The 461,373-nt window shown below is 38.1% G+C and carries 430 protein-coding genes, 3 tRNA genes and 1 pseudogene (2 of these 434 running past the window's edge); 255 read left to right on the forward strand and 179 right to left on the reverse strand.

The genetic code is table 11. The annotated features are described in order from the left end of the window. A protein-coding gene (locus WC623_RS06260) for an FAD-dependent oxidoreductase (protein WP_372849079.1) crosses the window boundary here: on the forward strand, positions 1–802 show its final stretch. It extends 1,475 nt beyond the left edge of the window; only the last 802 of its 2,277 coding nucleotides appear in the window; the start codon falls outside the window, past its left edge; it ends in the stop codon at positions 800–802. Here the strand turns inward: WC623_RS06260 and WC623_RS06265 are convergent. Further along, complete coding sequence (locus WC623_RS06265; protein WP_372850556.1) at positions 799–1,398, reverse strand: helix-turn-helix transcriptional regulator; 600 nt, start codon at positions 1,396–1,398, stop codon at positions 799–801. The two genes, WC623_RS06260 and WC623_RS06265, sit on opposite strands and share 4 nt — an antisense overlap. A 282-nt stretch (positions 1,399–1,680) precedes the next feature. Here WC623_RS06265 and WC623_RS06270 point away from each other — a divergent pair, with 282 nt between their 5' ends. From WC623_RS06270 to WC623_RS06280, 3 genes are read left to right on the forward strand one after another with little or no spacing between them, the layout of a single operon-like run. Further along, positions 1,681–2,805 (forward strand): efflux RND transporter periplasmic adaptor subunit, encoded by a 1,125-nt coding sequence (locus tag WC623_RS06270; RefSeq protein ID WP_372849081.1) that lies wholly within the window; start codon positions 1,681–1,683, stop codon positions 2,803–2,805. A gap of 30 nt (positions 2,806–2,835) precedes the next feature. Then, a complete protein-coding gene (locus WC623_RS06275) occupies positions 2,836–5,970 on the forward strand; it encodes an efflux RND transporter permease subunit (protein ID WP_372849083.1) in 3,135 nt (1,044 codons plus the stop codon). A gap of 28 nt (positions 5,971–5,998) precedes the next feature. Next, positions 5,999–7,375, forward strand: a complete 1,377-nt coding sequence (locus WC623_RS06280) for an efflux transporter outer membrane subunit (protein ID WP_372849085.1) — start codon at positions 5,999–6,001, stop codon at positions 7,373–7,375. A 356-nt stretch (positions 7,376–7,731) separates the two neighbouring features. On the opposite strand, the gene WC623_RS06285 is transcribed toward WC623_RS06280, so the two are convergent. From WC623_RS06285 to WC623_RS06300, 4 genes are all read right to left on the reverse strand, one after another. Next, entirely contained in the window at positions 7,732–8,175 is a 444-nt protein-coding gene (locus WC623_RS06285) for a hypothetical protein (RefSeq protein WP_372849087.1), read from the reverse strand. Between the two features lie 163 nt (positions 8,176–8,338). After that, positions 8,339–8,800, reverse strand: a complete 462-nt coding sequence (locus WC623_RS06290; protein WP_372850558.1) for a type I restriction enzyme HsdR N-terminal domain-containing protein — start codon at positions 8,798–8,800, stop codon at positions 8,339–8,341. 30 nt (positions 8,801–8,830) lie between these two features. Continuing rightward, positions 8,831–9,232 carry a hypothetical protein gene (locus WC623_RS06295; RefSeq protein WP_372849089.1) on the reverse strand — a complete coding sequence of 134 codons (402 nt, stop codon included), beginning with the start codon at positions 9,230–9,232 and terminating at the stop codon, positions 8,831–8,833. A 10-nt stretch (positions 9,233–9,242) separates the two neighbouring features. Next, complete coding sequence (locus tag WC623_RS06300) at positions 9,243–9,854, reverse strand: RDD family protein (RefSeq protein WP_372849091.1); 612 nt, start codon at positions 9,852–9,854, stop codon at positions 9,243–9,245. A gap of 65 nt (positions 9,855–9,919) precedes the next feature. Between WC623_RS06300 and holA the strand changes: the two genes are divergently transcribed. Beyond that, the gene (gene holA / locus WC623_RS06305; protein ID WP_372849093.1) at positions 9,920–10,945 is read left to right on the forward strand and encodes a DNA polymerase III subunit delta; all 1,026 of its coding nucleotides are present in this window, start codon (positions 9,920–9,922) and stop codon (positions 10,943–10,945) included. Here the strand turns inward: holA and WC623_RS06310 are convergent. Further along, entirely contained in the window at positions 10,942–11,709 is a 768-nt protein-coding gene (locus WC623_RS06310) for a LytR/AlgR family response regulator transcription factor (RefSeq protein WP_372849095.1), read from the reverse strand. The two genes, holA and WC623_RS06310, sit on opposite strands and share 4 nt — an antisense overlap. Before the next feature lie 10 nt (positions 11,710–11,719). Then, the gene (locus WC623_RS06315) at positions 11,720–12,811 is read right to left on the reverse strand and encodes a sensor histidine kinase (RefSeq protein ID WP_372849097.1); all 1,092 of its coding nucleotides are present in this window, start codon (positions 12,809–12,811) and stop codon (positions 11,720–11,722) included. 274 nt (positions 12,812–13,085) lie between these two features. Here WC623_RS06315 and WC623_RS06320 point away from each other — a divergent pair, with 274 nt between their 5' ends. From WC623_RS06320 to WC623_RS06335, 4 genes are all read left to right on the forward strand, one after another. Then, positions 13,086–14,435 carry a TolC family protein gene (locus WC623_RS06320; protein ID WP_372849099.1) on the forward strand — a complete coding sequence of 450 codons (1,350 nt, stop codon included), beginning with the start codon at positions 13,086–13,088 and terminating at the stop codon, positions 14,433–14,435. A gap of 8 nt (positions 14,436–14,443) precedes the next feature. Then, positions 14,444–15,592 (forward strand): efflux RND transporter periplasmic adaptor subunit, encoded by a 1,149-nt coding sequence (locus WC623_RS06325; protein ID WP_372849101.1) that lies wholly within the window; start codon positions 14,444–14,446, stop codon positions 15,590–15,592. A 24-nt stretch (positions 15,593–15,616) separates the two neighbouring features. Further along, the gene (locus WC623_RS06330) at positions 15,617–18,805 is read left to right on the forward strand and encodes an efflux RND transporter permease subunit (protein ID WP_372849103.1); all 3,189 of its coding nucleotides are present in this window, start codon (positions 15,617–15,619) and stop codon (positions 18,803–18,805) included. A 180-nt stretch (positions 18,806–18,985) separates the two neighbouring features. Beyond that, a complete protein-coding gene (locus WC623_RS06335; RefSeq protein WP_372849105.1) occupies positions 18,986–21,706 on the forward strand; it encodes a family 78 glycoside hydrolase catalytic domain in 2,721 nt (906 codons plus the stop codon). Here the strand turns inward: WC623_RS06335 and WC623_RS06340 are convergent. The 6 genes from WC623_RS06340 to WC623_RS06365 form a co-directional block, all read right to left on the reverse strand. Further along, positions 21,679–22,761 carry an acyltransferase family protein gene (locus tag WC623_RS06340; protein WP_372849107.1) on the reverse strand — a complete coding sequence of 361 codons (1,083 nt, stop codon included), beginning with the start codon at positions 22,759–22,761 and terminating at the stop codon, positions 21,679–21,681. The genes WC623_RS06335 and WC623_RS06340 overlap by 28 nt on opposite strands. Positions 22,762–22,821: 60 nt before the next feature. Further along, entirely contained in the window at positions 22,822–24,591 is a 1,770-nt protein-coding gene (locus tag WC623_RS06345) for a hypothetical protein (RefSeq protein ID WP_372849109.1), read from the reverse strand. A gap of 5 nt (positions 24,592–24,596) precedes the next feature. Next, positions 24,597–29,546, reverse strand: a complete 4,950-nt coding sequence (locus tag WC623_RS06350; RefSeq protein WP_372849111.1) for a hypothetical protein — start codon at positions 29,544–29,546, stop codon at positions 24,597–24,599. A gap of 36 nt (positions 29,547–29,582) precedes the next feature. Beyond that, on the reverse strand, positions 29,583–32,819 hold the full coding sequence (locus WC623_RS06355) for a hypothetical protein (protein ID WP_372849113.1): 3,237 nt from the start codon (positions 32,817–32,819) through the stop codon (positions 29,583–29,585). Position 32,820: 1 nt separating this feature from the next. Beyond that, positions 32,821–36,219, reverse strand: coding sequence for a DUF6603 domain-containing protein (locus WC623_RS06360; protein WP_372849115.1), 3,399 nt, complete (start codon positions 36,217–36,219; stop codon positions 32,821–32,823). 242 nt (positions 36,220–36,461) lie between these two features. Continuing rightward, positions 36,462–37,289 carry a helix-turn-helix domain-containing protein gene (locus WC623_RS06365; protein WP_372849117.1) on the reverse strand — a complete coding sequence of 276 codons (828 nt, stop codon included), beginning with the start codon at positions 37,287–37,289 and terminating at the stop codon, positions 36,462–36,464. 103 nt (positions 37,290–37,392) lie between these two features. Between WC623_RS06365 and WC623_RS06370 the strand changes: the two genes are divergently transcribed. The 7 genes from WC623_RS06370 to WC623_RS06400 all read left to right on the forward strand — a co-directional run bounded on the left by WC623_RS06370 (position 37,393) and on the right by WC623_RS06400 (position 44,304). Next, a complete protein-coding gene (locus tag WC623_RS06370; RefSeq protein ID WP_372849119.1) occupies positions 37,393–37,959 on the forward strand; it encodes a hypothetical protein in 567 nt (188 codons plus the stop codon). Between the two features lie 16 nt (positions 37,960–37,975). Continuing rightward, entirely contained in the window at positions 37,976–40,135 is a 2,160-nt protein-coding gene (locus tag WC623_RS06375) for a cation:proton antiporter (protein WP_372849121.1), read from the forward strand. 160 nt (positions 40,136–40,295) lie between these two features. Then, positions 40,296–41,336, forward strand: a complete 1,041-nt coding sequence (locus WC623_RS06380) for a c-type cytochrome (protein WP_372849123.1) — start codon at positions 40,296–40,298, stop codon at positions 41,334–41,336. Positions 41,337–41,352: 16 nt separating this feature from the next. Continuing rightward, positions 41,353–41,841, forward strand: coding sequence for a DsrE family protein (locus WC623_RS06385; protein ID WP_372849125.1), 489 nt, complete (start codon positions 41,353–41,355; stop codon positions 41,839–41,841). Between the two features lie 12 nt (positions 41,842–41,853). Beyond that, the gene (locus tag WC623_RS06390) at positions 41,854–42,777 is read left to right on the forward strand and encodes a molybdate ABC transporter substrate-binding protein (protein ID WP_372849127.1); all 924 of its coding nucleotides are present in this window, start codon (positions 41,854–41,856) and stop codon (positions 42,775–42,777) included. A 150-nt stretch (positions 42,778–42,927) separates the two neighbouring features. After that, positions 42,928–43,821 carry a LysR substrate-binding domain-containing protein gene (locus WC623_RS06395; RefSeq protein WP_372849129.1) on the forward strand — a complete coding sequence of 298 codons (894 nt, stop codon included), beginning with the start codon at positions 42,928–42,930 and terminating at the stop codon, positions 43,819–43,821. A 66-nt stretch (positions 43,822–43,887) separates the two neighbouring features. Further along, positions 43,888–44,304, forward strand: a complete 417-nt coding sequence (locus WC623_RS06400) for an EVE domain-containing protein (protein ID WP_372849131.1) — start codon at positions 43,888–43,890, stop codon at positions 44,302–44,304. A 211-nt stretch (positions 44,305–44,515) separates the two neighbouring features. Here WC623_RS06400 and WC623_RS06405 read toward each other — a convergent pair whose 3' ends face one another. Together WC623_RS06405 and WC623_RS06410 are read right to left on the reverse strand one after the other, a co-directional pair. Beyond that, positions 44,516–45,037 carry an acyl-CoA thioesterase gene (locus tag WC623_RS06405; RefSeq protein ID WP_372849133.1) on the reverse strand — a complete coding sequence of 174 codons (522 nt, stop codon included), beginning with the start codon at positions 45,035–45,037 and terminating at the stop codon, positions 44,516–44,518. Positions 45,038–45,267: 230 nt separating this feature from the next. After that, positions 45,268–46,716: a phosphatase PAP2 family protein gene (locus WC623_RS06410; RefSeq protein ID WP_372849135.1), complete on the reverse strand. Its 1,449-nt coding sequence runs from the start codon at positions 46,714–46,716 to the stop codon at positions 45,268–45,270. Between WC623_RS06410 and WC623_RS06415 the strand changes: the two genes are divergently transcribed. After that, positions 46,715–48,199 carry an alpha-amylase gene (locus WC623_RS06415; protein WP_372849137.1) on the forward strand — a complete coding sequence of 495 codons (1,485 nt, stop codon included), beginning with the start codon at positions 46,715–46,717 and terminating at the stop codon, positions 48,197–48,199. The two genes, WC623_RS06410 and WC623_RS06415, sit on opposite strands and share 2 nt — an antisense overlap. 2 nt (positions 48,200–48,201) lie before the next feature. On the opposite strand, the gene WC623_RS06420 is transcribed toward WC623_RS06415, so the two are convergent. Continuing rightward, positions 48,202–49,470, reverse strand: coding sequence for a DUF5103 domain-containing protein (locus WC623_RS06420; RefSeq protein ID WP_372849139.1), 1,269 nt, complete (start codon positions 49,468–49,470; stop codon positions 48,202–48,204). Beyond that, positions 49,467–51,383 carry an ATP-binding cassette domain-containing protein gene (locus tag WC623_RS06425; protein ID WP_372849141.1) on the reverse strand — a complete coding sequence of 639 codons (1,917 nt, stop codon included), beginning with the start codon at positions 51,381–51,383 and terminating at the stop codon, positions 49,467–49,469. The genes WC623_RS06420 and WC623_RS06425 overlap by 4 nt, the downstream gene beginning before the upstream one ends. Positions 51,384–51,451: 68 nt before the next feature. Between WC623_RS06425 and WC623_RS06430 the strand changes: the two genes are divergently transcribed. Then, on the forward strand, positions 51,452–52,486 hold the full coding sequence (locus WC623_RS06430; protein WP_372849143.1) for a quinone-dependent dihydroorotate dehydrogenase: 1,035 nt from the start codon (positions 51,452–51,454) through the stop codon (positions 52,484–52,486). A gap of 1 nt (position 52,487) precedes the next feature. Here the strand turns inward: WC623_RS06430 and WC623_RS06435 are convergent, their stop codons facing one another. From WC623_RS06435 to WC623_RS06450, 4 genes are all read right to left on the reverse strand, one after another. After that, positions 52,488–53,123 carry a M949_RS01915 family surface polysaccharide biosynthesis protein gene (locus WC623_RS06435; RefSeq protein WP_372849145.1) on the reverse strand — a complete coding sequence of 212 codons (636 nt, stop codon included), beginning with the start codon at positions 53,121–53,123 and terminating at the stop codon, positions 52,488–52,490. Between the two features lie 81 nt (positions 53,124–53,204). Beyond that, positions 53,205–53,381: a spore protein gene (locus WC623_RS06440; RefSeq protein ID WP_349786063.1), complete on the reverse strand. Its 177-nt coding sequence runs from the start codon at positions 53,379–53,381 to the stop codon at positions 53,205–53,207. Positions 53,382–53,412: 31 nt separating this feature from the next. After that, a tRNA-Cys gene (locus tag WC623_RS06445) sits at positions 53,413–53,483 on the reverse strand. Positions 53,484–53,531: 48 nt separating this feature from the next. Continuing rightward, entirely contained in the window at positions 53,532–54,281 is a 750-nt protein-coding gene (locus WC623_RS06450) for a TrmH family RNA methyltransferase (protein WP_372849147.1), read from the reverse strand. Here WC623_RS06450 and WC623_RS06455 point away from each other — a divergent pair. Then, a complete protein-coding gene (locus tag WC623_RS06455) occupies positions 54,266–56,662 on the forward strand; it encodes a BamA/TamA family outer membrane protein (protein WP_372849149.1) in 2,397 nt (798 codons plus the stop codon). The two genes, WC623_RS06450 and WC623_RS06455, sit on opposite strands and share 16 nt — an antisense overlap. A gap of 9 nt (positions 56,663–56,671) precedes the next feature. On the opposite strand, the gene WC623_RS06460 is transcribed toward WC623_RS06455, so the two are convergent. From WC623_RS06460 to WC623_RS06480, 5 genes are read right to left on the reverse strand one after another with little or no spacing between them, the layout of a single operon-like run. Beyond that, a complete protein-coding gene (locus tag WC623_RS06460) occupies positions 56,672–57,202 on the reverse strand; it encodes a hypothetical protein (RefSeq protein WP_372849151.1) in 531 nt (176 codons plus the stop codon). Continuing rightward, the gene (locus WC623_RS06465) at positions 57,199–59,481 is read right to left on the reverse strand and encodes a patatin-like phospholipase family protein (protein ID WP_372849153.1); all 2,283 of its coding nucleotides are present in this window, start codon (positions 59,479–59,481) and stop codon (positions 57,199–57,201) included. The genes WC623_RS06460 and WC623_RS06465 overlap by 4 nt, the downstream gene beginning before the upstream one ends. A 59-nt stretch (positions 59,482–59,540) precedes the next feature. Continuing rightward, positions 59,541–60,014 (reverse strand): TspO/MBR family protein, encoded by a 474-nt coding sequence (locus WC623_RS06470; RefSeq protein WP_372849155.1) that lies wholly within the window; start codon positions 60,012–60,014, stop codon positions 59,541–59,543. Between the two features lie 10 nt (positions 60,015–60,024). Further along, positions 60,025–60,777 (reverse strand): glycoside hydrolase domain-containing protein, encoded by a 753-nt coding sequence (locus WC623_RS06475; RefSeq protein ID WP_372849157.1) that lies wholly within the window; start codon positions 60,775–60,777, stop codon positions 60,025–60,027. Between the two features lie 57 nt (positions 60,778–60,834). Further along, positions 60,835–62,139, reverse strand: a complete 1,305-nt coding sequence (locus WC623_RS06480; protein ID WP_372849159.1) for a PAS domain-containing protein — start codon at positions 62,137–62,139, stop codon at positions 60,835–60,837. 167 nt (positions 62,140–62,306) lie between these two features. Between WC623_RS06480 and WC623_RS06485 the strand changes: the two genes are divergently transcribed. Together WC623_RS06485 and WC623_RS06490 are read left to right on the forward strand one after the other, a co-directional pair. Then, on the forward strand, positions 62,307–62,822 hold the full coding sequence (locus WC623_RS06485) for a DUF2911 domain-containing protein (RefSeq protein WP_372849161.1): 516 nt from the start codon (positions 62,307–62,309) through the stop codon (positions 62,820–62,822). 45 nt (positions 62,823–62,867) lie between these two features. Then, positions 62,868–62,939: transfer RNA gene (locus tag WC623_RS06490), tRNA-Arg, on the forward strand. A gap of 595 nt (positions 62,940–63,534) precedes the next feature. Here WC623_RS06490 and WC623_RS06495 read toward each other — a convergent pair. Further along, positions 63,535–64,479: pseudogene (locus WC623_RS06495) on the reverse strand (recombinase family protein); the annotation flags it as partial. A 461-nt stretch (positions 64,480–64,940) separates the two neighbouring features. On the opposite strand from WC623_RS06495, the gene WC623_RS06500 reads away from it, so the two are divergent. The 4 genes from WC623_RS06500 (at position 64,941) to mobC (WC623_RS06515) (ending at position 70,204) form a co-directional block, all read left to right on the forward strand. Then, on the forward strand, positions 64,941–65,942 hold the full coding sequence (locus WC623_RS06500) for a hypothetical protein (protein WP_372849163.1): 1,002 nt from the start codon (positions 64,941–64,943) through the stop codon (positions 65,940–65,942). Between the two features lie 531 nt (positions 65,943–66,473). After that, positions 66,474–66,881, forward strand: coding sequence for a plasmid mobilization relaxosome protein MobC (mobC, locus tag WC623_RS06505; RefSeq protein ID WP_372849165.1), 408 nt, complete (start codon positions 66,474–66,476; stop codon positions 66,879–66,881). Then, positions 66,866–68,143, forward strand: a complete 1,278-nt coding sequence (locus tag WC623_RS06510; protein WP_372849167.1) for a relaxase/mobilization nuclease domain-containing protein — start codon at positions 66,866–66,868, stop codon at positions 68,141–68,143. The genes mobC (WC623_RS06505) and WC623_RS06510 overlap by 16 nt, the downstream gene beginning before the upstream one ends. 9 nt (positions 68,144–68,152) lie before the next feature. Next, positions 68,153–70,204: a conjugal transfer protein MobC gene (mobC, locus tag WC623_RS06515; protein ID WP_372849169.1), complete on the forward strand. Its 2,052-nt coding sequence runs from the start codon at positions 68,153–68,155 to the stop codon at positions 70,202–70,204. 359 nt (positions 70,205–70,563) lie between these two features. Here the strand turns inward: mobC (WC623_RS06515) and WC623_RS06520 are convergent, their stop codons facing one another. Then, positions 70,564–70,713, reverse strand: coding sequence for a hypothetical protein (locus tag WC623_RS06520; protein WP_372849171.1), 150 nt, complete (start codon positions 70,711–70,713; stop codon positions 70,564–70,566). Positions 70,714–70,731: 18 nt separating this feature from the next. Here WC623_RS06520 and WC623_RS06525 point away from each other — a divergent pair, with 18 nt between their 5' ends. Both WC623_RS06525 and WC623_RS06530 read left to right on the forward strand, forming a co-directional pair. Then, positions 70,732–71,856, forward strand: a complete 1,125-nt coding sequence (locus tag WC623_RS06525) for a histidine kinase (protein ID WP_372849173.1) — start codon at positions 70,732–70,734, stop codon at positions 71,854–71,856. After that, entirely contained in the window at positions 71,850–72,566 is a 717-nt protein-coding gene (locus WC623_RS06530) for a LytR/AlgR family response regulator transcription factor (protein WP_372849175.1), read from the forward strand. Before WC623_RS06525 ends, WC623_RS06530 begins: the two co-directional genes overlap by 7 nt. On the opposite strand, the gene WC623_RS06535 is transcribed toward WC623_RS06530, so the two are convergent. After that, on the reverse strand, positions 72,547–75,309 hold the full coding sequence (locus tag WC623_RS06535) for a thiopeptide-type bacteriocin biosynthesis protein (RefSeq protein ID WP_372849177.1): 2,763 nt from the start codon (positions 75,307–75,309) through the stop codon (positions 72,547–72,549). The two genes, WC623_RS06530 and WC623_RS06535, sit on opposite strands and share 20 nt — an antisense overlap. A 318-nt stretch (positions 75,310–75,627) precedes the next feature. Here WC623_RS06535 and WC623_RS06540 point away from each other — a divergent pair, with 318 nt between their 5' ends. The 9 genes from WC623_RS06540 to WC623_RS06580 all read left to right on the forward strand — a co-directional run bounded on the left by WC623_RS06540 (position 75,628) and on the right by WC623_RS06580 (position 87,388). Next, entirely contained in the window at positions 75,628–76,224 is a 597-nt protein-coding gene (locus tag WC623_RS06540; RefSeq protein WP_372849179.1) for an RNA polymerase sigma-70 factor, read from the forward strand. A 94-nt stretch (positions 76,225–76,318) separates the two neighbouring features. Continuing rightward, positions 76,319–77,503 (forward strand): FecR family protein, encoded by a 1,185-nt coding sequence (locus WC623_RS06545; RefSeq protein ID WP_372849181.1) that lies wholly within the window; start codon positions 76,319–76,321, stop codon positions 77,501–77,503. Between the two features lie 134 nt (positions 77,504–77,637). After that, the gene (locus WC623_RS06550) at positions 77,638–81,270 is read left to right on the forward strand and encodes a SusC/RagA family TonB-linked outer membrane protein (RefSeq protein ID WP_372849183.1); all 3,633 of its coding nucleotides are present in this window, start codon (positions 77,638–77,640) and stop codon (positions 81,268–81,270) included. 10 nt (positions 81,271–81,280) lie between these two features. Continuing rightward, positions 81,281–82,639, forward strand: coding sequence for a RagB/SusD family nutrient uptake outer membrane protein (locus WC623_RS06555; RefSeq protein WP_372849185.1), 1,359 nt, complete (start codon positions 81,281–81,283; stop codon positions 82,637–82,639). A 164-nt stretch (positions 82,640–82,803) separates the two neighbouring features. After that, the gene (locus WC623_RS06560; protein WP_372849187.1) at positions 82,804–84,132 is read left to right on the forward strand and encodes a TlpA family protein disulfide reductase; all 1,329 of its coding nucleotides are present in this window, start codon (positions 82,804–82,806) and stop codon (positions 84,130–84,132) included. A gap of 247 nt (positions 84,133–84,379) precedes the next feature. Continuing rightward, a complete protein-coding gene (locus WC623_RS06565; RefSeq protein ID WP_372849189.1) occupies positions 84,380–85,018 on the forward strand; it encodes a hypothetical protein in 639 nt (212 codons plus the stop codon). Between the two features lie 169 nt (positions 85,019–85,187). Further along, positions 85,188–85,583: a hypothetical protein gene (locus tag WC623_RS06570; protein WP_372849191.1), complete on the forward strand. Its 396-nt coding sequence runs from the start codon at positions 85,188–85,190 to the stop codon at positions 85,581–85,583. Between the two features lie 241 nt (positions 85,584–85,824). Then, a complete protein-coding gene (locus WC623_RS06575; RefSeq protein WP_372849193.1) occupies positions 85,825–86,760 on the forward strand; it encodes a LuxR C-terminal-related transcriptional regulator in 936 nt (311 codons plus the stop codon). A 10-nt stretch (positions 86,761–86,770) separates the two neighbouring features. Next, positions 86,771–87,388, forward strand: a complete 618-nt coding sequence (locus tag WC623_RS06580; RefSeq protein ID WP_372849195.1) for a Crp/Fnr family transcriptional regulator — start codon at positions 86,771–86,773, stop codon at positions 87,386–87,388. A gap of 24 nt (positions 87,389–87,412) precedes the next feature. Here WC623_RS06580 and WC623_RS06585 read toward each other — a convergent pair whose 3' ends face one another. Continuing rightward, complete coding sequence (locus WC623_RS06585; protein WP_372849197.1) at positions 87,413–87,667, reverse strand: hypothetical protein; 255 nt, start codon at positions 87,665–87,667, stop codon at positions 87,413–87,415. Between the two features lie 184 nt (positions 87,668–87,851). Here WC623_RS06585 and WC623_RS06590 point away from each other — a divergent pair, with 184 nt between their 5' ends. The 3 genes from WC623_RS06590 to WC623_RS06600 all read left to right on the forward strand — a co-directional run bounded on the left by WC623_RS06590 (position 87,852) and on the right by WC623_RS06600 (position 90,616). Then, positions 87,852–89,324 (forward strand): hypothetical protein, encoded by a 1,473-nt coding sequence (locus tag WC623_RS06590; RefSeq protein ID WP_372849199.1) that lies wholly within the window; start codon positions 87,852–87,854, stop codon positions 89,322–89,324. Between the two features lie 510 nt (positions 89,325–89,834). Continuing rightward, positions 89,835–90,296, forward strand: coding sequence for a MauE/DoxX family redox-associated membrane protein (locus WC623_RS06595; RefSeq protein WP_372849201.1), 462 nt, complete (start codon positions 89,835–89,837; stop codon positions 90,294–90,296). An 8-nt stretch (positions 90,297–90,304) separates the two neighbouring features. Beyond that, positions 90,305–90,616 carry a hypothetical protein gene (locus WC623_RS06600; protein ID WP_372849203.1) on the forward strand — a complete coding sequence of 104 codons (312 nt, stop codon included), beginning with the start codon at positions 90,305–90,307 and terminating at the stop codon, positions 90,614–90,616. Between the two features lie 42 nt (positions 90,617–90,658). On the opposite strand, the gene WC623_RS06605 is transcribed toward WC623_RS06600, so the two are convergent. From WC623_RS06605 to WC623_RS06615, 3 genes are read right to left on the reverse strand one after another with little or no spacing between them, the layout of a single operon-like run. After that, positions 90,659–91,255 carry a TlpA family protein disulfide reductase gene (locus tag WC623_RS06605; RefSeq protein ID WP_372849205.1) on the reverse strand — a complete coding sequence of 199 codons (597 nt, stop codon included), beginning with the start codon at positions 91,253–91,255 and terminating at the stop codon, positions 90,659–90,661. A 2-nt stretch (positions 91,256–91,257) separates the two neighbouring features. Then, positions 91,258–92,637, reverse strand: coding sequence for a RagB/SusD family nutrient uptake outer membrane protein (locus WC623_RS06610; protein WP_372849207.1), 1,380 nt, complete (start codon positions 92,635–92,637; stop codon positions 91,258–91,260). Positions 92,638–92,649: 12 nt separating this feature from the next. Continuing rightward, on the reverse strand, positions 92,650–95,853 hold the full coding sequence (locus WC623_RS06615) for a SusC/RagA family TonB-linked outer membrane protein (protein ID WP_372849210.1): 3,204 nt from the start codon (positions 95,851–95,853) through the stop codon (positions 92,650–92,652). Between the two features lie 534 nt (positions 95,854–96,387). Here WC623_RS06615 and WC623_RS06620 point away from each other — a divergent pair. The 20 genes from WC623_RS06620 (at position 96,388) to WC623_RS06715 (ending at position 112,480) form a co-directional block, all read left to right on the forward strand. Next, complete coding sequence (locus WC623_RS06620) at positions 96,388–96,762, forward strand: helix-turn-helix domain-containing protein (protein WP_372849212.1); 375 nt, start codon at positions 96,388–96,390, stop codon at positions 96,760–96,762. Between the two features lie 127 nt (positions 96,763–96,889). Next, positions 96,890–97,333 (forward strand): hypothetical protein, encoded by a 444-nt coding sequence (locus WC623_RS06625; protein WP_372849214.1) that lies wholly within the window; start codon positions 96,890–96,892, stop codon positions 97,331–97,333. A gap of 29 nt (positions 97,334–97,362) precedes the next feature. After that, on the forward strand, positions 97,363–97,806 hold the full coding sequence (locus WC623_RS06630) for a hypothetical protein (protein WP_372849216.1): 444 nt from the start codon (positions 97,363–97,365) through the stop codon (positions 97,804–97,806). 307 nt (positions 97,807–98,113) lie between these two features. Next, positions 98,114–98,971 carry an RteC domain-containing protein gene (locus WC623_RS06635; protein WP_372849218.1) on the forward strand — a complete coding sequence of 286 codons (858 nt, stop codon included), beginning with the start codon at positions 98,114–98,116 and terminating at the stop codon, positions 98,969–98,971. Between the two features lie 174 nt (positions 98,972–99,145). Further along, positions 99,146–99,655, forward strand: a complete 510-nt coding sequence (locus tag WC623_RS06640) for a hypothetical protein (RefSeq protein WP_372849220.1) — start codon at positions 99,146–99,148, stop codon at positions 99,653–99,655. Between the two features lie 201 nt (positions 99,656–99,856). Further along, positions 99,857–100,141 carry a DUF4134 domain-containing protein gene (locus WC623_RS06645; protein ID WP_372850560.1) on the forward strand — a complete coding sequence of 95 codons (285 nt, stop codon included), beginning with the start codon at positions 99,857–99,859 and terminating at the stop codon, positions 100,139–100,141. An 82-nt stretch (positions 100,142–100,223) separates the two neighbouring features. Continuing rightward, complete coding sequence (locus tag WC623_RS06650) at positions 100,224–100,574, forward strand: DUF4133 domain-containing protein (RefSeq protein WP_372849222.1); 351 nt, start codon at positions 100,224–100,226, stop codon at positions 100,572–100,574. Next, entirely contained in the window at positions 100,571–103,030 is a 2,460-nt protein-coding gene (locus tag WC623_RS06655; protein WP_372849224.1) for a TraG family conjugative transposon ATPase, read from the forward strand. The genes WC623_RS06650 and WC623_RS06655 overlap by 4 nt, the downstream gene beginning before the upstream one ends. Before the next feature lie 18 nt (positions 103,031–103,048). Then, on the forward strand, positions 103,049–103,426 hold the full coding sequence (locus WC623_RS06660) for a hypothetical protein (protein ID WP_372849226.1): 378 nt from the start codon (positions 103,049–103,051) through the stop codon (positions 103,424–103,426). Positions 103,427–103,434: 8 nt separating this feature from the next. Further along, positions 103,435–104,136: a conjugal transfer protein TraI gene (locus WC623_RS06665; RefSeq protein ID WP_372849228.1), complete on the forward strand. Its 702-nt coding sequence runs from the start codon at positions 103,435–103,437 to the stop codon at positions 104,134–104,136. Next, entirely contained in the window at positions 104,123–104,770 is a 648-nt protein-coding gene (locus WC623_RS06670) for a hypothetical protein (protein ID WP_372849230.1), read from the forward strand. The genes WC623_RS06665 and WC623_RS06670 overlap by 14 nt, the downstream gene beginning before the upstream one ends. A gap of 2 nt (positions 104,771–104,772) precedes the next feature. Beyond that, positions 104,773–105,399, forward strand: coding sequence for a TerB family tellurite resistance protein (locus WC623_RS06675; protein ID WP_372849232.1), 627 nt, complete (start codon positions 104,773–104,775; stop codon positions 105,397–105,399). Positions 105,400–105,435: 36 nt separating this feature from the next. Next, positions 105,436–106,620, forward strand: coding sequence for a conjugative transposon protein TraJ (traJ, locus tag WC623_RS06680; protein WP_372849234.1), 1,185 nt, complete (start codon positions 105,436–105,438; stop codon positions 106,618–106,620). Between the two features lie 11 nt (positions 106,621–106,631). Beyond that, the gene (gene traK / locus WC623_RS06685; RefSeq protein ID WP_372849236.1) at positions 106,632–107,267 is read left to right on the forward strand and encodes a conjugative transposon protein TraK; all 636 of its coding nucleotides are present in this window, start codon (positions 106,632–106,634) and stop codon (positions 107,265–107,267) included. Next, positions 107,254–107,475: a hypothetical protein gene (locus WC623_RS06690; RefSeq protein WP_372849238.1), complete on the forward strand. Its 222-nt coding sequence runs from the start codon at positions 107,254–107,256 to the stop codon at positions 107,473–107,475. Before traK ends, WC623_RS06690 begins: the two co-directional genes overlap by 14 nt. A gap of 25 nt (positions 107,476–107,500) precedes the next feature. Further along, positions 107,501–108,553, forward strand: a complete 1,053-nt coding sequence (traM, locus tag WC623_RS06695; RefSeq protein WP_372849240.1) for a conjugative transposon protein TraM — start codon at positions 107,501–107,503, stop codon at positions 108,551–108,553. 1 nt (position 108,554) lies between these two features. Further along, on the forward strand, positions 108,555–109,616 hold the full coding sequence (locus WC623_RS06700; RefSeq protein WP_372849242.1) for a hypothetical protein: 1,062 nt from the start codon (positions 108,555–108,557) through the stop codon (positions 109,614–109,616). Positions 109,617–109,635: 19 nt separating this feature from the next. Continuing rightward, positions 109,636–110,643 carry a hypothetical protein gene (locus WC623_RS06705; RefSeq protein WP_372849244.1) on the forward strand — a complete coding sequence of 336 codons (1,008 nt, stop codon included), beginning with the start codon at positions 109,636–109,638 and terminating at the stop codon, positions 110,641–110,643. Positions 110,644–110,699: 56 nt separating this feature from the next. Further along, positions 110,700–110,882: a histone H1 gene (locus WC623_RS06710; RefSeq protein WP_131607471.1), complete on the forward strand. Its 183-nt coding sequence runs from the start codon at positions 110,700–110,702 to the stop codon at positions 110,880–110,882. Positions 110,883–111,283: 401 nt separating this feature from the next. Next, positions 111,284–112,480, forward strand: coding sequence for a toll/interleukin-1 receptor domain-containing protein (locus WC623_RS06715; RefSeq protein ID WP_372849246.1), 1,197 nt, complete (start codon positions 111,284–111,286; stop codon positions 112,478–112,480). A 196-nt stretch (positions 112,481–112,676) separates the two neighbouring features. Here WC623_RS06715 and WC623_RS06720 read toward each other — a convergent pair whose 3' ends face one another. Together WC623_RS06720 and WC623_RS06725 are read right to left on the reverse strand one after the other, a co-directional pair. Further along, the gene (locus WC623_RS06720; RefSeq protein ID WP_372849248.1) at positions 112,677–114,398 is read right to left on the reverse strand and encodes a UvrD-helicase domain-containing protein; all 1,722 of its coding nucleotides are present in this window, start codon (positions 114,396–114,398) and stop codon (positions 112,677–112,679) included. Continuing rightward, positions 114,398–116,305, reverse strand: a complete 1,908-nt coding sequence (locus WC623_RS06725; protein ID WP_372849250.1) for an ATP-dependent endonuclease — start codon at positions 116,303–116,305, stop codon at positions 114,398–114,400. The genes WC623_RS06720 and WC623_RS06725 overlap by 1 nt, the downstream gene beginning before the upstream one ends. Positions 116,306–116,664: 359 nt before the next feature. Between WC623_RS06725 and WC623_RS06730 the strand changes: the two genes are divergently transcribed. Next, the gene (locus WC623_RS06730) at positions 116,665–118,104 is read left to right on the forward strand and encodes a hypothetical protein (protein ID WP_372849252.1); all 1,440 of its coding nucleotides are present in this window, start codon (positions 116,665–116,667) and stop codon (positions 118,102–118,104) included. Positions 118,105–118,293: 189 nt separating this feature from the next. Here WC623_RS06730 and WC623_RS06735 read toward each other — a convergent pair whose 3' ends face one another. The 3 genes from WC623_RS06735 to WC623_RS06745 all read right to left on the reverse strand — a co-directional run bounded on the left by WC623_RS06735 (position 118,294) and on the right by WC623_RS06745 (position 120,057). Further along, the gene (locus WC623_RS06735) at positions 118,294–118,746 is read right to left on the reverse strand and encodes a helix-turn-helix domain-containing protein (RefSeq protein WP_372849254.1); all 453 of its coding nucleotides are present in this window, start codon (positions 118,744–118,746) and stop codon (positions 118,294–118,296) included. A gap of 75 nt (positions 118,747–118,821) precedes the next feature. Then, positions 118,822–119,268 (reverse strand): DUF1810 domain-containing protein, encoded by a 447-nt coding sequence (locus tag WC623_RS06740; protein ID WP_372849256.1) that lies wholly within the window; start codon positions 119,266–119,268, stop codon positions 118,822–118,824. Between the two features lie 426 nt (positions 119,269–119,694). Then, positions 119,695–120,057, reverse strand: a complete 363-nt coding sequence (locus WC623_RS06745; RefSeq protein WP_372849258.1) for a YtxH domain-containing protein — start codon at positions 120,055–120,057, stop codon at positions 119,695–119,697. Between the two features lie 281 nt (positions 120,058–120,338). Here WC623_RS06745 and WC623_RS06750 point away from each other — a divergent pair, with 281 nt between their 5' ends. The 4 genes from WC623_RS06750 to ligD all read left to right on the forward strand — a co-directional run bounded on the left by WC623_RS06750 (position 120,339) and on the right by ligD (position 125,151). Further along, positions 120,339–120,734 (forward strand): TraR/DksA family transcriptional regulator, encoded by a 396-nt coding sequence (locus WC623_RS06750; protein WP_372849260.1) that lies wholly within the window; start codon positions 120,339–120,341, stop codon positions 120,732–120,734. 247 nt (positions 120,735–120,981) lie between these two features. Further along, positions 120,982–121,413 (forward strand): hypothetical protein, encoded by a 432-nt coding sequence (locus WC623_RS06755; RefSeq protein WP_372849262.1) that lies wholly within the window; start codon positions 120,982–120,984, stop codon positions 121,411–121,413. A 282-nt stretch (positions 121,414–121,695) separates the two neighbouring features. Then, positions 121,696–122,352: a DUF4142 domain-containing protein gene (locus WC623_RS06760; RefSeq protein ID WP_372849264.1), complete on the forward strand. Its 657-nt coding sequence runs from the start codon at positions 121,696–121,698 to the stop codon at positions 122,350–122,352. Positions 122,353–122,376: 24 nt separating this feature from the next. Next, a complete protein-coding gene (ligD, locus tag WC623_RS06765; protein ID WP_372849266.1) occupies positions 122,377–125,151 on the forward strand; it encodes a DNA ligase D in 2,775 nt (924 codons plus the stop codon). A 35-nt stretch (positions 125,152–125,186) separates the two neighbouring features. Here the strand turns inward: ligD and WC623_RS06770 are convergent, their stop codons facing one another. Next, complete coding sequence (locus WC623_RS06770) at positions 125,187–126,272, reverse strand: AI-2E family transporter (protein WP_349788036.1); 1,086 nt, start codon at positions 126,270–126,272, stop codon at positions 125,187–125,189. A gap of 162 nt (positions 126,273–126,434) precedes the next feature. On the opposite strand from WC623_RS06770, the gene WC623_RS06775 reads away from it, so the two are divergent. The 7 genes from WC623_RS06775 (at position 126,435) to WC623_RS06805 (ending at position 129,363) form a co-directional block, all read left to right on the forward strand. Further along, complete coding sequence (locus tag WC623_RS06775) at positions 126,435–126,572, forward strand: DUF3175 domain-containing protein (protein WP_372850562.1); 138 nt, start codon at positions 126,435–126,437, stop codon at positions 126,570–126,572. A 189-nt stretch (positions 126,573–126,761) separates the two neighbouring features. Beyond that, positions 126,762–126,989, forward strand: a complete 228-nt coding sequence (locus WC623_RS06780; RefSeq protein WP_372849269.1) for a hypothetical protein — start codon at positions 126,762–126,764, stop codon at positions 126,987–126,989. Between the two features lie 42 nt (positions 126,990–127,031). Beyond that, on the forward strand, positions 127,032–127,211 hold the full coding sequence (locus tag WC623_RS06785) for a DUF6496 domain-containing protein (protein WP_372849271.1): 180 nt from the start codon (positions 127,032–127,034) through the stop codon (positions 127,209–127,211). A 70-nt stretch (positions 127,212–127,281) separates the two neighbouring features. Continuing rightward, positions 127,282–127,449 carry a hypothetical protein gene (locus WC623_RS06790; RefSeq protein ID WP_372849273.1) on the forward strand — a complete coding sequence of 56 codons (168 nt, stop codon included), beginning with the start codon at positions 127,282–127,284 and terminating at the stop codon, positions 127,447–127,449. A 510-nt stretch (positions 127,450–127,959) separates the two neighbouring features. Next, a complete protein-coding gene (locus WC623_RS06795; protein WP_372849275.1) occupies positions 127,960–128,484 on the forward strand; it encodes a sigma-70 family RNA polymerase sigma factor in 525 nt (174 codons plus the stop codon). A gap of 234 nt (positions 128,485–128,718) precedes the next feature. After that, complete coding sequence (locus WC623_RS06800) at positions 128,719–128,973, forward strand: hypothetical protein (RefSeq protein ID WP_372849277.1); 255 nt, start codon at positions 128,719–128,721, stop codon at positions 128,971–128,973. 213 nt (positions 128,974–129,186) lie between these two features. Next, entirely contained in the window at positions 129,187–129,363 is a 177-nt protein-coding gene (locus tag WC623_RS06805; protein WP_372849279.1) for a hypothetical protein, read from the forward strand. 54 nt (positions 129,364–129,417) lie between these two features. On the opposite strand, the gene WC623_RS06810 is transcribed toward WC623_RS06805, so the two are convergent. The 4 genes from WC623_RS06810 to WC623_RS06825 all read right to left on the reverse strand — a co-directional run bounded on the left by WC623_RS06810 (position 129,418) and on the right by WC623_RS06825 (position 132,270). Further along, positions 129,418–129,981 carry a GNAT family N-acetyltransferase gene (locus tag WC623_RS06810; protein WP_372849281.1) on the reverse strand — a complete coding sequence of 188 codons (564 nt, stop codon included), beginning with the start codon at positions 129,979–129,981 and terminating at the stop codon, positions 129,418–129,420. Beyond that, a complete protein-coding gene (locus tag WC623_RS06815; RefSeq protein WP_372849283.1) occupies positions 129,981–130,325 on the reverse strand; it encodes a hypothetical protein in 345 nt (114 codons plus the stop codon). The genes WC623_RS06810 and WC623_RS06815 overlap by 1 nt, the downstream gene beginning before the upstream one ends. Positions 130,326–130,498: 173 nt before the next feature. Beyond that, positions 130,499–131,392 carry a cation diffusion facilitator family transporter gene (locus WC623_RS06820; protein ID WP_372849285.1) on the reverse strand — a complete coding sequence of 298 codons (894 nt, stop codon included), beginning with the start codon at positions 131,390–131,392 and terminating at the stop codon, positions 130,499–130,501. A 119-nt stretch (positions 131,393–131,511) separates the two neighbouring features. Next, positions 131,512–132,270 carry a DNA-formamidopyrimidine glycosylase family protein gene (locus WC623_RS06825; RefSeq protein ID WP_372849287.1) on the reverse strand — a complete coding sequence of 253 codons (759 nt, stop codon included), beginning with the start codon at positions 132,268–132,270 and terminating at the stop codon, positions 131,512–131,514. Positions 132,271–132,386: 116 nt separating this feature from the next. On the opposite strand from WC623_RS06825, the gene WC623_RS06830 reads away from it, so the two are divergent. Together WC623_RS06830 and WC623_RS06835 are read left to right on the forward strand one after the other, a co-directional pair. Continuing rightward, the gene (locus WC623_RS06830) at positions 132,387–132,842 is read left to right on the forward strand and encodes a PA2169 family four-helix-bundle protein (RefSeq protein ID WP_349788025.1); all 456 of its coding nucleotides are present in this window, start codon (positions 132,387–132,389) and stop codon (positions 132,840–132,842) included. An 80-nt stretch (positions 132,843–132,922) separates the two neighbouring features. Then, positions 132,923–133,207, forward strand: coding sequence for a hypothetical protein (locus WC623_RS06835; RefSeq protein ID WP_372849289.1), 285 nt, complete (start codon positions 132,923–132,925; stop codon positions 133,205–133,207). Between the two features lie 17 nt (positions 133,208–133,224). On the opposite strand, the gene WC623_RS06840 is transcribed toward WC623_RS06835, so the two are convergent. Then, complete coding sequence (locus tag WC623_RS06840) at positions 133,225–133,731, reverse strand: hypothetical protein (protein ID WP_372849291.1); 507 nt, start codon at positions 133,729–133,731, stop codon at positions 133,225–133,227. A gap of 17 nt (positions 133,732–133,748) precedes the next feature. Next, entirely contained in the window at positions 133,749–134,462 is a 714-nt protein-coding gene (locus WC623_RS06845) for a hypothetical protein (protein ID WP_372849293.1), read from the reverse strand. A gap of 375 nt (positions 134,463–134,837) precedes the next feature. Between WC623_RS06845 and WC623_RS06850 the strand changes: the two genes are divergently transcribed. The 5 genes from WC623_RS06850 (at position 134,838) to WC623_RS06870 (ending at position 138,621) form a co-directional block, all read left to right on the forward strand. After that, the gene (locus WC623_RS06850; protein WP_372849295.1) at positions 134,838–135,122 is read left to right on the forward strand and encodes a hypothetical protein; all 285 of its coding nucleotides are present in this window, start codon (positions 134,838–134,840) and stop codon (positions 135,120–135,122) included. A gap of 43 nt (positions 135,123–135,165) precedes the next feature. After that, positions 135,166–135,594: a hypothetical protein gene (locus WC623_RS06855; RefSeq protein ID WP_372849297.1), complete on the forward strand. Its 429-nt coding sequence runs from the start codon at positions 135,166–135,168 to the stop codon at positions 135,592–135,594. A gap of 75 nt (positions 135,595–135,669) precedes the next feature. Continuing rightward, positions 135,670–136,479 (forward strand): mechanosensitive ion channel family protein, encoded by an 810-nt coding sequence (locus WC623_RS06860; protein ID WP_372849299.1) that lies wholly within the window; start codon positions 135,670–135,672, stop codon positions 136,477–136,479. Between the two features lie 4 nt (positions 136,480–136,483). After that, complete coding sequence (locus WC623_RS06865) at positions 136,484–137,428, forward strand: YihY/virulence factor BrkB family protein (RefSeq protein ID WP_372849301.1); 945 nt, start codon at positions 136,484–136,486, stop codon at positions 137,426–137,428. Positions 137,429–137,454: 26 nt separating this feature from the next. Further along, a complete protein-coding gene (locus WC623_RS06870; RefSeq protein WP_372849303.1) occupies positions 137,455–138,621 on the forward strand; it encodes an AI-2E family transporter in 1,167 nt (388 codons plus the stop codon). Between the two features lie 185 nt (positions 138,622–138,806). On the opposite strand, the gene WC623_RS06875 is transcribed toward WC623_RS06870, so the two are convergent. The 4 genes from WC623_RS06875 to WC623_RS06890 form a co-directional block, all read right to left on the reverse strand. Beyond that, positions 138,807–139,025: a hypothetical protein gene (locus WC623_RS06875; protein WP_372849305.1), complete on the reverse strand. Its 219-nt coding sequence runs from the start codon at positions 139,023–139,025 to the stop codon at positions 138,807–138,809. 139 nt (positions 139,026–139,164) lie between these two features. Further along, positions 139,165–139,317, reverse strand: coding sequence for a lmo0937 family membrane protein (locus WC623_RS06880; protein WP_152541993.1), 153 nt, complete (start codon positions 139,315–139,317; stop codon positions 139,165–139,167). 41 nt (positions 139,318–139,358) lie between these two features. Next, a complete protein-coding gene (locus WC623_RS06885; RefSeq protein WP_372849307.1) occupies positions 139,359–139,769 on the reverse strand; it encodes a DUF892 family protein in 411 nt (136 codons plus the stop codon). Positions 139,770–139,772: 3 nt separating this feature from the next. Next, entirely contained in the window at positions 139,773–140,456 is a 684-nt protein-coding gene (locus tag WC623_RS06890; RefSeq protein ID WP_372849309.1) for an SRPBCC family protein, read from the reverse strand. Positions 140,457–140,761: 305 nt separating this feature from the next. On the opposite strand from WC623_RS06890, the gene WC623_RS06895 reads away from it, so the two are divergent. After that, the gene (locus tag WC623_RS06895) at positions 140,762–141,685 is read left to right on the forward strand and encodes an SDR family oxidoreductase (protein WP_372849311.1); all 924 of its coding nucleotides are present in this window, start codon (positions 140,762–140,764) and stop codon (positions 141,683–141,685) included. A 40-nt stretch (positions 141,686–141,725) separates the two neighbouring features. On the opposite strand, the gene WC623_RS06900 is transcribed toward WC623_RS06895, so the two are convergent. The 7 genes from WC623_RS06900 to WC623_RS06930 form a co-directional block, all read right to left on the reverse strand. Beyond that, positions 141,726–141,932, reverse strand: a complete 207-nt coding sequence (locus tag WC623_RS06900; protein ID WP_349788013.1) for a KTSC domain-containing protein — start codon at positions 141,930–141,932, stop codon at positions 141,726–141,728. Between the two features lie 127 nt (positions 141,933–142,059). Continuing rightward, a complete protein-coding gene (locus WC623_RS06905) occupies positions 142,060–142,518 on the reverse strand; it encodes a PA2169 family four-helix-bundle protein (protein ID WP_372849313.1) in 459 nt (152 codons plus the stop codon). Between the two features lie 233 nt (positions 142,519–142,751). Continuing rightward, positions 142,752–143,162 carry a VOC family protein gene (locus WC623_RS06910; RefSeq protein ID WP_372849315.1) on the reverse strand — a complete coding sequence of 137 codons (411 nt, stop codon included), beginning with the start codon at positions 143,160–143,162 and terminating at the stop codon, positions 142,752–142,754. Positions 143,163–143,237: 75 nt separating this feature from the next. Then, a complete protein-coding gene (locus WC623_RS06915; RefSeq protein ID WP_372850564.1) occupies positions 143,238–143,822 on the reverse strand; it encodes a Crp/Fnr family transcriptional regulator in 585 nt (194 codons plus the stop codon). A 55-nt stretch (positions 143,823–143,877) separates the two neighbouring features. Beyond that, positions 143,878–144,201, reverse strand: coding sequence for a hypothetical protein (locus WC623_RS06920; protein ID WP_372849317.1), 324 nt, complete (start codon positions 144,199–144,201; stop codon positions 143,878–143,880). Between the two features lie 63 nt (positions 144,202–144,264). After that, the gene (locus WC623_RS06925) at positions 144,265–144,609 is read right to left on the reverse strand and encodes a YtxH domain-containing protein (RefSeq protein ID WP_372849319.1); all 345 of its coding nucleotides are present in this window, start codon (positions 144,607–144,609) and stop codon (positions 144,265–144,267) included. 50 nt (positions 144,610–144,659) lie between these two features. Then, positions 144,660–144,911, reverse strand: a complete 252-nt coding sequence (locus WC623_RS06930) for a hypothetical protein (RefSeq protein WP_372849321.1) — start codon at positions 144,909–144,911, stop codon at positions 144,660–144,662. A gap of 181 nt (positions 144,912–145,092) precedes the next feature. Here WC623_RS06930 and WC623_RS06935 point away from each other — a divergent pair, with 181 nt between their 5' ends. From WC623_RS06935 to WC623_RS06955, 5 genes are read left to right on the forward strand one after another with little or no spacing between them, the layout of a single operon-like run. Then, positions 145,093–145,794 (forward strand): type 1 glutamine amidotransferase domain-containing protein, encoded by a 702-nt coding sequence (locus WC623_RS06935; RefSeq protein WP_372849323.1) that lies wholly within the window; start codon positions 145,093–145,095, stop codon positions 145,792–145,794. A gap of 12 nt (positions 145,795–145,806) precedes the next feature. Further along, on the forward strand, positions 145,807–145,977 hold the full coding sequence (locus WC623_RS06940; protein ID WP_372849325.1) for a DUF3606 domain-containing protein: 171 nt from the start codon (positions 145,807–145,809) through the stop codon (positions 145,975–145,977). A gap of 28 nt (positions 145,978–146,005) precedes the next feature. After that, entirely contained in the window at positions 146,006–146,305 is a 300-nt protein-coding gene (locus WC623_RS06945) for a nuclear transport factor 2 family protein (RefSeq protein WP_372849327.1), read from the forward strand. 55 nt (positions 146,306–146,360) lie between these two features. Continuing rightward, positions 146,361–146,582, forward strand: coding sequence for a hypothetical protein (locus WC623_RS06950; RefSeq protein ID WP_372849329.1), 222 nt, complete (start codon positions 146,361–146,363; stop codon positions 146,580–146,582). Continuing rightward, entirely contained in the window at positions 146,579–146,809 is a 231-nt protein-coding gene (locus WC623_RS06955) for a hypothetical protein (RefSeq protein WP_349788002.1), read from the forward strand. The genes WC623_RS06950 and WC623_RS06955 overlap by 4 nt, the downstream gene beginning before the upstream one ends. A 31-nt stretch (positions 146,810–146,840) precedes the next feature. Here WC623_RS06955 and WC623_RS06960 read toward each other — a convergent pair whose 3' ends face one another. After that, positions 146,841–147,491 (reverse strand): alpha-ketoglutarate-dependent dioxygenase AlkB, encoded by a 651-nt coding sequence (locus tag WC623_RS06960; protein WP_372849331.1) that lies wholly within the window; start codon positions 147,489–147,491, stop codon positions 146,841–146,843. Positions 147,492–147,692: 201 nt separating this feature from the next. Here WC623_RS06960 and WC623_RS06965 point away from each other — a divergent pair, with 201 nt between their 5' ends. The 5 genes from WC623_RS06965 to WC623_RS06985 all read left to right on the forward strand — a co-directional run bounded on the left by WC623_RS06965 (position 147,693) and on the right by WC623_RS06985 (position 154,472). Further along, complete coding sequence (locus WC623_RS06965) at positions 147,693–148,430, forward strand: ImuA family protein (RefSeq protein ID WP_372849333.1); 738 nt, start codon at positions 147,693–147,695, stop codon at positions 148,428–148,430. After that, the gene (locus tag WC623_RS06970; RefSeq protein ID WP_372849335.1) at positions 148,397–149,944 is read left to right on the forward strand and encodes a DNA polymerase Y family protein; all 1,548 of its coding nucleotides are present in this window, start codon (positions 148,397–148,399) and stop codon (positions 149,942–149,944) included. Before WC623_RS06965 ends, WC623_RS06970 begins: the two co-directional genes overlap by 34 nt. Before the next feature lie 11 nt (positions 149,945–149,955). Then, positions 149,956–153,186 (forward strand): error-prone DNA polymerase, encoded by a 3,231-nt coding sequence (locus tag WC623_RS06975; protein WP_372849337.1) that lies wholly within the window; start codon positions 149,956–149,958, stop codon positions 153,184–153,186. 230 nt (positions 153,187–153,416) lie between these two features. Next, complete coding sequence (locus tag WC623_RS06980; protein WP_372849339.1) at positions 153,417–154,196, forward strand: Fpg/Nei family DNA glycosylase; 780 nt, start codon at positions 153,417–153,419, stop codon at positions 154,194–154,196. An 18-nt stretch (positions 154,197–154,214) separates the two neighbouring features. Next, entirely contained in the window at positions 154,215–154,472 is a 258-nt protein-coding gene (locus WC623_RS06985) for a hypothetical protein (RefSeq protein ID WP_372849341.1), read from the forward strand. Between the two features lie 9 nt (positions 154,473–154,481). Here WC623_RS06985 and WC623_RS06990 read toward each other — a convergent pair whose 3' ends face one another. Continuing rightward, complete coding sequence (locus tag WC623_RS06990) at positions 154,482–154,655, reverse strand: hypothetical protein (protein ID WP_372849343.1); 174 nt, start codon at positions 154,653–154,655, stop codon at positions 154,482–154,484. Between the two features lie 498 nt (positions 154,656–155,153). Here WC623_RS06990 and WC623_RS06995 point away from each other — a divergent pair, with 498 nt between their 5' ends. Together WC623_RS06995 and WC623_RS07000 are read left to right on the forward strand one after the other, a co-directional pair. Then, positions 155,154–155,633, forward strand: a complete 480-nt coding sequence (locus WC623_RS06995; protein ID WP_372849345.1) for a cupin domain-containing protein — start codon at positions 155,154–155,156, stop codon at positions 155,631–155,633. Continuing rightward, positions 155,630–156,367: an MBL fold metallo-hydrolase gene (locus WC623_RS07000; protein ID WP_372849347.1), complete on the forward strand. Its 738-nt coding sequence runs from the start codon at positions 155,630–155,632 to the stop codon at positions 156,365–156,367. Before WC623_RS06995 ends, WC623_RS07000 begins: the two co-directional genes overlap by 4 nt. A gap of 457 nt (positions 156,368–156,824) precedes the next feature. Here the strand turns inward: WC623_RS07000 and WC623_RS07005 are convergent, their stop codons facing one another. The 9 genes from WC623_RS07005 to WC623_RS07045 form a co-directional block, all read right to left on the reverse strand. Continuing rightward, entirely contained in the window at positions 156,825–157,187 is a 363-nt protein-coding gene (locus WC623_RS07005) for a PleD family two-component system response regulator (protein ID WP_372849349.1), read from the reverse strand. Beyond that, complete coding sequence (locus tag WC623_RS07010; protein ID WP_372849351.1) at positions 157,184–159,808, reverse strand: PAS domain-containing protein; 2,625 nt, start codon at positions 159,806–159,808, stop codon at positions 157,184–157,186. Before WC623_RS07010 ends, WC623_RS07005 begins: the two co-directional genes overlap by 4 nt. Positions 159,809–160,203: 395 nt before the next feature. After that, positions 160,204–161,316: a sensor histidine kinase gene (locus tag WC623_RS07015; RefSeq protein WP_372849353.1), complete on the reverse strand. Its 1,113-nt coding sequence runs from the start codon at positions 161,314–161,316 to the stop codon at positions 160,204–160,206. A 306-nt stretch (positions 161,317–161,622) separates the two neighbouring features. Further along, complete coding sequence (locus WC623_RS07020) at positions 161,623–161,715, reverse strand: DinB family protein (protein ID WP_372850566.1); 93 nt, start codon at positions 161,713–161,715, stop codon at positions 161,623–161,625. After that, the gene (locus tag WC623_RS07025; protein WP_372849355.1) at positions 161,679–162,101 is read right to left on the reverse strand and encodes a hypothetical protein; all 423 of its coding nucleotides are present in this window, start codon (positions 162,099–162,101) and stop codon (positions 161,679–161,681) included. Before WC623_RS07025 ends, WC623_RS07020 begins: the two co-directional genes overlap by 37 nt. 93 nt (positions 162,102–162,194) lie before the next feature. After that, complete coding sequence (locus tag WC623_RS07030) at positions 162,195–162,554, reverse strand: nuclear transport factor 2 family protein (protein ID WP_372849357.1); 360 nt, start codon at positions 162,552–162,554, stop codon at positions 162,195–162,197. A 47-nt stretch (positions 162,555–162,601) separates the two neighbouring features. After that, positions 162,602–162,781, reverse strand: a complete 180-nt coding sequence (locus tag WC623_RS07035) for a hypothetical protein (protein WP_349787989.1) — start codon at positions 162,779–162,781, stop codon at positions 162,602–162,604. Positions 162,782–162,797: 16 nt separating this feature from the next. Then, positions 162,798–163,028: a hypothetical protein gene (locus WC623_RS07040; RefSeq protein ID WP_349787846.1), complete on the reverse strand. Its 231-nt coding sequence runs from the start codon at positions 163,026–163,028 to the stop codon at positions 162,798–162,800. Between the two features lie 38 nt (positions 163,029–163,066). Next, positions 163,067–163,354 carry a lipocalin family protein gene (locus tag WC623_RS07045; protein WP_372849360.1) on the reverse strand — a complete coding sequence of 96 codons (288 nt, stop codon included), beginning with the start codon at positions 163,352–163,354 and terminating at the stop codon, positions 163,067–163,069. A gap of 280 nt (positions 163,355–163,634) precedes the next feature. On the opposite strand from WC623_RS07045, the gene WC623_RS07050 reads away from it, so the two are divergent. The 5 genes from WC623_RS07050 to WC623_RS07070 all read left to right on the forward strand — a co-directional run bounded on the left by WC623_RS07050 (position 163,635) and on the right by WC623_RS07070 (position 167,099). After that, entirely contained in the window at positions 163,635–164,072 is a 438-nt protein-coding gene (locus tag WC623_RS07050; RefSeq protein WP_372849362.1) for an Hsp20/alpha crystallin family protein, read from the forward strand. A gap of 63 nt (positions 164,073–164,135) precedes the next feature. After that, positions 164,136–164,438, forward strand: a complete 303-nt coding sequence (locus tag WC623_RS07055) for a hypothetical protein (protein ID WP_372849364.1) — start codon at positions 164,136–164,138, stop codon at positions 164,436–164,438. A gap of 192 nt (positions 164,439–164,630) precedes the next feature. Then, positions 164,631–164,846, forward strand: a complete 216-nt coding sequence (locus WC623_RS07060) for a hypothetical protein (protein WP_372849366.1) — start codon at positions 164,631–164,633, stop codon at positions 164,844–164,846. Positions 164,847–164,850: 4 nt separating this feature from the next. Continuing rightward, positions 164,851–165,498 carry a hypothetical protein gene (locus WC623_RS07065; RefSeq protein WP_372849368.1) on the forward strand — a complete coding sequence of 216 codons (648 nt, stop codon included), beginning with the start codon at positions 164,851–164,853 and terminating at the stop codon, positions 165,496–165,498. A 35-nt stretch (positions 165,499–165,533) separates the two neighbouring features. Continuing rightward, positions 165,534–167,099 carry an FAD-dependent oxidoreductase gene (locus WC623_RS07070; RefSeq protein ID WP_372849370.1) on the forward strand — a complete coding sequence of 522 codons (1,566 nt, stop codon included), beginning with the start codon at positions 165,534–165,536 and terminating at the stop codon, positions 167,097–167,099. A gap of 36 nt (positions 167,100–167,135) precedes the next feature. Here the strand turns inward: WC623_RS07070 and WC623_RS07075 are convergent, their stop codons facing one another. The 7 genes from WC623_RS07075 to WC623_RS07105 all read right to left on the reverse strand — a co-directional run bounded on the left by WC623_RS07075 (position 167,136) and on the right by WC623_RS07105 (position 172,654). Further along, positions 167,136–167,636: a CinA family protein gene (locus WC623_RS07075; protein WP_372849372.1), complete on the reverse strand. Its 501-nt coding sequence runs from the start codon at positions 167,634–167,636 to the stop codon at positions 167,136–167,138. A gap of 30 nt (positions 167,637–167,666) precedes the next feature. Then, positions 167,667–168,338 carry a DUF6766 family protein gene (locus WC623_RS07080; protein WP_372849374.1) on the reverse strand — a complete coding sequence of 224 codons (672 nt, stop codon included), beginning with the start codon at positions 168,336–168,338 and terminating at the stop codon, positions 167,667–167,669. 2 nt (positions 168,339–168,340) lie between these two features. Continuing rightward, positions 168,341–169,099, reverse strand: coding sequence for an SDR family oxidoreductase (locus tag WC623_RS07085; RefSeq protein ID WP_372849376.1), 759 nt, complete (start codon positions 169,097–169,099; stop codon positions 168,341–168,343). Further along, positions 169,096–171,327 carry a hypothetical protein gene (locus WC623_RS07090; protein ID WP_372849378.1) on the reverse strand — a complete coding sequence of 744 codons (2,232 nt, stop codon included), beginning with the start codon at positions 171,325–171,327 and terminating at the stop codon, positions 169,096–169,098. Before WC623_RS07090 ends, WC623_RS07085 begins: the two co-directional genes overlap by 4 nt. Positions 171,328–171,409: 82 nt before the next feature. Continuing rightward, on the reverse strand, positions 171,410–171,691 hold the full coding sequence (locus WC623_RS07095; protein ID WP_372849380.1) for a hypothetical protein: 282 nt from the start codon (positions 171,689–171,691) through the stop codon (positions 171,410–171,412). Between the two features lie 45 nt (positions 171,692–171,736). Then, complete coding sequence (locus WC623_RS07100; RefSeq protein ID WP_372849382.1) at positions 171,737–172,003, reverse strand: SemiSWEET family sugar transporter; 267 nt, start codon at positions 172,001–172,003, stop codon at positions 171,737–171,739. An 84-nt stretch (positions 172,004–172,087) separates the two neighbouring features. Next, the gene (locus tag WC623_RS07105; protein ID WP_349787683.1) at positions 172,088–172,654 is read right to left on the reverse strand and encodes a ferritin-like domain-containing protein; all 567 of its coding nucleotides are present in this window, start codon (positions 172,652–172,654) and stop codon (positions 172,088–172,090) included. 280 nt (positions 172,655–172,934) lie between these two features. Here WC623_RS07105 and WC623_RS07110 point away from each other — a divergent pair, with 280 nt between their 5' ends. Next, positions 172,935–173,543, forward strand: a complete 609-nt coding sequence (locus WC623_RS07110) for a DUF4142 domain-containing protein (protein ID WP_372849384.1) — start codon at positions 172,935–172,937, stop codon at positions 173,541–173,543. Position 173,544: 1 nt separating this feature from the next. Continuing rightward, on the forward strand, positions 173,545–174,393 hold the full coding sequence (locus WC623_RS07115) for an inorganic diphosphatase (protein WP_372849386.1): 849 nt from the start codon (positions 173,545–173,547) through the stop codon (positions 174,391–174,393). On the opposite strand, the gene WC623_RS07120 is transcribed toward WC623_RS07115, so the two are convergent. Genes WC623_RS07120 through WC623_RS07130 form a run of 3 tightly spaced genes read right to left on the reverse strand, consistent with a single transcriptional unit; the run spans position 174,364 to position 175,372 of the window. Next, complete coding sequence (locus WC623_RS07120) at positions 174,364–174,804, reverse strand: hypothetical protein (protein WP_372849388.1); 441 nt, start codon at positions 174,802–174,804, stop codon at positions 174,364–174,366. The two genes, WC623_RS07115 and WC623_RS07120, sit on opposite strands and share 30 nt — an antisense overlap. Before the next feature lie 5 nt (positions 174,805–174,809). Then, entirely contained in the window at positions 174,810–175,178 is a 369-nt protein-coding gene (locus tag WC623_RS07125; protein ID WP_372849390.1) for an STAS/SEC14 domain-containing protein, read from the reverse strand. Between the two features lie 2 nt (positions 175,179–175,180). Next, positions 175,181–175,372, reverse strand: coding sequence for a cold-shock protein (locus tag WC623_RS07130; RefSeq protein ID WP_349788065.1), 192 nt, complete (start codon positions 175,370–175,372; stop codon positions 175,181–175,183). 251 nt (positions 175,373–175,623) lie between these two features. Here WC623_RS07130 and WC623_RS07135 point away from each other — a divergent pair, with 251 nt between their 5' ends. From WC623_RS07135 to WC623_RS07165, 7 genes are all read left to right on the forward strand, one after another. After that, complete coding sequence (locus WC623_RS07135) at positions 175,624–175,890, forward strand: hypothetical protein (protein ID WP_372849392.1); 267 nt, start codon at positions 175,624–175,626, stop codon at positions 175,888–175,890. A 17-nt stretch (positions 175,891–175,907) separates the two neighbouring features. Further along, positions 175,908–176,102: a hypothetical protein gene (locus WC623_RS07140; protein WP_372849394.1), complete on the forward strand. Its 195-nt coding sequence runs from the start codon at positions 175,908–175,910 to the stop codon at positions 176,100–176,102. 2 nt (positions 176,103–176,104) lie between these two features. Further along, positions 176,105–176,362 carry a hypothetical protein gene (locus WC623_RS07145; protein WP_372849396.1) on the forward strand — a complete coding sequence of 86 codons (258 nt, stop codon included), beginning with the start codon at positions 176,105–176,107 and terminating at the stop codon, positions 176,360–176,362. A gap of 10 nt (positions 176,363–176,372) precedes the next feature. Continuing rightward, positions 176,373–176,648 (forward strand): hypothetical protein, encoded by a 276-nt coding sequence (locus WC623_RS07150; RefSeq protein ID WP_372849398.1) that lies wholly within the window; start codon positions 176,373–176,375, stop codon positions 176,646–176,648. A gap of 246 nt (positions 176,649–176,894) precedes the next feature. Further along, positions 176,895–177,428, forward strand: coding sequence for a GNAT family N-acetyltransferase (locus WC623_RS07155; RefSeq protein ID WP_372849400.1), 534 nt, complete (start codon positions 176,895–176,897; stop codon positions 177,426–177,428). Next, entirely contained in the window at positions 177,425–177,952 is a 528-nt protein-coding gene (locus WC623_RS07160; protein ID WP_372849402.1) for an NADPH-dependent FMN reductase, read from the forward strand. Before WC623_RS07155 ends, WC623_RS07160 begins: the two co-directional genes overlap by 4 nt. A gap of 1,070 nt (positions 177,953–179,022) precedes the next feature. Then, entirely contained in the window at positions 179,023–179,628 is a 606-nt protein-coding gene (locus tag WC623_RS07165) for a DNA alkylation repair protein (RefSeq protein WP_372849404.1), read from the forward strand. Positions 179,629–179,743: 115 nt separating this feature from the next. On the opposite strand, the gene WC623_RS07170 is transcribed toward WC623_RS07165, so the two are convergent. Next, positions 179,744–179,872: a hypothetical protein gene (locus WC623_RS07170; RefSeq protein WP_372849406.1), complete on the reverse strand. Its 129-nt coding sequence runs from the start codon at positions 179,870–179,872 to the stop codon at positions 179,744–179,746. Positions 179,873–179,881: 9 nt separating this feature from the next. Further along, positions 179,882–180,292 (reverse strand): hypothetical protein, encoded by a 411-nt coding sequence (locus WC623_RS07175; protein WP_372849408.1) that lies wholly within the window; start codon positions 180,290–180,292, stop codon positions 179,882–179,884. Positions 180,293–180,487: 195 nt separating this feature from the next. Here WC623_RS07175 and WC623_RS07180 point away from each other — a divergent pair, with 195 nt between their 5' ends. The 8 genes from WC623_RS07180 to WC623_RS07215 all read left to right on the forward strand — a co-directional run bounded on the left by WC623_RS07180 (position 180,488) and on the right by WC623_RS07215 (position 185,139). Next, positions 180,488–181,123 carry a UPF0758 domain-containing protein gene (locus WC623_RS07180; RefSeq protein WP_372849410.1) on the forward strand — a complete coding sequence of 212 codons (636 nt, stop codon included), beginning with the start codon at positions 180,488–180,490 and terminating at the stop codon, positions 181,121–181,123. Between the two features lie 345 nt (positions 181,124–181,468). After that, positions 181,469–182,023, forward strand: a complete 555-nt coding sequence (locus WC623_RS07185) for a hypothetical protein (protein ID WP_372849412.1) — start codon at positions 181,469–181,471, stop codon at positions 182,021–182,023. A gap of 188 nt (positions 182,024–182,211) precedes the next feature. Continuing rightward, on the forward strand, positions 182,212–182,385 hold the full coding sequence (locus tag WC623_RS07190) for a hypothetical protein (RefSeq protein ID WP_372849414.1): 174 nt from the start codon (positions 182,212–182,214) through the stop codon (positions 182,383–182,385). Positions 182,386–182,396: 11 nt separating this feature from the next. Continuing rightward, entirely contained in the window at positions 182,397–183,476 is a 1,080-nt protein-coding gene (locus tag WC623_RS07195) for a DUF932 domain-containing protein (protein ID WP_372849416.1), read from the forward strand. 43 nt (positions 183,477–183,519) lie between these two features. Then, positions 183,520–183,738, forward strand: a complete 219-nt coding sequence (locus WC623_RS07200; protein WP_372849418.1) for a hypothetical protein — start codon at positions 183,520–183,522, stop codon at positions 183,736–183,738. A gap of 44 nt (positions 183,739–183,782) precedes the next feature. Then, positions 183,783–184,154 (forward strand): hypothetical protein, encoded by a 372-nt coding sequence (locus WC623_RS07205; RefSeq protein ID WP_372849420.1) that lies wholly within the window; start codon positions 183,783–183,785, stop codon positions 184,152–184,154. A gap of 18 nt (positions 184,155–184,172) precedes the next feature. After that, entirely contained in the window at positions 184,173–184,547 is a 375-nt protein-coding gene (locus tag WC623_RS07210; protein WP_372849422.1) for a hypothetical protein, read from the forward strand. A gap of 10 nt (positions 184,548–184,557) precedes the next feature. Continuing rightward, positions 184,558–185,139 carry a hypothetical protein gene (locus WC623_RS07215; protein ID WP_372849424.1) on the forward strand — a complete coding sequence of 194 codons (582 nt, stop codon included), beginning with the start codon at positions 184,558–184,560 and terminating at the stop codon, positions 185,137–185,139. A 100-nt stretch (positions 185,140–185,239) separates the two neighbouring features. On the opposite strand, the gene WC623_RS07220 is transcribed toward WC623_RS07215, so the two are convergent. Beyond that, positions 185,240–185,503, reverse strand: a complete 264-nt coding sequence (locus WC623_RS07220; RefSeq protein WP_372849426.1) for a hypothetical protein — start codon at positions 185,501–185,503, stop codon at positions 185,240–185,242. 140 nt (positions 185,504–185,643) lie between these two features. Then, the gene (locus WC623_RS07225; RefSeq protein WP_372849428.1) at positions 185,644–186,009 is read right to left on the reverse strand and encodes a hypothetical protein; all 366 of its coding nucleotides are present in this window, start codon (positions 186,007–186,009) and stop codon (positions 185,644–185,646) included. A gap of 131 nt (positions 186,010–186,140) precedes the next feature. On the opposite strand from WC623_RS07225, the gene WC623_RS07230 reads away from it, so the two are divergent. Then, entirely contained in the window at positions 186,141–190,073 is a 3,933-nt protein-coding gene (locus WC623_RS07230) for an NACHT domain-containing NTPase (RefSeq protein ID WP_372849430.1), read from the forward strand. Between the two features lie 21 nt (positions 190,074–190,094). Here the strand turns inward: WC623_RS07230 and WC623_RS07235 are convergent, their stop codons facing one another. After that, positions 190,095–191,162, reverse strand: a complete 1,068-nt coding sequence (locus tag WC623_RS07235; RefSeq protein ID WP_372849432.1) for a putative phage abortive infection protein — start codon at positions 191,160–191,162, stop codon at positions 190,095–190,097. 298 nt (positions 191,163–191,460) lie between these two features. On the opposite strand from WC623_RS07235, the gene WC623_RS07240 reads away from it, so the two are divergent. Next, positions 191,461–192,288 carry a hypothetical protein gene (locus WC623_RS07240; protein WP_372849434.1) on the forward strand — a complete coding sequence of 276 codons (828 nt, stop codon included), beginning with the start codon at positions 191,461–191,463 and terminating at the stop codon, positions 192,286–192,288. Between the two features lie 143 nt (positions 192,289–192,431). Here the strand turns inward: WC623_RS07240 and WC623_RS07245 are convergent, their stop codons facing one another. Continuing rightward, complete coding sequence (locus WC623_RS07245) at positions 192,432–192,791, reverse strand: hypothetical protein (RefSeq protein ID WP_372849436.1); 360 nt, start codon at positions 192,789–192,791, stop codon at positions 192,432–192,434. A gap of 639 nt (positions 192,792–193,430) precedes the next feature. Between WC623_RS07245 and WC623_RS07250 the strand changes: the two genes are divergently transcribed. The 10 genes from WC623_RS07250 (at position 193,431) to WC623_RS07295 (ending at position 206,187) form a co-directional block, all read left to right on the forward strand. Continuing rightward, complete coding sequence (locus WC623_RS07250) at positions 193,431–194,030, forward strand: RNA polymerase sigma factor (protein WP_372849438.1); 600 nt, start codon at positions 193,431–193,433, stop codon at positions 194,028–194,030. A 95-nt stretch (positions 194,031–194,125) separates the two neighbouring features. Beyond that, the gene (locus WC623_RS07255) at positions 194,126–195,319 is read left to right on the forward strand and encodes a FecR family protein (RefSeq protein ID WP_372849440.1); all 1,194 of its coding nucleotides are present in this window, start codon (positions 194,126–194,128) and stop codon (positions 195,317–195,319) included. An 83-nt stretch (positions 195,320–195,402) separates the two neighbouring features. Next, positions 195,403–195,534, forward strand: a complete 132-nt coding sequence (locus WC623_RS07260; RefSeq protein WP_372849442.1) for a hypothetical protein — start codon at positions 195,403–195,405, stop codon at positions 195,532–195,534. Between the two features lie 62 nt (positions 195,535–195,596). After that, the gene (locus WC623_RS07265) at positions 195,597–198,854 is read left to right on the forward strand and encodes a SusC/RagA family TonB-linked outer membrane protein (protein WP_372849444.1); all 3,258 of its coding nucleotides are present in this window, start codon (positions 195,597–195,599) and stop codon (positions 198,852–198,854) included. Positions 198,855–198,862: 8 nt separating this feature from the next. After that, positions 198,863–200,281: a RagB/SusD family nutrient uptake outer membrane protein gene (locus tag WC623_RS07270; protein WP_372849446.1), complete on the forward strand. Its 1,419-nt coding sequence runs from the start codon at positions 198,863–198,865 to the stop codon at positions 200,279–200,281. A 19-nt stretch (positions 200,282–200,300) separates the two neighbouring features. Beyond that, positions 200,301–201,023 (forward strand): DUF4843 domain-containing protein, encoded by a 723-nt coding sequence (locus WC623_RS07275; RefSeq protein WP_372849448.1) that lies wholly within the window; start codon positions 200,301–200,303, stop codon positions 201,021–201,023. A gap of 10 nt (positions 201,024–201,033) precedes the next feature. Then, positions 201,034–202,458, forward strand: coding sequence for a PKD-like family lipoprotein (locus WC623_RS07280; protein WP_372849450.1), 1,425 nt, complete (start codon positions 201,034–201,036; stop codon positions 202,456–202,458). A gap of 19 nt (positions 202,459–202,477) precedes the next feature. After that, positions 202,478–203,668, forward strand: coding sequence for a TlpA family protein disulfide reductase (locus tag WC623_RS07285; RefSeq protein WP_372849452.1), 1,191 nt, complete (start codon positions 202,478–202,480; stop codon positions 203,666–203,668). Positions 203,669–203,693: 25 nt separating this feature from the next. Continuing rightward, positions 203,694–204,938: a redoxin domain-containing protein gene (locus WC623_RS07290; RefSeq protein ID WP_372849454.1), complete on the forward strand. Its 1,245-nt coding sequence runs from the start codon at positions 203,694–203,696 to the stop codon at positions 204,936–204,938. A gap of 70 nt (positions 204,939–205,008) precedes the next feature. Beyond that, positions 205,009–206,187 (forward strand): sialidase family protein, encoded by a 1,179-nt coding sequence (locus WC623_RS07295; protein ID WP_372849456.1) that lies wholly within the window; start codon positions 205,009–205,011, stop codon positions 206,185–206,187. 85 nt (positions 206,188–206,272) lie between these two features. Here WC623_RS07295 and WC623_RS07300 read toward each other — a convergent pair whose 3' ends face one another. Both WC623_RS07300 and WC623_RS07305 read right to left on the reverse strand, forming a co-directional pair. Then, positions 206,273–206,791: a GNAT family N-acetyltransferase gene (locus WC623_RS07300; RefSeq protein WP_372849458.1), complete on the reverse strand. Its 519-nt coding sequence runs from the start codon at positions 206,789–206,791 to the stop codon at positions 206,273–206,275. Between the two features lie 17 nt (positions 206,792–206,808). Then, positions 206,809–207,414: an FMN-binding negative transcriptional regulator gene (locus tag WC623_RS07305; RefSeq protein ID WP_372849460.1), complete on the reverse strand. Its 606-nt coding sequence runs from the start codon at positions 207,412–207,414 to the stop codon at positions 206,809–206,811. Positions 207,415–207,498: 84 nt separating this feature from the next. On the opposite strand from WC623_RS07305, the gene WC623_RS07310 reads away from it, so the two are divergent. The 10 genes from WC623_RS07310 to WC623_RS07355 all read left to right on the forward strand — a co-directional run bounded on the left by WC623_RS07310 (position 207,499) and on the right by WC623_RS07355 (position 220,071). Further along, positions 207,499–208,965: a PLP-dependent aminotransferase family protein gene (locus tag WC623_RS07310; protein WP_372849462.1), complete on the forward strand. Its 1,467-nt coding sequence runs from the start codon at positions 207,499–207,501 to the stop codon at positions 208,963–208,965. 180 nt (positions 208,966–209,145) lie between these two features. Further along, on the forward strand, positions 209,146–209,724 hold the full coding sequence (locus WC623_RS07315) for an RNA polymerase sigma factor (protein ID WP_372849464.1): 579 nt from the start codon (positions 209,146–209,148) through the stop codon (positions 209,722–209,724). Positions 209,725–209,859: 135 nt separating this feature from the next. After that, positions 209,860–210,975 (forward strand): FecR family protein, encoded by a 1,116-nt coding sequence (locus tag WC623_RS07320; protein ID WP_372849466.1) that lies wholly within the window; start codon positions 209,860–209,862, stop codon positions 210,973–210,975. Between the two features lie 279 nt (positions 210,976–211,254). After that, positions 211,255–214,863, forward strand: a complete 3,609-nt coding sequence (locus WC623_RS07325) for a SusC/RagA family TonB-linked outer membrane protein (protein ID WP_372849468.1) — start codon at positions 211,255–211,257, stop codon at positions 214,861–214,863. 12 nt (positions 214,864–214,875) lie between these two features. Beyond that, positions 214,876–216,282, forward strand: coding sequence for a RagB/SusD family nutrient uptake outer membrane protein (locus WC623_RS07330; RefSeq protein WP_372849470.1), 1,407 nt, complete (start codon positions 214,876–214,878; stop codon positions 216,280–216,282). Between the two features lie 13 nt (positions 216,283–216,295). Beyond that, on the forward strand, positions 216,296–217,414 hold the full coding sequence (locus WC623_RS07335; RefSeq protein WP_372849472.1) for a TlpA family protein disulfide reductase: 1,119 nt from the start codon (positions 216,296–216,298) through the stop codon (positions 217,412–217,414). 372 nt (positions 217,415–217,786) lie between these two features. Then, entirely contained in the window at positions 217,787–217,915 is a 129-nt protein-coding gene (locus WC623_RS07340; RefSeq protein ID WP_372849474.1) for a DUF86 domain-containing protein, read from the forward strand. A gap of 813 nt (positions 217,916–218,728) precedes the next feature. Then, a complete protein-coding gene (locus tag WC623_RS07345) occupies positions 218,729–218,965 on the forward strand; it encodes a hypothetical protein (protein WP_372849476.1) in 237 nt (78 codons plus the stop codon). A gap of 90 nt (positions 218,966–219,055) precedes the next feature. Beyond that, entirely contained in the window at positions 219,056–219,508 is a 453-nt protein-coding gene (locus WC623_RS07350; protein ID WP_372849478.1) for a gamma-glutamylcyclotransferase family protein, read from the forward strand. A gap of 71 nt (positions 219,509–219,579) precedes the next feature. Further along, positions 219,580–220,071, forward strand: coding sequence for a hypothetical protein (locus WC623_RS07355; protein WP_372849480.1), 492 nt, complete (start codon positions 219,580–219,582; stop codon positions 220,069–220,071). Between the two features lie 756 nt (positions 220,072–220,827). On the opposite strand, the gene WC623_RS07360 is transcribed toward WC623_RS07355, so the two are convergent. The 5 genes from WC623_RS07360 to WC623_RS07380 all read right to left on the reverse strand — a co-directional run bounded on the left by WC623_RS07360 (position 220,828) and on the right by WC623_RS07380 (position 225,193). Continuing rightward, the gene (locus WC623_RS07360; protein WP_372849482.1) at positions 220,828–221,421 is read right to left on the reverse strand and encodes a DUF4468 domain-containing protein; all 594 of its coding nucleotides are present in this window, start codon (positions 221,419–221,421) and stop codon (positions 220,828–220,830) included. A gap of 175 nt (positions 221,422–221,596) precedes the next feature. Further along, positions 221,597–222,541, reverse strand: coding sequence for a homoserine O-succinyltransferase (gene metA / locus WC623_RS07365; RefSeq protein ID WP_372849485.1), 945 nt, complete (start codon positions 222,539–222,541; stop codon positions 221,597–221,599). 185 nt (positions 222,542–222,726) lie between these two features. Further along, on the reverse strand, positions 222,727–223,557 hold the full coding sequence (locus WC623_RS07370; protein WP_372849488.1) for a hypothetical protein: 831 nt from the start codon (positions 223,555–223,557) through the stop codon (positions 222,727–222,729). Between the two features lie 162 nt (positions 223,558–223,719). Beyond that, the gene (locus WC623_RS07375; protein WP_372849490.1) at positions 223,720–224,382 is read right to left on the reverse strand and encodes a toxin-antitoxin system YwqK family antitoxin; all 663 of its coding nucleotides are present in this window, start codon (positions 224,380–224,382) and stop codon (positions 223,720–223,722) included. A gap of 196 nt (positions 224,383–224,578) precedes the next feature. Continuing rightward, positions 224,579–225,193: a hypothetical protein gene (locus tag WC623_RS07380; protein WP_372849492.1), complete on the reverse strand. Its 615-nt coding sequence runs from the start codon at positions 225,191–225,193 to the stop codon at positions 224,579–224,581. 556 nt (positions 225,194–225,749) lie between these two features. Between WC623_RS07380 and WC623_RS07385 the strand changes: the two genes are divergently transcribed. The 3 genes from WC623_RS07385 to WC623_RS07395 all read left to right on the forward strand — a co-directional run bounded on the left by WC623_RS07385 (position 225,750) and on the right by WC623_RS07395 (position 229,092). After that, complete coding sequence (locus tag WC623_RS07385; RefSeq protein ID WP_372849494.1) at positions 225,750–226,358, forward strand: hypothetical protein; 609 nt, start codon at positions 225,750–225,752, stop codon at positions 226,356–226,358. Between the two features lie 9 nt (positions 226,359–226,367). Continuing rightward, positions 226,368–227,252 carry a hypothetical protein gene (locus WC623_RS07390; protein ID WP_372849496.1) on the forward strand — a complete coding sequence of 295 codons (885 nt, stop codon included), beginning with the start codon at positions 226,368–226,370 and terminating at the stop codon, positions 227,250–227,252. A 184-nt stretch (positions 227,253–227,436) separates the two neighbouring features. Next, positions 227,437–229,092 carry a tetratricopeptide repeat protein gene (locus tag WC623_RS07395; RefSeq protein ID WP_372849498.1) on the forward strand — a complete coding sequence of 552 codons (1,656 nt, stop codon included), beginning with the start codon at positions 227,437–227,439 and terminating at the stop codon, positions 229,090–229,092. Between the two features lie 178 nt (positions 229,093–229,270). Here the strand turns inward: WC623_RS07395 and WC623_RS07400 are convergent, their stop codons facing one another. The 4 genes from WC623_RS07400 to WC623_RS07415 form a co-directional block, all read right to left on the reverse strand. Beyond that, positions 229,271–230,116, reverse strand: coding sequence for a hypothetical protein (locus WC623_RS07400; RefSeq protein ID WP_372849500.1), 846 nt, complete (start codon positions 230,114–230,116; stop codon positions 229,271–229,273). 36 nt (positions 230,117–230,152) lie between these two features. Then, a complete protein-coding gene (locus WC623_RS07405) occupies positions 230,153–233,488 on the reverse strand; it encodes a TonB-dependent receptor domain-containing protein (RefSeq protein ID WP_372849502.1) in 3,336 nt (1,111 codons plus the stop codon). Between the two features lie 208 nt (positions 233,489–233,696). Continuing rightward, entirely contained in the window at positions 233,697–234,608 is a 912-nt protein-coding gene (locus WC623_RS07410; RefSeq protein WP_372849504.1) for a FecR family protein, read from the reverse strand. 81 nt (positions 234,609–234,689) lie between these two features. Continuing rightward, complete coding sequence (locus WC623_RS07415; RefSeq protein ID WP_372849506.1) at positions 234,690–235,304, reverse strand: RNA polymerase sigma factor; 615 nt, start codon at positions 235,302–235,304, stop codon at positions 234,690–234,692. 203 nt (positions 235,305–235,507) lie between these two features. Here WC623_RS07415 and WC623_RS07420 point away from each other — a divergent pair, with 203 nt between their 5' ends. Genes WC623_RS07420 through WC623_RS07445 form a run of 6 tightly spaced genes read left to right on the forward strand, consistent with a single transcriptional unit; the run spans position 235,508 to position 241,529 of the window. Next, entirely contained in the window at positions 235,508–235,906 is a 399-nt protein-coding gene (locus WC623_RS07420; protein WP_372849508.1) for a RidA family protein, read from the forward strand. Then, positions 235,906–236,901, forward strand: a complete 996-nt coding sequence (locus WC623_RS07425) for a 3-hydroxyacyl-CoA dehydrogenase family protein (RefSeq protein ID WP_372849510.1) — start codon at positions 235,906–235,908, stop codon at positions 236,899–236,901. Before WC623_RS07420 ends, WC623_RS07425 begins: the two co-directional genes overlap by 1 nt. Continuing rightward, entirely contained in the window at positions 236,898–238,205 is a 1,308-nt protein-coding gene (locus WC623_RS07430) for an aspartate aminotransferase family protein (RefSeq protein ID WP_372849512.1), read from the forward strand. Before WC623_RS07425 ends, WC623_RS07430 begins: the two co-directional genes overlap by 4 nt. 10 nt (positions 238,206–238,215) lie before the next feature. After that, entirely contained in the window at positions 238,216–239,076 is an 861-nt protein-coding gene (locus WC623_RS07435) for a 3-hydroxyacyl-CoA dehydrogenase family protein (protein ID WP_372849514.1), read from the forward strand. Next, positions 239,073–240,158 carry a dipeptidase gene (locus WC623_RS07440; RefSeq protein ID WP_372849516.1) on the forward strand — a complete coding sequence of 362 codons (1,086 nt, stop codon included), beginning with the start codon at positions 239,073–239,075 and terminating at the stop codon, positions 240,156–240,158. The genes WC623_RS07435 and WC623_RS07440 overlap by 4 nt, the downstream gene beginning before the upstream one ends. A gap of 9 nt (positions 240,159–240,167) precedes the next feature. Beyond that, on the forward strand, positions 240,168–241,529 hold the full coding sequence (locus tag WC623_RS07445; RefSeq protein WP_372849518.1) for a hypothetical protein: 1,362 nt from the start codon (positions 240,168–240,170) through the stop codon (positions 241,527–241,529). A 355-nt stretch (positions 241,530–241,884) separates the two neighbouring features. Here the strand turns inward: WC623_RS07445 and WC623_RS07450 are convergent, their stop codons facing one another. The 3 genes from WC623_RS07450 to WC623_RS07460 form a co-directional block, all read right to left on the reverse strand. Then, on the reverse strand, positions 241,885–243,138 hold the full coding sequence (locus WC623_RS07450; protein WP_372849520.1) for an MFS transporter: 1,254 nt from the start codon (positions 243,136–243,138) through the stop codon (positions 241,885–241,887). Between the two features lie 96 nt (positions 243,139–243,234). After that, the gene (locus WC623_RS07455; protein WP_372849522.1) at positions 243,235–244,101 is read right to left on the reverse strand and encodes an AraC family transcriptional regulator; all 867 of its coding nucleotides are present in this window, start codon (positions 244,099–244,101) and stop codon (positions 243,235–243,237) included. A gap of 115 nt (positions 244,102–244,216) precedes the next feature. Next, on the reverse strand, positions 244,217–244,678 hold the full coding sequence (locus WC623_RS07460) for a YciI family protein (protein ID WP_372849524.1): 462 nt from the start codon (positions 244,676–244,678) through the stop codon (positions 244,217–244,219). A gap of 79 nt (positions 244,679–244,757) precedes the next feature. Between WC623_RS07460 and WC623_RS07465 the strand changes: the two genes are divergently transcribed. After that, a complete protein-coding gene (locus WC623_RS07465; RefSeq protein WP_372849526.1) occupies positions 244,758–245,384 on the forward strand; it encodes a hypothetical protein in 627 nt (208 codons plus the stop codon). Positions 245,385–245,430: 46 nt separating this feature from the next. Continuing rightward, positions 245,431–245,658 carry a hypothetical protein gene (locus tag WC623_RS07470; RefSeq protein WP_372849528.1) on the forward strand — a complete coding sequence of 76 codons (228 nt, stop codon included), beginning with the start codon at positions 245,431–245,433 and terminating at the stop codon, positions 245,656–245,658. Positions 245,659–245,674: 16 nt separating this feature from the next. On the opposite strand, the gene WC623_RS07475 is transcribed toward WC623_RS07470, so the two are convergent. Both WC623_RS07475 and WC623_RS07480 read right to left on the reverse strand, forming a co-directional pair. Next, positions 245,675–246,010: an SMR family transporter gene (locus WC623_RS07475; protein WP_372849530.1), complete on the reverse strand. Its 336-nt coding sequence runs from the start codon at positions 246,008–246,010 to the stop codon at positions 245,675–245,677. A gap of 97 nt (positions 246,011–246,107) precedes the next feature. Further along, positions 246,108–246,242: a hypothetical protein gene (locus WC623_RS07480; protein WP_372849532.1), complete on the reverse strand. Its 135-nt coding sequence runs from the start codon at positions 246,240–246,242 to the stop codon at positions 246,108–246,110. 145 nt (positions 246,243–246,387) lie between these two features. Here WC623_RS07480 and WC623_RS07485 point away from each other — a divergent pair, with 145 nt between their 5' ends. From WC623_RS07485 to WC623_RS07530, 10 genes are all read left to right on the forward strand, one after another. Next, entirely contained in the window at positions 246,388–246,951 is a 564-nt protein-coding gene (locus WC623_RS07485; protein ID WP_372849534.1) for an RNA polymerase sigma factor, read from the forward strand. Positions 246,952–247,013: 62 nt separating this feature from the next. Continuing rightward, a complete protein-coding gene (locus WC623_RS07490; RefSeq protein ID WP_372849536.1) occupies positions 247,014–248,147 on the forward strand; it encodes a FecR family protein in 1,134 nt (377 codons plus the stop codon). A gap of 198 nt (positions 248,148–248,345) precedes the next feature. After that, complete coding sequence (locus WC623_RS07495; RefSeq protein WP_372849538.1) at positions 248,346–251,678, forward strand: TonB-dependent receptor; 3,333 nt, start codon at positions 248,346–248,348, stop codon at positions 251,676–251,678. 34 nt (positions 251,679–251,712) lie between these two features. Beyond that, on the forward strand, positions 251,713–253,572 hold the full coding sequence (locus WC623_RS07500; RefSeq protein WP_372849540.1) for a RagB/SusD family nutrient uptake outer membrane protein: 1,860 nt from the start codon (positions 251,713–251,715) through the stop codon (positions 253,570–253,572). A gap of 21 nt (positions 253,573–253,593) precedes the next feature. After that, positions 253,594–254,508 (forward strand): DUF5017 domain-containing protein, encoded by a 915-nt coding sequence (locus tag WC623_RS07505; protein WP_372849542.1) that lies wholly within the window; start codon positions 253,594–253,596, stop codon positions 254,506–254,508. Positions 254,509–254,524: 16 nt separating this feature from the next. Beyond that, entirely contained in the window at positions 254,525–255,592 is a 1,068-nt protein-coding gene (locus WC623_RS07510; protein ID WP_372849544.1) for a hypothetical protein, read from the forward strand. Between the two features lie 32 nt (positions 255,593–255,624). Then, positions 255,625–257,523: an FAD-dependent oxidoreductase gene (locus WC623_RS07515; RefSeq protein ID WP_372849546.1), complete on the forward strand. Its 1,899-nt coding sequence runs from the start codon at positions 255,625–255,627 to the stop codon at positions 257,521–257,523. Between the two features lie 10 nt (positions 257,524–257,533). Then, positions 257,534–259,927 (forward strand): LamG-like jellyroll fold domain-containing protein, encoded by a 2,394-nt coding sequence (locus tag WC623_RS07520; protein ID WP_372849548.1) that lies wholly within the window; start codon positions 257,534–257,536, stop codon positions 259,925–259,927. A gap of 7 nt (positions 259,928–259,934) precedes the next feature. Further along, positions 259,935–261,134: a sialidase family protein gene (locus WC623_RS07525; protein ID WP_372849550.1), complete on the forward strand. Its 1,200-nt coding sequence runs from the start codon at positions 259,935–259,937 to the stop codon at positions 261,132–261,134. Next, positions 261,131–262,993: a beta-N-acetylhexosaminidase gene (locus tag WC623_RS07530; RefSeq protein WP_372849552.1), complete on the forward strand. Its 1,863-nt coding sequence runs from the start codon at positions 261,131–261,133 to the stop codon at positions 262,991–262,993. The genes WC623_RS07525 and WC623_RS07530 overlap by 4 nt, the downstream gene beginning before the upstream one ends. Before the next feature lie 43 nt (positions 262,994–263,036). Here WC623_RS07530 and WC623_RS07535 read toward each other — a convergent pair whose 3' ends face one another. From WC623_RS07535 to WC623_RS07550, 4 genes are read right to left on the reverse strand one after another with little or no spacing between them, the layout of a single operon-like run. Then, positions 263,037–264,344, reverse strand: a complete 1,308-nt coding sequence (locus WC623_RS07535) for a sensor histidine kinase (RefSeq protein ID WP_372849554.1) — start codon at positions 264,342–264,344, stop codon at positions 263,037–263,039. Between the two features lies 1 nt (position 264,345). Continuing rightward, positions 264,346–265,020 (reverse strand): response regulator transcription factor, encoded by a 675-nt coding sequence (locus tag WC623_RS07540; protein WP_372849557.1) that lies wholly within the window; start codon positions 265,018–265,020, stop codon positions 264,346–264,348. A gap of 11 nt (positions 265,021–265,031) precedes the next feature. Next, positions 265,032–265,874 (reverse strand): hypothetical protein, encoded by an 843-nt coding sequence (locus WC623_RS07545; protein WP_372849559.1) that lies wholly within the window; start codon positions 265,872–265,874, stop codon positions 265,032–265,034. Positions 265,875–265,884: 10 nt separating this feature from the next. Next, on the reverse strand, positions 265,885–266,148 hold the full coding sequence (locus WC623_RS07550; protein ID WP_372849561.1) for a hypothetical protein: 264 nt from the start codon (positions 266,146–266,148) through the stop codon (positions 265,885–265,887). 189 nt (positions 266,149–266,337) lie between these two features. On the opposite strand from WC623_RS07550, the gene WC623_RS07555 reads away from it, so the two are divergent. Next, a complete protein-coding gene (locus tag WC623_RS07555) occupies positions 266,338–267,138 on the forward strand; it encodes a DUF4382 domain-containing protein (RefSeq protein ID WP_372849563.1) in 801 nt (266 codons plus the stop codon). A gap of 93 nt (positions 267,139–267,231) precedes the next feature. On the opposite strand, the gene WC623_RS07560 is transcribed toward WC623_RS07555, so the two are convergent. Continuing rightward, positions 267,232–267,402, reverse strand: a complete 171-nt coding sequence (locus WC623_RS07560; RefSeq protein ID WP_372849565.1) for a quinol oxidase subunit 4 — start codon at positions 267,400–267,402, stop codon at positions 267,232–267,234. A gap of 178 nt (positions 267,403–267,580) precedes the next feature. Here WC623_RS07560 and WC623_RS07565 point away from each other — a divergent pair, with 178 nt between their 5' ends. Further along, positions 267,581–268,498, forward strand: a complete 918-nt coding sequence (locus tag WC623_RS07565) for a glycerophosphodiester phosphodiesterase family protein (protein ID WP_372849567.1) — start codon at positions 267,581–267,583, stop codon at positions 268,496–268,498. A 50-nt stretch (positions 268,499–268,548) separates the two neighbouring features. On the opposite strand, the gene WC623_RS07570 is transcribed toward WC623_RS07565, so the two are convergent. Next, the gene (locus tag WC623_RS07570; protein ID WP_372849569.1) at positions 268,549–269,769 is read right to left on the reverse strand and encodes a TCR/Tet family MFS transporter; all 1,221 of its coding nucleotides are present in this window, start codon (positions 269,767–269,769) and stop codon (positions 268,549–268,551) included. Positions 269,770–270,101: 332 nt separating this feature from the next. Between WC623_RS07570 and mgtE the strand changes: the two genes are divergently transcribed. Continuing rightward, positions 270,102–271,472, forward strand: a complete 1,371-nt coding sequence (mgtE, locus tag WC623_RS07575) for a magnesium transporter (protein ID WP_372849571.1) — start codon at positions 270,102–270,104, stop codon at positions 271,470–271,472. 97 nt (positions 271,473–271,569) lie between these two features. Here the strand turns inward: mgtE and WC623_RS07580 are convergent, their stop codons facing one another. Continuing rightward, on the reverse strand, positions 271,570–272,040 hold the full coding sequence (locus WC623_RS07580) for an FKBP-type peptidyl-prolyl cis-trans isomerase (RefSeq protein WP_372849573.1): 471 nt from the start codon (positions 272,038–272,040) through the stop codon (positions 271,570–271,572). Between the two features lie 144 nt (positions 272,041–272,184). Further along, a complete protein-coding gene (gene ychF, locus WC623_RS07585; protein WP_372849577.1) occupies positions 272,185–273,279 on the reverse strand; it encodes a redox-regulated ATPase YchF in 1,095 nt (364 codons plus the stop codon). Between the two features lie 99 nt (positions 273,280–273,378). Here ychF and WC623_RS07590 point away from each other — a divergent pair, with 99 nt between their 5' ends. Continuing rightward, the gene (locus WC623_RS07590) at positions 273,379–273,861 is read left to right on the forward strand and encodes a hypothetical protein (RefSeq protein ID WP_372849581.1); all 483 of its coding nucleotides are present in this window, start codon (positions 273,379–273,381) and stop codon (positions 273,859–273,861) included. On the opposite strand, the gene WC623_RS07595 is transcribed toward WC623_RS07590, so the two are convergent. Further along, on the reverse strand, positions 273,839–274,540 hold the full coding sequence (locus WC623_RS07595; protein WP_372849583.1) for a YgaP-like transmembrane domain: 702 nt from the start codon (positions 274,538–274,540) through the stop codon (positions 273,839–273,841). The two genes, WC623_RS07590 and WC623_RS07595, sit on opposite strands and share 23 nt — an antisense overlap. A 28-nt stretch (positions 274,541–274,568) precedes the next feature. Beyond that, positions 274,569–274,817: a hypothetical protein gene (locus tag WC623_RS07600; RefSeq protein ID WP_372849585.1), complete on the reverse strand. Its 249-nt coding sequence runs from the start codon at positions 274,815–274,817 to the stop codon at positions 274,569–274,571. A gap of 111 nt (positions 274,818–274,928) precedes the next feature. On the opposite strand from WC623_RS07600, the gene WC623_RS07605 reads away from it, so the two are divergent. Then, positions 274,929–275,384: a hypothetical protein gene (locus tag WC623_RS07605; RefSeq protein WP_372849587.1), complete on the forward strand. Its 456-nt coding sequence runs from the start codon at positions 274,929–274,931 to the stop codon at positions 275,382–275,384. Between the two features lie 3 nt (positions 275,385–275,387). Here WC623_RS07605 and WC623_RS07610 read toward each other — a convergent pair whose 3' ends face one another. The 4 genes from WC623_RS07610 to WC623_RS07625 form a co-directional block, all read right to left on the reverse strand. Continuing rightward, complete coding sequence (locus WC623_RS07610) at positions 275,388–276,743, reverse strand: MFS transporter (protein ID WP_372849589.1); 1,356 nt, start codon at positions 276,741–276,743, stop codon at positions 275,388–275,390. 62 nt (positions 276,744–276,805) lie between these two features. Continuing rightward, positions 276,806–277,615, reverse strand: a complete 810-nt coding sequence (locus WC623_RS07615; RefSeq protein WP_372849591.1) for an alpha/beta hydrolase — start codon at positions 277,613–277,615, stop codon at positions 276,806–276,808. Positions 277,616–277,627: 12 nt separating this feature from the next. After that, positions 277,628–278,746 (reverse strand): zinc-binding dehydrogenase, encoded by a 1,119-nt coding sequence (locus WC623_RS07620; protein ID WP_372849593.1) that lies wholly within the window; start codon positions 278,744–278,746, stop codon positions 277,628–277,630. A gap of 12 nt (positions 278,747–278,758) precedes the next feature. Further along, a complete protein-coding gene (locus WC623_RS07625) occupies positions 278,759–279,886 on the reverse strand; it encodes an alpha/beta hydrolase-fold protein (protein WP_372849595.1) in 1,128 nt (375 codons plus the stop codon). 158 nt (positions 279,887–280,044) lie between these two features. On the opposite strand from WC623_RS07625, the gene WC623_RS07630 reads away from it, so the two are divergent. From WC623_RS07630 to WC623_RS07665, 8 genes are all read left to right on the forward strand, one after another. Continuing rightward, positions 280,045–280,917 carry an AraC family transcriptional regulator gene (locus tag WC623_RS07630; protein WP_372849597.1) on the forward strand — a complete coding sequence of 291 codons (873 nt, stop codon included), beginning with the start codon at positions 280,045–280,047 and terminating at the stop codon, positions 280,915–280,917. A 139-nt stretch (positions 280,918–281,056) separates the two neighbouring features. Next, entirely contained in the window at positions 281,057–281,881 is an 825-nt protein-coding gene (locus WC623_RS07635) for a phytanoyl-CoA dioxygenase family protein (RefSeq protein WP_372849599.1), read from the forward strand. 65 nt (positions 281,882–281,946) lie between these two features. Next, positions 281,947–283,530 carry an alpha-amylase family glycosyl hydrolase gene (locus WC623_RS07640; protein WP_372849601.1) on the forward strand — a complete coding sequence of 528 codons (1,584 nt, stop codon included), beginning with the start codon at positions 281,947–281,949 and terminating at the stop codon, positions 283,528–283,530. A gap of 50 nt (positions 283,531–283,580) precedes the next feature. After that, positions 283,581–286,544 carry a SusC/RagA family TonB-linked outer membrane protein gene (locus tag WC623_RS07645; protein WP_372849603.1) on the forward strand — a complete coding sequence of 988 codons (2,964 nt, stop codon included), beginning with the start codon at positions 283,581–283,583 and terminating at the stop codon, positions 286,542–286,544. Positions 286,545–286,559: 15 nt separating this feature from the next. Further along, entirely contained in the window at positions 286,560–288,158 is a 1,599-nt protein-coding gene (locus tag WC623_RS07650; protein WP_372849605.1) for a RagB/SusD family nutrient uptake outer membrane protein, read from the forward strand. A 12-nt stretch (positions 288,159–288,170) separates the two neighbouring features. Continuing rightward, positions 288,171–289,187: a SusE domain-containing protein gene (locus WC623_RS07655; protein WP_372849607.1), complete on the forward strand. Its 1,017-nt coding sequence runs from the start codon at positions 288,171–288,173 to the stop codon at positions 289,185–289,187. 10 nt (positions 289,188–289,197) lie between these two features. Beyond that, complete coding sequence (locus WC623_RS07660; RefSeq protein WP_372849609.1) at positions 289,198–291,522, forward strand: glycoside hydrolase family 65 protein; 2,325 nt, start codon at positions 289,198–289,200, stop codon at positions 291,520–291,522. A gap of 163 nt (positions 291,523–291,685) precedes the next feature. Continuing rightward, a complete protein-coding gene (locus WC623_RS07665; RefSeq protein WP_372849611.1) occupies positions 291,686–294,550 on the forward strand; it encodes a PAS domain S-box protein in 2,865 nt (954 codons plus the stop codon). On the opposite strand, the gene WC623_RS07670 is transcribed toward WC623_RS07665, so the two are convergent. Continuing rightward, entirely contained in the window at positions 294,547–295,452 is a 906-nt protein-coding gene (locus tag WC623_RS07670; protein WP_372849613.1) for a LysR substrate-binding domain-containing protein, read from the reverse strand. The genes WC623_RS07665 and WC623_RS07670 overlap by 4 nt on opposite strands. Before the next feature lie 76 nt (positions 295,453–295,528). On the opposite strand from WC623_RS07670, the gene hutH reads away from it, so the two are divergent. Together hutH and WC623_RS07680 are read left to right on the forward strand one after the other, a co-directional pair. Then, the gene (hutH, locus tag WC623_RS07675) at positions 295,529–297,106 is read left to right on the forward strand and encodes a histidine ammonia-lyase (protein WP_372849615.1); all 1,578 of its coding nucleotides are present in this window, start codon (positions 295,529–295,531) and stop codon (positions 297,104–297,106) included. An 11-nt stretch (positions 297,107–297,117) separates the two neighbouring features. Next, positions 297,118–299,118 carry a urocanate hydratase gene (locus WC623_RS07680; protein ID WP_372849617.1) on the forward strand — a complete coding sequence of 667 codons (2,001 nt, stop codon included), beginning with the start codon at positions 297,118–297,120 and terminating at the stop codon, positions 299,116–299,118. A 4-nt stretch (positions 299,119–299,122) separates the two neighbouring features. On the opposite strand, the gene WC623_RS07685 is transcribed toward WC623_RS07680, so the two are convergent. The 3 genes from WC623_RS07685 to WC623_RS07695 all read right to left on the reverse strand — a co-directional run bounded on the left by WC623_RS07685 (position 299,123) and on the right by WC623_RS07695 (position 300,697). Next, positions 299,123–299,821 (reverse strand): zinc metallopeptidase, encoded by a 699-nt coding sequence (locus WC623_RS07685; protein WP_372849619.1) that lies wholly within the window; start codon positions 299,819–299,821, stop codon positions 299,123–299,125. A gap of 62 nt (positions 299,822–299,883) precedes the next feature. Then, a complete protein-coding gene (locus tag WC623_RS07690; protein WP_372849621.1) occupies positions 299,884–300,369 on the reverse strand; it encodes an SRPBCC domain-containing protein in 486 nt (161 codons plus the stop codon). Further along, entirely contained in the window at positions 300,356–300,697 is a 342-nt protein-coding gene (locus WC623_RS07695; protein ID WP_372849623.1) for an ArsR/SmtB family transcription factor, read from the reverse strand. Before WC623_RS07695 ends, WC623_RS07690 begins: the two co-directional genes overlap by 14 nt. 337 nt (positions 300,698–301,034) lie before the next feature. Here WC623_RS07695 and WC623_RS07700 point away from each other — a divergent pair, with 337 nt between their 5' ends. Next, positions 301,035–301,556: a hypothetical protein gene (locus WC623_RS07700; protein ID WP_372849625.1), complete on the forward strand. Its 522-nt coding sequence runs from the start codon at positions 301,035–301,037 to the stop codon at positions 301,554–301,556. Between the two features lie 35 nt (positions 301,557–301,591). On the opposite strand, the gene WC623_RS07705 is transcribed toward WC623_RS07700, so the two are convergent. The 5 genes from WC623_RS07705 to WC623_RS07725 all read right to left on the reverse strand — a co-directional run bounded on the left by WC623_RS07705 (position 301,592) and on the right by WC623_RS07725 (position 309,239). Next, entirely contained in the window at positions 301,592–304,702 is a 3,111-nt protein-coding gene (locus tag WC623_RS07705) for an efflux RND transporter permease subunit (protein WP_372849627.1), read from the reverse strand. A gap of 29 nt (positions 304,703–304,731) precedes the next feature. Continuing rightward, positions 304,732–305,829, reverse strand: coding sequence for an efflux RND transporter periplasmic adaptor subunit (locus tag WC623_RS07710; RefSeq protein ID WP_372849629.1), 1,098 nt, complete (start codon positions 305,827–305,829; stop codon positions 304,732–304,734). An 8-nt stretch (positions 305,830–305,837) separates the two neighbouring features. After that, on the reverse strand, positions 305,838–307,127 hold the full coding sequence (locus tag WC623_RS07715; RefSeq protein ID WP_372849630.1) for a TolC family protein: 1,290 nt from the start codon (positions 307,125–307,127) through the stop codon (positions 305,838–305,840). A gap of 68 nt (positions 307,128–307,195) precedes the next feature. Continuing rightward, positions 307,196–308,554 (reverse strand): sensor histidine kinase, encoded by a 1,359-nt coding sequence (locus WC623_RS07720; protein ID WP_372849632.1) that lies wholly within the window; start codon positions 308,552–308,554, stop codon positions 307,196–307,198. A 4-nt stretch (positions 308,555–308,558) separates the two neighbouring features. Continuing rightward, positions 308,559–309,239 carry a response regulator transcription factor gene (locus tag WC623_RS07725; protein ID WP_372849634.1) on the reverse strand — a complete coding sequence of 227 codons (681 nt, stop codon included), beginning with the start codon at positions 309,237–309,239 and terminating at the stop codon, positions 308,559–308,561. A 114-nt stretch (positions 309,240–309,353) separates the two neighbouring features. Between WC623_RS07725 and WC623_RS07730 the strand changes: the two genes are divergently transcribed. The 3 genes from WC623_RS07730 (at position 309,354) to WC623_RS07740 (ending at position 311,841) form a co-directional block, all read left to right on the forward strand. Then, positions 309,354–309,638, forward strand: coding sequence for a hypothetical protein (locus WC623_RS07730; RefSeq protein WP_372849636.1), 285 nt, complete (start codon positions 309,354–309,356; stop codon positions 309,636–309,638). A gap of 101 nt (positions 309,639–309,739) precedes the next feature. Next, complete coding sequence (locus tag WC623_RS07735) at positions 309,740–310,186, forward strand: KTSC domain-containing protein (protein WP_372849638.1); 447 nt, start codon at positions 309,740–309,742, stop codon at positions 310,184–310,186. A 104-nt stretch (positions 310,187–310,290) separates the two neighbouring features. Beyond that, positions 310,291–311,841 (forward strand): glycoside hydrolase family 10 protein, encoded by a 1,551-nt coding sequence (locus WC623_RS07740; RefSeq protein ID WP_372849640.1) that lies wholly within the window; start codon positions 310,291–310,293, stop codon positions 311,839–311,841. A gap of 162 nt (positions 311,842–312,003) precedes the next feature. On the opposite strand, the gene WC623_RS07745 is transcribed toward WC623_RS07740, so the two are convergent. Beyond that, positions 312,004–313,569, reverse strand: a complete 1,566-nt coding sequence (locus tag WC623_RS07745; RefSeq protein WP_372849642.1) for a flotillin family protein — start codon at positions 313,567–313,569, stop codon at positions 312,004–312,006. Next, on the reverse strand, positions 313,569–314,135 hold the full coding sequence (locus tag WC623_RS07750) for an NfeD family protein (RefSeq protein WP_372849644.1): 567 nt from the start codon (positions 314,133–314,135) through the stop codon (positions 313,569–313,571). Before WC623_RS07750 ends, WC623_RS07745 begins: the two co-directional genes overlap by 1 nt. Positions 314,136–314,258: 123 nt before the next feature. Between WC623_RS07750 and WC623_RS07755 the strand changes: the two genes are divergently transcribed. Then, entirely contained in the window at positions 314,259–314,498 is a 240-nt protein-coding gene (locus tag WC623_RS07755) for a hypothetical protein (RefSeq protein ID WP_372849646.1), read from the forward strand. Between the two features lie 20 nt (positions 314,499–314,518). Here WC623_RS07755 and WC623_RS07760 read toward each other — a convergent pair whose 3' ends face one another. Beyond that, a complete protein-coding gene (locus WC623_RS07760; protein ID WP_372849648.1) occupies positions 314,519–314,986 on the reverse strand; it encodes an Lrp/AsnC family transcriptional regulator in 468 nt (155 codons plus the stop codon). Positions 314,987–315,165: 179 nt separating this feature from the next. Between WC623_RS07760 and WC623_RS07765 the strand changes: the two genes are divergently transcribed. Together WC623_RS07765 and WC623_RS07770 are read left to right on the forward strand one after the other, a co-directional pair. Then, entirely contained in the window at positions 315,166–316,026 is an 861-nt protein-coding gene (locus WC623_RS07765) for an RNA polymerase sigma factor RpoD/SigA (protein ID WP_372849650.1), read from the forward strand. A gap of 83 nt (positions 316,027–316,109) precedes the next feature. Further along, positions 316,110–317,444 carry a tyrosine-type recombinase/integrase gene (locus tag WC623_RS07770; protein ID WP_372849652.1) on the forward strand — a complete coding sequence of 445 codons (1,335 nt, stop codon included), beginning with the start codon at positions 316,110–316,112 and terminating at the stop codon, positions 317,442–317,444. A gap of 12 nt (positions 317,445–317,456) precedes the next feature. Here WC623_RS07770 and WC623_RS07775 read toward each other — a convergent pair whose 3' ends face one another. Then, positions 317,457–317,930, reverse strand: coding sequence for a hypothetical protein (locus WC623_RS07775; RefSeq protein WP_372849654.1), 474 nt, complete (start codon positions 317,928–317,930; stop codon positions 317,457–317,459). 125 nt (positions 317,931–318,055) lie between these two features. Further along, a complete protein-coding gene (locus tag WC623_RS07780) occupies positions 318,056–318,292 on the reverse strand; it encodes a hypothetical protein (protein ID WP_372849656.1) in 237 nt (78 codons plus the stop codon). A 63-nt stretch (positions 318,293–318,355) separates the two neighbouring features. Between WC623_RS07780 and WC623_RS07785 the strand changes: the two genes are divergently transcribed. The 3 genes from WC623_RS07785 to WC623_RS07795 all read left to right on the forward strand — a co-directional run bounded on the left by WC623_RS07785 (position 318,356) and on the right by WC623_RS07795 (position 321,353). Next, a complete protein-coding gene (locus WC623_RS07785; RefSeq protein ID WP_372849658.1) occupies positions 318,356–318,910 on the forward strand; it encodes a hypothetical protein in 555 nt (184 codons plus the stop codon). A gap of 680 nt (positions 318,911–319,590) precedes the next feature. Next, complete coding sequence (locus WC623_RS07790; RefSeq protein ID WP_372849660.1) at positions 319,591–320,463, forward strand: hypothetical protein; 873 nt, start codon at positions 319,591–319,593, stop codon at positions 320,461–320,463. A 131-nt stretch (positions 320,464–320,594) separates the two neighbouring features. Further along, positions 320,595–321,353, forward strand: a complete 759-nt coding sequence (locus tag WC623_RS07795) for a hypothetical protein (protein ID WP_372849662.1) — start codon at positions 320,595–320,597, stop codon at positions 321,351–321,353. Between the two features lie 11 nt (positions 321,354–321,364). Here WC623_RS07795 and WC623_RS07800 read toward each other — a convergent pair whose 3' ends face one another. Further along, positions 321,365–321,592 (reverse strand): helix-turn-helix domain-containing protein, encoded by a 228-nt coding sequence (locus WC623_RS07800; RefSeq protein ID WP_372849664.1) that lies wholly within the window; start codon positions 321,590–321,592, stop codon positions 321,365–321,367. 90 nt (positions 321,593–321,682) lie between these two features. On the opposite strand from WC623_RS07800, the gene WC623_RS07805 reads away from it, so the two are divergent. Next, positions 321,683–322,195 carry a hypothetical protein gene (locus WC623_RS07805; RefSeq protein ID WP_372849666.1) on the forward strand — a complete coding sequence of 171 codons (513 nt, stop codon included), beginning with the start codon at positions 321,683–321,685 and terminating at the stop codon, positions 322,193–322,195. A gap of 3 nt (positions 322,196–322,198) precedes the next feature. Continuing rightward, positions 322,199–322,447 (forward strand): hypothetical protein, encoded by a 249-nt coding sequence (locus WC623_RS07810; RefSeq protein ID WP_372849668.1) that lies wholly within the window; start codon positions 322,199–322,201, stop codon positions 322,445–322,447. Positions 322,448–322,625: 178 nt separating this feature from the next. Here the strand turns inward: WC623_RS07810 and WC623_RS07815 are convergent, their stop codons facing one another. Further along, a complete protein-coding gene (locus WC623_RS07815) occupies positions 322,626–322,856 on the reverse strand; it encodes a helix-turn-helix domain-containing protein (RefSeq protein ID WP_372849670.1) in 231 nt (76 codons plus the stop codon). A gap of 94 nt (positions 322,857–322,950) precedes the next feature. Between WC623_RS07815 and WC623_RS07820 the strand changes: the two genes are divergently transcribed. The 5 genes from WC623_RS07820 (at position 322,951) to WC623_RS07840 (ending at position 325,609) form a co-directional block, all read left to right on the forward strand. Continuing rightward, a complete protein-coding gene (locus WC623_RS07820; RefSeq protein ID WP_372849672.1) occupies positions 322,951–323,244 on the forward strand; it encodes a hypothetical protein in 294 nt (97 codons plus the stop codon). After that, positions 323,225–323,734, forward strand: a complete 510-nt coding sequence (locus WC623_RS07825; protein ID WP_372849674.1) for a hypothetical protein — start codon at positions 323,225–323,227, stop codon at positions 323,732–323,734. Before WC623_RS07820 ends, WC623_RS07825 begins: the two co-directional genes overlap by 20 nt. Positions 323,735–323,979: 245 nt before the next feature. After that, positions 323,980–324,342: a hypothetical protein gene (locus tag WC623_RS07830; protein WP_372849676.1), complete on the forward strand. Its 363-nt coding sequence runs from the start codon at positions 323,980–323,982 to the stop codon at positions 324,340–324,342. Continuing rightward, positions 324,336–324,545 carry a hypothetical protein gene (locus WC623_RS07835; RefSeq protein WP_372849678.1) on the forward strand — a complete coding sequence of 70 codons (210 nt, stop codon included), beginning with the start codon at positions 324,336–324,338 and terminating at the stop codon, positions 324,543–324,545. The genes WC623_RS07830 and WC623_RS07835 overlap by 7 nt, the downstream gene beginning before the upstream one ends. 329 nt (positions 324,546–324,874) lie before the next feature. Continuing rightward, the gene (locus WC623_RS07840) at positions 324,875–325,609 is read left to right on the forward strand and encodes an Abi-alpha family protein (protein ID WP_372849680.1); all 735 of its coding nucleotides are present in this window, start codon (positions 324,875–324,877) and stop codon (positions 325,607–325,609) included. Between the two features lie 217 nt (positions 325,610–325,826). Here the strand turns inward: WC623_RS07840 and WC623_RS07845 are convergent, their stop codons facing one another. The 3 genes from WC623_RS07845 to WC623_RS07855 form a co-directional block, all read right to left on the reverse strand. Then, positions 325,827–326,450: a recombinase family protein gene (locus tag WC623_RS07845; RefSeq protein ID WP_372849682.1), complete on the reverse strand. Its 624-nt coding sequence runs from the start codon at positions 326,448–326,450 to the stop codon at positions 325,827–325,829. Between the two features lie 203 nt (positions 326,451–326,653). Next, positions 326,654–327,247 (reverse strand): hypothetical protein, encoded by a 594-nt coding sequence (locus tag WC623_RS07850; protein ID WP_372849684.1) that lies wholly within the window; start codon positions 327,245–327,247, stop codon positions 326,654–326,656. A 680-nt stretch (positions 327,248–327,927) separates the two neighbouring features. Continuing rightward, positions 327,928–328,884, reverse strand: a complete 957-nt coding sequence (locus WC623_RS07855) for a hypothetical protein (RefSeq protein ID WP_372849686.1) — start codon at positions 328,882–328,884, stop codon at positions 327,928–327,930. A gap of 243 nt (positions 328,885–329,127) precedes the next feature. Between WC623_RS07855 and WC623_RS07860 the strand changes: the two genes are divergently transcribed. After that, complete coding sequence (locus tag WC623_RS07860) at positions 329,128–329,265, forward strand: helix-turn-helix transcriptional regulator (RefSeq protein WP_372849688.1); 138 nt, start codon at positions 329,128–329,130, stop codon at positions 329,263–329,265. A gap of 357 nt (positions 329,266–329,622) precedes the next feature. Further along, positions 329,623–330,537 carry a hypothetical protein gene (locus WC623_RS07865; RefSeq protein WP_372849690.1) on the forward strand — a complete coding sequence of 305 codons (915 nt, stop codon included), beginning with the start codon at positions 329,623–329,625 and terminating at the stop codon, positions 330,535–330,537. Positions 330,538–330,581: 44 nt separating this feature from the next. Here WC623_RS07865 and WC623_RS07870 read toward each other — a convergent pair whose 3' ends face one another. From WC623_RS07870 to WC623_RS07885, 4 genes are all read right to left on the reverse strand, one after another. Further along, positions 330,582–331,241, reverse strand: coding sequence for a hypothetical protein (locus WC623_RS07870; RefSeq protein WP_372849692.1), 660 nt, complete (start codon positions 331,239–331,241; stop codon positions 330,582–330,584). Between the two features lie 32 nt (positions 331,242–331,273). Next, a complete protein-coding gene (locus WC623_RS07875; protein WP_372849694.1) occupies positions 331,274–331,879 on the reverse strand; it encodes a hypothetical protein in 606 nt (201 codons plus the stop codon). 331 nt (positions 331,880–332,210) lie between these two features. Further along, positions 332,211–332,957, reverse strand: a complete 747-nt coding sequence (locus WC623_RS07880; protein ID WP_372849696.1) for a hypothetical protein — start codon at positions 332,955–332,957, stop codon at positions 332,211–332,213. A 71-nt stretch (positions 332,958–333,028) separates the two neighbouring features. Next, positions 333,029–333,577, reverse strand: coding sequence for a hypothetical protein (locus tag WC623_RS07885; RefSeq protein WP_372849698.1), 549 nt, complete (start codon positions 333,575–333,577; stop codon positions 333,029–333,031). 191 nt (positions 333,578–333,768) lie between these two features. Between WC623_RS07885 and WC623_RS07890 the strand changes: the two genes are divergently transcribed. The 11 genes from WC623_RS07890 to WC623_RS07940 all read left to right on the forward strand — a co-directional run bounded on the left by WC623_RS07890 (position 333,769) and on the right by WC623_RS07940 (position 344,560). After that, on the forward strand, positions 333,769–334,947 hold the full coding sequence (locus WC623_RS07890) for a hypothetical protein (protein WP_372849700.1): 1,179 nt from the start codon (positions 333,769–333,771) through the stop codon (positions 334,945–334,947). A 7-nt stretch (positions 334,948–334,954) separates the two neighbouring features. Continuing rightward, positions 334,955–336,235 (forward strand): DNA-processing protein DprA, encoded by a 1,281-nt coding sequence (locus WC623_RS07895; protein WP_372849702.1) that lies wholly within the window; start codon positions 334,955–334,957, stop codon positions 336,233–336,235. Next, the gene (locus tag WC623_RS07900; protein ID WP_372849704.1) at positions 336,232–336,762 is read left to right on the forward strand and encodes an HAD family hydrolase; all 531 of its coding nucleotides are present in this window, start codon (positions 336,232–336,234) and stop codon (positions 336,760–336,762) included. Before WC623_RS07895 ends, WC623_RS07900 begins: the two co-directional genes overlap by 4 nt. A 381-nt stretch (positions 336,763–337,143) precedes the next feature. Further along, positions 337,144–337,494, forward strand: coding sequence for a hypothetical protein (locus WC623_RS07905; RefSeq protein WP_372849706.1), 351 nt, complete (start codon positions 337,144–337,146; stop codon positions 337,492–337,494). A 157-nt stretch (positions 337,495–337,651) separates the two neighbouring features. Next, positions 337,652–338,257 carry an alpha-ketoglutarate-dependent dioxygenase AlkB gene (locus WC623_RS07910; RefSeq protein WP_372849708.1) on the forward strand — a complete coding sequence of 202 codons (606 nt, stop codon included), beginning with the start codon at positions 337,652–337,654 and terminating at the stop codon, positions 338,255–338,257. 125 nt (positions 338,258–338,382) lie between these two features. Continuing rightward, complete coding sequence (locus WC623_RS07915) at positions 338,383–338,985, forward strand: TetR/AcrR family transcriptional regulator (protein ID WP_372849710.1); 603 nt, start codon at positions 338,383–338,385, stop codon at positions 338,983–338,985. A 72-nt stretch (positions 338,986–339,057) separates the two neighbouring features. Then, positions 339,058–339,489, forward strand: a complete 432-nt coding sequence (locus WC623_RS07920) for a DoxX family protein (RefSeq protein ID WP_372849712.1) — start codon at positions 339,058–339,060, stop codon at positions 339,487–339,489. A 38-nt stretch (positions 339,490–339,527) separates the two neighbouring features. Next, positions 339,528–340,130 (forward strand): hypothetical protein, encoded by a 603-nt coding sequence (locus tag WC623_RS07925; protein WP_372849714.1) that lies wholly within the window; start codon positions 339,528–339,530, stop codon positions 340,128–340,130. Positions 340,131–340,265: 135 nt separating this feature from the next. Next, a complete protein-coding gene (locus WC623_RS07930) occupies positions 340,266–342,704 on the forward strand; it encodes a PIG-L family deacetylase (RefSeq protein WP_372849716.1) in 2,439 nt (812 codons plus the stop codon). A 24-nt stretch (positions 342,705–342,728) separates the two neighbouring features. Continuing rightward, positions 342,729–342,872 carry a hypothetical protein gene (locus WC623_RS07935; RefSeq protein WP_372849718.1) on the forward strand — a complete coding sequence of 48 codons (144 nt, stop codon included), beginning with the start codon at positions 342,729–342,731 and terminating at the stop codon, positions 342,870–342,872. Next, positions 342,869–344,560, forward strand: a complete 1,692-nt coding sequence (locus WC623_RS07940; RefSeq protein WP_372849720.1) for a sodium:solute symporter — start codon at positions 342,869–342,871, stop codon at positions 344,558–344,560. The genes WC623_RS07935 and WC623_RS07940 overlap by 4 nt, the downstream gene beginning before the upstream one ends. Before the next feature lie 10 nt (positions 344,561–344,570). Here the strand turns inward: WC623_RS07940 and WC623_RS07945 are convergent, their stop codons facing one another. Continuing rightward, positions 344,571–345,362, reverse strand: a complete 792-nt coding sequence (locus WC623_RS07945) for a hypothetical protein (protein WP_372849722.1) — start codon at positions 345,360–345,362, stop codon at positions 344,571–344,573. Between the two features lie 326 nt (positions 345,363–345,688). After that, positions 345,689–346,537 (reverse strand): DUF2911 domain-containing protein, encoded by an 849-nt coding sequence (locus tag WC623_RS07950; RefSeq protein WP_372849724.1) that lies wholly within the window; start codon positions 346,535–346,537, stop codon positions 345,689–345,691. 144 nt (positions 346,538–346,681) lie between these two features. Here WC623_RS07950 and WC623_RS07955 point away from each other — a divergent pair, with 144 nt between their 5' ends. Continuing rightward, complete coding sequence (locus WC623_RS07955) at positions 346,682–349,261, forward strand: M1 family aminopeptidase (protein WP_372849726.1); 2,580 nt, start codon at positions 346,682–346,684, stop codon at positions 349,259–349,261. Here WC623_RS07955 and WC623_RS07960 read toward each other — a convergent pair whose 3' ends face one another. After that, positions 349,262–350,077: a hypothetical protein gene (locus WC623_RS07960; protein ID WP_372849728.1), complete on the reverse strand. Its 816-nt coding sequence runs from the start codon at positions 350,075–350,077 to the stop codon at positions 349,262–349,264. It lies immediately after the preceding gene. 310 nt (positions 350,078–350,387) lie between these two features. Here WC623_RS07960 and WC623_RS07965 point away from each other — a divergent pair, with 310 nt between their 5' ends. The 4 genes from WC623_RS07965 (at position 350,388) to WC623_RS07980 (ending at position 356,788) form a co-directional block, all read left to right on the forward strand. After that, positions 350,388–351,722, forward strand: coding sequence for a cytochrome ubiquinol oxidase subunit I (locus WC623_RS07965; protein ID WP_372849730.1), 1,335 nt, complete (start codon positions 350,388–350,390; stop codon positions 351,720–351,722). Next, positions 351,719–352,738 (forward strand): cytochrome d ubiquinol oxidase subunit II, encoded by a 1,020-nt coding sequence (locus WC623_RS07970; RefSeq protein WP_372849732.1) that lies wholly within the window; start codon positions 351,719–351,721, stop codon positions 352,736–352,738. The genes WC623_RS07965 and WC623_RS07970 overlap by 4 nt, the downstream gene beginning before the upstream one ends. 205 nt (positions 352,739–352,943) lie before the next feature. Further along, the gene (locus WC623_RS07975) at positions 352,944–353,789 is read left to right on the forward strand and encodes a hypothetical protein (RefSeq protein ID WP_372849734.1); all 846 of its coding nucleotides are present in this window, start codon (positions 352,944–352,946) and stop codon (positions 353,787–353,789) included. A 107-nt stretch (positions 353,790–353,896) separates the two neighbouring features. Then, positions 353,897–356,788: an outer membrane beta-barrel protein gene (locus WC623_RS07980; RefSeq protein WP_372849736.1), complete on the forward strand. Its 2,892-nt coding sequence runs from the start codon at positions 353,897–353,899 to the stop codon at positions 356,786–356,788. Positions 356,789–356,857: 69 nt separating this feature from the next. Here WC623_RS07980 and WC623_RS07985 read toward each other — a convergent pair whose 3' ends face one another. The 3 genes from WC623_RS07985 to WC623_RS07995 form a co-directional block, all read right to left on the reverse strand. Then, positions 356,858–358,063 carry a right-handed parallel beta-helix repeat-containing protein gene (locus WC623_RS07985; RefSeq protein WP_372849738.1) on the reverse strand — a complete coding sequence of 402 codons (1,206 nt, stop codon included), beginning with the start codon at positions 358,061–358,063 and terminating at the stop codon, positions 356,858–356,860. Between the two features lie 248 nt (positions 358,064–358,311). Beyond that, positions 358,312–358,641, reverse strand: a complete 330-nt coding sequence (locus tag WC623_RS07990; protein WP_349786144.1) for a DUF3276 family protein — start codon at positions 358,639–358,641, stop codon at positions 358,312–358,314. 69 nt (positions 358,642–358,710) lie between these two features. After that, positions 358,711–360,501: an ABC transporter ATP-binding protein gene (locus WC623_RS07995; protein WP_372849740.1), complete on the reverse strand. Its 1,791-nt coding sequence runs from the start codon at positions 360,499–360,501 to the stop codon at positions 358,711–358,713. Between the two features lie 112 nt (positions 360,502–360,613). Between WC623_RS07995 and WC623_RS08000 the strand changes: the two genes are divergently transcribed. From WC623_RS08000 to WC623_RS08040, 9 genes are all read left to right on the forward strand, one after another. After that, positions 360,614–361,702: a Glu/Leu/Phe/Val dehydrogenase gene (locus tag WC623_RS08000; RefSeq protein ID WP_372849742.1), complete on the forward strand. Its 1,089-nt coding sequence runs from the start codon at positions 360,614–360,616 to the stop codon at positions 361,700–361,702. Positions 361,703–361,792: 90 nt separating this feature from the next. Then, positions 361,793–362,686, forward strand: coding sequence for a transcription antitermination factor NusB (gene nusB / locus WC623_RS08005; RefSeq protein ID WP_372849744.1), 894 nt, complete (start codon positions 361,793–361,795; stop codon positions 362,684–362,686). Positions 362,687–362,690: 4 nt separating this feature from the next. Then, on the forward strand, positions 362,691–363,137 hold the full coding sequence (locus WC623_RS08010; RefSeq protein WP_372849746.1) for a DUF1573 domain-containing protein: 447 nt from the start codon (positions 362,691–362,693) through the stop codon (positions 363,135–363,137). Between the two features lie 34 nt (positions 363,138–363,171). After that, the gene (gene yajC, locus WC623_RS08015; RefSeq protein ID WP_372849748.1) at positions 363,172–363,501 is read left to right on the forward strand and encodes a preprotein translocase subunit YajC; all 330 of its coding nucleotides are present in this window, start codon (positions 363,172–363,174) and stop codon (positions 363,499–363,501) included. A gap of 190 nt (positions 363,502–363,691) precedes the next feature. Then, positions 363,692–364,579 carry a CdaR family protein gene (locus WC623_RS08020; protein WP_372849750.1) on the forward strand — a complete coding sequence of 296 codons (888 nt, stop codon included), beginning with the start codon at positions 363,692–363,694 and terminating at the stop codon, positions 364,577–364,579. Beyond that, positions 364,579–365,175: a dephospho-CoA kinase gene (gene coaE, locus WC623_RS08025; protein WP_372849752.1), complete on the forward strand. Its 597-nt coding sequence runs from the start codon at positions 364,579–364,581 to the stop codon at positions 365,173–365,175. The genes WC623_RS08020 and coaE overlap by 1 nt, the downstream gene beginning before the upstream one ends. Further along, complete coding sequence (locus WC623_RS08030) at positions 365,172–366,113, forward strand: exonuclease (RefSeq protein ID WP_372849754.1); 942 nt, start codon at positions 365,172–365,174, stop codon at positions 366,111–366,113. Before coaE ends, WC623_RS08030 begins: the two co-directional genes overlap by 4 nt. Beyond that, a complete protein-coding gene (locus WC623_RS08035) occupies positions 366,113–366,280 on the forward strand; it encodes a DUF5522 domain-containing protein (RefSeq protein WP_372849756.1) in 168 nt (55 codons plus the stop codon). The genes WC623_RS08030 and WC623_RS08035 overlap by 1 nt, the downstream gene beginning before the upstream one ends. Next, complete coding sequence (locus tag WC623_RS08040) at positions 366,280–366,729, forward strand: MarR family winged helix-turn-helix transcriptional regulator (RefSeq protein WP_372849758.1); 450 nt, start codon at positions 366,280–366,282, stop codon at positions 366,727–366,729. The genes WC623_RS08035 and WC623_RS08040 overlap by 1 nt, the downstream gene beginning before the upstream one ends. Here WC623_RS08040 and WC623_RS08045 read toward each other — a convergent pair. From WC623_RS08045 to WC623_RS08055, 3 genes are read right to left on the reverse strand one after another with little or no spacing between them, the layout of a single operon-like run. After that, complete coding sequence (locus WC623_RS08045; protein WP_372849760.1) at positions 366,726–367,460, reverse strand: ZIP family metal transporter; 735 nt, start codon at positions 367,458–367,460, stop codon at positions 366,726–366,728. The genes WC623_RS08040 and WC623_RS08045 overlap by 4 nt on opposite strands. Next, positions 367,442–368,023, reverse strand: a complete 582-nt coding sequence (locus WC623_RS08050) for a phosphatase PAP2 family protein (protein ID WP_372849762.1) — start codon at positions 368,021–368,023, stop codon at positions 367,442–367,444. The genes WC623_RS08045 and WC623_RS08050 overlap by 19 nt, the downstream gene beginning before the upstream one ends. Then, entirely contained in the window at positions 368,020–368,751 is a 732-nt protein-coding gene (locus WC623_RS08055; protein ID WP_372849764.1) for a class I SAM-dependent methyltransferase, read from the reverse strand. Before WC623_RS08055 ends, WC623_RS08050 begins: the two co-directional genes overlap by 4 nt. Positions 368,752–368,928: 177 nt before the next feature. On the opposite strand from WC623_RS08055, the gene glmM reads away from it, so the two are divergent. From glmM to WC623_RS08125, 14 genes are all read left to right on the forward strand, one after another. After that, complete coding sequence (gene glmM, locus WC623_RS08060; RefSeq protein WP_372849766.1) at positions 368,929–370,317, forward strand: phosphoglucosamine mutase; 1,389 nt, start codon at positions 368,929–368,931, stop codon at positions 370,315–370,317. Positions 370,318–370,338: 21 nt separating this feature from the next. Next, positions 370,339–371,487, forward strand: a complete 1,149-nt coding sequence (locus WC623_RS08065) for a cysteine desulfurase family protein (RefSeq protein ID WP_372849768.1) — start codon at positions 370,339–370,341, stop codon at positions 371,485–371,487. 71 nt (positions 371,488–371,558) lie between these two features. Beyond that, on the forward strand, positions 371,559–371,810 hold the full coding sequence (locus tag WC623_RS08070) for a hypothetical protein (RefSeq protein ID WP_372849770.1): 252 nt from the start codon (positions 371,559–371,561) through the stop codon (positions 371,808–371,810). Between the two features lie 96 nt (positions 371,811–371,906). After that, entirely contained in the window at positions 371,907–372,494 is a 588-nt protein-coding gene (locus WC623_RS08075; RefSeq protein WP_372849772.1) for an RNA polymerase sigma factor, read from the forward strand. Positions 372,495–372,568: 74 nt separating this feature from the next. Continuing rightward, positions 372,569–373,699 (forward strand): FecR family protein, encoded by a 1,131-nt coding sequence (locus WC623_RS08080; RefSeq protein WP_372849774.1) that lies wholly within the window; start codon positions 372,569–372,571, stop codon positions 373,697–373,699. A gap of 246 nt (positions 373,700–373,945) precedes the next feature. After that, on the forward strand, positions 373,946–377,326 hold the full coding sequence (locus WC623_RS08085) for a SusC/RagA family TonB-linked outer membrane protein (protein ID WP_372849776.1): 3,381 nt from the start codon (positions 373,946–373,948) through the stop codon (positions 377,324–377,326). Positions 377,327–377,337: 11 nt separating this feature from the next. Continuing rightward, positions 377,338–378,783 (forward strand): RagB/SusD family nutrient uptake outer membrane protein, encoded by a 1,446-nt coding sequence (locus WC623_RS08090; protein WP_372849778.1) that lies wholly within the window; start codon positions 377,338–377,340, stop codon positions 378,781–378,783. A 29-nt stretch (positions 378,784–378,812) separates the two neighbouring features. Next, complete coding sequence (locus WC623_RS08095; RefSeq protein ID WP_372849780.1) at positions 378,813–379,580, forward strand: hypothetical protein; 768 nt, start codon at positions 378,813–378,815, stop codon at positions 379,578–379,580. A gap of 139 nt (positions 379,581–379,719) precedes the next feature. Then, entirely contained in the window at positions 379,720–380,643 is a 924-nt protein-coding gene (locus WC623_RS08100; RefSeq protein WP_372849782.1) for an ABC transporter ATP-binding protein, read from the forward strand. A gap of 15 nt (positions 380,644–380,658) precedes the next feature. Continuing rightward, positions 380,659–382,962, forward strand: a complete 2,304-nt coding sequence (locus tag WC623_RS08105; RefSeq protein ID WP_372849784.1) for a Gldg family protein — start codon at positions 380,659–380,661, stop codon at positions 382,960–382,962. Positions 382,963–382,964: 2 nt separating this feature from the next. Beyond that, positions 382,965–385,616, forward strand: a complete 2,652-nt coding sequence (locus WC623_RS08110) for a hypothetical protein (protein ID WP_372849786.1) — start codon at positions 382,965–382,967, stop codon at positions 385,614–385,616. Then, positions 385,606–388,389 (forward strand): M16 family metallopeptidase, encoded by a 2,784-nt coding sequence (locus WC623_RS08115; RefSeq protein WP_372849788.1) that lies wholly within the window; start codon positions 385,606–385,608, stop codon positions 388,387–388,389. The genes WC623_RS08110 and WC623_RS08115 overlap by 11 nt, the downstream gene beginning before the upstream one ends. Positions 388,390–388,399: 10 nt before the next feature. After that, positions 388,400–390,691, forward strand: coding sequence for a Gldg family protein (locus WC623_RS08120; protein WP_372849790.1), 2,292 nt, complete (start codon positions 388,400–388,402; stop codon positions 390,689–390,691). A gap of 2 nt (positions 390,692–390,693) precedes the next feature. Next, positions 390,694–391,467, forward strand: a complete 774-nt coding sequence (locus tag WC623_RS08125; RefSeq protein WP_372849792.1) for a sterol desaturase family protein — start codon at positions 390,694–390,696, stop codon at positions 391,465–391,467. 55 nt (positions 391,468–391,522) lie between these two features. Here the strand turns inward: WC623_RS08125 and accD are convergent, their stop codons facing one another. After that, positions 391,523–392,368 carry an acetyl-CoA carboxylase, carboxyltransferase subunit beta gene (accD, locus tag WC623_RS08130; RefSeq protein ID WP_372849794.1) on the reverse strand — a complete coding sequence of 282 codons (846 nt, stop codon included), beginning with the start codon at positions 392,366–392,368 and terminating at the stop codon, positions 391,523–391,525. 127 nt (positions 392,369–392,495) lie between these two features. Here accD and fbaA point away from each other — a divergent pair, with 127 nt between their 5' ends. The 3 genes from fbaA to WC623_RS08145 all read left to right on the forward strand — a co-directional run bounded on the left by fbaA (position 392,496) and on the right by WC623_RS08145 (position 394,553). Next, positions 392,496–393,575 carry a class II fructose-bisphosphate aldolase gene (fbaA, locus tag WC623_RS08135; RefSeq protein ID WP_372849796.1) on the forward strand — a complete coding sequence of 360 codons (1,080 nt, stop codon included), beginning with the start codon at positions 392,496–392,498 and terminating at the stop codon, positions 393,573–393,575. A gap of 101 nt (positions 393,576–393,676) precedes the next feature. Further along, positions 393,677–394,156 carry a low affinity iron permease family protein gene (locus WC623_RS08140; RefSeq protein ID WP_372849798.1) on the forward strand — a complete coding sequence of 160 codons (480 nt, stop codon included), beginning with the start codon at positions 393,677–393,679 and terminating at the stop codon, positions 394,154–394,156. After that, positions 394,128–394,553 carry a GNAT family N-acetyltransferase gene (locus WC623_RS08145; RefSeq protein WP_372849800.1) on the forward strand — a complete coding sequence of 142 codons (426 nt, stop codon included), beginning with the start codon at positions 394,128–394,130 and terminating at the stop codon, positions 394,551–394,553. Before WC623_RS08140 ends, WC623_RS08145 begins: the two co-directional genes overlap by 29 nt. Here the strand turns inward: WC623_RS08145 and WC623_RS08150 are convergent. The 5 genes from WC623_RS08150 to WC623_RS08170 all read right to left on the reverse strand — a co-directional run bounded on the left by WC623_RS08150 (position 394,550) and on the right by WC623_RS08170 (position 401,326). Then, the gene (locus tag WC623_RS08150; protein WP_372849802.1) at positions 394,550–395,449 is read right to left on the reverse strand and encodes a hydroxymethylglutaryl-CoA lyase; all 900 of its coding nucleotides are present in this window, start codon (positions 395,447–395,449) and stop codon (positions 394,550–394,552) included. The two genes, WC623_RS08145 and WC623_RS08150, sit on opposite strands and share 4 nt — an antisense overlap. After that, the gene (locus WC623_RS08155) at positions 395,424–396,746 is read right to left on the reverse strand and encodes an NAD(P)/FAD-dependent oxidoreductase (RefSeq protein ID WP_372850568.1); all 1,323 of its coding nucleotides are present in this window, start codon (positions 396,744–396,746) and stop codon (positions 395,424–395,426) included. The genes WC623_RS08150 and WC623_RS08155 overlap by 26 nt, the downstream gene beginning before the upstream one ends. A gap of 220 nt (positions 396,747–396,966) precedes the next feature. Next, positions 396,967–399,933, reverse strand: a complete 2,967-nt coding sequence (gene secDF / locus WC623_RS08160) for a protein translocase subunit SecDF (protein WP_372849804.1) — start codon at positions 399,931–399,933, stop codon at positions 396,967–396,969. Between the two features lie 113 nt (positions 399,934–400,046). Next, the gene (locus tag WC623_RS08165) at positions 400,047–400,535 is read right to left on the reverse strand and encodes a dihydrofolate reductase (protein WP_372849806.1); all 489 of its coding nucleotides are present in this window, start codon (positions 400,533–400,535) and stop codon (positions 400,047–400,049) included. Then, positions 400,532–401,326 carry a thymidylate synthase gene (locus WC623_RS08170; protein WP_372849808.1) on the reverse strand — a complete coding sequence of 265 codons (795 nt, stop codon included), beginning with the start codon at positions 401,324–401,326 and terminating at the stop codon, positions 400,532–400,534. Before WC623_RS08170 ends, WC623_RS08165 begins: the two co-directional genes overlap by 4 nt. Positions 401,327–401,516: 190 nt before the next feature. On the opposite strand from WC623_RS08170, the gene WC623_RS08175 reads away from it, so the two are divergent. The 4 genes from WC623_RS08175 (at position 401,517) to WC623_RS08190 (ending at position 404,743) form a co-directional block, all read left to right on the forward strand. Continuing rightward, positions 401,517–402,179: a Uma2 family endonuclease gene (locus tag WC623_RS08175; RefSeq protein ID WP_372849810.1), complete on the forward strand. Its 663-nt coding sequence runs from the start codon at positions 401,517–401,519 to the stop codon at positions 402,177–402,179. 113 nt (positions 402,180–402,292) lie between these two features. Continuing rightward, complete coding sequence (gene ispE / locus WC623_RS08180; RefSeq protein ID WP_372849812.1) at positions 402,293–403,096, forward strand: 4-(cytidine 5'-diphospho)-2-C-methyl-D-erythritol kinase; 804 nt, start codon at positions 402,293–402,295, stop codon at positions 403,094–403,096. 58 nt (positions 403,097–403,154) lie between these two features. Next, a complete protein-coding gene (locus WC623_RS08185; protein WP_372849814.1) occupies positions 403,155–403,571 on the forward strand; it encodes an OsmC family protein in 417 nt (138 codons plus the stop codon). Positions 403,572–403,576: 5 nt separating this feature from the next. Beyond that, positions 403,577–404,743 (forward strand): O-succinylhomoserine sulfhydrylase, encoded by a 1,167-nt coding sequence (locus WC623_RS08190; protein WP_372849816.1) that lies wholly within the window; start codon positions 403,577–403,579, stop codon positions 404,741–404,743. Between the two features lie 101 nt (positions 404,744–404,844). Here WC623_RS08190 and WC623_RS08195 read toward each other — a convergent pair whose 3' ends face one another. The 5 genes from WC623_RS08195 to tgt all read right to left on the reverse strand — a co-directional run bounded on the left by WC623_RS08195 (position 404,845) and on the right by tgt (position 411,526). Next, positions 404,845–405,120: a hypothetical protein gene (locus WC623_RS08195; protein ID WP_372849818.1), complete on the reverse strand. Its 276-nt coding sequence runs from the start codon at positions 405,118–405,120 to the stop codon at positions 404,845–404,847. Positions 405,121–405,123: 3 nt separating this feature from the next. After that, the gene (locus WC623_RS08200) at positions 405,124–407,934 is read right to left on the reverse strand and encodes a TolB family protein (RefSeq protein ID WP_372849820.1); all 2,811 of its coding nucleotides are present in this window, start codon (positions 407,932–407,934) and stop codon (positions 405,124–405,126) included. A gap of 470 nt (positions 407,935–408,404) precedes the next feature. After that, a complete protein-coding gene (locus WC623_RS08205) occupies positions 408,405–409,292 on the reverse strand; it encodes a DMT family transporter (RefSeq protein ID WP_372849822.1) in 888 nt (295 codons plus the stop codon). Continuing rightward, on the reverse strand, positions 409,292–410,395 hold the full coding sequence (locus tag WC623_RS08210; RefSeq protein WP_372849824.1) for an LptF/LptG family permease: 1,104 nt from the start codon (positions 410,393–410,395) through the stop codon (positions 409,292–409,294). The genes WC623_RS08205 and WC623_RS08210 overlap by 1 nt, the downstream gene beginning before the upstream one ends. Continuing rightward, positions 410,396–411,526, reverse strand: coding sequence for a tRNA guanosine(34) transglycosylase Tgt (gene tgt / locus WC623_RS08215; RefSeq protein WP_372849826.1), 1,131 nt, complete (start codon positions 411,524–411,526; stop codon positions 410,396–410,398). 160 nt (positions 411,527–411,686) lie between these two features. Between tgt and WC623_RS08220 the strand changes: the two genes are divergently transcribed. The 4 genes from WC623_RS08220 to WC623_RS08235 all read left to right on the forward strand — a co-directional run bounded on the left by WC623_RS08220 (position 411,687) and on the right by WC623_RS08235 (position 416,125). After that, the gene (locus WC623_RS08220) at positions 411,687–412,832 is read left to right on the forward strand and encodes a glycosyltransferase (protein ID WP_372849828.1); all 1,146 of its coding nucleotides are present in this window, start codon (positions 411,687–411,689) and stop codon (positions 412,830–412,832) included. Beyond that, positions 412,829–413,455: a 16S rRNA (guanine(527)-N(7))-methyltransferase RsmG gene (gene rsmG / locus WC623_RS08225; RefSeq protein ID WP_372849830.1), complete on the forward strand. Its 627-nt coding sequence runs from the start codon at positions 412,829–412,831 to the stop codon at positions 413,453–413,455. Before WC623_RS08220 ends, rsmG begins: the two co-directional genes overlap by 4 nt. Positions 413,456–413,519: 64 nt before the next feature. Beyond that, the gene (dprA, locus tag WC623_RS08230; RefSeq protein WP_372849832.1) at positions 413,520–414,611 is read left to right on the forward strand and encodes a DNA-processing protein DprA; all 1,092 of its coding nucleotides are present in this window, start codon (positions 413,520–413,522) and stop codon (positions 414,609–414,611) included. Between the two features lie 152 nt (positions 414,612–414,763). Continuing rightward, positions 414,764–416,125 (forward strand): pyridoxal-phosphate dependent enzyme, encoded by a 1,362-nt coding sequence (locus WC623_RS08235; protein ID WP_372849834.1) that lies wholly within the window; start codon positions 414,764–414,766, stop codon positions 416,123–416,125. Between the two features lie 76 nt (positions 416,126–416,201). Here WC623_RS08235 and murA read toward each other — a convergent pair whose 3' ends face one another. The 5 genes from murA to WC623_RS08260 all read right to left on the reverse strand — a co-directional run bounded on the left by murA (position 416,202) and on the right by WC623_RS08260 (position 422,970). Further along, positions 416,202–417,527: a UDP-N-acetylglucosamine 1-carboxyvinyltransferase gene (gene murA, locus WC623_RS08240; RefSeq protein WP_372849836.1), complete on the reverse strand. Its 1,326-nt coding sequence runs from the start codon at positions 417,525–417,527 to the stop codon at positions 416,202–416,204. A 41-nt stretch (positions 417,528–417,568) separates the two neighbouring features. After that, positions 417,569–418,240, reverse strand: a complete 672-nt coding sequence (locus WC623_RS08245) for a DUF4290 domain-containing protein (RefSeq protein WP_372849838.1) — start codon at positions 418,238–418,240, stop codon at positions 417,569–417,571. A gap of 253 nt (positions 418,241–418,493) precedes the next feature. Beyond that, entirely contained in the window at positions 418,494–420,800 is a 2,307-nt protein-coding gene (locus WC623_RS08250; RefSeq protein ID WP_372849840.1) for an ATP-dependent helicase, read from the reverse strand. Between the two features lie 119 nt (positions 420,801–420,919). Continuing rightward, positions 420,920–422,455, reverse strand: a complete 1,536-nt coding sequence (locus WC623_RS08255; RefSeq protein ID WP_372849842.1) for a PH domain-containing protein — start codon at positions 422,453–422,455, stop codon at positions 420,920–420,922. Further along, positions 422,455–422,970: a PH domain-containing protein gene (locus tag WC623_RS08260; RefSeq protein WP_372849844.1), complete on the reverse strand. Its 516-nt coding sequence runs from the start codon at positions 422,968–422,970 to the stop codon at positions 422,455–422,457. Before WC623_RS08260 ends, WC623_RS08255 begins: the two co-directional genes overlap by 1 nt. Before the next feature lie 106 nt (positions 422,971–423,076). Here WC623_RS08260 and WC623_RS08265 point away from each other — a divergent pair, with 106 nt between their 5' ends. After that, positions 423,077–424,447, forward strand: coding sequence for a dipeptidase (locus tag WC623_RS08265; protein WP_372849846.1), 1,371 nt, complete (start codon positions 423,077–423,079; stop codon positions 424,445–424,447). Positions 424,448–424,608: 161 nt separating this feature from the next. Next, positions 424,609–425,526, forward strand: a complete 918-nt coding sequence (locus WC623_RS08270) for a glycoside hydrolase family 25 protein (RefSeq protein ID WP_372849848.1) — start codon at positions 424,609–424,611, stop codon at positions 425,524–425,526. A gap of 31 nt (positions 425,527–425,557) precedes the next feature. Here the strand turns inward: WC623_RS08270 and cls are convergent, their stop codons facing one another. Continuing rightward, the gene (gene cls / locus WC623_RS08275; protein ID WP_372849850.1) at positions 425,558–427,009 is read right to left on the reverse strand and encodes a cardiolipin synthase; all 1,452 of its coding nucleotides are present in this window, start codon (positions 427,007–427,009) and stop codon (positions 425,558–425,560) included. A gap of 220 nt (positions 427,010–427,229) precedes the next feature. Between cls and WC623_RS08280 the strand changes: the two genes are divergently transcribed. Beyond that, a tRNA-Leu gene (locus WC623_RS08280) sits at positions 427,230–427,313 on the forward strand. A 71-nt stretch (positions 427,314–427,384) separates the two neighbouring features. After that, positions 427,385–428,470 carry a DNA alkylation repair protein gene (locus WC623_RS08285; protein ID WP_372849852.1) on the forward strand — a complete coding sequence of 362 codons (1,086 nt, stop codon included), beginning with the start codon at positions 427,385–427,387 and terminating at the stop codon, positions 428,468–428,470. An 89-nt stretch (positions 428,471–428,559) separates the two neighbouring features. On the opposite strand, the gene WC623_RS08290 is transcribed toward WC623_RS08285, so the two are convergent. The 6 genes from WC623_RS08290 to WC623_RS08315 all read right to left on the reverse strand — a co-directional run bounded on the left by WC623_RS08290 (position 428,560) and on the right by WC623_RS08315 (position 438,325). Next, complete coding sequence (locus WC623_RS08290) at positions 428,560–429,879, reverse strand: DUF4302 domain-containing protein (RefSeq protein WP_372849854.1); 1,320 nt, start codon at positions 429,877–429,879, stop codon at positions 428,560–428,562. Positions 429,880–429,883: 4 nt separating this feature from the next. Continuing rightward, positions 429,884–431,212 carry a putative zinc-binding metallopeptidase gene (locus tag WC623_RS08295; protein ID WP_372849856.1) on the reverse strand — a complete coding sequence of 443 codons (1,329 nt, stop codon included), beginning with the start codon at positions 431,210–431,212 and terminating at the stop codon, positions 429,884–429,886. Between the two features lie 44 nt (positions 431,213–431,256). Continuing rightward, on the reverse strand, positions 431,257–432,732 hold the full coding sequence (locus WC623_RS08300; RefSeq protein WP_372849858.1) for a RagB/SusD family nutrient uptake outer membrane protein: 1,476 nt from the start codon (positions 432,730–432,732) through the stop codon (positions 431,257–431,259). Between the two features lie 12 nt (positions 432,733–432,744). Further along, positions 432,745–436,347, reverse strand: a complete 3,603-nt coding sequence (locus WC623_RS08305) for a SusC/RagA family TonB-linked outer membrane protein (protein ID WP_372849860.1) — start codon at positions 436,345–436,347, stop codon at positions 432,745–432,747. Positions 436,348–436,485: 138 nt separating this feature from the next. Next, on the reverse strand, positions 436,486–437,634 hold the full coding sequence (locus WC623_RS08310; protein WP_372849862.1) for a FecR family protein: 1,149 nt from the start codon (positions 437,632–437,634) through the stop codon (positions 436,486–436,488). Between the two features lie 103 nt (positions 437,635–437,737). Continuing rightward, entirely contained in the window at positions 437,738–438,325 is a 588-nt protein-coding gene (locus WC623_RS08315; protein WP_372849864.1) for an RNA polymerase sigma-70 factor, read from the reverse strand. 167 nt (positions 438,326–438,492) lie between these two features. Here WC623_RS08315 and WC623_RS08320 point away from each other — a divergent pair, with 167 nt between their 5' ends. Together WC623_RS08320 and WC623_RS08325 are read left to right on the forward strand one after the other, a co-directional pair. Continuing rightward, the gene (locus WC623_RS08320; RefSeq protein WP_372849866.1) at positions 438,493–439,554 is read left to right on the forward strand and encodes a glycoside hydrolase family 130 protein; all 1,062 of its coding nucleotides are present in this window, start codon (positions 438,493–438,495) and stop codon (positions 439,552–439,554) included. Positions 439,555–439,590: 36 nt separating this feature from the next. Beyond that, on the forward strand, positions 439,591–439,773 hold the full coding sequence (locus WC623_RS08325) for a hypothetical protein (protein ID WP_372849868.1): 183 nt from the start codon (positions 439,591–439,593) through the stop codon (positions 439,771–439,773). A gap of 16 nt (positions 439,774–439,789) precedes the next feature. On the opposite strand, the gene WC623_RS08330 is transcribed toward WC623_RS08325, so the two are convergent. Next, positions 439,790–440,887, reverse strand: a complete 1,098-nt coding sequence (locus tag WC623_RS08330; RefSeq protein ID WP_372849870.1) for a mandelate racemase/muconate lactonizing enzyme family protein — start codon at positions 440,885–440,887, stop codon at positions 439,790–439,792. Positions 440,888–440,938: 51 nt separating this feature from the next. Between WC623_RS08330 and WC623_RS08335 the strand changes: the two genes are divergently transcribed. Both WC623_RS08335 and WC623_RS08340 read left to right on the forward strand, forming a co-directional pair. Beyond that, complete coding sequence (locus tag WC623_RS08335) at positions 440,939–442,954, forward strand: thioredoxin domain-containing protein (RefSeq protein WP_372849872.1); 2,016 nt, start codon at positions 440,939–440,941, stop codon at positions 442,952–442,954. Positions 442,955–442,961: 7 nt separating this feature from the next. Then, a complete protein-coding gene (locus tag WC623_RS08340) occupies positions 442,962–443,462 on the forward strand; it encodes a peptidylprolyl isomerase (RefSeq protein WP_349786203.1) in 501 nt (166 codons plus the stop codon). Here WC623_RS08340 and WC623_RS08345 read toward each other — a convergent pair. The 5 genes from WC623_RS08345 to WC623_RS08365 form a co-directional block, all read right to left on the reverse strand. Further along, on the reverse strand, positions 443,459–443,878 hold the full coding sequence (locus WC623_RS08345) for a Fur family transcriptional regulator (RefSeq protein ID WP_372849874.1): 420 nt from the start codon (positions 443,876–443,878) through the stop codon (positions 443,459–443,461). The two genes, WC623_RS08340 and WC623_RS08345, sit on opposite strands and share 4 nt — an antisense overlap. Positions 443,879–443,880: 2 nt before the next feature. Next, positions 443,881–444,324: a hypothetical protein gene (locus WC623_RS08350; RefSeq protein ID WP_372849876.1), complete on the reverse strand. Its 444-nt coding sequence runs from the start codon at positions 444,322–444,324 to the stop codon at positions 443,881–443,883. Positions 444,325–444,345: 21 nt separating this feature from the next. Beyond that, complete coding sequence (locus tag WC623_RS08355) at positions 444,346–445,614, reverse strand: ABC transporter permease (protein ID WP_372849878.1); 1,269 nt, start codon at positions 445,612–445,614, stop codon at positions 444,346–444,348. After that, complete coding sequence (locus WC623_RS08360; protein ID WP_372849880.1) at positions 445,611–446,240, reverse strand: ABC transporter ATP-binding protein; 630 nt, start codon at positions 446,238–446,240, stop codon at positions 445,611–445,613. The genes WC623_RS08355 and WC623_RS08360 overlap by 4 nt, the downstream gene beginning before the upstream one ends. Before the next feature lie 218 nt (positions 446,241–446,458). Continuing rightward, a complete protein-coding gene (locus tag WC623_RS08365; protein WP_372849882.1) occupies positions 446,459–446,848 on the reverse strand; it encodes a MerC domain-containing protein in 390 nt (129 codons plus the stop codon). Between the two features lie 99 nt (positions 446,849–446,947). Here WC623_RS08365 and WC623_RS08370 point away from each other — a divergent pair, with 99 nt between their 5' ends. Both WC623_RS08370 and WC623_RS08375 read left to right on the forward strand, forming a co-directional pair. Further along, positions 446,948–449,059: a TonB-dependent receptor gene (locus WC623_RS08370; RefSeq protein ID WP_372849884.1), complete on the forward strand. Its 2,112-nt coding sequence runs from the start codon at positions 446,948–446,950 to the stop codon at positions 449,057–449,059. A gap of 33 nt (positions 449,060–449,092) precedes the next feature. Beyond that, entirely contained in the window at positions 449,093–449,731 is a 639-nt protein-coding gene (locus WC623_RS08375; RefSeq protein WP_372849886.1) for a hypothetical protein, read from the forward strand. 383 nt (positions 449,732–450,114) lie between these two features. On the opposite strand, the gene WC623_RS08380 is transcribed toward WC623_RS08375, so the two are convergent. Beyond that, positions 450,115–451,743, reverse strand: a complete 1,629-nt coding sequence (locus tag WC623_RS08380; RefSeq protein ID WP_349786211.1) for an ATP-binding cassette domain-containing protein — start codon at positions 451,741–451,743, stop codon at positions 450,115–450,117. A gap of 126 nt (positions 451,744–451,869) precedes the next feature. Between WC623_RS08380 and WC623_RS08385 the strand changes: the two genes are divergently transcribed. The 3 genes from WC623_RS08385 (at position 451,870) to WC623_RS08395 (ending at position 453,569) form a co-directional block, all read left to right on the forward strand. Beyond that, positions 451,870–452,430, forward strand: coding sequence for a hypothetical protein (locus WC623_RS08385; RefSeq protein WP_372849889.1), 561 nt, complete (start codon positions 451,870–451,872; stop codon positions 452,428–452,430). A 110-nt stretch (positions 452,431–452,540) separates the two neighbouring features. Then, on the forward strand, positions 452,541–453,119 hold the full coding sequence (locus WC623_RS08390) for a nitroreductase (protein WP_372849891.1): 579 nt from the start codon (positions 452,541–452,543) through the stop codon (positions 453,117–453,119). 3 nt (positions 453,120–453,122) lie between these two features. Further along, positions 453,123–453,569, forward strand: coding sequence for a 3-oxoacyl-ACP synthase (locus WC623_RS08395; RefSeq protein WP_372849893.1), 447 nt, complete (start codon positions 453,123–453,125; stop codon positions 453,567–453,569). Here WC623_RS08395 and WC623_RS08400 read toward each other — a convergent pair. Together WC623_RS08400 and WC623_RS08405 are read right to left on the reverse strand one after the other, a co-directional pair. Then, on the reverse strand, positions 453,566–454,432 hold the full coding sequence (locus WC623_RS08400; protein WP_372849895.1) for a polysaccharide deacetylase family protein: 867 nt from the start codon (positions 454,430–454,432) through the stop codon (positions 453,566–453,568). The genes WC623_RS08395 and WC623_RS08400 overlap by 4 nt on opposite strands. Positions 454,433–454,458: 26 nt before the next feature. Beyond that, entirely contained in the window at positions 454,459–455,352 is an 894-nt protein-coding gene (locus WC623_RS08405; protein ID WP_372849897.1) for a polysaccharide deacetylase family protein, read from the reverse strand. A 124-nt stretch (positions 455,353–455,476) separates the two neighbouring features. Between WC623_RS08405 and WC623_RS08410 the strand changes: the two genes are divergently transcribed. Further along, the gene (locus WC623_RS08410) at positions 455,477–457,990 is read left to right on the forward strand and encodes a DPP IV N-terminal domain-containing protein (RefSeq protein ID WP_372849899.1); all 2,514 of its coding nucleotides are present in this window, start codon (positions 455,477–455,479) and stop codon (positions 457,988–457,990) included. A 125-nt stretch (positions 457,991–458,115) separates the two neighbouring features. Here WC623_RS08410 and WC623_RS08415 read toward each other — a convergent pair whose 3' ends face one another. Continuing rightward, a complete protein-coding gene (locus WC623_RS08415) occupies positions 458,116–458,721 on the reverse strand; it encodes an outer membrane beta-barrel protein (protein ID WP_372849901.1) in 606 nt (201 codons plus the stop codon). 378 nt (positions 458,722–459,099) lie between these two features. Here WC623_RS08415 and WC623_RS08420 point away from each other — a divergent pair, with 378 nt between their 5' ends. Beyond that, the gene (locus WC623_RS08420) at positions 459,100–460,563 is read left to right on the forward strand and encodes a glycoside hydrolase family 130 protein (protein ID WP_372849903.1); all 1,464 of its coding nucleotides are present in this window, start codon (positions 459,100–459,102) and stop codon (positions 460,561–460,563) included. A gap of 1 nt (position 460,564) precedes the next feature. Here the strand turns inward: WC623_RS08420 and WC623_RS08425 are convergent, their stop codons facing one another. Continuing rightward, positions 460,565–461,373 carry the final stretch of a glycosyltransferase gene (locus tag WC623_RS08425; RefSeq protein WP_372849905.1) on the reverse strand. Its footprint extends 1,471 nt past the window's final position, so the window shows 809 of its 2,280 coding nt (coding positions 1,472–2,280); its start codon lies off the right edge, out of view; the stop codon is at positions 460,565–460,567.

Genomic DNA, 461,373 nt, shown 5'->3' on the forward strand with positions numbered 1-461,373 from the left:
GCCGCAGATTGCTTTCTATACAGACTCTGATGTTGATACAAGGCTTGAAATTGAACTCCGCATAAGTGGTATATCAGGAAATTACACGCCAGATGTCATACTGGAAAGTAAAGTATTGGAGATTAAAAAAGGTAAGAACGAATTAAAGGTTGAATTTAGTAGTACACTGGAAGAAGATGCGTATGTATTCATGGTACTGCACAAGAATCCATCTGTTAAGGTTCATTGCTCTGAACATCGTGTTACCGGAGTACTATCAGTATTTAATCTGGTAAATAAGGCGGTGTCCAATTACGGAAAGCAGACTCCGACTGAAGATATAGGTGTTGATGAATTTGAATTCTGGTGTCCACAGCGTAGACCTGAAGGACATAACCTTGCCCTACAAATTGAGCCTGGACTTTCTAAGTTTGTTCCCGCCAATATAAAGACTGGTGTATTCAGACCTACAACAGCACCAAATGCATGGGTTGCTTCATTATCTGATACAAAGCCAACAATTAACTTAAAATGGGAAAAGGAGCAAAAGGTATCTAGTATAGAGTTGTTTTTTGATACGGATTACGACCATCCGATGGAAACGGTTTTGATGGGCCACCCGGAAAACACAATGCCTTTTTGCGTGAGAAATTACCAGGTGAAAGATGATAAAGGAAATGTACTATATGCTGTTGAAAATAACTATCAAACCAAAAATACGATTGTGTTTGAACAAGCTATTTTTACAAGTACCATTACCATAGAATTAACACATCCTTCTGAAAATACACCTGCAGCTTTATTTTCTGTAAGATGTTATTAATGTTCTGATGGAACAATTTGGTAAGCACATCTTCTGTCACCTGCAATGATGTGATTGACCCTCGAGATATTCACATCTTCGCCGAGTACAAACTTAAAAGTGTTGAGCTCGGCGGTGCAAAAGCCCTGGCAGATTTGTGCAGCAGCACAAATGGGACAATGGTTTTCTACAAAAAGATAACCATTGTCCTCTTTAGTGTATTCTGCCATGTATCCTTCCCGGCTACGTATTTCAGTTAATAGTCGAATTTTATCTTCCAGGGTACTGACCTGGTTTAATTGTTGATGGTATCGGCGTTTCGCTTTTTGTTCACCAGCAAACACGACCATTTCCAGTGCTTCTTCTCCCAGCGTTTCTTTAACCTGCTGAATGAGTTTAACTGTGAGCTCTGCATGCGTATCTGGAAAGCCTTTATTGCCCAGCTCACTTAAGCTAAAATATTGTGTGGGCCTGCCGACACCTTTTGATTCGTGTACGGATTGAATTAACCCCTCCTCTGTTAGCTTTAGTAATTGTAGTCTCGCCCCTTCTGTTGTGATTTTCAATTCCTTAGCAATCTCTCCCGCCGTTAAAGCACCCCGTGTCTTCAACAACATTAAAAAACGATTTGTCTTCATAATCTAATAAAACAAGTGTTTAGTTGTTTTATTGACAAAAATACTAACTTTGCCGTACAATTAAGAATATAAGGACTTATAGTTTCACCATGCAAGTTAATATACTCCTTTATCATACCGGAGCACCGCTAATTTAATCCTGGCCGTAGCGGGTATCCAGTAACAATTTTAATGACTGCCGACTGTCCGGAAACCTTGGTTTTTGGGAGTGCTGGAGCTTTGTCGGCTAATTTTTTAAACAAAAACAAATACTTATTTATTATGAAATCAGTACAATTACCACTATTTATAATCCTGCTTTTTTTATTGCAGGCCTGTGGGCCGGAACAACAGGTGGCCCAGGAGCAAACCATCCAGGAATACCCTGTGGTTACAATACAAAGCAGCGAAGCTGTGATTAATACAGAATATCCAGCCACTATACAAGGGCAACAGAATATAGAGATTCGTCCGAAAGTGGATGGTTTCGTAGCACAAATTTTTGTGGATGAGGGAGCCTCTGTAAAAAAGGGCCAACCTTTGTTTCGCATCAATGCACCTCAATACGAACAGGAAGTGAAAACGGCCTTTGCTGCTATTAAAAATGCAGAAGCAGAAGTAAATACAGCAAAAATGCAGGTAGAAAAAGCAATGCCTCTTGTTAAAGAAGGTATTGTGAGTGACTATGAATTGAAAGCCGCTAATTTTAATTTGCAAGCTAAAGAAGCAGCTCTGGCACAAGCTCGTGCTGGCCTTGCAAATGCTCGTACCAATCTTGGGTACACACAAATCAATAGTCCGGCAGATGGCGTTGTAGGTAGTATTCCTTATAAGACTGGTAGCCTGGTGAGTAGTTCATCTCCTCAACCTTTAACTACAGTATCAAACATTTCCAGGATTTTTGCCTATTTCTCCTTCAATGAAAAGCAGTTTTTAGATTTCACGGAACACTTTGCAGGTACAAAGATGGACGATAAGTTGAAGCAATTTCCTGCTGTTACACTTTTACTAGCCAATGGAACTACTTATAAGGAAAAAGGAAAGATGGAAAGTATCGGAGGATTGATCAACACAGAAACTGGTGCGGTAAATCTAAGAGCAGCTTTTCCAAACGCTGAAGGAATCATCAGAAGTGGAGCTAGCGCAACCATCAGTATTCCTGTGATTGTAAAAGATGCGGTACTGATTCCATCAAAAGCGACCTATGAAATGCAGGAGAAAATGATGGCGGTTGTCGTAGCTAAAAACGGGAGTGTGAAGCCTGTCGAAATAGAGATTATGGATGCGCCTTCTGGAGAATTCTATGTGGTAAAAAAGGGTTTGAATGCAGGAGATCAGGTAGTAACTGAAGGCATGGGGACATTGCAGGAAGGCACCAAAATAAAGCCTGTTGCCGAAAAGAAATAAAAGAATAATTGATTCAAATATTAAACAATTATGTTAAAAAAGTTTATAGACAATCCCGTATTATCGACTGTAATATCGATAATCATTGTCATACTGGGCTTATTGGGTTTGTTTTCGCTACCCATATCTCAGTACCCGGATATTGCGCCGCCCGCAGTTGAGGTGAGTACGGCTTACCAGGGTGCAAGTGCCGACGTAGTGATGAAAAGTGTAATCACACCATTGGAAGAACAGATCAACGGTGTCGAGAATATGACTTACATGACTTCCAAAGCAAGTAATGATGGAAGTGCCAGCATTACGATTAATTTCAAGCAAGGAACAGATCCTGATATGGCTGCAATTAACGTGCAGAACAGGATTACTAAAGCAACCAGCTTATTGCCTGCAGAGGTGATAAAAATGGGGATTACGACCAGTAAAAGGTTGAATAGTGAGGTTTTTAGTTTTCTGCTGTATAGTGAAGATGGGAAATATGATCAGAAATTTCTTGATAATTATCTGAAAATCAATATTATTCCTCAGATTAAAAGAATCCAGGGAATTGGAGATGCTCAGGTATACGGTGGTAAGGATTACAGCATGCGGATTTGGTTAAAGCCAGATGCGATGGCTGCTTATGGTCTTATTCCGAGTGATATTGTGAATGCATTGGCTGAGCAGAATATTGAAGCTGCACCAGGTAAGGTTGGTGAGAACAGTAATCAGAACTTCCAGTATACATTAAAATATACGGGTAGGTTTGAAAAGGCTGTGGAATTTGAGAACATTATCCTTAAATCTGTTGGTAGTGGGCAAGTGCTGAAATTAAAGGATGTAGCCGACATTAACCTTGGCTCATTTACTTATTCAAGTACCTTGACAGCACAAGGACAGGAGTCGCCGTATGTAGCGGTAAGTCAGACTTCAGGATCCAATGCACACGAAATCATTAAACAGTGTGAAAAGATCCTGAAGGATGCTGAAAAAACCTTCCCGAAAGGAATTAAGATCGGTGTATTTGCCAATGCAAATGAGTTCCTGGATGCTTCCATCTCTAAGCTGATCTTTACCATTATCGAAGCTTTTATCCTGGTATTTATTGTGGTTTTCATTTTCCTACAGGATTTCCGCTCTACATTGATTCCTGCTATTGCAGTGCCTGTAGCGATTATTGGAACTTTCTTCTTCCTGAAGTTATTTGGTTTTACCATTAACCTGCTGACCTTATTTGCCCTCGTGTTGGCCATTGGTATTGTGGTGGATGATGCGATTGTAGTAGTAGAGGCGGTACATGCGAAATTAGATCAGGGGGCTAAATCAGCTAAGAAAGCAACGATGCACGCCATGAGCGAGATCAGTAGCGCCATTATTTCTATTACATTGATCATGGCTGCGGTATTTGTTCCGGTAACATTTGTGACCGGATCGGTAGGGGTATTTTACAAACAGTTCGGTTTAACCCTGGCAGTGGCAATTATCATATCGGCTGTTAATGCCTTGACTTTGAGTCCGGCTTTATGTGCTTTATTATTAAAACCTCATCAGCCACATGATCAACCTAAAAAGGGTTTCATGCAAAGGTTCTACGCTAGTTTTAATGCTTCGTTTACGGCCATGACTGCCCGTTATAAAAAGTCTGTAGTTTTTCTGATCAATAAAAAATGGGTAGCATTTGCAGGTATTGCATTGTTCTCGGTATTGTTTTGGTTCCTGGTAAAAACGACTCCAACAGGATTTGTACCGAATGAAGATAGTGGTTCTATTTATGGAAACGTGATTCTTCCGCCAGCTACTTCGCTGGAACGGACGGAGGAGATTGCGGATCAGATTGACAGTATTGCACGTTCCATTCCTGAAGTAGAACTATCATCGAGACTTGCAGGTATGGATCTGATGAGTGGAACGGGAAGTTCATATGCTGCTATTTTTATACGATTGAAGCCATGGGCAGAACGTACAAAAAAAGGACAGAATATTAAATCCGTTGTGGGTCAATTATTTGCTAAAACAGCAAATATTAAAGGCGCTAATATTATCTTTTTTGCCGCACCTACATTACAAGGTTTTGGTAATAATGATGGTTTTGAATTCCAGTTGCAGGATAAAACAGGTGGAAGTTATAAAGCTTTTGATGGGGTAATCGGCAAGTTTATGGGAACCTTGAATCAGCGTCCTGAGATTATGTACGCGGCTACATCTTATAATACAAGTTTCCCTCAGTATGAAGTGAGTGTAAATGTAGCGAAGTGTAAAGAAGCTGGTGTGGCGGTAAATACCGTATTGGAAACATTGCAAGGTTATCTGGGTGGTATTTATGCATCGGATTTTAACCGCTTTGGTAAGCAATACAAAGTGATGATTCAGGCTGAGGCTTCACAAAGGACGAATAAGGAATCATTAAGCAAAATATTTGTAAGGAATGAGAAAGGTGTAATGGCTCCAATTTCAGGATTTGTAACGCTTAAAAAGACTTATGGACCTGAGTTTATTAATCGTTTTAATCTATTTACCGCAGGTGCTGTTAATGGTGCGCCAAAACCTGGATACAGTTCAGGAGATGCGATTAAAGCGATACAGGAAGTTGCTGCACAAACTTTACCGCAGGGTTATACCTTTGAGTTTTCTGGCTTAACGTTGGAAGAGCTTTCCAGTGGAAACCAAACGCTACTGATTTTTATCCTGAGTTTACTGTTCATTTACTTCCTGCTTAGTGCGCAATATAAGAGTTATATATTACCGTTTTCAGTCTTGCTTTCTTTGCCAATTGGTTTGGCCGGTGCATTCTTGTTTGCCCGTTTATTCGGCCTGGATAACAATATATTCCTGCAAATCAGTTTGATTATGCTCATTGGTTTATTGGCTAAAAATGCAATTCTGATTGTTGAGTTTGCGCTGATGCACAGGTTGAGCGGAAGGAATTTAATCCAGTCGGCCATTGCAGGTGCAACGGCCAGATTACGACCTATCCTGATGACTTCTTTTGCCTTCATTTTCGGTTTGTTGCCATTGATGTTGGCTACCGGTGCTGGTGCCATCAGTAATCGTTCCATAGGGACTGCAGCTGTAGGCGGGATGTTGATTGGAACTGTCTTCGGCGTGTTTGTAATTCCAGTGCTGTTTGTGGTTTTCCAATCGCTACAGGAAAAGGTTAGCGGTGGTCCGAAAGTTAAGGAGGTGGAATAACAAAACGAATAATTTAAAATATACATTAATGAAATCATACATAGGAATTTTATTGTTGCTCATCCTTGCTTCTTGTAAGGTATCGCAACCATACCAAAGGCCAGACTTAAATACGGCCGATCTGTACCGGGATTATACTGGTACAGATACCAGTAATGTAGCTTCATTGTCTTTTAAGAGGTTATTTTCTGATAACGTATTATCTGGATTAATTGAAGAAGGCCTGGCGCAAAATATTGATCTTAAGATTGCATATCAACGCATTATCGCAGCTGAATCTAATTTTAGACAAAGTCGTGCAGCTTTTTTGCCTGACTTGAATGGCAGTGCCAGTGTTAAGCAGTCTAAACTTGCCTTTCCGCAGGGATTTGGTATCATCAACTCTTCTACTCAGTACGATTTAGGTCTGACTGCAAGCTGGGAGGCAGATATATGGGGTAAACTGAAAAGTGCCAAAAGAGGCGCCCTGGCAAGTATGCTACAAACTGAACAAGCACGTAAAGCGATTCAAACTCAATTGATAGCAGATATTGCTAATCGTTATTTTACATTGTTGGCCATGGATCAGCAGTTAAGTATCCTCGAACAAACGGTAAGCAATAGGAAAACTGATGTACATACTATGAAATCATTGAAAGCTGCGAACATTGTGACCGGTGCTGCGGAAGTGCAGAGTGAAGCGAGTATGTATGCTGCAGAAGTGGCTATCCCTAAGTTGAAGAAACAGATCAGGGAAGTTGAAAACAATTTGAATGGCTTGCTGGCAAAACCATCTGGCCCGGTGAACAGGACTTCTTTAAAGGATCAACGGCTGGTTGTTGATCTAAACACAGGTGTTCCAATCCAATTGCTGGAAAACAGACCTGATATAAAACAAGCAGAATATGCTTTTATGGCTGCTTCTGAAAATACGAACGTAGCAAGAAAACTATTTTATCCTTCTATCAGCTTAACCGCTGCTGGTGGTTTTACCAGCTTTAGTTTAAAAGATTGGTTAACCCCAGATGGCTTGTTCGGTAATATTGCCGCAGGAATTGCACAGCCTATATTTAGTAAAGGTGTAAATAAAGCTAGATTAACAACAGCTAAAGCTGCACAGCAGGAAGCTGCATTGAATTTCCAGAAAGCATTGTTAGGAGCAGGTGAGGAGGTTTCTAATGCACTTTTTGCTTACGAAACGGCTATCAAGCAACAAAGTATTCGTGTGAAACAATTGACGGCACTTCAAAAGTCTGTTGATTTTACAAAGAAACTCTTACGCTATAGCTCTGCAACTAATTATACGGATGTATTGACATCGGAGCAGAATTTGCTGGCTGCACAATTGGAAGATGTAGATGATAAATTGCAACAATGGCAGGCGGTGATAGCGCTTTATCGCTCCCTTGGAGGGGGAGGAAATTAGGCATCTCCTCTAAGGCTGGAATCTTTGCCTGAAGAAGGCAAAGTTCCTATGCCTTTTCGGAGAAACCAAATTTCCTTTTCAAGCATTTGGCCAGAGCTGTAGGTTTACGAACGGCTTGTTGTACAACACGACGAACTAAAATACCACCATGAATGACACTATTGGTATGCAGCTTTGCTAATAAACAGGATTCGCCAGCTTGCTTAAACATTATGCTTATAACACAAAGTTTTACCAATAAACAAGGCTAGTCAACTTTGCTTATGCATTATGCTGACACAAAATATACCTTCTACGAAAAGGCTTGAGGCGCTTTTTCCCTTCAGAAAAAGATGCCAGCCTTAGAGTAGAAGGGTTTATTTTGCCTTTTTGTTTATGCTTTTTACCACATCTTTTACTTGACTTTTGGTGAGCTTTATTTTTATTGGAACGTTCTTTTTTTCTGATTCCTGAATGTTGTCCAGATCCGAAATGTTTACGCAATTCCCCAATTGAAGGCTTCCATCATGCAGATCAAATTGAATCTGGCTATGGTCTTTTATCTTTCCATTAGCTGGATTAATTTTAGTATTTAGCATAACAGTACAGTCGCTTTCAATATATTCTGTTAATGCAGTGAGCGTATATTTTGAGAGTTTATATTTTATAGAGGCAAATCCGAAGAAGCGTTTAAGCGTGGTTACGCTAATTTTCTTATGGGTATTTTCAAAAATATCATCAACGATTTTTTTACAGTCGGCCGGAGAGGTATTATAGATTCCTGCTCTTGATTTTACTTTATTTTTGAGTTCTTCAAGCATGATGGCGTTTTATAAGCAAACATAGGTCAACAAGAAAATGTTTGCTTATGCATCATGCTGACACAAAAATTACTTTCTCTGATGCTGCCTCAGGCGCTTTTTCCCTTCAGCAAAAGATGCCAGACGCAGAAGCGAACGGTTATTTTGATGTTATTTTTGATGATTAGAGCGCCTGATATTCTGGCAACTCTTCAATAAATGCAAACTGTTCAGCCTGGTGGTCAATAACGGCGTAACAATGTCTTAAGCCATTTGTTACCACGAGCCATTTGGTTTTATGCACAGAATTGTACCTTGCTGCCTGATCGAATACCGACTGTGTGATTTTTACTGAAGGAGCCTTACATTCAATCACCATAATTCTTTTTCCCTGGGTATTGAAAATTACAATGTCCGTTCTTTTCTGAAGTTTGTTCAGACTTAGCCCGCCTTCAATCTGTATTAAAGATTTGGGAAACTTCTTTACAACAACCAGGTATTGTATAAAATGTTGTCTCACCCATTCCTCAGGTGTTAATACCAGGTGTTTCTTTCTTACCTCATCAAATATGAAATGCTGGGCATCCTTTAATGTAATTCTAAAAGGATATTCCGGTAAGTTGAGTGGGGTTGGTGTAAAAGACATGCTTTTTTGTTCAGGCATCAGCTGGTAAAATTATAAAAGATTGAAGAAAGGAGCCGCCCTATAGCCAATCATAAATGTAAGTCTTAAGATGAAAAATATAACCAAGGCTGTTTTAACCTTGTTGTTCGTGAGGGTTACCATGAAATAGAATATTGCCGCTAATGTTACAATATCTGAGGTCCATCCATAGATGTTATAGATCAAATTAATGTTTTCACCGTTACCATTGCTCATTACAGACGAAAACATAAACCGTTGAAGGAGGAACATGATTGTAGAGAAAAAATACTCTATTCCAAGAATGATCAATAGGGCTTTTATACTTTGCTCATTGTTTTTTTCGCCCGACTGAGATGGGGCAATATTTGCTCCGCAATTTTTACAGAATTTTGCTTCTTCAGCATTGGGAGTATTACATTTTATACAGTTCATAAGAGTTCTTTTAATTGAAATATTGACTTTTATCTATTACCATAGTGTTGGCGGTACGGTCGCCCAGCCTTCTGCCATCAATAGTTGCGAATACCATAACTGGTTCTATAAAACTACCCACAAATGGAATAAATCCTAGTAATAGGACGATCACGTTTCTTAAGCACGATTTTTTTCTTGTACAAGGCATATTCGTGTCCAGATCAATTACCATCAGCTTCATGGTTCTTTTGCCTGGGCTTTGTCCATTTTTGAAACCGTCTTTTAAAAGTTGAAAAGCAATAGGAATTAAGGTTAGTAATCCGCCAATAATACAAAGTGTTATGGCAATTTCCTCTTTATTTCCATAAGCGTAAATAAAAGCGAAAAACAGAATTGCCGCGGCAGGAATCATCAATCCAATAAAAATTAAGCCATCTATAAGTATTGCTGCAAACCTGTTTCCAATAGAGGCTTTGTTGTAAGGCAAACCATTTTGTGGCTGACGTTCAAAAGGATTGTGGATTTCAGGGTTATTATAATCAGCAGTAGCGTTTTCTGCAATAAGCCTGGCACCATCTTTCACACAAAAATTTATGTCAGATGGGTAGCTTGTTTTACATAGAGGGCATAAATGATTCATAGGTTAGATATAAATGATAATTGTGCAAAAGTAGACAAAAAAATTATCTAAGTTTGGCTCATCATATGAGTGCTGCCGACATAATAAAAGACATTAAAGCAAGAAAGTTTAAACCTGTTTACCTGTTACATGGGGAAGAACCTTATTATATAGATCAGATCATCCATTATATGGAAGAGCATATTCTGAATGATATGGAAAAAGGTTTTAATCAAACTGTTTTATATGGTAAGGATACCGATATGGCAACCGTTATGAATGCCGCCAAGCGTTATCCAATGATGTCTGATTATCAACTTGTAGTTGTAAAAGAGGCGCAGGATTTGAAATGGGCAAAAGAAACTGAGGGGAGTAGTAAAACTGCTGAATTTGTACTGAGTTATTTCGAAAAACCATTGCCGAGTACTATTTTGGTTTTAGGTTATAAATACGGCAACTTCGATAAACGTAAAAAGATCTATAAAGCAATAGATAAGAACGGTGTTGTTTTCCAGTCGGATTTAGTACGCGATTATAAATTGGCCCAATGGATAGATGGATTGGTAGCTGAAAAAGGCTATAAAATTGCTCCTCAGGCATCGGCTTTAATGGCGGAATACCTGGGTACTGATCTTTCTAAAATTGCGAATGAGGTAGAAAAACTGATTTTAAACATTAGCAAGGAGACTACTATCGATACCGATATTGTTCAGAAAAATATAGGAATAAGTAAAGAGTACAATGTATTTGAATTGCAAAAAGCATTAGCAGTTAAAAATGTGCTAAAGTGCAACCAGATCATTAATTATTTTGCTGATAATCCTAAGGCAAATCCTATGGTAATGGTGATGGCCAATCTGAATGCCTATTTTGCGAAAATTCTTAAATATCACTATTTGCCTAATAAAGGAGATGCTGCAAAAGAGCTTGGGGTAAATCCTTACTTTGTCAAAGATTATGAAACTGCTGCGCGTAATTATAGTTTGCCTAAAACTTTCGACATCATTAGTCTGATGAGAGAATATGATTTGAAAAGCAAAGGAGTGGATAGTACTGGTAATACGACCGACGGCGAGTTACTAAAAGAGCTATTGTTTAAAATGTTGCATTAATGGTCTAACCATTGTTTAAAAGCCGTTGCTTTTTCCCGGCTGATAAAGACTTCTGCATCAGGGTATTTGTGTAGAATAACTTTCAATTTTCCATTAAAGAAGTTATGAATATCTTTTATGCTATTGATGCTGATAATATGTTGTCTGTTCGCTCTAAAAAAAATTGCAGGGTCTAACTGCTCTTCCATTTCATCCATGGTATAAGGGACCGCATGTTCCTGTCCGTTTTCAAGAACAAGATTTGTGATTTTGAATTCAGAATAGATGTAATCAATGTCATTAACTACGACTGTTTTATAGCCATCATTTATTTGAATTAAGAAGCGTGACCGATAAACCGGATCTTGCTTTTTAATGATATCAATCAGATTAGAAATCATAGGATCAGGCTGCTGTTTGCCTATAAGTTTCGTAAGTTGATCATATTTAGCCAATGCAGCACCCAGTTCTTCTTTATGAATTGGTTTTAACAGATAATCAATGCTATTCACCTTAAATGCTCGTATTGCATATTCATCGTATGCAGTAGTAAAAATAACGGGTGTTGTGATGTTACAAGCTGAGAAAATTTCAAAGCAGAGACCATCTGCCAAACGTACATCCATCAAAATAAGATCAGCTTGATGATTTGATGAAAACCATTCAATGCTATCTGCCACACTTTCCAATATGCCTACAATAGAAATGTCAGGATTAAGCTCCTTAATCATTGCCTGCAATCTGTTAGCATTGTGTTTCTCGTCTTCAATAATCAGTAATTTCATTGCATTTTTGTTAAATGTTCATTAAAGGTAATTTCACAATAAACAGATCCTCAGTTTCTGTAACTTCAGGAAGTTTGTCGGACAGCAAATGATAACGGCTTTCTATGTTTTTTAGGCCTGTACCAGTAGAGGGAATATTATAGTTCAGTCGTTGCAGTGAATTGGTAATGACCAGATTTTGTTGATCGTCCTCTTCAATATTTATCGTTAGTGGCTTTGAGCGTGATGCTGTATTATGTTTAATTGCATTTTCAATTAATAACTGTAATGTAATTGGCGGGATTCCCTTTTTAAGAACCTCATCACTTAAGGTGATCTGCATTTTTATGTTTTCGCCGAGTCGTATTTTGATCAGATAAAAATAAGCTTCAGCAAAACGCATTTCCTCTTCTACAGAGATGATATTTTTATGAACATTAATAATCATGTATCTATATACACGTGACAGTTTTTCTAAAAAGTGCTGTGCCGCATTAGTATCATCTTCAATCAGCGCAGAAAGAGTACTGAAATTGTTGAACATAAAATGTGGGTCAAGCTGCATTTTGAGTGATTGTAACTCCGATTCAAGTGCAATTTGCTTTAGCTCAGCAGCCTTTAAATTCAAATTTGAGGTTTCTAGCATAGCGGCTTTCCATTGTTGTAAAAAGAAATTGCCCGTAAAAATTAAACTGATCAGTACAGATAGTAATGTGCTGACTACAAATGACTGTCGCAATGCAAGAGAATTCAGGTCACTGAACTTCATCTGGCCTCCAAAAACAGTAAGCGAAGCATTCATGTAAAAATAAAGAAACAGGATAGAAACAATAATCTGTATGCTAAATTGAAGTACAAACCTTGATAAAGGATGTGATACCCAAGGAATTTTTCTATCTAATATCCGTGCTATAGTCAGACAGATCTCTGTTATTAAAAAACAGAATAACAAAACAAATCCCCATTCGCTAAGAATTGCGCTGGTCTCTCTTTGGAAGAATGAAGACCATGGCCTATATGGATTAATCATATAAGACAGCAAATAGAAGCCGATAAACACCACAGGAATAGTAATAAACCTGAGATATCTATAAAAGTCTTGTGATTCTTTCTTTAACGTCATTTAATTTCTATTGGCTTTTTGTACAATGTTACTATAAAAAAGACAATCTGATGATAAAAGTTAACTGAATAGCTCAATCTTAAAACTAAAGCGGATAATCCTCCTACTCAACCGATCTGTTTCATGACTTATAAATTTACATAAATCAAATTCATTTGAGTTTGCTTATGAGTCGGTTCAGTCTCAAAATTGAAGAGTTCGGTCAACTTTTACCAGCATGGCTTCAATAGAAAATTACTTTTGCAGCTTCAAAATTCTCAATTCGAAAGATAATATGAATGTAAATAAAATATCATTTGTGTTTTTTGTGATGGCAGCGGTCTTCTTTCCTACGCATATTTTTGCACAGACCGACAGCACAAAGACAGTATTGCAACAAGCATCGTTGCAGGATGTGATTAACTATGCGCTTAAGAATAAGCCCGGCGTAAAACAGACATTGGTAGATGAAGAAATTGGTGAGCGCGATATTAAATCGGCACTTTCTGGTTGGCTACCTCAGATCAATGCAGACGCGAATTTTAACCACAATATGAAACAGCAAGTTAATGCTTTAACAGTTGATGGACAAACTTCGTACATGACCTTTGGTACTAAAAATACTTCAGGGATTACTTTGCAAGCTGATCAACAACTTTTAAATGCTGGATTAATTCAGGCTTCTAAATCAGCTAAGTATTACAGACAACAGTATAAACAAGGTACCGAAAACACTAAGATTACTACTGTAGTTGAAGTGAGCAAGGCTTTTTATGACATTTTGACCAGTCAGGAGCAGTTTAAAATCATAGACGAGAATATATCCCGTTTAGAAAAACAATTTAAAGATGCTAAAGCGCAATATGATGCTGGTTTAGTTGATAAAACAGACTTTCAAAGAGCTCAGATTAGTTTAAGTAATGCTAAAGCAGATAGAAAAAGAACACAGGAACTGTTGAAGTTCAAATACGCTTATTTAAAATCTATTATTGGCTACGATGCAAGTAAAGATTTAAGTCTGGTGTTTAATGAAAAGGGTATGGAGCAAGAAGTGCTGTTAGATACAGCTCAAGTGCTTAATTATCAGAATAGGATTGAATACAAGCAGTTAGAAACACAGCGTCAGCTTCAACAAATCAATACTTCTTATAATAAACTGGCATACATGCCTAAGCTTTCTGCTTTTGCAAATTACAGCTGGAATTATCTTAATAACGATTTTAAAAACTTGTATAAGGAGTCGTACCCTGGTTCAATGGCAGGATTGAAATTGAGTATCCCTATTTTCCAGGGAACAAAGCGTACCCAGGAAATTCGTAAATCTCAATTATTGGAGAAAAGAATTGATTTAGATCTGGAGAATACCAGAAATCAAATCAATAGTCAATACGAGCAGGCTATGGCAACTTACAAAGCAGGCTTAAATGATTGGAAAACTGCAAATGAAAATCAGGAAATTTCTAAACAAGTTTATGGAACGATAAAGCTTCAGTATGATGAAGGTATTAAGACATACCTGGATCTGATGACGGCCGAAACCGATCTAAGAACTTCACAACTCAATTATCTAAATGCACTTTATAGTTTGCTTTCCGCAAAATTAGATGTGCAGCAAGCATTAGGAACAATAACCATTACTCAATAAAATTAGCGATGAACTTTAATTCGATAAAACCAGGCATTTTAATATTAGGTACTGTTTTCTTAGCATCATGCGGAAGTTCAGACAAACCTGCTCAGATGGCACCACCAGCGGCTACGCCGGTAAGCGTTTATACGGTAGCAGAAGAGGAAGTTACAACAGTTGATACCTACCCAGGTGTAGTTGTGGCTTTAAATGAAGTTGAACTTAGAGCAGAGGTTGGTGGTTATGTTACTGGTATCTTTGTACAAGATGGTCAGAAAGTGACCAAAGGACAAAAGCTATATGAAATAGACCGCACCAATTATCTTGCTGCATACAATTCTGCAAATGCTAATTTGCAAGTGGCTAAGGCCAATCACCTTAAAGCAAAAAAAGATGCAGAGCGTTACACTAATTTAGCACAGCAGGAAGCTGTAGCTAAACAAAGAGTAGATTATGCAATTACTGATATGGTAAACGCAGCATCGCAAGTTGCAGTAGCAGAAGCGGCTTTAGCTACTGCAAAAGCAAACCTTAACCGTTCTGTAATCGTTTCTCCACTAACAGGTACCATTGGTATTTCTCAGGTAAAAGCAGGAGCACTGGTTAGTCCAGGTTCTACATTGTTAAATACGGTGTCGACAAATGATCCGATTGCAGTCGATATTGCGGTAAATCAAAAGGATATTCCACGCTTTTTAAAACTACAGAAAAACGCTTCAACAGTTAAAGATTCAGTTTTCAGTATTGAACTTCAGGATAAGAGTGTATTACAGATGGCAGGTAAAATTGTTGCTGTAGATCGTTCAGTAGATCCGGGAACAGGTACCATCAAAGTAAGAATCAGTTACCCTAATGCATCTGGAATGTTGTTAAGTGGTATGACTTGTAACGTTAAGGTTTTAAACAAAGCTGAAACTAGGCAATTGACTATTCCTTATAAATCTGTATCTGAGCAATTGGGTGAATATATGGTTTACGTAGTAGGAGATAGCAGTAAAGCACAACAACGTATGATTAAACTTGGTGCTGAAGCTGGACAAAAGGTTGTTGTAACCCAGGGCTTAAGTGCAGGAGAAGTAATTGTCTCTGAAGGTGCACAGAATGTAAGACCAGGTGCTGTAGTACAGCCAACACCTTCCACTCAAGAAAATGCTGTTGCAAAATCAGCACAATAAAAGTTCAAAAATATTTAAGACATTATGATCTCAGATGTATTTATAAAACGGCCGGTAACAGCGATTGTTATCTCCATACTGATTGTCCTGGTGGGTACGATTGTACTAACTGGATTACCAGTGAGCCAGTACCCAAATATTGCACCACCAACAGTAACGGTGAGTGCTACTTATACCGGCGCGGATGCGCAAACCGTTGAACAAACGGTAACCACACCAATAGAAAGTCAGATTAATGGAACCCCAGGTATGAAATACCTGACTTCTTCAAGTACCGCGGATGGTCGTTCAACTATTACTGTAACTTTTGAAGTAGGAACGGATATTGACATTGCAGCCCTGGACGTGCAAAACAGAGTGGGCATTGCAGAACCTTCATTACCGGAAGCAGTAAGAAGGTTAGGGGTAACCACCAAAAAGGCTAATACAGATATGTTGATGGTGCTTGGTCTGCACTCTCCAAAGGGTACGTACGACCAAAAGTTCCTGTCCAACTATGTCAACTTATACATTAAAGATGCCATTTTAAGGGTTAAAGGTGTAGGAGATGCGATGGCCTTTGGTCAACCCTTTAGTATGCGTGTATGGCTTAATGCCGATAAAATGGCTGCTTTGGGTATTACTCCAACAGAGGTTTCTGCAGCTATTCAGGAGCAGAACACACGTATTCCCGGAGGTAGTGTAGGTGGACCGCCACAAAAGGAAAATCAGACTTTTGAGTTTTCCGTAATCATGGATGGCGACTTAAGTACGGAAGAAGAATTCAGAAATATCATCGTTAAAACAGCAGCAGATGGTTCTGCGGTATATCTAAAGGATGTTGCGAGAATTGAATTGGGAGAGTTTACTTATAGCATTAATTCTCAGATAAATGGTAAATCGGCATCTATGATGGGTATTTATCAAACGCCTGGTGGTAACGCGGTTCAAACTTACGAGGGAATTATCAAAACGCTTGATCAGTTAAAAAAATCTTTCCCTGAGGATTTGGATTATACTATTGGATATGAAACGGTATCTATCGTAAACGTATCTATCGATGGTGTTGTTAAAACATTAATCGAAGCACTGATTTTGGTAACTGTAGTAGTATTCTTATTCCTTCAAAGCTGGAGAGCAACGTTAATTCCCGTATTGGCAATTCCGGTTTCCATTATTGGTACCTTCATATTCTTTAACCTGTTGGGCTTTTCGGTAAACGTATTAACCTTGTTCGGTTTTGTGCTTGCCATCGGTATTGTGGTGGATGATGCGATTGTTGTGGTTGAAGCGGTGCAGCATTATATAGATAATGAAGGCTTATCTGCTAAAGAAGCAACTCGGAAGGCGATGAAAGATATTACAGCGCCGGTTATTGCAATTGCATTAATCTTGGCTGCAGTATTTGTTCCAGTAGGATTTATTCCGGGAATGGTAGGTCAGCTGTATCAACAGTTTGCTATTACTATTGCGATTTCGGTACTGATTTCAGCATTTATAGCCTTAACATTAACACCTGCATTGTGTTCAATCATGTTGAAGCCAATGAATATCGATAAGGATTCAAAAGGCATGAACAAGTTTTTCTACAAGTTTAACGCCTGGTTTGCAAGGGTAACCAGTAAATACTCCAGAGGTGTACAATGGTGTCTGAAAAAAGCACCTTTGGTAATGGTATTGCTGGTATGTATTTATGTAGGTACGGTTGGTCTGTTCAGTGCTAAACCATCAGGTTTTATTCCAAATGAGGATGCTGGTGTGTTTATTATGGGAGCAACCTTGCCTGAAGGTTCATCTGCAGTAAGAACTGATGCTTTTGTAAATAGAATTGTTGAAAAGATCAGTAAAGATAATCCTGAAATCAAAAACGTAACTTCTATTTCAGGAATTAACATCTTAAACGGTTCATTTAAATCAAACGCGGCAACTTTCTTTGTACAGTTGCACCATTGGGACGACCGTAAAACAAATGTAGCAGATGTTGTGGCTAAGGTACAAGGAACTTTTGCTGGTGATAAAGAGGGCAGTGTAATCGCAGTACAGCCACCTCCAATTCCAGGTTTAGGTTTTAGTGGCGGTTTTACTTTGCAGATTCAGGAACAGCAAACTGGAGACATTAAAAAGTTCCAGGAAGTAATTGGTAAATTCTTAATGGCTGCCAATCAAGATCCGGCGATAGGAATGGCTTATACTTTGTTTAGCTCGAATACGCCGAATTATAAACTTCATGTTGATCGTGATCAGGTGAAGAAAATGGGTGTTTCTATCGGGGCTGTTTACAGTACCATTTCATCTTACTTTGGTAGTGCTTATATCAACGACTTTACCAAATATGGTAGAAGTTTTAGGGTTGTTGCACAAGCAGATACCAATTACAGAAGCAAGATTGAAGATTTAAATCAGCTTTATGTGAAAAACATGAAAGGTGTTCCTGTTCCATTGGGAACTATGGTTTCTTATAAGAAAGTAGAGAACCCATCTGTACTTAATCACTATAACTTGTTCAGATCTATTGAAATTAGTGGTGCTGCAAAACCTGGAAGAAGTAGTGGTGAGGCATTGGCAGCTTTAGAGAAAATTGCAGCTGAGACATTACCTCCGGGTTATAATTACAACTTCTCAGGAATGAGTCAGCAGGAGCAGGAAGCTGGGGATAGTACTACAGTGATCTTTGCCTTAATTATTGTATTTGTGTTCTTGTTATTAGCCTCATTATATGAGAGCTGGTCTGTTCCATTCTCAATTTTATTAAGTGTCCCATTAGGATTATTCGGTGCTATCGTAGCACTAATGTTCTTACCGCATCTGGATAACAACATTTATGCTCAGGTAGGTTTGATTACCTTGATTGGACTTTCGGCAAAGAATGCGATTTTGATTGTTGAGTTTGCGAAAGAAAGGGTAGACTGGGGAATGGGTGTAATCCCGTCGACGATAGAAGCAGTGAAGCTAAGGTTACGTCCAATCGTGATGACCTCTTTAGCTTTTATTTTAGGAGTTGTTCCTTTGGCACTATCGGTAGGTGCAGGTGCTGTTTCCAGACAGACAATTGGTTGGACAGTGATCGGGGGTATGTTGTCGGCAACTATCTTAGCCTTATTTATTGTTCCGGTATTGTTTGTGTTAATTACTAAGCTGGCTTATGGAAAGAAAAAGTTAGCGGAGCTGGAAGCGAATTATGATGCGAATGCACATAAGGATGTTTTACATGCAGAACCAGATATTGAAGCGTAAGATTTAAAAATAACGCTTTTTTAGCGGATATAACACGAGAGACCGGTCATTTATGATCGGTCTTTTTTATATCCTCCCAAATATCTTTATACAGATCCATTTAATAAGGGAGCATGACAGTACATGATAGTTAGTGTTTGCTTATATGTATATTTAGTTCTCTAAACTAAATATTGAAACATGCTTGTTAAGAAAATCATTGCTTTATTTTTAATTCAGTTTGTTGCTGTAGTTGCATTTGCACAAAAGCTTGGCGTTTCTGATCTGACTGTAAATTATAAAACCAACCCGATAGGGATAGATGCCCAGGACTTACATTTCAGTTGGAAGCTAAATAGTCAGGAGAAACAAACTATGCAAAATAGCTATGAGTTGAGGTTGGCTACACAGAAAGAATCATTGTCTAAAAATCAAAATCTGACTTGGGAAAGTGGGAAAGTAGATAATAAACAATCTTTGCATATAGCCTATGCGGGTTCTCCTCTAAAATCAAAGCAACGCTATTACTGGCAGGTAAGAATAACAGATAATCATAAAAACTCATCAGCCTGGAGTGAGGTTCAGTATTTTGAGACAGGGGTAGGGAGAAGTTCAGAATGGACAGCGAAATGGATAGAAGCCGAAGAAATAACTGATGGAGCATCAGGACCAGTACCTACATTCTTTAAATCATTTAATATCAGTGCTCCAATAAAAGATGCCCGATTGTATATTACTGCTCATGGCATTTATGAAGCAAAGTTAAACGGTAAAAATATTAGTGAAAGCTTGCTTACACCAGGTTGGACCAGTTATAAAAAGAGATTGCAATATCAAACTTATGATGTAACCAGTATGTTGACTACTGGTGAAAATGCTGCGGTAGTGTCTATTGGAGATGGCTGGTATAGAGGGTTCTTACAATGGAACAAAAAACGCAACTGGTATGGTAAGGAAGTGGGACTCCTGTACCAATTGGAGATCACCACTGCAGATGGTAAAAAACAAGTGATAAATTCTGATGGTAATTGGAAATCCTCGTTCGAAGGACCAATCAAAGCTGCTGACATATATAATGGAGAAACATTTGACTCAAGACTTGATTTGCCTATTAATGCTAAGACAACAGCGAAGTGGAAAGGTGTAAGAGTAGTGGAGACATCATTGGATAACCTCGTTCCTCAGGAATCCCCTGCTGTAATCAGAAAGGAACAATTTAAACCATTAAAATTTATCAAGACGCCTAAAGGAGAAACTGTCGTTGATTTTGGGCAAAACCTGGTGGGTTGGGTTCAAATCAAAGTGAAAGGGAAAAGTGGTGAGATTTTGAAAATTAACCATGCTGAAGTATTGGATAAAGAAGGTAATTTTTATACAAGTAATTTGAGATCAGCGCTTCAGGAGAATACATTTATCCTGAATGGAAAAGAACAGTTTCTGGAGCCACGTTTTACTTTTCAGGGGTTCAGGTATATCAAGATAACATATCCTGGTAAATTAGATGAAAGTAATTTAACTGCAGTGGCAATTTATTCTGATATGGCCCCAACCGGATTTTTCACCTCATCTGATAAGCAGATTAATCAATTGCAGCACAACATACAATGGGGACAGAAAGGTAATTTTGTTGATGTACCAACTGATTGCCCTCAGCGAGACGAAAGGTTGGGCTGGACTGGTGATGCACAAGTATTTTTTAATACCGCAGCATATAATATGAATGTAAGTACTTTCTTCAAAAAGTGGCTGGGCGATTTGAAGGCAGATCAGTATGAAAATGGTAGGGTTCCCGCAGTAATACCTATTACCCATATGCGCGGTACTGATGGATCTGCAGGATGGGCGGATGCTGCGACGATCATCCCATGGGATTTTTACTGGGTTTATGGAGATAAAGGCATACTGTCTGCTCAATACGCAAGTATGAAAAAATGGGTAGATTACATGAGTAGTGTGGCTAACAATAATTTGTGGAATAATGGCACACATTATGGAGACTGGCTTTTTTATACAATGGCTGACGATCGTGATGGAAAGGCTGCTATTACTGATAAGCACTTGATTGCGCAAACTTTTTATGCGGCTTCTACACAAAATATGATCAATGCTGCAGAAGTACTCGGTAATAAGGATGATGTAGCAAAATATACTGATCTGCTTGAAAAAGTAAAAACAGCATTTTTAAAAGAGTATGTAACCCCTTCAGGCCGCCTGGTATCTAATTCTCAAACAGCTTATGTACTGGCTTTGAATTTTGATATGCTGCCTGAAAGCCTTCGTGCCCAGGCTGCGGCAAGATTGGTAGAAAATATAAAATCGTATAAAAATCATATCACTACAGGATTTCTTGGTACTCCTTACATTTGCCATGTGTTGAGTCGTTTTGGATATGATGACGTAGCTTACGCATTGTTATTTCAGGAAACCTATCCTTCCTGGTTGTATCCGGTAAAAATGGGAGCAACTACAATCTGGGAAAGGTGGGATGGAATTAAGACTGATGGCAGTTTCCAGAACACTTCCATGAATTCCTTTAACCACTATGCTTATGGTGCGATAGGCGATTGGATGTATAAGCGGGTTGCGGGACTTAGGGCCGCTGATGCAGGGTATAAAAAGATATGGATAGAGCCAAGCCCTGGTGGTAAATTCAGCAATGCTACAGCTAAACTGGAAACCCCTTATGGTACGGCACAATCAAGCTGGAAAATAGAGAATGGCAAATTCATACTTGATGTGATTATACCTGTAAATACGCAGGCTACTATAGTATTTCCACACTCTTCAGGAGCTAAAATCACAGAGAATAATAATGCAATAGAAGGACTCAAGTATTTAAAGAAGCGTAAAGGCGACTCTAAAAACGAGAGTGTGGAATTGGGTTCCGGAACATATCATTTTGAATATTTGATGAGCAAATAGGCTCTTAAGGGAGTGTCATAAAATTTCATAATTAAATAAGCAAAGCCAATTAGTAAGGCTGTACCACCAATGATGATGCTGACCAATAATGGTAGGCCTGGTTGATATTTGGTATAATAACTTGCAAAAATCCACATAGCGGCATAATGTGTCATATATAGTGGATAAGATAGCTTACCTAAAAATACACAAATGGCTTTTAAGCTCTGAGAAAGGTTTGCTCCAGCACCGATCGCCATAATTAAGGGGAAATAAACCAGAACTACCAATAGTTGAGTTAGCCAGTTCAATTCGCTATGTGGAAGAAGGAAAGCCAGTAACAATAAGGCCGATAACCCTAAAAAGCCCAACTTGTTTTTTATGATCCAGTTGAAACGGAAGATGAGCATTCCTGCCAAAAATGAATAAGCTATTCTGGCACCGCCATCCCAAAAGTTTTCACCAGCCCATCCACCTAGTAAACTACCATTAGCACGATGACTCACATAGCAGAGTGTAATTGCTGCAATTGCTGCTAAAAATAATAAAACGCTACGTTTTAGTCGGTAAAGTACCAAAGCGTAGATAATGTTGGCGACATATTCCCAAAACAGTGACCAGGCTGGTGCATTTAATCCAAAAATGTTAAAATATCGATCAGCCATTACAGGATTGGGGATCATCAGGAGTGTAGCAAAAAAGATCATTGCTATTTTTCCTGCGGTATATCCTTCCGGTATGCCAGTAAATGGATTAAAAAGAAAGGCGATCAATCCTAAAACCGTTCCTGCGATGACCATAGGATGTAAACGGATCAACCTGGATTTAAAAAATGCTGAAAGCCCCATTTTCCCAATCCTGTCATCATAAGCATAAGCAATTACAAATCCTGATAAACAGAAAAAGAAATCTACCGCTAAGAATCCATGTGCAATGAAGTTCTTTTCTGGTAAATAGACTATTTCCATAAAATGAAACACGACAATTGCTATCGCAGCTACTCCTCTTAATCCATCAAGTATTTCAAAATGCTGTTTGGTTTTTAAAATTTCAGGGTTCAGTTCAGTCGTGTTCATTTACAATAATAGCCATTCTATCGAATTCGCATCAACTTTTCATTAAAAAACAATTGTAAGCTATTTATTTGCTTCTAATATCTGATCGAAGGACAACTTGCTGCTTCCTTCTCCACGACCTGTTTCCCTGTATCTGCCAATCCAGTTATATGTTTTTCCGTTATACCAGCGTGTTCTTTGCCATGAACGACTAACTAGTGTTCCTGAATAAGGTACCTCTTCTTCATTGATGAAATATGGTGCAGGTTGTTCATTCAATATTACCCCTTTAGGTTTAACGGTTTCAGTTGGTGGCATACTTATTTTAGGCATAGCTGCTCGTTGAAAATGAATATCCTGATGACTGCCCGGTATTTGCATTGGGAGGAAAGGAATCCAATTTTCAGGAACTGTTGTCCCTAGTACATACCTGATCAAAGCGTTCGATTGCGAAATGGGGGGTGGTAGTATGTCATTTTTGTTTGCTGCATCATGCCCATTAATGCCGATTCCTGTAGCACCGGGAATGATATCTTCAATAGCCCATACCATATTGGCCATTTCATCTCGCATAAAGTTTACTTTTTCTAACGGTTCACTTTGTAAAGAACTAGCCAGTGTAGAGGGTAAAAAGAACTGTTTATTATAACTGCCTATATGGTCTTTATTGCTCAGATTATACATGCTCCAGCGTTGCCATTCATTATCCAGACCTGCATCAGCAGCTTGTATCAACGTACGGTCGCCAAATACATCCTTAACCACAAAACCACTAATTTCACATAATGTATTAACATGAACTCTATAAGGAATAACAAACCAATCGTTTCCATATACTAAGCCAAATTCTGCAAATAGCAACAACAAATGATCTGTGGTTTTAGCATTTAACTTTCCAAAATTGATTTGTCGTTCTTCCATTTCCCAGAATCGCTGGTTAGGCATCCCTTTAAATGAGGTGGCAGTAGGGATAAATGATATTGGAATTTCAGGACTAAGTTCTGGAATATAATCAGATTCTTCTAACTCTAGTAGTCTGCGTTCGGTATCCACATCAAAACTATACCAATCCAGTTGGCCCTGATAGTAATCCGGACTGTTTAATATGAGCTGACTACCATCTTTTTTGGGCGCTGCAGTGCTGAAACCATAGCTTAAGTTCTGTCCATCCCAGGCATTTTCTGCTGAGTCCTGTGGTTGAGTATATATACGTTGGTACCATGCTATAAAATTATTTAATATAGTGTCCATAACTGTTTCATCTGCAGCTGTTATGGCATTTTTGATTTTAAAACTGCCATCTATGACATCGGAAAGGATTTTTTCACCATCAAGTGCCCTCTTTATGGTACTGTACAGTAATTGCTGACTAGAGTCCTGATTATGGAAATCTGCTGTGTTTTCGGTAATTGGATAATTGTTTTTGTAGGCCGAAAGATAGGCCAACTTTAATACTGGGGAATGTAGTTGTATGAAATATTGTGCTATCTGGATTTTTAATGCAAGTGTAAATGGTACTTTTTCACGCTCTATCTGTGCTTCCATTGGTATATCATCACTGTATAATTTTGCTGTATGCTGTTGTAGTGCGATCCTGTCAATATGTATCTGTTTGGTGATTATCCTTGCATCTATAGCCGAACCTGCATCTTCACTTTCCAATTCGCCCATTTGCCATTGCCGCGTAAGGAACCACAATCCGTCGTGTACCTCTGCTCTTAGACTTTGTTCAAAATTTTGGGTACGGGGGCGTGGCTCCAATCTGTTGTATGCAGTAATGGAAGGGATCCTATATAGTTTGCTTAAAGCATTGGGCAGTGTTTGCTTTATTTGGTCGCTGAGTTGAATCATGGCTTTTATTGTTTTGTTTCTAAAGTTTGTACCTCCAGGAATTTAAACAGAATATTCATGGAGTAATCCAGTGATACATTCGTATATCTGTTTGCACTGAATTCGGCCATTGTAGCGGGTAACAGGGTTGTAAGGCTTGTCATTTTATCTATGTCATCTGGTTCAACAGCACGTTGTTTCGCTCTTTCAAAGGTGTTTAATATTGTATTTGTCAAATCCTCCCAGTTCCAGTTACCGGTTTCATTGGGGGTAACAGCTAAGAGTATAGCTTGTGGCGGTGTACTATTAGGTTGGTTGTAATTAAATGTAATACCAGTTACTTCTTCTGGATTTGGAATAGTCTCTGTCCATTCATCCAATAATATTCCACATTGTACAGCATTGGGGTCAAATCCTTGTGGAGTGTATTGTACAAAAGCAATGGTGTCGTGTAAAATCTCAGTTTTCTTAGGAAATTCAACCGCAAGCCAACTATCATTTACTTTAAAAGGTATTTGCATTGGCTGTGCTTCCAACTCAAGGTCATTAAAGTTTTGATGGAGTAACCTGACCATCTCTAATGTGTGCATTTTAGGTCTTACCAGTGATGCACTATGTAAAAATTCAGCAACAGGAAATGTCATACTCAGTCCGGGATCTTCTCCTATGCCAGGGTCGGAAGGTTTTTTAGCATAGGCCAAAAGCTGATCGGCAGAAGAGACAGAGGCTTGAATCTCCAGGGGATTATTGAAGCTATATTTAGGAAGAACTATAAAATCTTCTCCAAGCAGTGCTTTAATCAATTCGGTTAACAGACTCACTTTATGATCGACCGATGTGTCTACTGCATCTATTTTTAGCAGTTTTGCTGTGTATATTTTCTCTGTATCTGAAAAGCGTAAGAGTACAGCCTTTCCTTGTTCTATTAAGAGGTTCGCAGAATCAATGCTTGTATCAGTTACAGATTTAGGGAAGGCAAATACAAAACCTGCATCAGCAAGTTCTTTTAACGCTGTTCTTAAGGCATTTATGTTGAGATTATTTGGGTTGATTTCAATAGCAGTAATGGCATCCTTTAGATGGTTAACCAGATCTTTAGTTTGATTGTAAACTTCTGCAGTACGGCTTTTGAGTTCTAGCCAATCTATATTACCTGGATTGAGGTCAGGAATGGTTTCTATCTCTGAAGTAGATACAAAATCACGAGCCTGAAGAGGTTTCCCATTGCTGATCAGTTGACGGATGTAATTGGCAAAAGGAAGTATTTCTGCAAAGGATTTTTTAGACAAATCTGTAGTTAATGTGTCTGTAAAGGCTATTTTAATGAGTACATCGTCATTTAATGACTGTTGCAGCAAGAAAAATTGACGGATTCTACTTTCTAGTTCAGATGCTCCTGTTGTTTCCAGTTGATTGCGTATCAGTAATATAAAGTCCAGAGGCTGTAGTTTTAAGTCGCCCAGACTTACTTTGTCTTTGATCTCCGTGAGATCTGGTTTTTTTAAACTATTTCCATCAGCATCTATTGCTGTGACAGAACATATAATATCTTCAGGAGGGCCAAGTATTTTGCCTATCCAGTTGTTAAGCGCCGGCTCGGTATTCGATTTTAAGCTTAAGAGGTTGGCTAATGGCCATGGACTACTGGTCTCTGTAGCATCAAAATGTATTACAATACGGTTGGTAAAAGTCATTTGGGTACTTCTGGCAGTGTTGATTACCTCAATTTCCGGTGGTATGTTGCCATTTGATATTGCCTGCATTACAGCTGCTGCTCGTTCAAAATTACCTGATGCCATTTGATAAGCACTTTCGGCTGTCAATAGGTCTTTAACCGCATCTAATGTATTATTTAATTGGTTTTTTTCCTGGTTTAATGCCTTGATCTGAAACTCATCTAAAAGAGGTAGATTGGGAATTCCAAAAGGAAAATTAGTTATGACATTAGCAAGTGCCAGTCCATTTACAACCGTAAATTCTTCAGTAATTTCTTCCGGACCAGTCGTCTTTCCTTCTTGAGGGACTTTCGTTTTTCTGATGGGGAAAGCTTTTCTAAATTCAGGTTTCAGTTGATTCAATATCACAGGGTTTACCTTTCTGGTACTCCATTCGTGTAATCCACGTTCAAACTGATAACCTAACAAGGCTTCTAGCGTTTGTCCATTTCTGATGCCATCTAATATTAGCTTTGCTCTGCGTACTCTTTCTGACGACAAATTGACTGATAAAGCCTCAGCATCATCTTTGCTGGCATGGGTTAAGTAACCATTACGCAATATTGCTGCGGCTGTGGCATGATTTAAACTTGGAGCATGTACGAAACCGCCATTTTCATTTTCTATAAATAAATTATCCTCCTGTTCTTTTAAACTTTCGGGTAATACCGACTCATCTATTTTTTTTCTGGTATTGCGCATTTTAACATTTTCCAGATAGCCATAACTACCTAAGTAAATTCCTGTTTTACGACCCTCAATACCTGCATATAGATTACGTTGAGTATTTATTCTTTGGTCAAATAAAGAAGATTGCCATGCATCTAATCGATAGCTAAGAATATCCAGGTGTTCGGTAAAGGCGCGTTGTAAATGTGCAGTTGGTAAGTCTTTAAGTTTGCCTAGTGCTTGTTTGTTTTCTTCTAAATTGATGGTAACATGAGTATCTACAACAGATGTATGCACATGGTTGAATAGTGTTTTGTTTGAAATTTCTGAGGTTATGAGTTGGTTTATTGGTGCTTTATAGATCTCCCAGGGACTAACAGATGGGGAAGTGCTCATGTTCATGAATTTTCTGGATCTGATCAGTTCTGAAGCATGGATGTTTTTGGTAGCCAGATATTTAAAAATGCTATGGTTAGTCTCCAGCAATAGCCCATTTTTAAGCATCATAAACAGTAACGATTTTGGCATTTTTCCATCGCCAAAATCCTGACTTTCGAGGGAGGTTTCATTTTCTGCATTAGCAATCAACCAATCTATGTAATTATGATCACTGTCTGTTGCATACTGTTTTATTTTGTTTTCCTCAGAAAGTGGTTCTGTATCTATGATATTTTTTTTATCGAGAGTGGTATGGTAATGCTGAAATATAATTTCTAGCAGCATAGGTGGAGTTTTTAGACTGCCATCATCATTTTTAGTACTATAACCCAATGAGGTCAACAGCTGTGTAACCTGGTATGATTCCATCAATCTCAGCATGTTGTCCATGAAATATTTACCACCCCAACCGAAGCCCTCCATATCGCTCAGGTAGTCGTAAGTGTAACCAGTACGCTGGAAAAATTCAACAGAACCTGGATTAAGTCCCAGGATTTTTAACAAGGATTCACCCGCATTTCCATTTTTAGTAATCTGGGCTAATCCTGCAGTTTTTTCTTTCCATTTCCCAGTCATATAATGAAGTACCTGATACATTTTTTCATAAAAAGTACTGTGACCTGATATGTTATTTAAGTATTCATACCGTTTTCTTGGATATTGCCAGTTATAAAAATCGCTGGTTACTATAATTCCGTAAGGTTGATTGCCTACCCTTATTGCGGGAAGCGGACCCCGGCCACTTACATAATTTATAAAATGGTTCCGAAGTAACTCTCTGTCTGTATCTGTGAAAACACCATTTAGCATGGTAGAGGTAAAGTAGCCTAAGGTTCCAGGATGTAGGGCGGTATTCATAGCTATGGCCTCTGCGTGATCGGAAATCTGACTATTTTGTACCGTCTGAAAAATACTATAATCAAGACCAAGATACTCGGCAAGTCGTTGTCCGTCACTAGCTTCTTTTGGGTTGTTCGTTGGGCTGAACAATTGTTGGTCGGTCTCAACCTGAAGCATTAGATCATCTATAGATTGCTGGCTTTGGTAACCAGCGTCTTCACTCTCTGTATTATTGGTAGGAGTGCCTTGTTTAAGGAAGCTCATTCCCTCCATACTGTACTTATGGTTGTCAATCAAGTCTTCCAGCAATTGCTTACTATCGTTCTCATCTGCAGATAACTTTAGGCCCAATACCAATAATTGATCATAGCCCTGCGCTGCATCTTCCTTTGATTGTGGAATAACAAAGCCCATACCTTCCTGTACTGCGAGGTTAAAATCGGCTATCCAGGCATAGTCTTCACCATATTGTATCCGATTGTCTACTTCATTTCTTGTAAAAGAAGGATCATTTTCATCAACTATTGGCGTAGGTCCAGCAATCACTACATCTTTAACCTGCAAGCCAACATGAGTAAAAACTTCTTTACCATTTCGATAGCCAGTTAATACAAACCGATCTGGTAAAACTCTGGTGTGAGCAGCTTCGGTCCAACTATCAGGTTTAGTATTATTTATTTCATCAAAGATTAATTCATCGGCTGTGGCTAATGTTTCGTTTACATCCCAATTGGTGGGCATAGTTGCTTTAGCAACCCAGACGGCTCTATTGATACCAAACTTATCTGTTAGTAATTTCCAGGCATCTCGTTTTGTTTGCGCATTTCCCTCTTTGTTAAATAGTAATTTCCAGTGCTTACGACCAAACTCATGCTCTGTTTCTGTTAAGGTTTTTTCATGTGTTACAATTGCAATATCATCGGGATATACTCTCACCATCAGTTCTATACCGTTCGGAGTCTGACGGTATTTTGTCTCCATTCGTACCGGCAATAGTGTTATAGGAATGTCGTCCTTCCATTCTTCAATCAGCTGCTGGGGTTTAATTTGGTCATATAAATGGCTTGTCAGCCCATTCACAGATCGTATACTTTCTTTACTTAAAGCCTTCCCTTTTTCAATACTGCGTTTTAATCCTTCAATAATTGACAATGGGTCATTTCCGGTACTTTTGATCACACCAGTATCTGATGCGGCTTTATACTCCCGTTCTAAAGCAATATATTTCATTTGCAATTTATACAGGTCCTCCGCAGATTGGTCTCTCTGTTGCCTGGCCTTTTTTATTTCATTTAATGATTCAAGATAACCCATACTAAAAATTATAAAACGTGTTCTAAACCGTCTGTGTCAATTCATTTTTTCCAGCATTTCTTTAGCGTGTATCGCAATCATTACTGGTTTTTGATATAGTATATAGCCCATGCGCGCCGCATTTTCTCCCCATTGTTCTATTTTATCGGCTGGACCATTAAGTGTAATATTATGTGGTTTTATGTTGGTGTTGATAAAACCATTAGTGGGCGAATAATTTGCCCAGCTTAAATCATCCCAGGTGATTGGCGTATTTTTGTCATCATCGGGGTCGTAGGCAATATCCATCCCAAATTTAGGCTCTCCAGGTATTTGCTGAATTACAAAATACCATCCCCAGTCATCAGTTTCCAGTTTAGGCTCCTGATCACCTTTAGATTGGCTAACAGTAAGATCGAATCCAAAGAATTTTATATCTGGATTAATCTCTGCTTTAAACATCGGGAACTTCATTTCAGCATCCATTTCTGCAGCTGTACCTACAGGTCGAATGATCGGTTCTTTCTTAGGATCTGGAATACCTTGATCATTTTTATAGATATGTGCTTTTTGTGCATAAATGATGGTATTTGGATATTTTTTTAACAATTCTCCACGGATTACCAGAACAACCTGATCATCGTTAGGTAGTTTTCTATTGGGGTGATCACCAAGAGCTGAAAATCCCGACCATTTGTCGATAGGCTTGATATCTTTATATTTTTCTTTTAACTCGTCCTCATTCAATCCGGTTTCGTTCGTAATGATACCTTTTACATCCCAAAATTGTCTGAAGTAACTACCTCTTTTATCTGTTGGGTATTCACGCCATAATAGTTCTTTTCCGAATTCGTGATTTAAACCAACCATATAAGATTCTATAAATTCAGGATTGGTAACCAATAAAGAAATGGTATTAGGAGGGATTAGGTTCAGATTTGGTATGAGCAGTTCTGATGATATATCACGTAATTTCTCGTACATGGGGTCAGGGAAATCCGGATAAGCCATTGCTGGTACGAGATTTTCAAAGTGAAGTAACCAATCTTTGTTAAAAGAATAATAGACCAGTGAGGCCAGCATTTTAGGAAATACATTTCTAGGATCTGTGGCAGTCTGCAGTTTTTGATATGCATTACCCATATCAAAACGTGTATATTTTTTTTCTGGAACAACAACTGCCTGCCTATAATTCAGGTCGAGTGCTGCTGCTCTGAAATTCGCGGCTTCTACACTGTCTTTACCACTGCCGCCAGGTGTAAATGTCCCTACGGATTGGTAAGACAGAGGGTTATCTGCCGAGTTGCTTACTTTTGTTTCACTGTTTACAGTCGTGCTTCCGCTGCTGGTTTCGTTAACTACAGGGTTGGTTTCTGTAAAGATAAAGCCCGGTTTAGGAGGGGTGTTTTGTAACAGTTCTATAAGTGATTCAGGGTTATTAAAAGCTTCTGCTTCAGTAGGTGTATTCTTTAGTTTTTTACCATAAAAGTAAGCACCAACTGCTAGTATAGCAGCAATCAAGCAAAATCCCCATTGTCCGCTGAATAAACCAAATAGAAAAAGTATAATCAAGATCAGGATTAACAGTAATAATAAATTGTTTAATGCCAGGGTCAGTAGCGGACTTTGTTCTATTTTAGGTAGGTTTTTGGTAGTATTCTCTACAGTGGGCAGTCCATCTGGTACTAGTTTTGGTGGTGCTGCAGATATTTTACCCTCATTTATATCATTTAGCATACCCGTATGCGAAAAGGAGGGGTCTGTTGCTGTAATCTTTTTAAAAAATGGTCCTCTTGGTCTAAGAATACGCCTTAATGAAGCACTTAGTGCCGCTGGAGGTAGTAAGCTGTCTTCCAGTTGGTATTGTAAAGTTGTAGGTGAGCCCTTTACTTTTTTGAATAAGGGTGAGAAGAATAAAAGTGTTTTCTCCGTGTTCAGTTTACCTGTAAACTTCTCTTTAATACCTTGCACAACGTTCATGGAGAAAGAAATGAATAGGATTTTGCGATTGGCCTCCAGAATTTTTTCTACCTGGCTCCAGGCTTGTGCAACATAACTTTCCTGATTTTTCTGGACTACACTTGTGCCAAAGCCAGCTGGAACTCTATTTCTGGGGTCTTTATTGAGTTGATGTAACCAACCAGAATTAGCAATGTTGATTTCATTTGTCAGGGCATGGTTCTGACCATAAATTGGCGGACTAACCACTGGATCAATAGCTGTATTCGCAGCTTTTTGCAGCTCAGCAGGGAAGTTTAAAATGTCTTTTAACTGGGTGAAAAATGGTTTACTGGTATCCAGGGTTTCAGGATTTGATTTGGTGCTTGGTGATTTTAAGGCACCTTCCAGGCCAATAATTTCCGGGGTTTCTGGAGGAAAAGTGATACCAATATCGGTACCTGTGGTCATACCAAATCCGGGGACTGAACCATTCATATCCCGGATGCCCAGCCGTTTGTCCATGATTCTGGGCTCCAGTATTTTAACGAGTGATTCAAAGTCTTGATTATCGCCTGTACGGAAATACCAATGGTAATAAACCGGTAGTTCTATGTTTTTTGCCCCAACACTCCATGAAGATTGCTGTGCATCAACAGCTGCTGTCTCCATTCCTAATCCTGCCAATCTTCCAGTTTCAAAAGAGGGAATTACAAAAGCCCGATATGCAGTATTGGTTTCTAACTTGCGCGGACACATCAGTCTGCTAATAATTTTGTCACTATTGGGGTTGTCCAGATTATTTAACGTTTTTAAAAAGGCTTCAAACTCAGTCGTTGATGCATGTCCTTCGTTAACATGAACATGGCTCCATGCCCAGATCTGATTAGGAGGAGGCAAATGATCTGCAGATCCTACTGTAACTGATGGCAAAGGTAACCGCTGTTCATTAAAAGTGAATTCAGAATTAGCAGATGTATCTCCTTCTTTTAAAACAATGAGTGATAGCCAGGGTCTCAGGTTACCACCATTAGCTTTTGCAGGAGTATATCTCCATAAAAAGTCTTCATCATAAAACTCTATAAAAGGAAGGTAGTTGGGCTCAAAATTGGTAATCCAGTTTAAGGGTTCTGTGCGTACCACCATAGCTGGGTTTATTCCGATGATATCTCCGGGACCTAGTAATTCAAAATTTTTGGTAACACCCAACTCATTTATTTTAAGCTGCACATTGACAGTGGCACGTTCAGCGTTTGTAGCCGAGCCATCACCAAGGTTATCAGGTTGATTTATCCGACCGCCAATCCCTTTACGTAACCAGGAACCGAAAGTGTATTTTGCAACTGTTATACTCATATCAATTTAATTCAAATTGTGAAACCACTTGTAACTGATCTTTTAAACCAGGATTTTTTCTCAGTAACTCATCATGTAGTGCATAAGCTTCTGCCTCTGAATTTAAGATCATCGTTGTGGCATAAGGCTCCAGATTTTTGATGTTTACTATATTGTAATTTCCTGTACTTACGACGACTTTAGCTGGAGCATTAACGGCTTGTTTATGACTAATGGAATAAGCATTTTTGCTAATGGCATTACCCTTCGAAAAGATGTTAAATACCTTGTCCCAGAGTTTGTAACGACGGATTCGAATGCCTGTTTTCTTTCTATGTACATAGCTCATCTCATAATCCACTTCTTTTTGCAGCTCGGCTCCATGCATCATTTCATCTGTAGTCTGGAATTTTAAACCACTCTTCATTTTTTCAAATGATTTACGGGATAGTTTTTCGTTATCTTTTAGTTTGATAAAGTTACCGATAGCAAATTCTTCGTTGACATATTCGGGTGATGAAGCCTCTTCATTTTTTAGGGTAAACCGGGTATCTGGGGAAGGCTTTTTATTGCCAAACTTATTTATGTCCATTTCTAGTGGAACCACTTTCTGACTTACAGATAAAATGGTAAAGGGATGAATAATGATTTTACCATCCTGTAGTTCCAGTTTTCGTAAGGAAACATTGGTATTGGTATTTGGAGGAACAGTAGCCATCCAATTGCGATCATCGTTTATTGCTTTGTCAATCAGTAGCAATACATTTTCCAGTTCTTCAGGTTGTGCCGGTGCGTTATCTCCCCAGGTTACATCGAATTTTACACTTACTTTTATAAAAAGTACTTTTAAGCTAGCCTTGCCTAGTGCATGCCATGGTGTTGGCCCACTTAGCTGACCCGCAAGGTGGATGCCTGCAATTTCGCTATTACCTCTTCGTAAGGCCAGGCCAGCTTCAATCTGAGCAATAAAATAGAAGGGATTAAACTGTACCAGCAGGTCGTAGCCTAGATATCCGAAAACATTAAAACCACAAGCAGCGGCATAGAGCTCTACCCTTGCACCAGATTGTACTGTATTTGATGTTACTGCAAAATAGGTCGCTACACTAATCCTTGGATTTTTACCGGAAATAAGAGAGATTGTTATTCTCTTCATCCCCTTTAAATCACCAGGTACCTCGCTAAACGCAGGGTGAAATCCTCCGACAGACAATACAAACATCGGGTTGTCTCCCCATCCGATTCGTAAGGCCATATCCCCCGTTAATGTATAAATCAATAAGCGAGAGTCGAAAAGACTGGCATTAAACCATAATCCTTTACTGAAATTTATTCCCCCGGCAAAGTTTACCTGCAGTTTTAAAATGGCTGCATCTTCAGTCGGTAATACGCAACGTAATACCCCAATAATGACGATCTCAGTAGTAGGGATATCGATTATGATTCCCATTTCAAGAGAAATAAGAGTAGGTGTACCCCAGCCTATTTTTGCCATCGGGGCAATAACAAAAACACCTTTTGAAATAGGGAATATCTGTTGAAGATCACTGATGATCCGGGAAATATTGTTCACAATGTCCTGAGGAAATAGGATGCTATTTAATGCTCCGGTTTTTACCCCTTCTTGTATTGCTGTTACATTTGTTTTTCTATTTACCCCAAGTAGTCCACCGACACCTACTAAAGTAAATCCGAATCCAAGTTGTATTGGGACAAATTCAGCAGTAATTAAAATGAGTAAGGCGAAACCTTCACTACCATCAGGCATTTTTGTTGAAATGATTCCAATTGCCTTTAAGTCAATAAAACCCTGGAACGAAAGTTCTAATCCTCCAATGTATTCACCTTTATCAACATTAAAACCCAGAAAACCACCTCCTTTAATTACACCGGTATCTATGGAAAGTCCAATGCGGGTTGGGGGTGAGAACTTAAAATCAAGATTGGCCAGTCCAAGATTTCCGTCGGCATTTTTTGGAAAAGTAATGGGTAAGTCTGTACCAATCCCATCTATCACGGCTACCAGTGGTCCTAAATTTGTTTTAATAATGGTACTTAATCCAATGGTCGGTTCAGCAGAGCTAGATAGGCCGATTTTAAAATAAACTCCTTCTATTGTAACCGCAAACAGGTCTATATGAAGGGGTATCATAACTTCTAGACCACCACTTCCTTGCAATCGTAAACCTTTAATTGGATCCCAGTTGGCTGTTAAGCCAAATTTAGCTTCTGTATTGATATTTGAAAGTAAGGATTTGATAAAACCATCACCCTGATTGAAATCAATGATCAATTTACCATCCTCAATGTCTAATTGAATGGAAGGAACCATATCGATTCCACTTGTGTCTGAAACTGAATTGATGACTAAACTAGCACTGATACTTTTGGCTTGTAGCTTTGTGCCATCAGTTATACCTAATAACAAAATGGGGTCATTATTACTTTTACTGGCTTTAAGCGTGAGTAAAGTTTGCATCGTTGCAGAGCCATTTGCTGGTTGTAATGTAAGTTGCAACGGGTATTGTAGTTTACCTTTTAAACCAGCATTGAAAGAACGATAGTTATGGATGTTTCCTTTCCATATATCTGAAATATCATAATTCTTATCAAAAGTTTTATCGCCATTTACATGTGCCTCAAATTTAAGTCCGCGGGGATTAGTGGTAGTATCCAACTCTGCTTTAAAAAAATCAGAGTCCAGTACAAAAGGGTTGGTTCCAACCTGGGTAAGTTCTGCCGGATGTCCCAGTTCTATGAGTAAGCCTTGAATTTTCTCTAAAAGTTCCTTCCCGCTAAAAAGTGACGAACCCAAATTGAAAGTTTGTTGAAGGTATCCGGGCGGATCGGACAGCATCTTGGGGATACGGTCTATATAAAAGCGTCTGGGGACAATTGTTGGTATAGGATTGGTTAGCAGCATACCCGCGGGCAATGTGATTTCTTTATCTATAGCCCCAATCAGATTCATTGCCCTTGTAAGCAATGGCAATTTTTCACCTAAATAGCCAACCAGGCAATATTCTAATATCCTTATCGGCAATTTATCTGCCAAGGCTTTTAAATCACTTTGTACATCAGCTGGTAACGAAACAGCGGCTGTATTTACAGCTGAACCTAGTTCTTTTAATTTAGGGATCAGATTTTTAATGATGGCGATTAATTCCGTGCCTTTTGAGAGGATTTCCCCAGTATTAGAGCCAGCTATGGCAGCTTCCAGTGCTGTTACTTTGCCGGGTAAATCGGTAATGATCGTTTTAGCATCATTTAACTTACTGATAATGCCTGCATTATTAGCTATGCTTGTGGGTAAAGGAACACCCAGCTTCTCAAAAATATCTGGTGTAAGTAAAGTTGAGAGTGGCTTAAGCGCCTTTCCAAGTTCTAATGCAATTGTTTCAATAGTGCCAGCTCCTGCCATAGATTTGAATTTATAGGTACGAAAATCTACAGCGAAGTATTCTATAGAATGAATATTTCGTTACAGATCTATGAAAGGCAGAGATCAGTCTGTAATTACAGGAATTTTGAAATAGTTTCTGTTTTAAGGGATTGATTTAGCTTTTCATAATATTTTTTTAGAATTTGATAAATGCATTACTAAAATACACAGATGAGTATTAAGGATATAGTAAAAATGCGACAATATTACCAGGTTAAACTTTATGATCTGGATTCTTTTATTGCTTCAAAAGCATTGGAATTTGATGGATGGATAACCAGCTCAAAAGGAGTTAATCCTGTGATAGATTTAAAATCATGAATCAGGTGCATCTGGTCAAAATAACCACAACGTAAAGAGATTTCTCCCCATGTTAAATGGGGGAATAAAGTTTTCATTTGGCGGGCATTGCTATACCTGATAAATTTAGAATACTGTTTTGGGGATAGGCCGAACTGCTCCATGAACTTACGTTGCATTTGTCTTACACTCATACAGGCATTAGAGGCTAAATCCAATATAGGAGTATTCCCTTGACTTAATAATATTTTTCCAGCTGCCACATCTAAAGGAGTGAAAGGCTTACATTTAATTACTTTTTTTAGTAAAAAATCTTCTACGACTTTAATTTTCTTCTCAAGATCTGGTTGCTCCATGATCTGATCGTAAACTTTAGAAAATTCGCAATCGAAAGCATCTCTGGCATTGCAGCATTTATTTTGAAAATGGGGGATTGGAATTTTAAATAATCTGTAGAAACCACCATCTTTAAACTTTACAATGATGGCCTTGATGTTTTTACCTTTGATTTCAGTTTTTACAAATTGAGGAGGGATTATGGTAGCGGAATAAAGTGGCGAAAAATCCAGATCCCCACCTTTTCTAACCACAAAATCTGTATCGCATTCAAAGCTCAAAAAGCATTCGTAATTGGGTAGAGCTACCTGAAAGAAAAAACCATCTTCATTAGCATCACGGTTCATGTAAAATATGGACTCAACAAACTCCTTCAGAGCAGGGTGTAGTCCTTTATATTTTACTATTTCCATTACCTGTAATTTCTCGCGTAACAATATATTAAAATTTGTTGAAATTTTACCATAAAGTTTTTTCGTATTTTGCGGACAGACTGAATTATGTAATTGTATACCTATGAAACGATTTCCGATCCTGTTATTTATTACGATTGTTTTTTTGCAAAGCTGTGGACCTAATGAACGGGAAAAGCTGAAGCAACAACAAGAGGCTGCTATTTTGAAGGAACAAGAGTTGGCAGCCTGGGAGCAACGATTGAAAGCGAAGGAACTGGAGTTGGATATGGAGCAAAATTCTCTTGATAGTGCTAAAAAACAAATAGATTCTGTTCCTGTTTATAATGCAGCAATTATTGGCAAGTGGAATGTAAAGATGAGCTGTACTGAAACCAATTGTGATGGATCAGCTATTGGCGATACTAAAAATGAGCAATGGTATATCAGTTATGACGAGAATGATAATAAGATATTGGTTAAGGCTTATTCAGGACCAGTACTCATTAGGACGTATGTGGGTACTTATCAAAACAATGCCCTGAAAATAGTAGACGAAAAACCAAATCCAGATGCTTTAATTGGTGCTACACTAAATTTTATTAATGATACTAGAATGGATGGGGTAAGAGAAATTAAGCAGACTGCCTGTAAAATAGTTTATGAGTTAAATGCCAGGAAGGTAAAATAACATTCAGAATCAGCTTATGATATTATTATCTTCTTTAGATTATACATTGCCCTTACAGAACCCGGTGATTATCTTTTCATTGGTTTTGTTCATCATATTATTTGCCCCAATACTTTTTAATAAAATAAAGGTCCCTCATATTATTGGGCTAATTATAGCAGGACTGATCGTGGGCCCGTATGGTTTAAATCTGCTTAAACGAGATAGTAGTATAGTATTATTTGGTACTGTTGGCCTATTGTATATCATGTTTCTTGCTGGTCTTGAGATTGATCTGGCCGAGTTTAAAAAGAATAAAAAACGGATTCTGGTATTTGGCTTACTCACCTTTATATTTCCATTGGTGGTTGGTACCCTAACTAGTTATTATATATTGGGATATGGCTTTTTGTCATCCTTGTTACTGGCTAGTATGTTCTCAACACATACACTGGTATCTTATCCCATTGCGAGTAAATATGGTGTGATCAGAAACCAGGCAGTGAGCATGACGGTAGGGGGGACTATGATTACCGATATCCTGGCCTTACTTATTCTGGCCGGAATCGCAGGTATGACAAAACAGGATGTTTCATCAGCTTTCTGGATCCAATTAGGTATGTCTACGCTGGTATTTGTCGGTGTTGTTTTTGCAATCTTCCCGATTGTAATCAGATGGTTTTTTAAGCATTTTGACGACAGTATCTCTCAATACATTTTTGTGCTGGCAATGGTTTTTTTAGCCTCTTTTATGGCAGAAGCAGCCGGAGTAGAGGCCATTATTGGTGCATTCTTTTCTGGTCTCGTTCTCAATAAGTTTGTGCCGCACAGTTCGCCCTTAATGAACCGGATCGACTTTGTAGGTAACGCCTTATTTATTCCCTTTTTTCTGATCAGTGTGGGGATGCTGGTAGATGTTACAGTTCTTGTAAAGGGCTGGGGAGCATTGAAAGTGGCGGGTATTATTCTTATAGTTGCCCTGTCTACCAAGTACCTGGCGGCCTGGTTAACGCAGAAAATCTTTAAATTAACTAAAGCAGAAGGAACGATGATCTTTGGTTTAAGCGCATCTCATGCTGCTGCTACCTTAGCAATTATATTGGTAGGATATAACATCATCATCGGAGAAACAGCCTCTGGGGAGCCAATAAGGTTATTAAATGAGGATGTACTTAATGGTACAATCTTACTGATATTGGTAAGCTGCGGAGTGAGTTCTTTTGTTGTAGAAGGAGCATCTAAGAAATTAGCCCTTGATGAGGAAGACAGCAATCCCGTGGATGATCAGGTGAATGAAAAGATATTAGTGTCTTTAGCTTATCCTAACATGGTTACGCATTTGGTAGATTTTGGAATCATGCTGAAATCTAAAAAAAGCCATACTTCTATTTATGGTCTGAATGTTATAGACGACGAAAAAGATGTTAGTCAGCAAACCAGTAATTCAAAAAAGGTTATAGAGAAAGCAATTTCTCATGCCGTATCTTCAGAAAACAGCATCATCCCCATAACAAGATATGATTCGAGTATTAGCAATGGAATTGTATACACCATTAAAGAACATGGCATTGGTGATATCGTGATCGGTATGCACAAACAAGCGGATCAGGATACTTTTCTAGGTGCAAAAGCTGGAAACATCATCAGACGGGTTCATGAGACGATCTATATTTATAAGCCAACCCAACCTCTGAATACATTTAAACGGGTTGTCATAGCAATGCCTCCTAAAGCAGAAACAGAACCCGGCTTTCTACACTGGTTGAAAAAGCTAATGATGATTGCTAAGGAAGCTGGAATACCTGTGAAATTTTATGGGACAACATCAACCAATGATGCTGTTGTAAAAGTGATTGAACGAAACCCTGATGCAATTAAGGTTAGTTTTAATGAGTTTGGGAATTGGGACGACTTCTTAATCTTTAGCAGGGAGTTAAAACCTGACGATCTGTTTGTTATTGTCTCTTCCCGTAAAGGCCACGATTCGTATGTACCCCAAATGAGTCGACTTCCATATTACTTATCTAATTATTTTGTTGAGCAAAGTTTGTTGATTTTGTATCCAAAACAATTGGAGTCAGGTATCAATATGGGAAATATTGAACAGACAGATAGCTATTTAATCGAAACTATTTCTGAGCAGATTGGTGCATTGGGTAAGGCAGGGAAATATGTGAAAGGCTTGTTCAAGAAATAGACACTTTGCAATTGCGAGTATAACTAGTTCAGCCAAAGTTTTATATGGTTTTTTGTTATAAAATCCATATAATACATAGGAATTGCATTGATAACCAGTGGTGATTGGGCATAAAATATATTCAATTAAATGCTTAGATCAACAAGGTTATGTTTGCTTTATGAACCAAATAGAAACAAATAGCATATTAAGACGACTTTCCAGGTATGCCCGATTGTTGGCGATGACTGGGGTCTTGTTGATTGTGGGATTACTGGTATTGATTCAGCAAGGTGGAGCGCAGCATCACGAGAAAAATACAGAAGAGAGACAAGAAGCTAAGTCTGAAGTAAAAGTAAAATCTGAAGTACCGGGTATTGCCGATAATTTTGAGATTCCAGCATTTGCAGATACGGATGAAGGGAGGTTGGCAGAATATGGACATCGTTTGATCACTGAAACTTATGCGCTGATCGGGCCAGATACCAAGAAAGGAATTTCAGGAAACCGACTAGCTTGTAGCAGTTGCCACCTTAATGCAGGGACGAAAGCCTATGCAGCACCTTATGTTGGACTCAGTGCAGTATTTCCGATTTATATAGGAAGAGAAAATAAAGTAGAATCTTTAGAAGAACGTATAAATGGCTGTCTTGAACGCAGTATGAATGGTCGCACGATAGATGTAAATAGTGAGGAAATGCGTGGAATGATTACTTACATTAAGCATCTTAGCAAGAATGTAGCTGTCGGCACAAGGTTAAAAGGGCAGGGCTTTGTAGCTTTCAAAGCCCCAGATCGAGCTGCTAATCCTAAGAAGGGTGCATTGGTATATCAAAAACATTGTGTTTCCTGTCATGCTGTCGACGGACAAGGTGTAAGGGGGGCAGCAGGAAATCGTGAAGGAGGATTTGTTTTTCCTCCTTTATGGGGCAATGACTCCTATAATGACGGTGCTGGAATGGCTCGCGTACTCACAGCAGCTAAATTTATAAAGGGGAATATGCCTCTGGGGGTTACGCACGATAATCCTACACTTTCTGACGAAGAAGCATATGATGTTGCAGCATATATAAATAGTCAGTCGCGCCCGGTAAAAGATGGGAAAGAAAATGATTACCCCAATTTGGCTAAAAAACCTAAAGATTGTGCTTATCCGCCATATGTAGATAATATCTCACAACAACAACATAAGTACGGTCCTTTTAATTTCGCAAAGAAATAGATTAAAATCATTAAAAATGAACCACATAAAAATGAAATATATGAAAATGAAACAAATCCTATTCGCAGTAATGATCATCTTCGGATGTACTGCCAGTGTCCAGGCACAAAGCCGTTTGGAAGCTAACAAAAATTACGTTGGAGCACCGGCTAAAAAATCCATGTACCGGGCAATATACCAGATGGATCAGGGAGCTCCGGATATCATTAAGAAGGCCATTAGAAACATCAATAATTTATTGGAAGATCCTCGCTTAAAGGGCAAAATACAAATTGAGCTTGTTGCTTTTTCAGGAGGTACAGAAGCCTACAAAAAAGGCAGTGAATATGAGGCTGCACTGAAGGCACTTGTTGATAAAGGTGTATTGGTAGTTCAATGTTTAAATACCCTAAAGGAGCGAAAAATAGAAAAGACTGAGCTTTTTGATTTTATTGGCTATGTGCCTACCGGAAACGGAGAACTAGTAATCAGGGCCGCTGATGGATGGATTATTGTTAAACCTTAAATAGTTTAAAGAATGAATATTACACGTAGGACCATAGTCATGGCTAATATGTTTTTAGCATCAATCTTTCAGCTTAATGCTCAGGATAAGCATCGGTTTGATCCGCCATGGAACAATCCTCCTAAATCGGCGGTAGAATTCACAGTACCAGGCATTAATAATGTCCCTGATTTATATGGAGATATTGAGAATCCACAATTGGTAGTTTTCTTTGCAGGAAATCAGTTCATGTGTGTGGACGATCTTTTAGCAGGCTTTCGCCGTAAACATCCTGAAATTCAAAGAATCTTTGTGGAAACCCTTCCTCCGGGGATTTTGGCCAAACAGATTGAAGGCGGTTCATTAACTTTAGGGAACCTTCGTATTACCACCAAGCCTGATGTATATACAGCTGGAAAAGACCGTATCCAATCTATGTCACATCATTTCAGTAGCACACATGTTTATGCGTACAACAAGCTGACCTTGATGGTGCAGAAGGGGAATCCAAAGAAGATGACTGGCTTAAAAGATCTTAATAATGCATCACTTAAGATATCAATGCCTAATCCGGCATGGGAGGGGATAGGAAGGCAAATTGAAAAAGCTTATCGAAGTGTTGGTGGTGAGGCTTTGTACAATGCAGTAATGAAAGATAAGGTTAAAGATGGTAGTACCTATCTTACCCGAATCCATCATCGTGAAAGCCCTATGCGCATTCTTTATGGCGAAAGTGATGTAGCTCCGGTTTGGACTTCAGAAGTGGTATATCAGAAAATGATTGGTCATCCTGTAGATGAAGTGGTGATTCCTAAAGAAGATAATATCCGTGCAACTTATATGGCAGGTCAACTTAAAAATGCGCCTCATCCAAAAGAAGCGAAGCTTTTTGTAGATTTTTTAACCTCTGAGGAAGCTAAAAGTATTTATGGGAAGTATGGTTTTGAAACAGACTAAGATTTTAAACCCTGTTTATGTGGTAGATGAGATTTTTTCTATCACATAAGCAGCGTTGTTTTTAACATATTTGGTATATTGATCTAAGGCTCATTTTTATTTTTTAGTTTTGAATGAGTAATAAGGTTTATGATAAATATCGATTTCAAAATGGCAGTTTTTTTTGCTGCTGTAAAACATTTAAGCTTCACTAAGTCTGCGCAAGAACTGAATATCTCACAACCCGCGGTAAGCAAAAGTATACATGAATTTGAAATCCAGGCAGGTAAAAGTCTTTTTGAAAGAAATGGGAATCGTTTAATGGTGACCGAAGCTGGTCAGTTAATTTATAAATATGCCCAGGAGCTAAATGTGGTATATGAACAGATCAATGAAGGTCTTGACATGCTTGACGGAAAGATTTCGGGCGACTTGCGTTTGGGGGCGAGTACAACATTATCCAATTATATTGTCCCAAATATACTTGCAGATTTCCATGCTGCCTATCCTGCTACTCAGATTAAAGTTTTACATGGAAACTCTCAACAGGTAGAACAATGGCTTTCTGAGAAAACCATAGATCTGGGAATTTTGGAAGGGCTTTCCAATAATTCATGTTTGAAATACGAAGCCTTCCTAAAAGATGAACTAGTGCTTGTAGCACGTCAATCTAATTCGAAAATTAGAGGGAGAGACTCTATAAAACCTAAAGAACTTCTTGCCCTGGAGTTTGTTATCCGAGAGCAAGGCTCAGGAACCAATGATGTTTTACGAAAGGCATTATTGCAGATCGGGGTAAATTGGCATGACCTCGATATCAAAGTAATTCTGGCCAGTACGGAAAGTATTAAAAATTTTCTGTTGCATAGTGATTGTGTGGCGTACTTATCCGTTTATTCTATTATGAAGGAGCTTAAGAGTGGGGAGTTAAAAGTTGTGGATATTGAGGGATTTGAAGTGAAACGTGACTTTTTCTTTGTTCATCCACAAGGCGTAATCAACCGCTTGCCAGAAGTTTTCTATAAATTTGCTAAAAAGAAATTCTCTGATCCTTCTTTTTCGTAAGCTGATAGTTGACTGATATAGAATTAAGGATAAAATTATACTTTTGCCATTGATAGCGTTATAAATATGAAAAAAACTCAATATTGGTTAGTAAAAAGTGAACCTTTTAAATACAGCTGGGATAAATTTAATGAAGACAAGCGTACCTTTTGGGACGGAGTGCGGAATTATCAGGCACGTAATAACCTGAAAGAGATGAAAGACGGCGATCTGGTATTGTTTTACCATAGCAATGAGGGTAAGAACGTGGTTGGTATTGCTAAGGTGGTAAAGGAATTTTATCAGGACCCTACTACTGATAATGCTAACTGGGTTGTTGTAGATCTTGTACCTGTTGAGGCATTGAAAAATCCAGTAAGTCTGGAACAAATTAAAGCAGAGGAAAGCCTTAAAGATATCTCTTTAGTTCGTCAGGGACGCCTTTCTGTAATGCCTTTAAAAGCTGTAGAGTTTGATAAAATCCTCGAAATGGGGTCAAAATAAACCATTCTTTTTCAAGTCTGCATCTTCCTGATGAAAAATCAGGAAGCGCTAAGGCCTTTCAAAAGAAGGTATATTTTGTTTTATAGAGTTTGTGCACTTTAGCAAGTTTACCTGCTTTGACCAGAAAAATTACCTTCTCAGAGGCGGCCTCAGGCGCTTTTTCCCTTCAGAAAAAGAGGCCAGTCGCAGAAGAGAATGGTTGTTTTTCCCCTTACTCCGGAAAAAATAAAGCTTTTAATTCAATCGCATCATCAGGTTTCATTTTGCCTCCTAATATCAGGCGAAGCTGTCTTCTTCTCAATGCTCCCGCAAATAATTCTTCTTCATCTGCGGTTTCAGGAACTAACTCAGGAACCGGAATAGTTCTCCCACTTTGATCTACTGCTACAAAAGTGTAATAGGCCTCATTTGATTTTACTCTAGCGCCAGATGGAATATTTTCAGCCCATACATCCAGACGTACTTCAACTGAAGTATTAAAGGCTCTGGTAACTTTAGCCTCAATAGTAATTACATCTCCCAATTTAATTGGTTGCTTAAAAGAAACATTATCTACTGAAGCAGTAACTACAATACGGTTGCAATGCTTCTGCGCAGAAATAGCAGCAGCGATGTCCATCCAATGTAATAACCTTCCGCCCATTAAATTGTTAAGGGTATTGGTATCATTAGGCAATACCAACTCATTCATAATGGTGAAAGAATCTTTCGGGCTTTTAATTTTTGTACTCATAGCAACTGCAAAAGTAATCAAAATTGAGCAACCTGACACAGGCTGAATTAAACAGCTTTTCTTTATGTTTTTTTTATCGTAACTTGTTGGTTTTTAGTGTTTCACTGTGGTGTGCTCTATGGGTTCTATGAGTCTTGTATGAGTCTCCTATGAGTCTTATATGACTTTGTATGACTCCAGGTCATATAAAAGCCCTTAGAAAGGCGTTTTTTGGTCATTTTAGTGGTTATCTACCAAATAAATGCTGTAAGGCCTGTTCCAAATGTAAAATGGTTGAATTTAAGTTTGGAAAGGCTTTCTGGAAGTTTTTCATATATCAATTTACCGTCATCATCTATATCCTGCAGTCCGTTCAATTCGAAGTTATGTTTAGAATTGAAATAAGTACCGTAAAATTTGATGGCCATATTACGTCCTATTCTTTTTTGTAATCCAATACCAGCTGTCCAACTTGGAGCAGGTTTCGGTTTGTATTTTAAAAGAGGGATTTCAGTTTTACCTGTCTCATTCTCAGTTTGATCATTAAGATTCAAAATAATATTCCCGGTACTACCAAGGGACATACCTGTATTTAGTTTTGCGGTAACGAACCAGTTGTATGGTAGCGGTAAACTAAAATATGGTCCTATGTTGAAGTATCTGATGCCTACAGGTTGAGTATATATGCCATCGCTGATATCCTGATAATCTGGGTCTGGAGCAATACGATCTGAGCCAACAGGGAAACTACTGAAAGCAAATTCGCCTCCTAATCCAAAGTTTTTACAAGGGAACCAGGCCCCTTCAATACCAAAGTTAAAGCCTGATTTTACATAAAGTTCGTCTGAAGTGGCCAAAGCAAGATGATCACTGGTCGCTACAGTATATCCAAGATGTAATTCTAAAAAGCTGGGTTTATTATTAATGGGGACAGGGTTGTTTCTTAAAGGCTCGTTCATTCCTTTATTTTTAAAAATCTGATCTGCCAAAAAGTAACCGAGTTCAGTAGAGGCAATCCCTATACCCGCACCTGCTAATACATCTGTTACCCAATGACGGTTATTCAGGCCTCTACCTAAAGCGGTTACTGTTGCAGCTGTATATCCGCCAACACTATATAAGGGGTGCCGATAGGTTCCATATTCTTTGTGTAACACTGTAGCATTGGTAAAAGCCATTGCAGTATGGCCTGAGGGAAATGAATTTTTGGAACTTGCATCAGGACGTTGAACACCAGCAGTGCGCTTTATGCTATTTACCAGTATACCCATGATGGCCATTGAAAAACCATAGGAGGCAATCATTCGTTTGGGTGAATTTTTCCCCTTAACACCCATAGCATTCAGGCCTAGAACTGCAACTCCCGGAGCATATTGAAGGTAATCGTCGAAATGATATCGAAATGTTGGAATATAGCGATTGCGTACTTCCCGGATTTCTTCTCTCTGCGACCATGTAAGCGATGTTGCACCAAACAAGATAACAGGTACTACAGCCTTTTCTGTAAATTTACTTTTCCAGAAAGAATTGTTGTGTATCGGAGGATTTGTAGAAACACTATCAATATATTGTGCCTTAACAGTTGTTGCATTAATAAAGAATACGATGAAGAGCGCGCACGAGTAGCTGTTTTTCAAGGGCATAAATAGATGTGTATAACTGGCAAACAAAATACGGTTTTTTGTATTATTGTTATACATGGATAATCAAACATTACTACAATATTTTCATTGGTATTATAATGAGGAAGATAAGTTATGGATTAAGGCTAAAAAAGATGCCCAATCTCTAGCTGAAAAAGGAATTACAGGTGTTTGGTTGCCACCGGCTTATAAAGCTGAGTCTGGTGCAACATCCATTGGTTATGATCCGTATGATCTTTTCGATCTTGGCGAATTTGATCAGAAAAACACCGTTGAAACCAGGTTTGGAAATAAAGCAGATTACCAGGAAGCAATAAAAGCATTTCAAGACAATGGTATAGTTGCCATCGCTGATGTGGTGTTAAACCACAAGGCAGGAGGTGATGAGTTGGAAAAGATACCTGTGAGAACTGTTGATCCTGAAAATAGATTGACATTTACTTCTGGAGTATTTAATATAGAGGCCTGGACAAAGTTTACTTTTCCAGGGAGAAACACAGTATATTCTGATTTCGTATGGGATAAGAATTGTTTTAGTGGAGTAGATTGGGCTGAAGACTTAAAGGAAACGGGTATCTATAGTATTCAGAATGAGTACGGTGAAGGTTGGGAGGAAGTTCCATCTGTTGAACTGGGGAATTATGATTATCTGATGTTTAATGATATTGAATATAGAAATCCTGCAGTTAGAGACGAGGTAAAACGCTGGGGAGAATGGTATTATCATACCTGTGGAATGAAAGGATTTCGTTTAGATGCAGTGAAACATATCTCTGCCGACTTTCTGATAGACTGGATTGATCATATGAAGACTGCTTGTGGATTAGACTTTTTCTTCGTAGCTGAAAACTGGAACATTGAATCCGTAGGATCTTTACAAAGCTATATTGAGGTTACCGGAGGAAGAATGCAGTTGTTTGATTCCTTGTTACATCACAATCTATTCGTGGCTTCTACAACAAAGATGTACGACCTGACAAAGATTTTTGATGATACGCTGGTTCAATCTCATCCATTATTAGCTGTAACTTTTGTAGATAATCATGATTCACAGCCCTTACAGGCATTAGAATCTTATGTCGATTTCTGGTTCAGACCTCTGGCTTATGCCTTAATTCTATTAAGAGAAGGAGGGATGCCTTGTGTGTTTTATCCCGACCTGTTTGGTGCAAAATATATAGACAAGACGGATGAAGGATATGAAACAGGTGTAGAGCTGGTGGCATTAGCTGTTTTGCCTGAAATGATGAGGATCCGTAGAGATCTGGCTTTTGGTGAACAGCATGATTACCTTGATTTCCCAACTTGTATCGGTTGGACAAGAGCAGGAACTCAAGAAAAAAGGCAGTCTGGCATTGCTGTACTAATGAGTAATGGTGAAACAGGAATGAAGTTGATGGAGATTGGTACTACGCACACAGGAAAGGTAATGATTGATGCGCTTGGTATCAGAAAGGAAGAAGTTTTAATCGATGAAAATGGATACGGGGAGTTTTATTGTAACGCCGGTAGCGTTTCTGTGTGGGTTTTCAGCTCTTAAAATTACCTTTTTAAAGTGTTTACATTTCCATATCCGATCAGTTCTTCCCATCTTGATCCTGGCTTTCTGTAATAAGCAAATACCTGATAAGTGTTTGCAGTTTCGAAGTAAGAACCTTCAAAAATAGCTTGATCTGTTTTGTTTGTCTCTGTATTTAGCCAAACATATTTATAGTCGTATAATCCCTGCTTAAGCGAAATATTACCATAAAACCTTTTTTTAGAAGGCTCAAAAGTCATTTTACTACTTTCATTCATGATATAATTGTTGAATCGTCCTATCACGTAAGCATCGCCTTTGGCAGTTGGTGGAACAGCGTTTAAGGTGAAATATACTTTGGCATAATCGGCATCTGTGCTGTTATCCCGACCATCAGTATTGCGGATGAAAAAGCTGCCGTTCTCATCAACCAGATTTGTGTATTTCGGTTTATTGCCATTCACATCCTGAAAAAGGATTACTTCTATACTAGCCCCTCTGACGATGTCTTGTACATTCTCTGCTTTGAAACGCAAACTACGAATATCAAACTTTCTAAATTCATGGCCTGCTGCAAAATCATTCGCGGTAAGTTCATTGTATACCAATGAGCCTGGTCTGATAAAAGTTGGTTTAGTGTTTAGAATAGCAGTTTGTGGAATTCCATTTTGCATGACAATTGCTTTCAGATCGGTATAAGGGTTCTGAATGGGCATTTTATGGAAAATGGTAAAGTTGATTTTCTGGTTGCTGAAACGTAAAGGGACTTGTGTACTTGGCATCACTTCTATGCCTACATCAACAAGATTCTCTACTACATAAAACCGCTGCGAAACAACTGCTTTCTGCTGATTTCCATCCTCATAAACCTTTAACAGGTAATTACCTGAAATTTTAGGTTTAATCTGATAGTTAGGTAAGCTTAGTTCGTAATGCGTGTATTTTTGCAGCGTATTGAATGAGTATTTAAAATCATTGATCCGGTCTTCGGAAATTCCCTCAAGGTAGTCAATGGGAGAGAGGCGTGAAGACTTCCAGTCAGACGTACAGTGTTCTATTGTATACCAATAGATTTTACTCCCGGCGTCTAGATCATCAAATGAGAAGTGCAATTGTTCAGTGGATTTTAAAGTGATTACAGGAATGGATTGTTCTTTGTTCTTGTTGAAACATTGCACCGTTTTTATCTGGGGCAGATATATTTCATTGTCATATACAAATTGTCGGGTTTGAGCCCCGGCCAACTGAATGCTCATTACAAGCAAAAAGAACAATCCTATCTGTTTTATCATTTTGTTTCTAGCTCCATAATTTGTGATGCCAGATCCTCCCAGTTTTTCTGGGCCGTGTCTAGCAGGAATTTGGCCGAAGTATATTCTTGATTTGCTTCCGCTAGCTTGCTTGAGTTAGAATAAACATCCTCATCAGCCAACTTTGTTTCTATTGTTTTTACACTTTGTTCAAAAGCAGCAATTTCCTGTTCTGTTTTTTGTAACTGATCGTTTAGCTTTTTAAGTTGTTGCTGTGTATTTGGAGTTGCTTTTTTTTCTTCCACTTTCGGTTTCACTTCTTTCTCCTGTTTTAACGGGATACTAGTGGCAACTGGTTGTGGTCTTTTTGCATTCCATTCTTCGTACTCAGCATAGGTGCCAGGATATTCTTTAATGTCCTTATCTTCAATAAACCAGATTTTGTTGGCTACATTATCCAGGAAATATCTGTCGTGAGATACGGCAATGAACGTGCCTTCATACTGCTGTAATGCCTGAATCAGGATGTTTACAGATTGTATGTCCAAGTGGTTGGTCGGCTCATCCAGGATCAGGAAGTTCGAATCCGTAGTTAATGATTTTGCAAGGGCTACTCTTGATTTTTCTCCTCCTGACAGGACTTTGATCTTTTTGAAAACATCATCACCGGTAAAAAGGAAACATCCCAGGATACCACGAAGTTCTGTATCAGTATGTTTAGGCGCAAACGCTTGTAGTTCCTCTAAAATGGTGTTGTCCAGGTGTAAAGATTCCAGCTGGTGTTGTGCAAAGAAAGTGGTAGTTACATTATGACCTGTTTCACATTTTCCTTTAAAGCCTTCAGCTCCGGCAATGATTCTCAATAAGGTAGATTTACCCTTACCGTTGGCACCAATCAGTGCAATTTTATCTCCTTTTTCAATCAGTCCATCTGCGTTTTCCAGAATTTCTACATTGGGATAGCTTTTATAGGCTTCTTCAACACGTATTACATGACGTCCGGAAGGTTTAGAGAATTTAAACTGAAAATTAACCGTTGGGTTATCATCGTCTACATCTTCTACACGTTCCAGTTTATCCAATGCTTTTATCCTTGATTGTGCCATTTTAGCTTTAGACGCTTTGGCTCTGAATCGCTCAATTAACTTCTCTTCCTGCTTAATTTTAGCCTGTTGGTTTTTAAATTCACCTTTTTGAATTTCACCTCTTAAAGCTTTTTCCTCTAAATAGAAAGTATAATTACCAGCATATGGTGTTAGCTTGCCTTTACGGGATTCTACAATCTTGTTTACAACTTTATCTAAGAAGTACCTATCATGAGAAACGATTACAATAGCTCCTTCAAATCCAAGTAAATAAGTTTCTAACCATTTAATGGAAGGTAAATCCATGTGGTTGGTAGGCTCATCCAGTAATAGGATATCGGGAGTTTGCAAAAGAATTTTGGCAAGCATTACACGCATACGCCAACCTCCAGAAAAGGTATTTAAGGGGCGGTGTTGATCCTGGGTGCTAAAACCCAGACCTGCAAGAATTTCGTTTGCTCTGTATTCGATACTGTAACCATCCAAAGCTTCAAACTCTTGTTGTTTGTCGCTCAGTTTATTTAAAACTTCTTCAGAATAATCTGTTTCAATCTTTTTTAAGAGTTCTTCAATTTCATCATGTAGCTGGTTTTGGCGTTCAAAAGCCTCCATTGCTACGTGTAAAATACTATGATGTGAATCGTAAGAAAGTAAATCCTGGTTCAGGTAACCGATTTTCAGATCTTTCGACATAGAAATCGATCCTGAAGAAGGTGCATATTCTCCAACAATTATTTTTAGTAAAGTCGATTTTCCCGTTCCATTGGCACCAATCAGTCCAATTCTCTCTCCCGGTTTTATGTGCCAGTCTGCTTCGTCATATAAGGCTCTAGAGCCCAGCAGGAATGTTAAGTCGTTTATAGAAATCATTTGGCTGCAAAAATACAACTTTACAGCTGAAATTCTTTAACAATAAAAACGTTCCTTATCTTCGCAGCATGTATCAGCTTATTAAACCTATATTCTTTCAGTTTGATCCTGAAAAGGTACACTATTTTGTCGTTAAAAGACTAAAATGGTTTCATGATAACTTCCCATTGGGTAAAACAATTCTGCGTAGCAGCTTTGATGTAAATATTAAAGGGCTTGAACGTGAGGTTTTTGGGATTAAGTTTAAAAATCCGGTAGGATTAGCTGCTGGTTTTGATAAGAATGGTGAATACATAGAAGCGCTGAGTAATCTAGGCTTTGGCTTTATAGAAGTAGGAACGGTAACTCCTTTACCGCAACCTGGAAATGATAAGCCGAGGATGTTCCGTTTAGAAGAAGATTCTGCACTGATCAATCGGATGGGTTTTAATAATAAGGGAGTTGATACACTTGCAGAAAGATTAAGGCTTTTAAGAAATAAGCATACTGACATTGTAATAGGTGGTAATATTGGTAAAAATAAAAATACACCAAATGAAGATGCGGTAAGTGATTACATTAAATGTTTTGACAGGCTGTTTGATGTGGTAGATTATTTTGTTGTAAATGTAAGTTCTCCGAATACACCAGGTTTAAGGGAGTTGCAGGAAAAAGAGCCCTTAATGAATCTTTTAAACACTTTACAGCAGCGTAATAAGAAGAATGATATATCTAGGCCGATTTTATTAAAGATCGCTCCTGATTTGACTAACGAGCAATTGGATGATATTGTTGAGATTGTATTGCAAACCGGGATAGCTGGAGTAATTGCTACAAATACAACAATAGATAGGAATGGTTTATATACACCTGAGAAGTTGGCTAATGAAGCAGGAGGTTTAAGTGGTAAACCATTAACTGTACGTTCGACCGAAGTGATCCGGTATTTATCTACGAAATCAAATAAAGCATTTCCGATTATAGGAGTTGGGGGAATTCATTCTCCGCAGGATGCCAAAGATAAGCTGGAAGCAGGGGCATCATTGGTGCAATTGTATACCGGTTTTATTTATGAGGGGCCTGCAATTGTAAGGAGGATTTGTAAGGAGTTGGTTAAAGAATAATCTATTTTCCAGTTATATTTTTATTCCAAAGGCTTTTGGCAAATTGTCTGAATTTTTCAGGTGCTGCTGTAAAGGCCTTGTCGAATTTGTATTCTCCACCTTCATAACTGTTGACTGCGATTTGCACCTTAGTTGTTCCACGCATGGCATATTTTTTCTTGCCCTGATACATGATAATTTTCATGTCGGAAGGGCTGATGTCGCCATGACAAACAGTTTTGTACATTACCCATATTTCGGGGATACCATCAGCATTTAAATCGGTAGTTTGTAGTGTGTTTTTAATAAAGCTAACTTCAATATCTACAGGACAGTCCTGGATAAAGTCTTGTATTTTCCAGGCCAATAGTGGCTGTCTGTTGTTTAAAATATAATGGTAGACATATAAGGCCGCATCAGTACCATCACTTTCATGCTCAACATTTTTATCGATATATATACCTGTTTCGGTAGCCAAAACGATATGTATGCCTTCTGTATCTGTCCACTTGATTGCCTCTTTAGCCTTTCCATCATATTTAATAGATTCAGGAATATCTTTAATAGCCAATTTAACTGGTTTGCCATTGTTTTGTGCAGAGCCAGATAAGTAAAATGATGTGCTGAAGATAATAGCTAAAAGGATTTTAAGTTTCATATTTTGACTAATGTAAATCTAAGGGCATAAAAAAACTCCTCTGTATAAACAAAGGAGTTTTTTATGCTTTAAACTTGAAGTTTATGCGCTTGCAGTAAGTTTAGCTAAAACAGCGTTGTTTTTAGCTAACTGATCTTTGCTAGATTGTTTAGATCTTGTACCTAATTCAATGTTGGTAGCTAATTTTAAGAATTTAACATCTAGTTTTGCAAATGTTTTATTTCTTCTGTCTTTTCTTTTTAATCTTGTAACTGCCATGTTAATCTTTTTTATTTATTAATAAATCTTGAGGTCGAGAGCGGATTCGAACCGCTGTACAAGGTTTTGCAGACCTCTGCCTAGCCACTCGGCCACTCGACCTATTGAATTTCAGGTTGCAAAAATAGTAATTAAATATTAGGAACCAATTTATTTTTGAAAGTTTCTGCTAATATCTGCACATAAAATTGCAGCAGATATCGCAACGTTCAATGATTCAGCACTTCCCGTACGTGGAATGGTTACCGGATTATTTATCAATTTGATTACTTCGGGAGTAATTCCTTGTCCTTCGTTACCCAAAATGACCAATCCTTCTTTACCCCAATCTGTTTTATACATGCTTTTTCCATCCAAAACAGCACCAAAAATAGGAATTTCTATTGCTTTTAGTACTGAGGGGAGATCTTCATAAAAAATATTTACCCTACATAAAGAGCCCATCGTTGCCTGGACAGTTTTAGGATTATAAACTTCAACGCAGTTATTGGAGCAAATAATTTGTTTAAAACCAAACCAATCTGCTGTTCTGATAATTGTTCCCATATTCCCTGGATCCTGAACACCATCGAGGACTAAAGTGAAAGCATTTTTTAATGATTTAGCATTCAGCGTCTCTGGTTTTGGAATATGTACAAGAGCCAGAATTCCCTGTGGGGTTTGTAATGTACTAATCTTATCCAGTTCAGCATTGTTTACTTCAAATAACTTTATATTTGCTGGCAATGCTGTTAGTGAAGACTGATATTGAGCCAGATAATAAATACTGTGGACCTGGTAATTGGACAGGATAAATTCTTCGATAGATTTTATTCCTTCAATAATGAATATCCCGTTTTCTTTACGGTACTTTTTTTGATGTAACGATTTTATAAAACTTATCTGTGATTTTGAAAGCATACCACGATTATAAAAAAAATGTCCTGTTTCGTGCAATATTACTGTTTTTTATTGTTTTTGTCACAGGATGTTCATCAACAAAATATATAGCGGATTATCAATCTATCGTTAAAAAGGTAGAAATAGACAGTATCCCAAAAGATTTTCATGAAGAAGCCCTGAATTATATACAGAAAGATATTCGTCCCTCTTCTAAGATTGGAATAAATGTTTTGATCTATAATATGTTTAATACCAAAGACGGGAAGTATAAAACCGCTAATGTTAAACCTCTGGGAACTCCTCCTCCAATTTTAGACAGTACGCTGGTCGAAATTTCTCGCAATCAGATAGAAAAATACCTGATCAGTAAGGGGTATTTTAATGCTAAGGTAGAATCTGAAATTAAAGTTGAAAACAAAAGAGCTGAAGTTTTTTTTAAAGCAGATACTGGAAAAGTCTTCACTATAAACAAGGTGAAGTACGAAATTCCTGATGATAAAATTAAGGAATTGTATTTGTCAGATCGTGCTGCTTTTACCCATTTGAAAGAAGGTAAACGCTATGACGACGACTCACTAGGTTATGAGCGTGACCAGATTTACCAGATAATGAAACAACGGGGATATTTCGATTTTTCCCGCCCTTATATTAAGTTCTTGGTTGACTCAAACTTAAATGCAAATAAAGCGAATGTTACATTAATTATTGATAATCCTGTAGATAGACCAAGGCATTTGCAATACGTATTGGGAGAAACAAATATTATCATTGCACCAAATTCAGATGGCTTTCCTGATTCAATAAAAATGAATAGCCGTGCATTCAGGAATGTAAGATATACTGACCTTTCTGGTAAATTCAGGAGAAATCCTATTGTTAGATATAATTTTCTGCGTCCGGGCGATCGGTACGATATCAGGAATGAAAATGTGACATACGATCGTATGTATGAACTTAATGTTTTTAAAAATGTTAAAATCGAATACAATAAATCGAAAGATAGTTCAACGGTAAACCCTGTCCTTTTGCTGATCCCTCAGAAGATCATGAGCAACAGAATCGAGGGGGAAGTGCCGTTTAATAATGGTACTGTAGGTTTTACCCTTAGTAATACCTACACTAACAATAACTTATTCAGAGGAGCAGAAAAGTTTGAATTTCAGATTAAAGGAGGGCTGCAGGCCAGACTTGGGCAAGGAAGGTCTTTTATCAATGAAATATACCAACGTGATTTTTCTGTGGGAGCAACATTAACAGTACCAAGACTAATGATCCCTTTTTCGAGGTCAAGACCCGGAAAAGGAGGTATGCCACATACTATATTCTCAACCAGCTATGTTTATGCCCTGCAGAAGGATTTTTTTCAACGTAAGGTTATCCTGGCTTCGGTAGCTTATGAATTCAGAGAAACCAGTTCTAAATTTCATACGGTAACACCTTTGAACTTTGAGTATCGTTTTGGCGGGTTGCTTTTTGATAAAACTGATGTTACTAATATCAATTATCCATTGATTGTTAATAACCTGGTAAATCTATTACTGCTGGAGAGAAAGAATGTGACATTTGGAATTAAATATGCTTATACTTTGAATAGCGAAAAATTGGCTACCAATAAAAGCTTTGTCTATTTTAAAGGAGATATTGATTTAGCAGGTAATATGTTGCAGGGGGTCTCAAAATTATTGAACAGTCCACTAGATACGACCGGTGCTGCAAAGATTTTTGGTGTGCCCTTTAATCAGTATGTACGCCCGGAGATTGATATTCGCTGGTATAAGAGTTTAGGAGGAGATAAGCAGTTTGTTGCTCGTTTTAATGCTGGGATAGGTTATGCTTATGGTAATTCAATTGAAACAGGTATTCCTTTTGAAAAACTGTTTTATGCTGGTGGTTCCAGTGGTGTAAGGGCATGGCAGGCCAGAACACTTGGACCTGGGAATTACAACAGGGGAGAAACACTTTCAACTGAACAGGAACGGAGATTACTTTATGGTTTTGATCAGACTGGTGAGCTACATATTGAATCAAACTTTGAGTACAGGTATAAATTATTGAATAAGTTTTTTGGTGCCAAGCTTAAGGGGGCTATATTTTTAGATGCAGGTAACGTATGGAATGTATCTAGTGGTGAATCTAAAACAAGATTTGATTTCAAATCCTTAGGGAGCCAGATTGCATTGGGAGCAGGAACAGGATTCAGGTACGATGTTCAATATTTCGTATTCCGTTTTGATATAGGTTTAAAGCTCAAGGATCCACAGTTTACTGGTTCTGACCAATGGGTGATCAATAAGTTTTTAAGCGGCGGTAAGGCTTTCAAAAGAGCATACGACGCGGCTAATTCTCCTGATAGGTATCGCTTTGTGCAATACAACTTTGGTATTGGAATGCCTTTCTAATATTTATTGTTAAAACATAGCTTTTAAACCATCAAATATCGTTTCGAAAAATGTAGATAGGTTTAATCCATTACTGTGATTGAAATAAATGTAAATGACTAAAATAATTACCGCTGCAATGATGAATTTTCTGAAGGCAAAAGCTAAAAATACAATGATAGCAGGGAAGAGGATCAACCACATACTATTAATTGTATAAGGGTTTAGTGATCCCTCTTTTTTATAAACATATAGCAATTTACTGTGTGTGCCAGTTTCGTTTTGATGTTTGATGTAGACAAATGTAGAGCGTTCGAGTTGTAAAGGGAGAATAGCGACACCATCATTAAAACGTAGGGGTTGGGAAAAGCCGCTGACTGTAAAAGTATAATTGCCATTGATTTTTTCCAGAGGATTGTCTAAAGAGTCTGCAGCAATAATAGCTAACTTGCTGTTTTTAAGTAAACTTTCCTTTACTATAAAATTATTGATGTCTGCTTTTTGTGCAAATGCCGGACTACAGAAAACTGAAAGCAGGAGCAATAAATATATTTGTCTCATTCTAAAGATCGTTTGTTGTAAATAAGATATCCCAAATGTAGTAAAACGCCATTTCTTTTTATCGGGTTATCGTATATATTATAACTGAAACTTATTGGCCCAAGTGGAGTATGGTAAACCAGACCTGCGGTTCCTGCATAGTGCCATTTAGTAAAAGGGGACCTATGTTTGACATCCTGGAAACCTATTTTTTCAAATTCACGATGAGGTATAAATACATAACCTTCAACCCGTAAGTCTAAATTTCTTTTTAAAGAATAAACATTTTTTAACCCCCCGGCCAGGTAAGTTGTTGCTCTGAAGTTTTCAAGAAATATTGATTTGCTATCTTGAAGTGGATAAAATGCAGGAGCGGCCAACAATGTTGAATAGTAATTAGAAAACAATGGTTGATTGGAGAACACAGCCTCGGCTTGATAACCGAGTGTATATTTGTTGATTCTTAAGAAGTAATTTTCATCACTCAATTTTATATTTACCCATTGTCTGAATTTTTTTGTAACCGGAACTTTAGCAGCGATGGTTGAACCACTGATTCCTACAATATTGCCAGGAGTATAACTTTCACGGCCAGTAAAGTAGTTGGCGCTAAAAAGGAAATGGCGACCTCTGTTTGCATATTGTTTACGGTTGAAGGTATATTGCTCAAAAGAAACTGTAGATCTTGAACCATTAAGTATCGTTTTCTCCAGTTCATCACCAACAGCAAATGTATTGTTGGGACTATATCTATCATTATTATTGACAAAAGCTGTACCCACTATTATCCTTGTGTTTCTGTTTAAAGGCATTCCGATATTCAGGTTTATTTTTCGATCAGATTGCTCAATATAGGTTGGATGAGGATTTTCAATAAATATAGAACTGGTTTTATAATAGTTAAAGTGATTATAAGTTACATCAGCAGCAAGAAATAAGGGTAGGCGTGAGGGGAAATCAATACGGCCAGTCATCTGTACAGACTCATAAAAGCGGCCAGAATAAAGGTTTAAACCAAAGGTATATGATCTCCTGTTTAGATAATTATATTGGGTGCCTAAAAATACATTGCTGATGGGGCGCGTGGATATATTGCCTCCAAAGTCAATTTTTAAACTCTTTGTCGGTTGTGCCAGTATTTCGAAGTTATAACTGTCTGAAATTGCATTGTATGATATTTTCGGGTATATAGTTTCGAACGTTTCATCGGCTACCAGTTTATAATAGCCTCTTTTAATATCCGTAAGATCAAATGTCTTCTGATCACGTTTAAATAATCGTTCAATGTATTTTTTCTGCTCCGTATTTACACCGATTACAGTTACATTACTAAATATCAGATCTGGTTTTTTCTGGTTAAAAGCATCTCTTCTTTTGGCTAACTCATTTGTGCTGACCCTTCTGTTGGTCTTCTTTTTTATTTCATCCATATTAGCCATTGTAGCATCATAACCTTGTTTAATCAGTGCTTCTACTGGATTGAAATTCGTTGAATTGTACTCTTTAAGGTTTGGTTGGATGTAAATTCCATTGTCTCCAATGAGTGTTGAATCCGATTTTGACAGAAACATAAATAGCATTAAGCGATTCATGAGTCGTTCATCACGGTTTTTGGGATATTCATTGTAAGTTTTAGAGGATACATTGGCCCCAATTATCATATCAGGATTAAACTCTTTCTTCATTACATCAGCAGGGAAGTTGTTATATAGTCCCCCGTCAAAAACATATTTTCCATCAAGTTTTATAGGTCTGTATATCAATGGGACAGTCATTGTTGCCCTAACAGCTTCAGCTAAACTTCCTTTTTTGACGGTGATGCTGGTTTGTGAAAGAACGTCTGAAACCATACAACGGTATGGTACGAAAAGATTATCAAAATTATCTTTTGAGATGGCTGATGCTTGAGAGAACAATTCCAGTAATGCGAAGTTTAATGGAATATCATTTACCAAATGTGGTCTGAGGCTAATGCGCAGGCTCGTATCCAGGGATAATTTTGCGGTAATAATTGATGGATTTATTGGTTGTTTCTGAAAGAAGTAACTAAAATCACTTTTAAACCTACCACTAACCCAATCTTGAAACTCAGGACTAAGCGCAACTTTTTCTATTTGAAGAGGAGAATAACCTGCCGCATACATAGCACCTACTATTCCTCCCATTGATGTTCCGGTGATGTAATCAATTGGGATATTGTTTTCTTCAAGTGCTTTTAATGTGCCGATATGAGCCAGGCCTTTCGCGCCACCACCACTCAATACCAAGCCTACTTTTTGAGCATAAAGTGGGAATGTCAAAAAGGTCAGGATGATTAACAATATTTTTTTAAAAAATACCACATCCTAAAATAGGGAAATTAGTTCAGAATGAAGATATTATATGTCAGCAGAGTGGCAAAGCTTACCCACAAAATATATGGTACAAATAACAGCCCGGCTGTTTTATCGATTTTATAAAACATAATGGCGTTGATTATGATTGCAATAAGCAGAAAAATGATTTCGAATAATGCTACATTTATTTGACGCGTGTAAAAGAAAATAAAGGACCACATGAGGTTCAATATAAGCTGTACGAAATAGATAGATATAGTTCGTGGAAGCTGTTTAATAGTGTGTCTTTTTTGCCATACCAGGTAAGCTGCAGTTCCAATTAGAATATATAGGCAAGTCCATACAGGTGCGAAAATTGCATCTGGTGGATTAAATGATGGTTTTGCTAAAGTTACATACCAGGTTTTTACCGAACTAGACGTAAAATAAGCACCTAATGCTCCAATAGCAAGGGGAATAAAAATATTGAGAACGAAAGCAATAGGATTAAATCTCATAAACAGTTTCTTAATATGGAATTGCGTCAGAAGTAATTAGCATGCTAAAATTATAATACAAAATATCACCTTTTTTCATATGTTGTTCATCGCTGTAGTTATCGGCCAGGATTGCTTTTCCTTTTTGTTCGATATGGATGCCGCCATTTCCGTTGTTAGCCCAGGATTTTGGGAGTGTTTTGTGCTTGTTATCTGTTAGCAGGTATTGCAGACCTCCATTCCTATTGCCAATCCAAAGTTTTTCCATTGCTTTACTCCATTTCCAATCTATAACCTCAGGTCTGCTTTCTTCTTTTTTTCCTAAACCTTTAATAAGTTTTGCAGTTTCAGCGGTGAAAGGGAGATGCAAACGGATATTTTCCAGGTCTATATCGTTCAGAGCGGTTATTTTAACGGTATAGTTCAATTCTCCGTCTGGGTTAACAGCTCCTTCCACTTTCATGTTTAAAGCATCAGATGTATTTTTAACTACCCAGCTAACTTTTCCAGGACTTTGTTTTTTGATATGCAGTGCACCATTATTCCATTTGATGTCTTTATGATCGGATGCATTAATCACATGAAAATGTATCGGTTCAGTAATCAGGTTAAAAGAAGTACTGATCATTGCAGGAAGACCATCTGAATTTAAATCGATTTGTTTTCCCGGCATTGAAATATTCTTTTCCTTAATGACCAAAACTATAGCTTGGTCTACGTTTTTCTGTGCTTTAATATTCGTGGCCAGCAGTAAAATACAGCATAAGGCAATGAATTGTTTCATGTAGAAGATATGGAATGATTTTTTTTAAAAGTAAGGTTTTTTAGGATAGTTTTCCGTTTAGGATTCAAGCTTTTGAGTTAAGTAAACAATTTCCTTAATAGATTCGTCCATCTGTATAGCTGTATGTTTAATTCTTGCAAGTAGTTCCAGGTTTTCAGGATCGTTATGCTGTTCAATATTAAAGAGATCTACCAGTCCCATTAAATTGGATACCGGACCTCGAATCTGATGTGCCTGTACCCATGCAATTTCTTTAAACTGTCTGTTTTGCTTTTCAATTTTTTGCTGGTAATTCTTTTGATCTGTAATATCCATAAGGTATACCGCCAGGCCAGTATGAGTAGGATATGCATTTACACTTAACCAAAGAGGAGGGAAAGGATAAAATTCTTCAAAATGTACTGAAACCTTTTCATTTACTGCTTTATGATATTGAGAATAATAATCAAGACCTGCAGCCTCTGGAAATGCTTCCCACAGAACTTTTCCCAGTAATTCTTCCCTGGTACGTTTTAAAATTCTTTCAAACGATTTATTAATATAGGTAAATTCCCAGTTTTCATTTACTGTATAAAATGCATCAGTAATGCTTTCCAGTATACTTTCTACTTCAGCAGCTTTTTGTTTTACAGCAAGGTCTGTTTTAACGTTTTCATCTATGTCTAATGCTGTTACTAATTTACATGATTTACCTTCAAACGTAACTTGGTGCGTAAAGATATTAACATAAAATACCTCACCATTTTTTCTCGTGTGTATCCAGATTCCTGCATTTAAATAATCCGGAGGTAGATCGTTATTGACCTTGTAAAATGCTTCCAGCTCAGATTTAGGCCTAATATCTTTCGCTGTAAGTTGGAGAAATTCTGATTTGGTATAGCCATACTGTTTTAATGCTGTTGTATTTACGTCAAGAAAACGATAAGACTCCTCTTCATAAATATACATTGGACTGGGGTTTTCTTTAAAAATATTCATATAGCAATTCATATTTTCTCTTCTGTGACTTGCCAACTGTATAGTTTTCTTTAATAAAAATGGTTCTAACCATGATTTAAGTAACCAATCATCTGCTCCATCAGGGATTATCTGTGCTGATGGAATTGTATTGGTTATGATAATTATTGGGATCTGTGGAAAATCATTATGAAGTTGCAACACTAGCATGGAGCTATGGTCCATATTCTCTGTCAGGAAGAGCATAACTTTATATGCTTCTGTACGATCAATATGATAGGGTAGTCCTGTGTAAGCAAGTATTTTAGTTTTCGGACATCCAATATCTACAAGTTGATTACGTAGAAGTTCTTCCCCTTCAATCTGTTCATTTTCTTTTACGATTAATACATTTTGATTGAACATGATAGTTACATTAACACCAGTGGAAGCGTTACTACTGAATTTATTTTTTTTTTCGCTAAAATCCAAATTTATTTGAACGTTATTTTACCATTGATAACATTTTTAAGCTGAACAATGATTTGGCGAAAGAGAATGCTTTCCATATATTAGAAGTAAAAAAATAGATTATGAAAAAAATAATTGTACTAGCAATGGTTGCAGGAATGTTTAGCTCTTTAACACTTTCTGCACAACAGGATAAAAGCAAAAGGCCAAGTCCACCTGCTGTTGTAAAAGAGACACTGAATTCGGGTGCTACAGTAACTATAGATTACAGTCAGCCATCTGTAAAAGGTAGAACAATAGGTAAGGAAATTGCACCATTGGGTAAAATATGGCGTACAGGAGCAAACGAACCAACTACATTTGAAGTTAGTAAGGCCGTTAAAGTTGATGGAAAAGCATTACCCGCTGGTAAATACGGCATGTATTCCATTCCAGGTGAAAAAGAATGGGTAATTATTTTTGGTAAAAAATCAAATGTATCTGCTGATAAGCATGCTGAAGCCGATGATGCTTTACGTATTAAGGTTAAGCCTGTTAAATCTGCAGCTTTTACTGAAAAAATGACCTTTACAATTGATAAAAGTGGTAAAGTTGCATTGGTTTGGGGTGATATTCAGGTTCCTTTTACAGTAAAGTAATTTGATGTAGATTTTAATTAAATGAATCCATATATTTGCGATCCTGTCTCCGTAGTTCAATGGATAGAATTTTGGTTTCCGGTACCAACGATATGAGTTCGAATCTCGTCGGGGACACCTCACCGGAGTGAAAATCTGATAAAGATTTCACTCCGGTTTTTTTATACCTTAAATTTCTGTTAATGTGGTAGATAAGTTTAGCGGTTTCATTGATCTCAGGGGTTCGATGAGTTTCGCCATCAAAAACCCATTTTTCATTATAAATCGAACCCACGATTGCCCTTTTTATGTCAGAATCTGCTGCTATGTAGAATTCTGGCAGCTTTTTAAGGTTATTGACCGCTAAATCAGCCAAACCTTCAATGTCAAGTTCCTCATCAACTGTTTGACTTAATTCTTTAATCTCTGCTTCACATCTTACAATGGCATTTTCGCATTCTTTTTTGATTTGCTGATATTCATCGGCTGAGATGGATTTATTTATCAATAGCTCCAATGCTCTTGCTTTCCTGCTATTCTGATCTGCTATTTGATCTAGTTTTCGATTTTGGTCTGTTAAGGATATTCCGCCATTTTCTATGTAGGAGTCGCAAATTATGGCCTTGAAGAGTTCAGCCATGCCAGGTTTCGGAACAAATTGCTTTAGATTACGTTCAAAAAGTGTATTCACCATGTCTGCCTGAAATCTCACTCCACAACTGGATTTACAGTGATAATAATGATAATAAACCCTTTGTTTCCCCCTCGAAGCGCTACCGGTCATAATGTGACCACACTTAGGGCAAATCAGAAATCCTCGTAATGCCAATGAACGCGGTGAGACTGCTTTAGTTCCCTTCTTTTCAAACTTTCGCTTTCTGATCTCTAGTACGTCCTGTACCTTATAAAAGAGAACTTCGGATATTAATGGGGTATGTTGCCCGTCAGCAAGATAGGCCTCTTCTTCTTTAAATGCTGGAATAGGAACTTTACCGATGTAAACCGGGTTGGTAATGAGGGCCCAGAAATTAGCACGACTGCATTTTAATCCCCTTTCCCTAGCTTTCATCCATACATGCTCTGTGGCCAAAGACCCTTCTGCGATTTGCTCAAATGCCCATCTCATATGACTGGCCTGAGGTTCCTCAATAGCAATATACTTTCTGCCATTTTCTGTGGATTTATTTTTATAGCCAACGGGCGCCATTGCCATCCAGCGACCTTCTTTTTTGGCTCGTCGCATACCGTATATCACGTTTAATGCCCTTCTGTCATTCTCTACTTCAGGCATAGATAAATATACAGCCAAAATGGTCTTGCTTTCTGGTATCGTTAGGTCTAAGGGCTGTTCTATTGCAATGGGTTCAATCTGGTAGTCTACAGTAAGGATACGAATCATCTGATAAGCATCAGCGGTATTCCGGCTAAACCTGTCCCATTTGGTAAACATGATATAGTCAAAGTCCTTACCTTTTGATTTTCTCATTTCAGCCAGTAATTTTGACCATTCCGGACGGTTGAAGGTCTTGGCAGAATAGTCTTCAAAAATGATTCTGGTGGCTAGAATGTTGTTCCTTAAACAATGTGATTGTAGACGTTCGGCCTGATCCCTTTGGGAAAAGCCTTTATCGGCCTGTTCATCAGTGCTTACCCTGATGTATAAACATGCTTTTTTCATTTAATTTCTCCTCTCATTTTTTAATTTGTTGTGAATTGAAAAGTTTACGAGGTGTCATTCTATCCGGTGTTTTTTTACAGGATTTCCTGTTAATGACCTCTACAGCAGATAATTTAGCGAATTTGTAAAGGAATTCCAAAATAAGATTTGCACGTTCAAGACTGACCTCCGTACCATGTTCTTTCAATAATCTGGCAGCGTTTATAGCCGTTATACTTCGCCTGCCGGTGGGAATAAATATTTTCATAAAACCGAAACTCCGGCATTCAAAAATTAAAACTTCACTAGTATGGATAAATAAATGTTCCTCTGGACTGTTCTAAAAATAATTTGTCCTTACTAGAGATGAATAGACTTTTTTAAAATCCTATTGTATTTTGAAAGTGCTAACTGTCGCCAGATGGGTTGGGTTTTCTATTTTAAGTATATTTGAACAAAAAAACGCTTATCAATTACCAAATATGAACGAATCTAAAAAATGGAAGAGTAGGCTTTTATCATCCAGCTTACCATTAGAATATGAGGTTGCAAAAATTCTTACTGACAGGGATTTCAGTGTCTCGTTCGATTATAGTTATTACCGAAAAGATGCTAATCAGAAAAAGGAGTTTTCTACCGACTTAAAAGGTCTCCATTTCTTTCCTTTAGATACGGAAGATCGGATTGATGCAAGCCTAACACTTTTAGCTGAATGTAAATACAGAGAAGAGGGGAAAAAATGGATATTCCTTCCAGATATAAACAAGCCAGAATTTTCCGACTTTACGCTTGGATACACCATCAAATCTTTGGCTGAATTTTCAAAAGCTAAGACAAAGCGGGACCTCATCACCTCCTTTGAAGATGAATTTGAATTTGCATTGAAAGGTGTGGAAATTAATCTGACTTCCGGTGAGGTTTTTGACAAGGATATACGTCATGGGATAGCTCAATTGAAATTCGCCCTTCCATATTTAATAAAGAGTACAATTGAGGGAAATACCTATTGTCATTTAGCAGATGCTAAACCAGCATACATAATATCAGTCTTAGTAACCAATGCAGACCTCTATATCCTTGATGACGCATTTTCAATAGAACGGGTAAAAGAATGTGAAGATTTGAATGAACTAACCCAGCATGTGCCATTTTTAGTTTGTCATAGTGAAATAGGCCCAGATTTCACCGACCATCACAAAGAAATATTTCAAGGCTTTTCTATGGATTGTGAAGATATCGAAAACCTTAAGATATTTGAGGCTTTTCAGAAAACTCAAAAGGATAAAAAGCACCAAATTTACTATTCACCTTTAGGATGCTGTCATGACTTAGAACAATCTTATCTTTTTACGATGAAGAAGTATTACTCTCAACACTTCATTTGCAATTTTAAGCATTTTCCGGAATTCATTGATAAAATTCTTAACACGTTGGCTGAGGTCACAAAGCCCGATCAGAAAAAAACAAGGAGTAAGAAAAAGTAATCATTTTACTTTGATGCTTTTTGATGTGTTATAGTCTTAATAGTTGCTAAAAATCGTATCGCCGGTTTAATTATTTATCACCACTAGAGACCAACACATTTTCTCCCTTTCCACCTTTGGCTATCAAATTTTATAGCCATGAACAAAACAGTCATACTGAAAACTCAACTAGAGGAAACAAGATTGTCCTCAAGGAAAACCAAAGACCCGAATCTGAAGGGCAGAAAATATAAAGGCAGTCCATACCTGAAACTAAAGAAAGTCAAAGCCGATCCACGTGTCAAAATCCGGCAACTCTTAAGGAGCTTCGTCCCCCTGGAACAGTTCAAGTCGCCTCGAAAATCTGAACAGTCCATACAGTAATTATTCCCCAATCCATTCATCCTAGTTCTATCACTAACCAGCGTTTAAAGATACTGCTGTAAGGAGCTTATTGTAGCCCGCGTGGTCTAAGCAAAGATATATTTTCGTCCACGAAAACCTTTTTACAGGCTGCGGAACTTGCCTCTTTTATCTCATTAAAAACCGATTATGCCCAGAAAGAAATCAACCAACCCTGAAGCCATTTTGACCCACTTTGTCAGAACAAGGGTAACTGAAAAAGTCTATGTAAGACTGGAAAAGATCAGCCGGAATAGCGATTGTCATTCTGTTGGCGGAGTGGCCAGAAAGATCCTGAGCCAGGAGAAGATTACGCTCTTTTATAAGGACATGAGCTTGAATGCAGCAATGGAAGAGTTGGCATTGATCCGCAAAGAATTAAGGGCAATTGGAGTTAACATTAACCAGATCACGCGCAGTTTCAACCAGGATAAATCTAATACCAAGCGGGCATTTTATGTTTTAAAGGTAGCTGACCAATATCAAAAGATTGATGCAAAAGTAGACGAATTGTTAATCATCATTTCCAAACTCGCTGGAAAATGGTTGCAAGAATAATACCGGGCAAGACCATCAGGGGTGCATTGCACTACAATGAGAATAAGATGGAACAAGGAGAGGCCAGTTTAATTTTAGCCAGTGGTTTTGCAGGGGATATTGAGCAGATGACTTTTAACCAGAAGCTGAACCGTTTTAAACACCTGTTGGAACTAAGGCCGGAGGTGGGGACCAATACGCTGCACATTTCCCTGAACTTCCATTCCAGTGAGCAGCTGGATAATTTCACTTTACAGCAGATTGCAAACCGTTATATGGAAAAGATCGGTTATGGGGATCAGCCTTTTCTGGTGTATCGCCACGATGATGCTGCACACCTGCATGTACATATTGTGACGACCAATATCACTGCCCAGGGGAAACGGATAGAGCTGCACAACAATGCCTTTAAATCAGAGGGGGCCAGAAAAGAAATTGAATTGGAATTTAACCTGGTGAAGGCAGAAGCTAAAAACCTCCAAAAGGAAGCGGAACTAAAAGGAGTGGAACCACAAAAGGTAAACTATGGCAAACTGCCCACCAAAAGAGCGATCAGCAATATCCTGACGGCAGTAACCCGGGATTATAAGTTTACTTCTCTGGCTGAATTTAACGCGATTCTGAAGTGTTTCAATGTAGTGGCTTTACGTGGTGGGGAAGATACGCCGATGTATAAGAATAAGGGGCTGATGTTTTCTATGCTGGATGAAAAAGGAATCCCTGTCGGGGTGCCGGTTAAAGCCAGTTCTTTTTATGCCAGACCTACCTTGAAAAACCTGGAGAAAAAGTTTGCCAGAAATCTGGATAAACGGAAAGCTTATAAGGCGGATTTAAAACAAAGGATTGACCTGGTGTTGAATGCGAAGGCTAAAATCTCAAGGGAGGAATTTGCACTGCAACTGAAAAAGCAGGGGATTGAGGTCGCTTTTCGTCAGAATGATCAGGGCCTTGTTTTCGGGATCACTTTTGTGGATCACTGCAGTAAGGTGGTGTTTAAAGGGAGTGACCTGGGTAAGGGTTATGGTGCAAAGGCCATTACCGATCGGTTCAGGACAATGAGTAAAGCAAACATTCAGGAGAACAAACCACTCTTAAAATCGCAGGTAAGACCCGAGTCTCAGACCATTTCACAACCGGAAATCTATTTAAGCGCTGGGGGAAAGACCAATTTCTTAGAACTGTTATTGGCTAAATCCCAGCCTGAATATGGTACAGGTATGCCGCGCAGAAGGAAGAAACGCAAAAAGCGTCGCCCACAAATGAATCAGGAATTGACTTTATAACTTTTTTATATGAATACAGGAGAAGATGTGCAGGGCTTGCGTAAGATCATTGACCTGACCAGGTTAATCAGCATCGCCATATTGATCATTCATTTTTATATCATTTGTTACCAGGCTTTCTGGTATTGGGGCTTTACAGCAGAAATTACAGACCGTATGACCAGCAATATTGCAAACACAGGTCTGTTTACTGGGCTACTCAAGCCCAAGCTGGCTGCTTTATTGTTTTTGTGCATATCCTTATTGGGGGTAAAAGGAAAAAAGGAGGAGAAGATCCGGAAAAATAGCATAACCTGTTACCTGGTTGGTGGCCTGTTGGTTTATTCCCTTAGCCAGCTGATGTTTTACCTGCCCGGTAGCATTCCCCTCATTGCTGGCCTGTATATGGGATTAACTGGTATTGGGTATTTGCTGATACTAACTGGAGGTGCCTGGTTGTCCAGGTTGATCAAGCTCAATCTGAGTAAGGATGTGTTTAACTCGGAAAATGAAACTTTTCCGCAGGAGGAAAGGCTTTTGGAGAATGAGTATTCGGTGAACCTGCCGACCAGGTACCGGTTAAAGGGGGTAGTTCGAGATGGCTGGATCAATGTGGTGAATCCCTTTAGAAGTATTTTAGTATCGGGATCTGCGGGTGCCGGGAAGACTTATTTTGTCATTAGACACATCATTGACCAGCATTTGAAAAAGGGATTCTCGATGTTTTTGTACGATTTCAAGTTTGATGACCTGAGTAAGATGGCTTATAATAAACTGCTGAGGTATGCGAAGAATTATAAGGTTAAACCCAGTTTTTTTGTGATTGACCTGGAGCATCCCAAGCATAGGTGTAATCCGCTTGATCCTCAGAGTATGGAGGACATCACGGATGCTACGGAATCGAGCCGGACGATTATGCTGGGACTAAATAAGGAGTGGCTGAAAAAGACGGGGGATTTCTTCGTGGAAAGCCCGATTAACTTTTTAACGGCGATCATCTGGTATTTGCGTAAATACCAGGATGGGAAGTATTGCACTTTGCCGCATGTGATTGAGCTGATGATGATTGATTATGATCCTTTGTTTGCTTTACTGCAGCAGCAGGAGGAAATTAAGGCGTTGATCAATCCATTTATTTCGGCTTACAGGAACAATGCGATGGCGCAATTGGAGGGGCAGATTGCTTCTGCAAAGATTGGACTGGCGAGGTTGTCTTCTCCGCAGCTATATTATGTGCTGTCGGGTAATGATTTTACGCTGGACATCAATAATCCTGATGCTCCGAAGGTGGTTTGTATGGGGAATAACCCGCAGAAGATTGAAACTTATGGGGCGGTATTGTCTTTGTATGTGAGCCGGTTATTGAAGCTGGTGAATAAAAAAGGGAAGTTAAAGTCGAGCCTGATCTTTGATGAATTTCCGACTTTAGTTGCCACAGGTATTGTGAGTACAATCAGTACGGGCAGATCGAACCTGATCAGTTGTACGCTTGGGATTCAGTCCATTGAGCAGATGAAGAAGGAATATGGCGCTGAATTTGCGGAGATTATTGCTGGAATTTCGGGTAATATCATCAGTGGCCAGGTGACAGGTGATAGTGCGAAGAAGCTTTCAGAAACTTTTGGGAAGATCATGCAGGACAGGGAAAGCGTGAGTATCAACAGCTCGGAAACTTCTGTTTCTAAATCTACGCAGCTGGATTATGCGATACCGGCTTCTAAAATTGCGACTTTGTCTTCTGGTGAATTTGTGGGGATTGTGGCGGATAGTCCTGGTGTGAAGATCGATCTGAAAATGTTTCATGCGGGTTTGCAGAATGATCATGAGGGGATTGCCAGGGAAGAGGCGGCTTATGTGCCTATTCCTTTGATCAGGAAGGTGAGTTATGATGATTTGCAGGAGAATTACATTAGGATCAAGAATGATATTCAGGAGATTGTCAGGGCTGAGTTGAAGGTGGAAGAGAAGGAGCAGCCGGTTGAGCAAAAGAAACCAAGGGCGAGGAAGCGGCCGATCAGGAAGTCTGTTCCTGGTGTTAAGGGGAGAACGAGTAAAGGGCAACAGCAGAGTTTGTCTTTGTGATTTTTATTCGGAATGGTTTGGTTATTGGTTTGTTTTTTTTACCTTAGATACTGAGAGCGTTAATTTAAAAAGCGGAGCTGGTCACCTGACTGGTTCCGTTTTTTTTTGATCGCTCATCTTTCTAAATAGGTACCTGCCAATTTATTTCGGTATTAAATTTCTAATTCGATTGCCCCTGTTTTTATCCTCAGCAGTCTATAGAGAAAAAGGAGAATGTTGATGTAAGTGGTCATTCACGTAAGTGAAAAGGTTACTTAGAAATACTAAAGCTGATGTAGGGTGGATGTGGTCTGTTTAAATGAATTAAAGTTTTTGAAAAGGAAGCAGCGAACCTTTCTGCTTCCTTTCTTCAATTCGGTTTACTTTAAACAGGTAAAAATGTATGTACTATTTGTAGTTCCGGATGTCGTTGGATGCGTTGTACTTGGAGCCCCATCGTTTGCTTTCACGCCATCAAATGTAAATACTGTCTTTGCTGTTAAAACAACCTCTTCTGTTAAATTTTTCATAGCTACTTAATTTTAATTATGATTAAAAATACCACAAGTTTCAACTCTTCTTTTCTTAACAGGACGAATAACCGATTTAAACCCGTAAACCACCAATTTAGCGTCTTAAATAGATTATCAAGTACTTTTAAAAAAGTTGTACTGGGGAATGTTAGTGTATTTACGAGCCTTATCTTGCTATTGTTTCTTATCGAAATTTCTACGGGAACGCGGAGTCTCAATTACGATGATGTCAAATGGTACTTAATATATGGTTTGTTTGATCTAACTTATTTCTATTGGATAGCGTTCAGATGCTTGCCATTACTGATCAATGGTGGGAAAATTAAGACGTTTAAACTACAATTTGTAGCAATCGGGATATTAATTCTCTATGTCATTCTATCCGGGGTCTTTTCCGAAGTCCTCTATAGTTGCCTGGGAGACCTGAAAAGCCCACAGTCAGATTTTATAAGCCAGAGCAATATTATTAAGGGAATCTTGCTTTGTACGTTGGCATTTGCCCTGGCTTATGCTGGTTACGCAAGGAGTCTGGAAAGCATCTGTAAGGAACAAACAGAACATTTACGCCGGCTTGAAAATAACATGCTTCGCTCTCAAAATGATTCCCATTTAATGAGTAATGTGTTCACCTGTCTCTATGAACGCAGTTTGCATGCTTCAAAGGAACTGGCTCAATCAATAGCATTGTTAGCTGAGATATCTTCCAATGCACTAATGGGAGCAGATCAAATGGGACAAATTACTATTGAAGAGGAAGTGGATTATATAAAGAAATATATACAACTGGACTCTTTGTATAAAGAAACAGAAGCTTTTAATAACTTCTATATTGATATTTCCGGTTACGAAAATCTCAAGATCCCACCAAAAATTCTTCTGGAACCAGTCGTCAATGTATTGAAATACGGAGATTTTGACTGCCTGGAAAACATTCCAATGGTTAACCTTAAAATCGTAGACGGGGTGCTTCTATTACGGACATTTAATGCTAAAAGACCAGCGCATAAAACTTGCAGTCATAAGATAGGGCTTCAAAACCTAATACAAAGATTGGAATTGAATTATCCCGGCCAATATGTATTGGAAGTAGGAGATCGAAAAGATTTTTTTGAATTATCATTAACCATTAAATTATGTTAAAGTGTTTTATTGTCGATGACAATCCTTCATCTATCCGGCTTTTGACCCAGTATATAGATCAGAGTGATGGATTGGAGAATGCTGGTTCCTCTCAAAGCGGACAGCAGGCATTGCAGATACTCCAGAATCCGGCTTCAAATATCGATCTGGTATTTCTGGATATTGACATAGCTGATCTCTCCGGGCTTGATATTCTGGAAAGGATAGGAAGTTCACATGTGGTGATACTGGTCAGCGGACATTATTTGTATGCCCAGGAAGCATTTTCTAAAGGTGCCTCTGGATATTTGTATAAGCCTGTTCAATATGACCGGTTTTTAGCTGCGATTGAAAAGGGGAAGGAAATTGCAAAATCAAGGCGACATACGATGACCAATCCAGTTCATATTTATGTACCAGGGAATGGAAGAGAGGTGAGAGTCAGAATTACTACAAGTGATATCTGCTATATCCAGTCTTCCACTAATTTTTGTACCATTTTTCTGGACGATTCAAATGTTTTCTGCTCTTTGAGTTTAAAACAAATGTGTACAGTTCTTCAACCTCCATATTTTGTAAGAATAAACAGGTCAATTCTGGTAAACTCGAACAAAATTATCAAGTATGATGCATATGATGTGTATCTCGAAGGCAATAAGGTCATTCCATTTGGAGAAAAATATAAAAGTGACTTTATCAGCTCCATACGCACTACTGGTCTTGGGTTTTAACTTTATACTTCATCATTTTTTGAACGTCTGTTAAAATACTGTAGATGATAAGTTCATGTGTCCGTTGAAAATCACTAAATAGTCTATTGATGTGCATATGCATCAGATCGGTAAACATAGGTGCTTTTCTTCTCTCCGGGCAAGCGTTAATGATGCTGCAGATGGATTTTGAAAGTTGAATTTCACTTGCTGAAAAATTATCTATAGATAAGAGGATTTCATTTCTATGTTTTTGAAAGTACTTTTTTACTTCTTTGAATTGGGTAATACCCAGGTGATGTTCTGATTCAAACATTTCTTTGATGTTTAATATCCATTTTTCATACCGGGGTTCTCCGATAATATCATAGGATTTAATAAGGTTAAATAACCTGATACAATGATTGTATTTGTCCAGGTCAGTTAACCCTTCTTTTATTTGCTGTACCACAAATTCACTATCCAGATGGAAATGGCTTTCTACTTTTTCTATATCTGCTACACCATATCTCTCCATTTCTCTCTGGTAGCTTCGAATGGCAATATCGGATATGGTTCCTGATAAAACCATGGGTTTTAAATTGTACTGCAATTGCTCGATAAACTGGGTATGAACATTGTCTTTCAGTAATACCCTCAAGCGTATATGAGCCCCATTCTCATTATAACGGATGAAAAACCATTTTGTAATATGATCAGCAAATTGTGCAGTTTGCTGATGGAGTTGAATTAATATGTCGTCAGCACGTGTTGAAAAGCTGAATACCTCAAAATAAAGCCACTGGTCCAAAGGTAAGAAGAAACGTTGTTGATGATATTCTTGGTCAACTGGACTGCTTTCCTGATAAACTTCATTCTGGTGAATTAATGGAATGACCAGCTGATTATTGTAGGGCTGCCCTTGATGGTTCACAACAAGTGGAGTCTGAGGTGATAAAAACTCCTCCAGAAAAACCTCGCCTGTTTTGAAGATCTCTTCTACGAGCAGCGTAAGCTGTTGTTTAGAATTTAAATCATAGACAGCATTTTCTTCACCTTTTGATAAACGTACAACTGAGCCAATCTGGAACTCACTCAGGTATTGCAGCAATCTCAATTCAGGTGATAATCCTGCTTGCGGCTTCAAATCTGATTTTAAAACCCTTAGTTTGGGAAGACTGAGTACAATGTTTCTGAACTGAACTTTTGGATAATATTTTTTTCCTTTGATAATTTCTGAGATATCAAATGTAAGGTCTGGAATGAGTCCGTAAAATGAGATATCGAATAGAAAACGAAAAATGGGTAATTTTGACCGCCGGTAATTATAGGCGGAGGCCATGCGCGGGATCAGCCTTTTTCCCAGTTTTTTGGATCTAAGTATAATTCTGTTCCCCGAAACAGAGATAACGATGTCTTGCAAGGATAATGGTTCCTGGCTGCCTGGATAGTTTAGCAGGTTCAATTCGTATGGATATATCGCCCTTCTTCGGTTAACATTGTCTATCGCTCGTTCAGCATTGTAGCTGATGTCAAAAAACAATACACCCGGATTTGAGTTCTCTTCAATGCTGGCAATTTCCTTACACAAGGAATAAATTTCATTGGAAGCTAATGTAAATCTTCCCGATAATTGGGTAAATGAGTTCCCTGCAATGCGCTCTACATAAATATTTCCATCATTAACCCTACAGATCATGGATATGCTATTGGACAATTGCAGCTCATTGCTTGTTTGAGGAAGCTCGTTTATAATTTCATCTAATCTGATGGTCGTGTTTAATACAGGTTTGTCAAAAATATGTTTTAGAAATGTTGCTAACTTGTTCTCTTCCTCTGGTTTATCGATAAGCATGGTGCTTACAATAGAGCTGATGTGGTGGTTGTGAAAATCTCCGTACCTAACACCTATTTCGGGGTCCAGTGCTGTCATTAATGGTACGTCTTGCCGGTCGAATCGTTTGATGAAATTGCTGATGAAGTCGGTAATATTTGAATTTACAGAATTGGTTTGAAAGCCTGATTTTAGCAATTTTATGAGTGAAGGGATGTGTCTTAGGGTATGCTCTGATAAATAAGGTTGTTCCATAGAAACTTCACTGATCAGGTATTTTTTAGATTCTGGTTCTCCTTTAATACCTGTTCGTTTAAAATAGTCTGTCCCGATTAAGTTGGGTTCTTTTTCTGTGAGAATCAACTCGCTTTGAATCATTGGAATAACATATCTGGCGTAGTCTTCGTTTCTAGAGATAAGTGATTCATAAGTAATTGGCGCTTGCAGCAGTTCCAGGATTTCTATTACAGTTGGCAGGTAAGCAATTTCCGACAATTCAAATTTTTCACCGGCTCGTTTAACATACCTTATGCTATCTTCAACTCGATAATAGGTGCTATTGGCAAACAGTTTCAGGTTTGGCTCAATCTCGCCGGTTACTGCTCTGTTTATATTGGTGGTTAGTGACCAGTCTTCAAAGGCATATAGTTTTCTTTCTTCATGGATCACTAATGCTGAAGTTTCAAGTGGTCTTGTTTCAATCACACCGATTGATGAATAAGTTCCTAACGGCGGACAGCGGTATTTTGCACGGTTAAAAAACTTGTAAATTGTTTTTTGAAGCTGTAAAGTTTGATTGCCCAAATCTTCAAATTTTAGGTCTTTAACTTGTTCGTAAAAAGCCGGTGAGGAGTATTTTATGGATTCCAGTAGTGGGCTCCAGGCCTCGCTTAAAGTGGTCGTTAATGAAAATTGGGGAATGCGGATGATAATTTTATGGTATGGCTTCATTTCTTTTTATTCCAAACTATCTTTTTGGAAATAAAAAATCATTCAATCGATGTGAATGTGAGTTTTAGAGATGTAAATAACCTTTTTACAGATTTATATGCCCTGGACTTTGTTAAACTTATAGGATTGAAGTAGCAGGGCAATCGCTGATTGACGTGTTTGTATTTTTAATTCATAGCCATTTCCGGTGGTGGTTTGTGGAACAGCAATTTCTGGCTGTTTTACAAGGTTTTAAAAATAAATCTTTACTATTGCTTTGGAATTTGATTATTTTAAGGGATAAATTCCATTCAAAAACTAACAACCAAATCAACCCTGATGGCAAATTTAGCCGAGATACTGCCTGATGAACCGCGCCTGTTAAAGCAGATTGCTGGAGGGGACGAGTATGCTTTTCGCTCGGTGTATGACCATTACCACAGGAGGGTGTATACCTTTTCAATGAAGTATGTGAAATCAGAGGCCCAGGCAGAGGAGATTGTGCAGGAGGTTTTTATGCGTTTCTGGCTGATGGGTACTAGGGTTACTGAGATTAATCATCTGGGGAATTATTTGTTGACGATTGCCCGTAACCGTGCGATGGATGCGATGTACCGCAGGCAGCTGGAGATCAGGGCGGATTTACAGATGGGCGATTCCTGGGAAGAGGTTCACAATGATACCGAAGAGCTGATTCTGTTGAATGATACGCGGAAGGTTTTACTGGATGCGGTGGAGTTGTTGCCTCCTCAGCAGAAAAGGGTTTACCAGTTGTGTCACCAGCAGGGATTAAAGTATGAGCAGGTGGCAAATGAACTGGGTCTTTCCCCTCAGACGGTTCAGCGTCACATGAAGCTGGCGCTTCGTTTTTTGCGTAATTATCTGCGCGAGCATACGGATGTGGCGGCATTGATTGTCATCTTTAAATTGCTGTAAAAAAAATATTTTATTTCTGATTGCCCCTGTTTTGATTTTCGTCAGTCTATAGAGAAACGGGCGTGTTTGCGCTTTGGATAACGGACTCAAAAAAATGAATAAAGACAGGATCATATACTTACACGGACGCTATATTGAAAATGCGTTTACTCAATCGGAGCAGCTGGAATGGACGGCCGTCCTGGAGGATGAGCAGCAAAGGGATTTTGTGAAGGAGCTGATGGAAGGTTACTGGCTTAGGATGAAGGCGGAGGATGATCTGGAGCTCAGGGGGAACCGTTCTGAGGAAATTTATGCGGAGGTGCTGGCTACCCCTCGTGAGGTGCTTAGGGTGCGCAGGCTTTGGCCTAAGATTGCTGCGGCTGCTGCGGTTTTGTTGGTGCTGGGTGCTGGTTTGTTTTATTATAACAAGAAGGATGGAATGAAGCCCGGTTCGGAGATGGCTGTGGTGCAGGATGTTGCTCCGGGTGGTAACCGGGCTTTTTTGACTTTGGCTGATGGAAGGAAGATTGCTTTGACGGATGCGGCTAGTGGTGAGCTGGCGATGCAGGGGGGGATTAGAGTGAGCAAGAATGCGGATGGTGAGCTGGTGTATGAGGTGAAGGGGAATGATAATGCTTTGGTGGAGGATGTGATGTTAACCAATACGGTGGAGACGCCTCGTGGTGGTCAGTATCAGGTGAAGTTGCCGGATGGAACCAGGGTTTGGCTGAATGCGGCTTCTAAACTGGTTTATCCGGTGAATTTTAAAAATATAAAGAAAAGGGAGGTGGTTTTATCGGGTGAGGGATATTTCGAGGTGGCTAGGGATAAATCACGTCCTTTTGTGGTGCGTTCGGGGGATCAAAGTGTGCAGGTTTTGGGTACGCATTTTAACATCAGTGCTTATGGGGATGAGGATGCGGTGAAGACGACTTTACTGGAGGGTAGTGTGCGGGTGAGTGCTTTGGTGGGTGTTAAAGGAGAGAAGGTGTTGTCGCCTGGTGAGCAGTCTGTTTTAAGGGCTGGTAAGCTGCTGGTGGACGAGGTGGATGTGCAGGAGGCTGCGGCCTGGAAGAACGGGATATTTATTTTTGAGGGGGAGACCGTGGGTAGTATCATGCGTAAGCTTTCGCGCTGGTATGATGTGGAGGTGGTATATGAGGATAATTTGGCGGATAAGACTTTTAGTGGTTCTATGGGGCGCTATGAGACGATTTCGCAGGTGTTGCACGTGATTGAGATGACGGATCTGGTGCATTTCAAAATTGAGGGAAGGAGGGTGATCGTGAGGAAATAGGTTACTATTGCGATCAGGCGGATCACTAAAAAAAAAGGAGCCGGGAGTACTTGCGATACGCCCGGCGAGGTTTGGATCTGTCCTGAATAATTTTTGAGAATCAACTGAACAAGAACTAAACTAAAACAAATGTAATGAATTTTAATGACCTGAAGTGGTCGGTGTCTTTGCTGTTTGGCAGGGGCTGGCCTGTGGCTGGAGAGGGTTTTCCGGGTTTGTCTGGAAGGGGATCTGGCAGGATAAGGGGGGTAATTATGAGATTGAACCTGATCATATTTTTTTTAACTGCGATGTTGATGCAGGTGAGTGCGATTAGTACGGCGCAGATTACGCTTACTGAGCATAAGGCGCCTTTACTGGCGGTGATTAAGAGCTTAAAGAAGCAGAGTGGTTATCACTTTTTTTACAATGACCAGAATTTGAAGGAGGCTAAACCGGTGACGGTGAGTCTGAAGAATGTTTCTTTGGAGGAGGCTTTGAAGGCTTGTATGGAGGGGCAGGAGCTGACCTATAAGATTGAACAGAAGATGGTGGTGATTAAGCAGAAACCTAAGAGTTTGCTGGATAAGGTGATGGGGAGGTTTTTGCTGATGGATGTCAAAGGTGTGGTGAGGGATGAGAAGGGGGAGGCTTTGGCTGGTGCGACGGTGAGGGTGAAGGGGACCGAGAAGGTGGTGATGACGGGGAGTAAGGGGGAGTTTGTATTGGTGGGTGTGGAGGAGAATGCGGTATTGGTGATTTCTTATCTGGGTTTTGAGAGCCGGGAGCTGAAGGCGCAGAAGGATATGGGGGATATTGGGATGGTGCTGGTTTCGGGGAAATTGGATGAGGTGAGTGTGATGGCGAGTACTGGTTATCAGTCTTTGCCGAAGGAGAGGGCAACGGGATCGTTTTCACAGGTAGACAATAACTTGCTAAACCGTACAGTGAGTACTAACGTAATGGATAGACTTGCTGATGTAGTACCGGGGCTGATTTTCAACAAAGGAGTTGGAGGAGCACAGGGGTTAGTAATCCGTGGGCAGACTTCCATTAATCCAGAAACTAGCAGGCCATTGATAATTGTTGACAATTTTCCATATGAAAATGATATCAATAACATCAATCCAAATGATGTGGAGAACATCACCATATTGAAGGATGCGGCAGCGGCAAGCATTTGGGGGGCAAGGGCAGGTAATGGGGTAATTGTAATCACAACAAAGCAAGGAAAGTATAACCAAAAACCACAATTGACTTTTAATACAACCTTTACAACGGGTGAACGTCCGGATCTGTTTTATCAACCCAAAGTAAGTACATCAGACTTTATCGACAACGAGATTCGCTTATTTGATCTGAATGTGTATAAACCTGCGGAACTAAATCAATCGCTTCTTCAGTATCCATTAACTCCAGTGGTGGAACTGCTGATTAAAAAGCGAGATAACCCGGCACTTGCTTCGGGGATCGATGCAACAATTGACTCTTGGCGTAACTATGATGTGCGCAACGATATAGAAAAATACTTTTATAGGCCTTTAAGCCGGCAGCAATACAATTTGCAGTTGCAAGGGGGCAACGACCAAAACCGATATTTGATTTCTATTGGGTATGACAAAAATAAGAATAGTGAAGTCGGAAATGGCCTGGATAGGTTAACTGTAAATGCGAATAATACTTACGCATTTATTAAAGAAAAACTGGAACTACAGACCAATCTATATTATACCAATACTAAAAATGAAAACAATTTTGAGTTTCCCTACTACACGATTCATCAAGGATATCGAGGTAACTTTCTCTACCCTTATGCCAGGTTTGCTGATGATGAGGGTAATGCCTCAGCAACTGTTGGAACATATAGGCAGGGGTTTATTGATGATATGGAAAGCAAAGGTTTTCTTGACTGGCAATACAGGCCGCTGGACGAGATAAAGAATGCGGACAAATCTATCCTGACAAAAGAATACCGATTCAATACGGCATTAAGATATAAGATCATTCCTGGGTTAAACGCGGAGATTCGGTATCAATATGGAAATTCTAACGGTTTAAATAGAAGTCACTACTCCGAAGAAACGTTTTTTACTAGGAATCTGATCAACTATTATTCAACCATTAATACAACCAACAACAGCGTTAATAGGACAATTCCTATTGGTGGGATATTGAATACAGATCGAGGCACGATCAATTCACATAATTTCAGGACGCAAGTCAATTATGATAAGGTCTTTGGAAAACTGCATGAGGTTAACGCACTGGCAGGTTATGAGATCAGCAGTCAAAAGACAAATACACAACTTACCCGGCTGTATGGTTTCGATGACCAATACGCGACCAGCGTACCTGTAAACTACAATACACTTTACTCTATATCCATTTATCCGAGCGCTAGTTATCAATTCCGCGTACCGAATGTGGACAGGATACAGGAACTAACGAGTCGGTTTGTATCATGGTATGGCAACGTAGGCTATTGGTATGACAAACGATACTTATTGAATGCCTCATTGCGCTTTGACCAAAGTAATATATTCGGTGTAAGAACCAATCAACGTGGTGTTCCCTTATATTCCATAGGAGCGGGATGGCAGATAAACGAGGAAGATTTTTATCGGGTTGATTGGTTAGAGCAGTTAAAGTTACGGGCTACATGGGGCCGCTCAGGCAACGTTAACAGGTCTTTAACTTCGCTAACCACTATAAATTATAGCAGTGCTGTTGATCCATTGACAGGTTTACAGTATGCATCTGTCGGACAGGCTCCAAACCCGAACCTTCGTTGGGAAAAGATAAATAATCTCAACTTTGGATTGGATTTCAGCATGCTGAATAACCGTATCAATGGTTCATTGGATTGGTATAAAAAATGGGGCTATGATATTTTTTCCACGATACCTTATGCGGAGCAGGCTGGTATTAATCAGTTTACAGGAAATTATTCAGATACGGAAGCAAAAGGTATAGATTTAAACTTACAATCGCATAATTTAACAGGTGCCGTAAAATGGACTACAGATTTTCAATTGAGCTTTGTTACTGATAAAGTCACAAAAGCAAAATTTTTGTCCACTACAAATGGCTTCACCATATTGACAGATGGGATTGGAACAGGAACATACCCATATGAAGGAAAACCACTGTATTCTGTTTACGGGTATAAGTGGGGTGGACTTGATCCAACTAATGGTGATCCCATGGGCTATCTAAATGGAGAAGTCTCTAAAGACTGGGCGGGTATTGCCAATGACATTCGCCGAAATCCTGAAAATCTTATTTATTTTGGAACCGCACGGCCTAAGTACTATGGTGCAATTCGAAATACCATCAGTACTAAGAATATTTCAATTTCAGCAAATATCTCCTATAGGCTTGGTTACTTTATTAGAAGAAATGCTATTGATTATTCTAATGTAAATTTGGGTGGATGGGAACATGCTGATCTTTCTTTGGCGTGGAATAAGCCGGGAGACGAATTGGTAACCGATATTCCATCTATTGATCAATTGCCCACAAATACTTCCAGAAGTGGATTTTATCAGTTATCTGAAAATCAAATAAAAAAGGGAGATCATATTCGTTTAAATGACGTTTCCTTATCATATACATTTTCTAAAACCAAAATAAAGAGCTTGCCATTTCAGCAAATTCGATTTTTCGGAATCGCAAGCAATCTTGGTATCCTTTGGAAAGCAAGTAATTCTTTTGAAGATCCAGATTATTATCAATCCATATTTATTCCGGTTCGAATCTATTCTATAGGTGTTTCTGCAAACCTTTAATTTTTATATCATGAAAAGAGTTTTTAAACTATATCTCATCGTATTAGGTTTTTTATTTAGTGCCTGCCATAAGGATTTCTTGGATGAACGATCCTCAAAATCATTAGTTGTACCGGAGACCTTACAGGATTATCAGGCATTGTTGGACAATACTGGAGTGATGAATGTGCAGGGACATTCTTCGGTCGTTATGGACGGGGATTTCGAATTTTTAGAATCTGCGATAGTCGGGCAATCCGCGACAACAAGAAATAGTTATTTGTGGAAAGTAGATATTTATGAAACTTTGCTTTCTACTCCATCCTGGACATATCCATATAAACAAATTCTTCCATCCAATATTGTTATCGAAGGATTAAAGAAAATTTCGCCAGGCGGCACTAGTCAGATGGAATATAATGCCTTATTAGGTTCCGCCTATTTTTTTAGAGCTTTTGCTTTCCACGAGTTAGCGGTATTATTTAGCGCTCCCTATCAGGAAAATATTGCAGAGCTCACGCCCGGTTTACCACTTAAACTAAGCGCAGATGTTACACAAATTGTTCAACGGTCTACGCTAAAAGCAACATATGACCAGATAATTGCTGATCTTAATATCGCTATTGATCTCTTACCCAATGAGCAGCCCGTTATCTCTAGACCAATAAAAGCCGCGGCATATGCGCAATTATCACGTGTAAATCTCAATATGGGAAGATTTGAGGATGCTTTATCCAATGCAAAAGAAGCCCTTAAACTAAGAAATGAACTGTTGGATTACAATAAAATAGTTATATCGACAAGTCGAACATTTGCTCATCCCTTTACTACACCTAACCCAGAGATTCTTTTTTGGGCACGTGATAACTTTGGAGTGAACAATAGTTCAACATTCCTGGTTAAACAAAGCTTGTATGATAGTTATGCATCAAATGATTTACGAAAATCTAGATTTTTTACTGCTGCCCGTAGATTTATCGGAACATATACTGGATTAAGCCAATCGCTCTGCGGATTAACTACACGCGAGGTTTATTTAATTGCGGCTGAATGCGAGGCCAGAAGCAATAAAACTAACGAAGCATTAGATTATTTGAATACACTCTGTCAGAAGCGATATGATGGTACTTTTGTTGGCTACCAATCCAGTGATGCAGAACAGGTCTTGCATTGGGTTCTGGAGGAACGAAGAAAAGAATTGGTTACAGTAAGACGGTGGGAGGATCTGCGACGTCTTAATCTTGATAGCCGATTTGCACAAACATTAACTCGTACTTATCTGGGAGAGCTCTATAACTTACCCCCCAAAAGCAGTCGTTATGTCTTGGCTATTCCACAAGGAGAAATAAGTGAATCAGGCATTACACAAAACGAAAGAAAACTAGACTGAGCTGCGAGATATATGTGAAGCAATTTGGCTATACAAAAGTATTTAAACTGCATAATAATTTTCTGTTTGCGGAGGAGTGTCTTACTGCACACTATAAATGCCGGAAGTATTTCTTTTATAGCTAATTAACTTATTAATTATTAACCCTTAAAAAAAACACAAAAATGAAACTGATATATCTAGTATTAATTGCTATTATAATTCAAAATGTGACAACAAAAGCACAAGAAGTAAAAATTTACTCAAACGTAAAAGTTGGAGAGACTATTCCTGATTTAAAACTGGAAGGTGTTGACAATTTCCCTCGTCCTACTGTAAAACTATCGGAGTTAAACCAAAAACTTCTCATTCTCGATTTTTGGGCAACCTGGTGTGGACCCTGTGTTGCCATGATTCCTAAAATGGATGATTTAATGAAGAGCTTACCAAAGGATTTGTTGTTTCTTTCAATTACGGACGAACCGAAATCGAAGGTACATCCTTTTTTAGTAAAAAAGGAGCAGGAGTTAGGAAGGAAATTAGCTTTGCCTAATCTTTATTCCAATTCTGCTTTAGCGAAGTTATTTCCTCATTATTTTATTCCCCATTATGTCTGGATCAAACTTCCTGAACGTAAAGTAATTGCTATTACTGGATTTCGTGAGGTTAACCTTGACAAGATAAAGGCTGTGTTAAACGATGGAAGTACCGCTAATAGTTTAAGAAGTAAAGTTGACACAGTAGCAGACTATGAGATCTCCCAACCACTTTTTCCATACTTGGCTCAAAACGATAGTATTCGTACGCATAGTTTTAAACAGTATTCAATCTTTACGAACTATATTCCTAATCTCCCTGGAGGAATGTATACCACCGATATCAACGGTGATACAACTGAGACTGTAAGGTTTGTTATGAAAAACGTATCTATACAACAAATGGCAGCACGGGCGTTTGGTGAAGGGTATGACTTTTTCCAAGATAATTCAATCCATAATGAAGTCAAAGAGCCTTTGAAAGTACATTCAGACACAACGGGAGCACCCTTAAAAGAATGGAGAAAAATGAATGCTTACTGTTATGAAATTAAGACTGACAAAAGAAATAAAGATCGACTCGACAACCTTATGCAGATTGATTTAGCAAATTATTTTCCTCAATATAAATTTAAGATTGAAAGACGGCCAAAAGATAGCTGGGTGTTAATTTCAACGGGTAACAATGACGTTTTAAGAAGTAAGGGTGGGAAACCCTGGACAACTAGTACAGGAAATGCAAGAAAATATACCAACGTTAATATGAGAGGAGTAATGGTCTCTTTTCGGCATCCATACTTTGTGAATTCTCCTATATTACTTGCAGATCGAAGCAATATTGATTTCAATATTGATATGGAAATAAATCCAAAAAGCTATACCAATATGGAAGAAGTAAATAAAGAATTAGAAAAGTATAATCTCAAATTTGAACGACGAATTGAACCTGTTGATGTCTTAGTTATAAAAGACAAATAAATAGTGTATGGTATGCTCAAAATTATTTTGGGCATACTTTTTTAATTTAAGTGATTACATATTCTCTATTCATTATATTATAGTGATCATTCTAAAAATCGAATATATATAAAAGGATTTGGTTGGGACACGATATACATTTTTTTCTCAACAAATATCAGTGGATGACGTGCTATTTAATATTTTGACAATTTAAATTATCCGGTGTATTAGTTCCTCTTTTTTAATTTTTCTCTAAGGTTTGATTATGGCTTGGTTTGAAGGAATACCTACGTCCCGGGAGGATTTTGAGGCTTTGATGGGCTGTTTGTTTGCGGATCGGAGGTTGCCGGAAATGGGTTTTGAGGGGCGGTTTTTTGGGATGCTAAAGACTTTGGTTTATCATAAGCCGATGATTTTGCAATATGAACGTAGGGCGGCTGACCGGGCTTTTTTTGTGGCCAGGGGTTTTGTGTTTGCTTTTTTTTATAACGGGGATCAGGAGGTTGTACCTTTTCGGATTTTTAGGGAGGGGGAGCTGGCTTTGATTCCGGAGGGGATTAAGGAGAATGTGGCTTCGGGTTATGGGTTGATGGTTTGTGCGGATACGCGTTTGCTGGAGGTTGGTTTTGAGCAGATCCGGGAGCTTTATCTGGCTTTTCCCTGGTTTTTGAATGCGGTGCTTCGGGTGGTTGCTGGTTCTTTTGGGGCTGATCTGGATAAGTCCTGGATGATGGCTTTGGGAAACAGGGAGTCGATTCGCAGGTTTTATGAGTTGTATGGGGAGCTTTATGGGAACACTGTTTTCCAGTTCAGGGATATGTATATTGCTCGTTTTCTGAATATGAATCCTGTCACTTTTAGTAAGTTGCGCAGGGAGATTTTTCCTGCTTATCCTTTGAGGTAGTGTGGTTTACTTTTGTTTTTTGCGATTTCAGTTTTTTGATTTCTGCTTTATTTTTTTTGCTTTTTCTCTATTTTTTTGATGAATCGCTTTGTTCTGGTGGTTTCACTTAATTTTTACTAAGACGGGTTATTTCTGACTGGTTTATTTTTGTATAAACTAACCTCTTATCATGAATAACTTAAACTCTCAGCTAAGACGATGTTTAATCCGGGTATTAAGGCTCGTCTTTGGAAACAATGGTATTTTCGGTGTTGCTGCTGGTCGTCGTGCTTTGGCTATGCGGTTTTGGATTTTGTTAAAGTCTAATGCGTTTAGGTTTTACGGGCATTTTGGTGCGGTCAGGATTTTTATGTGGCAAAGTGCTTTTGTTTTGGTATTGTTTCCTGATCGGGTTTGTTTTTCTTTTTCTCCTTTATTTCGGATGCTTCAGTTACTTATTGGGGTGATTGGGGTCTTTAAGCTGTTTAAGGTTTTGCATAAGGAGAATCTTTTGGAGTGTTTGCGCCCTGCTGGGAAGTTGTATCATTTATGGTTTGCTGGCGTATCTCCGCCAGCTTTGGCTTAGGGTAATGATTTGCGCTATTATTGCTGTGCGGATGTTGATTTTTTAATCAGTTGTCTGGATAGCTTTTGTCTGAGGACTGTTCTGGTGTCTGGGACATTGTTTTGATCATTTTCGTTATTGTACTCTTTTTATGTTCTTATGGGAGCTGTTCCCTTTGTGACTGCGCTGGTTTTATGCTGGCTTTGGGGTTCTGTTTTTTTGATTTTTTGATTTTTTGATTTTCTGATTTGACGTTTTGCCTATGTTGCTTTTTAATTCTGAAATGCATCTGGTCACTTTTGTTTTTGTGATTTTGGAGCTGATGATGCTCAGTGTGCAATTGTATTTTTATTTGATCTGGCCGGCGGATAAGCGGCGTTTGATGTATTTGATTTTATTGGTGCTGTTGATTGTGTATAATGTGGTTGGGGGGATTTTTCCTGATCCGGATTTGGGTTGGCCTTCTGTGGTGGTTCAGAATATAATGGCTTATGGGGTGGGGTTTTTGATGGGGGCTTATTTTCCCTTGTATTTTTATGTGTCTTTTGAGTTGCGTTCGCTTCGCTTTCATGCTTTGTATGGGACTGTGATTTTTTTGCTGTTGCCGTATGTGGTGTTTTTTGTGGTATTGTATCCGGTATTGGGTGATTTGGAATTTGCGATTCGTTATGGGTTGGTTGTTCCGGGTTTGTATGGGCTGGTATTGTTGTATGAGATGTTTGCTGCGATTCGTTTGCGTTTTGCTGGAGAGGGTGAGGCTGATGCTTATACGCGGGTGGAGATGCTGGCGGTTTATTGGGCGGTTTTTCCCTGGGGGTTTATGCCCTTTTTGGTTTTGCTGGGGGTGGAGCAGTGCGTGGAGGCTTTGTTTGCGAATACGGGGTTTTCGGTGATTGCGGTATTGTTTTTATGTCAGTCTGCGAGGTTCGAACGTAAGCAGCGCAGGTATAGGGAGGAGCGTGAGGCGATGGAGGAGAAGCAGCGTGCGGATTTTAATCAGACTTGTCTGGAGATGGGTTTGAGTGCGAGGGAGGCGGAAGTGGCTTTGATGCTTTGTCAGGGTTTGGAGTATAAGGTGATTGGGGATTTGCTGCACATTTCTGCTAGGACGGTGGATACTCATGCGCATCGGATTTATTATAAGTTGGAGGTAAGAAATAAAATTGAGCTGCAGCAGGTGCTGGGCTTTTCAAATTAATGCTTTTGTTATGGGTGATTTAATAAAACCTGTTTCTGATATTGCTTTTGAGCGGCTGTTGAAAGTGCTGGAAACGGTGATGGTATTGAGTGTGCAGTTTAAGCTGGAACTAAAAAAGGTGCTGTATGAGACCAGCTATGAGAAGGATGCTCGGATTTTGAATTTTGGGGGTACTCAGCGCATGGTTTGGTTTATGCTGTCGGGTTTGCTGCGGGAGATCAGGATCAACAAGGTGACGCTGAAGGAGAAAACGAGCTGGTACTGGTTGCCGGATAGTTTTGTGTATACTGATCCGGGTTTTTTTGGTCAGCAGCCTTCGCTTAGGGCGATCCAGGCGGAGGCTGATTGTGAGTTGATTTTGATGAGCTATGAAGATTGGCTGGTTTTGAAAGCTGCTTTTGTGGAAGTCGAGCTGATTACTGAGCGGGTCAGGGGGGATTACAATCAGTTGCGTTTTGAGCATATGGAGGACATGAAGCTGCTGAGTGTGGATGAGCGTTATCTGGATTTGGAGGCTACGCTGGATTATTTGTTTTTAAGAACGCAGCTGAATTATATTGCGGATTTTATGGGGATGGCGCCTGCTACCCTTGGTCGTTTGCGGGCGAAGTATGGTGTGCGAAAGTGATATTATAGTGTTTTTTCATTCTTTTTAACCGATGGATGTATGGATCAACGTCTCAATCGTTATCAATTCATCTTTATCTATCCCGTCAACTGCTTTTATTTCGGGTCCGTAAGCCAGATCAAAATAGACATTAAATCTTTTGTCATGATACCTGCAAAGAAAAACATTGGCCTCTGGTATGATTACCTCTTCCAGAATTTCAATTTTATATGCTGAAGAAGCTTTCTTCAAGGCATTCTTTAATGCATGATAGCTCAATCTCTGAAATTCGCTTTTCATTAAATCTGATTTCTTAAATATACGATAAAATAGCATGGATTGGTAGCTTGTGTAGTTTTCTGCCTAAGGTTCGGAAAATTATCGCTTGCATGCTGTAAAAAGGTTGGTATCGGTAGAATGATAAAATTAGGGGTAACATTTTTATGCTGGGCTTGATATACCATTAAACTAAACAACTTTTAACATGAAAACGTTATTCACACTCCTTTTTTCCACTATCTGTGTTTGCGCTACCGCACAAATACCTGGTTCTCCGATTGGTGGTATTGTTGTAAAAGGCGGTAAAAATCCAGGCGGGAATACACAATTGTCTGTAAGTGGAGGAATAAATAACCCGGGCAGTTCAATCAAAACTAAAACAAACCTGGTTAATGGCTATGCTTTAGGTGCAAATGCATATGTGCCCTTGTTTGCCAAAGAAGGAAATGGAAATTTGGCTGGCCATACCGGACACTTCTTTACGATTGGTTTGAATGCCGGGGGCGAGTATTTTGCCGGCAGGGGAGATTATAACCTGGCTGAGCTTCCCGCTTACAATATTTCGGGACAGTCTGCAGAACCTATGATTTGGGTAAATAATGATGGGAATAAGCACAATGGCTTTAAAGCTGAGGCTGGTGTACAGGCTAATTTTTCGTTTGGGAAGGTTACTTTGTCGCCTGTTTTAAACGCGGCTTATATGAGTTTAAAGCAAAATGCGATTAGTGTGGTCCAAGAGGGTACGGTGAACGTTGTTGGTTATAGTAAAGAGATCTATGCGCAGCAGGCGGCTAGAACTACAGGGATTGCCTTTGTTCCTAAACTGCGTTTGGCTTTCTTCCCTGGAAAGCTGGGCTTTTACCTGGAAGGAAGTTATACTAGTGGTCTGGATGTTAAAACTCAGGCTGAGTTATTTAAACCCCAGGGTAAAGTTAACGATGCTGGGTTCTATAGCCAGGATCAGATGAGCATGGGGAGCAGCAAGCCAAAAGATCAGAATGGGAGATACAATAGTTTTGGGATAAATTTTGGGCTCAGTATCCCGCTGGGTAATGCGATCAGCCGCAGACGTTTAAAAGGGAAAGTAACAAAGCCAGGCGATAATGGTGTCAATCTGGTGAATCCTTTGTTCCAGCAGGATGGTAGTGCTTCAGAAAATCCGATGCAAAATACATCCGCTTTTGCAAAACCGGGTAATCCTATTGGTGGTATCATCGTAAAGGGTGGTAAAAATCCTGGCCCGAGGGAAATGCTTGCAATTACAAATGAGAATGGTGAAGTCGTATTTTCGGTTACCGAAACCGGTGAATATACATTGCAGTTAACCGTACCTGGGGCTTCTGGAAAAAGTATCAGTGAGAAGGGCTTAAGCAGTACGCCTTCTGAGAACCATAAAAGAGTGGTAAGAACATATTCTGGAGGACGTAAAAATGAAGTTTCAGCCGAAAATAGGATGGCCCTTCCTGGTCAGCCGATTAAAGGTGTAATCGTAAAGGGCGGAAAAAATCCTGGGGGAAATCAGGTAAATCTGATCACAAATGAAAATGGTGAATTTACCTTTACTGTGCAGGAAGTGGGTGAATATAAATTACAGATCACTACTCCCCAGGCCCCCGGAAAAAGCATCAATGAGAAAGGTGTAGCGGCCCCATCTAAAGAAAAAGGTAAAAAGAACTAAGATTGGTGCTTGGCTTCGGTAATAAGATTGATGAAATCTAATATAAAAACAGATATCATCTGAATCTTGATTCTTTTTACAAGTACCTGTAAATTTCGGTGCTGGTCCAACTGACTGGTTCCGCTTTTTTTGGAGTTATATGAACTATTCCATCATTTTTTATCCAGTCAGTAATATCATCATAGTCTTTCAGATCCAGTAGACAAGGCAGGTGCTGTTTCTGATATTTTTTGGCAGCTGCGGATTGAGACACGATCTGGATCGTATTTTTTTGCGATCTGGATCGTGGCTTTACGGTTTTTCATTTCAGAATTTAGGGGTAACCAAATATTACTGATATGAATGGAAACCGAACTACTGTCTATTTGCAGGCAGTACATGACCGTAAAGATGCATTATTCCCGGGACGCGATCTGACGAATCTGACCTGAAGCAGGTTGAATGATGTCGGGGTGCGCACCTAATAGGCAAAATAAGGAATGATTACAATGGACAATCAGTTAAATCAGAATGGAAAGTACAACTGTTAAAGGTAAACTACTTCAGTTAACAAGTAAAGCCGCAGAGTTGACGGTATATGGCATTTGTTTGCTTTGTCTCGCTTTATTTGCTTCTGCTGCTTATGGTAAAATTGCAGATCATGAAACCTTTGTAAAAGGGTTGTCTAAAGTCTCTGTGATCGGAGGGGCTGCGGTATACCTTGCCTGGTTTGTTCCGATAGCAGAAATTATAGTTTGTTTTTTATTGCTGATACCAGCATTAAGTAAATGGGGACTCTATGGGTTTTTAGGATTAATGACGGTCTTTACAGGATACATTTTAAGTATGCTGTTCTGGGCCGAGAAGCTGCCTTGTCATTGTAATCTGATCATCGAGAAGTTGAGCTGGGGACAGCATTTATGGTTCAATGTTGGTTTTATGGCATTGGCTGTATTTGCATTTTGGCTTGGAAAAGCAAAACGAACATTTTAAAAAAGAACATGAAAAAGTTAAGTTTAAATATTAAAAAAATCGCTTTGAGCCTTCTGGTAGTTGGCTTGGCGGTAGGATTCAGTGCATTTACAAATTCAGATAAAGCATCAGCTTTAGCGGCCAATTATTATTACAACGGATCGCCTGAAGCCTGGACTTCCCCTGGTGCGATTGCAGCAGATCAAACTGCCACAAACTATACACAGATTTTGCCTAGCACTGTTTACGATTGTGCTGAAGAAATTAGTGTAGTTTGCACTTATGATTTTGTCGGAGGAAAATTTGTCTTAAATTCAAGAGGAGAAAATTCACTTCAATAAAAAGGGTTAAGTATGGCCTGCTATGGCCATACTTACTTTCTTTTACAGATATCTTTTAATGAACTCAATTAAATGATTTGGTTCATAATCGGGTCTGGGGGGCTTTGCTGAAATTAATTCTCCCTCAGGATCGACCAAAAATAATTTGGGATAAGTTCCTCTTGGGTTATGAGTTTTAACGAGTTCATGATTCCTTCCTACTTCTCCGGTATATAGCGTAACAGTCCCTTTAGCAGGTGCATACTTACCAGCCCAATAATTCAGTGCTGTTTTTTGCTGGTTTTCTCGGATGCTTTCCAACCAGAACGTTTTATCCTGATCAATTGAAATACTAAGGAAGACAATGTTTTCATTTTTTAGGGAATCATGGACTATTTTTAAGCCATTATTTGCGTAGATGCAAGCTCCGCATCCGGTGTACCATAAATCTATCATTAAGAATTTACCCTTGAATTCAGAAAGCTGGACGGTATGATCTAAGGAGTCTTTAAATACAAATTGTCCAAAATCAGTGGGTATGGAATCTGTCATAATGGTTGATTTTTCTGTTTTTATACGGTTAAGTTCTTGACTATAGGTAATACTTGTCCCAACAATAAGCATAACAAGTGTTGCATAATATTTTATAAGTACTTTCATTTCTAGCGATTATTTTGAGGCATAAGTGTATAGGAAATTACATCTGGAGGAATCGGGAGCGCATATTTTTGGTCATTTGGAGCCAGCTTAAAAATTTGCCCGTTCAGGTTTCTGATCAGTTCTAAATTGGCTCCCTCTTTGTTTAATCTTCTGATGTCATTCCATCGCGTTCCTCTGTTGACCAGTTCTTTTCTGCGCTCCAGTAAAATTGTATCAAGAAGTGAGTTTCCGCTGAGGTTAGTTTTGTCTTTGTAGGTGCCGGTAATAAAACGTTTTGATAACAGCTTGTTTAGATCATTTAGCGCCTGTTGAGCGTTGCCTGCCCTTGCAAAACATTCTGCTCTTGTGAGAAACAATTCATCTGTGGCTATAGAATTTTCATTTAAACGCGCTCCACCATAACCTCCTTTTCTATTAATTGATTTGCCATTTATCGAAAAAAAGATCTGCTTCCTTAGATCATTTGGATGATATGAATTGTACAATAAGGTGTCAATTGAATAACCCTGCGATTTAAAAAGACTGGAAATCGGATAGTTGGTAACCAAAAAGCAGGGGTATAACATTTCATCATTCACAAGGTTAAACGGTAGCTTAGACACTTTACTCAGGGAATTATAATCAATCAACTTATCATGATAATAAAGGGCACTATCGGCATATAATCCTGCTTTATCATACTTTCTCATGGTTAAGAAAATACGAGATAGAAAACCATATACTGATGCTTTAGAAGGCCGGTTTAAAAAGTTTAGATCGTAACCGGTCTGTACCAGGTCTCTTGCTAAAAATACATCGGTTAAGATTTGCTCATAGGTATCCTTGATGGTCATTCTGGTCGTTGTTTTATTGATGTCAGGCTCAAGTCTTAATGGAATTCCCCAATCTACACTCGCAGTATGCTCGTCGTATGGTAATGCAAACACCTGTGCTAAGTCAAAAAACATATAAGATCTGATAAAGAGTGCCATTGCTTTCAATTCATCATATTTCCTGTTATTAGCGTCAGTTCTTTGAATTTTTCTAAGTTGTTCCAGCGCAACATTTGCTGTTAATATGGTTTTATAGGGGCGATTCCAATCTGGGATATTACCCTGTCCGGCAAATAAATCCTTTGCCCATATATAGCTATTTGAGCTATAGGGTGAAGGTTGATTTTTCCATGTGTTAAATTCCAGGTATAAATTGTCTGAAGACAAATCACCCAGGCCGACACTAAAGTTTAACTCTTGAACATTATCCAAAAGCATTTGAATGTCCGCTAAAGTGGTTGGAACATTTAGCGTTGTGGATGGCTTTTTATCTAAAAACTCTTTTTTACATCCTAAAAGGGAAAGTAAAAAGCAGCATGTCGTTAGTGCCAAAATTTTTCTATTTTTCATTTTCACAAGATTTTAAAGGTTGATTTTCAGACTAAATGAATAAGTAACAGGGCTAGGGAAGATGGGGGAACCAAAAGGCACGTAGTCGGGATCTATTCCATATTTGTTTGCCCTCCATAGGATGCCTATGTTATTGAGGTAACTATAAAGCTTTATACTTTTAAATGGTAAAAAATTAAGCTGTTGTTTATTCAGTTCATACCCAATACCAATATCTTTAATACGGATATGATCTCCCTTTTGAACTAAGATGTCTGAATTTTGAAAGGCAAGATCTCTTAAATTGTTCGCGGGGTATTTTAACGATGGAATATTAGTATGGTTTTCGTCATCTGGCTTTTGCCAGCGGGCTTCGAAATCATCATTTGGCATGCTTAATACGCCACCAAATAGATTAAAATAGCTAATGGAAGGTCTCCTAAATGAATAGCCTAATTTATAGGTGATATTGACTGACAAGGATAACTTGTTCCAGGAAAATTCATTTCTTATACTTCCAAACATCGTTGGATTTAAAGTGCCGTTGTATTTGAGATTTGATAAATCAGAAGAATTACTGATCAGGGCATAATCTTTACTGGGAGTACCATTGAAATAAACCTGAGGATCTCCTTCATGATCTAAACCCGCCCATTGATAACTGTATAAAGAATACAGAGGATTTCCAACGATGGGATTGATCCCATAAAAAGTATTACCTATAGTAGGCGGTGTAAGTTGATATTTTTTAACAATATCTTTTGTGAAACTGAATAAGGCAATGGTATTCCATTTGAACTTCCCTTTGAAGTTGTTCGCGTTTAATGTGACATCTATGCCACTCCCTTTCATGGATGCTGTATTGCCTTTGAATTCTGAAACTCCGGTTGTTGGATCAATTGGACTACTCCCTATTAAATCTGTGCTTTTCTTTATATAGTAATCTAAGCTGCCACTTAACCAGGATTTAAGCGAAAAATCAACTCCTATATTAAGGGTATTAACTTTTTCCCATCGCAATTCCGGGTTCGGTGGGTTTGATAAGATAGATACAGGTTGTAAAAATGGATTCGCTGCGCCTGGGTTTACAATTGCCGTAACCAGTGATGAAAGTGAATTATCGACATTTCCCTGATAGCCATCAGTGAGCCTTAGTTTAAGGTAAGGAAGCCAATTCAGTGAATAAAATGGCTCTTTATGGATGTCCCAGCTTATTCCTAAAGACCATAAGGGCACACCCTTTTGATTTGTCTTAACACCGAAAATATTTGACTCGTCTTTTCTGGCGCTGGCAGAAAATGTATAGCGGTCTTTAAAATTATAGGCAAGGTTTGAAAAGTAGGAGAGAAAACGGTTGGCAGTTCCTAAGTGAGAGATGTTGGAGTTAATCATACTGGTATTGAAGCTCGGCGTGAGCATGTATACATTTGAATAGTCAATCGTATTTATTGACCCTGTTTCATTGTATCCATAAACTCTGTGCGAATTGAAGTCTGTGGTAATCTCTCTGATCTCAGCACCCGCTAAAACTGTAATATTATGATTAGGATTTAAATTCTTATTATAGTTCATTTGGAACCTTGCATTTTGTGAGATAGAATTTAAATAACCTAAATCTAAAATACCTCCCAATGGTACTGGACGAGTGTAAGTGTTTTTCAACGGATCAAATTGGGTAAACTGGTTGATGTAGTTTCTGGTATAAAAGCTATCTGAACTATTTAGATTAAACTGTTTTTGGTTTCCTTGATGGTATTGATGCTGAAGGGAGACTTGGAAATCATTTGTCACTTTGTATTTGAACATCGTGTTAATCCTAAATTCAGTTAGGCTATTGGTTTTATTGTTTAGTGCCAGTTCCTCAAGTGGACGATAGCTCCAATCTAAATAGTTACCGGTATGATACAGCTCATCAATGTAAGATTGACGATAAAGATTAGGTAAGGCTGCAAACGTGCCATCAGCTTCTTTTAGTTTTAAATAGGGATAGTTAGAAACAGTGGAACTGTTGCCATTTAACTCATTTTCATTTTTTGTATAATAAATGATGTTTGTTAATTCCAGATTGTTATGCTTGCCGAATTTAAATGTGTTTGAGCCGCTGATTGTAATTCTGTCAAACTCATTCCGTTTTACATTTTCTAAATTATGATCATACCCTGCACTGAAATAGTAATTATTATTGTTTCCCCCTCCGGAGATATTAAAATTATATTGCTGAATTAAAGGCTTTTGATAGAGGTATTTTGCAACATCTGATCTTAAATCCTGGGATTTATATTTTTCCAAAAGTGAAGCCAATTCTGCTGATGAGATTTTGTCTTTCTCGCGTCTATCTAATAGATCTATAACGGGTGAAACAACTGGAAATGTAGCGCTTGTTAAAATGTCATTGTAATGCCCCTGATGAAATAAAAATTCTTCGGTATCAATATAGTTTGCTGAACTAAGTTGTGGTGAGTAATACAAATTTGGCTTAGCGCCTAAAGTTATATTTCCAGCGATTTCAATTTTAGGAGTGCTGTTAAATTTCCCGCTTTTTGAGGTGATAACGATGACTCCATTTGCTGAAAAAGCACCCCAGATTGAAGATGCAGCTGCATCTTTTAAGATAGTAATGGATTCTACATCGTTTGGGTTAATTGAAGATAAATCTCCCTCAAATGGGAAATTATCTATAATTATTAATGGCTGACGTGTAGCATAGATCGTGCTTATACCGCGAATTGTTATTGGGGATGCATTGATGTTTCTGTCATTTTTATTAAAAATTAAACTACTGGAAACGCCATCCAAGCGATCCAATAGATTAGTTGAAACGGATCTGTTTAAGAGTTTATTATCAATCTGAACAAAGCTACCTGTTGCCCTTTCTTTTGGAATTGATTGGTAACCTGTACTGACGATTTCTACTTCTTTCAGTTCGCTTTGATCTTCTGTTAGGATGATGTTAAACGGGCCTGTTTTTCCCTGGTAAAATGGGATTTCTGTGGATTGATAGCCCATGTAGCTGACTTGTAATAAGCCTGTTTGTTTTTTGGTGAAGATGTTGAATTCACCTTTGGTATTCGTTTGGGCAGTAACCTTTTCGTCTTTGATCTTGATGGTACTGCCCGGAATGGGTATGCCTTTTTGGTCGGTTATTTTTCCGGTTATAGTTGTGTTTTGTTGCTGCGCATTGACCTTTAAAAAAAGGCAAAGCGTGGCCATTGCGATGATGAGTATCGATTTTTTCATACAGTTTTTATGAATGGTTATTGGTTAGTATTTGCGAGAAGAATGGGGGTAAAGCGAGGCAGAACGGTCTGCTCCCTAATGCTGATGGACTGCCTGCTTTGTGATTGTCAGTCAGGTGGACAGATGATAAGCTTGTTTGAGTGATGTAAGTGGTGGAAAGTTTTCATATTAATAAAAAGTAGTTTTATAATATGAAGAGGAGGCAAAATATAAAAGTGGGTTCTGCCAACCGCAATCTCCATTCAGTTCTCACGCCTTATGTTGACACGGATTTACAGCAGAACCCACTCTTATTTTAGAATATGCGAATATAGCATATCCATAACAAGAAATGGGCATGATCTGCTGTCTTGCGTCAACGGCGTGAGATTTGGAGATTGCAAGACTCTTCAATAATGCCTATATAAAAGGCTTGATTAGTTCTCTAATTCGTTTTACTTCATAATACTAATATAATAATAATATATTACACTTCCATATATCGAGGTGTTAAAAATTGCTTTTTTTATTCACTTGCCTCCTTAGAATGCACCTATGGAGGAAATCAAAACTATTGAAATGTCTGAGTTAGATTATCGATTAATCTTGCATATAAAAGGGTTGAGGGAAAGTCGAGGTCTTAGTCAAATTGAGCTTAGCCATAGAATGGGATTGTCTTCTGGATTTATTGGGAAAGTTGAGTTGTTAACAGTGCCAGATAAGTACAGCATCCGTCATTTAAAATTACTTGCTGATATTTTCAAAGTGAAAAGTTTTACTGATTTGCTGCCTTCAAAAATTCCTGCTCATGATATGATCAGATTAACACTAAAAATAAGTAATGATCTTAAAAAGGACGGTACTCCGTCTAAGAAAAAGATTACTGAGGTAATCAAAATCGAACCGATTGCCAAAAATGCAGTTAAGTAAGTTGATTTTTCGAATTGATTTCTCTTGTAACTGATTTGCTTTCAGATGGTAAGTAGACTAAGGTTTGTAATTCACTGATTCGATTTAAAATGGAGTACAAAAAGAGGAATCAATTCTATATTTTAAAATGAATAAAATAGTAAGAAGGATCATAAGTCAATTAGCAGATAAGCCAAGAGTGCTTTTCTTAATTGATGGGTTGGGCGCTTTTTTGACTGCTTTTTTCTTATTTGTGATATTAGGGAATTTCAATAAGTACGTTGGGATGCCAATATGGATATTGAATGCGCTTTCCTTAATAGCGGTTTGCTTTTGTATTTATTCAATAGCGTGCTATTTATTTTTGAAGCAACTTTGGACACCTTTTATAATTGGCATTGGTATAGCTAATTTGCTTTATGCTATTTTGACGCTGGCTCTTTTGATGATATACTTTCCTATACTTGGCATTTTTGGAATAGCTTATTTCTTGGTAGAAATTGTATTAATTTGCGGACTTGTTTACATTGAATTGAATGTTGCGAAGGCCTTCCGGAAAATAAATGGAAATTTGCAGAAAGTCTTTTTTTAAGTGTTGTATTCAGTGTATTAGGTTAAGATATGAGGAAAATTGTATTTAGGTTTTGGCTGGTTAATGTGGTGCTAAGTCTGGTGTTGTTTATGCTGTACAGGGTTGTTATTGACGGGTTAGTGCCTGCTGGTACTAGTTTTTTAGAAAGGTTTTTTAATTTTATGGATGTATTGATAAACCTGGGTTATTCATTGATCTATCTTGCTGTGATGATTGCGGGTTCTTTATTTGTTTTTCTAAATCAAATTGACAAGGTTAAGCGGAGTTATTTTTTGTCTTTTCTGACGTTTTCAGCAGTCCCTTTGGTTTGGGTTGGTTCTTTGGGTGTTAATGTTTTGATGGGTTTTTACGAGTATAGACTTGCGCCTGCTGGTCCGCTAATAATACCGTTTTGCTTCTCGATAATTTATTTGGTTTGTACTGTTCTGGAGTTTCTAATTTTCAGAAAAGTAGTAAAAAACACTGATAAATAAGTCTTTGCCATTTTTTCTGGTTTGGCGCTGTCAGTGAATGCGTCATTTTTATATTGATACACCTGAAATTATAGCGCTTTTCAGGGAATCGATCAGGAGTTTCTTTCTTTTTTTTGGGTGTTTGTACGGGTAATCCCGTATTATTTATTTTACGTTTTTTCCCTTACATTTTCTTTTTTCTGTGTGGCTAGATTGTGGGCTTAAAGCTTTTTTAGGCTGATGAGGTTTGTTTAATTTTTTCTTGCCGGGGTGATGAATTAATGCCAGTTAACGGGTGCCGGTGGGGTTTATCTAAATTTATAATGCTATGCGTAAAAACAATAATGCTAAGCAGGAGTTCCGGGATCTCCGGTTGAGGTTGAAGGGGATTGCGGCTCGTGGGGATTATTCTTTGCTGTCTCGTTTTAATGAGTCGATTTCGTTGATTAATGCTTTTCTGGCTGTGGTCAGGGAGCGGGTGACGACGGTGGCTTTTCGGGACCAGCTGGAGGAAATCTATTTTTTTAAGTTTGAAAAGCCGGAGTATTATGCGCTGAAGATTTACCAGGTTTCTTTGTTTGGGATTTTGAATCAGCGTCCTGTGGGTACCGATGAGATGCTTAGGTCTTATTACGTGGAGGAACTGGCTTTTATTTCCAGGTTTTTTAAGCAGTATGCTTTTTTGTATGAGTATTACCGCTCTGGTTTTACGCAGATGGATGAGTTGTTGTTTTTGCGTGATGGGATGGTGCCTGATGTGCTGTTGCCTGAGTTTTGGGAGCTGGATGGGGAGTTTTCTACGCCGGGGGATTATTTGTTTTCTAAGTTTATTGCTTATGAGAGTTTGCGGGAGTTTATCCTGGGGGAGCTTCGGGTGTTGGAGGTGAGGGCTGCTGCGGTGGTTGCGCCTGTGGGCGTGGATAAGAAGTGGTTTGACTGGACGGGGGAGGTGGTGAATTTGGTGGAGCTGGGTTATGCGCTGTATGTGTCCCGGCAGATTGGGGATGGTAAGGTGTCGCTGGCGGAGATTTTCCGCTGGATGGAAGAGAGTTTTGGGCTGGAGGTGGGGATTCCTGCGAATCGGTTTAGGGAGATTAAGCGAAGAAAGCGGATCAGCCGGACGCATTTTTTGGATTTGTTGCAGCAGGCTTTGCTGAAATATATGGACAATGACCTGGAGGGTTAGGTTTGTTTTTTTTGCCTTTTGGTGGGTTTGGTGGTGGTTTTGGATGGGTTTTGCTTGGATTTTGGTTGTTTTTTTTAATTTATTGATCTCTACTAGTGACCAAGTGATTTTGGGCTTTTGAAATTTTGTGGTGTGAATCCGCTGCAATGTCGTGGCGGATAAAAAATAAAAGATATGATGTTACAAGTATTTACCTGGCAGGAGTTTTTGATTGCTGCGCTGGTGTTGAGTGTGCTCTGGTATGCGGGGGTTGGGCTGCTGTTTTACCGGGGGGAGATTGCGGGGTTTTTATCGGGTAGGGGAAAGAGTTCTGAGCCGCTGGCGCATAGCTGGCAGGATCAGGTGGATGAGCTGGAGCTGGATCTGATGGGTGGTGTTGCCGGGGAGTCTGGGGTGAGTGTGCTGGAAGCGGATGAGTTCAGTTTTGTGCCCAGGGAGTCTGTGGATAGGGATTTAGATCCTTTGGGTGATCTGGCGGATGTGCAGGATGAAATTAAGGGCATTTGCTCGGTGTTGGAGATGGAGAATGGAACCAGGGCGGATTTCTTTGCGCTGTTTGGGATGATCCGTGAAAAGTATCCAAAGGTGTTTGCTGGTGGAGTAAGGGTTGAACTGGCGGAATTTATTGTGGAGCATTTGCCTTTTGATATTTCAGAGGACGAGCTTGCTGGTCTTTTGGATTAGGAGTTTTGTTGGTTCTTTTCGTAGGTTCTTGTTGAGTTTTCTTTTTGAATCTTCTTTTTTGAATTCCCTGCCAAATAGGTAATGGCGGTGATTGGACTGCTGATCAGGGAATTTTAAATAAGAGATATGAAGAAAAAAAACAGTGATGCTTTGGCTTTTGGCAAGCGAAGAAAATTATCTGGCCGGTTTGTTTTACTGGCGATGTGTCTGTCGGTTTACGGGGTGTTGAGTAGTGTCGTTGCCCGGGCGCAGGATGGAGAGGCCGGGATCAGGGCTGCGGCGGATCAGGTATCGGGTTATTTTGATACGGGATGTGATCTGGTGTATGCGATCGGTGCGGTAGTGGGCTTGATCGGGGCGGTGAAAGTTTTCAATAAGTGGAATGCGGGTGAGCCGGATACCAATAAGGTGGCTGCTGCGTGGTTTGGCAGCTGCATTTTCCTGGTGATTGTGGCGACGGTACTGAAGTCTTTCTTCGGGGTTTAGGGTTAACGGGTTCTCAGCGGGCGGGGTTAGCCTAGTCTAAGATGGCGCATGGCCTTGCCCGCTGTAGAATTAAATTTTTAAGATGATGAGTTCAATTTATCAAATCAATAAGGGCATTAATAAGCCGATTGAGTTTCGGGGTTTGTATGGGCAGTACATTGCTTATCTGGCGGCCGGTCTGGTGTTGCTTTTGCTCAGTTTTACGCTGATGTATATTCTGGGTGTTCCGCTGGTCGTGGTGGTGCCTGTGATTGTGTTTTTGGGCACTGCTTTGTTTTTAGTGGTGACCAGGTTATCTAAGCGCTTTGGAGTACATGGATTGAGTAAATATTTTGCTAAACGTGGATTGCCTCTTTACCTGAAGTTTTCTTCCAGGCGGGTGTTTACGGGTTTGCGCATGGCGCAAAGTAATGCGGAAAGGCAAAGGGTATGATCGGGATTGAAAAAATAATGCCGGTATGGAAGGTGGAATCCGGGGCGATGATTTCGATGTTCGGGGATGTGACGATTGCTTATGAGCTGACTTTGCCGGTGATCGGTACCCAGTCGGTAGCGGATTTTGAGGCATTGCACCAGGCTTTTGTCAAGGCGATCCGGGTATTGAACCCGGGGACGGTACTGCATAAGGCGGATTGGTTTCAGCGTGCCAAAGTCGGGGTATCAGGAAGTTCGGATAATGTTTTGTCTGGTGCTGCTGTGGAGTTTTTTAAGGATAGGACTTTCCTGGATCACCAGTGTTTTGTGTTTTTAACGCATAAGCCTGCGGGTCGTAAGTTGTCTTCTTCCAGTTACTCCAATATCCTTCGGAAATCTATTGCTCCGGTGCGGATGCAGGATGAGAAAATGTTTGCTGGCTTTTTATCTGCCTGCGGGCAGTTTGAGCGGATTCTGCTGGATACTGGGGTGCTGGGTTTGCGCAGGCTTGTGGATGCGGAGCTGTCCGGGACAGCGAGTCAGCCGGGAGTTATTGAAAAGTATTGTTTTCTGTTGAGGCGTGGTCAGCAGCCGGTGATCAGGGACATTCATATCCGGGATGAAATCCGGATTGGGGATCAGCATTGTCAATTGTATACGCTTTCAGATGCGGTGGATTTGCCTGCGATTTGTGGTTCCAGGATCAATTATGATAAGTATTCTACGGATAAGACGCGCTTTAGTATTGGTTTTGCGACGCCTTTGGGTCAGCTGCTGGATTGTAACCATGTGTACAACCAGTTTATATTTATCGGGGATGCGCAGAAAACGATTAAAGCGCTGGAGGCGAAAAAACTGCGCTTGCAGTCTTTGTCTGCTTATTCCCGTGAGAATGCCGTGGGCAGGGATGCCTGTAACGATTTTTTAAATGAGGCAGTAGTGACCCAGAAGCTGCCGGTAAAGGCGCATTTTAATGTGCTGTGCTGGTCAGATCAGGTTTCGGAACTTCCGGAGTTGAGAAATAAGGTGGGGTCTGCGATGGCGGTAATGGATGCAGTGGTGAAAGAGGAAAGTGATGGTGCCGCGCAGATCTGGTTTGCAGGGATGCCGGGCAATGAAGCGGATTTTCCGATGAACGATACTTTTGACACCTTTGCCGAGCAGGCGGCCTGTTTTTTGAACCTGGAATCGGCTTGCAGGTCTGATGCTTCTGGAGTTCGTTTAGGGGACCGTTTGTACGGCCGTCCGGTGTACCTGGATTTGTTCAATGCGCCGATGAAATCGGGATTGATCACCAATAGAAATCTTTTTTGTTGTGGTTCTTCAGGTGCGGGGAAGTCACTAGCGATGTGTCATTTGCTGCGCTCGCTGTATGATGAAGGAGCGCATTGTGTAACGATTGACATTGGGGGCAGTTATAAGGGTTTGTGTGATGCGGTAAAAGGGTACTACTTTACTTATACCGAGGAAAATCCAATCCGCTTTAATCCTTTTTACATTGGCAAAGACGATGTGCTGGATGTAGAAAAAAAGGAAAGTCTGAAAACGCTGCTGATTGCGCTCTGGAAGAAAGACAGTGAGGATTATAACCGCTCGGAATATGTGGCGATTTCCGGGGCGATTACTTTGTATTATGCGCATCTGGCAGCTCATCCGGAGGTTTTCCCGTGTTTTAATTCCTTTTATGAGTTCCTGCTCCAGGAGTATATGGTGGTGCTGAAAAACGGGGATGTGAAGGAGAAGGATTTTGATTTGTCGAATTTTGTATATGTCTTAAATCCTTATTACAAGGGCGGTGAGTTTGATTATTTGCTGAACGCAACCGAGAACCTGGACCTGCTGAATGAACGCTTCATTGTTTTCGAGCTGGACAAAATCAAGTCGCATGAAATTTTGTTTCCCGTGGTGACGATCATTATTATGGAAATGTTCATTTCTAAAATGAGAAAGCTGAAGGGTAAAAGGAAGATCCTGGCGATTGATGAAGCCTGGATCGCCATTGCAAAGACCGGTATGGCGGGATTTATCAAATATTTATATAAAACCGTACGGAAGTTTAATGGGATTGCAGCTTTGATTACCCAGGAAGTGGATGATTTGATTTCGTCTCCAATCATTAAAGAAACGGTGATCAACCTTTCTGATACCAAGCTTTTCCTGGATATGCGCAAGTTCATGAACAAGTTTGACAAGTTGCAAGAGGTGCTGGGTTTATCAGATAAAGCGAAAACCATGCTGCTTTCGTTGAACAAGGCAAATGAGCAGGGTAAACAGTACCGGGAGATCTTTGTAGATCAGGGGGGACAGCAGATGAATGTTTACCGGAACGAGCTTTGTCTGGAGGAATACCTTATATATACTACAGAAGAAACCGAGAAAATGAAAGTGGAGGAATATGCCGCGCGCTATGGTGACATCCACAAGGGAGTGATTGCTCTGGCAGCGGATATCCGCAGTGGTAAAATCAGTTTATAACCTTTAAAATTTTTAATTATGAAAAGTTTCAAGTATGCATTTCTGGGCTTTGTGGTTTCGTATTTATTCATTGTTGGTTGTAGTACTGGTATTGAAGGGCAGATCCCTGGAACCTATGTGAATCAGGGGTCCTCTGAATTCAGTATTGCTTATGATACCCTGGTAGTGGAACACGACAAAGACCTGAATTACCTGATCCACCGCAAAACGGGTTTTCAGCTGATCGATGAAAAGGGCAGGGTTGGAGATTTGCAGTTAGAGCGGGAAGAATGGAAGGCGGTGTACGACCCGGGCTCACAAAGCATGACCGAGAACCGTAAAGGGAGGGTCATTTCATTTGACATTAAACAAGGGTTGCTGATGCTGGAAAACAGCAGGTATCAGCGCGTTAATTAACAAAATTTATGAAGACATTAAAACAGTATATGAGAACCTATATGGTTGTCCTGCCCCTTAGTGCCATGACTTTGCTGGTTGCTTTGCCCACAGGGGCAAATGCGCAGCTGGCGATTGTGGAGGTGATTAAGGCGGGGGTAAAAAAAGTCATTAAGGCGGTTGACCTGAAGGTGCAGCGGCTGCAGAATGAAACGATCTGGCTGCAAAATGCGCAGAAGGTGATTGAAAATCAGTTGTCTAAGTTGAAACTGACGGAGATTTCAGACTGGACGGAAAGGCAGCGCGCGTTGTATGCGGATTATTACCAGAAGCTCTGGGAAGTGAAGGCTTTGATTGCCACTTATAAACGGATTAAAGATCTGGCGGAAGTGCAGGCAGCTATTGTCCGGGAATACAAATGGGCAATCGGTCTGTTCAATAAGGATAAACATTTCAGCGCGGATGAATTGCTGCATATGGAAGAAGTCTACCGGGGTATTCTGGATGCGAGTATCAAGAACCTGGACCAGGTATTTGTGCTGGTGAATTCTTTTAAAACGCAGATGTCTGATGCGAAAAGGCTGGAACTGATTGGTGCTGCCGCTGAGCAGATGGAACAGAATTATGCCGATTTGAAGCAGTTCAATAACCAGAACATCACTTTGTCAATCCAGCGGGCGAAATCAGATTTTGAAGTCAAAACCTTAAAGCGTATGTATGAACTGGAGTAGGAAGATAGCTTGCCTGATGCTGGTATTTTGCATCGGTTTTGCTCAGCTGAGCCAGGCACAGACCTGGGGGGAGTGGTTTAAGCAAAAGAAAACGCAGAAAAAATACCTCCTGCAGCAGATTGCTGCACTGGAAGTCTATGCGGGGTATCTGAAAAAGGGCTACAAGATTGTTGATGGTGGGCTATCGGCGATCAGGGACATTACCCATGGGGAGTTTAACCTGCACAATGCCTTTATCAGTTCATTGAAGCAGGTCAGTCCGGCCATTCGTAAGGATGCGCGGATTGCGGAGATCATTGCTTTACAGGTTTCGATTATGAAGGCCTTCGGCAGTATCAAAGGGAATGCCTTTTTATCTGCGGAAAACCTGGACTATATCGCGCTGGTTGCCGATCAGCTGATTGCGGCCTGTTATAATGACCTGGAGGAACTGCTGCTGGTGATTACTGCGGGCAGACTCGAAATGAAGGACGATGAGCGTTTGTCCAGGCTGAATAAAGTATATGAAAGTATGCTGGGGAAATTTGCTTTTACCCAGGATTTTATTGGCAATGCCAGGCAGCTGATCCGGCATAGGCAGTCTGAAGTATTGGAACTGGAGGATATGAACAGGATGTTTCACTTTAAAGAGTAGCGATGAAGAATTTGTTTTTAATGTTATTGCTGTTGTGCTGTTGTTCTTTTGGGACTTTAGCGCAGTCGCAGGAAGCGCAGCAATTGCTGCTGAATGTGGAAAAACTCAGCCAGCTGAAGGGTATTCTTACCTCGATGAAAAAAGGTTACGATGTGTTGTCTACGGGATATAAATCGGTGAAGAACATTGCAGAGGGTAATTTCTCTTTGCACGAGGTTTTCCTGGATGGGATGATGCTGGTGAGTCCTGAAGTGAGGAAATACAGAAGAATTGCAGACATCATTTCCGATCAGTCGGATATTGTTTCAGAATACAAATCTGCGTTTAAACGGTTTAGCGCTGGTGGTAATTTTACCGTTTCAGAGCTGGAATACCTGGGGAAAGTGTACGGGGAATTGTTCAGTCAGAGTCTGGATAACCTGGATCAGCTGGCGATGGTGATTACTGCGGGGAAATTGCGGATGACTGACGATGAACGCTTGCAGGCTATTGATAGGATTTTTGCTGATACCCAGGATAAGCTGATGTTTCTGCGGAGTTTTAACCGGCAGACCAGTTCGCTGAACATGCAGCGGCAACGGGAGAAGGCAGATGTTGAGGGATTGAGGAAGTATTATAATGATTTGTAACGTGCTCAACGCGCGCTAAATTTAATTCTATAATTTATGATCAAGACATTTTTAATCACCGCATTTTTTGCGGTACTGGCCACGCTTTTGCCCATACTGTCCTTTGGGCAGAGTGGTGCGGACTGGGCGGGTTATATCGGTGGTATGCAGCCGGTATTGGACAATGTGTACCGGGATATGCTGCCACTTTGCAGTAAACTGACCGGGGTGGCACGAGGTGTGGCGGGTTTTGGCGCCTTATGGTATATCGCTTCCCGGGTATGGCGGCAGATTGCAGCTGCTGAGGCAGTGGATTTTTATCCTTTACTGCGACCTTTTGCCCTGGGGATGGCGATTATTCTTTTTCCCTTGGTGATTTCGCTGCTGAACGGGGTGTTGCAGCCTGTGGTTTCTGCTACCGGGGGGATGGTCAAGGAATCTGATAAGGCGATTGCTACTTTGCTCAAACAAAAGGAAGCCGCGGTTAAGAAGAGCAGGCAGTGGCAGATGTATGTGGGGGAATCCGGGCAGGGCGATAGTGAAAAGTGGTATCGGTTTACCCATCCTAAAGATCCGGACAGAGAAAAAGAGGGGATTTTTGAAGGGGTAGGCAATGACATTAAGTTCTGGATGGACAAGAGTTATTACAATTTCCGCAACAGCATCAAGCAATGGATGAGTGAGGTGTTACAGGTCTTGTTTGCAGCTGCTGCGCTTTGTATCAATACCGTCCGGACTTTTCATTTGATTGTGCTGGCGATTCTGGGACCGCTGGTCTTTGGCTTTGCGGTCTTTGATGGATTCCAGCATACGCTCACGATCTGGCTGGCGCGGTACATTAACATTTTTATGTGGCTCCCGGTAGCGAACATCTTTGGGACAATCCTTGGACAGATCCAGCAGAACATGTTAAAAATCGACATTTCGCAGATTGGTTTGGAGGGAGATACCTTTTTCAGCCCGGCCGATACCGCATATCTAGTGTTCCTCATCATTGGCATATTCGGGTATTTCACTGTTCCTGGTGTAGCAAATTACATTGTCAATGCCGGTGGGGGCAATGCCATGCTATCCAAAATCAATAGCCTGGTAGTCAGCGGTGGACAAATCCTGGGTGATCAGGTGCACAAGGGGAACAACATGCAACAGGATGCCTTCGGCGATATGGCGAGAAAAATGTCCGGCGGTATTTCTTCTTCTGAAGGCAGTGACTATTTCAAAGACAAAGTATCTGGCAAGTAAGCTTTTCAATTATGTTTAAACAACTTAAAAATATAGACAGTGCTTTTCAGCACATTAAAAAGTTCAGCTTGTTTTTCCTGCTGGCAAATGTAGTGACCCTTTGTTTCGGGATTTATAAATTCTGCGAGGTGATCCGCGCGGAGAGGCAAACGGTTCATGTATTGTACAACGGGAAGCTGTTGCAGGCTTTTGCTTCAGAACGCAAAAGTAACCTGGAAGTAGAACTGCGGGATCACATCAAGACTTTTCACCAGTACTTTTTTAACCTGAGTCCTGATGACAAAGCCATTCAGGGAAGTATGGTTAAAGCGCTGTACCTGGCGGATCAAAGCGCTAAGAAAGCTTATGATAACCTGCGCGAGCAGGGCTATTACAATAACCTGATCTCAGCCAATATTTCCCAGGAGATTACTGTGGACAGCACCAGGCTGGATATCAATGTCTATCCCTATGCTTTTACCTGTTATGCGACTCAGAAGTTATCACGCTCCAGTAGTACGGTATTTCGTAAGCTGGTTACCCAGGGTACGGTAAGGGACTTGAAAATCCAGACGGACAACAACCCGCATGGCTTTCTGATACAAGGCTGGGAAACTTTATTCAATGCAGATGTAGCAGCTAAACGTTCCGGTCATGAGGCTATTTAGTAAAAGAAAAAATCGGGGTTTAAGCAGCGGGCAGGAGCAGACTGCCGGAAGAATTGCTTTGGCCATACTGAGCTACCAGCAACGTGTAGCGGATTACCTCAACGGGAAAACCGCTGGTATTTCCAGTAAAACCTGGTTGATGCTGCTGGTGGTATTCTGCACTGGCTTTGGTCTTTACTGCCTGAGCTTACTGCTGCAAATCCTTTAATCATTCACCATTAAAATTATTTGATATGAACAAACAAAGAGTAGACAAGCGCAGGATTTTGTTGATCCTGCCGGTGCTGGTGCTGCTGTTTTCAGCACTGGCCTTTTATGCCATGGGATGGGGGAATCCTGAAAAGTCTGAAGCTGAGGCACAGCCTAAGGGGATTAATGCCAATCTGCCGGATGCGCAGTTTAAAACCCAGGAGCCTAAAGATAAAATGGGCATTTATAAACTCACTGAAAGTGGTGCTGATACCAGTAATGGTATTGAAGCTGTTGCCGGGCGGTTTGGATTTGTACCTGTGGAAGACCCGCAGACCAGGCAGATCAATGAGAAACTGGCTGCCATCAATAGGGAAATTAATAGCCCGGTGAAGCCAGTTAAAAGTTATGATGAACTGAGCAGAAGAACGGCTTTTTCAGTTGATGCGCCAATGGGCAAAGATGTAGCCAGGCTGGAAAGCCTGATGAAAAGCATGCAGTCACCTGCTGAGGAAGATCCGGAAATGTTGCAGTTGCATTCGCTGATGGATAAGATCATGGCGGTGCAGAATCCTGAACTGGCCAGGAAAAATGTTAAACCTGTTGCCGGGGAGGTTGACAGCCTGTTTAAAGCTATTCCTGCGGTCATAGCGGGTAACCAAAAGGCCGTACAGGGTTCGGTAGTAGAACTTCGCCTGCTGGATAGTGTCCGGCTAAACGGGCAGCTCATCCCCAAGGGACACCTGGTATTTGGCCTTGCGGAGTTCAGTAACCAGCGTCTGAATTTGCAGATCCGCAACATCCGGCTGGGTACTTCTGTTATCCCGGTCAATCTTACGGTTTTTGACAAGCGAGATGCTATGCCCGGGATTAATGCGCCGGAAGCCTTGTTAACAGATGCGGTAAACAGGGGTAGTGTAGATGCGGTGAGCAGTATTGGACTGATGGGTTTTGACCAGAGTTTAAGTACGCAGCTAGCCGGAGCGGGACTGGATGCCGCGAAATCTTTGTTTAATAAAAAAGTTAAAAGGGTTAAACAGAAATTGAAAGCGGGATATCCTTTATTGCTTCGGGACAATACCAAAAAGCTGAAATGACATGAGCAGGCAAGTGAACCGGGCTATTGTGCTTTGCGAAAACTGGCAAGATAAAATGATCATGTTAGAGGAAGTGTTTGGAAGGGACATTGATAAGGACATTGCCAGGCAGAAGTATGATTTTTTGAGGTCAGGGGTAGATCGGATTACTAAAGGTGCAAGCCCGGATGAAAAGATGGTGCTGGATATGGTTAAAAAAACGGTGAATAAACTGGAAAAACAACTGTATCCAAACCCGGTGCTGCGCGCGTTACGCAGGCTTAAAGCGATGTTATATGACCGGCCTATCCAGGCGGCTAAGTTTAAGCAGTTGAAAAATGAGAACCTTGCAAGCCTTAACGATGCACTCGGAGGTATGGGCTTAAATCCTGATCTGCTTCAATTAGATAGGAAGCTTGATTTTGAGCGGGCAAAGACCTCGATCGAAATGATTTCTCCATGGGGGACCAGTAATTACCTGGTGAAGCTGAATTTTGAAAAAGACCTTTCTGGTAAGTACGAGATGTCCAGTTATACTGGGATGCTGAAAGATCCGATGAATCCTGGGCAGAGCAGGTCTTATACTTTTGATGTGGCTTTGGGTATCAATGCCAGGGAGGCGGCTAACCTTTTACAGGGAAGAGCGGTGCTGCAATATTATTCAATTGGTGGAGACCGCATGGCTTCCAAATGGATGCAGCTGGATTTTAAGAACCTCACTGCTGATGGGAGTCCGCTTTTAAGAGAGACACCTGCGGATCATGATTTTAACCTGAGGCAGGAAGTGAGCCGGATTGCTGAGGTGCTGAACAAACCGGAACTGGCGAGTGTGAAAGCCTTGAATGGAATGGAACAAGGTAACCAGGTTGCTTTAAAGCAGGAAAATGGTAAGACGACTTTTTTGCAGGCCAATCCTTTGAATAAACAGGTTTTGATGCTGAATGAGAAGCAACAGCCGATTACGCTGGAACAGTTGAAAAAGCAAAAGGAAGCTGCGTTAAAACCAAAGCCTCAGGTAAAAACCCGCGCAAAGAAAATACAGCGCAATAAGAAACAACAGCAGGATCAATCCCTGCACATTTAGTTATTTAAAAATATTTAAGATGAACAGAAATTCATCGGAAGATTTCAGGGAGCAGGCGGCTGCCCTGAAAATGCCTGCTGCGATGCAGGAAGAGATTGAAAAACAAATGGAGAAAAACCTGGAGAATATTGCAGTTACGGCTCAGTTGCCTTCCCATAAGGGGCATTTGGAGGTTACTGCCCATCTGAAAAGAGGTGCCGGAGATTCGGAGTATTATTTTTTCAATAAGTATGATCTGGCTTATAACAATAAGGTAAAGCCATTAGGGAATGACTATCAGTATGCGGTGAGAACGGATGTCAAGGATGGCGTGGTATTGGAAAAACCATTGCTGCGCAGGTTTGACAGCCCGATCGCTGCTATAGATTTTTTTAACAAGCAGAAGGGCAATAGTGAGTTGTTTACTGGTAAAGTATCTGCAAATGGAAAACTGACTGAAGGTCAGTCGCTCGTGACCATGAACGATGGTAAGGTGGATTATGTAACCCGCGATTTTCAGGGGGCTTATCGCAATACTGTGGTGAAGAATACGGTGTATGTGAATAAAGGTGTGGGATTTAATATGACTCAGAGCAGTAATATGCTGCAGGGTGGTGCCGCACATCGGGATGATCTGGTCAGCCGTGCAGGGGAGCAGTACCAGGCCTGGAATGTCTATAAGTTTAATGAACCTCGTGATAAGTATGGGAATCTTATCATCAAACAGTATGGGGAGGGGTATCCTTTTAACCTGGAGAAGGAATTATCGAATTACAGGATTAAGGAACTGGACAGCCCGGAAAAATTTAATGCTATTGTGGCAGCGATGAAAGATGGGGAACGCCCGGTTGTTACTGCATTAACTGAGGCGGGGGAACTAAAGAAGTTACAGATGGAGGCCGTACCACGGTTTGGTAACCTGAACTTTTTTAGCCTGGACAACAGGCCTGTTAATAGGGAGCAGTTTCAGAAAGTGGTGAAACAAGGAAAGGATATTTCCGCTGGAAAGGAGAAGGGTGCCTCCCAAAGCCAGGAAATGTCGATGTAGCGCATTTGGCGTTTTCATCAATTAATTTATAAATTCACCCCCTTAAACTATTTATTATGTCAGCATTTGAAAAATTGAAAGAATTGGTAGCTGCTACTGAAGCAGATGCAACAGCTTTTTACACTAAAGGAAATAAAGCAGCGGGAACTCGTTTGCGTAAGGCTTTCCAGGATATTAAAGTTTTGGCACAGGAAGGACGTAACGAAGTTACTGAACTGAAAAACAAAGAAAGTAAATAACAGTATAACTGTTTTGGGGAAAAGGCTGCCAGGATTTGATTCCCGGTGGCCTTTTTAGTTAATACTATTAAGCGTATAGTGTTTCCGATAAGCCCACGTATCTTTCTCATGAGCTTACTTTCTTCCATTATATTAAATACACTGTCGCTTGCAATCGAATCCATTAAGATGTCGAAATATCCGAGTTCATCTTGAAACATCATGTTTTAAGGTAAATAAGTCGGTTTGAGCAAAGTTAACCATCAACGATAAGCGCTATAAAATTTTATGGTGCCGGGTGCTGAACTAGTTTCGTAGTAAGCAAATTGAATTACTGCAGGGCTGGTGAGACAATTATAAAATCATTTCGTAGATTTGATTTGCACCTTCTGCTATTTAATCTAGAATTTACTGCTACTCACATGCCAAATAATAAGATTTTCATTAGCCATTCTTCTAAGGATATTGATTTTGTAAAGCCTTTCGTTGAGAAGGTGCTGATTTTAGGTTTGGATATCCCAGCAGACAGGATTTTTTGTTCCAGTATGGAGGGTCAGGGCGTTAAAAGCGGACAATATATTCCTGAACGATTGAGAGATGAAATTAATTTTTCTTGTTTGGCGCTGCTTTTTATCTCTAAAAACTATAAATCCAGTGAAGTCTGCCTCAATGAAGTTGGTGCTGCATGGGCTAAATTGACAAACGAAACGGTCATCCCCTTAATCATGCCTGATGCAGATTTTAGCGAGGTTGGTTTTTTAGATTTGGGACGTCTCGGACTTAAGCTCAATGACCGCAAGGGTATATTAAAGCTTGTTCAGGATTGCAAGCCTCTTCTGAATCCAGATTTTAAACTGGAAAAACTGTCTGATAAAATAGAGGAGTATCTGCATGAAATTGAAAAACTTAATCCTGTGGAACAGGCAGAAGCAGCGTCCGAAGAAGTTAGCGAATGGGCTGATTGTTTTACCAACAATCTTTATGCGCTAAACGAAATCATTCGAAAAGCGATTCCGACGCAGTCCGATGGGATTCACAAAATAACTGACATTAGAGTTCAAACTCAGATCATGACCGATTTGAGCAAAGCCCAGTTTTTAAAAGACTTTTGGTATAGGTACGCTAGGGGCGATTATTATGTGGAAAGACTCAGACGTTTGGCCTCGGGAAACTGGTTGGTTTCGGGATTCAACTGGGAGGTGAAAATCTCAGAGATGTGGGTTTGCCTGGATTCAGAACTGCAATATGAATTTGTTCTGATCCATTCCGAAAAACAGGAACCATATCAAATAGGCTCAGATATCGGTGGGGAAAGCTATCATGTCGGCGTGCTTAATGATGGAACCATTATCAGCGACAATGAGCGGTTGAATGGATATTCGATCATCGGCGGCGAAACGCTAAACGCTCATGAACACGGTGTTGAACCGAGGACACGAGACGATAAATCACATTGGGTTTTTCTAGCCTCAGGATATCACAAGGCTGGGTTTAATGCTGATGAAACCATTAAATTTTGTAAGGACCTTGATTCTGGCAAGATTGCTGTATCTGAAGAAAATATTTATAATTTTTTTAGAGGTCTGCGAAATCATCCGACAGTTATTATGTTCAGGTAGGTTATTTTTGGTGACCTAATCCATGTTAAAGGAAACGTCTACAAATTAACCAGTCTCCATTAGATACAGGGGTTTGAACAATTCAGAAATACGGAATGAAAGATTAATCCTAGGGGCAAATTTTCGGGCCATTTTTGGAACTTGGTGTTCATAATGCTTTCGAATGATTTCGCCCATCAAAAGCAAACTTTCATGTTTATCTAACAAAGTCTATTTCTATTCTTAATTGTGCAGTTATTTCTAATTCGGTAAATGTATTTGGAATAGCCAGGCAACAAATGCTCTCTGGCCTGGAAAGTGCTACATATAACATTCTTTGTTTTTCCGTTGGAAGACCTTTAGGTTGCACGAAATCTCTTACTGACAACTGTTCTCCAGAACTGCTTTCACTTAGTACTAACAAAACCGATTTGAAGGTCATGCCTTTTACTTTGTGTATGGTTGATACTGGAAATGGAGTGACAACTTCTGGAAACAGAATTTCTTTTATATTTTGAGCATAGAAAGCTGCGCCTTTCTTTTTGAGCTCCAGGTCGATATCTATACCTAACTTAGACTTAACAAGGGCAACCATTTTTTGTGTCCAATTATCTAAAGTATCATCGATTGATGGCATATCGTTAAGAAAATGGAATAATTTTATATTCAGATCAATATCCTCTTTTAGCCGTTGTTCTTCATTTTTCCTCTCTTTATAATCACCTTTGGGAATTGTTATTTCAGCAATGAACATTCTTAACGCATCTATACAGAGTTTGCTGTTGCCTAGTTCGAATTGCCGTTGTGCATTAATTAAGGTTTTAGCTAATCCAGACTTCCAAGGATCTTCAGCTGATGGCTTTACGCCAAATTTTTCGAGATGTGTCCCACCCCGAACCAAAATATAGTTGTCAGAATCCTTTCCGACTATTGATTTATATTTTTCAATTAGAGCATCAAGGTTGCCCGGATCATAACGTATTATCTTTAATTTATGGTCTGTGGTATGCAAACATGCCGACACAATTGCTTCTTCGGTTGCATTTCGAAAGATACTATACACATCAATGATTCCCTGAGATGATCTTCTGCAGTTGGTTAATCTAACTTGTTGCCAAGTTGCTACATCATTAAATCTTTGTATAAATAAATCTGGACGTGCTTCTCGAAACTCATAAAGGCTTTGATAAGGATCACCTACAAACTCTATATTGGAGAGCCCTGCTGCTATCAGAAGATCGAAGATTTTATATTGAATTTCTGATGTGTCTTGTGCCTCGTCAATTATGATATATGGGAAACGTTGTACAAGGCTTTTACCAATCTCAGGAAAATTTTCCAAAAGAAAACATGCTATGTATGTTGAGTCATCATTATTTAGATAGCCATTATCTATTTGCCAATTTTTGTATTTAGATGCAAATTTTTCAAACTCTTGATTGTTAACAATTTTTGGATTCGGCTTATGACCGTCCCAGCTATATGTACCATCTATTTCAATTTTGAGCTTCGAAGGTTTATATGAAAATTTTAGAGGTTTGTTACTGACGGTTTTAAAATAGCCTAGATTAATATCGTCCATAAATGAAACGGTATTCAATATTGAGGGGCGTTTTGATTTAACTCCTAACATATAATAGAATGGCAGGGTTACATAGTGATTGACAAAGCTGTCAATTGTAGACACGATATGGGGAAAACCCAATGTTGAACCTTTAATAAGTGCATATTTATTAATAATTTCCTCCTTTGCTACATTGGTAAATGATAGGCAAGCTATACCTGCAAAGGTGCCATAGTTTTGTTCGCACTCTTCTGTCAGTTTCGTTAATTTAAAAGACACGGCCGTCGTTTTGCCACTTCCAGGACACGCATTTAGTACAATTTTACCTCTAGCCTCAAGATATGCTTTGTTATCCGATGTTACTTCAAATTTCATTAGTTAGACACAATATGGGCTATTGCCTTTGATAAATATTTCGGAACCTGGAAGTTAATTTTCTCACCAGCACTAATTGCTGTTTGCAAAGCAAGGGAAAAATCTTGGGCAAAAGCTGCTTTAGATGGAAGTGCCTTCCATATCAGAATTGCCAGTTTCTTTCGTTCATCATCAGTTATCTTTTCATTTGGAAGACTGTTCAAATACGTGTCAATCAATTTATACTTTTTAGGCTCACTTTTAGCTAAATATTCAACAAGGAAATTTTTTGGAAAATCAGACTTAGTAGAAGACATATTGCTGTATGCTATTTCGTACTCCAAGGTTTTGAATGCCGTGAACAATTTTATGTTGCTTTTACGAGAGCGAATTGTCGATGCAAGATTTCCTACTCTATTGTCAATAATAGCACTGTAAAGACCAGTGTGAAAGCTGTCCAAAGCTTTGTAATTTTTTATAGTTAGGCTTTTGAAGGACTTTTTTTCTTTTGCATAGCGGTCATCATCTGTTATGATAGCGGCCTTATGACCAAGCCTCTTGTTGACATCTGTTGAGTTGAATAGATGGATGAAAGAGTAAAATGAAACACCATCAATACTGACTAGTTCACAGCGATTGTCTTCCAGATTTAGCTTTATAAATTCTGCAAAAGATTTAACTAAAAGCTTTTCCGACATACCTTCGACAAATAGAATTCCTTTCGCGAAAAAAAGTTGGCTTTTGGTGACATCCAGGTATCTTTCAAGCTGATTTTTTCTAACTGCAAAGTCATTATTTGTTAACACTTTTTTATTGACAACCTGCTCAATGATCATTTCTGACTCCCTGTCAATGAAACAATTACCAATATTTACCGCATTTTGTCTCAGTAAAATAATATTGTCAAGGTCTGCTTGTGAAGTTAACGTTGGAGAATGTGATGTAATAAAAAGTTGGCAATTGTTTGGGGCGCTCGCTGACCTAAGAAAATTATATAGGTTTAGTTGTAGTTGGGGGTGTAGATGAGCCTCTGGTTCTTCAATCAGCAAACTAAAATGTTGGTTGGGATTATCTGTGATTCTTTCCTTTATGTCACCTAAAATGATTGCAATATAAATTAGATTATTGAAGCCAAGGCTGTTTTGCCATAAATTAAAACCTTCATTAGCTAATAGTTTTTTATCATGTGGAAGATATGGTCTAATAACATTTACAATACTTTCAATTTTTGAAGACTCTTCTATCCTTAATCCAATTTGATTATCCTTTGATATTTTAAAAATATCATCTAAGTGAGAATTTACACTCGTTCTGGTGTCAAGAACCTCTGTTCGTTTTAATAACTCGTCATTTGCTGTTTTTATTATTTTTCTAAAATCGTCTTCAGATTTTGAACGCTCTACAAGACGCTTTATAACTGACCCTAGCATATTTGATTTAATATTCAAAAGATCATTGGTACTATCTCTTAATGCACCTAAGTAGTAATGCTGAAAAATATCAAACGTTCCCACATCAGCTCTCTGTTCAGCTGTTGCTCCTGTAAAGTAAGAAAATCTAGGATACGTTTTTTCTCTATGTTCGTAAATCAAGGTGATTTGGGCATAGTCTTCAATGAGATTCATAGGATCTAGTACTAGATACTCGTAGAGTGCTCCCTTTTCGGAAGTTGATAGATCCTTGAAAATATATTGCAATTCAATTCGGGTACTTTGAGTATTTGTCCCTGTGTTGTAAAAAAAATCTTCACTTCCAATGTAAATATCTTTCTTAGGATTACCGAGGTTATACATCAAACGTATAGCGTCTATTACTGCGGTTTTTCCACAGCCATTTTCACCAATAATTATATTCAATTTTGAATCGAAGTTAACAGTTAAAGACTCGACACCTTTAAAGTTTCTAATGTTAATTGTTGAGAGATACATTTAGTTTTTTCTTAAATATAGGTAGAACATCATCTGTTCCCAAATCGAATTTGGAAAAGAGGTTAATAAACAACAAAATTGTTTGATTCTTGGTATTGTAAAGTCTGCCTAAAAATAACATGATCAAAAAAAGTATGTTTTTGTCTTCTAAAATATATCATTCAATAATAATAACGGAGATGTTCTTATGGTAAGAGTTGATGTCTAAATCAACGGAACTTGTAATGGAAATATTTAATATTTTTATTGCTATGACATTGGCTTAATAACTCTCGTTGTATTAATATTTAGGTTTTCTATTTTTAATTTTTTAGTTTTGTTTAAAATTTATAAAAAAAGTATTTTATATATAGCGTCATATGACAACGATCCAGAACATTGTTTTTAACAACGGCCCGATGATTTCTAGTGATTTGGTCAAATTACTTGCAGCACAGGAAAATATTTCCGAAAATACCGCCAGTAAAAGGATTGAAAGAGAAACAGAACTTCAAAAAATTTCTGGCTTTTTTCAGAGCAATCAGTCATTAGTGTATCTTTCAGAGCAACAAGAGGAAGGAGAAATACTAGATCTGCTAACTTTGCAGATGGAAAAACATGGCCGTAAATATTGGTATATCATAAATGCTCTAAAGTATCATATGGGAACAATGAGCCGTGATTTTCTAGAAACTTACTCAAATTACCCTATTGAGCCATTGGTTTCACATATCCCATTCAACGAAGTAATGCAGAAATTTGTTAAAGAAAATATTTTGGTGTTCAACAATGACGGATATTCATTTTCTCCAAAATTCAGGTTCAAGGGATCAAATCCATTCTTAAGCCAAACTTTGGAAGTAATAAAACGAAACGTATTGGAAAATTATTCTTCCCAAATGAAGAATATTGGGATGGTTTCTTATGGTTCAGCTGAACTGTTTGCTGAATATGGCAAATTCCGATGGGCGTTTAAGGGCGTTTCACCTATTAAAGGCTTAATGAATGGTGGGGATTTTGGCTTTGTACTGGGGGATATTATTTTGGGTAGACCAACTTATACTCGGGATATTGAGTTTTTTATAAAGAAAATTGATACAATTCAGCGCTTTAAGAATGCATCGCGCATAATCCCTGTATTGCTGGTAGACAGCATTGATAAAGTGGCCTTCAACTTGCTAAAAGAGAAAGGTATTGTGATTGGCGTTATCAAGGAAATTTTTGGAGAGAAGTATGCTGCAACGTTAAATGATCTAATAACCATATTAACCAATGCTGCTGCTAGTCTGGCTAATAACCCCAATCATTATTTAGAACTGATTGCAGAGCTCAGAAAATACAATAATGGACTGCTTAACAATATTAAAGGGGCATTATTTGAATATGTTGCTGGTCAATATTTCATTCATTACCACGCAGCCTTGCAGATGGGTTGGGATATTTATGATGAATCAGGTAAACACGAGATGGATATTCTGGCAACATTTGGTGGTAAGGTAGTGGTGGCTGAATGCAAAGGAAGAATTGCACCAACGTCTATAGATGCAATAAACTTGTTCCTTTCGAAGAAGGTCCCAGCATTTAAAAAATGGGTCGGAAAACAAGAATTGCTAAAAAATAAGGAAATTGAATTTGAATTTTGGTCATCTTCGGGTTTTACTCCTGACGCGATTACTAAGATTGAAGACATCAAGGTGAATTATACTAAATACAAAGTTATTTTTCTTGGCCAAAAAGAGATAATGTCCAGAGCAAAAGAGATGAAGAACAAAAAATTACAGGATACTCTTAATAGTTTCTTTTTCAAAACCCATGTTTGATAATACGGCATGATTTTGCGCACAATATGAACGTAACTGATCATTTGCATGGACAGGTGGTTGAGAAAGTGCTTGCCTTTGCTGTTATTGAAAATGATGTTAATTATTAAGGCTTTAAGTACGCCAAAGAGGATGATTTTTGGCGGAATAGCTTTTAGGTAATCAGTTTATATTCCTGTATACTTGATGTCATTTCGAAAGATAGAAGTAAAACATGGCTTTTACAATCTGGCTCATGGAACGTTTGCCTGTGACCCAGTCTGATACACTTTCCCTGTCAATGCCAGTTTCAAAGGCGATTTGCTTGATGCGTACTCCTTTTTCCAGCATCTTTCTTTCCAGCCATGCGGTGTTGACTACGCTGGTTGGTGAGGGTAGGTAAGTGAGTGGATGAACTTTGATTTGAAACTCAGTAATTTTACTGAATACCTCTTGTGTTCTTTTGATCAGGGTGGCTTCAGTGGCGTATTTGCCGGATTTGTTTTCGCCCTGGGCAGTTTCTATTTCGATCAGATTGTCCTCAATGGCCAGTAGGGTGAAACTGATGTTGGATTGTGTAGTATGTCTGTCCGCTGCTTTATTGAGCTGGTCGATTTGTTCGCTTGAAAGTACTGTGTTTAATTTTTCTATTCCTGTGATCATCTGCGTATTTGGTGTTTTATTGTAGCAGTAGCTGCCTTTTATCAAGTGGCTTTTTGTATTTAGACTGTTGGATGGTTACTGTCCATATGCTTGCAGGCCGAGTATCCGCTGGGTTTTTTGATCATGCTCGCCATTGAAAAACTGATCAATAGCTTGTTGAAATACCGGATCTGCGTGTGGTACTGCAGCAAACAAGGTCATACTTGAACGCAACTTCAGCTCATCTGGAGAACCAAATATTTCATAGGCGGTTTTATCGGTGTGATTGAGTAATTCTTTGGTGACTTTTATCAGTCTTGGTCCGAGCAGGGGATGAAGGTAATACTGGGTTGCTTCTTTCAGGTCCTTTATGTCGTAGTATTTGGCCGTGTCTGAAAAACCCAGTCCCTGGATTTGGGGGAATATGTACCACATCCAGTGTGTTTGTTTTTTGCCATAGCTGATTTCAGTTAAGGCAATTTCGTAATCTCTTTCCTGGGCTAAAACAAATCTGTCCAGGCCGGGTGTATTTATTGTGATCATAGGTGGGTTTTATACTAATTTTAAATCCATAACCATTTTAGATGAATTTGGTTTTTAAAGACCGGAGAAATAATTAAAAATTCGGTTGCAGTATGGCTGCCAGCATCGTGTGCTGGGTATTATCAAACTTATTTGATCTGGGGATTGTAATTGTTGCATCATTGAAAATTACCCGGTCAGCAACAGTTTAGACAATCAGGCTAATCATCCCATAATTGGGGTGAACCTGCATCAGGGTGGTCAAAGTTTTAAAATGAGGGTGCATCAGCAAGGGATGCTTGATGCACCGTTTTCTTCCGGGTAACTATAGTTAGTTACCCACACAACTGCAATATACAGAACTGCCGGAAGAATAACTTCTGATTTGTGAATCGATATGTGTTGGTAAAGCTATCTTTTTGCTGATAAGGACATAGCTGACTATTTTTAGCTTTGAGATTCATTAGCGTTTTGATGTGCTTGCTGTATAAATTCCCCAATGTCGGATTTTGGCTTTTTAGCGGGAGTATTTTCATCATTGATGTTATCCTCATCTGCACTGGATTGATGCAAGGGACTTTTTTCATTGCTGAATTTGCTTTTTAACTCCTCTGCTAATTCCATGACTGTGCCACATAGGCGGCGTCCTCCCTGGGTGATTCCTTCCCGAAGTTCGGTTCCTTTTTTGGGTGCGAAAAGTACGGAAAGTGCGGCGCCGATTGCAATTCCACCAATTAAAGCAAAGCCAACCATGACTGAATTGTCGTTTCTACCGGACATAATCTTATTAAATTGTTTTCTGTAATTCATAAGCTTGTGTTTTTCAGTTTAACATCCTTGTTTTTAAATTGTTTTCAAGGCAGGAATTTTTGGTTAGCCGGAAAAGGAGGCTGAATGATTTTTGTTGAGAATTAAAATCATCCTCAGCACTGGTGTGGGAGTGGTTTTCCTTGACTTGTGCTTGAGAAATGTTTTTAAAAATGAAACCCTGCGATATGATTTCAAACAAAATGTATTTAAACTTGGTTTAGGGAATATAAAAGTGGGGGGATGTCTGATCCCTTGATGACGACAACTTATTATTTTTAATCATGGAAGCTGGCTCAAATGCATTGTTTACCCGATATTCAGATAAGGATTTGGAAGAATTCAAATCTTTGATCCTTTCGAAAATTGAAATTGCCAGAGGTGAACTGGAAACTCTTTCCAGCTCTTTGGGGACTACCAACCCTAATGGGACGGATGATACAGGAAGTGCTTACAGGCAATTAGAAGATGGATCGGCTACGTTAGAAAAAGAGTCTGTTCATCAATTAGCAGCACGTCAGAGAAAATTTATTGAGCAGTTAGAAGCGGCTCTGATCCGAATCGCCAATAAAACTTATGGGATTTGCCGGGAGACTGGTCAGTTGATTGCTAAAGAACGTTTAATGGCTGTACCGCACACAACCTTAAGCATTCAGGCTAAGTTGAGACAATCCCAATAACAGCTGGCTTGCTTCTTCACCCTACGGAGTATAAATTCGATTACAGTTTGTTTTTATGTGCCAAATGGGGCTGGTGGCCTGTTTTTGTACTTTTTATCAGCGGATTCTTTCAGGTGAAATTAAAGATGTATAAAGATTCCTTGAAAGCATTTTAGTGATTTTATGGTGTTCTTTTACTGGGGATAGCCACTGAAAAGAAAAAAACAATTCAGCTGTGCAGGGCGTTATATGGATAAAATCTGTGTGTATGGAAACTAGTGGAAAAAATAAATCAGCAGGCGAGTCCGCAAAAGATAGGCTGCACGATGCTGAGTTAGGGGAAACTAAAGATTTTGATGATCTTTCCTTTAATGAAGAGCGGAATACTTTTGAAGTAGATGTTAAAGCTGAAGATACGGTGTATGACCATCCGCTTCCTTATGAGACTGCTTCTGATAATGGCTCGGATGCTGATTCAGATTATGACGAGGCAAATCCTTTTGTGGGCGATGAGTATTCCGGTAAGACTGAGCCCCTGGAGGAAAGACTGAACGAATTCGGGATGCCCATTGACCAGGGGGAGCGTGTTGAGCTTAGCCCTGAGGATGAATTATTGGCCCGAACTCCTGAAGATGAGCGGGCTGACCTTGATGAAGAGGGCTATCCTGTAAATGATACTCCTGATGACCCTGAACGTTGAGGTTTTAATTAAAGTTTAGGTGTTGCAGCCAGGGTTTCATTGAACCGTACTTACTTCATAGATTATCAATTATTGATCATTACGCTCAGTTAGCCTTCTGGTAGTATGTTTATCGCTGGTTCTTGGTGTCATTTGGACGATCTCATCAATTGCAGGCGAGCCTCTGGCTGACTTCATTTTTCGGCTGATAGGTTTTGTGATCCTGGGTTTAAGACCTAATCATCCCGCCTGATGGCATGGAATTGAAACAGTTAAATATTAATCATTTAAAAACATCGAATTATGAAAAATCATTGGAAATGTGTATTGATTATTTGTCTGATTGCCGGGCTGCAGGCTTGCAATAATGCCGAGCGGAGTGGCCGGGATGAGACTGCAAAGGAGATGGTTGATTCTTTGAGTGATACTTCGCGCAGGGCGCAGGCTTTGACTGCTGATGTGGATTTGAATGGTGATGGTAAGGTTTTTATCTTAAGTGCAGCAAACGGTGGTATGATGGAGGTTGAGGCTGCAGGTATAGCCATTAAACGAACTAAGAATAAATTGGTGAAGGATTTTGCGGAGCAAATGTTGAAAGATCACAGTGCCGCTAATGCGGAACTGAAAGCGATTGCGGATGCTAAAGGACTTGGCCTGGGCACTTCCTTACCTGATGAACTGGCTGCTCATCTGGCTAAACTCAATGGCCTGGATGAGCGGGCTTTTGATTTGCAGTATATGCGCATGATGATTAATGATCATCAAAAGACGGTTGAATTATTTACATCTGGCAGCCGTCTTGAGGATGCTGGATTGAGGGCTTTTGCTGTCAAAACGCTTCCGGTTATCCGGGGGCATTACCAAAGTGCTATGGCTATTGGAAAAAAACTCAACATTACCAATGCTAATAATGGTGATGATGTTTTGGGAATTAGTCCTGCCAAAGTGGAAGATAAATAAGGTTAACATTCTATCTGTTTGCTCATGAGTCTTAAGGAATACAATAAAAAGCGTGATTTTAGCAAAACAGCTGAACCAAAGGCTGGGAAACCGAAGGCAGAAGGTAAATTGCAGTTCGTGATTCAAAAACATGATGCTTCGCGGTTACATTATGATTTTCGGCTGGAAATGGAGGGGGTGTTGAAGAGCTGGGCAGTACCTAAAGGTCCTTCGACCGATCCTAAAACTAAACGTCTGGCGATGATGGTCGAGGATCATCCATTTGATTATAAGAGTTTTGAAGGGATCATTCCTAAAGGTGAGTATGGTGGGGGGACGGTAATTGTCTGGGATGAAGGTACCTATGAGCCCATTGAGAAAGTCAGGGGAAAAAAGGCTCAGGAAAAGCATTTGCTGGCGCAGCTGAAGGCGGGTTCATTAAAAATAGTGTTACATGGCCGCAAGCTCAAAGGTGAGTATGCATTGGTCAAAACCCACGGTATGGGAGAGAATGGCTGGCTGCTGATTAAGCATAAGGATGATTATGCTGATGCAGATGATATTACAAAAAAAGATAAATCTGTACTTTCCCGGAAGACCATTGAACAGATGGAAAAAAGCAGTGACAAAGTCTGGCAGAATGGCCATGAGCAAAAACTGGAAAAGACCGGAAAAGGCAAAAAAAAGACTGCAGAAAAAGTGGTGGCAGCTAATTTTCAGGATAATAGTGATGAGCCTGATGATGAGGCTAAACCTCATGCTCGGGTGGAGCTGAGTCCAGAGCTGAAAAAAATACTTAAAAAAGGAACAAAATCAAAGATTCCAATTGGAATGAAGCCCATGTTGGCTACTTTGGTTGATGAACCCTTTGACGACCCGGAGTGGATTTACGAGGTGAAATGGGATGGTTACCGTGCATTGGGTTTCAGTCTTAAAAACGGTGATGTGCAGTTGTTATCCAGGAATAATAAACAGTTTAATGAGAAATTCTATCCCATATTTGAGCTGATGCAAAGCTGGAAGATGGATATGGTGGTAGATGGGGAAATCCTGGTGATCAATGATAAAGGAATTTCTGATTTTGGTGATTTGCAGAACTGGAGAAGTGAAGCGGACGGGGAGCTGGTTTATTATGTATTTGATTTAATCTGGTACCAGGGTAAGGATCTGACAGGACTCCCGCTTTCTGAGCGTCAGGCGATTTTGGCTGAGGTTTTACCTCAGGATGATGACAGGATAAGGTTAAGTAAAGTCTTTAAAGCTAAAGGGACCGAGTTTTTCCAGGCGGCAACTAAAATGGGGCTGGAAGGCATTATTGCGAAAAAGGCAGATAGTTTATATTCAAAAAATAATCGCTCTTCAGACTGGCTGAAGATAAAGGTACATATGCGTCAGGAAGTGGTCATTGCTGGTTTTACCAAAAATGAAGGTACTTCTAAGCAGTTTAGTTCCTTGCTTCTGGGCGTTTATGAACAGGGACGTTTGCAGTATGTAGGTAAGGTGGGAACAGGTTTTAATGATCAGGATCAGAAAGAAATGATGGCGCAATTTCAACCGCTGATCGTGGGCAAAAGTCCTTTTTCAGCGGTTCCGGATGTGAACAAGCCTTCGCGCTTTCGTCCCAATCCTCCAAAAGCGAAAGCGACCTGGCTGAAACCTGAATTGGTTTGTGAAGTGGAGTTTACTGAGGTAACTTCTGATGGTGTGTTCCGTCATCCTTCTTTTCAGGGCATGCGGGTAGATAAAAAAGCGAAAGAGGTGATCAGGGAAGCGGCGGTAGAAACTAAAGCGATTGTTGAGGCTGAGCTTCCCGATCAGCAGAAAACTGAGCCGGTAAATAAGGATCAGCATGCTTCAGCAATCCGGCCGCCGAAGTCTACCTCGCGTAAGACTTTACTTAATCCTAAAGATGAAACCCAGGTACGTAAAGTAAACGGACATGAGTTGAAGTTTACTCATCTGAGTAAACTGTACTGGCCGGAGGATAAGGTAAGCAAACGTGATATGTTTAATTATTATTACCAGGTGGCAGATTATATTTTGCCTTACCTGAAAGACCGGCCGATGTCGCTGAACCGGTTCCCTGGGGGAATACATGCTAAGAGTTTTTATCAGAAGGATGTCAAGGGAAAGGCTCCGGACTGGGCCGATACTTTTCCTTATACTACTAGTGAAGGTGAACATAAAGAATACCTTTTGGGTAATGATGAAGCGGCTTTGTTATGGATGGCCTCATTGGGCTGCATTGAGATGAACCCCTGGTTTTCCAGGAGCCAGTCACCGGATAACCCGGATTATTGTGTGATTGACCTTGATCCAGATAAGAACACCTTTGACCAGGTGATTCAGGTGGCTCAGAAGGTGAAGGAGGTATTGGATCAGATGGAGGTGCCTTGTTTTGTGAAGACTTCGGGCTCAACCGGGATGCATATATATGTTCCCATGGGAGCTAAGTATAGTTATGATCAGTCGCAGATGTTTGCCAGGATCATTGTAAATCTGGTTCATCAGCAGGTGCCGGAGTTTACCAGCCTGGAGAGAATGATTGATAACCGTAATGGGAAGATGTACCTGGATTTTTTGCAGAACAGGCCGGGGGCAACCATTGCGGGGCCATATTCCTTAAGACCTAAGCCTGGTGCTACTGTATCTATGCCACTGGACTGGGATGAAGTGAAGCCGGGAATGACTATGAAGGATTTTACGATATTTAATGCCTTGGACCGCCTGAAAGAAACAGGTGATCTTTTTAAAGGTGTGCTTGGTAAGGGCATTGATCTTAGCCGGGCGATCCAGAAAGCCAAGGATGTTTTTGGATAAGCAGAAGGTAACTGTTGTGATGAAAATATAGGGTGTTAAGCGTCTAGAATCCGTTCAATGCGCTCATCCATCTGGGGATCGTGGTCAAACTTTTTGAGATAAAATTCTTCATAGTAAGCCTTTATAATTGCTGCCATTGGAGTGGCAAGCAGCGCACCCATTAACCCGAAAGCCGCTGCCATGGCTAACAATAGGAATAATAAGGATACTGGATGAATATTCATTGTTGCAGATCTGAGTTTTGGCATGAGCAGATCAGCTACCAGCTCGTTCATCGCCAGGAAGAAAATAAGGCACCAGAGTGCTGTTGCCGGGCTTACTGATAAGGCAACCAGTGTTGGTGGTATGGCCATGATATAAAAGCCGATTTTAGGAATGAGTTCTGAGAAAAAGGCCATTGCAGCCCATACGAGTGCTCCAGGTACTTTTAAAATGGAAAGGAATATAAAAACTAATATGGCCTGGATGATTCCACCTATTAGATTCGACTTCATCCAACCTCCGAGCATGATAGAGGTGTTTTGCAAGGCCTTCTCTGCTTTAGTTCTTTGATTTGGTTCGAATACAGATAAATAGAGTTCAATTATTGGTTTTGGGTTGCCTACAAAAAAAACAATCATAGAAATGAACACGATAAATAGAAAAAGCCCTCCCAGCACACTAAATGAAAAGTTTCCCAGACTGATTACAGTTTTGTCCAGCGCAGGCATAACGGTTGAAAGTGAAAATCCCTCTGCCTGAAGTTCTTTACCTAGCTCGGGGTATTTCTGTAAGATTTTATTAAGGTAGGAAGAAACACTGTTCAAATAGCCGGGAAGATTGCCAATAAGGGCATCGATTTGTGTACTGATGTGAGGGACAACAAGGGTCAATAGCAAAGTGATCACAATAAATATACTTCCAAGTATTAAAGTTGCTGCCTGCCATCGTTTCATTCCCTTTCTTTCCAGCTTTCCTACGGGCTGATTGATGATCAATGCAAGCACGATGGCAAATAAGGATAGAATCAATATGCTGATTATCTTGTATAAAAACCACAATAAAATGACCAGGCCAAATGTGTAAAGCACCACTGAGGTGATTAGTCGATAAATGCTGTGGTTGTATTTTTCTCGCTGCATAAATAGGTTAGATGTAGATGATTCCTTTTATTGCAACAACCTTTCAAAAAGATTGTTTTTTAGGATATCGTCTGAGCGATTATTTCTTCAGGACAACCCGAAAAAACTGCTTTTTGTTGATGATTACCTTCTGATCATGAATGCTATTCAGGAACAAGGTGCCTGCTTGTTTTTCTTGCAGGATCGCTAAGGAAGTCTGCAAAAAGCAGTAAGTACAGAAAATCTGATCCATATCGCCCGGCAATGTCAATGCTGACTTTTTATATTAACCGGGCCGGTAAAAATTTGTTTGAGGAATAAAAAAGGCGTTGGAGCGTTCAAAGAAAGAATTCATGACTGCTTTTGGCAGACCACTAAAGTGGAAATCCTGATAGTGAGATTTGTCTTTTAACTCATTGATATCAGGTGTTTTATGTTTTTTCACAAAAGATAAACTATTGTGTTTACCGGTTGTTTATAAACCGGTAACAAACTTAAAATCATAATGTTATGAAAAAGATGATGATCACATTAGTGCTGGCTATGTTTTGCTGGTCAGCATTCGGTTGGCAAGTTCCTCCACAGGATACCACAAAAAAACGTCAGGATAGTTCGAAAAAACATCCGGTAAAGTCAAAAATGTCTAAGAAGAAAAATCCTTGGAAAGACAGTACTAGGAAGGACACCATTAAACGCAAAACGATGGACACAGCTGTAAAGGTTCCACCAGTATTTTAATTGATATGCTTTTATTTACTGATTAATCAATAGCGTATAATTATGGCAAAATATTCTGAACAAGCGGGCGAAAAGGTTGAAGAAGCCATGCACGAGAAGAAAAAGGAGACCTTAAAAACCGGAACAGGTAAGAAAGTCACTTCTAAAAAGCAAGCAATTGCAATTGGCCTGTCTGAGGCTCGAAAAGAAGGGGCTAAAGTCCCGAAGAAAAAATCTTCATAAGGTTTTACCAATTAAATAAATGAAAATGCAAAAGATAATTGTTGTCCTGGCATTCTTAATTTTTATAAGTATGACCAGCTGTAATTCAGATAGAGCAAGGGAAAGCGCTGCTGATTCATTATTTACAGATACATCTTTCATGGATACATTGGATGTGGATTCAGTGAATCAAGTTGATAGTGCAGTCAGAAGTAATACCATGGCCGATACAGCGGCGTCGGTTCTGCCAGTACCTTAAATCTGATTTCAATTTTATTTTTAGAAAGTGGCGGCGGTAATCTTTGATGCTGCCGCTGTTTTTACCATCAGGTTTGGTGCGCTGGATTCATTTGCACAGTAAAATGAAAACCCATCCGAGTGACCCTTGGCTGGAATAGGTTGACTACCTTCGGTACCTCTTTTCAGGGGTGCCGTTTTTTAACTACTTGGAAACAGTTGCTTGGGTTGAGATTTAAGCAAATGTATCAGCACTGCCCTGTCTAACGGACATCTATTTTTTTAAAGTGGTTTTATTTTTAGAACTGTTTTTCGGGTACAATTAAATATATACTTAAAAACGGACTGGAAGTGCTTTTTTTTGCTTGTTTTTCTTTAAGGGCCGAATAAGAACACATGTCAAATCGGAATTGTTTGAGAATAATTTATTTTATGTTAAATGGTTCATTTGTAGTGATTTTACCGTGTTTTGGTATGTGTTTTGTCTTGGTATGACCGAACGATATTTACTTAAACAGTTACGCGAAATCCTATGACTACAATCAATTTAAACACTGAAATCTGCAATCAACTATCTTGTCTGGAGAACTTTGCCATGAAGTTTACGGCTGACCCGGAAGATGCCAATGATCTGGTGCAAGACACGATCATCAAGGCAATCCGGTATCATAAACTTTATCAGGAAGGATCTAATCTTCGGGGATGGTTATATACTATTATGAGAAATACTTTTATCAACGACTATAGAAAAGATGGTCGCAGGAGGAATATTCTAACGGTAACTGACGATTTGAGTGCGCAACAATTGAAGAATAGCGCTTCGAGCAATTTAGGGCTGGGTAAATTCGTTATGGAAGATATTGATAAGGCTATGGGAAAACTCCAGCCGGAATATTCAGTTCCATTTTTAAAGTATTTTGAGGGCTATAAATACCATGAAATTGCTGAAGAATTAAATATTCCAATTGGTACGGTTAAAACCCGAATACATGTTGCCAGACAATCACTGAAATTCCAGCTTAAAATGTATGCCAAGCAGTCGTCTTCTGTATGTTAACTGGAATCTTATGCTTTAATGATTTTGATAGCAGGTCTTGTACCTGCTATTCTTATATCAGGTGTTAGAGTTTTCTGCTGATTTATTAAATCTGGGGAAGCTTATTCCAGATCATTTAGCTATTGATTTTTTTGTTGAAGTGTGTGGGCTGGAAGACATCGAAAAAGTTGAAAGTTTTGTTAAACATCATTCCATGTTTAGTGTTTAAATAGTATTATCATAATCTAAGATTCAATGAAAACTACACAGAATGATCAAAACGATCCTCTAGAACAGGAGCAGAATTTTAGTCAGACCAAATTACGCCAGGTAGATATTGACGTGATAAAAGGGGCGCAGCAAACTGATCAGATTGAGGCTTTAAAAGCCAATGCGTTTAGACATTCATATGGGCGGCAGCAGAAGCGTATGATCGCTTATGTGATGATTTCTGCTATAATCGCTGCGGGGTTGGTAGTTTTAGCTAAGCGCGTTAGACGGTCGTGCTAGCTTTTTTGCTGTTGCGGTAAAATAAATTGAGGCCTGTTGGTGTCAAAAGATGGATGCATCAAAAGTGATAGAGAAAGATGACCTCACCTGTGTATGCTTGATGTCCCTCGAACGACCATGTTTTTTATGACTTCAAATATTATTTATGACAAACCTTTTAGTATTCAGTACGTTATATCATAAAGAATGATTGGGTACTATAATGTAATAAAAATGAAAGCTACAGAAAGAATCAATAAAAGGACAAATATGGGAAAAGCTTTTGTGAAAAAGGATAAGGGGTATTATTTTCATTCCGATGAAGATTTCAGGGAAGATTGGGATTGGGGTAAGGCTAAGGTGATTGCTTCTAAGACCATTTCCAGGCCTGGAAAAAAGTTTGAGATTTAGTTTTGCCAACTGTTTTACTTTGGGCATGTTGTGTGGGCTATTGCGTGCTCTTTCCTACAACATAGTTTTTTCGAACTGGTAACTGGTTTGATAGAAATCCTGGATGACATCAAAAGGGGCTTTAAATTCAAAGTTCGCCTTTTCTAATACTCTTCGTGCTGCAATATTTTCCCGGTTGATCACTGCGCCGATTTTACTTATTCCTTGCCTGAGCAATTCTTCCATTAGTAGGGGAAGAATTTCAGTCATGATATAGCATCCACTAGCCGCGCCACTTAAATAGAATTCAATAAAAAATGGATAATAATCCAGGTGGTAGTGCTTGCGTGCAAGTTCAGGAGTAATGACATCAATCATGCCGATCACTTTATCGGATGCTTTATCTGTGATAAAATGGAGGTAATTCTGTTTGGAATGGTAATTGAGTATGGCGGTTTGAAGGAAAAGTTCTGCTTGCTGGAGATTGTGTAATCTTTTCTCTGGGATGTACTTTAAAGTTCGTTCATCCGACAGGATATTGAAAATGTCTTGGGTGAGTTTTTCAAACCGAACCAGGTCTTCCCCGCGAAAGGAATGGACTAGTAGTGCTTCGTTTTCAAAGTTAATGGCTTCAAGCATCAGGTCTTAAGATAACTGGTTAGTGCTTTGGTTATCTCAGTGGAAAGGATATGTCCGGTTTTGTTTTCCAGCTGGTGCTGACCTGAGTTGAATTTTTCTATATAAGTCCCATTTTGGTTATTGAACTTGAGGTAACCCTGATCAAAGTATCGTTCCTGTACTTCACCTGAAGAGTCCATGGAGCGGAAGGCTAATTTTTGAATGTTTCCTGATGTTTTTTCGAGGATCAACCAGAGATAAACATCTGCAATATCTGCTTTTTCATCCATGTCATAACGTTTGATTTCAATGACGGCATGTTTTTCGTTCTCCAGAAAGTATAGGCAGGTAAAATCAGGTTTCATCGGTTTCAACAGTAGTTAAACTAAGGGGCGAAAATATAAAAATAATATAATATTGACAGGTTATATGGTGCAGGCGGTTTTGATGCTTACATTCGCAAGCCTTTCGATCTGGATCTGATTTATTCTGTACTTAGGAAATATATTTTAGGTAATGATTATCCTGATGTGGACTGTTAAACCGGTTCAAAATGGATATGCTTATAATCGGGATGCTCTGCCTGGATGGCTTGCCGGATGGAGCCTATGGACTCAACAATTTTCTGACTGGGTAAATCATTTTTGAATTTTATTTTTATCAATAGAATAACTTCTTCTGGTCCCAGATACATAGATAGGCGCGCATCAGCGCTGGAGACATTTTGGTTGTGCTCGATCAGGGGAACTAGTTTATTCAATTCTTCGGCTGATATACTTTCACCCATTAACAGGTTTCTGCTTTGTCTGACCAGAAATATCGTGACCAGCATTAATAAAAGCCCTATTAGTATGGAAGCAATGCCATCAATGTAGGGGTTATTAAATATATGACTAAGGATTATCCCGGTAGCCGCAATCAAAATACCAATTACGTCGGCCATGTCTTCAAACAACACTACAAAAGAGGAAGGGTCTTTGCTTACCTTAATGGCTTGCCAGAAAGGAGTGCTACCTCGCTGTTGATTAAATATGCGGACTGCGGTGTAAAGGGAATATCCGTCAAATACAAGGGCTAGAGACAAAACAATGTAATTCCATACCGGACTTGTTATTTTTTCTGGTTCAATTAAATGTCTGATGCCTTCGTAAACGGACATCGTGCCGCCCAATACAAAAAATAGCAGGGCTACAACGAAGGACCAGAAATAAAGTTCTTTACCATAGCCGAAGGGACGTTTTTGATCAGGTGCTTTTTTGCTTTTGTGCAGGCCAATCAGCAGTAAAACTTCGTTGCTGGAATCTACCAGGGAGTGTATGCCTTCAGAAACCATTGCTGAACTGCCTGTTATGGCAGCTGCTGTTAGTTTAATCACAGCAATAGCCAGGTTGGCAGCAAAGGCAGTATATATGGGTAGTTTGGATCCGGGCATGCGTATTTTTTAACAAACGTATGCCTCGAATGGTTTTTAGGGAGATCTTTTTATCGAAAGCTCTAATTTATTCAGGGATATCAGTACAAGTGCCAAACCTAAAGAAGGGAGATGCAGGGCTAATGTAGGGATTTGGATATAGATGGAGCATAGCGTTTTTGACAAATGGGGCAAAGAAATGTTCTCCTGTTTGTCTTTCCCAGGTATGCTTTTTCTAAGTGGTGGCCTAAAGGACAAAGTTTCCTGGTGTTGACCAGCCAGTGTTTTTTCAGTACATAGGCTTTTTTCCATTTCAGAAAATCGAAGCTGTATTGCCTTGCTGCTGTGATCAGGAGTTTAAGCTTTGGTTGTGGGATTGCCTCCACTATACTTAAAGGATGAATGGCTACCCGGTACAGGACTTCGTTTTTTATGATATTGCCCACCCCTGAGAAGATTTCCTGATCCAGTAAGATGTCGCAGATCTGCGTTTGTGGCTTTGCCTTGATTCTTTTTAAGGCCTTTTTTGGATCCCACTGTTCAGCCATAACGTCGATGGACCAATCATAGCTTTCATTGATGTCTCCCTCTACATATTTTAAGGAACAGGTATAGAAATTAAGCGCTGCATTTTTGAAAATCAGACTTAGTCTGGCTGCTGAGTCTTTACGCTCGTTGATCCTGTAGCTCCCGAACATCAGGAAATGGATACGAAGGCTAAATCCCTGGAAGCAGATCAAGAAATGCTTGCCCCAGCTTTTAAAAGCAATTACCCGCTGATGTAACATTCTTTCTTTATCGATTTTAGTATTTCCCTCAACTGCGATGATTTGCTTTTCTTCCAGGTGAAGTGCTTCAACGAGTTCTCTTAAAATTACTATGGATGGTCCTTCTGGCATGTTATGTACTATTTGTTGAGGAACATACCTGGAGATTGGAATGTTTGAAACTATTTTATTGGGGCAGTGTTTATATGAAGAGCCAGGAGTTGTTCTTGGACATATGCAAATATACTATGGAAACAAATCAAGAGATCATCAGCGACCTCAAAGGATTGGTCAATATTGTCAATGACGGAAAAGAAGGTTATGCATCTGCAAGTGAGGTAACTGACAGTGGAGAATTGAAGGCTGTATTTTTGAAGTATGCTGCACAACGCGCGGATTATGCAGATGAGTTGAAGGAGCACATTGCTCAGCATGGTGGGGATTCGGATAATCAGGAGGGTGGGATTTTAGGTGCATTACATCGCACATGGATAGATATCAAGCAGGCTTTAAGCAGTAGGGAAGATGCTGCTATTTTAAGTGCTATTGAGACAGGGGAAAAAGCTGCGATCGAAAAATATGATAAGGTGCTGGAAGATTATGGTTCACATTTAGATCATATTGTATTGCTGCAGCGTCAGCGGACCGGCATCCTGGAAGCTTTAAAAGAAATCGAGACTTATCATATGCGTCTGCTGCGATAACTGGTTTGCTCTATCCAACGGTTTGTATTTAAACATAGAGTTATGGAGTAGTGTGGTGGAGATCATTAAAATTTACAGCTATGAGACCTGAACCTTTGATATTGACTGATGATTTTATTAATGAACTGGCGGCTGACTGGTACTTTTTAAGCCTGCGTTTAAACATGCCGAGTGAAAGCTCTGCTAATGAGGTGGCTGATGAATTAATTGAAAACGGGCGTAAACTAAAGATTATTTTGAGTGCAGGGCAGTATACTTATCTTCAACCATTGAATGTTTATGTTGACAGGGACACTTTCTTTGATGTCTGGTTAGATGCGGACGGTGATATCCAGGTTGGTCAACTGTATTCTGATGCAGAATAAGGTGGAACCGATGTGATTTAGACCATTGCTACCTCAGTGCAAATCTGATTTTTGAACCATATTTCGACCAGGGAATTATTTAATTTCCATGTGCCGGCTTCAATGCCATAATCGAAACTCCCGAAGTGTTTCGGAAAGCCTATCATTTGCTCAATTTCTGTTAAGGTGAGCTCCTTAAAGAGTTGATTTGCCAGATTCAGATCAATATTTTTAGGGTTGTTTGTTAGCGAAGCGGTGAGTAGGTCTGCTTGCTCATTCATTCTTGAAACCCTTGCTTCAAATGATTTCAGGTTATTTAAGTAATCTTTGGAGCTGATGTAGTTGTTAAAACATGTGATACAAATGGCTTGTTCATGGTTCAAATAGACCCCATAAGGATTAAGCGGCAGTAGACAGAGTTCACATTTTTTACCAGTGTAATTCTTTAAATAGCTGTGATAGGTGTATAGCGGTTTCGTTGATCTGATAGTTTCAATTTTCTCCAGTAAGTGAGGGAAATCTATTTTTCTTATGTTGAAATCCATGATGATCAAAATTACATTTATAAGATCAGGGTAATATATTTATTTATGTCTCTTTGAAATGCTTTTGGTTCAGAATATATGGTGAAAATTACATTTCCGCCATTTTCTACAGTTTTAAATCCATTGCTTCTATACCATTCCAGCTTGTTGGTCATCTCATCCATATATTTACTGGAGTTGGTCATGCCAAAATGTTCCCAGTAGAAGGTGTTCTGAGTAATTCTGTTTAGAATTTTAAAATCAGCATATCTTTTTTCGCCATGTTTTGAAATTGGAAACTCTAAGTCAATGCTGAGATAATCGCATGTTAACAATCGTTCATAAATATCTTTTTCCTGACTGGATCTGAATTTTTGCCCATCTGAAGACACTACTTTCAGCTCATTAGCTTTGTAAGCCAATTTACTGTCAGATGTTTCGATGCCTTTACCTATGCCAGCCTTTTTGTTGGTTTCGCGGAAGAAGTACCATTGGTAATGCAGGCGATCTGAGGTATCAACTCTATAATTTGGGATCAGCTGCTTTAAAATGCTGTTATGATGTTGTTGCCTCAAAAATTGGTTGAATGTCCTTTGGACGGGGAATATCTTTCTTAACTGGCTGTCTTTAGTGATGCATTCATATAAGGCATTCGAGCGGATTTCAACGGGTGTTGCTCTATCGGACATGAGTTTGTCCAACAGCTCTTTAATGCGCTTCAAAGCTTTTATTTCAGGAGGTAAACTTTCCATGAGAAATATTTGGTTACTCAAATCTATAAAATAATTCCAGAAGAGGTATTTCAACTTTCATAAAGAAATAATTTCTAAAATGGGATTAGGAATTTGATTAAAATGCAGACGGTAAAATATTTTTATAGGGTGATGGAGAGCCTGATAGGAATTTTTGATTATTGTTTTTCTGAAATATTTTAAGATTTGAAATGGGCTTGGGATTCGGCTTGATTGTATTATAATGAACATGAACTAAATGTCATTTTTTAAAACTTAAATCAATTTTGGCTGGGGCTTGTTGTTTTAATTAAGGTAATAGGTCATCCTATGGATGATAACCTTCACAGACTGCTTTTGGTCTGTGTATTTTTTAAAAATAAATAATCATTTGAGATGTGTGATTTTTCGATTGAGTACCCCAAGTCCAAGGATGATATGGTGGGGCAGTTAAGGGCTGCTATTGAGGGCCAGGCTGATGGCGTTTTTAATGGCGATGTTTCTTCAGGTGAATTCTCTTTTTCTGCAAGGGGATTTGAATTGGCTGGAGGCTACAGTATCTCTGGTGATCTTGTACAGGTGAGGATTACTAAAAAGCCGTGGTTACTTTCCTGTAGAAAGATTGAAGCTGAGATTCGAAAATATCTGGAGCAGGCTGATATGGATTCATCGCAGGATTAATGAATGGAATTATAAAGAGATTTTTTAAGATAGATACCAGCCTATGAATAATCAAATACCCAAAGGATTCAAGTCAATTTTGTCGGATTTTAAGCACTATCTGGAGATAAAGGTTGAGCTGATCAGGTTGAATGCCATTGAAAAAGGAGCTAAGCTTGTCGCTGATTTGTTAAGCAATGCCATTGTATTATTTTTTCTGATTATAGCCTTACTGGCCTCGGCGGTTACACTCGCTTTTTATCTGTCAAGTCTATTGCACAGCTATGTGAAAGGATTCGGTTTCGCAGCCTTATTTTTTATGCTTTTGGTCTGTGTTGTGCTTTGGAAAAAGGATGCGCTTGAAAAAATAGTCGCAGGAGTGGCCATCAGAAGATATTTTGAAAAACATTGTGAAAATGGGAATCAGGACGATTGTCTGGATGAGGAAGAAAGTGGAGGTAATGAGGTTGAATTTAAAAAGCCTTGGCTGTAAGGAGTATAGCTATTGGCTCAAAACTTTTAGGATAGCAAAGGAGTTAATGTCAGGAGTTAATTTAATGTTGAAGAAATGGAGATAAATCAGAAAGTTGAGCACTTTTACGATAAGTTTTATGATTGGTTGCTGTTAAAGGGACCACTGATTTTATTGGGTATAGCTGTTTTACTGGTTGGACTTTGGCTGATCAGGTTATTTTCGCGTTGGATGCAAAACCGGATGATGCGTAAAAAAATCAATAGTTCGCTAAAGCCTTTTTTTCTTAGTGTAACAGTGGTGGTGTTGCGCATATTGCTGGTTTTTCTGGTGATGCAGATTATGGGTATTCAGCTGACGATATTTGCCGCTTTGGTGGGTGCAGTGGGTGTGGCTGCAGGTTTGGCATTATCCGGTACGATGCAGAATTTTGCCAGTGGTGTGTTGATTTTGTTGTTGAAACCTTTCCGTGTTTCAGATAACATCATTGCTCAGGGGCAGGAAGGTACTGTAACTTCCATACAGCTATTTTATACAGTGGTGACTACTTTTGATAACCGCACGGTGATTATCCCGAATAGTAAACTGTCTAATGAGGTGATCATTAACATCAGTGCAATTGGTAGCAGAAGGCTGGATCTGGAACTCAAATTTAATTATGGTATTGATCTTTCAAAGGTCAGACAGGTAATTGATGAGACTATTGCAGAATCAAAGTCAATATTAAAAACTCCTGAGAAAAGGGTCGGTATTTCCTTGTTGGAGGAGAGTGGTTACAAGGTGATGATCAATGTCTGGTTGAATTCTCATGGTTTTCACGATGCCCGGATGATCTTTCAGGAAAATTTGCTGGAGAATCTGAAATCTTCTGGTATTAAGCTACCTGGTATGGATGCAAAATCATAAAGTTATGGAAAACAAACGGATTACATTAAAGGGAATTTGGAATGTCATTAAAGAAACGTTTACGGGGTTTAGTGATCATAAGGTAACTAAGCTTAGCGGATCGCTTGCTTACTATACTGTGTTTTCGATGGCGCCGCTGCTAGTGGTGATCATTTCTTTATGTGGCATATTTCTGGGCCAGGAAGCTGCTCAGGGTGAGATTTATAAACAGTTGGCTGGTTTTATGGGCAAACAAACTGCCCTGCAGCTCCAGGAAATTGTTGCAAAAGCTGCTATCGGCGACAAGGATAAGGTTGCCTTTATCATCGGTCTTGTGACTTTGCTTGTTGGTGCAACAACGGTTTTTGCAGATATTCAGGAATCGATCAATACCATATGGGGACTTAAGCCTAAACCGAAACGGGGTTGGTTAAAGATGTTGCAAAACCGTTTCCTTTCTTTTTCCGTGATTGTTAGTCTGGGTTTTATATTATTGGTTTCCTTGGGTATAACCACTGTGCTGGATGGTTTTAGTACCCGTCTTCAGGCCAGGTATGCTGATGTGTCTGTAGTGTTGTTTTATATCCTGAATCAACTGCTCACACTGGTAGTGATTACGCTTATTTTTGCAGTCATATTTAGAGTATTGCCAGATGCGCTGATCAAATGGAGAGATGTATTGTCTGGGGCTGTTGTAACTGCAGTGTTGTTCATGTTGGGTAAATTTGCTATTTCCATTTATATCGGCCAAAGTGATGTCGGCAGTACTTATGGAGCGGCGGGATCCCTGGTTATTTTGTTACTGTGGACATATTATTCTTCCATTATTTTGTATTTGGGGGCAGAGTTTACTAAAGCCTATGCAGTTGCCTATGGTTCGGAGATTCGTCCGGCTCATTATGCGGTGACTACTAAAGAAATTGAGGTGGAAACGGGAAATGCCTCTGTGCAGCAGAACGCTTCTTCTTGATTGCGTTGTCACGCGGAATTTAACTTATGAGAGTTTCCTGTTTTCGATTGCAAATGCGATGGACTAATAGAACACGAAAACAGTTTGCTTTAGGATTTGTTAGAACAGGTATGACTAAACTACAACGCACAATCTATATCCTACTTTTTTTTATTTTGTCTTTTGCCGGCTTATATTTTTCGGGGCCCTTTCTTATTCCTGTTACACTGGCAGCCGTTTTTTCTATGCTTTTTATCAGGTTCTGTAATTGGTTGGAAAGTAAAGGAATGAGTAGGGGCATAGCCTCGCTGTTGTGTATAGTTGGTTTTGTGTCGGCTATTGCATTAGTTATTTTCTTGCTGGGCTGGCAGCTCAATGGTCTTGTGGAGAATATAGATGCCATGAAGCAAAGGGTAGTCAGTCTGTTTTCTAATTTTCAGCATTGGGTTTATGAAAAGGCCGGTGTAGATGTGAAGCAACAAAAAGAGATGATAAAGGAGCAGGCTGGTGGTAGTGATTCGGGGAATATGCTGGCTAGCTTTGCAGGGGGGATTATGGATATACTGGTTAATACTGTGCTGGTATTGGTGTATATGTTTTTGTTTTTGTTGTACCGTTCGCACATTAAAAAGTTTATTTTGAAACTGGTTCCTGGGACTGAGAAAGACAAAGCGGATGGTGTAGTGCACCAGGCAGGAAAAGTAGCACAGCGGTATTTGAGTGGGCTGGCTACGATGATTGTGGTTTTGTGGGTGATGTATGGGATTGGTTTTAGCATCGTAGGGGTAGAAAGTGCGATCTTTTTCGCTGTATTGTGTGGTATTCTGGAGATTATTCCATTTGTTGGAAATCTAACCGGGACTGCGGTGACGCTACTTTCCGTACTTGCTCAGGGAGGGGACAGCCGGATGGTAATCGGTGTATTGGTGACTTATGCTTTGGTTCAGTTTATTCAAACCTATATTCTTGAACCGCTTATTGTTGGAGAGCAGGTAAATATCAATCCTTTATTTACTATTCTTGCGATAGTATTGGGGGAGATGATATGGGGTGTGGCGGGAATGGTGCTTGCGATTCCTTTGCTTGGAATGCTCAAAATTGTTTGTGATCATGTTCCGGATCTGCAGCCTTATGGTTTTTTGATGGGAACTGAAAAACAAAAAAGTAAGAGAACAGGCTTTATTGATAAAATCAAGTCTGTTTTTAATAAGTAGTGGCAAGAGGTAATTGGTGTGGTTTTTTAGTGGAGAAATTCTGACCGTAATGGAGGGAGATTTTTCACTTTTCAGTGCCGAGCTTTGTAAAGCGATTTGTTTAGATGTTTTGTATTCGGTATTGAGAAACAAATTCCTGTTATATAACAAAGGCGCTGATTCTAATAAGCGCCTTTGTTGCATAGTTATAGATCACTTCCAGGGGTAGTTCCTGGTTCATGACTTGATCCAAGGGGTTTATGTTTTCGTTCGGGTCTGGAGATCAAGTCTGTTCTTCCCAGATCGGCTACTGATGAGGTTTCTCCGCCATCAGGTTTTTTTTCATTGATACGCTCTTCTGTTTCTTTATAAACTGTTTTTTTTGGCGTTTGCTCTTTTCCGTGGTTATCTTGTTTATTTTCCATAGTCTTAGGGATTAATGAAAACTGTTCCTTTTAAAGAACAAGCAATTCCGGTATATGTTTTTCTTTTTCTATTGTATCCTTAGCTACAGCTAGGTTAGCTGAAGTTAATCAGGCCCTTTATTTAAGGGCCTGAACTAATTTAGGCTGCCCTTCGGATTACACCCAGTACGATGGCAATGATGGCAATAACAATCAGGATATGAATAATTCCGCCTGTGTAGAAACCGCCGAAGAAACTAATGGCCCATATGATGACCAGGATGACGGCGATGGTATAAAGTAGATTTCCCATGATGTTGATGTATTTAGTTTAAAATTTCTGTTTGCAATTTGTTAGGTCCTTTGTTTTTCTTTTTTATTTGTTGTTTTTGGCCTCAGGATATATAATGTTGGCTGAAATTTGCACGAGATGACCATAATTATTCTGATGTGCAGTATTTTAATATCATTGAGTACTGACGGTTTTGCGGTTACTTTGTTTAGCTTAATGTGCTCCAGAAAAGGTAAATCCGTTTTACCAGAAGCAGCAGTTGCTTTACGGTTTAATAAAGCCAGGCATTGCTTGATGCGTTCCTTTTGTTGTGGGAGATCAGCCGAGGTTAATGCCAGCGCTCTTTTAAGTTCATCCGTAACTACTGCTGCAGTTAGTTTTTCTATAACCTTACCGTATTTCTTTTCTGAGGTAAGAAAGCCCTTGAGTTGCTGAAGGTATAGCTCTGCTAAATCAGTGAGGACTGGTTTCATAATTTATACGGATAAGCCTGCGTATTGTTTAAAATCAGTTTCTTCCGCGTAGGTCTTAAAGCGCTGGATATCTTCCCGGATCATTCGCTCGAATATTCCATTGAATAGAGATGCGATGCCTCTGCCAACACTGCCAGCTGGTGGAAAGTAGTCGATTTCTATGTGCAGTTCAGTTCCTGTGCCGTTTAAGGTTTCGCGGAATTCTATTTTGCCTGCATTGTCTATCATTGATCCTTCCAGGGATTGCCAGCCAAGATAGGTTGCTGTTTCTTCTCTGGTAATTTCAGCATTCCAGTTTAAATCTATTAACCCGCCCGGGGTATTGGCCGTCCATAGCGAAACTTTCTCACTGATTTCCTCCACGCTTTTCAGGTGTTCCATAAATTTTGGGAGGTTGGATAGCTCGCGCCAGAAGGCATATACTTTATCTATTGGGGCATTGACGGTGATGTCTTCGGTAATGTTGATGGCCTGGGGATCTGTGGTGTCTTTTCCGAGTTTTTGATAGAGGGGACAAACTCCTGTAGCTCCGCGGTAAAGCATTAGTCCGCCTGCTGCAGCGCCTTGGAGACCAAGGAAGGGATGTTTACCCATTTTTCTTAAACTTTTGTATAGTAACCAGCTTCCTGCCAGTACGGAGACAATTCTTTCTCCCTGATCAATATTCTCTTTTCCGGTAGTACTCAAACCGAAGGTGTCCAGACCTGCTAAAATTTGATTGCTCAATTGGTTTTTCATAAGTAAATGTTTTTAATAGTTAATTGCCGGTTCTCGGTTGGTATTAACATTCGGTTTTATATTTTGTTTAAGAATGTTTGAATAAAATTAAACTGAAAAATTAATAAACAATCTCAATTTCAGGTTGTTCAAATAATTCACCTCGAATGATAGGATGAAAATGTCATTATTTCACAAACCATTGGATATAAGTTGTTTAATAATAAAACAGATGATGGTGTGAAAGTAGTTTTGAAACAATAATCGATAAAAAGATGAAAAAGAAGGAAAGTAATGCTGGTGGTAAATCGGTTTCTGCTAAGCTGGAGGATCCGAAAAAGAAATATCCTAAACCACCTTTTAAGGAACAAAAACAACCCTGGCCGGGACTGGCCAGTAAAATGGACCCCGTACCTGATCATGGGGAGACTAGTTATGTCGGCTCAGGCCGATTGACCGGTCGTAAAGCGCTGATTACTGGCGGGGATTCCGGAATGGGACGTGCGGCGGCGATTGCCTATGCACGGGAAGGAGCAGATGTGGCGATTAATTACCTGCCGGCGGAAGAGCCTGATGCCAAAGAAGTGATTGAGCTTATTGAAAAAGAAGGACGTAAAGCGGTAGCAATTCCAGGTGATTTACGCGAAGAAGCTTTCTGTAAGCAATTGGTTGAAAAGGCAGTGAAAGCTTTAGGAGGATTGGATATTCTGATCAATAATGCCGCACATCAGCAGACCCGGCCTTCTATTTTGGACATTAGCGCTGAGGATTTTGATTCGACGATGAAAACCAATGTTTATGCGCCATTTTGGATTACAAAGGCTGCTTTGCCACATTTGAAGCCTGGGTCTGTAATTATTGCCACAACCTCTGTGCAGGCTACTGATCCTTCACCTGAATTATTTGATTATGCGCAGACTAAGGCTGCCAATACCAGTTATGTAAGGTCGCTTGCCAAACAACTGGGACCAAAAGGAATTCGCGTGAACGGTGTGGCTCCCGGTCCGATATGGACGCCTTTACAGGTGAGTGGTGGTGCTACGATGGAGAAGTTGAAAAATTTCGGTGGCGATACCCCTTTGGGCAGGCCAGGTCAACCTGCTGAATTGTGTTCTATTTATGTACAGCTGGCAGCAAGCGATTCCAGTTATACCACAGGTCAGGTTTATGGAGTGGCAGGTGGTGATGGACAACCTTAATTTATTGCATTGAGCTTATGGGGGAAAATAGAAGATGAACTTAAGTTTTACTCCTTAGTTTACGGTATTTATAGTGGCCTTTAATGAAATGATTAAAATACCTGCCTTTTGATCCCGCGGCCTTTAACATATTAGCAATATCGGCTGGAACTGATTTGTATACATAAGTGATTCCTGATACAAAAGTAATGTACAACAAACATTTTGTAGGTTCATAGTTATAGCTTTTGATGACAGAAGAGGGCATTTGAGTAAGGGTTTCGTGTAGGAGAAATAGAATTCGCCATCTTAACCAGGGATTTTAGTCCTAACTAATCAGGCTTTAGTCCCTGGTTTTGCAGATGACGATTCCTATCTTGATGCAATTATTTCACTTATGAAGAGACGCTATCTCTAAGCGCCTTAATCTGATCGTGTGAGTTTCTCAAATCAGTTTTCTGCTCAGAAATGATGCTTCTTAAGTTTGCTGAAAGTCCTTCGGTCTCTAAAGCCATTTTGTAGGCTTTTTGGGCGGCGTCTTCACCGAATTCGCAATTGTTTAAAACAGTTTCACGGTCATGACCTGTAAACATTGCTTTTACGTCCATCCAGGCACGATATATTTTTCCAGATGTGGTTGTCCCGGTCTCTGCAGGAGCCCCCAGTACCTGTACTTCCTGTGTTAGGGTCGCCTTGTGCTGGCCGCTTTGACGGATCATTTGTAGAAATAAGGGTTTCAGGTCGCTGTCTTGTTCCTTTAATTCTTCAACTGCTCTTTCATAACCTGTAATTCTGTCGTTGTTGATCTGTATCAGATCGTTTAAGATTTCTGTGTTTACTGTGTTGTTTTCCATTTTTGTTTTTCGTTGATGTCTTACTTTAACATTCGCGGTAGAGAATGGTTTAGAGTTTTCTTAGATAAAAACAAAACGTTCTTAAAGGACTGATAGCGCATACTTTTTTATCTGAAAAATCATTTGAATTTTATCCAGTCTGAAATAGCCTAAGTGGACATGATCTTCAGTTTCATCATTTCCCGCGCGAGGAATCTGAATAGGATAGCTGGATTAAGTCGGCATTTAACTGTTTATTTTTCTGCATGCAGTCCGATTCTGTTGCCTTCGCTATCAAGGATAATGGCAATGTATCCTGGTGGGATTTGAATTTTAGGCGAAAGTACTTTTCCGCCTGCGGGTTCTACTTTGTCCAGTACTGTCTGGAGGCTTGGGCTTGCATTGATGTAGATCAGGGGGCCATTTGCTGAGGGACTGTTTTTTTCGGATTTGGACAATACGCCGGTTACTCTACCTGAAGTGGCCTGGATGACATTGGGGTTGTAGGGAAAGAAGACACTTTCCTCATTGCCATCTGCTGCGCTAACCATTTGGATCGCTAAAATGGTTTCATAAAAGGTTTTTGCTCTTTGGAGGTCTGTTACCGGAATTTCAAACCAGGTTAGGATGTTCGCGGTTTCATCAATTTTTCTTAGTTTTTGCATAGCTGTATCTCTTTTTTTTTGTTATACAAAAGTCAGCATTCAGGCTGTACTGATCCTGTGACGATCGTCACATAATTATCCGACTGTTCGTCTTTTTCTGATCCTGCTGAGTGTTTCTCTGGCTACCCCCAGAAATGAGGCCAATTGTGAAAGGGGAACTCTTTGTAACATATCGGGGTGATGCTCTTCTATATATTTTAAACGATCCTGGGCGGAGTAAAGTTTAAATAAGGTCGCGAATTCTTCTTGTTTGGACGCAAATAGTCGGATGCAGTTTCGTCCCAGCGTTTCTATTTCTGGAGCTTTTTTAGCGGCTTCAAATAATTTATTCTTGTCAAAAACTATTGCTGTTAAGGGCTCGCAGGCAAGGATGTTAAAGGCTGATTTTTCTCCGCTGCTAAAACTGTTGAGGTTTGTGGCAATATCATTCTCGAAATAAAAGCCTGTGTTTTTGATTGCCCCGTCCATTTGATAATAACTTTTGCAGTATCCCGAATCGATATAAAATAGGGATTGGCAGTGTTCTCCTTCTGCTAATAACAGTTCATTTTTCTTAAAGTGCTTTTTTGATAATGCTGGCTGCAGTAATTCCCAGCTTTGCTGTGAAATACAGTCAGGGAATGGATATAGGTTAAAAGGTTGTCCAATTTGATCAGGGATTGATTACAAGCCTGTAATTATAGTGATTTAGGATGAATAAACTTGCAATCGGCCATTAGTTCAATTCGTTTTGGTCATCGTTATTCAGGCTCAAATCATCGTCTGCATCATGGTTTAAATCATGATCTTCTTCCTCGTCTTCTTTGGTAGGTAATTCATCATCTTCGTTATCCTCAACTTTGTCATCATTTTCCGGATCTATTGGTGGATCTTGCTGGTGGAAGCTGGGGTCGAGCTCGTCTGTTTCTCCGGTAATTGTGGCCTCAATCAGTACTTTTTGCGGCTGACCTGTAGCTTGTGGTTGCTGGTAATTATCAGCGTCTGTTGCAGGTGTTTGGTTTTGATCGCTGACCTGCGATGTGTTTTCTTGGGTAGCCATGATGTTTATGTTTATTGATGAATGGGACTGCCTCTGGCTATGGCAATAGCCAGAGGTTTATATTTATTCTGTTAGTGCCTTATCTTTCCATGCTGTGGTTCCTGCTGAGGGTATTTTGATTGATGTTGGATCTTTGCGTTTACTTTCTGGTCCCTGTAGATGTGCTGCATGTTCACGCGTGGTTTCTCGCAAATCATCAAACAAATGTTCTTCCATTTCATCCTGATGGGTTGGTTGTCCAGACCTCAGTTTTTCTGCCAATAGTTTTCTGGATTCACGTCCGGATTTTGGCGCGAACAATACAGCTAATGCGGAGCCTGCTGCAAGTCCGGCGAGGAGTGCAAAGGCGGTTAGGCTATGGTCTTTTTGTGTTTGTATGGTGTTTTGGATGATTTTTCTATAGTTCATAATAAGGGGGATTAGTGGTTAATTTTTTTGTGGTAAGCAGTTGTGTGTGATCAGGGAGTGATTAACTTTTCCTTTTGGTCTTCGTCATCTGCTCTTTTATTGCCTAAGTCTGGTTTTGGTGTGCTGTGTTCCGGGTTGGTTTTTACTTTTTTATGCTCGTCATTCAAATTTTCTGTAGCTGGTAATTCCTGACTGTTTCTGTGATCGGTGCTGCTATGAAATTTTGGTGTGGTCAGTTCTTCTGGTTTTTCAACGTTGTATTCTGCTGATCCGGGTTTCGGAGTTTTCTTTTGATTGTTCATAGTCATATCATTAAGGGCCAAATACGGCTGGTGATTAGACTCTTATAACATTCAGTTTAGCGCATTGTTTATAGAAATTTTTAATTGATTTTTTTGAAACATTCTATATTTCAGGATGTTGGGTATAGGTTGTAGATCCTTTTATAAATATGGAATTCAATAATTGACAATGAAATAAAATATGGAGAATCTTAAGAAACACATTTTGATGGTGCTGACTTCTCATGCAGAGATGGAGCATACCGATAGTAAGACGGGGGTATGGTTGGGTGAGTTTACGGATCCTTATTATGAATTTATTGATGCGGGGTACCGCGTTACCCTGGCTAGTCCTAAGGGGGGCAGGCCGCCGGTTGATCCGATGAGTGAGCTGACTGAAAACATTACGGGTGCTAACCGCCGGTTTCAGGATGATGAAAGCGCGAAGATTGCTTTTGCTCGAACTTATGAATTGGCGCTGATGGATGCTTCAGATTATGATGCGGTGTTTTACCCGGGTGGGCATGGTCCGATCTGGGATCTGGCAACTGATGGAAACAGTGGAAGATTGATTCTTGATTTTTATAATTCTGGAAAGCCTGTGGCGACGGTATGCCATGGTCCGGCTGCTTTGATTAAAGCAGAGGAGTTACAACCCGGTTTTTTGGATGGAAAAAATATTTCTGCTTTTACCAATATTGAAGAAACTATGGTGGGGAGAGCAGGGAATGTCCCTTACCAATTGGAAACCAGGTTAAAAGAATTGGGAGCCAACTTATCCAGCGCAATGATACCTTTTGTAAGTCACGTTGAAATAGACGGGTTGCTGGTTACCGGACAGAATCCTTTATCTGCTGGTCCGGCGGCAAAAGCGCTAATCAAAGTAATAGAAGAGGGATATTAAAAAGATAACATAATGAAAGAACAGGATCAATTTGCTGATGCAGATGATATCAATATGGAAAACGATTATGAAATTCAATATTGGACTAGTCAGTTGAAGGTGACCAATGATGAACTAAAAGAAGCGGTCCGAGTAGTTGGAAATGAGATTGAGGCGGTAAAAATATATTTAAATAAAGCCTGAGCAAATGAGGGAAAACAATAAGCAAATATTGGAACAGGCGAACGCTGCCATGACCATATGCGACTATGAAGGTTTTCTTTCCTTCTGTACAGCAGATACGGAGTGGACTTTTGTCGGTGAACAGACCTTGCAAGGTAAGCAGGATGTGCGGGAGTATATGGCAAAGGTTTATGTGGAGCCACCTAAATTTAGGGTTGAGCGTTTGATTGCTGAGGATGATTTTGTGACTGCACTCGGTCAGATCAGCCTGAAGGATAAAAAAGGTAAAATGGTTGATTATGCTTATGCGATGTTTGGCAGTTTCTTGATGGGAAACTGCACAAATTGAAGGCCTTTGTTATTGCTGCTAAAACCTAACGCTGACCTTGTTGTTATCTATAGATATGGAATCATTTGAAATACAACTTTTGGAAGACCACTTTAAAATTGAACCACTTGAAAATGGTCTTTACCGGATCATGGAAGGTGATCATAAGCTAGGTGTGATTTTTCAGGAAGCTGAGGGTGATCAGCTCAAATGGGTTAAATGGGCGACTGAGAGTGAACTTGATGATGATTTTATTCAACAGATTGGAGAGTTAATCACAGAACACAATATGCTATGAAAGCTTTTTATAATGAGATAGAACCTTATAAAATTAAAGCATCCGGCATGCAGCTGACCGTATTGCCTATGGAGGATGGTGTTTACCGCGTGTGCGATAGAAATAAAATTTTAGCTGATCTTTATCCAGAGATTACTGCGGTAGGAATTTTCTGGAATGGCTTTGGCCAGCTCCCTTTATGGTTTGTCGAGGAAATTGGCGAGCAAATTTGCGCCTGTGAAATCTAAATTGTTCGCACATTCCTGCTTCTTCTGAAATTTATATGTTGACTGATGAGCTCGTTTTTGCCTTATCAAAATAAACTGGTTTTGAAGATTCCGAAATCCGGAAAGTGAGGTTGATGCGGGGACCGACCGTTCTTGCTGTTTTAGGGATGTGGTGCTCGTAGTAGTCCTGCATGGTATCACCCATCAATAGTAAACTCCCATGGGTCAGTGGAATATCCAGTCCTGAGAGGTCTTTGTTGAACTTATGACGAACTTTAAAGATTCTGGTGTCTCCAAAAGTGAGGGAAGCTATGTGATGGTGCTTGCCATCTGCTGGAAGGTTATCACTATGCCAGGCTACAGAATCTTTTCCATTTCTATAGAGGTTTAACAGGACTCGGTCGAAGCGGATGTTGGTTATCTTTTCTACTGATGCTTTAATTTCAAGTAATACCGGAGTCCACTGATGTCCATTTTCTCCGCCATAGTAAGCGGTTAGCCGGGGATCAGGAATCACCTTGTCGTACATTTTTCGCATGCGCTGTTGCCATGGGGATTCGCTTAAAAGGATGTTGTAATAGGCATCCGATTTTGGCTTATCAAAAAGATGCTGCCATAATCGCAGTTCAGTGTCAGGCAATTGGAAATCTGTATACCGCTTTATCCCTCCATCAAATAATTCCGTTGCTGAAAACAGGTTCATGTTACAAATATAAAAATTTTGATAAATAACTAAAAATATTAGTATTTGAAATGTTTTGTTGTGACTTAATAGTATTGTTTTGGGTTTTTGTCAACAAAATTCATTGAATTGTTAACATTTAATTATTTGCTAACATTTTTAGTATTATGTTTGTTGTGTATTTGATAGCTGATGGAATAGTAGGGTTAAAAGGGATGAATTATGGATGCTAAAAAGGAATTATTGATCAAACTGCAGCAGGATATCCTGCTTTGGCAGGGCTTTAAGCCTCAGGCTGGGGCTAGCGCTGAAAGGATTGGACTTGGTGAAATTGAGCAGGGATTTCCGGGCGGGGTATTTCCCAAAAGGGCAATTCATGAATTTATCACCGTTTTGCCGGAGGATGCCGCATGCAGTGACGGTTTTATTGCTGGTCTGCTGGCTGTTTTGATGCAGGATGGTGCGGCCTGTGTCTGGGTGAGTACATCCCGGAGGTTGTTTCCTGCTTCATTAAGCACATTCAATGTGGAGCCGGAAAGAATTATTTTCATGGATGTGAAGACGGAGAAAGATGCGCTTTGGATTACTGAAGAAGCTTTGAAGTGTGAAGGATTGGCAGCGGTAGTTGCTGAATTGAATAATTTGAGTTTAATAGCCTCCCGCAGGTTACAGTTAGCCGTTGAGCAGAGCGGGGTGACTGGTTTTATCCTGAGAAAGGATGCCAGTAAAGCGGCGAGTACTGTAGCTACTGCGCGGTGGAAGATCAGCCCATTGCCTTCTGATACCGGAAATGGTCTTCCCGGTTTGGGGTTTCCAAGGTGGCAGGTTGAGCTGCTGAAGGTGCGTAATGGTAATCCGGGAAGCTGGGTGCTGGAATGGGCCGGAGAAAATTTTGCAGCAGTTGAGAAGTTAACTGAGCAGTCGGTGTGGCCGGAAAAACAGAAGAGGCAAATTGGATAAGTGTGATGCAAAGGCGTTTTGTTTCTATATGGTTCCGCCAGCTACTGGCTGACTGGCAGCTGATCCGCAGGCCTGAACTTATTGATGTGCCCTTTGTATTTTCTGCGCCTGATCATGGGCGCATGATGATTACTGCTGTGAGCTCACTTGCTGCTGAAGCTGGTGTGGAAGCAGGTATGCGGGCGGCTGATGCCAAGGCGATCTGCCCGGGCTTGGAAGTGCTGGATGATAAGCCCGAACGTCCGCGGAATTTACTGCGGGGTCTTGGAGAATGGTGTGTGAGGTATTCGCCTATTGTGGCCATTGATGAATTTGGAATGGATGGGCTGCTGCTGGATGTTTCCGGATGTACACACCTTTGGGGTGGTGAACGGGAGTATTTAAAAGAGATCGTTTCGCGTTTAAAAAGCAAGGGATATACCGTTAGTGTAGCGATTGCGGATACTCCAGGAGCTGCCTGGGCAGTTTCCCATTTTTGTAAAGTGACGCCACTAATTCCTGTGGGTGGGCATCCGGAGGCTTTGCTTGGCTTGGTGCCGGAGGCTTTGCGCTTGGAAAATACGGTACTGGCTAAATTGCGTAAGCTGGGATTTTACCAGATTAAAAGTTTTATTGGCATGCCGCGCTCTGTATTGCGCAGGCGTTTTGGGGAAGGGTTTCTATTGCGACTGGCCCAGGCATTGGGAACCGAAGATGAGGTGCTGCTGCCTTTGCAGGTTCCGGTGCCATTTCGGGAGCGTCTGCTTTGTCTGGAGCCGATCAAAACCCGGACAGGAATTGAAATTGCGATCACTAAAATGCTGGAAAGTTTATGTAAGCGTATGCAGGCTGAGGGCAAAGGATTGCGAACTGGGGTGCTTACAGGATACCGGATTGATGGAAAGGTGGTTCAGGTGGTGATTGGAACCAGTGGTGCCAGCCATAGCCTGAGTCATTTGTTTAAGCTTTTTCAGTTAAAGATTGATCAGATCCGCCCTGGACTGGGGATTGAGCTTTTTGTTTTGGACGCGCCTAAGGTAGATGATGTACAGGTTCCGCAGGAAGAGATGTGGACCACAAAGCCAGGACTGGATGATCAGAGTGTCATTCGTTTATTAGACCGGGTTGCCGGAAGGGTAGGTGCTGAGGTGATCCACCGGTATTTGCCAGCGACACGTTACTGGCCTGAGCGTGCAGTGCTGCGGGCGGGATCGATTTCTGAAAAGCGGGCAACTAATTGGCGGGTAGAGCAGCCCCGCCCAACTGAATTGCTGAAGCGACCAGACCCGATTGAGGTGATGGCATTGATTCCAGATCATCCGCCTAAGTTTTTTATTTACAAGGGAATCAGACACCAGGTGATCAAGGCTGACGGGCCTGAGCGGATTGAACGGGAATGGTGGCTGGATGTGGGTGAACATAGGGATTATTACCAGGTGGAGGATGATCAGGGCGCACGGTACTGGCTGTTTCGCTCCGGCCATTATGGTGCTGATCAGAAATACCAGTGGTTTATTCATGGATTTTTTGCGTAAAGGATGGGGTTATGGGATATAGTGAATTACAGGTGACTTCGAATTTCAGTTTTTTGCGGGGTGCATCACATGCGCATGAGCTGGTGAACCAGGCAGAGGCTTTCGGGTATCAAAAGATCGCTGTAACAGATCGGAATACATTGGCGGGGATCGTACGGGCGCATTCGGCTTGCCGGGGAAAGAACGTAAAACTGATCCCAGCTTGCAGACTGGATCTGCTGGACGGCCCGAGTTTATTGGCCTATCCTACAGATAAGGCAGCTTATGGAAGGTTGTCTGCCTTACTCACTTTAGGGAACATGCGGGCAGAAAAAGGTTCCTGTCATCTTTCAAGGTCTGATGTTTATGCACACAGCAAAGGAATGATTTTTACGCTGGTGATGCCTGGAGTGCTTAACCGCAGGTTTGAATATGAAGCCAGTTTCATTTCAGCAGTGGCGCAATATCGTGAGGCGCTGGCTGGACAGCTGTATCTTTCAGCCACCAGAACGTATCTGGGCAATGATGATAAATTAATTTTCAGGACCAGGCAGCTTGCTGATTTTTATGGAATCCCAGTAGTAGCTACTAACGATGTACATTATCATGATCCATCCCGCAGGGAATTGCAGGATGTACTGACCTGTGTCCGGGAAAAATGTACGATACAGGAGGCTGGATTTCGTTTGCACCAGAATGCGGAGCGCTATATGAAGGAGGTGACGGAGATGCAGCGGTTATTTCGCAGATGTCCGGAAGCTATCGAAAATACCAGGGTGATTGCTGAAGCATGTAATTTTTCCCTGGATGAACTGAAATATGTTTATCCTGAAGAAATCAATCAAAGTGGACGTTCTCCATTGGAAGAGCTGGAATACCTGACCTGGAAAGGTGCGCATGAGTTATATGGAGACGTAGTTCCTGAGAAGGTTGTGAATATGATCAATCATGAAATGGCTTTTGTTAAGCAGATGGATTATGCCAATTACTTTTTATTTGTGGAAGATATTGTGCGTGAGGCCAGGTCAAGGGGGATTCTTTGCCAGGGGAGGGGATCGGCCGCGAATTCTGCCATCTGTTTTGTTTTGGGCATTACATCGGTTAATCCGATGAAATTCGATTTGCTTTTTGAACGCTTTATTTCTCCGGAGCGGAATGAGCCTCCAGATATTGATGTGGATTTTGAGCATGAACGCAGGGAGGAGATTATCCAATATATTTATAATAAGTACGGACGTGACCGTGCAGCGATCGTAGCAACAGTTACCCAGCAACATCAAAAGGGTGCGATCCGGGATGTGGGTAAAGCTATGGGATTATCTGTAGATACCATCAATAGGCTTTCGGGTTCTTTGTGGGAGTATACCAATGAATGGTTTGAAGGTAAAAGGATCACTGAATCGGGGCTGAATCCGAATGATCCGCATTTGAAAAAGACGCTGGAACTGACCGGGCAAATGATGGGTTTCCCACGTCAGTTGGGACAACATACTGGTGGTTTTGTGGTTACTCAAGGTAAGCTTACTGATCTTTGCCCGATCCTGAATGCCAGAATGGAAGATCGTACCAATATTGAATGGAACAAGGATGATATTGATGCTTTAGGTTTTTTGAAGGTGGACGTGCTGGCCCTGGGTATGCTGACTTGTATAAGAAAGGGATTTGATCTCTGCCGGGATCATTACGGGAAGGAGTTTACGCTGGCTAATATTCCGCAGGACGATCCGGATGTTTATGACATGATTTGTCTGGCTGATACGCTGGGTGTATTCCAGATTGAAAGCCGGGCACAGATGTCTATGTTACCCAGGTTGAAGCCACGGGAATTTTATGACCTGGTGATTGAGGTGGCAATTGTTCGTCCGGGACCAATCCAGGGAGATATGGTGCACCCATACCTTCGTAGGAGGAATGGTGAAGAACCTGTTGTTTATCCTTCGCCGGAGCTGAAAGAGATTCTGGGCAGGACTCTTGGTGTACCGCTTTTTCAGGAGCAGGCGATGAAGATTGCCATTGTTGCCGCTGGTTTTACACCTGCTGAGGCGGATGGCCTGCGAAGGAGTATGGCTACTTTTAAATTTCAGGGGGCTGTCAATCAGTATGAGCAGAAACTGATTGAAGGTATGGTGGGTAAAGGCTATACGGTTGAATTTGCGAAGCGGATTTTTAAACAGCTGGAGGGATTCGGAAGTTATGGATTTCCGGAATCTCATGCCGCAAGTTTTGCTTTATTGGTGTATGTTTCCTGCTGGGTTAAACATTATTATCCTGATGCTTTTGCAGCGGCGTTGCTGAACAGTATGCCGATGGGTTTTTATCAGCCTGCACAGATTGTCATTGATGCACAGAAACATGGTGTTGAGGTACGTGAAGTCGATGTGAATTATTCTTTATGGGACAATAAGCTGGAAGAAAAATCGGGCAAGTATTTTGCGCTTCGTTTGGGCTTCAGGGAGATTAAGGGAGTTCGTGAGGATGAAATGGAGATTCTGGTTGAGAATAGGAGTGATGGTTATAAGTCTATAACTGCTTTGCGGGATGCAGGTGTGTCTCTGGGTGCTTTGGAAAAGCTGGCCGATGCGGATGCCTTCCGGTCAATGGGAATGGATCGAAGGAAAGCATTATGGGATGTGTCAGCGTTGCAGGATATGCCTGTGGAATTGTTTAAGGGGCAAACTTCGGAAAGCATACTGGAAACGCAGGTTGAATTGCCTCTGATGAGTAAGGGGGAACATGTGGTGCAGGATTATGCCACCGTTGGTTTATCACTAAAAGCACATCCGGTGAGTTTCGTTCGTGCTCAGTTGGATATGCTGAATATCCGTTCTTGCCACACGATTAACAATGATTCCGTCAATGGACAGCTGGTTAAAGTAGCAGGATTGGTGCTGGTTCGTCAACGGCCTGGAACGGCTGGAGGAGTATGCTTTATTACGATTGAAGATGAATCAGGTTATTCAAATTTGGTGGTCTTTGAGAAATTGTTTGATACTTATCGTAAGGAAATTCTGCATTCCAGGTTACTGATGGTCGAGGGTAGATTACAGCGGGAAGGTCATGTGGTACACGTGATAGTGAGTAAGTGTTTTGATCTCACTAAGATGCTGGGTAAACTGGTACAGCGGGAAGTTGATGATTTGCCGGTATTGACATTAGCTAGAGGTGATGAAAAATCTGCGCCATATTCGGCTCAGAATAAAAGCACAGAGGCTGGGAGAGAAGTTCCTAAAGAAGTGTTTCATGGAGGCCGGAATTTTAAGTAGTGTCGATTGGATGTAAGAAATTAGAGTGCTGAATTTGCTTGATTCTCAATTCGCGAATTGAGAATATGCTTAGAGTTCAATGTCTGATACCGGTTTGAGGTAATACTGACCACTTAACCAGATACAGACTTTTTCGCTTTGAAGCTAAAAATAAAGGAGGTTCACAATCTCTGAAACTTTATCTTTTCAATTTTGTTCTGATTAAGTCTTTAATTTTAATACATCTGTATATGCCCGAATTACCTGATCTTGAAGTCTTCGCTGCTAACCTGGAAAAACGGTTTAAGCATAAGACCCTGGAGCGCCTGGAAGTGCTGGTCGCTAAAAAGCTGAATGTGCCGGAAAAGGAGCTAAAGGAAACTTTAGAAGGGCATCAGCTGACTGCGGTAAAACGAGAAGGAAAAACCATTCAGCTGCATTTTGGAGCTGAAAGGGTATTAGGGTTACACCTGATGCTGCATGGAGAGCTAAAGCTGATTGAAGCGAATGATAAAATAAAATATCCCATTATTTCATTTTATTTTAAAGCAGGGGACGGTTTTGCATTGTCTGACTTTCAAAAAGCTGCAACTCCTACCTTAAATCCTGCAGCCTCGGATGTGCCGGATGCGCTTTCCAAAGAAATGAGTGTGGCCTATCTGGAAGGGGTTTTCGCGAAAAAGAAAGCGCCGATAAAAACGGTATTGATGGACCAGCATATCATCCGGGGTATCGGCAATACTTATGCGGATGAAATTTTATGGGAGGCAAGGATTTCTCCCTTCTCGCCCGCTAAAGCGATTCCTAAAGCGAAAGTAAAGGAGCTGCATCAGGTGATCGGAAAGTTGTTGCGTAAGGAAATTGAGCAGATCAGCAAAATGTTACCCGATGAGCTGGGTGGAGAGATTAAGGATTTTTTAAAAATCCATGGGGCCGGGATCAAAGAAAGTCCCACCGGTAAAAAGATACTGGTAGAGGAGATCGGGGGCCGTAAATCTTATTATACTGAGGAGCAGCAATTGTACCAGTAACATATAAAACTAATGCTGATGTTAAAAGAAACCATTTTAAAGGTACTCGGTAAACAGTATGCAGCAGATTCCATGATTGAAATCAGATCTGGCAGGTATGATCTGGCGTTTAAAACAGATGACCGGGGTCGGCCCATTCTGTTATTTATGGGACAAAAGGATGCCAATGGTAAAATTAAGGGTGAGCGGTACGCAAGACGCTTGCTGACAGACACTGAAGGTAGGGTGGTAAAAGACCATTGGGATCATAAGGGCAAAGCTTCCGCACAATTGTAAATAAAAGCTTTATTCTTGTTTGTCCTTATTGGGATTAAGCAGTTCGGCACACTTTTTAAGTGTTGCATTCAGGACTTCATTTAATTCCCGTGACTTCTTTTTCAGGGCGGCACCTTTACGGGAAAGGGCACGCATTTTACGGGTATAATCGTGTGCTTTTAATGAGTCAGGGGTAATCTTCATGGGCTTTCGATTTCAATCGAATTTAAGCAAATTAAAAATCAATTCAAATGTTTTGTTTTAAAATTTCAACATGCACGAGCTGTAAATCTGTTGGTGTTTCAGCGGCGATTTGATTGATGAATTGATAGTTACTGATTTAGTATACAATTATTTATGTATTTCTTAGAACAATCTTACAGCGGGAATTGTAATACAGGTAACTAAGAAAGGAACTGGCATCATGAAAGATCAAACCCTTAGCCCGGTTAAACAGAAGAAGCCACATGGGCAAAACCTAAAAAAACTGTATCAGCGGATAATGAAGGCCCGCAAAAGTATGGTCCTGCCGATATGGAGCGTACAGTTTAGAGAACTAAAGTTTAAACAATAGCATTTCAACTTTAATTTTGCTGGAATGGCCTGGGGCAGGTCCCGGCATCTTTGGCTGAAGAGATCGGCCAATTTATTTACGTTTGCGAAATTTAATGGCTTATGGATACCGCTGAAATTTATCATTTTATGGATGACGGGGTTACGCCCAATAATAGCTTTCCTGTCGTTGTTTACCGAAAGGTAATTGAATTTGAGCCGGAGCATGCGGCGGACTGGCTGGAAGATCGTTTTGAGCAAAATGGCTGGACCAATGCGTTTCGCTGGCGGGTATATGATTATCATCATTATCACAGCAATACGCATGAAGTATTGGGTGTATATTCCGGTACAGCATCCCTGCAACTGGGTGGTGAACAGGGGCGACAGCTGGAAGTTCACCCAGGAGATGTGTTGATACTCCCGGCAGGGACGGGGCATATGTCCATTCATCACAGTAAGGACTTTTCGGTAGTTGGGGCATATCCCGATGGTAAGGAGCCCGACCTGATCCGATTGGAGGATAAGCGGCCTGAGGATGTAAGTGGAAAGATAGCTCAGGTGGGATTACCTCATCATGATCCGGTATATGGTCAATCAGCAGGCGGACTTTTAAATATTTGGCGATGACTGAGGTTAAGCTGAAAGTAATTGGTTGTGGTGATGCCTTCGGAAGTGGCGGGAGGCTAAATACCTGTTTTTATGTAGATGCGGGTTCAATCCGCTTTATGGTGGATTGTGGTGCGAGTAGTTTACCTGGACTCAAACAACGAGGCATTCAGGTGGATGATATTGACGCTATCGTGATCAGTCATTTTCATGGTGATCATTACGGTGGCGTGCCTTTCGTTTTGCTGGATGCGGCAGTCAATGGCAGAACTAAGAAATTTCAGATCATCAGCCCACTTGGTGGTCAGCGGCGGATCGCTGCTTTACTCGATCTGCTTTATCCCGGGACTGAAGTGCTGGGAAAGCTGGATATGGAGTTCTTGGAATATAATGTTAACGAAATAATGGATTTAGGAAGCTGGAGTTTACAGGCTTTTGATGTGATTCATTCTGAAAGGGCTTTGCCTCATGGTCTGCGAATTGAAGTTGCAGGGAAGGTGATGGCTTATTCGGGTGACACTTCCTGGACGGATGTCTTGTTTGCTTTAAGTGAACGGGCTGATGTATTTATCTGTGAGTGCAGTTTCCTTGATTTGAAGGTGAAAGGGCATATGCATTACCTGGAGTTGGAAAGCCGTTTGGCCGAATTCTCCTGTGAGAGGATGCTATTGACGCATTTTGACCAGCAGATGCTGGATAGGTTAGATGAGATTAAGGTAGAATGCCTGCGCGATGGTATGGAATTGGTGCTTTAATCTTTGTCTTTTACTTTCTTTCTTTACTGGAATTATTTGGTTTTTTTCTCACCAGTGTGATTAGACTATTGTTTACAATGGTTTGTAATATCAGCTTATTAGCGGATTGTCATTTCCCTGTAACGATACGCTTTTTGTAAATCTGTTTAGCTATTCCAGTCGTTTATTAAACAGAACGAGTGAGGATGAGTTGAGGGTGAACACACAGGGAGATTTGTTGAGAGGGAGAAAAGCCCGGTCTATTTTGGCTGGGCTTTTCATTATAAGTGTATGCTTAACGCTGTGCATCAAAAGAGTCGCTACAGGACATAGCCGTCAGGATATGTTTATAATTTTCATTTTCAATTTCTTGAGCTCTTTCTTGATCATTCAGCTAGTGTCGCATGTTACGCAACAGCGCTGAGTTATCATTCATTCATTCATTCATTCATTCATTCTATGCATTATTTTGGGTATGCTAGTTTGTAAGTTGCTCAATTTTTTCGATCAGATCTGACATTTCAAACGGTTTGGCTAGGAAATCATCTGCCCCGCAGGCAAGAGCAGATTCCTTTATCTGTCTGCTTGCCGATACCATCAGAACAGGAATCTTTGCTGTAACAGGATTAGCTTTGATTTGCTGGCAAACTTCCCTGCCGTCAATTCCGGACATCCAGATGTCTAATAATAACAGATCAGGACAGTCCTCAAGTGCCTTAATTACTTGTGTGCCGTTACTGGTGCTGTCAACTTGGTAATCCATTACTTCCAGCATCATTGTTATGGAATCGACAATGGCGTCGTCGTCGTCGGCTATAAAGATTTTTTTAGTTATTTTCATTCGTCTTTAGATGTAGTGTGTAGCACTTTTGGGATGGCAAAGCAGAAAGTGGAACCCTTTCCCTCCACTGAGTTAACCCAGATTCTGCCGCCGAGTTGTTTGACAATCTCGGAAGAAATATATAGTCCAAGCCCTAGTCCTGGAAAGGTGTGTTCCTTGGTGCCGGACACTCGGTAAAATTGCTCGAAGACCCGGTCTTTTTTATCCCGGTTTAATCCGATTCCGAAATCCTGTACACAAAGCTGTACTTCATCCACATGATTTTCGGTATATACAATAATGCGGTTGGCATCTGGTGAGTATTTGATAGCATTGGTCAAAAGATTGACTACAACCTGGCAAATTCTTTCCCTGTCCCCGATAATCATTCCTACCTCACCAAGTTTGCTTTGTATCTCGTGTTTTTCAGCACTAAGTTGTAAATCCGCAATGGAGTCACAGACCATTTCGTTGAAATCAAAGGATACGTTCTGAAACTCCAACCTGCCTGAATTGATTTTAGTTACATCTAAAAGATCGCCAATCAGCGAAGTCAGTCTGTTGATTTGTTTGTCCATTTTTGCCATCAATGCAGCATTTTTTTCGTCTCCTGATCGCTTTAGCATGGTTTCCAAAACCTGGGCGTATGCTTTAATACTGGTAACCGGGGTTTTAAGTTCATGGCTTGCGACGCTCAGAAAATTATCTTTCTGGCGTTCCAGTTCTTTCTGCTCGGTGATGTCGGTATTTGTGCCATACCATTTTGAGATCTGGCCATTTTTATTGGTTAGTGCAAGAGCTCTTACCAGCCACCATCTATAATTCCCAAATTTATCTTTCAATCTGAATTCCACTTGGTAAGGTTCCCCAGAGGAGATACTGCTTTGCCAGCTTTTTAGCGTTAAGCGTACATCATCTGGGTGCAATGTGGCCGCCCATTTAGTTCCGAGCGAGTCGCTGATTGGGACATCGCTGCACTCATACCAACGCTCATTGATGTAGTCTAACATGCCATCGGGAGTAGCAGTCCAGACTACGGCCGGGACAGCATTGGCAAGGAATTCAAGTTCTTTAACTGCCTGGTAGAGTTCAGCGTTTTTCAGATCCATTGCTTTTGTAGCATTGATTTCTGCACGAAGATCTCTGGCGATTCCAGCTATAGCTATCGGTTCGTTACTGAGTTGGTCACGAATGATAAAGAGCTGTTTGTGGATGGGAATCAATTCTGCAGTTTCCAGGTGTTTCAATTCCAAAGTGCCTGACCATTTGCCGCATTCAAGCAGTTGGTCCATAATAGTTGTACGGATCAGGGTTGAGGATTCTTCGGAATGATACGTGTAGATATTGGCTTTGGAGATATTTACTGAATCTACGCCGATTAGTTTTTGCCCAGCTGAATTTATGTAAATGGTATTTCCCTCCAGATCGGTATAATTACAAAAGTCTTCGCTAATTTCTACTATGTTAGCTAGTCGCTGCAGTTCTGTTTTGGCTTTTAGTTCGGGGCGGAGGTCACGTGCGGTGGCTCCCCTACCAATGATTTCACCGGTGATTGGATTTTTAATCAGGATATAGTTGACTTTACATGGTATGTTTTCTTGAGTCTGACAGTTCATTAAATGAAGAACGCCTGTCCAGCCGGTGTCGCTGTCGATCCGGGGAATGATGGTTTGCTGTACCCGCTGAAGTTCTTCTGGTTGGTAAAAATCCCTAGCGGTCATAGTGGTGATATCTTTATCTTGAGGAACTCCAAGCATTGTTCTTGCCGCCTGGTTCATATAGATCAATTTGCCGGACATGTCTGCTATTGACATGTGATCCGCGTTGTAATTGACTAATGCAAGTAGCTGCTGTTCGCTCAATGAAGTTTTGATCTCAGCGCTGATGTCGCGCGCGGTACCGGCGAAACGGTAAGCGATGCCTTGTTTATTAAAGTATGCGCGGCCTTTACAGTGAACCCAGCGGACTTGCCGGCTGTAGCTGCCGACAGTGCGGTAGCGTACATCGTAGGTGTCGGCACCGTTGGAACTTGTTGCTGTACTAACCGCGTCCATTACTTTTTGTTTATCATCTGGATGTATGCATGAGAGTACTGCATTGTAGTCTACCTCGTCATTGCCTTCAAATCCGAAAAGTTGCCGGCAACGCTGGTCCCAGTGTACGGAATGATTGATCAAATCTAAGTTCCATGTGCCAATTTCTGCAGATTCCAGCGCCAGGAGCATTCGCTCCTGAATATCCTCTAATTGAAGTTGTGTGTCAACCAGGGGTGTTACGTCGATGGCAGAATGAATAATTGCTTCTGTTTTTCCGTCAGGACCAACAATAGGCTTATAAGTATAGTTAAAATAAAACGACTGGAGCTTACCATCGACCAGCAATTCCGCTCTTGCTTTCTCTGCATGATAAGCGATGCCGCTGTCATAAGCAGTTTGTAATTGGTCAATAAAGGGCTGGTTTTGGAGTTCTGGTACAGCCTCCAGTAAGGTTTGCCCTATGATATCTTCGCCTTTATCCCAAAAAGCAAGCATGCTTGTATTCACAGCGGTAATGACGATGTCCCGGGTATGGTAGATAGCAGTTGCTGTGGGGGCGGCCTGAATTAGTTCGTTGAAACGGTTTTTATAGCTGGTTATGTCCATAATTTAAATATCAAATATAGTGTTTCGTATTTTTATAAAATGAATTTTATAAACAACATTCTTTAATTTTCTAACCAGTACAGCCTTTTGTTAAAGGCTTTTACTGAGCTAACAGCTCGCAAAAGAATTTGTTAGCGAACTGAAGCACCTGCCTGGTTAAGTTTATTAGCCACACTGTTTTCTGGATTTTTAATAGGCCAAATGTAAAACCAGATTCGAGTTCTCTGCATACCGGCTGTTCGTGACTAAGTATCCTGACAGGTACGTGAGTCTGGATTTAGTCAAAGGTTTAGCAAAAGGTGATCTTGATGCTACAACAAATCTTGAGCTGTTTAAGAATATCAACAATTGGAGATATGTTTCATTTATGCCGTTGGATATGGTCTGGCTGATCCTTAATCTTGATGATCGATATCTAGGAAAAAATAAAAAGTAGATCCTTCTCCTTGTTTACTGTCAACCTGAATTATGCTGTTGTGGTAACGCAGGAATTCGGCGACTAGATATAGACCTATGCCAAAGCCGGTGGTGTGTTTGGTCGCGAGATTCTCTATCCTTTGGAAGCGTTGAAATAGTTTTTTTTGATCTGCTTTTGCAATTCCGATGCCCTTGTCCTGTACAAATATTTTCACCCTTGAGCCCTCAGGTTCATAGCCTACAGTAATAGTACTTGACTCGGGGGAGTATTTTATGGCATTACTGATCAGGTTGATCAGCACCTGACTGATCTTTGCATAGTCTGCAGCAATACGTACCTGTCCGCTATGTATGAGTTTGATGTTATGGGAATGGTGCGTCAACTGTAATTCCTGAACAACCTCTTGAATGAGCAGGTGAAGTTCCAATGACTCAATGTTGAGGTTGACTTCAGCTTGTTCAAGCCTGGAGATATGAAGGAAGTCGTTGATCATTTTTGTCATGCCCAGTGCCAGTTTCTCGGTTCGCCGGAGGGATTGGGTGATGAATGCATCTCCGGATTTTGCAGATCTGGACAGCATGACCTGAATGAAGGCTAAAATGGAAGTCAGCGGTGTTTTAAGTTCATGGCTAACCATAGAGACAAAATCATTTTTACGCTGCTCTTCCTGAACAATAGCGGTGACATCCCTGGTGAAGCAGCGCGTATGAATAAATTTTCCGTCCCTGGTTAACACATTAGAGCTGATCAATACGTGTTTGATGGAGCCATCTTTACATTTGAGCCTTGCGCGGTAGTTGTGGAGTGTTTCATTATTTTTTAGCCTGAATAAAATGTCTTCGATAATCTCGGCATCGGCATGGAAGGCACTGATGGGTTGTCCGATATATTCATCTTTTTCATAACCCAATGCACTGAGTTCAGCCTGGTTGGCCCAGGTGATAATACCCAGGTGATTCACCCAGTGAAGGGGAAGGACTGCATTTTCGATAAAATCAGTCAGTTCTTCATTGATCTGTATCAATTCTTTGATACGAACTTTGTCAGCAGCAATTTCCTGCTGAAGTTCTTCAATTAATTTAGTTTTCACAGGCGTTATTTTGTTGCAAATTTACTGGAATTTCCTGAACAATCTGGAACTTATTCATTCGATATAGATTGATTTTTGATAATGAAATCGCTCTAAAAATCGAACTTCAGGAATTCAGTGATTTATTTACAGAGGGTATCCTTAGGATACGTTTTTGGTAAGGGCTTCGTTTAAGCCTCCTTCTCCAGCTAAAATGGCTTGGTTTTGAGGATTCTGAAGTCCGGAGAGGAAGGTTGATGCGGGGGATAGGCTGGATAGGATTGAACTGGAGTGTTTACCTGACGGCGGGGAATTGGATATTTAACATTAAAAGCGCATTACATCCGTATCCGGTGAAGTGTTACCGAGCAACCTGGCCATGGTCATGACCTGGCCTTTATGGTGAAACTCGTAGGTAATGACATGAGTGAATATGCTGTAGGCATCAGTTTCAATGTATTTTTCCGGCCATTTAAGCCTTTAACGTCCTGCATTGGGGCTGCTGAGAAATGTGCGATAAAACCTGCCATGATTTCATCCACCTGTGCAAACAGTTTTTCGATCTGGGTTATATTTAAAGGCTGGTCCTGATCGTAGTAAGTGGAGGCACCATTCATTGCAAAATTCCCTGCCCAGGCGATATAGGTATTGGCAATATGCACATACATATAGGAAATGGTTTTGTCTAGAAAGATGGGGAGTGGCTTTGCCAGATCATCCATGAGGTTTTCTTTCAGGAATTGGAAAACGACCTGCCTGGACTGCTGGACCAAGGTGTATTGTGTATAAAGTAAACCTGATTGCATAAAATAAATGTATGCAAAATTCCCTTGTGTTGATGCCTGACCTCATTTTTGTTTGAGGTTAATCAAAAAGGACTGCGGGCAGGACCTGTTTTGCTATTTGAGGTTGTCCACTACATAGGAACTCATTTTTACGATTTTATCATTTTTAAAATGGTAGATGTCGCAAAAGTTGCTTTCGTACTGTGTGCCGTCTTTTTTTGTAGTTGTACTGCTGCCCTGTACCGAGGCCATATCGCCTTCAATCACGATGGTGCTGAAGCGGAAGTTGCTGTGCTGGGCAACATTGCTGCCATCCATCTGGTTGATTTCTGCTATTCCGTTAAAGGTGGTATGACCAGATGCGCTGTACATGTCCCAGACGATGTCTTCTGCGAAGTAGTCCATAAAAGACTCCAGTTTGTTTTCGGTAAACAGGTGGTTAATTTGCTCGATAAGTTCTTTTGTTGTGGCCATGATGGTAAAATGTAGGTTAAAACTATATGTTTGAGGGAGGCTGCTGTTTAGGCTTTCCCTTTCTTTTTTTGCCTGAGTTCTTTGGCTTTTTTCAGGCCTGTGGCTATGGCCAGACCTTCATCGCCACTTTCTTCTAATATGGCGTTGGCGATTTCTACTGCTTTTTCCCTTAGTTTAATGGGAAGGTTTTTATAGGAGGGTGGATAGGTTCCTTTAGGCCAGGGCATAATGTTTTGATTTTGGTTAAAGTTTCCAGTTTTCGTGTGCTTGAATTTGATCTCGGATGGAATTCAACAGTGGCATATCTAGTTCGCATCCCTGGCTTTCGCATCGGGCATGGTCTTTTTCGTCCAGTTGAATTGTTCCTATGGTTTCTCCTTCGATGTAAATCTGATAACGTGCGTTACCTAAAGGTTTGATGTCGTAAAACTTCCCTTGCCCGTTATCTGCTACTTCTATTTTAAATTGTTCCATCGCTTGTAGTATTTATCATATCCAACAATGTAATTTCATTATTGTTTAAAATTGGGCAGTAGCGGGTTGATTATGAGTGGATTGTCAACTTTTTTTTCAGTATAGGTTGCTGTTACATTATCGAGGTTCTTTTCATATTTAAAATCAAGGTGTGCGATTTCGTACCATTTGCCCAGGTAACGTTTGCTGTCAAATGGTTTTACTGCTTTGGCTCCTTTTGGTATGCTGACTTTGCAGGCATTGAAAAGTATCAAGCAGGTACTGAGTGCTAAGCTGAGGTATAGTAGGTTTTTTTCCGCATTGTTCATATTGGCTATTTGTTTCATCTGGATAGGTGTATGCTCCCGTTAAAGGATTCATTTACTTAACTGGGGTAACAATTGCGGATGAATATAGTTTCGGGGTTGAATGGATCAGCTGGGATTTGGAGGTGAATTTTTGGCATTATAAAACTGAATTTTTTTCATTGCTGCTGAAAATTTTTCAGTCTGAGCGTATGTTTTTGGCATTGGCATTTTGCTTGTATTGAGAAAACTGAACGCGAAGTTCATGAGTTTAATTAATTGTATGTTTTAATCATTAAATCAAATTAAGGAGGAAGAACCTATGACACTGGTTAAATTTAATCCAAAGAGTAACAATTCATTAATGCCAGGCTTTAATGATGTTTTCAATTCTGTTTTCAATGATACTTTTTTTTCGGATCGCATGATGACTAAGGTGCCTGCGGCTAACATTTCTGAAAGTGCGGATCATTTTCATGTGGAGCTGGCTGCCCCTGGTCTGAAAAAAGAGGATTTTAAATTGAAGCTGGAAAGGGATGTGTTGAGCATTTCGGTTGAGCAGGTGCACGAGGATCAAAAACAAGAGCGCAATTATGCGAAACGTGAATATAGTTATAGTTCGTTTGTGCGTTCTTTTACTTTGCCTGAAACTGCGGATCAGAATGGAATTGAGGCGAAATACAATGATGGGGTATTGTGTATTGATATTCCTAAACGGGAGGAAGCGAAAGTGCAATCCCGCCAGATTGAGATTAAGTAATTAATGGTTTTAAATTTAGGTTGACCGGGCCGCTCTTTAGGGAGCGGCTCTTTTATGTGATAGATGATGGAAACAAGTTATGAGATTTCGCTGAATATGAAGACGCTGAAAGGGATGGAAACCTACGGGTGTTTTTCGCTTGGGGAGGATGAGGGGTTTGCCAGGTCTGTCTTTGGGTTGATGCAGGGAGAGGATTTGGTATTTCCGAGTGCTGTGATTACAATTGATTTGATAAAAAGGGAAAATAGTGTGCCTTTTCCACTTGGTTTAAGGCACTGTAGTTATGACCAGCTGGGTTATAATGTGAAGCTAATTACTAAGGAGTTGTTTAAGCAGTTGAATTTGGAAGGGGCGAAAATTAAGTAGGATTACTCGGATCGTATAATTTCCAAGTCTTAAATTCAGAATACGCTTAGATCCATTTTCAACTGGAAGCCCTCCATTCATTTTTTCTCAAACTCGTCCGCTGGTCATGTCTCTGTACTTAAGATAACTCTCAATTGCTGAAACTTCATTTAAATATCATACAGACGAAACATTTTCTTACCTGGGTGGTTAATGATTATCATCAGTATTCTGGGTGCTATTTTAATGAAGTTGGAAGATGCTTTTGTAATCAATGGACATGTGGCGGATGGATATCGGCTGAGGATTTATTATGGCGCTGCTGATGAATTTGCCTGCGGTGCTTATTTTTCGGTCAATGAAATTCTGGGAACCATGGGCTTGGGTACGGAAGTTAGCCTGGGTGATAAATATAAACCTAACCTATAAAACTATGGAAACAAATAAAGAAAATAGTGAGCCGGGAGCGGCACATGTGCCGCATCAGTACACAGGATCAGAAATGAATGCGGTTGAAAAGATACAGCTGGCTTCTGAGTCAGAAGCAATTCACTTTTTTAAAACGGTAAAGGAACGTTTGCTGGATGTAAACCGCTGGAGGGAAATTGCAGGGGGATCGATGTCAGACTTTTTTTTGACAGATGCAGCGGGAAATCTGGTGCAGCGTAAAGCGACAAGTGGTGATCATATTCGGATTGATATTCCGGGGCCGGGTGGCCAAACCGGCGGTGGTTATGACTGGGTAACTATTGAAGAAATTAAAATGCAGGTATTGGATGATGCAGAGGTGTTGAGCATGACCGCCAGGCCATCCCCAAATCCGCTGACCCGTAATGAAGACACTGCACATTTTCTTACCGATGAAGCAACATCTACTTTCCAGGTGAAGCGCATTGGTAATACAATCTATGCGGAAGAACATGGTCGCAATGAGGTTCCTAATACCGATACGGACAATACGCTGGATAATATCCGAAATACTTTTGTGGGCTGGGGCGCTAAGGTTGGTTTCTCTTATCCGCAGTGGAAAGCTTTGGTTAAAGGGCTCCTGAATCATGATAACCCTTACCGCTCTGCTTAATTTATATTGATCACTTTTATGTTAAACGGGTAAAGATGGAAAATAGTAAACAGAATATTGTGTTGAGAGACAGTACAAGTACCAGCCCCTGGCAGGAAGCCTCATGGGGGGGCGGAAATCAACCAATAGGAGTTGGACATCAGGCAGGTAAGTTATACGATTGCCTGGTTATTGGAGCGGGTATTACCGGGATTACCACAGCGTTGTTATTGCAGCGTGCAGGACTTTCCTGTGTGATAGCTGAGGCAAGGCAAGCTGGCTTTGGAACAACTGGTGGCACTTCTGCGCATTTGAATACTTTTTTTGATGCGACTTATCCGGAAGTGGAGAGTGATTTCGGTGAGCAGGCAGCTAAATTACTGGCCGCAGGAGGCAAACAGGCGATGGGTATGATCGAAGGTTTTGTGAAAGAGCTGAACATAGATTGTGATTTTGAATTTAAGTCGGCCTGGCTGTATGCGGAGAATGAGAAAGAAAGCAAGCAGTTGCAGAAAATCCTGGAAGCTGCTCAACGGGCAGGGATTGCGGTGGAGTCTGCAGAGGAAAACCTGGTGCCGGTGCCTTTTGATTCGGTGATCCGTTTCAAGGGGCAGGGACAGTTTCATCCTCTAAAGTACATTAATGGACTGCTGGCGGAGTTTCTAAAGCTGGGCGGTGTATTGCTGGAGAACACTAGGATCAGGGAAAGCAGTTTTGAAGACGGGGTCTTTGCAGCAAAATCTGATGCTGACATGATCCTTACGAGGAAAATGGTCTATGCTACGCATATTCCGCCGGGGATAAACCTGATGAGTTTAAGGAATGCGCCTTACCGCAGTTATGTATTAGGGCTGAAGTTGAAAGACGGGAATTATCCTGATGGCCTGGCTTATGATATGCAGGAGCCTTATCATTATTTCCGGACTCATGTAATTGATGAACAGTCTTATTTAATTGTGGGTGGTGAAGACCATAAAACCGGTCACGATGATCCGGAAGCTACCTTCCAGCGTTTAAAGGATTATGCTGGTCGATATTATGCAGTGGAATCGGTGGTTTACCAGTGGTCGGCGCAATACTATGTGCCGGTAGATGGATTGCCTTATGTCGGGCAATTACCAGGTGCTGCTGAGGGGACTTATGTGGCTACGGGATTTAATGGTAATGGAATGATGTTCGGAACACTTTCGGCAAAGATCATTTCAGATCTGGTTTTGGATAAGGAAAATGAATATGCCAGTTTGTTCAGGCCTTCCCGGATGAAGCCTGTAGCTGGATTTACTGAATTTGTAAAGGAAAATGCGGATGTGGCCTGGCATTTTATCGCCGACCGGTTTTCTTCTTCGCATTTGCAGGCGCTTACTGACCTTAAACCAGGGGAAGGAAAGCTGGTGGATTTTGAAGGGAAAAAGCTGGCGATTTATAAGGATGATGCTGGAAAGGTAACTGCACTAAACCCTACCTGTACACATGCAGGTTGTACCGTTCAGTTTAATGCGGCTGAGCAAAGCTGGGACTGTCCTTGTCACGGTGGAAGGTTTGATGTTTCAGGGAAAGTGCTGACCGGGCCTCCGACGATAGATCTGGAAACTGTGATCATCAGCTATGATAAGCAGCCCTGAGGCCCCTTTGAATAGTGAAATGAAGGGTGCAGCAGCTTATTTTAAGTTTTTTAAGTATTGATGCAGGTGTTTGGCGAGAAAGGTGATGGTCTGGGATATAATCTCGTCCGGGGCTCCCTGGAAGACGATTCTTTCGTCAAGCACTTGCTGCTGTCCTTGGAGGCCATGGAGGAACATGGTACCTACGGGTTTCCCCGGGGTTTCACTTCCGCCTGGTGCGGTCAGGCCGGTACAGCCAATGTGAATATCCGCTGGGATGAGTGTTTGGATTCCTATGGTGATTCCTCGGGTGACAGTTTCTGATTCAGGTGTAAATTCTTTGAGCTGTTGTTTTGGAACATCGAGCAGACTGCATTTTAAATCCGCGTCGTAACAGACAATGCCGCCTTTGAGAAATTTACCGGCATCAGGTACCATGGCAAATGCAGCGGATATACGCCCGGCAGTCGCACTTTCGGCAAAGGCTATGGTCAGCTGATGTTTGATCAGTAACTTGCCGCATCGTTTTACCTCTGTGTCATCTATGTCTTTTTTCATTAGTTTAATCAGGGTTAATCATTATCAGTGCTATTTCCCGGTTTCCATATGCGGGGCATCAACTGGTTTGGATTCAGGTGAGCCTTTTTGTCGCAGGTAAATGGTTAGGAACACAATAGAAGCGACCGAAAGGAATTCGCTTTGCCAGTTTTGAAAGGTTTCAAACCAGAATTCTGCCTGCCCCAGGTAAGTTGTTACGCTTTCTTTTGGGAGGTGTCTGGCTAGTTGTTCTACGTTGTGGTTCTGCCAGCTGCCATACAGGTGCAAGGCCCAGCTCGCCAGGAAAAGGATCGCGAAACAAATGGAAAGCGAATTGCTGTACAGCTTTAAGATCCATCCGCCTTTTCGTACCGCCCAGGGTGCGTCTTTTGATGGCTTGGGTTCCCGGTCTACTTCTTCGGGTTCATCCAGGCTTTTGGATTCTGCTGAACCGATCTGGCGTAAGGATACAGTGAGTAAAACGTACAAGGCCATTTGCAGGAATTCGCTTTCGAAGTTTTCGAAGGTCGCCGAGATGAAGTGCCCGCTTTGCAGGTAAGTGGCTAATCCTATTTCTGCTGCGTGGTCTTCCTGGAGATCCTGGTTGTGTTTTTTCCAGCCGGTAAGTGCCTGTGCGGCCAGGGTTGCGATAAAGAGCGTGAGGAAAACGATGGTTAGTCCGTTCCTGTATAAGTAGCTGTATTTTTTTTGGTTTGGTTTCATGATTAGATGATTTGCAGGTGAGGTCTGATCTGTAAGGTAATGACATCGCATCGTTGAGGTTGGGAGAGGCAATACAATACGCTCATGGCAATGTCTTCAGCCTTAAGCATTTCCATAGCTGCTATTTTTTTACGTTGTTCATCTGAATCTTCTTCAATCATGTCCGAACCGACCAGTCCGGGCTCAATCAGGCTTACCTTGACGCCTAGTTCATTCACTTCTTTTCTGAGGGCTTCGTTGAAGCCCTGGATACCGGCTTTGGTAGCGACATATACCGAGCTGTCTTTTCCGCGCTGGTCGGCACTGATGGAGCCGATGTTGACAATGTGGCTGGAAGTGTTTTCTTTCATGCGTTTTACAGCTTCATTACAGCAGGCCATATATCCCAGCAGGTTGGTGTTGATGATGTATTGCCAGTCTGGGTATGTTCCTTCCATGATGCTTTCATAGGGTAATGCCGCGTTATTGATCAGGACATCCAGGCCTTTAAACTGGCTGTCTACCATATCAAATATCCTGGTGATGTCTTGTTGATCGGCTACATCGGCAATCATACCGAAGCATTCTGTTTCCTGATCGAGCCTGCTGATGGCTTCCATTGTTTCATCAAGGGGCTTTTGGTGACGGCCAAAGATCATGATCCTGGCGCCTTGTGAAGCAAGCAGGATCGCTGTCGCGCGCCCGATGCCGGTTGTTCCACCGGTGATGAGTATTCTTTTTCCTTTAACGGTTGTAGGAAGGTATGCGGTTAATGGATTCATAGCTTTTGTTTTGATTGGGAATGTGTGTGGATAGTGATGGTACTGTTACCTGGGATGATGTATTGCTGGTTGCCGTTTTCTACGATGCTTGGCTTTAAGGGTTCTTTTGCTCTATTGAGCAATACTTTAAAATCCGAAATTTTCCTTTGTGCTGTTTTTACCAGCATCATCCGGCAGTTGATGCGTTCATCGCCAAGTATTTTAAAGATGATGTTTTTACCCTTTCTTGCATTAAATCCTGAGGTAGGATAATCGGTATAGATCATAAAGGGTTCGCCTGGAATCTGTAGGTAATGTCGTGGCAAAATTCCGAATGCGTTACCTGCCCCGTAGACTTCCTGGCCAACAGTTCCTGATTTCAACCAGCCGTCCTGCAGGTCTTCCAGTGCAATCCAGAGTTTGGGATCAACTTCTCCGATCTTGGGCTTTTCTTCCAGCATGTCTGCCGGGAGCATGGTTGGGTAGTAGTAAACTGCACGGTCTACCAGATAGCGAATGTATTCGGCAATGAGCAGCTTTACTGATGGCAGAATGTCTAGGTCCTGGGCATGCTTGAGGTAATCGTGGAATGCACAGAAAACTTCCTGTTCTTCGTAAACTGCCGTGTAAGGGGCGTCGTTCAATGGATACAGGGAAAAGAATTTCGGAAAGTTCTTGCCATACCCGTAGTTGCAATCCCAGAGTTGCACGTTCCGAAATATTCCGGCCAGACACATGTAGCTCAATTGCAGGTACAATTCATTTTTGGTGATTTTATACAGCCGGAGTAATGCTCCGGACGAGAATGCGGTATTGTTGGCCTGGTAGAAGATTTCAAAACCCAGACCTTGCAGGGTTTTTGCAGCTTTCTCGGCTTCGTTTAAATAACGCTGTTCACCAGTCAGTTCCCATGCCTGAAGCATGACATGCGTATAAATGCCGGCTACATCTTTTTCACCCCCTTTTCCTTCAGCGGTTTCTGCTTTGACCACCTCTAAGGTGTCCATCTTATAAAATACAGGCCATTGGTATTTAAAATGATGAGCTACTTTAATGGCAAAGTCAAGTGAATCCAGGAATAGTTTTTCCGCTGTCTGATCGCCTTTTAGGGCGAGTCTGGAAAGGTTGAGCAGGGGATGGTGCAGGTACCAGGAATCCATGACTTTTGGTACTTTTTGTTCTTCTTCACCTTTAAGTTTGTCTTCTGCGGCAGGTAGCCAGCGCATGATGGTGCCTAGTTTTTCGTCATAAAATGAGGGTAGTCCGACCTTTATGGTTTTCATGACTTCCAGCTCTTTTTTACTCCACTCCACATAGTCCAGCAGAGGAAGCAAAACGGCGAGCTGTACCATGATCTCGGGTGGAGTTTCATAGTCGCTCACGTATGCGTTGAAGTATTTGTGTCCGGCTACCTGTGACCAGCAGCCGGGGCTGTCGATCAGGTCTTTGAGACCTTTGTCAAGGATGTCCGGCCAGTGTTTGTATGCGGTCTCCGGTTTAGGGATGAGGAGGTAAATCCTGGCCAGCAAATCCAGGTAGAGCCGTATCATGTCCGGCTCGTTTTCCGGTACTTCTTCACTGAAAGCGATGAAGGCATCTGAAAGGATGATTTCCTTTCCTGCTTTCAATGGTTTGTTGGATGCCGGGAGAGAAAACCCCAGTTCCGGCCATGCTCCGCCTACGGTATCTCCCAGGGAGGTTTCGGTTTGGTCGCAATATGCTGATAAGGCGGTCAGGTTTTGAAGGTAAAGGAGTGTGGCTGATTTTGGCCTGGTCTGGCTCAGGTAAAGAAATCCTGTGCGGGTACCAAACTGGCTGGCATGGATTTTTCCATGGGTTTGTTCAGGGTTGTCGTTTTTCCCGTTAAACAATATGTCCTTCGGCCAGCTGGGCATCATCAGGTCTTTAGCCGGAATTAAGCTTGTAGTATAACGCAATACTGGTGATTTTTCCGTCTGATCAATGGAGATTGTGATGCTTTGTTTACCGATAGCTGAATTCAGTTTCAGCGTTATGCCTTGATGATTGGTATCTTTGCTTTTTAAAACTTCCAGGTTATTTCCTGTACTATAAGCCGCCCGGAAGGCAACGCGTCCACCACTGGGAAGTTCAGTTTGGATCCATATAGAATCAGTAGTAGCGACCACTTTAAAACTACAGGGATCTGCATGATGTTCAAATAGTATTGGTGAATTACTGGCCAGTTCAGCGCTTGCCGACAGGGCCCATGGTGATACTGCATTCATCATAAGCTTTAAAATAGATTATAACTTTCCGCGTATTGGTTAAACAGTGATAAATGTCTTAGGCAGGATCGTCTTTGGGCAGCTCTTAATCTGCATCTTCCTGGTCGTTTGAGGAACCTGAATCCGGATCGTTCTTAGGATCGGTATCCTGATCATCCAAATCATCAGGTCTCTCATCGATTTTCAGTTCTTCACTTTCCTGGTCAAGACGTGTACCTTCTCCGTCCGCAAATTCTGTTTCGCCTGGTGTATAACCGGCTGTGCCATTTTGGTTTTCTTCATCGTCCCGGTCTTCAGGGTTAGGACCTACCTGAAACTGTTTAGGGTTTATATTTTCTTCTTCTGGTAACTGATCTTGATTTTCCATACTTGTAGTTTTTAAAAACGTATAACATTTTGTGGCTGTTAGGGTTTAGTTGTTTTTTCTCCGGTATTTCCACTTGCAAAACAGCATGGCTGTATTGAGCAGCAAGGAAAATATGTTGGTGGAAATGATTGGAATATCCGATTTGGAACAGCCGTAGTAGATCCATAGGGAATTTCCAATGATCAGTACAATGAACATGATCCAGGATACATCGGACGCTTTTTTCTCCTGTATGGTTTTAACCAGTTGTGGTATCACCGAGGATGAGGTACAGATGCCCGCTGCAAGTCCCAGTATTTGAATGGATTCCATAGGCATGTGTTATTTTGGTTGATCTATGCAGGAACTTTACTCCCCCTTAGCGCTGGACTAAGGGGAAGGAAAGCTTAGGTTTGTTTACTCAGCTGCCGCCTGCTCGTTGATTGAGCTGACTGCAATTTCAGTGAGTGCTACGTCGGTTGCTTTTTCGTTGTCCAGCGTAAACTGAAGCAGTTCGGCTACATCGTTATGTCCCATGTTTTGGGCGAAAACTACTAGTGTGCCGTAGGTTGCAATTTCGTAGTGCTCTACCTTTTGAGCAGCGAGTATAAGCCCCGCGTCACGGATCATGGTATCAGCTTCGGTATCTTCGATTACACCTTCGGCTTCTTTCAGCAATCCTTCCATGGCATCGCATTTTTTGGCCTGAGCTTTTTCATCCAATAGCTGGAAAACCTGCTCCAGGGTGGCGATGTGGTTATTGGTTTCTTCTGTATGTTTTTCAAAGGCGGCTGCCAGTTCCGGACTGGTTGCTGCTTTTTTCATTTTAGGGAGGGCTTTGGAAAGGTGTTTTTCTGCCCAGTAGATGTCTTTCAGTTCGTCCACGAAGAATTCATGGAATTCTGAATTTTCCATTTTCCCTGTTTTTGATTTTGTGTTCGATTTTGTGGCGGTCTTTGCGCCGGTTTTTGTTGTAGTTGCCATAATTTTAGTTTTTCAATAGTTAAATGTTCTTGATTTTAGTGCTGCATTACAATCAACTGCGGGGAAATAACCAGCGATCTTAAAAAATTGTTTGAACTTTTTTAAAATGGATAATTTTCGCTGAGAACTATAGCTGAGTGTGATGCTAATGTAGGTGTTTAACATTGGTGGCAGGGGATTGTTTTGTTTTTGTTTGTTAACTTTTTAGGTTGGTATTTAAAACTTTTTGCTGCCACAGCGGTTAATGCTTTTGTCTATTATATATCTAATCCTCAAGACTATGAAAACTAAAAGTATGTTAAAATTTTCTGCTGCCCTGGTGATTTTTTCGGGGCTTATAGCCTGTCAGAATACAGACAGAAGTGGCAATGCACAACTGGACAGTGCTCCTGTTGGCAGCGATTCTTTGCGTAGGACTGACACTTCAGATGCGCCTAAGGATGTAACCCATATGAGTAAGGTGGATGGTGACGGCGCGGCTTTTATGGATACCGCTGCTGTTGGAGGTATGATGGAGGTTGATCTGGGTAAACTGGCACTTGAAAAGTCTTCAAATGCGGAGGTTAAGAAATTTGCCGCGCAAATGGTTGCTGATCATACTAAAGCTGGTAGCGATTTAAAAGCTGTGGCAGCGAAGCTGGAGCATTTGTTGCCTGCGAGCTATCCAGCGGATGTAAAAATGCATATGGATGAAATGAAGAAACTAAGTGGAAAAGCGTTCGATAAGCATTATATGGATATGATGGTGAATGACCATGTCAAAACCCTTGATTTGTTTAGATCTGCAAGCAGTTTAAGAGGGGAGATTAAGGATTTTGCTGCCCGTACGCTTCCGGTTTTAGAAAAACACCACCAGATGGCTAAGGAAATAAATGCTTCGCTGAAATAAAATGGAGGCGGTTACCGTAATCATTGAAACGCCCAAGGGAAGCGGTCAGAAGTATGACTATGATCTGCGGACTGGAAAGATGAAGCTGAAAAAGGTGATGCCGCTAGGTCTGGTATTTCCATTTGATTTCGGTTTTATTCCAGGGACGGTTGGAGGCGATGGTGATCCGCTGGATGTGCTGGTAGTTTCCGAAGTTTCTGCTTTTGCGGGTTGTGCGGTGGATTGCAGGATCATTGGCGCGTTTAAAGTTGTTCAGCAAGAACATAATGGAAAACCTGTGCGCAACGATAGGCTGATCGGCGTTCCGGAAGTTTCCCAGCGTTATGCGGATGTGTCTTCCCTGGGTGATCTTTCCAAAACGATTGTGGAACAGGCCATCGCTTTTTTTACCAGTTACAACCAGCAGGGGGGCAAGAAATTTAGCGTCCTGGAAAAGTTAGGTGCGGGCAAAGCTTTTCAGCTCATTGAAAAAAGCCGGAAGGATTTACCTATGGATCGGCTGGTGGAAATTTTCCTGCCTTTACGAGATGGCAATGGCGAGGTATTTCCTAAACAACTGTATGATGGGATTCGTGTGGAGCTGACGACTAAGTTTGGAGGTTTAACTGAATATTCCAGGAACCCGGCTAAGGGTTTCTGGAAACCTGATGAGGGTACAGCTGAGCAGGATGAGCTTTTGGTATTTGAAGTGATGTGCAGTGAAACAGATACCGAATTCTGGAGTAAGCTGAAGCTGCGACTCCTTAAACTTTTTAAACAGGATTCGCTCATCATCAGGTGTTCTAAGATAGAATTGCTGTGTTGTTGTGTATTTGGAGCGTTAGGATTTTTTCATCAACGTCAAGACTAGGCCTGTGACCACTGCACCCAGCAGGTAGTATCCGATAGTGAGGGTTTTTACCTGGTTGTTTTTAGCAACCGGCTGGGGATCTAAGCCCATGGGCTCTGGTAAGGTAACTGCGCCGATTCCCGCACTTAGTCCCATCATGGCGACTTTTGGCCATAGGTACTTTGGATTTCCTGCGCCGATCAGGCTATAGTAGAGGGTATTGCCAATGATGTCTCCGGCGAGGGTGGCCTGGTAAAGGTTTTCTTTACTTTGAATGTGTGCACCAAAGTAATGAAGTGCTTTTTGAAGGGCATCTTCACCCAGCAGGTCTACTCTGGGCATATCCGGGCTTTTTTTCTTTAAACTTTCATGCAGGACATTTAAGGCGATGGCGCCGGCTAATCCGGCAAAAAGGTTTTTAAGCTTGCTCATGTTGTTCAGGATTTAATGCTTAGCCAGTCTATGGCTGCTTGAAGGTCGTTTAATTCGAATCCTTTTGCCTGGCCGGGGCTGAGGTAGCTGAAAATATCGGTGAATTTTTCAACTGCTTTCTGATCGGTTACGATGGCCATTTTTTTCCAGTCTGTGAAATGTTTGACTCCGGCAATCAGGTCCTGTACCCAGGCTCCGGCGGTGAAATTCTGTACATCGGTTTCCAGTACCAGCAGGTAATAAATTTCCTTATAACGTTCGCTTAAGGACTCCAGTCCTGGCAGTAATACATTTTTTAGGTCATCTTTGTTGACCTCTCCGCTTGCGCGGACTCCCAATATATGGTCGGGTAGGTTTTTAATAACGGTCAGCATACTCAGATCTTTTTTACTTTAGTAGCGTTGAGGCCCTTCTTACCGTTTTCGATTTCATAACTGACCCGGTCGTTTTCTCTTATAGGAGCGCTGAGTGCGCTGGCGTGTACAAATAATTCGGGATCCCCATTGCTGGGGATAATGAAGCCAAATCCTTTTGACTCATTAAAAAATTTTACTGTTCCTTCTGGCATGGTGCTTTTAATAAAAATTAGGTGTACCGGAAACATTGGTTTGTTCCATTACGGTGATTATAACAGCAGGATTTGAGTATTTGTTTAATAAAACATTAAAATAATTTTTATGAAACAATCTGTTTAACAAGGTGTTGAATTTACGTTGACTTAGAAACTCTGGGAGGAACCAAGCGTATTTTACCGGTTGGGAAAGGTTTGAGGAAGGCAACAGATGCGTGGAAATAGTTTTACAATTCAATCAATAGATCATGAACAATATAGCGGAAGAATTGCCGGAAGATCCGGATCAGTCGGCGGTCATTAATAAAGACGCTGAGTTTGAAAATAGTGCTGTGGATCCTGGATTTGTGTCAGGGGAAAAGCAGGAAGATAGTGATGATGATGCTGTTGATCAGCGGCAAGATGATCAATCAGCTGATATGCAGGATGAGCAAGGCACTGAGCGGGGAGCTGAGGGACTTGGAGAACTGGATGGAACGAATCCTGGTTCTAATCATCATCCTATGGATAGTTAAACTTGAAAAAGATGGACATGACTAAGAAACAAATAACACCATCCACTCCGGTAAGTCCCAGGGATGGATTAGACAATACAGGAACACAAGGGTATGATTCGCTGAGTGATGATGCCTATACAGGCTCTTCGGAGAAACCGAAAGAAAATCCCGGAGATAATGAGAGTCACACGGGAAGTTCTTCGGAAGATTTTGATGATAAAGAGGACTAAATATGGGAAATATAGCAGATGACTGGGAGCCTTTCGAAATTCAGGTTACTATCGAGGGCGAGGTGAAATCTTTGCTGGTCATTCCTGACCGGGAGGAGCCTAAATATGCCATTTTTGATCAGCATACCTCCCTGGGCACGCTTTGGCAGGAGTCTGGGCAGACCGGTAAGGTCTGGTGTGGGGAGGGCATGGCTGTCAAAGTGCTGTTAACGCAGATTGGGGAGCAGCTGGAAGATTATTTTAATAATAAACCTGTTTAAATTAATAATTATGGATCCTTTTAATGTCATTATCAATACTGGCGGCGAGCAGATTGACCTGAACATTCACCCGCAGGAATCCGGTACTTACAAAATTGTATACCATGTTGCTCTGATAGGTGAGATTTTCTTAGGCAGTGATGGTGAAACGTGGCGGGCTTTAACTGCTGATGAGTTGGAGCCGGGCGGGTTTCCGGTTTATGAGTATGATGAAACTTCTGGTCATCAGGACATCCTGCTGGCTGAGGATATGGTGCAGGAAATTGGCAGACAGATACCCAGGTAATATTACCGTATCGGATTTAGAGGTCTGGATCAGGAGACGGAAATATTCGAACGGGGTGATACCGGTGATTAACTATTATGGTATAACTAAGCTGTTGGATACAATTGGAGAAGAAGTTCTTAGGGGTCATTTAGAAATGGATAAACCTCGTCGAATTGATTCCTCGAGAGTACTTTAAATTTATTTTAGGATGTAATTATTTTATGAGGATGTGGTTAACTTTGCCCTGAGATTTAATTTCAGGTTATGATCAAGATACAAAAAGTGGGTTTAGAGGATTTAAAGACTTTACAGGAAATATCCAGAAGCACTTTTCATGAAACTTTTGCCGATAGCAATACCCAGCAGGATATGCAGCATTATTTGTCTGTAAATTTTAGCCTGGACCAATTGGGTGTTGAATTAAATGAAGCTGATTCGCAGTTTTTTATGACTTGGGATAAGGATAGACCGGTTGGTTATTTGAAGGTGAATAGCGGGAAGGCGCAATCGGATTTAAAGGAAGAGGATTCTTTAGAGATTGAACGGATTTATGTGCTGAATGCTTATCACGGAAAGAAAGTTGGACAATTGTTGTACGGGCATGCCCTTGAGGTGGCCAGGCAGCTGGGGAAGTCATCGATATGGCTTGGGGTATGGGAAAATAACCCCAGGGCGATCCGGTTTTATGAAAAGAATGGTTTCGTTATTTTTGGAACTCATGTGTTTAAAATGGGTGAGGATGAGCAGACTGATCTGTTGATGCGGAAGTCTTTATCCGGGGAAGAGGGGCTTTTATGAAAGCAAAAATTTTGGTGATTATTGGCAGTGCAAGTAAGGAGTCATCAAATGCTAAGTTGATGGAGGAGTTCGCCGAGTTGAGCGCTGATGATTTTCAGCTCACTGTATTTAAGGGGCTTGGCTTGTTGCCGCATTTTGATCCTTCTTTAACAGAAGATTTGCCTGTAGCGGTTACGAATCTGATCGCTTGCATTGAAGCTGCCCAGGGGGTAGTTATTAGCTCGCCTGAATACATTTTTAGTATTCCAGCCAGACTGAAGAATTTGCTGGAATGGTGTGTAGCTACGACAGTATTTATGGATAAGCCGGTCGGCTTGGTGACTGCTTCTTCTGATGGTCAGCAGGGGCATGCACAGCTGAAGTTGATTATGAAGACACTTGGTGCCCGTTTAGCTGAGGAAGCGGAGCTGGTGATTAATGGCATCAAAGGCAGGTTTGATGGGAACGGTAGATTAAGCGATAGCCAGGTTCACGCTGCATTGGCTGATTTTACTGCGGGCTTCAAAAAATTGGTATACGAATAGCATTCGTACTGATTTAAAAGAATTAAAAGTTTGATGTCGTCTTATAGGTTGGTGCTGATTAGCCTTTGTTCGTGAAATGACAGTTGCTTGTTAATATGCATAACTAATGTGTCCTGTGATAAATTGTTATAGCGTGAAAATTATGAAATGTCAGAAATATGAATGATGTCGAAATAAAGAACCAGCGTCTATAAGGCAAATTGAAATAAAAGGAGTTCCCAATAAATCCTATTCCAGTTAGCCATAGTAATGGAGAATATGCAGGTGCCATAAACCCAAAAATACTATTACTCCATCTGCTGTCAGGAAAGTAAATTAATAAGAGCCAGGATGCAAAGTATATTACTGTCCCTGCAACATATAAAAACAACCCTTTCTTTTGTGTATTTGTCAAAATACTTAAAGGCATTAGTAATGTCAGCATAAAAACTAAAGTCCGTGAAATATTTTCTCCATATGTCAAAAATACTGGAACGTCTTTCCAAAATATTTCGGGTTGAAAGTCTTTAGGCAATTGCTTTGTCAAGACAATATTCCATATCATAATTGGAAGGGTCAAAAGAAAACAGTTAAGCGAATATTTCTTTATTGTATTTATGTTCATTTTGTCGTCAATGTGTTGTGTTGGTTGCCTTACCACTAACGTTTCGGGGCTTGATGATGGGGGCAATAGAAGCACAAATCTTCAATTTTGCACTAAAATTCAATGGGAGAACTACCGATATGCATTGGTAAATCTTCTAACATTGAATACTGCTTATGATTGCAAAATACAAATATTTTTAATCAGAATGCTTTTCATAAGACAAGAAATCATATCCTTGGTTGACTTCTGCACTATAGGTTTATTTCTTCCTGTAAATTAAAGGCTTGTCTTGAGCCTAAAATGGTCTTACAGCCCTTAAAAGAAGTATATGCTCTTTTACCCTCATTTTTTATTGGATAACAGATGGTACCGGCTGCAAAGGCCTTTTTAGATAGAGTCCTGTGTTTTTTCATTTGGACGGTTGTCTATGATCTCTGTCATTTTTTTAGTGTTGAAAAATAGCGTTATTTGAAAAAAAGATGTTATGAAAATCCAGGAAATTGTTTCAGATCTAAAGCAAATTGAACATGGCTTTAAGCATATTATGCTTGCGGGTGATCAAATTTATGCTACTCCTGCGTTGGATCATTATGCGGTGGCAATTGGTTTATTGGATGAAGAAAGTTATCAGGGACATATGCTTGGTACTTATCTTCTTGGTTTGCTTGCTCCCAGGGATGTTCGGGCATTGACTTCGTTAAGGGAAGTGGTCGTTCGGGATGAAAACTGGAGGGTTCAGGAGATGCTGGCCAAGGCATTTGATTATTACTGTGCCCAGATCGGTTATGAGCATGCTATGGGTGATTTGGAATCCTGGTTGTCTGATCCGGATCCGAAATTAAACAGAGCCGTGATTGAGGGGCTCCGAGTCTGGACTGGAAGACCATACTTTAAAATGCATCCCGAGGTTGCGGTGAGTATGATCAGTGTACATCGCGCAAGTGAGAGTGAATATCTTAGAAAGTCTGTTGGAAATGCCCTTCGTGACATTTGGAAAAGGCATCCGGATTTGGTTGAAAAGGAGGTGAGTGGTTGGGATCTTTCCGATGCCAAAGTTCTATTTACTTCGAAGTTGACCGGATTGAAGTAATTCAGCAAGACTAAGTAGAATTTCGGGAAATTGCATGATCAATAATGTTCTTCTGCTGTTAATTTAAGACAGAGATTATATGATCGTTATCATGAAAATATAAGGGAAAGACTGTTTAAGTCGGAGGGTTTATCTGTCCGCCACTACGGTATGATTTATACTCAGTATATTTATAAATTCGCTCATCGTGGTGATACATTTCCCGGGTAGCCAGGCTGGTTCCTTTGATAAATAAGCTTTCCATGTCTATAAACTATATTTGTGCCTGATCGGGGAAAGATCCCACCATAGCCCCGTTATCTGCAATGCAAAAACCACAGTCAAAAACACAATTCCAAATGGTGCCTTGTTTGTCAGTAAAGGTACTGGTGAAAAAGTTAGGATTGATTCCGAGGTTTAGAAATTCCTCTAAATTGTCGTAATACTTGTATTCGTCAATGTATGTGATGGTCTTTGTCATAGGTTTGAGTATCTCATAATTCCTTTTGATGATTCTGATTATTTCCGGAATGTTTTTATGATACTCAGCCTTTTCTGCCATGCGTAAATTGCGGTTAAATGTATTCCTGCAACTATCGTTGCAGAATCGCTGGTCGCTGCGACCATGTAGTACTTTTTCACAGAATTCACATTGCTTAACTGGTGTGGGATTGGTTTGGTTCATTGGTTAGTAGTTATGGTTGTAAAATTAGATAACGATTTTAACGCGTAAATGTTTGTGAGATCGGGTAGTTTTATTTGAGATCGGGTCTTTAGTTTATCGATCGGGTATGTCAAAGTGGGATCAAGTAAGTTGTTTTTGTACCTACTGTTTGCTTTTTTCCTACTCAATTTTGCTGGACACCAATTCTTAAATGTTATGAGAAAGCAAATTTTAGCAACAGAATCGTTCGCTTCGCAAAACAAAAGACATTACTTCCTGGACTTTAAGCGTGCGGATAACAACAGCAATTACATTCAGATCACTCGTAGTGAACAGCAGGAAGATGATAGTTATAAAAGATGGCAGGTCATTGTCTTTGAAAATGATTTCGAACAGTTTATACAGGCCTTCGCCTCGCTGTTTCAAAGTGCAGCTTACCAGGGAGGGGGATTTGAGACGGTAAAACAAATTCAGGAGCAGGCTAAATCTGCTAAGGGGATTAAAAGCATGGAGCCAGATCAGCGGCCAAGGGAAAAAATGATGGCACATGGTGCCGAGGATTTAACTACTGCGGAACTCCTGGCGATGCTGATCGGTTCGGGTACACCAAATCAGTCGGCTGTAGATCTCGCAGAAAACATTCTGAAAAGGTTTAGCGACAATCCAGGTAAGCTCAAAACGGTCACCTTGAAGGAACTTTGTAAGTTTAAGGGGATGGGAGTTGCCAAGTCCAGTTCCATACTTGCTGCGGTTGAACTGGCTAGAAGGATTTATGAGCACACGCCGCCGGTTTTTAAACCTATCTATATTTTCAACCGGCCGGGCAGAGATCCTGGTTTGTTAATGAGTTAGTTGCCGTAGGCTCCTTGTTTTTACAGGGGCATATGCCTATGCCCCGTTTTCTATTTTTTTTAAGTGTTTTGAGATTGATTTGATCAGGATGTTACGGGTTGGATTTAGGCTGTTTGTGTCGAAATTTCTGATCCGCAGGGCTCACTTAGTCAAGGCGGCTCCGCTTTGCTCCGCTGGTTTTGAAAAAACAATCTCCACACCTCGGCTGCGCCTTCGGGTAGTATTCTTTTTCCAAAAGCCTTGCCTGTAATCCCTGCTAAATCAGGTGAGGTTGCTTAACAAAAAGCCAGGATAGGCTCCTGCCGAAGGGTAGTAGGCAGGTTGGAAAATCTAAAACCCATAATAATGGAAACTAAAGTAAAAACAGGCGCAGAGGTTAAAGGAACTAACGCCGTAGCAGACAAAAAAGCCCCTCAATTTGTGGCAGGTAACCCGGTTAATGCGGTATCGCAAAAGGTGGAAACGGGCAAAGAGCTAAAAGGGGAAAGTGTAAAAGCTGGTTTTGTGGATGTCAGTAAGGAAGCGGACAAACCGAAAGCCGAACCTTCGAAAATGGAAATCAAAGCCAGTATTGCAGAAAAGATTGCAGAACAAAGGGCAATACTGGAACGCCACATTAAACTCGGGGATGATTTAGCCCGTAAGATCAGGCACAGGGACAACTTAAAAAACATCATTACCACGCTGGACGAATTCGAATTGGTTTTGAAAGACAATGCGGACGAAACAGATGGGAATTATTATCAGGGTTGTATGCTTACGATCAAAGATGATAACGGGAAAACTTTTACCACTAAAAATCCTACGATCATTAAAGGAGTGGCCGAGCAGGTGAACAGCCTTTGCACTGAAAAACTCGAAGAGGTCGAAACTGACATCGTTAATCTTATTCCTGCTTAAATATGTTGCGCCCCTGCTTAGGCGGGGGCGTCAATATTCACCTAAATATTTAAGTATGGAAAAGGATTTTATAGAATTCCTTGACCATGTGTATGAGCCGGGGTATGGCTTGGAATTTAAGGAAAATAACCCCTCGGCATTTTATCAGCAGTTGGAAAGGTTTAACCAACTGCCTAAAATTCCTAAGTATGAAAAATCACATTTTATATATCATCGTTCGGGTAGAGGTCGAAAGCAAGACCGATAGCCTGATCGAAACCGTAGCTGAATTTGAACAGGAAACCAAATACAGTTTTGATAGTACCGAAAACGTGAAGGTACTGGAAACGGAACTTTTAGCAACTGGATTTAATCACCCTTAATTTTTAGCATCATGTCACATAACCTTAATTATAACAGCAATACCAATCGGCATAGTTTTTTCAGTGTGAAAGAAAAAGCATGGCACAATCTGGGGCAGATCATTGAGCATTACCCGACCAGTAGCGAGGCAATTGTTTACGCGGGTTTAAACTTTGAAGTGGAGAAACGCCCGCTATTTACCTGCAATTCTGAAAACTTCGCTGTTTTTAATGACGTGGAAACGGACGAGTATATGAACAGCTTCGAGCCAAATATTATAGTGCCGGATTTCTTTTCTACGATGCGAACCGATACAGACGAAGTGCTGGGCTTAGTGGGCAGGGATTATCAAGTGGTTCAGAATACGGAAGCATTTGGTTTTTTTGATAGTATCGTAGGCGGGGGGACTGGTATCAAGTATGAAACGGCCGGATGTCTCGGACGGGGTCAGGTTATTTTTATTACAGCTAAACTACCGGATTTTATTCGGGTAGGGCGTGAAGATTTAATCGAGCAATATTTATTCCTTACATCTTCGCATGATGGTTCGGGGAGTATCAGTATTGCATTTACTCCTGTGCGCATTTGTTGTGCGAATACTTTAAACGCTGCTTTAAAACACAATTCGGGTTGTGTTAAAATCCGTCATACGGCCACCGCTACCGATAAACTGAAACAGGCGCAAACGATGTTAGGTATATCAAATAGCCTTTCTATTGAGATGGAGGCCATTTATAACAGGTGGTCACATGTGCGAATCAATGACCCGGAATTAAAACGTCTTATTCAACTGGCTATGGTGCCGAACCGGGAAACGCTGGAAAAACTCCGCAATTTTCAGGATGATGAACTTTCAACGCAGTTTAATAACATCGTTGAAAATGTATATGCGTATGCAATGGGAAGTCCTAGCCAGCAAATGGATACCACAAGGGGGACGGTGTTCGGGGCTTATAATTCTGTGACGGGGTATTTTCAGAATGTCCGCAATTATAAAGATGATGAAAGTAAGTTCAAATCTATTATGTGGGGTACTGGATTAACCCGTACACAAACTGCATTTGATTTGTGCATGGACTTTACCAAAACAGGGGCAAGCGCCTTGAATTAACTGATTATCTAACGGGGGGAGTAATCCCCCTAAATTTCGAATCATGATAAGATATATAGTCGATTGTGAAGGGAATCTGCTAGAAGTGACAGATTTAAAAACTGCAATTTTTCAGGTGGCGATGTACCTCACATACGAAATCAAAAATCCTACAAAGGAGGAAGAAGCATTTCATAAGAAACGCTTAAGCTACTGGATGGATATTTATAGCAAACTGGTGATCCTGAAACAGGATGCTGATAAAACTACAGCTGTTAATTAGTTTATCTATTCACGGGGCGGGTTTCCGCCCCCTAAATTCTAAAAATGATGAAGCCAATCATAAAACTCAATACTAAGGAAAAGGCCAAGTTGTTACATGCGCTTTTTCCTAATGAAATACCGGAGTTTTTAAATTATCTGCAAAAATTCTGTGCGCACATATATGAACGTAAGGAAGGTTATGAAAAATTATGGAATCCCCGGTTGATGCATTTTGAACGATGGCGGGTGACTTCGGGCTATATCTTGCAGCTTTTGGAAAGCAAGCGTGCTAAACTGGAATCCAGTTCAGAAGCATTTGCAAATCATTTGTTTTTCCTGGATTATGCCACCCTAACCCTAAATCAATTAACCAAATACGCGGAAACGGAATCTTATAACCAAAGGTTTAAGCTGGCCGTTCCTATGTTTTTCTAACCCACTAATTCTAAAATTATGAAACCTATACATAAAATGAAATTACACCAAAAAATCAAAATACTTTATAAGTTATATCCTGCTTCAATTGTCGAATTCACTGAATATTTAAAGACCTGTGCAATTGAAACAATAGATGATAGAGAAGCAATGGCCGAATCATGGGGCAGAAATGTTGTCCAGCAGGATTATTGGGTTTTACTGGCAATGAAAACCTTTGATCGTGTCAAGCATTACGGGGAGAGTTTATTTTATTGCCGGAAATTATTTATAAAACAGCTGTTCCAAGGAAGTGTATCTCTATTTACAGTTTATACATTATTACGGTACGCAGAAACTGAAAACTGTTCGCATAAGTTCGCACAATCGGTAAAACTATTTATTGAAGTTTAATGATGTAGTTATGAAAAGGATAAAAGGAATTAATGTACTGGAAGCAGAACTTTTGGTCTTTGCAGAAGAAATATTATATAGCCTGAATTGTGAGCTACAACGAATCGGTAGGACGGTAACGATGAAGGAACTGGAATTCAGTCCTTTTTCTGAAGAAGTAAACATCTATATTGATGCCATTCGATTGGATGAAAATGCCGAGATTGTTATAGATACTTCATTTGCTGATACCTCGGAAAAATTCTTGCGTACGTGTATTTCTGATCTGGAAATAGACTTTTTCAGCTTACTCGATCTTTTGGAATTGTTAAAAAGAGTGGAAGGAAAGAATGGTACTTTACCCTCTATTTTAAAACCTGTAAATGGTGAATACATTACTCATGAGCAGCAGGATCGAGAGTTGTGGGTTTGTGTGTGTGGAAATATGCCCAATTACAATGGGTTTTATGCTTGTGATGAAGATGGTGACCTAATCGAACCGGGAAATGAAGGGGAGTATTTGTACAGATGCGAGTATTGCGGGCGTGTCATTAATGCCAGGAATCTTCAAGTTATTGGTATCAATTTAAATCCGAACAACGAGGAGGGATAAGGAACTATATTACCTCTAATGTTTCTATTTGCCCGTAGGGCTAGCTATGCGTAAAAAATGCGGCCGGCCCTAACGGGCATTAAGTGTTTTAAAGATTATTTTAGATCGGAGGATTATAAGGGTCTATTATGAACTTTTGAACCATTTCTTGAAGTTGAGCATATACATCTATATGTTCGACACCATCCTCAAATTCAAAAGTTATAAATTGATCATCCTTGTCGATAGCAACTATTTTTATTCCTTTTTTTAAGATAACAATTTTATCATCTATAGATTCCGCCTTGCAATTATTTTTCGAGTTAAATGTATCGTCTGTAGATATATACCAACAAAGGGTTTTTTCAAATTCTGCTTCTGGCATTGAATTTACGAAAGGTAATTTATAGACCACTTATTTAAAATAAAAAATTAATATTATTCGGATGAAATCACAAAGCACCTATCCATGGAAAATAAATAGGTACAACGTATTTCGTATATGCCAACTTGAACTAATTAAAGTTACGAAATCTTATGAAATGTGCCTGCGGTGTGTACTGCATTATTTTCATCATACCATACAGAAAAGAAAATCTGATCTTCTACATGGATCTCTAATTTTTCACCTACTTTAAACTCTGCTCTTTTGAGTTCACCTAAAAGTTCATCTGAAACTTCTTTAAGCTCTATCTCTCGCTCCTCAAGGAAGTGTTTAGCAGCTTCAATTTCATCTTTTTTTGCTAATAAACTCAGTTTTTGCTTTGGAGTTGAATCACCTTTCTGTAATTCAGATAACTCTTTTTTTAGGTCATAATCTATGACTCTTTTTTCTTCGTCTCGACTTTCTTTAACATGTAAAAAAGAGGCCGCTAATTCATTAATTTTCATTTCGTCAAGATAACAACTATTTTAAGAATTTGCTTTAGTGAGACCATTTTATCTAAAAAAATATTAGTGACTTCGCACTTATTGAAGTACTTGAATTAATCTTTAATTTGCAACTAATTAAACGCTAACAAATGATGAAAGCAAAATTTATCAGACAATATATAGAATGGTATGAAGGAATCGAGAGCTTAAAGAATGGGAAACCTCATCAATCCAGCTACTATTATAGAGCCACTCTGGTTGACTTACCTGAATTATTAAACATTGACCGATTATTTATAGTTGCTGAGCCTGGTCACGGAAAAACAACCTTAATAGATGAATTAATTACTTATTTTAAAGATAATAGCATTTGTTATCAATACGCTGACGGACTTAATTATGATAAAGTTGTTTTAGAATCCGATATTGAGTACTTAATATTTGATGCCCTTGATGAAAGTAAAGATGTAGTGCCCACTTTCATCTCCTTACTTAAACTTTGTGAAAACACTAATGTTAAACTGATTGTCAGTAATCGTTTGCATTACATCAATATGATTCAGCATTTACTTAAGGTACCGCAGTTCCAATTTATAAAATTGTTATCTTTTGATGAATCTCAAGTTAGGTCTTTTTTAACAGATAGATTAAGCAAACTAAACTATTCTGCTGAACAAATAAATCAAATTATAGAAAATTCAAAAGGTAATTCCCCTAAATCCGTTCTGCGTACGCCACGCTATCTAAATGAATTTTGTGACTACATTCTGAACGATGAGATTGCACCTGAAAAAATTATCAAGCTAAGTAAATCTGATCTTTTTGAAAAAGTAATTTATTATAAGCTCGAACATGATACGAGTCAAAATAAAAATTCAAAATATCTTACCAAGAGAGTACTTGAACGATTGGCTTTAGTAATGGAAATTCATGGACTAAATCAAATTAATTTGGAAGATTTCGTGACCTTTCTAGATCAAACAGATTCAAATATTAGTCTGATCTTTCTAAATACTGTAGACTTGGAGGATTTATTGTGTAGGGTAATGCACAAGACTGGTGATATGCTCCAATTTGAACATACTGAATTTCAGGAGTATTTGGCTGCAAAAGAGCTTAGTCGTATGGGCTATCGATTTCAAACTGTATATGATCTTATGGTAGATCAAAAACTCCAAGTTTTAAATACAAACTGGATTGATGTTTTAACATTTGCGGTGGAAATGCAACCCGAGTTCTCTAAACCATTATTAAGTTTCATCGAGATAAATAAGAATGGAAATATAGATGAGAAATTAGTTCAATTGTTGGTAGGCATTCCTTCAACCAATTTCGATGATAGCTTTAGGAATCTTTTTTTTGATGTAATAAGTAATTACTATTATTCTCGGGGAAAGGTTATGTTTCACACCTATTCACAACTTGCAAATTATGTTACTGAAAGTAATTCCGAAATTTTAACTCCATATTATGCGATCTCAGAATTGAAAGATTTAACAACGCACATACAAAGTAACCAGATCTTAATTATTGAAGTGCTTGCAGAGCAAAATAAATTAAGCAAACAAGATAATTCCAATTGGGTCAACTACTTAACTGATTTGGTTCAAAAGGATGAATTTTATGAGATGCAAAGTACTGTTTTTAGAACCTTAGTTGCATTAAATGACACTAAAGCGGTATTGAAATTGATTCCTGTATTTGAGCAAAAACCGGATTATATTTTAAATAATTTATTCCATGCTTTAAGTCGTCTGGCTCCAAATGATTTGGAAACGAGCAAACTTATTAAACGATGTTTAACCTCTGGGAGGAGAGTAGATAATATTGATGCTTTAATTAATCAGATTACAGATCCAGATCGAATCACTGATTTTTTTAACTCCTTAAATGGAACGTTATCTATATTAGATAGCGATAGATTTAGATATGGGGTAGGTTTTTATAGTTTGTTTGAGCAAATAGAAAAGCTAAATTCAACAGACCTAAATGATACGGTGTACCAGTTTATATGTAATGTCTTCCTACACAGGAGGTACATTCATCAAATGTCCAGTATCATTGAATTATCATTCAAATATTGCTTTAAGCATCAACAGGGCTTTTTGACGAAAATGATGTCCTTTCCGATATTTTTACAGTCAATTGATGTAGTTACTGAGATTATTGCTTTGGATTTAGATCTAAAGAAATTCAAACAGATCGAAAAATTTATTGAAAATAGCACTAATCCTTGGAGGATGGAAAGGATGATTTATAAGATTAAACATAAACTTGACTCAATTAAGGATCATGAAATTTACCTCTATATTGAACACAAATACTTGTTGCCTTGGAGTAAAGCGAGGCCTAAAGAAGAAAAACCCTTAGTTAAAACTGCAATAGAAGAAATAAGGGATCAATATTTAGAAGATTTACAGTACTTTAAACCCGCTTTAATCCCTAAGTTTGTAGAGAAATTTGACGAGATTTATCCGGAATTGGAAGAATCTGATAAAGGCTACATCATAGATTTAATTGATATTATATTGAACAACTATGATCCGGATGTCTTCAAAATAGAAATAAATGAAGTCAAGGGGAACCAGACGAGTTTCTCTCATAATCATGATACATGGTTTCACATCGAACTTTATTTCAAAGCAGCTTATCTGTTAGAAAGCCATGAAATACTTAAAAAGCATCGAGTAAAATTCATTAAAACTATTCCACGTCTTGACATTTTTGAACATAAAAGGCTGGAACTAGTTGAAAATATTATTGAAATTATCGGAGGGCTTTCAGAAAAGGATTTAACGGCGATCTATAAATTCTGCGTCGAAAGGAAGGATGATATGTTAGCGTTAAGTGGGAGATCATTTGCTGAAATTGTATTTAGACTGAAGTTATATACTTTAAAGCCAATATTATTAAAATTAGTTAGGAACAATAAGGTTAAAACGTTTGAAAAACGAGAAATATTGAAGGCATTTGGTGAATTGGCTGAAACTAAATCAGATCGCAATTCGCTTAAAAAAATTTTTAAAGCTCCCGAGGATAATCAGCTTAAAGACATTGCCAACAGCTTTCTTGTTTCAAAATTTAAAGATCCAGCTGCTATTTTGTGGAGGTTTGAAGAGCTTAAAAACCGCCGTAAACCTTTCGATACTGATATCAAATACAACGGAGCAAGAAGTGTCAGTGATTTTGAACAGGAATTAGACAGGCCAGAATTTCCAAAATGCTTTTATGGATTATCTGACCAATCCGTACGAACGAAAATGCTTGATTTATTACATTTTTCATTTCAAATTAGGGACACTAAACCTTTTTTTAGATATAGTACATATTTGCAGTCCATAGTTTACACTTATTTTCAACCAAATCTCAATCCCTCCATTATTGCAGATTTGAGAAAGGTTGCTAGTAGTTTTTCTGTTATTGAACAAACATATTCCTTTAATAATACTTTAGATAAAATGGTGGAAGAATTACATCTTCAGCAAAAAAAGAATGAACCATTTTCAACTGCCGTTCATTCTGCAAATGAAATTTTATCAAAAACGTATTTACCAATTCAAAGTAACCAAGAACTTAAAGAACTTATATTAAAGGTATTTAACAATGAGATCAAAATCCTAATTGAAGACGATGGATTTTATAGGCTTTCAGATAAACTTGTAAATGATACTCAAAGCCAGTCCTCGAGTGTTACCGAAGCTATTATCCAGAAGACTCTAAAAATCGCACTTGGAAAAGCTCTTTTGGAAAATGGATTACGAAAAACAGATATTCATCGGGAGGTTGAAAGTATGGATGGTAAAAAGTATGATTACTTGATTAGCTATGGTCTTTTCGGCCCAATAATGGTAGAATTAAAGCTAATGCACAATGACGAAATCCAGAAGCCAGGAAAACGTAAAGAGTATAAGCAAAAGCTGTATCAGTATCTAAGGGCAAATGGAGGTATCGGAATTTACGCCATTTTCCAGATTTATGATATTCCCTCACAGCAACAAAAGTATCAGAAAATGTTGTCGGAATATAAGGATGTTAATGGTTTGGAAATTATTGCTATGCAGTGTTTCAATAAATCAATTTAATAGATTTTTTTACAATCCCTCTTATTTACCATCGATTTCATACATCCGGCTCTTTTTTCTTAGTAATACTGGTTTTTGACGTAATTCATCTATTTTTTCATTTATGAAGGTATTATTGAGCATATCTTTAAACCATAAATTATGGATCATCTTATATTCTGTAAAATATCTGTTTTCATCGTTTTCCCAGCTTTCCCCATAACCCGCAAGCCAATTATAAAACAACATTATTTGTTCATAATTGGACAATTGTGCCCTAAGCACTTTTAGGTATTTTATTTTATTTTTATAGCTAAGAAAATCATCTTTTTGATCCACAACAAATTTGACGGTATGATATAAATGCCTGAAATAATGCCCCAGTATTCCTGAATGTCCTTCAAATGCAACAATATTGAAGTTAAGATTGGAATTACTATCATGTCGGCTAGCAAATTGATGGTTTTTCAGTTTCGATAAAATATTAGACAAACTGTTATCGTCATGATGAAGTTGAGCTGCGACCTGATCTTCGCTTTCAAGATGTTCTTCACCTAAACCCCAAAAAAAATATCCATAAGCCTCCTTAATTGTTTCCTGATTAATCTCTCTAAGTTCGCATTTGGGAATTTGCTTTAGTATAGTCTCGAATTCTTTTTTGAACTCTAAAAAGGCATTTCTTTTGGTAACTGTGTGAGATTCGAAACGAAAAGGTCTTCCTTCGGAGATATTGCGTTTCGCAGGGATTTCAATCTCATTTACATTTTCCTTATGCAGTCTAACCATTTCATAAAATTGTGACTCAAACTGTTGAATCTTATTTTGTTTTTCCTGTGATAGAATTTGTTGTTGAAATTGCTCTTTGTTTAGTTTGATTTCTTCCTCGAATGACTCTTTGTCATTTTTAGATTGAATATTGAATAATTCTCGTTGGAGCAGATTTGCCCGATATTGCATATAGAAAGCTAATCCTGTTACAATAACTCCTGCCAGAGCAATAAATGGGTTCATTAATCCGCCAATAGTATCCCCAATTGCACCGGTTTGTGTAAAATCAAAATCTTCTGTAGCTGAATCCCGAGTAAAAAGAAATGGTGCAAAAAAGGCCAATGCAATTAAAGCAAAAGCGATAACCAAAGCATAAACGGACTGCCAATTCATGCTTGTCGATATTCGATCTATAGTAGCTGGTTTACCGAACTTTGAAACCGCCCATCTTACTAAAAGTCCACATAAAATAAAAAATGTTAATAGAAATATAGTTGCGCCAATTATGATAAGAGTTGTCATACCGCAAATTATATAAATTTATTGATATGTGATTGAATACCTCGAATACTAAATTATGCGATTTATGCTGATAAGTAATATTGTACTTTTACTTTTAAAATAAGCTAAAATATATAATATGGAAATACAAGTTAAGGAATACATGATGTCATTTGACGATATTGTATTTCCAGACACTTTGTTTAAGTATAGAGATTGGTCGAAGCCCACTAATCGGTCAATTATTGCTGATCGAGTAGTATACTTCGCTGCCCCATCAAGCTTTGAAGATCAACTTGATTGTAAGTTGCCCAAAAGATGGGACCTATTAAGTTATGAAGATATATTAGATAAATACTATCAGGATTCAATAGAAAATAACGCAGGTTTCTCTATTGAGGAACATATGGAATTTGCAATTGACTGGGCAAATAACACTGATATTACCAATCCAGATTTTGTGAAAATACATCAGGAAAAGGAATTTAAGGAACACGACCAACGTTCAGGGGTACTTAGCTTAACGGAATATTGGCACCTTAACGACCTTTGGGATAAATATGCTGATTATCATAATGGATTTTGTGTGGGTTTTGTTCCTGAAATTATGTTGAGAAATATGGGAACAGCAGGTGGTAAAGTGAATTATTATCCAGAGCTGCCTAATATTTATCCAGCGCCGAAACACTCGTTTTCATTGCAAATGAACTTGCAAATATTTTCAAAGGAAGAAAAGTGGAGATTTGAACAGGAGTATCGTACTTACATATTTAAGCCCGAACCCTTGACTATCAAAGAACGACAACGGAAAGTTCCTGCAGAAGCATACAAACTTATAATTCTAGGAGCCAATATGAATGAGCAAACCACGCATGAGTTAGTAAAATCAATTCCGAAAGAGCTTCGTCATGTTGCAATAAAACGTGCAACCCTTACAAATGGTGAAATCGGGCTGGTTGACATCTAATTCATTATAACATATTTTCTTAATCTCATCTTTTTTTATCACTAGTGGTGATGAACTGAAAATTAAGCATCTCTAGTAGGGATGATTTTGTATTTTTATCACTAGCAAAATCACCCCATTTAGACAAAAAAGAATTTTATAAATTAGTCAGTCTTATATTTTGTAAAACCATTTTCTGCCCACACTTGGGTTAAAGGCTTATCTTTCCTTTTCTGACTGGTATAATACCGTTTGTACCGAAGTTTGAAATCTCTACTAAGGGGCTCACTATTAACTAGGGTGTCCAAGTTTGCTATTTTCTTCAAATCATCGATAAACTTTTTTGAGTTCAGTCCGTTGGGGAACACCTCACCGGAGTGAAAATCTGATAAAGATTTCTCTCCGGTTTTTTTATGCCTTAAATTTCTGTTAATGTGGTAGATAAGCTGTGCGGCTTCATTAATTTCAGGGGTTCGATGTGTTTCGCCATCAAAAATCCATTTTTCAGGATAGATCGAACTCACGATTGCCCTTTTTATATCAGAATCTGCTGCTTTGTAGAATTCAGGCAGCTTTTTAAGGCCTCACAAAAGAATATTGATTACTACGATTAATCAAATCCAATTGTTGCTATTTAGAGTAGGTGAATAAGCAACCTTTGACCCTATCGGTCTTTGTTTAGAAATGGAGGTAATTTTATTGAAATACACATATTAGTGAATTTAGGAGATTTATAGTTTATTGGCTCATATTCTTTCAGCTTAAAAGATCTTAGTTTAGCAGAGGTTTATAGCAATAAAACGTTGGCTATTATTGATGATAGTAAGTCCGCAGCTGGGGCATTAATCGACGTGGGATCAAAATGATTTCTGACCAAGTGAAGCAAATTAAAGCTTCGGCAAGAATAAGAATGCCAGTTCGAGTAGAAAAGAAATATGGTCGAAATGACTTTGTAAGAGTGAGATAATAATCTACACATTATTAGTTTATAGTTAGGATGAAATTGGATAATTTACTTACTCGATTTCTAGTACGAGTCTGTTAAATTTAAAACTAGTTATAGCTTCAATGTAAAACTAGAAGACTATTCTATAGGCGAGGTATAAGAAGCCCGAAAATAATTTCTACCTTGCTTTTTTTTAGTAATGTATATTGGCACAAAAATGACTACCGTTAATTTAACTGATGAGAAGACTTTATTGCTTCAATTAAAGAACGGTGACGAACGTGCCTTTGAAATACTCTATAATAATTATAAATTTCGGCTTGCCGGAAACCTATTCAAACTGCTGAAATCTGATGATCTGGTAAAGGAAACTCTACAAGAGCTTTTTTTTAAATTATGGGAAGTCAGGGCGCAGATAGACCCTGAAAAATCTTTTAAATCTTATCTTTTCCGCATTGCGGAAAATCTGGTCAATGATTATTTCCGGAAGGTTGCGAAAGACAAACGTTTACTGGCTAAAATGTTGGCTTCAAGTTCAGAATTATACCTGCACATTGAAGAAGATATGCTTAGCAAAGAGGAAGTTCAAAAATTACAGCAGCTCATAGATTTGATGCCCCCTCAACGGAAAATGGTATTTACACTTTGCAAATTAGAGGGTAAATCTTATAAGGAGGTAGAAGAGATTATGGGGATCAACGCTAAAACCATTAGTAGCCACATGCTACAAGCCAATAAATTTTTAAGAAGTCATTTTAAGGATTCATCAGGAATTGCACTTTCCATCGTGTTGAGTGTTTTATTTAAAGGTTTTTGATACTAATCACTGTTTATGAAAAATAATTGTTAATTTTTTATAAACAGACTAAGGATATTTTTGCTTAGCTCCGTATTAGCTGTAAAAATTGAACCTTGAAGTCTTCTGATCAACTCCATATTCTCTTCAAAAAATATCTGGACAATTCCTGTAACCTTGAAGAAATACAGCGTCTGATGAATTATTTTCAACTTGATGAAGATAGGGAACTGTTAAAAGAGATAGTCATAGACGTTTTAGCAGTTGAGGACGAAAGTTATGAAACTAATTTTGCCATTGCAGAAGTGGTAGCAAAGGTTGATAAAGATTTGTTCAATCAAATTCATGGGGCAGCAGACAATATACCTTTAGAAGAAAATAAAACATGGAAGCTCTGGTTAAAAATAACTGCTGTTGCTGCAGCGGTCGTAATCCTTGTTACAGGTGTTTATTTCTTTAATGACAAAATGGAAACCAATAAGCCAGCTACGAATATTGCTGCAAAGGATGTAAAACCTGGTGATTTCGGAGCAACACTGACATTGGCAAACGGTAAGAAAATTAGCTTAGCGGATGCCTCTAAGGGGGAAATTGGTAGAGAGTCTGGGATTATCATCACTAAATCTGATGATGGCAGGCTTATCTATGAAATTGATGAAAAAGTAGCTGATCCGAATGCTGTTAATATACTCTCAACTTCCAGAGGGGAAACCTATCAGATACGCTTGCCTGATGGCTCTTTGGTTTATTTAAATGCAGCATCAAGCCTTACCTATACACCCTCATTAATTGAAAATGGAAAGCGAATGATAAGGCTTCGTGGAGAAGGCTATTTTGAGGTCGCTAAAGATAAGTACCATCCTTTTATTGTGAAGACAGACAAAGAAGAGATAGAAGTATTGGGTACACATTTTAATATCAGTAGTTATGCTGATGACGAAATTGAGAAAACTACGCTGCTCGAAGGAAGTGTGATGTTAACTGCTTCGGGTAGCTCCAGAATATTGAAGCCTGGTCAGCAAAGTAAACTGATCAATGGTAAAATACAAATTGAAGAAACGGATACGGATCTGGCCGTTGCCTGGAAAAACAATGAATTTGTTGTAGAAAGCGAGCGCATTGAGACCATCATGAAAATGATCGAGCGTTGGTATAATGTTGAGGTCATCTATATTGGTGACAAAACCAGCGAAAGGTTTAGTGGTAGTGTATCAAGATTCGACAATGTGTCTAAAGTACTTCAGATCGTTGAATCAACAGGTGCTGCCCATTTTGAAATTAAAGGACGAAAAATATACGTATCAAAATAAGATACCTAAACAGATAACTAACAGGAGTATTTACCATTAATTTAAATAGATGATAAGAAAATTACGATAAAAAAGAATAGGAAATGAAACCAGATCAGGAGTTTAAATCAAGATCTGGTCACAGAGTCTGGAACATTAATTCAAAAATCAACGTAAATCGCAGCTCCCTTGCCCGTGGAAAGAAAAAGGAACTGCTAAACCAAACCAACTACTAATGTATCAAAATTCCCGGAAATTTGGTATGCCTAAACGGCTATACCTCAAAATATTGCTAACTATGCGTTTAACCGTCGTTATATTAATAGCATGTTTTATGCAGGTAAGTGCTTCAAGCCTTGCCCAAAAAATCACGCTCAATAAATCAAAAGTCTCACTTAAGGCAGTTTTTAAGGATCTTAAAGAACAAAGTGGATATAATTTTTTCTATACAGACAATTTGTTGAAAGATGCAATCCCGGTAGATGTAAATGTAAAAAATGCAGAACTGGAAGATGTACTTCTGTTAATTTTGGATAAGCAACATCTCAATTTTATAATCCGGGATAAAACAGTTGTAATCAAAAGAAAAGAAGTAAGGCAGGATATTATATCTGGTTTTGTTGGTGATAAAAAGGACCGAAAACCAATCCCTGGAGTAACGGTTTCTATCAAAGGTACAAAATCAATGGTTCAGACTGATAAGAATGGTAAATTTACAATTAGCGTTCCGACCGGTGCAAAATCGTTAGAGTTCAAGTATTTAGGATATAAGACGGTCGAGTTAGCAATTTCTCCGAACTCAGATTATACTATTTATTTGACTGAAGATGAACAGACATTGAATGAAACAGTGATCACAGGTATGATGGAGCGTAAAGCCTCTACTTATACTGGTGCTGCAAAAACAATGACGGCGACAGAACTAAAGCAGGTGAGCCCGACCAATGTTTTTACGGCTATCGCTGCATTGGATCCGTCGTTTAGAATTGTTCCAAATAATGTAACAGGGGGTAATATCAATGCGCTTCCTGAAATCCAAATGCGTGGTCAAAATTCATTCCCAACATTGGGGGCAGAGTTGGCGGGAAATCCCAACCAGCCGCTCTTCATGTTGGACGGTTTCGAAGTTCGTTTGCAGGATATTGTCGACCTTGATATGAATCTTATTGCTTCAATTACCTTGTTAAAAGATGCAGCCGCTACTGCTACTTATGGGTCGAGGGGAGCAAATGGGGTTATGGTAGTCACAACTATAGTTCCACCATCAGGTAAAATTGAGGTTAGTTTAACAAATAACTTTACTCTAAACACACCCGACCTCTCTGTATATGATTTGCTAAACTCCCGTGAGAAGCTGGACTTTGAAAGAAGAGCAGGTTTGGTGAACAGTTATGGTACTGAATATATTTATAATGAACACTATAAAGCCATGCTTTCGGGCGTTAATACTGATTGGAAGTCAATTCCGGTACAAACTGGCTTTAACAACAGAACATCGCTCGGACTGCGAGGTGGGGATGATGTTCTTCGCTTTAACTTAAATTTTTCTGGAAACCTATTGCAGGGGGTAATGAAAGGACAGGATAGAAAGAACTATCAGGGATCTTTTCAATTAAGTTATACTAAGAAAAAGTTCTTGTTTCAGAACCAGATTACAGCGACACAGGTAGTGTCTAATGCAAGTCCATATGGATCGTTCAGTGATTACCTTAATCTTAATCCTTACCTAAAACCTTACGGAGAAAATGGTGAGCCCACCAAATACCTGGAAAATATATTTCTTTCGGGAAGTACAGGCGAAAACTCTGTGAAATTGAACCCCTTAATGGATATTACTTATAATACCATTGATAACAGGGATAAGAACTTTACTATTAGAAATGCTACATCGGTACGTTACAATGCAACGAAATCTTTATTTATCAATGCTGGTTTTAACTTATCAAAGGTGAATGGACAAATTGATAATTTTCATTCTGCATTGGATAGTGAATTCGCTGCTATAACTGACTTGTCCAGAAAAGGTAAATACTCTATTAGGAACAACAATTCATTTAGAATGGAAGGTAATGCTTCTGCAAATTATAGCCAAACTTATGGCCTTCATTCTATTACGGGAAATGCATTGTTTAATATTAGCTCTGATAAGTCTGATACTTACACAATGGTAACTGAAGGTTTTCCCTACGACCGTTTAGATCACGTTTTATTCGCAGCTCAATACGAGGCTAATAGTAAACCGGTTGGCGCGGAAGCGACCAATAACAGGGTGTCTTACTCTATTGCAGCGAACTATTCTTACGATAATCGGTATTTCTCCGATGTTTCTTTCACGAGAGAAGGTTCCTCGGCATATGGAGCAAACAACAAGTACGGAACATTCTGGTCTACAGGGATTGGCTGGAACTTACATAATGAATCATTTTTAAAAGACAGCAAGTTTGTTAACAGGCTTAGGGTACGAGGGAGTTATGGCTCAACAGGTTCGTTGGCAGTTGATCCTTACCAATCACAGTTCAGGTATAATTTTGGTAATACAACCAGTTACTATGGTGAGATTGGTGCATCTATAGCTGGTCTTGGAAATCCAGATTTAAGCTGGCAGCAGGTATTGAAAACGAATATCGGTATTGAGGCTGCACTTTATGATAACCGGATCAATTTCCGTGCAGAACTTTATAACGAGGTTACACAGAATGCTTTAACTACGGTAAGTATAGCTCCATCTACAGGATTTAATTCTTATTCTGAAAACCTGGGTAAACTTCAAAATAGAGGTTTGCAGCTGGAATTGGGGTATGCTGTTTTAAATGACCCCAGTAAAGGACTGAGATGGGTGTTGACAGGTACTGCTGCGACAAATAAGAATATTTTAAAGGAGCTTTCTAACCAATTGAAAGCTTTCAATGAAAGGTTAAATAAAGATAATCCTAACCAAACTGTGCCTAATCCTCAGTTCATAGAGGGACAATCTACTACAGCTTTTTATGCCGTACCCTCATTGGGTGTTGATCCCATCACTGGTAAAGAGGTATTCATGAAATTGGACGGAAGTACAACGTTTGATTGGGATGTAAGGGACAAGGTATATTCTGGTGATACCAGGCCAACCTGGACAGGTAACCTCAATTCTAACTTCCTTTATAAAGGATTTGGCTTTAATTTTAGTTTAACCTATAATTACGGTGCAGTATTGTACAATTCTACCCTGGTAAATAGGGTGGAAGCGGTAAATCCCAGAGATAATGTGGACCGTAGAGCATACGAATTGGGATGGAAAGGTCCTGGAGATGTAAGCCAGTACCAACGAATTACTTCCTCGAATCAAACTAAACTAACCTCACGTTTCGTCCAAAAAGATAACAATATTGAGATAGGATCGGTGAATTTTAGTTATCAGTTTAATAACCAGCTAATCCGGAAATTAGGATTACAAAATCTGACTGTAAATGCTACCACCACTAACGCAATTAACTTTAGGACAATTCAGATAGAAAGGGGAACTGAAAATCCATTTGCGAGAGAGTATACACTTGGTCTTACTGCACGCTTTTAAATATAAACATGATGAAAATTAAGATATTGATCATAGGAAGTCTGACACTAGCAATCGGCTTCATGAGTTGTAAAAAATTTCTAAACGTCGAACCGAAAACCAGTTTGTCTGATAGCCAACTATTTTCTTCAGAACAAGGTTTTCAACAGGCTTTAAATGGAGTATATGCCCAATTGGCCAGTAGGAATTTATATGGGGACAAAATGACGATGGGATTTATGTCCGCATTAGCGCAAAACTATGCCTTAACCACTGGGTCAATAGACCTTATAGAAACGGTAAAGTTAAATTATACTTCACCTGAAGTACAAAATCATGTGAGTAATATTTGGTCGACCGCCTATTCTGCTATTGCCGGGGTGAATAAAATACTTGCTAATGCAGAAGAACATAAACAAGTATTTACCGATCAGAATTACGGACTTATACGTGGTGAGGCCTTAGCCCTAAGGGCCTTTCTTCACTTTGATTTGCTTAGGCTTTTCGGTAAAGAGTATGGGGCGGGAGCTAATTTGAAAGCAATTCCTTACAAAATAGATGTTAGCCAGAATGCAAATGTACCTGTTACAACGGCAGAGGTTGCAAAATTTGCCTTGGCTGATTTGAAACAGGCAGAAGATTTATTGAAAAATATAGATCCGATTGTTACACTTGGCACTTTGTCGAGAAAAAATAAGTTGAATTATTATGCGGTTAAAGCATTGGAAGCACGCATTCGTCTTTATATCGATGACAAAGCGGGAGCAGCAGCAGCGGCAAATATTGTAATAAATTCAAATAAGTACACTTTCGTTACACCTGCTCAGGCTTCAGCTTTGTCGACCACCACTACTACACGCGATCGTCTCTATTTTAATGAGCAGATATTTATGGTAAGGGTACGGGATATGGTCAACTGGACGGAGATCTATTTCCGTTTCAATGGTGCTACAAACATGAAACTTACCCGTTCATTATCCAATTTCAATACTTTATATGAAGTGCCAGGTACTGGACTAACAGCAGATATCAGGTACAATTACCGCATAGAAGACGATGGAGGTAACAAATTCCCGTCTAAATACTGGCAGACCACATCTTCGGTACTAGATTCAACTAGAATTGATCAGTATGTTCCAGCCATTCGTTTATCTGAAATGTACTATATTCTGGCAGAAACAGCCGAAAATCCTGCAGTGGCAATTCCATATCTGAATACTGTTCGTAGAAACAGGGGGCTAACCAATCTGGTTGCGGGGACACCTGCGGCTTTGCGAACAGAAATTACAAAAGAACATGAGAAGGAATTTTATGCGGAGGGTCAGCTTTTCTTCTATTATAAACGCATTAAGGCAACAACAATGAGATTTCGAAGTACTGCTATGACGGCGGCTCAATATGTACTACCCATTCCTGATGCAGAACTTGAATTTAACCCAAATTATTAATTTGATAATGACATACAAAATGAAGAATATATTTTTCTTAATTGTACTAACCAGCCTTTTTGCTTGTAAGAAACAGGAAGTTGGTACTTATGCGGGTAAGGATGGTATTTCCTTTTTTGCATACGATTATGAAGCGTTGCACAGCACAAATGTCATAAGTTTTTCTTTTGCCTTTGCGCTGAGGCCCCAAACAAGAGATACAATCTATGTACGAATGAGGGTTACAGGTAAAATTTCGGATCGTCCCAGAACTGTTCAATTGAAAGCAGTAGAAGGTAGTACTGCAAGGGCAGGGATTGATTATATCTTGCCGGAAGCAACAGTTCCGGCAGGTGAATACATGTTTCAATACCCAGTTATTGTGCTGAATTCCCCTGAAATGCTTACTAACACTTACAGGCTCGTTCTAGAAGTTGCAGAAACAAATGATTTTACCCTCGGATCTGTTGGGTTAACACCTGCAACGACTTCTGGAGCTGAAAGAAATTTTAAGCAGTTGAAAATGGATATTAATAATCAGCTAACGCAACCTTCTTACTGGTCGGTAGGTGATTTCGGAGTTTTTAGTGCAGTAAAATACAGGTTTATGGTACAAGTTACCGGATTGACAGATTTTTCGGAGGAAGCAATCGGTGTGGACGGATCTTATAACCTACCAGTTAGGTTGAGAAACGCATTACTGGAATATGAAGCTGTAAATGGTCCGTTGATGGATGAGAATAATGTTAGGGTCAGTTTTTAATTAGATAATCATGAATGTAAATAAAATCAAAATAAAAACTTTCATTGCCGGTATGGTAATGCTAATGTACGCATGCAAAAAAGATGAGCAGCAATTCGTTTATGATAAGATCAATGATTTGACAATTGAAAATACAAGTACAACATTTACAGTAGCAGCTTTAGATGATCTGATCATTACCCCAAAATTGATAGAATCACAACCAGAGGGTGAAACATATGATTATGCCTGGACCATTTCTACCGCTGCCATACCAACAATGGGTACTGATGTGATATCCAGAGAAAAAGACCTAAAGTTTAAAGTGGAACTGTCACCGGGTAAATACACGTTTATCTTCAAAGCAACGAGTAAAAAGACTGGGATTGCAGCATTGTCCAGATACACAGTAACGGTAAATGGTGCTTTTTACGGTGGTTGGTATGTGGTGGGGAACAAAGATGGGAAATTAGATCTTTCCCTTATACGCACGGATGATGTAATTTTTAACAACCCAATTGAAACCGTAAATAAGAAAAGTTACCCAGGTAAAGCCTTATCTGCATATTATCAGTCTGATCTTGGATTAATCTATTTTTTCAGTGATCAGGGTGCTTACAGGTTTAATGGTAATGATTTGCTGGAACTGACGAACACGAGCGGTACGCTTCCTGGATTTACCAGCCTGCCTTTCAAAACTGCGCCTTATTATCAAGTCAGCTTTGTAGATGTATTTCCAAATATTACTGACCAGTGGATCGTAGCAGATGGTGGATTGTATGCTGGCATAGGTCCCTTATTTTATCCAAATGAAGTGCTGAAGCCTTTTTCTGAGCGATTATCTGGTGATTATGATCTTTTTCCAGGTGTATTTCCTGCCTCTTTATCAGTGATTTATTTTTATGATAATAAAAACAAAAAGTTCATGCAGACTACATACGGAGGAAGGGATATTGGAAACGCAACTGCCACTTCTACTAGCTTTAATATGGCTGATGTAGGTAAAACCATGATCGCATTCGATAGAGGAGTAATAGCTACTCATGAGTACTATTATATTATGGAAAACACAACAGGTCGCTACTTGATGTCCACAGTAGGTGCTTCGCCTGGGATAAACCTTCTAATAGCCAACAGTCCTGAAATTAACATAGCGAAAAACTTCGCTACTTCATCTATTACGAAGCAATTGTATTACACTGTTGACAACAAGATTTATTTGTATGAGATCACCACAAATGCCTCTCGGCTCATCTATAGTTTTCCTCAAGGTAGCTTAATTAAAGACATTGAAATGTTGCGCTCGTCAAGTAAGCAGTTAATTGTTGCTACAAATCAGGGCAGTACTGGTGAAGTTTACTATTTCGATATCGATGCCATTGGCGAGTTTGTGGATGGTACTTACACAAAGAAATTCGGTGGATTCGGTGAGATTGTTCAGGTTACACCCAGATAAAAAAATCGCTTAAAGAAATATGAAAAAGATAACCATAATTGCCGCCTGCCTTTTAACAGGCTTCGTAGCATATAGTCAGCAACCAATACCGGTTTATAAGGCCAGTCTAGATTCTTTGAAGATAATTTTTGATCCTTTAAAACAGGAAACCATTATTACCCGCTTGATAAAAGCCAATCCGAATGATAATTTCGAACAATATAAGGCTATGCTGGCAGGTAATTTTGTGTCTGCAAGAAATACGACAAAAGCATTAACCTACTTTAATCAACTTCAGGGAAGAGCGCGTGCCATGTACCTTGGTCCGGTTGCGGCTGGAATTATGACTTACGATATAAAAGCTGCAGAAATATTTGTTAAGGAGCAGTTAGCAAAGGAGGGGATTTCTGCGCAGGAACGTCAGACATTGCTAAATGTACAAAGCCAGGTGCTAGCCAGAAAAGGTGATTATACAAATGCATTTATTACGTTTAAAGAATATTATGATCAAACACAGCGAAAAAATCCATCACTAACTGCTAATTATTATTATTTAATGAGCAAATCAGGCAACCAGAAGGAGGCATTTCCCGAACTTGAAAATGCTGTGCTAGCAGGAGTGGCTACCGAGGATTTGAAGGCTGAACTGATGTCAGTTTATGCTAAAATAAATCCTGGAAAAGACGCTAAAGTGTATGTGTCTGGATTGCTTAAGCACTTTGAGGATAAGCACAAAGCGGAATTGATAACAAAAATGGTTAAGGAAGCTGCACCGAATTTTACCGTAAAAGATTTAAATGGAAAGACAGTTTCGCTAAGCCATTTTAAAGGAAAAACTGTAGTGTTGGATTTCTGGGCCACCTGGTGTGGTCCGTGTAAACGGGCGCTTCCGGCAATGCAAATGACGGTTGATAAATATAAAGCTGATCCGAATGTTAAATTCCTCTTTATCCATACCTGGGAAAGTGTTGCCAATCCAAAGGAAGAAGCAATGAAATATTTTGCAGATAATAATTTCAGATTGCCATTATACATGGATGTAAAAGATCCGTTGACCAGTAAAAACCCTGCTGTTTCGGCTTTCGATGTAAAGGGTATTCCTGCCAAATTCGTGATCGACGGCGAAGGAAATATCCGGTTTAAAACAAGTGGATTTGGCGGCACTAACGAAACTGCTGTAAATGAACTTTCTGCAATGATTGAATTGTCCCGTATTTCAAATAAAAGTTAACAAGATACAGCTAATGTTTATTTTAATGAGAAGATTATTTTTGATCACTGTAGCCTCTGTTTTGTTAGGTATATTTTGTGATAATATGTGTGCAGTGGCACAAACTTTGCCTGCCGACACCAGCTTTACTGGCCTGTTTAATTCAGTTAAGTCAGAGGTAGATGCTTCGAGAATGGGTCTGATGGTCAGTGAGATGATTAAAAAGGGACGTGGGGAGAGAGACCAAATGTTAATTGATGCGAGTGCACAGAATACTGCAATTGCATTTGCTGAGGCCGGAAATGTGGCGAAAGCAAAATTCTGGATCGGACATATTAAAGGAAATGACTGGAAACTTCCTGCGATATCAGCTGTGGTGAGGGCCTTAGTAGAAAATGGTAAAGTGGAGGATGCAGCAGCAATTACTGAACGCATCGTAGATCCCGTAAAAGGAGCCTCCGAATTTAATTTATCTGAGCATGACAAAGTGCAGTTACGTGGTCTTTATGGCATGATCAAATACAAACAAGGCAAATATAAAGAAGCCCTGGCTTATCTAATTCCTGGCGAAGGCCACCGAGGCGGGGATCCGGAGTTGTATGCTATAGCTTTGAACCGTTCTGGAAATGCTGACCAGGCATTTGAGGAGATGAATAAAATCTTGAGCAAATCGCCACATCTTAGCGAAGATTTCAAAAAAGAAGCAAGAGCATTGTTTGTTAAAAAACAGGGGAGCGATAAACGCTTCAAGGCCATTTTGGATTCAACTGCCCAGGACCAGAGGCAAAAAATGATGCAGAAAGTAGAAAAGATGAAAGTCAATGTACCTGCACCCGATTTTGAGATCACCGATTTTAACGGGAAAACTGTTTCGCTACAAAGCTTGAAAGGAAAAATTGTATTTATCGACTTCTGGGCTACCTGGTGTGTACCTTGTGTTGCTTCGTTTCCGGGTATGCAAAAGGCTGTTGATTATTATAAAGAAGACGATTCTGTAGTTTTTATGTTTGTACATACTGCTGAAAAAAATGCGAACGCGACCGAGGAAGCTAAAAAAATGATTGCGAGCAAAAAAAACAGATTTGATGTATATATGGATCTGAAAGATAAAGCTACTGGTAGAAATCCAATGATGTCTGCATTTCGGGTAACCAATTTACCTACTAAACTGGTCATCGATCCTTCTGGAGTAATCAGGTACAGAACTGCGGGATATATAGGTGTAGATGAAGCCATTCCAGAAATCAAAACGATGATTGATATGGCTAGAAAGGATGCAAATGCTCAATAAGGTTATAAATACTAAAAATTAAACTGTAGCTCGGCTGGCTTCAAGCTGGCCGTAATTAATACTCCCCTAAATGCTGAAATATATATATACACTCTTGTTGCTGCTAACCGTATCCTCGGTTGTAGCACAGGTAACACCTGCGGAAATTTTAAGTGATACTAGGTCTTTCGAGGTTAGTGCCTGCAAGCCTTCCAAAAAAGAAATCGTCACTGTGTGGATGGAAAAAAGGCCCGAACGAAAAGACAATGATGAAAATGCGGCCGATATGCGCGTAGCTTATAGATCATCTGCTGATAATGGTAATCGTTGGACAAACAAAGGAATAGTTGATCAGCCGGGTACATTCGGTACAGGTAATCCGTTTGTTGCATGCAACGAGAAGGGGAGTACTTACCTGGTGTGCATGCACATTGGCAAAGACTTTTACTCTGGTAATATTTCTCTGTATGAATTTGATTTTAAGAAGAAGAAATTCGAGATAAAATCAGTTCCTGTTAAAAGCGATGACATGCTTTTGGATAAACCCTCTTTTGTAACCTACGGGGATGAAATTCATTTGGTGTATGTCTCTTATCCAAAAAAAATGAAAAATGCTGTGAAATACCAGATGTCTAAAGACAAGGGGAAGACTTGGTCGGAACCTATCGATGTTTTTGGTGGTAATAGCAGTGGATATTTAGGGCCGGCGATTACTATGTTAAAGAATAGGCAGGTAATGATTTCCATAGGAGCATACGGAAGAAAGAACATCTTGGTTACCAAAAAGATCAATTCCGATAGTGTCGCTTTTGAAAAACCGACTGTTGTAAGTGCGATTTCAGTCGAGCAGGGAGCAGCTATGACTGAGTTGTCATCCTATAAAAATGGGTTGATCCTGACGTGGCAAAATCCGCATCAGAGAAGCGAAACCTATTTGTCGTATAGTAAAGATGATGGGGACAGCTGGGCCAAACCAATAATGGTAACCTCATATGGAAACCTGGCTTCAGCAGCTTTCGATGAAAAGGGTAATATTCATTGCATCTACTCAGATTTCAATGATCAGAAGTTTTTTGTAGGTTATAAATTATTCAACCCAAAATTTGAAGTGCCTAAGTCGTCCTATTTGCTGGCACCAACACCACTGACAACCTTTAAGGAGTATCTGGGTGCTTATCAAAAGATTTTGGTTCAAAAAGATGCACTTTTTTCCTTCTGGATTGACTATCCAGATAATAGTACGCTGAAGTTTACAAAATGGAAATTCTAGAATGCTTTTAAGCTATTGGGGCGAGGAGATTCCTGAAGCCGGCTTTCGCCAGCTCGTTGGTCAAACCGCCCTAATAGAAATGGAGTTATAATTTTTTCTTCATCATGATGTCGGTCTGCTCATCGTCACCTAATTTAAAAATATGTCTGTCAAACTCCAAAAAGCCGTTTTTCTTGTAAAAGCCAATTGCCCGGGGATTTTCTTCCCAAACACCTAACCAAACGTATTGAGCGCTTATCTGTTTTGCGATTTGCATGGCTTTTTCATAAAGTACTTGTCCGACTTTTTTACCGTGGAATTCCTCTAATACATAGATACGTTCAATTTCCAGTGCTTTATCGTCCTGCAATTCTGTTTGGGATCGTCCAAAGTTTAGTTTTAAATAGCCTATCGCTTCATTGTTAAGTAGGGCAAAATAAAACGCTGAACTTCCGTTATTTAATTCCATTGTCAGCTTTTCCAGAGAGAAGCCCTCTTCTAAATACTTTTTCATATTCTCTTCTGTATTTCCTTCAGAAAAAGTCTCGAAAAAAGTTTGTCTTCCGATCTGCTGTAATTGTTCTACTTCATTGTGTGTTATACGCTTTACCTCTATATTTTTCATTTTGTTTAAAATTATTGTTAGAGCGCTTTGATGTAATTTGCTATATCCCGTTCTACAGTGTTGTCGCTTTTTTCCAAATGCCCGGTTATCCTTAATCTTTCTGCAGCATTTTTGTTCTGGCTTAACTTCTTCTGTCCCTGTAAATCGGTTACTTCCAGTTCAAAGGCTATAATGCCTCTCATCATCCCTTTTTTAAACTTATCAGAAAGGCCGGCCCATTGATCTAGATAATTTTGATCATAAAATGTTATCATCTGTTCCAGTGCATTTATTTTGGATTTTTCATCTGTAAGAATTCTTGCTTTACCATAGGCATGTACTGAAATATAATCCCAGGTTGGAACGCTCTCCGGTTTGTCGTAATGGACAGGTGAGATATACGCATGAGGCTCTGTAAAGATAATTAAGGAAGTATTTGTTTCAATATATTTAGCTTGCTCATTGGCAAGAGCAAAATGAGAACTTAATACCAGTTTATCTGAACTTTCATCTATGTAAAATGGCAGTTGTGTAGCAATAGGTATCGTTTCTTTGTTGGTAATTATCGTTGCGAAACTATACTTCCTCATAAAAGCAATTTTTTCTGTTTCAGTCTTAAACTGAAAATGATTGGGGGTATACATAGGCCAATTCTTTTCTTTTTTTATCAAATTTACCTTTAGATTGGATTATATTTATAGTCCAATCTAAATAAAATGGATAGTCCAATGTTAACGCAGATTTTTGATCATCTGCATCTTGACCATTCTTGCGGTAGGGCAATTTATCTTCAGATTGCGGACGCTTTATTATTATTGATAAAAAAGGGAGATCTCCGTGCAGGGCGAAAGCTATTAAGTTCAAGGGATTTAGCCGCCTTATTGCAAATCAATAGGATAACCGTATCGAAGGCGTATGAAGAACTAAAAGCCCAGGGATGGTTGGAAAGTTTTACAGGACGTGGAACATTTGTTTCATCTCATATCCTGGATCACCAGCCAAAGACTCTGGATAGCAGGCTAATCCCAGCTGCATTAAAAAAAGCAGGGTTTGTTATTCATCCCAACAAATACCCTGATGAGGTAATTGATATTGTTATCCCTGAGCTCCATTTGGATGACGGATATCCCGACCCCAGACTTGCTCCCTTAAAAGAGTTTTACCGGGCTTATCGTGGTCAACTTACACGAAGCGGTTTGTACCAGAAATTTGGGAGTTATGGTAATCCGGCGGGTTCCAGCTATTATAGAGAGGCACTATCTCGTTATCTAAATCTTACAAGAGGGGTAAAGACAACAGCTAAAAATATTCTTTCTGTCAGAGGTACACTTATGGGGATAAATCTTGTATGTAATGCACTGATTAATCCAGGTGATATTATCGTTTCTGGTATACCTGGATGGAAAAGAGCTGACCATAATTTTGCTCATGCGAAGGCCAGACATATCGGAATATCGGTCGATGAGCATGGTTTGGTAGTGGAAGAATTGAGGGAAATCTGTAAAGCGCATAAGGTAAGAATGGTATATGTAACCCCGAATCATCATTACCCTACCACAGTATCGTTACGAATTGATAGAAGACTGGAACTGCTAAGGTTAGCAAATGAGTATGGTTTTTTCATTTTTGAGGATGATTATGATTTTGACTTTCATTATAAACACCGCCCCTTATCTCCGCTGGCAAGTGCAGACGAAAACGGAATGGTGATTTATTGTGGATCATTTAGCAAAACGTTTTCACCTACTTTTCGCATGGGCTACCTTGTAGCAGCCGAAAATGTTATTGAACACCTTGCAAAGGTTCGCATTTTGTTGGATAGACAAGGCGACCATATTTTAGATAATGCAATGGCCGAGATTTTGAATGATAATACTGTTCAACGCTACATTAGAAAAGCATTAACCATATATGAAGAACGACGTGATTTGTTTTGTGAGTTACTAAGTGCTGAATTAAAGGAGGTAATAAACTTTACAATTCCTGAGGGTGGAATGACGGTTTGGGCTGAATTTGATGGATCTATAGATCTTGAGGTTTTGGCCAAAAAAGCGTTTAGAAGAGGCTTATATATCTCCGATGGTAAAACGCACCAATACCCTGGATACAAAACCAATGCTATTCGCCTTGGATTTGCCTCTTCTTCGAAAGAAGAATTGATCACCAGTGTCGATATTTTGAAAGGATTGATATAAATTCAAGATCCATTATTTATCAGGTAAAAATGAGGAAAACTTCTGGTAGAGTAGGGGCGATGGCTAAATCAAGCCTTTAAAGTAGTTTGCATCACTTTTTTCGTAGCTTTATAGCCAACTTATTAATAAATGGGAATTTCCTAAAAACCTTTAATTATTTTTGTCCAGCAGGAAATACTGATGTCGAACTATAGCGAAAAAACTGATAAAGAGCTGATTGTATTATTGAAGGGTAATAATCATAAGGCTTTTAAGGAAATCTACAATCGCTATAACGGGCTTTTGTTTGCATACGCTTATAAGAGATTGCAGGTAGAAGAGGAAGCAAAGGATGTGATCCAGGAAGTTTTTATAGGGCTCTGGGAAAATCGAGAAACATTTATTTTAAAAACTTATCTCTCCGGTTTCCTGTATAAATCTGTCCTGAACAAAATACTGAATATATGGAAGCACAAACGTGTAATCCGGCATCATGTGCTGAGCCAGTCATTAGAAGTCGACGTAGATTCAAAAGAGACTGATTTTCTGATTCGGGAAAAGGATATCCTCGCTTTAGTGGAAAAGGAAATTGCCGCTATGCCACCCAGGATGCGTGAAATTTATGAGTTGAAGTACCGGCAGTATAGGTCAGTGAAACAGATTGCAAGTGACTTGAACATTTCAGAAAATACTGTGGCTACACAACTCCAGCGTGCTGCTTTTCATTTGAAAAATAAGTTGGGCTTGGTGGTTTTTGCAATTTACATGCTGCAAAGGTGATTTTAAGCCCATTGGTCAGGGTGTTTTTAAAATATTTATTTTTTTGAAAAAAAAGTTTGATGCTTGTGGTTGATTGCTTGTGCTGAGTTGTCTATGTCGTATAAAATCTTGCAATATTAACAACTGACAGGCCATATGGATAAAAGCCAAATTAATGAATTACTGGATAAGCTGGCTGCAGGGAACTTTAATCCGGCTGAAGAGCGACAGGCACTTGATTATATTCATAAATTTAATTCAGATGGTCCTACCGGGCTGACTGATGAAAGTTTTTTTAAAGCTGAAGCGGAGATGTGGCAAGTGATTGATCACAATAGCAAACCTAAGCAATTTAGCTGGTTTAGGAATTTTGCATCAGCTGCTGCTGCTGTTATTATTATATGCGCTGCAGGTTTTTATTATTACAACAGCTCAAATTTAGAAGTAGCAAAGCTTGTTTCCTACACAAAAGACATTCCTGCTGGTAAAGATGGTGCTACTTTAACCTTAGGAAATGGAAAAAAGATAGCGATCTCTGAGGCATCTGTTGGGAAGTTGTTTGATGACCCGAATATCACAATTACCAAAACTGCCGATGGGATGATTGTTTATAAGGTAAAGTCTTCTGAAAGCGGGGGTACAGATTATAATACGCTGGAGACAGACAATGGGCAACAGGGTAAAGTAGTCCTGCCAGATAATTCAATTGTCTGTTTAAACGCTGGATCCTCGCTAAAATATCCATCTTCTTTTTCTCATTTAAACGAAAGACAGGTGGAGCTCTCGGGAGAGGCTTACTTCGAAATTTCGAAAGATAAAAAACATCCCTTTATAGTAAGAACCAAGAGTCAGGACGTTAAAGTATTGGGAACTCATTTTAATATAAACAGTTATATTGATGAGCGGAGAACAAAAACTACTTTGTTGGAAGGAAGTGTGCTAATAGATAACAAATATCAACTGAAACCTGGGGATCTTGCGATCAATGATGATGGTAAGTTGGCTATTATGCGGGCGGACACAGATTTAGAACTGGCCTGGAAGAATAATGATTTTTATTTCAGGGAAACAGCTATGGAAAGTGTGATGAAGCAGATTGAAAGGTGGTATGACATTAAGGTCGAATATGCTGATCCACGTCTAAAGTTCATATCTATAAATGGTCTTATATCCCGTTCTAAGCCGCTTTCAGTTGTGCTGGAAAGACTGGGAGCCGCTGGACAAATGCATTTTAAAATAAATGGACGTAACGTTACTGCGATGCCGCAATAAAAATGAATCAACCCGGGAATTATATAAATAAACCTAAACCAAACCAAAATGAGAAGACATTTACGACAGAGAAGTTAAAACAAAGTAAGGCCGTTGAAAAAGAACCGAAAAGTGCTGTCAACACTTTCCGGTGAGTTTGAGCGACCGTCCCGAATATTCGGGAAAACAAATGGTGTAGTCAACAACAAATATCAACTCAAACCAATCAAAAGTATGGAAATATATGCTTTTAACCAAGGTATGTCACGTCTGTGGCTACCACAAAAATTATTATTAATTATGAAACTAGTCATAATTATATTTATCGCTTCTCTAATGCAGGTTTCGGCTGCCGGCTTTGCACAGCGGGTATCATTGAATGAAAAGAATGCCACACTGGAATCTGTCTTTAAAAAAATAAGGGTTCAGACGGGCTACGACTTCGTTTATGATTCAAAACTGATTAACATAAATAAAAAAGTCACCTTGGATGTGAAAAACACGGGTCTGGAAAATGCGTTGTCCCGCATTTTGGAAGGACAAGATCTCTCGTTTGAAATAAGAGATAAAGTCATCGTTTTATCTAAGAAATCACCCTCATTGCTAAATAAAATAATCACCGGATTTACTGCACAGGATATCAGAGGTTTTGTATTAGACGAGAACAATGTACCCTTACCTGGAGCAACTGTGAGGGTAAAAGGTAGTGGCAGAAGTGTTAGTACAAATGAAAGTGGTGGATTTGTTCTTAAAGATATTGTGCCCGGGGATGTATTGCTCATATCTTATATTGGTTATGAAACCCGCGAGATGACGCTTACCTCAGAGCTGCTTAGTAAGGGGAATATAGGTATCAATTTAAAACTCACTTATTCAAGCTTAGCAGAAGTAAATATTGTAAATACGGGCTATCAAAAAATACAGCAAACTAAAATGACGGGGTCCGTAACCACAGTTGGGAGGGAACAGCTTGAAAAAAGAAATGCTACTAATATTTTGCAAAACCTTGAGGGCTTGGTTCCCGGACTTGTACAAACCCGTCTTCGGACAACGATAAGAGGCTTAAGTACCCTCGACAATACCATGCGTGGCATCTTGTATGTTGTTGATGGTTTGCCAATTGAAGGAGGAATTGAGCAAATTAACCCTTATGATGTTGAAAGTGTGAGTGTGCTTAAAGATGCAGCAGCAGCAGCTATCTATGGGGCACGCGCCTCTAATGGCGTTATTGTAATCACGACCAAACGGGCAAAAGAAATAGGAAAGACAGTAGTAGAGGTAACAGGTAATTTGATGGTGACAGACAAGCCTGATTATAGTTATCAAAATTGGATGAGCCCTGCTGAACAGGTAGATTATGAAAGCGATTACTACAAATGGTGGTTCAACGGTGGAGGCAACGGAGGCCCGGTTGTCGCAAATCCTGTTGGAGATTTTGACAGCAGGATTAACTCCTCTAATTTTATTAGCCCAATAGCATATGCTTATTACCAGCAAAAGAAGGGGCTTATCAATCAGGCTCAACTTGATGGCGTGTTGACAGATCTTAAAAAGAACGATTTTCTTGCTCAGTATAAGGATAATGCAATCCAAAAGGGGATAATTCAACAATATAATATTGCATTAAGGACGAACAGCGGAAAAGCACAGAATAGCTTGATCATCAATTATACAACCTACAATAATGGGGGCAACAATAATTCAACCGGTGGTGTACCAACAGGCACGAACCTGGCACTCATTAATTCTTATACCAAAACCCTTAATCTGTTCTATAAAGGTAGCTATAACCTGGCTAAGTGGATCGATCTGGATTATGGCGTGAATAGCGTAATTAGCAAAATAAGGACACATAACACTGAATGGGCGAATAACCCGAGCAATGTGCCGGCCTATTATAAACTTTTGAATGATGACGGTTCCAGGGCATATTACTATACGAGTCGTTTCAATGGATATAATCCGATTAATAATGAAACCTCTTCGGCATTGGCTTCCTTTAAGTTCAACCACTTGGATGAACTGGAGCGTGATTTCAATGATAATTCAACCATTAATACCCGATACTATCTGAACATGAACATCAAGCCGCTTCAAGGGCTCACGATAAACCCGATGTTACAGGTGGAAGATGGCCGGAACACCTCTTCGACGTACTCAGAGTCGGATAGCTACACGATGCGGATCATTCAGAATGCATATACAACCCGGGCAGGTACCTCCGGAAACTACACCTACACCAATTTATTACCAGAAGGTGGTAAGTTGGGTACCGGACAGTTCAGTAGTACAAATTACACTGCCCGTATGCAAGCGAATTATAACAAAGAATTCGGGAAACATGAGGTTTTAGCCCTGATTGGTAGCGAGTTCCGTCAGACATTGATCAATACCGGAACAAAGGCAATTTTATTGGGATATGATGATCAACTACAGGTGGGTTCCAATCTGGTAAATTATAAAACCTTATTCAATACCATCAATAATGGTGCCCCCTGGGATACGAACTATCCAACGCGTCAGTATCATTTCAACCAGATTTCCTTTGATAATATTGCAGAATCTTCCATGCCGGCACTATCTGTTTATCCCAGAGAAACGATGCACCGATATGCTTCAGGGTATGCAAATATTACTTATACCTACAATAAAAAATATAACCTATTTGCATCTGTGAGGAAGGATTATGCGGATCTTTTTGGTGGTGACGAAAAATATAGAGGGAGACCCTTATGGTCTGTTGGAGCATCATGGATAGCCTCAAAAGAGAATTTTATAAAGGATATTGAGGCGATAAACTATCTTAAACTGCGCGGTTCTTATGGTCTTACCGGCAATATCAAGAATGTAACGGCATTTCTTGCAGCAACAACGGGGACTAATTCAACGACACAATTGCCAAACGCAAGCGTGTCTAACCCGCCAAATCCACAATTACGTTGGGAAAAAACCGCAACGACAAATATTGGGATTGACTTCAGTCTGCTTGCCGATCGGCTGAGAGGTTCATTGGACTGGTATAGGCGAGTAGGAACAGATCTGTTTGCAAGTAAGCGCTTGGATCCATCTGAAGGCTTTACTTCAATGACAGTGAACAATGCAAGTATGGTCAACAAAGGTGTTGAGCTGAGCTTGGCCTATGATTGGTTTAGGGCTTCATCACGAAGCGACTTTTCATGGTCTACGAATATGACTGGTTCTTTAAACAATAACAAAGTAACCAGCGTTGATGAACTCACCAAAACTCCATCTCAGATAGTCCAGGGTAGTTCGTTCAGGGTAGGTTATCCGGTCGCCTCTATATGGGCGTATAAATTTGCTGGATTAAACGCAACTGGTGTTCCCCAATGGTATAATGCTGCTGGTGCGCCGACTACCGCTACTTTGGGCCCAACTGATGCAGATGCATTAGTTTACATGGGTAATGAGGATCCAAAATATAACCTCTCCCTGAATAATGATCTTTCCTATAAGGGGATCTTCCTGAGTATATTTGCTGTATACCAGGGAGGAAATTATTTTAGGGCCAGACAAGTTCCTACAGCCTTTCCAAGTCCTGGTTATTATCAGACACCTTCCTATTTGCTCAACCGTTGGACACCGACAAATACGAACACCGATATTCCCGGGAGTGGACAGTTTTACCAGGTTCCACTAAATGGCCAATACAATTATTCTGATAATCTAATTCGTAGAGCGGATTTTTTTAAGGTAAGAAATGTTGTGCTGGGCTATTTGATACCTCGTGAGTTAGCTGCTAAAGTGAGGGCCTCTAATTTAAGACTGAATCTTCAGATTAACAATCCAAACATTGTTTGGTATAAACAAAAAGACGTTCGCATAGATGCTGAGACCGGTGGAATGCGAATCCCGACTTCAATTGTTTTTGGGCTAAATGCTAATTTTTAAATGATAACGAAGATGAAAAAAATATTCTCCTTTGCAGCCATCATTATTGCGATGACGCTAATGGCAGGTTGCAAAAAATATACCGACATTACTCCAAAAGGGCAAAATCTACTTAATAAAGTAAGTGATCTGGATTTGTTGTTAAACGTCAATTTTTCCGGTTCGGCCTATGATCACTTGAGGCAGAGTATGCTGATTAACGACAATTATCTTCTCGCGGAAAATGTACCAAATGTAATTTCCGGGGTTCAGAGTATAAATAAAATCTTGCTGACTTATGACGAGACAGGCGATAGAGCAGGCCTGACTGCTACTGACTCGAGGTATGAAGGGCTTTATGCAACCATTTCTAAAGTGGCAAATATAGTGATTACCATGGGCGATCAGGCAAGCGGGGATGCGCAACTGATCAAACAGCTGAAAGCGGAAGCTTACGTTTTAAGGGCATTTTTACATTACCGGTTGGTAAATATTTATGCTAAGGCTTATGATCCGGCAACAGCTGCAACTGATGGTGGTATTCCTTATGTAAATGATCTTGCTTTTGATAAAGTCAATGGCAAGAAGACAGTGAAAGAGGTTTATGACAATTTATTAGCGGATCTGGATGCAGGAATATCTTCCGGGGCATTACCGAACCAGCCTAAAAATAGTATGCGTATTGGAAAAGGTTTTGCCTATGGCGTTAAAGCGCAGGTGTTGCTGTCTATGAGGAACTATCCAGCTGCGCTGGAGGCCGCAAATGAAGCGTTGAAATACAATAGTACCCTGGAAGACCATCGTCCTTTGCTGGCCATCAATCCCATTTCTGCCCGTTCCCTCAACCGGGTTGGAATTAGCGCTGCCGATAATGTATTTTATGCATTTGGGAATAGTTTCGACCCATCTATCCTAACAGCATCTCCGGAGGTATTAGCAAACTATGAAGCTGGAAATATCATCAAAGACCGGACAGAAACGTATAACTATCTTTATGGGCAGTTGTATGTGGGTTTAACTAACAGTCCTGCCTGGCTGGCTATTAATTACCAGGGGAATTCTGCAGGAATGACTACTTCAGATTTGATTTTGATAAAAGCCGAATGCCTCATCCGGACTAATAAAATTAACGAAGGAATGGATGAGGTAAATAGAATTAGAATTCGCCGCATTGATCCGGCCAACTACGTTGCACTTTCCGCTGCAACGGAAGAACAGGCAATGGGTTATCTGCAGAAGACCTCGCGAATTGAATTTATTTTTACGATCAGGAATTTTATCAACATCAAAAGGTGGAACAGGGAGGTTAAATACCAGCAAACTATTACAAGAACAGTCGATGGCAAAACCTATACTTTGGCACCTGACTCAAAGTTATACGTATTCCCATTTCCTCAAAGTGCTACACAGTTTAATGAAACCTTAACACAGAATTACTAAATTTTAAATGGCTATGAAAAAGAATAATAACTCAGCTGGTATGCTGATCATTTTGGCCTGTACGTTCTTCATTTTCGGGAATGCAACAGCGCAGGAAAAAAATATATTAAATATCGGAGATCAGGCACCTCCGCTGAAGTATTCCAAATGGATTAAGGGTGAACCCATCAGTTCGTTTGCAGGATCCCAGTTATATGTACTTGAGTTCTGGGCTACATGGTGTGGACCCTGTAAGATGGCGATGCCGCATTTAACCAAGCTTCAGCAACAGTATAAGGATAAGGTTACTTTTATTGGTGTAGGGATCTGGGAAAAGGTACCTGAGGGCAAACCGTATGAATCCTCACTACCATCGGTCGAGAAATTTGTAAAAGGTAATGATGCCAATATGGGCTATGCTGTTATAGCTGACAACAATGAACAGTTTATGGGAAACAAATGGATGAAAGCAGCGGGCGAGAATGGCATCCCGTCTACATTTATTGTAAAAGATAAAAAAATCATTTGGATTGGCCATCCAAATTCATTGGATAGTATTTTACCCCAAATGCTGGAAGGGAAGTACGACATGGAAGCCTTCAAAGCTAAATTTTCGAAAAGCGCAGCCTCTGCAAGAAAGCAGAATGCTGATTTGATGGCTGTTTTTAGTCCATTGCAGGATGCTATAAAAGCTAAGGAATATGCAAAGGCACTGGAGTTGATTGAACAGCTAAAGGTAAAGCAACCGGATTATAAAACTATGATGGACGGTATGAAATTCAAAGTATTGCTGGATATGGATGAGAAAAAAGCCATGGATTTTGCCAGAGAATGGCTGAAAGAAACAAAATCGGCTTCCTCAGTGATATTGGGAGATGTATACAATAGGGATGGATTGTCAAAGGATACGTACCTGTGGACAGCCAGAAGTTTCGGAAATATTGAAACTTTAACAAATCCGGTGCTACTTGATGCACTGGCTACCTGTTTTTCAAAAGGTGGTGACCATCAAAATGCTTTGACTAGCCAGGAAAAAGCATTAGAATTGGCCAAAAAGGCCTTAAAAGATGGGACTATGGTAGGAAGTATTATGGATTACACGGTGACTGAGTATCAGGAAAAATTGAAAAAATACCAGAGAATGGTAAACTAATTATAAAGAATTAACTAAAACTCATAATAAACTGTAATACGGCTGGGTAGAATTGCCCAGCCGCTATTATTAACAATACTCGTAATTTATCACATTCGCATTTCTCAGTGTTACTCTATACCGATTATTATATAGCTTGTCAAGTGAGTGCTTACTTCTTTTCCAAAAGTGATAAAGAGCTATTTTCACTAATTATTTACAGGTAATGTTCTTTATTATTTTGCCCGGCATCATTGAAGCGGGTAAGCATCCTGCGGGTACAAACGCTGTATTGTCAAAAGCGATTATTCGAAGCCTTGAGATTGTCGGCGAAGCAAGTGCAAAAGTTGACTCGGATTTTAAATTGGAGCATCCGGAGGTGAATGGAGAAAAATGTCGAATACTCATAATAGGCTAATTCACAATTATTTTGGCATTAATTATGATATTGTTTGGGATATTATAACTTCAAAGCTACCCGATCTGGAGCAAGTTATCCAGTCTATTATTTCTGAAAAATAACCCATTTTTAATTTGTAGTTAGGATGAAATCTGATAATTTAACTACCAGATTCCTAGTACGCTTATTCTAGTACTGATAATCCTCTAAACCTGCCGCAGCTTGCAAATCAGCCATGAAAAAGTTCGAACTTTGTAGCGTAAGGGACACAGATTTTAAAGACTTAACATATTGACTGTTAAGGCTTATTTGTTTTTATTAAAGTCCTGTGTTGCCTGTTTTAGACGAATAATATCACTTTTAGTAAATTTGCTTTTTTCAATCGGCTGTCCTATAAGTCTTTAAAAAAGTGCCCTTTTTAGTTTTTTTACGGGCGTAATTTTGTTATATGGGAGTTTCGGTAAAACTGACCCCTTCATTCCGCAATTAAACTGACCTTCTATTCCGCTCCAAATTGACCCCTTCATTTCGGGGCAAATTGACCCCCTTTCGTCTTTCAAGCCACTTTTTTCAGTCCGAAAGGATCAATTTATCTTTAAGTTTTAAGGCTAAATAATAGCCGCTAAGCGTCGATGTACCCTGCGGATAGAGTGTTAGTCCAGATTGCGGACTGAACCGAATATACGGGCTTATTTAAGGTGGCTTTGAAATGCCTGGCATGATGGTCTAATCCGAAGGTTTGTTTGTTCTGAAAAGGCGGGTGAAGAGAATGATAGCGAGGTTGAGCTACTTTAGCTCGATGCAAGATCGGGGGTTGTTAAGAGTTAATTATCTTTGATAAGACTTCGTGGGGCATTCGCTACCACGCTCGGCAGCCAGTCAGGTGGTCAGTTTGATCCGAAACAAAGGGGTCAGTTTCACTGAAATACGCAACTTTGGCTCTAAACAAGAAATATTCTAGAAATAAAGTACTGCTCATTGACGATCCGGTACAGACAATGGATGAGTTGAATATAGCTGGTTTTGTTGAATTGCTGAGAAATGATTTTGGCGATCGTCAAATATTTATCTCGACACATGAAGATAAAATGTCGACCTACATGCGATATAAATTTGAGAAGTTTGGGTTTAAGACTAAACGTGTCAGCATGAAAAATGTGCAGGTTAATTAATCCAAGGTATTTTACTTTTTTCTGAATTTAATACAAAACTTTCACAATCTTGTAGACCAACAGATTCTTTTAATTTTTAGATCAAACAAAATGGAATTAGAAAAATTAATTGCCGAACTTAATGGTAAAGCCATTAAAAGAGAGTTTTCTGGAAATTTGGAATATCCAGATTTGTCCAAAACCCAAAAAGAATTATTAAAAAAGTATCGCCCTGAAAGAGCCTTTATTGTATATGGAACACTTGGCCCTGGAGGACCAAACCATTATTTTGTTGAGAATATATCTGGTGAATGGTATAAAGGATTCGTCAATGGCAGCTTAGAAAGTGGAGGATGGGGGGCTGATCTGGGTTATAATGGCTTTAGGCATACAGATGCTGGGAATCAGCAGCAAATTAAAGCTGCGGTACTGGTTTCAGATCATATGAGTGAGAACTGGGAACGTCTCGATGAATTTGAAGGGGATGGATATATTCGAGTCTTGGCTAAGTTTGAGTTAGAAGATGGAAAGTTAGGGGTTGGTTACATTTATGCGCTTAAATAAACTAGCAAGCCATGATATTTGATACCCGCAATTATGAAATGAAAAACATTTAAAACGAATTACTTTAATTTATGAGAGGTTTAGACCTAAAAATTCATGCAGCGAATAACATATCAATTAAAGATACTACGCATTCTATAGATATAAGCGAGTTCAAATGGGACCCATTATTTAAATTTTTATTTGATCTTACCGATAGTGTCTACTTTTATGGTGTAAGAGTCCTTGTCGTAAATGATGAACTGGAAAAAAATATCGATTTTGCTGCAGAAGAGGTCTTTATAAATAAAGACTATAATAAAATACTATTTCGTATAAAAAACATAAATCTATTAAGTAGAGGTTTGCTAATGAAAATTTGGTCATATTATGATCCACTATTGGTATTCTTGATGGATAAGAATGATGAAGATATTTTTTTAGAAGCAAATTATAAAAACAAAGGACCAGTTATTTCCTTAACTCATATTGAAGGTTATTTTATAGTTTACCCGGGAATGGAAGAAGATGTTTTATGGGTTAACAGTGATCTGAATTTTTCTACAATCCCTTGCTTGGTTTAAGCCTTTCGAAACCAGTTCCCTAGCTAAAGTGCTTTAAACTGTAAAGCAGCATTGCTCATGCCTCGCTTCAGCAGCTTTACAGTTAGTTAAACAAGAGCTCGTTCCTCGGTCATCTGTTTTTGTGCCTCTTAATGTACTTTTGCGAGCCAGAATATCTATTGGTAGGCTATTTTTTATCAAAATTATTAATTTTAAACTTGCCAACTTTTTTGTTCTAAACTTTGAACTTAAAGGGTATGTTTCACTATGTTGACTAATGAAATATACCTTCGAAGTATTAGATTTATATAAAACCCTTATTCTTTAAATCGTCAATTATTGGCCCTAGTATCTTACAGAAGCGGTCTAGATGTTCAAAGTATTCAGTAGAAGGGACACCTCACCGGAGTGAAAATCTGATAAAGATTTCACTCCGGTTTTTTTATGCCTTAAATTCCTGTTAATGTGGTAGATAAGATGGGTGGCTTCATTAATTTCAGGGGTTCGATGTTCTTCGCCATCAAAAACCCATTGCTTTCTTGTTATTTTGTTCGCCTATTAGATCTGTTTTTCGATTTTGATCCGTTAAGAATATTCCTCCATTTCTATATAGGAGTCGCAAATTATGCCATAGAACTTCTTATCAGAACTGACAACAACACCAGCAGAGAAAGCCCTCGCCTCCAAAACTCGAGGGTCACCCAGGATAAACTCCCGCAAACTCTCATAAGCAATAAACTTGGAAAAGTTCAGAAGAAGCCATGAGATAAACTTTCATTACCAGTTGTTTATCTTTTGAGATTTTTCAATAATTTGTTTTAAAAGCGAATTGAAATGATTATTTAAACCATTATAGGCATCTTCAAATCTCACTTTTCCATCATCTTCAAAAAGATATAATTTAGATTTTCCGACTTTTATCAGCTTTAGCGTAACCCACTCATCCCCAGTCCAACCACTTGCACCTCTGTAAGAACCTTCAACATATCTTTTAACTTCAAAATCAGGACTGTTAATCCGGATCTTGCCGTCTTTAAAAAGAAAGGTTAGTTTATACGATAAATCATATTTACGAACTGATTTTCCGAGCCCATTAGAAAGTTTTATAGGTAGAACTCCTTCTTCATACGCCGTTATACTGATGCTTTCACCTTCAACCACACTAAGACCTTTTTGTGGATTTTTGAATATCGAATTAATGGCATTAAGCACATTTTTGTACAGATCATTTTGTTTTACGTTTGGTACATTCACGACCGTAAAATCGCTATTGTCATTGGATACAAAACCCTTGGGCATTAGTTTAAAATACTGAGCGAAACCTAACTGAGTAACAAGCAATAGTATGGCAATAATTAGTGTTTTTTTCATGTTATTAATATTTTATAAATTTATGAGGCTGTGTTAAATGCAGAATTGCTTACCGTTACTGTACTAAACTAGTAAAAATAAGATATAACAGTATTCCAACTCCACGCTTCGGAAACTATCTTTTTTACAAGCCCTAAAACCCAGTAATCAAACTCTGAGAACGCAGGCTAAAGGTCTAACCATTTTGAACAATCTCTCCCAATTTACCCACGTCCTCTAGATTATAAGGTGTTTCCTGGTAAACAAAGTAGTTGAGCCAATTATTGAAGAGTAAATTCGCATGACTTGTCCAACATACTAGTGGCGTATTCTCAGGATTATTGTCCCGGTAATAGTTTTTCGGTACAGGTACATCAAGGCCTTTGTTCCGGTCTCTGACATATTCCTCGTGAAGGGTTAGCGGAGAATATTCTGAGTGACCAGTAAGATAAAATTCACGCCCGCCTCGGGAATATACAATGGCTATTCCTGCATCCGAAGATTCTGACAGGATACTAAGATCTTCCTTATCAGCCAAATCAGATTTCAATATTGTGGTATGCCTGCTATGAGGAATAAAGAATTCGTCGTCAAAGCCTCTTAACAAGGAGTGCCCCTTTTCAGTGGCAGTGTGCTTGAAAACCCCGGATAATTTTTCGTTTAATGGTTTTTTTTCTACCCCATAAAAATGATAGAGCGCAGCCTGAGAAGCCCAGCAAATATAGAGCGTTGAGGTAACGTGCTTTCTGGCCCAGTCGAAGATTTGAGTGATCTCATTCCAATAGCTTACTTCCTCGAACTCCAGCATTTCAACAGGAGCACCGGTGATGATCAAACCGTCATAGAAGTTTTTCTTTATCTCGCCAAAACCTTTATAGAACATCTCCAGGTGTTCTTCAGATATATTTTTAGAAGTGTGGGAATCGAGTCTTAAAAATTCTACTTCTACTTGTAAGGGATTGTTGGATAATAAACGAACAAAATCAGTTTCAGCAGATATTTTAAGAGGCATCAGGTTCAGGATAAGCACGCGCATTGGGCGAATATCTTGTGTATCTGCTCTCAGATCACTCATAACAAATATATTTTCCTTCTTTAAAATCTCAATCGCTGGCAGATTATTCGGAATCTTAACTGGCATTTATTACCCCCTTTGTTCTTATTTAAACGTCAAAAATAAGAATAATCTATTGAACTCTAAACTAAGGGGCATCTGTGACTATCATATGGCAATTCTGAGGCTACTACGGCTCGAATAGTGTATAAAAAAAAACATGGCAACAATTCCATCACTATTGCAAAAACCTTGTTGCGCGATTGTGCTTTTTAGTCTTTCAAAGAATATTTTATTTTTTCCATAGCAGATAAAAAATCCAATCGAAATTTCGTTGCATCGAAGTCCTCTAATTTCTTTTGTTTATCAACTAAAATTTGAGTTGAGTTATATAACAACTCAAATATATAGTTACAAATTTCCTCATCTGTAGATAATCCTCTCAATTTTTCATAATCTGGATGAATACTGTAATGACCAACATTATATGAATAAAATTCCGTGTAGGAAGATGGATTTTTTACTCTTTTTTGAAAGCGGAAGGGAAAAGATTTGTGACTTTCTACCAACTCTAAATCTATCCAAAGATATTCCATAATACCACCATAATCCTTGTGTAGTGCTTTTTCAAAGTGTTCAAAATGTTTACGAATGACTTTAGCAACTTTAGTGGTGTTTTTATCTATAATGTTTGCGAAAAATTCTACGTTTAAAAGATGTCCATTAGGTCTCGAACAACTTTCAGGAAACTCTCTGATAACCCCACTTTTAAATGTGCCATATGAACTAAAGAATAGCATCTTCGTAAATGATTTGTCCATTATGCCAATTTCTTTTTTGTGAAGATTTTTGGCGATTTCTCTAATAACATTAGATTTAGAACTCAATGAACTTTTACTTGATGAAATACATAAATAAATTTCATCGTCTGCAAAGATGTCGTTTATTGTATGACTAACAAGCTCAGGTTTAAAATCTTCATTAATACCGCAGTAAATCCATTTTACATCTCCTTCACTTTGGGCTAACTTTCCGCTTTCATTAAGCCAATTTGTTAAGTCATATTTACTGTGAAAAAGTCTAAATAGTTGTTTTGCATCCATTAGTGTAATCTTTGTTAGTTTAAGGTTGGTTTTAGAGTATCGCACAAGTTTTTGTGGCTTGGCGATGATGGGGCCATCGAAGTACAAATCTTCAATTTCGCACTAAAGATCAATAGAAATAGAACTGTTGAACTAAATCCTTGTTGTGTGATTGTGTTTTCATCAATATTTTTCAGTTTTTGTTAGGTTGCCTTGTTCATCGTATTTTTTCCATTCACCAATTCTATTGTAATTTTCAAAGTTTCCTTCCTCTCGTAATTTTCCATTTTCGTAATAGTATTTTGCCGGACCACTGAGCTCTCCGTTTTTAAAGTTTAGTATTTTTTCCAAATGTCGATTTTCATAATAAGCCTTCCATTCTCCTACTTCTTTTCCCTTTTCATAGTTTCCTATTGATATTATTTGTCCATTTCTGTACTCTTTGTATTCTCCATTTATTATGCCTTTTTTGTAAATTAAAACTTCTTTCAATTGTCCATCTTCGTAGTATGTTTTCCATTCTCCATCTTCGAAGTCGTCTTTATTTGTCCCAATTCTCTTTAATTGCCCATTCTCATAATATTCTTCGTCCAATCCTTCAAATTTTCCATTTTTAAAATAGTGTCTTTTTCCAATATTTCCATTCTCGTAATACTTTTCCCATTTTCCTACAGGTTCTCCGTTTTCATTGAATTGTCCGACTTGTTGTATTTTCCCATTATCATAAAAAACTTTATGCTCTTTTGGATTTGAAATATTTGTTGAATTATTTTTATCTTTTTTCTCTTGTCCATTACAAGAAGTTAAAAAAGATAAAATTGTTAGAATTAATAATAGTTTTTTCATTTGGTTTTCTGTCATTTTAATTTGTGCAGAATATTGGATTAGCATATCGCACAAGGACGCTAGTTATATGTTTTCATAAACTTGCTGCCTTACTTTATACTGTTTCAAGTTTTTCAATGGTTTTAATTTCTTTTTTAGCTCATCTATATCAAATTTGAAATAGTCAATTTTAAAATCACTTAAATTGATAAGCTTTTCAATTCCATTTAGATTCTGTCATTTTACTTTCCGTTGTTGATGCAAAAAGAATTAATGTTTCCAAATTTTTAAAATCTTCAATTCCATCAAGTTTTGTAAGTTTTGCAGTATAAGTTAGATTAAGATGTTTTATTTTTTCTTTTTGCGATTTAGTTATGAAATTAAAATCAGTTATTTTATTAGCACTGCTCAAAACAAGAGTTTCCAGCTTATGCAAATAATCTAATCCACTAAATGAAAAATTTTCTTTTCTGATATATGAAACTAGCAAATGTGTAACATTCGGAAATAATTCAAGTAGCTCCAAATCATTTTGCTTAATGTTCCAAATGTGAAGAAAATTCACGTTCTCAAATTTATGTTTATGCCGTTTTAAAATTTCAAAACCTTTCTTGTCAACTTTGTAATTGTTTATTGTTACAAATTTAAGGTTATGGTAGTTTTCAATATTGTTTAAGTCTTGTGTTGCGGGCAAAATGTATAAAACTTCTGATTGAAAACCCGTTCCACAAATTGACTTTGAATATTCTTCACTTTGTTGAGATATGAAATCATTGTGTTTTGATAAAAATTCTAAAAAATCCCTTGTGCTTTTTATGTCTTTAACTTTCATAGGTTCCGGTTCTTATTTTAAGATTATGATGTATAGGCTAATACAAGCGAACTAATAATCCCCAAAAATAGTTACAATCATAATTTTTCAATAGTTTTCATAACCAAACCATTCAATTTACAAAATAAATTTCTTCTAAATTGTTGTTTCAATGCTAAATTTTACCTTTCAAAGCCAATCAGTACCATTTTTCCTAATCCTTCAATGAGCCTTTATAAATTCGACTTTCACAGAAAATGAAGCGAGCAATGAAAGTTATCGGAATACAAAAATCAGCATTGGATAGAATGAATAACATTGTTTGAATCTAAGCTTGAAATCTCTACTAAGGGTCTCAATTTAAAATAGTGTGTCCAAGTTTGCAATTTTCTTCAAATCATCCAAAAATAGGTTCGAGAATAGTCCAGTAATGGACACCTCACCGAAGCAAAATCTTTACCAGATTTTGCTTCGGTTTTTTATGCCGCAACTTCCATAAGCTTAGCATTTGAAATAGTGATTATTCTTTTTGCTACATTTACTCCTGATAAATTGGGAGTTATTATAGTACTCATTTATGAATACCTATTATTTCGGTTTTAATAACGGTAAAAAAGATGGAACTATTTTAGTTTGGTTTTTTACCACCTTACTGAGTATTACATTAACAGCGACTATTTTACTGACGTATGCTGACGCGCTTTTCCCGACCTGGCTATTGTTGATTTCTTTTCCTCTATTGTTAGTTGCGATTTATAGACTGTTTAAAGCCGGCACCGAAAGAAAGTCGAGAGAAATTGTTTCAATAAGTAAAGGTGGCTTTATCAGTTCCAGCTTCGGTTCTGTTTTGTTTTCGGAAATACAATCCATTGCGGTTCCTGTAAGAGAAATAGGGTTATTGGGAGGACTGCAGCTGGACAATTACAAAAAAACAGAGGCTGATATTCCTTACCTGAAATTTTCGATCAGCACACTGGATGGAAAAAGGCTCAATTGGACATTAAATGAGTGGGGCGGGCTTTACAATACAGAAGAAGAATTTTCAATTTTCTTTAACTTTCTTACAGCGCTAACTGATCAGCTTTATCAACTTTATCAAGCTGATGAACCATTTAACTGTTATTTAAAAATTCTTGACGAAAAGGGTTCTTGGGAAAACTTATCTTTAATACATCTAAATCACTGAAAAATATAAATGAGAGAGATTGTTGCTTTAATTATCCTGGTGTTCATGTGTGGGCTGACGAAAGCACAATCTCACCGGGAGGATCTGGAAATCCACTGGCCAAAGGCTGAGGGCTGGAAATTGGATGAGAAATTGTCAGTCCAGACGGATTTTTCCCGACGTCATTATAAATGGAATGTTAAGGGAGAAAATAAGGAGGACTGGCAAAAAGTGGTGATGATATTAAGTGATGATATCACAAAAGATACTAAGCCTTTGGACAGCATTAATGTGTCTCATGATTTAGTAAAAGACAAAGGGATTAGTTTTACACTCCTGTCGGAAAATAAAAATAGCCTTAATCCCTATAGACTGATCAGCCTGGAAAACCGGACGCTGAAATCTGAACAAACACCAGTTTCAACTCTTATTTATATCATAGATGGCAAGACTTGTCGTCATATGGTCTTGGTATCTATGAAAACACTAAAATTTTCAGCTGATTTTTTGAAAAAATGGTCAAAAATTTTGTTGGATAGCAAGATCATTCCTTCAAAAGATGGGAACTTTGAACTTACCGAGGATGCCTATGTGGACTTTAAAGCGCATAATGGGGTTAATGAATTTTATGTTACCGCCAGTTTTAAATCCGATCAGGTGCAGCATTTGCTTAAGGGGCAATCTGCTAAAGTTGTGGTTGATGACTTTCCTGAACTTAGTTTTAGTGGTAAAGTGATGGAGATTTTTAGTTTAAAAGATGAACCTCCTTTTGTTGCTCCGGATAACCAAAGCGGGAATTATGTGAAAATGGTGCAAAGATTTCCGGTGATGATTAAAGTTGAAATACCACCAGCGGATAAGGATAAATTTAAAAGTCGCATGAGTTGTACGGTCAGTGTGGCTACAACTCCATAAGATGGCAAATTTAAGTAATAATGGGACAGTATGAAACAGTTATTGGGAGGCAACGTTTTCAATTAGTTCAATGAGTATTGTGGTAATGGTAATAGAATTTAAATAATCAATAAGTTTTTTGTCATTGATAGGATGGATGTTTTGGAGATTTCCTTTCTTTGCAACATCTTGAACCGATATATTAATGAATGCCGATACGTTTGTTAGAAAGTTGATGCTTTCTTTAGTTTTTGTTTTATTGCCTTATTATCTTATCGCCGGGATTTTTGAAACTGAGAAAAAAACAGATCAAAAGGTAATAGAAGATATAACTAAGCAGTATTCGCTGGCTAAAACGAATACTGAACTAAAAATATCATTACAAAAAGTATTTTTTGAATTAAAGGATGAAGAGAGTAAGTCGGCTGAAATTATCACGAATGTTTTTATTGCCAAAAAAAAAGCCGACGAACTAGATCAGCTTAATCCAACTAGTACTAATCTATTTAAAAAGGCATTGCTAAATGCCAGACAACTAAAACGTGAAGATCTTGAAATCTGGATTTCTTTGCAATACGGCTTTTATTTATATACCTATAGAAAATACGAAGAGTCTTTTCCTCTGTTTATGTATTGTATCGAAGCCCTTGATCAGACAGCTGCTGAATATATTATCCAGCCATATGACACTTATAAGAAAACAGCTTATTTTTTGACAACGGCTGGTGATTATGAAAAGTCAAATGATTATTTACAACTAGCCAGAAAATACGTGAAACCAAACAGTAGTGATTGGGCGAGTATTACAGACGCTTTAGGTTTAAATAGCATTCATTTGGACGACTTGGTAAAAGCTGAGAAATACTTCAAGGAAGCGCTTGTTATTGCTGAGGTAAACAAAGATGAATTGCGATATGCTAAAGTATTGGGTAACCTGGCGGAAATAAAGATCAAACAAAGGGATTACGATACAGCTATTGAACTTCTTAACCAGGATATTGCAATTTCAAAAATGCTATCTGCTACACAAAATACCATTTATGCCCTGGTTATGTTGGGTAAGGCATATTTGGGGAAGGGGGATGTTGCCGATGCGAATAGTAGGCTACAGCTTGCCCAGCATTATGCCCAATCGAAAACGTACTTTAAAAGTTCCGAATATGAAATCAACTTACTCATTTTAGCAATAGCAGAACGGACGGGAAATTATAAGGAAGAGCTTATCGTTAGGCGGAAATTAGAAAAATTAAAAAATCTGCTTAATGGGAAGGACGGAAGAGAGGCGATTATGAAGTTGGGCTGGGAAACAGAAAAAAATAAGCTGAAGCTAAAGGTTCAGGCAGAAACAGTCAAACGTCAAATAGAATCATACCTCAAAATCGCTGCATTAGTAAGTTGTGCAATGTTATTGGCTGCTATTATTTTTATAATAAGAGCTTATAGAAAAAAAATAAAGTTTAAAAAAAACGAGTATGAGGAAAAGATTATAGAGAAGCACAAGCAGATTGAGAAATTAGAATTTGAAATTGATAAGGTCAGACAACCTTCGCTTCAAAATTTGGAAACGTATACTTTAGAAATGCAAACTTTACTCAATTCGCATTTGATGAGTACAGAATCGTGGTTGAATTTCAAAAGATACTTTATACAAACTTATTCTGTTTATTACGAGTCCCTTATCCAGAATTTTCCAGAATTAACTGATGCTCAGCTCCGAATTATATTTCTAACCAAACTGGAAATGGATAATGGGGGAACAGCAAGAATATTAGGTTTAACAGTTGATGCCGTAAAAAAAGCAAAGCAAAGGCTTAGAAGAAGATATGGAAAGGATTATGATTTACTTTTTGAACAAAAGTAATTGCATTTGAGAAAACTCCAACTTTGTATCTTAAGGGATACGGTTTTTGATTTAAAAAGCCTAATAATCGAAATTATTAGGCTTTCGTGTTTTGTGGTTTTGCTACTTTAACTTTAGGATACCTTAAATTACTATTTTACAAATCATTAATTTCTGAATTTCTTTTGTTTATTGTCAATTAGTTTGCAAAAAGTACGTTGGTCTCTATTTCATAAAACGTATCTCCTTTTTTGATAAATGGAGGAGCTTCCCCCCAAGTTTTCCTGGAAATCATATACAAAGTAAAGATATTTTTAACCGGCAGTGGATTAATACCCTGAGGGCTTAATGCCGTATTTGAATAACTTGTTCCTCCATGGTTGAGCAATGGCTGCCCGGTGCTACCGTTTACAAATTCGAATACATAGTTGTGAGCATATTCAGGTAAGGGGGTTGGCAGACCATCGGGGAGGGTGTGATATTCGGCCTGGTCAATGCTGTTTTTTACATTTTTGATCGTCCCAACCTCCTCGACCACTGTATTAAAATCGGCATCAAAATAACTTATAAAAACTTTGAGGTCCAGATTTTCAAATGGAATAAGATCTTGTACATAATTGGCTACTTTCACTTTGATATGCCCAGCCGGAGCCGGACTTTCTGTACCCTGTTCGCTTGGATCGATAAAAGAGACCGGAGCATCCATCGTAGGCTGGAATAATGTATAGGTTTCTTTGGAACCAGGCTTCACATCGATAACTTTCTCGGCTACCACTTTTCCATTGCGGGTATCATAGAATTCAAATTTACCTTCACCTGCAACTACTTTGATCTTTTTCAAATTGACATCCCATTCGATCGGATTTCCATTGTACCTGGCCGCAATAAAAACACCGGTTCCATTGTCTCGCAATGCGGTTTTATCTGCATCAAAATATACATCCACAAATTCCGAAAATGAATTTACATATTCTGCTTTCTGGCAGGAATATAAACCTATCGACAATAGGACAATAACTATACTGTTTCTTATATATGCTTTCATCTGTTTTTTTTGATCTTTAAATTCAATGATTGATTATTAAAAGTTATAGCCGACACTCAGACTGAAACGTTGACCATCTTTTTTACGGTAGGTTATATTGTCACCTTCTTCTTTATTATACTTGATAGACTTGCCTTCTTTTAGCACATAGAACTTGGTGTCATCTGGTTCATAATCATTGATATTTATGTAATAACGTGTCCAGTCGTTAAGTAGATTGGATATATTGAATTTAACCTCCATTTTCTTCTTTAAGAAGCGTGCATAAAATTGGGCATCCAATTGTTTCGGTGCTAATTCATACTCCACCCTTGCCATGTTGACATTGGCCAGGTTTGTTCGGGGACCGCGGTGATTGTAGCTTGCTGTCGCGCCAAAACGATCTCCCCAGTATCCTAGTCCCAGGTTCAACAACCAAGGGGACTGACCGATAAGTGGCCTGTCTTGATTTGGATACCGCTGCTGGACGCGTTCTGCTATCTGTGTTTCCGGATTATTAATCCATTCCCAGTGACTTAACACATTGACAGTGGATTTGAGCAGCGTCCCATTAGCGGATATAAATAGGTCTTTTGCCCAATCTCTATCGGATAAAAAGCTAAAATTCTTCCGGATTTCCAGTTCCAACCCCAGATTTTTTGCATTCTCCATATTAGCAAAGGTATATTGGTTCGAACCGTTTCCGGAATGAACTAATTCGATAGGTTTGTCCAGTTTTTTGTGATACCCTGTCAAAGAAATGATCTCGCCAGGCGAAGGGTACCATTCCAATCGTACATCTATGTTGTCGATCAATGTAGACTGAACATGTTCACCGTACACATACCCGTCTATTTCAAAATCATACATCGCAAACATACCCACCTCTCTAAAGTCAGGACGTATGATCGTTCTTGAATAACTTCCACGGATATTAAACTCAGGAGTTAAGCTATAGGTAGCATTGATCGATGGGAGGAATCGCCAATTATTTTCCTTGACACCAAATCGATGTCTCTGTGTATCATCGGTATCTGGTTCGTCCTTATAGGATCGTCTATAAAGCTCTTCCTGCTTCGAATTTAAACCAAAATACTCGGCCCGAATACCGTATACCAGGCGAAGATTATTCCACAATTTCTGATCGGCCATCAGGAAGAGGGCATGGGAACTCATGTCTCCATCATAGTATCGTCCTCCAAGCGCATCTGCATAATAATAGGCCTGACCATCTCCATTTCCGATATTTTCGTTCGCAAACAGCTGGTCGTAGGAAACCTCGATTGCCGGAGCTCGTTGATTGGCCGTTCCTTCAATCCAAGACCTTGTCCAGGGAACCATTTTATTTACATCCAAAGACCTTTTCTTTGACCATGCCTGATATCCAAATTTGAGTAGGGTAGATACCGGTTCTCCTTCTCCAAATTTGCGAGAGAAAGCCGCACTCCAATTGTAATCCGTTTCATCGATACGGGTCCACATTCGCCAGTCTTTGAAGGAACCACCTGTCGAAGCTGCAGAATGGGTCATTAAGCCGGGAGTCTGAAAATAAGGTTTGTCAGCAATTATCGTGGTTAACCGGTAAGAAAGCTTGCGCTCATCCAGAATCTGTTGATTGATCTTATTGACGGTAAACATCCCCTCAGCTTTTATCTTCCAGGGAAGCTGATATTCGCCAGTCAACTGGTGCTGTTGCAAAGACATGGCTTCAGGCAATTGATAGATCAGTTTAGTGGCTGTCGGATTAGAATCTTCACGAGGTTTTTGGGTCGACTCATTGTAGGTGTCACTGTAGGTACGCGCATACATATTCTTTAAAGCCAACTTAAAACGCTGCCCTTGAAATCCCATATTTGCGACAAGTCCTCCGTTACTGTTAAACCGATAGGATGTGCCTGCACCGTTGTCACCAAGACCTACACTGTCTATATAGTTACCGTTGGGTGAACGTCTCACATTGTTAAAAGAAACGATATTTTGCTCATTTCTGAAATTTGCTGATGTCACAAATCCAAAACGGTTTCCGTTCTTCAGATCATATACCCGACCGAGTGAGAAACGCATATTTTGATTTGGAGAAGCTTTGTACTTGTATGGACGCATGGCATCGCTGTTTAACCTTTTGGACTGAGCAATGGCATCCAGGTCATTATATTTCACCGCATCTCCAAATTCTGTAGGATTGAGCGGTGTAGCGTTCAACTCCGGATCGGTCAGGATATAGCCCGGAGGGGCATCCAGTTGCGATGCCCGGTTAGCCCAATCCCAGGTTTTGATGCCTTCAGGCATTTTTGCAGATTTATCAAAGAAACCGAAATACTCGCTTGTATGACGCTCCCCCAGACGATAGAAATCTTTGCCAGTAGTTTGTGAATTACCACCTGTGCCTAATTGGATACTTGTAAAATTCTGTTCGGGAATATCGATGGTATTTACCGATATCTGCCCACCTGAAAACTCGGCCGATACATCCGGTGTTGCCGTTTTGTTGACCACGACAGAGCTTACCATCTCGGTTGGGATGATATCAAAGGAGAAGTCGCGTTTGTTCTGTGAGGTACTTGGAATTATTACACCGTCCAGCATGGCCTGATTGTAACGATCGGACATTCCCCGTACGATCACATTACGGTTGTTTACTGTCGTCAACCCCGTAACACGTTTCAATACCTGTCCCATGTCGTTGTCAGGGGTACGGGCAATCTGCTCGGCAGAGATACCGTCCGTTACGGAAGCCGCATTCTTTTGTGTAGCATACAGTCCAGCTACACTCTCTTTTTTGTAGCTTCCAGTTACGGTTACCTGGCTCAGTTTGTTGGTTGCAGGATTCAGTATAATGTTAAGACTGGTCAGCTGTCCTTCTTTTACTTCTACTTGCGTTATACGCTTGGTTTGGAATGAGATATAACTGACCTCAATGGTGTAAGATCCAGGAGAGATGCTGAGATTGTAGCTTCCGTCCACACTGCTTTGTACTACCTGGTTGGTCTGTACAATTTTTATGCTTGCGCCGGGAAGACTTTCGCCCCGGTCATCCAGTATTTTGCCGGAGACGCGTCCTGGTTGTGGTGGTTTTGGTACCCTTGTCACAGCGATCATTGAACCAGACTGTGTGAAACGTAAATGATACGTGACCGCAAGGTCTTGAAACACATTTTGTATGCTTGACTTTTTTTGTTTTAAGTTAACATTTGCAATGCGACCAATATCGGTCGCAAAATAAATACTGAGACCCGATTGTTGCTCGAGGTCTTTAAATACCTCTTTGAGTAAGGAAACCCGGGTCAGGGTTACCGTTAGTTTTTTTAAGTCCTGAGACTTCACATCCCTGGCCATTAGGAGCCCGGAAGTAGTCAGGACAACGATCACTGCGAGAAAAGTAAGTCTCGACATTTGATATAGGAGTTTAATTACACTTTTTTTTGTAAAATTGTACATAGCTTGTTTGAATGAATTTGTTGTGTTAAAGCAAATGACAGCTGAAGCTTATTGAAACGGAGGAGGTCAAGGCCCTCCGTTTCTGATTACAGCCCATTTTATTTTGAATATTGGATCTGCTGACTTATCTCATATATTTGGGTTTTAGATGAAAAATCTCTGATTATTTATATTTTAAAGTGATTTGCTTGTTCTTAATGGTATAGCTGAAACCACCGGCTAACGACAGCATATCCATTACGCTTACGATATTTTCCCCTCTGATCCTAAAGCCCATTTTCTTAAGTTTAAGATCGTGATCCTGAAAATGGAACTTCATATCATACACTTTCTCCAATTGCTGACAGATATAAGAAAGTGTTTTATCTTCAAACACATAATGGCCTTGTTGCCAGGAAATGTATTCCTCAGGCTGAAACCTTTGTCTATTTACAGAACCATTTTTGGTATGATAAACAAGTCGGTCACCCTCCAGTAATATATGCTTCTCTGTTTTTAAATCTTCCTGAACGCTTACCTTTCCCGATCTTACTGTTACAGAAAGTTCCTCTTCATGATTGTAATTGCTGACATCGAAACTAGTACCTAGTACCTTCACTGCCAGTTTAGAAGTTCTGACGATGAACGGATGCGAGGTGTCCCGTTTTACTTCAAAAAAAGCCTGTCCCTGAAGTTTTACCTCTCTGTTTCCTTTTTTAAAAGTCAGGGGATAGGTGAGTATAGAGGCACTGTTCATGGTCACTTTTGAACCATCTGCAAGTATGAGAATTTTACGTTCACCCTTATTTGTACGGATCTGGCCATAAGCCAATGAAGTAGGGATGTCGCTCTTTTCTGCAATCAAACGTGGCCATAGCAAAGCTGCGGCAATAAGTAGCACAACCGAAGCAGCTGCCATCCAAATTCTCCTGTTGGAGTATTTTCTTTCTATTGGGAGCAGGCTAGACCTTAGTTCACGTTTTGACTGGAGTTGTTCATTCAGCAGCTCTTTTTGGGTTACATCACCTTCGGTGAAATTGAGATTTCTGAGCCTCTGATGGATTTCATATTTTTGTGGATTGTCTTCGTAGTTCATTTTCTGATGCTTCTATATACATAAAGCACTAAGGCATCAAAAGACGTACAAGGTTTGCGTTAAGTGTTTGTGAAATAATTGTTAATTCGAAATCAACCAGGTAATGAAGAGTAGTTCCATCGCCGATGTTTTGTATTGTTGTGTTGAGCGCCTCAGCTTGCCCATCGCTCTGTCCAGTTGCTTTCGGGCTGTTTTAGGAGAGATACCCAGTTTTTTAGAGATTTCGACAACCGTCTTTTGTTCATTTCGGTTAAGCAAAAATATCTCCCGCATTCTGTCGGGCATTTCCTGAATGGTATGATTGACTACTTCCAGCAACTGGTCATAATTCTTTTGTTCTGCCAGAATTTCGAGTGGGTCTAGCTGAGGTGCATTTGAAACCTGTTCCAGGTTCAGGCGGATGTTTTCCAGGTGCTTTTGTTGGAAACCCTTTGTACGGTAGTACGCGGAAAGTTTAAACCAAAGTCGGTTGTGCAGCCAGCCATTCAGCTGCGCTCCAAATGCAAGTGTCTCCCTTTTTTCCCAAAGGTCTATGAAAAGCTCCTGAACCAGGTCGTAAGCATCTGCCTGATCTCCGGTTTTGCGGTATGCGAGTCTTCTGAGGCTAGGCCAATACCTGCGGTGAAGCTCATCAAAAGCTGCATAATCCGATATCCGGATCAGACCGATAAGTTCTTCGTCGGTAGAATTTTCCATGCAGCTGCAAAACTACTTCATTCCTATTAAGACAATGTTAAGGAATTAAGTGGTGTCGAGTTCTTATAAAATGGAATTTTCTCATCAACTGTATACGGATGAAAAATAGTATCATAAAACCACATAAATAGAATAGACATGGGCTTTTAAAGGAACTATTTTTGATTTTAAATAACATATACAATCAATAAAAATAGAAGCAGATGAGTAAACGACAAATCATTCACCCTGATAGAAATCCTAATTTCGTAACTGGTGCTTATTCTGATGGGGTAATTGCCGAAAACCTATTATTTGTAAGTGGACAGGCAGCTGTAGACTTTATTACTTCAAAGTTTGTGTTGGGTACAATAGAAGAAGAAACCAGGAGAACGATGGATAATATAAGAGCCATCATTGAAGCTGCTGGTGCAAGTATGGATCATGTGTTGAAATGTACGGTTCATTTAAGTGATATTGCTTATTTTGATCAGTTTAATTCTGTTTACGGGACTTATTTTTCAGGTATTAAACCTGCGAGAACTACTGTACAATCGGTTTTGGCTGAGGGAATAAAAGTTGAGATCGATTGTATTGTTAGTTTATCTTCTATACATGTCTAATGACTAATTTTGATAACGCAAAATCTATACCGGTTGGTATAGTAGGTATTGGCTTAATGGGGAGCAGTATTTTATTATCTCTTTTGGTATCAGGGCATCCTGTAGTGGCTATAGCTCCGATACCTGGAGAAAAGGAGCTAGGCTGGCAACGAATAATAGAACTTTTTGAGCATTGTAAAAAAGAAGGTTTGTTGAATAAGCCAGTTCAACATTATCTGGATAGACTCATCATATCAGACGATTATGCCCAATTGAATAATTGCCAGTTGGTAATGGAATGTGTTATGGAAAAACTTGAGATCAAACAACAGGTTTACCAGAAGATTGCTGCAGTTGTAAACTCCAATACAGTAGTCGCATCCAATACCTCAGCCATTCCAATAACATTACTACAGCAATTTTGGCCTTTTCCAGAAAACTTCCTTGGTATTCATTGGGCTGAACCCGCTTATGCAACCCGTTTTTTGGAGGTGACATGTGGCGATCTTACCAATCTAAAGACGGCAGAATGGGTGATGAATTTAAGCAAGGGTTGGGATAAAGAACCTACACTACTTAAAAAAGATATCAGAGGGTTTATTACCAATCGTTTGATGTATGCAGTATATCGGGAAGGACTACACCTGGAAGAAACAGGTGCAATTACTCTGGAAGATGCAGATAAAGCATTTCGTTATGATGTAGGTTCATGGATAACGGTTATGGGATTATTCAGAAGGATGGATTTTATGGGACTAAGCGATTTTTCAATTGCTTTCGAAGCTTTATTTGAAAGACTTAGCACCCAAAGTTGTGTGCCTGAAAAGATGCGGGAAATAGTCGCATTAAATATTAAAGGAGTAAAAGATGCAAAAGGACTTTATAATTATACCGATGAAGAAGCTCGGGCGTGGGAAAGCTCATTCTCGAAGTTTAACAATGAAATATATCAATTGGCTAAAAAATATTCGATAAGATATTCAAGTATCCATAATTCTGAAGAATTCTCAATATGAATGAATTAAAATACAAACATTCTGAAAGCCTGTTAAGTCGGGCAAAAAAAGTACTTGCTGGAGGTGTTTCTTCAGAGTTTAGAAAATACAATCATCCTCATGCTATTTTTTATAGCCACGGTAATGGAAGCCATATTTATGATGTTGATGGGAATGAGTACCTCGATTTTACATTAAGTCAAGGACCTTTAATCGTTGGACATTCACACCCAGATGTGTTGGATGCCGTGGCTACCTATTCAAAAAAAGGACAACTTTTTGCTGGCCAACATATCCAGGAAATAGAATTGGCAGAGAAGCTACAGGAGCTAATTCCTGCTGCTGAAAGTATGCGGTTTTGTCTGGATGGTTCGGAGGCTGTACAAACCGCATTTCGGGTAGCCAGGGCAAAAACAGGCCGTTCAAAATTTTTAAGATTTGAAGGACATTATCATGGTTGGCTAGATAATGTGGCTTATGGTATCAGTACGACTGACCTGGCTGCATTGGGTAGTAGAACAACACCTGCAGTTTTTCCCTGGTCTGCAGGACAATCCCCAAACAGTAGAGATGAGTTCATTATTCTGCCATGGAATGACCTTGATCTGCTGCAGCATACATTGGAGCTGCAGCATCAGGACCTTGCAGCAATTATTACGGAGCCAATCATGTGTAACAACAGTTGTATCATTCCTAATGATGGTTTTTTGCAGGGACTAAGAGATTTATGTGATAAATATGGAATAGCATTGATATTTGACGAGGTAATCACAGGGTTTCGTATGGGACTTGGTGGTGCGCAAAAGTACTATGGCATTACGCCAGACATAGCTGTATTTGCAAAGGCAATGGGAAGTGGTTATCCAATTAGTGCTGTTGTAGGAAAAAGAGAGTGGATGGCTGAGATTGAAGAGGGCCGTGTAATCCATGCCGGAACGATGAATGCAAGTAATCCAACTATTGCTGCTTCATTGGCAACGATAAAGGTACTTCAGGACGATAAAGATACATATAAGCGAATGTTTGATCTTGGTCTGATGCTTAAGGAAGGTCTAGTAGGAGCTGCGAAGCGAACCGGGCAAAATCTATTGGTACAAGGCCCTGGGCCTATGTTGCATACCGGATTTACAGACTTAGACAAAGTAAGTGATTACCGGGATACATTTACATATGACCGTGTTAAACTGAATAAATTCATCTCAGGTTTACATGATGAAAATATCAGGGTGATCGGGAGAGGTCTCTGGTATATCAGTGCCGTGCATACTGAACAAGAAGTGGCTCATGCATTAAAAGTGGCAGAGCAGATTCTATGCGATTTATAAATTATTATATATGAAGAATCAAGGTGTAGAAATGCCTGTGTTGGTTGTAGGTTCAGGGAAAGTTGCACAAGGTGTGGTAAATTGTTTAAGCTCGGCTGGGCATCCCATAGATTATTACAATATAGATAATGGGAAAGATATGCTCCCTGATCATATTCCCGAAAAGTTAGTGGTCATGGTCACATCGGAAGATAAGATCGAAAAGATAAGCTGGATAGTACTATTACAGCAAAGGATGGATTCCGATGCTACAATAGCCGTCAATATGGAAAGTATTTTGCTTGACGAACTACAGGAGAAAGCTCAACAACCAGAACAGATCATTGGTTTAAACTGGGTTTATCCTGCAGATCAAACATTCTTTCTTGAAATCATAAGTAATGCTGTTTGTAATGAAAGGAATATAGCCTTGCTACAACATCTCGGCAAAAACTGCTGGGGTAAAGATCCATATACAGTATGTAGTGGTTTTAGTGCCAGAGCGAGAATGTTTGCGGCTATGGTACGTGAGGCTTTTTATTTGGTAGAAAAAGAGTATGCTTCAATTGAAAGTGTAGACAGGGCCTGCAGAAATGATGCAGGGTATTATCTTCCTTTTGCAGGGAATTTCAGATATATGGACCTCATGGGAACCTATGCTTATGGTGCAGTGATGAAAGATTTAAACCCAGAATTGTGTAATGAAAAAACGCCAGCTATTTTTTTTAAAGAATTGTTAAAAAATGGCGGTTTGGGAATCGAAAATAATACTGGTTTTTATAACTATACAGAATCTGGTGTTCAGGAATGGAATGGACTGTTTAATCAATTTAGTGAAGATATTAGAAAAATCATGCTAAAATATCCCTTTGGAAAGGAGCAGGAGATATGAGTAGATTGATTATAGATGCCCATTTGGATTTGGCAATGAATGCCTTGGAATGGAATCGGGATCTTTCAAAATCATTAACTGAGGTTAGGCAACGTGAGTTACACATGAAAGATAAGCCTGACAGAGGGAAAGGAACTGTCTGTTTACCTGAATTACGTAAGGGAAAAGTTGGTCTTGTCGTTGCAACCCAAATTTCCAGAGTGAGCCAACCTGGAAGTACATCACCTGGATGGAACTCGCCCCAACAGGCATGGGCGATGACACAAGCTCAGTTGAGTTGGTATCGGGAGATGGAAGCAATGGGTGAGATGGTGCAGATTAGTAATTTGTCAGCATTAACCAAACATATTTCACTTTGGTCTGACGAAACCATTGATGATGATGAAAAACCCATTGGTTATATTTTAAGTTTGGAGGGGGCGGACTCTCTGGTGAATATAGATTATTTATACAAAGCGCACGAATATGGCTTGCGGGCAATTGGCTTATCACATTTTGGTGGCGGTCGGTATGCTCCTGGGACTCGCATGGAGGGGCCTATTCATGGACAGGGCCTTGAACTGCTGAAAGAGATGGCAAAGCTAAACATGATTCTTGATGTAACTCATTTAACTGATGAGGGTTTTGAACAAGCCATTCAAATTTATGATGGACCAATATGGGCAAGTCACCATAATGTGCGAAAGATTGTGCCTAACCAACGTCAGTTAAAAGATAGTCAAATTAAAAGACTGATTGATAGAGGGGCGGTGATTGGTGGCATGTTAGATTGCTGGGCCATGGATATTCGTTTTATTGATACGGTGTCTGATCCCTGGCAGCTTAATATCAGGTTGGAACACTTAGTAGATCATTGGGATCATATTTGCCAGTTGGCAGGAAACAGTCTGCACATTGGTATTGGTAGCGATCTGGACGGTATTTTCGGTACTGAGCAATCTCCATGGGATATGGATTCTGTGGCTGACCTGCAAAAGTTTGAAGCTATTTTACTGAGAAGAGGTTATAGTAATACAGATATTGATAATATTTTTAATAAAAATTGGCTTAGGTTTATAGAGAAAGCCTGGGAAGAACATTAAGTTTAAAATATGGAAGAGTATACCTTAAAAGCAGGCGCCGCTAGTATAGATATTACACCATCACTTGGAACATTAATTAATGGGGAATTTACCAACCGTTATGCCAATAAAATAGCAGATCGTCTCTACGCCAAAACACTTTTGTTAAAAACAAGTCAGCTGACTTTGGCTTTTGTGGTCGTGGACATTTGTGCAATGCAGAAAGACTATCTGGATGATATAAAAGAAAGGATTTTTCAGGAGACTCATATTCATCCTGAACATATACTCATTTCAAGTACACATACGCATTCTTCAGGATCGGTAACTGATTTGTTAATGGGGCATGTTGATATGGCATATCGTGAGTGTCTGCCTCAGTTGATTGTTGCTTCCGTTAAGCAAGCACTCTCGTTGGCTAAGCCCGCAAAATTAGGTTTTGGTAAAGTTGATGTTCCAGAGCATGTACTTTGTAGACGGTATTATATGCGCGACGGGTACAAGGCATTTAATCCGATAACAGGTACGTTGGATCAAGTTAAAACGAATCCCTTTGGTGGGGAGTCGGAAATTGTTGGTAGTGCATCGGCTGTAGATCCTGAAGTAGGATACCTTGCAGTAAAGGGATTGGATGGTGAATGGATTAGTTTATTAGCTAATTATTCTCTACATTATGTGGGTGATTGTGACCGTGGTACGATCAGTGCCGACTATTTTGGATATTTTTCCAGAACTATAGGTAAGCTGTTAAATGCAGATGAAAGTTTTGTTGGAATAATGAGCAATGGAACTAGCGGTGAAGCAAATATCTGGGATTTTAAGGATCCGAATAGATATCCCAAAGGTAATCATGAAAAAAGTGAACTTATTGGGATGTCAATTGCACATGCAGTGAATAATTCATTGCATCAGATGATTTGGGAAACTAATCCATTCCTGGATGTTATCTATCGGGATATAAATGTACGGTCGAGAAAACCAAGCCCTGCAGAACTAGTGCGTGCATTGTCGATCGTTGCTGACACCGACTATGAACATATCAATTTGGATCAACAGGGTTATGAACAGATTTATGCTCGGGAGCAGGTTTTATTAAATGATTATCCGGATGAAGTATCTTTCCCAATTCAGGCATTCAAGATTGGATCAGGAATAATAGGTGCTTTAGGAGGTGAGTTTTTTGCTGAAACTGGATTGAAATTAAAAGAAGATGCAGCAGGTAAGGCATATTTTACTATAACTATGGCTAACGATTATGTAGGTTATGTTCCACCTGCACATGAGTTAGAAAAAGGAGGTTATGAAACCTGGCGCTGTCGTACGAGCAGACTTGCTGCAGAATGTGAAGAAGAAATACGTGGAGTGTTAAAACAAATGATCATAGATAATTAATTTTCTATACTATTTCTTTTCAGAAACAAGCCAAATATAAATGAAATCTTTGGCTTGTTTTAACAGTCCCTTACCACCTGTGCTTTTCTGCTGTTAGGTACTGAACAAACAATGTCAGTGAACATATGTTCTAAATTATTCCCGTGTTTCCGCCTTGTGAAAAGGAAAGGTCGATTGGTGAGTTTTTCTTCCATGCCCCCCCTGTAAAGTCGGGAATGTCAATAGAATTGGACCTGTTATTTACTGACTTCTCGCTAAGTGGTAATATAGAACTCCTGCGGGAATTTCGGTGCAAACATGTTCCCTTGATTTATTGCATGAAAAGTCATAGGTGTATGCAGTGCCCAGGGAGAGTTTAAAGAATTCCTGATCTACGAAAAATATATAAGGAATAGCCTAACAGGACTAGATTACAAGGTAAGAGTAGTAATATGGCGTTCTGTGGTAATGAAAGATTGATATCTATCAATCGTCCAAAAATAACAGGGAATATTCCTCCACCTACAACAGCCATCAGTAGTAATGCAGACCCCATCTTCGTGAATCGTCCAAGACCCTTAAGCGCCAGTCCCCAGATTGTTCCCCAAAGCATAGCTGAACTGAATCCCATGATAATAACAAAGACAATTGACATAATTCCTTCGGTCATGTAAGCTGAAATAGTCATGGTCATACCCCATATTGTACAAGCCAGCAGTGCGCTTTGTTGTGAAAGGTATCTTGGGATTAATAAAATGCTGGCCACATAACCCAAAGTCATAGCAACAAGTGTATATTGAGCAAAATAGCGTGATTCGTCAATAGGAATACCCAAAGCAGAGCTATATAGAATAATACCATCAATAGGGATAACTTCACATGCAGCCGAGAAAAACAAGGCAATTATACCAAATAGAAGATGTGGAAACATGAGAATGTTCTTTTTGTTGGCCGACTTACTTTCGGCTGGAGTTTCCAAAGATTCATCAATTTCAGGAAACCTGGAGAAGTGAATCATGGCTGCCAGCAATACCAAGATGATGGTAATAATTAGATAAGGTCCGACCGCTTGTAGCATATAGTTGTCCAAAATAGTTTCTTTAACAGCTTCAGTTGCGTTTCCAGTCTGCTCAATAATACCATCGGCATCAGTGAGAAATATCGATCCCAAGATAAATAAACTAATAAAACCCGCGAACTTATTGGCCAGTCCCATGAACCCAATACGCTTTGCATGGCTTTCTATTGGTCCGATAATAGCAACATATGGATTGGCTGCTGTTTGTAATAGTGCCAAACCGGTACCCATTACAAATAGTCCTGTTAAGAAAATCCAATATGCTCGCATATAGGCAGCTGGAATGAAAAGAAAGGCTCCAAAGGCCATTACCAACAAGCCCACCAACATCCCCTTTTTATATCCAGTGCTTTTTAGTATCCATGCGGAGGGAATAGCCATAAAAAAATAGGCCACATAAGCAGAAAAAGCTACCCAGGTCGACTGGAAGTTATTGAGTTCCAGTCCAACCCTAAAGTATGGAATTAGTACACCATTTGCCCAGGTGATAAAGCCAAAGACAAAAAAAAGAATGCCAATGATGATTAGTGGATATGTTGTCGATTTATTCATTACTGCCAAAAGTAGCAGGGATTAGCTATGTTGACTACTACTTTTATGTGGATATCTGATACAATATTTCGACATGAGAAGTCGTATTATTAATTGTCAAATTACAATAGTCTTTTTATAGGCACTTGGTGACATGCCTTTAAGCCGCTTAAATTGACGGTTAAAATTTGCCAGACTATTAAAACCACATTCGTAAGCAATTTCGATAATGTTATGATCTCGTTCTCCTAATAATCGACAAACATGCCCGATGCGTATCGAATTTAGGTATTCTATAAATGTCATTCGATAGTGTTCCTTAAAAAAGTTGCAAAATGTGGTAGTGGCCATATTTGCTTCATTAGCTACTTCATTTAGTGTAATCTCTCTGTGAAAGTTTCGGATGATATAATCTGTAATTTTGCTAAATCGGTCTGTATAGATGCCTTGAGTATTAGCCATGTATGAGGGACTGGCTAATGGCTCGTATTCGTTGCTTTGGCAAAGGATGTCAAAAATATTAAATAATGAAGACAAGCGACCCAATCCACTTTGATGAGTCATCTGTCTCATAATTCTGTTGATGGATTTTTTAGTTACCCCTTTAATTTCAAGCCCGCGATTAGAAAGTACTAGTATTTTGCGTAAAGGACCCAGTTCTGGGATGTTTAGAAAATGCTGGCCTAAAAAGTCTTCTGCGAAATGAACAACTGTAGCATCAGCTTGAATTATCTCTTGTCCTTTAATAAAACTCGGATCATTTACCCATACATGTGGTAATGATGGCCCCATAAACACAAGATCTCCTTCATCAAAGTAACCGATATGATCACCCACCATCCTCCGACCGGTACTTTTATTTACTAATACAAATTCATATTCAGGATGATAATGCCAGGGACATGGAAAAAAAGGTCCCTTTTCAGTAAACACAATAAACGATTTGTCGAGATCTTTTGGTAAACGGTATTCTACGGCTTTCATTGTGGATTATAGTTTGGCATTTTCAATTTATGATATACAAACTAATAAACCAAGACATAATGATGAATTTGAAAAATAGTACCATAAAGCCGTGAGAAAATATTATGTCGATTTTTTAATGTTTTATCTTTTCTATTTTGCTATGAATTTTTAAGGTTTCCTTTAAGGCTGCAGAGCCGTACCAGTTATAGTATTCTGCAGTCATCATCTTACTTTTAACAACTGGATCGGTATCAACCAGAAGTTTAGCTTGTTCAATTTGTTCTACGTCAAGGATAAAGATACCTCTGTATCCAGCTTCATTTTTACCCAGGGGACCTGCAACAACCAGTTTGCCTTCTGCAGCCAGCAGGTTGATATTAGCCATATGGCCTTTAAATACACTGTCTCTTGTCGACTTTGGTAGTTCTGGTGTGTTGCTGGTTTTAAGAATGACTAGTACATACTTTTTCATTCCAAACTCATCTGCCTTCAGTTCTTTCGCCAGGGCTTCATCATAATTCTTATTGATTTTCTGACCATGGATTTGCATGGAGAGTAGTAAACAAAATAAAGTAAATAAGAAGGTTGTTTTCATGTGTTTCAGTTTAATACTAAGATAGGTAGAAGTACAGACTAATTACGTATTTTTACACTTCATAAAAATTCGATTCGAAATGATTAGCATTATAAAAAAATCAAATATCAAACAAAAGGTATTCTTTTTATTAATACCACTTCTAGGGTGTGTATTTGGTTGTAACTCCAATAATAAGCCCGTTGAGGTTGGTTCCTCTGCAGATAGTGTTCAGCAGGAGATGTTAAACAAGGAAGGTATTAAAGCAGATAGCATAGTGACTGCAAATGCTACAACTGATTTGAAACTTTTTTTAAGTAAATATTATCAGAAGGATATTGATCAGAATTTATTGGACTCTGGCAGTAGAAAGTTTATATACAGTGAATATGACCTAAATCAGGACGGGAAAAAGGAAGTTTTTATTGGTCTTAGCGGTGGTTATTTTTGTGGTTCAGGAGGTTGTACTGTATTGTTACTGGATAGTAACCGTGATTTACTTACTAAATTTACTGTTGTAGACTATCCGTTTACAGTTTTATCTTCTACTACAAATAATTGGAAAGATTTAATCGTTAGAAGTGGTGGAAAACAACGAATACTTAAATTTAATGGTAAAGCTTATCCATCAAATCCAAGTATACAACCAGAATTTAGTGAAAAGTCAATACAGGGTGATGAAGTTCTTGAACGTCCGGGTGCCTCAGAGCAATGGCAAAAATTTTAAGCACAGTAACACAATAAAAATGTAATCTCGACGCTATATTTGCATTATGAGTTTACCGCTGCGCATTACCTTTGAGGAAAAAGACTACACCTATATTGTTTTAACGAAGTCAATTACAAGAGAAACGGATTCAATTCAGATTAGGCTCAATAATGAAGAGTTTTCATTTGTTCGTAATTTAAAAGGGGACTGGGATGCAGATGATTCAACAGTAGGTGATCATCTTGGTTTGTTGAAAGCAATAGCGAGAAATATCAAACTCCGGTATAGGTAATAAAATTTCTGGGTAGCTAGTGGCTGGCAGTTTTGGAAAATACGTTGATTACAACTACTCCGCAAACTATCAGGGCAATGCCAATAATAGCAGGAAGATCTAGTTTCTGCTTGAACAGCAATAGACCTACAATAGAAATCACTACAATTCCTACTCCCGACCAGATAGCGTAGGCTATTCCCAGGTTCAACTTATTTAAGCTCAGGCTCAGGAAATAAAATGCAGCTACATAGCCTGCAATAGTTATAACCGATGGCCAGAGTTTAGAAAATTGCTCAGAAGCTTTTAAGGAAGATGTTGCGATAATTTCAAAGACAATGGCAACAAATAGAAATAGGTAAGTCTTTAACATATTTAATAAATATAAAAAAATCAATCAATTTGATGTGGCAATGCTACAGGAAAATATCACAATTTTCCAAGGGATAGAAAAGTTTGCTATTGAATATTTAGATAAGGATAAATGGAAAGTACTTGCGATTGATCAGCAATATTTTTTTTACTTTGGGATTAGCGATGCATTCCTGCAACACACCTTCTCCTACCATTCCTGTTGCCCCTGTTATAATAACATTTAATTTCATTCGAATTTTGTTTAAACTCTTTACAAGATAATCATTAGTAAATTGTTTTTACTCGTTAAAGAAATAACAAACTTTATTATATATTTGATTTTCCGATTAATATTTCCCGGTTGTAGGAGTTTCTTGCCTTAGTAAGATGTTTAATATGGATTCATATACTAAACTTTCTGACAATGAATTAACCAGCTTACTAAAAAAAGGTGACCAGGAAGCCTATACGCAACTTTATAAAAGATATTGGCCTTTATTATATCTTCACGCTCGAAAAATGCTTAAAGATGATGAGGAGGCTATGGATGTTGTTCAGGATATTTATACAATTCTTTGGGAAAAGAGGACTGAGATTAGTCCAGATGTATCTGTAAAATCTTATCTCTATATGGCGGTTCGTAATCATACCCTGAATAGGATTAATAGAAGTAAGCTAAAGGATAAATATCTCGAATCATTAGTGGATTTTATCAATAAAGGAGCCTTATCTACCGAAGAAGAAGTTTGTTATCGTGATTTTGCCGAACGGATTGAACGTGAAGTTGCAGCATTCTCTCCAAAAATGAAAAGGATATTCGAGATGAGCAGGAATGAGGGCTTGTCGAACAGGGCAATTGCAGATGAGCTGGATATTACTGATCATGCGGTGAAGAAAACCATTAACCGGGCACTTAAAGTACTAAGGTCACAGATATCTTCACTTTTATTTTCTTTTTAATGTACACCAAGGAAGGCTGAGTTTGTCTTAGTTAAATAAGGGGATAAAATGCCCGATTTAATATGGATAATTTAAAGGCACAGGAATTAATAAATAAATATCTGGAAGGGAAGGCCAGCCCGGAGGAAAAGCTATTGTTGGAACGTTGGTATAACCTTGAAATTGATAAGGCAGAGCCAATGCCAGGAAAGGTCGATTTTGATGCCGTAGAGCAGAAATTAATGGCTAGGTTACCTATTCATCAGGTTAAAACAACCAGATTATATTATCGTATTATAACTGGCGTAGCTGCGGTATTTTTGATCATAGCAGGTGTTTACCTCTTTACAGATCATTATAAGGAGCCAGTACAGCATTCAACCGCAAAAGTTGGTGGATATACACCTCCGGGTAGTAATAAGGCCATTTTAACCTTAGCGAATGGGGAACGTGTTTCTTTAAATGATGCCGAAAATGGTAAGCTGGCACAGCAATCAGGAAATTTGATTATTAAAGAAGCTGATGGTAAACTTATCTATACTGCTGATATCAATAACACAGGTGACATTGTGTACAACGTAATAGAAACGCCTAAAGGTGGCCAATACCAATTGCGTTTACCTGATGGAACAAAAGTTTGGCTTAATGCAGCATCTTCTCTTAAATTTCCTGCAACATTTAATGGGCTTTCTCAACGTAATGTAGAGTTAAAGGGAGAGGCTTATTTTGAGGTTTATAAAAGTAAAGATAAACCATTTATGGTGTCTACTGCAAAACAGAAAATTGAAGTTCTGGGTACCCATTTTAATATAAATAGTTATTTGGATGAAGGGGAGACTACAACAACATTGTTGGAAGGAAGTATCAACGTCTTACCTAAAGGAACAACAAAAGGAGCAGTTTTATTTCCAGGTCAACAGCTTGTCCTAAATGATAATGGCACTGTACTTCATACAAAAAGGGGGAATATTGAGGAGGCAATGGCTTGGAAAAACGGAAAATTTATTTTCAATGATCAAAATCTGCAAACCATTATGCGTCAGATTAGCAGATGGTACGATGTGGATGTAGAGTATAAAGGTAATCGAACTGCAAATAAAGTGTTTGGAGGAACTATCTCTCGTTTTGATAGTCTGGAGCAGGCACTTGAAATACTCGAACTTACTGGGTCAGTAAATTTTGTAGTTGAAGGAAGGAGGGTAACAGTGATGAATTAATCAGAATACCTAAAGGAAATACAAATAAACCAGGAGTGATTGGAGCCACCCCTGGGCAGTTTTGCATTTGCTGTTAAATAATCAACAAACAAACCATAACCAAATTTAACTAAATGTATGAATTTTTATATTCCACCTATACTCAGGTGCAGTAATTTTGTGCCAATTGCATTGTTTTTTGCTTTTACTAGTGTGAGTATGAAGACCTTTGCCCAAAGGATAACATTCACAAATAAAGAAGCTACGCTTAAGCAAATCTTAAAAGAAGTTGAGTCCCAGACGGATTTTAATGTTTTTTATGATGCTGAAGAACTAAAGGTTGCTAAACCTGTAAATGCAAGATTTAACAAAGAGACATTAGAAGAGGTCCTCAAATTTTCTTTTGCCAATCAGCCTTTGGATTACACTATAAAAAACAAAACCATCGTCGTTAAGCCTAAAAAAGAAATCAGAAAAAGCAGTAGGATTATAGGCATAACTGGAACAATAACTGATGGAAATGGAATTCCGATTCAAGGAGTAAGTGTCCGAATTAAAGGTACACAGATTGCAACGGCATCAGATCAGCATGGCAAGTATAAATTAAATGTACTTGATGAAAAGGCTGTTTTGTTGTTCCAATATCTCGGTTTTACTTCCTATGAAAAGGTTGTGATGAACAACACTATTATCAATGTTGTTTTGAAGGAGGAAAGCACAGCACTTGATGGAGTTGTTGTTGTTGGATATGGAACTGTAAAGAAAGGTGATCTTACAGGATCGGTTGGGGAAGTCAATATGAAAGATTTAGCCAAGGCTCCCGTTGCAACTATGGAACAGGCACTTGCAGGTAGGATTGCCGGCGTACAGGTAAGTTCTGATGAAGGTCAGCCTGGAGGGGGAATGAATATTGTAATCCGAGGGGGTAATTCATTAACACAATCTAATTCACCACTATATGTGATAGATGGATTTCCTGTTGAAGATGCCATAAGTTCTGTATTGAATCCGAAGGATATTGAATCTGTCACAGTGTTAAAAGATGCTTCTGCCACAGCTATATATGGATCCAGAGGTGCAAATGGTGTGATCGTAGTAGAAACCAAAAAAGGAAAAATAGGACTTCCTGTTTTATCTTATGATGGTTCAATTGGTTTCCAGGATGTCACTAATAAAATGGATTTAATGAGTGCTTATGACTTCGTTAAATACCAATTAGAGATCAATCCGGCAATTGCAACTTCCACATACCTCACTGGTCCGAATAGAGTTTTGGATGATTATCATCAGATTAAGCCTATTGATTGGCAAGATAAGATGTTTAGCCTTGCACCTTTACAGATTCATAACCTTTCACTTTCAGGAGGTACCGATCAAACAAAATATTCTATCTCAGGGTCAATTTTTGATCAAGAGGGAGTAATTGTGAATTCGGGGTATAATCGTTATCAAGGTAGGTTTCTATTGGATCAACGGATAAGTAAAAAGTTAAGGTTGTTCGTTAACCTGAATACAAGTAGTGAGAAGAGTTATGGACAACCTGTTTCCTCATCGAGATCGACTAGTGGACAGGCTTATTCAACTTATTTAATGTATCAGATATGGGGCTATAGACCAATTCCTACAGAGGGGACTGATCTAGAAGAAAACCCTATTGACGAATCGGCCAACGATTCTCGTTTTAACCCTTACTTATCTGCGAAAAATGAAATAAGAAAACAAACAACAAGTACACTCTTTGCCAATGCCAGAATAAATTACAGCATTTCTAAAAACTTTGATCTTGCCATACGAGGGGGAGTAAATAATAGGACATTGTTGAATGAATCTTTTTATAATGAGTTGACTTCAAGAGGGTATCCTTTTCCTGATAATACAAGAGGTGTAAACGGTTCAATATATAATACCTACTTAAACACCTGGGTAAATGAAAATATATTGACCTATAAAAATCAGATCAATAAAAACAATTTTCTGGATGTTGTTGGTGGTGTTACTTTTCAGTCTAATAAGTATAAACGTAACGGTTACGAAGCTCAGCGTGTTCCGAACCCAGAGCTAGGAATTAGTGGTTTGGACCAAGGGGAACTGACTTCCCTTGCTTCATTGGACTCTGAAAATACCTTAGTCTCTTTTTTATCAAGGGTAAATTACAACTATAAATCTAAGTATTTGTTTACTGCATCATTCAGGGCCGATGCTTCCTCAAAGTTTGCAAAGGGACATAAGTGGGGATATTTTCCATCAGCCGCTTTTGCCTGGAATATGGGGAAAGAAGATTTTATGAAAAGTTCAGATTTTATATCAGATGCTAAATTCAGAGTTAGTTATGGAATTACCGGTAATAATAGAGTAACAGATTTTCCATATCTGTCCTCCTTAACAATGCCCTACAACAATTACTATTCCTATAACAACGAAATTCCATCAAATGGCATCCTGCCAACTACCTATGGTAACGAAGATTTAAAATGGGAAAGTACAGCGCAAGTTGATATTGGTTATGACATTTCCTTTTTTAAAAACAGAGTTAACCTGGTTGTAGATTTATACCGAAAAAACACCAATGATTTATTATTGAATGCTGTTGTTCCTTATAGTACCGGATATGGTAAAATTCTGAAAAATATTGGTAAAGTAAGAAATCAGGGAATTGAGCTTTCTTTAAGCACAGTAAATGTTAAGACTAAGAATTTTGAATGGTCAAGTGATTTTAACATCGCATTTAACAACAATAAAATACTTGAATTAGCGGAGGGACAGCAAACCTTAATCTCGTCTGTAAACTTTCCTGCAAGTTATACTGAAGCACAATTGTTCCTGGCCAAAGTTGGTGGCCCTGCAGCAACGTTTTTTGGTTATGAATGGCTAGGTAATTATCAGGTTGAAGATTTTGATGTCTTATCAGGTGGCACTTATCAATTGAAATCAAACGTCGCATCTAATGGTACTCCTCGGCAGAATATCAAGCCTGGAGATATTAAGTATAAGGATTTTAATGCAGATGGAATTGTTAATGACAAGGACCGTGTATATATCGGGCGTGCTATTCCTATTCATATTGGTGGATTCAATAATAATTTCACCTATAAATCCTTGTCGCTGAATGTATTTTTTCAATGGTCATATGGCAATGATATTTTTAATGCCAATCGAGATATGTTCGAGGGGAATGCTTATAACCGGAGCAATTTAAACCAATATGCGACTTATGTAGATAGATGGACTCCGGAGAACCCAGGGAATAAATATTTCAGACCTGGTGGACAAGGTCCTACTGGTATGTTTTCATCCAGGCTAATAGAAGATGGGTCTTATCTGCGTCTAAAGACGGTTTCTCTGTCTTATCGCTTACCGGAGCAGATTAATAAAAAGCTGAAATTGAAAAGTATTGAAACGTATTTGTCGGCCCAGAATTTACATACCTGGACCAATTATTCGGGAATGGACCCTGAGGTCTCTGTTCAAAATTCAACACTCACACCTGGATACGATTATTCAGCTTACCCAAGAGAGAAGGCGATCACTTTTGGTATCAAAGTATCACTTTAATAAATAGAGGAATCAATAGATAAAATATTTAGAGATGAGAAAATTATTTTTTATAGCTCCCTTATTGTGTTTTGGGCTGGTACTCACATCATGCGAAAAGTTTTTGGATACTACACCTAAAGACTTTTTAAGTCCGAAAAACTATTATGAGACAGAAGCTCAATTACAGACTGCGTTAAACGGTGTATATGCTACCTTAAAGAGCTCAAATCTGTACGGTAACTATATGCTAGGGCGGATGGGAATAGAGGCTGATGAGGGGTTTAATGCTTTTACTAATGAACTAGCAACAGTTGGTGGTTATAATGTATCGGCCAACGATATTAAAATAGAAGCCTTTTGGAAAGAGTTGTATGTAGGCATAAATAAAGCAAATTTAATGCTGGACAATATTGATAAGCCAAACATGGACGCCACAAAAAGAGGTGTTATTAAAGGACAGGCCTTGTTTTTACGAAGTTACTTTTACTTTATGTTGGTTAGCTATTTCGGTAATGTACCTATGGTGTTAAAGACACCTGCATCCTCTTCTGTCGAGAGTCTGCATTTGCCAGCTACCCCTGCCAAAGAAGTTTATGAGCAGATTCTTAGGGATATGGAGACTGCTTCAAACCTGGTGGAAGATATACAAAGTATAGGTTTCGGAGGAAAGGTGAGCAAATCTGCTGTATGGGGTGTTATGGCTAGAGTATGTTTGCATATGGCAGGAAATCCTGTTAATGATCATAGCAAGTTTGATAAGGCAAAAGAATGGGCGGAGAAAGTGATCAATTCAGGGACGCATCAGTTAAATGATTCTTATGAAGAGGTATTTATCAATTACGCACAGGATAAATATGATTATAAGGAAAGTATCTGGGAAGTTGAGTTTTGGGGAAATAATAGCATAGGACCTTATTTAAATGGCGGAATGGTTGGTCGTGGTAACGGAATCAGATATACTTCAACAGATCCGAGCATTGGTTATGCTGTTGGGTATACACATCCTAGCATTTATTTTTATAAGCTATATGATTCTCCGGAAAAGCTATATTCTTATGATCTGAGAAGAGATTGGTCAATCGCTCCATTTAAATACAGCAGTACAAACCCTGCGGTTAAGACAAATCATACGGTAACAGAGATCAGTCAGCGTTGTGTTGGCAAGTTTAGAAGAGAGAAAGAAACTTTAACACCAAAGGTAGATGGATATACTTCCATTAATTTCCCCTTGTTGCGTTATTCTGATGTTTTATTAATGTATGCTGAAGCTGATAATGAAATAAATGGGCCAACTACAACATCCATAGAATATGTGAACCAGGTAAGAAGGCGAGGTTATGGCAAAAATTTAAATGGGGCCGGGAGTACTTCTGAAAGTGTTAAAACAATTGAAATACTGAATGGCGGAACAGGTTACACCACTGCACCAACTGTGACCATCTTGGGTGGAGGTGGCTCTGGTGCTTTAGCTACTGCAACTGTTTCTGGAGGTAAAATCACAGCAATTAATATCAGCAATCCTGGTAATAAATATTCTACAGTGCCTACAATAACAATTACAGGTGTTGGAAGTGGCGCCACGGCCAAGGTGGTATTGACAACCATTCAGGATGCTGAAATTTCTGCAAGTGATGGGATTGTAGACAAGGTTTCATTTAAAGATTACATTCAGAAGGAAAGAGCAAGGGAACTGTCTTTTGAGCTATTGAGAAAAGGCGACTTGGTAAGGTGGGGAATTTTTGAGGAAAGAATGGGAGTATGTAGAACTGAAACCTTAACTGCACCTGCTTTTACAGACAGGAATAATGCATTGATCTATTATACCAATGCCACTGGAAGAGATGTAATATGGCCTATTCCAGCTCATGAGATGGGTGTTAATCCTAATCTGGTACAAAATAAAGGCTGGTAAAAACACAATTCAAAATTTTAAATGATGAAGAAATATTTATTGTATATGGGCTTTTTAATAGCCCTGTCGTCTTGTAAAAAGGAGGTAGTTATAAATAGTCCTGCTCTGGAGATTCAAGCTGAATCTGTAAATGTTAAGGCCGGGGATGAGGTTAAATTTAATTTATCAGGTACTTCTGATTTCATTTATTTTTATTCAGGAGAGATTGGATCGGATTATTCTTTTAAAGAGGGAAGAACAAAAGATGCTGAAATACTGATGTCTTTTAATTCTCAGATCCTCGACGGTACCCAAGAAAATCAATTGTCAATTTTAACCTCCAATGATTTTGATGGAAATTATAATTTGCAACAGATAAATGCAGCTAACTGGACTGATATCACGGATAAATTCAGGATTGCACAGCATTCGGACAATAGGCTTTACGTGCCATCTGGAAAAATAGATGTTACCAATTATATCGATAGTAAAAAAACAACTTATTTCGCTTTTAAGTATACGACTAAACCATTTACTGCTTATGGGAGATTTAATATATGGCGAATCCAAAGCTACCTGCTGGAGTCTGTTACGAATGGAAATAGTATTGCTTTAGCAACACACAGTACAGCAGGACTGAATCTGGTACTTTCGGATAACTATGAAACCGGCCGGGCGTCCCTGTTACCTACTTATGTAAACTTTATTGCTAACGCCAGGGATAATGAGATCACTACCGAGGCATATGCTATAACTAAAGGACTGACGATTGAGAAACAGATAGATCTGGGACCAGATAAACCCATCTCGGTTAAAACAGTGGAAGATCCTGATTTAAAATTTTACAATTATACCTATAGCAAAGCCGGGAAATACAAAGCTGTTTTTGTTATGAAAAATGCAAATGTATACGATGAAAAAATGGTAGTTAAAGAACTCGAAATTAACGTTTATTAAGAACGTTGCAGGGAAAATGATGGTGAGAGTTATGCTGTTAAAGAGTATAGGATTTTGGCTTTTTTTAGCGATGAATAGCCTGGGGTCATTTGCACAGTTAAGTGATCTGGCAGTCCATAAAGTGGATGGCTTTAATTATCGAACTGAAGATGCTGAGGTCAGGGTTCATTTGCTGCGTAATCAGGCAGGAGAAAATGAGCTTTACATGGCTAATTTATCTGGAAATGTGTGCTCAGATAGTTTATGCAGGCCGATCAATATTGATATTTATTGGGATCTGCTTGGAAATTTTGTGGATTATAAAGTTGCCAAAGGTAACGAATTAACAAAGTTTGATCATGTCGAACTGACAAAAGAAGATCATCGTAAACTTTATGAAATTCTTTCCGATACGAATTCGTTGCTTAGAGATTATGGCATGAATGATCTGGTCGATACAAGCATTAAAGTTGTTTCACAAATTAAAGTAGATGCTGTAACAGGAGCTACAAATCCAACTTTTGAAGGAGCAGTAGTACAGGGGGCAGTGTATACAGTATATACACTGTGGCATTTTGTAAATGGTGATATCAAAAAGGCCATGCTTGAATTTTCTAAAAAGAATGTGTTTACTGATGCAGAAACTAAGCGATTACTTCTGTCTGATCGTAAGGTGTATAAGTTTTTTTTAATCGAATATATTCCTGATCATAAAGTAGAAAAATTTGAGGAAGAACTGATCAGACTTATCTCAGACAAAGATGCTTATATACCATTGTATGCACTTTCCAAATTACCAATAGAAATATGGGGCCGAGAAAGTTTCCAGCAGAGCGTGCTACAACGACTTGATCAATACAGTAATCCTGTAAGAATAAGTATCCTTGAAAATTTACCAAAACAGCAGTTAAGCTCTGCAACACTCAAGGATATTATAAAGGCTATTCCAATATTAACACCAGTACAATTAGCCTTAACATTTAAAATTTTAGATAGAAACCGAAGCACTATGAGAAAGAGCTTCATGAATGAAATGAAAATGCTGTTAAATGCCCCGAAACCTGAAGTAGTACAATTTGCTACAGATTTTTTAATGGGACTGTAACAAGTAATTAAACCAAATAAAACATTGTAATAATGAAAGATAATAGACGTAATTTTTTAAAGGTAATGGGGTTAAGCTCAGGAGCTTTTTTAATTAATCCTGCAATTGCCTTTAGTGGAGAAAACACGAAAGAGAAAATCAGCACATTTGGCCCTCCAGAGGTTTATACAATACGTAATTTAACCACAGATGTAGTGGTGGCTGGTGGAGGAATGTCTGGAGTTTGTGCAGCCTTAGCGGCTGCAAGAAATGGATCTAAAGTTGTGCTTGTACATAACAGATCAAGATTCGGAGGAAATGCCAGCAGCGAAATAAGAATGCATATTTCAGGTGCCAGTGTTTTGAGACAGGTATGGCGGGAAACGGGAATATTAGAGGAGTTGATGCTTACAGAAGCGGTAACAAATCCGCAGAAATCATATGAGATTTTTGATTATGTTTTATATGATAAAGTGATATCAGAGCCTAATATTACTATCTTATTTGATGCAAGTGTCTTTGATGTTGAAACAAAAAACAGGCAGATTACGAACGTTAAATCTTATTGTTCGCAAACAGAAGAACTATATCATATTAAGGCAAAGTATTATGTGGATTGCACTGGTGATGGAACTATGGCTGCTTTGGCAGGTGCCGAGTTTATGACAGGTAGGGAGGCAAAATCTAAATGGAATGAATCATTGGGACATGAAAAGCCCGATGAAATAACGATGGGTAATAGCTTGTTGTTTATGGCAGAAGAGCATGATAGAACCATGCCATTTATTGCGCCTTCATGGGCAAGGAAATATACTTTTAAAGATTTTGAACATCGTAAAATTACTTCATTCGAATATGGCTATTGGTGGTTAGAATTGGGTGGAACGGAAGAGATTATCAAGGATGGCCAAAAAATCAGAGAAGATCTAATGGCGGTTTTGTTTGGGGTATGGGATTACATTAAAAATTCAGGGAATCATCCTGAATCTGCCAAATGGGCTCTTTCGTGGTTTGGTGCGGTGCCGGGAAAAAGAGAAAGCAGAAGAATCACTGGTGATTACATTATGGTACAAAAAGATGTACAGTTCCCGGAAAATCTGTACGATCGGGTTGCTTATGGTGGTTGGGCTTTAGATGATCATTTGCCTAAAGGTATGGATGATACCAATGCAAAGCCTTTTAGGGCAGTAGCGTTAAAAGGTCCGTATTCTATCCCAATGAGGTCATTATATAGTAAGAGCTTTGATAATTTACTGATGGCAGGAAGAAATATTAGTGTGTCGCATATTGCATTGTCTTCTACCCGGGTTATGGCAACTTGTGCGGCTATTGGACAAGCTGTTGGTACAGCAATAAATTATTGTATCCGCCAAAATATAACACCAGCTAAATTGTGTGCGGAGAGAGGTAAAATAGCTGAACTTCAACAGATACTACTACGTCAGGATCAACCAATTCTGGGAGTAGTCAATACAGATGAAAAGGATTTAGCAAGAAAGGCAAATGTTAAAGCTTCTTCTGAAACCGAAAAAGGTAAAGCTATTCGTGTAATTGATGGAATCAACAGAGAAATCAAAGACGGAAATCTTCATCAATGGCAAGCCGAAATGGGAAGTGTAAGTCCATGGATTGCGTTGGACTGGAATCAAGGGGTTTCACTTTCTCAGGTAGAATGTACATTTGATACCGGATTACATCGCTTTTTAAGGATTTCAGGCGAAAAAGTAGTCTTGAAAGATCAGGTAAGAGGACCCCAACCCGAAACTGTCTCCGATTTTTTAATTGAGCTTACTCATCAAGGGAAATCGGTCTACAAAACTTTAGTAAAGGATAATTATCTGAGAAAGTTTATCCATCAGTTCCCTATTGTAAAAGCTGATAGTCTGCGCATTACTGTACAAAAAACACATGGTGATAAATTGGCTAGAGTATTCGAAATCAGATGTTATTAAACTATAAATAATGAACATTAAAAAAATAATAAAAGGAGTTATTGCCTGTATGTGTTATGTAACAACATATGGGCAAGAACTTCCCCTCAGTTTACAACATGGTTTGGTTGGTCATTGGTCTATGGATGAGGGAAATGGAACTCAGATTTCAGATAGTAGTCCCTCTAATGTTAATGGGGTATTAACTGAAGTATCTTGGGGGCCAGGTAAGTATAAAAGTGCTGCTCATTTTGTGTCAACTTCAAATGGATATATAGACCTTGGAAAGAAGCTTTCAGATAAGTTAAATGGTGCCAGTCAGATTACACTGTCATGCTGGGTAAAGAATACAGATCATCCAGATCTTCGGTACGATATCTTTAATACGTTTAATGGTGCTGGAGCTGGTTTTTGTGTTTATCTAGCTCCGAAAGGAGAGTTAAGGATAGGAGGCAGAAGTACTTCAACAGAGTCGTATAAATCAAATGGATTTAATTATACTTTTTCAGGGATCTGGGTACATCTTGTTGCAATGATTGATTATACAAACAAGGAATTTGTTCTGTATGTAAATGGTAAAAAAATGGGTGTAAAAGTAGGTAAACAACCGGATTTTACAGGGAATAATTATGTAACCGAAAAGCAATATACAAATGATTTTATTGGAGGTTTTAAAGGAAGGAATTTCAGTTTTAACGGAGGTGTTGATGAAGTCAGGTTATATCGTAGGAAATTAAGTGGTTCGGAAATATATGCATTGGCAAGACCAGATTTGAATCCGGATTTAGTGAGTCCTCAGGATTTGGAACGAAAAAAGGTAAATACAATTAAGACATTAATGAAAAACAATGTTGGCCTGTATGCAGGCAAAAATCATGCAATTGCTGACGATAAAAGATATTTTATCGACGATCATAATGATTTGGTGTCGCCATTTGTTGAAAAAGAGCTTTTTTATGTTCCGATTTCTTTTGTTGCCAAAAGGTTTAATGCTGAAGTAAACTGGGATCAGAAGATGGGCGCTCTGAAAATCAAAAGCAAACAAAGAAATGTGATGATGAAAAGTGGTGATAGCTATTTAATGCTTAACAATCAAAAAAAAATGATTAGTGGGACATTGTTGGTCAGACATGATGTGCTGTTTGCACCAGTTGATGCAGTTTCTCTTGTCTTGGATAAGAAAAGTTATCAAGGTTTATCAGGTAAATTAGTTGTTTTTGGAGATCATTTAGATAGCTTTAAAAAGGAAACGGCTAAAGAAAGTCTTGCCATCATGTCTGATTATTTCCTCCCGGATCACTATCCTGCTCCTAAAAGAAATGTAAGACAGACAAGACAAGAGCTTTTGTATCTTGACCCTGCACAAAAAAAATACGTATCGAACCCCAGTATTGAAAGGTTAGCAGATGGAACGTTAATAGCGAGTTGTACAAATAGTGGAACCGGCCTTGTAAATTATATTTATATATCGGAGGATGGTGCAAAATCCTGGCGTTTACAGACTACCCTTTCTGGGATCATGTGGGCAACTCTTTTTCAACATAATGGAGCACTTTATTTAATAGGAACAAATAATAGTTTGGGTGATATTATCATTAGGAAAAGTATGGATAAAGGCCTGAGCTGGACAAAAGCTTTGGACAGTAAGACTGGGATTCTGTTCAAAGGAGGTACAAAACCTTATGATAGGCCACCTAATCATCATACTGCCCCTACACCCGTGTTAAAAGCAAATGGCAGGATTTATAGGGCATTTGAAGACAATGACCCACATGAATTCCCTAAAATGAAAGCGTTTTTAATTTCTGCACCGGAAAATGGAGATCTTTTGAATGCCGAAAGCTGGGCAGCTACAGAAAAGTTGAGCTATGATTATAAAAACTGGAAAGAACCTTATCGCTTTTTGGCTCCAGGATGGTTGGAAGGAAATGCTGTTCAGGCACCAGATGGTAATGTATGGAATTTCATCAGGTTCAATTCAAGGCCTTATAGTGATAAAGCTGCGGTAATGAGGCTTTCTCCTGATGGAAAAAGTTTAATGTTTAATTACCCGAATGATATTATTGATTTTCCAGGAGGCAATACAAAGTTTTCTATTAAATATGATAACAGGACTAAAAGGTATTATTCTTTAGTGAATAATAGTGTAGACACGACTTTTGCAGGACATAGATGTGTATTGTCTCTGGTTTCTTCGAAAGACTTACTTCATTGGGATATAGTAGAAACGGTGCTTTACGATGACAACTTAAATATCTGGGACGATACCTTATTACAAGTGGGATACCAATATGTAGATTTTGTTTTTAGTGAAAAGGACATCGTATTTGTAGTACGGGAATCTTGGGGAGGTTCGGCCAACTTTCATGATGCTAACAGATTTACATCCTATGTGCTTGAAGATTATGCAAAGTTTATAAAATAATGAGTGTATGAAATTAAGAAAAATCAATTTGCTGTTAATTGTGCTTTTTTTGATCTCCATACAAGGTTATGGTCAGAAAGTCAATTTTGAAAAACCACCGGGGGTGATCATTACTCATCAGCCTGCTTCAAGCGGAAAGTATATTGGTTCTCCCTCAATATGTATTAGGGAGAATGGAGATTATATCGCATCACATGATTTCTTTGGTCCAGGAGCTGTTGAAAGAAAACAAGGTGTAACTGTAGTATTTAAATCAACAAATAAGGGGAAATCCTGGCGAAAAATAAGTACTATTCAAGGACAGTTCTGGTCAAATCTATATGAGGTCCGTGGAGAATTATATCTGATGGGGACAGATAAAGAATATGGTAATTTTATTATAAGGAAGTCTGCAGATGGAGGTTACACCTGGACAGAACCATCTGATGAGAACTCAGGGTTAATATTTGCAGGTAAATATCATACTGCACCTATGCCGGTACTGATCCATAATGGTTATTTGTGGAGGGCGGTGGAGGAAATCGATAAGAACCAGAAAGGCTGGGGGAAGATGTTTATGAGCAGTATGTTTTCTATTCCCATAGATGCAGATCTGTTGAAAGCATCAAATTGGAGAAAAACCAACAGTCTACCTTATGATTCAACCTATTTAGAGGGCGGGTTTATGGCTTGGTTGGAGGGTAATGCTTTGTTGGATAAGCAAGACCGGATTGTGAATTTGTTAAGAGTTAGTACCCAGATAAAGGGAACCGAAAAAGCAGCTTTAGTTAAAGTATCAGAAGACGGTTTATCGAATTTTTTTGACCGGGATAATGGCTTTATAAATTTTCCTGGTGGATCAAAAAAATTTAGTGTCAGGTATGATCAGGAAACTGATTTATACTGGACACTGTCGAATGTGATTGCACCCGAACTGATGGAAATAAAGGAAACAGGAAAGATTCGCAATACGATCGCATTATGTTCATCCACCGATCTTAAAAGTTGGCAGATACATAAGTATATCCTTCATCATAATGACATGGACCATCATGGCTTTCAATATGTAGATTGGTTGTTTAGTAAAAAGGATATTGTATTCATATCCAGAACTGCCTTTGATGATGCTTATTGCGGTGCACACAGGCAGCATGATGCAAATTACCTCACTTTTCACAAAATAAAAAATTTCAGAAAATATAAGAACATTACTAAAATTAAGTTATGAGAATTGTAATTATAATGATGCTATTGAACACATTCTTTGCAAAAGAAGCTATGTGTTTTAGCGACACCACTAATGTAATAATACCTAAGCCATTATATTTTAAGAGGACTCAGGGAAGCTTTAATATCAATAATAAAACTGTAATTTATGTCGAGCCTGGTCATGCTGATTTAAAATCCACTGGAAATCAATTGTCGGCCCATATATATAAATTAACAGGGTTAAAGCTTCCTGTTTTGCAGAAGGAAGTAGGAGTAAAAAATGGCTTTATTAACTTGACCACAAAAGGAGCGATAGATTCATTAGGTGCTGAAGGGTATCTATTAAATAGCAGCGCTAATTCGGTAGTAATTTGCAGTAAGGATGCACAAGGTGTTTTTTATGGTATTCAAACAATTATTCAGCTGATCAGTAAAAAGAACGGATTGTACCAGATTCCATCAACAAAAGTTTATGATAGACCTAGATTTGGATGGAGAGGCTTAATGCTTGATGTAGGAAGGTATTTTTATTCGGTTGAGTTTATCAAAAAAATGATGGATCATATGGCTATTTATAAGATGAATGTATTTCATTGGCATTTAACTGAAGATCAAGGCTGGAGGATTGAAATCTTGAAATATCCAGAATTAACCCAGAAGGGAGCATGGAGATCTGAAACCCAGTATGCCAGGGGAGGTAATAGATGGGTGGATAAAAATCCACATGGGGGATTCTACACGCAAGAACAGATCAAAGATGTTGTAAAATATGCACAGTCTAAATTCATTACTGTTATCCCGGAAATTGAAATGCCCGGCCATTCTGTTGCTGCATTGTCTGTTTTTCCTGCACTTTCCTGTACTGGTGGGCCTTTTGATATTCCTGGACAATGGAAAGTAGAAAAGGAAGTGTATTGTGCAGGTAATGAACAAACCTTTAAATTCTTAGAAGATGTATTGACAGAAGTTGTAGCACTTTTTCCTGGTAATGTAATACATATAGGAGGTGATGAATGTCCAAAAGATAGATGGAGGGCATGTTCAAAATGCCAGGAAAGAATAAAAAAGGAGGGACTAAAGGATGAGCATGAACTTCAGAGTTATTTTATCAGACGTATAGAAAAATTTCTAGCTACCAAAAACAAAAAAATCATAGGATGGGATGAGATCCTAGAAGGAGGCTTAGCTCCTAATGCAATGGTAATGTCCTGGAGAGGCACACAAGGAGGGATAGCTGCTGCAAAATTAAAGCATGAAGTAGTCATGAGTCCTAATACCTATATGTATTTTGACTACTATCAGGGAGAGCATCATATGGAACCTTATGCTTATGGTAATTTATTACCTATCCAAAAAGTGTATGGTTATGAACCTGTTCCTTCTGAATTAAATGATGCAGAGAAGACATATATCAAAGGTGTCCAAGCAAATGTCTGGACAGAGTATATTCATTCACCTGAGTCTGTAGAGTATATGTTGTTCCCAAGATTGGCTGCGGTTGCAGAGGTAGGATGGACATCTAGCACATTAAAAAATTGGACTGATTTTTCAAGAAGATTGGAACATGAATTTATTAAGTATAAGGCTGCTGATATTAATTATGCGAAGAGCATTTATTCGGTTTGGTGTGAGGCTAAAATAGATACGGCATCAGCCTCTGCAGATATTTCTTTAGCCGCTTATAATTACAAACCGGAAATTAGATATACAATAGATGGAACTGAGCCATCAATGGATTCAAAACTTTATACTGGTACTTTTAAAAGTAAAATACCAGTGACCATAAAAGCGACGACATTTAAAGGTGGGAAAAGGATTGGAAAAGTGAATACCAGATCGATTGCTGTTATATTAAAAAAATCTGTTAGCGATAAATAGAACGAGGTTTAACAGTGAACCCGTGGCAAGATGTCACGGGTTTCTAAAATAATATTCTAAAAGTTGTTCCCTCTCCAATTTCAGATTGAACACTAATTTGCATTTGATGGTATGCCGCAATACTTTTTACAATGGCTAATCCTAAACCATAGCCCACATCACCTTCAAGATTTGTTTTTGTGAAGCGGTCAAAAATAAACGGCAAATCGGCTTTTGGTATTCCAATACCAGTATCGATAATGTTGATTTCATAGCTTCCATTATTTAAATATTTATCATTAATATGAATACTTCCATTGTTCCGGTTAAACTTGATGGCATTATGAACCAGATTAAAAAATAGTTGAAACAATAGGTCCTTATTTACATTTTTTAATGTAGACTCTGCGGAAATATTAAGAAAAATCTGGACTTGTTTTTCCTCTAACCTATGACTAATTTCTTCTATGATTTCGTTGAATATTAGAATGGGTTTAACCTCATCATTTCTAATATATTGTTCATTATCTATTCTGGAAATCAATAATAGAGACTTGGTAATATTCTTTAATCTATCTACCGTTTTCATCATTTCCAAAATGGCCATTAATGATGGTTCATCAAGAGTTTCATCCGTCAGCAAATTCTCCATTTTATTTTGAAGAATACTAATAGGAGTCATCAGTTCATGAGAGGCATTGGATGTAAACTCTCGCTCCTTATAGAAAGCTTCATTGATCTGTTTCATTAATATTACAAGAGACTCGTCTAAATATTTAAAATCAGCAGTACTGGTTTTAATGCTTTCTTTTCCATCTTTAAAAGGGAATTTTCGGTTTACAAGTTTTGTATTGATAATTTCTGCAAGTGGTCGGATCAGCACCCTTATAAAGGTAAGATCAAGTAATATTGTCAAGGCAATAAGGGTGATCAACACATATAAGGCAACACGTTGCAGAGGTTTGTTATATTGATTAATACTTGCTGTCGTTTTGCCAATTTCCAGCAAGTAGTTTTTGTTTTTGTCTTTAAAAGTGTAGCTCAACACCCTATAGTTAAGTGTGTCGCTTTCTATAAGTCGCTGGGAATTTTTAATATCATCTATTTTTAGATTATTATGAACAGGTAGGAGGGCTATAAATTCTTCTTTTAGCATGGTATAACTACCATAATTGTCATCACCTTGAAAGTAATAATCCAAGCCATTTTTTTTCACTATACTGAGCACTTTTTTTCGTTGCTGTTTTAGTGTATAGTTGGTATATTCAGAAGCAATTTGCCTGACCAGAAAAGGTAATGTCAGAACAAATAACAAGACTATTACTAGTTTTGAACTAGTAATGAAAAGGGTAAGTTTGGTTGATAATTTCATGTTATTTCTTAATTCGATAGCCTACACCACGTACAGTTTCCAGCCATTCAGTGGCAGCCCATACATTAAGTTTTTTACGGATATTCTTAATATGGGCATCGATATAATTAGAATCATAATTGTCATTCACAAAAGAGCCCCAAATGTGTTCACTAAGTTGAACACGTGTTAAGACACGGTTTTTATGAAGTAAAAGATAACTAAGAAGATCAAATTCCTTGCGTGAGAGTTCGATTGTCTGTTCCTTAAATAAGATAACTCTTTTTTGAAAATCTATATTGAACTCTCCAATTGACAATAACTCTTCGGTGATGTTGAACTTGCGACGCGCAATAGCTTGCATTCTGGATTGCAATTCTAAAAGATAAAATGGTTTTGCCAGGTAATCATCTGCCCCAAGGTCCAGCCCCTTAACTCTGTCTTTTAGATTTGTTCTTGCTGATATAATAATATACGCTGCATCGGGGTTATTCTTTTTGGCACTTTCAAGAATTTTTAATCCATTGCCATCTGGTAAACTTAAGTCTATTAAAACAAAGTCGTATTTATTTAGTTCAAGTTGCTCAAGCCCTTCTTTTAATGTATGAGCAGTATCACATAAATAGAAGCTTTTTTTTAAAAATGCTACCATCTCAGAAGCAATTGTCTTTTCATCATCAACGATTAGTACTCTCATAGGTAATTAAATTAAAACTGATAGTAAAAGGCTACACCAAAAAATGATTGTTGAGGTTTTAAATCTGTTTCGGCTTTAGAACCCAGAATAGACATTTGATAACTAATTTCTGCAATATAATACGCCCTGCTTAAACTTAATGGAAGCTTAAAATTGTAAGATAATAGATTAAAACTTTCAGAAGCCACAGTAGTGGTGGATATGGAATTAGAATTTCCAGGAGATGCAGGGCCTTTTCCCTTTCCATGAGCATTGTCACGTTTACTTTTTTCTATCGTGTAGGTTTCGTAAAAATGACGGGTGCCAGCTATAAGTTCAAAAGTAGGTTCTATTGAAAGTAAGTCTTTCTCATTAAATAAACTGCCAATTTTGATTTCTTTAGAGTGTGCTAAACTCAAGAATATATCATTCTCTTTCCCAAATGCATAATCTGTACTAAGTGAGCTTTTAAGCCATTTCCATGCATAATTTATAGATAAGTTTATATTATTTTCATTAGAAGCTTGTAGCAAGGGGGAATTTGCCGGAAAAAAAGAACGTGTATAAGCTAGTGTTGTATTAATCTTCTCGTTGAAATTATGATCATAACCAATGCCAATATCTATTTCGGATAGGCCTGAGCCGTAATTTAGCAACTTATAGGCACCAGCTGATAAGTACAAGCCGATAGGAAATCGGACTGTTGCATTACCTAATACATAGGGAAGTTTTTCATTGGTAGTTTGTCCATAATAACTTACGTTACTGTTATAAAGCGTAGCTAATGTTACGGTTGTTTTTTCAGTACTGTCTTGTTGCGCAAGCGCATTAAAGGAAGTTATGATAATTAGAATTAATAGAAAAGTAAATCTCATAGGTTACACGCTATGGTCTTTTAATATTTGGACGAATAACCTTTGGCTTTGTTTTGATTTTTGGTTTAATCACAACAGGTGGCCTTCCTTGCTTGCGAGCTTTTGGAACCTTTTGTATGTCCGGCTGATTGGGTTCCTGCTTATTATCCGGTTTTTTATTATGATCAGGTGTTTTCTTGCTTTTATCTTTTTTCTCATCCTGCAAATAGGAACCAGATGAATACGATAGGTTGGCATGTACTAATAGAGGTAGCACCAAAATAAAGGCAAACATTAATAAATATTTGAAAATGAATGGTCTGTCCATTAGGTAAATATAATAAAGTATGTTCACAAAGCTCCGTACCAAAGATGAAATTAAGATGAAATTCGAGTGTCAATTAGTTTTGATATTTCATGTTGATTTCATCTTCATTTTTGAATTTTGTATAACGGAAAGTTAATACACATTAAAACTAAAATTATGAAGAAGAGAATTGTTTATTTAGGGATCGCTTTATTTTTTGCGGGTATGGCTATTCTAAGTGGATGTACAAAAGACAAGAATGGTACTGCTAATGGAACAACCAAGGTAGAGATAAGAATGACTGATGCGCCAGGAGATTTTGATGAAATTAATCTGAATGTCAAAGAGATTATATTATTTTCAGGAGGTAAGTCATATGCTTTTGATGCCACAACAAATGTCTTTAATATTTTAGATTTCAGAATTGGGACTAGTAATCCTGATATCCTAGTGGCTTCAGGAGAGATGCCTAGTGGGGAGATTACTGAAATTAGATTGGTATTAAACGATTCAGGAAATACGATTGTTGTTGGTGGTATATCTCAAGATTTAAAAACTCCAAGTGCTCAATCTTCAGGATGGAAAGTTAAACTTAAAGAAAATCCATCTTTGTTACCTGGGGTGACTTATTCACTATTGTTGGATTTCGATGCAGCAAAATCCATTGTAAGTACAGGGAATGGAAAGTACTTGCTTAAACCTGTCGTGAGAGGATTAACAGCTGCAACATCAGGATTAATATCTGGAACCGTATTGCCTTTATTAAGTCATCCTGAAGTATTGGTTATTGCAGGAACTGATACGGTTGGTACAATTGCAGATCCTTTGAGTGGTAAATTTACGGTTGGTGGACTTGCAGCAGGGAATTATTCTGTGAAATTCGCACCTGTTGTAGGTTATAAAGACAGCACAATAACAAATGTAAATGTGGCTCTTGGCCAAAATACCAGTTTAGGAACGATTACGCTTAAGCAATAAATTAGACGAAGAAATTATCACCATTCTGATAATACACACGCTTTTTATGTCATAGTGAAAAGCTAAAAAGGCTCCTGAAAAGGAGCTTTTTTATTAATGCTTTTTTTGCTGACCTGGGGCAAATGGTTTGGCCGACTTTGAACCGGTTCCTTTTTTTGCCTGGCCTGGGGGCACTTTACCACTATTTCCAGCTGTTCTTGTTGTGTAACATGAACTGGTGAACATAATTGTCGCAATTGCAAGAATCAAATAAGTCATTTTCATAATTTATGTATTTGATAAGTATTGTCTAATAATGTGCCAGAAATTATGATTCTTTTTTTAACAAATATGAATTTTAATATGATTTCGCGGGTAAAGAGGTAAGGTGATATTTCTCTTATGTTAATTTTCACTAACTTTCCAGCTTAAATCAACTTCATAAATAATTAAGTTATAACAAATGTTTAAAAAACAGTTTCTATTGTTTTTGGGTATATTTTTCGCCCAAATTTTACAAGCACAAACCATATCTGGTACAAAGAAAGTAGATGCTTTGTTGAAAACCCTTAATAGTCCAATGTCTAAAAATGTAATGGTTATTGCACATAGAGGTGACTGGCGTAGTGCCCCTGAAAACTCTGTACAGGCCATAAAAAATGTGATAGAAATGGGAGTTGATATGGTAGAAATTGATATTCAGAAAACAAAAGATGGAGAGTTGGTATTAATGCACGATACTAAGCTTGACAGGACAACTACTAGTAAAGGTAAAGTGAGTGATTTTACACTTGAAGAAATAAAGAAAATGTATTTACGCAATGGTGCGGGTGTGCCAACATCACACAGAATTCCAACACTAGAGGAAGCACTTAATGCTTGTAAAGGGAATATCCTGGTGAACATAGATAAAGGGTACAACCATTTTAAAGAAGCTTATGAAGTGGTTAAAAAAACAGGAACTGCAAAACAAGTGGTTATTAAAGGTGGAAAAAGGTATGATCAGGTACTTTCTGAACACGGCGATATATTAAGTAATGTAATATATATGCCTGTTGTAAATATTACTAAGCCCGGTGCCAAGGAAGTAATTAACAATTTTAGTAAACAACTTAAGCCTGTAGCATTTGAACTGGTTTTTAATACAGATACTATTTCTATGTTAAAGGATCTGAGTTTTATCAGAAAATCAGGTTCAAAGATTTGGATCAATACGTTGTGGCCTAGTTTGAATGGTGGACATCATGATGATATGGCAGTTGAAGAAAATAAAGCAGAACAAAGCTGGGGTTGGGTTATCAATAAAGGTGCAACTATGATTCAGACGGATCGACCTAAAGAATTAATAGAGTATCTGAGGAAAAAGGGATTACATAATTAAATGATATAACAATCATCTGTTTCATATGATGTATTTAGACTGATATATTTTTATTTCTTTTTAAAGCTGCGCATGGCAAGTATTGCACTTAACATCATCAACGCGGCAGCAACAAAATAAGGCGCGCCCGGAATATATGCCGGAGCATTTGCATTGGTGAAATAATAAAAAGTATAAGTCATAAACCAGGGGCCAAAGATAGAGCTTAGGCTCATTAAACTGGTTAAACTACCTTGTAGCTCGCCTTGTTCATTTGCGGGCACCTGGTTGGTCATAATGCCTTGCAGTGCTGGACCAGCTATTCCTCCCAGTGCATAAGGAACCATAAAAGCAAACATCATCCAGCCTTGATTGGCCAGGCCAAATAGTACCATACCTATAGCATATAACATTAATCCAATCCATATGCTGCGTTCTTGTCCTAGTTTGGGAATTGCAATGCGAATTAGTCCGCCTTGTACTATGGCAATCATCAAGCCGATAAAGCCTAAGGAATATCCTACTGTATCTTCATTCCAGTTAAATTTCTGCATAGTGTAGAATGTCCATACGCTTTGTACTGCATGAGCTGCGAAATAAATAATAAACAGACATACCGATAGACTGATCACTGATGGGTATTTTTTTAATTGAAGTAATGAACCTAAGGGATTGCAACGCTTCCAGTCTAACTCGCGACGGTGTTCTTTTGGAAGTGATTCTGGTAAAATAAAATACCCATAAGCTGCATTTAATAAAGCTAGAGCAGCTGCAGCATAAAACGGGTAGTGTACATCTATTTTACCTAATACGCCTCCAATAACCGGACCTAATATAAATCCCAGTCCGAATGCAACTCCGATCATTCCAAAGTTCTGAGCTCTTTTTTCTGGACTACTCACATCTGCTATATAAGCAGATGCAGTGGTAAAACTTGCTCCTGTAATTCCAGCAATAATCCGTCCCAGAAATAACCAACCTATAGTGGGAGCAAAAGCAAGGAAAAGATAGTCTATTCCAAAACCAAGGAGTGAAAATAATAGAACGGGACGACGACCGTATTTATCACTGAGATTTCCTACTAATGGGGCACATAAAAATTGCATTACTGCATAAGCTACCAGTAAAAGACCAGAAATTTTAGAAGCTTCGCTGATATCACCATTGATAAGTCCCTCAATAAGCTTTGGGAAAACAGGGATAATTATGGCCAGGCCAATTACATCAATCAATAATGTAATGAAAATAAAACTTAATGCTGCTGGTCGTTTTTCTTGGTTTTTAGAAATCATGGGTTCAAATGTAAAGAAAAAAATAACCATTCTCCTCAGCGTCTGGCATCTGTTGCTGAAGGGCAACAGCGCCTGAGGTCGCTTTGGAGAAGGTGATTTTTTTGTCAAGCAGGGTGGTTATTCGAGTTGGTAAAGCATGAAGGTTAAATAAAGTGTTCTTTGTTGAGCAGGGTAGTTATTGGGGTGATCAAGTTAGGTGCTAAGGTGAATGTAGAGCCAGGATAGGGTTAAACCAAATTTATACTGATGAAAAGGCTGCTTTTTGAAAAATAAAAGGCACTTTTGCAAAACTGTAGAATAATAGAATGAGGATGTAAAAGAATTGCATATATATGGAAGAGGAAGTTGTTGAAGAGGTTGTTGTACTGATAGAACAGGAGGATGACGCGCAATTAAAAGTTTATCTGGATAATCTTAACATTTCAGATGTTGAGCATCTGATAGATGAGCTTCCTCAGTATGCAGTAAAATTTATTGATACGCTATCTATTAAAAGAGCGGTAAATGTTTTCAGGATCCTTGACTTTCCAACTCAGGAAAGGATTATTAAGAAACTTCCGGGTAATAAGCTTGCAGAATTAATCAATCTTTTGCCTCCAGATGACCGGACTTCTTTATTTAGTGAATTAAAAGGTGATGCCGTAAAGAAATTGATTATCCTGTTACCCGCAAAAGATAGGATAGAGGCTCTTTCACTTTTGGGGTATGAGGAGGATAGTGTGGGTCGATTAATGACACCAGACTATGTGGCCGTTAAGAAAGATTGGACAGTAAATCGGGTATTGGCACACATCAGACGTTACGGAAAAAATTCAGAGACGATTGATGTGATCTATGTAATTGATAAGGATGGTGTATTGCTTGATGATATCCGAATCAGGGAAGTCCTGCTTGCTGATCCAGAAGCTAAAATTGGTGAATTAACCGATCATAGATTGATATCATTAAAAGTTAATGATCCACAGGAGGATGCCATTAATGTGTTTAGGATGAATAACAGGGTGGCTTTACCAGTTGTTGATGACAATCATGTTTTGCTTGGAATAGTAACTGTTGATGATATTTTATGGATAGCGAATGAAGAATATACGGAAGATATCCATAAGATAGGGGGTACCCAGGCTTTGGATGAACCATACCTTGATGTTCCGGTATTTCAATTATATAAAAAAAGGGTAGTTTGGTTAATCGTACTTTTCTTTGGAGAGCTGTTAACCATTTTTGCTATGTCAAATTTTGAACAGCAAATTGAAAAAGTAGTGATCCTGGCTACATTCATACCATTAATTATTTCAAGTGGAGGGAATAGTGGTTCACAGGCAGCAACGTTAATCATTCAGGCAATGGCTCTTGGGGAAATTACCATTAAAGACTGGTGGCGGGTAATGCGCAGGGAGATCTTCTCAGGAGTCTTTTTGGGTACGACTTTATGCTTGTTGAGTTTCTCTGTTATTATTTTTTGGCAAGTATTTTCAGGCTCACTTACTGAGCCTGTATTAATAGGATTGGTGGTTGGATGTTCTTTAATTGGCGTGGTGCTGTGGGGCACCTTAATGGGCTCTATGCTGCCGCTACTATTAAAGAAACTTGGTGCCGACCCTGCTGTATCGTCTACGCCATTTGTAGCGACTCTGGTGGATGTAACAGGCCTCATCATTTATTTCTCTATGGCGCTGTTCTTCTTAAAAGGAGTACTACTCTAGCCATAATGAACTACAATCTGAAAGGAAAATAGGTTATAAACAAAAGGGCTGATCATTTCATAATGATCGGCCCTTTAAATGAAGTATTCTCTTTATACTATTTAACGTCTGATAAAGCAATAGTGAAATCCAATACAGAATTAGCTGGAATACCTGGTTGTGAATCATTACCATAACCATATTTAGAAGGAATGAAAAGTCTGATTTTACCACCCTTTTGAATGTAAGGTATACCAATTTGCCAACCCGTGATTAAACCACCAAGTGTAAACTCTCTTGGGCTACCGTTACTGCTGTCAAAATTTTCAGATCCAGACAATATCTTGCCATAGTAATCCACTGTAACCAAGCTGCTTCCAGTGTATTTTACTGAGCCAGAACCTGGTGTGATCACATGATGAAATACACCATAATCATCCTTTACAGCAGGAATGTTATTCGCTGTTACATAAGCCCTGATTGCAGTTGTGTCTGCAGCGAACTGAGCTTCAGCATCAAAACCTTTTTTACAAGCAGAAAAGCCAAGTGTAATTGCTGCTATAGCTACTATATACTTAATTTGTTTCATCTATTTATCTTTTGCTTTTTTTTAAATGATCTATCCTTCGTTTTGCGCAGAAAATAATGCATGCTCAGAGAGGACATAGGAATTTTTGCCATCCTTCATGGCAAAAGGTTCCAGACTTCGAAGAGTCTTGCTTTATTTTCACTACTAAACGTTAAACCTGAAGTGCATGATGTCGCCATCTGCTACAACGTATGTTTTACCTTCAACAGATAATTTACCTGCCTCTTTACACGCATTCTCTGAACCTAGGGTTATAAAATCTTCATATTTAATCACCTCTGCACGGATAAAGCCTTTTTCGAAATCAGTATGAATAACTCCAGCAGCCTGAGGGGCAGTAAAGCCTTTAGTAATTGTCCACGCTCTTACTTCTTGCACACCAGCAGTAAAGTAAGTGTATAAATCTAATAAACGATAAGCCGCAACAATCAGCTTATTTACACCAGATTCAGTTAAGCCTAGATCAGCTAAAAACTCCTGACGCTCTTCATAACTTTCAAGCTCAGCAATTTCAGATTCTATTTTAGCAGAAATAACAAGGACTTCAGCATTTTCGTCTTTTACAGCCTCTCTTACACGGTCAACATAAGCATTTCCTGTAACTACAGATGCTTCGTCAACATTACAAGCGTACATTACGGGTTTTTGTGTAAGTAAACCCAGATCCTGGATATACTCAAAATCTTCAGCTGAAACTGCTGCCGAACGAACAGATTTACCACTCTCAATATGCGTTTTAATTACACTTAAGATATCGAAAGTTCTTTTGGCATCCTTATCAGTCTTAGCCATTTTCTCTACTTTCTGAATACGTTTTGTAACAGTATCCAGATCTTTCAACTGTAATTCAGTATCAATGATCTCTTTGTCGCGGATTGGATCAACAGAACCATCCACGTGAATCACATTTCCATCATCAAAACAACGTAACACATGAATAATTGCATTTGTTGCTCTGATATTACCTAAAAACTGGTTCCCTAAACCTTCACCTTTAGATGCACCTTTTACAAGACCTGCAATATCAACGATTTCGATGGTGTTTGGAACAATGCGGTTTGGCTTAACCAATTCTGCTAATTTTGTCAATCTTTCGTCCGGTACGGTAATTACACCTATATTCGGTTCGATTGTACAGAAAGGAAAGTTTGCCGCCTGGGCCTTTGCGTTAGATAAACAGTTAAATAATGTAGATTTTCCAACATTTGGTAAACCAACTATACCACATTGTAATGCCATGAATGATTTTTTTCTTGATTTGGCGCAAAGGTATCAATTTTTTAAAAATATTTTTTATGTTTAGGGCTACTTAACATTATTGAATAATAATTAACAACTATGGATAATTTTGAAGAAGCTGAGTCAGTAGAAGAATCTGGTCAGGAGCAAGAGCAATTGGTGGTAACAGAAGAGATCAGAAGTTATATTTATGAAACAGCAAAGTGGACGAAATTTCTTTCCGTTGTGGGCTTGGTGGTAGCTGTTTTTCTAGCTTTGATGGCTTTTAGTGCCAATGCAATTATCGATGGGCTAGCATTAGCAGCGCCCGGGAATGCTTTAGTACAAATGGGAACTGCATTTTTAACGGTGTATTTTTTATGTCTTTCGTTAATGCTGTTTTATCCTAGCTTTTTATTGTTCAAATACTCAAATGCAGCGACTACAGCAGTTTTATATGCTGATCAGGAGAATTTTACTGTAGCAATGAAAAAGATGAAGTCCTTGTTTAAGTTCTGGGGTATTATCACCATCATTATCCTTTCCTTGTATATTCTTAGCTTTTTGATGATGATTGTAGCTAAAACCGGTGGAGCGGCATAGTTGTTTCTATTTTATATTTAAACGTTTTAATTTCTTTTTTAAGTAAGCTTTCAAAGTAGGGATTTAATAATTTAGCAAGGCCTAATCCTATACCGCCTGCAGGTGGGTGGTAGGAAATTATAATTTTGAGTAACGTTTCCTGTGGATCCGTACGCTCAGCAAACTCAACCCGGCCAATGTGATGAATCAATGTGCCGGGAGCGGAACGCCAGCCAATTAACCGTCCGGGTTCATCCTTAACAATTTCAGCATGCCAATCTACAGGAAATACGTTGCCAAGGATATTAGATTTCCAACGGGAGAGATTTTCCCCCTCCATTTCCACATTTAGCAGATGATTTATACTTATTGGGAGGTTACTCAAATTACGCCAGTAAGTATAAACTTCCTGCGTAGGGCGATCGATAATAAATTCACCTCTTATGTTAATTGCATGTGGCCTGCTCGCATCAATGCCGAGCAGTTCATAAAACATGCAATGACCTGTGAAAGCACGGTATGCCAGGTAAGAACCATATAAAAATGAAGTACGAAGTGGACGTTTTATTCCTCTTCCCATTAAGAATCCCCCTAATAGCATAGAGATCATTCTTTCATTCAATGCTATATTTTCGTAGTGTTGTTTTTCAATAGAAAATTTTCCGGAACGTAATTTTAAGGTATTTTGATGTATACTCATAGTATTGATAATTTGTCTGTTTGCCATTCTATCTGCTATATGCAGCTATTGCTTTCCCAATGTTAACAACATCAATATTGCTTAGATCTCCCCAAATCTGTTCCCAACTCCCATCTTTTTCCTGTCTGATCTGTGTAATGTTTTTACCGTCCAGATTACATTTGAAATATTCAGCACCATCTGTGGTTTCTTCAGGTTTCACCTGAATTGTCTTCATAGAACCATTTAAACTAATGTTAATATCGAAGTCTTCCGGTTGTATTTCTAAATTTTCCATCGCAATTGTATTATGGTTAAATGCTAACAGATACCTTATATATTAACACTTTAGCTGAGATTAAGTTTTATTTTTTTAATTTGCAGAACCTAATCAAAACCTAACGACAATATGAATTATGATAAGAAATATCCAGATGTTTATAACGGTTACTTTAATTACAGAGAGCCATTTACCGAAAAACTTGAAGATATTTATCAAAATCCTGTAGTTATCCCTATCTATCATATTGATCAGCTGTTTAATGAACAGGCCATAAATGATGTTTACAGGTTAAATGAAATTAGCAATGACCCTGCTTTGAAGGATGAGTATGATTTGTTAAATGTCCGGTTAAAGGAAAGAGATCTAAATATTTTTAGATATTTCCACTTCATAGCAGCACAAAGGCATGTTTTGTACGAATTAAAAATGAAATATCGTGATTTTTATGAGCTGGAACATACATTAAAGCAATTTGAGGCTATAGGTTATGACGTGAGCAAGGCCCGGGCAACAGATTTGATCATTAGAAAAAAAGCATTATTGGATTTTCAGGCCGGACTTTGTTACGCACAGTTGGCTTAAAGGCTATATCGCTTCTTTATTCTGTGGTTTAACCAAAAGAGTGGATAATGCAGCCAGAATCATAAAAGCACCAGCCGTAATTAAAGCGTAAATGGCATACCCATCAAATAAATATTTGATCATATAGCCACCTATAAAGCCGTTTACCAATTGTGGAAGGGTAATAAAGAAATTAAAAAGCCCCATATATATACCCATCTTGTGGGATGGAATGGAATTGGAAAGTATGGCGTATGGAGTAGTCAGGATACTACCCCAGGCCAGTCCAACAGCAATCATTGGAAAGATCAATAAGTGTACGTCATGAATAAAATAGATCGACAATAAGCCTATTCCAGCTGCAGCTAATGAAAAGATATGTGTATTTCGTTTGCCCATTATTTTAAATAGAGAAGGAAGCAAGGCTGCATATATGGCCGATACCACATTGTATATTCCAAAAAGAATTCCTGTCCAATTGCCTGCATCGGCATAATGTGTAGAAGAGGTATCTGTTGGAGCGAGATGATATATGTGCTGTGCAATTGCGGGTGTGGTGAATACCCACATAGAAAATAACGCAAACCAGGAAAAGAACTGTACAATGCCCAATCTGACCATGACTTGGGGCATGGTAGAAAAGTCTTTCAGAATATGTATTAATCCTTTTTTAGACGCTTCAGTATGGTGATCCGGGTCAAATGATTGATGTTCTTCCGGAGAATATTCTTTGGTGGTAAAAACAGTCCATAATAAGGTGCCAAGCAAAACTAAAGCCCCAGCATAGAAGGAGTAAATTACGTTGTCTGGAACTTCGCCGGGAGCTGCTGTTTTTGAAATGCCTCCGTACTCAGCAAGTAGGTAAGGTAGAAATGATCCTATAATCGCTCCTGTGCCAATCAGAAAGGTTTGAACCGAAAACCCAATACTGCGCTGATTGCTGGGTAGATTATCGGCCACCAGTGCTCTAAATGGCTCCATAGCCACGTTGAATGAAGCATCCATGAGCATTAACATACCCGCACCAATCATTAGTGGGGGGAGCATTGCAGTAAACCATACGGCATTAGGCATTAAAGCCAGAGAAATGGCGGCGATGATTGCACCTACCAGAAAATATGGACGCCTGCGTCCTAAACGTGTCCAGGTATGGTCGCTATAATGGCCTATAATGGGTTGAATAAGCATTCCACTGATAGGAGCCGCCAGCCAGAATAAAGATAAATGCTCTATATCGGCCCCAAAAGTTTGCAAAATCCTGGAAGCATTCCCGGTTTGTAATGCAAAGCCAAATTGTATGCCCAGAAAACCAAAGCTCATGTTAAAGATCTGATAAAGGGATAGCTGTGGTTTAATGGTACGCTTTTGTATTATGTTCATACGATTTGGTTTGAAGTTTTATGATATATGGTTGAAATGGAACTGGACTATAAAATAGGATTTTAATTAGTATGGAGATGCTGCGCAAAAAAAAGTAGAGATTTTGATACGTGTTCCTGCCAATAAGGCCATTCATGTCCCCCTTCAAACTCTTCGTATTGGTGAGCTATCTGGTGTTCTTTCAATTGCTGGTGCAAGCTTCGGTTCTGATTAATCAGGAGATCTTGCTGTCCGCAGTCAAAACGAATTGGCGGTAAGATATCTTTGAATTTTAGGATCGTTGCCAGAACGGTTTCATCTACAGGATCTGGCTGATGATAGGTGGAGACAGCAGTTTTGGTAAACAGATTCATTTGTTCGAGCGCAGTGATGGAGGAGTGTGCAGAAACAGCCCGAAATAAATGTTGGTATTTCACGCCAATCTTTAATGCTCCGAAACCACCCATCGACAATCCGCAGATAAAAAAAGCCGATTGATTTGATACCTGAGGCAATGCTTCAGCAAGTGCAAGTGGTACATCAGTGCTAATCCATTTTTCGAAATCTTGCTGATGATGGGGCAAATACGCAGAGCCGTCTCCCCATAGACCATCAGAAGGCATGGCAATGATCATATTCGGTAAAGTTCTGCGCTGAATCATATCCATAGCTAGTAAGTGTACACCTCCGCTAAAGGCCCAGCTCCAGGAACTTCCATATACGCCATGCAGCAAAATTGCTACAGGTAAATTTTTAAGTTCATCAGTTCCCGGGGGGACAAATACGCATATATCTGCCCTGCCGGCAAGCGTATCTGTTCCTATGGTTATGAATCGGAGGTGATCTTTTTCGAACGCAGGATTTGATATTTCTAAGGTTCTGAATGCAGACATATAGCTCAAAATTTAATTAAATACAATAACCCCTTTGGCATTTTTGCCAGCCAGCATATCATCAAAAGCCTGTTGTAACTCGTTAATAGGATAAGTGTTGGTAACCATTTCTTCAAGTTGAAGCAAACCCTTGTCATACAAGGCAACGATGGCTGGTAAATCAACTTTCGGTCTGCATTTCCCATATAAAGGATTGATATATACCTTATCCCATTCAAATAAATTCATGTCAAATGATATTTCCTGTTCAATTCCACTTACCTGAACAGCAGTCCCAGCATTTCTAACCATTGCAAGTGGTGCAGCCCCCAAATCAGGGATGGCAGTACATTCAAATGCATAATCTGCCCCGCGATCATTGGTCATTGCTTTAACCTGTGAGGCCGCATTTAATAAACCTTTATCCGTTTTTTCTGCAAGGATGGTATCGGTGGCACCAAATGCCAGAGCCATTTCTAATCTTTTCGGATTGATGTCTACCGCAATGATTTTTACTGCACCTGATATTTTAGCGGCCTGTATCACACTGAGGCCAACGCCTCCAGTGCCTAAAACAACTACACTGGTGCCTGGTTTCACTTTGGCTGCATTTACAACAGATCCGTAACCTGTCATGATGCCACAGCTGATAATGCTTGCTGCAGGAAATGACATCTTTGCTGATGTGTTTATAACAGCTGCTGATGCTTTAACTAAAGTGTATTCGGCAATAGTGCCCAGGTTAAATGAACGTTCAACAGCCTCTCCGTCTATAATAGTACCTAAACTATGGGCATGTCCACCATTTGGACCGTACATGCCGCCTGTAACAGGTGAGTTGTTTTCGCAAATGTGTTGGTTGCCTTCCATACATTGAAAACAATGTTCGCAGGGCATTGCCCAATTTAGAATCACTTGATCGCCTATTTTAAACCCGGTAACTGCTGATCCTATTTTTTCAATGATGCCCGAACCTTCATGACCGATCACCATTTTCTTACCCCAGTTCAGGGAGTCGAAATCTGTATGGCATAAACCGGCAGACATGATTTTTATCCTGATTTCATCAGATTCTGGCTCACCAACCTGTATTTCTCCTATATAAAATTCACCCTTTCCATTGGTGATCGCTGCTTTGCATTTGATAGACATGGCGTATGTATTTTATTTTCCAAAAAGGAACGTTAATGGGATATCAAGTCTTTTTGCCCAGGCAATTTCGTTATGCTTATCGTCTGGGAAATACTCATATTTTAATTTGATGAGCTTGTTTTTCGATAAAATTTTGTTCATCTGCTCATTTGCCGGTAAGAAATCTTTATCCAGATCTAATCCGCCGCAATCCAGGTAAAGCTTGCTGCCGTTTAGACGACTGTTTTGTTGTGCAGCCTTAGCCAGTATATTTCCTTCGTCGAAGTAAAAACCACTGGACAAACATGCGGCTTTAGAAAAAACTTCAGGGTAATGCCACACCATATAAAACGAGATGAGTCCACCCATAGAAGAGCCTATGGCAGCTGTATTGGCTTTGTCTTTTAAAGTCCTGAAGTTGCGATCAATAAATGGTTTGAGTTCAGTCGCAATAAATTTAATATAATTCATCCCTTCAGGAGTACCAGAGTATTCGACCCAACGGTCTTTCGTATTGGCAATACCTACAATGATAAATTCTTCGGTTTGACCATTTCGCATCAGACTGTCGGCAATTTCATCCATATGCCATTCATTTCCTGACCCATTGGTATGGTCAAAGATGTTTTGACCATCGTGTGCATACAATACCGGGTATTTTTTACCGGGTTGTTTCTCGTAAGATGGGGGCAACCATACCACTACATTTCGTGTGTTTTTTAATAGAGGACTGCTAAAGTTATGGTAGTATCTGACTGTGCCTGTAATACTGCGTTGATAAATGTCATTCCAGCTACTTGGACGTAAGGTACAAATGGTATCTTTTGTTAATGTTAATGCGGTAGCAGCGGGAACTTGTCCATTGTTGTTGTAAAGTGCCTCCTTATAATAAGAACCACGGGTGATTTTAAAGTTTACTTTTGTATTTACAGGTAAGCTAATCTCTTGTATCCAGGTACTGTCGTTTATCTTTTGCATTTTCTGACTGCGTGGATAAATCCAGTCTCCCCATTGTGGCTGATCGCCAATAATCAATAAGGTGTCTGCTGTTTTAAATGGCTCAATAACTTTGATGGTTAATTTAACAGTTTGCGCCACCAATTGAAGCGCGCAGCAATTTATTCCAATCAGCAATGCAATGGTTAATGGGATTTTACTCATTCCTACAGTATTTATATTTCTATCCGTTTTTTTAGATAGGCTGGTTTATCTCAAAATAAAGGTTAATAACTTATACATACAATGCAGAAGTTGGCTTAAAAATGGAGTATTTTATCTTTTTGGATAGAAATAAATTATATTAGAGTTAAAAAAAGACAATGATTAGAGCGACACCTGAAATTGTACAACCCGCAAGTGAACAATCTTTTCTGATCCGTGCATTTGGTGATGAGGCTTTTAGGGCGCCTTATCATTTTCATGCTGAATATGAGCTGACTTTGATCTTAAATGGCAAAGGCAAGCGTTATATTGGTAATCATATGGCCGATTTTAAAGCTGGTGATATGGTACTGGTAGGGGCTAATTTGCCGCATTGCTGGAAACTTGTCCCAGAAAAGCAACCTGATGCAGGGGCAATCGTGATACAGTTTTCAGTAGATTTTATGGGGGATAGCTTTTTTGATAAGCCTGAAAATGCGCCTATTAAATCCATGTTTCAAAAAGCTGCGAATGGAATATGGTTTGATCAAATCAGTTTTGAACAGGTATATGCAGCTATTTTAGCCATGAAACAGCAGGATAGCTTTCATATATTAATAGACTTTCTTAAGATCCTTTATCAGCTTACGCAGTCGTCCAAATTGGTATTGTTAGATAAAGAACCAAATGTAGCCCGTCTAAGTTTGGTTGATCAAAAAAGAATTAATCCGGTTTTGGCTTACCTTGTAGAGAACTTCAGGAAACAGGTATCTCTAAACGACGCTGCTGCATTAACAAATATGACCACCAATGCATTTTGTAAGTACTTTAAAAAGATTACCCGTAAAACTTTTATGGAGATGGTGATCCAGTATCGCCTCAATTATGCAACCCAGCAATTGATAGAAACGGATAAACCTGTATCCGATATTGCCTTCAATAGTGGATTTACAGATGTTTCTCACTTCTATAAAGTTTTTAAAACCAAAATGGGACTGAGTCCACTTAGCTATCGGAAGAAGTTTATGATAGGCTATGACAGGGAAAATTAGTGTATTATAAATTGGTGAATTTATCAGTATTATTTTGATTTAAAGATAATGTGGATAATATATACCACTTTTCAGGTAATTTGTTCATTTTTTTTCAAGGGTTATTGGCTTTACTTTGAATTAACCAATTTTAAAGATTATGAACACCCAAAGTATGCAACTACCCGATCTTAATGATTTAAAAGAAATTTCCCAGGATCAAAAACAAGAGTTTAAGGAAAACGGACATATCCTGATTAAGCAGGTAATAAGCAGTGAAGATGCTGCGTCTTATCAAAAAGTGATCAGCAGTGCTGCTGCTAAGTACAATGAAGAAAAAAGGAAACTGGAAGATAGAGATACTTACGGAAAGGCCTTTTTACAGATTATGAATTTATGGCGTGGAGATGATGCTGTTAAGAAATTTGTACTGGCTAAACGTTTTGCTAAAATTGCAGCAGATTTGTTAGGCGTAGACAATGTACGTTTGTACCATGATCAGGCTTTATTTAAAGAACCAGGAGGGGGGCCAACACCATGGCATCAAGATCAGAATTACTGGCCTTTAGATACCAATAATACCGTTACCATGTGGATGCCACTGATAGATATTCCAAATGCAGAAATGGGCATGCTTACCTTTGCTTCAGGTTCTCATAAAAATGATAATGTGTTTGATTTTATCATCTCAGATGAATCAGAAAATGCCTTTGAGGATCATGTAAAGGAAAAGGGATTTGAGATCAGCAGACCATCTAGCATGAAAGCTGGTGATGCCACTTTTCATCGAGGTTATACAATTCATAATGCCCCTGGTAACAGCTCGGATAAAATGCGTGAGGTAATGACGATTATTTACTTTGCTGATGGGGCAAAAGTAACCGAACCACAGCATAAATGGCAGGAGAATGATCGTCAGCAATGGCTTATGGGGAAGGCTGCCGGTACACTTGCTGATTCTGAACTGAACCCTTTGCTGCTTTAATAGCAGCAATAGCGCTCTTTTAATACCCTTTCGTCCCTTATATTACAATACTAACCAAATTATTTATGAACGGAATTAAACACAAAATTGCAGGTTTACTATTTGCTTCTCTTTTGGGGATGGGTTGCCTTGCACAGAAAGAAGAGGGAGCAAAGGATGCTGAAGTTATGTATCATGTCTTTCAACGTAGTTTTTATGATGCAAATGAGGATCAGCACGGCGATTTAAAAGGATTAAAAGAAAAATTAGGCTATTTACAGGATTTAGGTGTAACCTCTATTCTGATGACACCTCTATATGAATCTGTTTATTATCATAATTATTATTCCAGCAATTTTGATAAGATAGATCCGAAGTATGGAACCATGGACGACTATATTGCTTTGGTAAAGGATATCCATAACAGGGGAATGAAGATTTATATGGATATGGAGACTCAGTATGTAACTGAAGACCACCAATGGTATAAAGAATCGTTAAACAATCCTGCATCTGAGTTTTCTGAGTATATATTGTATGATGACCTGGCACAAACCAAACCATCTACTATCGTTTATGACCTTAAAGATTTAAAGGGTTTTGATGGAACTGTCCGCAAAATTACTACAGTAAATCTAAACAGTAAGGCTGTACATGATTACAATGCCAGGTTGTTTAAATTCTGGCTTGACCCGAATGGGGATGGGAAATTTGATGATGGTGTAGACGGTTATCGCCTGGATCACATGATGGATGACCTGGATAACAAAAAACGTTTAACAAATCTGTTTGCCACGTTCTGGGTACCATTGATTAAACAGTTAAAGGAAGTCAACCCTAAGATCACCATTATGGCTGAACAGGCCAACTGGGGTTCATATGGGATTGAATATCTTGATAAAGCGGCAGTAGACCGGGTTTTTGCTTTTCGTATTCAGCAGGCCATTCCTTCTTTTGATAAAGAAAAGATTGCTGCCTTTGCTGATACCACCTTTTCCACTACTCCGGCTGGCAAGCAACAGATCGTGTTTATAGAGAATCATGATATCGCAAGGTTTCCGACAGTTGTAAAGCAAAATCCTGGAAAAGAAAGAGTCGGAGCTGCATTAAATTTACTGATAGGTGGTATTCCTTCTATTTATTACGGACAGGAAATAGGGATGCTTGGGGATACCTGGTTTGGTAAATATGGTGGCATTACAGATGCGAATGAGATTCCATCCCGGGAAGCTTTTGAATGGCACAAACAGGCTGAAGGTATAGGAATGGCTTTTTGGTATAAAAACAGTGGCCCATGGTGGGATACAAGTACAGTAAAAAGCGATGATGGTATTTCTTTTGAAGAGCAGAAAGATGATCCGGCTTCTTTATGGAATTTTTATAAAGATCTGATCGCGGTAAGAAAAAAACAGGCTGCATTAGTGGAGGGTACTTATCAGACCTTAAAGAACAACAATGCTAAGGTTTATACTTTTAGCAGAAACCTTGGGCAGCAAAAAGTAGTGGTAGCAGTAAATCTATCCGATCAGGAACAGCAGTTTAAAATTAGTGATGCAGCTGCCCGAAAAGCTACAGGATTATATGGGACAGCCAAGGGAATTGTTAAGGATGGTACGATAGAGGCAACTCTTGGTGCATATGGCGTACAAGTCTGGCGAACAGATAAGTAGGTGATTGAAAAACAACATTTAACCAAATATAAATTTAACCAATTTATTGTATGAACGGATTTTATCCTTTAAAACCGGGACTTTTTCTGCTGTTTTTTTTATCGGTATTTCAGGCGAGTGCCCAAAGTGGTTCGGTGTCTGGAAAAGTACTGGATGAAACTGGTCAGGGACTCCCAGGTGCTTCTGTAGTTGTCAAAGGAACAACAAGAAGTACCGCTACCGATGCCAAAGGAAATTATAGCTTAAGCGGCCTTTCTGCTGGAAATATTATACTTGCTGCCAGTTACGTTGGTTATCAGGTACTCGAAAAACCAGTTTCAGTTGCTGGAAATACTCGGGTAGATTTTAACCTGCAGCCTGATGCGAAGAGTCTGACAGAAGTTGTAGTGATTGGTTATGGAACTACTACCCGTAAAAATCTTACCGGCGCAGTTACTACAGTTAACGACAAAGATTTTCAAAAAGGTGCGGTTACCACTCCGGATCAATTGATTCAGGGTAAGGTAGCAGGTGTGGTGATTGTACCTGGGGGCGGACAGCCGGGATCCTCAGGAACCATCAGAATCAGGGGTGGAGCTTCTTTAACAGCAAGCAATAATCCGCTTTATGTAATTGATGGGATTCCATTAAGTGGTGAAGGTATTAGTGGATCATCAAGTCAGCTTTCTATGATTAATCCTAACGATATTGAAAGTTTTACAGTGTTGAAGGATGCAAATGCAACAGCTATTTATGGTTCCAGGGCATCTAATGGGGTGATATTGATCACTACTAAAAAAGGAGGCGGTGCCAAACCGACATTCACTTTCAATACCAATAACTCTTATGCTACAGTTGCCAGAAAGGTAGATGTATTTTCTGCTGAACAGGTAAGGGCATATGTGAATGAAAATGGGACTGCAGCAACAAAATCGGTATTGGGTACTGCAAATACCGATTGGCAGGACGAAATTTACGACAATGTTTTCGGTACGGATAACAATTTTACCCTATCTGGTAATTTCCATAATGTGCCTTATCGGATTTCTGCTGGCTATTTAGACCAGAAGGGGATCATGCGTACAGATGAGTTGAAAAGGGGGACAGGTGGCATTCGTTTAACACCGAGTTTATTTGACAATCATTTAAAAATAGATTTAAACTTAAAAGGTACTATTTCGAATACCCGGTTTGCCAATCAGCTGGCAGTTCCAAATGCGATTTCTTTTGATCCTACGCAACCTGTGCACGCTAATAATAAGTTTGGAAATTATTTTGAATGGATTAGCGGGGTAGCGCCTAATGAAGTTCCCAATATCAATACTGCGCGCAATCCTGTTGCTTTATTAGAAATGTATGCCAATAAGGGAAAAGCCGACCGTAGTTATGGTAATCTTCAGTTAGATTATTCTTTCCACTTCTTACCTGAATTGCATGCCAATGTAAATATCGGTTACGACGTAGCTAAAGGACAGGGGGTAACCAATATTCCTGCAAATGCTGCTTCAAATTTCTTAACTAAGGGATATTCGCTGGCTTATCTGGGAACTCAACAGGATAAGTTTCTGGAGGCTTATCTTAATTATACAAAAAATGTAGAAAGCATTAATAGTAATTTTAATATTACGGCAGGGTATGGTTATTATGATAATGCTAAGAAGAATTATGGATTGCCAACATATAATGCATTGGGCGAGGTGCAGGTTATGCCTAATTTCCCGTTTGATGTGTTGCGGAATAAATTACTCTCTTACTATGGTCGTTTCATTTACACACTGGCCGATCGGTATATTTTATCTGCCACTATGCGTGCGGATGGCTCTTCTAAATTTAATCCGGACGGCAGATGGGGCTATTTCCCTTCAGCAGCTTTTACATGGCGGGTTAAGGAAGAGGCTTTCCTGAAGAATAGCAAAGCGATTTCTGATCTCAAAATCAGGTTAAGTTATGGTGAAACCGGGAATAAAGATGGGATAGGGAATTATGCTTATTTACCTAATTATAGTCTTAGCGTAGACCAGGCACAATATCAGTTTGGGAACGAATTTTACCATATGTATAGTCCGCTTCCTTATGATAAAGATTTACGCTGGGAATCAACGACTACCTATAATGCCGGTTTGGATTATGGCTTCTGGGGCGGACGCATTTACGGAAGCATAGATGCTTATTACAAGAAAACAAAAGACCTGTTGTCCACAGTAGAAATCTCGATTGGAACCAATTATAGTAACCAGCTGCTAACCAATGTCGGGAATATGGAGAACAAAGGAATTGAAGCAAGTATCAATTTTGCATTAATAAAAACTGAAAAGGCGAACTGGGATATTGGCTTTAATGTGAGTTACAATAAAAACAAAGTGACCAATTTGACTTTGCAAAATAACCCAGGATTTAAATTGCAGGCCAGAGGGATTACTGGTGGTATTGATAATTATGTGCAATATCATACTGTTGGTCTTGAACCTTATTCTTTTTTACTGTATAAACAAGTTTATGATGTTTCCGGATTTCCTTTGGAAGGTGTTTATGAAGATCTGAGTGGAGATGGAAGAGTAACAGATGATGACAGGAGGTTTTATAAATCACCCGCTCCAATTTATGTAATGGGCTTTACTACTGCTTTTAATTATGGTAAGTGGACATTGAGTACGGTATTGAGGTCTAACCTGGGTGGGTATATTTATGATAATGTTTCCTCGCAATTTGGCGTTAGCCGGTTTATGTTAAATGAGCAGTTCATCAATAATACCAGTACTGATCTTTATAAGACGAGATTTGCAAACAACCAGTACAAGAGTGATTATTATTTGAAGAATGCATCCTTCCTTAAGATGGATAACCTGGGGTTAAATTTTAATGCCGGACGTTTGTCTAAGACCGGTACTGCAACTTTATCTATCTCTGCGAATTGTCAGAATGTATTTGTGCTATCTGATTACAAGGGTATTGATCCTGAAATCTTTTCAGGCATAGATTACAATTTATATCCAAGGCCCAGAACTTATACACTGGGTGTAAATGTTGGTTTTTAGTTAAAACATAAGAAGATGAGCAATAGATATAAAATATATAAAGCTGCTTTGCTGATTTTGGGAACAGTAGCTTTCTCTTGTAAAAAAGATAGTTTAAACCTTATTCCTACCAATGATATCATTGCAGAACAGGTTTACAGTTCTCCCCAAGGTTATAAACAAGCCTTTGCTAAAGTTTATGGAGCATGGGCATTGGTGGGGGTAAAGGGACCAACCAATATAGTGGGCGATTTGGCAGGACTTGATCCTGCCCAGACAGATTTTTTAAGACAATACTGGAACTTACAGGAGCTGACAAGTGATGAATCGAGTTGTGCATGGCCTGATCCAGGGATTCCTGATGCAATATATGGAATGCCAGAGCCTGATAACATCATGATTAAAGGTTTATATGCCAGAAGTATTTATCAGATTACCCTGGTAAATGAGTTCCTGAGAGAAAGTACTCCAGAGAAATTAAGTAGTCGCAATATAACCGGAAGCGCAGTTGCTGATATCAATTTATACCGCTCAGAGGCCAGGTTCCTGCGTGCTTATCAGTATAGCGTATTGATGGATTTATATGGTAATCCTCCTTTCCTTACGGAGGCTGATGAGATTGGTAAAATCAACCCTAAGCAAATTAAACGGGCTGATTTGTTTAATTATGTGGAGTCTGAGTTGAAGGCGATAGAAGGGGAGCTGGCCGCACCAATGAGCAATGAATATGGACGGGCAGATCGTGCTGCAGCATGGACGGTTTTAGCTCATATTTATCTGAACTCGGAAGTTTACCTGGGTGCTGGTAAAGGTAAATATACTGAGGCTATTACTTATGCAGTTAAAGTTATTGGGGCAGGTTATACGCTTGCTGCTAACTATAAAAACTTGTTCCTCACGGATAACAATCAAACGAGCAAAGAGATCATATTAACCATCAATTATGATGGTTTTAAAACTCAGACTTATGGCGGAACTACTTTCCTGATTAATGCGAATATAGATCCAACTATGAATCCAGCATCATTTGGTGTGCCGGGTGGAGGATGGAGTGGCTATCGTGCTAAGAGTACATTACCTCTATTGTTTGGAGATTATAGTGGTAATACAGACAAGCGGGCTTTGTTCTTTGGGACTAAAGTTGCCAATGATGACATAGCGGTTTCTACAGATGGACTTAGGACAACTAAGTTCAGGAATGTCAGTTCTACAGGAGTGATGGGTGGCTCGCAGGATGGGACAATGTCTTCCCTGGATTTTCCTTTGATGAGATTGGCGGATCTTTATCTGGTGTATGCTGAAGCTGTACTACGCGGTGGTAGCGGAGGTTCAATGAATCAGGCCTTGATTTATTTTAATGCCCTTAGACAAAGGGCTTATGGGAATACCTCCGGAAATGTATCTGCTATTACATTGAACGATATTCTGGATGAACGAGGCAGAGAACTTTACCTGGAAGGTTATCGTAGGACAGATCTGATTCGTTTTGGGAAATTTACTGGTTCAGCGTATTTGTGGCCATGGAAAGGTGGAGTTAAGGCCGGGAAATCATTGGAAGATTTCCGAGCATTGCTACCATTACCTATTTCAGATGTGATCGCTAATCCAAATCTTACACAGAATACGGGATATTAATATTTAATAGATATGAAATCATTTATTTTAAAATCCATCACTCTTGGCTTAATGGCTATGGGATTGTGGTCTTGTCAAAAAGATGAAGCTCCGGTAGTGGCTACATCTGGTACAGGTGGCTCTTTAAAAGCATCTGTGGCAACGGTAGTTTTAGATAAAAGTCTGATAACCACCAATGTGATTACTTTTACTATCGATGCAGCTAATTTTGGTTATCAGGCTGCTATTACAAATACCTTACAATTATCGCCCAAAGGAGAGAATTTTTCGGTTAATAAAACAAGAGAATTTGCACTTGATCCTAAAGCAACCAGTAAAAGTTATAATGGATTGGATTTTAATAACCTGCTGCTGGCATTAAATCTGCCAACATCTGGTAACTCTGATGTTGAAATCAGAGTGAAATCTACCATTTCTAAAAACCAGGAGCCAGTTTATAGTAATGTGGTAGGAATTAGTGCCAGACCATTCCCATTAACCAGTTGGATTTATGTACCTGGTGCTTATCAAGGCTGGGATATTTTAAATACTGATAGTCTTGTATCGGTAACTGGTAATGGTGTTTATGTTGGGGTAATCAATTTTACTGCCGCTAATTCTGAGTTTAAAATTGCACCAGCCAAGAAATGGGATCTTTCTTATGGTGATGGTGGTGCTGGTAAATTAAGTACTACAGGCGGAAATCTAAGAAATACTGCTGCAGGAGCACAATTATTAACAGTAGATATGAACACGCTGACTTGGTCTATCGCAGCGGCCGACATATGGTCTATTATAGGAGCTGCTGTTCCAGGTAGTGGCTGGATCCTGGATACTGATATGAAATTCATCAATGATGGAAAGGGGGCCTATGTGTTGAAAACTAATCTTGATGCCGGTGAATTTAAATTTAGAAAAAACCACGATTGGGGAATATCTATCGGTGAAGGAGCTGGCAATGCTAAAGTTGCTGTTGCAGGAAATTACACCCTAACGCTGACAGTGAATGCTGACGGAAAAACAGGGACTTATACCATGATTAAAAATTGATTAAAAAATAATGAAGAAATACATTAAAGCAGATGCGTGGAAGATAATTGAAAAGGGCTTTGATCCACATTTAAACAAGATATCGGAGAGTATTTTTAGTTTGGGAAATGGCAGGATGGGGCAGCGTGCCAATTTTGAAGAGACTTATACAGGTGATAGTTTGCCCGGCAATTATATTGCCGGTGTTTACTATCCTGATAAGACTCGGGTTGGATGGTGGAAAAATGGTTATCCAGAATCACTAGCCAAGGTAATTAATGCGGCCAATTGGATTGGTTTAAATGTAAAGATAGATGATGAAATGCTGGATCTCGCAAAAGTTGAGGTAACTGATTTTAAGCGGGAACTGAACATGCAGGAAGGTTATTTGCAGCGTAGCTTCACCGCTAATTTAAAGGATGGTAAAAAGGCAAATGTTGTAGCAACCCGGTTTTGCAGCATTGCTAATGATGAAGTTGCTGCAATGTGTTATCGTATTACCCCTTTAAATTTTAATGCCCAACTTAGTTTTACTGCTTTTATAGATGGGGATGTTGAAAATCAAGATAGCAATTATGGTGAAAAGTTCTGGGAAAGTGTAGCTGCTGAAATTATTGATCATGAAGCCTATTTAACCTTAAGGACAAAGAAAACAGCTTTTGAGGTTTGTACAGGGAGTAGCCTTAGGATTTTAAAAGGTAAAGATCAGATAAATCCAGAACTGACAGCTGTATATCGTGAAAAGTATGTTGGACAATCTTTTGCAATTGATGCTCAGGAAGCTGAGGAAATTACTGTATATAAAATCGCAGCAAATTTGTCATCAGAGAACCATCCCAAATCAGAATTGATGGAGCATTGTAAAAATGTGGTGCAGGCAGCTGCAGAACAGGGATTTGATGTTTTGCTGGATGAACAGGCTAAGGCATGGGCTAATAAATGGAAAGAAAGTGATATTGTGATAGAAGGAGATGTAGCTGCTCAACAAGCCATTAGGTTTAATATTTTTCAATTGTTCCAGACGTATACCGGTAAGGATGATCGCCTGAATATTGGTCCAAAGGGTTTTACAGGTGAGAAATACGGGGGGTCAACCTTTTGGGACACTGAAGCATATTGTCTGCCTTTTTACCTGGCTACAGCTGGGCCTGATGTGAGCAGGAACTTATTGGTTTATCGTTATAAGCAGTTGGATAAAGCAATTGAAAACGCGAAGAAGCTGGGCTTTGACAATGGAGCGGCCTTGTACCCGATGGTAACGATGAATGGGGAGGAATGTCATAATGAATGGGAAATCACCTTTGAAGAGATCCATCGAAATGGAGCCATTGCCTTTGCTATTTATAATTATATCCGCTATACCGGAGATGAAGCTTACTTAATTGAATATGGTTTGGAAGTGTTGATTGCTATTGCCAGGTTCTGGAAACAACGGGTCAACTGGAGCAATCATAAACATCAATATGTGATATTGGGGGTAACAGGCCCAAATGAATATGAGAACAATGTAGACAACAATTGGTACACTAACTTAATTGCCGCCTGGTGCTTAAAGTATACTATAAGTGCTGCGGAAACTGTAAAAAAGCAGCATCCTAAAAAATATAAGCAATTGATTGAGCATCTGGATTTTAAAGAGAAAGAGTTCACAGATTGGGCCAATATTGTGGAAAATATGTATTATCCTGAAGATAAAAAAAGAGGAATCTTTCTGCAGCAGGATGGCTATCTGGATAAAGAACCACTTACGGTAAAGCATTTGTCTGAGAGCGACCGACCGCTTAATCAGAATTGGAGTTGGGATCGCATCCTTCGTTCTTGTTTTATTAAGCAAGCTGATGTTTTACAGGGACTTTACTTTTTTGAAGAGGACTTTGATCTGGAAACGATTAGGAGGAATTTTGATTATTATGAACCGAAAACGGTACATGAAAGTTCTTTGTCTCCCTGTGTACACAGCATTATAGCCGCAAAATTAAATGATGAAGCCAGGGCTTATGAGTTTTACTTGCGTACAGCTCGTTTGGACCTGGATAATTATAACAATGATACGGAGGATGGCTTGCACATTACTTCTATGGCAGGAACCTGGATGAGTATTGTTGAAGGATTTGCGGGGATGCGTGTACGTAACGGACAGTTGCAGTTTAGTCCTTTCTTACCTGGCAAATGGGAAGCTTTTTCTTTTACCATTATTTTCAGAGGGGCAACGTTGAAAATTAGGATTGCCGAGCATGGAGTAAAGATTAAAAATGAGACTAAAGTAGCCTTGAATGTCCGATTAGGAGAAACAGACTATGAGCTTCCTGCTTATACAGAAATTGAAGCTGATTACAATGTGATTTGGTCTGTATAAACTTTTTAAGGGAGTGGTAATAAATTTTAATATAACGTGCTTTTAGTAAGTGTTTTAGGTTTGTTGTGAATTGAATTTTATTAAATCAGTATAGTTTTTGCGATGTTTTAGTTCAAATAATACTACATTTCGTTTAGTAATATGCGAAAGGTAAAGGACTAAAATGAAAAGAAAAGCGAGCTATTATAACTTTTTTGAAAGGTTCCCATTGTCGATGTGGGTGTACGACGTGAATACATACTACTTTCTGGATGTAAATATTGCCGCCACAGTACACTATGGGTTTTCGAAGGATGAGTTTTTATCGATGACTATTAATGCTTTAGTTCCACCCGAAGATGTGGCTATGATTGATAATATGATGAAGGAGGGGCTCGAAACTGGAGAGCCCTGTAAAAATACCGTCAGACATGTTAAGAAAAATGGCGAACTGATCTGTGTGGAACTTGAAAGTAGTGCTATTGAATTTGAAGATAAACAGGCACGGGTTGTCGTAGCACATGATATCACTAGTCGCGAACTGAGCCAGAAGGAGATTATGGAGAGTGTGGAAAGGTATGTTACCAAGGCTGTAGAAGAAGAACACTGGTCTAAGCTATTGGAATCAGTAGTGATCAATACCACTGATGGTGTTTTAATTACCGATGCTGCTGAAACCGGTACCGGTATTATTTATGTGAACGACGCATTGGTGAATATGTCTGGTTTTAGCCGGGAAGAATTAATTGGAAAAAACCCTGATATTTTTTATGGTTATAACAACGCTCAACAAGGTTTAAGAAAGATTGATACAGCTATAAAAAATAAAGTTCCGTGTAATGTGGAGCTGATTAATTATACCAAAAATGGGAAACCTTTTGATGTAAGCATTAACATTTGTCCGGTTACAGACAATACAGGAACAGTCACACACTGGATTTCTATCCAAAGGGATATTACTGAAAACCGAAATTATATAAAGGAAATAGAAGACCAGAATAAGAAACTAGTTGACATTGCCTGGAAGCATTCGCATAAAGTTAGAGGACCGCTTACGCAGATCATGTCACTGGTTGAATTACTGAGGGATTGTAATTCTTGTGAAGACCAGCATCTATTGCATGAATATCTCTCAAAGTCAGCATCAGAATTGGATCATGTGATTTCTGATATCACAAATCATACAGAACATGGTGCTTTTGTGATGAATGAAAAGAGGTTTTACGCATTTATGGACGAATTGCCAGGGCTGTGCTGGATTGCCGACGACAGCAATTTTTTAAGATATGCCAATAAGTGCTTCTTTGAAACACTTCATCTGACTAAAGAAACAATAGGTAAACCCCTTGAAGAAATTTTTGGTTCTGAGATTGCCAGAAGTGCACAAATAAATAATCAAGATGTTCTGAAGTCTGGTGAAAATAAAGAATTTCATCAAACAGTAAGAGATAAAAACGGACATCCCCAGTATTATAAGACCTATAAATTTCCCTTTAAAGATGGGGAAGGCGGAATGGTTGGTGCTGTAGCGTTTAATGTGACTAAACGAATTAAGCTTGAGGAAGAATTGTATCAAAGTGAAGCTCAGTTTAAGCAGGCTTTTGAACATTCGTTAGTCGGAATGGCTTTGATAAGTCCAGAGGGAAAATGGGAGCGGGTAAATAGAAGTTTATGCCAGATGCTTGGCTACACTGAGCAGGAAATGAAGTCGCTCAGTATTCAGGACTTAACTCATCCCGACGATCTTAAGGAGAGCCAGACGATCCTGGAAGATCTGGCCTTAGGTAAAATTGAAGAAGTAAAATACGAAAAAAGATATCTGCATAAAAACGGAAATCCTATCTGGGTGGTCATTGCGGCAACGATGCTGTATGACAGTGCGGGTGAAGCAATAAATTATGTATCACAGATTGAAGATATTACCAAAAGGAAAGAAATTGAAAACGATCTGGTACTGAGCGAAAAGAAGTATCGTACTATTTTCGAAAATGTACAGGACGTATTTTATCAGACGAACCAGGAAGGTATCGTTACTGAAATCAGTCCATCGATTGCGCAACATTCAGGTTATCTTCGTACGGAGATTATTGGAAAACCTGTAGGTAATTTTTATTATTATCCACAGGACCGGGAAAGGATGATCGAACAATTACGAATTAATGGTGCTGTGATTGATTTTGAAGTCAGACTGAAAACGAAAGAAGATGAGTTGCGTTACGCCTCGGTTAATGCTAAACTTAATGTCGAAAATGGTGTAATTATGGGAACTGAAGGCAGTATGAGAGATGTAACCAGGAGAAAGTTCCAGGAGAACGCTCTGCAAGCCCTAAATACAGAACTCACAGCTTCCAATGAACAAAAAAATAAATTGTTTTCTATTATTGGACACGATTTGAGAAACCCGATATCCGGAAGTCTGCAATTGCTGGATCTGACACTTAATGATTTTGAATCCAGTTCTGCTGAAGAAGTGCATTCCTATCTTTCTATGATGAAAACGGAACTGTCGAATGCAAATGTGTTGCTTGAAGACTTACTCACCTGGGCAAAATCTCAGTTTAATGCAGTAAGTTTTAATCCGGTGGAAATTGAAAACCTCGAGGGTCTTTTTGATAAATGTATTCAAACCGTTTCGCCAATGGCAGTTAAGAAGAACATTAGCATTATACCCTCTTTAAAGGGAGATCTTTTGCTTCATGCGGATATTGGAATGTTGGAAACGATTGTTAGAAATCTATTGTCTAACGCAGTCAAATTTACAGATAAAGGAGGGATTATTGGACTTAAAGCTGTGGGTAACAACAATGGCGTCCTCTTTTCTGTTAAAGACAATGGACGAGGCATTCCCAAATACAAAATCAATGAACTGTTCAATAAGAATTCCAATTATACCACTTTTGGTACCGCTGGAGAAAAGGGGACGGGCCTCGGCTTAAGTCTATGTAATGACTTCGTGTTAAAACACGGTGGAACTTTATGGGTAGAGAGTGAAGAAGGAATAGGGACGACATTTTACTTTACCATTCCTGAACTACTCAAAGATTCTTAAATGTCTGGTCCTGTTTCTCTTTTAACTAAGAGTTCAACAACATTCTTTAAAGCAGGATTCCTGTTTGATTCTTTCCAGGCGACATACAGTTCCGTTCGTTGTGGAATGTGTTTTAGCTCGATGAATTTAACATTTAAATTGTACCCGTATTGCAAAGATGTGGGTACAATAGCTACCCCCAGACCCTCCTCTACTAATTTGAATATAGTAAGTGCATTAACGGATTTATGGGAAACTTTTGGCCTGAAGCCTGCATCTTCGCAGATGCTGGTAATCAGATCATGGTAAAATGGACTGTCTTCGCTGGAGAAAAAGATAAACGGCTCATTGCTAAAATCCCTTACACTTTTAAAATTGGCTTCATTTACAGGATGGTCAATGGGTAAAACCATGGCAAAGGTATCCTGGTGAACAAGCTGTCTGGATATGCCCTCTGGTAATCGATGTAAACGTACAAAGGCAAGGTCAAGCTTGTCCTTCTCTAATTGTTCGATTTGAAGTCTATTCGGCATTTCATCCAAAATGGTTTGAATTCCAGGATATTTCTGATTCATTTTCAGTACCAGTTCCGGTACAGTTTTTTGTGCTGCAGAACCTAAAAATCCAATGCGCAGTTCCGTTTCTTTACCCTGACTGATGTTGTCTATTTGTCGGCGGATGGTTTCCAGATGATTGAAGATAAAATCTACTTCTTCTTTTAAATACAATCCTGCTGCAGTAAGTTCTACCTTTTTCTTACTGCGGTCAAACAAACTGGCACCTAATATTTCTTCCATCTGCATAATCTGACGGCTAAGACCTGGCTGTGAAATAAACAGCAGCTCTGCGGCTTTTCTGAACTTCAATTCCTGGGCAAGGACCTGGAAGTATTTTAAATGTCGCAGTTCTATTTGATAACTCATGGTTATTGATTGATGATGTAATTGGTATTTATAAGTATCAAAGATAGGGGTTATATTTGTGTAAACGATTTTTGAGATGAGTGCAAATCATAATTTTAATTACGGTTCAGACTTCCTTACAGTAAGCAAAACGCTTGCAATTAGTAAAGGAACAATAAAGGGGATTTTAAACGAGGAAACTCGTCAGAAGATAAAAGAAAGCAGTGCTATTGTTGAGAAAATAGCCCTTTCTGATAAAGCAGTTTATGGAATCAATACTGGGTTTGGCCCACTTTGTACGTCTATGATCTCTGCAGAAGATACCAAAAAGCTCCAGGAGAATATTTTGAAGAGTCATGCTGTAGGCGTTGGAGTACCAATTGATGATGAGATTTCCAGAATTATGCTGGTGCTTAAGTTACAGGCATTGGCCCAAGGTTATTCAGGGATCCAGGAAGCTACATTAGATCGCATGATCTGGCATTTGGAGAACGATGTAATTCCCGTAGTCCCAAAACAAGGATCAGTAGGAGCTTCGGGCGATTTAGCTCCTCTATCTCATCTTTTCCTTCCATTAATTGGATTGGGCAGGGTGCACTATAAGGGGGACATTGTATCCGCACAGGATGTTTTAAAGGAATATGGTTTAAAACCAATTGCATTAGGTCCTAAAGAGGGACTTGCTTTAATTAACGGTACTCAGTTTATCGCTGCGCATGCAGTAAAAGTTGTAGCGCGTTTTTATAATGTGTTAGCTACCGCAGATATCACAGCCGCAATGATGCTGGAAGGCTTGATGGGGTCTGTAAAGCCCTTTGACGAAGGTTTACATAAGCTAAGACCTTATAAAGGTAACCAGCATGTTGCCGCTAACATTAGAAATCTATTAGCTGATTCAGAGATCGTAGGTTCGCACCTGGATTGCGCAAAAGTACAGGACCCTTATTCTTTACGTTGTATTCCACAGGTACATGGCGCATCGAGAAATGCCTGGTTACATTTAAAAGAAACGCTGGAAATAGAGATCAATTCCGTAACAGATAATCCGATTATATTTAGCGAAGACCTGACCATTAGTGGTGGTAACTTCCACGGACAGCCTATTGCCATGCCTTTGGATTATGCTTGTCTGGCGGCTTCAGAAATTGGGAATATATCAGACCGCAGGATTTATCTTTCTCTGGAAGGAAATACAGATGGTGTACCTAAGTTATTGATGCGTGAAACAGGATTAAATTCAGGATTTATGATTCTCCAATATACTTCTGCAGCATTGGCTAGTGAGAATAAAGGCCTTTGTTTCCCTGCTAGTGCAGATAGTATTCCTACTTCTTTAGGGCAAGAAGATCATGTAAGTATGGGGTCGATCAGCGGAAGAAAAGCTTTACAAGTCATTGAAAACGTAGAAAGGATTTTAGGAATAGAGCTTTTCTGCGCAGCGCAGGCAATAGATTATCATGCTCCGTTAAAATCAGGAAAGATGATTAATGCAGTACACGATTATGTGCGTTCAAAAGTTGAGCATCTGGAAGAAGATCAGATCATGTATGAGATGATGGAAAAAGTAATTGAAATGGTACAGGATGGAAAGATACTTGAAATTGCATTGAATGCCGCAGAAAAAGAAGGTGTTGCCAGTAAAACAGTCTTTACTGATCTGTTTGAAAATTATTAATTCCAGATACCATGAATTTTAAGGAACAAGTTTTACAGGGGATTCCTAAACAATTGCCTGCAAAAAAAGAATACGATCCGAAGGTTAGCCATGCACCGGTAAGAAAGGATATATTAACTAAGGAAGAGAAGAAGTTAGCCCTTCGTAATGCATTACGGTATTTCCCGGAAGCATGGCATGAGGAACTAGTGGCAGATTTTTTGACTGAACTCCAAACTTATGGCCGGATTTATATGCATCGGTTCAGACCTGATTATGAGATGTATGCTCGGCCGGTTGATGAATATCCTTATCAGAGCCTGCATGCTGCCTGCATTATGCTCATGATCCAGAATAATCTTGATCCTGCAATTGCACAACATCCTCATGAGTTGATCACTTATGGTGGTAATGGTGGTGTTTTTCAGAACTGGGCACAATATCTTTTAACCATGCAATATCTGTCAAAGATGACAGATGAGCAAACGTTGAATATGTACAGTGGGCATCCACAGGGATTGTTCCCTTCTTCGGCCGCTGCGCCAAGGGTGGTGGTTACGAATGGGATGATGATTCCTAACTATTCATCACCAGATGATCTGGAAAAATATAGTGCCCTTGGGGTAACTCAATATGGACAAATGACTGCTGGTTCATACATGTATATTGGTCCTCAGGGAATTGTACATGGGACTACAATTACATTGATGAATGCTTTCAGAAAGAAACTGGGCGCTTCAGCTTCACCTGCTGGCCGGATTTTCCTTACTGCCGGATTAGGTGGAATGAGTGGTGCACAACCAAAGGCTGGGAATATTACTGGCTGCATTACTGTTTGTGCAGAAATTAATCCTGCGGCGGCACGTAAAAGATACGAACAAGGTTGGGTTGATGAGTTGATTGAAGATTTGGCTGTGTTGGTGGAAAGGATAAAAAAAGCACAAGCTGATCAGCAAACCGTATCTCTGGCCTTTATTGGAAACATTGTTGATGTTTGGGAATACTTTGATCAACACGGGATTTTTGTGGAAATTGGATCAGATCAGACGTCATTACATAACCCATGGTCTGGTGGATATTATCCGGCAGGTCTGAGCTATGATGAATCAAATGTAATGATGGCATCAGATCCTGAACGTTTTAAAGAAAAGGTACAGGCTTCATTGGTTAGACATGCAGCTACGGTGAACAGTCATGTAGCAAAAGGCACTTATTTCTTTGATTATGGCAATGCTTTCTTATTGGAATGTAGCAGGGCAGGAGCAGACGTAATGGCTGCTAATGGAATAGATTTTAAGTATCCTTCCTATGTAGAAGATATTTTGGGGCCTATGTGCTTTGACTATGGATTTGGACCTTTCAGATGGGTTTGTACATCAGGAGACCCGAAAGACTTAGGAACAACAGATCGCCTGGCAATGGAGGTATTGCAAGACATTAAAGAAATCGCTCCTGACGAAATACAACAGCAACTTCAGGATAATATTACCTGGATTAAAGAAGCCGGTGCCAATAAAATGGTAGTAGGTTCACAGGCCAGAATTCTTTATGCAGACGCTGAAGGTCGGGCTAAAATTGCTGAAAGGTTTAATGAAGCAGTGGAGTCAGGTTTGTTATCTGCACCAGTTGTATTGGGGAGAGATCACCATGATGTAAGTGGAACGGATTCTCCTTTCAGAGAGACCAGCAATATTTATGATGGCAGTCGTTTTACTGCTGATATGGCGATTCATAACGTGATTGGAGATAGTTTTAGAGGTGCAACCTGGGTATCCATTCATAATGGTGGTGGAGTAGGCTGGGGAGAAGTGACTAACGGTGGTTTTGGAATGGTGTTGGATGGTACGAAAGCAGCCGCTGTAAAGTTGAAGAGTATGTTGTTTTTTGATGTAAACAATGGTATTGCAAGAAGAAGCTGGGCTAGAAATAAAGAAGCCCGGTTTGCCATTGAAAGAGAAATGGAAAGAACTCCTCAATTGAATATTACCATACCCCATCTGGTTAACGATGGCTTGTTAGATGGTTTGTTCTAAATAATTAATGACGATCTCTGCTGTTTACGAAGAGCAGAATGTAATAAAGTAGGGTTGCGACCGAGCTGATTGCAGCTACAACATAAGTTCGCGCAGCCCATTTAAGTGCATCTGCGGCTTTATCATGTTCGGCTGGTGTCGTTATATTGTTTCTTTCCAGCCATAACAATGCACGGTTGCTGGCATCATATTCAACAGGAAGTGTGATAATGGTAAAAAGGGTGGTAAGGGCAAACAAAGCAATACCTACTAGTAGTATAGTAGGGTTTGCAGAACCAAATAGAAAACCAAGTCCGGCCAGTATGATCCATTGCGATAACTGAGAGCTGACATTGACTATGGGGACAATTGCACTACGAAAAGTAAGCATAGAATAAGCAGTAGCATGTTGCACCGCATGGCCACACTCATGCGCCGCAACTGCTGCCGCTGATATACTTCGTCCTTCATATACATCAGGACTTAAATTAACCGTTTTGTCCTGCGGATTATAATGGTCACTTAAATGACCAGGTGTTGAAATCACACGAACATCATAAATGCCGTTATCGGCAAGCATCTTTTGTGCAATTTCTTTCCCGCTCATGCCGTTTTGAAGCCCTATCTGACTATACTCGTTAAATTTACTTTTGAGCCGGTTGCTGACAATCAGTCCAACAATAAACATGATGCCTGCAATCAGGTAATAACCCATTAAACCCATACTTTTATTTTTTTGTCATTTATATCAATAACAATCAAAAATAGAATTGGTTCGGTGTTAGCCTAAATTATTGTTTCCAGCTTATTAAACATTTTAATCCAGCTTTGATAAGCGCCGGTTTGTTTAGCTTCAGCTTCAGAAACACTCTGATGTATGGTAAGCTTGGTCTGATTTCCAAGTTCACTAAAAGTAACAGTCGTCAGTACTTCTTCCGGCCAATCTTCCGGCTTTCCTGCATCTGCCGATCTAACATCATCTCCGTTTTCATTGGAAATAATCATGGTGAATACTAGTTTCTCAGGAGCTGTTACTTCCTTGTATTGACCCTTTATCCAACAGTCTCCATGTACTGGATCATGAACACAGGAATGAAAGGAGCCACCTTGTGTCGCATTTAAAGATTTAAACTCAATAGTACAGCCATCAGGAGCATACCAATGTTTTAATTTTTCGGGATCTGTCCAGGCCTCAAATACAAGAGCCCTTGGGGCATTGAAAAGATGTGTAATCAACAACTCTTTTCCTTGCTCAGTTTTACTTTGTTTCATCGTTTTGATTTTTGGTTTGTAAGTCGATTAAGAAATTGTCTAGTTTTTCAAATCTGTGATTCCATAGTCTTTTGGATTGCTCAACCCAGTCCATAACTTCATTTAACTGATCAAGACGTGCCTCGCAAAATCTTTCACGTCCTTGCTGAGTGATGGCAACCAATCCACATTCAGTTAATATTTTAATGTGTTTTGATACTGCTGGCTGACTGATCTGAAAATTTTCTATAATCTTATTTAAGGTTAATGTTTGCTCTGCCAATAATCCGAGTATCTCTCTGCGGGTAGGGTCAGCTATTGCCTGGAATACATCTCTGCGTGCTTTCATGCTAATTTTATTTATATAACCGTTTGGTTATGTAAAATTATATATAACCAATCAGTTATGCAAATTATTTTATGAAAAAAATGTGTAACCTGCTTAAATTCTTTGTGATACAGATTATTTCCTATATTTGTAAAAAAATAAAGTCATGTTACATATTAAACATATCCAGAAAAAGCAAAATAGCCAGTCTTATTGGCTAATGAGGCAGGGTATGGGCTTTGTTTTTCTTCCCGGCCATTAGTGCCCTTGCTTATTTAAAGCTTTCAATAGCCAACTTTTATTTAACTATTTAAAAATCAATGTTAAGGCTAAGCCCTTAACAAACTAATATATCCTTATGGACATTTTATATACTGTAGACGAAAAATATCTGCAGGGAATAGAGGAACTTCATTACGGTGAACTACCAAAGGCACTTCACATATTTAATGAAATTATCAATATAGATCCTGGTTATGCCAGAGCTTACTATCAGTTAGGTTGTTTTTATTACTATCAGTTTAAAAACTACCAGACAGCAGGATTTTATTTCAAAAAATGTATAGCACTGGAAGCTGAATTTCCAGATGTATATACAGATTATTTAAAGTTACTGGTTACCCTGAAAATGTATAAATCAGTTGAACTTATTGCTGAAAAAGCATTACTTATGCCCGGGGTTGGTAAAGCTGAAATTTACGGACAGCTTGGCTTGAATGCTGAAATGCAACACGATTTTGTACTTGCAAAAGAAAAGTATAAGCTTGCTTTACTGGCGACCGACAGCGATACTGATCACATTTTGTTTAAAGACCATTTGAAACGTGTGGATGATAAGCTACACGCCAAAAAAAGTATGGTATACGCCTATCAAAGCTAATTGACTTAGTCAATTAGCTTTGTATTAAAATGATATTATTGTTTAGCCTTTTTCTGATAGGCCCAATAAAATACAATTGGGTATACAAATAAGCAGAAAATAGTATTGGTAATTAAGCCACCAATTACTACGATAGCCAATGGCTTAGAGGCTTCCGAGCCTATGCCGGTTGACAATGCTGCTGGCATTAAACCAATAGCAGCCATCATCGCGGTCATAATTACGGGTCTTAGCCTGGTAGCTACACCATCCTTAATGGCATCGGCAAAGCTCCAGCCCGGATGATGTCTTAATTCGGCCATATTTGTTTTGAATCGGGTGATCAGAATCACCCCATTCTGAACACAAATACCAAACAGTGCTATAAATCCTATGCCTGCCGAAATATTGAAATTTACCTTTGTAATCAGCAAGGCAAGTATACCACCAATCAATGCAAAAGGGACATTGTTTAACACCAGTAATGCATCCTTAATATTCCCAAACAGGACGAACAGGATAAAAAAGATAAGTATTAAGCTAATAGGTACAGCTGTTGATAACCTGGAGGTCGCCCTTTGTTGATTTTCAAAATCCCCAGCCCATTCCAGTTTATATTCTTTTGGTAGTTTGATTTCTGCTGCAACTTTTTCCTGAGCTTCGGCAATGGTGCTACCCATATCGCGCCCGCGGATAGAGAATTTTATGGCTCCATATCTTTGGTGTTTGTCTCGGTAGATAATGCTGGGGCCAGTAATTTTCCGGATATTGGAAATCTCACTCAAAGGTACTTTCGCACCAGAAAGAGTAGGGATACGCAGGGCGCCTATCGCAGCCTCATCACTCCTGAAATCTTCTGGATAACGAATCCGGAGATCGAATTTTCTTTCTCCTTCGTAAATTTGGGTGGCAGCTTTTCCACCAATAGCCATTTCAATAACAGCATTTGCATCTTCTGTAGTCACTCCATATAAAGCCATTTTGCTCTGATCCAGATTAATTCTTAGTTCTGGTTGTCCCATGTTCCTTAAAATACCAAGATCTTCAATGCCATGAACAGTTTTCAGGATGTTTTCTATTTTCTCTTCTTGCTCTTCTATAAAATTGAAGTCATTACCAAACATTTTTACTACAATGGAGCCTTTAACACCTGATACCGCTTCCTCAACATTATCAGAAATAGGCTGAGAGAAATTTAGACTAATGCCAGGATAACTTTTTAGTTTTTCCTGCATACGTTGTACAAGTTTTTCTTTGCTACCTTTACGTTTCCATTCTTTCCTGGGATAAATATCTACCAGAAATTCCATGTTGTAAAAGCCGGTGGCATCGGTACCATCATTTGGTCGGCCGGTTTGTGACATGACCTGTTTTACCTCATCAAAACTTAAAAATACTTTACGCATCTCATTACTTAGCTTTTTTGTTTCATTCAAAGAAACGCTAAGCGGAGCACTGGCACGTACATAAATAGATCCTTCATCAAGAGTTGGTAAAAACTCAGTACCTAGAAAATTGAAAGAAAATATCCCCAACGCTAATGCAACCATTGCTCCTGTAAAGACTGCCTTTCGAGCTTTAAAAGCAGCATTAAATGTACCCATTACACCTTTTGTGAGATATTCTAAAAAGATGTTGTGCTTTTCTTTTACGTTTTTCTTTAACAGTATGCTGGCCAATGCCGGTACAAGCGTAAATGTTAGCAATAAGGCCCCCAGTAGTGCAAAACTTAATGTCCATGCCAATGGCGAGAACATCTTGCCTTCTACCTTTTCGAATGTAAAGATGGGCATCAGGCCGGTAATGATAATTAGTTTGGCAAAAAAGATTCCTTTACCATTTTCCAGACAGGCCTTTTTAATGATCCCTAGTTTACTCATCCGGTTAAATTTATCCATGCCGTTTTTCCGCGCATGGTAATCAAGGGCCACGAAAATGCCCTCTACCATCACTACTGCGCCATCTATAATGATCCCGAAATCTATAGCGCCCATGGAGAGTAGATTGGCCGACATACCTTTCATTTTTAGGCAGATAAATGCAAAGAGAAGCGATAAAGGGATGATTAGGGAGACGATAAGTGTAGTGCGCCAGTCGGCCATAAATAGGAATACAATCAAAGTTACAAAAATGATTCCTTCCAGCATATTGCCCATTACGGTATGTGTAGCGAAATTAACCAGGTCTTCACGGTCATAAAAAGGACTGATTTTTACATCACCTGGTAAAATATTATCGTTTATATCCTTTATTTTTTCTTTCAGGGCAGCAATCACTTCACTTGGATTTTGCCCTTTACGCATAACCACAATTCCTTCTACTACATCAGGATCAAGGTCACGTCCAACTTGTCCCAATCGTGGTAAAGCGGATTCTGTAACTTCAGCAATGGTTTTTACATATACTGGTGTGCCATTAAAGTTGTCGACAACTATATTTTTAATCTCATCAATATTGTTTAAAATGCCTATTCCCCTGACTACATAAGCTTGTCCGCTTTGTTCAATAACATCTCCACCTACATTGACATTGCTTTTAGATACTGCTTCAAATAGTTCTGTAGCAGTTACTCCGTATTGTAATGATTTTTGAGGATGAACAGTAATCTGATAAGTTTTTACTTCGCCCCCAAAGCTAACCACATCTGCAATTCCCGGAACGGAAAGCAACTCTCGCTGAACAACCCAATCCTGAATGGTTTTTAGATCTCTTACTGATTCCTTGTCACTTTTTAAAGTATAGCGGAAGATCTCACCTGTAGGTCCGTACGGAGGTTGTACCTCGGGTTTAGCTCCAGAGGGAAGATCAGCTTCATCCAGATGATTGTTTACCTGTACACGTGCAAATTGGTAATCTACATCATCTTCAAAGGTGATTTTTACGACCGATAAGCCAAAAAGAGAAGAAGAGCGGATGCTGGTTCTTTTCTCTGTGGGGTTCATTGCTATCTCAAGAGGTCGTGAGACAAATTTTTCTACTTCTTCTGCACTACGCCCCGGCCATTGTGTAATGATGGTAATATTGGTATTGGTGACATCAGGAAATGCCTCGATAGTAGTTTTTTTGAAACTTAAATATCCCGCTAGTACTAAAATGAAAGTAGCAAAGAAGATGAAGTATTTATTCTTCAGGGAAAAGTTTATGATAGACTTAATGAATTTATTCATTACAGTTTGAATTTAAAGGATGATGAAGATTATGGTTTTATGCTGTCGAAAAGAAATAATTGCTTAGACGCAACTATACGATCGCCTGCATTTAAACCCTTGCTGATATAGACTTTACTTTCAAACTTGCGGCTGATTTCAATTTCCTGAATCCTTATTTTCTTTACTTCGTCTAATACCAGTACATAATATTTATTGTTGTCGAAAATGAGACAGTTAGCATTTACTGACGGAAGACTACTATTGCTTTTTGTTGCAATCAACACTGAGGCCATCATACCGGGTTTTAATAAATAGTCTGGATTATTGATCACCACACGGGCATTCATGACTTTGCTGTCGCTGTTCAGCATGTTGTTGATTTTGCTTATTTTTCCTTTGAAAGATTTATCCGGATAAGAAAGAATAGCAATATCTACTTCATCTCCTTCTTTTACTTTAGAGATGTCACTTTCATAAATATTAATCTGCACCCATACATTAGAAAGGTCTGCTACAGTAAAAATGCTTTCATTGTTGTCTGGTCTGACTTGTGTATTAGTGGTTACATTTTTCTCAATAATAAAGCCTGAAATTGGCGATGTTAAATTGTAAAGACCATTTTTGTTACCTCCATTAAGGCTTAAAATAGACTTGCTTCTTTTATCTTCTGCTTGTTTTACCAGCAGGTCATTTTTAGCTTGTTCCAATTCCAATGCAGATGTTAGGCCACTATGGTATAAATCTTCTGTTAGTTTAAGATACCGCTGGGCATTCTTTAATTCTGCTGATGAACTAACGACTTCCTTGCCAAATCCAGCCATTTCTGCACTGGTCATTGTGGCGAGTAATTGGCCTTTATTTACGCGATCACCCAGTTTTACTGGTACATTTTGTAAATAACCACTTACCATAGGATAGATTTTGGCCATCTTCTCTTCATTTGCAGTGATTTTTGCTGAAAAATTAATGTCGATTTGGTTATTTGCACCTCTAACAGTATCTATTTTTAGTTTAGAGATAAGAGAGTCAGTTAGTTCAAACTTTTCATCTTTTGGTGTTTCTTTAGTCTGTTCGCCACAGCTGGTTAGTAGTAAAGCGATAGATAAAGCGGTTAACTTACCGATGTTTTGTAGCATATTTTGCATGTGTGCCTTTATTTAAAAATGTTGGATCCGGTTACAAAATTGATTTCTTCTTTTGCGTGCATACGTTCGTATTTCAGACTGTTCATCTGAATTGTGCTGGTCTTATAAGAATCATAGAAATCCATAAATTCAATAAGACTGATATTTCTATTTTTAAAGTTCCTGATCACTTCAGTAATCATTTTGCCGAAATCCGTATTGAAATTTTTATCTAGGGCCTGGTATAGGTTTTCAGTTCTTAATGCAGATGTATAGCTGTTGTAAACTTCGTTTTCTAATATAGCTTCTTGTTGTTGCAGTTGATTTTCCCCAACCTGTATGGCAATTCTTGCTTTTTTAACCTCTCCTTGATTTCTATTGAACAATGGAATAGGAAGCTTAATTCCAATGCCAGTATAGTTGTCTGGATAGCTTCCTTTCAGGTCATAGCTAAGCGAAAGCTCAATATCAGGTATTGCATTAGCTTTCTGTAATCTGAGGTTTTGTGCTGCATAAGAAACTTCTGTTTTTGCCAGTTGAAGGTCTGCACGGTTGTTACGTGCAGAGTCCAGTAAGTTGCTGTACACGTGCTTGCTTAACAGATATCTTTGTTCTTCTTCTGTAGAAACAATTAAATCAAAATCAGCATTTGCCGACAGGTTAGTCATTAGTTTAATTTCGGTTTTTGAATCTTCTATATCATTCATAATACTATTATATTCACCTTGTATTGTATAGAGTAAGGATTTGATTCTGATGATATCTTTTAAGGCGACGTTGCCTAGTTTTAATTGTTGCTCATTGGCAGTCAATAACAACTTTAAAGAATTGAGTTGTTCTTCGTAAACTTTGGCTGATTGCTGATCGTAAAAAGTTTTGTAAAAGGCAGACCTGAGGTTAAAACGTAAAGTACGCATGAGGTCAAAATATTGGTATTCTGCAAGCTTGACACCGGTAGTAGCCAATTGTATGTTTTTATTACGGTTACGTGCCAGTTTGATCATTTGTGAAAGGGATGCCTGATATTGTCCGTAAGCCCTACTCGTACCTAGAAATCTCTTAGTTTCAGGATTGTATAGCAGATTCTCATAACTGATCTCAGGATTGTCAAATAAGCGGGCAGTTATGACATCAGCATAAGCCTGATCTGTTTGGTATTGCTGGGCAATCAGCTGGTAGTTGTTCTGTACAAAACGTTTCTCTACATCAGAAAGACTGAGCTGAATCTTCGTTTCTGTTTGAGCTGATGTGGTCGATGCTATAAATAGCAATGTCAATAAGCTCAATAAAGAACTGAATTTTTGTGATAAATGAACCATTTGCGTAGTGTTTGGTCAAACCTATCACTACGGAATTAAAGAAGAATTAAAGGGAAATTAAAATGGGATTAAAATTTTGGAAAAATGACAGTTATGGTACTGCCATGACCTTTTTTTGAGTTGACTTTAATACTACCTTTGTAAAGTGTAATGATTTTGTGTGCCATATAGAGTCCCATTCCATTACCCGTATGTCTACTTTCAGCAGCTGCGCTATAAAAGGGCTTAAATATTTCCTTTATTGTTGTCTCAGGCATTCCTGTTCCCTGATCAGTTATAGCAATACAAATCTCTGTTTGTTGGATATTCAATGTGCATTGCACTGACTGATGATCTGAAAATTTGAATGCGTTAGAGATGATGTTATTGAATGCAATATGTAAAAGCGTTGGATTTGCCTGAATAATGAGCTCAGTTTCATCCATCGGTAAGTTATTCATGGTGATAAGAAGATCAACTGCTTCTTTTTCTTTCCAGTCTTTTTGTAATGTCCATAACATTTCATCAATGCGAACAGGACTAAGTTGAGAAGTGGCAAATTCGAGATCTGCTTGTGCAAGGTTGACTAGTCCGGTAATGATGCTTTCCATTTTTCCAGCATCTTCCAGGACCGAGTTTAATGCTTGTTGATAATCTTGTTTTTCCCTTTCTTGAGAGAGCGCAAGTTCGGCAGCAATTGTCATTCTGGTTATTGGTGTTCTCAGTTCATGAGATGCATTGGCCACAAAAGTTCTTTGTAATGCGAAAGCTTGTTCCAGATGTTCCATCAGGTTATTGAAATTTTGCGCAAGCAAGTTGATTTCATCTTTATTTTTTCCCTCATGGACTCTAAAGTGCAGGTTGCTGGATTTGATCTGTTTAACTTCTTTGATGAAGAGATTTAGAGGGCTTAGTATCGTTTTTGCTATCCAGCGTCCGGATAGGAGCAGACCTATAAAAACAATTACGAAAGTAGCCAGCATAATTTTACGTAATTTATCCAGTCGATAGTGAGTACTTTGGTCAACCGCAGAAGCTATGATTACGAAATCTCCCTGGTTATCTTTATAATAGATTCCTACGACTTGTCTTTCTCCATCTTTGAACCTTAGTTTTTTTGCATTTCGTACTTTATTAATTGTGCTGTTGCTCCAGTATTGCTGGTCATCGCCAATAAATGCAGCAGTGTTTTTCGAATCATATACCCTGATCACTTCGCCGTTTAGTTTTTCAAGGTACAGGCTCCTAATCTTATTTAATGAATCTGAGGAGATTTCATCAGCCTCCAGATATAACTTTGCTGTAACCATGGTGCGGTCTGTAAGCCTTGCAAAGAAGTCGGCCTCCATGAATTTAAGGAAAGTGATATAAATAGCAGACAATATGACCAGCATGAGTAAGGTGGTACTTAAAGTGAAGTATAATGCTAGTCTGTCTTTGATTTTCATACTGTTATTTAAGGATATAGCCCATATTTATTTTAGTATGGATGAGCTTTTTATCAAAACCTTTTTCAATTTTATTACGAAGAAAGTTGATATAAACATCAATTACATTGGTGCCGGTGTCAAAATTAATGTCCCATGCATTTTCCGCAATATATTGTCTGGATAGAAGTCGGTTTGGGTTACGTAAAAATAGTTCTAATAAGGTAAACTCTTTGGCCGTAAGTGTAATTGGTACTCCAGCACGTTGAACCTCTTTGCTGTAGATATTTAAAGTAATGTCATCATAGCTGAGTACTTGGTTATCTTTTTTATTTACTTCAGGCTGATGTCTTCTTAACAATGCTTCAATCCTAGCCAGTAATTCTTTAAAATGGAAAGGTTTTACCAGGTAATCATCGGCACCAGAATTGAGACCGTTTACCTTATCGTCAATGGCTCCTAAAGCACTTAACATAAGAATGGAGGTTGATTTATTTACCGCTCTAAGTTGTCGGCAGACCGCAATGCCATTAAGTCCTGGCATCATAATGTCCAGAATGACCAGGTCAAAATCTATAGTGCTGAAAATTTCTAATGCTTGTTGACCATCTGAAATACTGGTTACTTCATAACCATATTCTTCAAGGCCGGTTTTTATTAGCGCAGCTATTTTTTGGTCGTCTTCAGCTAATCCAATTTTAAACATGTTCGCAAAATATAAAAGGATTTTAACTTAATAACAGAAAAAAAATGTTTTTTACTATTTGAACTTGAGATAGTATATTTGGGAAAATATTTTATTCTAAATTAACAAAACTCGATGAAGAAAATTTTAATTAATACCCTTATTGCGATTACCATTGCAAGCTCTTTAAGTTCATGTGCTACAGTTTTTGGCGGAAAGGTAACGGATGCACAAAAGAGAAAACCTATGGATGGAGAGCCACAAAGGTCGATCAGGCCAGTTGCCTTGATTGCAGATATTCTTTTATTCTGGCCAGGGCTTATAGTTGATTTCGCGACAGGAGCAATTTATAAACCTGAAGGAAATGGAACTTCTAAATCTATCCCAGCGGATAAAGTTGTTGAAAAAGCTTCAAAATAATGCAAAACAAGAAATGCTACTCAAAGGGTAGCATTTCTTGATATAAATAATTGAAAATTAATGCAATTGCGAAGTAATCTCCGTACCTTTGCGCAAATTTTATGAAGAAGATCACTGATTACAGAAAACTATTGGGTGTACAAAAGGATGCCGAATTGAAAGAATTGAAATCCATTTACAGGAATTTAATGAAAGACTGGCACCCGGATAAGTTTCAGGATAGCGAAGAGGCTAAATTAGAGGCAGAAACTAAAAGTAAAGAGATTATAGAAGCTTATCACTTCCTGGTAAGTATAGCACCGGAAACACTGGCAATTTCTATTGATGAATACACGCAAACTACGACTAATTGTGGTATTGCCGATTACAACTGGGCCGGATTGGTACTTACTGTACAGTTTCTGGATGGTAGTGCTTATGAATATTTTGGTGTTCCAAAAGCAGTTTATGTGAAATTGGTTAATGCTGATTCTCCAGGTAGGTTTGCACGCCGTCACATTTTTGGTGAGTTCCCTTACAGAAACATAGCGAAATTACAAACGGCTTAACGGCTTGTAAATAAAAAACATGACCAGGTACTAAAGGTCAATATTGTTTGTAAATTTATGGTGTCTCAAATATTTGTTACATCATAAATTAAAGCTACAGACCATTGAAAATATCATTTAAAAATCTTAAAAAAGGCTTGCTGGCATTATCTTGCTGCAGCCTTTTTTTGTTATATTCTTGTGGAGCCAGGAAGAAAACTGCAATGGCTTCTAATGCAAAAGTGGCTAATGTTAAAGCTGTAGCAGCCGACATACCACCACAGGTAGATAGAGAGTTCCGTGCAGCATGGGTAGCCTCGGTAGCCAATATAAACTGGCCGTCTAAATCAGGTTTAAGTACTGCTGATCAGCAAAAGGAAGCCATTGTGCTGCTTGATTTTTTAAAAAAGAATAATTTTAATGCTGTGATATTTCAAGTTAGGCCTCAAGCCGATGCTTTTTATAACAGTAGTCTGGAACCCTGGTCAGTTTTTTTAACAGGCAGGCAGGGACAAGCACCCAGTCCTTATTATGATCCATTGGAGTTTTGGATTGAGGCCGCGCATGACCGTGGACTGGAGCTCCATGTATGGCTTAATCCTTACCGCTCACATCATACGACGGGAAAAGTGATTAGTGAACAGTCTATCGTTAAAAAAAGGCCAGATCTTGTAGTGAAACTAAAGGATGGGCAATATTGGATGGATCCATCAAATAAAGGTACTCAAGACCATGTTTCGGCAGTTGTACAGGATATTGTAAAACGTTATGATATCGATGGAGTGCATTTTGATGATTATTTTTATCCCTATGAATCTTATAATGGAGGTGCAGATTTTCCTGATGATGTAAGCTGGAATGCTTACTTGAAAAATGGAGGGAAATTAAATAGGGGAGACTGGCGTCGTCAAAGTGTAAACCAATTTATTGAAAGACTTTATAAAGAAATTAAAGCTGAAAAGAAATATGTGAAATTTGGTCTTAGTCCATTTGGGATATGGAGACCGGGTTATCCTGCTTCAATAAAAGGGATGGATCAATATAATAAACTGTATGCTGATGCAAAGCTTTGGTTAAATAAAGGTTGGATCGATTATTTCATGCCTCAGTTGTATTGGACAATCAACAGTCCTGCTCAAAGTTTTCCGGTATTACTGGGCTGGTGGGAGGCTGAAAATACCATGAAAAGACATCTTTGGCCTGGTATGAATGTAGCACTTGGTGGCGATGATAAAAATGTGGATGAGATTGTAAATCAGATTATGCTGACTCGTGGAATGCTGCCCAATAGTCCGGGAGCGGCTCATTGGAGCATTGGAGGCTTAACCAAGCATGAAAAGCTGATTAAAGGAATCGCAGATGGTCCTTATAAGAAACAAGCGCTCATACCACCTACACCCTGGTTAGGTGATACTACGCCTAATGTGCCTGTTGTTAGAACTGAATTAATACAAGGGGAGTGGAAGATTGCATGGAACCATACAAATGCTAAGGATGTATTTAAATGGATTGTATACTATAAGTATGGTGGTACCTGGAGCTCTGTTATCTTAAATCGTAATGATCGCTTTCTGATTAAGTCTGCTGTAGAAAACAATAATAAACTGACTAATGTTGCAGTTACAGCAGTTGATCGATTAGGAAATGAGAGTGCAAAAATAACCATTCTCCTCTAAGACTGGAATCTTTCCCTGGAAAAGGCAAAGATCCTATGTCCTTTCGAAAAGGTAATTTTTATGGTAAAAGATAAAGGGGTTGAGCCATTGGTTCAACCCCTTTATCTTGATAGCGATTTGTTAACTATTATTTTTCTTTGTTAAGCCTGTTTAGTCAACAGGTTAGTCTTTGGTTGTACTATTGCTAGTATTACCAGAAGTTGTTTTACCTAAATTGATATTGCTGATGTTTTCGGGAGCTTCATCAGCACCTTTTAAGTATGTTGGAAGATTTAGTCCGGCCATATTAAACAGGTCGTTTAATGGTGGGACAGTTTTCATCATTCCTGAAACGAAATTGGCTGTGGAGGAATTGCCGTTTTCATTATTCCCATTACCTGAATCCCATACGGTAATCTTATCGATTTTTATATTTTTAACAGCTTCAACTTGTGTTCTTACCAATTCAGGAAGTTTCTCAATTAATAGTAATTGGAATGCTTTAGTTGGATCTCCACCTGCCGCTGCAACAACTTCTCTATAACCCTCGGCTTGTTTAGTAAGGATTTCAAATAGACCTTTTGCTTCTGCTTCCATTTTAGCGAAAATTGCATCAGCCTCTCCCTTTGCATTTTCTCTGATGGTTTCAGCATCCGCCTGGGCCTGGATGATAGCTCTTTGTTTCGCAATTTCAGCAGGGATTACAATGTTTGCAATTTGAGTTGCTCTTTCACGTTCAGAACGGGCAGCTTCCGCTTTTTGCTCAGCAAGATAGGATGCTTCAAGGGCTTGTGCTTGCTGAACCTTTTCGGCCGAAACAGCAATCTTCAATGATTCCGCTTCTTTTTCACGACGTAAAGCATCAGAGTTGGCAATGTTTATTTTTGCTTCGTTCTCTCCCTGAACTGCAAATGCATTTGCAGCCGAGGTTTTGATACGCGTATCTCTTTCTGCCTCTGCTTTACCAATAGCCTCATCTTTAACAGCAGAAGCAATACTTACTTCTCTGTCTTTCTGTGTAATGGCTATTTTAACATCACGTTCACGCTGAGTTTCAGCAATCTGAACATCTTTTTCACGGTCGGCAATTGCTTTACCCGTTTCACCGATTTTAGTTTGTTCAGCTACACTGATTAAAGCCTCGTTAATCGCTTTTGCCGCTGCTTCTTTACCTAAAGCCTCGATATAACCAGACTCATCTTTAATATCTGTTACGTTAACGTTGATTAATTTTAAGCCTATTTTCTTAAGTTCTGTGTCTACATTTTTAGAGATATTGTCAAGAAATTTGTCCCTGTCAGAATTGATCTCCTCAATAGTCATGGTTGCAATAACCAAACGAAGCTGACCAAAAAGGATATCTTTAGCCAATTCCTGAATGTCTGCGGCAGCCAAACCTAATAAACGCTCAGCAGCATTGTTCATGCTGTCACTTTCTGTTGAGATGGCGATAGTAAATCGACAAGGAACATCAACCCTAATGTTTTGACGACTAAGTGCATTAACCAGATTGGCTTCAATAGATATAGGTTTAAGATCAAGGTAAGCGAAATCTTGAATTACAGGCCAGATAAAAGCGCCACCACCATGTACACATTTTGCAGATGTGCCACCTGTTTTACCATATATAACAAGGATTTTATCTGACGGACATCTTTTATATCGGGAAATGAGAGCCGATAAAGTAACGAAAATAACGATAACGACCACAAGAATGATCGTTAGAGGGGATTGTAATAGGTTTTCCATTAAATTTTTTCTACGAGTACTAGGTTTTGATTTTCTATTTTAATAATGCGGATGTTGGCTCCGCTTTCTATTGTTTCTTGATCTGTTATGGCATCAAGTTCTTTAAATGATCCTCTTACACTGACCTGAATTTTTCCTCTCCCTGTTCTTTGTCCAGGGATACGCAGGTACACCGAGCCGGATTTGTTTAAAGCATGTTCAGTTTTAAATGAATTGTCTTCTGCTAGTTTTTGAATTTGTTTGATGATGGCAAAAAACAAAAGAATAAAACCAATTCCTACTGCGATTGAAAGCAGGATGAGTAAAGGCTTATTACTGATGAGTTGATAAAATGAAATACCCGTCCAGCTTAAACCTAGCAAGAAATTAATCAGGTTTCTGAAAGAGAATAGCTGAAAGGGAGCGTCTGCATGATCAAGATTGCCATCAAAATCAGCATCTATTCCATCTGCACTATCAAGCCCAAGAAAGGTCATTACTGTCTGGACAGCAAAGATCAGACTTACGGGAAGAGCAATGAACCAAAAAGCCCGAAGTAGTGGTTCGAGAGTGTTAAAGTAATCCATAACTGTAAAAATAGTATTTTTTTTGAGAAGGTATTAATAATTGAGATTGAATTTAATTTGTAATGTAATGCGATATATAGGCTAGTTACCCATTTAATAGTGTAGGTTTGATAAAAACGTATTATGGAAGATTTAAGACATAACATAAACCCGAACGACTTAACGCAGATGCATAAGTTGACTGATCCTGAGCCGGCACTTAAAGTTGGAGAGACTGTAGAGTATGATGAGGAATATAGTGGTGCAATTCCTTCATTAGAGAGGTTTAAAAAATATTTAGATCGATTTTATGAATATAAATTGATTAAAGGTAAAGAGCAGCCCTTAGATTTTCCTCTTTATAAGATTACATCAATAAAATAAGCTTAAATTGGTGTCGGAATTTAAAATGTGTAAGCAGACTCAGTTTTTATTTCAGACATCACAAAAAAGCTTTGAACAGTGCCAATATTACTAAGCTGAGCAAGTTTGCTTCTTAAAAAATGATGATAAGCATCCATATCAGAGATCACAATTCTGAGGATAAAGTCGAACGCGCCAGTCATGTGATAGCACTCCATTACCTCAGGGAATTTTACAACCTCTTTTTCAAAGCCGCTTAACGCACTGTCAGTATGTTCTTTTAATTGTACCTGCGAGTAAGCAATAAGGCTTTTTCCAATCTTTTTTGCATCCAAAATGGCAACAGAACGTTTTATGTAACCGTCTGACTTTAATCTTCTTACTCTTTCATGAATCGTTGCAGTAGATTTGTTTAGTTCGAGGGCTAGCTGTTTATTGCTCAGTAATGCATCCTGTTGCAATAATCTCAATATACCAATGTCTGTTTTATCTAAGTCTGTATGGTTCATCACCCGTAAATTTGTAGAAAGTGTATCTATTACACTGAAAATTCGAATTTAATAAAAAAAAAGATAGTTGGAGCTGTGAAACCGTAAAAGTTGAAAGTTTTTGTAGATTTTTCCGTAAAATAATCGGAAATAAATCATATCCATTGATCTAAAGTTCAATTCTCCTGACCTTGCCCAAGATGAGACAATTAAAGATAGAGCAGTCCATTACCAACCGTGATTCGGACTCAATAGAAAAGTACTTATATGATATTTCGAGAATTGACCTGCTGAGTGTGGATGATGAGATTGCTTTGGCTCGAAAGATCAAAAGGGGTGATAGGATGGCGTTGGACAGATTGGTGAAAGCTAATCTGCGCTTTGTAGTATCAGTAGCTAAAAAATATCAAAATCAGGGCATTCGTCTTTCTGATCTGATAGCTGAAGGTAATCTTGGTTTAATTAAAGCTGCACAGCGTTTTGACGAAACTAAAGGATTTAAATTTATCTCTTTTGCTGTTTGGTGGATTCGCCAGAGTATAATGATTGCTATAGCTGAACAAAAAAGAATGGTTCGGCTACCTGCAAATCAAATTGGGGGAATAGTGAGGATAAATAAAGCAATGGGAGAACTTGAGCAACGTCTAGAAAGACAGCCAAGTATTGAAGAGGTCTGCGAATTTATTGAAATGCCGGAAGAAAAGGTTTCTGACTATCTTTTCCATGCCCCAATGACAACTTCATTAGATACCATTATTGGAGAAGATTCAGGTTTTACACTTGCTGATACTATTGAAGATGAAAACATAGAAAAGACAGATTCATTAGTTCTGGAAGACTCTATTTTAATTGACATTAAAAGATTGATGAAAAGATTGCCTCAGCGGGAAAAGGAAATTCTTTTTATGTTTTATGGTCTAGGTGGAAATACGGCAATCGGACTGGATGAAATTGGCTATAAAATGAATTTGGGTAAAGAACGTGTACGACAAATTAAAGATAAAGCCTTAAAAACACTCCGCGCAGAAAAACCTAAATCATATATGATGGAATATATCTAGTATATTAGTGTATTGCTTTTTTTCTATATTGCGCTTGTTTTTAAACAGAAAGCATCGCAAAAAGCATCGCAATTATTAGAGCTATGGAATCTAAAATAAGTAATTCAATCATTTTTAAAGATTTCGAAAATCTTAAAATGTACCACCCTGAAGGTGGTGTATGGTATGTCGGTTATTCCCTTGTTTTGGAGGATGGTACAAAAGTCAGAAGAAAAGAAAGGGGTAAAAAACAATATAAAATTAGTCTTGCCAAAGTCGATAATGAAAAGGATAGAAAAGGAAAACTTAAATTATTGTTTGATTCGGTTGAATATGATTTAAGGAATGGAATTGATCCTGCTAATTCAGATTATGAACGAAAGAAAAGGGAGTGGGAAGCACTAAAAAAAGCAGAAGCTAGTAAAATATCAATTGATAAAGCTATTCAAATAATTAAAGAAAATCGAGGTTGGGTTAATCCAACTTATGGTAACAAAACAACAGCAGTTTTGTTGTTGGCTTTCTATAACCATACTTTTAAACGTTTTTTGATAGAAATTAAAAAAGATGATAATGTACTATCCGTTACAAAAAAAGACCTTAATGATTGGATAGAAAAGGAATTCAATCCGACAGAAGGGAAAAAAGGTTGGAGCGCATTAACCTGTAAATTAAATTTAAGTAGGGTTAGTATCCTGTTTAAAACTTTAATTCAAAGGGATTATTTAGATTTCAATCCCTGTTCCAATATAATCTTAAAGAAAGATTCTGAAAAAATAGTACCCATTAAAAAGACAGAAATTTATGAATCTTGGACTCAACAAGAAATTAATATCTGGTTTGCTGAACTGTTTGAGTCGGGGTCAAAAGCTGATCGAATATTACATGTTTGTAGTGCAATTATATATTATACTTTCATTAGAAGAAGTGAGATGTTAAGATTGAAAATTTGGATGATTGAGTTTCCAAATCAACGATTCACGCTACCACCACACATTACGAAGTCTGCTAGAAGGTACGAAAATGATAATCTCATTCACGTTGACATTCCAAAAAGTTTAATTGAAATTTTGAAAGAATGGTTAAGCTTTGCATATCCAAATGGATATAATGATGATGATTTTTTAATCCCAAAAAACAATAACCCAAAATTAAGCTATAGTTATAGATATCTTTGCAATAGCTTTGATAGTATCAAGGGACAATTAATTGAAAAATATAAGGGCGATAATTTATTTGTAGGGAAAAATTTTTACGCTCTAAAGCACACAGGAGTGCAGAAGCTATTTAACACTTTGGTGAATACTAATTGGATGCCGATGCAAATACAGGCATATATAATGCAGCAATGTAGGCATGCTACATTTTCACAAACAGAAGTTTATTTGAGAAAATTAAAACTTGAATTTAAAGTTGAAAGAAAAATAGTTGATTTTTAATGGCGGGGTTTTTTAGCCCCTATTTTTGATACTAGCTAGAGCTTCCATCTGTAATATTTTTTGATGCTCTTCAAATGCAATACGTTCTTTTTCTTTTTTGCTGATGCGTTTTTTTACTGGTGCTGGTTCATGGGTATTTGCAAAGAAGTTGGTTACAGGTGTTAATTTATCATTGATGGTGTTAAATTGCTCCATCATTGCATTAAACATAGTAATATCTACAATTGGAGTAGTAGTAATAACAGATGCTAATTTTCGTTTAGTCTCATTTAGTTCATCCTGTACTAACCGCAGATCAAATTTTGAAAAGTCTAAATCAATTTTTAATTCCTCAACTTCTGTTAAAACATGAGAATGTATTAATCTCTGTTGTACATAATCTTCAATTGAGGTATAACCTTCTGCTAAAACAGCTTTTTCAACTTGCAATTCAAGGAATTTATCTGCACCAACTTTATTTAACAAATCTTTCTGTTCCTGATTCATATCCAAATTTATAAATTAAAATTGGGGCCCCATTAAAGTATTAATGAAAAAGGATAAGGGACATTAATGCAGATGCAGATAAAAAGAGATAAACTCCTTTTATAAAGATTAAATTAGAGTTGAAATTATTCAGCTTTTTGCCAGATTTTAATTATTCTATTTCTCGATTTGATGTAGGGATAATAAGTCTCTTTTTTTGCCTCTTTGCTTACATTCTTACTACCTCTAAATAATATTAAATCTAAAGCATCAATTTGCAACGTATCATCATCTACTGATGTACATGCAGCTTTTATTTCTTGGTTGGAAGTAGAGAAGGTGATGACCACCTGATCCTTGTATATTATATTTATATTTTTCAATTTGGTTTTGATTTGGCTCAAAAAATTGAAGATAATAATGATTTTACATTATAATTGTAACTGATGAAAACATATATCTCAGATATCATACCACGACTTAGTAAATTCAGTAAGGAGTTAGCTAACGTAACTTTGTTAGCCGAAAAGCATTGGGTAGCTATTAATCCTGCACTCGCTCAAAAGCACATGTATATTTTTAGACGAAATAACGAATTATTAATTTCCACTGATGGACATGTTGAAAAAGGTAAGTGGGAACTCATTGGTAATAATTCGCTACTTCTGGATATTGGGAGTAGTTCAATATTATTCAGACACGGATTTTTAGATGAGAGTATTCTTGCATTGAAAATTGATGGGAGAGATGAGTACGCATTTTTTGTTGCCGAATCCAAGTTTAATAGCGGTTTGAACTCAATTGAAGCAGTTAATGATTTTTTAAGAAAAAAATATGTTGAAAAGCCCACAGTTCAATATGTAGAGCCAAAAACATTAACTAAAGAAGAATTGGAAGCCACGTTTAGTGTAACTAACAAGCAGATAGTATTTATTATACTTGCGATCCTAGGGGTATTTGTATTAGTTGGTTTAATGGGATATTTTGCTACGCTTTTTTAATTGTTTTTTATTCATTAATTCTCTAATCTTAAGTACTGGAGAAAAATCTTCTCCACCTATATAGGTGATAATTTATAATTTTCACTTGTTAGTAAAAAACCTAACCTAACTATATTTACATTAAAGATACCTTTCGGGAGTTGGAATATCAGTAAATACTGTATCAAAGTTGATATTTGAAAATAAATACCCTATATAATGTAAATACTGTATCATTCTTAATTTTAAGTGGTAAATACTCTATATAGTGTATCAAATTAAATATTATAGAATAATACCTTATATATTAATGTATAGGTGTATTAAATAATTAAAATCATAGATGATACACTATATGGTGTATTTATTTTTAATTTACTTATATAATGCAATATTTAATTATATAGTGTATCAAATTAAATATTATAGAAATACACATATAATTTCATTTCCAACCTAAGAAGTGTTAAAATTTTATAGCTACTTGATTTTTCTTTTTTCCAATATAACTTTATTATCAATTCTTATTTATTTATAAATTTTTTCATCTAAAGTGATTTTAAATTTTTTCATAACTATTTATAAATAAATAAGAATTATTCATTGGGTTTCGGGAGTTGGTAGAACTGCAAATTATCTTCCAACTTCCATTAGTTTTTGCAGACTAATTAAACCTGAATGAAAAACTAAAACTAAACACAATGGAAAAATTAAACAAAAATCTGGTATATATTAACATACCTAAAACATTAAATTTCACAGAAGAATTTGGAACATTATCCAGTAAGAAACAGGATATAATTAAATTCATAATTTCTGAATTTAACTACAGAACTAAAAAGAATGGTGCTGCAAGGCACAACAGAAATACAATGTTGAAATTCTTTTCAATTAGCCCAAATCTATATAATGAACTTTTAAAGTTATTAATAGAAAAAGATTTAATTGAAAAAACTGAAACATCTAGTTTTGGTGTAGTAAGAAAAAATAATGGTTATACTTTATTGGAAACTTTTGAATGTAATGATGAAGAATCTATTCAACATATTTATACATTAACTGATGATAATTGTCCTGAATTTATAAAAAGATGGGTTGCAGATGATTTTCAAATTTTAAAAGAATCAAAATATATTCCAGTTACAGAAACTAAAGATTTTAAACCAAAAACTAAAAATCAATTACATCAACAGGTAATAGAATTACAGTCATTTATATTGCAACAGCGAGAAGAAATAGAGTGTTTAAAGGGGGAACTGTCTAATGTTAATACAAGTATTCAATCTCCAATTGTAGAGCCTGTGATATCACGTAAAGAGGTCGTTACAGAGCCAGTAAATAATGATGAAGATGATAATTTATTTATTCAAAAAATTGGGAATAAAACATATTATTATGCTAATTATCCAATAATTAAGAATATAGCTAATGATGAGGATGATGAGGGGGTAATCATTAATAAATTACAAGCTGCCAGAGATGATGATGGACAATCTATTGTATATAAAGGTAAAGCGATATACTTCAATAAAACAATTGTTGCGAACGAAATTGTGATTGAATTAGTGGCGTAACACTTGCATTTTTTCGATACTGATATAATTATTGTACATGTCAGGGACAGGTAGGATATATATAATAACGGTGGTAGCGCAATGGTTATCACCTTTATTTTATAAATTAGATTCTAAATCTAAATTAATCTATGGAAGTTCAAATCAGCGCTGAAATTATCAACGTACTGGAAAATGAATTAAAACAATATGAAGAAAGTATAGTTGATGTTTTAATTCAATACACCGACTTTAAAAATTTGGATTTATCAGATTTAGCAAATGATGGATTTTTTTATAATTCTGATGATAGAGGTGTTGCTTTTGTAGATAGTCTCCGAGGACATCTACACAAAAAAGATATAGACTATGATATCAGTTTATGGATCATTAATAAATGGGGTGGAATTGGCTCATTTAAGAATAATGAGACAAATGAAAATAGAATTAACAAATTTTTCAGTGAATTAAAAAAGAGAAAACTTACAACAGAGCTTTTTGGAATAATCTCTTCACTCTCAAAGATTGCATCATTTGCAGATCACGAGAAATATTTTGTATATGATTCAAGAGTAGTTTATACATTAAACTGGCTTATTTTAAAAAATAATTTGAATAATCCAGTATTTTTCCCAATGCCAGAAAGTAGGAATGCAAAACTTCTCTATTTTGACCTTAACACTTTAATCAATCTCGCTTACATGAGTGATGTTACATATGGGAATCGGAAAAATGAAATGTATTTATCCCCTCAAAAGGCTTACTTTATCTATTGTGATCTGGTAAGGGAACTCAATAGAAGATTATTTCCAACTTATAAACCTTATTATTTAGAAATGTTATTATTTACGATCGCTGATACTATTATTTTTGATGAAATTAAATCGAGCGTATCAATTAAAATTATCTAAGAATTTTTGAATCATTCATCCAAAAGTTGAGCAGGCTTAATTCCCAGGGCTTCAGCTAGAGCAAAGATTGTTGATACGCTGGTGTTAACTTCTCCACGTTCAATTCTATCTATTTGTGAGGGACTTGTAAGTGCAGCAGTGGCCAATGCCCTGATACTCATATTGGCATCAGTTCTAAACTTTTTCAAATTTCTACCTAAAACTTCTTTGGCTTTATCGTTGCCACTCTTATCACCCATGACGCCAAATTCATTAAACAAAATAAAAATTATGTACGCACATATGGGTACATTTTCTTATATTCGTACTAAAATTTAAACGTAAGGAATATGAAAAAATTACTGATAATGTGCAGTGTGGCAACGCTTTGTCTAAATTTTAATGCTTTTGGGCAAAAGAAATTGAAAAATATAGCTTGCAAGAAAGATACTGTAACGCAATATAAGTATGGATTTTGTCCTTATAAGACAGGATATAAAAGCTATACTAAGATCACTCCATCACATTTTTCCAGTTGGCGTAGGGTCATAAGTTATAATCAGACACTACCTGAATTATATGCTGTTGCACTCGGTGCAGGCAATACATTTTCACAAAATCGGGTAATAATTGAAGTTAGGGAACCTGAAAAATTGAACAAAAAATACTGTTATGAATTGCAAGTTCCTGCATATCTGTGTGATGATATGTTTATTATAATGCACCAAAACCTTCAATATCAATATCCTGATTACATTTCTTCGGTTGTGCAAATCAATGGCGTAAACTGGCTTAAAATCAGCGATAAGGAGGAAGGAATCTTGTTAAATCCAATAGCGAAAAATGAAAATAGTACCTATTAAAAAATGAAATTTAAAACTGAGATTCTAAAATATTTTCAGAAAAATATAAGGAATTGGGATATAAAGTTATATGAACAAGGTGATATAATAGTGATAGTGAGAGAGGATCGAATTTTAAAGATTTCTCATCAAAATTTTAAATCTATTCTTTGGTTGACATTGCCAGAAATGCCTACAAAGGCAGAAAAAGTTAGGTTTATCATCATGGATAAAAATAGATCAATTGAATATCAATATATCTTCAAACCGTAACTAAATATGAAAGCTCTCTTATGGTTATTGTTAATGTCTTTTTTTGCAGGATTTATCTATTTAATGATGAACCTTGAGGACGAGCAAACCAATTTAGATTTCTATGAAAAAAAAAGAAAAGGAGTTGGTTATTGAGTTATTTATAAATATGAAATAAATGCAGAGTGGAAATTAGGAATTAATCTTCAAAAAGCACTGATGGGTGAATAGCCAGAGCTTTAGCAATAATTGCAACCATACTGACTGTAGTATTAGCTGCACCCAGTTCTATATTGCTAATTGTACGATAATCAACATTACATAATTCAGAGAGCTTAACCATAGATAACCCTTTCAAAGTGCGTTGTTTACGCACATTTTGCCCTAGCTTTTTGATTGCCTGTTCATTTCTGGGGTTCTTTACTGCCATCGAATAGCAAATTTTGCTAATAGAAATGCTTTAACCTATGTAACTAGTTTCATATTTTATTTATCTTTGGATTAAACTAAATACAAATATTAATATGATAAGAAAGCAATTATTACTACTAGGAGTGGTTTTTTTTGAAAGTTGCGCTATAAATACACCTGAATCTCTAGCAACAGAAGTCTGTGATTGCTACAGACAATCAAAATCCTACAAAAACACAACTAAAGAATTGAAGAAACTTGATGAATGTTACATGTTAACGCAAGCAAATTTGAAGCGGTTGCAAAAATTAGGAGCAAAAAATGATTGGTCTGATGACCAAGTCCAAAAAGAAATGGAAAAATTCGATAATATTTTAAATAAATGCAATGGAAATTCTTCAGAATGAGACGCTAATTGGTGAGCATGTTATTGGTACAGAGAAGTTTACTATTACTGATAAACGAATGCTCTATAATAATCAGGGTAACAATAATATCATCGGTATAAAAGAGTTACGTTCTGCAGAGGCTAAACAAATGTATTTAAAATTTAATAGGTTCAATTTGCCAGCACAGGAGCCTTTAATTGCTTTAATTACAATTATATCAATTATTGTTGCATACATTGTTATTGTGGCAACAGGAAGGGAGTATGGATTTGAGTATGGAGATCTTATGCCACTTTTTCTTGCAGCACTCGCTTCAATTGCGATTGTACCTATTGCTTTCATTATTGTTCGATCTCTACAGGCATTTACAACTTTCAATGCAGATAAGGTTGTTTTACAAATTATTAAAACAGATAATACGTATTGGGCTAACCAACATTATAACCCTGAATTTATACCACAGCTGCAAGAATTGGTAAAGGATATAAATAAAAGCATTTATAAATAGGATGAAAAAAATATATATTATTACTGGTATTTACTCGCCTGATGGCGTAACCTCAACAAAAAGTAGTATCAAAAATTATTATCAAAAATAATAAATCAGCATTTGATAATTTCATTTCTTTAAATATTCTGGATCAAAACCGCAGTACCTTCTTTTAGTTTTTATACTTTACGATGGTAAGCATCTATTAAAAGGGCGTATTCATTCTATTTAAATAGTGATTACATTTAAGTGGTTAAAATGGGGTGTGTAATGAAGATTTTTTTAAAACTTCAAGGGGTGCTGAATTGGAAATTAGGCTTGCAAATGTTTCTGATATTCCATTTATATTAAGCCTTAATAGGATTTGGACAATATCATCTCTTGATAAGACAGATAAGAAAGATGGGTTTCTATTTTGTGAAATGCATAATAAGGAGGAACTAGAAAAGATTATTAATCACAAGGAATTAGGGATCGCAGCCTATAATGGAAATCTTGTTGCCTATTTTATTAATGATAATTATTCTTCTTTAATTTCTGAATACCAATCAGCTATTCAAGAAATGAAAAATGCAGGATTAATTCATGTGGATCATAATTATGTAAAAGAACGAAAATTATGGTAGAACTATTTTTTCATAGAATGGGTATTCCTAAAGCAATGTTGAAATTTTTAAGGCCATATTTATTGAAAAAATATGATATGTTGATCTCAATCGGAATTAATGATAATTTCAAAAGAATTGCTCACGAAAAGGCTGGGTGGGAAGTTATTTATGAAAATGAGTTTAATTATTATTTTATTTACGATTCGATTAAAAATCAGTAAATCTAAAATTTAGATGCAGCACCTTAAAATTTCAGGTTAGAATTTTCAGAAAAATATTTTTTGAGATAGGCTCTTAAATTGAAAACAATATTTTTTTTTGGAAAAAAAATCGCAAATGTGTGCCCACGTACTTAGGGAGGCGACTATTATAGTAGGAGCGTAGGGGGATACCTATGGGGAGGGGGAAGGGGGGCTCTTGGGATTAACATGACTTATGTAGGGTTAATTAACTGATAGATTTTAAATAAATTCCTGTTCATTTTTCATTGTTTAATTGGAATTAAAAGCATATTTCTATCTTTATTACAAATACTTAAATTTCATAATTTATGCCTGACTTAGAGAAATTAGCTAATATACTTGGTGCTGACACTGTAAAGAAAATTTATGAAGATGGTGGTTCACAACCTGTACAAGAGATAAGTAAGGTTGCTGTGGATGTTATTAAAGCATTTAGATTATTTACTGCACCAGTTCAATTAGCAGCGGCTTACCAGGATAGGTTAACAAGATATTTAGAGAAGGTTAGGGGGAATGTTAAAGAAGAAAATCAAATTGAAGCTCCTGCATCAATAGCAGGACCTGTGCTAGATAGAGTAAAATATTTAGAGGATGGTAATTATTTAACAGATTTATATTTAAACTTACTTTCTAGAGCTATAGATAAAGAAAGGATAAATGAAGCGCATCCTGCATTTGTCCATTTAATAGACCAACTCTCACCTGATGAAGCTTATTTTTTATTTTTATTAAAAGATAAAGAGGTCGAGATTGTTACTTATACTGATTATGATGCTTTAGCTGATTGGTTTTCTAATCGTAGAATCACTAAATCTGACATACCAATTGATAGATTTAATTTTCCTAAAAACTTCGATATGTATTACTCACATTTGGAAAGTTTAAGTTTAGTAACATGGCCAGTGTATGATACCAAATATCCAACAAACGAAGAAAATGTCCAGATTGGAATAGAAAAATTTACAAAAATTTTATTAACAGATTTCGGCAAACTATTTGTCAATTCATGCATTCCAGAAAAGGGATTTATGATGTACAAGTAGCTAATGCTAAATAGTTCACCATGTAGATGCTCATGATTTGATCATGTACCCCATGTAAATCGGTTTATTGTAACTATTCCAATGGAAATTAGCCTATTTTCTCAGGAATTAATACCAAAATGCTAATTTTATAATATTGGTACGTAATGATTATTTATAAAAAAAACTGGTTATGATCAGGTTTATATGAGGTTATTGCAAGGTTTTTTGCTGCTAATTATAAAGAAGATGTTAGGGGCTTCAAACCAATTTTTTTAATCTTTGTGAGCGTGTTAATGTGGAGACCAGTAATTTTAGAAATCTCTAAGTTTGTTAGATTGCCTCTTTTTAGGTAATCCAATGCTTTGGCATTTTTTGGCTTAGATAAAAATTTTAAATTATCCTCGATTGATCCTGTCTTCCTGCCATTAAATAATCCTTTTGCCTTAGCTAATGCAATACCTTCCGCTTGCCTCTCTTTAATTTGTGTTCTTTCCATTTCCCCTACAACCCCAAGAATGCTAATGATCATTTTTGAAATTGGATTTTCTTTTCCATTCTCATCCAAGGTTCTCAACCCCTGATTAATAAAAAAGATCGGTACATGTTTGTTGTTAAATTGTTCGATGGTATGGAGGAGATCTTTTAAGTTTCTGCCTAAGCGGTCTATACTTACAACTGATAAAGAGGTTATATAATTCTCATGAAGTAATCTTAATATTTTCTTACCACCTTCTCTTTCTTCAAAAGTGATAGCACCTGAACATTTATCTTCAACCAATAGATTAAAATCACCTTCATTAATTTTTTGCCTATCAGTATTCTGGTCTAATGATGATACTCTGACATAAAGAATTTTCATATATAATCACAATTTTAAAGTAGTGTATTGTTAAGTCTAAATATATGAAAATTAATAGATATTTCCAAGGTATTCCCATTGTTTTTGGCTATGGGTGTGCCTCACAAAAAAAGGTATACTCTAAAACACTAGATTGTTTGTGTGTGGGCTTAAAAGCTTTAATGAGGTAGAAAATGAAAAGTTAAATGAGTCTTCTACGGAACCTATTGCGATATCCTTTTGATAATCTTTTCTTTGATGTCAATAAGGAATGGAGATATAATTAAGACAGTTAGGAATAACTGTAGCATATATAGTACTCGACTTTTCCATGATAAAATTTTAAAAACGTTCTGATCCAGTTGCACACTTTTCATGAAAGTATCATATGCAAATTGGCTCAGAGGTAAACCTCTATTCTTTACTAAATTTTTATTTTTATCGATCCTCTCAATATTACTGTCTATTATAGAAGTATGAGATTTAATGATATTGATTATAGGTTCTTTTGATGGCGAATATGGATTGTCGAAATATTTGATAAAAAAGTCTCTATTTTGATCTCTATCGTTTATTTGGATAGTTTGGTTATTTTTAATAATCGATAGGTAATAGTTATATCCTTCATTTGGATCCTTCGGGGGCTTTCTTGGATCGACTGGGATTGGGGTCGTAACCCTATTCAACTCCAGTCCTATATCACCAGATGTTAACTCATAAGTTTTGACTCTATTGCTTTTTACTAGAAATGGAATTGCGTACCTATCTTTTTCAGATATTTTTAGTTTGTTTTTTGCTAGATTGACAAGAGACTCCATGCAATGCCTTTTTTCGAAGATAAGCTGGTGTCTAATTTTGTCAAAGGTATCGTATTCGTTTTTGATTTGATATTTATTGATGTCTTCGTCAATAATAAAAGAGCTTTTATCATACAGATACAGGAGGTAATGCATTGAACCAACAAAAAAGGAAGTGCTAAGTAGCAATGACAGTACAAAAATTATATATACTATCAGGTTGTTTTTTAATAAAGTTCTATACTTTTTGCGAAACAAAAATAGTATGGATGATATAATGAATGTGAAACAAAGAATAACCCATGTAGATTCATTAGTTGCCTGAGGATAAAGATAATAGTAGGTGTTGTCGTGAAATTTAGATATTACAAAGGCACATGCTAATGCCAAGAAGATTATGCCGAATGAAATCAATTTCGGTTTAACCTGTTTTATTCTACTAGGAGGGTGCATAAATTTAATTTTAATATTGAACTGTAATATGAGGGGACTAAAAGACTATTTGCATTTAACATACAATCTTAAGTCTGCTATCATTTTTACAATAAAATAATTCTCAGATGGTGATAATTTTAAAGCCTTCTATCATTAAGTTTATTCATCAAAATAACAAATTTGTCTGCTTGTTTGCCTTTTAGCTTTGAATGGATATTATTTTAATAACAAAACAAAGACTATCAAATTTGAGAGCCTTTGTTTTGTTATTCGTACCAGTAATCAAGTGGTAAATATTGGTATTTTGTACTCACATTTGTCTTATTATTGTACATGTCGTAGGTATTTTTATGCACCACATAAAACTTACCATCGGCAGAATACGTCTGTATCTCATAAGGTTTCTTTGCATGATCTCTATACCTAGCGTAATATATTGAACCGCCACCTTTACCTCCATAAACAGTAACGTTCATTATATTTCCCGAATCATAATAGTCTATTACAATGGTATTCATTCCATTACCATCAACTTCCCTATATCGTGCTTTATGGCCAAATACCCTATCGATTACTGCTTTGCCTGTTTTTGGTGTAAATCCCATAGGAAACCATTCAAAAACATGTCCAGTTTTGTGGGTATATATTCTGAATTTAGTTTTTATGGCTGCTTTAGTGGGCAATGAAGCTAACTCTGAATCACGTTTAATCTCACGATTAGCTTTAATCAAACTGTCTTGTTGAAATTTATTTTTTATAGCTTTTAAGTCGCTAATAATAGACTCTATATCTTTGGCATCTGTAACTTTATCAAACCCATTTATAGCTCTTTCGTATTTATCAAGAAATGTACTGTATTTTAGGGGATCGAAACTGGTGTTACTTGCGTATTTGTGTTTTACCCTAAAATAACTCTTAATTTCTTTACTCCTTCTAGCAAACTCCATTATTCTGTTTATGAGTTCGTCACTTTCACCTGATTCACGAGCGTACTTGAAATACCCACTCATATTATTGAATACGTTATCCAGTGAATCCTGTTTATTAGTCAATTTATTATCCAGTGCTAAATAGCGTTCCAAATCCTTCAAGTCTTTAGTGTCTTTATCTATTATGATGTAGCCTCTATTTGTGAGGGTATCTACTAACTTGGACACATCTTGACCAAATGAATACATGGAACACAAGATCATTGCCACAGTAACCAACGTCTTATTTTTCATAAATCTTATAAATTATTGAGCTTCCCAGTCTCTAAGAGGCATTTAAAGTTAAAGAAGTCGTGAGACCGTTAACTTATTATTCAAAAAGTTAAACGTTTCTTAAATTCAAATGTACGACAAGTCATATACGATACAAAGTATTTTATCTGATTTTTTGTTTTGATTGCAACCAAAAATCCTAGGAACGATAAAATCATCGCTCAATTTGGCGTGAACGTATGTAAGTGCCTTAACAACAGAGATATGACTATGGTTGAGTTAGCTGGTGTGGAATATGGTACTATAAGCACCATTGAGAGAGGGTTGGTCAACTGTACGATCAGTACTGCTTATGAAATTTCAAAGGCTTTGGGTGTCACTATTGATAAACTATTTGAATAAAAACAAGAAAACCCACACCGTCCTACGATGTGGAAAATAAAAATGGGATATATTTAATCTTCGATATCAAACATCTTTATCTTCAGTTTCGGACAATGTACTATAATAGTCTTGTACGGAATTCAGTTTAGTTTCTGTAGATTCATCCTCATATAATTGAACAAGTGTTTTCATGTTAACATAATTTGTTTATGTTATATATAAACCATTAGATTTTTCAAGTTGGCAAAACTTGTCCCAAGTGGGTAGAGTTACCAATATTTTTTATGATACCCGTTTAAACTTTGGTTTACGGTATTTTGATATGGTTCTAAATTCAATAAATTTGTTTATTTAAACTGCAAAATGACGCTTTTTATGAAACACACCTTGATTGATCTATGTGATTATTTCGGTTTAGCAACTGAAATTGGCATTCCGATGATAATATCAACAGGTGCGGCATTGATAGTTTTTATCCTTGGATATATCTTTTCAGGAATTTCATATTTTATAACAAAATTAATTTCCAGGTGGAATCATAAGGAACTAATAAGGATAAATTACGAGCTACTCATCGATTTTTTAGCAAACCAATCAATAGAATTTAAAGATTTAAAAGAAGATATTTCAATTGATTTCCCGAACGAATTTACAATTCTTTATTCTCCAACACCAGCCATAAATGCGCTAAAAGGATTGGAATATAAGCTTGTTTATCAAGTTTTCTTTGGAAGTATTTTCAGTAGTCTTTTTAGGAATGAAATGAAGTTGAAGGCTTTTAACCAACTTTATTCGACGTTAAGTGTTGTTGAAGATTTTGAACAAAGGAGATTAAGTGAATTAATAGAACTGAATAGTAATTCTAAAGTTTACAAGGAACGCATTTCACTTTCTGTAAAAGATGCCTTTATCGAAGTCCAGAAACTTAGTAGTAAACATATTGAGAGTTTTAATGGTGATTTTGATGAGTATCGCAAATCAAGAGTATCGCTTGTCAAAAATTACATCAATAGTCAAAAACTATATGGTGATGTACGGAGTTTTTTTAATGAGGTAAATGTACTCGATAAAAAATATATTAAACAGTTAGACAATTTTATTGATATCGACAGAATGTATGACTATCAAGGTTTAATAAAAAGCGCAATTATTAATATTGACGAATACAATGCCTATTTAAAACAACAGAGGGGGTATGTCGGTGGTCTAAGCTTGCATTTTAAACGTCAACATGAATATCTAATCCGCAACTACAAAATATTATTTGGAAAGGAATATTCATCGGTTTAAAATCTTATAATACAGTATTTAGATTAGACTATTATACCATCAAATTAAGTTTCCTTTATTAAGGAAGCGTTAACAAATACCTTATTTTCAATGTCTGCCGTATCCATAATGAATGCAATATCTTCAATGCTTCCAATTGAAAATACGTAGGGTTCATTTATACCTGTCACTAACTGTATTCTGTATTCCTTTTGCCATGAATACTCTATGCCTTTAGTAAATAAGTCTTTTTTGCCAGTAAATTTAGATAAATCCTTATAGGTAATGTCGTCATTCCCGTATTCTATTTTGTTCTTTTTTAATTGATCAAAGATTCTGCGAAAGAATTCAGTATTATTTAAAATTCCTACGCAATGAGTTCCAAATTCTTTTAGACGTGCATCAAATGGACTATGAATAATAGGTAATGAAGTGTCTATTGTAGTTAAGAATAGGCAGTATAAATTGCCGACAGGATTAGCTAGACTTACTCGGTGGCGTAAATTTGAAGCGTTTAGGGTGATTTTTTTTGTAGGCTCATCAATTGGTATAAGATGAATAATGCTATTTTCATGGTAGTGCATTCTTACTACTAATTCATTTTTGTCAAATCGACAACTATCATCCTTTTGTGCAAAGTAACTAATCGGTTTGCAGTAAATAGTGCCATTTAACAAAAGATCGTTCATGTCTCGTTCCGATCCAAATTTTAGAAATATATCCATGATACGTAATAGTTAAAATTTAGAGTTGATTATTAGAGGTTGCGTTTTCTAATGGATTTGATATCTTTTGTTTCCATTAGTACAGCAATATCTTCAATACTTCCAATATTGATTTTGTATGGTTCATTCTTAGCCGTTAACAAATGTAGGCGGTATTCATTTTGATATGAATATTTTAAATCTTTCGAGAAAAAGGATTTTTTTCCAGTATATTTTGAAAAGTCTTTATATCCAATTTTTCCATGTTTAAATTGTATACCATCCATGTTTAACTGATTTACTACTCTTTTGGCGAATTCATTGCTGTCATTGATTAAGACAACATGCGTTCCAAATTCTTTTAATTGCTCATCTAAGGTGATGGTGTGATCGTCTGGTGTGTTTTTAAAATCTAGGGTAAATAAGCAAAATAGGTTTCCGACAGGCTTAATGACAAATTCTTTATAACGTGTATTTTTTAAGTCGACAATTATTGGATTTTTAAAATCTCTATCTTCAGATAGAAAAAGGATTGTGTTTCCTGAATACTCCATCATTGTAGTTAGTTCATCTTTATCATTTCTACAACTGTCATCAAGTTTTGCAAATTCAGAAATAGGGTTGCAATAAATTGTTCCATTTTTTAATAGATCGGTCATATTATTTAATGACCCGAATTTGAGATAGATATACATATCTTTTGGGAGTGTTAATTTACTAAATATATGAAAATGTTTGTTGTCTTTAGAACTTTGCTAGTTTAATGGAAAAGGAAGTAAGATGTGGTTATCGGCCCTGTAATAGGTAAGTAGTATGTCAGAATAGTTTTAGATCGTCTATAGCAAAATACGACTAACCAGCAAGTATTTTAGCTACATAAATCTAAAAATTAAGACAATTTGCGATACTTTTTTGTGCGTGTATCATTCCTGTTTTTAGATTTATTTTGATACACTTATATTTCTGATACTTTAAGGCTGAAATAATCAATCAAAATGGAAGCGTTAAGCAGTCTTGAAGTTGTTGTCTCTCAAATTCTTTAATTAATCTGAGTTGATTGGTTTTAAAGAATTCTAAAGTTTTTACGGCCAGGTTATAGTTGCCTATGGTATAAACATCATTAGAATGTTCTGATTCTAATACCAAAGATATATGTACATTATTTCTTATATCCTTTAATTTTTTTAAGTTTTCTTCTAAAGTGGAATTGTCAGGAGCGATTTTACTACAAAATATTTTAATAGCATTTTCAAAACTTATTGTATTCGTCTTGTTGATATATGCTCCACATTTCGCCTGTTTTTTACATACGAAGTCACCTGATGAATCTCCCCACGTTACACAAAATAGGTGAAGTTTCGCTAATGAACATACGATTAATGCCTCTATAATCGAAACTAAATTGATTATACCTATTTTAAGAAACAATGACTCTACAGCACCATACACTTCCATTCTATTGATTAGGTAGTTGTGAAAGTCACTTTGAAGCAGGGAATAACAAATGTTTTTTCTTTTAACATGTTCATTCACAATTTCGGTTAAATTATATTCTTTAATAAAGTAAGCTACTTTTCGGATATAGTTTTTTGGTATTTGAATTTTCTTAAATTCTGAGATGTTAATGTTTTGAAATGGTGTTATATAATGGTTTCCGATTACCCTTTCTAAATTGGTTAATGCAGAAGTTGCTTGATCAAAAGCAGTTTGTATTTCGTGTTTTTCTGCCGCTGTCATTTTTAATTAATTTTATAATGCCTATGAATGTACTTGTGTGTTCATGTAATTACAATGTTCCAATTCCAATATTAATCAATCAATGTCGATGAATCTCTATCGGGTATGGTCATTTCCATTGTGTTAACTTTGCGATACATTTCCTTCGTCTTTGCAGCATCAAGTAGGGTAATAGTATACATTTTGTAATCGTCAATATTTGACACCTCAAAGTCCACTTCGAAATTTCCTTTTTTGTAAGATGATGTAGAAACTTTTTCATCTTGTATTGTCTCAATAAGTTGATAACCTAATCCTTTGATCTGTGTTCTAAGCTTGATAAATTCATCTAGTTTTAATGTTGTGATAGATGTATTATGGTTTGTACCCCTGAAAATACATACGGTGTAAGCCAAATAACTTAAATCGTGGTGGTTTTTAGAAAATGTATGATTTATGTTGTGTGGGTTTGAAGAAGTTAATGCTTTTGCACTGGTGAATGGCAACTGTTTAGTTAACATTCTGTCTTCTATATTTCCAATAGAATTGGTTAGGCCAAAAATTAGATCATCGTAGGTTAGTCTTTGTCCGTAACTTAATGTGCCGTAAGAAAAAATAAAAAATAGTATTAGCTTTTTCATTATCTATCTATCTGAAAAAATGTCATATCCACTAATATCATAAAAAATAAGTAATAGAATCACTTTGTTTTAAATTTTGGCGCAACTTATAAATTATATAACAATGATATCTTAAAATTGAAGAAATTTTTGGGGATTATTTTTTTAACTTTATGAGTGACAGTTAATTTTTGACCAAAAAACCAAATATAATGCTTTCTGAAAAATTACTTAATAATACTAAATGGCGGATAACTCATGAATATAAAAGTAAGCTTGATCCAGATATATTCACATTCAACTCTAACGGAAGTATATCAATTGAAAACAAAAAATATATGATTGGTACATGGGCTGTCTCTGGTGATGCCTTAATTATTAAATATAATAATTATGTTGAGTGTCGAGGAAAGCTTGTAAATCGTGAGATTATTGGAGAAGCTAAGAACATAAAGGGGACTATTTGGGAAATTAATTTGAAAAGTCTCTCCCCCTTAACCTTTGATGAGGTGCCGAAGACTTCTGCCTTAAACCTAGGTGGATCTAAATGGCATTTGGAATTGAGTACAGTACTTTTACCTGATAAAATAGTTGATGAGAGACATATTGTTTTTAATAATGGAGGGACTGCAACATTAATGAAGAAAAATGGAGGACAGATAGCTGGAATTGTCAAATGGGTTTTAGAGGGAGATAAGGTTATCATCAATATTAATACTTTTGCTAAGTACGTTGGTAAAATTAAGGAGGATAGTTTTGAAGGGGAGCTTACAAATATTAAAGGGAAAAAGCTGCTTTTTAAAGGAGTAAGAAAAAAAGAAGTCTTTCAGACTAATAATGTCAATGTTAAAAGAAGTGTTTTTACTGCAGAAAAATATTTTGATTCAAGTAAGTTTCATTTTCTCGATTATTACCAAAAATATTGGTTGGATGGGGAAAGAAATCCAGCGTTTGATAACCATAGTAGTAATATCTTAAATTTAAAAAAGGGTGAAAGTGGTGCAATTATTTATTTTTATAATCGTCTAAACCCTTTAATATCAACTGATGAACTCGTAATCTGTTATGTGCCTTCCAGTGATCCTGAGAATCAAATGTCTGGTGTTAGAAAGCTTTGTTCAATGATTGCAAAAATTAAAAACAGAATTGACGGTACACATTGTATTGTTAGGCATAAAAAAATAGATAAATTAGCCAGTGGAGGAAATAGGAGTATTCAGATACAATTAGATTCCCTAAAGATTGAAAACTTAGAATTGATAAAAGGGATGAATATTTTGTTATTGGACGATGTAACGACAACTAATAACTCTTTAAAGGCGTGTAAACAATTATTAGTAAGTGCAGGTGCTAATGATGTGTATTGTTTTGCTTTAGGACAGACTTCATAAATTAAGAATGAAATTAACAACAGAATATCTTTTGACGTTACTTAAAACACCTAAGATTGGACAGGTGTCAGTAAAATTTATTAATGATAATATTGCGTATAAACTTTCCAATATCGGAGAATTACATGAAGCAATTTCAGAGCTTAAAATTAAAAATGCAAAGCTTCCAGTTCCCAAATTGGAGGAATTAGAAACCGCACATAGTTACGCATTAAAAGTTCTAGAGTATGGTGAGAAATTGAATATTAGAGCTATAAACTATAATGAAGATTACTATCCTTATAAGTTGAAGAGATTGACTGATTTTCCCGTTATAATCTACTTAAAGGGGGCTATAGACTCAATTACTGCCAAAAATTCGGTAGCTATAATTGGTACCCGTGAACCGAGTGACTTTGGGGTTAGAGCTGGGAAAAAAATTTCAGGAATATTTGCTGAAAATAATTTTACTATTATCAGTGGTTTGGCTGTTGGGTGTGATACAGCAGGACATTTAGGTGCAGTAGAAAAAAATTTGCCGACAGTAGCGGTTTTAGCTAGTGGTGTAGATAGTATTTATCCAGCTGAAAATAAATATTTAGCGGAAAAAATAATTGAAACGGGAGGTAGTTTATTATCTGAGTATGAACCAGGGGTAAAGCTTTTTCGTCAACAACTTGTTTTGCGTGATAGGATTCAATCGGGGCTATCTGATGGATTAATTGTTATTGAAACTGGTTTAAAAGGGGGAACAATGCACGCAGTAGCAGCAGCTAAGAAAATGGATATGCCAATAGCATGTTTAACAGGACATCCTAAGCATATGAGAGATTTTGATAAGATAAAGGGGAATGATTTTTTAATTGAGGGTGGCGCAAGTTCATTGGGTAACTCTGATCAGATTAACTCTTTTATTTTGAAAATGAACCCAGATATTAAAGTGAATAATATTGAAAAAAATGAGTACAAATTAGGCTCATACACTCATGATCAGGATGTAAAACTTTCAAATAATACTTTCGATCAAAACAATTCTGAAAATGATAGTCTATCACCATTAGGTCTGGAAAAGGCAGTTGATAATAAGAAACATGAGCCGAGTGGTACAGAAACGATAGAAGTATATTTTGAAAATATAAAACAAAATATTTCTGGACAAGATCCTAGTTTAGATGAAATTAAAGAACTCATTTTAAAGCTTACGGATGAACAAAAGGAAACAAACAAGCTATTAAAGATGTTAATTTCTCAATCCCAGAAAGATAAAGGTAACAAACAGAAACCTGACAATCAATCTTCATTATTATGAGGCCTTCTGTGATATTCGATCTTGATCAAACATTGGTTGATACAAAACACTTAGCTGATCTTAGAAAAAATGGTCGTTGGAATCAGATATATGGTGAAATACAAAAGCTAAAAAGTTATGATAAGATCGATGATCTTTTTAATTTTTTAAGTAGAAATTCGATCGATATAATTATAGTAACAATGTCGCCGTCAAGCTACTGCTCTAGAATCGTTGATTATTTTGGTTGGAACGTTGGAGGGAAAATTTGTTACCATGATGTAAAACCTAATTTAAAACCTCATCCTGAGCCTTTTTTAAAAGCAATACGAGATTATCAGTTAGACCCAGCAAGAACAATATCAGCAGGTGACAGTGCTATTGATATCATCGCTTCTAAGAGGGCTAATATTCCATCAATAGCTTGTTCCTGGGATTCTGATGATACGGTATCTTTATTGGCTTCAAGCCCAACCTTTCATGCCCACAATCCAAATGATTTATTCATGCAGATTATAAAATTCCATAATCTATCACAATTTGCATAGCATGCTTAGGGTTATTTGTAAAATAGAAAATAATCACTAACTTTATTGTGAGAGCGTTAATTTAAAGGGGTTACAGTCGGTCTGATAGTGCCCCTTTTCTTATTCAAATCATCTGATGCCAGATATTCAAGAAGTTTTTCAACAGCTTCAATGCTTTCTTTTTTACATCTTATAAAGTTTTGAAGTAAAAATTCAGATTGAAAATTGTAATTCACAACTGAATCTATAGCAGTTTGTAGACTTTAGCTTTTAATTTACAGTCAAATTGTAAATCTTGTTTAGTTGGTGTGGTCATTATGAGGTTGTTAATGGTGTAATTATAACAAATATACAATTTTAAATCATTGTCTATTTTACTAAAAATATTAGTAATTTTGAAGTATGAATAATGCAGAATTATCAGCACAACGATTTGAAATATTCCATAACCTTGCTTACAAGTGGGTTTATAGCAATAAGCATATAATTCGAGGTAATAACAGTCCATCACAATTCATATCATTCAATGAATCAAAAAATGAGATAATAGTTTCATTAACTGATTTTACCTATGAATATCATAACAAACACATCAAAGGAAAAGATAATGAGTATATGAATGGATTTATCGAAAAATTTAAACCTATTTTGAGTGAGTATTTGAAACAGGCAAAAATAAATGAGGTTGAATTTTGCTTAATCTTCAAATATAAATTAATGTTAACATATAAATATGTTAAGGCTAATACTTAATTTTCTTATTATAAAAGAATCGCAAAAAGCATCGCAAATATTTTATTTAATCTTTTTTATAAATAATAAAAGCGCAACTAATGTAGTTTAAACGATGTTTTTTATCTGAGGTAAAGTCTTTTTTTACCTTTAAAATATATCTAGTATATTTACATTCATGGATAAGTCGCTATACCTGGATCATTTAAACTTGTTACCAATCCCAGGAGAAGCCTTTTTCTACCCTGGTTTCTTTAATGAAGACGAAAGTGACAGGTATTTCGATCATATTATAAAGACGGCGAATTGGAAACAGGAAAAAATACAGTTATTTGGGAAAAGCACCTTATTGCCAAGGTATACAGCTTTTTATGGTGATGAAGGTATTAGCTATAACCATAGTGGAATTGTAATGAATGCTCAGCTATGGATTCCGGAATTAAAAACAATCAAAGAATATATTGAAAGTAAATTCGATGTGGAATTTAACAGTTGTACACTTAGTTATTACAGGACTGAAGCCGATAACTTAGGCTGGCATCGCGATAATAAAAAGAAACTGGGAAAATACCCTTTCATTGCATCTGTAAGTTTTGGTGCCCCTAGAATATTTCAGTTTAGGCATTTCATAGATAAAATTCCCATTATTTCTGTTGATCTTACTCATGGCAGTTTATTAGTTATGAAAGCTGAAACACAGCATCTATGGGAACATAGATTACCTAAAACAATTATCCCAACTGCACCTCGCATTAATTTAACTTTTCGTTTCATCCATAAATAGAGCTTGACTATCCTTTGTTTCATACAAATAATTTTATGGTAAAAATGTCAGAAAATGTAAAATAGTTTTGTAAAACTGTTTTAACTATTACTTTTGTTAACACTGTTAATAAAAATACATAGTATATGGGGATTGCAGAACGTAAAATCAGGCAAAAAGAGGAATTTAGAGCAAGTATCCTGGAGGCGGCATGGCATCAGGTGTTAACCGAAGGCTGGCAATCATTATCTATCCGAAAAATAGCTGATGCTATAGAATACAGTATTCCTGTTATTTATAACCATTTCGAAAATAAGGAAGCCATATTGCTTGAGTTTACTAAAGAGGGCTTTCAGAAGTTAGCAGATGCTATGAATGATGTTAAAATGCAACATAATGCACCTGCAAAACAGCTGGAAGTTATAGCTCATGCTTACTGGGATTTTGCTTTTGAGCATAAAGAATATTATCAGTTGATGTTTGGCTTGGGAATTCCTGCCTGTGAAAGGGTAAATCAAATTGTGGAAATGAAAACTATGACCACAGTAATGATTTCAACTATTGAAGATACCATCAAAGCAAGTCCAGACCCTGAGGCTGATGTATTCCTTAAATATCATACTTATTTATCTATTCTTCATGGACTAGTGTCGATTCAAATGATCCGGAATGAAGGGAAACCCAATGCACAAGACCGTCGAATCTTACAGGATGCAGTATCAGGCTTTATTAAATCACTTCTAGTATAATCAATATATCACTCACAAACAAAAATAAATAATTCATTATCCACATTAACTTATAAACAATAATTTCAATTTATGAAAAGACTATTTAACACCAATTTGAATCAAGAAGCGCTCCACTTTATGTTGCTTATTTTACGTGTAGGTATTGCATCTTTTATGATGGTTCATGGTTATCAAAAACTAGGAATGCTTACTGCAGGCGGAGAAATTCAATTTGGTGATCCAATAGGAGTGGGTACGGCAACATCATTGTATTTAGCAGTATTTGCAGAGTTCTTTTGTTCTATTTTTTTATTATTGGGTTTTGCTACAAGATTGGCTACTATTCCATTAATTATTACGATGCTGATAGCAGTATTTATTGTGCATGCAGCTGATGGCTTTGATAAAAAAGAAATGGGGTTACATTACCTGTTGGTTTATGTTTTCTTATTGGTTGCAGGACCTGGAAAATATAGTATTGATCAAATGATCAGCAAAAGTTTATATAGCCGCAAACGTTAAGCAGATATTATTTTAGATCAAATACCGTTATAGCTGTTATGAAGAGAATAATGCTGTTATGCCTTACGGCTATCGTTATATCAAGTTGTGGTATCAATAAGCAAGCACAACAAATAAAAGCGCTTGAAAAGTGTACCTATAGAATCACTTCTGCCGATCAGGTTACCTTAGGCGGTGCTGATGTGAAGAAAATGATCGAAAAGGGTGATATCAATTTAGGAAGTTTACCAAGCTTAGCTTTGGGACTGCTTAGAAAAGATGTTCCACTAAGAGGTCGTTTAAATCTGGAGGTTAAAAATCCAACAGGTGATAATGCTTCGATCAATGAGTTTGAATACAAAATTTTGATTAACAGACAGGAGCTGGCAACAGGTTTTGTAAATCAACCTTTAAATGTTGCTGCGGGACAATCGTCTACTGTACCTGTTGATATGGAAATAAACGTTTATCCATTTGTTTCAAATAGCAAAGTAATGGGAGAGATTGCTGAATTTCTTAAGGGTGGAAAAAATGGAGGCCCTGAAAAGAAAGGAATTCTGACACTTAAAATCAGACCCAGTATTAAAGTAGGAAATACCCTGGTTAAATATCCTGGTTTTATCACTGTAGATAAAGAAGTGAGTAGTAAAATATTACTCTAACATTACTTAATCTTGCAGGATTGTTACGGAGTTTAATTCGCTTTTGAACTTCATCTCAATGATTTTAATTAATTTCGGAGGTTGTCTTGAAGACTGTATTTTAGTTTTTATGACAACCTCATTTAAAATCAGAATATGAAGTTTCGTTTATCCACGCTCTTTTTTATTGCGGTTACTCCTTTTTTTGCAACTGCACAAAATATGCAGCAATTAAATGCTGCTGAGATTAAACAAGGCCTTGAAGCCTTAAACGTTACTGGTAGTGTATTGTACATTGCTGCTCACCCCGATGATGAGAATACCCGTTTATTAGGTTATTTAGCCAAAGAGAAAAAAGTTAGAACAGGATATTTGTCGCTAACCAGAGGTGATGGGGGACAGAACCTGATCGGTAATGAACAGGCAGAACTGCTGGGATTAATCCGCACTCAAGAGTTGCTGGCTGCACGTCGTACGGATGGGGCAGAACAGTTTTTTACACGTGCCAATGACTTTGGTTTCTCTAAAAATCCAGAAGAAAGTTTCAAGATATGGGATAAGGCAAAAATCCTTTCCGATGTAGTATTGGTGATTCGTAAATTTCAGCCTGATGTTATCATTACCCGTTTCCCGGAAGATGGACGTGCCGGACATGGTCACCATTCTGGTTCAGCAATTCTTGCTCGTGAAGCATTTGTTGCCGCAGCTGATCCTAAACAGTTTCCTGAACAGCTCACTCTGGTTAAGCCTTGGAAAGCCAAGCGTATTGTATGGAACACTTTTAACTTTGGAGGGAACAATACTACTGCAGATGATCAGATGAAGATTGACGTAGGCTTATACAATCCTTTATTAGGTAAAAGTTATGGTGAAATTGCTGCGGAAAGTAGATCTAACCACAGAAGCCAGGGTTTTGGTGCAGCAAGACAACGTGGGACTTCAATAGAATATTTTACACCGGTAGCTGGTGAAAAAGCAACCAGTGATATCTTTGATGGTGTTGATTTCAGCTTAAACAGAATACCTGATAATGCTGCTATACAGCAATTGCTGGAAGAAATTAATAAGAATTATGATGCTGCTAATCCCTCCAGATCCATTAAAAGTCTTATCAAGTTAAGACAACTGGTAAAAGGCAAAGTCTTTAAGCATGAATTGCTAGATGACTTGATTCTTGCTTGTGCAGGAATCTGGTTTGAGAGTGCCGCAACTAATGCTTCTTATGCTTTGGCTGAGCCTGTAAGTGTAAAAGTACAAGGCATCTCAAGGGTGCCTTCTGATTTTCCATTGTCTGTTAGTTTGGAAGAAAAAAATACGGGGATTAAATTCGATTTATTACCTAATAAGTTTGTAAGCAGGGATAAAGAAATTGTTAACGCCAATATTGGTACTACACAAGCTTACTGGTTGGAGAAAAAGCATCCGCTAGGTTATTTCGTAGTAGATTCACTTAGTAAGATTGGAATGCCGGAAAATGGGCCAGCACTAACTGCAATTTTTAGGATCAAGATTGGTGATGAAGTGATTGAAAAGAAACGTGCGGTGATCTATAAATATACAGACCAGGTGCGTGGAGAGGTTTATCAGCCTTTGGTTATTGCTCCTCCGGTGACGGCTACTCTTTCTGAAAAAGCTTTTATATTTAATGGTAATGAGCCAAAAATTATTACCGTGTTGTTAAAAGGCTTTAAAGATCAGGCTTCAGGAATATTAGTGCCACAGTTGCCAACAGGATGGAAAGTGAATCCGCAGAAAGTTGATTTTAATTTGATCAAAAAAGGGGATGAGCAATCACTTACTTTTACCATTACGCCTGCCGGAAATACTATTGGAGGTAGTCTTTTGTTGAATGTCACGGTTGATGGTAAAACTTATAACAAAGGCTTACGTGTGATCAATTATGAACATATTCCGGTTCAAACGCTTTTCCCTTACTCGGAAGCAAGGCTGGATAAAGTTGACCTAAAATTTGCTGGAAAACGTATCGGTTACATCGCAGGTGCAGGAGATTTAGTGCCAGAATCTTTAAAACAAATCGGCTATGAAGTGATAAATCTGACAAATGACCAGGTAATCAATTCAGATCTTTCTGCTTTTGATGCGATTGTTGCTGGGGTTAGGTTGTATAATGTAAATGATCAGATAAAGAGCATGCAACCTAAACTCATGAAATATGTGGAAAACGGCGGGAATTTATTGATTCAATATAATGTAAACAATCCTTTAAAGATCGACAATATTGGCCCTTATCCTTTCCGTTTGTCGCGTGATAGAGTTACCGAAGAAGATGCTAACGTACGTATATTGACTCCTAAAAATGATATTTTAAATTATCCTAACAAGATTACGGATAAGGATTTTGAAGGTTGGATCCAGGAACGTGGACTTTATTTTGTTACTGATGCTGATCAAAAATATACTTCAGTTTTAAGCATGAATGATACCAATGAAACTGCTAAAACAGGTTCATTAATTGTTGCGAACTATGGTAAAGGCAGGTTTGTTTATACAGGTATTTCTTTTTTCAGACAGTTACCTGCTGGCGTACCTGGGGCCTACCGCTTGTTTGTAAACTTGTTATCTAATAAAAAGTAATTAAACATAACTGTTGCTAAGGATATGATAGAAAAGGAACCAATAGATGAAAAGGAACAAGATCTGCCTCCTTTTGTTAAGACCTGGAAACAGTTTTATCGCTTGCTGATTGGCTGGTTGATATTGTTGATTATAATTTTTTACGTATTTACAGTGTATTTCGGATGAGTGTTATAGATTGGTCAGTATTAGTCATTACACTCGTTGTAATTGTTGTTTACGGTGTATATAAAAGTCGTGGGGCACAAAATATACAGGGTTATCTGCTTGGTAATCAGTCTTTACCTTGGTATCATGTCTGTTTGTCGGTAATGGCTACGCAAGCCAGTGCCATAACTTTTTTATCAGCTCCTGGTCTGGCTTATTCTTCTGGAATGAGCTTTGTACAGTTTTATCTTGGGCTACCATTGGCCATGATTGTCCTATGTATCACTTTTGTTCCCATCTTTCATCGTTTAAAAGTTTATACCGCTTATGAGTATCTGGAGCAAAGGTTTGATTTAAAAACGAGGGCATTAACTGCATTCCTGTTTTTAATTCAAAGAGGACTTTCTACCGGAATTACCATTTATGCGCCTTCAATAATTTTATCTACGATATTAAATATCAATACTACTTATACGACATTGTTTATTGGTAGTTTGGTGATTTTTTATACAGTTTACGGAGGAACTAAAGCTGTTTCTTATACCCAGATGTTGCAAATGAGTATTATATTTTGTGGTCTGTTTGCCGCAGGAATAATGGTAGTACATCTGCTTCCAGGAGATATTGGCTTTGGAAGAGCTATTAGTATTGCAGGTAAAATGGGTAGAACAAATGCTATTGATTTTAAACTTGACCTGAATAATCAGTATACGGTGTGGACAGGGTTAATAGGAGGTTTCTTTTTACAACTTTCTTATTTTGGAACAGATCAAAGTCAGGTAGGAAGATACTTGTCAGGGGCTTCTGTTAGTCAGAGCCGATTAGGATTATTGATGAATGGATTGGTAAAAATACCTATGCAATTCCTGATTCTATTAATCGGTGTTCTTGTATTTGCCTTTTATCAATACAATCGACCGCCTGTATTTTTCAACAGTTTCGAATTAAATAAACTGGAAAATAGCAAGTATGCGCCAGAGTTAAATAAAATAAAAGCTGATTATAACCGTGTCTTTGAAGAAAAACAGGTTGAAGTCAATAAGATGAATGATGCACTTAATGCTGATGATAAAGCATTGATTGACCAGCAAAGAACAGCCTTGCAGCTTGCTGATGAAAAAGAAAAGTCTATCAGAAAAGAAGTGACGGATTTAATGCTTAAGAATGACGAGCATGCAAATATTAAGGATAACAATTATATTTTCTTGAGTTTTGTTACAGCGTATTTGCCTAAGGGATTAATCGGGTTATTGATTGCTATTATTTTTCTTGCTTCTATGGGCTCTACTGCAAGTGCATTAAATTCCCTGGCCTCAACAACTGTGATTGATATTTACAAAAGGCTGATTAAAAAGGATGCTTCAGATCATCAGTATCTACAGGCATCGAGGCTGGCAACCGTATTTTGGGGAGTAATATGTATCATAATGGCATTATATGCCAGTAAAATCGGTAATCTATTGGAAGCAGTAAATATTTTGGGATCTTATATCTATGGTACCATACTCGGGGTTTTCCTTGTTGCATTTTATGTAAAAAAAGTAAATGGAAAGGCTGTATTTATTGCTGCGCTATTAACTGAAGCAATTATCGTGATCATGGGACGTGCTGATGTTGTAGCGTATTTATGGCTTAATGTAATTGGCTGTTTGCTTGTCGTAATAATTTCATTGGTCATTCAGCAGATCATAAATGTGGGTAAGAGATAGTTAACCTATTCTAACCTGCCTTGAAATCCATTTTTTGCCAGTTTATTGCTTTTGTCTTAACAGCTTTGCCATCTGATATAAAAGCTTTTAATATAGCAGTAGGGTTAAAATCGATGGTGTTATAAAACATTTTTCCAGCGAAAGTATTTCTTAAGAACTGCAAGGAAATTACAATAACGCACAGACAACCCGGTTCAATCTCGAATTTAAATTGTTGCGGAGTTATAACCTTCGCTTGATATTGGTATTCTATTTCTGTCGATTGAATGGGATTGAAATAATGCTGCCCATTTGTCAGATCAAACATGCCAAGGCCAAAACTCATCATGCACTGGTCGATTTCTTTTGGGAAGTTAAATTCTTGAGGGAGTCGCATTTCTGGTATATTGATTTTTAACTGATTCCCTGTCACCTCCAATTCTGGACGTACGTGAAAAATATTCCTTACCAGGGAACCATGATTGAATTCAAAACCATTTAGTCTGTCAAAACTGTCATTATTGAAATTGAAAATACCTTTTTCTAGGTTTTTACACTGATTCAGAATATGTATTACTTCAGAATTTAAGCGATTTACCATTTCCCCGTCAGTAAATTCTGTAGTAATGGTAGAAAGATTATCCCTTAGGATCCTGGCCAATGTACTGGCTTTCCCAAAGATCTTGGCTGTGATTTTGCTGGGCTCAGTATGACTGGAGGGGGTAAAAACAGGAGTTTGCTGAATAACCTGCTTATTTCGATATTTCTTATATACAGTAGGGCCAATTTTGCCCGTAATAAATTTTCCGTCAACTCTGGCCATATTACATAGATTTGTGGTTTAATAAATACTCTGGCTCTGTGTTGTCCAGGAATAAGAAAGGGCAAATAGAGTGCCAGTTTAATGCAAATATCCTGGGTAATGTTGCTAAAAGGCGGGGTATATGCGGAGTATAGGCGGGCTCAATGCGGGCTATGGCCGACTGGTGAATCTCTATTACACAGTTGTCTTTTCGCCTCCAAATTCTGGAAGATAGAAACTGTATCTATCAATATTATAGGGGGCGGTATTAGTGCTTAACATCAAAAAAATGCCCTGCAAAATCTTTTAAAATCTTGCAGGGCATTTTTTTTAACTCTTTTATTTACTTATTTCTTTGCTTCTTTTAATAATTCAGTATGTAAACGGATATACTCCTGATTTTTAAGCTCTGTAGCAAGCTTTAAACCATCTGTTGCAGTTTTAGCTGCACCAGCTTTGTCGCCCATTTTCATTTGAATCCGTCCTTTCCACAATTTAATCCATGGTGCTTTTCCATCTGCTGCTTCAGCTGCATTTACCCATTCTAATGCTTTTTTCAGGTCTTTACCATTCGTAAAGTAATATTGCGCAGCCTGGAAATAAGGTTTTTTCTCACCTTTCATAGCTTCATCAATACTTGCCATTACGGTAGCATCGATATCAGAACTTAACTGCACATTAACTAAAGTGTTTTCCCACATCAACTGTAATTTTGCAGTAGTTGCTAATACATCAGCAAATTGAATGGTAAATGTTTCTACTTTCTCATTCAATTTGATGGCTTTAACTTTAATTCTTAAAGCATCGTCTGATGCTTTATATTCATAAGAGCCCCATTGCTTAGCACCTTTGTTGAAAATTACCGTCCACTCGTCTTTTCCAGGAATAGTAAATAATCCATATTCTCCAGCAGGAAGATCTTTACCTTCGATTTTTACAGCTTCAGAGAATGTAATTACAGTTGCTGAGTTTGCTCCCGTACGCCAAACAGATCCATAAGGTTCCATTGCACCAAAAATTTTACGTCCTTTCACATTCGGGCGTGAATAGTTAAGCGTGATTTTTCCCAAGGCAAAGTTTTGAGAAATAGTTTGATTTGTACTAGCCTGCGGCATTTTAAGACCTTGCGCCTGAACATCAATGCTCAGAACTACAGCTAGTGCTAAAAATAACATTGTTTTAAACGTTGTTTTCATATAATTATTCTTTGTTTTTAAATGTTACAAAGGTCTTAACAGACCTGATCATAAGTTTTGTCGATACTAAATTACATATCTGCTCTTGTATTGTATAGTTTAAATGTTGTATAAAGGGAAACTTGACGAATAAATTAGAAAATCATGCTTAAATTCGCTGTCATGGTAGGTTTTCGTTATTTCGTTTTCAGTATTTTTTTCTTTTGTTTATGTGCAGCTTCTATAAAATCATTAGCTCAGTCAGTGGAAACGGGCGTTTCAAGAGAATTGGCGCAATATAGGAAATCTGTAATCAGTAAAGTTAATTATACACTTGAGTTTGATATACCAGGGGAAAGAACAGCGAAGATTACTGCCAATGAGGTGTTGCGTTTTCATCTTGATAAAAAAGACCATGCTTTGCAATTGGATTTTAAGGAAGATAAATCAAAATTGACGAAGCTGACAGTAAACGGCCTGTCTGTCGACATACAACATGAGAAGGAACACCTGTTGATTCCTGCCAGATATTTGAAAAAGGGAATGAATGAGGTAAAGATAAAATTTCAATCTGGTGAGGGAGCGCTAAACCGGAACAATGAATATTTATATACACTGTTTGTACCTGACAGGGCGAGAACAGTTTTCCCTTGCTTTGATCAGCCTGATATTAAAGCAACTTATAACCTAACTTTAAAAGTGCCGGCCGATTGGAAAGCAATAGCTAATGCTCCATTAAAAATATCAACTGTATTAAATAATCGAAAGACTTACAAATTTTTAACCTCAGATACTTTAAGTACATATCTGTTTTCATTTGTGGCTGGGAAATTTGAGCAACAGATTGGAAAAGTAGGTAATGAGAAAGCTACTTTCTTGTATAGGGAGACAGATACTGGGAAAATAAGGCATAGTATAGACAAAATTTTTAAGATTCATGACGAGGCACTTATGTATTTTGAGGATTGGACAGACATCCCTTACCCATTTCAGAAATTTGATTTTGCTGCGATTCCTGACTTTCAGTTTGGAGGAATGGAACATGTTGGGGCTATTCAATATAAAGCTGCCAGCTTATTTTTAGATGGTACTGCAACCAGAGATCAGATTAATTCCAGAAACAACCTGATCGCTCATGAAACTGCTCATATGTGGTTTGGCGATTTGGTAACAATGAATTGGTTTACTGATGTGTGGATGAAAGAGGTGTTTGCCAATTTTATGGCTGATAAAAGTGCAGAAGGTAGTGTTGGTAAGGATGTGTTTGATTTAAAATTTTTACTAGATCATTTTCCGGCAGCTTATGGTGTAGATCGTACTACGGGTTCAAACCCTATTCGACAGCCACTGGATAATCTAAAGGATGCTGGCACCATGTATGGAAATATTATTTATCATAAATCGCCAATTATGATGCGCCAGCTGGAACGTTTAATGGGCAAAGAAAAGTTTCAGCAGGGGGTAAGAGAATATCTTAAAAAGTTTGCGAATAACAATGCTTCCTGGCCTGATCTGATTAGTATTTTGGATAAATATGCCGATGAAGATTTACAGCAATGGAATAAGGTTTGGGTAAATGAACCCGGACGTCCAGTTGTCGATTATTCCATTAAATATGAAGGGAGTAAAATTAGCAAGTTCAGGATTAAGCAAACTGCAGAATACGGTAAGAATAGGATTTGGCCTCAAATTTTTGAACTGAGTTTGCATTATAAGAATTATAGCAAGGAAATAACTGTCAACCTTAATGCAGCAGAAGTTGAAGTTAAAGAAGCAGAAGGCCTGGAGGCTCCTTTATTTGTGCTTTTCAATTCTTCAGGTCAAGGTTATGGCCTTTGGCCAACAGATCCTGCAATATTTGATCATTTGTACAGTATTGACAAGCCTTTAAATCGTGCAGTATCTTATATTTCACTTTATGAGAATATGTTGAATGGGAGATATATTAAGCCAGTTGATTTACTAAATCTTTTTATAAGTGGTTTAAACAAGGAAACAGAAGAGTTGAATGTTAAATTGATTAGTAATTATATCAGCACTATTTATTGGGAATTTCTAACTCGTCAAGATAGAGAGCGATTAAGTGAATCTCTGGAAAAACAAATTTGGAATGCTATGTTAGAACAAAAGGAGTCTAATACTAAAAAGCTCCTTTTAAAAACATATCAGGATATCTTTTTAAATACAACAGCTTACAGGCAATTGTATGAAATATGGAAAACAGGAAATGCACCTGAGGGTGTGAAACTTTCTGAGGATGATTTTACTACACTCTCTTTTTCATTGGCTTTAAGAACAGATAGTAGCACTGCTATATTGAATGAGCAATTGTTACGTATCAGTAATGCAGACAGAAAGAAAAGGTTTGAATTTATCATGCCTTCTCTTTCTGCTGATGTGAAGCAAAGAGATCTTTTTTTTAAGAGCCTGGAGTTGAAAGCAAACAGAGAAAAGGAATCTAATGTTGGAGTGGCATTGTATTATTTACATCATCCTTTGAGACAGGCTACATCTGTAAAATACCTTAAAAAAAGTCTTGATCTGTTGGAAGAAATTCAAACGACAGGAGATATATTTTTTCCGCAAAGTTGGTTACAGGCAACATTAGGCTATTACCAAAGTGCAGAAGCAGCTGAAATTGTGAATGAATTTTTAAAAAGCCATCCTGATTATAATCCTAAGTTAAAAGCTAAAATTTTACAGACAGCAGATCATCTCTTTAGAGCACAAATGCTTTTAAATTAATCATGATTCCAGGCGTTTGTATGTAATAGTTATACTTTGCTTCATTTTCGCACTGGTTAGTATTACCTTTGAGGGATAACCATTGTCATTATATTCGTAACTAATATCTATATTATTCTGAGGGCTTTCCTGATTAAGCATAGTTGTTAGATTATTGTTTTTACATTTCAAAAACCAATGTTCAAGCTGTAATGTAAATAAATCGCTAAAAGGGATATTACTACTAATCCCATTTTTGAGATCATAGGTATAAGCAATAGTCTTGTGTTCAGTACTGCTTATTTCAGATAAATTTAAAGATTCACTGTAGTATAGATCACTTGTTTTAATCAATTTTTTGTTGTTATTATAGTAATCAATTGTACCGATTCGTAGTTGATCATTATAGGTTAATGTGTAATATCCATTAGGGCTGGTACGATTAGTTATTGCATCATGGTCGAACGATTGTATTTTATTGGTTAGTTTTTTATCTTTTTGCTCATAGTAATCGATAAAAAATAGTTTCCCATTTTTATATTTTTCTAATTTTTGCGGAAAACCATCCGTATTATAGATTATAACAGTTTTATTTCCGTCTGAATCGACAATTTCTGTTAGCAGTGCAGTATTTTCTTTATACTTCAGCGTTAAAGTGGTTCCTTCAGCTTCTAGCTTTATAGGTATATATTCACCTTTATCTTTAGGCACAGGTAACGTAGGCTCTTCTTTTTTTGGTTTTGGTTCTTCAATTGGAGGTTTTGTTTCTTTTTTACAGGATAATAATACTATAAGTGCACAAAAGGCTACAAAATGTAAAGATTTAATACTTTTCATAATACTGTTGATTAGGTTTAATGTTTAGACCATTTTATGGTAGTGAACGTAATGATTATTGTATTGATAATAAAAATTTTTGCACATAAAATGTGATTTCATTTTTATTTGAGAAATAAATTATTTTTGTAGTGTTTTTTGATATAATGGGCTAAATGAAAATATTCTACGATAAACAACAGATTTATGCAAGAAAATATTTTCAGAGAAATATGTTAGAATTATGATAATCTTCAGGTGAAAAAAGCCTTTTCATACAAGATAAGCTGTACTTTTACGGTAAGATTTCTTTTGTACATAATTTTAAAATATGGACGATTTTCTAGCAGCTCGCCTTCAAATGGCCTTCTCATTGGGCTTCCACATTGTTTTTGCTTGTATTGGTATGGTAATGCCTTTTTTTATGACCGTAGCGCATTTTTACTGGCTTAAAACTAAAAAAGCCGTTTACAAAGATGTTACTAAAGCCTGGAGTAAAGGTGTTGCTATTTTCTTTGCTACTGGTGCGGTTTCAGGTACAGTATTGTCATTTGAACTTGGTTTACTTTGGCCGAAATTTATGGAGCATGCTGGACCGATATTTGGAATGCCATTTTCTTTGGAAGGGACTGCTTTTTTTATTGAGGCAATAGCTCTTGGGTTTTATTTGTATGGATGGAATAAGCTTAATCCGTGGTTTCATTGGGCTACAGGGGTAGTGGTTGGCTTGAGTGGATTAGCATCTGGTATTCTTGTTGTTGCTGCAAATGCCTGGATGAATAGTCCTGCGGGCTTTGATTATATCGACGGACAGTACTTAAACATCGATCCTATTAAAGCTATGTTTAATGATGCCTGGTTTTCACAAGCATTACACATGAGTGTGGCTGCTTTTGTATCCACCGGATTTGCTGTTGCAGGTGTTCATGCCCTTATGATTCTTAAAGGTAAAAATATAGGTTTTCACAGTAAGGCTTTTAAGATCGCAGCTATTTTTGGAACTGTAGCTGCCTGTTTGCAGCCTATAAGTGGTGATATCTCTGCTAAAGATGTTGCAGTGAGACAACCCGAAAAACTGGCAGCAATGGAAGCTCATTTTCATACTGAACGTAATGCCCCACTTATTATTGGTGGAATACCTGATACTTTAAATAAGAAAGTTGATTATGCAATTAAAATCCCTGGTTTACTGAGTTTGATGGCAACAGGTGATTTTAATGGAGAGGTTAAAGGTTTAGATAGTTTTCCTAAAGATGAACAGCCTCCAATTGCTGTTACACATTACGCTTTTCAAATTATGGTCGGCTTAGGTATGATTATGGTGCTCATAGCGGTTTTGTATTTTATTGCCTTATGGAAAAAAAGGAAATGGTTGGATAGTCGTTGGTTGCTACGATTGTTTGTCATAGCTACTCCATTGGGCTTCATTGCACTGGAAGCTGGGTGGACAGTTACTGAAGTTGGACGTCAACCATGGATCATTAGAGGAATAATGAAAACTGCTGATGCAGTAACCCCAATGCCGGGCATCGTTTATTCTTTTTATATGTTTACTGCTGTATATATATCCCTCTCTATCATTGTAAGTATGTTGTTATACAGACAGATTACCATGGTAGGTGATTTATACGATTCTGAAAACCTTTCAAAAGATAAGCCGTTATGATTTATGTAGTTATCGTGTTTCTATGGACATCCATTTTGTTATACATCTTACTTGGAGGAGCCGATTTTGGTGCGGGTATAATTGAGTTGATGACAGCTAAAGTTAATAAAGCTAAAACTCGTAAAACCATGTATAAGGCAATTGGCCCCATTTGGGAAGCTAATCATATGTGGCTCATTATTGCAGTTGTGATTTTGTTTGTAGGTTTTCCTAAAATATACACTACTGTTTCTGTTTACTTACATATTCCATTGGTATGTATGTTGTTAGGGATTATTGCAAGAGGAACTGCCTTTGTGTTTAGAAACTATGATGCTGTAAAGGATGATATGCAGAAAGTGTATACACCGATTTTTGTATATTCCAGCTTAATTACACCATTTTTTCTAGGTATTATAGCGGCTAGTGCTGTTTCTGGTTATATCGATCCACAGGCAAATGACTTTCTGTCGGCTTATATCTTTAGTTGGTTAAATTGGTTCTCTGTTGCTGTAGGTATCTTTACCGTTAGTATTTGCGGTTTTCTGGCAACAATTTTTATAATTGGACAAACTGATGAGGAGGGAGATAGAGCACATTTTGTGGGGAAAGCAAGACGCGCAATCTTTTTCGTAATGGCTTGTGGAGCATTGGTTTTTATTGCTGCTGCTGTTGAACATATTCCACTGGTGAACTGGATTTTTGGAGATACACCTGGAATTATTGCTATTGTTGCAGCTAGTTTATCATTAGTTGTAATGTTTTATGCCTTGAATGGAAATAAGCCGATATTGTTACGCTTATTGGCCGGTTTTCAGGTAACAATGATTTTATTTGCTGCAACATATTCACATTTTCCAGATATCATTTTACTTAAGAATGGTGAAAATCTTTCTTTAATGGCGCATCAGGGACAAGCTAAAACAATTGAAACATTAGGATATGCATTGTTGATTGGCAGCTTGTTCATTTTACCTGCATTGGTTTATCTGATTTATATATTTCAGACATCGAAGAAAACAGTTGCTGATCGCTAGAAAAATATTAACTAAATATCCATCTATTTTGGTTTTTGTGTAACAAATTTAGCGTACAACAGAAAACTGATTTTTTTTGTACTTAATTCGTGATCTTTTTAAAGAATTGAATGAAGTGTTTTTATTTTATATAGTAGAAACTATTAAACCTAAATCATTTTATGAAGTCTTACAACTAATGTCGGACTTAAATACAACACCAAATATGAAATCAGGATTCCAAAAAGTTGCACTTTGTACGGTATTGTTTGCCAGTCTTGGTACTATTGCCCAGGCTCAAAAAGTTAATGAATTACAGGAGGTTAGTATATTCGCTCCCCATGCAATAAAGATAGATGGTAAGAATTTTGAATGGAAAGAAAGTGATTTTTCTGTTAGCAAACGTACCAATCTTTCTTATATAATCAGTAACGATGAAAAGAATCTATATCTGATCATTAAGTCTACTGATGTGTCTAATAATACTAAAATTATGGCCGGTGGAATTACTTTTTCTGTAAATCCAGATGGTAAGAAAAAAGAAAAGGAGAGTATAACTTTAACCTACCCTCTAGTGGTCAACCCTGCCAGAACAAGAGGTAGCAGGCCTGCAGTAGGCATGACTATGGCTATGGGAGGAGGAGGCAGGCCGGATGCTAAACAAAGAGATTCTTTTATGGTAGCCAGGCAAAAAACACAATTGAAGACCGCTAAGGAGATTAAAATCAGTGGATTTAAGAATACAACTGATACTTTAGTATCTATTTATAATGAATATGGTATTAAAGCATTTGCAAATATTGAAAATGATAATTCATTCTTTTATGAAGTAGCCATTCCCCTGGAAGCGTTAGGTCTTTCGGTGGATTCCCCTAAGGAATTCGCATATAATATTAAATTAAATGGACTTCAGTTACCTGGCTTAGATGGTGGGGGCTTTGGAGGCGGCGGTCGCGGTAATTTCGGTGGCGGCGGTGGCGGGAACTTCGGTCGTGGTGGTGGTGGAATGGATTTCCAGGCCATGTTAAGTCCCACCGATTTTTGGGGAAAATACACCCTTGCTAAAAAGTAATATCTTAATGGTGTAGAGAACACACATATACACCCCAACATACACACACAAACACACAAATGAATTATTTTAATCGGGTTACGGCCAGAAAATTAAACACCTTTTTTATGCCGAAATACCTACAGAGTCTTAAGAAATTGAGCATTGTTTTATTAATGATGTTTAGTTTTACCGAGGTATTTTCACAACAGCCGGCAAAACAGGATCCACCACCTCCGTTACCTACCCGACAGATTAGTGGGATTGTAAAAGACAGTACAGATTTAGGGGTAATAGGGGCAACAGTAAGTCTTACATCTGATAAAGACACCTTAAAGACTTCGACAAACAGTGATGGGATTTTTGTGTTTAAGGAAGTGAAATCTGCTACTTATACACTTGTGGTTCAAAGTATAGGTTATGCTAAGTCGCCAGTCATGCGTTTCAAGCAAAATGATATGATTCCGAGGATCGTTATGGATCCAATAATGCTAAAAGAAGAAAAAAACCTCTTGAATGAAGTGGTAATTAGTGGGACACCGGCGATAACTTATAAGACTGATACTGTAGAATATAAGGCCAGTGATTATGTTGTCAGAGCTAATTCAACAGTTGATGAGTTGCTGAAGAAGATGGAGGGAATGGAAGTAGGGAATGATGGAACACTTGTACATCAAGGTCAAAACGTAACCAAAGCAAAGTTAAATGGAAAGGAGTACCTGGGTGGTGATATTGCAAACGCTATAAAAAACTTACCAGCTGAAATTGTTGACAGGATCCAAATCGTTGATGATTATGGTGATCAGGCGGCTCGTACTGGTATTAAAGATGGCGATCCTGAAAAGGTATTGAACATTACAACCCGTACGGATAAGTCGGTGGGTAATATGCTTCGTGTAAATGGAGGTATTGGTAACAACAAACGTTATGATGCAGGACTTTTTGGTACCCGTATAAATGGAAATCAAAACATCGGAATTAACGCTAAGTTTAACAATACTGTAAATGGTGTTGCAGGTGGTGGTGATAATGGTGGTGATAGTGGTGGCGGAAGAGGTGGCCGCGGTGGAGGAAATCAAGGCAACAGTGGCAATAGTGGGAGTGGCGGTACAACAACTTCTGGAAACGGTTCCTTCAGTATCCGTGATAAGGTTGGTAAGAAAGTTGAATACAATCTAAATTATGGTTTCTCTACTACCAGAACAAAATCGTTGAATGATAGTTATTCTGTTACGCCAAACAGGGTACGAGATACAATTACTGGTAGAGATACGACCGTAAATACTTTTGCCAACAGTATTATTAATGGTGACAATATTTCCAGAAATCATAATTTAAGGGCAGAGATTGAGATTAATTTAGATAGCAATAATTTTCTGCGTTTTGTTCCTACGTTTAAATATAGCCTTTCTGATAACAAGAGGTTTTCAAATGTTAAACAGACTGGTTTTTTGCACCAACTCAGGGATGGATTAAATTCAACTAAAAACACAAGACCTCAATTGGGTGCTTCTATATTTTATCAGCATATTTTTGCTAAGCCCAGAAGGAATATGTCTATGCAGGTTGATGTCAATAGCAACGATCAGGATCAGGAAACAGAACAAGACATCAAGATTATTTATTATTTAAGTCAGGATGAGCAGCAAACAAAGGATTCATTGGTGAACCGTATTATTGCACGTAAAAATCTTCAAAATAATTACAGGGGAAGTTTTACTTATGTAGAGCCATTGTCACTTAATACCCAATTAGAGCTAAATGCACAGGTTAACTACAATGGCTATGATAATACAGCAACAACAAGAAATATTATTGATGGAGATCAATCAAGTGTAATTGACTCTTTAAGTAACATTTATAACTATTCATTTACACAAGGGCGAATCGCTTTAAATTATCGCTTTGGCTTAAGTAATATGTCGAAAGTAAGATTCTCTTTAGGAGTAACTGCTGTTCCGACTTTACTTTCTGGATCGAAAATGAGTTTAGGTACAACAACTACTAGAAGTAGTTTTAATATGATACCTATTGCACGATTTGAGTATTTATGGTCAAGACAGCAAAAGCTATCTATTAATTATGCTGGTAACGCAGTTGAACCAACTTTTGACCAGATACAACCAGTTCGTGATGTTTCGAATCCTCAAAACCCAATAGTTGGTAATCCAGACCTGCTTTCTACTTTTGTACATTCTGTAAATGCCAGCTACAACAATTATATTCCTAATTCGAAGTTAAATCTGACGTTAAACCTGAATTCATCTTTAACTGATAATGCTGTGATCAGAGATAATCGCCAAATCGAAGATTTAATCTATGACGAAAATAATAAACCGGATACCGTTTATATTACCGAAACAAGATTTTTAAATATGAGTGGGGTTTATAGAATTGGTGGTAATTATAATATTAGCAAACAACTTAATAACCGTAAATATAACCTATCACTTAGTGGTTCTGTGAATTATGACCATCGTATTTCCATGAACGCCGGGCAACAAAATATTAATACCGTACTGACAATGGTAGAGCGTTTTGGCCCCAGAATTAATCCAACGGAATGGTTTGAGATTAACCCCTTTGTTTCTTATAACTATACCAGATCCGAAAATAGCTTGAAGGGCTTTATTGATTCAAGAACGAATACGCTTGCATTGAACGTAGATGGACGTGTATATTTCTGGGATACATTCTTGTTTGGATACAGCGCAAGTAAAAATTATGTGAGTGGTATCAATGCAAATGTAACGAGCAATCCGTTTGTAGTAAATGCTTATCTTGAAAAGGAGATGTTTGACCGTAGAGGCAGACTTACTTTCCAGGCATTCGATATATTGAACCAGAATAATTTCGTAAGTCGTGATGTAAGTCAGGATGGTGGTTATACGGATACTAAATCCAATGCCTTAAGTCGTTATTTCATGCTTCGTTTTAGTATGCGATTGCAAAAGTGGTCTGGTGCTAAAGGAAAAGGCGGCAGAGGGATTATGCGTAGAGGAGATGGAAGTTTCATGTAAACGGATTATGAAACTAATTAAAGAAGCCCTGTTGAATGATTCAACAGGGCTTCTTTAATTAGTAGATGTTTAGTATAAATCATCATAAAAAGCCAGGGCTTCTTCGTATGTAGTCGCCAAACCTGTGGCTGTAACTGCTGTTCCAATACTTACGATTCCTGTCCAGGGAGCCACGGCTCCATATCCACCTTGACATCTATAGGATACATTAGTCGCGACATTTGTATTCGTATTGCCTCCAAAAAGTATTTTTGTTCCGTCCAAACCTAATTTGGAAGACATTATTGCCCTTTTTGCCGCTACAGTACTGCTTCCGCTGCCTAATATAGTTGCATCAGCTGCACTTATCAAATGCGTTCTATCAGGAGGATTATATCCACTATGATGAAAGACCAGGGCGTACCTGGTGAGTTGAGTGCCAGAAGTACTATAACTGAAGCTATTATTAGTGATCATAAAACTGGTGCCAAATCTCTCATCTCCCGGATTAACATCATTGAAAACTGGTACTTCAACAAAAACTGGATTGACTCCTGTTAAATATGTTCCAGTTGAGATAAAGGTGTTGCCATAGACAACACCATGGGTGGAATTATTCCCTCTAAACCTTACAAAGGATCCTGCGCAATCTGTAAAAGTATTGTTAATTACTTTTAGCCTTTTCACTCCATAAGCGCCATAAATCATATGACAATGAGAATCTAATCCAACTGTTGAAAACACATTTTGTCTGACAATTATATTATCTGACGTATCGTAATGAGCCCCCAAAGCACCATAATAAACATTTGGCATATTTTCGAATCTACAATAGGCTACAGTGACGTTCTGACTCCTTTGTATCGTAAGTGCATAGTCTGTTACAGGACCCGTAAACTTTAATCTATGTATTAAAATGTTTTTACAAGAGCTCAAACCCATTAATTTAGCAATGGAACCTGTAATGATAGCCGAACCAATTGTATTACATTTCAACTCCAAATTATTGGTTGTATGGCCAATATTGGTTAAAGAAATCGTTGATGTCAAATTGTATGTTCCATCAGCAAAAACGATATCAACAGGATTTGATTGCAGCAACGTTTGAATATTGGTCCAAAATGCAGTATTAAAAACTGTAGTGGGTGTTACATTAACAATGGTAGTTGCTAATAAAGACAGTTCGCTTGTCTTTCCTTCACTTTTTAAAAGTAATGAGTCTTTTTCGGTTTCCTGTTTGTCACAGGAATAAAGGAAGATTAATGTTACTCCCAATAATAAAATGCTTTTTTTCATAATAAAGGGGTTAAATTGTTTAACTCTAATTTATCTAATTTTTTTCGTTAACGTACACAATTAATTAAAATTTCTTTAAAGGGGGTGGAATAACTGATTAAGATATTTTGTATCTATAAAAGCACTTCAGAAAATATGGATCAAAAGGGTATGCATAAAAAAACCTTAAACAACTTATAGGTTATTTAAGGTTTCTTATTGAAATTGTAAATCAAAAAATAGTCGGACTATTTCATAATGTTATGTTTTTAGAATGAAAAATCGTCGTTGTGACTCTTGTTTCCCACTCCTTCATGATTTTCAGAATATTCATAGCGTTTTTCAACAACATCCTGATGGTTCTTGATGTATTCAACGGTTTCATTTAAACCCTCTGCAAACTTTTCAAAGTCTTCTTTATATAAGAAAATCTTATGTTTTACAAATACACCGTCCTCTAGCCTTTTTTTGCTTTCTGTTAAGGTTAGGTAATAATCTCCCGATCTGGTTGCTTTCACGTCGAAAAAATAAGTTCTTTTACCGGCCCTTACTTTCTTCGAGAAAACCTCTTCTCTCTCTTTGTTGTCAAATTCTCCCATGGTTGGTATTGATCTTGGTTTTTGGTTCGGGTAAATATAAACTAATAATTATTAAACTTCAAAATGAAATTAGTTAGTTTGATTCTCTTCTTCCAATAATTGGTTCTGATACATTTCAGAATAAGCACCACCAAGAGCCAATAGTTGTGTATGTGTGCCTTGTTCTATGATCTGACCGGCATCAAGTACAATTATCTTATCTGCATTTTTTATCGTTGAAATCCGGTGCGCAATCAATATACTTGTCCTGTTTTTCATAATTCTGCTAAGATTATTCAAGATTTCTTCTTCCGTTCTTGTGTCTACAGCAGAAAGACAGTCATCAAAAATCAATAAACGTGGCTCTTTAATTAGGGCCCTTGCTATTGATACCCGTTGTTTTTGTCCACCTGATAAAGTAATTCCTCTTTCACCAAGCATAGTTTCAAACTTTTGATCAAAATCAATGATATTATAATATACAGCTGCATCTTTAGCTGCAGTTTCTATTTCTGTGTCAGTAACCTGATCCAGACCAAATGCAATGTTGTTCTTTATGGTATCTGAGAAAAGAAATACTTCCTGTGGTACAAAACCGATCTGGCTTCGGTAATTATTTAGGTTTAAATCTTTTAATGGCGAATCATCCACACTAATTAAGCCCTTATCCACATCATACATCCTCATAATTAAATTAGCCAGGGTAGACTTTCCTGATCCCGTGCGACCAATGATCGCAACAAATTGGCCTTGTTCAATCTCAAAGCTTACATCTTTAATCGCCTGAATACCGGTGTCAGGATAGGTGAAGCTAACCTGATTAAACTTGATATTGCCCTTAAGTTCTGATGTTCTTATATTATTTGAATTGATGTCAGGCTGCAACTGTAAAAATTCATTGATACGTTTTTGAGAGGCGGAGGCACGCTGAATTAATGTGGTTACCCAACCCAACATAGAAACAGGAAAAGTAAGTTGGTTAACATATACTATAAACTCAGCAATATTTCCTGGAGTAATTGACCCATCTATTACTTGTATACCACCAATATAAATGGTTAAAATGGTGCTTAAGCCTACTAGTAATAACATAGTTGGATAAAAAAGAGCTTGTACCTTTACAAGGCCCATTGCATTGTCTTTGTATCCCTGACTTTCTTTAGCGAATATTTCTTGTGTGTAATCTTCTCTTACATAGGATTTTATCACCCTTATGCCTGAGAACCTTTCTTGTACAAAACTGGATAATTTAGATAGCTGTACTTGTATCTGTTCACTTTTTTGATTGATAAGCGTATTGACAAAGTAAATAATCAAAACAAGTACAGGTAGTGGCACTAAGCACCAAATGGCTAATGTGGCATTTACTGAAAACATGGCATATATAACCAATAAGAATAATACTGCTGTGTTAATGGTATACATAATGGCGGGGCCAACATACATCCTAACCCGGTTTACATCTTCTGTAGCCCTGTTCATCAGATCACCTGTATTATTGCGACGGTAAAAGCCAAGGCTCAATTTTTGGTAATGCGCATAAATCTCATTTTTCATGTCAAATTCAATGTGTCTGGACATTAAAATGATGGTTTGCCGCATAAAAAACAGAAACAAGCCACGTAATAAATACAGCACTAGAACGAGTAATCCAAAATAGAAAAGACTTACACTAAATATATCGTATACAATGGATGCTCGTTCAAAACCATTAAACAAACGGTATATTTGTATATTTTCGGTGATGAGGTTAAAGGCATGGCCTATTACCTGTGCAGGAATTACCCCGAAGATATTGGAGATAATCACAAAGAAAACCCCTGGGATAATCCACCATTTATATTTATAGAAATATTTATTTAAAAAACGGAGGTGCTTCATCAGGATGTAAAGTTATCCAAATGAACCTACTTTTTTTAAACTCTTTGGTTAAAACAATGTAAATAATGTTTTTTTATGCTAGTTTTGCGACATATCTGATAAACAAAATTATATGTCTGGGAATAGTTCTATTGTGAATTCAGTTTTAGATCAGTTGAGTGCATCGGGGCACAAGAAGGTCGTATTTTGCAACGATCCTGATACCGGGTTAAAAGCCATTATTGCGATTCATGATACTACATTAGGTCCTGCTTTAGGTGGAACGAGAATGTGGAGCTATGCTACGGAGGCGGAAGCGCTTGAAGATGTACTCAGATTATCAAGTGCAATGACTTATAAAGCTTCTATCACCGGATTAAATTTAGGTGGTGGTAAAGCTGTTATCATTGGTGATTCCAGAAAAGAAAAATCTGAAGCTTTGATGCGTAGCTACGGACGGTTTATTAAGAATCTGAATGGTGAATTTATCACTGCAGAAGATTTGGGAACTACCACTAAAGATATGGAATACATCCGCATGGAAACAAACCATGTGACAGGTGTGCCAGAATCATTAGGTGGAGCAGGTAATCCAGCACCAACAACTGCTAAAGGTGTTTATTTAGGTATCAAAGCTTGTGTAAAAGAAGTATTTGGAACAGATATGCTTGCCGGACGTTCTGTTGTTGTTCAGGGAATAGGTAATGTTGGGGAGCACCTTGTAGCGTTGCTTAGAGCTGAAAATGTAGAAGTTTATATCAGCGATATCAATGAGGAGAAGCTACAGCATGTTGCCCGTACTTATAAAGCAAAACCTATAAGTGCTGATAAGATATTTGGACTGGATGCAGATATATATGCGCCATGTGCATTGGGCGCAACTGTGAATGATAAGACGATCAATAAAATGAAGTTTGCCATTATCGCAGGTTCTGCAAATAATCAGCTTGCTGATGAAACAGTACATGGACAATTGTTGTTAGATAAAGGCATATTATTTGCCCCAGATTATTTAATTAATGCTGGGGGACTGATTAGCTGTTATTCTGAGCTAACGGGCTTTGGTAAAAAACGTACCATGCAGCTTACTGAGAATATTTACAATGCAACAAGAGACGTTATAAAAATGTCTAAAACAGATAATATACCAACAATATGGGCAGCTAACCGTATTGCTGAACAAAGGATAATCGATATCAAAAAAATAAAATCATCATTTTAATCACCAGGTAATTTACCACTCGTTCTTACATTCATGTTAAATAGAAGGCACTTAAGAATTAAAGCTCTGCAAAATATTTTTGCTTGGCAAATGACAGACAAAAAAGATCTGGCAGCCTCAAAGAAGGCGTTAATGAAAAGTATTGATGACGTATACGAAATGTACGTTGGCATGCTTTCGCTTTTAGTTGAGACTACAGAGTATACAGGTATAGATGCTATTGAGCGTTCTAATAAACACCTGCCTACTGCAGAAGATCTTAACCCAAATATGAAGTTGTTAAACAACAAATTTGCGGTTACATTAAAACAAAACCCTGATTATCTTGCGGCAATTCACAAGTATAAGATCAACTGGATGGCAGATCCGGAGTTTGTAAAAGCTATTTTTAACACTTTAAAAGTTACCCCTGAGTACGCTGCATATCTGGCAGATGAAGACAATAGTCTTGAAGGCTCAAAAACAATCATCAAGTTTATCTTCAGAAAAATCATCCTTAAAAGTCATAACATTATTCAGGCATTTGAAGATAAGTTTATCAACTGGTCTGTGGATAAAGAAGTGATGCAGGGAATGGTGGCTAAAACAATTAAAAACTTTACCTCAGAAGATCCTTTTAAAAATAGTCTGACTCCAATTAGTCAGGATTGGGAAGAGGACAGCAAATTTGTTCAGGATCTATTTGCATATACCCTTAGAAACAATAAGGAATATCATGAATTAATTGCAGAAAGAACAAAGAACTGGGAATCGGAGCGTATTGCATTGATGGATACAATTCTAATGAAAATGGCTATCTGCGAGTTGTTAAACTTCCCTTCAATACCAGTAAAGGTGACAATTAACGAGTATCTTGATTTGTCAAAAGATTACAGTACACCGAAAAGTAATTCGTTTATTAACGGTATCTTGGATAAAATTTTAGGCGATCTTAAGAGAACTGATAGTATTCATAAAACAGGTCGTGGATTAATAGAAGAATAACAAAATGAAGAAAATCTTTGTATTGGCTTTGGTAGCTGTATCATTTGCAGCTTGTCAGAATTCTGGAAAAAATAACAGTACAGCAAGTAGTGCTAATGAACTAACCGTAAATGCTGGTCATGAAGCTATTCCTGATGGTGAAGCTGCAGTAATGAGTTTCGAAAAAGAAAATTATAACTTTGGTAAAATTTCCCAGGGTGAAAAGATTTCTTATAGCTATAAGGTTAAAAATGTTGGTAAAAGCCCTTTAATTATTTTAAATGCTACTGCAACTTGTGGTTGTACAGTACCTGAAATACCTGCTGCACCAATTAAACCTGGTGAAGAAGGTGAGATTAAAGTGGTGTTTGACAGCCAGGGAAAATCTGGAATACAGGATAAAGTGATCACTGTTACCTCGAATGCAACTCCAAATATTGCTAGTTTACATTTAACTGGTGAAATCGACTAAAAATCAAATTAATATACAATTTATATAATAGAATATGATATCAACAGTAATTTTGCAAGCCCAGGGAAATGGTATGTTAAGTACACTTATACCAATGGTTTTAATCATGGTAGTGTTTTACTTTTTCATGATCAGACCTCAGGTTAAAAAAGCGAAAGACCTTAAAAAAATGGTTGAAGCTTTAAAAAAAGGAGATAAAATTGTTACCACTGCAGGCATTCATGGCCGTATTGCAGATATGAACGAAACTACATTTTTAATTGAAGTTGAAGGTGGTACAAAGATTCGTTTTGATAAAACAGCAGTATCATTAGATGCTACAAAAGCAGTTGCTCCTAAGACAGAAGAGTCTACAAAAGCCTAATCTCTGTAAAAGATTATGAAGAAGTCTGTATCGTTGGGTACAGACTTTTTTTATGGGCAGCTTCGTCTTAATTATTTCTCTTTTTAACGTATTTGGTCTTGAGAGCATATTTATTTGTATTTTTACATCGATGCCCTTTATAAAACTGACAAAAGTAGAGCGGAAGCGAATCCTCGTTTTAACTACCTGTATGCTTATAGCAATTGCAGCATGGTTGTTTATGGCATTAGATAATAAATACCCTTATACTGTAAAGACTGTTTTAAAGTATAATAATATCCCCCAGAAAAAAGCATTCCACCCATTACAGTCAGATACAGTAGATTTAAAAGTAGAGGGTACCGGGTGGCAGTTGTTGTTTGCGCGGTTAAGGATCAAACCTCAGTCTATATCTATCAGTCTTGAAAAGTTAAATAATAGAAATTTTATCCTTTTTTCTGAGCAGTTATATAATGTTAATGATCAGCTTGAAACTTCACAAAAAATTATATCTGTAAAACCAGATACCTTGTATTTCGACTTTTCAGAGAAAACGGTGAAAAGAGTACCCGTAAAGCTGCAATCTGAGATCGGATTTGTAAAGCAGTATGGAATCTCAGATCCTATTGAAATTACGCCAGATTATGTTACTATTTCTGGACCGGAGGAGGAATTGCATAAGATTAAAGAATGGAAGACAGATTCGCTTACTCTTGATGATATACAGTATACTTCAAAAAAGGTTGTTCCAATGATGCAGAGCAAGATGAAAAATGTGAGCATTTTTCCAGCAAGTGTTGAAGTGAAGGTTCCTGTTGATGAGTTTACAGAAAAGGTTCTTGATATTCCCCTTAAGGTAATTAATAATAGGGAATATTATAGTGTAAAACTGTACCCAAGGAAGGTAAAGGTTACTTTTTTGGTAGCACTGTCTAAATACAACCAGGTTAATGAAGAATTTATTGAGGCTGTGGTCGATATGAACGAGTGGAAAGAATTAAAGCATAATAAATTAAGGGTTAAGGTGGTTCGTTTCCCTGATTATTGTAAGATGGTAGCAATTACACCTGGGAAAGTTGATTTTATTATTGAAAAGTAATGCTGAAGATAGGGATAACAGGAGGAATAGGAAGTGGAAAGACAACCATTTGCAGGATATTCGAAACATTAGGAATTCCGGTGTTTTATGCGGATACTGTTGCCAAGCAGATTATGGTGACTGACGAGATTTTGATAGAAGGAGTAAAGAAGGCTTTTGGGATAGAAAGTTACAGCAAGGATGGATTATTAAATAATAAACACATAGCGGGTATTGTATTCCATAATGCTAAGGAACTGGCCAGGTTAAATGAACTGGTGCATCCGGCAGTATTCCGTGCTTTTGATGAATGGGTAAAGGCGATTCCTCAATCTGTTCCATATGTTTTAAAAGAAGCGGCTCTATTATTTGAAAGTGGATCATACAAAATGTGTGATCAGAATTTACTTGTTATTGCTCCGGAAGAAATAAAAATTCAAAGAGTAATGCAACGTGATGGGGTAACGGCAGAACTCGTAAAGGCTCGGATGGACAAACAGATGTCTGATGAAGAGAAAATAAAAAAGGCTGACCATATTATTTATAACAACGAAACAGATTCATTGATCATTCAAGTGACAAGGTTACATCAACTGTTTTTAAATATTTCTGAATGATACTCGATGATTTTATTGTGTTAAACAAAACAGGTTTGTTTTGTAGTTATGGGGATTTTTATTTGGATCCTAAAGAGATTGTGAAAAATGCTGTGATTTCTCATGCACATGGTGACCATGCAATTGGTGGTAATTTAAATGTGTTTTGTACTGAAGCTACTGCTTTATTTATGAAACACAGATATAGGAAGTTTGCAGGTAATGAGTTTCATATCAAAGCTTATCATGAAGTTTTTGATATGAATGGTGTTAGGATCAGCTTTATACCAGCTGGACATATTTTGGGTTCTGCTCAGGTATTAATGGAGTATAAAGGTGTCAAGTATCTTTATACTGGGGATTATAAACTTCAGCCTGATAAAACATGTGAACCTATCGAATTTGTTGAGGCTGATGTACTTATTACAGAAACTACTTTTGCCGATCCAGGTACTCAGCATCCAGTTGCTGAAGAAGAAATCTTAAAACTGAATAGTACGCAAACTAACATTATGTTAGGAGCTTATGCTTTGGGTAAATGCCAGCGATTGATTAGTTTAGTGAATGATCATTGTATAGAAAAAAGGATATTGGTTCATCATAGTATGCTGCCTTTTGTTAAAATATATGAACAAATGGGCATAAACTTGGGGCGATATGAAATGTACGATCGTAAGGTGATGAAAAATAATCCCAGCAATATGATTTATTTAGTCCCCCCGATGGTCTTTAGAAGTTATTTTAAAGCCATTAACGTGATTAGAGTGTTTGCTACTGGATGGAAGCATCTTCAGAATAATAATGAAATGCAATTGTATATCTCTGATCATGCTGATTGGAATGATATTCTTTTTACTGCTAAAATGGTTAAACCATCCGAAATATGGACGAATCATGGAAGTGGGGTACAGCTGAAAAATTACTTTGAAGGAAGTTTGGTCGTTAAATTGCTAAACTGATGACTGAAGGGGACGACTATTATTTTAACGACGAGGGTTTAATGGTGTTTACAAAAGCGTATCACCTAAAACGTGGCTTTTGTTGTAAAAATAAATGTAAACATTGTCCCTGGAATTATGGTAAAGTAAAAGGGAAATACCCTAATGATGGTAAACAACAGAAATAATGGATTTGCAGAAAGAATTAAAAATTTCCAAGTTTGAAAGTGCACATCAACAGGCTATAGTAAATGTGTTTTTTACTTATACCTGGTGTCATACTCATATGAAAAAGACGATGTCTCCATATGACATCACAATACAACAGTTTAATATTCTAAGGATTTTAAGGGGACAGAATCCTACACCTTGTAGTGTAAACACCTTGAAAGAAAGGATGCTTGATAAAATGAGTGATGCTTCAAGGATTGTGGATCGTCTGGTTCAGAAAGGACTTGTATTGAAATCAACTAGTGTTACAGATAAACGTTCTGTGGATGTTGTAATTACAAGAAAAGGTCTGTTATTACTTAAAAAAATTGACATGGAAGTAGATTTATCAGCAATGGTGGCTCCTAATTTGTCGATTGAAGAAGCCACTCAATTAAACATACTTCTGGATAAATTTAGGGGTTAGTGCGCATGGCCACTATGCCCTGAGGTATAAAAACCAATAAGGGCAATTCCAACACCACATAATACCGCAATCATTTTACGTTTACTGACCTTGTGGTCGACACTAGATTCAAACAGAATTGTGGTAGAAATATGTAGGAATATACCAATCACAATACCCATGATCTTATTAAAATAAGCTTCAACGCCTCCAATACTTCCATTGCTCAAGCCGTAGCTTACATAAAAACCAAGTGGTGCCATAGCTGCAAATATGCTGATATAGAAAATTACGCTGTTTCTGTTAAATTTACTTTGCAGTAGGATACTTGCAAGCGCAAAAGCAGCAGGGATATGATGTAGTGAAATACCATAAATTAATGCGTTATGCTGGTCTTTTGCAAGTGGCATGCCTTCAAGAAAAGCATGTAGACATAAACTGATCATAATTCCATAAGGGAAAACTTTACTGTCATCGTGTTTATGAATATGTCCATGTTCAACACCTTGCGAAAATTGCTCTAATAATATCTGCAGTAAGAAACCGATTAGAATGAATATCCCAATATCATGATGATCTGCGCCACTATATGCTTCGGGGATGAGGTGTAGCACCGTAATAGCAAATAAGTAAGCCCCACTAAAGGAAAGAATTAATTTGAGTAATTGTGATTTGTCACTTTTAACTAAAAAGATTGCAGTACCTCCTAAAAAAGCACTGAAAAATAACATGACTAATTTCCAGATTTCCATTCTGATTGTGGTTGTATTTTTTTATAAATTTTTGATGTTGTAAGGCCTATTGCAGTACCCAGAACTGCTCCCACCATGGTATCTATTGGGTAGTGAACCCCAACATATATTTGAGAGAAAGATATGATAAATGCCCATGCCAGACCGATAGGGAGAACGGGTTTCCATTTGTCATAGAAAACAAAGATCAGAAATATTGCAATAGCAAAGTGATTGGTTGCATGGGCAGATGGAAAGCTGTATCCACTTCCACAAGGCACCCGGCGTATAATCTCGTCAACTAAGGTAATTTCATTGCATGGCCTGATTCGGGCAACCAAGGGCTTGATAATTCTTGAAGCTAGCATATCACCCATTGCAAAAGTTACCAGCATCATTCCGATAATATAAGCTCCTTTTTTCTTGTATTCAATAAAGCAAAAAATGATGATAAACAAGTAAAGTGGAGCCCAGAAATATCTGTTGCGCATTAAAGGTAATAACCAGTCAAAGAATGGGTTGGCCATTCCTCTATGGATTTTTAGAAAAAGCTCTACATCAAAGTGCTGTAAGCTCTCTATCATGCTTTTTTGCAAATTAAAATTAAACGCTCAGATTTATTTTCATCAAATTCTTCCAGTGAATAACTTCCAAATGTAGCGCTAATTTGCAAACCACTTTTTGTCAGCATTCTTTCAAAATCAGCAAGTTCAAATGCCTGTACACGCTCTTCGAAGGCATAAGGTTTGCCACGGTGCTCAAAATTAATATGTTTTATTATTTTGCCATTAGAGACAAACTTATTGAGATGGAATTCAATTCCTTCAACAGTTTTGACCTCATTTTGAGTAAGATTTTTAATGATCTTTTGCGTATTGAAGTAATCTAAAACTAAAGTGCCATCTGCTTTCAAGCCTTTTCTGAATGATTTTAAAGCATTTACATGATCTTTCTCAGTGTCGAAATAGCCAAAACTGGTAAAAAGATTCAAGGCGATATCAAAGTAGTTGATAAAGCATAGTTTCCTCATGTCATGAACAAAAAAGTGCAGGTGCTTTTGTTCAAATTGTTGAGCATACTTAATACTTTGTTCGGAAAGGTCTATTCCTGTTACGTCATATCCCTTTTTATTCAGGTAAATGGCATGGCGACCTCTTCCACAAGCAATATCTAGTATTCTTGAATTTACCGTAGGTTTTAAATAGACGGAAAGGTTATCAATTAAGTATTCAGCCTCAGCATCATCACGTTGGCTATAAAGAATGTGATAATAGGGAGAGTTGAACCAATATTGAAACCATTTACGCTGCATAGAGCTAGTATTTTTGATGTTTAGAAAAAGACAAATATAGTGTTTTGCTCTGCAACCGATGATAATAATTATATAGTAAATGCAATTTAAGTGCATTTGTGATAATAATGACCAAAGTTAAATATTGGTTCTATGTTTTTTTCTTATTTTTGGAGCAAACTCTATAACTTCTATAACTTGACACTAATAAAATCAATCTCCGGTATCAGGGGCACCATTGGCGGCATTGCCGGCAATGGTTTAACGCCCATAGACATTGTTAAATTTACTGCAGCATACGGCTCATGGGTAATCAACAGAACCAATATAAAAAAGATAGTTCTTGGTCGAGATGCCAGAATTTCTGGTGAGATGGTGAACAACCTGGTCATTGGAACTTTGCAAGGCTTAGGTATTGAAGTGATAGATTTGGGACTGTCTACAACACCAACAGTTGAAATTGCTGTTCCTATGGAAAAAGCTGGTGGAGGTATTATTTTAACTGCAAGTCACAATCCAAAACAATGGAATGCACTTAAATTATTGAATGATAAAGGTGAGTTTATTAGTGATGCAGATGGAAAAGAAGTATTGGAGATCGCTGAAAAGTCCGAATTTGAATTTGCTGATGTTGATAGTCTTGGTAAAGTAATCAGCAATGATACATATCTGCAAAAACATATTGATGTTATACTTGACCTGCCACTTGTTGACGTAGAGGCTATAAAAAAAGCTAATTTTAAAGTCGCAATTGATTGTGTTAATTCTACAGGAGGGATATTTGTACCTGCTTTATTAAAAGCACTAGGTGTAGAAACGATTTATGAATTATATTGTGAGCCTAATGGGCATTTTCCACATAATCCAGAGCCTCTGCCTGAAAACCTGACGGAGATTGCAAAGGTGGTGCAAAGAGAAAAGGCAGATTTGGGGATTGTAGTTGATCCCGATGTAGATCGTTTGTGCTTTGTTTGTGAGGATGGAGAAATGTTTGGTGAAGAATATACACTTGTTGCAGTTGCTGATTATATTCTTAAAAATACTCCAGGAAATGCTGTATCCAACTTGTCATCTACAAGGGCTTTAAGAGATGTAACTGAACTATCTGGTGGAGCATATCATGCTTCTGCAGTTGGAGAGGTTAATGTGGTAAACCAAATGAAAGCTACGAACGCAGTGATTGGAGGAGAAGGTAATGGTGGTATTATTTACCCTGAATTACATTACGGACGTGATGCCTTGGTAGGTATTGCTTTGTTTTTAACTCATCTGGCTAAGTTTGGTAAGTCTATTTCGGCTTTGCGTCAGAGTTATCCTGCATACCATATCTCAAAAAATAAAATTACTTTAACACCTGAAATGGATATCGATGCATTGTTGATTAAAGTTCAGGAAAAATATAAAGATCAACCGCATAGTACGATTGATGGATTGAAAATTGAATTTGATAAGGAGTGGGTTCATTTGCGTAAATCAAATACCGAACCTATTATCCGTATTTATAGTGAAGCTGGTACCGAAACAGTAGCCGAAGGATTGGCCACAAAAATCATTTCGGATATCAAAGAAATATTAAAACTGAATTAACAAAAAAACTAACTTATTATAATGGAACGGGTTTACTTAGATAATGCCGCCACTACTCCTTTAGACAAGGATGTGATGGCGGAGATGGTAAACGTGATGAGCAATTATTACGGAAATCCATCTTCAATTCATGCCCAGGGCCGAGAAGTTCGTACTTTAATAGAAAAAGCGAGAAAGACTGTTGCTGGACTTTTAAATGCTACTCCAGCCGAGATATTTTTTACTTCTGGTGGTACAGAAGCAGATAATACGGCTATTCGTTGTGGTATTGCTGCTTTTAATATTAAGCATGCAATTACTTCTAAAATAGAACATCACGCGGTAGAGCACACCTTTGATATGTTGCTACAGCAAGGTGTAATTGATAAGTTAAGTTTCGTAGATATTGATGACAAGGGGAATGTCGATTACAACCATCTGGAAGAATTACTTAAGAATAACGACCGGTCTTTTGTATCCTTGATGCATGCTAATAATGAAATAGGTACGTTAACGGATATAGAAAGAGTAGGGAATCTTTGTGAAACTTATAACGCTATATATCATTGTGATACAGTGCAGACAATGGGGCATTATATTCATGATGTGAGAAAGCTTAAAGCTCATTTTATCGTTTGTGCTGCTCATAAACTGCATGGACCTAAGGGAGTTGGTTTTCTGTTTGTAAATCACGCTATTAAAATTAGTCCTATGATTTTTGGCGGTGCTCAGGAACGAAATATGAGAGGCGGTACTGAAAATGTTTATGGGATTGTTGGATTGGCTAAAGCATTAGAAATGGCTTATGCACAAATGGATGAACATCAGAATCATATCCAGGGATTAAAAACGTACCTGAAAGAAACGCTAAGTGCGACAATTCCTGGTATAACATTTAATGGAGAGACCGATGCGGACAAAAGCTTGTATACAGTATTAAATGTTTCTTTTCCGGCAATGGATATGGCAGATATGCTGTTGTTTAACCTTGATATTAATGGTGTTTCTGCTTCGGGGGGGAGTGCATGTTCATCTGGTTCTAACATTGGTTCCCATGTGCTTACAGGTATAGGTACTGATCCAAACAGGCCTTCTGTGCGTTTCTCTTTCAGTAAATATAATACTAAAGCAGAATTGGATTATGTAGTGGAAAAGTTAAAGGATATTGTGGATAAGAATGTAGTGGTTTAATTCAAACACAAAAGCATTAGCGTTGTTTATGATATAACAGATAAGATTTGTTACGATAAACAACGCTGACCATGAAAAGGACACAAAAAGCCGAGGACAAAAAAGTAGCATCTAAAGAAAAAGACCCTAACGAAGCAGCACGAGAAAGGCACGCCCATAGAAAAACCGTTTATAAAGAAACAAAAGAGCTGAATAATGAAAAGGAACAAGATAGCGGCGATACTTCCTCAGTGGTGGATATGGGAAGGAATGATTTCGTGATCAGACCTAAAAGAAAGAATAGACCGCTAGGATCCAGCCATGAACCTGGGACGATGTCCTGAATATACATATTTCAGTAAATCCACAGTTATTTCCGGTATAATTTACTAACATTGTTTTTTGAATTAAAAACCCGATAACTTTAGAAGAGGACAAGTGTGGTAACTGTTTACAGCAATCTTCCGGATACAGTATTGACTTCTTTATTAAAAGAAAGGGATCAGCTTGCATTTACCGAGATTTATAACCGACATTGGAAACTCATCTATGCGCATGTGTATAAGATGCTTAGAGACGAGGATGATGCCAAAGATATTGTTCAGGAAGTTTTTGGTAACTTATGGATAAAAGCAGCTTCCATAAAAAGTAACCTGAATATTGCAGGCTTATTGTATACTGCTGCAAGAAATAAAGTATTTGACCTTATTGAGAAAAACAAGGTTCGTAGTGATTACATCGGAGAGATTGCCAGCTTCGTTTCAGATCCGCTAAACGAAAAAGTAGATGCAATTGATGAAAAGCGGATTCTGGAAATCCTGGAAAGGGAAATTCAAAAGTTGCCTCCCAAGATGAAAGAGATATTTGAACTTAGCCGAAAAGAGGACTTGTCTCATAAAGAAATCGCTGCTAAATTAAATATCTCTGAGCAAACCGTTAAAAAACAAGTGCAGAATGCACTAAAAGCGATTAAGCCTAAGCTTAATGATATGGGATTGAGTATCACAATTCTGATGTTAATGCGCTAATTAAGATTATTTTAATATTCTTCTACCCCCAACTTCAGTTTCGCCCGTTTACCTGTAAATGAATTCCAAAAAGGATGAATAAACAACAGGCAAAAGAATTGGTTCAAAGGTATAATCAGGGATTGGCAACAGCTGAAGAAAAGGTGATGCTGGAGAACTGGTACATGCAAAAATCTGACAGTCTCAGCCTTGTAGAAGGAGAAATTGATTTTAATGCTATTGATAAAACGCTTAGAACAGCAACTTTTAACTATGCCGGCTTGCAGGAGCAATACACTGCTGTTGCAACCAAAAGCATTAAGCTATGGCCTCGCATTGCAGCGGTAGCTTCGATCATCTTAGTCATTGCAGCCGGACTATTTTATTTAAACCACAATCGAACTCAGCCTGGAGGTTTAAATGCATCCAAAGACAATGACATTGCTGCGGGTTCTAATAAAGCGATATTAACCCTGGCTGACGGGAAACAAATTGTATTAACAGATGCCAAAAATGGTGCGTTAGCCAATGAAGATGATGCACGCATCGAAAAAACAACCGATGGGCAGTTGGTGTACAAAGGAACTGCGGGAAACAGAGCGTCTGTATTATATAATAATATTGCTACACCAAGAGGTGGGCAATATACAGTTATGTTATCTGATAGAACAAAAGTTATCTTGAATGCTGCGTCTGCTTTGAAATATCCAACTGTGTTTAAAGGTGCAGACAGAATAGTAGAATTAACAGGAGAAGGGTATTTTGAGGTGGCACACAATAAATCTAAACCATTTAAAGTCATCAGCAAAGGACAGGTCGTGGAGGTTTTGGGTACACATTTTAACATTAATTCCTATGCAGATGAACCAAATGTTAAAACTACCCTCATTGAAGGTAGTGTAAATGTAAATGGTACCTTTATAAAGCCTAACCAACAAGCCATTTTAACAGCAAATAACCAGATTGTTGTGAAGCCGGTTGATGCAGCAGGTGCCGTTGCCTGGAAAGATGGCTTATTTAAATTTGATCATACGGATATCAGGACTTTAATGCGGCAGATTGCCCGCTGGTACAACGTAGAGGTAGTGTATGAAGGGAATGTGAAAGATGAACAGTTCTATGGGAAAATCGAAAGAAGTTATACCCTTTCAGAAGTATTAATGGTCCTGGAACGTGGCAATGTCCACTTCAGAATCGAAGGAAAGAAAATTATAGTTATGCAATAGCTTGAAATTGCCTTTTTTGGCTAAAAACAATCAACTGAATAAATAACCACTAAACTAGACAACCAAGATGAAGAAACCTTTACAACAAAGCGATTAAGCTTATTGAAGGTTTACCTGGAATAAAAAAGCCCGGAGAAGGCTTCGACACTTTTCTCCGGACTACTGCCTGGGCTAACCTCATCCGATAAAATCGGAACGATGAATAATTCCTGAAAATTAAATCCAAAACCCAAACAATACAAACGTATGAATTTATACTCATATGCGAAAGCTACCATGAAACCAGGGCGGCGAATGCATAAAATCATTATGGTAATGAAACTGATTTTTTTCATAATCACTATTGCTTGTGTACAGGTATCGGCTATTGGATACTCGCAAAATGTAACCATTCAGCAAAAAGATGCCACATTAACCACCGTTTTTTCTACCATAGAAAAACAAACTGGTTACAGCTTTTTCTGGAAAAATGAAGACCTGACTAAAATAAAGATTGATGTAAAATTGCAGAATGCTCCTTTGGAAGAAGCATTAAAAGAAGTTTTTAAAGGTCTTCCTTTAACCTATTCTATAGTTAAAAAATCAATTGTAGTACAAGCGAAAACACCTGGATTTATAGATCGCATAGCAGCTGTTTTTACCGGTATTGACGTTTTTGGGGTTATTGTTGATGCTCAAAATAACCCTTTACCAGGCGCAACTGTAACTATTAAAGGTGGAAAGCGTAGCACGACAGCTGGTACCGGTGGACAATTCACAATGAAAAATATTCCTGAAGATGCTGTTTTACAGATTTCATTTATGGGCTATGTCACCAAAGAAGTGAAGGCAAACTCCAATCTATTGGGGGTAAAACTGGAGCAGAGTACTTCTAAATTAGATGAAGTTCAGGTGATGGCTTATGGAAAAACCAACAGGCGCTTGTCAACAAGTAATATCGTAACCGTTTCTGCGAAGGATATTGAAAAACAGCCTGTTCAAAACCCTTTATTGGCATTACAAGGACGAGTGCCGGGAATGATTGTTTCTCAGACGAACGGATACGCGGGAAGCACGGTGAAAATTGAAATCAGAGGACGACAGACACTGAGTGGGAATTTCATTTCTGATCCATTATATATTATTGATGGTGTTCCAATGAATAATCTGGAAGTAGGAGGCACGTCTAATTATAAGGATGGGTCTACAGGAATTATCCAGAATGGATATACACCAACCGGGGGACAAAGTCCGTTTTATAACATCAATCCAAGGGATATAGAAAGTATAGAGGTGTTAAAAGATGCCGATGCTACCGCGATCTATGGATCGAGAGGTGCAAGTGGTGTTATCCTGATCACAACTAAGAAAGGTAAGGTTGGAGCGACTAAATTTTCAGCAAATGTTGAGCAAGGTTTCAGTACGGTAACGCAACGTTGGGATATGCTCAATACACAGCAATACCTACAAATAAGAAGAGAAGCATTTAAAAATGACAATATCAAACCCGATATCCTGAATGCGCCGGATCTCGAATTGTGGGATACGACCAAATATACCGATTGGCAAAAGAAGTTATGGGGAAATGTGGGTAGACAAACCAATGCGATGATGACTTTGTCGGGCGGAGATATACAGACTCAATTTAGGTTAAGTGCAAATTATGGTCGCCAGACAGAGATCCTGACTAGTAAGGGTAGTAATCAAAAAGGAGGAATTGCTTTTAATTTAGGGCATAACACCTTAAACAGGAAGCTGAAAATAGACTTTGGGGCTATGTATACATACACTGCTATTAACAATACTTCTACACCAAATGTGGTTACTTTAGCCCCCAATGCACCAGATATTTACAACGAAGATGGATTGTTGAATTATGAACCATGGACCAAGGCCGGACTTACTTATAGTTATCCTTTTACAGGTCTGGAAACGCCCGCTTATTCAGATACACACCTGCTGAACACTAACCTGAACATCAGTTATGCGATACTCAACAATTTATCGATATCTACAAATGTTGGCTACAATAAAAGTGCAAATACCAATAAGGCCTTTAGTCCGATAACCGCTCAGGATCCATCAACTAGTCCCACCGGATCAGCATTTTTCGGAACAAACGACAATTACAACATCATTGTAGAGCCACAGATAAATTTCAATACCAAACTGGGACATGGACAACTGAGTGTTTTAGCCGGGGCAAGTTTGCAGAAAAATTCAACCAAGGGCTGGAGTACGTTCGGATTTGGCTATGAAAGTGATGATTTTATAAAATCGATTACGCTTGCGCCAATGTCTATGAGCAAAGAAAATATAGGATTTTATAAATATGCAGCTGTTTTTGGTCGTATTACTTATAACTGGGAAGATAAATATATCATTAATCTGAATGGAAGACGGGATGGCTCTTCACGTTTTGGTCCTGGTAGGCAGTTTGGTAATTTTGGTTCTGCGGGTGCAGCATGGATTGCCTCTAAAGAGGAATGGATGAAAAACCTACTCCCTTCTTTTGTTAGTTTCCTGAAATTGAGAGGAAGTTACGGATTAACGGGTAGTGATAAAATCGGTGATTATCAATATCTGACCAGATGGTCCTCAGATCAGGGAGGTGTAGCTTTGCAGCCAGACTATGATGGCACTAAACCATTAGTGAGTATCCAGGCTGTTAATCAGAATTACAGATGGCAGATAAACAAAAAACTTGAGGGGGCATTAAGTATGGGTTTTCTGGAAGATAACATCACCCTCGAAGCTGCACTGTATCGTGATAGATGCGGTAACCAGTTAACTCAGTATCCAACGCCGGAGTATACCGGATTTCCCTTTGTAACTGCCAACTGGCCTGCATTAATTCAGAATAGTGGCTGGGAAATTTCTGTTACAGCAAATGTGTTGCGCCGGGATAAATTCAACTGGAACTTAAGATTCAATGGGTCCCGTAACTTTAATACCTTACTGGCTTATCCCAATATCCAAAATTCCCCTTTCGCCACTAAATTAAAAGTAGGTGAGAGTGTAAATAACATTTACGCTTATCATTATACAGGCGTAAACCCGCTTACCGGTCAGTATACTTTTGAAGACTATAACAGAAATGGAGTATTGGATGTTATTTCCGGAAAGGCCCCTGGTCTGGGCTATGATGATCAGTACGTCAGAATAGACCTGAGTCCTAAGTTTAACGGTGGATTGGGTAGTGATTTTAGCTACGGAAATTTGAATTTGAGTTGTTTCTTTGAATTTAGAGATCAAATGGGGATAAAACCAGGGCTTAATCCAGGGCAAGGCTTAGGATTTATGTCTAACGTACCGACAGATGTAATTGGTAATTACTGGAAAAAACCAGGCGATCAGGCGAAATATCCAAAGCCTTCTACTTTACAGGATATGAATTATAATAATTATACAAACTCTGATGCGATATATGTCAGATCTTCCTATATCCGTCTGTCAAATGTGGCCATTTCGTATGACCTGGACCAGAAGGTTGTGAAGAAAATAGGTGCAGAGACATTAAAGTTGTATATGAATGCTCAAAATATCTTTGTAATCACCAATGCTAAGGGAATTAATCCTGATTTACAGCAGTTTGGAGCACTTCCGCCAGCCAAAACCTATTTGTTTGGTCTTTCGTTAACCTTTTAATTGATAAAGAGATGACATTTAAAAATATAAAAATATATTTCTGCCTGACTGGCTTACTGTTATTGTTTTGTACTTCCTGTAAGAAACTGATTAGCATTCCAGATCCGGTCGATACGACCACCACAAATAAGGTTTTTGCAACCGATAATCAGGCCACTTCTGCTATGGCAGGTGTATATTCTATTATGATTAATAGCACAAGTGTTGGTGCATCGGCATATTCATCATTCTCCTCAGGATATAGTACAGTTCTGGGTGGCGTATCGTCAGACGAATTAAAGACTTTAACAGTAGATTTATTTGGCACAAATAAATTAACGAGAGACAATTCCCCTGTAGTATTGTGGACTTCAGCTTATAAGGCGATTTATGGAGTCAATGATGTGATAGAAGGTATTGAAGCCTCAACCTCTCAGGGCCTTACGGCTAAAGCAAGGAAGAGATTAACCGGAGAAGCTAAGTTTATACGGGCTTTCACTTATTTTTATCTGGTTAATTTTTTTGGAGATGTTCCATTGGTACTGACAGTAGATTTCAACCAGACTGTTCAGATGCAAAGAATGCCTTCAGCTGAGGTTTATAAGCAAATCATAAAGGATCTCGAAGAGGCAAAAGCGCTTCTTGGTACTGATTTTTCCAATTCAAAAACAGGAGAACGGATTATTCCTAACAAATGGGCAGCAACAGCAATGCTGGCCAGGGTTTATCTATATACTGGTGACTATACTAATGCAGCTGCTCAGGCCGGAGAAGTTATCGACCAAGCTGGCCTGTTCCAGCTAAAGGAAGATCTGAATGAAGTATTTCTGATGAATAGTACAGAGGCGATCTGGCAGTTACAGCAAAACGATCCCTCAGCAATCAAAGGGAGATCAACCCCTGAGGGCTTTACCCTTTTACCTGATGTTTCGTTAGGATCCATTTATCCTTTGAGATTTACCGACGAACTGCTACAGGTTTTCGAAAATGATGATAAAAGATTAAAAGACTGGACAATCACTTATATGAGAGATGGGGAAAAAGCCTATGTTCCATATAAATACAAGAAAGGGGGAGATCAAATATCAAAAGACAGCCCGATTACGGAATATTACATGGTATTGAGATTGGCAGAACAATACCTGATCAGAGCTGAAGCCCGTACGTTGAATGGTGGGCCACTGGGACTTGCGATCGATGACTTAAACGTAATCCGTCGACGGGCAGGTGTAGAAAATCTACCTGCAACATTATCCAGGGCAGAGGTTATAGCCGCCATTGAAAAGGAAAGAAGAACAGAGCTATTCGTAGAATGGGGACATCGATGGTTTGATCTCAAAAGAACCGGAAGGGCCCATGATGTACTTTCTGCTATCCCAGCTAAGCAACCTTGGGCAGGAGATTATCAATTACTTTATCCAATCCCTTTGACTGAGATTAGTGCCAATAATAAATTAAGTCAGAACCCTGGGTATTGATTTTTCATACCGATAAAATTATATTTCCAATGAAAAAAATGAAAATAAATACATTACTGGTTGTCCTGTTTTTTGCGCTTAGCTTGATGTCATGCAGTAAAGAAGAAGCATCACCTGTAACTTCCTCCCTAATCATAGCAAATGCTGTTGTTGGGGCCGAAACCTTAATGATTAATTTAAACGATGATGTAAATCCAGGCTACTTCTATTATGCTGGTACAGCAAGGTTCAAGTATGGAATATTCGATGAATATACCAATAAGCTTAGCGTTTCAAAGCCGGAACAGAGGATCCGTTTTTTTAAGCTTCCAGATACTCTGCCAACAAGTACAGCTTTATTCGATGTAAAACTACGGTTCGAAACTGGAAGTATAAACACCTTATTTCTTTCAGGTACTGCTACTAACCCGGATCATATTTTTGTAACCTCGGTACCTCCATATCACAACCAACCCGATAGCACATTTGGGATAAGGTTTATTAACCTTTCTTATCAGAGTAAGCCGGTTAGTGTGTATGTAATTTCAAACGGATCGCAAAAAGAAGTTGATGGGTTGACTTACAAGGGGATTACCGAATATAAAAAATATGAAGCATTGGCTAAGACAGGTAGCTACAGGTTCGAATTCCGCGATCAGGGAACGCAACAGGTACTTGCTTCCTATACACTGAGCGGTGCAGGTGCCAGTACGGAAAATCTATGGCGCTATAGAAATTTTACACTAGCCCTAATCGGGCTTCCTGGTGCCGGCGACATAGCACAGCAACAAAAAACATTCATGATTAGTAATTATTAATGTAAAACAGCCGACCTATAAAATATTATTTGGTTAATAAAATAATCACCATTAACCAGGTGATCAAGGATGTTTTTGTCTAAAAAATCAAAAAAGTACCCGATCACCTGTACATCATAAAACATCTAATTCAAAAAATATGGAACCAATTGTTCGTATCAGCGGACTGTCGCACCGTTACAGTACCAGCTGGGCTATCAGAGACATTAACATCGAAATTCCACGCAGCGGGATTGTAGGCCTGCTGGGTTCTAATGGCGCTGGCAAATCTACCACCATGAATATTCTATGTGGGGTATTGACACCAACAACGGGATCTGTGATCATCAACGGCATCGACATCAGTAAAGAACCGGAACGCGCTAAGCAGGAGATTGGGTTTTTACCACAAACCCCGCCCTTATATATGGATTTGACTGTGGATGAATACCTGGTGCATACCGCAATCTTGCGCTCGGTGGAGAAAAGTCAGCTGAAAAAAGCATTGGAAGAGGTAAAAGAACGCTGCGGATTAACGCATATTAATAAAAGATTGATCAAGAACTTGTCTGGTGGTTATAAACAAAGGGTAGGTATCGCCCAGGCCATTATTCATCACCCTAAGCTCGTGGTATTTGATGAGCCCACCAATGGCCTTGATCCAAACCAGATCCTTGAAGTGCGTTCATTGATCAAGGACATTGCTGCAGAGCGTGCGGTAATCCTTTCAACGCATATCCTGACCGAAGTACAGTACCTCTGCAAGGATATTGTGATGATTGAAAGTGGCAGGATTGTTTTTGCAGACACCATGGAGGCTTTCGACAACTATATAGCGCCGCATAGCATGCTGGTTGTGATGGAAAATGCACCTCCGGTAGAAGCTTTAATGGCTATTGAAGGTATCGTAAGAATAGAAATACTAACTGAAAAGCAGCTGCGAATCTATTTTAATGGTGATCGCAATATTTCTGAAATGATTGTTCTGGAAAGTGCAAAGCAAGGCTGGCGCTTGCGTGAACTAAATATGGAAAAGAATTCACTAGATGAAACCTTTGCCCAATTGTCCAGAATCTCTAATTAAGTATCATCACATACAATGAAAAAAATAATACAGATAGCCAGACTGGAACTCAGCCTGCTATTTTATTCCCCGATTGCCTGGTTACTCATCATGGTGCTCTTTGTACAGATGGCGCTTACGTTTGGCCCAATGGTGGGGCAGTTGCAGCATTTGCAACACTTCGGTTTAGATCTTGATTTTTTAACCAACCGGTTCTACACTGCTACAAATGTAGGGACAGGGGGTATTTATGCTTTAATTCTCAAAAGTCTGTACCTGTATACACCCCTGATTACCATGGGTATCATCAGCAGGGAAATCAATAGCGGCAGTATTAAGTTACTGTATTCTTCGCCGGTAAAGCTCAGTGAGATCATTTTTGGAAAGTTTGTTTCCATGTTGGCTTTCAACCTGGTTATTATAGGTGTAATGGGACTGTTTTTTATTTTTGGAGTCCTGTTTATTGAAAATTTCGACTATCCGCATCCCCTGGTTGCGATGCTAACCTGCTTCCTCTTGTTGAGTGCTTACGCTGCCATCGGGATCTTTATGTCAAGCTTAACTACCTATCAGGTAGTAGCGGCCATCAGTACTTTTATGGTGCTGGGCTCTTTAAACTATATTGGCAGTTTTGGACAGCGAATTGATTTTGTCCGTGACCTGACTCATAGTCTGGCCATTGGAAGTCGCACAAATTTGATGATTAATGGTTTGCTGAATAGCCGAGACGTTATTTACTACCTGGTTATTTCTGGAATATTCCTGGCTTTTACCATTACCAGGCTAGACATGGCAAGGCGTGCAAGACCATTTTTGCAACAGCTAAGCCGTTATGTTCTGATCGTTATTGTGGGGCTCGCAGTAGCTTATCTCAGCTCTCGTCAACCCCTAATTGGCTATTATGATGCTACAGATACGAAAGTGAATACCATCGTTAAGGCTACCCGGGAAATATTGAAGGATATGGGGGATGAACCACTGGAAGTGACCGAATACATTAATGTCATGGATTATTCTTATGCTCAGGGTGATCCCAGCTTACGAATTCTTGATATTGCCCGTTGGGAGGCTTATCTGCGCTTTAAATCGAATATTAAGCTCAAATGGGTTTATTATTACGACAGTATCCCTGCTCCACAATTTTATGCCGCCAATCCCGGAAAAAGTTTAAAAACCCTGTTTAAAGAAAGGGTAAAAGCTTTAGACTTGGATACCAACGACTTTCTGGAACCTGAGATGATCCGCAAACAAGTAAACTTGAGTGGAGAAGACGGACGTTTAGTGATGCAACTTAAATACAAGAATAAAACCACTTTTTTAAGAACCTTTACCGATAGTGACTTCTGGCCTGGAGAACCCGAAACGGCTGCAGCGCTGAAACGTTTGATTGTTACCCCGCCAAAACTTGTCTTTGCTACAGATGGCTATCAGCGAAGTGTAGACAAAGTGGGCGATCGTGACTATAAAATGTTCTTTAATATCAAGACTGCACGTGCTTCATTGATCAACCAGGGATTTGATCTCGATAGTGTTGCTATAGAAAGCGATGAAATACAAAGTAGCATTGCCGCGCTTATTATTGGTGATTCAAAAGTAGCCTATAGTCCGGCCGCACTAGCTAAAATCAGGAAATATGTTGCCGATGGAGGAAACCTGTTGGTTGCGGGCGAGCCGGGCAAACAAGCCGTAGTTAACCCTTTACTGGATTCATTAGGTGTGAAAATGCTGGATGGAACCCTTGTACAGCGTAGCAGGGACTATTCTTATAACCTGGTTACGCCTAGGCTAACTAAAGAGGCTTTATCCATGTACTCCGGCTTAAATAATCCATATCAAAAGAAAGAAATCATATCGATGCCAGGCGTAGCTGCGTTAAGTTTTGACACGCAATCGGATTTTAAAACCCAGGCCATCCTAACCACAGATGCCAAATATGGCTGGATTAAAAAAGGATCTTTTGTACTGGATTCGGCTGCATTGGTTTTTGAAGCAAAAAACGGTGACCAACACGGTGCCTTTCCTGGAGCATTGATGCTAACAAGGAAAATGGCGAATAAAGAACAGCGGATTGTGGTTACAGGAGATGCAGATTTCTTCAGTAACAAAGAGCTGGGAAGATCAAACTTGCAAACAGCTAATGGAACTTTTGCTATGGCCATTTTTACCTGGTTCTCTAACAATGAGTTTCCGGTTGATATGTCGCGTCCACCCTCGAAAGACAATAAACTGAAGCAGAATAAAGCAGGAGTGAAAACTGTAAAGATAGTATACTATGGCCTGATCCCGGGTGCGATTGTCCTACTGGGCATGGTGCTTTTGATCCGCAGAAAACGTAAATAATTATGAGCTTTATAACCGATAAACAAACCATTGACGATTTGAATGTTTTCTCTAAATCGGGGAGCGATTCAATCTACCATATTTTTAATAAAACCTATACTCAGGGCGGGGCTTCCTTACTGGAAGACATGTTCCGAAATCCGCTTTCGGATGATCAGGCAATTAACGACCGGGTAGCCATTTTACGGTATTTTCAGGAAAGCAAAACGGAATTTCCTTTACAGGGTAATCGCTTTGAAGAAGCCGAACGATATTTAGGAAATACAGATCCGCGTAGCCGCCTATCTAACCAGGGCTTTAGTATGGCCGATTTTAAAGCGGCCGGACAAAGTGTAGAGGCTTTGATCGAAATTTTGAAGGGACTGAAAAGATTTATGCTGGAGATTGAGCCTAAAGTGTCGGCTAATCCTTATGCTAAGCAAGTGGAGCTGGTGATCACTTTGTTGAAAGCCAAAGAGCTGGAACTCATTTTTGCTGATCATGGCAAAGGTAAAATCTCTTCAGGTAAAATTGTAGAATATGATAATATTTTACGATTCCAGCAACGTGCCTTGATGGAAAAAATACTACAGCATATTTATCACCTGGATGTATACATTTCCATTGCCCGGGTAGCGACCGAAAGGGGCTATGTTTTTGCTAGGGCATTAAAGCGTGATGCCAACCGTTTGCACTTACAGGGCGTTTATCACCCATTGTTGAACAAACCGGTTGCCAATTCATTAGAGATGACCCCCGAAAGTAATATTGTGTTCTTAACCGGGGCCAATATGGGGGGTAAATCGACATTTATGAAATCGTTGAGTATTGCCATGTACCTGGCACATCTAGGCTTTCCTGTTGCTGCAAAACAAATGGAGTTTTCTGTGTGCGACGGTATGTATACAACCATCAACCTGCCGGATAATCTGGCCATGGGGGCCAGTCATTTCTACGCAGAAGTCCTGCGGGTAAAGAAGGTTGCGGTAGAGCTTGGCGCAGGGAAAAACCTCTTTGTGGTATTTGATGAATTGTTTAGAGGGACTAATGTGAAAGATGCTTATGAAGGCACCATTGCCATCATGGAAGCTTTTGCTAAAAAGCCACATTCATTATTTGTGATCTCAACACATATTATGGAGGCAGGATCGGTGTTAAGAGAGAGATGCAATAACATGATCTTTCGGTATTTGCCGACACGCATGGAGAACGGCAGACCTATTTACACCTATACGCTTACAGAAGGGATTACGGATGACCGTCATGGGATGATTATCATCAATAACGAAGGGGTAATAGAGCTCATCAAAGATGAAAAACAAACGAAGCAACAGCATCCTAACTTCCTGGCAGATAAGCAAACGGTAGAAGATTTGAACCTGCAAGGGAAGTTTAAACAACAGTCTATTTATAGCTTGTTCAATCACCTGCAAACCCAGGGCGGAGAAAAGGTACTGGAAGGCATGTTCGCCCGTCCGCTGAATAACGTGGAGCAGATCAATAAACGCAGTTCCTTGTTTGCTTTTTTTCAGCAACACAATATCATTTTCCCAGTGATTCGTTCTCAGGTAGAATCTATGGAAGATTACCTGGCCGGTGGTGCTGGCGCTGCTTTGCCAAGAGTAGCATGGGGCATTTTTGCCAAGAAATTTAAACAGGTGCTTTTTCATAATGCCGAATTATTGCAGTTGCAAGCCGGGCATTCGGTAACCATTGAAGTATTGCATGCTTTTAGAGATTTCTTCTCCGAACTGAAAGGAAAAGCAGGTGTTTCAGTATATCAGGACGATTTAGATACTGCATTAAAAGTCTTACAAGATTCAAGATTACAAGGGATCTTAGATGCTCCGGAAGGCCAGCTTTCGCTGATGCAGCTAATCCGAAATGACTATGTGATCCGCCATGCGATGATCAGTCAGATGGAAGGCTTATTGAAATTGATTTATGAACTGGATGTGTACGTCGGTGTAGCCGCTGTAGCAGCAGACCAGGGTTTTGTATATGCCAAGGCCTTACCAGCCACGCAGATGTTATTGGATATGGAAGGTTTCCGCCATCCAGCCCTAAAAAATGGGGTAAGTAATAACTTACATTTAACGCGCGAACGTAATATGTTGTTCCTCACCGGGGCCAATATGGCAGGTAAATCTACTTTCATGAAATCTATGGGAATAGCGGTTTACCTGGCACACATGGGTTTCCCGATAGCGGCGAAACGTATGGAGTTTTCAGTAAAAGATGGATTGTTCTCTTCAATTAACGTATCGGATAACCTGGATATGGGCTACAGTCATTTTTATGCAGAAGTATTGCGAACCAAAACGGTTGCTAAAGCAGTAAGTGAATCAGAAGACTTATACGTATTGTTTGATGAGTTGTTTAAAGGAACGAATGTGAAGGATGCTTACGATGCTACTTTGGCGGTTACGAAAGCTTTCTCTGAGAACAGGAACAGCTTCTTTGTGGTATCCACCCACATCATTGAAGTTGGGGAGGCCTTAGGCAAAGTATCGGATAATGTACAATTCTCTTTCCTGCCTACGGTTATGAAAGATGGTGTACCTACTTATCCGTATACACTAGTCAGCGGAATCACTACCGACAGACAAGGTATGATCATTATTGAAAATGAAAAGATTGTGGAGATTATTAAAACAGAGCAATATGTTAATTAAATATAGATTTTTAGGCTTACTGTCTGTTGCGGCCTTTTGCATGTTTTTGGCTTGTAAAACTCAGCTGGATAATCAGGCTTTGTCTCTTGATCCTGAATTGAGGACCGGGAAGCTTGCCAATGGATTTACCTATTACATCCGCAAAAATAAAAGCCCGGAAAAAAGGGTCATGATGTACCTGGCTGTAAAGGCAGGATCTATTCTGGAAACCGATCAGCAAAGAGGAGTAGCCCATTTTATAGAGCATATGAGTTTTAACGGGACTAAACACTTTCCTAAAAAGGAACTCTCCAATTACCTGGAAAAATCAGGGGTGCGTTTTGGTGCAGACATCAATGCCAATACTGGTCCTGATGAAACCGTATACCAGCTACCATTGCCATCCGATAATCCGGAGCTGCTTAACAACGGTTTACAGATTATGCGGGACTGGGCACAGGATGCGAATATAGAAGCAGAAGATGTGGAAAAGGAGCGTCATGTGATTTTAGAAGAAAAACGTGTCCGCCAGGGCATGCAGCAACGTTACGAAGAAAAAAGTATACAGCTCTGTTCCAATGGATCCCGATATGGATCACGTTTGCCGATTGGTACAGAGGAAGTCATTTCAAAGGTCACACCGGAAGAAATCCGTAGTTTTTACAAAGATTGGTACCGCCCAAATTTACAGGCTTTAATTGTTGTAGGGGATATTGATGTTGACCAGATGGAGAAAGCGATCAAAGCGAAGTTTGCGGACCTGAAAAACCCGGAAAAAGAGAAGGAGCGCCCTATATATCGCGCAGAATTGACTGGTAAAAACCAATATATGCAATTTATAGATCCGGAATTTGGTGGTATTGGTGTAGAGATCTTAATGAAACAGAAGCAAGCTGTAATGACTACCACATCAGATTACCGCAACGCGCTGCTGAAAAACCTATTGGGACAAATGATAAATGCAAGGTTTAGGCAAATGCCATTCGCTACATTTACTTCATTAACAGGTGGACTTTCTGCTTTTTCAGTTAACCTGGGCACTAAGCCCGCCGAAACGCAGCCATCCTTGCAAGGTGTTTGGCTGGAACTGCGCCGGATGCAGGAGCAGGGCTTTTTGCAAACTGAGTTGGACAGGGTGAAAAAGAGCTACCAGCAAAAAATGGCTGATGGACTGAAAGAGCAGGATAAAACGGCTTCCGAAACGCTGATCAAACCTTACCTGCAGCATTTCCTGACAGGCAATATTGCCCCCGGAATTGCTAAGGAGTATGAACTAACCAGTCAGCTATTGCCTGATATTACCCTAACAGAAATTAACGACTTATTGAAATCTTATCTGAAGGATACCGATCGGGACATCATTGTGAAATCTTCTGAAGAAAATAAAGCTTTTCTGCCAGATGAGGCTACTGTACTGAGTTGGATAGATGCAGTTTATACGGCTCCTTTAAGTCCATTTGTGGATGAAGTACAGGACCTTCCATTGTTGAAAAAAACTCCCGTTCCAGGGAAGATTACCAGCTTGGAAGATTTTGGAAAAATTGGCGTGCAGAAGATTACGCTGAGCAATGGTGTAACTGTATGGTTAAAGAAGACCAATTTTCAGAATGATCAGATCTTGTTTAAAGGGCTTGCCGAGGGTGGAGCTTCTCTATATTCAGATGCTGATCATCAAAATGCCATTAATGCCGCAAATGTAGTATCTGTCTCGGGTGCAGGAAACTATAATGCCGAGCAGCTTAGTAAATTGTTTACTGGTAGGCAGGTACAAGTAAGCCCTTTTGTAAATGATACTTACCAGGGTTTTAGTGGTGGTAGCTCTAAAGAGGAGCTGGCAACCACGCTTGAACTGCTCAATGCTTATTTTATGGAACCTCGAAAGGACCTTGAGGCATTCGATGTATTGATTGGTCGTACCAAAGAACAATTCGCCAATAAAGGCAATAGTCCAGCTCAAGTATTTATGGATACGGTAAGCCTGGTGCTGGGGAACTATCATGTCCGCAAACAGCCCCAAAGTATAAACAGCATAAATGCCGTTAAGTTGGACAGAGCCTATGAGATTTACAAAGAGCGTTTCTCTGACGCTTCCGGTTTTAATTTCTTTTTTGTGGGGAACATAGATATGGAAATGATGAAGCCTTTATTGGAAAAATATCTGGGTTCATTACCTTCTAAAGGATTGAAAGAAAAGGCCCGCGACCTGAACATTAACATTCCTGAAGGGCGAATTGCCAAGACCGTATACAAAGGTACAACACAGAAATCAAGCGTGATGCTGGTTTATTCTGGTCCTTTTGATTACAATTTTGACAATACCTTTAAGATGAATGCCATTGCCGATGCCCTGAAGATTAGCATTACACAGCGACTTCGCGATCAGGAGGGGGGAACTTATACACCAAACGTACAAATGAGCATGACCAAATACCTGAAAAGCAGGTTTAGTCTGGCCATTTCCTTTGATTGTGCCCCGCAGAATGTAGATAAATTGATTGCTTCGGCACAGGATGAACTGAATAAAATGAGAACATCAGGCCCCTCTGCCGAAAACCTGCAAAAATTTAAAGCGGTAAGTAAATCAGTGCTGCAAACGGGTTCAACAAATAACGGGTACTGGTTGGATTACCTGGTTTCAAGGAATATCAATAAAGAGCCCATCACTCAGTTTTTTGACTATGAAAGTGCGATAAATAATATGACTGTTCAATCTATTAAGCAGGCTGCAGCGACTTACATTCAGGATAAAAACTATGTAAGATTGGTATTGATGCCGGAAAAAACTAACCATTGATATACGAAATATGAAGAAAATTATACAAATAGCTAAGCTGGAGCTCAGCCTGCTATTTTATTCACCAATAGCCTGGTTATTGATCATCGTGCTCATTACACAGTTAAACCTGGCTTTTATGCCAGGTATCCCCGGACTGGTGCAAGGAGGTACATTTGGTTTTTTAACTACAATTTATGCCAACGTTCCAGATAAAACGAATCTCCTGACTCGAATTCTGGAACACCTGTATCTCTATATTCCTTTGATTACCATGGGGATTATCAGTAGGGAAATTAGTAGTGGAAGTATTAAATTACTCTATTCTTCCCCAGTAAAATTAAGCCAGGTGATTTATGGGAAGTTTATTTCCATGCTCATTTATAACCTGATGATTATAGGTATACTCGTTTTGTTTATGTTGATTGGGGCTGTGTTTTTCGTTAATTTTGATTATCCACATGCCTTCGTTGGACTGCTAGCTATTTTCCTGTTGTTAAGTGCTTATGCAGCGATCGGTATTTTTGTGTCTAGCTTAACCACTTATCAGGCAGTTGCAGCCATCAGCACCTTTGTGATGCTGGCTTTTATGAATTATATAGGGACGGTTGGACAGGATCTTGATTTTATCCGTGATTTGACACATAGTCTTTCTATGCCAAGCCGTACCGAGCGCATGATTGCAGGGTTGTTAAATACCCGTGATGTGATTTATTATGTGGTGATTTCAGGGATGTTCCTGGCTTTTACCATTACCAAATTAGAACTGGAACGGGTATCCAGATCGTTTTTACAGCAGACCAGCCGATATGCACTGATCTTATTGACCGGTTTAGGTATTGCCTATATCAGTTCCCGTCAGCCAATGATCGGATATTATGATGCCACAGCTACTAAAACAAATACCATTACTAAAGCTTCACAAGAGATCCTTAAAAATATGGGGGAGGAGCCTGTTGAAGTGACTACTTATGTTAATGGATTAGACGATTCTTATTTTAAGGGAGCACCTGTTGAACGCATTTCTAATATTGCACGTTGGGAATCTTATCAGCGATTTAAACCTAATATTAAGCTGAAATGGGTTTATTATTATGACAGTGTTCCTGGTGTTACGCCACAATTGATTGAACAGAAAGTAAGCTTCAATAAGTATGTAACCTTGATGGCTGATTTACAGCAAATTGATATTACTGATTTTTTGAGTCCAGAGGAAGTTAAAGCGCAAGTTGATTTGCGTGGAGAAAGTGCCCGTCTCGTGATGCAATTGAAATATAAGGGTAAAAGCACTTTTCTACGCACATTTCCTGCCCCTGATGGTGATTTTTGGCCATCTGAAGCTGAAACCGGGGCTGCTTTAAAGCGGTTGATGGTTACCCCTCCTAAGCTTGTTTTTGCTACAGATGGTTATCAACGGAGTATGGATAAAATGGGCGACCGGGATTATAAGGTATTGGCCAATAGTAAGTATTCCAGAAGCTCTTTAGTTAATCAGGGCTTTGATGTAGACAGTGTTTCTTTGGAACGTAATGAGATCCCAAAGGATATAGCTGCCCTGATTATTGCTGACCCAAGAGTGGAGTTTAGTGCTGTTGCCAAAGCAAAGCTTCAAAAATATATCGCTGAGGGTGGAAACCTGATGATTGCCGGAGAGCCAGGTAAACAGAACGTTGTTAACCCTTTGCTGGATTCATTGGGTGTACAAATGCTAAACGGAACCATTGTTCAAAAAAGCAGAGATTATTCTTTTGATCTGGTTACGCCAAACCTGGCTGCGGGTGCTGTTGCTATGGACAAAAGTTTGCAACAGTTTTATATGTATAAAATGGTAGTCTCTATGCCTAACGCTGGCGCCTTAAGTTACGCACAACAGGGAGGTTTTAGTGTTCATCCGCTGTTAGTATCTGATGCCCAAAGCAGCTGGATCAAAAAGGGTAAATTTACCCTTGACTCAGCAGCATTGGTAGTTGATCATCTTAAGGGTGATCAGGAAGGTAGTTTTCCTACAGCATTGATGCTCACCAGGAATGTGAATAATAAGGAGCAACGGATCATCGTATCTGCTGATGCAGACTTTTTCAGCAATACAGAGTTGAGCCGGAACAACCTGCAGACCTTAAATACAAATTTTGCGATGAGTATATTCCGGTGGTTCTCTTATGGAGAGTTCCCAATTGATACCAGTCGCCCGGCTTCCAAAGATAACATGACTACGCTAGATAAGGCTTATGTAAAACCGATACAGATTTTGTATTATTTCGTGATTCCAGGAGTTATATTCTTAATGGGGCTGATCATTTTAATCCGTAGAAAACGAAAATAATTATGAGTCATTTATTAGAATCCATTAGCTGGGCGTTTCTCCTCACCATCGGCCGTTATTTTATAATCGCAGGTATCTTTTTTTTAGTTTTTTACCTGGTTTTTCCCAAAAGTCTGCTGCGGAATAAAATTCAAAACAGACTGGCGGGTAAGGCCGATTTTCTCAGAGAAATCTTTCATTCGTCTATATCAAGTATCATGTTGGCTGTGACTTCGATCATTGCATTGTCTGACAACCTCAGGCCATATACATTTATCTATACAGACCTAAATTCTTACCCATTATGGTGGATTCCGGTAAGTCTTTTGCTAACCTTAGTAGTTCATGATACCTATTTTTACTGGATGCATCGGATCTTGCACCATAAAAAACTATTCAAAGTGACGCATTTGGTACATCACCAATCAACCAATCCTTCTCCATGGACTTCCTATTCCTTCCATTTTCTGGAAGCAATAGCAGAAGGGGCTGTCATCATTGTACTGGTGTTTTCTATGCCTTTACATCCTTTAACGATTGGATTATTTGCCCTTTCTTCTTTTGTGATTAATGTTTATGGACATCTGGGTTATGAAATCATGCCTAAGGGTTTCAGAAATACATTTCTATTTGAGATCGTGAATACCTCTACCTTCCATAACCTACACCATCAAAAATTTAAAGGTAATTACGGACTATATCTCAGGGTATGGGATCGGTTAATGGGAACGGAGCATCCCGATTATGTGAAAAATTATGATCAGCTTCAGGAAAAGCGGTTCGGAAAAATAAAATGATAAAAACCAAAAGGCCTGCTTATAAACAGGCCTTTTGGTTTTTATCATTTTAATCTTAGTTATTCATCATTTTGATAAATGCTGCCAGTTTGGCTTTCATCGCTCTCCGGTCAACAATAAAATCTAAGAATCCGTGTTCCAATACAAACTCTGCAGTCTGGAAACCTTTAGGTAAATCTTTTTTAATCGTTTCTTTAATTACCCTTGGGCCAGCGAAACCAATCAAAGCACCTGGTTCAGCAATATTGATATCACCCAGCATCGCATACGAAGCGGTTACACCACCTGTTGTAGGATCTGTTAGTAATGAGATATAAGGAATTTTTGCCTGACTCAATAAAGCCAGTTTAGCAGATGTTTTAGCCATTTGCATCAATGAAAATGCAGCTTCCATCATTCTTGCACCTCCTGATTTTGAAATCATCAGGAAAGGTATTTTATGCTTAATACTGTAATCAATAGAGCGGGCAATTTTTTCACCAACTACTGAACCCATAGAACCACCGATGAAATTAAAGTCCATGCAGGCAATTACAAGATCTTCGCCTTCTATTTTGCCATGAGCAGCTCTTATAGCGTCTTTTAAGCCAGTTTTAGTCTGACTCTCAATCAATCTGTCTGTATATTTTTTGCTATCTGTAAAGTGCAGCGGGTCACCTGATGTCAGGTTACTGAACAATTCTGTAAACTGATTGTTATCGAACAATACTTCAAAATATTCTTTAGAGCCAACACGTAAATGATAGCTGCAGTATTGACAAACATATTTATTTTCTACAAGGTCAGCACTATGTAACGCTTTCTTGCAATTCGGGCACTTGTTCCACAAACCATCCGGTGCCTCTTTCTTTTCTTCCGTTAATGTACTGATACCTTTTTTTTCTCTCTTAAACCAAGCCATGTTATTATTGAAAAATACGAGTACAAAGAAACGAAAAAAAATTAGAACAGTTTAAGGTAGTTTAGCCTAAATTAATTTGCCCAAACTTATATTTTTCATAACTTCGGCTAATCTAAAATTAAAAATAATGAGTTTAAAAGGCTATAAAGGCGTAATTTACGGAGATGCTGTTCAGGAACTGTTTGAACAAGCTAAGAAACATCAATTTGCTTTACCGGCAGTAAATGTTACAGGTACTAATACGATTAATGCGGTTATGGAGACTGCGAAGGCGGTTAATTCACCTGTTATGATCCAGTTATCAAACGGAGGTGCGCAGTTTTATGCAGGAAAAACATTAAACAATGATAATTTAAATGCTTGCGTATTAGGAGCTGTATCTGCTGCTAAGCATGTTCATTTACTTGCAGAACACTATGGTGTTGCAGTTGTATTACATACTGATCACGCTGCAAAGAAATTATTACCTTGGATTGATGGATTGTTAGACCATGGCGAGAAATTTTTCGCTGAACATGGAAAACCGCTATTTTCATCGCATATGCTTGACCTTTCAGAAGAGTCTATCGAAGAAAACATGGAGATCTCGGCTAAATATTTAGCGCGTATGGCTAAAATGGGGATGACTATCGAGATCGAACTGGGTGTAACTGGTGGCGAGGAAGATGGTGTAGACAATTCTGATGTGGATAGCTCTAAATTGTATACACAACCTTCTGAAGTAGCTTATGCTTATGAAGAATTAAGCAAAGTAAGTGATAAGTTTACAGTTGCAGCTGCATTTGGAAATGTTCACGGTGTGTACAAACCAGGTAATGTTAAATTACAACCTGTAATTCTTAAAAATTCACAGGAATACATCAGAGAGAAATTTGCGCTGACAGCTGAAAAACCAATTAACTTTGTGTTCCACGGTGGTTCTGGTTCTTCGCAGGAAGAAATCAGGGAAGCGATTTCTTATGGTGCCATCAAAATGAATATCGATACAGATATGCAATGGGCAATGTGGGAAGGTATTCTTGATTATTATAAAGCTAATGAAGCTTATCTTCAAGGACAGATTGGTAACCCAGATGGAGATGATAAACCCAATAAGAAGTATTATGATCCGCGCGTTTGGTTACGTAAAAGTGAAGAGCAATTTGTTAAGCGTCTGACTCAGGCATTTGATGATTTAAATTGCAGAAACGCAAGCGATAAATTGTAATCCTATTATAAACATTAAGTAAGCGCCATAGGGATAAACCTTATGGCGCTTTTTTTGTGCTAAATTGTACGCCTGAATAGACAGGGAATAAATATATTCTAATGGAAAAACCTAACCATAACCTTTTTGAGCGTTTTGCTAATGTAGCTACTAAATTTACGGGTAGTTCTGCTGCTTTTCTTTCCGCTACCGCTATTGTAGCTATATGGGCTTTAAGTGGGCCTGTGTTTAATTATTCACAAACCTGGCAACTTGTGATTAATACAGGAACTACCATCATTACCTTTTTGATGGTGTTTTTAATTCAGAAGGCGCAAAACAAGGATGGGAAAGCCATTCAGTTAAAATTGAATGAGCTGATTGCTGCTCATGAAAGGGCTAGCAACAGGATGGTAGATATTGAAGACTTGTCGGAAAAAGAACTAGACCAATTGCACAAATTCTATGTAACTTTATCACAACTAGCCAAAAAAGAAAGTGATATCCATTGTTCCCATTCTATAGATGCAGCAGAGGAAATTCACGAAAGAAAAATAAAAACTATAAAGAGCCATGGAAGCACTGCTGGTAAACAAAATTAAAAATAAAGAAGAACTGGAAAAAGCTTTTGCCATTAGAAGAAAAGTATTTGTTGATGAACAGAATTGTCCCCCTGAGCTGGAATGGGAAAATGAAGAGGAGTCTGTTCATTTCCTGGCAGAGCTTAACGGGACAGCTTGTGGTGCTTGTCGTTGGCGCAAAACAGACCTTGGCTATAAGCTTGAACGATTTGCTGTATTAAAAGAGTTTAGAGGTAAAAGGATAGGGCAGGCATTAATGGCTGCAGTACTGGCCGATTTACCTGATGATGCTCGTTATATTTACCTGAATGCTCAATTGCATGCCTTGCCTTTATATGCACGCTTTGGTTTTATTGCAGAAGGTGAACAGTTTGAAGAAGCGGGAATACAACACTTTAAAATGGTAAAAAAGAGTTAATTAAATATTTTGGCAGAGAGGTTAAGCGCTTCCTGCCATTTTTCCATATTAAGGTTTAATATTTCACCTTTGATATTTAAATAATTGATCAGGTCTTCAGTTGCCATATTACCTGTTAAGTCATCGGTAGCCATAGGGCAGCCTCCAAAACCTTTTAGTGCGCTATCAAAACGTCTGCAACCACTTTCATAAGCAGCCTGAATTTTTTCAAGCCTGGTATAAGGAGTGCTGTGTAAATGTAATCCAATTTCTACTTTCGGCAGAGCAGATTGTTCAAGGGTATCAGCTGTTTCAAATTTCTTAATTAGCAGGGGAACAATTTCTTTAATCTTTTCAGGAGAAGATACACCTGTTGTATCTGATAAAGCTAGTATTTTTGCACCATGTCCCGCTAGTTCATCTGCCCATTTTTCTACAATTTCTACATTCCAGGGATCTCCATAAGGATTGCCGAAACCCATTGATATATAGATAACTGCAGTTTTATTGTGTTTGTCACATAAAGCTAATAGTTGTTTTACGGTATCTACAGATTGGCTGATGCTTGAATTGGTATTGCGCTGTTGGAATGTCTCAGAAATGGAAAACGGGAAGCCAACATAACTGATCTGTTCATGTGTACAGGCTTCTTGTACACCTCTTAAATTGGCTACAATAGCCAATAACTTTGAGTTTGTATTGCTAAGGTCAAGCTTTGATAAAACGTCTGCTGTATCACGTAATTGGGGAATAGCTTTAGGAGAAACAAAGCTTCCAAAATCGATGGTATCAAACCCTACTTTTAGCAATAAATTGATATAAGCTACCTTTAGATCTGTATCTATAAAATCATGAATGCCCTGCATGGCATCTCTAGGACATTCTACTAGTTTAATCGGTTTTTGTAGCATTTGCATTTTCTATCTCTTTTATGCTTTTATTCTTAAAAAATGGTCTGATGATTAGCCTTGTACCTCGGTCATAACTAAAGTAACTCCAAACCCAATTCACAAATACAACCAGCTTGTTTCTAAAACCAACAAGCGTCATTAAATGTACAAACATCCAGGTAAACCATGCAAATACTCCCTGGAATCTGATCTTGTGCAGATCGACAACAGCCCGATTCCTGCCAACAGTTGCCATAGTTCCTTTATCATAATATTTAAATGGCTCTACAGGTCTTTTTTCTATAATATTAACCAGGTTCTTAGCAAGTAGAGTCCCCTGTTGTATAGCAGCAGGAGCTACACCAGGATGGCCATTTGGAAATTCTTCAGTAATCATGGCTGCAACATCTCCAATGGCATAAATGTTATTATATCCCTCTACAAGGTTGATCTCATTTACTTTTAATCTGTTTCCTCTAACTATTATTTCTGTATTTATACCATCTAGTACCACACCTTTTACACCGGCCGACCAGATTACTGTGGAGGAAGGGATTTTTTGTCCATCTTCCAGACTTAAAGCATTTCCATCATAACTTTTTACACGGGCGCTGTTCATGATGGTTACGCCAAGCTCACGTAAAAATTCTGCAGATTTTGTTTGAGATTGTGTCGACATAGCTCCAAGTAACTCTGGAGATCCTTCAATAAGATAAATATTTACATCATCAATATTTAGTTCTGGGTAGTCATTCTTTAATACATGTTTCTTCAATTCTGCTATTGCTCCAGCAGTTTCTACTCCAGTAGGACCGCCACCAACTACTACAAAATTTAATAGTTCAGCTCTCTCTAAAGGATCAGCTTCAATTTGTGCGGCCTCAAGATTTTGGAGAATTAGACTACGCAAGTTTAAAGCCTCAGGAATTGATTTCATTGGCATTGCATTGTGCTCAATTTCTTTATTGCCAAAAAAATTACTGGTTGTTCCCGTCGCCAATACAAGGTGATCATATTCTATAGTACCTATCGATGTTTCTATGATGTTCTCGGCAGAGCGTACGTTTTTTACTTTGGTTACTCTGAAAGTGAGATTTTTTTGACCTTTAAAGATCTTTCTCAAAGGAAAGGCAATTGAATCAGCTTCCAATCCGCCTGTAGCAACCTGATAAAGTAAGGGTTGGAAAGTATGGTAATTATGCTTATCGAGCATCATTACTTCCACATCTGCTTTTTTTAATTTTTTTGCAAGTTCAATTCCCCCAAATCCACCTCCTACAATTACAATTCTTTGTTTAGCGCCTTTCGGAAAATGTTGATTCATAATCTTGGGTTTCATCTATTTAGTTTATTGTTTTTTATTTGTCTTCAAGCTGCCTTCGGCGGTTTTGTTGTCAGATGGAGCCTTTGATGATTCAAATAGTTATTGCCCTGTATGCTTAACGATTATTTGAACCATGCCGGGTTCAGTAAATATACATATAACAACAAAAGGCATCCCAAAAAGGATGCCTTTAATTCAATATGATGTAATTACTTCGTAATTATTTTTTTGATTTGAATTTTGCTTCACCTAAATCTAATACGATTGGAGTAGAGATACATAATGATGAATATGTACCAATAATACGACCAATTAATAAGGCAAATATAAATCCTCTGATACTAGCACCACCGAAGATAAAGATCACTAACAATACAAAGAATACAGTTAATGAAGTAAGAATAGTACGACTTAAAGTACTGTTCAGTGCAAAGTTAATTAGCGTTTCTCTTTCTTTTCCATGAAGATCTTCTTTACCTTGTTGCGCTAACTTCTCACGGATCCTGTCAAATACTACAACTGTTTCAGTCATCGTATAACCCATTACTGTAAGGATGGCCGCGATGAAATCCTGCCCAATCTCAAGAGAGAAAGGTAATACACCGTCTAAAATAGTATAGAATGATAAAACTAATAAAACATCATGGAATAACGCGATTACCGCGCCTAAACCATAGTTTACTTTCTTAAACCTTACTACGATATAGATAAACATCACTAAACAAGAGAACAAAATAGCTCCGTAAGCACTATATAGAATATCGCTCGCGATGATAGGACCAACTTTCTCGTTACTTACAATGTTATATTTTACTCCTGTTTTTGATAAACCATCTTTTAAAGCCGATTCAACAATTTTATCTGCTTCAGTATCAGTATCAGTAATATGGTAGGTAGTTGTGATTTTTAATTCATGATCACCACCAGCTGTTTTTACAATTGTTTCAGACTCTGGGAATACTGCAGTTAATTTTTCTTTTACATCCTCAGTTTTCATACCCTCATCAAAGTGAACGATATAAGTTCTACCTCCTTTAAAGTCGATACCTAAGTTTAAACCACCGTGTTTGAAATAGAAGATTGCACCTAAAACAATGATTACTGTAGAGATGATATAATATAACTTTCTGTGTCCAACGAAGTCGAAAGCAATATTTTTAAATGCATGGATGGTGTATTTATTACCAAACGAAATGTTAGCTTTTTTATCTAACAAAGTATCAAATACTAAACGTGAGATAAGTACTGCACAAAACAACGATGATAAAATACCAATACAAAGTGTAGTTGCAAAACCTTGAACCGGACCGCTACCGAATACATATAGGATAACACCTAATACCAATACAGTAACGTTTGAATCGATGATTGAAGACATTGCATGTTTGAAACCTTCGCTAATTGCTAATGGAGTAGATTTACCCGCGTTTAATTCCTCTCGTACACGTTCAAAGATCAGGATGTTCGCATCCACTGATAAACCAATTACCAATACGATACCCGCGATACCAGGCAATGTTAAAACTGCACCGAGTGATACCAAAATTCCCATGATGAAGAATAAGTTGATGACCAATGCAAGGTTAGCAACCCATCCGGCTTTGTTATAATACAATGCCATGAACACCAGAATTACTACGAATGCGAGAACAAACGATAATAAACCGTTGTGGATCGCCGCTTCACCCAATGATGGACCAACTACAAACTCACCAACAATTCTAGCAGGAGCAGGTAATTTACCAGCTTTTAAAATATTTGCTAAATCTTGGGTGTCATTTTGAGTAAAGTTACCTGTGATTGAAGAAATACCGTTAGGGATTTCATTTTGTACCGTAGGAGCAGAATAAACTGTGTTATCTAAAACAATAGCAATCGCTTTTTTATTGTTTGGATCTGAAGAAGCCTCTGCAGTAATTTTTTTCCATTTCGCAGCACCATCAGCAGTCATGTACATGGTTACTTCAGGATGTCCTTTCTGATCAAAGTCATGACGTGCATCGCTGATTGCCTCACCACCTAAATCTGGTTTGCCATCTAAAGAAGTAGCTTTGATTGCGTACAATTCAAAAATTTTGCTTGGTGTTTGCGCACCCAGATCAGCTGGCTTAACACTCCACATAAATTTATATGTCTGAGGAATGATAGATGCAATTTCTGGTCTTTTGAAGAATGCGTTTACTTTTGCAGTATCTTTTTGTGCAACCCATCCTACAACTGGACCTGGGCGTAATGAAGGCTGACCAGTTTCTGATTGATAAGTAGGGATATTTAATACAGCGAATAAAGGATTGGATTTAGAAAGCTCCTGATTTTTTAAAGCTGTTGAATCTTTTGTATCTGCATTTTTAGCTAAACCAGCTAATTTACTACCTGTTTTTGCAGCAGTGTCAGTACCAGCAACAGATGCTGTGTCTTTTAAAGTTGTAGCTAGTGTTTTGTTGATGTTCTCCAAAACCGGATATACTTCCTCGTTTTGGTATACTTGCCAGAACTGCAATTCTGCAGAACCTTGTAATAGTTTGTGAACACGTTCTTTGTCTTGCACACCTGGCATCTCAATCAGGATACGGTTAGTACCTTCTTGTTTCTGCATGTTCGGACTCACTACACCGAAACCATCAATACGACTTCTAATGATAATGAATGAACGGTCGATTGCACTTGTTGCTTCTTTGGATAAAAAGTTTTTAACTTCAGAATTGCTGGCATTAGGCTTTAACAATTTTGCATTGTCCTGATTAGAGAAGAAATCAACCAGTTGTTTGTTTGGTTCTAGCTTCTCGTATTCGTTTACAAATAAAGAAACGAAATCTTTACCACCAGCATTTAACTGTTGTTGAGCAGTTGCTAATGCTTTGTTAAAATTAGCATCGTCAGTATTTCCAGCTAATGATTTAACCAATTCACCTAACGATATTTCCATCGTTACGTTCATACCACCTTTAAGGTCTAACCCAAGGTTTATTTCTTTTGCTTTACAAAACTGATAATTAAAACCGAAAAGCGGATAAACAGGCACAGTGGCCATAGAATCTAAATATGCTTTTTCTTTTTCTACATCTCCTTTAGCGTAAGCTTTTGCGTCTTTTTCAACTTTCGAGGTAACAAAGTTGAATGAGAGAGAGTACACACAGACAATACCTAAAAGTATTGCCATAAATTTAATAAAACCTTTACCCTGCATTTGTTTGTAATTATTAGTCTATATATGCTATATATTTTTTTAACAAGTCGGCAAATCTAATTATTTTTTTAATTAATAGGCCACCTTATTGATTTTTTATTATAGGAGCTCAACTATTTACGCAAAAGTGTCGAAAAAGTGTAAGCTACATGATTTTTTTCATCTGGAAGATGTTTTTCAACATCTATTTCATTCCACAGATCAGAATCAATCTGCGGGAAAAAAGCATCAGCATCATAACTTTGATGTACCCTGGTTAGATAGATCTTGTTTACGATTTTTAAGGTTGATTTATAGATTTCAGCACCACCTATAATAAATACTTCTTCTTCTTCTGTAGTACAAAGTGCAAGTGCTTCATCAATATTGCTGACTACTTCAACACCTGGAATTTGAAGCTCAGGAGTTCTTGTCATCACAATATTACGTCTGTTAGGTAATGGTTTACCTATGGAATCATAAGTTTTTCGACCCATAATAATGGTATGGCCGGATGTAACCTCTTTAAAATGTTTTAAGTCAGCAGGTAAATGCCAAAGCAGCTGATTATCTTTGCCTATGGCATTGTTCTCGTCAATAGCAACAACTACAGATATCATCATACAGCCACTGCTCCTTTTATATGTGGATGCGCGTCGTAATCTGTCAGCGTAAAATCTTCGTACTTAAAGTTGAAAATGTCTTTTACTTCTGGATTAATATACATAGTCGGCAATTTCTTAGGCTCGCGGCTTAATTGTAGTTTGGCTTGCTCAATATGATTATTGTATAGATGGGCATCTCCAAGTGTATGTATAAAATCACCATATTGTAATCCACATACTTGTGCTACCATCATTGTAAGCAATGCATAAGATGCTATATTAAAAGGTACACCTAAAAATATATCGGCACTACGTTGGTAAAGCTGACAGCTTAATTTTCCGTCTGCAACATAAAATTGAAAGAAAGCGTGGCAGGGTGGAAGTGCCATATTCTCTACTTCAGCAACATTCCATGCAGAAACGATGATTCGTCTCGAGTCTGGGTTGTTTTTAACGGTATTTATGATTTGTGCAATCTGATCGATATGGCCACCATCTGGTTTAGGCCATGAACGCCATTGTGAACCGTAAACAGGACCAAGGTCGCCATTTTCATCTGCCCACTCATCCCATATTCTAACGCCGTTGTCTTTTAGGTATTTGATATTGGTATCGCCACTTAAGAACCAGATCAGTTCATGTATAATAGATTTTAAGTGCAGTTTTTTTGTAGTTACCATTGGAAACCCGTCCTGCAGGTTAAAGCGCATCTGATATCCAAATACGCTGATAGTCCCAGTTCCGGTACGATCGTGTTTTTGCGTGCCATGATCTAGCACATGTTGCATTAGATCTAAATATTGCTTCATCTATTATGTTTTTTCTATTGAAGGATAATGTCTTTGATTAATGTTTTGTTGCATCCGATAGGTGCGTTGAATACAAAAGTACATATATATGAATGCTTTTGAAAGAATGGAGATTTTTAAATTAAATTTTCGGTGTAAGATTTCAATAATCCTGAAATAATAAAGACGTTCGTTGTGGAGGTAATAGAATGTGAAAAAAAGAGGACGACAACATCAGAAGAAGTTCAGACGGAAAGGTACTTATCAAAGGGAACCAATCATAAATACCTTTAATGAAATTGACCTTTTTGGTACTTATTCTTATGCGAGCTATCTTAAATGGAAGTTTGAAGAACGTGTTGAGCTGATTAAAGGGAAGGTTTTTCAAATGGGTGCTCCATCAGTAAATCATCAGCGTTTACTGGGTTTTATACACTGGGAAATATATTCTGTTTTAAGATTTCAATCCTGTGAAGTGTTTACCGCACCATTTGATGTGCGTTTTCCTGATAAATCAACATCAAATAATAAGGTCTTTACTGTTTTGCAACCTGATGTTTGCGTGGTTTGTGATGATAGTAAATTGGATAAGAGAGGTTGTATTGGAGCTCCTGATATTGTTGTCGAAATACTCTCACCTGGCAATGGAAAAATAGAACTTGAATATAAATATGGTATTTATGAAAAGTATGGTGTTCGGGAATATTGGGTTGTTCAGCCAAATGAGAAAAGCATTTTAAAATATGTTTTGAATAGTGATGGGAGGTTTGTTGCTGGAGTTCTTCATTATGGAAGGACAGAATTTGTCTCTGATGTATTACCTGGTTTTAGAATAAAAATTGATGAATGTTTTGGAGTAATGAGGGATGATTAGGACTTTAATGAATTGTTTAGGTTTGTTGATTTTTCTAAGTATTAATATGTCATTTGGTTTTTGGTATTTGCAATTTTAGTAAGTTTGCTTTCCAAAAATTAAATGCCACATGTATGCTTGCTTTTGCAAATGCAAAGATTAACCTTGGTTTAAACGTCATAGAAAAAAGGCCAGATGGGTATCATGATATCGAAACTGTATTTTATCCCATAAAGTTGTACGATGTGCTGGAGGTAACGGATGCATTGGAAACTTCTTGTTTGGTAAAAGGAATTGATGTGCCAGGAGATACAGATGATAATCTTTGCATCAAAGCCTTTAAGTCTATTCAAAAGGATTTTAACCTACCTGAACAGCAAATTACCTTACTTAAAAATATTCCTGTTGGTGCCGGATTAGGAGGAGGCTCTTCAGATGCCGCCCATTTGGTTAAATTGTTAAATGATAAGTTCAAATTGGGTTTGTCTGTTGCTACAATGGAAGACTATGTCAGGCCTTTAGGGGCTGACTGTTCATTTTTCATTAAAAATGAACCATCTTGTGCATTTGGGATAGGTGATGAGCTTAATCCAATCGCAATAGATTTGTCAAATTTCTTTCTTGTGCTGGTTAAACCGCCTGTACACGTTTCAACAGCAGATGCTTATGCTGGAATAAAGCCTACAATTCCTAGTAGATCGGTAAAAGATTTAATACATTTGCCTGTGAAAGAATGGAAATCTTGTCTCAAAAATGATTTTGAAACCTCTGTTTTTTCAAAATATTCGGAGATTGAACAGATCAAATCAAAATTATATCAATCTGGTGCATTATTCTCTTTAATGAGTGGTAGTGGTTCAAGTGTTTTTGCAATTTTTGATCAGCGCGTTCATCTGCCGGAACTGGAACGTGAAAATAAAGTTTATTATAACATTTAAACATCATGGTGTTGGTATTACGTACTGAACGTGATGGATAAAAATAACTGATACGAACATGGAGATTAATTTAATACGTAAAAGCGGTAAGTTTAACTTTGAAGCAGAGAATTCGAGTGGCTTTACTGTTGAGCTTGATGCTAAGCCTGCAATTGGAGGCGAAGGTAAAGGTTTTAGACCAATGGAAATGCTTTTAATAGGTTTAGGTGGTTGCAGTGGAATAGATATGGTGAATGTGCTGACTAAGCAAAAGGAGCCTTTAGATGATGTCAAGATTTCAATCAAGGCAACCAGAAAAGATGAAGAAATGCCACCTATTTTCGACGTAATAGATATTCATTTCAATTTATACGGTGCTTTAAGCGTGCCGAAGGTGGAGCGTGCATTGAATATGACGTTTGATAAATATTGTTCTGTCTCTAATATTTTGGGGCGTTCTGCTACCATCAACTTTACTTATACTATTCATCAATAAATAAAATGGAAGAAGAGAATTTCGAAACACTGGCTATACGTTTGCAAGCCGAAAGAACACAATATAAAGAGCATTCTGTGCCACTGTATTTAACGTCAAGTTATAAGTTTGATGATGCAGAGGACATGAGAGCGCTGTTTGCAAACGAAAAGGAAGGGAATGTTTATAGCAGATATGCTAATCCAAATACAACAGAATTAATTGATAAAATGGCTGTTCTTGAAGGTGCTGAAACCGGTTGGGTTACGGCTTCAGGAATGGCAGCAATATTTACCACTCTTGCTACTTTTTTAAAGTCTGGTGACCATGTATTGTCTAGCCGTTCTGTTTTTGGCTCAACCCATCAGCTGTTGAATAATGTTTTTGCAAAATGGGGTATTACTTATACTTATGCTGATCTGGATAAGCCAGAACAATGGGAAAAAGGTATACAGCCCAATACAAAAATGATTTTTGTGGAGACACCCTCTAATCCAGGAATTGATATTATTGATTTGGAATGGTTGGCGAAACTAGCGAAGCAGCATGATGTTTTATTAGCTGTGGATAATTGCTTTGCTACACCATATTTACAACAGCCAATAAAATTAGGTGCTGATATCTCTATTCATTCGGCTACAAAATTTATTGACGGACAAGGTCGTACTCTAGGTGGGGTTATTTTAGGCTCAAATAAATTAATTAAGGAAATAGAAGGATTTGCCAGGCACAGTGGGCCTGCAATGTCACCATTTAATGCATGGTTGTTGTCTAAAAGTTTAGAAACACTTGCGGTACGTATGGACAGACATTGTGAGAATGCTTTGAAAGTTGCGGAGTTTTTAGAGAGTCATGCAAGTATAAAAAGGGTGATGTATCCTTTTCTGACTTCACACCCTCAATATGAAATTGCTAAAAAGCAGATGAAACAAGGTGGAGGTATTGTGACGATGGTAATTGAAGGTGGGGTTGAGGCTGCTAGTGCTTTCATGAATAAGTTAAAGATGTTTTCTATTTCTGCTAATCTTGGTGATACCAGGTCTATAGCTACCCATCCGGCGACAAGCACGCATTCAAAGTTGACAGAAGATGAGCGTTTGCAGGTTGGGATTGAACAGGGAACTATTCGTTTATCTATAGGTTTGGAACATATCAACGATATTCTTGAAGATATTAAGCAGGCTTTAGCATAATTGACAAAGATATTTTACCAAATAGGTAGTGTTTAAAACAAAAGACCGGATTGCTTCTTCAGCAATCCGGTCTTTTGTTTTATGAAGTAATTTTCTTTTTTTTACTTGATATATTCCCGGTCTTCGTCGCTCAGATTATTTTTATTGTCATTGCTGTATCCATCTAACTCCTTATCATATGTGCTTATTGTTGTTTTTGGTCGGCCAGCCCAGTATCCGAGGATAAATCCTACAAAAGTACATACACCAACAACCAGAAGTTTAGAAATGTCCTTTTTAACGACTATGAAATTAAATTCAACTGCATCAGTATTGATCATTAAAAAAATAGTGATAAGTGCAGTAAAAATGATAATGAAAATGGTTCTTGCTCGCATGATTTAGAAGCTATAGTTTAAAATTAACTCTAATATAGGATTTTGATTGTAAACTTTATTTACGAACACGAATCTAGTGCCTAGATCAATTATTGGTTGGTAACGGAGTAAATTCATGCTGCTTCGTAATTCAAAGCCATATGTTTTTGGTTGCCCCATATCCGTGTCTATGCCTAGATTTTCGTAATGACAAAATAATCCGCCACGTATATTTCGGATATAAGCGAGTGGGCCAAGTTCAGCATCAGGAAAAGCGAAAGGAAATCTATAGTTGAAAAGTAGCGTATTCTTTAAAAAGTTGCGGGCCATGATATTATTGTAGCCATACACTGCATTAATCTCATTGTCGTAGCGTCTTACGCCTGATGTGTGCTGGTAATTGAAGTTTGCAGTAAAAGAATGGTTCTTAAAGAAGCCTGGGAAATATAAAAATGCTTCTGCGGCAAATAGTTCTCCGTCCAGACGCTTATCGAAAGGCTGGTGAAGATAAGTAAGTTTAAGTGTTTGTGCCCATCTTGGTGCTATGTCACGATCAGCCTGCCTTGTGGAATGTGCAAATGAGAATCCATATTCCATCGGTAGTTTTAGGCTTGTGATGTAATTGACTGGCATATTTTGTCCCATGTATCTTTGAGTATAACTTGTTGCAGTTTTAAAATTGAAACTATAGTTGTCTCCAAGACTATTAAAGTTAATTGGAACTAATGCTTGAAGTTGAATGTTGTTTTCCCTCCAGTCGCCCTGCATTATACCCTGATTAGTGGTGTAAAAAGTTCTTCGGGGTCTGTTTCGGTAAGTGCTGCTGATGACTGGATAAAAACTTTTAAGGACAAAACCCGCATTGTATTCAAACCGGCCAAGGTCACGGTGATATTCTACTCCTGCAAAGGAGCTGAAAGTATTGAGTAGGTTATCTGAATTTAGTTGTAATCCGAAGAGGTATTCGTCTTCAATTACAGGAGTTATACTGTGAAGGTTAATGAGGTTGCCTAACGCGCGATATGGTTTAGAGGTATAAATGCTATCAGGGATCTTGCTAAATACATTTCCTGTATTTTCTTGTTTTTCTGCAGCTGCACCAAAATAAACAAAATTATCTTTTGAGAGAGGCTCTGGTTTTATTGGTGTTTCTGAAATGTCGTAGCCTGTATGTCTAAAATTGTTGAAAATTAATGTTGACGATGTTTTTGAAAATGAAGGATTGAAAGCGCCGTATTTTGCGTTGCTCAGAGCGCTTATTTTTTTTGATATGACGTCTATCTCATAAATGTTGTCGATCCCGTTGTAATGGGCGTTAAATGCGATCTGTTGACCAAAGAATACGGGTCTAGTCAATTGCTGTTGTGTTGGGGCTATGAGTTCATGTGCTTCACCTGATCTGTTTATGGTGTGTAGCGCTTTTCCTTTTTCACTCACACTGATATAGGCAATGGTGTTTCCGCTTTCGTCAAAGGATGGAGTTTGAAGAATTAGATTTTTAGGGTTTGGGTATGTGAAAATGATGGCACCGGATTTTGCATCAAGCTCCACAAGGTTGCATTGGTTATTCAATTCGAATTTTACTGCAATTATCTTTTTACCGTCAGCGGAAAGTGAAGGAGCGAAAAGTCTGGATTTTGAACTGATTTTTTTAACTTTTTTTGTTTTTAGATTATAACTACAAATGATATTGTAGTTGCGTTTTCTATATCTAGGGTCGTATCTTACCTCATCCCAAACTACAAGATCATTGGCGTAACTGAACCAAGGCTGTTCCTGGTAACCAATGTAGAGCAAATGTTTTTCTGTACGATTGCTGTCGATCATTATCAGATGTGTTGCTTCTGTTTTACTTTGCTTTAAAGTTAATATGCTGTTGTCGTTTAATTTTACCGGAGTAAAATAATTGGTTGCATATTTCGCAGGTTTAGTTAGTGACTTGTAATCTACAGTTGATGCTGCTTGTTCCTGAGCTGTCCATTTTTCTTTGAGTAGTGACTCTGTTTGTTTGTACCATTGGTGGCTTCCTTTGTCTGTAAGTTTTTTTAATGTGTTAGAAAAAGGATAAAGGCGAAGAGGACGTTTCCTGATGTCAGTAAGCACCTCGTCAAATATATTTTCTCCATGTTGTGTTCTGATGTTTGAAGATAGGAGATAGCCCAGTTGGTAGTAGCCAGGAGTGATGTCTGTATTTGATCCGAAACTGGCCTTACTGTAGGAAAGTTTTTTCCCTTCAAGGAGGCTTGCTCTATAGGGCATAATCCATGATGGCTGTCTTCCGCGTCCCGCATTTGTAAGTGCAGTTTCTGTGGTTACTGCATCGCCTTCAAAAAACCAGATTGGCAAGCTTGCACCGAACCATGCGAAGTACACAAGTTCTGGAAATGGTTTCGCTTTAACGCCGGTTAGTTTGTCGAACTGAGCGACGTGTCTGAGTTCGTGAACTGCCAGGTTATTTAGCCAGTCTTGACTGTCGAATTGTTGTGGAGGTGTACTAAAAAATTCAGACTTTTTTGGGCCTAGCTGAGCGAAGCCATTTGCAATGACTCCTTGGTTTTGGAGCAGTACCGGGATGGTTGTTTTTTTGACTCCCAGACTACTCCCTATAAGAGGGTAAATGTGCGGTAAGGTATTGGCCATTCTTTGAGCTTCTTTTTCAAGTTCGGTTGGGTAGATGATTTTAAAACCTGATGAATTTATTTGGCGCCATTTTACACTAAGTGGGTTTTGCTCTTCGTCGAAAATTTGTGAAAATACCGAGTGTGAAATTAAACTTAATATGATTGTTATTTTTAATTTGATTATCAGTGAATTATATAGTTTATTTTGTTTCATTTATGTGGTTTACTAAAATAATTAGTATTTTGTTATTTTTATTGTTGTTTTTATTTGACTTTTTATTTTATATGAATGTAGTTTTATTGTTGATATTCAGCTTATTAAAATTTTATTTGTTTTTAATTGATTGTTCGATTTTATTGTGTTTTTATGATGTTTTAAGCTTCTTTTTGGTGTTTTTTATACTCGCTTTAAAAGTGGGTATAATTGGCAATTAAGATACACTATTTAGGCGATAAATAAAATTAAATTTAAGCGTATAATTTTAGTTCTGTATACTGAATAGCGTGTTTGTCTTTTAGTTTTTATGGCTGAAAGTCGCTCTTTTTAGAGGCGGTTTGCTGGATTTTCTTGTTGGATTTGGGTGCCTTTTCAGGCTTTTTTTTTGAATAGTGTAGAGGCTCTAGATAGTCTTTTTATGGATAGATTTTCTTGCCCCTACCCTATAGGTGAGGAGCTAGAAAGAGCTAAATGTTGCTGCGTTTTTTATAGATCGGATATAAGAATACAGCACCCAGAATAATGATGGCGCCAAGGTAAAATCCGATAGACATAGCTTCTTTTGTTCCGAAGAAAATGAAGGCTAATAAGATGCCATATACCGGTTCCAGGTTAGTGATTAGAGCTACGCGAAAGGCAGTGATTGTACGCATTACTGATACCCCTGCAACATAGGCAAGCGCTGTGCAAATGGTTCCTAGTAAACCAAGATAAAGCCAGTCTGTATGGCTTAGGTAGAAGTGTTCTGTGAACAGACTTTGGTCAAATAAACGGTATAAAGTGATCCATAGGAAGGCCCCCATAATCTCATAAAAGCTAATGACAAGGGCATCGCTTTTTTGTACAAGAACGGAATTAATACTACCGAAAAGACTGGATGCAAGGGCTGCTGAAAGTCCAAAAATGATACCTAATGTATATTTTGATTCAAATTTGAAGATCAGATAAATACCTAGAATGATAATTAATCCAATAACTATGTCAGGTATCTGTATGCGTTGTTTCTTTATTATAGGCTCTATTATAGCTGTAAACAATGTAAAGGATGATAGGCAAACGAGGGTTACCGAAACCGTTGAAACCTTGATGGCATGGAAAAAAAGAATCCAATGTAGGGCTACAATGCTTCCAGTTAACATGAATTGTAAAAACTGCTTTCTGGTAACTTTCAGGCTGGTTCTACTCAGTTTAAAATATATAAAAAGTGTAATGGTAGCAATTAGTACTCTGTACCACACCATCTGTACAGCATCTACCGAGATCAAAGCACCTAATATCCCTGTAAAGCCCCAGATAAAAACTGTAAAGTGAAGAATCAGTAGATTTTTATTGCTATTTATAGCTTCCTTTATCATTATTTTGGCGCTTTTCTCAGTAGGTAGAATCCTAACAAACCGAAGAATATGGTAGGAGCTAAAACTGCAATAAGGGGCGGCATTCCTCCTTTTAGGGAAAACATTTTTGCGAATTGATTAAATACGATGTAAGCAAAACTTAATAAAATTCCAATTCCCAGTGGTAATCCAACACCTCCACGAACCTTTCTGGATGATAATGCAACCCCGATGAGGGTAAGTACAAAGGCTGAAAGAGGGTGTAAGTAGCGTTTGTATTGTTCAAATAGAAGATCATTCCATATTCCTGATCCTCTGATCTTCTCTTTTTTGATCTTTTCTGAAAGTTCTTTATTAGTTAGGTTTTCAAAAATATTATCATATGCAGAGAAATCATCAGGACGCATGTCTAATATAGTATCTTTAGTTAAAGAAGATCCACCAGTGAAAGTTTCTTTAAGCCCATTGATGTCTCTTACAGAGTAGTTTATAAGCTTCCAGGAGCGTTTTACGGAGTCCCATTTGATTTCGTCAGCAATTAGCTTTTTAGTTAGTACATCGCCTTTAAAGTTGTCTAATGAAAAACGTGTTCCAGTCTTACTTTTATTGTCAAAGTTGTCTATGTGAATGTAAGTATTGTTATCCAGTTTCATATGGATATTACTTTTACTAGAAGGGTCGTTCTTCTTTACATAATTGTTTTCAAAGCTGTTTTTAAGCTGGTTTGTATACGGAAGAATGTACAAATTAGAAGCCAGATTGGCCGCAAATATGATAAAAGCCGAGATAAAATAAGGGACTAGAAATCTGTTAAAACTAACCCCTCCACTTAGTATAGGGACAATTTCAGTCTGGTCGGCCATTTTTGCAGTAAAGAAAATCACTGCAATAAAATTGATTAGAGGTGATAGCATATTCACATAATATGGTATAGAACCTGCATAATAAAGAGATATGACCTGCCAAAAAGTAAGATTGGCACCTAAAAAATCATCTAGTTTCTCGGATAAATCAAAAATGATGATAATAACAACAAAGAGGGTTAGGGTATACAAAAATGTACCCAGATATTTGCTGATGATATACCAGTCGAGAATTTTTATCCTGTCTTTGATAATGTTCATTTATAATTTATTACCTAAGATAGTAACCATTTTGTTTTTCCATGCGTAAAACTCGCCACTTAAGATTTTTTCTCTGGCAGTTTTTACCAACCAAAGGTAAAAATGCAGGTTATGTAGCGTGGCAATTTGTGCACCTAGCATCTCTTTTGAGTGCATTAGATGTCTTAGATAAGCTTTAGAATATACTTGATCAGCAATAAGGTCGCTATCAGCTTCAATTGGAGAGAAATCATCTGCCCATTTTTTATTGCTAATATTTATAACGCCGTTTTTAGTGAAAAGCATTCCGTTTCTTGCATTTCTGGTCGGCATAACACAATCAAACATGTCTACGCCTAGAGCAATGTTTTCTAATATATTGATAGGAGTGCCCACACCCATTAGGTAACGTGGCTTTTCTTCAGGCAATATATTACATACTACTTCCGTCATCCCATACATTTCCTCCGCTGGTTCACCTACAGAAAGTCCTCCAATTGCATTTCCTTCTCTGTCCATCGAAGCAATGAATTCCGCAGATTTCATTCTTAAGTCCTTGTATACAGATCCTTGTACAATCGGGAATAGCGTCTGATTGAAACCATATTTTGGTTCTGTACTGTCGAAACGTGTGCAGCAACGCTTTAACCAACGGTGTGTCATGTTGATAGAGTTTGCGGCGTATTTATAATCGCAAGGGTATGGTGTACATTCATCGAAGGCCATTATAATATCAGCTCCTATAGTACGTTGGATATCCATTGCGTATTCAGGAGTGAAAAGATGCTTTGACCCGTCTATATGTGAACGAAATGTTACGCCTTCTTCCTTAATTTTCCTTACTTTACTTAAAGAATATACCTGATAACCTCCGCTGTCAGTCAAAATTGGTCGGTCCCAGCCAATAAATTTATGCAGGCCTCCGGCTTGTTCCAGAACATTTAATCCAGGTCTCAGATATAAATGGTAAGTGTTTCCTAAGATGATTTTAGCATCGATATCATTTTTAAGCTGTTGCTGATTGATGGATTTAACTGTCCCTGCAGTGCCAACAGGCATGAAAATAGGGGTTTGTATTTCCCCATGATCTGTAGTTATTGTTCCTGCCCTTGCTTTTGAATTTATATCTTTAGCTTGTAAATTGAATTTCATCTTTATGTGTTTATTGTTTTAAGGATGGCTAATGCCTGATCTCCTTGAAAATCTGCGCAAAAATAGCAAAAAACAAGCTATTTATAGGTTAAATTTTTTATCAACATAAAGGAACATTACAGATTAAAAATCAGAAATTTGACCCTTTCAAAATTACATCGTGGAATTAAGCTTTTTAGATGGCGTTTTATTTGAACGCTTTGAGTACTACCTGCTCGGTATTTTATTTTTTTGTTTTCTTATTCAGCTATATTTTAGCTTGTTTGTTCACTTACGTTTAGCACGTTTAAGAATAGATCCGTTATCTGAAAATGCCAGAAAGCCATTAAGTGTAGTGATTTGTGCCCGCAATGAAGCTGAAAACCTCAAGCAGTATTTACCTTTAGTATTAGAACAGGATTATCCGGATTTTGAAGTTGTTGTTGTCAATGACCGTTCCTGGGATGAAACGGAGGATCTACTTAAAGAATTCTCAAAGCAGTATAAGCATTTAAAGATAGTAACGGTACTTGAGGGAGAGCGTTTTATTGCTGGAAAGAAATTTGCAGCAACGATGGGGATTAAAGCAGCAAAGAACGAATGGTTAGTATTTACCGATGCAGATTGTTTTCCAGCTTCATCTAAATGGTTGTATGGAATGCAGCAGCCAGAGCAGGAGGGAATAGAAATCCTATTAGGCTATTCTCCATATTTAAAAAAGAGAGGATTGTTAAATGCATTAATTCGTTTTGAGACTTTTTTTACAGCTGTAAATTACCTTTCATTTGCTATAAAAGGTATGCCCTATATGGGAGTAGGAAGAAATATGGCGTATAAGAAATCATTGTTTTTTAAAAATAAAGGCTTTGCTGCACATATGCATATTCCTTCAGGTGATGATGATCTTTTTGTAAATGCTCATGCACATAGTGGAAATACCGGAATTCGTATTCACCAGGATGCCCAGGTATGGAGTGAGCCAAATACCAGTTTTGGAGCATATTTACGACAAAAGAAACGTCATTTTGGTGCCGGAAAATTATATAAGCCCAAACATAAATTTATTTTGTCTGCACAGATCATCATACAATTTCTATTTTATGTTACCTTAATTGTACTGATGTGTTTTAAATCAACACTTTATCTCGCTTTGGGAGTTTTAGCTTTAAGTATTGTAATCAGGTGTTTTATTTACCCGCGGATTCTCAATCGTTTAAATTATGGAGATTTAAAATGGTGGTTCCCGGTTTTGGATATGCTATTATTCATTTTTCTAGTGTTTAACGGCATTCTGTCTATATTTGTCAAAAAAGTTAAGTGGAAATGAAATCAGCGTTAATACAGAAATATTTTAAAGACCTTACTGAGCAGCAAATTGCCCAGTTTGATCAGTTGTATGATTTATACAGTTTTTGGAATGCACAAATCAATGTGATTTCCAGAAAAGATATTGATGAACTTTATGAACGTCATATTTTACATTCACTAGGCATTGCAAAATTTTGCATTTTTAGACCTGGAGAAACTGTTTTAGATGTGGGTACTGGAGGTGGTTTTCCTGGAATTCCATTGGCTATTTTATTTCCTGAAACTGAATTTCATCTGGTAGATTCAATTGGGAAAAAGATTAAAGTAGTTGCTGAAGTCGCACATTCATTAGGCTTAAAGAATGTAACAGCAAGTCATTTGAGAGCTGAACAAGTAATAGATAAATATGATTTCGTAGTTTCAAGAGCAGTAACGCGCCTGATTGACTTCTATCCATGGGTAAAAGGGAAATTTAATAAAGAATCTAAAAATGCCATTCAAAATGGGATTTTATATTTAAAAGGAGGTGATTTGTCGGAAGAAATTGCTGAATCTCGTTTAAAAGCTGAGTTATACCCGCTTTCTGAATACTTTGAAGAAGAGTTTTTTGAAACTAAATACGTTGTTTACATCCCACAATAGCACTATTTTTTAAAAACAGGTCTTCATTTGTGCTTGCTTTATGCGTAATTGCATAAGTTAGCCTATGAGTCTTATCCATAAAATTGGCCTCACTTTAATAAAAGGTGTTGGGCATGTCCATGCCAAAAATTTACTAGATCATTTTGGTTCAGCTGAAGCTATTTTTAAGGCTAAAGGGAGTCAATTAATGGAGGTGAATGGTATAGGACCAGTTATTTCTGGTCTGATTTTAAGTAATAATGCCTTAAAAGAAGCCGAAAAGCAGTTGGTCTTTATCAGAAAACATAAGGTTAAAGTGCTTTTTTACACTGATATTTCTTATCCTCAAAGGTTAAAATACTGTCATGATGCTCCGGTATTATTATACTATAAGGGGAATGTAGATTTAAATCATCCTCGGATTATCAGCGTAGTGGGGACTAGAAATGCCACTACTTATGGTAGAATGTTGTGCCAGCAACTTACAGAAGCCCTTTTGCCATATGGTGTTGTGATTATAAGTGGACTGGCATATGGTATAGACGTAACCATACATAAAGAGAGTTTACATCTTAATATACCTACAATAGGGGTGATGGCACATGGATTAGATCGTATTTATCCTCCTTCGCATAAGCCAATAGCACAAAAAATGTTGCTGAATGGTGGATTGCTAACTGAATTTATACCAGGAACAATCCCTGATAAAGAGAATTTTCCGAAAAGAAACCGGATTATAGCTGGTCTTGCAGATGCAATAGTTGTGGTTGAAGCAGCTGGGAAAGGAGGCGCACTGATTACAGCGGATATTGCAAATTCCTATGATAGGGATGTATTTGCTTTCCCAGGACGAATAAATGATCCCTGCTCTGAGGGTTGTAATTTTCTGATTAAGACACATAGAGCGGGATTAATTAATCATGCTAAAGATCTTATTTATTATCTGGGATGGGATGATAAGTTACCGGATCAAAGTGGATTACAATCTAAATTAGCTCTAAATCTTTCCGAGGAAGAACAGAAATTAATCGGATTGCTAGATAATGTAACTCTTTCTTTAGATAAGTTGGTGTTAGGTTCAGGCTTTAGCCAGGGTAAACTGGCAATGCTGTTGTTAAATCTCGAAATACATGGAATTGTGACAGCCTTGCCAGGGAAAGTTTATAAATTAAATTGATATATTTTTTGCTTCGCCTTATTTACATCTGTTTTTAAGTCTACTGTAATACTAGATTAAAATATAATTTTATAAAATGAGTTATATTGATATTATATTTTGAATATTTATTTATATGTAAAATTCCAATCTTCAATCTGTATTTTTGCCATATGTGGTATAATAATATTTTGGAAACTATTGGCAATACGCCATTGGTGAAATTGAATAACATTACTAAGGAAATTCCTGCAACTGTGCTGGCTAAAATTGAAACAACCAATCCGGGCAATTCTATAAAAGATCGTATGGCTGTAAAGATGATAGAGGAAGCAGAGAAGAGTGGATTGCTAAAACCTGGTGGCACTATTATAGAAGGAACATCCGGTAATACGGGCATGGGACTAGCTATGGCGGCTATTATTAAAGGATACAAGTGTATTTTTACAACTACAGATAAGCAATCCAAGGAGAAAGTAGATGCTTTAAGGGCTTTTGGTGCTGAGGTTATCGTATGTCCTACAAATGTAGAGCCTGAAGATCCACGTTCTTACTATTCTGTTTCTTCACGCTTAGAACGTGAGGTTCCAAATTCCTGGAAACCAAATCAATATGATAATCTCGCAAATTCGAAGGCACATTACGAGCAGACTGGCCCTGAAATCTGGAAGCAGACTGAAGGAAAAATTACCCATCTTGTGGTAGGGGTTGGTACCGGCGGTACGATTTCTGGGACTGGAAGGTATTTAAAAGAGCAGAACCCTAATATTAAGGTTTGGGGCATAGATACTTACGGTTCGGTGTTTAAGAAATACAAGGAAACTGGTATTTTAGATAAAAATGAAATTTACCCTTATATCACTGAAGGAATTGGCGAGGATTTCTTACCAAAAAATGTAGATTTTGACATTATTGATCTCTTTGAAAAGGTAACAGATAAAGATGCCGCATTAATGACCCGTGATATTGCCCGTAAAGAAGGAATTTTCGTGGGTAATTCAGCAGGTTCAGCTATTGCAGGGTTACTGCAGTTAAAAGATAAATTAAAACCCGAAGATGTTGTTGTAGTGATATTTCATGATCATGGTAGTCGGTATATGGGTAAAATGTACAATGAGGATTGGTTAAGAGAGCGTGGTTTCCTTAAAGATGAGAAATTAACTGCTCGTTCAATCATCGCGAAGAAGGAAAATACAGAGATCATCACTATTGATTGTGAAAAGACTATTCTTGAAGCTATTAATAATATGAACAGTTTAAATATCTCTCAAATACCTGTTACACAGAAAGGAATGGTAGTAGGTAAATTAGCGGAAGGGGATATTTTAAAAGCTTTACTTGAAAATCCATCACTAAAATCAGCTCCTGTAGAACAGATTATGTCTGCCGGATTTCCATTTGTAGATATGAATACTTCTATAGATAGAATTTCTTCTTTAATCAATAAAGAGAATAGTGCAGTTCTTGTTGAAGATGAGCAGGGGAAAATTGAGATTATTACTCAGTATGATATTATCAATGCAATTTCTGGTTAAATAAAGAAGCTTAGAATTGAAAAACCCCAAGAAGTTATGCGCTTTTTGGGGTTTTTTATTGGAATATTTTATTGCATTAATGAGTAGGAGCAGATGCTTCTACACGTTTAATGTCTGCACCCAAGGCACGTAAACGTGTGTCAATATCCTGGTATCCACGCTCAATTTGCTCTATATTGAAGATGGTCGACTTTCCTTCGGCTGACAAAGCTGCAATTAATAAAGAAACACCAGCTCTAATATCAGGAGAAGTCATGCTGATTCCTCTTAATTTGTACTTTTTATCAATTCCGTTTACCGAAGCACGATGTGGATCGCAAAGAATAATCTGTGCACCCATGTCAATTAGTTTATCTACAAAGAATAATCTGCTTTCAAACATTTTCTGATGTATCAATACATTTCCTCTGGCTTGTGTAGCTACAACCAGTACAATACTCAGTAGATCTGGTGTAAAGCCAGGCCATGGAGAATCAGCTATAGTTAGCATGGAACCATCTATAAATGATTCAATTACATAGTGCTTTTGAGAAGGGATATAAATGTCATCACCTTTTAATTCAAATTTGATTCCCAGTTTTTTAAATACATCAGGGATTACACCAAGCTCTGAATAGCATACGTTTTTAATCGTAATTTCAGACTCTGTCATCGCTGCCAAGCCAATAAAAGAACCTATTTCTATCATGTCAGGAAGCATCCTATGCTCCGTTCCACCTAGTTTGCTAACACCTTCTATGGTTAGAAGATTTGAACCTACACCAGAAATTTTTGCGCCCATGCGATTAAGCATTTTACACAATTGTTGTAGATATGGTTCGCAGGCAGCATTGTAAATAGTAGTTGTTCCTTTGGCAAGTACGGCTGCCATTACGATGTTCGCTGTACCAGTTACAGATGCTTCATCAAGCAGAATATAAGCACCTTGTAAGTTGGTTGCATCTACATTGAAAAACTCTTTTTTGCTGTCGTACACAAACTTAGCTCCTAGTTTTTCAAATCCAATAAAATGGGTATCTAATCTGCGGCGACCTATTTTATCACCTCCAGGTTTAGGGATAGCTGCTTTACCAAAACGGCCTAGCAAAGGACCAACGATCATGATTGAGCCTCTTAATCCTCCTCCTTTTTTCTTAAATATATCTGATTGGAAAAATTCAAGATTAATATCTTTAGCTTCAAAAGTATAAGTGTCTTTGTTCAGGCGTTCAATCTTAACACCCATATCTCCCAGTAGTTCGATAAGTTTGTTAACATCTTTAATATCAGGGATATTGCTGATGGTAATCTTCTGGTCAGTTAATAAAACTGCGGCAATAATTTGCAAGGCTTCATTCTTTGCTCCCTGAGGTTGGATTTCGCCCTTTAATTTCTTACCGCCAATTATTTCAAATGCGTTCATGTTATTCGTAAGGTGTATGGATGATAAAAAACGAGTATAAATTAATGACGCTGTTTAGCGTTATTATTACGGGCAGGACGATTGTTGTTGTTTTGTCTGCCTTTACCGTTGTTGTTATTTCTTCCGCGGTTATTGTTATTAGATGGTCTGGAAACTACTGGTTTAAACTCAACCTTATTCAGGTTAATGTTTTCATCAAGTTGAAGTTGTCCACCTGATAATTCGCGAAGATTTTTTAGTATTGTTTCATCGGCTACGCTGTCTTTATTCCAGGTAACATAAGCCATTTTCATGAAATTAGCTATCCCCTGTACCATAGCTGCTCTGCGTTCAGGTTCCTCTACAGCTTTGGCTTTTTCAATCATCATTTCAACAGTTTTACCATAATGTTTATAGGTAATTCTTTGTTGAGGATAACCGATATGTTGCGGTTTCACCAATGCACCTTCAGGAGTAGGTTTAGGGTAAGGACTATCCACATCTATCTTATAGCCTGAAATGATATGTAAGTGATCCCACAGTTTATGTTTAAAATCAGCTACATCCCTTAAATGAGGGTTTAAAAAACCCATCAGGTCTATCACTGCCTGAGCATATTTGTTGCGTTCTTCAAGATCGGGAAGGTCAATAATGTACTTTACCATATTTTGTACATTACGGCCATATTCGGCCAATATCAACTCGCTTCTTGTGGTGTTATATTCGAAATTCATCTATATGTTTTCGTTAATACTTTTATTTTCTCTTTTGTTCTGAGACTATCTTGAGCTTATTATTTGCTTTTAAACTCAATGCGGTTCTGCTGTTTATGACCAATATCATCTATTAATCACATAATCAGAACCATTAAAAACTGACATAGTTATTCAAGAAATAACGAAAAAAGCCAGTTTTATTATATTATAATCAATGTTTTTATTTTGTTAGGCAATAAAAAAACGCCCTTAAGTTCTGTAAATATAAGGCTTATTTAACAATTCGCAACTTAGCAAATTTTAATAGCAATTGCTTATTACCCAGCCCCTGGAAAAATACAGTAGCTTTTACGTCGGGCAAAGTACCTTCCAGGCTAATAATTTTTCCGAAACCAAATTTTTCATGCTCTACATCCATGCCGTTCTGAAAAGCATTTGCCGCATCTGGAGTAAAGCCAGGAGTTGGCACGTGTGCTTTTGGAAGCATTGATGTGGTTTTCGGCCTTGGCGCACTCACCGTGCCAGTTGAGCCTGAAGAAGCTGGTTTTGGCTTACTAAAAGTGTCACGCTGTTGTGTCCAGGTACGTCTTTCATCATTAAAGCTGTTTTCACCTAAGCTGCTTTTTGCAGGTTTTGCTATTTCAATTTCAAGGAAGCGGGCATCTATCTCGTCAATAAAGCGACTTGGCTCACAATTGGTAAGACTACCCCATCTATATCTAGAGGTAGAGTAGGTAAGCGTCAGTTTCTTTTCTGCACGTGTAACAGCAACATAAAATAGCCTGCGCTCTTCTTCCAGATCAGTTCTTGAGTTGAGCGACATCTGCGAAGGGAACAGGTTTTCTTCCAATCCCACTACGTATACGTTTTTGAATTCCAGACCTTTAGAGGAGTGAATGGTCATTAGAGAAACGGTGTCTTTATTTTTATCATCCGCTTTATCATCGTTCGTTAACAGGGCAATATCCTGCATAAAAACGGCCAGACTACGATCTTCAATATCCTCACGTTCACCAAATTCCTTAATACCATTTAGTAATTCCTGGATATTCTCATGTCTGCCACGACCTTCCTCAGATTGATCTGCATGTAGTTCTTTTAAAATTCCCGAATGCTGAGCAATATATAAGGCTGTTTCGTATGCATCAAGTTTTTTTGACTCTGCAGCAAAACTCTGAATCATGACTGCAAAATCATTTAGCTGATTTGCAATACGACCAGGTATATATTGTTGAGGATTGCAGATCACCTGCCACATTGTAATATTGTGTTGATCGGCAGCTACGCTAATTTTCTCTACTGTAGTGTCTCCAAGACCTCTTTTCGGGTAATTAATCACCCTTTTTATGGCCTCTTCATCTGCCGGATTAAAAGTTAATCTGAAATAAGCGATTAAATCTTTAATTTCTTTACGCTGGTAGAAAGATAGACCACCATATATTTTATATGGTACATTTAGCTTTCTTAAAGCTTCCTCCATTGCCCTTGATTGGGCATTTGTTCTATACAGAATGGCAAAATCATTATAGTTATAACCCTTCGTCGTACGATCTTGAACAATTGAGTCTGCTACAATTTTACCCTCTTCATTATCTGTAAATGCACGCTGCACCTTGATATGATCACCAGATTCATTATCAGAGAATACATTCTTCTCCAATTGATTCTTGTTGTTAGCAATGATACTATTCGCTACTTTAACAATGTTTTGTGTTGAGCGGTAATTTTGCTCCAGTTTATATACTTTCAGATCAGGGTAATCGCGTTCAAAATTTAATATATTTTGAATGTTCGCACCCCTAAATGCATATATACTTTGTGCATCATCACCTACCACGCATATATTCTGATAAGCTGCTGCCAGTTTTTTAACAATTGTATACTGAGAAAAGTTGGTATCCTGATACTCATCTACCATCAGATATTTAAATTTTTGCTGGTATTTATTCAGTACATCAGGGTGAGTTTTCAGCAGAACATTAGTTTTAAAGAGCAAATCGTCGAAATCCATTGCCCCGGCTTTAAAACAGCGTTTGGTATAAGTTTCATAAATTACCCCTATTAAAGGTCTTTTATTACTGATATCCTCTGCCTGGATTTCTGCATTTTCCATGTATTCTACATGAGAAACTAGGTTGTTTTTTGCTGATGATATGCGGTTGTAAACAAAGTTTGCATTGTATAATTTATCATCCAACTGCATTTCTCGTAAAATAGTCCTGATCAGGCTCTTACTATCATCGGTATCATAAATAGTGAAATTGGAAGGATAGCCAATTTTTTCTGCTTCAACCCTTAATATTTTTGAAAATACAGAGTGGAAAGTACCCATCCAGATGTTTTTAGCTTCTGCACCTACTACCTTAGAGATACGTTCACGCATATCTTTCGATGCTTTGTTAGTAAATGTCAGTACAAGTATATTAAAGGGATCTACTCCTTTTTCAATCAAATGCGCCACCCTGTAGGTGATCACCCTTGTCTTTCCGGAGCCTGCACCCGCTACGATCATTGCCGGGCCTTGTGTGTTTTCTACTGCTGCGCGTTGTTGGGGGTTTAAACCTGCTAAATAATCCAAAATCCGTTTCTGCTATTTAAGTATGCTGTTGTGGTATATTTCAATTCTAAATGGCAAATTTAAGAAATTCCACGCTTTTAATGATATATGTTGGTAAAATACTGCACCGGTCTTCGAGGTTAGTTCCAGTCCTTTTGGGTACTTTCTATCTTATAGGTCCAGAAGTTGACCAAGTGGTTAATTCTCGTATAGTTACCATACTTAAAATGGATTAATCCGGCGGCTGTATGTAAAATCAAATGCCCTACATCGGCCTTTTTATGCCAGAAATACTGTCTTGAAGTGATGGCTTGTATTTTATGTGGCTCGATAATTTCATGTTCTACATCCCATATTCCACTTCGTTTAACGATGAAATCCTCGTTTACATAAAGACGATGACGTTTAAACTCGAAGTAGAGCATAGTTGAGGCCACGATAATATATGGTATCGTTAATATCAGGTATTGCCGTAAAGCCGGATGAAAAAATAATACTGTGCTCAGGAAAATCAATAACGGGATAACAATCCATAGTATTATCTGCAGGAAAATAAACCTATAATTGGGTAATAATTTGATTCCTGCGGGAGGGATTTGCTGGTAGATCATTTTGAGAATCTCATCACGTTCTGTTGCATCACATCCCGGGATTTCTATATCCGTTTTTTTATGTTCTTCTTTGTCAGCTGTTTCATAAGTCGCCTGTTTGATCTTTATATTCAACAGGTTAAATCTTTTCTGGAAAAAATTCTGACTATAGGCAAATAGCTGAACCTTATTTGGTTTTAGTAATACGTTTTTTCGGGTAAACAGACCCGAACTGATCGCAAGTGCATTTTTTTGTTTGGCTATCTGAAAATTAAAATATTTGATCAGGGTTCTGGTGACATTCGTGGTCAGGACCAGGAGGATGGCAAACAAAATGAGTATGCATATGGAAAAGAATGAAAACCCACGGTTCAATACCTGTTCAATCTTGTTGTCTTCAATTTCAAATGCTGAAGTGTAATCTTTAAAAAGTTGGATTAAACCCAGTACAAAACCACCCAACAATACAAAGCTTGCACCATAATTGGTTGTGATCCCTACTTTTAACAGGGTAGGTAGGCTTAAGTTTAAAAATGGGGCTGGTACTACATTAGACTGTCCTGAGGCATCAAGTTCGGAGGCAGGCCCTTCCTGAACTGAAGCTGCACTTAAGAGTCTTTGTTTTAATTCTAATGCGGTTGCATGGTCAATAGCCTTGATATTCGCTTCTTTTTTCTCGCTTCCAGCGGTATCTATTTCCAGGGTATACACGCCGACTATTTGCTGTAGCAGCGACTGATTGATGTTTACCTGCTGGATTTTATTGAGTTGAATGCTAAGGGTACTCTTATTAAAAATACCTTCATTAATCACAAATTCCTGCTTTTCTTCGTCCAAAAAAAAACTGAACTTCTGGTACCTGATATAAGTGAGTACAGCTAAAATGACCACCAGTACTATAGACCCGGTAATGATGATCATAGCCAGATTACCAGAGTCTTTGGATTTGATGATGATCAGCAGGATGGGTATAAATATTGCCCTGATTGTTTTTTGAAGGCTGTTGATAAACAAGACGATGATACCTGACGCGGATTGCTTTTGAGGTACCGAAAAATCATGCTGTGTAATGGTTTCTTTATTCATTATTCAGCAAGGTTAATCTGTTTCATCAGGATTTCCTTGATCTGCCTTGCCTGGTTAATCTCAATTCCAGGGATATGCAGACTACCGGTGCTGCCACCTGCGGTAAAAATTCTCAATTGTCCTAAATTGTACATCCTGGAAAACAGACCTTCATCCAATGCGATATGCTGGATTCTTGAAAAAGGAATAATAGTAGTGGATATCGCAATGATACCACTCCTGTATAAAATATCTTTTTCCCTTACCGCATAGCCACGTCTGCCGATATCTGTTTTATAAAGCAGGAATAAAATAACAGCAAATACGAGGTAGCCGCCAGCGATTACATATATATAAGGTCTGAATACAGCAGAAAAATACAAGAGCGCTACTAAGCCTGCTAAAAGAATAAGAAGTAAGATAATCAGGTTGATTACCACAACATTCCAGTATTTTTTACTTACTGAAGTTAAGGGTGCTTCTTCATATTCAGGCAAATTTCCAATATCTAGTGTATCGTTTGTGAAGTCTATCATTTAAGGGCTTTGACGTAATAATAAGGCCCAAGTTACAAAATATTTAAGGTCGTTTAGTTACCTCAGTTTATCTTTAAGCTTGTATCTTTGTCCAAACTAATTTGTTATGCAAGAGATCAAAAAATATGTAGAGGACAACAAGCAACGCTTTTTAGATGAGCTATTTGAATTGTTGCGCTTCCCGTCGGTTAGTGCTGACCCAAAATATAAAGAAGATGTTCTTAATACGGCAGACTTCGTTGCACAGAAGTTAAAAGATGCTGGTGCTGATCATGTTGAAATCTGCGAAACTGCAGGTTATCCTATAGTATATGGTGAAAAGATCGTTGATGCAAGTTTGCCTACTGTTTTAATTTACGGTCATTATGATGTGCAACCAGCAGATCCTTTGGAATTATGGCATACACCTCCATTTGAGCCTACTGTACGTGATGGAAAGATTTATGCACGTGGTGCATGTGATGATAAAGGACAATTTTACATGCATGTAAAGGCTTTCGAATTGATGATGAAAACCAATACATTAGCTTGTAATGTTAAGTTTATGATAGAGGGAGAGGAAGAAGTAGGTTCAGCAAACCTTGGTATTTTCGTAAATGCTAATGTGGAGAAATTGAAAGCAGATGTAGTTTTAATCTCTGATACTTCAATGATCAGTATGGAGAACCCATCTATAGAAACAGGCTTAAGAGGTCTGGCTTATATGGAGGTTGAAGTTGTTGGCCCTAATCGCGATTTACACTCTGGTGTTTATGGCGGTGCGGTAGCAAACCCGGCGACTATATTATGCAAGATGATTGCTTCATTACATGATGAAAATAATCACATTACTATTCCTGCATTTTATGATAAGGTAATTGAACTAAGCGATGAAGAGAAAAAAGCATTAAATTCAGCTCCGTTTGATTTGAATGAATACAAAGAAGATCTGGAAATTAAAGCAGAGTGGGGGGAGAAAGGCTATTCAACACTAGAGCGTACAGGAACCCGACCTACTTTAGAGGTGAACGGAATTTGGAGTGGCTATATAGGAGAGGGTGCCAAAACGGTACTTCCATCTAAAGCAAATGCTAAGATTTCTATGCGCCTTGTACCTAACCAAAGCTCAGAAGAAATTTCAGAGATTTTTGCGAAACACTTCGAGAGTATTGCACCTGATTACGTGAAAGTTAAAGTAACTGCACATCATGGTGGAGAGCCAGTTGTTACGCCAACAGATAGTGCAGCTTACCGCGCAGCAGAAAAAGCGATTGTAGATTCATTTGGTAAAGCACCAATTCCTACTCGTGGTGGTGGAAGTATTCCTATCGTTGCTTTGTTTGAAAGCTCATTGGGTATAAAATCTGTTTTATTTGGTTTTGGCTTAGATAGTGATGCTTTGCATTCACCAAATGAGAAATACGATATATATAATTATTATAAAGGAATTGAGACGTTGCCTTTGTTCCATAAGTATTTTGCAGAATTGAGCAAGTAATTGCTTTGGTATTGTTCGTTTTGCATGATGCTTAATCTTCTTATAAAAACACCAATATTCCCTCTCTCCTCGCAGCCTTGAAGAAATGCTGCGTATGTCGATCAGGAACATTGGTGTTTTTATTTTGGATGGCTACTTGAAAGGTGTATTTTTGCAACATCATGCCGCCAGCACCTAAGAAAACCTCCACTCCCAGAAGACCCACTTTTCGCCAAACTTACGAATCAGATGCGTCTGGTCGCCCAGGTAAGAAGGCGGTTCCAAGAAAAAAAGTAGTAAAGAAAAAATCATGGCCTACCTGGCTTAAGTTTTTAATTGCTGCCATGATACTTGTATTGCTTTCACCATTCTACTATGGATATGTGATTAAGGGTTTTAGCTCTACATGGCGATGGATCAGAGACATTGGTGAAGATCCAAATTACCGTACTTATCGCAGTTTTGATATTAAAATCCCTAAAGGATATAGTATTCATGGTATTGATGTTTCATATTATCAGGGAAAGATAGATTGGAAGCAGGTTAAATCCATGAGAGAGGATGATGTAAAGATTGATTTTGCATTTATAAAGGCTACAGAGGGAGTATTTAAGGTAGATCCATACTTTCAACGTAACTGGCGTGAGGCACCTAAAGCAGGGGTTATTTGTGGTGCTTATCATTATTTCAGACCACAGAAGTCTGGTGAATGGCAAGCGAAATTCTTTTTGCAGACAGTTAAATTTGAAACTGGTGATTTACCTCCAGTCGTAGATATTGAAGAACTCGATGGGGTACCTGCTTCAAAAATGAGGGTTCAGCTTATCGAGTTTTTAAATCATGTCGAAAAGAAAACAGGTGTTAAGCCTATTTTATATACGGGATTATCCTTTTATAAAGATTACCTTAAAGGGCATTTTGATGCATATCCATTATGGATCGCTCACTATTATCAACCTAAATTAAAAATAGGTAGTGATACAAAATGGCATTTCTGGCAACATTCTGATAAAGCAAAAATCTCCGGTATCAATCACGTTGTAGACTTTAATGCATTTAATGGCGATAGTCTTGCTTTTGATCGTTTATTGATTAAGTAGTAGTTTTTTAAGTTATAGGTAGCTTGTTGTATTAAAGCAGGGGGGAGAGTAGCCTTGCTGCTTTTTCTAATAGTTGTCTGTATAAAGGTCGATTTGCCCATTGTTCTGCGTCTATTCTTATTGCATCTTTAAGATCATCGTAAAATATTTCACTTAATTCGCTGGCAATTTCTGTATCATAAACAATTGCATTTACTTCAAAATTGAGGTCAAAGCTTCTGAAATCCATATTTGCTGTTCCTACAATTGCTATCTTATTATCAGTTACCATGGTTTTTGCATGTACAAAACCTTTTTGGTATTGATATATTTCAACACCTGCTTTTAACAAGTCATTATAGTAGGAGCGGGCAGCAGAGTTTACCAGAGTAGAATCCGATTTGCCCGGAACCAGCAGTTTTACTGAAATTCCACTTAAGGAAGATATGCTAAGTGCATCAAGAAGACTCTCACCTGGAATGAAATAGGGACTGGTGATCAATATTTCTTTAGTGGCCAGGTTAATCGCTTGAAGGGTAGAAAATAAAATAGTGGGCGACTCAGAGTCTGGGCCACTTGCTGCGATTTGAACAATCTTATTTTCTTCAGCAGCTTTTTGTGAGTTGGCTGGGAAAAAGTATCTGTTAGGTTCTAAAATACTATCAGAACAGAAGTTCCAATCGCATATAAATAGATATTGAAGGTATTGCGTGCCAGGACCATCTATACGTAAATGGGTGTCCCGCCAGTATATTTGTTTTCCATTACCATTTATATATCGGTCACTTACATTAATTCCTCCTACAAATGATGTGTAACCATCAATTACGATAATCTTACGGTGGTTACGGTAATTGAGACGATTGGCCAGTAATATAAAATGTACTTTTAGGAAAGGATATGCTTCTACACCATTTTCAATTAGCTTTGGAACTAGTTTTTTACGAATGGTTTTACTTCCGAAATCATCATATATAAATCTGACTTTTATCCCCTCTTTCGCTTTTGCAATCATTGCTTCAGCTAATGCAGTGCCGATTTCATCATCTTCAAAAATGTAATATTCTATATGTATATGATGCTTGGCATTTTTGATTGCTTCTAGTACTTCAGGGAATTTATTTTCTCCATTTAATAGTAGTTTTACTGCATTTTTAGAGGTCAAAGGACTCATAGAGTCATTTAATACCATAAATGCCAGTTCTTTATTACTAATGATTTCCGCGTTATTTTCCTCGTATGTCTTTTCTGAGTATTGAAGTAAATCTCTTCGGAATTTAGCTGCTAAATCATCATTTTCAAATAGCTTTTTGCTATACATTTTTCTGTGTCGGTAATTTATTCCAAAAAAGAAGTAGAAAATCATTCCAAAAACAGGAACAAAAACTGCGAAAAGCAGGTAGGCTAGTGTTTTTGTTGTACTGCGTGTATCGTAAACAATGCGTAGACAAACTAAAATCAATATGAAAACATAAGCAATTTCACTAACCAGCAACCAGTTCATAGAATAAGTTTACATTAATAGATATGCCGTAAGTTAATAAAAACCAGTTAATCTTTATAAGTGTAAAAAATGTAATTATGCAAAGTTTTTATAATCAAGCGATAACTCTGATGATAAGGTTTAAAATGAGAAAAATATTCAGTTTTGCGAATTTGCTATTCTTAAAAAGACGTCAATAATATTATATTTGCTACCCAATAAGGATGTGTTTAGTATCAATGCCCGGATGGCGAAATTGGTAAACGTTGCGGTCTCAGAAGCCGTTGGAGTACAATCCTTGAGAGTTCGAGTCTCTCTTCGGGCACAGTTGTTAAGTGAAACCGTCTAATATTTAGTATGTTAGGCGGTTTTTTATGCGTTTTTATATAATTTCTGATGGAACCATTAAAAGAGATGTTCAACCGCGAATTTTACCAATATTTTGCTGGGGTATTTGCAGATGTCGATAAAAACTTTAATTCAAATGCTTTTGTAAACAATGTTACATCCAACTTAAATACTTTGGAACTAAATGGACGTCTTCGAAATACTTCAATTGTACTGCAACAATATCTACCTAATGATTTTAAGAAAGCTGTTGATGTCCTTTATAAAGCTTCCCCTTTTTTAAGACGCGGATATACCGCCTTGGTATTGCCTGATTTTGTAGCACTTTATGGTAAAGAACACTTCGATCTTTCTATGGAGGCACTTAGAGATTTTACTTCACTTGGATCTTCAGAATTTGGCATCAGGGAATTTCTGAAAACTGATTTGGAAAAAACGCTGAAAGTGATGAAACAATGGGCCGAAGATAAAAATGAACATGTGAGGAGATTAGCTTCGGAGGGGAGCAGACCGCGTTTACCTTGGTCATTTAAATTGGATGAAATAATCAAGAAGCCTTCGTTAACGAGTGATATTCTGGAAAAACTGAAAGCTGATGAAGTGCCCTATGTAAGAAAATCAGTAGCTAACCACCTCAATGATATTTCTAAAGATAATACTAATTATATGTTGAATCTGGTTAAAGGTTGGGATGGTACCAACCCAAATACCAAATGGATCATCAAACATGCAAGTCGATCACTTATAAAAAAAGGAAATTTGGATTCGTTATCGTTGTTCAATTTTGAGAAAGATGTAAAGCTGCGTATTGATAAGTTTAGAATAAGTACAGAGCATATTCAGCTAGGTGAAAATTTGCATTTTGAGTTTGAACTTAGTAGTCTAAAGTCTACAGTGCAAAAATTAGTTGTCGACTATGCGATTCATTATGTAAAAGCTTCTGGAGAACATTCTAAAAAAGTATTCAAACTAAAGGAAGTATCGTTATTGCCAAACCAAACGATTAAGTTTTCTAAAAATCAAGTGTTTAAAGATCTTACTACACGCAAACATTATAAAGGAAAACATCTTATAGAGATTATTGTAAATGGACAGATATTAGAGAGAAAAGAATTTAATCTTACTATTTTATAACAGAAATACTAGCTACTATGTATATAAAAAAAGCGATTAAGTAAAGAGGAGTCTTTACTTAATCGCTTTTGTCATTTGTTATAAATTAATTATTTCAATTCTCCCGATAGATAAAAATTAGGATCATCAACACTTGTTATACTACCCACTTGTCCTTGAACCGGATCTATTTTATAATCTAATGTAAATTTATGATCATTAAAGATTTTTGTTAAAGGTAGAACAGCATTTAATATTACCGCCGTTCTTTCTTCGGTATTCACAAATTCAAAATCATAGGTTCCGTCTACGGTTTTAGTGTAGGTATAAATAAATTCAGAAACAGTTGGAAGAATACTTCTGAACGTCGTAACTGTAATCTTCATTTCTTTAATTTCATCATTGAAAATGAAATTAATATTTCCCAATCTTCTGGAATTAAGCGTTAGTGATGTAGACATTGTAGAACGCATCGCTGTAAAGCTTGGTGACCAGGTTTGGAATGGGGTAGAAAATACAGTAATAGACTTAAATCGATCAGTTCCCATCAAAATATGTAAAGGAATGATTGGAAGATCACCTTTTAAGATCTCAATTTGCTTACCTGTAGTTGTTGTTGCTATAAGCTGATTCCTTGTTTTACTCCATTCTATTGTTTTGAAAGCAATGTCATTAAAAACAAGTGGTTTATTAAAGAACATGCCATTAGTTGTATAGGCAAAAGGTGCCTCTGCTGTTTTTACCAAGCCATTTTCTACCCATGTAAAAAATGCTTTTTTTACATTTAAGGCCATATTTACAGAAAACTGAACTTTACTTACTTCATTATTGCCTGTTATGTAAAGGTTCTTATTGACATTGAAATAGTTTGTCAGTTCAGACACTAATGGTTTAAGTCCTCCTTTTAAGTAAAAATCTTGCTGTTCTGCATTTAGTTTCACCAGAAATAAATCACTTCTTCTCTTCTTTCCGATCAGTTTTACAGTATCTCCTTTTATGGCAGAAAATTCAAATTCAAAATCAGATTTAAAACCTACTCCTGATGTCCCTTCTATAATATCAGGGTTTGGATCTGCAAGTAAGTGCAAGTAGTTATAGGTGTCGAATAATAGGGAAGGTCCCATAATTGCTTTCAGCCTGTAGGAACTTTCCATGATATCTGTAGACGCATCAGCGTCAATCTCGGCAAGCATTTTTACACGATCCTGGTCATTGAAATCCATATAGAAACCGTATCCGCCACCACCTTCTGTGAATAAATAGGCAGCCCAGCCATTTTTTGCTGAAGTAAGTGTCTTTCCGTATGTTTCTAAACTTTCTTGTGATCTTAATTCTGGCATTTTTCCGTCGATCATTAAATCTTCAGATCCTTTTTTACAGCTGCTTAGTGCCAGAGCTAAACAGAATATGCTTAATATTTTTGTTTTCATAATTCTATCTGATTAGTGATCCGTAAAAGTAGTTTGAGGCATTAGTCTCACCCTTAAAGCCTGCTTTTGTTAAATTTTGAGGAGATAAAAATTCAGCTGTTGAAGCTTGTTCAATGATATCAAGCAAAGGTTTTAACTGGGGTCTGTATTTTGTTCCTTTATCGGTTTCCACTCCTGTAATTGTATTGTCCGGTACAAAAGTTACCTTATCTCCTACAACCGTTACTTTATAATTGAAAAACCATTCTTCATTTACAGTACCATTTTTTACAGTCATTACCAGAGTTGCAATCGGTTTGCCAACCAGCATGCCGAATCTAAATTCGAATTGATCTGCAACAGTAAGTGCAGCACTTGCTGTTTTTACAGCTGCAGCTGCAGAAGTATAGGCCGCAGTAAATGTGGCTGACTGATTTTCATCAGTTTTAGTTACCACCATTTTACTATAAGTATTTCTAGCCATGTTGGCTGCAAATTTTGTTGTTCGTCCTGTTTCTCTATCAATAGCCACTTTAACTTCTGCTTGTAGTGCTCTGAAATTAATGTTGTATGCAGTTTTGAAGTAATCCACCACCATTTGCTCTTTTTGTCTTAATCTCGGCTTTCCTAATTCACCTGCAGTATTTACATAGGCATCAAACCAATCCTGACCTTCTACCAGCAAAAATGCAATCATTTCTACAAAATCCTCATTGTCATTACTTCTAGCATATCTGGAAATAAAACCAAGTCTTTTGGCTTCATTAGCTGTATTTACGTTAGCTGTCCAGTTTGCTGCATACTCAGGAGATATTCTTGGGAAATCTTCAGGAATAGGTGAATTCTGATGAAGGATATGGCCAAATTCATGATGAATAGTATGCATCATTTGTTCTACATTGGCTGAATTAGATTTTTGAAAACTATTGATGATAAATAGGTTAATTCTTCTTCCTGCATCTGCTGTTCCAAGTGTAATGGTCCCATCGTTATTGTATTCGGCACTACCAATTAAAACAATTTGCTTTGGTGCGTAAGGTTTGATAAACTCCTTACCGGCAATATCAAGGTAGGGGCTAAGCCATATAGATTTTACTGTTTCCAAAGCAGGTAGAACATTGCGTTCTAATGGCGGAACCAAATCTTTATTCAGCGCTAGCTGATAACGGTCCCAGCGATATAAAACTTCAATGTTAAATGGGCTAAGGTATTCCTTTTGTAACCATTCATCTATTTGCCCGTTTTTGTAAGTATCAATGTTAAAGTTGTCCATATCCGCATTTAGTGGGCTTTCTTTTTTACAAGAGGCCAATGCCAGACTTAGGATAGCTATATAGTTAATTAGTTTTTTCATTATAAAATATCTTTTTGTAATGTTTATTTTAAGTCTGCCTATTTTTAACGTGGATTTTGAGCTACTCCTGAAAGGACAACTTCTTTTGGTAATTGAAACAATCTACGTGGATCACCTGGAGCCAATTCAACTATTTTCTCTTTCCCGTTAATATCCAATATATTATGTTTTACTGTCATTTTATGTCTTAATACATCAAACCAACGCATACCTTCCGTAATGAATTCCATTTTCTTAAAATCAAGGATACCTTTAATCAATACTTCTTTTTCATCAGTACTTCTGTAATAACCTTTAAGTTTATCCAGGGTTAAAGCATCTGTAGTAGGATTAAAATTCACAATTCTGGTACTAATAAAGCTGTTAAGGTCTTTTAAGGCTAACTCAGTATTTTGCAGATTCACATAAGCTTCAGCTCTGTTAAGTAGTGCCTCATCTGTAGTAAAGGCAGGAAGGATGGTATAACCTATACCTGAAGTTGAGTTTACACTTGTAAGCGAAAAATGCTCTTTCCACTTAGCCATGGTATAATGAGGAGCACCACCAAATGAGTATAATTTATGTGCCCATACTCTGCCAGTAGCATTACTACGGTTAAATAGCTCATCTGCCAATTTCTGACCGAAACCAAATCTTGGAGAACCTCTTCTTGCCCACCATGAAACAGTTTCTATTAAAAGAAGGTTAGATTTTTCTGTAGTTTGTGTAAATCTGGCGCGTAAATCCTGTGGTGTTAATGAGAAATATTCTGTACTCCATGGACGTAAGCTTGTCTCTACAATTTCACCTGTAAAAACATTACCTGCATGTTTTATAACTTTGTTATAATCACCTTTGAAAAGATAGAAACGAGTTGCAAAAGCATTTGCTGCGGCAATGTTAAAATGATACTTCTGAACTTTGTAAGCCGTATTTTTAATTAAAGGGAGACCTTCTTCAAGATCTTTCTCTATTTGCTCATATACTGCTTTTACTGTTCCTCTATTATACTTTTCAAATACAACTGTTTCTGGAGCAGTTACGTATGGTACACCAGGAGCATTATTTGCACCATTAATCTCATAAGGTGTAGCATAAAGTGTTACCAACATAAAATGGGCATATGCACGTGCTACTAAAGCTTCGCCTCTATAAGGATGGACTTTAGGATCATTCATGTTTTTGTCAATATAACTAAGTGCCTCGTTGGCTGCTGCAATAGCTGTATAACATGCATTCCAGTAAAAATCTGTCGAACCTTGTGCTCTATCTCTTACTTCCTGCCACATGTATGGATCTGTGTTGGTTGGATCTTCAGTACCTTCGTTTGGACCTTTATCTTCTGAGCTATCTGATGCTGGTTCTGTAAAGGTGATGTATTCGGCTTTAGGGTAGGCTGATGTTAAAAGCTCGGCAACTTTTTCAACAGAGTTCAATTCCGACCGCATGTCAGGAACTGTATCCAGGTATTTCTCACAACCTGTTGTAGAAAGAGCAATCGTTGCAACCAGTATATATTTTAAGTTTTTATTTAAGTTCATGATAATCTGTGTTTAGAAACCTAATTTTAATGAGACAGTAAATTGACGTGGAACAGGGAGGGATACACCACCTGAAGTATAGAATTCAGGATCTTGTCCGTTTAAGCGTTTATCAGAATATAATAAGCCTAAGTTATTCCCTACAACACTAACTGATGCGTTGTTTGCGCCAATTTTTCCAGAAATAAGCTTTGGAAGGTTATAGCTTAACATAATTTGTTTAATGCGAATGAAACCTCCGTCAGCAACTCTTACATCAGAATAATTGTAAACATTGTAAGGATAGTCCGAGCCCAGATTACTTTGTACAAATCTATCAGCTATAGCCGGAATGTTGGTTTTAAGTTCATCTCCCGGTTGCATCCATCTGCCAACAAAATCGTTTGACATAGATGAAAGATCATTATAGCTTGCAGAGAAGGCAGGATTTAATCTGATCTTATTACCTGCACTGAAGGTTAATAAAGTACTTAAAGAGAAGCTTTTGTATGAAAAGGAATTAAAAAAACCACCATTCATCAAAGGATCTGTAGGCCCTTCATATTTCAGATGACCAATATTATCATCTTGTAGATAAACATTAGTTACATTTCGTTCACCATTTACGCCAACAAAAGTAGGAATACCTGTTTGTGGATTTAGACCATCAAATTGAACAGAGAATAATCCTCTTTGTGGATATCCTTGTAATGCATCTCCTCCTGGAGATATTAAACTCCATACTAATGGAACACTCTCTAATTTGGTTATTTTACCTTTATGGTAACCAAAATTTAACTGGGTACGCCATTTTAGACCAGCTCCATTTAAAATCTGAGCTGCGGTTGTTACCTCAATACCTTTAGATTTCATATCGGCATAGTTGGCATATTTTATATACTGCCCACCAATACCTGAAGTTCTTACCGCACCAATCAGGTCATAACCATTTCTTTTGTATAGGTCTACAGTAAGACTTAAACGGTCTTTTAAGAAGCCCAGATCAAATCCAATATTGGTTTCTAATTGTTTTTCCCAGGTAAGCTCTGAGTTTTTAAGACCGCCAATTACTAACGCAGTTTCAATATCTCTTAAAAATGGTCTTTTTGTACTTTGGTTATTTAGGATCAAACTTGCATTTGTTGCAGGCCCCATACTGGCTGTTAAACCGTATGTACCTCTTAAAGTCGCTCTGCTTAATATATCTTGTTTGTCGAAGAATTCTTCATTGTCAATATTCCAGGCACCACTGATGTTCCATGTTGGCAACCATCTTGCTGTAGATGTACCTCCCAGTAAGTTAGAACCATCATATCTCATTGTACCGTTTACACTGTATTTGCCTTTATAAGCATAGGCCACTCTACCTAAATAAGAAAGGTATCTTTCTTTTAGGGTATTCATATTGTAATAGAAAAAGTTACTTTCTACACTTTTCTTAAAATAGTCAGGATCGATAAAAGGTACACCACCGCGGTCGTATTGATAACCTACTCCATCAAAAGTACGGCGCTGTCTGTCTGTAAAGCGCATTTCGGTTGATAAGAATGCGTTGAACAAATGGTCATGATTATATTCTTTATTCCATTCAAGTGAGTTTCTCATGTAATAGTTTTCCATATTGTCACTATTTACATTGTAAAAACCACCTGCTGGTAAAATTACTCTCGGTAAAGCATTAGGGTTATCAGGATCCTTATAAAGGAACTTATTGTTAGCGATTACATATGAATCTCCAGCAGCTCTATAAGCCATTGGCATATTTGAATTGTCATTGATTCTGTGTTCATTATCACTTTTTACATAACGATAGGCAGCATCAAATGAATATTTCAGTCCATTAATGATCTTATACTTTAAACCACCTTGAAGTTTAAAATCCAACATTTTAAGCTGCATGGTATTATTTTCAAGCTCATGAAGTATGTTAAAAGGGGCGAAGTTCTGTACAAAGAATTCTTTATTTCCCTGTTCATCAAATGCTGTAAGTGTACGACTGGTATTTAGCGCATAAGTAAAAGGATTAATATCAAATTCTCTGGTAAAGGTACCAGTTGAAGGACTGCTTCTTCTTCCAAGAGAACCTGGTGTAAACTGATTACGAATTGATCCTTGTGTAATTACCTCAATAGTTAGTTTACTGGATAAGTCAAAAGTACCTCTTACGTTTCCGGTAAATCTATCCACACTGTTTCCTACAGTCCATCCATTATCTCCTAAGTAACTTGTAGATATATAAAATTTTGATTTGTCTGTACCACTGGTAATACTTAATGCATGTTCTTGCATAAATGAATTTTTAAATAAGAGGTCAAACCAATCTGTATTTGCATTGGCATATCTCTTTAAAAACTCTTTTCTACTTGGAGCATCATTTCTTAGATTGAACTCATCTGTGGCTGCATCATATTGATACATTTGATTATACATCTTATAAAAAACACCACCACTAGCACCTCTAGAAACCTCTGAATGGTTTAACCAACCTTTGTTCATCATTTCTGCATATACAGACATCTGGTTTGCAGAATTCATAATGTCATATTGATTATAAGACGGTTTCAGGTAAGTAGTGAAATTACCTGTATAAGATAATACTGGTTTACCATCTGTTTTTTTACCTTTTTTAGTCGTTACAACGATTACCCCATTCATTGCACGGGCACCGTACATAGCTGTTGCAGATGCGTCTTTTAATATTTCGAAACTTTCGATATCATCAGGGTTTAATCCTGCTACAGAAGAACCAACTAATGTGCTTGGATCACCGGTTGAAAGTTGTTCATTGGAAATATTCACTACGTCTTCCAATATAATACCATCCACTACCCATAGCGGTTTATTTTCACCATTGATGGAAGTGGCACCCCTAACTCTGATTTTTGGAGCAGCACCAAAAGTTCCTGAAACATTTTGTACAGAAACACCGGCAACCTGACCTTCAAGCATACGACTTACATCGGGAACACCTGCACGTTCTGCATCTGAAGCCTTGATTTTTGAGGAAGCTCCAGTGAATAATCGTTTATTCAGGTCTTGGTAACCTGTCATTACAATGTTTACCTCGTTAAGATCGCTGGTTTGCAAAGTCATGCGGATTACTTTTAAATCTCTTGCAGCTTTGATTTCCTTAACTTGAAAACCAATGTAGCTGACAACTAGCATGGCGTTTTCATCAACATTAGTTAATACGAAATCTCCGTCCGCATTTGTTTTTGTTACTTGTGATGATCCTTTTACTGCAATTGTAGCACCTGCTAAACCTTCGTTGTTTTCATTTACTACTTTACCTTTTACATCAATAGTTGATAAACTGTTGATTACACGGTCGATTAAAGTTGTTTCTTTTTCTTTGATTACAACTGTTTTTTTGTCAATCGTATAGTTTAGATTTTTTCCTTTTAACAATTCATCCATCACTTTATCAAGTGGGGTGTTGTTAAATTTTACATTTACACGTTCCGTACTTTTAACTTTCTTTGAAATCAACAATACATCATAACCAGTTTGTTTTCTGATTTCTCTGAATACCTCATCAAAGGAGGTATTGTTTTTTGTCATGGTTAGCTTCTGTGCAAATGAAGCCGCGCTAACCTGGAGTAGTGTGGTAATTAATAGAAAAGCTGTTAGCCTCATAATTAATAGTGATTTGTGTATGCAGCGCGATTGCCTGCATAAAATTTTGGTATAAATTTTATACATTTTTAATCTGTTAATTCTAATGATTTTTTGTGGGTGGTTGGTGTTTTGGTTTCTATTCTGGTATTATCTATTTTACTTTTTCAATACGATGATTTTGTTTCCTTCTATTTCAAACTCTACTGCCTCTGTAAGCTCTAAAAGATTTAATACATCTGCTATATTGCTGAAACGGCTCAATGAACCGTAAACATTTTTATTTTTAATGCTTTGGTCTTTGTATTCAATTTTGACGTTATACCAGCGGGCTATTTTATTCATAGCTTGTGCTAGTGTTTCATTGTTGAATCTGAAGTAACCATTTTTCCAGGCTATTGCATCTTCAGCTTTCACTTGATCAATATAAATTCTATTGGCTTTTATGTAGGCTTGTTCTCCTGGCTTAATGATTGTTCCTGTTTCATTTTTATTTGATGAAAAACCAATCTGCACAGATCCTTCTAATAGCGTTGTTTTAGTATTTCCGTCGTCTTTATATGAATTTACATTGAAATGGGTACCTAAGACTTTTATTTCCTGATCGGCTGTACGAACTATAAAAGGATGGGAGCTATCTTTAGCTACCTCAAAGTAAGCTTCTCCACTTAGTTCCACTTTACGCTCATTAAGTGTGGCAAATGAAGCTGGATAGCTGATGGAAGAAGCCGCATTAAGATATACTACTGTATGATCGGGTAGGGTAATGCTATAAGTTTCGCCATTAGCGGTGGAGAGTGTATTTATTTTATCTTTTGCTGAAGCTACAGCCTTAGTCTCATAAAGAATCTGTCCATCTTTAGTTTTGGTAATTCTAACTCCTGCTTCATTTGCTAATTCTCCTTTGGTAGCGGCATCTAATCTGATTTTGCGACCATCTGCCAAAGTAAGTACAGCTCCATTACCGCCCGGTTTTATATTTTTCAGATAAGCAGTTTCTCTAGCTTTATTAGCTTGTTTTCCAGTGTAATAGAATAAGCTTAGGCCAACAACTAATGCAAATGATGCTGCAACAGCTATACGCGGCCAAATTTTAATATTGCGAGATTTTGGAATATGAAGATTCGCCTCTGTTGTAATATTTTTAAATATGCGTTCGGCTAAGGCTTCCTGACTTTTATCAGCAGTCACGGTTTGTTCCAGATTGTCGTAAGTACCATACCATTCATTAAATTCTTCCATTTCCTTTTCAGAAATGGTTCCTTTAACAATTTTATCGGAAAGCATATTTATTTTATGTTCGTCCATTTTTAGGGCAGTTTAGAACATAGTCCCACGAGTAGTGCTATACCCTACCTTTTATTTTAATAATTTTTATTTTTTTTAACTTATGTTCCGGACAAGGCAGCTTTCAATTGAGGAATAATATAAATATCAGGGATAGACCCAGTTTGGTTCTTAAAACTTTTAAAGCTTGTGTTACATGTTTTTCTACTGCTTTTTCAGAGATGCCTAACTCAGCGGCAATCTTTTTATTGGTATAATTCTCATCTCTGCTCATGTTAAAAACCAATTTACATTTAGGCGGTAGGGTGTCTATAATTTTACCCAGGCGGTTCTGGAGTTCTTCTAAATCATATTGGTTCCAATCGTAATTTTGACTTTGAAAATTTTCTAATTCAGCTTCAGTTCCAAGTTGTTGTTCGATGATAGATCTTCTAAAACGTTTAGACCTTCTTTTAATCACTTGAAATTTTATAGCAATAGCTAGGTAATTTTCAAAATTGACTTTTAGCTGAAAGGATTCTCTGTTTTTCCAAAGATTTAAAAAGATATCCTGTACGGCTTCTTCAGCTTCCGCAGGATCATTTAAACGTTTCGAGGCAACGAAGTAAAGTTTACTCCAAAAGCGGTCATAGATAATTTTAAACACGGTTTCATTACCATCCCTTAAAAGGTCTGCCAGTTCCTGATCAGAAAGTGTAACATAGCTTGCCATTTTTTATCCCTGAGCTGCAAGTTTACAGAAATTTAATAGTTTTTTAAAACTGGGATCAATCTTATACTCAAGATTTTGTTATATCTCATTCCCAAACTATTTAAGTTATCTCATGTTTTAATTTATAGTATCATTTAGCGTACTTATTTGCTCAAATTAATTCAATTATGACCGATCTTGCCAGACGTTTCAGTAATAACCCGATTTTAATGCCAAAGGATCTAAAATCAAGTAGCCCTGAACTTCAGATTATCAGTTTGTTAAACCCTGGCGTATTTCGTTATAATGGGAAAATCTGGTTATTGGTACGTGTTGCCGAAAGTATTGCGCAAAAGGAGGGAGTAATCTTTTTTCCAATATTAAATGATCAGGGAAAAATGGAAATCATTGAAGTCCCATTAAATGACCCGGAACTGATAGCAAATGATGCACGGATAGTGAATTATAGAGGTTTAGACTATCTAACGACTATATCTCATTTACGGCTTTTGTGTAGTGATGATGGTATTCATTTTTTTCAACCAGATTTTCCTGTTTCTATTTTTGGAGAGGGAGATCTGGAACGGTATGGGATAGAAGACTGTAGGGTTAGTCAGATCGGGAATGATTATTACCTAAGCTATACAGCTGTTTCTGAAAGTGGGGTAGGCGTAGGACTGAGAATAACGAACGACTGGCTACATTTTGATAACAAAGGTTTGATCTTTCCCCCTCATAATAAAGATGTGGCAATATTTGAGGAGCAGGTAAATGGTAAATTTTATGCTTTACACAGGCCTAGCAGTAAAGAGATTGGTGGCAATTACATATGGCTTGCCGAATCTCCTGATGGGGTACACTGGGGAAATCATAAATGTATTATAAAATCAAGACCAGGTTTATGGGATAATGCAAGGGTAGGTGCTGGTGCAGCTCCTATAAAGACAACAAAGGGTTGGTTGGAAATTTATCATGGCGCCAATATGGATCATCAGTATTGTTTGGGCGCTTTTCTAATGGATATTCATGATCCTTCAGTTGTGATAGCTAGAACAACCGATCCTATTATGGTACCTACAGAACATTATGAGTTAAGTGGCTTCTTTGGTTATGTAGTTTTTACAAATGGACATGTTATTGACGGTGATCAGTTAACCATTTATTATGGTGCAGCAGATGAGTTTGTGTGTGGTGCTTATTTTTCCATTGCTGAAATACTTTCCGTAATGGATATATCAACTGATACCTAATGAAATATTAACCAGAAAAAAGTATAATTTTACCCCATGATCAGATTAAACAACGAAACACCATCAGAAGTATTGCAGGAAGTTAAAAAAGGAGATCTGGTAACGGATACCTTTAGTAAAACCGGCTTGGTTGAGAATGTTGAGACTTCCGATGATGGATTATACAAGATTTATACCTTTAATCTGGTTACTGGACGCACAATTGTCATTAAGAGGTAGAGCAAATTCTACCTCATCATACTATCCATTTATCGCAGCTCAATAAGAATCGACTGTCAGCATCTGCACCTAATCCTGGTGTATCTGGTACATCAACAAAAAAGCCATTATAGGTTACTCCTCCTGTAACAGGATCAATCAGGTGGCCTATTAAGCAACTATCAAGATCATAAAATACAACATTAGGACTAGCCAAAGCGAAATGAAGTTTGGCACTGATGGCTATTCTACTTTCGAGCATTCCACCAATCATACATTTTACACCAGTCTGCAAAGCAACCTCGTGAATTTTTTGTGCTTCTAAAATACCGCCCGACTTAGAGAATTTAATATTAAGGTATTCACAGGATTTGCTGTTAATCAGTTTCCTTGCATCATGATGATTATAACAGCTTTCATCAGCCATTATTTTAATTGGCGAGTTTAAACTGAGTTCCGGTAATAGATCATCATACCAGGTACGCATAGGTTGTTCACAAAATTCAATATTAAATGGCTCCATTGCACCTAATGCAAATAAAGCATCATCAAAACTCCAGCCCTGATTAGCGTCCAGTCGTAGCTTAATATCATTACCGACAGCTGCCCTGATCTGTTTTACACGTTCAATATCGTCATGGACATCTTTGCCTAGTTTAATTTTGATAATTCTACAGCCTTGTTCTTTATATTTTATGGCATACTGAGCCATGTTTTCAGGACTGCCAATACCAATTGTCATATCTGTTTCAACAGTACGTTTATGTCCACCAAGAAACTGATACAAGGGCAACCCAGCATGTTTTGCCGCAATATCAAACAATGCCATATCAAAAGCGCTTTTAATAGTATTGTTATTAGCCGCATAACCCATTAAGTCGTTCATTCGTTCAGGAATATCCAGTGGATCTTTATCTATGAGAATCTTTGCGAAATCCTTAGCCATTGCTAAACATGTTTCCTGTGTCTCACCAACAATCATTGGAAAAGCAGAGCATTCTCCAACGCCATAAATACCAGTATCGGTATAAATTCTAATCAATACATTTTGAGCAAAATGCATGGTTCCGGTCGCAATTACAAAAGGTTCAGTTGGTATACTAAAGCGGTAGATTTCGGTATGGGTTATCTTCATTTTTGATAATGGTTTAACATAAAAGTACAACATAAATTTTATCTTTATAATATGAATACAGAATCCAATAGCTTAATAAATGCCTCTTCACCATATTTACTGCAACATGCTTATAATCCTGTAAATTGGTATGAATGGGGACCGGAGGCTTTGCAGAAAGCAAAGGATGAAAATAAATTGATATTGGTAAGCATAGGCTATTCAGCTTGTCACTGGTGTCATGTAATGGAAAGGGAAAGTTTTGAAAATCATGAGGTTGCAGAAGTAATGAACCAGCATTTTGTTTGTATTAAGGTGGATAGGGAGGAAAGACCTGATATAGATCAGATTTATATGCTAGCTATACAACTGATGACGGGTAGTGGAGGTTGGCCCTTAAACTGTATTTGTTTACCAGATCAGCGCCCAATATATGGCGGTACTTATTTTAAAAAGACTGATTGGATAAATGTGTTGTTAAGTGTTGCCGATATGTGGAAGAATGAGCCGGGTAAAGCGATACAATATGCAGACCGTTTAACCGAAGGCATACATCAGGCAGAGAAGATTATTCCTAATATAAAGGTTGATGAATATACTAAAGCTCATTTAACTGAAATTATTGAACCCTGGAAACGTTATTTCGATATGGGAGAGGGGGGGTATAATCGTGCACCTAAATTTCCTTTACCCAATAACTGGCAGTTTATGTTACGTTATAGTCACCTGATGGAAGATGATGGTACCCATGTTTCGGCTTTGTTGACGTTAGAAAAAATGGCTATGGGTGGAATTTACGATCATGTAGGTGGTGGTTTTGCCCGCTATTCTGTAGATGGCAACTGGCATGTTCCTCATTTCGAGAAAATGCTTTATGACAATGGTCAATTGATCAGTTTATATGCCGAGGCCTATCAATATTCAAAATCAGAATTGTTTAAAGATATTGCTGAAGAAACAATTGTTTGGCTGGAACGGGAAATGACATCAGCAGAGGGTTTGTTTTATTCGGCACTTGATGCTGATAGCGAAGGCGTAGAAGGGAAGTTTTATGTTTGGGATAAGTCAGAGTTTGATGCTGTAGTTGGTGATGATGCTGCCTTACTTGCTGATTATTTCAATGTCGTTGAGGAGGGCAATTGGGAAGAAGAACAAACCAATATCCTGCTTAGGAAGTTTGATGAACAAGAATATGCGGATGTTAAAGGGCTTACCGTTATGTCCTTACAACAGAAAATAAAAGCAGCAAAGCAGAAGTTGTTGAATGAACGCAGTAAAAGGGTTAGGCCTGGTCTGGATGATAAATGTTTAACGGCATGGAATGCCATGGCAATAAAAGGCCTGGCAGAAAGTGCTGGGATATTTGATCATACACATTACTACGATGTAGCTAAAAGAGCAGCAGCATTTATTCTGGATAATTTAAAGACTTCAGATGGAGGCCTATACCGTAACTTTAAAAATAATAAAGCTACCATTCCAGGTTTCTTGGATGATTATGCTTTCTTTATTGAAGCTCTTATCACATTGTATCAATACGATTTTGATGAAAAATGGCTTGAAGAAGCAAGGAATCTTACTGATTATGTGTTAAGAAATTTTGAAGATGAAGCTAGCCCTATGTTGTTTTATACTGCCGCAAATGGAGAAGCTTTAATTGCACGTAAGCACGAAATTATGGACAATGTAATTCCTGCTTCCAACTCCACAATGGCTCAAAATCTTCATAAATTAGGTTTATTGTTTGACAATGATAGGTATATTCTAAAAGCAGAAGGGATGTTGGCTGCCGTATTACCACAAATTAAAACCTATGGTTCTGCTTATTCAAATTGGGCAATCCAGGTGTTGGAATCTGTGTTTGGTATAAATGAAATTGCGTTGACAGGAAATGATCTTGAAAAAGTAAAATGGTCGCTCAATAAACATTACATTCCTAATAAAGTTACATTGGGAGGAACAAAATCTGAACTTCCATTGTTAAAAGATAAGCAAAGTATAGAAACAAAAATCTACATTTGCCGAAATAAAGTCTGCCAGTTGCCGGTGTCAACCGTTGATGAAGCATTAAATTTAATAACTAAATAACATTCTAATGAGTATTAAGCCCAATACAGTGGTATCATTAACGTATGAATTGCATACGACTAATGAAGAAGGACAACAGGTTTTTGTAGAAAAAACAGAGAAGGAAAATCCACTCGTTTTTTTATATGGTACAGGAATGATGTTGCCAAAGTTTGAAGAACATCTTGCCGGCTTAAATGTTGGTGATGCTTATAGTTTTGAGCTTTCTGCAGCTGATGGCTATGGAGAAATCGACCCAGGAGCATTTGCTGACCTGCCTAAAGAAATGTTTAAGGATGTTGAATTGCCAGCTGTTGGTGATGTGATTCCTTTGCAAGATAACCAAGGTAATCATTTCAGAGCAGGTGTTACTGCTATTCATGAGGATGTGGTTAACGTTAATTTAAACCACCCTATGGCTGGAAAAGACCTGATTTTTGCAGGTGAAATCTTAGCTGTGCGTGAAGCTACACAAGAAGAATTGGCTCATGGTCATGCGCATGGCGCTGATGGCCATTCAGGTCACTAAATAGCATTACATTTATTGCAAATGCCGTAAGCAATAGAGTTTACGGTTTTTGCAATAAATCCTTCCGGCATTTTAATACGAGGTGCCTCAACCTCCAGACAATATATCTTAAAACAGTTGGTACAGTTAAAATGTACATGTTCATCATGATGATGATCTTCAGTGCAGGATGAAGAACAAATCGCATAATTTGCAGTTCCATGCATATCCATGATCCTATGCAGGATTCCCTTTTCCTCATAAGTATTTAAAATCCTGTAAAGCGTTACTCTATCGATTTCCTTACCCAGTTTTTTTTCAAGATTAGGTTGTGATATAGCAGCAGTATCTAAAGCTATTTCCTCTAAAACACGTACCCGTTGTTTGGTGTGCTTTAAATCGTGCTCTTTTAAAAGATGTATAGGATCAATCTTCATGATTATATTATTTTAGCTGCAATGAGCGCAATAGGAGGATTGTCCATTGCATTACCTCCATTTAATTTCAAAACGCCTTTTACGGTTACTGTTTTATAAGTGAATTTGATGGGTTCAGCCATTTCAACTAACACCATGATTGGTACACCATTTTTTCCGCAATAAAAACATTGATTAATCGGTAAAGTAGACAGCATAAACTTGGTTTGTTTCATTCCATCTTTAATAGGCACAATATATCCTTCAAGTTCAAACTGCTTGTTGGCATATTTTTTAATTTCTGGTGTGAAAATGGCTTGCATTTCAGTGTCTTTAACAATTTTAAAGTCTACGCCTCCAACAATATCCCAGTTTCCAGACATGATCTGATCATCAGGATTATGTTGTGCCTTCACAGCAAAACCTGTAAACAATAAAACTATCAATGCTATTTTCTTAATCATCATGTTGTGTGTATTAGCTCTTTATCAATTTTTAGACAATATTTTTGAAATATTCGACCGGTATGCCTGCACAGCAGGGATTATAGCTGCAAATATACCAATCGCCAAGCCTGCAACAAATAGGTATAACTCATCATAAAGTAAAACAAATCCACTAAGCTGTGCCTGTCCACTTTCTTGATTGCTGCCAATAAATTCTAATACCAGGTGACCTAAAACTATGCCAATAACAGTACCTGCTAAGGTAAGCATTATGCCTTCTGCAATAACGATTACGAATAGCTTTGTTCTGGAAGCACCCAGAGTACGCATGATGGCAAGATCGTAGCTTCTCTCTTTTAACGAGTTATAAAGGTTGACAAATACACTTATTGCTGCAATCAGCATAATAAGAATGGCAAACCATTGAAGTGTATCTACACCAACACCTATTAACGAAAATAAACGAGTGCTTTCCTGAGCAGGTGATGCTGCTTGCATATTTGTGGTTTCATTCACCATTCTTGGGAACATAGCAACAGACATTGGAGATCTATATTGAATCAACAAAGAAGTCAATTCTCTTGACTCATCAGCTTTTTCATTTTCTTCATGATCGTGTTCTTCTCCATCATGATGATGTGCTTCGCCTGCGGGATGATGATGTCCTTCATGGCTATCGTGATCGTGGTCATCATGTTCATCGTGCATTTTCCATACACTTTTTATATTCGTAAGTATCAGATTATCAGTGACGTTTCCCTGATGTTCAAGAATGCCTGAAACAGTATATTGGTGTTCTTTGTGCACATCTGAACTGCCTGATAATCCATGTGCCCCATAAAAGGTGTCGCCAATTTTAAGCCCCTGTTGACTTGCTACAGTAGCCCCTATAGTCGTTTCGAAATCTTTTTCCCAGAATTTTCCTTTTGCAGTCTTTAATTTATACAAGCTTACAAAATTACTATCCGTTCCTACAATTCTAACCCCCTCGTAATTGTCACCTAATGCAAGTGGCACTGCACGTTTTACAAAAGGACTTCGTGCAAGTTCCATTGCTTCTTTTAATGGGATATTACCTGTCGGAAAGTCTATATAATAAATACTGCTTAAAACCAATTGTAATGGACTTCCTTTAGCACCAACAACTAGGTCGATATCTTTGGAGTTATTGTCAAGTTTTTCTCCGATTTGTCTTGATGCCAGTAAAAGAATCGTTAATATACCTGTTCCGAAAGCAATTAGCATGATGTTTAAGGCTGCTGATAGTGGTTTAGACCACAAGCTTTTCCAGCTTATTTTAAATGGACTCATGTTAATTCGTAAGTATTTATAAATGCATCTTTAACTCTTTTATCGTGTGTGGCAACTATAAGTGTGGCATGATTAAGGCCTGATTGCTCCATTAACAACGATAATACCGCAGTAGCATTCTTATCATCCAAACTAGATGTAGGCTCATCTGCAATCAGTAAAGCAGGCTTGTTAATCACAGCTCTTGCTATAGATACCCTTTGCAATTGCCCCTGACTAAGCTCGTTTGGGTAAGATCTTTTTTTATCGGCAATGCCTAACGATGCCAGCACTTCGTTTACTCTGTTTAAATCTGTCGGCAGGCCAGCTAAACTTTGAGCCAGAACTAAATTTTCAGCTATACTCAGACTTTTAATCAAATGTGGACGCTGGAAAATAATGCCAATATTTCTGCCTCTAAACTGATCTAGCTCTTTAGATGATAGATTATAAATAGAGGTATTATTGATAAGTACTTCACCTTCTTTAGGCTGTAATATGCCTGTTAATATATGTAGTAAAGTAGTTTTTCCACTGCCAGATTCGCCAAGTAACAACCATTGGTCTCCATTGGCAATCTGCCAGTCTTTAAAAGAAATGCGATGTCCACCAGAATAATCGTGTGAAACGGATTTTAATGATATCATAATTGCTATTTCTTTAAATGATTTTTTAAATATTTCAAATAAAGCTGCTTTCCATCTACTTTTTCGTGCTGACAACCTGGGTTGATCATGCTTACGAAAATCATTAATGTACCGAATATTAGTTTCTTGTTCATATCATGTGTGCGTTGTACAAAAATAGTATATGCAATTTAATTGCATATACTATTCATGTAAAGTAATTGCTACGGCTATTGCTGTTACTTTGTTTTATGATGATTACAGCTACGACTGTATTTCCAGTTCAGGTAGTGTGCCGCAGCGATGGTAAAGCCTCCTATGGGAATCAAAATAGCCTCAAGACTATGAAATGCATAATGACCTATAGCGATAAAACCAAAGCCGGTTACCAATACCATTATTGGAAGAACTTTTTCGTGCTTAGGAAAAGAGGTCGATAATGACCATATTCCTATAACGAGTGATAAACAGATCATACTCAGCTCAACCCAGCTATGAGCAAGAAATTCCAAACCCCAGAGTGGTAATGTAGTGATGATAAACGGAAGTGCTGCGCAGTGTATTGCACATGCTACAGAGGCAGTAATTCCCAGTTGGTCTAACGATGCAGATTTAATAAAAGGCTTCATATAATTTATTGATTTTTTTCTTGTTACAAATATAAAAGCAATTAAGTTGCATTTACAATTAAAAATAAAATATATTTGCAACTTAATTGCATTTGTGGAATGAGAAAGTTTTTAGCATTGTCCCCTTTTTTAATTTATAGCTGTTGTTCTTTTGCCCAGGAACTGGATAGTTTGAATTCCAAATACAAGAAAACAAAGTATACTGAGACCTTGAAAGAGGTGAAAATTTTGATCAAGAAAACTCCTTCAGGCAAAACTCGTGTTTCCTCTATATTGTCTGGCAGACAAATGGATGAAGTTAGAGGTAGCAGCTTAGGGGAGAGTATAAAGGAAATTCCAGGTGTTGCTTTGCTGCAAACGGGTGGTACTATTTCCAAGCCCGTTATTCATGGATTGCATAGTAACCGAATTTTACTCTTAAATAATGGAGTTAAACTGGAAGGGCAACAATGGGGAGCGGAACATGCACCAGAACTTGACCCATTTACAGCTAAAAGCATCCATGTAGTTAAGGGTGCTGAGTCTATAAGATATGGATCGGAAGCAATGGGCGGTGTAATTTTACTTGAACCACCTTTGTTTCCAACGGATAAGAATCTCGAAGGAGAATTTAATTTGTTGGGTGCGACAAACGGTAGAACCGGTGTAGCTTCATTAATGTTGACTGGAAGAGTTCTTACATTACCTGCACTTGCATGGCGGGTACAGAGTTCTATAAAAAGGTCTGGGAATATTCATACTGCCGATTATTATCTCGGAAATACAGGTGCTAAAGAATTAAATTACTCTGCATCAGTTGAATATAAGACCAGAAAAGCAAAGTATGAAGGTTATTATAGTCGCTTTAGTACTGATCTTGGTATTCTTTACAGTGCTCATATTGGTACAATTGAGGATATTAATGCACGTATCCAAGCAGGAAGGCCATTTGAAGATTATGGCTTTAGTTATGCTATTTCTGCACCAAAACAAAATGTTGTTCATGATTTACTGAAGCTTAAAGCTGATTATTCATTGAAGAATAATAAGACATTTTCATTGGTGTATGCACTTCAGAAAAATCGCAGGCAGGAGTTTGATATTAGAAGGGGTGATAGGGAGGCTTTACCAATTACAGACATGGTACTTAGTGATCATAAATTGGAAGGCTATTATAAGATTCTAAATCACGCAAGGCTACAACATCAAATCGGTTTTAATTTTGGTTATCAGGTCAACAATAATGCAGCTGGAACATTGTCTGTTCCTTTTATTCCCAATTTTGATCGACTTTCTGCAGCACTTTTTGCAATAGAGAAATTTGTCACAGATAATTATGAATTGGAATTTGGTGTCAGATATGACTTTAGCACTTTTGATGCAGTAGGATATAGGTATAAAACAAATGATGGGCCAACCTTTTACAAGGGTAGCAGAAGGTTTCACAATATAACCGGCTCTGTTGGTGCATTATGGAAAATCAACGATTATTGGCAATTGAATGGTAATGCAGGGCTTGCCTGGAGAGCTCCTTCTGCCAATGAATTGTATAGTGATGGCTTACATCATGGTGCAGGATTGTATGAAATAGGTGATCCTGATCTTAAGACTGAACAAGGTTATAAGTTCGTTGCCTCGTTAAAATATCAAGCATCAAAATTTCAAATAAATATTGATCCTTATATTCAATACATTCATCACTATATCTTTTCTAAGCCTGATGGTAGTTATTTACAAAGTAACAGGGGTACATTTCCTGTGTTTAAATACCAACAGAGCAATGCTTCATTTGCAGGACTGGACCTTTCCGCTATCTGGACAATCGATCCTGCACTTAGTTACAGTGTTAATGGTAGTGTGCTAAAAGCTAAAGACCAGAGCAATAATAGCTATCTGCCTTATATACCAGCTGATCGAATAGGTCAGACATTGCGTTGGGAAGTTGCAATTAATAAAAAGATCTCTTCCTTGTATTTTGCTGCGGGACATAGTTTTACGGCACGACAACACAGGTATACCCTTGGAAGTGATTATGCTGAGCCTCCTTCTGCCTACCATCTTTTTAACATTAAGGCAGGGGGATCTTTTACCTGGGGGGAAAATCAAGTATTGTTTGGCCTTACTGCTGAGAATCTTTTCAATACGCTTTACAAAGATTATATGAATCGGTTCAGGTATTACACTCACGACATGGGGCGTAATATCTCAATGCGATTCGCATACAAATTCTAAAATTATATAATAACAAACCATAAATTAAAAACAATGAACAAATTACGTAATTACAGCTCAGTGATCTTATTTGCCTTTATCGCCTTAACCTTTAATGCCTGTAAAAAGGATCCCAAACCAGAGGTGCCAGAAGAAGAGATCGGAAAAACAGAATTGACATTTTTAGAAGTAGAGCGTGAAGTCCATGGTGATCATTATCACTACAATGTGATTCCAGAAGCCCAACCTCTAACCATCGCTTTTGATAGCAAAGGCTTGCCACCTGTTGGCACTCATGCTCATCTTACTGAAGGGAAAACATACAAACTGAGTTTAAAATCCTACGATTTTGCCAATAGGGAAATGCAACAGGAATTTGTGGATAAACATGATATTCATCAGGCCTTTATTCTCGGCGCTCCAGTCGGAACACTTACTTATGTATACGCCGATAGAGATAAAGACAATAAAAAAGTAAATGTAGGAGTAACGGGTTATCTAACGGTCGACAAGCATACAGAGAAAGGATTTACATTTCGCTACGTTTTGCGTCATCTAAACACTGGAGTAAAAGCGAATATTACTGCCGAAAACTGGAATGATGAAAACTTTGCAACTAAGTTTTCGGGAGCCAACGACCTGGATTTGAAATTTGAACTTCATCCTGTTGAAGAAGATGGTCATGCACACTAATGAAGGTAAAAATAGGCAGCTATTCTAAGTCTGGCATCTTTTTCTGAAGGGAAAAAGCGCCTCAGGCCTTTTCATAGCAACCGATTTTTACTTAGCAAGCAGGGGACAAAGTTCAGTATATCATCACTGAACTTTGTCCCCCTGTTATTATATTTTGACGACATCTCGACTCGGGTATCGGCTTTTAAATTTGCTTATACTACACTTTATTTCTGCTCGCTGCTTGACACAAAATATATTACACTTTATTTCTACTCGCTGCTTGACACAAAATATATTACGCTTTATTTCTGCTCGCTGCTTGATACAAAATTTACCTTCTCTGATGCGACTTCAGGCGCTTTTTCCCTTCAGAAAAAGATGCCAGACGCAGAAGAGAACGGTTAATTTTGACCATTCATTTTTGCTCTCAACTCTGCCACTTCCGGACTAGAAATATAATCATCATAAGTCATCATTTTATCAATTGCACCTTTAGGTGTCAATTCGATAATACGAGTTGCCACGGATTCTGTTAACGCATGATCTCGGGATGTAAACAATGCTGTACCTCTAAAATCATTCAAACCATTATTTAAAGCCGTAATAGACTCCAAATCCAGGTGATTCGTTGGTTCATCAAATAATAAAAGGTTAGGATGTTTTAACATCATTTGCGAGAACATGCAACGCATTTTCTCACCACCTGATAATACTTTGACATTTTTAAGAACCTCTTCACCAGAAAACAACATTCTGCCCAGGAAGCTTCTTACAAACTGCTCATCCTGATCAGTACCGGAATATTCGCGTAACCAATCTACCAGATTCTCATCTTTATTCTCAAAATAGATAGAGTTATCATTTGGTATATCAGCAACATTGATAGTTACCCCAAATTTAAACTCGCCTGTATAGTTTTTTTCACGTCCGGTAAGAATGTTGTAAAAAGCAGTAGTCGCTAAACTGTTCTGAGCCAAAATTGCAATTTTGTCACCCTTATTTACCATGAAGCTCACGTTCTTAAACATCACTTCACCATTTAAGGTACATGACAAGTTCTCAACCTGTAAAATCTGGTCACCAGCTTCTCTACCCAAATTGTTAAACAAAATGGCAGGGTATTTACGACTTGATGCCTTAATTTCAGAAATATCAATTTTATCCAAAGCCTTTTTACGGGAAGTAGCTTGTTTTGATTTCGAAGCATTCGCACTAAAGCGCTGAATAAACTCTTGTAACTCTTTAACTTTCTCTTCCAATTTTTTATTCTGATCACTGCGCTGTTTTAAAGCAAGCTGACTAGACTCATACCAGAAGGTATAGTTACCAGAATAAATACTCATTTTGCTAAAGTCGATGTCAACAATATGCGTACAAACAGCATCTAAAAAGTGTCTGTCGTGGGATACAACAAGAACAATATTTTGATAATCGGCAAGGAAATTCTCTAACCAGGCAATAGTATCGATGTCCAAATCGTTGGTAGGCTCATCCAGCAAAAGGATATCAGGATTTCCAAATAATGCTTGTGCTAATAACACACGTACCTTTTGATTACCATCTAACTCTTTCAGTTGTTTATAATGATGCTCCTCTTTAATACCAAGGTTACTTAACATGGTAGCAGCATTACTTTCCATGTTCCAACCATCCATTTCAGCAAATCTGTTTTCCAGTTCACCCGCACGCTCACCGTCTTTATCAGAGAAATCTTCCTTTAAATAAATGGCATCTTTCTCTTTCATGATGTCATACAATTCTGAATGACCCATCATTACCGTTTCAATTACGCTGAATTCGTCGAATTCATAGTGATTTTGTTTTAAAACCGCCATACGTTCTCCGGGAGTGAAAGCAACACTACCTGTAGTCTGGTTCACCTCACCAGATAATATTTTTAAGAAAGTAGATTTACCCGCGCCGTTAGCCCCAATTACACCATAGCAGTTGCCATGAGTGAATTTTAAGTTCACATCTTCAAATAAAGTTCTTTTTCCGTAACGGAGTGATAAATTAGAAACTGAAATCATATTGCTGAAAAATAAGCCGCAAAGGTAATCATAATTTATAAAATGGTTTCAAGGGCTATTTATTAGTTTTGTTTTTTGAATCTACAATGATATAAAGAAAGAGGATTACAATTAAACAAGCTTAATATGGATAAAGATGAATTAATAGGAAGGATAGATGTTCCGGTTAAAACCCATATGGTAGCCGATTGTACTGCACTTATTGAAAACTTTGAGCTGAATGTTGATGATCTGATTGAGATTAGTTTTCATAGAAAGAAAGAAATCGCTTTTAGGGCTGCATGGATGTTGGAATATATCGTTAAACACAAACCTTTGCAGTTTTATCCACATGTAGCTGCATTTATATTGGCATTGCACAAGCAAGAAAATCCATCTGCTATGCGACATTTTACAAAAATCATGGCTTTAATGACAGATCGCAAGTCAAATTTATTGTATACGGCTGCACTTTATAAACTAGATATGAACCCTGTAATAGAGTTGTTTTTTACCAGACTTGTAGATCCTAATACGCTGGTCGCTTCAAAAGTACATTGTATGCAAACATTGGCTAATCTTGCGCCTCAACATGATTGGATTAGAGAAGAGTTAGAAGAAACCATTGACTATTTAACCGAAATAGAGAGCATTGCCTTTTTTGCAAGGGCTAAAATGGTAAAAAAGCAGATGAAAAAGTATTGCTAAACCTCTGAAAAGGAAGTAATATTAGTTAGACAAAAGTATTACAAGGCTTATGCACTTCGGCTAAACATAAATTCTATTTTTGCAGCATAGAGGCGCTCACTCAGAGAATTATGGAAGACGAAGTAAAAATTTTAAGCAATATCATTAAACGGAGGAGGAGTGTTTTTCCGATTAGCTATACCGAACAGGAAGTTCCTGTTGATGTAATCAAACAGATTCTTGAAAGTGCAAATTATGCACCTACACATAAGCTCACTGAACCTTGGCGTTTTATTGTATTCAGAAATGAAGGCAAGATAAAACTAGGTCAGGAGTTGGCCCGTTTGTATAAAGAAACTATGCCAGCTGAAAAGTTTCTTCAAAAAAAATATTACAGCATAATAGAGAAGGCAGAGCAGGCAAGTTGCATCATTACTCTAAATGTAAAATTGAATGGTGATAAGGTTCCAGAATGGGAAGAATTGGCTGCATTGGCTTGTGCTGTTCAAAATATGTCGCTAACTGCTGAAGCACTTCATGTTGGAGCCTACTGGAGTTCACCGGAAATGATTGCGGATCTGAAAGATTATCTTAACTTAGGTGAAGCGGAAAAATGTTATGGTTTATTTTATATGGGATACCATAATGAGGAGCCAAGAACCGCTAAACGGACACCAATAGAAGAGAAAATTAAATGGGTAGAGTCGTAGTATATGAATAAGGAACATTTATATCAGCTTTGTCTGAACTTTATTGAACAAAGAATCCAAACTGCTGAAACAGCATTGGCACAAGCACGTGAGGCTAGTAATGATGATACAAAAAGCAGTGCCGGCGATAAATACGAAACCAGCAGGGAAATGATGCAACAGGATATCGATCGTAATAAACGATTATTGATTGATGCTGAGGAAAATCGTAAAGTACTGGAAGCAATTGGACATGCAGTTCCATCAGATACCATTAGAGGGGGAAGCTTAGTAAATACCAATCAGGGTATATTTTATATCAGCATTAGTGCAGGTCAGTTACAAACTGAAGGTAAAACTGTATTTGCTATTTCTGCTGCATCACCTATCGGAAAACTGATGTTGGGCAAAAAAAGCAAAGACAGTTTTAGTTTTAATGGTAAAACTTACACCATCCAAGAAGTAGCTTAAGGTTTATTAAAGCTCTTATTAATGCTGTTGTATAAGTTTTTAGCTGTATAAGTACCTGGATCTATAATACGTCTGATAGTCTGTATCGGATAATTTTCATCTCGTTTTGTGGAAAGAATAAAAGCAGCTTTGATACCATGTTCCTGTAACTTAGGAAGATTAGCTGCTTTAAAAACACCATAGGGATAAGCGAGATACTCAACCTTTTTACCCGTAATTGCTTCTAAGGTTTTAGATGGTTTGTCAATCTGAGTTTCCCAATCTTCATCTGTAAACTGAGCAAAGTTTTTATGATCATAGGTATGACTTGCGATCGTATGGCCATCGTCAGAAAGTTCTTTGATCTGAACCTTGCTCATATATCTGGGTCTGCCAATAGTAACCGTCATGATAAAGAATACACCTCTGAAACCATATTTTTTTAATGTAGGTGCGGCAACAGTGTAATGATCCAGATTATTATCATCAAATGTAATCATGATTGGTTTCTCGGGTAGTGGACCGTCGTGTTTTAGATAATTATACAACTCATCTGGTGAAACAGTATGGTAACCACTATCAGCAAGCATTTTTATGTGCTGTTCAAACTTAGCTGGCGACATGATATCGTCATGTGCACGTTTAGAGTCAGATGCTTTCCATTCCCTGATTTGATGATAACAAAGAACAGGAACTTCTTTTTTAGCTAAAATCTCAGCTGCTGTTGCTTCTTTTTTATTATCCGACCCAGTAGCGATATCTTTAGTTGCTTCTTGATTTGGATGACTTGATTCTGGTGTTTTAACGTTACTTTTTGTTGGACTGGTGCAAGCTGCTGCACAAAGTAAAGCAGCTAAAGAGAATGCTAAAAATAAAGGCTTCATTTCTAATTTATAGTAATTCAGATAGGTTAGAAACTTTTTACAATGCTATTGTGTAGTGTTTTTGGACTCCAGTAGCCACTAGCTATAATCCTTCTTACTGTATATAAAGGATAGTTTTGATCGCGTTTATCTGCTAAAGAGAAAGCCATTCTAAAACCACGTTTTTTAAGTTCAGGAAAACCTTCTGCATTCCACAAGCCAAAGGGATAAGCGAAGTCAGTAACTTTCTTTCCTATAATCTCTTCAATTCTTTTAGTAGGTTTGTCTAATTGCTCTTCCCAGTCTTTGCCCTGGTATTTTTTGAAGTTCTTATGGTCATAAGTGTGATGACCAATTGCATTGCCTTCATCAGCCAATTGCTTAATCTGCTCAGCACTCATGTAATCTGCATATTTAGCTTTCTTACCAATAGATACAGTCATGATAAAATATGCAGCTTTGAAACCATGTTTTTTGAGAATTGGATTAGCCTGCTCAAACTGATTTAAGTCTGTATCATCAAAAGTGATCATGATCGGCTTTTCAGGTAATGAGGCTCCAGTGTTTAAATATGCATATAGTTGATCTGGTAAAATGGTATGATAACCACTGTCGGCCAGCATTTTCATCTGGTCTTTAAAATTCTGTATTTCTACAATATAGTCTTTGCCAACTTTACCATCTGTAGCTTTCCAGTTTCTTACCTGGTGATAACACAATATTGGTACTTGTTTACGCGCTAAAATTGTTGCTGCATCTGCAACCTTGATTTTTGAAACATCAATAGCAGGTGTTTGTATATCGGTTTTAGCCTCAGTAGCTTCTGTTTCAGTAGGAGTAGAAGTCCGATCGCTTGAATCTGTATTGGTTTGTGATTTGGATTGGCAACCAGCAGTAAAAATTAATGCAGCTGCAACAAATGGTAAGAAAGACTTTTTCATAGCTAATATTTGATACAAAACTAAAAAATCAAATGAATAAAATACAGCTATCGGATTTATTACATACAATATCCTTTTGACGATGTATTATTCGATAATTTTAGCGGCTTAATTTATATTCATAATGAACAAACTTTATTTGCCGTTGGCAGCGGTGCTTACTGTTTTTTGCATCAATTCTGATGTAAAAGCACAAACAAAGACTTTTACGATTACTGAATCAGTACAACAAGCACCGAAAGCGAATTATCTGCTGGCTTCAAGATTTTCACCTACGAAGCTTAAAAAAATGATTTATTCAACTGATGTGGATCCGCATTGGCTTAAATTGAGTAATCGTTTTTGGTACGTCTATGAGACTCCTTCTGGTAAGGAGTGGTACCTGGTGGATCCTGCTGCAAAGAGTAAAAAGAAAATATTCGATAATACAAAGCTTGCCGCCGAAATCACAACAGTCATCAGAGATCCTTTTGATGCAACGCACCTGCCGTTACAAAATCTGAAATTTTCAGCTGATGAAAAGCATATAACTTTTGAAGTTCAAAGCACAATAGATGAATTGAAAAACGACCGTAAGGATAAAAAGGCTGCTGACTCTATGCAGAAAAAGGTTTTTTACTTTAATTACGAAATCAAAAATTCAAAGCTTACCGAGATTCCAAATTATACCAGGCCTAAAGCTAAGCCTATATGGGGTTCTGTAGCACCGGATTCTTCCGCAATCATTTTTACAAGAAATTACAACTTGTATTGGATGGATAAAGAAAACTATAAGAAAGCTGTTAAGAATGAAGAAGACAGCACAATTGTAGAGCATCAGTTGACTAAGGATGGCGTTAAATTTTATCCTTATGGTAGCAATGGCGATGGAGAGAACAATGAGGAAAATGAGAAGAACAATAAAAAACGCAGACGTGCTAATGTATTGTGGTCGCCAGATGCTAAACATTTTGTACTTAATCGAATAGACTCCCGTAAAGTAAAAGACTTATGGGTAATCAACAATGTAGCTCCGGGCAGACCAACGCTTGAAACCTATAAATATCACATGCCAGGTGAAAAAGATGCACCAGTGTTTGAAGTTCTTTTATTTGATTTCGCGGCTAAAAGTTATAAGAAATTAAATACCGCTGCTTTTAAAGATCAGACTGTATCTGTATGGCCTGCGCCTTTATTGAATAAAGACCGTGATAATGAATTCAGACCATCGTTATGGCTTGGGAACAATAGTAAAGTTTATTTCCAGCGTACCAGCAGAGATTTGAAACGAATTGATGTGTGTATGGTTGATATTAATACCGGGACTGTTACATCTTTAATAGATGAGCGTTTTAATACTTATGTTGAAGTTACTCGCCCGGGATTGGTAAATGAAGGAAAAGAATTGATACATTGGTCAGAACGTGACGGCTGGGCACATTTTTACCTGTTTGATGGTAATGGAAAGTTGAAAAATCAAATTACTAAGGGTGCTTTTCATTGCGAAGAAATTGTGAAAATTGACGATAAAAACCGGGTACTTTATTTTACTGCCAATGGACGGGAGCCTAAAGAAGACCCATACTATATGCATCTTTATCGTGTTAATTTTGATGGCTCAGGAATGAAATTATTAAATCCTGGTGATTTTGACCATTCAATCAGTATGAATGATGAAGCCAAATATTTTGTAAATAACTTTTCGAGAGTAAATACAGTGCCTAAGTCTGTTTTAATGGATAACAATGGGAGGGTAGTGATGGATTTGGAAACTGCAGATTTATCCTTACTGATGGCCTCTGGTTATAAGTTTCCGGAACCCTTTAAAGTAAAGGCAGATGATGGCATTACAGATCTTTACGGGGTAATGTATAAGCCCTTTGACTTCGATTCAAATAAGAAATACCCGGTAATAGAATATGTATATCCCGGACCTCAAACAGAAGCAGTAAATAAGGCTTTTACAAAAAGTATGGACAGAACAGAACGTTTGGCCCAGTTTGGATATATTGTAGTGACAGTAGGCAACCGTGGAGGGCATCCTGCACGTTCTAAACGTTACCATACTTACGGTTATGGTAATTTAAGGGATTACGGCCTGGCAGATAAAAAGGCTGCTGTAGAGCAATTGGCAGATAGACATTCGTTTATAGATATCAGTAAAGTGGGAATTACAGGACATTCAGGAGGAGGCTTCATGTCGACTGCTGCCATGTTGGTTTATCCGGACTTCTTTAAAGCTGCGGTATCTAATGCTGGTAATCATGATAATAGTATTTATAACCGTTGGTGGAGCGAAAAACATCATGGGGTAAAGGAGTCTGTTACTGCTAAAGGTGATACTACATTTACTTATAGCATTGATAAAAACCCTGACCTGGCTAAAAACCTGAAAGGTCATTTATTGTTAATGACAGGTGATGTTGACAATAATGTGCATCCGGCAAATACAATTCGTGTAGCAAATGCATTAATGCGTGCTGGTAAAAGGTTTGAATTATCTATCATTCCCGGACAGCGTCATGCATTCGGGGATTTGACAGAGTATGCTTTCTGGAAACTTGCAGATCACTTTAATAAATATTTAATTGGAGATCTTTCAAGCCCCGGACAAGTAAATATTCTGGAGATAGACAGAGAGATTGAGCATAAGCGTTAATCTATTCTTCGTTTATCAACATATTGATCAACCTATTCTAGGAGGGTATAATCACAAAAAAAGACCCTTTGCAATTGCGAAGGGCCTTTCTTTTAACCAAACTTAAACTATATGAAACTTCAATCCTAGAAGTGGAACATTACACCTAATCTAGGAGCAACAGTACTTGCATTTAGACCAAATGTCTCAGATGTACTCTTAACTCCTGTAGCTTCATCTTTAAGAGCAAGGTTGTGATAACCTAAACCATCAACTGAAACTTCAATACCAATTCTTTTTGTAGGATAGAAAGCAAAACCTGGGGCTAACTGAACACCGATTTTAGTAGAGGTACCTAATTTATCACCTACATCACCAGTTACATCATCTACATCTTTATAGTTTCCGAAAGACATTGGAACTGATAATTGTCCGAAGAATTTAAACTGATCTGATAATCCTACATAATAACGGCCAAAGGGAGCAACTTCAAATGACTGGTTTAAAAGACCTTTGCTAACTTGTTTGTCGTAATCATACCCAACACCAGTACCAATAGCAATGTTATCGCTCACAAAATATCCTACAGAAGGAAGAATGTTGAAATTGATATCTGATTTACTAGCACCTTCAATTTTTGTAGAGTTAAAACCTACACCACCTCCTAACAATATTTTACCTTTTTCTGTCTGTGCCTGAGCGCCAAATGCTAATGCTGAAACTGCAACTAATGATAATAATAACTTTTTCATATTTGTAATTTTTTAATTTATAATAAGGTCTTTTAATTATTTACATTCTGACCATTGTTGATATATAGTCAATGTGCATGCCAATTAAAACATGCTGTATTTGGTTGTAATGGCCGATTTAACATAATTATCTTATTTATAGCTTAATAAAATTGTTGGTTGATTGGTTTATTATTTTAGTATGACAATTAAGATAAAACTGTGACAAATCTAGCGTCTGTTAAAACAGACAATTTGACTTTTTTTGTAATTTTGTCAGTAGTTGTGTTGTCTGTTTTAACAGACATGTTGACAAAATCATTGAGCATATTCCTGTTTTTTGTTTAAAAAAAATTAAATTCATAAATCATTGTTGTCCTTTTAGATGTTGTATACTATATGAGATTATTAATAGATAGAAAACCGGTTAAAGTATACCCAGATCCCAAACGGGTAATCGCAAGATTTTTTTTTAATGGAGCCGACAGAGCAGTAGAAGTTGTTAAGCAAGTTCTTGCACTATCTGATAAAGAGGTTTTCGGTCTTATTTCTCCTTTATTGCAGGAATATTCTAAACGGCATCGTAACATCACAAAAATCCTTACCCGTCATTGTAAGAAAATAGTTGATTGCATAGAGAAGGCAGGTTATGATTTTGAAGCACTTGATAAATATCAGAAGTTACTGCTTGGTTCGTATTTTACACATGAGTACTCGATTGAATCTGCTGCTTTTTTTAATCCTTCAGCAGTTGAAGATCCCGATCAATCTGACCTTGTTGAAGGTGAAAAAAGACTAATTATTAGTTTTAGGGCAGTGGGTGAAGGACATATTTCTTCGGTAGTGTTTAGAAGAGCACTGTTAGACCGGGATAATAATATCACAGTTATTCCTGCAGGGAATTACATTGATGAAGCAGAGGTTATTAAAAATGCTGTTTATAACAAAAAGTTATTTCTTAAAAAAGCTGCAGATTCCAGAATCGAAATAGAGGTTTTAGATGAGGTAGGGGAAAAGCTACAGGATAAATTTGATTATGCTACCCTTAGAAAGATCATACTTGATAGTAAAAATTTACAGGAGGACGATTTTAAGAAACTGGAGTATGATAAAATTTTATGGCTTTCGGATACCTATCATGAGATTAGTTTTTCAAGAGATACGGATATATCTGACCGTGTTATTTTTCCCATTTCCGAATTTGAACGTAAAGGTATTGAAGATGCCAGATTTGTACGTTTTGTTAAGGATGATGGGAGTGTCATTTTTTATGCTACTTACACTGCTTTTGATGGGGCCATTATAATGCCCAAATTATTGCAGACTACGGATTTTTATGATTTCAAAGTTAGTCCTTTACATGGAATAGGTGCCCAGAATAAAAACCTTGCACTATTTCCACGTAAAATAAATGGTAAATACGCCATGATGTCCCGAATTGATGGATGGAATAATTATTTAATGTATTCAGATAAACTTACAGTATGGGATAACCCTGTAAAACTTCAATCACCAAAGTTTCCATGGCAGTTTTGTCAAATCGGCAATTGTGGCTCTCCAATAGAGACAGAGGCTGGTTGGCTAGTGGTTACGCATGGGGTGGGGCCAATGAGACGCTATTGCCTGGGTGCAAGTTTGTTTGATCTGGATGATCCTTCTATTGAAATAGGACGTTTAACCGAACCGTTGGTCATCCCGAATACGGATGAGCGCGAGGGCTACGTGCCAAACGTCCTTTATTCATGTGGTTCAATAATCCATAATGGAGAATTGATCATTCCTTATGGACTTTCCGATTACTGCTCTTCTTTTGCAACAGTTAAAATAGATCTTTTACTAAATAAACTAAAAAACTCTAAGTAATTTAGTTAAGAACCTGTTTTTGGACTGCGCTAAAGTCGCTGCTCTGGATATATTCGTATTCCATTGCATTGAGTACAATTAAATGTGAAATCCAGTATGCCAATGTACTTTCTGCACCTTGGTTGCGGTTTACACCATGGGGCTGTAAACCGTCGCCACAACCTTTTGTTTCGTGGTCAAAGAGTGGTAGTCGTAGACTATTCTCACCTAGAAACCATTGATAGCATAAATGCATCTGCTTGATGTAATTGAGGTCTTGAGTAATTTCATATGCTTTGAAGTACAACAATACCATTGCCATGGTTTCAATAGCCTGCTGGTCATATAAAGCCATATCTTCCCCTTCCTTAAATAACCAGCCATCATTACCTACTGGATTTAAATAACCGTTAATTAGTGTTTTCTCACTTAGAAATTCCATGCTTTCTAAGGCGATTTTCAAGGATTCATGATCCTTGGTCTTTTCGTAATGACAAAGTAAAGCCAGTGGTAAAATGGCATTGTCATAAGTCATCTTTTCCTCAAACCAATGCCACTCATCATCTCTGTTTCGTCTATAGGCTTCTTTCAAAGGTATGACCAACTGCTCAAATTGTTCACTAATGTGTTCGTCACCAGGGTGCGCCTTAAGATAACTTGATAAACCAATCATGGTATTTCCAATTCCTCTTAAATGATTTAGTTTTTTAAAGTGTGGGACTGATTTACCAAATAGTTCTCTTGCAAATTCCCTGTAAGAATTATTCGGTGCATTATTAATCAAATACCCTAATGCCCATATCGTTCGACCAAAAGAGTCTTCTGATCCTA

Origin of the sequence: Pedobacter sp. (genome assembly GCF_041645105.1) — a bacterium.
In the GTDB taxonomy this organism is placed as follows: domain Bacteria; phylum Bacteroidota; class Bacteroidia; order Sphingobacteriales; family Sphingobacteriaceae; genus Pedobacter.

Bases quoted from the DNA above. Each gene is read 5' to 3' on its own strand.
- WC623_RS06265 (WP_372850556.1), bottom strand. From the start codon at position 1,398: ATGTTGTTGAAGACACGGGGTGCTTTAACGGCGGGAGAGATTGCTAAG.
- WC623_RS06270 (WP_372849081.1), top strand. From the start codon at position 1,681: ATGAAATCAGTACAATTACCACTATTTATAATCCTGCTTTTTTTATTG.
- WC623_RS06275 (WP_372849083.1), top strand. From the start codon at position 2,836: ATGTTAAAAAAGTTTATAGACAATCCCGTATTATCGACTGTAATATCG.
- WC623_RS06280 (WP_372849085.1), top strand. From the start codon at position 5,999: ATGAAATCATACATAGGAATTTTATTGTTGCTCATCCTTGCTTCTTGT.
- WC623_RS06285 (WP_372849087.1), bottom strand. From the start codon at position 8,175: ATGCTTGAAGAACTCAAAAATAAAGTAAAATCAAGAGCAGGAATCTAT.
- WC623_RS06290 (WP_372850558.1), bottom strand. From the start codon at position 8,800: ATGTCTTTTACACCAACCCCACTCAACTTACCGGAATATCCTTTTAGA.
- WC623_RS06295 (WP_372849089.1), bottom strand. From the start codon at position 9,232: ATGAACTGTATAAAATGTAATACTCCCAATGCTGAAGAAGCAAAATTC.
- WC623_RS06300 (WP_372849091.1), bottom strand. From the start codon at position 9,854: ATGAATCATTTATGCCCTCTATGTAAAACAAGCTACCCATCTGACATA.
- holA (WP_372849093.1), top strand. From the start codon at position 9,920: ATGAGTGCTGCCGACATAATAAAAGACATTAAAGCAAGAAAGTTTAAA.
- WC623_RS06310 (WP_372849095.1), bottom strand. From the start codon at position 11,709: ATGAAATTACTGATTATTGAAGACGAGAAACACAATGCTAACAGATTG.
- WC623_RS06315 (WP_372849097.1), bottom strand. From the start codon at position 12,811: ATGACGTTAAAGAAAGAATCACAAGACTTTTATAGATATCTCAGGTTT.
- WC623_RS06320 (WP_372849099.1), top strand. From the start codon at position 13,086: ATGAATGTAAATAAAATATCATTTGTGTTTTTTGTGATGGCAGCGGTC.
- WC623_RS06325 (WP_372849101.1), top strand. From the start codon at position 14,444: ATGAACTTTAATTCGATAAAACCAGGCATTTTAATATTAGGTACTGTT.
- WC623_RS06330 (WP_372849103.1), top strand. From the start codon at position 15,617: ATGATCTCAGATGTATTTATAAAACGGCCGGTAACAGCGATTGTTATC.
- WC623_RS06335 (WP_372849105.1), top strand. From the start codon at position 18,986: ATGCTTGTTAAGAAAATCATTGCTTTATTTTTAATTCAGTTTGTTGCT.
- WC623_RS06340 (WP_372849107.1), bottom strand. From the start codon at position 22,761: ATGAACACGACTGAACTGAACCCTGAAATTTTAAAAACCAAACAGCAT.
- WC623_RS06345 (WP_372849109.1), bottom strand. From the start codon at position 24,591: ATGATTCAACTCAGCGACCAAATAAAGCAAACACTGCCCAATGCTTTA.
- WC623_RS06350 (WP_372849111.1), bottom strand. From the start codon at position 29,546: ATGGGTTATCTTGAATCATTAAATGAAATAAAAAAGGCCAGGCAACAG.
- WC623_RS06355 (WP_372849113.1), bottom strand. From the start codon at position 32,819: ATGAGTATAACAGTTGCAAAATACACTTTCGGTTCCTGGTTACGTAAA.
- WC623_RS06360 (WP_372849115.1), bottom strand. From the start codon at position 36,219: ATGGCAGGAGCTGGCACTATTGAAACAATTGCATTAGAACTTGGAAAG.
- WC623_RS06365 (WP_372849117.1), bottom strand. From the start codon at position 37,289: ATGGAAATAGTAAAATATAAAGGACTACACCCTGCTCTGAAGGAGTTT.
- WC623_RS06370 (WP_372849119.1), top strand. From the start codon at position 37,393: ATGAAACGATTTCCGATCCTGTTATTTATTACGATTGTTTTTTTGCAA.
- WC623_RS06375 (WP_372849121.1), top strand. From the start codon at position 37,976: ATGATATTATTATCTTCTTTAGATTATACATTGCCCTTACAGAACCCG.
- WC623_RS06380 (WP_372849123.1), top strand. From the start codon at position 40,296: ATGAACCAAATAGAAACAAATAGCATATTAAGACGACTTTCCAGGTAT.
- WC623_RS06385 (WP_372849125.1), top strand. From the start codon at position 41,353: ATGAACCACATAAAAATGAAATATATGAAAATGAAACAAATCCTATTC.
- WC623_RS06390 (WP_372849127.1), top strand. From the start codon at position 41,854: ATGAATATTACACGTAGGACCATAGTCATGGCTAATATGTTTTTAGCA.
- WC623_RS06395 (WP_372849129.1), top strand. From the start codon at position 42,928: ATGGCAGTTTTTTTTGCTGCTGTAAAACATTTAAGCTTCACTAAGTCT.
- WC623_RS06400 (WP_372849131.1), top strand. From the start codon at position 43,888: ATGAAAAAAACTCAATATTGGTTAGTAAAAAGTGAACCTTTTAAATAC.
- WC623_RS06405 (WP_372849133.1), bottom strand. From the start codon at position 45,037: ATGAGTACAAAAATTAAAAGCCCGAAAGATTCTTTCACCATTATGAAT.
- WC623_RS06415 (WP_372849137.1), top strand. From the start codon at position 46,715: ATGGATAATCAAACATTACTACAATATTTTCATTGGTATTATAATGAG.
- WC623_RS06410 (WP_372849135.1), bottom strand. From the start codon at position 46,716: ATGTATAACAATAATACAAAAAACCGTATTTTGTTTGCCAGTTATACA.
- WC623_RS06420 (WP_372849139.1), bottom strand. From the start codon at position 49,470: ATGATAAAACAGATAGGATTGTTCTTTTTGCTTGTAATGAGCATTCAG.
- WC623_RS06425 (WP_372849141.1), bottom strand. From the start codon at position 51,383: ATGATTTCTATAAACGACTTAACATTCCTGCTGGGCTCTAGAGCCTTA.
- WC623_RS06430 (WP_372849143.1), top strand. From the start codon at position 51,452: ATGTATCAGCTTATTAAACCTATATTCTTTCAGTTTGATCCTGAAAAG.
- WC623_RS06435 (WP_372849145.1), bottom strand. From the start codon at position 53,123: ATGAAACTTAAAATCCTTTTAGCTATTATCTTCAGCACATCATTTTAC.
- WC623_RS06440 (WP_349786063.1), bottom strand. From the start codon at position 53,381: ATGGCAGTTACAAGATTAAAAAGAAAAGACAGAAGAAATAAAACATTT.
- WC623_RS06450 (WP_372849147.1), bottom strand. From the start codon at position 54,281: ATGCTTTCAAAATCACAGATAAGTTTTATAAAATCGTTACATCAAAAA.
- WC623_RS06460 (WP_372849151.1), bottom strand. From the start codon at position 57,202: ATGAGACAAATATATTTATTGCTCCTGCTTTCAGTTTTCTGTAGTCCG.
- WC623_RS06470 (WP_372849155.1), bottom strand. From the start codon at position 60,014: ATGAGATTTAATCCTATTGCTTTCGTTCTCAATATTTTTATTCCCCTT.
- WC623_RS06475 (WP_372849157.1), bottom strand. From the start codon at position 60,777: ATGAAACAATTCATTGCCTTATGCTGTATTTTACTGCTGGCCACGAAT.
- WC623_RS06480 (WP_372849159.1), bottom strand. From the start codon at position 62,139: ATGTTCAATCAAAATGTATTAATCGTAAAAGAAAATGAACAGATTGAA.
- WC623_RS06485 (WP_372849161.1), top strand. From the start codon at position 62,307: ATGAAAAAAATAATTGTACTAGCAATGGTTGCAGGAATGTTTAGCTCT.
- WC623_RS06500 (WP_372849163.1), top strand. From the start codon at position 64,941: ATGAACGAATCTAAAAAATGGAAGAGTAGGCTTTTATCATCCAGCTTA.
- mobC (WP_372849165.1), top strand. From the start codon at position 66,474: ATGCCCAGAAAGAAATCAACCAACCCTGAAGCCATTTTGACCCACTTT.
- WC623_RS06510 (WP_372849167.1), top strand. From the start codon at position 66,866: ATGGTTGCAAGAATAATACCGGGCAAGACCATCAGGGGTGCATTGCAC.
- mobC (WP_372849169.1), top strand. From the start codon at position 68,153: ATGAATACAGGAGAAGATGTGCAGGGCTTGCGTAAGATCATTGACCTG.
- WC623_RS06520 (WP_372849171.1), bottom strand. From the start codon at position 70,713: ATGAAAAATTTAACAGAAGAGGTTGTTTTAACAGCAAAGACAGTATTT.
- WC623_RS06525 (WP_372849173.1), top strand. From the start codon at position 70,732: ATGATTAAAAATACCACAAGTTTCAACTCTTCTTTTCTTAACAGGACG.
- WC623_RS06530 (WP_372849175.1), top strand. From the start codon at position 71,850: ATGTTAAAGTGTTTTATTGTCGATGACAATCCTTCATCTATCCGGCTT.
- WC623_RS06535 (WP_372849177.1), bottom strand. From the start codon at position 75,309: ATGAAGCCATACCATAAAATTATCATCCGCATTCCCCAATTTTCATTA.
- WC623_RS06540 (WP_372849179.1), top strand. From the start codon at position 75,628: ATGGCAAATTTAGCCGAGATACTGCCTGATGAACCGCGCCTGTTAAAG.
- WC623_RS06545 (WP_372849181.1), top strand. From the start codon at position 76,319: ATGAATAAAGACAGGATCATATACTTACACGGACGCTATATTGAAAAT.
- WC623_RS06550 (WP_372849183.1), top strand. From the start codon at position 77,638: ATGAATTTTAATGACCTGAAGTGGTCGGTGTCTTTGCTGTTTGGCAGG.
- WC623_RS06555 (WP_372849185.1), top strand. From the start codon at position 81,281: ATGAAAAGAGTTTTTAAACTATATCTCATCGTATTAGGTTTTTTATTT.
- WC623_RS06560 (WP_372849187.1), top strand. From the start codon at position 82,804: ATGAAACTGATATATCTAGTATTAATTGCTATTATAATTCAAAATGTG.
- WC623_RS06565 (WP_372849189.1), top strand. From the start codon at position 84,380: ATGGCTTGGTTTGAAGGAATACCTACGTCCCGGGAGGATTTTGAGGCT.
- WC623_RS06570 (WP_372849191.1), top strand. From the start codon at position 85,188: ATGAATAACTTAAACTCTCAGCTAAGACGATGTTTAATCCGGGTATTA.
- WC623_RS06575 (WP_372849193.1), top strand. From the start codon at position 85,825: ATGTTGCTTTTTAATTCTGAAATGCATCTGGTCACTTTTGTTTTTGTG.
- WC623_RS06580 (WP_372849195.1), top strand. From the start codon at position 86,771: ATGGGTGATTTAATAAAACCTGTTTCTGATATTGCTTTTGAGCGGCTG.
- WC623_RS06585 (WP_372849197.1), bottom strand. From the start codon at position 87,667: ATGAAAAGCGAATTTCAGAGATTGAGCTATCATGCATTAAAGAATGCC.
- WC623_RS06590 (WP_372849199.1), top strand. From the start codon at position 87,852: ATGAAAACGTTATTCACACTCCTTTTTTCCACTATCTGTGTTTGCGCT.
- WC623_RS06595 (WP_372849201.1), top strand. From the start codon at position 89,835: ATGGAAAGTACAACTGTTAAAGGTAAACTACTTCAGTTAACAAGTAAA.
- WC623_RS06600 (WP_372849203.1), top strand. From the start codon at position 90,305: ATGAAAAAGTTAAGTTTAAATATTAAAAAAATCGCTTTGAGCCTTCTG.
- WC623_RS06605 (WP_372849205.1), bottom strand. From the start codon at position 91,255: ATGAAAGTACTTATAAAATATTATGCAACACTTGTTATGCTTATTGTT.
- WC623_RS06610 (WP_372849207.1), bottom strand. From the start codon at position 92,637: ATGAAAAATAGAAAAATTTTGGCACTAACGACATGCTGCTTTTTACTT.
- WC623_RS06615 (WP_372849210.1), bottom strand. From the start codon at position 95,853: ATGAAAAAATCGATACTCATCATCGCAATGGCCACGCTTTGCCTTTTT.
- WC623_RS06620 (WP_372849212.1), top strand. From the start codon at position 96,388: ATGGAGGAAATCAAAACTATTGAAATGTCTGAGTTAGATTATCGATTA.
- WC623_RS06625 (WP_372849214.1), top strand. From the start codon at position 96,890: ATGAATAAAATAGTAAGAAGGATCATAAGTCAATTAGCAGATAAGCCA.
- WC623_RS06630 (WP_372849216.1), top strand. From the start codon at position 97,363: ATGAGGAAAATTGTATTTAGGTTTTGGCTGGTTAATGTGGTGCTAAGT.
- WC623_RS06635 (WP_372849218.1), top strand. From the start codon at position 98,114: ATGCGTAAAAACAATAATGCTAAGCAGGAGTTCCGGGATCTCCGGTTG.
- WC623_RS06640 (WP_372849220.1), top strand. From the start codon at position 99,146: ATGATGTTACAAGTATTTACCTGGCAGGAGTTTTTGATTGCTGCGCTG.
- WC623_RS06645 (WP_372850560.1), top strand. From the start codon at position 99,857: ATGTGTCTGTCGGTTTACGGGGTGTTGAGTAGTGTCGTTGCCCGGGCG.
- WC623_RS06650 (WP_372849222.1), top strand. From the start codon at position 100,224: ATGATGAGTTCAATTTATCAAATCAATAAGGGCATTAATAAGCCGATT.
- WC623_RS06655 (WP_372849224.1), top strand. From the start codon at position 100,571: ATGATCGGGATTGAAAAAATAATGCCGGTATGGAAGGTGGAATCCGGG.
- WC623_RS06660 (WP_372849226.1), top strand. From the start codon at position 103,049: ATGAAAAGTTTCAAGTATGCATTTCTGGGCTTTGTGGTTTCGTATTTA.
- WC623_RS06665 (WP_372849228.1), top strand. From the start codon at position 103,435: ATGAAGACATTAAAACAGTATATGAGAACCTATATGGTTGTCCTGCCC.
- WC623_RS06670 (WP_372849230.1), top strand. From the start codon at position 104,123: ATGAACTGGAGTAGGAAGATAGCTTGCCTGATGCTGGTATTTTGCATC.
- WC623_RS06675 (WP_372849232.1), top strand. From the start codon at position 104,773: ATGAAGAATTTGTTTTTAATGTTATTGCTGTTGTGCTGTTGTTCTTTT.
- traJ (WP_372849234.1), top strand. From the start codon at position 105,436: ATGATCAAGACATTTTTAATCACCGCATTTTTTGCGGTACTGGCCACG.
- traK (WP_372849236.1), top strand. From the start codon at position 106,632: ATGTTTAAACAACTTAAAAATATAGACAGTGCTTTTCAGCACATTAAA.
- WC623_RS06690 (WP_372849238.1), top strand. From the start codon at position 107,254: ATGAGGCTATTTAGTAAAAGAAAAAATCGGGGTTTAAGCAGCGGGCAG.
- traM (WP_372849240.1), top strand. From the start codon at position 107,501: ATGAACAAACAAAGAGTAGACAAGCGCAGGATTTTGTTGATCCTGCCG.
- WC623_RS06700 (WP_372849242.1), top strand. From the start codon at position 108,555: ATGAGCAGGCAAGTGAACCGGGCTATTGTGCTTTGCGAAAACTGGCAA.
- WC623_RS06705 (WP_372849244.1), top strand. From the start codon at position 109,636: ATGAACAGAAATTCATCGGAAGATTTCAGGGAGCAGGCGGCTGCCCTG.
- WC623_RS06710 (WP_131607471.1), top strand. From the start codon at position 110,700: ATGTCAGCATTTGAAAAATTGAAAGAATTGGTAGCTGCTACTGAAGCA.
- WC623_RS06715 (WP_372849246.1), top strand. From the start codon at position 111,284: ATGCCAAATAATAAGATTTTCATTAGCCATTCTTCTAAGGATATTGAT.
- WC623_RS06720 (WP_372849248.1), bottom strand. From the start codon at position 114,398: ATGAAATTTGAAGTAACATCGGATAACAAAGCATATCTTGAGGCTAGA.
- WC623_RS06725 (WP_372849250.1), bottom strand. From the start codon at position 116,305: ATGTATCTCTCAACAATTAACATTAGAAACTTTAAAGGTGTCGAGTCT.
- WC623_RS06730 (WP_372849252.1), top strand. From the start codon at position 116,665: ATGACAACGATCCAGAACATTGTTTTTAACAACGGCCCGATGATTTCT.
- WC623_RS06735 (WP_372849254.1), bottom strand. From the start codon at position 118,746: ATGATCACAGGAATAGAAAAATTAAACACAGTACTTTCAAGCGAACAA.
- WC623_RS06740 (WP_372849256.1), bottom strand. From the start codon at position 119,268: ATGATCACAATAAATACACCCGGCCTGGACAGATTTGTTTTAGCCCAG.
- WC623_RS06745 (WP_372849258.1), bottom strand. From the start codon at position 120,057: ATGAATTACAGAAAACAATTTAATAAGATTATGTCCGGTAGAAACGAC.
- WC623_RS06750 (WP_372849260.1), top strand. From the start codon at position 120,339: ATGGAAGCTGGCTCAAATGCATTGTTTACCCGATATTCAGATAAGGAT.
- WC623_RS06755 (WP_372849262.1), top strand. From the start codon at position 120,982: ATGGAAACTAGTGGAAAAAATAAATCAGCAGGCGAGTCCGCAAAAGAT.
- WC623_RS06760 (WP_372849264.1), top strand. From the start codon at position 121,696: ATGAAAAATCATTGGAAATGTGTATTGATTATTTGTCTGATTGCCGGG.
- ligD (WP_372849266.1), top strand. From the start codon at position 122,377: ATGAGTCTTAAGGAATACAATAAAAAGCGTGATTTTAGCAAAACAGCT.
- WC623_RS06770 (WP_349788036.1), bottom strand. From the start codon at position 126,272: ATGCAGCGAGAAAAATACAACCACAGCATTTATCGACTAATCACCTCA.
- WC623_RS06780 (WP_372849269.1), top strand. From the start codon at position 126,762: ATGAAAAAGATGATGATCACATTAGTGCTGGCTATGTTTTGCTGGTCA.
- WC623_RS06785 (WP_372849271.1), top strand. From the start codon at position 127,032: ATGGCAAAATATTCTGAACAAGCGGGCGAAAAGGTTGAAGAAGCCATG.
- WC623_RS06790 (WP_372849273.1), top strand. From the start codon at position 127,282: ATGACCAGCTGTAATTCAGATAGAGCAAGGGAAAGCGCTGCTGATTCA.
- WC623_RS06795 (WP_372849275.1), top strand. From the start codon at position 127,960: ATGACTACAATCAATTTAAACACTGAAATCTGCAATCAACTATCTTGT.
- WC623_RS06800 (WP_372849277.1), top strand. From the start codon at position 128,719: ATGAAAACTACACAGAATGATCAAAACGATCCTCTAGAACAGGAGCAG.
- WC623_RS06805 (WP_372849279.1), top strand. From the start codon at position 129,187: ATGAAAGCTACAGAAAGAATCAATAAAAGGACAAATATGGGAAAAGCT.
- WC623_RS06810 (WP_372849281.1), bottom strand. From the start codon at position 129,981: ATGCTTGAAGCCATTAACTTTGAAAACGAAGCACTACTAGTCCATTCC.
- WC623_RS06815 (WP_372849283.1), bottom strand. From the start codon at position 130,325: ATGAAACCTGATTTTACCTGCCTATACTTTCTGGAGAACGAAAAACAT.
- WC623_RS06820 (WP_372849285.1), bottom strand. From the start codon at position 131,392: ATGCCCGGATCCAAACTACCCATATATACTGCCTTTGCTGCCAACCTG.
- WC623_RS06825 (WP_372849287.1), bottom strand. From the start codon at position 132,270: ATGCCAGAAGGACCATCCATAGTAATTTTAAGAGAACTCGTTGAAGCA.
- WC623_RS06830 (WP_349788025.1), top strand. From the start codon at position 132,387: ATGGAAACAAATCAAGAGATCATCAGCGACCTCAAAGGATTGGTCAAT.
- WC623_RS06835 (WP_372849289.1), top strand. From the start codon at position 132,923: ATGAGACCTGAACCTTTGATATTGACTGATGATTTTATTAATGAACTG.
- WC623_RS06840 (WP_372849291.1), bottom strand. From the start codon at position 133,731: ATGGATTTCAACATAAGAAAAATAGATTTCCCTCACTTACTGGAGAAA.
- WC623_RS06845 (WP_372849293.1), bottom strand. From the start codon at position 134,462: ATGGAAAGTTTACCTCCTGAAATAAAAGCTTTGAAGCGCATTAAAGAG.
- WC623_RS06850 (WP_372849295.1), top strand. From the start codon at position 134,838: ATGTGTGATTTTTCGATTGAGTACCCCAAGTCCAAGGATGATATGGTG.
- WC623_RS06855 (WP_372849297.1), top strand. From the start codon at position 135,166: ATGAATAATCAAATACCCAAAGGATTCAAGTCAATTTTGTCGGATTTT.
- WC623_RS06860 (WP_372849299.1), top strand. From the start codon at position 135,670: ATGGAGATAAATCAGAAAGTTGAGCACTTTTACGATAAGTTTTATGAT.
- WC623_RS06865 (WP_372849301.1), top strand. From the start codon at position 136,484: ATGGAAAACAAACGGATTACATTAAAGGGAATTTGGAATGTCATTAAA.
- WC623_RS06870 (WP_372849303.1), top strand. From the start codon at position 137,455: ATGAGAGTTTCCTGTTTTCGATTGCAAATGCGATGGACTAATAGAACA.
- WC623_RS06875 (WP_372849305.1), bottom strand. From the start codon at position 139,025: ATGGAAAATAAACAAGATAACCACGGAAAAGAGCAAACGCCAAAAAAA.
- WC623_RS06880 (WP_152541993.1), bottom strand. From the start codon at position 139,317: ATGGGAAATCTACTTTATACCATCGCCGTCATCCTGGTCATCATATGG.
- WC623_RS06885 (WP_372849307.1), bottom strand. From the start codon at position 139,769: ATGAAACCAGTCCTCACTGATTTAGCAGAGCTATACCTTCAGCAACTC.
- WC623_RS06895 (WP_372849311.1), top strand. From the start codon at position 140,762: ATGAAAAAGAAGGAAAGTAATGCTGGTGGTAAATCGGTTTCTGCTAAG.
- WC623_RS06900 (WP_349788013.1), bottom strand. From the start codon at position 141,932: ATGCCCTCTTCTGTCATCAAAAGCTATAACTATGAACCTACAAAATGT.
- WC623_RS06905 (WP_372849313.1), bottom strand. From the start codon at position 142,518: ATGGAAAACAACACAGTAAACACAGAAATCTTAAACGATCTGATACAG.
- WC623_RS06910 (WP_372849315.1), bottom strand. From the start codon at position 143,162: ATGCAAAAACTAAGAAAAATTGATGAAACCGCGAACATCCTAACCTGG.
- WC623_RS06920 (WP_372849317.1), bottom strand. From the start codon at position 144,201: ATGGCTACCCAAGAAAACACATCGCAGGTCAGCGATCAAAACCAAACA.
- WC623_RS06925 (WP_372849319.1), bottom strand. From the start codon at position 144,609: ATGAACTATAGAAAAATCATCCAAAACACCATACAAACACAAAAAGAC.
- WC623_RS06930 (WP_372849321.1), bottom strand. From the start codon at position 144,911: ATGAACAATCAAAAGAAAACTCCGAAACCCGGATCAGCAGAATACAAC.
- WC623_RS06935 (WP_372849323.1), top strand. From the start codon at position 145,093: ATGGAGAATCTTAAGAAACACATTTTGATGGTGCTGACTTCTCATGCA.
- WC623_RS06940 (WP_372849325.1), top strand. From the start codon at position 145,807: ATGAAAGAACAGGATCAATTTGCTGATGCAGATGATATCAATATGGAA.
- WC623_RS06950 (WP_372849329.1), top strand. From the start codon at position 146,361: ATGGAATCATTTGAAATACAACTTTTGGAAGACCACTTTAAAATTGAA.
- WC623_RS06955 (WP_349788002.1), top strand. From the start codon at position 146,579: ATGAAAGCTTTTTATAATGAGATAGAACCTTATAAAATTAAAGCATCC.
- WC623_RS06960 (WP_372849331.1), bottom strand. From the start codon at position 147,491: ATGAACCTGTTTTCAGCAACGGAATTATTTGATGGAGGGATAAAGCGG.
- WC623_RS06965 (WP_372849333.1), top strand. From the start codon at position 147,693: ATGGATGCTAAAAAGGAATTATTGATCAAACTGCAGCAGGATATCCTG.
- WC623_RS06975 (WP_372849337.1), top strand. From the start codon at position 149,956: ATGGGATATAGTGAATTACAGGTGACTTCGAATTTCAGTTTTTTGCGG.
- WC623_RS06980 (WP_372849339.1), top strand. From the start codon at position 153,417: ATGCCCGAATTACCTGATCTTGAAGTCTTCGCTGCTAACCTGGAAAAA.
- WC623_RS06985 (WP_372849341.1), top strand. From the start codon at position 154,215: ATGTTAAAAGAAACCATTTTAAAGGTACTCGGTAAACAGTATGCAGCA.
- WC623_RS06990 (WP_372849343.1), bottom strand. From the start codon at position 154,655: ATGAAGATTACCCCTGACTCATTAAAAGCACACGATTATACCCGTAAA.
- WC623_RS06995 (WP_372849345.1), top strand. From the start codon at position 155,154: ATGGATGACGGGGTTACGCCCAATAATAGCTTTCCTGTCGTTGTTTAC.
- WC623_RS07000 (WP_372849347.1), top strand. From the start codon at position 155,630: ATGACTGAGGTTAAGCTGAAAGTAATTGGTTGTGGTGATGCCTTCGGA.
- WC623_RS07005 (WP_372849349.1), bottom strand. From the start codon at position 157,187: ATGAAAATAACTAAAAAAATCTTTATAGCCGACGACGACGACGCCATT.
- WC623_RS07010 (WP_372849351.1), bottom strand. From the start codon at position 159,808: ATGGACATAACCAGCTATAAAAACCGTTTCAACGAACTAATTCAGGCC.
- WC623_RS07025 (WP_372849355.1), bottom strand. From the start codon at position 162,101: ATGCAATCAGGTTTACTTTATACACAATACACCTTGGTCCAGCAGTCC.
- WC623_RS07030 (WP_372849357.1), bottom strand. From the start codon at position 162,554: ATGGCCACAACAAAAGAACTTATCGAGCAAATTAACCACCTGTTTACC.
- WC623_RS07035 (WP_349787989.1), bottom strand. From the start codon at position 162,781: ATGCCCTGGCCTAAAGGAACCTATCCACCCTCCTATAAAAACCTTCCC.
- WC623_RS07040 (WP_349787846.1), bottom strand. From the start codon at position 163,028: ATGGAACAATTTAAAATAGAAGTAGCAGATAACGGGCAAGGGAAGTTT.
- WC623_RS07045 (WP_372849360.1), bottom strand. From the start codon at position 163,354: ATGAAACAAATAGCCAATATGAACAATGCGGAAAAAAACCTACTATAC.
- WC623_RS07050 (WP_372849362.1), top strand. From the start codon at position 163,635: ATGACACTGGTTAAATTTAATCCAAAGAGTAACAATTCATTAATGCCA.
- WC623_RS07055 (WP_372849364.1), top strand. From the start codon at position 164,136: ATGATGGAAACAAGTTATGAGATTTCGCTGAATATGAAGACGCTGAAA.
- WC623_RS07060 (WP_372849366.1), top strand. From the start codon at position 164,631: ATGATTATCATCAGTATTCTGGGTGCTATTTTAATGAAGTTGGAAGAT.
- WC623_RS07065 (WP_372849368.1), top strand. From the start codon at position 164,851: ATGGAAACAAATAAAGAAAATAGTGAGCCGGGAGCGGCACATGTGCCG.
- WC623_RS07070 (WP_372849370.1), top strand. From the start codon at position 165,534: ATGGAAAATAGTAAACAGAATATTGTGTTGAGAGACAGTACAAGTACC.
- WC623_RS07075 (WP_372849372.1), bottom strand. From the start codon at position 167,636: ATGAAAAAAGACATAGATGACACAGAGGTAAAACGATGCGGCAAGTTA.
- WC623_RS07080 (WP_372849374.1), bottom strand. From the start codon at position 168,338: ATGAAACCAAACCAAAAAAAATACAGCTACTTATACAGGAACGGACTA.
- WC623_RS07085 (WP_372849376.1), bottom strand. From the start codon at position 169,099: ATGAATCCATTAACCGCATACCTTCCTACAACCGTTAAAGGAAAAAGA.
- WC623_RS07090 (WP_372849378.1), bottom strand. From the start codon at position 171,327: ATGATGAATGCAGTATCACCATGGGCCCTGTCGGCAAGCGCTGAACTG.
- WC623_RS07095 (WP_372849380.1), bottom strand. From the start codon at position 171,691: ATGGAAAATCAAGATCAGTTACCAGAAGAAGAAAATATAAACCCTAAA.
- WC623_RS07100 (WP_372849382.1), bottom strand. From the start codon at position 172,003: ATGGAATCCATTCAAATACTGGGACTTGCAGCGGGCATCTGTACCTCA.
- WC623_RS07105 (WP_349787683.1), bottom strand. From the start codon at position 172,654: ATGGCAACTACAACAAAAACCGGCGCAAAGACCGCCACAAAATCGAAC.
- WC623_RS07110 (WP_372849384.1), top strand. From the start codon at position 172,935: ATGAAAACTAAAAGTATGTTAAAATTTTCTGCTGCCCTGGTGATTTTT.
- WC623_RS07115 (WP_372849386.1), top strand. From the start codon at position 173,545: ATGGAGGCGGTTACCGTAATCATTGAAACGCCCAAGGGAAGCGGTCAG.
- WC623_RS07120 (WP_372849388.1), bottom strand. From the start codon at position 174,804: ATGAGCAAGCTTAAAAACCTTTTTGCCGGATTAGCCGGCGCCATCGCC.
- WC623_RS07125 (WP_372849390.1), bottom strand. From the start codon at position 175,178: ATGCTGACCGTTATTAAAAACCTACCCGACCATATATTGGGAGTCCGC.
- WC623_RS07130 (WP_349788065.1), bottom strand. From the start codon at position 175,372: ATGCCAGAAGGAACAGTAAAATTTTTTAATGAGTCAAAAGGATTTGGC.
- WC623_RS07135 (WP_372849392.1), top strand. From the start codon at position 175,624: ATGAACAATATAGCGGAAGAATTGCCGGAAGATCCGGATCAGTCGGCG.
- WC623_RS07140 (WP_372849394.1), top strand. From the start codon at position 175,908: ATGACTAAGAAACAAATAACACCATCCACTCCGGTAAGTCCCAGGGAT.
- WC623_RS07145 (WP_372849396.1), top strand. From the start codon at position 176,105: ATGGGAAATATAGCAGATGACTGGGAGCCTTTCGAAATTCAGGTTACT.
- WC623_RS07150 (WP_372849398.1), top strand. From the start codon at position 176,373: ATGGATCCTTTTAATGTCATTATCAATACTGGCGGCGAGCAGATTGAC.
- WC623_RS07155 (WP_372849400.1), top strand. From the start codon at position 176,895: ATGATCAAGATACAAAAAGTGGGTTTAGAGGATTTAAAGACTTTACAG.
- WC623_RS07160 (WP_372849402.1), top strand. From the start codon at position 177,425: ATGAAAGCAAAAATTTTGGTGATTATTGGCAGTGCAAGTAAGGAGTCA.
- WC623_RS07165 (WP_372849404.1), top strand. From the start codon at position 179,023: ATGAAAATCCAGGAAATTGTTTCAGATCTAAAGCAAATTGAACATGGC.
- WC623_RS07170 (WP_372849406.1), bottom strand. From the start codon at position 179,872: ATGGAAAGCTTATTTATCAAAGGAACCAGCCTGGCTACCCGGGAAATG.
- WC623_RS07175 (WP_372849408.1), bottom strand. From the start codon at position 180,292: ATGAACCAAACCAATCCCACACCAGTTAAGCAATGTGAATTCTGTGAA.
- WC623_RS07180 (WP_372849410.1), top strand. From the start codon at position 180,488: ATGAGAAAGCAAATTTTAGCAACAGAATCGTTCGCTTCGCAAAACAAA.
- WC623_RS07185 (WP_372849412.1), top strand. From the start codon at position 181,469: ATGGAAACTAAAGTAAAAACAGGCGCAGAGGTTAAAGGAACTAACGCC.
- WC623_RS07190 (WP_372849414.1), top strand. From the start codon at position 182,212: ATGAAAAATCACATTTTATATATCATCGTTCGGGTAGAGGTCGAAAGC.
- WC623_RS07195 (WP_372849416.1), top strand. From the start codon at position 182,397: ATGTCACATAACCTTAATTATAACAGCAATACCAATCGGCATAGTTTT.
- WC623_RS07200 (WP_372849418.1), top strand. From the start codon at position 183,520: ATGATAAGATATATAGTCGATTGTGAAGGGAATCTGCTAGAAGTGACA.
- WC623_RS07205 (WP_372849420.1), top strand. From the start codon at position 183,783: ATGATGAAGCCAATCATAAAACTCAATACTAAGGAAAAGGCCAAGTTG.
- WC623_RS07210 (WP_372849422.1), top strand. From the start codon at position 184,173: ATGAAACCTATACATAAAATGAAATTACACCAAAAAATCAAAATACTT.
- WC623_RS07215 (WP_372849424.1), top strand. From the start codon at position 184,558: ATGAAAAGGATAAAAGGAATTAATGTACTGGAAGCAGAACTTTTGGTC.
- WC623_RS07220 (WP_372849426.1), bottom strand. From the start codon at position 185,503: ATGCCAGAAGCAGAATTTGAAAAAACCCTTTGTTGGTATATATCTACA.
- WC623_RS07225 (WP_372849428.1), bottom strand. From the start codon at position 186,009: ATGAAAATTAATGAATTAGCGGCCTCTTTTTTACATGTTAAAGAAAGT.
- WC623_RS07230 (WP_372849430.1), top strand. From the start codon at position 186,141: ATGATGAAAGCAAAATTTATCAGACAATATATAGAATGGTATGAAGGA.
- WC623_RS07240 (WP_372849434.1), top strand. From the start codon at position 191,461: ATGGAAATACAAGTTAAGGAATACATGATGTCATTTGACGATATTGTA.
- WC623_RS07250 (WP_372849438.1), top strand. From the start codon at position 193,431: ATGACTACCGTTAATTTAACTGATGAGAAGACTTTATTGCTTCAATTA.
- WC623_RS07260 (WP_372849442.1), top strand. From the start codon at position 195,403: ATGAAACCAGATCAGGAGTTTAAATCAAGATCTGGTCACAGAGTCTGG.
- WC623_RS07265 (WP_372849444.1), top strand. From the start codon at position 195,597: ATGCGTTTAACCGTCGTTATATTAATAGCATGTTTTATGCAGGTAAGT.
- WC623_RS07270 (WP_372849446.1), top strand. From the start codon at position 198,863: ATGATGAAAATTAAGATATTGATCATAGGAAGTCTGACACTAGCAATC.
- WC623_RS07275 (WP_372849448.1), top strand. From the start codon at position 200,301: ATGAAGAATATATTTTTCTTAATTGTACTAACCAGCCTTTTTGCTTGT.
- WC623_RS07280 (WP_372849450.1), top strand. From the start codon at position 201,034: ATGAATGTAAATAAAATCAAAATAAAAACTTTCATTGCCGGTATGGTA.
- WC623_RS07285 (WP_372849452.1), top strand. From the start codon at position 202,478: ATGAAAAAGATAACCATAATTGCCGCCTGCCTTTTAACAGGCTTCGTA.
- WC623_RS07290 (WP_372849454.1), top strand. From the start codon at position 203,694: ATGAGAAGATTATTTTTGATCACTGTAGCCTCTGTTTTGTTAGGTATA.
- WC623_RS07295 (WP_372849456.1), top strand. From the start codon at position 205,009: ATGCTGAAATATATATATACACTCTTGTTGCTGCTAACCGTATCCTCG.
- WC623_RS07300 (WP_372849458.1), bottom strand. From the start codon at position 206,791: ATGAAAAATATAGAGGTAAAGCGTATAACACACAATGAAGTAGAACAA.
- WC623_RS07305 (WP_372849460.1), bottom strand. From the start codon at position 207,414: ATGTATACCCCCAATCATTTTCAGTTTAAGACTGAAACAGAAAAAATT.
- WC623_RS07310 (WP_372849462.1), top strand. From the start codon at position 207,499: ATGTTAACGCAGATTTTTGATCATCTGCATCTTGACCATTCTTGCGGT.
- WC623_RS07315 (WP_372849464.1), top strand. From the start codon at position 209,146: ATGTCGAACTATAGCGAAAAAACTGATAAAGAGCTGATTGTATTATTG.
- WC623_RS07320 (WP_372849466.1), top strand. From the start codon at position 209,860: ATGGATAAAAGCCAAATTAATGAATTACTGGATAAGCTGGCTGCAGGG.
- WC623_RS07325 (WP_372849468.1), top strand. From the start codon at position 211,255: ATGAAACTAGTCATAATTATATTTATCGCTTCTCTAATGCAGGTTTCG.
- WC623_RS07330 (WP_372849470.1), top strand. From the start codon at position 214,876: ATGAAAAAAATATTCTCCTTTGCAGCCATCATTATTGCGATGACGCTA.
- WC623_RS07335 (WP_372849472.1), top strand. From the start codon at position 216,296: ATGAAAAAGAATAATAACTCAGCTGGTATGCTGATCATTTTGGCCTGT.
- WC623_RS07340 (WP_372849474.1), top strand. From the start codon at position 217,787: ATGTCGAATACTCATAATAGGCTAATTCACAATTATTTTGGCATTAAT.
- WC623_RS07350 (WP_372849478.1), top strand. From the start codon at position 219,056: ATGGAATTAGAAAAATTAATTGCCGAACTTAATGGTAAAGCCATTAAA.
- WC623_RS07355 (WP_372849480.1), top strand. From the start codon at position 219,580: ATGAGAGGTTTAGACCTAAAAATTCATGCAGCGAATAACATATCAATT.
- WC623_RS07360 (WP_372849482.1), bottom strand. From the start codon at position 221,421: ATGAAAAAAACACTAATTATTGCCATACTATTGCTTGTTACTCAGTTA.
- metA (WP_372849485.1), bottom strand. From the start codon at position 222,541: ATGCCAGTTAAGATTCCGAATAATCTGCCAGCGATTGAGATTTTAAAG.
- WC623_RS07370 (WP_372849488.1), bottom strand. From the start codon at position 223,557: ATGGATGCAAAACAACTATTTAGACTTTTTCACAGTAAATATGACTTA.
- WC623_RS07375 (WP_372849490.1), bottom strand. From the start codon at position 224,382: ATGAAAAAACTATTATTAATTCTAACAATTTTATCTTTTTTAACTTCT.
- WC623_RS07380 (WP_372849492.1), bottom strand. From the start codon at position 225,193: ATGAAAGTTAAAGACATAAAAAGCACAAGGGATTTTTTAGAATTTTTA.
- WC623_RS07385 (WP_372849494.1), top strand. From the start codon at position 225,750: ATGAATACCTATTATTTCGGTTTTAATAACGGTAAAAAAGATGGAACT.
- WC623_RS07390 (WP_372849496.1), top strand. From the start codon at position 226,368: ATGAGAGAGATTGTTGCTTTAATTATCCTGGTGTTCATGTGTGGGCTG.
- WC623_RS07395 (WP_372849498.1), top strand. From the start codon at position 227,437: ATGAATGCCGATACGTTTGTTAGAAAGTTGATGCTTTCTTTAGTTTTT.
- WC623_RS07400 (WP_372849500.1), bottom strand. From the start codon at position 230,116: ATGAAAGCATATATAAGAAACAGTATAGTTATTGTCCTATTGTCGATA.
- WC623_RS07405 (WP_372849502.1), bottom strand. From the start codon at position 233,488: ATGTCGAGACTTACTTTTCTCGCAGTGATCGTTGTCCTGACTACTTCC.
- WC623_RS07410 (WP_372849504.1), bottom strand. From the start codon at position 234,608: ATGAACTACGAAGACAATCCACAAAAATATGAAATCCATCAGAGGCTC.
- WC623_RS07415 (WP_372849506.1), bottom strand. From the start codon at position 235,304: ATGGAAAATTCTACCGACGAAGAACTTATCGGTCTGATCCGGATATCG.
- WC623_RS07420 (WP_372849508.1), top strand. From the start codon at position 235,508: ATGAGTAAACGACAAATCATTCACCCTGATAGAAATCCTAATTTCGTA.
- WC623_RS07425 (WP_372849510.1), top strand. From the start codon at position 235,906: ATGACTAATTTTGATAACGCAAAATCTATACCGGTTGGTATAGTAGGT.
- WC623_RS07430 (WP_372849512.1), top strand. From the start codon at position 236,898: ATGAATGAATTAAAATACAAACATTCTGAAAGCCTGTTAAGTCGGGCA.
- WC623_RS07435 (WP_372849514.1), top strand. From the start codon at position 238,216: ATGAAGAATCAAGGTGTAGAAATGCCTGTGTTGGTTGTAGGTTCAGGG.
- WC623_RS07440 (WP_372849516.1), top strand. From the start codon at position 239,073: ATGAGTAGATTGATTATAGATGCCCATTTGGATTTGGCAATGAATGCC.
- WC623_RS07445 (WP_372849518.1), top strand. From the start codon at position 240,168: ATGGAAGAGTATACCTTAAAAGCAGGCGCCGCTAGTATAGATATTACA.
- WC623_RS07450 (WP_372849520.1), bottom strand. From the start codon at position 243,138: ATGAATAAATCGACAACATATCCACTAATCATCATTGGCATTCTTTTT.
- WC623_RS07455 (WP_372849522.1), bottom strand. From the start codon at position 244,101: ATGAAAGCCGTAGAATACCGTTTACCAAAAGATCTCGACAAATCGTTT.
- WC623_RS07460 (WP_372849524.1), bottom strand. From the start codon at position 244,678: ATGAAAACAACCTTCTTATTTACTTTATTTTGTTTACTACTCTCCATG.
- WC623_RS07465 (WP_372849526.1), top strand. From the start codon at position 244,758: ATGATTAGCATTATAAAAAAATCAAATATCAAACAAAAGGTATTCTTT.
- WC623_RS07470 (WP_372849528.1), top strand. From the start codon at position 245,431: ATGAGTTTACCGCTGCGCATTACCTTTGAGGAAAAAGACTACACCTAT.
- WC623_RS07475 (WP_372849530.1), bottom strand. From the start codon at position 246,010: ATGTTAAAGACTTACCTATTTCTATTTGTTGCCATTGTCTTTGAAATT.
- WC623_RS07480 (WP_372849532.1), bottom strand. From the start codon at position 246,242: ATGAAATTAAATGTTATTATAACAGGGGCAACAGGAATGGTAGGAGAA.
- WC623_RS07485 (WP_372849534.1), top strand. From the start codon at position 246,388: ATGGATTCATATACTAAACTTTCTGACAATGAATTAACCAGCTTACTA.
- WC623_RS07490 (WP_372849536.1), top strand. From the start codon at position 247,014: ATGGATAATTTAAAGGCACAGGAATTAATAAATAAATATCTGGAAGGG.
- WC623_RS07495 (WP_372849538.1), top strand. From the start codon at position 248,346: ATGAAGACCTTTGCCCAAAGGATAACATTCACAAATAAAGAAGCTACG.
- WC623_RS07500 (WP_372849540.1), top strand. From the start codon at position 251,713: ATGAGAAAATTATTTTTTATAGCTCCCTTATTGTGTTTTGGGCTGGTA.
- WC623_RS07505 (WP_372849542.1), top strand. From the start codon at position 253,594: ATGATGAAGAAATATTTATTGTATATGGGCTTTTTAATAGCCCTGTCG.
- WC623_RS07510 (WP_372849544.1), top strand. From the start codon at position 254,525: ATGATGGTGAGAGTTATGCTGTTAAAGAGTATAGGATTTTGGCTTTTT.
- WC623_RS07515 (WP_372849546.1), top strand. From the start codon at position 255,625: ATGAAAGATAATAGACGTAATTTTTTAAAGGTAATGGGGTTAAGCTCA.
- WC623_RS07520 (WP_372849548.1), top strand. From the start codon at position 257,534: ATGAACATTAAAAAAATAATAAAAGGAGTTATTGCCTGTATGTGTTAT.
- WC623_RS07525 (WP_372849550.1), top strand. From the start codon at position 259,935: ATGAAATTAAGAAAAATCAATTTGCTGTTAATTGTGCTTTTTTTGATC.
- WC623_RS07530 (WP_372849552.1), top strand. From the start codon at position 261,131: ATGAGAATTGTAATTATAATGATGCTATTGAACACATTCTTTGCAAAA.
- WC623_RS07535 (WP_372849554.1), bottom strand. From the start codon at position 264,344: ATGAAATTATCAACCAAACTTACCCTTTTCATTACTAGTTCAAAACTA.
- WC623_RS07540 (WP_372849557.1), bottom strand. From the start codon at position 265,020: ATGAGAGTACTAATCGTTGATGATGAAAAGACAATTGCTTCTGAGATG.
- WC623_RS07545 (WP_372849559.1), bottom strand. From the start codon at position 265,874: ATGAGATTTACTTTTCTATTAATTCTAATTATCATAACTTCCTTTAAT.
- WC623_RS07550 (WP_372849561.1), bottom strand. From the start codon at position 266,148: ATGTTTGCCTTTATTTTGGTGCTACCTCTATTAGTACATGCCAACCTA.
- WC623_RS07555 (WP_372849563.1), top strand. From the start codon at position 266,338: ATGAAGAAGAGAATTGTTTATTTAGGGATCGCTTTATTTTTTGCGGGT.
- WC623_RS07560 (WP_372849565.1), bottom strand. From the start codon at position 267,402: ATGAAAATGACTTATTTGATTCTTGCAATTGCGACAATTATGTTCACC.
- WC623_RS07565 (WP_372849567.1), top strand. From the start codon at position 267,581: ATGTTTAAAAAACAGTTTCTATTGTTTTTGGGTATATTTTTCGCCCAA.
- WC623_RS07570 (WP_372849569.1), bottom strand. From the start codon at position 269,769: ATGATTTCTAAAAACCAAGAAAAACGACCAGCAGCATTAAGTTTTATT.
- mgtE (WP_372849571.1), top strand. From the start codon at position 270,102: ATGGAAGAGGAAGTTGTTGAAGAGGTTGTTGTACTGATAGAACAGGAG.
- WC623_RS07580 (WP_372849573.1), bottom strand. From the start codon at position 272,040: ATGAAACAAATTAAGTATATAGTAGCTATAGCAGCAATTACACTTGGC.
- ychF (WP_372849577.1), bottom strand. From the start codon at position 273,279: ATGGCATTACAATGTGGTATAGTTGGTTTACCAAATGTTGGAAAATCT.
- WC623_RS07590 (WP_372849581.1), top strand. From the start codon at position 273,379: ATGGATAATTTTGAAGAAGCTGAGTCAGTAGAAGAATCTGGTCAGGAG.
- WC623_RS07595 (WP_372849583.1), bottom strand. From the start codon at position 274,540: ATGAGTATACATCAAAATACCTTAAAATTACGTTCCGGAAAATTTTCT.
- WC623_RS07600 (WP_372849585.1), bottom strand. From the start codon at position 274,817: ATGGAAAATTTAGAAATACAACCGGAAGACTTCGATATTAACATTAGT.
- WC623_RS07605 (WP_372849587.1), top strand. From the start codon at position 274,929: ATGAATTATGATAAGAAATATCCAGATGTTTATAACGGTTACTTTAAT.
- WC623_RS07610 (WP_372849589.1), bottom strand. From the start codon at position 276,743: ATGAACATAATACAAAAGCGTACCATTAAACCACAGCTATCCCTTTAT.
- WC623_RS07615 (WP_372849591.1), bottom strand. From the start codon at position 277,615: ATGTCTGCATTCAGAACCTTAGAAATATCAAATCCTGCGTTCGAAAAA.
- WC623_RS07620 (WP_372849593.1), bottom strand. From the start codon at position 278,746: ATGTCTATCAAATGCAAAGCAGCGATCACCAATGGAAAGGGTGAATTT.
- WC623_RS07625 (WP_372849595.1), bottom strand. From the start codon at position 279,886: ATGAGTAAAATCCCATTAACCATTGCATTGCTGATTGGAATAAATTGC.
- WC623_RS07630 (WP_372849597.1), top strand. From the start codon at position 280,045: ATGATTAGAGCGACACCTGAAATTGTACAACCCGCAAGTGAACAATCT.
- WC623_RS07635 (WP_372849599.1), top strand. From the start codon at position 281,057: ATGAACACCCAAAGTATGCAACTACCCGATCTTAATGATTTAAAAGAA.
- WC623_RS07640 (WP_372849601.1), top strand. From the start codon at position 281,947: ATGAACGGAATTAAACACAAAATTGCAGGTTTACTATTTGCTTCTCTT.
- WC623_RS07645 (WP_372849603.1), top strand. From the start codon at position 283,581: ATGAACGGATTTTATCCTTTAAAACCGGGACTTTTTCTGCTGTTTTTT.
- WC623_RS07650 (WP_372849605.1), top strand. From the start codon at position 286,560: ATGAGCAATAGATATAAAATATATAAAGCTGCTTTGCTGATTTTGGGA.
- WC623_RS07655 (WP_372849607.1), top strand. From the start codon at position 288,171: ATGAAATCATTTATTTTAAAATCCATCACTCTTGGCTTAATGGCTATG.
- WC623_RS07660 (WP_372849609.1), top strand. From the start codon at position 289,198: ATGAAGAAATACATTAAAGCAGATGCGTGGAAGATAATTGAAAAGGGC.
- WC623_RS07665 (WP_372849611.1), top strand. From the start codon at position 291,686: ATGAAAAGAAAAGCGAGCTATTATAACTTTTTTGAAAGGTTCCCATTG.
- WC623_RS07670 (WP_372849613.1), bottom strand. From the start codon at position 295,452: ATGAGTTATCAAATAGAACTGCGACATTTAAAATACTTCCAGGTCCTT.
- hutH (WP_372849615.1), top strand. From the start codon at position 295,529: ATGAGTGCAAATCATAATTTTAATTACGGTTCAGACTTCCTTACAGTA.
- WC623_RS07680 (WP_372849617.1), top strand. From the start codon at position 297,118: ATGAATTTTAAGGAACAAGTTTTACAGGGGATTCCTAAACAATTGCCT.
- WC623_RS07685 (WP_372849619.1), bottom strand. From the start codon at position 299,821: ATGGGTTTAATGGGTTATTACCTGATTGCAGGCATCATGTTTATTGTT.
- WC623_RS07690 (WP_372849621.1), bottom strand. From the start codon at position 300,369: ATGAAACAAAGTAAAACTGAGCAAGGAAAAGAGTTGTTGATTACACAT.
- WC623_RS07695 (WP_372849623.1), bottom strand. From the start codon at position 300,697: ATGAAAGCACGCAGAGATGTATTCCAGGCAATAGCTGACCCTACCCGC.
- WC623_RS07700 (WP_372849625.1), top strand. From the start codon at position 301,035: ATGGACATTTTATATACTGTAGACGAAAAATATCTGCAGGGAATAGAG.
- WC623_RS07705 (WP_372849627.1), bottom strand. From the start codon at position 304,702: ATGAATAAATTCATTAAGTCTATCATAAACTTTTCCCTGAAGAATAAA.
- WC623_RS07710 (WP_372849629.1), bottom strand. From the start codon at position 305,829: ATGCAAAATATGCTACAAAACATCGGTAAGTTAACCGCTTTATCTATC.
- WC623_RS07715 (WP_372849630.1), bottom strand. From the start codon at position 307,127: ATGGTTCATTTATCACAAAAATTCAGTTCTTTATTGAGCTTATTGACA.
- WC623_RS07720 (WP_372849632.1), bottom strand. From the start codon at position 308,554: ATGAAAATCAAAGACAGACTAGCATTATACTTCACTTTAAGTACCACC.
- WC623_RS07725 (WP_372849634.1), bottom strand. From the start codon at position 309,239: ATGTTTAAAATTGGATTAGCTGAAGACGACCAAAAAATAGCTGCGCTA.
- WC623_RS07730 (WP_372849636.1), top strand. From the start codon at position 309,354: ATGAAGAAAATTTTAATTAATACCCTTATTGCGATTACCATTGCAAGC.
- WC623_RS07735 (WP_372849638.1), top strand. From the start codon at position 309,740: ATGAAGAAGATCACTGATTACAGAAAACTATTGGGTGTACAAAAGGAT.
- WC623_RS07745 (WP_372849642.1), bottom strand. From the start codon at position 313,569: ATGGAAAACCTATTACAATCCCCTCTAACGATCATTCTTGTGGTCGTT.
- WC623_RS07750 (WP_372849644.1), bottom strand. From the start codon at position 314,135: ATGGATTACTTTAACACTCTCGAACCACTACTTCGGGCTTTTTGGTTC.
- WC623_RS07755 (WP_372849646.1), top strand. From the start codon at position 314,259: ATGGAAGATTTAAGACATAACATAAACCCGAACGACTTAACGCAGATG.
- WC623_RS07760 (WP_372849648.1), bottom strand. From the start codon at position 314,986: ATGAACCATACAGACTTAGATAAAACAGACATTGGTATATTGAGATTA.
- WC623_RS07765 (WP_372849650.1), top strand. From the start codon at position 315,166: ATGAGACAATTAAAGATAGAGCAGTCCATTACCAACCGTGATTCGGAC.
- WC623_RS07770 (WP_372849652.1), top strand. From the start codon at position 316,110: ATGGAATCTAAAATAAGTAATTCAATCATTTTTAAAGATTTCGAAAAT.
- WC623_RS07775 (WP_372849654.1), bottom strand. From the start codon at position 317,930: ATGAATCAGGAACAGAAAGATTTGTTAAATAAAGTTGGTGCAGATAAA.
- WC623_RS07785 (WP_372849658.1), top strand. From the start codon at position 318,356: ATGAAAACATATATCTCAGATATCATACCACGACTTAGTAAATTCAGT.
- WC623_RS07790 (WP_372849660.1), top strand. From the start codon at position 319,591: ATGGAAAAATTAAACAAAAATCTGGTATATATTAACATACCTAAAACA.
- WC623_RS07795 (WP_372849662.1), top strand. From the start codon at position 320,595: ATGGAAGTTCAAATCAGCGCTGAAATTATCAACGTACTGGAAAATGAA.
- WC623_RS07800 (WP_372849664.1), bottom strand. From the start codon at position 321,592: ATGGGTGATAAGAGTGGCAACGATAAAGCCAAAGAAGTTTTAGGTAGA.
- WC623_RS07805 (WP_372849666.1), top strand. From the start codon at position 321,683: ATGAAAAAATTACTGATAATGTGCAGTGTGGCAACGCTTTGTCTAAAT.
- WC623_RS07810 (WP_372849668.1), top strand. From the start codon at position 322,199: ATGAAATTTAAAACTGAGATTCTAAAATATTTTCAGAAAAATATAAGG.
- WC623_RS07815 (WP_372849670.1), bottom strand. From the start codon at position 322,856: ATGGCAGTAAAGAACCCCAGAAATGAACAGGCAATCAAAAAGCTAGGG.
- WC623_RS07820 (WP_372849672.1), top strand. From the start codon at position 322,951: ATGATAAGAAAGCAATTATTACTACTAGGAGTGGTTTTTTTTGAAAGT.
- WC623_RS07825 (WP_372849674.1), top strand. From the start codon at position 323,225: ATGGAAATTCTTCAGAATGAGACGCTAATTGGTGAGCATGTTATTGGT.
- WC623_RS07835 (WP_372849678.1), top strand. From the start codon at position 324,336: ATGGTAGAACTATTTTTTCATAGAATGGGTATTCCTAAAGCAATGTTG.
- WC623_RS07840 (WP_372849680.1), top strand. From the start codon at position 324,875: ATGCCTGACTTAGAGAAATTAGCTAATATACTTGGTGCTGACACTGTA.
- WC623_RS07845 (WP_372849682.1), bottom strand. From the start codon at position 326,450: ATGAAAATTCTTTATGTCAGAGTATCATCATTAGACCAGAATACTGAT.
- WC623_RS07850 (WP_372849684.1), bottom strand. From the start codon at position 327,247: ATGGAGTCTCTTGTCAATCTAGCAAAAAACAAACTAAAAATATCTGAA.
- WC623_RS07855 (WP_372849686.1), bottom strand. From the start codon at position 328,884: ATGAAAAATAAGACGTTGGTTACTGTGGCAATGATCTTGTGTTCCATG.
- WC623_RS07860 (WP_372849688.1), top strand. From the start codon at position 329,128: ATGACTATGGTTGAGTTAGCTGGTGTGGAATATGGTACTATAAGCACC.
- WC623_RS07865 (WP_372849690.1), top strand. From the start codon at position 329,623: ATGAAACACACCTTGATTGATCTATGTGATTATTTCGGTTTAGCAACT.
- WC623_RS07870 (WP_372849692.1), bottom strand. From the start codon at position 331,241: ATGGATATATTTCTAAAATTTGGATCGGAACGAGACATGAACGATCTT.
- WC623_RS07875 (WP_372849694.1), bottom strand. From the start codon at position 331,879: ATGACCGATCTATTAAAAAATGGAACAATTTATTGCAACCCTATTTCT.
- WC623_RS07880 (WP_372849696.1), bottom strand. From the start codon at position 332,957: ATGACAGCGGCAGAAAAACACGAAATACAAACTGCTTTTGATCAAGCA.
- WC623_RS07885 (WP_372849698.1), bottom strand. From the start codon at position 333,577: ATGAAAAAGCTAATACTATTTTTTATTTTTTCTTACGGCACATTAAGT.
- WC623_RS07890 (WP_372849700.1), top strand. From the start codon at position 333,769: ATGCTTTCTGAAAAATTACTTAATAATACTAAATGGCGGATAACTCAT.
- WC623_RS07895 (WP_372849702.1), top strand. From the start codon at position 334,955: ATGAAATTAACAACAGAATATCTTTTGACGTTACTTAAAACACCTAAG.
- WC623_RS07900 (WP_372849704.1), top strand. From the start codon at position 336,232: ATGAGGCCTTCTGTGATATTCGATCTTGATCAAACATTGGTTGATACA.
- WC623_RS07905 (WP_372849706.1), top strand. From the start codon at position 337,144: ATGAATAATGCAGAATTATCAGCACAACGATTTGAAATATTCCATAAC.
- WC623_RS07910 (WP_372849708.1), top strand. From the start codon at position 337,652: ATGGATAAGTCGCTATACCTGGATCATTTAAACTTGTTACCAATCCCA.
- WC623_RS07915 (WP_372849710.1), top strand. From the start codon at position 338,383: ATGGGGATTGCAGAACGTAAAATCAGGCAAAAAGAGGAATTTAGAGCA.
- WC623_RS07920 (WP_372849712.1), top strand. From the start codon at position 339,058: ATGAAAAGACTATTTAACACCAATTTGAATCAAGAAGCGCTCCACTTT.
- WC623_RS07925 (WP_372849714.1), top strand. From the start codon at position 339,528: ATGAAGAGAATAATGCTGTTATGCCTTACGGCTATCGTTATATCAAGT.
- WC623_RS07930 (WP_372849716.1), top strand. From the start codon at position 340,266: ATGAAGTTTCGTTTATCCACGCTCTTTTTTATTGCGGTTACTCCTTTT.
- WC623_RS07935 (WP_372849718.1), top strand. From the start codon at position 342,729: ATGATAGAAAAGGAACCAATAGATGAAAAGGAACAAGATCTGCCTCCT.
- WC623_RS07940 (WP_372849720.1), top strand. From the start codon at position 342,869: ATGAGTGTTATAGATTGGTCAGTATTAGTCATTACACTCGTTGTAATT.
- WC623_RS07945 (WP_372849722.1), bottom strand. From the start codon at position 345,362: ATGGCCAGAGTTGACGGAAAATTTATTACGGGCAAAATTGGCCCTACT.
- WC623_RS07950 (WP_372849724.1), bottom strand. From the start codon at position 346,537: ATGAAAACAACGTTTAAAACAATGTTATTTTTAGCACTAGCTGTAGTT.
- WC623_RS07955 (WP_372849726.1), top strand. From the start codon at position 346,682: ATGCTTAAATTCGCTGTCATGGTAGGTTTTCGTTATTTCGTTTTCAGT.
- WC623_RS07960 (WP_372849728.1), bottom strand. From the start codon at position 350,077: ATGAAAAGTATTAAATCTTTACATTTTGTAGCCTTTTGTGCACTTATA.
- WC623_RS07965 (WP_372849730.1), top strand. From the start codon at position 350,388: ATGGACGATTTTCTAGCAGCTCGCCTTCAAATGGCCTTCTCATTGGGC.
- WC623_RS07970 (WP_372849732.1), top strand. From the start codon at position 351,719: ATGATTTATGTAGTTATCGTGTTTCTATGGACATCCATTTTGTTATAC.
- WC623_RS07975 (WP_372849734.1), top strand. From the start codon at position 352,944: ATGAAATCAGGATTCCAAAAAGTTGCACTTTGTACGGTATTGTTTGCC.
- WC623_RS07980 (WP_372849736.1), top strand. From the start codon at position 353,897: ATGCCGAAATACCTACAGAGTCTTAAGAAATTGAGCATTGTTTTATTA.
- WC623_RS07985 (WP_372849738.1), bottom strand. From the start codon at position 358,063: ATGAAAAAAAGCATTTTATTATTGGGAGTAACATTAATCTTCCTTTAT.
- WC623_RS07990 (WP_349786144.1), bottom strand. From the start codon at position 358,641: ATGGGAGAATTTGACAACAAAGAGAGAGAAGAGGTTTTCTCGAAGAAA.
- WC623_RS07995 (WP_372849740.1), bottom strand. From the start codon at position 360,501: ATGAAGCACCTCCGTTTTTTAAATAAATATTTCTATAAATATAAATGG.
- WC623_RS08000 (WP_372849742.1), top strand. From the start codon at position 360,614: ATGTCTGGGAATAGTTCTATTGTGAATTCAGTTTTAGATCAGTTGAGT.
- nusB (WP_372849744.1), top strand. From the start codon at position 361,793: ATGACAGACAAAAAAGATCTGGCAGCCTCAAAGAAGGCGTTAATGAAA.
- WC623_RS08010 (WP_372849746.1), top strand. From the start codon at position 362,691: ATGAAGAAAATCTTTGTATTGGCTTTGGTAGCTGTATCATTTGCAGCT.
- yajC (WP_372849748.1), top strand. From the start codon at position 363,172: ATGATATCAACAGTAATTTTGCAAGCCCAGGGAAATGGTATGTTAAGT.
- WC623_RS08020 (WP_372849750.1), top strand. From the start codon at position 363,692: ATGCTTATAGCAATTGCAGCATGGTTGTTTATGGCATTAGATAATAAA.
- coaE (WP_372849752.1), top strand. From the start codon at position 364,579: ATGCTGAAGATAGGGATAACAGGAGGAATAGGAAGTGGAAAGACAACC.
- WC623_RS08030 (WP_372849754.1), top strand. From the start codon at position 365,172: ATGATACTCGATGATTTTATTGTGTTAAACAAAACAGGTTTGTTTTGT.
- WC623_RS08035 (WP_372849756.1), top strand. From the start codon at position 366,113: ATGACTGAAGGGGACGACTATTATTTTAACGACGAGGGTTTAATGGTG.
- WC623_RS08040 (WP_372849758.1), top strand. From the start codon at position 366,280: ATGGATTTGCAGAAAGAATTAAAAATTTCCAAGTTTGAAAGTGCACAT.
- WC623_RS08045 (WP_372849760.1), bottom strand. From the start codon at position 367,460: ATGGAAATCTGGAAATTAGTCATGTTATTTTTCAGTGCTTTTTTAGGA.
- WC623_RS08050 (WP_372849762.1), bottom strand. From the start codon at position 368,023: ATGATAGAGAGCTTACAGCACTTTGATGTAGAGCTTTTTCTAAAAATC.
- WC623_RS08055 (WP_372849764.1), bottom strand. From the start codon at position 368,751: ATGCAGCGTAAATGGTTTCAATATTGGTTCAACTCTCCCTATTATCAC.
- WC623_RS08065 (WP_372849768.1), top strand. From the start codon at position 370,339: ATGGAACGGGTTTACTTAGATAATGCCGCCACTACTCCTTTAGACAAG.
- WC623_RS08070 (WP_372849770.1), top strand. From the start codon at position 371,559: ATGAAAAGGACACAAAAAGCCGAGGACAAAAAAGTAGCATCTAAAGAA.
- WC623_RS08080 (WP_372849774.1), top strand. From the start codon at position 372,569: ATGAATAAACAACAGGCAAAAGAATTGGTTCAAAGGTATAATCAGGGA.
- WC623_RS08085 (WP_372849776.1), top strand. From the start codon at position 373,946: ATGAATTTATACTCATATGCGAAAGCTACCATGAAACCAGGGCGGCGA.
- WC623_RS08090 (WP_372849778.1), top strand. From the start codon at position 377,338: ATGACATTTAAAAATATAAAAATATATTTCTGCCTGACTGGCTTACTG.
- WC623_RS08095 (WP_372849780.1), top strand. From the start codon at position 378,813: ATGAAAAAAATGAAAATAAATACATTACTGGTTGTCCTGTTTTTTGCG.
- WC623_RS08100 (WP_372849782.1), top strand. From the start codon at position 379,720: ATGGAACCAATTGTTCGTATCAGCGGACTGTCGCACCGTTACAGTACC.
- WC623_RS08105 (WP_372849784.1), top strand. From the start codon at position 380,659: ATGAAAAAAATAATACAGATAGCCAGACTGGAACTCAGCCTGCTATTT.
- WC623_RS08110 (WP_372849786.1), top strand. From the start codon at position 382,965: ATGAGCTTTATAACCGATAAACAAACCATTGACGATTTGAATGTTTTC.
- WC623_RS08115 (WP_372849788.1), top strand. From the start codon at position 385,606: ATGTTAATTAAATATAGATTTTTAGGCTTACTGTCTGTTGCGGCCTTT.
- WC623_RS08120 (WP_372849790.1), top strand. From the start codon at position 388,400: ATGAAGAAAATTATACAAATAGCTAAGCTGGAGCTCAGCCTGCTATTT.
- WC623_RS08125 (WP_372849792.1), top strand. From the start codon at position 390,694: ATGAGTCATTTATTAGAATCCATTAGCTGGGCGTTTCTCCTCACCATC.
- accD (WP_372849794.1), bottom strand. From the start codon at position 392,368: ATGGCTTGGTTTAAGAGAGAAAAAAAAGGTATCAGTACATTAACGGAA.
- fbaA (WP_372849796.1), top strand. From the start codon at position 392,496: ATGAGTTTAAAAGGCTATAAAGGCGTAATTTACGGAGATGCTGTTCAG.
- WC623_RS08140 (WP_372849798.1), top strand. From the start codon at position 393,677: ATGGAAAAACCTAACCATAACCTTTTTGAGCGTTTTGCTAATGTAGCT.
- WC623_RS08145 (WP_372849800.1), top strand. From the start codon at position 394,128: ATGGAAGCACTGCTGGTAAACAAAATTAAAAATAAAGAAGAACTGGAA.
- WC623_RS08150 (WP_372849802.1), bottom strand. From the start codon at position 395,449: ATGCAAATGCTACAAAAACCGATTAAACTAGTAGAATGTCCTAGAGAT.
- WC623_RS08155 (WP_372850568.1), bottom strand. From the start codon at position 396,746: ATGAATCAACATTTTCCGAAAGGCGCTAAACAAAGAATTGTAATTGTA.
- secDF (WP_372849804.1), bottom strand. From the start codon at position 399,933: ATGCAGGGTAAAGGTTTTATTAAATTTATGGCAATACTTTTAGGTATT.
- WC623_RS08165 (WP_372849806.1), bottom strand. From the start codon at position 400,535: ATGATGATATCTGTAGTTGTTGCTATTGACGAGAACAATGCCATAGGC.
- WC623_RS08170 (WP_372849808.1), bottom strand. From the start codon at position 401,326: ATGAAGCAATATTTAGATCTAATGCAACATGTGCTAGATCATGGCACG.
- ispE (WP_372849812.1), top strand. From the start codon at position 402,293: ATGCTTGCTTTTGCAAATGCAAAGATTAACCTTGGTTTAAACGTCATA.
- WC623_RS08185 (WP_372849814.1), top strand. From the start codon at position 403,155: ATGGAGATTAATTTAATACGTAAAAGCGGTAAGTTTAACTTTGAAGCA.
- WC623_RS08190 (WP_372849816.1), top strand. From the start codon at position 403,577: ATGGAAGAAGAGAATTTCGAAACACTGGCTATACGTTTGCAAGCCGAA.
- WC623_RS08195 (WP_372849818.1), bottom strand. From the start codon at position 405,120: ATGCGAGCAAGAACCATTTTCATTATCATTTTTACTGCACTTATCACT.
- WC623_RS08200 (WP_372849820.1), bottom strand. From the start codon at position 407,934: ATGAAACAAAATAAACTATATAATTCACTGATAATCAAATTAAAAATA.
- WC623_RS08205 (WP_372849822.1), bottom strand. From the start codon at position 409,292: ATGATAAAGGAAGCTATAAATAGCAATAAAAATCTACTGATTCTTCAC.
- WC623_RS08210 (WP_372849824.1), bottom strand. From the start codon at position 410,395: ATGAACATTATCAAAGACAGGATAAAAATTCTCGACTGGTATATCATC.
- tgt (WP_372849826.1), bottom strand. From the start codon at position 411,526: ATGAAATTCAATTTACAAGCTAAAGATATAAATTCAAAAGCAAGGGCA.
- rsmG (WP_372849830.1), top strand. From the start codon at position 412,829: ATGAAATCAGCGTTAATACAGAAATATTTTAAAGACCTTACTGAGCAG.
- dprA (WP_372849832.1), top strand. From the start codon at position 413,520: ATGAGTCTTATCCATAAAATTGGCCTCACTTTAATAAAAGGTGTTGGG.
- WC623_RS08235 (WP_372849834.1), top strand. From the start codon at position 414,764: ATGTGGTATAATAATATTTTGGAAACTATTGGCAATACGCCATTGGTG.
- murA (WP_372849836.1), bottom strand. From the start codon at position 417,527: ATGAACGCATTTGAAATAATTGGCGGTAAGAAATTAAAGGGCGAAATC.
- WC623_RS08245 (WP_372849838.1), bottom strand. From the start codon at position 418,240: ATGAATTTCGAATATAACACCACAAGAAGCGAGTTGATATTGGCCGAA.
- WC623_RS08255 (WP_372849842.1), bottom strand. From the start codon at position 422,455: ATGAATAAAGAAACCATTACACAGCATGATTTTTCGGTACCTCAAAAG.
- WC623_RS08260 (WP_372849844.1), bottom strand. From the start codon at position 422,970: ATGATAGACTTCACAAACGATACACTAGATATTGGAAATTTGCCTGAA.
- WC623_RS08265 (WP_372849846.1), top strand. From the start codon at position 423,077: ATGCAAGAGATCAAAAAATATGTAGAGGACAACAAGCAACGCTTTTTA.
- WC623_RS08270 (WP_372849848.1), top strand. From the start codon at position 424,609: ATGCCGCCAGCACCTAAGAAAACCTCCACTCCCAGAAGACCCACTTTT.
- cls (WP_372849850.1), bottom strand. From the start codon at position 427,009: ATGAACTGGTTGCTGGTTAGTGAAATTGCTTATGTTTTCATATTGATT.
- WC623_RS08285 (WP_372849852.1), top strand. From the start codon at position 427,385: ATGGAACCATTAAAAGAGATGTTCAACCGCGAATTTTACCAATATTTT.
- WC623_RS08290 (WP_372849854.1), bottom strand. From the start codon at position 429,879: ATGAAAACAAAAATATTAAGCATATTCTGTTTAGCTCTGGCACTAAGC.
- WC623_RS08295 (WP_372849856.1), bottom strand. From the start codon at position 431,212: ATGAAAAAACTAATTAACTATATAGCTATCCTAAGTCTGGCATTGGCC.
- WC623_RS08300 (WP_372849858.1), bottom strand. From the start codon at position 432,732: ATGAACTTAAATAAAAACTTAAAATATATACTGGTTGCAACGATTGCT.
- WC623_RS08305 (WP_372849860.1), bottom strand. From the start codon at position 436,347: ATGAGGCTAACAGCTTTTCTATTAATTACCACACTACTCCAGGTTAGC.
- WC623_RS08310 (WP_372849862.1), bottom strand. From the start codon at position 437,634: ATGGACGAACATAAAATAAATATGCTTTCCGATAAAATTGTTAAAGGA.
- WC623_RS08315 (WP_372849864.1), bottom strand. From the start codon at position 438,325: ATGGCAAGCTATGTTACACTTTCTGATCAGGAACTGGCAGACCTTTTA.
- WC623_RS08320 (WP_372849866.1), top strand. From the start codon at position 438,493: ATGACCGATCTTGCCAGACGTTTCAGTAATAACCCGATTTTAATGCCA.
- WC623_RS08325 (WP_372849868.1), top strand. From the start codon at position 439,591: ATGATCAGATTAAACAACGAAACACCATCAGAAGTATTGCAGGAAGTT.
- WC623_RS08330 (WP_372849870.1), bottom strand. From the start codon at position 440,887: ATGAAGATAACCCATACCGAAATCTACCGCTTTAGTATACCAACTGAA.
- WC623_RS08335 (WP_372849872.1), top strand. From the start codon at position 440,939: ATGAATACAGAATCCAATAGCTTAATAAATGCCTCTTCACCATATTTA.
- WC623_RS08340 (WP_349786203.1), top strand. From the start codon at position 442,962: ATGAGTATTAAGCCCAATACAGTGGTATCATTAACGTATGAATTGCAT.
- WC623_RS08345 (WP_372849874.1), bottom strand. From the start codon at position 443,878: ATGAAGATTGATCCTATACATCTTTTAAAAGAGCACGATTTAAAGCAC.
- WC623_RS08350 (WP_372849876.1), bottom strand. From the start codon at position 444,324: ATGATGATTAAGAAAATAGCATTGATAGTTTTATTGTTTACAGGTTTT.
- WC623_RS08355 (WP_372849878.1), bottom strand. From the start codon at position 445,614: ATGAGTCCATTTAAAATAAGCTGGAAAAGCTTGTGGTCTAAACCACTA.
- WC623_RS08360 (WP_372849880.1), bottom strand. From the start codon at position 446,240: ATGATATCATTAAAATCCGTTTCACACGATTATTCTGGTGGACATCGC.
- WC623_RS08365 (WP_372849882.1), bottom strand. From the start codon at position 446,848: ATGAAGCCTTTTATTAAATCTGCATCGTTAGACCAACTGGGAATTACT.
- WC623_RS08370 (WP_372849884.1), top strand. From the start codon at position 446,948: ATGAGAAAGTTTTTAGCATTGTCCCCTTTTTTAATTTATAGCTGTTGT.
- WC623_RS08375 (WP_372849886.1), top strand. From the start codon at position 449,093: ATGAACAAATTACGTAATTACAGCTCAGTGATCTTATTTGCCTTTATC.
- WC623_RS08380 (WP_349786211.1), bottom strand. From the start codon at position 451,743: ATGATTTCAGTTTCTAATTTATCACTCCGTTACGGAAAAAGAACTTTA.
- WC623_RS08385 (WP_372849889.1), top strand. From the start codon at position 451,870: ATGGATAAAGATGAATTAATAGGAAGGATAGATGTTCCGGTTAAAACC.
- WC623_RS08390 (WP_372849891.1), top strand. From the start codon at position 452,541: ATGGAAGACGAAGTAAAAATTTTAAGCAATATCATTAAACGGAGGAGG.
- WC623_RS08395 (WP_372849893.1), top strand. From the start codon at position 453,123: ATGAATAAGGAACATTTATATCAGCTTTGTCTGAACTTTATTGAACAA.
- WC623_RS08400 (WP_372849895.1), bottom strand. From the start codon at position 454,432: ATGAAGCCTTTATTTTTAGCATTCTCTTTAGCTGCTTTACTTTGTGCA.
- WC623_RS08405 (WP_372849897.1), bottom strand. From the start codon at position 455,352: ATGAAAAAGTCTTTCTTACCATTTGTTGCAGCTGCATTAATTTTTACT.
- WC623_RS08410 (WP_372849899.1), top strand. From the start codon at position 455,477: ATGAACAAACTTTATTTGCCGTTGGCAGCGGTGCTTACTGTTTTTTGC.
- WC623_RS08415 (WP_372849901.1), bottom strand. From the start codon at position 458,721: ATGAAAAAGTTATTATTATCATTAGTTGCAGTTTCAGCATTAGCATTT.
- WC623_RS08420 (WP_372849903.1), top strand. From the start codon at position 459,100: ATGAGATTATTAATAGATAGAAAACCGGTTAAAGTATACCCAGATCCC.